Below are 451,699 nucleotides of genomic sequence, written 5' to 3'. Positions count from 1 at the left end.
GCCACGGGGAACGCGCCGTGGGCCATGCGCGACGAGAGCGCCAACATCACCCTGTTCGAGTACTGGCTGCGCCAGAACGGCAAGGAGCTCTACGACGGCCAGAAGCCCGGGTTCACCACCGAGGACGTGACGGCCTGGTTCGAGTTGTGGGACCGGCTCCGCAAGAGCGGCGCAGCCTCTCCCCAGGAGGTGGCGCAGCCGGCCAACGCCGGTGACATCTCCAAGAACACGGTGGCCACCAAGAGCACCGCGATGACCTACATGTACGACAACCAGCTCACCGAGCTCGCGAAGGCCACCGACCACGAGGTCGGGCTCGTGCCCATCCCGGGCCCGCGCAGCGGTGCGTACGCCCGCCCGTCGCAGTTCTTCACCGCCTACACCGGGGGCGACAACATCGCCACGGCCGTCGACGTGATCAACTTCTTCGTCAGCGACCCGGAGGCGGGCGCGATCCTCGGCACCGAGCGCGGTCTGCCGCCGAACAAGCAGGTGCGCGACGTGGTCTCCCCGAACTTCGACGACCAGCTGAAGTACGTCCTCGCCTACGACGAGAAGGTCGTCGCCGACGCCGGCCCCACCCCGCCGGTTCCCGCGCAGGGCGACTCACAGCTCGGCCGGCTGCTGCAGGCGACCGCGGAGAACGTCGGGTTCGGGCGCCAGTCGCCCGCCGACGGTGCCGAAGAGTTCGTCACGCAGGCCGCAGGCGAGCTCGAGCGCGCGGCGAGCTGACGGGAGAGCGGTCGATGGTGGACACGGCAGTACGGCCGACACCCGCCGGCCGGCACGCGGCACCGCCCCGCGGCCGGCCAGGACGCCGGAAGGAGGCGATCGCGGGCTACGTCTTCCTCAGCCCGTGGTTGCTCGGGCTCTTCGGCATCACGCTGCTGCCGATGCTCTACTCGCTCTACCTGAGCTTCACCGACTACGACCTGCTGCAGGACCCGGAGTGGGTGGGCCTGGAGAACTACGAGCGGATGTTCACCGGGGATCCGCAGTTCTGGAACTCGGTGGGCGCCACCCTCCTGTTCGCGATCACGTCGGTGCCGCTCAAGCTCGCCGTCGCGCTCGGCGTCGCGCTGCTGCTGTACCGCAACCGGCGGGGTGTCGGGCTGTACCGCTCGCTGTACTACGTGCCGTCGCTCCTGGGTGGCAGCGTCGCGATCGCGATCGTCTGGCAGACCCTGTTCGGCGGCCAGGGCGCGATCAACGGCCTGCTCGCGGTCTTCGGCATCCCGGGCCGGGCCTGGATCGCCGACCCGGCCTTCGCCCTGGGCACGCTCGTGATCCTGGCCGCCTGGCAGTTCGGCGCCCCGATGGTCATCTTCCTCGCCGGGCTCAAGCAGATCCCGACGGAGATGTTCGAGGCCGCCGCGCTCGACGGGGCCGGCCGGATCAAGCAGTTCTGGCACGTCACGCTGCCGCTGCTGTCGCCGGTGCTGTTCTTCAACGTGGTGCTGGAGACGATCGCCGGGTTCCAGGGCTTCACCGCGGCGTTCGTGATCAGCGGTGGCACCGGCGGCCCGGCCGACTCCACCCTGCTCTACACCGTCTACCTGTACCTGCGCGGGTTCGGGGACTTCCAGATGGGCTACGCGTCGGCGATGGCGTGGGTGTTCCTCATCGCGCTCGGCGTCATCACGGCGTTCGTCTTCCGCAGCGGTTCCCTCTGGGTCCACTACGCCGACGAGGGGGACCGCTGATGGCCACCACCACCGTCGCCCCGGTCGCGACCTCCCCGGCCGCGCCCGGCCCGGCCGGGCAGAAGGGCCGCTGGTACGAGGGCATCGCCGCGCACGTCGTGCTGATCGCGATCCTGCTCGTGGCGCTCTACCCGATCGCCTACATGTTCGGCACGTCGTTCAAGTCGCCGCAGGAGATCCTCAACAACGTCAACGTGTTCCCGCGGCAGTTCAGCCCCGGGAACTACGTCGACGGCTGGAACGGCATCCCGGGCGTCACGTTCGGGACGTTCTTCCTCAACAGCGCGGTGGTGGCGATCGGCGTGGTCGTCGGCAACGCGTTGGCGTGCTCGCTGGCCGCGTTCGCGTTCGCCCGGCTCAAGTTCCCGCTGCGCGGGTTCTGGTTCGCGATCATGATCGGCACGCTGCTGCTGCCGCACCACGTGCTGATCGTGCCGCAGTACGTGCTGTTCAACAGCCTGGAGTGGATCAACACCCCGCTGCCGCTGATCGTGCCGAAGTTCCTCGCCACCGAGGCGTTCTTCGTGTTCCTCATGGTGCAGTTCATGCGGGGCATCCCGCGCAGCCTCGACGAGGCGGCCGAGATCGACGGGTGCGGGCCCTACCGGCGGTTCTTCTTCGTGGTGCTGCCGCTCACCAAGCCGGCGCTGGTCACCACCGCGGTGTTCTCGTTCATCTGGACCTGGAACGACTTCTTCACCCAGCTCGTCTACCTCAACGACCTCGACTCCTACACGGTGCCGATCGGCCTGCGCCTGTTCCTCGACTCGAGCGGGCAGGCCGCCATCGCCCCGATGTTCGCGATGTCGGTGCTGTCGTTGGTGCCGGTGTTCCTGTTCTTCCTGGTGTTCCAGCGGCTCATCGTGGACGGGATCAACACCAGCGGTATCAAGGGTTGAGCTCGGCCGTGCCCGTCCGGGGCTGGAAGGAGCAGCTCCGCCGCATCGCGGAGCTGTGCCTGCTCGGCATCGTCGCGGTGCTGGTGAGCCTTCCGGTGCTGACGGTCGGTGCGGTGGTGGCCACCCTGTCCACGGCCGTCGGGCACTGGGCCGACCACGACGACCTGCCCACGTGGCGGGCGATGGGCGCCGAGCTCGTGAGACGGCTGCTGCCCGGGATCCCGGTGAGCGTGATCGGGGTGCTCGCCGTGCTCGTGGTCTCCCAGCAGGTCGCCTGGCTGCGCGACGGCGTGGTGCCCGGCGGCGGCGCGGTGCTGGCGGTGTTCGGGGTGGCGATCGCGTGCCTGACGGCGGTGGTCCTCCTCGCGATTCCCCGCCTGGCCGGTGGCACCTGGCGCGCCGCGCTGGCCGGTGGGTGGACGGACCTGCTCCAGGCCCCGGCGGCCGCCTTGGCGGCGCTGCTGGTGACGGCGGTCGCGATCCTGCTGGCGATACTCCTACCCGGGGCGGTCGTAGTCCTCCCAGCGCTCCTGGTCCTGGCCCTACACGCGATCCACAGGCGGCTAGTCCTTCCCAGGCGAGCGGGCTAGGCGTCACTTCACAGACCCAGCGCGGACTTCACACAGGGCGGGCCCTGTGTGAAGTTCAGGCTGGGTCTGTGAAGTCGAAGTGACCTAGATCGTCCGGTTGAACTCGCCCGCGCGGACCCCCCGCAGGAATGCCTGCCAGGCCGGGGTCGAGTGGAGGTGCGCCGCCCGGGAGCGGTCCTTCGTGTCGCGGACCGCCATGCCGCCGCCGAGGAGCGGGGCCACCTCTACGCAGCCGCTGCTGGCGCCGCCGCTGCCGCTGAAGCTGCTCTTGCGCCAGACCAGGCCGTCGAAGGTGGGGGTGGGCATCAAGCACCTCTTCGCGTCGCGGCCTCACATCTGCGTGGCCACCCGCTCGATCAGGGCTGCCGACTCCTCCGGGCTCAGCGCGCGCGACCGCAGGTGGTCGAACACGACCCTACCCCTGGCGACGTCCTCGGCCTTCTCGATGTGAATCGAGCCCATCGGGTGCTCGACGTAGCCGATGTCCGGTTCTCCCATGCGCTCGAAGCTGAGCACGATGAATGCGCCGGTCACGCTCGGGTGCGCGCCCACGCCCGACGGCAGCACCTGCACGGTGACCGTTTCGAGCTCAGCGGCCTCCAGCACGTGCGCGAGCTGGGCGCACATCACGTCGGGGTCGCCGATCACCCGCCGCACCGCGGCCTCCTCGATCACTGCGACGAGCGTCAGCGGGTTCTCCGGATCCGTGAGGCGCTGCTGGCGGATCATGCGGACCTCGACGTCGTTCTCGCGCACGGCCCGGCTGCCGACGTGCAGGGAGCTCTCGAACAGGGCCCGCGCGTAGTCCGCGGTCTGCAGCAGGCCGGGCAGGTAGTTCACGGTGTACTCGCGCACGGCGCTCGCCTCGGCCTCCAGCGGCACGTAGCCCTGGTCGTCGAGCCCGTAGGCGCGCCACCAGCCCTTGGCGCTGGCCTCGCGGGTGAGGGTGAGGAGGGCCTCCCACTGGTCACCGGTGACGCCGAAGATGTCCATCATCGTGCGCACCACGTGGACGTCGACGCCCTGGTGGGCGTTCTCGATGCGGCTGAGCTTGCTCGCGGAGAAGTCCAGCTGGGGAGCGAGGTCCTCGATGGTGAAGCCGGACCTCCGCCGCAGGTCGCGCAGGATCCGCGCGAGCTGCCGCCTGCGGATCAGGGTGCCGCTGCGCATGCCCATGGTCACAGAGTGTCAGTGGCAGGTGCGGGGTGAAAGATCCAGCTGCCAGACTCCCGCGCATGACCGGCCCGATGCACGTCCCGCGGTTCTTCATCCGCCAGCGGATCACGATGATGGTCAACCGCTACGAGATCCGCGGCGCCGCCCCCGACGGCAGTGAGGGCCCGCTGCTCGCGTTCGCGCAGCAGAAACGGATGAAGCTGAAGGAGGAGGTCGTCTTCTACTCGGACGAGTCGCGGTCGCGCGCGGTGTTCTCGTTCAAGGCCCGCCAGCGGCTCGACGTGCGCGCCGAGCACGACGTGTTCGACGAGTACGGCAACGCGCTCGGCTACTTCCGCAAGGAGTTCGGCGCCAGCCTGCTGCGCTCGACGTGGACGATGGCCGGCCCGGGCTACGAGGCCGTCGGCAAGGAGCGCAGGCCCGTCATCGCCGTCCTGCGGCGGGTGTGGGACTTCATCCCGTACCTCGGCGACGTCTGGGTGCCGTTCGTCTTCCACTTCGACTTCGTCGACACCGCCACCGGGCAGCCGGTGCTGTCCAGCGAACGGCGCAAGGCGATCCGGGACCGCTACGTCATCGACGTGCCCGACCCGCGCGTCGACTTCCGGTTGGCTGCGGCCATGACGGTGGCGCTCGACGCGCTGCAGTCGCGCTGAGGGCTGGGAGGACTAGAACCAGTCGGGTTCCATCTCCACCGTGGTGCGGTCGAGCGCGGCGAGCAGGTCGAGCTGCGGGCCGGTGCGGGGCAGCTCGCGGCGGAAGAAGTAGCGGGCCGCCTGCCGCTTCCCGCGGTGGAACGGCTCGTCCCGGTCGCCGCAGGCCAGGTACTGCTCGAGCCAGATCCACGCGACGGCGGCGTGGCCGACGGCCTCCAGGTAGGTGGTGGCGTCGGCCAGCCGCTCCGGGTGGGGGTCGGCGTGGATGCGCGCGGTGACCGCGACGATCCGGTCCCACACCGCGTCGAGCTGGGCGGCCAGCTCGGCCGCCTCGCCGGTGGTGGCGCGGGCGCACGTGGCGGCGACGATCTCGCGCAGCAGGGCCAGCCCGGCGCCGCCCTGGATGACGACCTTGCGACCGAGGAGGTCGAGGGCCTGGATGCCGTGGGTGCCCTCGTGGATCGGGTTGAGCCGGTTGTCGCGGTAGTGCTGCTCGACGTCGTACTCGCGGGTGTAGCCGTAGCCGCCGTGCACCTGGATGGCCAGGTCGTTGGCCGCCACGCACCACTGCGACGGCCAGCTCTTCGCGATCGGGGTGAGCACGTCGAGCAGGAGCCGGGCGCGGTCCGGGTCGGGGCCGGTGTTCTGGTCGTCGAGCAGGCGGCCGCAGTAGAGCACCAGCGCGAGGGCGCCCTCGGCGTAGCACTTCTGCGCGAGCAGCATCCGTCGGACGTCCGGGTGCTCGATGATCGGGACGGGCGGCGCGGCCGGGTCCTTCGCGGACGTCGCCCGGCCCTGGGTGCGGGTGCGGGCGTAGTCGAGGGACTTGAGGTAGCCGGTGTAGCCGAGGGCGGCCGCGCCCGCGCCGACGCCGACCCTGGCCTCGTTCATCATGTGGAACATGCAGGCCAGCCCGCCGTGCTCCGGCCCGACGAGCTGGCCGACGGCGCCCGCGCCCTCGCCGAAGTTGAGCAGGGTGTTGGTGGTGCCTCGGTAGCCCATCTTGTGGTTGAGCCCGGCGAGCGCGATGTCGTTGCGCCGCCCGTCGGGCAGGAGCTTCGGCACGAGGAACAGCGAGATGCCCTTCACGCCAGGTGGTCCGCCGGGGATCTTGGCGAGCACGAGGTGGACGATGTTCTCGCCGAGCTCGTGCTCGCCCGCGGAGATCCACATCTTGTTGCCGAACAGCCGGTACGTGCCGTCGGCCTGTGGTTCGGCGCGGGTGGTGATGTCGGCCAGCGACGAGCCCGCCTGCGGCTCGGAGAGGCACATGGTGCCGTGGAAGCGGCCCTCGACCATCGGCTCCACGTACGTCTCGACCTGCTCGGGCGTGCCGTGCGCGCGCAGCAGGTTGGCGGCCGCGATCGTCAGGAACGGGTAGGCCCACGTGCCCGGGTTGGCGGCCTGGAAGTACGCGAAGGCCGCGGTGGAGACGACGTGCGGCAGCTCGGTGCTGCTCGCGACCAGCCCGGTCTGCGCGAGCACGTCGAGGGCCTTGCGGACCTCGGGGATCATGTGGACGCGGCCGCCGTCGAAGGTGGGCTCCTCGGCGTCGGCCCGCTTGTTGTGCGGCGCGAAGTGCTCCGCGGCCACCTCGGCGGCGAGGTCGAGCACGGCGTCGAAGGTCTCGCGGGAGTGCTCGCTGTGCAGGGACTCGGCGTCGAGCCAGTCGTAGAGCAGGAACTCCAGGTCCCGGCGCGAGAGCAGCAGCGTCATGACGGATCCCCCTTCAACGCGCGCAGCACGACGTCGGCGAGGTGGTCGAGGTACCCGGGCTCGGCCGGGGCCCTGCGGACCGAGAGCCGCCAGTAGACGGGCGCGGCGATCAGGTCGAGGGCCATCTCGAGGTCGGTGTCGGCCGACAGCTCACCACGATCGACGGCGCGGCGCAGCACGGCGGCGCCGACCCTGCGCCGCGGCTCGCCGATCGCCGCGCGCACGGCCTCCGCGACCTCCGGGTTGCGGACTCCCTCGGCGGCCAGGTCGGGGAGGATCCGCGAGAAGCGGGGGTGGGTGAGCCAGTCCGTCAGCGCGCGCAGGAGGGTGACGAGGTCGCCGCGCAGCGAGCCGGTGTCGGGTGCCGTCGCCAGTTCGAGGCTGAAGTCGGCCAGCACGGCCATGACCATCTCCTGCTTCGACGGCCAGCGCCGGTAGAGCGCGCTCTTGCCGACGCCCGCCCGCCGGGCGACGGCCTCCATCGAGAGCTTGCCGTAGCCGGTGTCGGCCAGCTCGTCGAGCACGGCCTCGGTGATGGCCGCGGTGACCTCGGGCTGGAGGACGGCCGCTCCGGTCGGCGTTCGCTTCACGACTGCCGAGTATGGCACGGACGGGACGGTCCCGTCCCGTGTTACGTTCGTCGGGACGGGACCGTCCCGTCCGTTAAAGAGAGGTTCACGATGACAACACTCGAGGTCGTCGACCGGGCCATGGACCTGCTGCTCGCGCACGACATGGCGGGGTTCGCGGGGCTGTGGGCCGTCGACGGGACGATCGAGTTCCCGTTCGCGCCCGCCGGGTACCCGCAGCGCCTGGAGGGGCGCGCCGCGGTCGCGGAGTACCTGCGCGACTACACCGACCACGTCGACCTGCGGGCGATCACCAGCCGGACGGTGCACCAGACCGTCGATCCGGACGTCGTGGTCGTCGAGTTCGAGGTGGACGGCACCGCCGTGCGCACCGGGCGGCCGTACCGGATGCGCTACATCTCGGTGATCACCGTGCGGGACGGCGAGATCACCGGCTACCGCGACTACTGGAGCCCGGTCGCCGCGGCGGAGGCGCTCGGTGGCGTGGAGGACCTGACCGCGTTCGCCGGCGGTGGCCGGTGACGGTCCTCGTCACGGGCGGCACCGGGACCACCGGCAGCCGGGTCGTCGCCGCCGTCCGAGAGCGTGGCGTTCCGGTGCGCGTGGCGAGTCGCCGTCCGGGGAAGGGGCAGGTCCGCTTCGAGTGGGCCGACCCCGGCACGCACGCCGACGCGCTGGACGGGGTGCGCGGCGTCTACCTGGTGGCCCCCATCGGCGTCGCCGACCCCGCGCCGCTCGTGGCGCCGTTCCTCGAAACGGCACGGGAACGCGGCGTGCGGCGGGTGGTGCTGCTCAGCTCCTCCGCGGTGCCGGAGGGCGCGCCCGGACTGGGCGAGCTGCACCGGATGGTGTGCGCCGCGGTCCCGGAGCCCACGGTGCTGCGTCCGTCGTGGTTCATGCAGAACTTCCTCGGCGACCACCCGCACGCCAGGTCCGCGCGGGCCGACGGCGAGATCGTCTCGGCGACCGGCAGCGGCCGCGTCGCCTTCGTCGACGCGGGCGACATCGCGGCGGTGGCCGCGCACGTACTCGCCGACGAGGAGCCGCACGTCGGCGAGTACGTGCTCACCGGCCCCGAGGCCCTGAGCTACGCCGACGTCGCCACGATCCTGAGCGAGGTCATGGGGCGGCCCGTGCGGCACCGGGCCGTCGGCGTGGCGGAGCTGACCGAGCGCTTCGTCGGCGCCGGGTACCCGGCCGACTTCGCCGCCGTGCTCGCCGCGCTGGACGCCATGATCGCCCACGGCGCCGAGGACCGCACCACGTCGGTCGTGCGGGACGTCACCGGGCGTCCGCCCCGGTCGTTCCGGGAGGTGCTGGAGGCGTGACCCCGGCGCGATCCACGGCCGGCTGACGCGGGGCGATCACGAGTGCCGCGGCGACCACGGCGGCGGCGACGGCGAGTACGGCGGTCAGGCCTGCGGCCGGATCGGGCGCGGCGAGCAGGAGCCAGCCGAACGCGGCCGCGCCCAGCGAGCCGCCCAGCTGGCGGGCGAACATCAGCGTCGCCATCGTCGCGCCCATGCCGTCGGCCGGCGCCAGGCCCATTCCCAGCAGCGTGTACGCCGCCATGCTGAGGCCGAGCGCCGCGCCTGCCATGGCGAGTGCCACCACGGCCACGGCGTGAGCGAGCGGCCCGCCGTCGAGCTGGGGGAGCGCGGCGAGCAGTCCGAGGCCTGCGATGCCGAGCGCCAGCGCGAGCCGGCCCCACGGCGCGAGCGCCGGACGGCGGCGGGCCAGCACCGAGAACGCCGTGCTCGCCGCGAGCTGGCCCCCCGTGAGGGCGAGCAGCAGGGTGCCCGTGACCGCGGTTCCCGTGCCGAGGCCGGTGGCCAGTGCGAGCGGGACGAACGCGAACGTCCCGAACAGGGCGACGCCCGAGAGCGCGGTGACCGCCACGGCGCGGGCGAGCGGGGCGATCGCGAACAGGCGGGGCGGGACGAGCGGGTTCGCTGCGCGCCGCTCGACGTGCACGAACGCGGCGGCGCAGACCAGTACCGCGCCGACGAGCACCGGCGCCCGGAGCGGGTCGCTGCCCAGTGCGTCGCTCGACCCGAGCGCGACCAGTGCGGCGCCTCCCACCGCGACCAGCGCGGCTCCTGCGACGTCGAACGAGCCCGCCCGGCGCTCCCGCCGCCGCGGCACCGACCGCCATCCCAGCGCCAGCGCGACGGCGCAGATCGGCAGGGGCAGCGCGAACACCCAGCGCCAGCCCGCGGTGGCGGCCACCAGCCCGCCCAGCGGCGGCCCGGCGAGCGACGAGACGGCGAACACGGCGGTGCTCCAGATCTGACGGCCGATGCGCTCGCGGGCGTCGAATAGCTCGCCGAGCGCGCTGATCGCGGTGACGACCAGACCGCCGCCGCCGATGCCCTGCAGCACGCGGGCGGCGAGGAGGGCCGGGAACGTCGGCGCGACCGCCGAGGCCAGCGAGCCGGCCGTGAACAGCAGCAAAGCTGCGACGAACACGGCCCTGCGTCCGAGCCGGTCACCGAGCGCCCCGTGGACCGGGGTCGACACGGTGACCGCGAGCAGGGAGGTGGTGAAGACGGCGGGCGCGGCCTCGGGCTGCCCGAGGTCGGCACCGATCGCCGGCAGGGCCGCCACCACGATCGTGCCCTCCAGCTGCGACACCAGCATGCCGAGGAGCAGCGCGGCGAACGCGAGCTCCCGCCCCCTCATAGATGCGTGCACATCGCACACGCTATTGTGTGCGTATCGCACGCACAAGGAGGGGTCCGTGGAGGGAAGGCCGGGGGCAGCGCTGTTCCGCCTCGTGCGGTACTGGTCGCGCCGCTGGATCCTGCAGGCCTCGGAGGAGCTGACCGGGGAACAGCGCCGTGTGCAGGACATCCTCGTGCTCGACGCCGTGGCCGCCGCGTCCCGGCACGACCCCGAGGTGGCGGTGACCGACGTCGCGCACCAGCTGGGCATCGACCGCTCCGGCGCCAGCCGGTTCGTGACCGCGGCGGTGGAGCACGGGTACCTGGAGCGCCGGGCGTCTGCGGCCGACGCGCGGCGTGCCGTCCTCACCCTCACCCCGGCCGGCCACGAGCTGCTGACCGGTTCGCACGCCTGGCAGGAGGAGGCTTTCGCCCGACTGACGGCCGGCTGGGACCCGGAAGACGCCACCCGGTTCGCCGGATACCTGCAGCGACTGGAATCGGAACTGCCCTGAGGCGCGGCCGGTGCTCACACACCGATTTCGGTATTCACACACCGACTCCAGTTGATGTGTGACGGCAGAATTCGGTGTGCGACGCCTCGGTGCGCGCCGCCGTTACCGAATACGGTGTTTCACCGGAGTGACACGGCTCTGCCACTCGCGATCGGCCAGTCTGGCGATCAACGCCATTCGCGGCCGAGGGAGTTCGATGAGCACGGTGATGTTCGACATCAGCATGTCGCTGGACGGCTTTTTCAGCGCTACCGGTAGTACACCCGACGAGCCGCTCGGGCCGGGCGGTCAGCGGCTGACGGAATGGGCGATGGGTGCCGACCCGGGTAGCAACCGGCTGCTGGCCGCGGCCCTCCCCGGCCTGGGCGCCATCATCTGCGGGCGGCGGACCTACGACACCTCGCTGAAGTGGTGGCAGGCCGACGGCCCGACCGGGCCGGCCCGCGTGCCGTTGTTCGTCGTCACCCACCGGGACGCGGGGGAGGTGCCCGCCGACAGCGTGTACAGCTTCGTCACGGGAGGGGTCGAAGCCGCGCTGGAGCAGGCCCGCGCGGTCGCCGGGGATCGGGACGTCGCCGTGATGGGTGGTGCGGACCTCGGCCGGCAGTTCCTCCGGGCGGGCCTGCTCGACCGGATCGGGATCCACCTCGTGCCCGTGCTGTTCGGCCATGGCCGGCGCCTGTTCGACGACATCGGACCCGACCACATCCGGCTGGAGGTGGAGAGCGTGGTCGACACACCGCCGGCAACCCACCTGATCTACCGCGTCGTGAAGTGATCGTCGTCGGTATTCGATCTGTTCGCGCCGAGGAGAATTGCCGCAATGCGACCGGCTCCGACAGGATGATCGGATGGCCCGCGAGCTCGTTGCCGACCACCACGGCCACCGGATCCACGTCGAGGAGCGCCCCGGCGACGAACCCGCGATCGTGCTCATGCACGGCTTCCCCGACAACCGGCACCTCTACGACCGGGTGCTGCCCTTCCTCGACGGGCGGCGGGTCGTCACGTTCGACTTCCTGGGCTGGGGACGTTCCGACAAGCCGGTCGGATATCCGCACACGGCGACCAACCAGATCGGCGAGGTCGGCGCGGTGATGGACGCGCTCGACCTCGACGAGGCGGTGCTGGTGGCGCACGACGCCTCCGGCCCGCCCGCGATCGACTGGGCGTTCTCCCACCCGCGGCGCGTGGCCGGGCTGGTGCTGCTCAACACCTACTACGGCTGGCACCCGGCGTTGCGCGCCCCGGAGGCGATCGCGCTCTACTCCACCCCGGTGCTCCGCAACCTCGCCCGGGCGGTGGTCCGGCGCAACGAGCGGCTCGACGAGCGTCTGTTCACCTGGCAGGTCGGCCGGTTCATCCGTGACGCGGATGTGCGCGCCGAGCTCGTCCCGCAGCTCTACGCGGACTTCCGGGCCGCGCGTCCGGCGTTCTGGCGGCTCAACGACGACCTGTTGGGCACGGTCGTCAGCCGGCGGCTGCGCTCGGGCCGGCTGCGCGACTTCGACCGGCCGGTCCGGATCGTGTTCGGCGCGGCCGACCCGTACCTGAACCGGCGGGTCGCGAAGCGCCTGCACCGCCTCTTCCCGACCTCCGAGCTGCACCTGCTCCCGACGGCGCGGCACTACGTCCAGGTCGACGAGCCGCAGCGGGTCGCCGACCTGATCAGCTCGACGGGCGCCTGACCGGGCGGCTCAGCGCTGCTGCGGTTGCAGCACCAGCGCCCCGTCGCGCACGTCCGCCACCACGCGCCTGCCGGGCCCCAGATCCCCGGCGATGATCAGCCGGGAGAGCGTGCGGTCCACCTCGCGGGCGATCGTGCGCCGCAGCGGCCGGGCCCCGAGCTCGGGCTGGTGGCCGCGCTCGGCCAGCCAGTCGATCGCCGCGGGGGTGGCCTCGAGCTCGATGCCCTGTGCGCGCAGCCGGTCGGCGGTGCCCGCGAGCAGCATCTCGGTGATGCGCCGCAGCTCCGCGCGGTCGAGGGCGGAGAAGAGCACGATGTCGTCCACGCGGTTGAGGAACTCGGGCCGGAAGTGCAGGCGCGCGATGGCGAGCACGCCCTCGCGCACCTCCTCGACCGGCCGGCCCGCGGCAGCGAGCAGGCGGTCGGCGCCGAGGTTGCTCGTCATGATCACCACGGTGTGGGTGAAGTCGACGGTGCGGCCGTGGGAGTCGGTGAGCCGCCCGGCGTCGAGCACCTGCAGGAGCGTGTTGATCACCTCGGCGTTCGCCTTCTCGATCTCGTCGAGCAGGAGCACGGCGTAGCGGGTGCGGCGCACGGCCTCGGTGAGCTGCCCGGCGTCGTCGTAGCCGACGTGCCCGGGCGGGGCGCCGACCAGCCGGAACGCGCTGCTGCGGTCGGAGTACTCGCTCATGTCGAACCGCAGGAGCGCGTCGTCGCTGCCGAAGAGGGCCTCGGCGAGGGCCCGTGCGAGCTCGGTCTTGCCCACACCGGTCGGGCCGAGGAACAGGAACGAGCCGACCGGCCGGTCCGGGTGGGCGAGGCCGGCCCGCCCGGCGCGTACCGCGTCGGCCACCGTCTCGACGGCCACGTCCTGCCCGACCACGCGCCGGTGCAGCAGCTCCTCCAGGTCGAGCAGGCGGCGCCGCTCCGCGCCGGTGAGCTGGGCGATCGGGATGCCCGTGCTGTCGGAGACGACCCGGGCCAGGTCGTCGGGGCCGATCTCGACCGTCCCGTCGTCCGGTGCGTCCTTCTTGCGCAGGTCGGGGCCGAGCGCGGCCTCGGCCGCCTCGATCTCGCGCGTGAGCAGGTGGGCGCGCTCGAAGTCCTCGGCGTCGACCGCCACCTCCCGAGCCCGGCGCAGCTGCTCCAGCTTCTCCTCGCCGACGGGGTCCGCCGGGCCCGGCACCGGGTGACCGGACCGCATCCGGGCGCGGGAGCTCGCCCGGTCCAGCAGGTCGATCGCCTTGTCGGGCAGGAACCGGTCGGGGACGTACCGGTCGGACATCTCGGCGGCGGCCACGATGGCGGCGTCGCTGATCCGCACGCCGTGGTGCTGCTCGTAGCGCTCCCGCAGGCCGCGCAGGATCGCGATCGTCGCCTCGACGGTCGGCTCGGGGATCGGCACCGGCTCGAAGCGGCGTTCCAGAGCGGCGTCCTTCTCGATGTGGCGCCGGTACTCCTTCAGCGTGGTGGCGCCGATCAACCGCAGGTCGCCGCGGGCCAGCGCGGGCTTGAGCAGGGTGGCCGCGTCCATCGGCGCGCCCTCGGCGGAACCGGCGCCGATCACCGAGTGCAGCTCGTCGAGGAACAGCACGATCGACCGCTCCGCGGCCACGACCTCGTCGATGACGCCGGTGAGCCGCTGCTCGAAGTCGCCGCGGTAGCGGGTGCCCGCCACCATGCCGCCGAGATCCAGCGCCACGACCCGAACACCGCGCAGCGCCTCCGGCACGGCGCCGTCGGCCACCCGCTGGGCGACGCCCTCCGCGATCGCGGTCTTGCCGACGCCCGGGTCGCCGACCAGCACCGGGTTGTTCTTCGTGCGCCGGGCCAGTACCTCGAGCACCTGGTCGATCTCGGCGTCGCGCCCGATCACCGGGTCCAGCACGCCGCGGGCTGCGTCGGCCGTGAGGTCGCGGCCGAACCGGTCGAGCTTCGGGGTGCGGCCGCCGGTGGCGGGCCGCCGGCCGGTGTTGCCGCCCAGCGTGTCGCCGAGGGTGCTCTCGAGGTTGCCGATGAGCCGCTCGAAGAGGTCGTCGAATGGCCCGGGGTTGGGTCCGGGTCGGTCCTGCGGCACGTCAGCCTCCTGGGGGTGCTTCCACCCCCGATGGTCCTCCGTTCACGCGGTTCGCGCCGCTCGCAGCGGTCAGGAAGTCGGCAGGGCCGGTCCGAGGACGTGGTAGCCGCGGTCGTGGTGGACCAGCGGGGTGCCCGCACGCCCCGACGACCGCACGCCCACCACCTCCGCGGTCACCACCGTCGCGTCCCCGACCGGGGTGCGCGACAGCGGGCGGCACCGCAGCGCCGTCGGGGCCTCCGGCAGCCACGGTTCCCCGGTGGCGAGCGGCGTCCACCGGGTGGCCGGGCCGAACCGGTCGGTCCCCGACGTCGCGAAGCGCCGGGCGAGGTCGACGTTGCGCGCTTCCAGCAGGTGCACGAGGAAGGCGTCGGCGGCCAGCAGCGCCGCGGCCGCACTCGCCCGGTGGGAGATCGAGAGGACGAGTGCGGGCGGCGTCAGCGACACCGAGGCCACCGACGACGCGGTGAGCCCGACCGGCCCACCGGCGCCATCGCGGGCGGTGACAACGGCGACGCCGGTGGGGTGGTGGCGGAAGGCGTCCCGGAACGCGCTCGCGAGCAGGCCCGTCTGCGTCACCGTCCCGGTCGCGGTCACGGTCAGACCCCGCGGGCCTTCTCGAAGCGCTCCGCGGCGTCGGCCCAGTTGACGACGTTCCACCAGGCCTTGACGTAGTCGGGCTTGACGTTGCGGTACTGCAGGTAGAAGGCGTGTTCCCACATGTCCAGCAGGACGAGGGGGATCTGGCCTGCCGGGAGGTTGGCCTGCTGGTCGTAGAGCTGGTGGATGAGCAGGCGCTCGCCGAGGGTGTCCCAGCCGAGGATGGCCCAGCCGGAGCCCTGGATGGTGGTGGCGGCGGCGGTGAAGTGGGCCCGGAAGGCGTCGAAGGAGCCGAAGTGCTCGTCGAGGGCGGCGGCGAGCTCGCCGGTGGGCTTGTCGCCGCCGTCGGGGGAGAGGTTCTGCCAGAACGCGGAGTGGTTGACGTGGCCGCCGAGGTTGAAGGCGAGGGTCTTCTCCAGCCCGACGATGGCGCCGAAGTCGTTCTTGTCGCGGGCTTCGGCGAGCTTGTCGAGGGTCTGGTTGAGCGCGCCGACGTAGGTCTGGTGGTGCTTGGAGTGGTGCAGCTCCATGATCTCGCCCGTGATGTGCGGGGCGAGGGCACCGTAGTCGTAGGGCAGGTCGGGAAGCGTGTACGTCATGATCCGATCCTCGGACCTCGACCCGGGTTCAACTCAAGGCCACCATGGCGCACGTCACCTACGTCAGCGGGAGTAGGCGCAGGGCCGCCCCCGACCGGACGACACCGCGGCCGGCCCCGCCCAGGATCGTCGGCATGGACCTCCGGGTGCTGCGCCCCCGCCGGGTGTGGCTGATGCTGCTGGTCGCGGTGGTGGCCGCCGCGCTGATGGCCGCGCCGTACGCGCTGCTCGACGTCGACTCCAGCCGGGTCGAGGTGGCAGGCGGGCTGCACTACGCCCTCCTGGTGACGCACATCCTCACCGCGACCGTGGCGCTGGTCCTCGGCCCGCTGCAGTTCGTGCCGGCGATCCGGGCCCGCAGGCGGTGGCACCGCCGGATCGGGCGCACCTACCTGCTGGCCGGCGTGCTGCCGTCCGCGGTGGCCGCCGTGCCGGTCGCGCTGCTGTCGGGCCGGCTCGTCAGCCAGGTCGGGCTCGTGATCGTGGCGGTCGGGTGGCTGGTGACCGCCGGGCTCGCGGTCCGCGCCATCCGCAGCGGCGACGTCGCCGCGCACCGGGCGTGGATGACGCGCAACTACGCGCTGACCTTCCTCGCCGTCACCGCGCGGATCGTGGTGCCGCTGATCCTGCTGACGCTGCTCGCGAGCGGTGTCGTCGCACGCGCGGACGCGGCGACGGTCGTGGCGTCGCTGATCCCGATCGGCCAGGTGCTGGGCTGCGTGATCAACCTGGTGGTCGCGGAGGTGCTGATCAGGCGAGCTCGACGGGCCCGGCCGGCGTCTCGATCACCGCTCGGAGCGCGGGTGCGGGTGCCCGCTCGACCGGGACATCCGTGACGCCGACGGCGACGAGGTGCTCCCGTACGGCGGGCGGGTCCGGGTGGAACGCCGTGAACGACGCCAGCCGGGCGCCGTGCGCGGCACTCAGGCTGGGGTGCTCGGTGTCGCCCCACGCGATGAGGAACGGCACCACCGCGGGCCCGGTGGCCGGCATCGGGGTGAGCCGCCACGCCAGCCGCACCCCGTCGCCACGCAGGCGGGCCATGTACTGCGCGTCCCCCGGGTCGTAGCCCTGGGAGCGGGCACCGGCCACGGCCGCGTCGAGGTCCGTGACCCGCACCGCCCACGCGACCAGCCGGGGCTCACGCAGGCCGTCGACGCCGAACGGCCGCGGCGCGGCGGGTTCCGGCTGGTCCTGGTCCGGGCCGATCACCTCGAGGTAGGCGCCGCCGCCGAGGTCGGCGAGCGCGTTGCGGGTGCCCCGCCCGTCGTGGGCGCCGCCGGGGCTGAGGGTGAGCCCCTGCCGGGCCAGGTCGGCGACCGTGGCGTCGAGGTCGGGCGTGGCGTACACGAGGTGGTCGATCACGAGCCGATCATGCCCCCGCTCACGTGGTGGTGGAGAGGCTGGTCGGGCCGCTGGCGAGCACGGCCGCCGCCAGCGCCTTCGCCGCCGGGCGGCCTTCGGTGCGCGGGTTGGTGAGCAGGACGAGGTCGAGGTAGCCGAGCTCGGGCAGGCGGTGCTGCGGACCGAGCGGGCTGAGCTGCACCGGGACGAGGCTGCTCGCCAGCGCCGAGATCCCGATGCCCGCAGCCACCGCCCCGATCAGTCCGTTGACGCCGCGGCACACGCACGCCGGGCGGTAGGTGATGTTCGCCCGCTGCAGGGCGTTCTCCATCGCGGAGCGGGACAGGCTGGGGTTCGGGTAGACGACGAGCGGGAGCGGTTTCGTCGGGTCGAGCCGGGTGGCCGCCGTGCCCACCCATACGAGGCGGTCGCGCTTCACGAGCTGCCCCCTCGGCTCGCCGCGCGGGCGCTTGCCGACGAACAGGTCGAGCCTGTCGTTCTCCAGCCTGCGGTGCAGCGACCCGCTCTGGTCGATGGACAGGTCGAGGTCGACGAGCGGGTGGTCGCGGCGGAAATCGCGCAGGATCTGCGGGAGCCGGGTGAGCGCGAGGTCGTCGGACATCCCGATCCGCAGCCGCCCGTGCGGCCGTTCCCCGTTGAAGTAGTTGGCGGCCTGCTCGTGCGCCGCGAGGATGGACCGGGCGAAGCCGATCATGGCCTCGCCGTCGGGGGTCATGGAGACGCTGTGGGTGTCGCGGTGCACGAGCACCCGCCCGGTGGCCTCCTCGAGCCTGCGGATGTGCTGGCTGACGGTGGGCTGCCGGATGCCGAGCCGCGCCGCGGCCTGGGTGAAGCTGCGGGTCTGGGCCACGGCGAGGAACGTCTGGAGCTGGGCGGGGTCGTAGATCGTCTGGGCCATATTGCTCCGCAATAACAGTTAGTCGGTTGATCGACGTTCACAATACGGCACTCGTTCGGGAGACTGAGGTACGGATTTCTGCCGGGAACTACGAAGGGTTATCCGTGACAACGGCTGCGGCCGACATACCCGTGAGCGGGACCACATCAACCTTCGATTCCACCCGCCGCGCCGGCACATTCGCCGCGTTGCGCGTCCGGAACTTCCGCATCTACGTCAGCGCTCACGCGGTCGCCAGCACCGGCACGTGGATGCAGAACATCGCCCTCGAATGGCTGGTACTCGAGCTCAGCGGGAGCCCCGCCGCCGTGGGCATCACGATGGCCTGCCAGTTCCTGCCGATGCTGCTGCTCGGCATGTACGGCGGCATGATCGCCGACCGCTACCCCAAGCGGGCCGTCCTCCTGGTCACCCAGACCCTCAACGGCCTCCTGAGCGGCGCCCTCGCCGTCCTGACGATCACCGGGCACGTCCGCGTCGAGCACGTCTACGTGTTCGCGCTCCTGGCAGGACTGGTTTTCGTCGTCGACAACCCGACGCGCCAGGTCTTCGTCAACGAGGTCGTGCCGGACCGGTACGTGCGCAACGCCATCGCGCTCAACGCAGCCGTCTTCCAGACCAGCCGCCTCGTCGGGCCGGCCGTGGCCGGCGTCATGATCGCCACCGTCGGCTCGGGGTGGGCGTTCGCCGCGAACGCGCTGTCCTACCTCGCCCCGATCGCCGGGCTGCTGCTCATCCGCTCCCGTGAGCTGATCCGCACACCCCCGGTCGAGCGGGCGCCCGGGCAGCTGCGTTCGGCGCTGCGGTACGTGGCCGAGCGCCCGCACGTGGCGTGGACGATCGTCCTCGTCGGCGTGGTCGGCACGTTCGGGCTCAAGTTCCCGGTGGTGCTGACGGCGATGGCCGACGAGACGTTCGCCGGTGGAGCCCAGCTCTACGGGCTCTTCAACGTGGTGATCGCCCTCGGGTCCGTGGCCGGCGCGCTGATCGCGGCGCGCACGCATCCCCGGCTGCGCACGATCGTCCTCACCGGTGCCGCCTTCGGCGGTGCCCAGTTCGCTGCGGCACTCGCCCCCGGGCTGGGGGCCTTCCTCGCGGCGCTTGTCGTGATGGGCATGGTGAACCTGGCGTTCCAGGCGATGGCGAACTCGTCGGTGCAGACGTGGGTGGACGCCGACGTCCGCGGCCGCGTGATGAGCCTCTACATGCTCGCGTTCGTCGGGGGCACTCCGCTGGGCGGGCCCGTGGTCGGCTGGATCACCGACGCGCTCGGCGCGCGGGCCGGCATGGCCTTCTGCGGGCTGGTCCCGCTGCTCGCCGCGGTGGTGGTGGCCTGCGTGCTGGCCCGGCACGCGCGCGCGGCGCGGCCGGCCGGGCTCGTGGCCGATCAAGGGGTGAAGGTCGCTGGTTGATCTGGCGGTTTCAAGCAGCTGTTGCAAGGAGCAGTTCGTTGAGTTTCTCGGCTGGAGTTTGCCATCCCAGTGTGTGGCGGGGGCGGTGGTTGAGCAGGTCGGCGATGCGGTCAACATCGGCTTGGGCGCCCGGTAGTGGGGTGCTCTTGGGCAGGTACTGGCGGATCAGCCCGTTGATGTTCTCGTTCGTCCCGCGCTGCCAAGGGCTGTGCGGGTCGGCGAAGTAGACCGGAAGCTGGGTGGCCAGGGAGAACGTGGCGTGTCCGTGGACCATCTCCAGGCCGCGGTCCCAGGTCAGTGACCGGCGTAGCGCGACCGGCAGGGTGAGCATGTGCACGGCCAGGGCATCAGCGACCGCGATCGGGTCTCGGTGGGCCAGCTGGGGAAGCGCGACCATCAGCAGGAACCGGGAGCTGCGCTCAGCCAGTGTCGCGATCGCGGTGTCCCGCCGCGCACCCATGATCAGGTCGCCTTCCCAGTGCCCGGGCACGGCCCGGTCAGCGACCTCGGCCGGCCGCGCGGAGATCTTGAGCAACTTGTCGCGGCGACGGCGCTGATCACAACCGGCGCGGTCAGGACGGCGAATGACCCGTCGGGCTCGTCCCGAGCGCAGCACCTGCGGTCCCAGGAGTTGACGTAGCCCACCACGGGACTGGACGTAGATGGCCTGGTAGATCGTCTCGTGGGAGACCTGCATCGACTCATCATCGGGGTTGTCGCGCCGCAGCCGCCCAGCGATCTGGGTGGGCGCCCACTGCTGTCTGAGCCCCTCGATCACCGCGTCTCGCAGCGGTGAATCGACCGCCAGGCGCGGTGTCTTAGGGCGGCGCGCCTGCGCTGCGGCGCGGGCATGCGCGGAGCCGGCGTCATAGCCCCACCGATACACCCCACCCAGCCCCGGCCCACGTCCTCGCCGACGCAGCGGGTTCTTGTGGCCGTGACGGTGGGAGTTGTACTTCGACACCTCCCGCCACACCGTGCTGGGATCACGCCCGATCGCCGCCCCAATCTCGGGGAAGGTCCACCCCCGCCCGCCAGAACGCCTCGATCTGGCCCCGCTCCTGCTCGGTCAGTCGCTTCCCCGGCATGACCACCTCCCGATGATCATGCTCCTTGCAACAACCACTTGAGATCAAGTCTTCGGCCGCGACCATCAGCCCTTGATCGCCGCGGCTGGCAGTCAGCGCTACCGGCCCAGCAGCTTGTCCAGCCACCGGATCTGGGCCTGCCGCTGGTACGACTCGCCGCCCTCGTGGTCGTTGTAGCGGTAGACCTCGATCTCCTTGTCGCCCGCGTAGTGGTTGTACGCGGCGTACACCGTGGACGGCGGGCAGATCAGGTCCATCAGCGCCACCGAGAACAGCCCGGGTGCGGCGGCGCGCTTGGCGAAGTTCACCCCGTCGAAGTACGAGAGCGTGTGCAGCACGTCGTCCGCGCGCGGCCGGTGGACGGAGAGGTAGCGGGTGACCTCTGCGTACGGGTCCTTGTCGCAGATGTCGAGGGCACGGGTGAAGTGGCAGAGGAACGGGACGTCGGGCAGCGCGGCTGCGACGTCGGGCACCAGCCCGGCCACGGCGAGGGTGATCCCACCGCCCTGGCTGGCGCCCTGCACGGCCACGCGCCCGGCGTCGACGCCGGGCATCGTGCGGACCGCCTCGACGGCGCGCACGGCGTCGGTGAACACCCGCCGGTAGAAGTAGGTGTCCGGGTGGTCGATGCCGCGGGTCATGAAGCCGGGGGTGGCCGGGCCGGAGCCGTGCGGGTCGGCCGTGCGCCCGCCCCCTCCCCACCGCGCGCCCTGCCCGCGCGTGTCGACGAGCAGGTGCGCGTAGCCCGCGCTCGCCCAGCGCAGCGACTCGCCCGGCAGGTCGCGGCCGCCGTTGTAGCCGATGAACTCCACGACCGCGGGGAGCGGGCCCTCCTCCGCGCGGGGCACCGTGAACCAGGCGCCGATGCGGTCGCCGCCGAACCCGCTGAAGGTCACGTCCTGCACCCGGACGGTGCGGTAGGGCGTGTCGACCTCCTCCGACCGGACGTCCAGGTCGTGGGTGCGGGCGTCGTCGAGCGTGCGGGCCCAGAACGCGTCGAAGTCGTCCGGTTCGGTGACGTCGGGGCGGAAGGAGACGAGCTCGTCAAGGGGCAGATCGGCGCGGGCCACGGATCTCCTGTCCTCGAATGGGGATGCCGGTAGAAGATAACCCGCAGGTCAGAAACTCTGGAGAGCGCTGTCCAGATCCGGGTGCAGCGGCAGGATCTGCTGCAGGTTCATCGTCTCCCACGGGCGCACGACGGCGCTGTTCCCGCTCGGCGCCACGAGCCGCAACGGGGGGACCGGCTCGGGGGGCTGCGAGCGGTAGCCGCCGCTTCCGGTGGGCGCCGTCGTCCGGGTGGCCAGCTCGGCCAGGGTGCCCAGCCCGGACGAGCCGAGGAAGCTCACCGCGCTCAGGTCGACGACGACGCCGGCGAGGCCCGGCCACTGCCGCGTCTCGTCGACCGTATTCATCAACTTCCGCGCCGTCAGCAGGTCCAGCTCGCCGGTCACCGTCACCACGGCCGCCGGACCCATGCGCGTGGCGGTCACCGTCATGACGTCGGCGGGGTCGCTGTCGCTCATCCGGGAACCGTATCCGGCGCGGCTGGGCGGCGGCGACGCGGAGCGTGACCGATGTGGGGGACATCCGGCTACCACTCGTGAGCCGCGGAAGAAAAATGTAGCCCGTCCGGGCGGCCTCGCCCGCGTGTCGTGTACGGGCCCCTGCTGCCGGGGTAGCCGAGGATGTGTGGATCTCGCTCGTCGTGCCGGTCGCCGTCCTCCTGGCGACGCTGCTGCTGCAGCGGCTCGAGGCCAAGCTCCTCAGATCTCCTGAGCTGGGCGAGAACCCCGATCATCCGGCGTCCCGCTCGAGTGACTCGCTTCCGCTGCTGACCCTCGGGCGCCTCGAACCGCCGCCCCCGCGCCGGCCCGCGGGCCGGCCCGTGTTGCGCGCCACGACCTGAGGACCCTCACGCGAGGGCGGGCTCCCGGCGCGCCCGCACGTGGTGGGCGACCACGGCGAGCGTGGCTGCGAGGAACAGCACCTGCATGAGGGTGCGCGGCAGCAGTGGCGTGGCGGTGCCCTCCAGCGCGGCGTGCACGTTCGCCGGGAACATGGCGACGAGCAGCAGGGAGAGACCGCCTGCCGCCCATGGCGCGGTGCGGGGGAGCAGTAGTCCGGCCGCGCCGGCCAGCTCGAGCACGCCGGTGATGGTCACCAGCAGCCCGGGCGCCGGCAGTGCGGGCGGGACCATGGCGATCAGCTCCTCGCGCATGAAGACGAAGTGCACGACGCCGGTGAGCGTGAACATCGCCGCCAGCCCGCCACGAACGGCGACCGGCCACGGCCGCAGGGCCCGGACCCCGAGCGCGCCCAGGACGAGCAGGAGCGCGGTGACGGCGATGAGGGTGATCAGTGGTTCCACGAGGACTCCGAGTCTTGGCATTGACAAGATGACACTGCCAAGATGCCCCGAGAACCGCATCTTGTCAATGACAAGACGCGTGAGACCCTCAGCTCCGTGGAGCCCGGCCCGTAGCGACGGCCACCAGGGCGGCCGCGGCCAGGACCGCGCCCCAGACCAGGACCGCACTCGGGCCGAAGCCGTCGACGACCAGGCCGCCGCCCACCGCGCCCAGCGCGATGGCCCCGTTGAAGACCGCGGCGAACAGCGACGAGACCGTCTCGCGGGCCTCGGGGGCGGCGGCCATCATCCACGTCTGGGCGGTCACCGAGACCCCGCCGTAGCCCAGGCCCCACACCACGAGCGCGACGGCGGCGAGGGATGCGGACGGCGCGAGCGCGAGCAGCAGCACGGCCGCCACCACCAGCCCGGCGAGCACCTGCATCGTGCGCGGTACCGACCGGACCGCTGCCGTTCCGGCCACGAAGTTGCCCAGCACGCCCGCGACGCCGTAGACCAGCAGCAGCGTGCCGATCAGCGGGGCGTCGATCGCAAGGCCCTCCAGTACCGGGCGCACGTAGGTGTAGGCCCCGAAGTGCCCGACGACGAGCAGCGCCACCACGACCAGCCCGGTGGCCACCGGCGGGTTGCGCAACAGCGCGGTGACGCCGGACAGACCCGGCGCGCGCTCGGCCGGAAGCCGGGGGAGCAGCACCACCATCGCGAGCGCCACCGCCGCCGACAGCGCCCCGACCACCACGAACGCGGCCCGCCACCCGGCGATCGCGCCGAGGAACGTGCCGGCGGGCACGCCGAGCACGGACGCCACGGCGATGCCGCTGAAGATCGTGGCGGTGGCGCGCCCGACGGCGCCGGGCGCCACGAGCCGTACCGCGAGTCCCGCCGAGAGCGCCCAGATCCCGCCCATCGCGACCCCCACAAGCACGCGGGCGACGACCATCACCGCGAAGGCGGGCGCCCACGCGGCCAGCAGGTTGGCCGCCGCGAGCAGCGCCGTCAGCGCCACCAGTGCCGTCCGCCGGTCGATGCGGCCGAGGGCGGGCACCACGAGCGGCGCCGCGACGGCCGCGACGATCCCCGTCGTCGTCAGCGTCTGCCCGGCCGTCCCCTCGCTGACCTGCAGCGCGGCGCCCATCGGGGTGAGCAGCCCCACCGGCAGCATCTCCGACGTGACGACCGTGAAGATGCCGGTCGCCACCACGAGCACGGCCGGCCAGCCGGTCGTGCGAGTCAGGTGCGTCATGATCCCCAGCACAGCGCCGGCGGCGCCGCGGAACAACGACGGAGCTCTCACGCTTCCATGAGCGGGACTCATCGATCGGAGGTCGTGCGGTGGGCGGGCTGGAGATCCGGGAGCTGGAGTGCTTCCTCGTCCTCGCCGAGGAGCTGCACTTCGGGCGGACGGGTGAGCGGCTGTACGTCTCGCAGAGCCGGGTCAGCCAGCTGATCGGCTCGCTGGAGCGGCGCGTGGGCGCCCGCCTCGTCAGCCGCACCAGCCGCAGCGTGCGGCTCACCCCGCTCGGGCAGCGGTTCCGGGACGCGCTCGAACCCGCCTACGGCGCGCTGCGGGCCGCGGTCGAGGAGACCCGTTCCGAGGCCCGGTCCGTCCCCGGCCCGTTGCGCGTCGGGTTCCAGGGCACGGCCGACGACCGCCTGCTCGCGGCCGTCACGGCCTTCCAGGACCGGCACGCGGGCAGCAGCGTCGAGATCGCCGAGATCCCGCTCTCCGACCCGTTCGGGCCGGTGCACCGCGGCGAGGTCGACGCCGCCGTCGTGCTGCTGCCCGTCGAGGAGGACGGGCTCGTGCTCGGCCCCGTGTTCTCGCGGCAGCCGCAACGACTCGCGATCTCCACCCGCCACCCGCTCGCCCGGCGGGCCGAGGTCTCCGCCGAGGACCTCGCCGACGTCCCGCTGATCTCCGCTGCCGAGCCGGCAGGGGAGTACTGGCGCCGCGCCCACGCCCCCGCCGCCACGCCCGGAGGGCGGCCCATCCCGAGCGGCCCCGCCGTCAGCACGCTGCAGGAAGGCGTGTGGCTCATCGCCGCGAACCGCGGCGGGATGCTGCTGTGCGAGCCGACGGCCGCCTACCACCGCCGCCGCGACGTGGTCGACGTCCCGGTGGCCGGGCTCCCGGAGACGGCTCTCGGACTGGTGTGGCACCAGGACCACGAGAACGCGAGGATCCGCGCCTTCGCCGCCGTGGTCGCGGAGACCGTGCCCTAGCTCGCCCGTTCCGACGAACGGCGCGTTCGTCGGAACCTATCCGACGAACGCGCCGTTCGTCGGAACCCGGGCCGAGAAACCGGGCCTCGGCCTACCGTCGCCACCAGCGGGACTTGCGCGGCGGGCGGATCTCCACCGAACCCGCGCGGACCGAGCCGCGGATCCGGAAGAGCGGGCCGTCCGGGGCGTCCGCGCGGCCACGCACGTGGTTCTCGACGCTGGAGAGCGTGGCCTGCAGGTCGCCGTGTTCCACCCGGGCGCCCGCGGGCAGCCGCAGCTCCACCGAGCCCGCCACCACCTCCAGCTCGACGTCGACGACGTCGTGCGGGATGCGCGCCTCGGTGAAGTCGAGCTCCGCCGACCCGAGCGTGCTGCGCACCACCAGGTGCGCGGGCACGTCCCAGACACCCCGGCGGGTCACCGAGCCGAGCATGCTGCGGACCTCACCGCCGGTGTCGATCTCGGTGACGACGGGGGTGGGGCGGTGGACGGGAGGCCGGGCGGGTGCCGGGACCTGCGCCGGCCGCTCCGCGTGCGTCAGGCCCGGCAGGTCGAGCAGCACCGCGTTCAGCTCGCCCCTGGTGCGCGCCGCGAGGGCGGTGTCGACGCGGCTCGTGAACTCGTCGAGGTCGAGCAGTCCGGAGCCGGTGGCGCGTTGCAGCAGCCCGACGACGTGCTCCCGCTCGGCATCGGAGACGCGCAGGAAGCGGGCGGCGGGTTGGTCGGGCACACCCACACCGTATCGGCGGCCGGGGAATGACCAGGCGCCGAACGGCGTTGGTGATCATCGATGAGCAGCACGACGAGCAACGCAGAGCTGACCGCCGCCGACCGGGAGTTCCTCGCCACGCCCCGGATCGGGTTCCTCACCGTGGCGGGCGGCAAGGGGCTCCCGGAGCCCCGGCCGGTGTGGTTCGAGGTGGCCGACGACGGCACCGTGCAGCTGTTCTCCCTCAACACCTCGCCGAAGGTCCGCCGGGTGCAACAGGACCCGCGGGCGTCGCTCGTGGCGGCCAACGGCGTGGGGGAGCCGGAGAACTGGATCGCGATCAGCGGCACCGCCACCATCGAGGAGGACGGCGCAGGCGAGCTGGCAGAACGCCTCGGCGCCCGCTACTGGGACCTCGACGACCCGGAGAAGGCCGCCGCGCTGACCTCGATGGTGGAGGCCGATCTCGTCCGCATCGTCATCCGGCCGGAACGGATCAGCCGCTACGGCGGCTGACCAGCACCAGCAGGTACAGCAGGACGGGTGCGCCGACGGCGGCGGTGAGCACGCCCGCCGGGAGCTCGTCCGGGCTGAACAGGCGTCGCGCGGCGAGGTCGGCCGAGACCACGACGAGGGCTCCGACCCCGGCCGCGGGCAGCACGCCTGCGGACCGCGGGCCGAGCACCCGGCGCACGATCTGCGGCGCGACGAGCGCGACGAACGCGATCGGGCCCGCTGCGGCCGTGGCAAGTGCGGTGAGCGCCACCGCGGCCGCCACCAGCGCGGCCCGGGCCGCTCCGATCCGGCCGTCGAGGGAGCGCGCGACGTCGTCACCGAGCTCCAGCAGCCGCAGGTGGCGTGTGAGCAGCAGCACGACGGGCGCTCCGATCGCGAGCCCGGCCGCCACCGTGAGCACGTCCGGCCACGAGCGGCCGGCCACGTCGCCGACCAGCCAGGTGGCCGCCTGCTTGGCCGCGTACCGGTCGGAGCGGGTGAGCAGGAACGACGCGGCCGCGTTCGCGAGCGCGGTGACGCCGATGCCGATCAGCACGAGCCGGTGGGCCGCACCTCGGGCGGCGACGGCGTAGACCGTCGCCGAGGCGACCACCGCGCCGGTCAGCGCTCCCGCGGCGACCGCCGTCGCGCCCGCCCCGGCCACGACGATCACCACCACCGCTCCCGCGGACGCCCCGGCCCCGACCCCGATCACGTCCGGGCTCACGAGCGGGTTCCGGGCGATGCGTTGCAGCACCATGCCGGCCGACCCCAGCGCCGCGCCGACCAGCAGCGCGACGAGCGCGCGGGGCAGCCGGTTGCGCACGACGACGTCGTAGGTGAGCAGCGTGCCGTGACCGGCGAGCGTGTCGAGCACGGTGGAGAGCGGCATGGGGTAGTCGCCCACGGTCACGGCGTGCAGCGCCACCGCGACCGCCGCCGTCCACGCGGCGGCCCCGAGCAGCACGGACGCCGGCTCCACCCGCAGCGAGACCCGCCCGGCCCGCACGGTCGCGGTCACAGGCCCCCCACCCGGCGCCTGCGGAGCAGGTACAGGAAGACCGGTGCGCCCAGCACCGCCGCGGTGACGCCGACCTGCACCTCCTCCGGCCGCAGCACGACGCGGCCCACGACGTCGGCCAGCAGCAGCACCAGCGCCCCGAGCAGCGCCGAGAGCGGCAGGACACGCACGTTCGCCGCTCCGGCGAGCGCCCGTGCGGCGTGCGGCACGACCAGCCCGACGAACCCGACCGGGCCTGCGACCGCGGTGGCCGTCCCGGCGAGGACCACGACCGCCGCGATGGCCGACCCGCGCAGCAGGGCGGGCCGGGCGCCGATGCTGCGCGCCGCGTCGTCGCCCAGCGCGGCGGCGTCCAGCGGGCGGGTGAGCGCGAGCGCGAGCACCGTTCCGGCGGCGAGGAACGGGACGGCCTGGAGCACGATGGGCAGATCGGCCCTCGTCAGCGAGCCGACCAGCCAGAACCGGAAGCGTTCGAACAGGTCGTGGTCGCGCAGCACGATCGCCGAGGTCAGGGAGAACAGCAGGGCGGAGACCGCCGCCCCGGCCATCGCGATCTTCACCGGTGTGGCGCCGTCGCGCCCGGCGGAGGCGATCGCGAGGACGGCACCGAGCGCGAGCGCGGCCCCCGCGAAGCAGAACCACACGTAGCCGCCGAGCGGACCCACCCCGACCAGCGCGATCGCGACCACGCCCGCGAGCGCCGCCCCGCCGTTGACGCCGAGCACCTCGGGCCCTGCGAGGGGGTTGCGGGTCAGCCCCTGCGCCACCGCGCCCGCCAGCCCGAGCCCGGCGCCTGCGAGCAGGCCGGCCGCGGTGCGGGGCACGCGCAGGTGCAGGACGACGGCGTCGGCCGGTCGGCCGGCGGGCGCCGTGAGCGCCAGGACGACGTCGGCCGGGGTGACGGGCTGGATCCCGACGAGCAGCGACAGCCCGGCGGCCGCGACCACACCGAGGGTGAGCCCCACCGCGACACGCGTGCACCGAGCCCGCGACTCGCGCGCACCCACAGCGCGACTCGCGGACAGGGCGTGCGGCCTGGTCACCGGCGGTCGGGGTGCACGAACGAGGCCACCAGCTCGGCGGCGTGCGGCACCCGCACCCCGGCGGCGCGGTCGGCGAAGAGGAAGCCGTGCACGCGGCCCTCGCGCACGGCCCTGAGCCCGGCGAACGCCGGGTTCGCGCGGATCCGCTCCGCGTCCGGCTCGGCGTCGGCGACGGTGTAGGCGCCGTCGCAGCAGGTGCTCGTGAGGATGACGTCCGGGTCGCGGGCGATGATCTCCTCGGCGCCGACCGGGACGTTGCGCCTGCCCCGCAGGTCGGCGAACGCGTTCTCGGCGCCCGCGATGTCCAGGATCCGCGTGACGAAGTCCAGGCCGCCCGCCACCCGGAATGTGCCGTCGTCCTCCGGTGACACCACCGCGACGCGCGCGCGGGGCGCGTCCGCAACCCGCCGCTGGACGGCCTCGATCCGGGCCTGGATGCCGGCCACCACCTGCTCGGCGGTCCGCCACGCCGAAGAGCCTGCCCAGGTCGCGCACGTCGGCGTAGACGTTCTCGATCGTCACCGCGGCGGGGTCGATCGCCTCGTCGGACCGGCCGTCGGCGCTCGGGCACAGCGGGGAGAAGATCCAGGTCTGCACGCCGAGCTCACGCAGGCTCGCCCGGGTGCCGAGCGTCTCGGAGCCGGTGGTCGCGAACAGGCCGTTGTAGCCGGACACGACGAAGTCGGGGTTCGCCGCGAGCAACGCCTCCCGGCTGGGCAGCTCGGGCAGGTAGTCGGTGGCCGCCTGCGCGTCGACGTACTCGGGGAGGACCTGCGCGTCGAGGAACGCCGTTCCGACGACGCGGTCGCCCACACCGAGCGCGTGCACCATCTCGATCGCGGGCTGGTAGGCGGCGTAGATGCGCTGCGGCGGTGCGGGCACCGTTACGTCGATCCCGCAGTTGTGCGCGGTGGTGCCGCTCCCCACCTGCGCGCCGGGGGACGGCGGGCCGCCGCAGGCGGCGAGGAGCGCGACGGCAGCGAGCGTCGGCACGATTCGGGGCAGGGCGGAGCGCGGCATGGCCCAACTATGGCCCATCTGAACAACTCTTCAGACAAGGGCCTTCGGGGACGCCAGGGGCCTTCGGAGACGCCGCGCATTGTGCGGGGCCGCTCCTCACGCCTCAAGGGCGCTCCGCGTCGCTTCGCGATCGCTTCGCGACCCTTGACCCGTGAGCCTCTGCGGCCCCTTCGGGCAGTACTACGCGGGCAGGCCAGGGGCCTGCCCTTCGGGCGCGCGGCGCCACCGAAGGCCGGCCTCACGGGCTTGATCAAGGCTTCGGCGCCTCATGCGACTTCACACACCCAGTACCGACTTCGCACAGGGCGGGCCCTGTGCGAAGTCCATGCTGGGTGTGTGAAGTGGCTGTCGGCGGGGGCGATCTCCGGCTACGCGCGGGAGGACGGGCTCAGGAGCAGCTCCAGCTCACGCTCCAGCCCGGCCTCGCCCACGTCGACGACCTCGAGGGGGAGCCGCAGGTACGCCGCCGCGCGTTCCGCGGCCACCCGGATCCGCGGCACCGGGTGCTGGGCGAGCCAGACCACCCGCCGGTAGTGGCGGAAGTAGTCCTCGCGCAGCTGCGGGTACCGGTCCAGGCCCAGCTCCCGGATCACCGAGCGGTCGAAGGAGAGCGCGAGGTAGTCGGTGAGCACGTAGGTGCCCGGCTCCTGCTCGTAGATCTCCCGCATGCGCTCGGCCCCGGCGAAGGCGTCGTAGCAGGTGTCGCCGCGCAGCCGTGGAACGCCGAGCCGCGCGCACACCTCGTCGAGCACGCCGTACGTGCCGCAGTCGGCGTAGGCGACGGCGACCGCGGCGTGCGTGGCGAGCAGGCCGAGGACCCGCTCCTCCACGGCGGCCGCGATCCGCTCGGGGTGGTTGTGCAGGAGCGGAGGCAGTGGGTGCACGTCGACGGTCCACCCCCGCCGCCCGACGACGGCGGCGACGTGCGAGGCGATGGCGCCGCAGGCCACCACCGCGATGTCAGCAAAGCCACTTTGCTGACGCGTGGTGTCAGGAAGGTGGCTTTGCTGACACTCAGGCGGGGAAGGCCAGCTGGTCGATGAACCGGTCGTTGAAGTCCGGGCGGTCGCTGAGCTCGACGTAGCGCACCTCCTCCAGCAGGGCGTCGGCGGCGGCGCGCTCGCGGACGGAGAGCAGGGCCATCTTGGCGCCCTCGCCCGCGACGTTGCCGGCGCTGACGATCCGCATCAGCGGGATGCCGGGCACCAGGCCGATCCGGACCGCGGCGGCGGGGGACAGGTAGCTGCCGAACGAGCCGGCGAGGAGCACCTGCTGGACGTCGGCCGGGTCGATTCCCAGCTCCGCGGCGAGCAGCCGCCAGCCGGTGGCGATCGCGGCCTTCGCGAACTGCAGCTCCCGCACGTCGCGCTGGGACAGGTACACCCCGTCGGCGAGGACGAACACCCGTTCCGCGCCGACGGTCTGCAGCCGGTCGGCGAGCCCCGGCCGCATCTCCTCCGCCGCATCCCGGGTCAGCAGCCGCCCCGAGCCGTCCAGGAGTCCGACGCTCAGGAGCGCCGCGACCGCGTCGACCAGCCCGGATCCGCACAGGCCCACCGGCTCGACGTCGCCGATCACCTGGAGCGCCACGTCGTCGTCGGAGATCTTGACGCCCTCGATGGCGCCGGGCGCGGCGCGCATCCCGCAGCGGATCTGCGCGCCCTCGAACGCGGGGCCCGCCGGTGCTGCCGTGGCGAAGACCCGTTCGCCGTCGGAGAGGACGATCTCGCAGTTCGTACCGACGTCGACGAACAGGCGTACGCGCTTGTCGCGGTCCATGCCGGACGCGAGCGCCCCGGCCACGATGTCGCCGCCGACGTACGCGCCCAGCGCGGGGAACAGGTACGCGCGCGCCGCCGGGTGCAGGGTGAGCCCGAGGTCGTCGGCCCGCAGGCCCGGGAACGACCGCGTCGACATCACGAACGGTGCCACGCCGAGCGGCTCGGGGTCGATGCCGAGGGCGAGCGCGGTCATGGTCGCGTTGCCCGCGAGGGCCACCTCGTAGACCTCGCCCGGGTCGACGTCGGCTCCCGCGCAGACCTCGTGCGCCAGCTGGTTCAGGGCGTCGCGGGCGTGCGCGGTGAGCCGGCCGAGCGCCTCCGGGTCGAGCATGGTCGCGCTGATGCGCGTGATCACGTCGCCGCCGAGCGGCTGCTGCGGGTTGAGCAGCGACGCGACGCCCGCGGGGGTGCCGGTGGTGAGGTCCAGCAGCGTGGCGACGACGGTGGTGGTGCCGAGGTCGAACGCGATGCCGAACATCCGGGCGGTGGTGTCGCCGGGCTCGACGTCGATCAGCACGTCGTCGACCAGCACCGCCGTGGCCCGGAAGTCCGCTGCGCGCAGGGCGCGGGGCAGGGCGCGCAGCGCGTGCAGGTCGACGGTCGGTTCCAGGTCGTCGAGCGCGGCGAGCAGGCGTTCGAGGTCGGTGCGCTGGTCGGCGAGCGTCGGTTCGGACAGCTCCACGTACCGCTTCTGCACCGCCGGGCGCAGGATCACCTGCCGCCCGACGCCCACCGTGGCCGCCTTGGGCCGGGTGACGAGCGGCGGCACCGTGACCCGGACGTCGCCGGTGGCAGGGGCCCGGCAGGCGAGCCGCCAGCCCGCGCGCAGCTCACCGGCGTCGAAGGCACGCGGGTCGAGCCGCGAGACCGGCACGTCCCCGTCCGTGACTCGCACCTTGCACTTGCGGCAGGTGCCGTGCCCGCCGCAGGTGGAGTCGATCGCGATGCCGTTCCAGCTCGCGGCGTCGAACAGGGTGACGCCGGCCGGCACCCGGACCTCCCGGGGCCGCCCGCCCTCGACCTCGTAGGAGATCCGGACCCGGTCGGTCCGGGCCGGAGGTTCGCTCGCGAGCTCGCTCACGCCGACCGCTTCTTCGCTCGGTGCGCCGCGATCCAGGCCGCGCCCCACTCGTCGTTGCCGAGCAGCAGGTCGGCGGCCTTGACCGACTCGACGATCTGCGGGGTACGCACGTCCATCACCGCGCTGGTGAGCCCGCACCGCATCGCCATCGGCAGGAACGCGGCGCCCAGCGCGTGCCGGTCCGGCATCCCGAACGAGACGTTGGACGCGCCGAGCGTCATGTTCAGCCCGAACTCGGCGCGGATCAGCTCGATGGTGTCGAGGGTCTTGCTGACGAGCGTGGAGTCGGCGCCGATCGGCATGGCGAGGGGGTCGATCACGATGTCTTCCAGTGGAATCTCGAACTCGCCCACCGCGACGTCGACGATCTTGCGCGTGATCTCCAACCGCTTGCGCGGGTCGTCGGGGATCTCGTCCTCCTCGTTCGGGAGGGCGATCACGGCGGCGCCGTGCTCCTTGACCAGGGGCAGGATCGCGTCGAGGCGTTCGCGCTCCCCGGTGACGGAGTTGACCAGCGCCTTGCCGCGGTACGCGGACAGCCCGGTTTCGAGGGCCTCGACGACCGACGAGTCGATGCACAGGGGCAGGTCGGTGATCTCCTGGATCATGGCGACGGCCTTGGCCAGCAGCTCCGCCTCGTCGGCGAGCGGCACGCCCATGTTGACGTCGAGCATCGTGGCCCCGCCCGCGACCTGCTGCTCGACGTCCACGGCGATCCGGGACAGGTCGCCCGCGCGCAGCTGCTCGGCGAAGAGCCTGCGGCCGGTGGGGTTGATCCGCTCGCCGATCAGGCAGAACGGCTGGTCGGGACCGATGACGACCTCGCGCGTGGCGGAGCTGACTCTCGTGTGCACGGCTACACCGCCACTGCGGCGCGCTTGGTGGCCAGCAGCTCCTTGGCGCGGCGCACGGCGGTGGACGCGTCGGCGGCGTACCCGTCGGCGCCGACCGCGTCGGCGTACTCCTGCGTGACGGGCGCTCCGCCCACCATGACGATCACCTGGTCGCGCAGGCCGGCCTTCTGCAGCGCGTTGATGTTGGCCTTGAACATCGGCATCGTCGTGGTGAGGAACGCCGAGAACCCGACGATGTCGGGCTTGTGCTCCAGCACGCCCGCCACCACCTTCTCCGGCGAGACCTGCACGCCCAGGTCGATCACGTGGAAGCCCGCGCCCTCCAGCATGATGTTGACCAGGTTCTTGCCGATGTCGTGCACGTCGCCCTTCACCGTGCTCATCAGGAACGTGCCGACGGTCTGCGCGCCCGTCTCGGCGAGCAGCGGCCGGAGGCGGTCGAGCGCCCCGGCCATGGCGCGGCCGGCGATGAGCATCTCGGGCACGAAGAAGTCGCCGCGCTCGAACCGGGCGCCGACCTCCTCCAGGGAGGGGATGAGCGCCTCGAACAGCATCGTCTCGGGGGCCATGCCTGCGGCGAGGCCCTCTTCGGTGAGCTCGAGGACCCGTGGACCGTTGCCGACGAGGGTCTCGTCGTAGAGCGCCCTGAGGATCTCGGCGCTGCGGATCTCCTCGTCGGTCATGCGGTTTCCTTTCCCATGTTGTGGCCGAGCTGGGCGGACAGCCCGCGCAGCTCGTTGACCAGGACGTCCCCGAGACGAGTGATCCCCTGGTCGTTGATGCGGGTGGTCGGGCCGGACACCGAGACGGCGGCGATCACGGCCCCGTCGACGCCGCGGACCGGGGCGGCCACCGCGCCGAGCCCCACCTCCAGCTCGTCGAGCGAGACGGCCCAGCCGCGGCGGCGCACCTCGACGAGCATGTGCTCGAGCTGGGCGCGGTCGACGGGGGAGTGCGGGGTGCGCCGCTCCAGCTGGCCCGGTGGTAGCGACAGCGAGCCGAAGGCGTAGAGCACCTTGCCCAGCGCGGTGCAGTGGGCCGGGACGTCGACGCCGACCCAGTTCGTGGAACCGAGCAGGTACCGGCTGTCGATCTGGGCGATCTGCACGACCTCCCGGCCGCGGGGCACGGAGAGGTTGACCGTCTCCTCGGTGAGCTCGCCGATCCGGTTCAGCGTGGGCCGGGCGAGCTCGACGAGGTCGTGGAGCGCGCTCGGCCGGGCGGCGTAGATGGAGAACAGCGCCCCTGGGCGGAAGGCGCCGCTCTGGTCGCGCTGCACGAGCCTGCTGCGCTCCAGGGCCTGCAGCAGCCGCGAGGTGGTGGACTTCGCCAGTCCGAGCTCGGCCACGAGCGAGGTGAACGTCCGCGGCGCTCCGGACTCCACGACGAGCGCCAGCAGCGCGCTCGCGCGGTCGACGGCCTGGCTGCCCAGTTGTTGAGTCGGCATCGCGGGATCCGTTCCCAAAAGAGTTCCATGTTATGGAACCAGTGTTCCGAGGAATGCAGTTAGGATCCTGCCGGCACCGGTCCTCGTCAAGGTCCGGTTTATGGGGAGATCCGCAGGGGGTCTGCATGTTCCGCAACGCCATGCCGCGCTACGAGATCCTTTCCGAGGAAGCGATGGCCACCCTCGACGGCGGGTGGCGGCGGATCGTGAGCGAGATCGGCGTGGAGTTTCTTTCCGACCGTGCGCTGGAGCTGTTCCGCCAGGCCGGGCAGAAGGTCGAGGACCAGTGCGTGATCTTCGACCCCGACTTCGTGCTGGAGCAGGTCGCGAAGGCCCCGCGCGCGTTCGACGTCCAGGCGCGCAACCCCGCGCACACCGTGCACATCGGCGACGACTCGATGGTCTTCGGCAGCGTCTACGGCCCGCCGTTCGTGCGTGAGGGCGACGTCCGCCGCGACGCGAAGATCGCCGACTTCCACTCGTTCGCGAAGCTCGCGCAGAGCTTCGACGCCATCGACTCGGCAGGTGGGGTGGTGTGCGAGCCCGAGGACACGCCGCTGGACTCCCGCCACCTCGACATGACCTACGCCCTGCAGACGCTCACCGACAAGATCTACATGGGCAACGTGGTCTCGGGGGTGAACGCCCGCGACACCCTCGCCATGACCGAGATCCTCTTCGGTGGCCGGGAGGCGATCGAGGCCACGCCCGCCACCATCTCCCTGATCAACTGCAACTCCCCGCTGCGGTGGGACGACCGCATGCTGGAGGCGCAGTTCGAGTACTCCGCGGCGAACCAGGCGGTTGTGCTAACCCCGTTCCTCCTGATGGGTGCGATGTCACCTGTTTCCATTCCTGCAACACTGGCGCAACAGATGGCCGAGGCCCTCACCGGCATCGCGTTGTCGCAATTGATCAGGCCGGGCGCTCCCGTGATCTTCGGTTCGTTCCTGTCGAACATCGACATGCAGTCCGGTTCGCCCTGTTTCGGTACCCCGGAATCGGCGATCGGCCTGCTCTGCACGGGCCAGATCGCTCGCCACTTCGGCCTACCGGTGCGTTCCGGCGGCGGGCTGACCTCCAGCCAGACCCCCGACGCGCAGGCCGGCTACGAGAGCCTGATGACCATGCTCCCGACCTTCCTGGCGGGTATCAACTGGGTCATGCACTCCGCCGGCTGGTTGGAGGGCGGGCTCGTGGCATCCCTCGAGAAGTACGTGCTCGACGTCCAGGTGCTGGAAATGCTGCAGCACGAGTTCACGCCCCTGGAGATCGACGAGGCGTCGCTCGCGTTCGGCGCCCACGACGAGGTGCGCCACGGCGGCCACTTCCTCGGCGCAGCGCACACGATGGAGCGCTTCCGCACCTGCTTCTACCGCCCGTTCGTCAACAGCTCGGACAACTACGACCGGTGGATGCGGGGCGGCGCGAAGGACGCAGCCGCCCGAGCGGCGGACGTGGCCCGGAAGCGCATAGACGAGTACGAGGCCCCGCCGCTGGACGATGCGATCCGCGAGGAGCTGCAGGCGTACGTGACGCGCCGACGCCGCGAACTGGGCGACTGAGCGGGCACCCAATCCGACGAACGGCGCGTTCGTCGGTACCTATCCGACGAACGCGCCGCTCGTCGGAACCGATGTGGGACTCGGGGAGGAGTGACATGACCGGAGCGCGCGTCGTGATCATCGGGGCTGGGGTCGTCGGGGCTGCCCTCGCCGACGAGCTCTCCGCCCGGGGCTGGACCGATGTCATCGTCGTCGACCAGGGATCGCTTCCCGCGCCCGGCGGGTCCACCTCCCACGCGCCGGGGCTGGTGTTCCAGGCCAACCCCTCCAAGACCATGACGGAGATGGCCCGCTACACCGTCGAGAAGCTCGCCGCGCTGGAGCTGGACGGGGAGCCCTGCTACCTGCAGGTCGGCGGCCTGGAGGTGGCGACCACGCCGGACCGGCTCGCCGAGTTGCACCGCCGCTGCGGTTGGCTCACCTCGTGGGGCGTCGAGGCCCGGGTGATCGACCCCGACGAGTGCGTGGCCATGCACCCGCTGCTGGACCGCGACGTCGTGCTCGGCGGGCTGCACACCCCGACCGACGGCATCGCCAAGGCCGTCCGGGCCGTCGAGGCGCAGCTGCGCGCGGCCGCGGACCGCGGCGTGCGGGTGCTCGACCGGCACGAGGTCACCGGCATCTCCACGGAGGACGGGCGGGTCACCGGCGTCGTCACCGACCACGGCGAGCTGCCCGCCGACGTCGTCGTCTGCTGCGCGGGGATCTGGGGCCCGAAGGTGGCGGCGATGGTGGGCGTGCCGCTGCCGCTCACCCCGCTCGCGCACCAGCTCGCCGTCAGCGACCCGCTCCCGGCACTCGCCGGTCACGACCGCGAGGCCACCCGGCCGATCCTGCGCCACCAGGGCGCCGACCTCTACCTGCGCGAACGCGGCGAGTCGCTCGCCATCGGCTACTACGGCCACGACCCGCTGCCGCTCGACGCCCGGGACATCGCAGGCGTCGACGAGGCCGAGGTGATGCCCTCGGTGCTGCCGTTCACCGAGCACGACTTCGCCCCCGGCTGGGCCGACGCGCAGGCGCTCGTGCCCGCCCTGCGCGAGGCCAAGATCGGGGAGGCGATGAACGGCCTCTTCTCCTTCACGATCGACGGCATGCCGCTCATGGGGGAGGCGCGCGACGTCCCCGGCTTCTGGCTGGCCGAGGCCGTATGGGTCACGCACTCCTGCGGCGTGGCGAAGGCCCTCGCGGAGTGGCTGGTCGACGGCCGGTCGGCGAGCTTCGACCTGCACGAGTGCGACGCCAACCGCTTCTGGCCCCACCAGCTCGCCCCCGACTTCGTGCTCGCCAAGAACAAGCAGAACTACGTCGAGGTGTACGACGCGCTGCACCCGCTCGAACCCATGCTGGAGCCGCGCCCCCTGCGCACCTCGCCGTTCTACGAGCGGGAACGCGTCCTCGGCGCGGTCTTCCTGGAGGCCGCCGGCTGGGAGCGCCCGCACTGGTACGAGGCCAACGCCGCGCTCGTCGCGGGTCGCGACATCCCGACCCCCGACGACTGGGCCGCCCGCTGGTGGTCCCCGATTATCGGCGCGGAGGCCCAGATCACCCGCGAGCGGGTGGCGCTCTACGACATGACCTCGTTGACCCGGATCGAGGTCAGCGGCCGGGGCGCAGCTGCGTTCCTGCAGGGAGTCACCACCGGCAACGTGGACCGCTCGGTCGGCACGGTCACCTACTGCCTCCTGCTCGGCGAGGACGGCGGCATCCGCAGCGACATCACGGTCGCCCGGCTCGGGCCCGACGAGTTCCAGATCGGCGCCAACGGCCCCTTGGACCTCGACCTCCTACTGCGGGAGGCGCCCGAAGGGGTCGTCGTCCGCGACGTCACCGCGGGCACCTGCTGCATCGGTGTGTGGGGCCCGCTCGCCCGCGAGGTGGTGCTGCCGCTCGCCCCCGACCTCGCCGACGCCCGGTACTTCCGGGGCAAGCGGGTGCACGTCGGCACGGTGCCGGTCACCGCGCTGCGGCTGTCGTACGTCGGGGAGCTGGGCTGGGAGCTGTACACGACCGCCGACATGGGCCGCACCCTCTGGGACGCGCTCTGGGACGCCGGGCGCGAGTACGGGATCATCGCCGCCGGCCGGGGCGCGTTCAACTCGCTGCGGCTGGAGAAGGGCTACCGCTCGTTCGGCACGGACATGACGTTCGAGCACGACCCGTGGGAGGCCGGTCTCGGCTTCGCGGTGAAGCTCGACAAGGGTGGGTTCACCGGCCGCGACGCGGTGCTGCGCCGGCGCGACGACGTCCGCCGGAAGCTCACCTGCCTCACGCTCGACGAGACGGTGCTTGGCAAGGAACCGGTGTTCGCCGACGGCCGCCCGGTCGGCTACGTCACGAGCGCCGCCTACGGCTACACCCTCGGCCGGGGGATCGCCTACGCCTGGCTGCCGGCGGAGCTCCTCACTGCGGGCCAGCCGGTCGAGATCGGGTGGTTCGACCGGCGCATCCCGGCGGTGGTGGCGCAGGAACCGCTCTTCGATCCGAAGATGGAGCGCCTGCGCGGCTGAGTCCTCGGAGCTTCACGTGCACGCAATGTGATCGAACCGCGACGGCCTGTTGCCACCGTCACCCAGCATAACTAGTGTTGGGAGGGCGGTTGCAGCACAATCAGTGAGTGAGGGTGCCCGCGGGCATCCTCACGGACCCCGGCCCCCGGTCCTGATCCCGCAGCCGGCGCTCAGCGAGTTGCCGGCGTGGCACCGGGGGGAAGCATGGGCACAGCCGCGCAGGCGGAGCACAGCACCGGTCGGCGGTCGGGTGTGCGGATCATCTCCGTGCAACCCGACCGGGACCACGCCTTCATCGAGGTGATCGGCGAGTGCAGCCACGAGGCCGTGGCCGAGCTGCGACGGCGGGTGGACGGGCTGTTGATCGGCGGCGCACGGTTCGTGCTGGTGGACCTGACCGGGGCGGGCGAGGTCGCGCCGACCACGAGTTCGGCGCTCGCAGCCGCGGGGCGGCAGCTGACACGGCGCGAGGGATGGCTCCGGACGGTCGGGCACGACTCGTCGTCCTCCGCCGCCCGCTACGGCGCATCGCTTCCGGACCTGTTCACGATGTACCAGGCGGCGACGCGGAACGGCACGGGCAGGGTGGCAGGCGCCGGCGTACCGCGATGAGCGCCGAGCGTCGGGGAGATCCGGTCGCCGGCCGTGTGCGATGTCTCATCGTGGACGACGACGAGCGATTCCTCGCGGCTGCCCAGGGCTACCTCACGAACGGCGGAGTGGATGTCGTCGGCACGGCGACGAACCAGGCGGACGCGCTGCGCCAGGCGGACTCGCTGCAGCCGGACGTCGTCCTGGTCGACATCATGCTCGGCGACGAGAGCGGCTTCGTGCTCGCCCTGCGCCTCGTCGAGAGCCTCCCGGAACTCGACGGGCGCGTCATGCTCATCTCGACCCACGACGAGGACGACTTCGCGGACCTGATCGCCGAAAGCCCCGCCGTCGGGTTCATCCCGAAGATCAGCCTGTCGGTTCGGACGATCCACAACCTGCTGGCTTGAGCGAGACGACGAGGCCGACGTGCAGGGGTCCGATCCGCACTGCGGCAGGTCCACCCGAGCCCACGATCACCGCCGGTTCCGGGCGGCGATGGTCTCGACGAGCAGGCGAAGGTCGCGGAGGTCGGCCCGGAACTCCGCGCTCCAGTCGATCGGCCGGTCGAGGTGGTCGGCGAGCCCGTAATGGGCGGGGATGTCCTCCTCCTCCAGCTGCGCCCGGCGGGCGCGGGGTGAGAGCGTCCCCTTGCTGAACCGGCCGTTGACCTCGGACGCGGCGTAGCCCAGCACGAACGTCGAGACCAGCCGTTCCACGCGGCCCACCTCGGCCGCCGGCACACCGGCGTCGAGGAGCGCCTGGTAGACGGCGTCGGTGGCGCGGAGGGCGTCGGCGGTCACGGACGGCCGCGCGAGCAGGAGCGAGAACGCGCTGGGGTGCCGGGCGGCCAGGTCGCGGACGCCGTGTGCGAGTGCCTCCAGCCTCGTCCACCAGTCGGTGTCGGCGGGCAGGCGTTCGACGACGGGGATCTGCTCGGCGAGCAGCAGGTCGACGACGCCGTCGAGCAGGGCCTCCTTGTTGGACACGTGCGGGTACAGCGCCATCGCGCTCATGCCGACCCGCTCGCCGACGCTGCGCATCGAGACCGCGGCGAGGCCGCGCTCGTCGGCGATCTCGAGCGCTGCGGCGAGGATCTTGTCTCGGGTGCCCGGCATCCGTACAGTGTAGATTTATACAGTGTATATACGGCGTATAGGGCGGTGGTGTCGTGGACGGGCTCGACGCGCGGGGAGTGCGCAAGAGGTTCGGCGACCTCGTCGCGCTCGACGGGTTCGACCTCCGGATCGCCCCCGGCGAGATCGTGGGCCTCGTCGGGCACAACGGAGCCGGCAAGACGACGTTCGTGGAGATCGTCGCCGGGCTCACCCGGCCGGACGCCGGGACCGTGCTCGTCGACGGTCTCGACACCGCGACCCGCACCGCCCACGTCCGTGGGCGCGTCGGGCTCGCGCCGCAGGAGATCGGCCTCTACCCGCCCCTGACCGTGCGGGAGAACCTCCGGCTGTTCGCCGGCCTTGCAGGGCTGCGCGGGCGGCGGCAGCGCGCCGCCATCGCCGAGACGAGCGCTGCACTGGGGCTGTCGGAGGTGCTCGACCGGCAGGTCGGGCACCTGTCCGGTGGGCAGCGCCGGCGCACCCAGGCCGCCACGGCTCTCGTCCACCATCCGCGTCTGCTCCTGCTCGACGAGCCGACCGCCGGTGCCGACCCCGCGACCCGCCGCGCCCTGCTGCAGCTCGTGCGGCGGTGCGCCGAGGACGGCACCGCCGTCTGCTACACCACCCACTACCTGCCGGAACTCGCCGACCTCGACGCCACGATCGCCGTGGCGGCGCGCGGTCGGATCATCGCCAGGGGTACGCAGGCCGAGCTGCTCGCCGGGATCCCCGCCGAGTTGAGGGTCGTGTTGTCCTCGGGCGAGGAGCGCGTCCTGCGCTCCACCGACCCCGCGAGATCACTGGCCGGGCTCGTCGGGGAGGGGCTCCCGCTGCAGGCCGTCGACGTCCGGCAGCCCTCGCTCGACGACCTCTACCACGCACTGGAGGCCGGCCGTGTCGTCCCTTGACCGCACCCTCTCGATCGTCCGGGGCAACGTCACCCTCTTCGTGCGTGACCCCGGGCCGCTCGTCGGCCGCATCACCCAGCCCGTCCTGCTCGTCCTGCTGATGCAGCCGCTGTACGTGGCGGCGATCGGCGACGGCGCCCGCGGGACGGCGCAGGTCGTCCTCGGCCAGCTGGTGATGTTCAGCCTGCTCGGCACGTCCGTCGTCGGCAGCTCGATCCTCACAGAACGCCGCTGGAACACCCTCGACCGGCTCCGCGCGACCCCGGCCCGGGTCCCCGAGCTCCTCACCGGCAAGGCGGTCCCCGTCATGGGTTTCCTGCTGCTGCAGCAGGCGGTCCTCCTGGTTCTCGGCGTGACGGTGCTGGGACTGGAGGTCACCGACCCCGCCCTGTTGCTGCTCGCCGCCGTCGTCTGGGCCGCCACGGTGCTCTGCACCGGTGCCGCCATCGCCACGACGGTCGGCAGCCTCGCCCAGTTCAGCGCCGTCGTCGACGTCGGTTCGACGGTCGTCGCCGGCCTCAGTGGCGCCCTCGTACCGCTGGCGGCGATGCCGGAATGGGCCCGCACGATCGCGCCCGTCTGGCCCGGCTACTGGGCCATGGAAGGGCTGCGCTCAGCCCTGGACGGCGACCGGGAGGCCACCCTCGTCGCCGTGGCGGTCCTGCTCGCGTTCGCCGCCGCGGCGGCGGCGATCGCCGCGGTCCGCCTCCGGCGCGGCTGGGGTCGCAGCACGCTGCTGTGAGGGCGGGCGCCCAGCCGCGATCATGGCTGCGTGAACCGCACCTCGGCCGCGGTCGCCACGATCTCGATCGCGTCGCCGAGCGCCCACTCCGCCGCGCGGGAGGCGAGCGCTGCGGGTACGCCCGCGCTGCCCGGCCCGGCGGGCACGTCGTAGGTGGCGTGCGCGTCGTGCGGCAGAACTACCCGGAACCCGCGGTCGAGGGCGCCCCGGGCGGCCGCGCTCACGCAGAACTCGGACAGCAGCCCGCAGACGGCCATGCGGGTCACGCCGTGGCCGGACAGCAGGGCGGCGAGGTCCGTCTCCGCGAAGGGGTCGTCCTCGGTCTTGCGCAGCACCGGCTCCCCGTCCCGCGGGGCGATCGCCAGCTCCCAGCCGGGCGTGTGGGGCTCGTCCGGCTCGCCGGGCGGGCCGTCGTTCTGCAGGTGGACCACGAGCGCGTCGGCGGCGCGCGCCGCCGCGACCAGCCCGTCGAGCGTCCTCAGCAGTGTTGGGGCGGCGAGCACCGCGTCCGCGCCCGACACGAACCCGCGCTGCACGTCGACCACGAGGAGGGCCTGCGCCATTCAGAGCCCAGGGGGGTCGTAGCGGCCGTCGACGGCCGTCCAGCCGCCGTCGACGGTGAGCACGCTGCCGGTCACGAAGCTCGCCGCGTCCGATGCCAGGTACACCACCGCCCCGGCCAGCTCCGACGGCTGCGCCCAGCGGCCGAGCGCGCTCTTCGACGCGTAGGCGGCCTCCCAGGCCGGGTCGGAGCGGATCTGCCGCGTCAGCGGGGTCTCCACCACGCCCGGGGCGATCGCGTTGACCCGCACCCCGCGCGGCCCCAGCTCGGCGGCGGCGGTGCGCAGCAGCTGCACGAGCCCGGCCTTCGTCGCCGCGTACACGCCCTGGCCCGGCTCGACGGTGACGGCGCGGATCGAGGCGAACCCGACGATCGAGCCGCGGCCCCGCTCGGCCATCGGGCCGCCGAACGCCCGGACCAGGTTGAACGAGGCCCGCAGGTTCAGGTCGACCACCCGGTCGAACTCCGCGTCGGCGTAGTCCAGCAGCCGCTTGCGGACGTTGGTGGCCGCGGTGAACACCAGCACGTCCACGGCGCCCAGATCGGTGGCCGCGGACCGGACGGCCTCCCGGTCGAGCACGTCGAGTGCGTATGCGGTGCCCACACCGGTCGCGGTGGCGGCGTCGACGTCGCGGTCGGCGCACACGACCTCCGCGCCGTGCGCCGCGAGCGCCTTGGCGGCCTCGCGCCCGATCCCGCTCCCGGCCCCCACGACGACCACCCGCCTGCCGTCCAGCCGGAAGAGATCCTCATAGCTCACGGTCGGATCACCGCCATCCGCGTCACCGTCAGCTCCTCCACCGCGAACCGCGGGCCTTCCCGCCCGATGCCGGAGTCCTTCACCCCGCCGTAGGGCATCGTGTCCGAGCGGAAGCCGGGCACCTCGTTCACCACGACGCCGCCCACCTCCAGGCGGTCGATCGCCCGGAACGCCGAGGCGAGGGAGCGGGTGAAAACGCTCGCGTGCAGGCCGTACCGCGAGGCGTTGACCGCGTCGAACGCCGCCTCCAGGTCCGGCACCGTGCGCACGCACACCACCGGGCCGAACACCTCCTCGTCCCACGCCCGCAGGCCGTCCGGGACGTCGGCCAGCACGGTCGGCACCCCGTTCGACAGCCGCCGCGCGCCGGCGGCGACCGCCTCGTCGACCCACTCGTCCACCCGCTTCTGGGCGCCGGGGTCGATCAGCGCGGAGACCCGGGTCGCCGGGTCCCGCGGGTCCCCGACCCGGACGTCCGCGAGACCCGCGGCGAGCCGGTCGAGCAGCGCGTCGGCCACGGGCTCCTCGACGAGCACCCGCTGCACCGAGATGCACGCCTGCCCGGACGCGTAGAAGCCGCCGCGCAGGATCGCGTCCGCGGCGGCGTCCAGGTCGGCGTCCGCGGCGACGACGAGCGCGGCGTTCGAGCCCAGCTCCAGCAGCACCTTGCGCGGCGCGGCGGAGCGGGCGATCCGGTGGCCCACCTCGGCCGAGCCCGTGAACGAGACGGCCCCGATGCGCGGGTCGGTCACGAGCCGGGCGCCGACCTCGGCGTCGCCGGTGACGAGCTGGACCATCGCCTCCGGTGCACCCGCTTCCCGGAGCGCGTGCACCAGCCACAACGTCGCGAGGGGCGTCTGCGGGGCGGGCTTCCCGATCACCGGGCAGCCCGCGGCGACCGCGGGGGCGAACTTGTGGGCGGCGAGCAGCAGCGGGTAGTTGAACCCGGTGATCCCGACGACCACGCCGATCGGCCGCCGGGTCCAGAAGCCGATCATGCCGTCGCCCGACGGCAGCAGGTCCAGCGGCACGGTCTCGCCGTGCAGGCGGGCGACCTCCTCGGCCGCCGCCGCGAGGGTGACCAGCGTGCGGTCGACCTCCACCCGGCAGTCGACGAGGGGCTTGCCGGTCTCGAGGACGAGCAGCTGCTCCAGGTCCTCGCGGCGGGCCGCGAGGACGTCGCGGGTGGCCAGCAGCACGTCCCGCCGGACGCGCGAGGGCAGCGCGGCCGCCTCGGAACGGACGGCGAGCGCCGCGTCGAGTGCCGCCGACGCGTCGGCGACCGTCCCGACCGGACCTGGCGCGACGACCGAGCCGTCGTAGGGGAACCGGACGTCGGCGGTGGCTGCGGGCACCCAGCCGTCGCCGATCGGGAGGCCGGGCGGGAACGGCAGGTCGGGGATCATCGCAGGAACCGATCAGCTGCGGCGGCGTACACGTGCGCGCACCGGACGATGTCGTCCACCTCCACGAACTCGTCCGCCTGGTGGGCGATCCACTTCCCGCCGGGCCCGTAGACGACGGTGGGGATCCCGGCGTCGCGGGTGAGGATCGTGCCGTCGGTGGCGCCGGGCACCCCGCCGTAGCGCGCGGGCTCGCCGAGCACCTCCTCGTGGGCGGCGGCGAGCGCGGTGACCAGCGGGTGGTCGGTGGCGATCTCCACGCACGGGCGGTCGTCGACGACGGTCAGCTCGGAGGTGACCCCGTCCGGTGCGCCCGCCTCGGCGGCCAGCTCGCGCACCCGCTCGACCAGCGACGCGTGGTCCACCCCGGGGATGGTGCGCACGTCGACGGCGACCGTCGCCCGGGCGGGGATGACGTTGATCTGGTCGAGCGAGCCGGCGCGGCTCACGGTCGGGGTCACGTACACCTCGCCGAGGTGCTCGTGGGCCGGATGGGCTTTCTGCAGCCGGTCCTGGAGGTCGGCGAGCGCCACGAGCAGCCGGCCGGCCGCGGGCAGCGGGTTGCGCCCGTGCTGGGGCATGGCGCCGTGGGCCATCGCGCCGAGCAGGTCGACCCGGATCCGCACCGCGCCCTTGGCCGACGTGCAGATCTCGCCCTCCTCGGGCTCGCAGATGATCGCCCCGTCGACGCCCTTCGCGAGGTCGGTGCGGGCGAAGTGCTTGGCGCCGAGCATCAGCCCTTCCTCGTCGACGAGCGCGCACACCAGCACCCGGCCCGGGAACGGCCCGGCCAGCTGCAGGGCCCGCACGCCGTGGAGCATCGCCGCCACCCCGGACTTCATGTCCGCGGAGCCGCGGCCGTAGAGGCGGCCGTCGCGGATCTCGGCGCCGTAGGGGTCGACGGTCCAGCGCTCCGGGTCGCCCTCGGTGACGACGTCGGTGTGCCCCTCGAACGCGAGCGTTCGGCCCGGGCCACCGCCGCCCTCGACGATCGCGACGACGTTCGGCCGTCCCGGTGCCACCTCGGTGACCTGCGGCTGCCATCCGAACGAGTGCATGGTCTCGGCCACCAGCCGCGCGGCAGGTGCTTCCCGCGCGCCGTCCTCGTTCACCGTGCGCAGCCGCACGAGATCGCGGGTCAGCGCGACGACGGCCTCCTCGTCGACCGGGTATGTCACTTCGACTCCTCGGGAGTTCCGCGGGCGAGGTCGGAGGCGGTGCGTCCGGCCAGTGCCCCGCGGATCGTGGGGACGGCGGCGACGAGCCGCCGCGTGTACGGGTGCTCCGGCGCGTCGGCGACCTGCGCCGATGGCCCGAGCTCGACCAGCTCGCCGCGGTGCAGCACGGCGATCGTGTCGCAGACGTGGCGCACGACGGACAGGTCGTGCGAGACGAACACCAGTGTGAGCCGGAACCGCTCGACGAGGTCGGCGAGCAGGTTGAGGATCTGCGCGCGCACCGACACGTCGAGCGCGCTCACCGGTTCGTCGGCCACCAGGACGGACGGCCGGGGCGCGAGCGCCCGCGCGATCGAGATCCGCTGGCGCTGCCCGCCGGAGAACTGGTGGGGGTAGCGATCACCCGCGTCCGGTGGGAGGCCCACCGCCTCGAGGAGCTCCCGCACCCGGGCGGTCGCGTCGACGGCCCTGCCTGCGAGCGGCTCCGCGACGATGTCCCGCACCCGCATCCGCGGGTCGAGCGATCCCATCGGGTCCTGGAACACGACCTGCAGCTGGTCGCGCAGGAAGCGCAGCCGCCGCTCCGGCTGCCCGCCGACGTCCCGGCCGTCGAACGTGATCGTGCCCGAGGTGGGGGAGTCGAGCCCGGCGAGCAGCCGGATCAGCGTCGACTTGCCCGAGCCCGACTCGCCGACCAGCCCGAACCGCTGCCCCTCCGCGATGTCGAACGACACCCCGCGCAGCGCCTGCACCGGCGGTGCGGCGTGCCGCAGCGAGGTGCGCGGGCGGTGGTAGGTGCGCCGCAGGTCGCGGACCTGGATCAGGGGCTCGGGCGCCGGAAGTTCAGGAACGCCACGTTCCTGAACCTGCAGGACAGGAACGTGGCGTTCCTGAACCAGCGCCTCACCCGCCGACTCAGGGGAGCCCACCGGGTGGTGGCACGCGTAGCCGCCGCCGTCCTGCTCCGTCCACGGCGGCAGGACCGCGCAGTCGTCCGCCGCGTTCGGGCAGCGGTTGCGGAACACGCAGCCGTCGGGGAACCGGCCCGCGGCCGGCACGGAGCCGGGGATCGTGCGCAGCCTGCCGTCGGTGCCCGTCATGTCGGACGCGGCGAGCAGCCCCTGGGTGTACGGGTGGCGGGGGTTCGTGAAGACCTCCTCCACCGGGCCGGACTCCACGATCCGCCCGCCGTACATGACCATCACGCGCTCGCACACCGTGGCCACGACGGCGAGGTCGTGGGTGATGAACAGCAGGGCCGCGCCGCGTTCGGCGACGCCCGTCAGGATCAGGTCGAGGACCTGCGCCTGCACGGTGACGTCGAGCGCTGTGGTGGGCTCGTCGGCGAGCAGCACCGACGGGCCGTTGGCCAGCGCGATCGCGATCATCACGCGCTGGCGCTGCCCGCCGGAGAGCTGGTGGGGGTAGGCGCGGGCGAGCCGCTCCGGCTCGGGGAGGTGCACGCTGTCGAGGAGCTTCACGACGGCGGCCCGGGCGTTGCTGCGATCCCGCTGGGTGCCGTGCAACAGCATGACCTCGGCGACCTGGTCGCCCACCCGCATCGACGGGTTCAGCGCCGACATCGGTTCCTGGAACACCATCGTCATCGCCGCGCCGCGCACGGCGGCCATGCGCGGCTCCGGCGCGCCGACGAGGTCGTGGCCGACGCCCGCGAGCCGCACCGACCCGCCGGCGTGCACGCCATCGGGGAGCAGGCCCATCATCGCGAGCGCGGTGAGCGACTTGCCCGAGCCGGACTCGCCGATCAACCCCACCCGCTCACCGGCCGCGATCGTGAACGAGACGTCGGAGACGAGCCGCAGGTCGGCGGTGCCGACGTCGAGCCCGTCGACGTGCAGTACCGCGGTCATCGGTGCCGATGATCCGCTCGCGAGCTCGCTCATGAGCGGTCCACCAGCCGCGGGTCGAACCGGTCGCGCAGGCCGTCGCCGAGCAGGTTGAAGCCCAGCACGGCGAGCGCGATCGCGAGCCCTGGCCACAGCGAGAGCTCGGGCTTCAGGTAGAGCAGCTGCTGCGCCTCCTGCAGCATCCGCCCCCACGACGGTGTCGGCGGGCGGGTGCCGAAGCCGAGGAACGACAGCGCCGCCTCGGCGAGCACCGCGATCGCGAACGACACCGACGCCTGCACCAGCAGGATCCCGGCGATGTTGGGCAGCACGTGCCGGGCGGCGATCGCGGTGCGCGGGCGCCCGGCGGCCCGGGCGGCGAGCACGTACTCGGTGGCCAGCACCTGGAGGGCCCCGCCCCGGGCGAGCCGCGCGAACGACGGCACGGTCGCGATGCCGATCGCGACCATCGCGGTGAGCGTGCTCGGCCCGTACACCGCACCGAACATGATCGCGAGCAGCAGCGCGGGGAACGCGAGCACCAGGTCGTTGGTCCGCATGACGAGCTCGCCCAGCCAACGCGGTCCCATGGCGGCCAGGATGCCGATCGGCGTGCCGACCACTCCCGCCAGCCCGACGGCGACCACCCCCACGAACAGGGTGGTGCGGGCCCCGACGAGCAGCTGGCTCACCACGTCGCGGCCGAAGGTGTCGGTGCCCAGCCAGTGCGCGCCGCCCGGCGGCGCGAGCCGGCTGGCCGGGTCGACCTGCACCGCGTCGTAGGGAGTCCAGACGAACGAGAGCAGCGCAGCGGCCACGACGAGCCCCACGAGCGCGGCGCCCACCACCAGCGCGGCCGGAACGCGGGTCATGCCGCTCTCCGCAGCCGCGGGTCGAGCACCGCGTAAGCCACGTCGACCAGGAAGTTGACCACCAGCACGGCCAGCACCAGCACGATCACCACGCCCTGCACGAGCAGCAGGTCGCGGTTGGCGACGCCGTCGAGCAGCAGGCTGCCGAGCCCGGGGATCACGAACACCCGCTCCACCACGACCGCGCCGACCAGGAGCGTGGCCAGCTGCAGCCCGAGCACCGTGACCACCGGGATCGCGGCGTTGCGCAGCCCGTGGCGCACCAGCGCGCGGCCCGGGGTGAGGCCCTTGGAGCGGGCGGTGCGCAGGTAGTCCTCGCGCAGCACGTCGAGCACGGCTGAGCGGACGTAGCGGGTGAGCACCGCGCCCTGCACGAGGCCGAGCGCGAGCGCCGGGAGCAGCAGGCGGCGCAGGAACTCGACGGGGTCCTGCGCGGGTGGGACCCACCCGCCCGAAGGCAGCCAGCCCAGCCGCACGGCGAAGACCGTGACGAGCAGGATGCCGGCCAGGAAGCTCGGGATCGCCACCCCGACCTGGCTGAACGCCGAGATCGCGGTGCCGGCGGCCCGCCGGTGGTGCACGGCGGCGAGCACGCCGAGGGGCAGCGCCACCACCAGCGCGACCGCCATCCCGGTCAGCACGAGCCACGTGGTGACCAGCAGCCGGTCGAGGATCTGCGGCCCGACGTCGACGTCGGTGACGTAGGAACGGCCGAAGTCGCCGACCGGCAGCCCGCCGACCCAGTCCAGGTACTGCACGACGAGCGGGCGGTCGGTGCCGAACGCCGCGCGGGTGGCCGCGACCGCCTCCTCGGTGGCGTTGACGCCCAGCGCGACGCGGGCCGGGTCGCCCGGCAGCACCGACATGAACGCGAACACGACGACCGACGCCACCACCAGGCTGGCGACGAACACGGCCGTGCGGCGGACCAGCTGGACCAGCACGGCTACCCGCGCGACAGCGCGGTGAGGTCGAGCGCCTCGCCGATGCGGTTGCGGGGGAGGCCCTTGACGTCGGCGTCGGCGACGATCAGGTTCGGCAGCAGGAAGAGCCAGTCGGCCGCTGCGTCCTCGGCGATGAGCCGCCCCACCTGCCGCAGGTCGTCGATCTGCTGCTGCTGGCTGCCGGTCTCCGACTCGGTGAGCAGCCGCTGCACCTCCGGGTTGGTGTAGCGCCAGTAGTAGCTCGGGTCGCCGAAGGTGCGGATGTCCCGCGGCTCGACGTGCGCGACGATCGAGAGGTCGTAGTCGGCGTTCTTGAACACCTGCTCCAGCCAGCGGGCGGGGAACTCGAGGGGCTCGATCTGGGTCTGGACGCCGACGGCCGCGAGCTGGCTCTGCACCACCTGCGCCGCCGCGACGGCGTAGGGCAGGTTCGCGATCCGGAACCGCAGCGAGAGGTTCGGGGTGCCGGCCTCGGCGAGCAGCGCCCGCGCTGCGTCCGGGTTGTACGGGGTGACGTCGGGCAGCGGCTGGTACCACGGGTCGGTGGGCGGGACCATGCTGTCGATCGGGGTGCCGCGCCCCGCCCAGGCCGTGTTCAGCACGGCCTGGTGGTCAATGGCCATCGCGATGGCGCGGCGGACCCGGACGTCGCTCGTGGGTCCGGTCGCGCCGTTCATGGCGAGGGTGACCTCGCCGTTGGTGGTGCCCTCGATCACCTGGAAGCGGCTGTCACCGTCGAACTGCGCGAGCGCCTCTGGTGCCTGCACGGTGCCGATCACGTCGATGCCGTCGGTGAGGAGCGCGTTGACGGCGGCGGTCGCGTCCTTGAAGTACTGCAGGTCGACCTGGCGGATGGCGGGGGCGTCGCCCCAGTACCCGTCGCGGCGGGTGAGGACGAGGCGGTCGCCGCGGCGGAACTCCGAGACCGTGTACGGGCCGGTGCCGACGGGCGTGTTCGCGAGGTCGCCGACGCCGGACGGGTCGAACATCGCGCCGATGCGGGTGGTCATCCGGAAGAGCCAGCTGTTGCTCGGCTGGCCGAGCGTGACCCGCGCGTGCGTCGGGGACACCACCTCGACCCCGGACACGACGCCCATGGCGCTCTTGAGCGAGACCGTCCAGGCGTCGGACTTCACCCGCTCGATGCTGAACTTCACGTCGTCGGCGGTGAACGGCTCGCCGTTCGAGAACGTGACGTCCTCGCGCAGGGTGAAGTCGTAGACGAGGCCGTCGGGGCTGACGGTCCAGGACTCGGCGAGGGCGGGCTCGATCTCGCCGGTCTCCTGGTTCAGCTCGACCAGGCCCTCGTAGACGTTGACCAGCAGCGCCTCGGGGATCGCGGCGCCGTCGGTGCGGGTGAAGTCGAGGTTGGCCGGCTCGGCGGTGAGCCCGATCCGCAGCGGTGCGTCCGGGCTTCCGGGAGCCACGCCGGGGGAGGCGGTGGACCCGGCGGAGCAGCCGGCGGCGAGCAGGGCACCGGCGAGCAGGAGGACGCCCGGGCGGAGGAGCGAATGCGTCACCCGGAAGATCCTCTCACCGCGGCAGTGGTCCGACCAGTCGATCCCAGCACTTCGGGTCCGGAGTTGACCTGAAGTGAGGTTCAGCTCCTACCGTCGGTCCCGTGATCGAAGCACTGGAGCGCTACGGCGCCGCCCTCACCGTGACCGACGACCTGGAGGAGCACGCCCGCGCCGTCGAGGGGTGGGGCTACACGTCCATCTGGGTGGCCGGCGGGCAGCTGACCACGCTCGAACCGCTGCTGCGGATCCTGCGTGCCACGACCCGGGTGGCGGTGGTCCCGGGGATCATCGCCCTCGACGTGCACGGCCCCGAGGCCATTGCCGAGCTGTACGCCGAGGCCGAAGCGATCGCGCCGGGCCGCCTCGTGGTGGGTCTCGGCGGTCCCCAACGCACACAGGCCGGTGCACTGGCGGCACTGGGCACCGCCCTCGACGAGCTCGAAGCCGTGGTGCCGCGGGAGCGGCGGCTGCTCGCGGCGCTCGGGCCGCGGAAGCTGGACCTGGCACGGGACCGGTTCGGCGGCGCCGTCACGCTGCTGGTGAACCCCGAGTACACCGCGTGGGTCCGTGACCGGCTCGGCGGCGGCTCGACGCTGGTGGTCGACCAGCTCGTCGTCCTCGACGAGGACGCGCAGACGGCGAGGGCCGCGGCGCGCGAGCCGCTGGGCTTCCTGTCCAGGGTGGGCGGCTACGCGGCCGCGTTCTCGCGGATGGGGTTCACCGACACCGAGATCCGCGAGATGAGTGACGGCCTCGTCGACGCCACCTTCGCTTGGGGCGGGGCCGACCGGGTGCTCGCCCGCCTGCGGGAGCAGGAGGCCGCGGGGGCCGACCACGTCGTGATCTCGCCGTTGGGTGGTCCGGGCGAGCTGGCGACCCTGGAACGGCTGGCGCCGAGCCTCGTGGGGTCGTGAGCGGTTGTCACTCACGATCACCTACGAGCCCGTTGCGGTGTCGATCGAGACGGTGCGGAACTGCGGGCGGCCGTTGACCGGCAGCGCGAAGCCCTTCACGCGGGAGCGGACCGCGTAGTTGCTGCGCAGGTCGGCGGGGAAGATGCCGACGGCGTCGTCCCAGATGATCTGCGCGGCCCGGGCGTAGAGGCGTTCGCGCTCGCCCTGGTCGAGCGAGGCGCGGGCGTCGAGCAGCAGCCGGTCGAGCTCCGGGTTGCAGTAGCCGGTGCGGTTCGCCGAACAGACGTAGAGCCGGGCGAGGGTGAAGTCGGCGTCACCGGTGCCGGTGGTGTTGGTCTGCAGGTTCAGGTCGAAGTTCTTCGCGTTGAGGTCCTGCAGCCACTGCGGGCGCTCCTTCTCCAGGGGCTCGACCGTGACGCCGATCGCGGCCCACGCCGACACCATCGCCTGCGCGAGCGCGCGGATGTTCGGCCCGCCCTCGCGCGGCCACTGCATCGACACCCGCAGCCCGTCCGGGTGCCCCGCCTCGGCGAGCAGCGCCTTCGCCCGAGCCGGGTCGTACGCGTAGGGCTGCAGGGCGGGGGCACCGAAGACGTCCTGGGTGATGGGTGCCTCCGCCACGCTCGCGCTGTCGCCGAACAGGTCGCCGACGATCGCGTTCAGGTCGAGCGCGTGCCACATCGCCTGCCGGACGCGGACGTCGTCGAACGGCGGGCGGGAGGAGTTGAACCAGGTGAAGTAGTACTGGAAGCTCGGACCGCTGCCGTAGGCGATGTCCGGCCGGCCGTCCACCTCGGACGCCTGGTCGGGCGGGATGGACTGCAGCACGTCCACCTCCCCGGTGCGCAGCGCCGTGATCCGCGCCGCGGTCTCCGGAATGCTGACGATCTCGACCCGGTCGAGCGTGGCCTTCTCGCCCCAGTAGGTGTCGTTGCGGCGCAGCACCACCCTGTCGTCGGGGGTGAAGCTCTCGAACAGGAACGGCCCGGTGCCGATCGGGCGCTCCCAGTACGCCGGGTCGTTCACGCGGTCGGCCGGGCCGATGAACACCAGCGACAGCGAGCTGGGCAGCGTCCCGAGCGGCTCGGACGTGCGGAAGGTGACCGTCCGGTCGTCGGTGGCCTCGACCTGCTGGACGGCCGTGAACAGCGGGGCGAGCGACCACTTGAGCGCCTGGCCCCGCTCCAGCGACGCCTTGACGTCTCGGGCGGTGAGCGGCGTGCCGTCGCTGAACGTCACGCCCGCGCGCAGGTGGAACACCCACGTGTTGTCGCCGACGGGCTCGAACGACTCGGCGAGCACGCCGACCGGCTGCCCGTCCTCCATCGCGACGAGGGTCTCCATGACCTGCTGCACCGCGGTCTGCGTCGGCTCCTCGGCGGGGTACTGGTGCGCGTCGAGCGACACGGGGAAGAGCGCGGGGGAGTAGCGCAGCACCTGCTCCTCGCCCGCACCGCCGCCGCCTCCCGACATCGTGGTGCAGGCCGAGAGCGCTCCCGACAGAACTACGACGGCGGCGAGCGCCGCCGCGGGCAGAAGCCTTCGCATGCTCACCGGTGGGCTCCTTCGTCCAGGGTGAACGTCGCGACCACGGGCTTGTGGTCGGACGGTGCGGAACCGTCGTGGAAGAACTCGACGACCTCGCTGGTACGGGGCCGCACCGCGCCCCGGGAGAAGATCCAGTCGATGGCCTTGGCCGGCGACTGCACCGGCGAGAGGCGGGTGCCCCGGCCGCTGGTGAACGGCATCGGGACGACCGGGTGGGTGGGCGGCGCCGGGGACCCGAGAGCGGTGAACGAGTCGAGGAAACCGGCGTTGCCCAGCTCCCACAACGGCCCGCCGATGTCGTTGACGTCGGAGGTGAACAGGCACGGCCCGGCGCCGGCCAGCTCGTCCAGCGCGGCGGCGACGGCCCGCGCCTGCGGGACGCGCTGGTTGACGCCGGTCGCGCGTTCCTCGGCGTGGCCCGGCCAAGTCAGGTGCGCGGTCGCGAAGACGAGCACGGTGCCGCCCGCCGTGCGCAGCCGCACCCAGAACAGGCCGGCCGTCGGGTCGAGGATCCCCACGTCCCGCACCCCGTAGGCGACCAGCTCGAACAGCTCGCGCCGCCACCAGAGGTTGCTCTGCCGCGCCCAGCCGGGGTGATCGTCGACGACCCGGGCGTGGCCGGGGAGCTCCTCGTCGATCAGGGCGCGCGAGCCGGGCCGCAGCTCCTGGGTGGCGAGCAGGTCCGGCGCCCGGGTGCGGAAGAACGCCCGCAGCGCGGGCTCCCGCTCGGCGAGGTGGGCGTCTCCCCAGAGGTTGTAGGTCGTGGCGACGAAGGTGATCACGCTGCCTCCTCGGGCGCAGGCGTGTTGTAGGCGACGAGCCGCGCGCTCCGGCTCCCGTCCCCGCCGAGGACGAAATCCAGGACGGTCTCCGCGCAGTTGGTGGGCGGGTCGAGGCCCAGGTGCCCGCCCGCGGGCAGGCCCAGTGCCTCGGCCGTCGCCACCCGGACCGGCCCGCCGTGGGTGAAGACGATCACGGTGTGCCGGCTGCCGGCCGGTGTGCTCGTGAAAGGGGCCAGCGTGTCGTCCAGTGCTGCGGCGACCCGGCCCCGCACCTCGGCGAACGTCTCGCCGCCGCCGCGCCGCACGTCCTCGCCCCGGCGCAGCGCGCGGACGATGTCGGGGTACTCCGCTGCGATCTCGACGAAGCTGCGCCCGCTCCACGTGCCGACGGCCGCCTCGCGCCACCGGGTGTCGATGCGGGCGGGGAGCCCGGTGCGGGCGAGGTAGGGCGCCGCGGTCTCGGAGACGCGGAGCAGGTCGCTGGCCACCACCAGGTCGGGCAGGCCGTGGCGCTCCAGGCCTGAGGCGATCGCGCGCGCCTGCGCGTGCCCACGGGCGGTGAGTCCCGGCCCGGTCTGGCCCTCGAACCGGGCGGCCGCGTTGCCCTGCGACTCCCCGTGGCGCACCAGCACCACGCGGACGGCGCGCCAGTCGTCGAGATCGGGGTCGTCGAGGACGCTGTGCCTGTTCATCCGATCGCCCCGGCGGTCAGCGGCTCGGCGAAGTGGCAGGCGCTCGGGTGGCCGGCGCGTTCCACCAGCGCGGGCGTCTCGTCCGCGCACCGCGCCACGGCCTTCGGGCAGCGGGTGCGGAAGCGGCACCCCGACGGTGGCGCCGCGGGCGAGGGCAGGTCGCCCTGCAGCAGGATCCGCGCGCGGTCGGGCTGGTCCCACGGACGCGGCACCGGCACCGCGGAGAGCAGCGCCTGCGTGTACGGGTGCGTCGGCCGCTCGAACAGCTCCCGCGTGGGCGCCTGCTCCACGACCGTGCCCAGGTACATCACGGCGACCTCATCGCTGATGTGCCGCACCACGGACAGGTCGTGTGCGATGAACAGGTAGGTCAGGCCCAGGTCGCGCTGCAGGTCCTGCAGCAGGTTGAGCACCTGGGCCTGCACCGACACGTCGAGCGCGGACACGGCCTCGTCGCAGATCACGAGCTTCGGACGCAGGGCGATGGCGCGCGCGATACCGATGCGCTGGCGCTGGCCGCCGGAGAACTGGTGCGGGTAGCGGTCGGCGTGGGTCGGGTCGAGGCCCACGCGTTCGAGCAGGTCGCGCACCTCGGCCGCCCACCGCGCCCGCGGCACGACGTCGGGGTGGATCTCCCACGCCTCGCTCACGATCTGTTCGACGGTCCGGCGCGGGTTCAGCGAGGCGTACGGGTCCTGGAAGATCATCTGGACGTCGCGGCGCAGCCGGCGCATCTCGACGGGCGGCACCGTCGTGAGGTCCCGCCCCTGGAACAACACCTGCCCCGAGGTGGGCCGCTCCAGGCCGACGACCGTGCGGGCGAGCGTGGACTTGCCCGACCCGGACTCGCCGACGAGGCCGAGGGTGCGTCCCGGGGCGAGGTCGAACGAGACCCCCGCCACCGCCTGCACCGCGCCGACCCGGCGGCGGAGCAGGGCGGAGCGGATCGGGAAGGTGGTGTGCAGGTCGCGCACCGAGAGCAGGGGCTCACGCTCCATCGAGGACCTCCTCCGCGCGGTGGCACGCCGCCGCCCGCCCGGCGCGAGGGACCGGGCGCAGCTGGGGCCGCTCGTCGCGGCAGCGGTCCACCGCGTACGGGCAGCGGGGGTGGAACGGGCAGCCCGAGGGCAGGGCGGCGAGGTTCGGCGGCGCGCCCGGGATCGGCGTGAGGCGGTCCTGGCCGTCCGCGATGCTCGGCAGGGAGGCCATCAGCCCCGCGGCGTAGGGGTGCGCGGGGCGCTCGTAGACCTCCCTGATCGGGCCGGTCTCCGCGGCCCGCCCGGCGTACATCAGCAGCATGCGGTCGGCGACGTCGGCGACCACGCCGAGGTCGTGCGTGATCAGCACCAGTGCCATCCCGTACTCCTGCTGCAGGCTCGCCAGCAGGGCCATGACCTGCGCCTGCACCGTGACGTCGAGGGCGGTGGTCGGTTCGTCGGCGATGAGCAGCCGCGGGTCGAGCGCGATCGCCATCGCGATCATCACGCGCTGGCGCATGCCGCCGGAGAACTGGTGCGGGTAGTCGTCGACGCGCTTCGCCGCGTCGGGGATGCCGACGCGCTTCATCAGGTCGACCGCGGCCGCCTTCGCCTCGCGCCGCGACGCACCGCGATGGCGGCGGAACATCTCGCCGATCTGCGTGCCCACCCGGAACACGGGGTTGAGCGAGCTGAGCGGGTCCTGGAAGACCATCGCCATCTCGGAGCCGCGCAGCCGGCGCACGTCGGCCGCCGGCCGCGTGAGCAGGTCGACGCCGTCGTAGACGATCCGGCCGCCGGTGATGCGGCCCGCCTGCAGCAGGCCCATCACGGCCTGGGCGGTGACGCTCTTGCCGCTGCCGGACTCGCCGAGCACCGCGAGGGTCTCGCCGGGAGCGATCTCGAAGCTCAGGCCGTCGACGGGGGTGATCACGCCGGTCGCGGTGCGGAACTGCACGCGCAGGTCCTCGACCGAGAGCAGCGGGGCGGGGCGGTCCCGGGCGGGGGCCGGCCGTTCGGGGGCAGGGAGCATCGGCTACAGGCTCTTCAGTCGGGGGTCGAAGCGGTCGCGCAGCGCGTCGCCGAGGACGCCGAAGGCCACCACGAGTAGGGCGAGGGCCAGGCCGGGGATCGTCGCGATCCACCACGCCTCGGCGAGGTAGTTGCGGCCGTTGGCGATGGTGACGCCCCAGCTCGGGGTGCTGGTCGGCGTGCCGAGGCCGAGGAAGGACAGCGACGCCTCGGCGAGGATCACGTGGCCCAGCTCCACCGTGGCCACGACCAGCACGGGAGCGACGCAGGCGGGCAGGATGCAGCGGCGCACCACGTGCCAGGTGCCCGCGCCGAGGGTGCGGGTGGCGTCGACGTACTCCCGGCCGCGCACGGTGAGCACCTGGCTGCGGACGACCCGGGCGAAGGTGACCCAGTTGGACACCGCCAGCACGATCACGACGTTCACGACGCTCGGGCCGAGCAGCGCGGCGATGAAGATCGCCAGGAGGATCGAGGGGAACGTCAGCTGCACGTCGGCGAGGCGCATGAGCACGCCGTCGACCCAGCCGCCGAAGTAGCCCGCGACGACGCCGACGGTCACCCCGATCAGCCCGGCGAGCAGCAGCGTCGCCAGTCCGACCGCGATCGAGACGCGCGCACCCTGCAGCATCTGGGCGAGCAGGTCCTGCCCGACCTGGTCGGTGCCGAACACGGCCAGGGTCCCGTCGCTGGTGCGGGAGCCAGGGGGGAGCAGCCGGTCCGCGGTGTGCGTTGCGACCGAGTCGTACGCGAGCAGCACCGGGCCGACGATCGCCGCGAGCACGTACACCGCGATGACGGCGATGGCGAAGCGGATCCGTGCGGTGCCCGGCCGCCGGGACGGCGGGGCGATCGGCGCGGTCTTTGCAGGGACGGGTGGCGCGATCACGGTCATGCCCGGCCCGCCAGCCGCACCCGTGGGTCGAGGTAGCCGTAGAGGACGTCGACCACGAGGTTGATCAGCACGAACCCGGCGGCGATCACGAGCACCGCCGCCTGCACGACGCCGTAGTCGCGGTGGGAGATCGAGTCGATGAGCAGCCGCCCGACACCCGGCCACGAGAAGACGGTCTCGACGATCACGGTGCCGCCGAGCAGGGCGCCGAACTGCAGGCCGACGACCGTGACGATCGGGATGAGCGCGTTGCGGATGGCGTGCGGGAAGATCACCACCCGCTCGGTGAGGCCCTTGGCGCGCGCGGTCTGCACGTAGCCCTCGTGGATCACCTCGAGGAGGCCGCTGCGGGTGAGCCGCACGAGGATCGCGAGGAACGGCAGTGCGAGCGTGACGGCCGGCAGCACCATGTGGGCCGGGGAACCGGTGCCGGCGCTCGGGAGCAGGCCGAAGGTGCGGGAGAGCACCAGGATCAGCACGATGCCCACCCAGAACGACGGCGTGGACTGGCTGATCAGCGAGAACACCGAGACGAACCGGTCGGCGACGGTGTTCACGCGCAGCGCGGCGACGATGCCGAGCGGGATCCCGACCAGCAGCGAGAGGGAGAGCGCCACCACGGCGAGCTCCGCGGTGGCGGGCAGTCGCTCCACCACGAGGCCGAGGGCGTCGCCCGAGAGCCGGTACGACGGGCCGAAGTCGAGCCGGGCGACGTCGGCGAGGTAGGCGCTGTACTGCACGAGCAGCGGCTGGTCGAGGCCGAGCTGGGCGCGGAGCGCCGCCACCTGGTCCGGCGTGGCGTCCGAGCCGAGGATGAGCAGCGCGGGATCGCCGGGGACGAGGCGCAGCACCAGGAAGATGATCGTGACGGCGCCCCACAGGACGAACACGGAGAAGGCGAGCCGCCGGGCGAGGTAGGCCGCCATCAGCGGCTCCGAGTGGGACGCATCATTGCATCGGCTCCATTAACGTTAATGGGGACAGACCGAGGCAGGCTAGGAGGCTTCGCTCCAGCGTGTCAAGGGATCAGGCAACGACTGTCGACGCCCTTGACCATGCCGTTCCATTAACGTTAATGTCCGCGTCCGCCACCATCCCCGTCGCCTGGAGTCCGCATGTCCGAAGCCCGCTCCGCGCCGTCCGCGGAGTCCGCGTTCCGGTCGGCCCTGCTGTCGGTCGACCCGCGCCTGTCGAAGTTCCGGCCGCTTCCCCGCATCCTCGCGTTCGACGCGTTCGACTCCGGCACGCACGGCTGGACCGAGCTGCTCGGCAACTACGACGGCCGCGGCAACCTCGACACGGTCGACGACCACATGCGCGACTTCCGGCCCCCGCAGCTGTCCTCGTGCACGTTCTTCGACATCGGCACGCACGGGGCAATGAGCGGCACCTACGCGCTGAAGCTCGCGACGCGCCCCATCCCTGGCCACACGGCCACCGCGATCCGCCGCCTCACGATGAGCGGCCGCGGGCTGCTGCAGATCGAGGCGTACTTCACCTACAAGTCCGAGGCGAACCTCGGCGGCGGTCCGGAGAACGACCGGTTCGGTGACGTCGTGTGGGACGGGAACCTGCACCCGTCCGAGGCGCAGTTCGGCGCCTTCACCGTGGCCACCGACCTGTGCGGCGACGGCGGCCTGCGCTACCACACGGTGGCGCGCTACCTGAACACCGACCTGGACAACCGGCTGGCCCGGCAGTGGGTCTACCCGACGGTGCCCGAGCCGACCCCGCGCGAGCACCTCGAGGGCAAGGTCAAGCTCGGCTACGCTGCCGACTTCACCGCGCCGAACCCGGAGGACTGGGAGCCGTTCGGCGAGCCCCAGGAGCTCTGCTACAACGAGGTGCCGACCAAGGTCAACTGGCACTACCTGCGGTGGCAGATCGACACGGAGGCCCGGCGCAACGTGGAGCTGCAGGTCAACGACCGCGTTCTGGACATGAGCGACGTCCCGGTGCCCCCGTACGCGGAGCGCTACGACTCGCTGGAGAACCTGCTCAACTTCTACTTCTCCGTCCGCACGCACTCCGCTACGAGAAACTTCCTGTTCCTCGACTCCGTCGTCATCTCCGTCGATTGGTGAACCTGGTGGGTCCCCTGATGAGGCAGTCGCAGACCGCGGTCCTGGAGCGCAACACCACGCTCACGGGCGAGTTCGCCACCGAGCCGTACGAGGCGGCGTGGGCGGGCGAGGCGCGGTGGTTCGTCCAGGTGCTCGAGCGGTCGGCTGAGGACGCCGAGCTCGTCCTCACGACGCAGATCTCGCCCGACGGGATCACGTGGTGCGACCACGACGGCGGCTCGCACCGCACCGAGGGCGAGCTGACCACGTGGGCCGTGCACGAGTTCGGGCAGTGGCTGCGCGTCCGCGGTGCGGTCACGCCGGCGGGGGCGCAGGTCAAGGTCCGCATCTACCTGGCCGTGAAGAGCTGAGCCGATGACCTCCCGCCGGCCCACCCTGCGCGACATCGCCGAGGCGCTCGGCCTGTCGGTGAACACCGTGTCGCGGGCGCTGGCCGGCAAGTCCGACATCAGCGCCCGCACCCGGCGGCTGGTGGAGGCCGAGGCGCAGCGGATCGGGTACGTGCCGAACACGCTCGCGCGGTCGCTCGTGCTCGGGTCGGCGATGACGCTCGGCCTGGTGATCACCACCCCGTCCAACCCGTTCTACGCCCAGCTCATCCACGGGGTGGAGGTGCAGGGGCGCAAGCACGGCTACTCGATGCTGCTGCTCGTCACCGACGAGTCGGAGACGATCGAGCAGGGCGCGGTCGAGTCGCTGCTGCGGGCCGCGGTGGACGGGGTGCTCGCGGTGCCGGTGCAGGGCGGGTCCGACCCGTGGCACCGGCTCGCGACGGCGGGCATCCCGCTCGTCCTCGTGAACCGCGACCTGCCCGCCGGGCGGCACGACTTCGTCGGCATCGACTACGAGCAGGGCGCCTACGACGCCACCCGGCACGCGATCGAGGCAGGCGCGCGGCGGATCTGGATGCTGGAGGAGGACCTGCCGATCACCACGATCGCCGGGCGGGTCGCGGGCTTCCGGCGGGCCATGGCCGAGGCCGGCCTGCCGGTGCCCGACGACGCCGTGCGCTCGGTGCCGACGCGGCGCCACGAGTCGGCGGCGCTTCCGTGGCAGCCGCAGGAGTCCTACGTGGTGGCCCAGGAGATCGTCGACCGCGCCGACCGGCCCGACGCCGTCCTGGTGGGCAACGACTACTTCGCGCTCGGCCTCTACCGCGCGCTCGCCGAGCGCGGGCTGCGGGTGCCGGACGACGTGCTGGTGCTCGGCTACGGCGACTTCCCGTTCTCCGGGTTCCTCACCCCGCCGCTCACCAGCGTGCGACTGCCCGCCTACGAGGTGGGCGCGTCGGCGGTGGACCTGCTCGTCGAGCGCGTGCGCAACCGGTCGGCCGCGCCTGCGCAGAAGCGGCTGCTGCGGCCCGACCTCGTGGTGCGGCCGTCCTCGACGTTGGTGACGTCCTAGACGGGTGGTCGCGGAACGCGATCCGGGGCGGGCGTGCACATCGTGCGGGGTCGGTGCACATGTCCGGCCGTGTGTGTGGTGGCGGGACGGTGTGCACGGTGGCCGCCGAGACCCGGCGGCCCGGCCTCGTGATCGCCGTCCCGTGGCCGGCGAGCCGGGGCCCGGGGCGGGTCGGTCTGCGCCATCGCTATCAAGGCCGCTCGTGCGTTCCGCGGAACGCACGGCGGGTGCTGTCGTGGTGGGGAATCGTTCCTGTGGACGGCATCCCGACCAGGCCGAACCGGCCACAGCGCACCATGATCCGAACTGGCGGTTGTTCATGGCTGCGGCCACGACCATGAACGCCCGATACAACGGATCATGAACGCCAAGATCGCGAGTATCGGTTGTCCACGGCTGTCCGCACAGCCATGGCGGACCGATACTCCGGATCATGCTCGTGACCGCCACCGGACGGGGCTCGGCAAGAGCGCCGAACGCCCGTGATCACTGGTTGTAGCGCCGGAGGATCTCGTCCATCTCGTCGAGGCCGCGCCACTTCTCCAGCAGCAGCTCGCAGACCTGCGTCTCGGTCAGCTCGGGGAACTCCTCACCCATGGCGACCAGGAGGCGGCTCGCCTCGTCGCCGCTGAGGCCTCGGGTCAGCGCGTTCTCGAAGTACTGCTGCCGCGCGAGGGACGGGCGTCCCCCGCCGGCGCCGCGTCCCGGCAGGCCGTCACGCCACTGCACGATCTCGTCCAATCTGCGCGCCGCCCAGCCGGGCGCCCCGTCGACCTCGACATCGGGTTCGGGGAACGGGTGGGCGGAGTCGCTGGGGTAGCGGGAGCGCCACTTGTGCACGGCGTGCCGGCTCACCCCGAGAGCCTCGGCGATGCCGAGGACGCCGAGGTAGCGCTCCCTCATGACGAAAACCTTGTCTCTAGCGTGGACAGAGTATTCCCCGAGGACTGACCTGGTCAACCGAGGAGACGACGTCGGTCAGTCGCGCATCAGCTCCACCACCGGCTCGAACGCCTCGTAGTACGGGTCGTGCACGGTGACGTAGGAGAAGCCGTAGCGCTCGCGGGACGCTCGCAGCTGCTCGGCCATCTGCGCGGGAGTGCCGATCAGCAGGAACGGGGTCTCCAGGGCCTCGTCGACCGTCATCTCGCCACCGAAGCGGGCGACCAGGTCTTCCGCGGCGGCGCGGCGGTCGTCGGTGGGCACGACCATCTGCACGAGCACGTGCCACTCGATGTCGTCGGCCCGCTCGCCTGCCAGCTCCCTGACGAACCGCACCCGCTCGTCGGCCTCCGCGGCGGTGCCGAGCCGGAACGTCCCCGGCGGCTCGCCGGGCACCTGGTACACGCCCGCGACGCCGATGATGTCGGCGTGCCGCGCGGCGACGGACAGCACCCGGTCGCCGGTGCCGCCGACGATCAGCGGCGGGCCGGAGCCGTCGAAGCCGGTGCGCTGCACCGGGACCGGGGAGTGGCCGCCGGGCAGCGCGGCCAGGTCGGCGGTGAAGAACCGGCGCAGCTCGGTGATCGTCTCCTCCAGCCGGCGCGCCCGCGCGCCGAACGGTTCCCACGGGATGCCGGCCACGTCGAACTCGCGTTTCATGTGCCCGGCGCCGAGGCCCAGCTCCAGGCGGCCGTCGGACAGGATGTCGAGCGACGCGGCCTCCCTGGCGAGCAGCGCGGGGTTCCAGAACGGCGCGTTCAGCACGAGCGTGCCGACCCGCAGGTGCTCGGTCACGTCGGCCGCGGCCTGCAGCACCGGGAACGGCGCGGGCCCGCCGAGGTGGTCGGGGGCGAAGACCGCGTGGAAGCCGGCGCTCTCCGCGCGGCGGCACCGCTCCTGCAGGGCCTTGCGTGACGGGATCCCGAAGACGTTGAAGGAGAACCGGAAGTCGCGAGCCACGGTCGATCAGCCTTCCGCTGCGTACGGGTGGGTACAAGGACGGTTCGCCGTCGGCGGACCGGATCAGCGGGGCTGCCTCCCGAGCACGACGACGTCCGGTGCGCCGCGGGCCACCGGCACCTCGAGCGTCATGACGTCGACGAAGAGCCCGCCCATCCGCGCCACGAGCGCGGGGGAGGGGGCGGCGCTCCACACGGCCAGCACCCCGGCGGGGGTGAGGGACCGAGCGGCGGCGGCGAGGCCGGAGTCGGTGTAGAGCCGGGCGTTGGCCGGGCTGACCAGCCAGTCCGGCCCGTTGTCCGTGTCGAGGCAGATCGCGTCGAACGAGGCCGGCGCGGCCGTCGCGATCCGATCGGCGACGTCCGCCTCGTGCACGGCGACGCGCGGGTCGGCGAGCGCGTCACCGTGCAGCGCGGCGAGGGGACCGCGGTTCCACCGGATCACCGCGGCCTCGCGCTCGACCACCTCGACCGCGGTGACGGCGGGGTGCACGAGCGCGGCGGCCAGCGAGAACCCGACCCCGAGCCCGCCGATGAGCATCCGGCCCGGTGGCGGCATGCGATCCGCCGCCGCCGAGACGAGCAGCCGTTCGGAGCTGCCGCCGCGGGTGTCCATGAGGAACACCCCGTTCGCGACGATCTCGTGGTGCTCCCCGTCCCGGCGCAGCACCAGCTCGCCCGCGAGCCCGCTGGTGCGCTCGACCACCTCGCCGGTCACGCCGCCACCGCCCGGCAGACGTACATGCAGTTCTGCGGCCGCGGCGTGTCGAGCACCTCGACGTCGGTGAACCCGGCGCCCGCGAGCATCTCCCGGGCCCGTTCCTGCCCCCACATCGCGCCCAGCCCGGTCCCGCCGGTCGCGATCGAGGTGGGCACGCAGAACAGCAGACTGATGCCGTAGGACAGCGGGGCGTGCGGGTTGCCGGCGTTGTCCTCCAACCGCGTCGCGAAGTTCGTGTCGACCATCAGGAACACCCCGTCCGGGGCGAGCGCGTCCCGGATGAGTCCCAGCACTGCTTCCGGCGCGGCCTGGTCGTGGATAGCGTCGAAGGCCATGATCACGTCGAAGGGCTCGGCGGGGGCGAGCGCGGCGGCGTCGGACACGGCGAAGGTGGCGTTGGACAGCCCCAGTGCCGCTCGCTCCGCCTCGGCACCCGCGATGGCGTCGGCCGCGATGTCGAGGCCCTCGAACGTCGAGCGCGGGAACTCGCGCGCCATCACGTTGACGGCGTGCCCGGTGCCGCAGCCGAGGTCGAGCACGCGCACCCCGGTGCGCAGGCGGTCGAGCAGGCCGGGCACGGGCCGCAGGAAGCCGTCGACGAGGTGCTCGTCGTAGATGTAGCGCCACGTCTCCCCGAGCCCGCCCGCCGACACCTTGGCGTACTCCGCGATCGGGACGCCACCGCCGTCGGTGAAGCACCGCTCGACCTGCGGGAGCACGGATCCGAGCGTGCGCATGCTGCTCGCGGCGGGGCCGACGTTGCGCGACGTGGCCCCGGTCAAGAGCGCGGCGTGCGCGGCAGGCAGTGAGTACCGCCCGTCGGCCGGGTCGTATTCCATGATCTCCCCGGTCACCATGGCGCCCAGCCACTCGCGCACGTACCGCTCGTGCAGACCCGCGCGCTCGGCGAGCTCCGCGCTGGTGACGGGCCCGTGCGCCGCGGCCTCGAACAGGCCGGTGCGGTGGCCGATGCCGATCAGCATCGTGAGCATGCCGCCGGTGAGCATGCCCAGCAGTCGTTCGCCGAAGGCGCGGGTGCGGTCAGGGTCGGGCTCCACCCCGGCGAGTCTTCCAGCCGGGCGGCCCGGGTACTCGACGCCATGCACTCAGTGGGGGAACGGAACCGGTCGACGCCGACCGGCGTCGGGGCGGTGCCGCTGGCGGCGGCCGGGCTCGCGGTCATCGCGGTCTGCTACGGCCTGGCCCGGTTCGCGTACGGCCTCTTCGTGCCGGCGTTCACGGCGGAGTTCGGTCTCGGCGCCGCGGCGGCCGGGGCGATCGCGTCGAGCAGCTACGCCGGGTACTGCGTGGCCGTCGTCGTGGCAACGCTCGCGACGGTCCGGTGGGGGCCGCGGGCCGTCGGGACGGCCGCCGGGGTCGCCGCCGTGCTCGGCACCGGGCTGATCGCGATCGCCCCGGGCGTGCCCGTCCTCGCGGTGGGGGTGGTGGTCGCCGGGTCGAGCACGGGTCTGGCCTCCCCGCCGCTGGCCGACGCCGTGGCCCGGTGGGTGCGCGCCGAGCGCGCCGACCGGGTCCAGGCCGTCGTCAACGCCGGCACCGGGGTGGGCGTGGCGGCATCCGGGCCGATCGCGCTCGCGCTGTCCGGGAGCTGGCGCCTGGCGTGGGCGGCCTACTGCGGGATCGCGGTGCTGGTCACCGTCTGGGCGGCTGTCACGATTCCGCCCGGCCGGTCCCGGCGCCCCTCGCGGGCCCCCGGCGGCGGGGCGTGGTGGCGGCCGGGGACGGGCCGGCTCCTGCTGGCCGCCGCCGCGCTGGGTGTGGGGAGCTCGGCGGTGTGGGTGTTCGGCCGGGACCTCGTCGGGGCGGCGGGCGTGAGCGCGGCCGCCTCCACCCTGATGTGGATCGTGCTCGGGGTGGCCGGGGTGGCCGGCGCCTTCACCGGCGACCTCGTCGCGCGCACCGGCCTGGGCGTCGCATGGGCCGTGGGGATGCTGCTGCTCGCCGCCGCGACCGCCGCGTTCGCCCTCGTTCCCGGCGTGCTGCCGGTGGTGTTCGCGGCCGCCGCGCTGTTCGGGGCGGTGTACATCGGGCTCACCGCCGTGCTGCTCGTCTGGGGGACCCGCATCCACCCGGACGCGCCTTCGCTCGGGGTGGGGGCGGCCTTCCTGCTCATCGCGGTGGGGCAGGCCCTCGCCGCACCCGCGATCGGCCTGCTCGCCGACCTCGCGACGGCGCCGGTCGCGTTCGGTGCGGCCGCGGTCGCGGCGGCCGGTGGAGCGCTCGCGCTGCCGCCCGCCCGAGGGGGTGTCAGCGGGTCAGCGCGAGCCGGGCGGACAGCCCGATGAAGATCGACCCGGTCGCGATGTTCAGCCGCCGGACGGCGGCGCGCCGCTCGGCGAGCAGCGTGCCGAGCCGTCCCGCGAGCAGGCCGATGGGACCGTCGACGAGCAGGTCGACCACCACGAACGCGGCGCCGAGCACGAGGAGCTGGGTGGTGACGCTCCCGCGTGCCGGGTCGACGAACTGCGGCAGGAACGCGGCGTTGAACAGCACGACCTTCGGGTTGAGCAGGTTGGTGAGCAGGCCGCGGCGGAAGGCGCGCCCACGCCCGTCGCCCGCCGCGTCGGCGCGCACGAGCGGCTCGTCACGCCTGCGGAGCGTCGTGATCCCCAGGTACAGCAGGTACGCGGCCCCGCAGAGCTTCACGACGACGTAGAGCGTGGGCACGGCCGAGAACAGGGCGGCCAACCCGAACGCGGTGGCGGTGGCGTGCACGGCCAGCCCCGCGGCCACGCCCGCTGCTGCGCAGAGCCCCACGGCCGGGCCACCCGCGGCGCCGACCGCCATCACGAACAGCATGTCCGGCCCCGGCGTGAGCACGAGCACCGTGACGGCGAGGACGAACGCCGCGAACAGCGCTGGATCCACCATCGCCCGAGCGTGCCACAGGACGCACGGGCCTGCCGGTGGTCGATCGGGGCTCGGGAGTTGAGGGTCGACTCAGCGTTCGCCTCGGCCATGGCGGATCCCATGGCCGAGGCCGGGGAGGCCTGCCCTTCCCCCGCTGACGGTGACGATCGTGGCGAGCAACGCAAGGGCGGCAGCGGGAACGCCGAGCAGGGTGACCGACAGCCAGTCCTGGGCCAGGCCGCCGAGTCCGCCACCCATCGCCACGCCCAGGTAGATCGCGGACGAGTTGAGCCCGAGGAGCACCGGTGCGGAGGCGGGCGCAATGGTCACGAGGCGATGTTGCTGCACCACCGCGGCCATTCCATCGGTCGCTCCCCACACGGCGGCCCAGACGCATGCGACGACCAGGTGGCCGACCATGAGTGGGCTGATCGCGAGCAGCACGGTGCCGCCGACGAGCGCCGCGACCGCGGCCCCGAGCGCCGGGATCTTGTCGGCGAGATGGCCTGCGAAGAAGTTGCCGCCGAGGACTCCGACGCCCACACGAAGAGGATCACGGTGGGGGCCTGGGAGAACGATCCGGTCGTCGCGCCCGCGGTGACTGCTCCGATGTAGGTGTAGACGGCGTAGTGCCCGGCCATCACCAGGAGCGTCGCGACGAGGATGGTGAGGACCTCGGGCCGGCGCAGCGGGGCCAGCCGGGCCGTGAGGCTCGTCGCGGGCAGTACGACCTCGGGCAACGCCACCGAGATACCGATCAGGGCAGCGATGCCGAGGGCGGCGATGGCCCAGAGGGTGAGGCGCCAGTCGACGCTGCCGATCAGGTTGCCGAGAGGCATGCCCAGCGCGGTGGACAGGGTCAGTCCACCGATGACCAGCGCCATGGCGCGGCCTCGCCGTTCAGCCGGCGCGATCGCGACGGCTGCGCTCGACGCGGTGGCGGTGATGGTGGCCGCACCGGCTGCGGTGAGGATCCGGGCCAGCAACGCCGGCACGTAGGTCGGGCTGAGTGCGGTGACGACATTGCCGACGATGAACACGATCAGCGCGAGCTGCAGCGCCGTGCGGCGGTCCAGTGGGCTCAGCAGCCAGCTCAGAACCGGCGCGGCGACGGCCAACGTCAGTGCGAACACGGTCACCAGCTGGCCGGCTGCCGGCACGCTGACCTCGAGGTCGGCGGCGATGGCGGGCAGGAGGCCGGCCATCACGAACGCGTCCGTTCCGACCGCGAAGGTGGCCAGCGCCAGCGGCAGCAACGGACCTACGAGGGGGCCTGATCCCTTCGGCCCTGGCTCGGTGGTCCCGGTGCGGTTCAAGCGTGGTCGCCGGCCTGTTGGGACAGGCTGAACTCCACGCCCTGGTCGTCTGCGCAGTGTGCGTAGGCCCCGGAGGGGATGCGGATCGGATCTTGCGCGGTGCCGCCGAGTTCGCGCACCCGCGCGACGGCGGCGGTGATGTCGTCGACGGCGAAGAAGATGCGCGGGTGTCGTGACGGGTCGTCGTGCGGCGTTCCGCCCATGGGCTGGGGCCCCTGGATCATCGAGTAGCCCGGGAAGTTGCCCTCGTGGAAGGTCCAGCCGAAGAGCGAGCCCCAGAACCGCTGGGTTGCGCCGATGTCGGTGCTCGGCAGCTCGAAGTAGGTGACCTGTCCATTCATGACGCTCGTCCCCCCGTGTATGTCAGCTTTCTGACACGGAGCGTATGTCAGAATGCTGACATGGAGCAAGGGGAGACCGTCGGTGATCTGGACCGGTCGGTGGGCTACGTCGTCAAGCAGGTGCAGGCCTCGCTGCACGCCGCGATGGACGGGGTGCTGCGGCCACTGGATCTGAGCGTTGCCCAGTACGCGTGCCTCGAACTGCTCGGACAGCGCCCCGGCCTGTCCAACTCCGAGCTCGCCCGCCGGGCCTTCGTCACCCGCCAGTCGATGAACCTCGTTCTGCGCCGGCTGCAGGAGCGGGGCCTGCTCACCAGGCCCGACCAGGCCGCATACGGGCGGGCGCTGCCGACCGAGCTCACGTCGGCCGGGCAGGCGAAGCTGCGCGAGGGCAGTGTCGCCGTGCGCGCCGTCGAACGGCGGCTGTTCTCGCCGTTGTCCCCGGCGCAGCAGCGCCGGCTGCGCGATGACCTGGCCGCCTGCGCAGCCGCCCGGTTCTCCGAGTAGTCCCGCGGATCCCGGAGCCGACGCTTCGGCCCGCGTTGACAGAGGTTAGATATCTAACCTATTTTCGCTGCGGACTCGGACAAGGAGGTCGGACATGCGGGCAGTCCGGATAGCTGGCGTGGCGGTCGCCGCCGCCGTCCTCGCGGCGGCGGGGTGCTCGAGCGGAGGGGGAAGCGGCACGGGAGGCGGCGCGGCAGAGCCGGCCGAACCACTGTCGGTCTGGCAGTTCTACGGCGACGAGTCGATGCCGACGGGCAAGCCGTTGTACGACCTCGTCGCCCGCTACGAGCAGCAGAGCGGCACCGACGTCGACATCCGCTTCATCCCGTACGACGACTTCAACCGCACCCTGACGCAGGCCGCTGCGGCCGGCGACGGTCCGGACATCGCGCTTATCAGCGCGTTCGACACGGCGGCCATGGCGGATGCAGGCGTGATCCAGGACCTGAGCCCCCAGGTGCAGGCGTGGGGCCAGCAGGGCGCCTACTTCCCGACCGGCTGGGAGTCGACCCAGGCCGACGGGAAGACCTACGGGATCCCGCACCTCGCCGACGCCTACGCCGTCTACTACAACACCGCGATGGTGCAGAAGGCCCCGACGACGTGGGCCGAGATGGAGTCCACCGCTGCCGCACTGTCCGGCCAGGGCCGGGCCGGCCTCGCCGTGAGCGGGATCGAGGGCGCCGAGGGCGCCACCGGCCTTGCGATCCGGATGCTCGCCGCGGGCGTGCAGCCCACGCAGATCGACAGCCCCGGCGGGCACGCCGCGCTCGAGTCGTTCCGGCGGATGGTGGCCAGTGGCGCGCTGTCCGAGGGCTTCCTCACCTGGAACGAGGAGGACGCGAAGAACCAGTTCGCCACCGGCCAGGCCGCGATGATGATCAACTCGGCGACGTACGTGAACATCCTGCGCGAGGAGAACCCCGACCTGCAGTGGAGCGTCGCCGTGCTGCCGTCGGAGGCGACCGGGCAGACGATGCTGTCCGCGGAGAACCTGACGATCGGCGCCACCAGCGACGACGTCGACCGCGCGTGGGACCTCATCACGTTCATGCAGCGGCCCGAGGAGCTGCAGGTCTACCTGCCCGAGCGGAACAAGCTCCCGGCTCGCAACGACGTGCCCGGCACCGCGGAGGACCCGGTGCGCGCCGTCTTCGCCCAGCAGCTCCAGCAGGCGTGGGCGCCGGACGCTGCGCTGGCCCCGCACACCACCGAACTGCTGACGGCGCTGCAGGCCGCGCTCCAGCAGGCGATCAGCGGCACCCCGGTCCCGGACGCGGCCCGCAGCGCGCAGGCCACGATCGACGAGGCACTCGGGACGTCATGACGGCGGTTCTCGATCGGACCCGCACGCCGGCACCGGCCCACCGGCCGCGTCGGCGTGCGGGCAACCGGACCGACCAGCTCTTCCTGCTGCCCGCGGTGGCGTTCGTCGCGGTCACGGTGGTGTACCCGCTGATCTACAGCGTGGTGCAGGCCTTCCAGGACGTCGGGCTCCGGGAGGTGATCCGCGGCGGCGCCGACTGGGTGGGGTTCGCCAACTTCGCCGACCAGTTCGGCCGGGCCGAGTTCTGGCAGGCCCTGTGGCTCTCGCTGGTGTACACGGTCGGCACGGTGGTGCTGACCTACGCGGGCGGTCTCGCGCTCGCGCTGCTGTTCGTCCGCCGATTCGCGGGTCGCAACGTGATGCGGGCGTTGCTGATGCTGGCCTGGATCCTGCCGACGGTGGTCGGCGCGAACGTCTGGCGCTGGCTGCTCGACGGCTCGTACGGGCTGCTCAACGCGGTGCTGCGCGGGCTCGGCCTCATCGACGGCGACCTCTTCTGGCTGGGCCAGCCCGGGCCCGCGATGGTGTCGGTGATCGCGGCCACCGCGTGGAGCTTCGCGCCGTTCGCGATGATCCTGCTGGTGGCGGGCCTGCAAGGGGTGCCGACGATGCTGTACGAGGCGGCCCGCATCGACGGCGCCGGCGCGTGGCAGCAGTTCCGGCACGTCACGCTGCCCGCGCTGCGTCCGGTCAGCGTCACGGTGATGCTGCTGATCTTCATTTTCGCCTTCAAGACGTTCGACACCATCTACCTCATGACGCGCGGCGGCCCGGGCGGCGCCACGCTCACCCTGCCGCTCTACGCCTTCCAGGAGGCGTTCGAGTTCCGCCGCTACGACACCGCGGCCGTCGCCACCACCGTGATGCTGCTGGTCCCGCTGGTGCTGTCGATCTTCTACTTCCGGTCGCTGCGCAGGGAGGAGACGGCATGACGCGCGAACGCATCCGGCTCGTCGTGGCCGTCGCCGTGACGGCGGTCTACCTGCTGCCCGTCTACTGGATGCTCAACACCTCGTTCAAGCAGCAGGCCGACGTGTTCGCCCGGCCGCCCGCGCTCGTGCCGGTGCCGCCGACCCTGTCGGCGTACCAAAGCGCGGTCTTCGACGACCCGGACATCGGGCGCGGCCTGCTCAACACGTTCGTCATCGCGACCGGGACCACGCTGCTCACGCTGGTCGTGGCCGTCCCGGCGGCGTTCGCGCTCGCCCGCCTGCGCATCCGGTGGGTCACGCCCGCGCTGCTGCTGTTCCTCGCCGTGCAGATGATCCCGGCGGTCAACCTGGCGCTGCCCATGTTCGTGCTGTTCGGGCGGGTGGGGCTGGTCAACACCTACGCCGGGCTGATCATCGCGAACTGCTCGCTCTCGATCCCGCTCGCGATCACGATCATGCGGCCGTACTTCCTGTCGGTGCCCGGCGAGGTGCTCGAGGCGGCACGCGTGGACGGCTGCACGACCTTCGGCGCGTTCGTCCGGGTGGCCCTGCCGGTCAGCATCCCCGGCGTGATCACGATGGCGGTCGTCAGCTTCCTCGGCGCGTGGGGCGAGTTCGTGTTCGGCCTCGCGCTGGCGACCGGCGACGAGCTGCAGCCGGTCAGCGTGGTGATCGCGAAGCTGACCAACGCGTTCGGCACCCGGTGGAACGAGCTCATGGCCGTGTCCGCCGTGGTGGCCGTGCCGGTGATCGTCCTGTTCGTGCTGCTCCAGCGTTACATCGTCGCCGGTCTCACCGACGGCGCCACCAAGGGTTGAGAGAGGACCTGCTGTGCTCGAGATCTGGGCCGCCACGCCGACCCCGTTCACACCGGACGGGAAGCTGGCCCTCGACGTCGTCGCGGCGCAGGCCGCGCACCTGCACGCAGCGGGCGTCGCCGGTGCGTTCGTCGGCGGGACGACCGGCGAGTTCGCGGCCATGGACACGGCCGAGCGGCAGTCGCTGGTAGAGGCCTGGCAGGACGCCCGTCCGGCCGGGATGAAGCTGGGCGTGCACGTGGGGCACACCGACCTCGCGCAGGCGCAGCAGCTCGCGGCGCACGCCGAGTCGTGCGGGGCGGATCTGATCGGGGCGGTGGGCCCGTACTACGGCGATGCTCCGAGTCTCGACGCGCTGGTGGCGCACCTCGCCGCGGTGGCGGCGGCGGCGCCGGGCACGCCGTTCGGCTTCTACCACATCCCGAGCATGACGGGCTCGGCCCACCGGCCGTCGGACGTGGTGGCCGCGCTCGCCGCGGCCGCGCCCACCGCGACGGCGGTGAAGTTCACCGACGGCGACCTGCTGGAGTACGACCGCACCCGCGCGGCCGCTCCCGGGATCGACGCCTTCTTCGGACGCGACGAGCTGCTGCCTGCGGGGCTGGCCTGCGGCGTCGAGAAGGTGATCGGCAGCCTCTACAACGGCATGGCGCCGCTCGCGCACGCCGTGGCCGCCGCGTTCGAGCGGGGCGAGCCGGCCGAGGCGTACCGGCTGCACACCCCGTTCCGCGAGGTGGCAAGGGCCGCGAACGCGCACGGGGGGATCGGGTTCCTGAAGGCGCTGATGAACGAGCTCGGCCCGGATGCAGGCCCGGCCCGCTCGCCGTACGGCCGCCTGGACGCCGCCGCACGTGCCAAGGTGGGCGAGCTGGCCGGAGCCGTCCGGGCGGCACTGGAGGGGGCCGATGGCTGAGAAACGGGTCAAGAACCCGATCTACCTCGAGGCCCAGGCCCGCCTGCGCGACTTCATCACCGAGGCCGGGCTCGGCCCGGGGGACCGGCTGCCCCCCGAGGCCACCCTGGCCGAGCGGCTCGGCGTGAGCCGGCTGTCGCTGCGCGAGGCCACCCGCAGCCTGCAGACCCTCGGCGTCATCGAGGCCCGGCACGGCAACGGGCTGTTCGTCTCGGCGTTCTCGTTCCGCCCGCTGATCGAGCAGCTGCCCTACGGGCTCGCCGCCACCGGCACCGGGCTGGAGGAGATCCTCACCGCGCGCGAGGCGATGGAGGTCGGACTGATGCCGGCCGTCGCCCGGCTGAACCCGCAGGTCGAGCTGGCCGAGTGCGCCCGGCTCGCCGACGAGATGACCGCGCTCGAGTCCCGCGGGAAGCCGATCACCGAGGTGGACAAGCGGTTCCACCTGCTGCTCTACCGGGCGCTGGGCAACCCGCTCGTCGACAACCTCATCGAGGTCTTCTGGGAGCTGTTCACGCGGCTCGGCGACTCCATCCCGGTGCCGCCCGAGGGCGGGCGCGGCGCCGTGCACCTGCGGATCATCCGGGCACTGCAGTCCGGCGACGCGGGCGAGAGCATCGGGGCGATGCAGCAGCACTTCGACGACATCCGCGGGCGCGCCGCGTTGCTGAGGGCTCCCGCCGAGGACGCGGGCTGACCCCGTGGAACCACTGACCGCGTCCACGCTCCGCGGGGCGTGGGCCACCGTGCTGCTGCCACTGCGCGACGACGACGGCATCGACCTCGACGTCCTCGCCGCCGCCCTGGACCGCGTGCTCGCCTCGGGGGTGCACGGCGTCTACGCCAACGGGACGGCGGGGGAGTTCCACACGCTCACCGACGCCGAGTACGACCGACTGCACGCGCTCGTGGCGGACCGCTGCGCCGCCGCGGGGATGCCGTTCCAGCTCGGGGCGAGCCACCCCAGCGGGCAGCTGTCGCTCGACCGGATCGCCCGCGCCGCCGCGCTGCGGCCCGGCGCGATCCAGGTCGTGCTGCCCGACTGGCTGCCGCTCGGGCCCGACGAGGTGCTCGCCGCCGTCGAACGGATGGCCGCGGTGGCCGACGGCGTGCCGCTGGTGCTGTACAACCCGCCGTACGCCAAGACGCAGGTGCCGCCGGAGCTGTTCGGGAAGCTCGCCGACGAGGTCCCGGCGCTGGTCGGCGTGAAGGTGCCGGGCGGCGACGACGCCTGGTACGCGCGGATGGCCGACGCCGTCGGCGGGCGCATCGCGATCTTCGTGGCGGGCCACACCCTGGCCTCCGGATACGCCCGCGGTGCAGCCGGCGCGTACTCGAACGTGGCCTGCCTCAGCCCGGCCGGAGCCGCCCGCTGGTACGCGCAGATCACCAGCGACCTGCCCGCCGCGCTGGAGTTCGAGGGGCGGCTGCGCGGCTTCCTGGACGCCCACATCGGCCCGCTCGGCCGCGCCGGCTACTCCGATCCCGCGCTCGACAAGACGCTGGCCGCGATCGGCGGCTGGGCGCCGATCGGCACCCGGGTGCGCTGGCCCCACCGGTGGGTGCCCGAGGAGGCGATCCCGGCACTGCGCGCCGCTGCGGAGGCCGCCGTCCCGGAACTGTTCACCGGACCGTGAGTGGCCCCGTGGCTCGGGCCGCGACGGGCAGGGCCGCCACCGCGGCGGCGTAGGCCTCGTCGGGTGAGAGCCGCCCACCTGCTGCGTGTGCCTCGTCGAAGGCCGGTTCGCCGATGGCGGTGCGGGCGGCAGTGGCGGCACGGTCGACGTCGTGGCGTTCGGCGGGGGCCAGCGGGAGCCCTGCCGCCCTGCGGGCGGCGTCGGCGGCGCCGAGCAGCACAGCCGCCGCCTGGAACGATCCGGTCGCCGCGAGCGCGCAGGCCAGGCCTTCGATGGCGCCCGCGCTGTCCCGTGGTGCGGCGATCTTCTGCGCGGCGTCGTAGGCCTCGCCGTGCAGGCGCGCGGCCGTGTGTGGATCATCGCGCAGCTCGGCGACGAAGCCGAGCTCGATCAGCACCATCGGCACGTGGACCGCGATGTCGCCGCCGCACCGCGGCGTGTCTGCGAGCACGGTGTCCAGCTGGCGCTGTGCCGTGTCCAGCCGCCCTTCCTTGCGGGCGGCGTAGGCGAGCACTATGCGGGCGAACAGCTGCCCGTCCAGGAAGCCCTGCTCGGTGGCCAGCCCGAGTGCCCGCTCGCCGTACCTCCTGGCCTGCGCGTGGTCACCGGCCTGCATCGAGATCCAACCGAGCCAGGACAGCCTGGAGGAAACCTCGGCCCAGAGGCCGAGCTCCTCGCACCAGCGCAGGCCTTCGCGGTGCAGCGCGGCGGCACGCTCGTGGTCGGCGGTGAGCTCGGCCAGTGCGCCGAGCCAGCACGTCGCTTGCAGCTGTCCCCATCGGTCACCGACGCCGCCGAACAGCTCGGCCGCCCGCCCGGCCTCGCGCCGCAGCACCTCGAGGTCGCCGCGTACGTGCGCGAGCCGGGCCCGGCCCAGGTACGCCGCGCCCTCGGTCCACCGGTCGCCGCAGGCCCGGCTGGTCGCCAGCGCGCGCTCGAGCAGCTCGGCGGCGCCGGGGAGGTCGCTGGTGGCGCCGGTGTCGGCGAGGAACCACTGGGAGCGTGCCCGCGCGACCGGGTCGGGGATCGCGTCGATGACCCGCAGGGCCGCGACGTGCCTCTCGGACCCGTCGGGATCGCCCAGCATGAGCGCGATCCCGGCGCGCCAGGCGAGGGCGGCTTCGTACAGCCCGGCCGTCGCCTCGCCGACCGGTGCGAGCGCCGCATCGAATGCACGCCTGGCCTCACCCAGCCTGCCGCGCAGCACCCAGTACCAGGCCAAGGCCGCGACCATGCGGAGCGCGCGGTCCCGGTTCGGGTCGCCTGCGGTCGTGGCGAGGGCGGCCCGCAGGTTGGAGGTCTCGGCATCGAGCAGGCGCAGGACGCGTGGCTGCTGCGGCCCGTGCAACTGGGCCGCAGCCTCCTCGGCGAGCACGAGGTAGTGGTCGGCGTGCCGGCGGCGCAGCGCGGTGAGCTCGCCCGCCTCGCCGAGCCTGTCCAGGCTGTACTCGGCCACCGACTCCAGCAGCCGGTAGCGCAGGCGTTCGCTGGGCACGACATCGACCAACGAGCGGTCCACGAGGCGGGCCAGCAGGTCCGGCACGTCCAGCGCAGGAAGCCCGGCGTCCGCGGCGACCGCAGCCGCCGCGTCCGCGGTGGCGCCGTCGGCGTGCACGGCGAGCCTGCGCAGCAGGACCTGCTCCGACGGGCTGAGCAGGTCCCAGCTCCAGTCGATCATCGACCGGAGCGTCTGCTGGCGCGGCGGCGCGCCCCGGTGACCGGCGGCGAGCAGCCGGAACCGGTCGTCGAGCCGGGCCGCGACGCCGTCGACGCCCAGCGCGCGCACCCGCGTGGCGGCCAGCTCGAGCGCCAGCGGGATGCCGTCCAGACGCCGGCACAGCACGGCCACCGGCGCGGCGGTGCGGTCGTCCAGCCGGAAGCCCTTGGCGGCGGCCGCCGCCCGCGCGACGAACAACCGAACCGCGCTGCTGCCGGCCAACGCCTCCGGGTCGGCCGCGCCGGGGTCGGGTACGTCCAGCGGCGGGACGCTCCACACGACCTCACCCGCCAGGGCGAGCGGTTCCCGGCTGGTGGCCAGTATCCGCAGGTCCGCTGCGGCGGCGAGCAACCGGTCTGCGAGCTCCGCCACGTGCGCGACGACGTGCTCGCAGTTGTCGAGCACGAGTAGGAGCTGCCGCCCGCGAACCACCTCGACGAGGCGGTCCAGCGGTGTGGTCCGCTCGCCCGGCGCCGCGTTCGCCCGGACGTCGAGCGCAGCGAGCACGGCGTCCACCAGCGACGCGAACGGGTCGGGGTCGGTGGGACCGCCGACGGAGGCGACCGGGGCCAGCTCCACGAGCCAGCCGCCGTCGCGGAAGCCGGGAGCGGCGGCCGCGGCCGCGGCGAGCGCGAGGCGGGTCTTGCCCACCCCACCCGGCCCGGTGAGGGTGACGAGCCGGTCGGTGGCCAGGTGCGCCTCCACGTCGGCGACCGCGGCGTCCCGACCGACGAGTGCGGTGCGCGGCGCGGGCAGGTTGCCCCGGCGTGGGGGTGGCGGGTCGAGTGCCGGATCGCGGGTGAGCACCGCCTCGTGGAGTGCGACGAGCTCCGGGCTCGGATCGAGCCCCAGCTCGTCGGCCAGTAGCGCGCGCAGCTCCCGGTAGCTGTCCAACGCCTCGTGCTGGCGCCCGCTGCCGTGCAGCGCCCGGATCGCGCATCCGCGCAACCGTTCCCGCAACGGGTGCTCGGCCACGAGCGGACCGAGCTCCGCGGCCACCGCCGCGTGCTCGCCGAGGCCGAGCCTCAGCTCCGCGACGTCCTCCTGCGCAACGAGCCGCTGCTCGGTGAGGTGGGCGATCGCCACCGTGGCGAACGGTGCGTCGGCGAAATCGGCGAGGGCGGGCCCGCGCCAGAGGCCGAGCGCCTCGGTGAGCAGCGCGACGGCCGTGCGCGGCCCGGCGGACCTCGCCTGCGCGACGAGCCCGGCGAACCGGCCGGCGTCGACGGCCTCCGGCGCGGTCCGGAGGGCGTACCCGGCCGGGCCCGACACGACGAGGGAGCGCCCGCGGGGCTCGGCGTCCTCCAGCACGCGGCGCAGCTGCGAGACCTTGGCCGACAGGGTCGCCGCGGCCGACGGCGGGGGGCGTTCGCCCCAGATGTCGTCGATCAACCGGTCGGCAGGCACGGGTCTGCCCTCGTTCACCAGCAGGTCGGCGAGCAGCGCGCGCACCTTCCGGCCGGGCACGGCGAGGGGCGTGCCGTCGTCCGTCCACACGGCCACGGACCCCAACATCCCGAATCGCACGATCGCACCTTATGTGTGTTCCGCGGGACGGCAGCCGGACCGCAAGGAAACCGAAAACGTCGCCCGGAAGCTGGTGTCCGTGCCCGAACAGCAGGACGTCGCGACGGACCCGATCCGGCTCGTGATCATCATCGGCAGCACGCGGCACGGTCGGTTCGGCCCGACGGTGGCCACCTGGTTCGCCGGGCGTGCCGCCCGGCGCCGGGATCTGGCGACCGACGTCGTCGACCTCGCCGACGCCGGGCTGCCGAGCACGCTGACCGACGTCGACGAAGCCGTCCCCGGGCCGGTCACGGCGCTCGCCCCGCGACTGGCGGCCGCCGACGCCTTCGTGGTGGTGACGCCGGAGTACAACCACAGCTTCCCGGCTCCGCTGAAGACCGCGATCGACTGGTTCTACCAGGAGTGGCACGCCAAGCCGGTGGCCTTCGTGGCCTACGGCCGTGAGTCCGGGGGACTGCACGCGGTCGCACAACTGCAGGAGGTCTTCGCCGAACTGCACGCGGTCGCGCTGCCGGACCCGATCACCCTGCCCTGCTACTGGGACCAGTTCGCCGCCGACGGCAGCTGGCCCCGCGCTGCCGCGGCCTGCAACGAGCAGGCCACGGCAACGCTCGACCGGCTCTGCTGGTGGGCCCGTGCCCTGCGGGACGCGCGGTCGCGCTCCCCCTTCACCCCATGACCCCCGACAGGAGGACCACCATGTCCAGGATCTCTACGCTCGCGGCGCTCGGTGTCGCCGTCGTACTCGCCGCCGTGTCCGGCTGCGGGGCGAGCGAGACACCTCCGGCGAACCCGCCGCAGCCCGAGTCGGGCCGGCACGCGACGGTGAACGGCCTGCAGATGTACTACGAGGTGCACGGCCCGGAGACCGGTCGCCCCCTGGTGCTGCTGCACGGCGCCTTCTCCGGGATCGGTGTCGACTTCGCCACGCTGATCCCGGCGCTCGCGCAGAACCGCCGCGTGATCGCGGTCGAGCAGCAGGCGCACGGCCACACCGCCGACATCGACCGGCCGCTGCGGGTCGAGCACATGGCCGCCGACACCGCGGCGCTGCTGACCCAGCTGGGCGTGACCCAGGCCGACGTCCTCGGCTACAGCATGGGGGCCGCGGTCGCGTTCACCATGGGCGTGCAGCACCCCGAGCTGGTGCACAAGCTCGTGCTGGTCTCGGGCGGCTACGACGACAAGTCCACCCATCCCGGTTTGATGGAGGGCCTGCAGGACTTCAAGCCGGAGATGCTGCACGGCACCCCGTTCCACGACTACTACCTGGCCTCAGCACCTCGCCCCGAGGACTTCCCGACCCTGGTCCAGAAGAAGGTGGAGATGGATCGGCAGTACCCGGTCCACCCGAAGAGCGTGGTGGAAGGGCTGCCCGCGCCGGTGCTGCTCGTGGCTGGTGACTCGGACATCGTGCGGCTCGACTACACGGTCGAGTTCTTCGGGCTCCTCGGCGGCAACGTCGTCGGCGATCTCGTCGGCCTGCCGGCCTCCCAGCTGGCCGTCCTGCCCGGCACCACCCACATCGGCGTGATCCACCGGCCCGAGCTGCACACGATCGTCCCCGCGTTCCTCGACGCACCGGCGAAGAGCTAGAGGGCATCCGTTTCACACCGGCCGAGCGCGGAATGCGGTATGACGCGCGGTGTGAGCCACCAGCGCTGGACCGGGCGGGGCGCATGAGCGCTCCGCCCGGACGTGCGGTGAAGGGGGTGATCGAGTGGCCGGGCATGCGCTCGGAGTACTCGTGGCTGTCCCCGCACCGTGAACCGACCGTCACCAGGCCGAACCAGGTCGGTGTCTCGTTCTCCTCCCACAGCGGCCAGGAGTACGAGTCGGGCGGCCGGGCCGTGCGGGCGGACATCCGTGCCGGCGCGGTGTTCGTCACCGGCGAGGAGGGCATCACCTGGGGCGGAGTGGACGGCACGACCGAAGCCCTCGAGATCTACCTGGATCCGGTGCTCGTGCGCCGAGCAGGCGTGCCGCGCATCGAGAACGCGCTCGGCGTGCTCGACCCCGTGGTCTACGGGATGGCCACCCTCGTCAGGCGGGCGCACGTCGTCGGCGGGAGCCTCACCGACATCGAGGCCAGCACCCTGACGCACCGCCTGGTCACCCACGTGGCCCGTGCGTACGGCGACGGCCCCGCCCCGGTGGCGCCGGCGGTCGGCATGCTGGACCGGCGGACGGTCGACCGGGTGACGGAGTACGTCGACGCGGACCTGGCCGCCACGATCACGCTCGACGCGTTGGCAGGCGTCGCCGCGCTCAGCCCGTTCCACTTCGCGCGGGCGTTCAAGGCGACCACCGGGCTGGCGCCGCACCGCTTCGTCACCGCCCGCAGGCTGGAGGCCGCGAAGGCGGCGCTGCTGACGTCGGACGCGAGCGTGGTGCGGGTCGCCCACGCGGTCGGGTACTCGAACGTGAGCCACTTCCGCCGGGTGTTCCGGCGCGAGTTCGGCGTGGCGCCGGGCGAGCTGCGGCGCTGAGCGCAAGATCGGACCCTCCGCTGCGGCGCGTGTTGTGCCAGGTTCCTGCTCGTGTTCGCATCCGACGATCCCGCTGCCGTGCTCACCGGCCTGCTGCAGGCCGCCGACGACCTCGACTGGGAGGCGGTGCGGGACCGCCTCGCCGACGAGGTGCGCACCGACTACTCCGAGCTGTTCGGCGGGGAGGCGGAGACGCTGTCCGCCGACGAGCTGGTGAAGCGCTGGCGGGGGTTGCTGCCCGGCTTCGACGCCACGCAGCACCTCCTGGGCACGGGCCTGGTCGAGGAGCGCGAGGGTGGTCTCGTCCTGCGGACCCACGTGCGCGCCTACCACTACATCGACGGCGCCGAGGGCGGCCCGGTCTGGGGTGTGCACGGGCACTACGTGGTGCCGCTCGAACGCACACCGTCCGGTTGGAAGATCGCCGGGATCACGCTGCGGCTGTTCCACCAGGAGGGCAACACCGTCCTGCCCGCGCTCGCGGGGGAGCGCGCCGCCACGTCGCCGCGGGCGGCCCGGCCGCATCCCTAGGAGCGCCCTGAACAACTCGGACCTACAGCTGACCAGCTCGGCGCGGGTGGTGTTCTCGGACTCCGGCCATCGGGCCTGTCGACCGAAGGCTCGCCATCTTCAGGGGCGGTGCACGCCGAGGGACCGGCGCCAGTATCCGGAGACGACCCGGCGGAGGCGACCGGTGTCGACGGCACCGGGGTCGAGCAGGTACTGCAGCCCGATTCCGCGGAGTTGACCGACGACGGCGACGGCGACGTCGTCGGCGGAGGTGTCCGGGTGCACGGTTCCCTCGGTGATGCCGGCGGCGATGTCGCCGCGTATGTCCGCGCGGAACGCCTCGTCGCGCTCGCGGAAGATCGGGGCGAGTTCGGGCGCTGTCGCAGCCTCCGCCCACAGCAGCAGGAATGCCCGGTTCATCACCCCGATCCCGTCGAGGGCGCCGATGTAGCCGTCGATGAGGCGGAGCATGCGTTCGAGGCCGGGTGGCAGGTCGGCGAGCCCGGGGACGAATCCGGCCTGCGTGGCGCGGGCGAGGGCTTCGAGCATCGCCTTCTTCGTCCCGAACTGGTGGGTGACGATCCCGCGGCTGTAGCCGGCGCGTTCGCCGATCCGGGCCAGGGTCACCGACCGCACCCCGTCCTGCACGACGAGCTCGGCGGCTGCGGTGAGGAGCGCGACCTCGGTCTTCTCCCGGCGTTCCTGCTGGGTGCGCCGCGCGCTGTGCGAGGGGGCCGGCGGGGTCGCGACCATGTCGACACGGTAGCAATCAGTTGCGAGCCGGATGGCGAGCGTTCATGCCGGCCGCGCGGGTCCCGCCTTCGGTCGTGGCCTGACGACGGTCGCGACGTCGGGTGCCTGCGGCCCCGCGAGCAGCGCCCGGAACGCGGTTCGGAGCGCTGCAGGCCCGGTCTGCTCGTCGACCCGCAGCCATTCGGCGGCGCGACGGAGGAACTGTTGTTCGCCGGCGGCCAACCGTTGCTCGTAGGCGAGGTCCCCGACCTTCGTCCGCTGCAGAGCCTGCTGTGCCGGGGCGAAGAAGCGCTCCGGCTCCGGCAACCCGGGAAGCTCCAGAGGCTGTACCGAATGCGTCCCGCCGATCAGAACCGTCCTCCGCAGACGGTTGCCGAGCAGGTGGTGCACGGAGGTGACGAGGTCGGGGTTGCGGGTGAGGTCGAGGAACACGGCCGGCCCGTCCGTGGCGAGGGTGCCGAGGTCGTCGTAGGCCGACACCTGGTCGTAGACGCTGAGACCTGCGGTGAAGGCGATGTTGGCGGGCGAGGTCAACCCGTGGGTCCGGATGCCGGGATCCGAAGCCAGCCGCTCGGCGGTCCCGATCGCCGTCTTGCTCGACGCGCTCGACAGCACCACGGTCATCGGCCCCGCGTCCGCGTTCATGTCCCTGACGTGGTCGGCCAACTGGAGGCAGGCCGGGTAGATCGTCTGCACGACGGCGCGCAGCGGGTCGAGGTGGTCCGGCTCGCCCGCCGGTCGGTAGCGGCGGTAGGAGTCGTCGAGCCCGCCGCGGTGCGCGGAGGTGTCGAGGAACGACCCGGTCTCCGTCGGCGCGGGGCGAACGGTGAGATCCGTCGACATCGGGAGCAGCCCGAAGTACCGGCTCCCGACGGCGACGTCCTCGTGCGCCGAGGCCTCGACGACGGCGAATCCCCACGCCGGAACCCGGCCGAAGCCGGGAGGCGCGGGGAAGGCCGTCAAGTACCCGGCGCGCTCGCCCAGGGCCGCGTACGTGACGTTGTTCGAGGTCAGGGCGAGCGCCTCGACGCCGAGCCGGATCGTGCCGGGTTCGAGCGGCTCCTCCGCGCGTGGGCGCAGCGAGAGCGCCGACACGTCGTCTCGGCGGACCAGCAGGTCCCAGCGGTCCGCGGGCGAAAAACTTGTGAGTTGCATAGCAAGTATCGTAGCAGGGAAAGGGTGGCCACCCGGTTCGACTCGTCGTGCCTCGTGGGCGGGTCGGACCGGCGTCGCGATGGCGGTCAGAGGTGGGCGCGGAAGTGGGCGTCCGCCGCGTCGACCGCGAGGGCGACCTGTGGTTCCTGGTCGTAGAAGTCGACCTGCGTGCCCTCGGCCCACACCGTCTCCGCCGGGCCGGCGACCGTGCCGGCCACCGCGCGGAGGTTCTCCGGCAGCACGCAGCCGTCGCCGTGGACGAACAGGCTGGGTACCTGCACGCGCGGCGCCGCGGACAGCCCGTCGAAGGTCAGCCAGTACGCCCAGCTGAGCTCGGCCATCTCGTTCGTCCACGTGGGCACGGCGCCGCGCTTGGGCGATCCGTAGTAGTCGAGGTCGAGGAACATCCCGGCGCGCTCGTTCCCGGCCTCGTAGGCCGGGACGGTGCGGACCTCACCGGTGCGCTGGTAGGCCGCGAGCGCATCCGCCGCCCGGTCCAGCCGGCCGGCGACGCCGTCGGCGCCGCCGTAGAACGGCGCGACCGATCGCGCGTCGTGGAACCAGCCCGCGACGCTCGCGAACGCCGCGATCGGGGCACCGGCCGCGATCGCGCGCACCGCGTACTGCGCGCTCGCGCAGATGCCGAGGTAGCCGATCGCGCCCGGCCGGACGAACGACAGCGTCGACACCGCGCGGGTCGCCGCGATGATGTCGTCGATCTTGCGAGCCGGCAGCTCCGCCTGCCGCGGCGTGCCGTCGCTCGCGCCGAAGCCCGCGAAGTCGAAGGTGAAGACGGTGTACCCGCGCTCGGCGAGGCGGGCTGCGTACAGGTCGGCCATCTGCTCCTTGACGGTCAGCCACGAGCCGGTGACGACGATGGCGGGCTGCGGCTCGACGAGGTCGGGAACGGCGCGGTGCAGTGTGGCGGCCAGCGAGGTGCCACCGGTGAAGAGCTGGAAGGGACGGGGCTGGGTCATGGGCCGACCATGGCAGGTGGGAGAGGCACGGGGAGGCTCCGATCTTGCGGTCTCAGGGCAACCTGGAGAACCAGGCGAGCGATCCGGCGGCCGCGACGAGTGCGGCGAGCAGCGCCGCGGCGAGCATGGCGCTCGTGACCTCCCGCTCCTCGGTGCGGAAGCCGATCGACGAGCCGATGTCCGCGTACACGGCCTCCAGCTCGGCCGCGGTCTCGGCCCGGTAGGCGAGGCCGCCGCTGCCGGCGGCGAGCCCTGCGAGGGCCTCGATGTCGGCCGGTACCCGCACGCTCTCGCCGTTCACCGTGGTGGTGCCGGTCGGGGTTCCGTAGGCGATGGTCGAGACCGGGACACCCGCCGCGGCAGCCTCGGCGGCAGCGTCCGGGATCGGGGTGCCGGTGGTGTTGGCGCCGTCGGAGAGCAGGACGATCCGGGCCGGGGGAGGATCGGCGCCGTCGTCGGAGCTGCGCACCGCCTCGACGGAGGCGAGCACCGCGTCGCCGATGGCGGTGCCGGAGCCGAGCGAGATCCGGTCGAACGCCGCCGTCACCGCGGCGCGGTCGGGCGTCGGCGGCACGGTCACCGCGCTGGTGCCCGAGAAGAGCACCAGGCCGACCGGGAACGCCTCGGGCAGCTCCGCCACGAACTGCCGAGCCGCGGTCACCGCGGCGGCGATCCGCGACGGTGTGACGTCCTGGGCTCCCATCGACATCGACACGTCCACGGCGACGACGATCGTGGCCCGCTCCCGCGGCACCTGGACCTCCATCACCGGCCGGGCCATGCCGAGCACGAGGCCTGCGATCGTCAGCAGGAACGCGACGGCGGGGAGGTGCCGGCGCCAGCCCGGCCCGTGCGGCATGACCCGCTCGAGCAGCGGCAGGGCCGCGAAGCGCACCGCGTAGCGGCTTCGGCGGCGCTGCACCACGACGTACGCGACGATCAGCGCGGCGACCACGGCCAGCAGTGCGAGCCAGCCGGGGGAGAGGAACCTCATCGCACCCTCCGGTAGCGAGCGGTGCGGCGGCGTACCGCGACGAACCTGGCGACGTCGCCGACCCAGTCGCCGTCGGTGCGCAGCACCAGGTGGTCGGCGCCCGAGGACCGGATGGCGACCGCGGTGGCCGCCCGGTGGTCGGCGACCGCCCGCGCGTAGCGCTCGCGCAGCCTGCGGTCCCCGGTCCGGACGTGGGTGCGGCGGCCGGACTCCGGGTCGACGAGGGTGAGCAGCCCGACATCGGGCAGTTCCGCCTCCCGCCGGTCGGTCACCTCCACGGCGAGGACGTCGTGCCGCGCGCCGAGCCTGCGCAGCGGGACGACCCAGTCGAGGCGCTCGCCCGGCGTGCGCGGCAGCAGGTCGGACACGATCACCCGCAGCCCGGGTTTGCGCTGCTCGCGGTGCAGCCGCTCCACCGCGGTGGCGAGGTCGAGGCCCGCCCCTTCCGGCGTGCGGGGTGCGGCGAGCAGCTCGCGCAGCAGCACGCGGCCGGCCTGACGCCCCGGCCGGGGCGGGACCGTGCGCGGGTCGGCCCCACCGGCGAGACGCACGCCGAGCCGGTTGCCGGGCCGGTCGGTGAGCGCGAGCACCGCGGCCACGACCGCGACGGCGAGGTCGCGCTTCTCCATCAGCGCCGTGCCGAAGTCCATGCTCGCCGACGCGTCGACCAGCACCCAGGTCTCCAGCTCCGGCTCGGCGATGCTCGCTCGGACGTGCGGCTCGCCCGCCCGGGCGGTGACGTTCCAGTCCATGCGCCGGACGTCGTCCTGGGCCGGGCGGTAGGGCCGCACGTCGTCGAGCTCCGCTCCGGGCCCGGTGCGGCGGCCGAGCCTGCCACCGTGCAGGAGGCCGTCGAGGCGGCGGCGGATCGCCAGCTCGTGGACCCGCAGGGCGCGTTCGGCGGTCGCGAGATCCAGAACCGTCATGCGGCGTCCTGCGCCGGGGTGACCCGCGGGGCGTGCACCGCGGTGAGGACCCGCTCCACCAGCGCCCGCGGGGGCACGGCGTCGGCCAGCGCGTCGTAGGTGAGCACGAGCCGGTGCGCGAGCACGTCCGGCGCGACGTCGCTGACGTCGCCGGGCAGCACGTAGGTGCGGCCGCGCAGCAGGGCGAGCGCACGTGCAGCGGCCACGAGCCCGAGCGTGGCGCGCGGGCTCACGCCGAGCTGAAGGGCCGCTGCGACGTCGGGCAGGCCGTACCCCGCCGGATCGCGGGTGGCGAGCACGAGGCGCACGGCGTACTCGGCGCTGGCGTGGTGCACGAACACCCGGTCGGCGGCCCGTTGCAGCGCGGTGACGCTGCCCGGGTCGAGCACCCGGGCCGGCACCGGCGGGTCGACGCCCATCCGCGCGAGGATCGTCAGCTCCTCGACGCCCGACGGGTACCCCATGTCGATCTTGAGGAGGAACCGGTCGCGCTGGGCCTCCGGCAGCTCGTACACGCCGTCGGACTCGATCGGGTTCTGCGTGGCGAGCACGAGGAACGGCGAAGGGAGCGGGTGGCTGTGACCCCCGAGCGTCACCTGCCGCTCGGCCATGGCCTCCAGCAGCGCCGACTGCACCTTCGCCGGAGCCCGGTTGATCTCGTCGGCGAGCACGACGGTGGCGAAGATCGGCCCGAGCTCCACGTCGAACTCCTCGGCGGAGGGGCGCCAGATCCTGGTGCCGACGATGTCGCCGGGCACCAGGTCGGGCGTGAACTGCAGGCGGGAGAACGTCCCGCCGGTGACGGTGGCGAGCGTCCGGACCGCGAGTGTCTTCGCGATCCCGGGCACGCCCTCGAGCAGGCAGTGGCCCCGGGCGAGGATGGCCACGAACATCCGCTCGAGGGCGTGGTCCTGGCCCACGACCACTCGCTTGACCTCGAACAGCGCCTTCTCCAGCAGCGCCGTCTCCGGCAACGCGGTCTCCACGGAGACGGCGGCGCTCACAGCCGGAACGTGGCGTTGGCGGCGCCGGTCCGGCCACCCTCGTTCGGGCAGTCGGAGTCGGGCGTGTTCTGGGCGGGACGCAGGTCTGCCGGCCCACCGCGCTCGACCGACACGGTGGACGGGGCGGCCGGCGCGGGGTTCGCCGCGAGGGCCACCCCACCGACGACGAGCGCGCCGCCGGTGAGGACACCGGCGAGGACGATGCGTGCGGTTCTGGACATTCTGACCTCCGAGGAGACGAGGCCGGCCCCGCCCGTGCTGGGGGGCGTACGGGCCGGGCCGGCCGACGGCGCCGGTGGTGAGGGGCGGCCCACCGGCTGCACCCAGCAGACCAGGGCGACCCGAAAACGCCGGGAAGCCCGACCGAAAGCGGATCGAAAGGACGGCGCTGCACACCGCGCGAACTCGCTAGCGTCGCGGCATGCGGCTCTTGGTGGTCGAGGACGCGCACGATCTTGCGAGCGCGCTGCGGGTGGGGCTCGGCCGGGCCGGTTACGCGGTCGACATCGCCCTCACGGGCGCGGACGCCGTCGCGAAGCTCGCGGTGAACACCTACGACCTGCTCGTGCTCGACCTCAACCTCCCCGACGTGGACGGCTTCGCGCTCTGCCGCGGCGTGCGCGCCGGCAGCATCGCCGGCCCGAGCGGCCCCGAGCTGCGGATCCTCATGCTCACCGCGCGCGGCGAGCTGGTCGACCGGGTCCGCGGCCTCGACGAGGGCGCCGACGACTACCTGGTGAAGCCGTTCGCGCTCGCCGAGCTGCTCGCCAGGGCCCGCGCCCTGCTGAGGCGCGACAACGGTGGGGGGACCGCGGTCCTCACCGTCGGCGACCTGTCGCTGGACGACGGGCGCAGCACCGCCTCCCGCGGTGACCGGGAGCTGCCGCTCACCCGCAAGGAGTTCGCCGTGCTGCGCTACCTCATGCACCGGCCGGGGCACGTCGTCTCGGCCGAGGAGCTACTGGAACACGTGTGGGACGAGAACACCGACCCGTTCACCCAGACCGTGCGCGTCACCGTCGGCACGCTGCGGCGCAAGATCACCGGCGACGGTGAGCCGCCGCTGATCGAGACCGTGATCGGGCGCGGCTACCGGCTGCGGGAGACGGGGTGAAGCGCCCCGCGTGGTCGCAGACGATCCGGTTCCGGCTCGCCGCCACGTACTCGCTGGTGCTGTTCGCGCTGGCCGCGCTCGTGCTCGTGGCCGTGTACGCGATCGTGTCCGAGAGCGTCGACGCCGCGCCGCTGAACCCGATCACGGTGCAGAAGGTGAAGGAGGTGGGCGGCGAGCTCGTGCTGAAGGACGGCGAGCAGTTCCAGGCCGCCGACCTCGCGAGCGTGCAGCAGGCGGTCAACCACAAGGCGCTCGAGCTCATGCGCGACGCGTCCGCAGGCGCGCTCGGCGGGCTGCTGATCGCGAGCTTCGGGGTGGGCTGGTGGCTCTCCGGGCGCGTGCTGCGCCCGGTCCAGCGGGTCACGGCGGCGGCGCGGGAGATCAGCGCCACCGACCTGTCGCGCCGCATCGCCCTCGACGGCCCGCACGACGAGCTGCGCGACCTCGCCGACACCGTCGACGACATGCTCGCCCGGCTCGACGGGGCGTTCGCGGCGCAGCGCCAGATGATCGACGACGCCTCCCACGAGCTGCGAAACCCGCTGGCCGTCATCCAGATCAACCTCGATGCCGTGCTGTCGCGCGACGACGTCGACGCGGCCGAGCGGCGGCGGGCGAGCACCGTGACGGCGCGGGCGACCCAGCGGATGGGCAGCCTCATCGAGGACCTCCTCGCCGCGGCCCGCCGAGCGGCTCCCGCGTTCACCGACGCCGACGTCGACCTCGGGCAGGTCGCCGACGAGGCGGCGGACGCGTTCGCGCTGCTCGCCGACAGCGACGGCCTTCGCCTCGAACGCCGCCCCACCTCCGGCCTGGGGGTGATCGGCGACGCCGAGGCGCTGCGCAGGGCCGTGGACAACCTGCTGTCCAACGCCGTGCGCGTGTCGCCGCCGGGGGAGGAGATCGTGCTCGCCACCGGCCGGTACGGCGGCTGGGCCTGGCTGGCCGTGCGCGACCACGGCCCGGGAATCGCCCCGGAGCACCAGGAGCGCGTCTTCGACCGGTTCTGGCGCGGCCCGGACGCCACTCGCGGGCGGGACCGGGGCACCGGCCTCGGCCTCGCGATCGTCCGGCAGGTCGTCGAGAGCCACGGCGGCGCAGTGGCCGTGCACAGTGCGCACGGGGCCGGCGCCACGTTCGTGCTGTGGCTCCCGATGCGCACCGCGGGCGTGACGGAGCGGACGCCCCGCCCGCCGACGCTGGACCCGCTCGCCGCGGGCTCGCCGGTGCATTCCTGACGCACCGACCTGACGCACGGCCTCCGCCGGAGCAACTCGTGAGGCGGCCCGGTCAGCCGGCGGCTCGGCGGCGGGCGCGGTGGGCGGCGACGTTGATGCGGTTGCCGCACACCTCGGGTACGCAGTAGCGGCGGCGGCCGGCACGGCTGGTGTCGACGAACATGCCGTCGCACGTCGGTGCGGCGCAGTGGCGGAACCGCTCGGGCCCCAGCGCGCGGAGCACGCCGAGCAGCGCGGTGCCGGTGAGGAGGGCGAGCTCGTCGGCGGGCGACGCGCCGGGCCGGGCGCGGACCTGCCACTGCCAGTGGCCGTCGGGGTCGGGGTGCAGTTCCAGACCGCCTGCGGCCGTGGTGAGCGCGGCGGCGCGGGCGGGGTCGGGTTCCTCCAGCAGCGTGCGCAGGGTGCGCCGCAGGTCGTGCACGGCGGCGAGGTCCGCGGCGGTGGGCGCGCCTGGGTGCAGGTCGTGGTCGGCGAGGAAGCGGGCGAGCACGTCGGGGTCGGGGAGGGTGTCGCCGGTGCTCACCATCACCTCGGGTGCCGTGTTGACGAGGTCGGTCGCGAGCGCCGCACCGGCCCTGTAATCGTCTAGCTGGACTTGCATCCCTTACCAGCCTCCCCTACCGTGTAATGGATGAACCGAGACTACACCTCTATACGGGTCCGGCCGGGTGTGGTGCTGGTCGGGCTGCTGGCGCTGGCGCTGAACCTGCGCACCGCGCTCGCCGGGTACCCGCCCCTCATCGACGCCGTCCGCGCCGATCTCGGTTTCTCGGCGGGCGCCGCGGGCTTCGTGCAGACCGGGGCCGTGCTGATGATGGCGGCCGGCTCGCTCGTCGGACCGGCCGCCGCGCGGCGTGGCGGACCGGAACGCGCGCTCGTCGGCGCGGTCGGGCTGGTCGCGCTGGGCAGCCTCGTGCGCGGCGTGCCCGCGGCCGTTCCGCTGGTGGCGGGCAGCCTGCTGGCGGGCTTCGGCATCGGCGTGGCGGGCGTGCTGCTCACCGGCGTGGTCAAGGAGCACCTCGCCGCCCACGCCGGGGCGGTCACCGGCGGCTACGTCGTCGCGATGATGATCCCGTCCACGGTGGCGAGTGCGGTCGCGGTGCCGCTCGCCACGGCCGTGGGCGGGTGGTCGCTCGCGCTGGCCGTCTGGGCGGTGCCCGCGGTGCTCGCCGCCGCGGCGTGGCTGCCGGTGGCCCGCAGGGTCGAGCCCGCCGCCCCGGCCGCGAGCACCGGCCTGCCATGGCGCGACCGCTTCGCCCGGCTCGCGGCGGCCCACCAGTCCGCCGCCTCGCTGCTCGTGTACGGCTGGATGACCTGGCTCGCGCCCTACCTCGCGACCCGCGGGTGGAGCCCGCGCGATGCGGGGATGGTGCTCGCGGTGTGGGCCGCGGCCCAGGTGCCCGGCGCACTCGTCATACCGGCGTTGGCCGAGCGCAGCGGCCGCTGGCGGTTCTGGTCGGGCGTCGCGCTCGCGAGCACGGCGGCAGGCACCATCGGCCTGATGCTCGCGCCGCTGCCCCCGGCCGTGGGGCCGTGGGCCTGGGCGGCGCTCGTCGGCGTCGGGTCGGGGGCCGGGTTCCCGCTGGGCCTCGCCGTGGTCGCCTGGCGCACGCCGGACGCCGCCGCGAGCGCCGCCACGAGCGGGATGGCCCTCGGCGTCGGCTACACCGTGGCCGGCATCGGACCGTTCGCCATGGGCGTGCTGATCGACCTGACCGGCGGTTACGCCGCGGCGATCGGTCTGCTGCTCGCCGCTGCTGCGGTGCAGGCGACCGCGATCGCCCGCATCGGCGACGCGCCCCGCTGACCACCCGCCGGGCGGTGATGGCCGTTTCGGACAAGAGTGGCGACCGGCTTCCGCCCTAGCGTCGCGAGCGAGTGGCGGACGTTCGGTGAGGGGAGCAGAGATGGCCAGGGTGGTTATGCAGGCGGTCGTGTCGGTGGACGGCTACATCGCCTATCCCGACGACTCGGTCGGGCCGTTGTTCGACTGGTACTTCAACGGCGACGCGGAGCTGTCCGCCAGGGCGAGCGGCTGGACGTTCCAGGTCTCGCGGACGTCCGCCGACCACGTGCAGCCGTTCTGGGACGCCATCAAGGTCACGGTGATCGGCCGGCACCTGTTCGACACCACCAACGGCTGGGACGGCAAGCCCGCCGCGGGGGACGAGCTCGTCGTCGTCACCCACCGGCCGTTGCCCGAGGAGTGGCTCGCCCAGCACCCGGACGCGCCGTTCCACACCGCCGACTCGGTGGAGTCGGGCATCGCGCTCGCCAAGGAGCTCGCGGGCGACGGCCTGGTCGACGTGACCGCGGGTGACCTCGGCGGGCAGGCGTTCTCGGCGGGGCTGGTCGACGAGGTCGCGATGGACGTCGTCCCGGTGGTGCTGGGCGAAGGGGTGCGTTTCTTCGGCAGCCACGCCGGCACCGTCCTGCTCGACGATCCCGACTCGGTGGTTCAGGGCGACCGCGTGCTGCACCTGCGCTACACGGTCAAACGCTGACGGGTTCGCCCGGCTGGGCCTCGGTGGGCGGGCGCCGCGTCAGCGCCCTGCCGCGGCGGCCAGCAGCTGCGTCAGGTCGGCCCACGAGCGCCCACCCGCGTCCTTCTCGCTCATGATCGAGACCGGCAACGGCCAGTCGATCGCGAGGTCCGGGTCGTCGTACCGGACGGTGACGTCCTCGGTGGGGTCGTGGGGGGCGTCGATCCGGTAGCAGGTGTCGGCCTCGGTGAGCGCCTGGAAGCCGTGCAGGCACCCGCGCGGGATGTAGATGCTGCGCATGTTCTCGTCGTCCAGCCGGAACGACTCCGAGCGCCCGAACGTCGGCGAGCCGGCCCGGGCGTCCACGACCACGTCGAAGATCGCGCCGCGCGCGCAGCGCACCAACTTGGCCTCGCCGCGCCCGACCCGGCCGTGGAGTCCGCGCAGCCCGGCGCGTACCGTGCGCGACTGGGAGTCCTGCAGGAACGCGTTCGGGTCCAGGCCAGCGCCCCGCGCCACGTCGGCGTCGAAGGTGCGGCTGAACCAGCCGCGTTCGTCGCGGTGCGGCGACGGCTCGAACACCAGGAGGCCGGCGATCCCGGTCTCACGGACGTGCATGGTGCCTCCACCGGCGGTGCTCGTGTAACGGTTCGATGCGCCTGGGTGACGTCCCCGGCCTTCGGGCCGACCCTACCGCTGAGCAATTCGACAGCACTGTGCCGTTCGCCGGACCGATCCGGGAGACCGATGGTGATCGCCAGCCCCGCCTGCCGTTCCTGTCACCGCACCGACGGAGACATCGTCCTCGACCTCGGCGAGCAGCCGTCGTCCGAGCTCTTCCCGAAGATCGACGAGCCCGGCCCGGACGAGCTGTTCCCGCTGCGGATGTGGCTGTGCGCGAGCTGCGGACTGGCGCAGCTGGCCGACGACGCCGACGTGCCGGAGGAGGTCGTGGGCACCGAGCCGGCGGCGCTCACCGCGCAGCGTGGCGAGGCCGTGCGCGAGCTCGTCGCGGCCGGAGCGCTCCCGGACGGCGGCACCGCCGCCGAGTTCCCCAGCCCGCACGGCGGCACGTGGCTGGACCTGCTCGCCGGGCACGGCTTCACCGCGGTGCCCCGCGAGGGCGGCGCCGACCTGGTGATCGACGGTTGCTTCGGGGTGATGCACGAGCGCGACCAGGACAGGGCCGTGCGCGAGCGCACGGCGGCGGTGAGCCCCGGCGGCCGCCTCGTGGTGCAGTTCCACTCGCTGCACGCCATCGTGGCCGGCTCGCAGTGGAACGCGCTGCGGCTGGGCCACTACGCCTACTACTCCACGCCCGCCATGATCGGGATGCTCGGGCGGGCCGGGTTCACGGTCACCACCGCCCGCCGGTTCCCCCTCTACGGGGGCACGGTCGCGCTCGTCGCGGGCCGGACGTCCGAGTCGCCGGCCGTGGACACGGCCGCGGTCGACGCCGTGGCGGCGCCCGAGCTCGCCGCGGGCATGCTGCGGCCGGGCAAGGTCGGCGCCCTGCAGCACTCGGTGCGGCGCACGGCGGGGTCGCTGCGGGAGATGCTCGTCGCGCAGCGGGCCGCGGGGCGCCGCGTGTACGGCTATGCGGCGGCGTCGCGGGCGGTGTCGCTGCTGCGCCTCGCCGACCTGGACGCCACCCTGCTCGCCGGGGTCGCCGACGCCTCGCCGGGCAAGCAGGACCGGCGGATGCCCGGCAGGGACATCCCGATCATCACGCCGGAGGAGCTGGTCGCGGCGGAGCCGGACGTCGTGCTGGTGTTCGTCTCCGAGCTCGTGGGCGAGGCGAGGGCGGCCCTGCCGGAGATCGAGCGACGCGGCGGCACGTGGGTGGACGCGGGCGCCGGTCGCTGACTCCGAGGTTCTCCTCGGTTGGACCGTTCGGTAGCGATGCGGGCGAGGCGACGCCCGCACCGCTACCGAACGCCCGATCAGCCGATGATGCCGATGGCCCACATCGCGGCGAGCAGCGCCATCCAGATCACCAGGGCCACGAGCACGCGCAGCCACAGTCGTTTGACCAACGGATCGTCAGCCGCCGATGTTGTCGAGGACGAGCAACACCGACAGGAAGCCGAAGAAGAGGAACGACACGGCCAGCACCGCGAGCCGCACCCCTCCCACCTGCAGTTCCTTCGGAAGTGCCTTCCGGTTGAGCTGGATCAGCAGTCCGGAGTAGATGAACATCTGCACGCCCGCGATGCAGGACGAGATCACGAGCAGCACGAAGGGCTGGCTGACACCCGACAGCAGGATCACCGAGCCCACGATGATCATGAGCCAGACGACGGCGGCGTAGATCCGGCTCTCGGTCCAGACCTGGCTGTCCTTGAGCGCGTTGATCTTGAGCTGGTCGGCGATCAGGCGGCTCGTGTAGTCCAGGATGCCGAGGTTGGTCGAGAACAGCGTGATGACCGCGGTGAGCCAGAAGGCGGTGCCGAACCACGGTGCCACGGTCTCCTGCAGGGTCTGCCCCTCCAGGAACAGGAAGTCGAGGTTCCGCTCCTCCACCTGGCCGAGTGGCAGCGTCGAGTAGGCCAGCACCGACATGATGATGAGCGACACGACGCCGATGACGAAGAAGGTGAGGAACTGCTCCAGGTTCGCGACCTTCCACCAGCCGCGCCACCGCCGCATGTTCTCGTCGTCGGTCGGGAACATGTACCCGAGTGAGGGCTTCGCCTCCTCGTGCCCGGTGATGGGCGAGACGATCTTGGGGATGTACTGGCCCATCCCCATGCCCTTGTCCCGGATGTAGTTGCTCTGCACCAGGTTGTTCGCACCGCCCGCGCCGGCGAAGGCCAACGCACCCAGGAGCAGCGCGATGTCCAGGTTCTCGTGTCCGAGCGGGAAGCCGGGCCCGCCGATTCCCTCGGAGACGAGGGCACCCCACGCTTCGCTCGTGGTCGCCACCGGGATCGCGACGACGACGAAGAGCATGATCAGTGCGACCAGCACGAACTGGATCTTCTCGACGGCCTGGTAGACGACGGGGGAGAGGGTGAGCGTGATGCCGATGGCCACGAGCGCCGCGATCGTGATCGGGACGATCGGTGCGTTCTCACCCAGCCCGAGCGCGAACGACAGGGCCGTGGACGCCCCGGTCGCCCAGCCGGGCCAGAAGTTCTGGCAGAGCGCGAAGACGATGAACAGCCACCACCACGGCTTCCAGAACCGGGCGAATCCGGTGATCGCGGACTCCCCGGTGGCCAGCGTGTAGCGCTCGATCTCCATGTTCAGGAAGAACTGGATGCCGAACCCCACGACGGCGGCCCACATGAAGATGAAGCCGATCTGGGATGTGATGTAGGGCCAGAGGATGATCTCCCCGGACCCGATCGCGGTGGCCAGGATGATGACGCTCGCCCCGACCACCTTCCGCAGCGGCACAGGTTCGGGGAGGTCCCTGAACTCGACCGGTGGGAGGTACTTGCTCGGCAGTGTGGGCTGGACCTGCCCGGGACCGTCGCTCGTGACCACCGCGCCTCCTTGCGCGTCAGGGTGGCCTCGTTGCCACCGCGTGGACCGAATCGCTCACCCGGGTCGGATGGGTGATTCGGGTAGATCGCAACAGGGCCGGTAAACGCTGTCAAGCGCGAGGGGCAGGTGGACGCGGGAGGATCACCGGTTGTGGCGCACCTGCGATGTGACTTCTTCTCCGACGTGCTGGGCCTGTCGACGTCGATGACCGTGCTGCTGCCGCAGCGGACCTCGACCCAGATCGGCATGGCGGGCGCCGGGGGTGACGGGCCGCCCCCGGTGCTCTACCTGCTGCACGGCCTCTCCGACGACGACACGACCTGGCTGCGGCGCACGTCGATCGAGCGCTACGCGGCGTCGCTCGGGCTGGCGGTGGTGATGCCGCAGGTGCACCGCAGCTTCTACGCCGACCAGGCCTACGGCGGCCGCTACTGGACGTTCCTGTCCGAGGAGCTGCCCGCGCTGGTGGGGGACTTCTTCCGGATCTCGTCCCTGCGGGAGGACACGTTCGTCGCCGGCCTGTCGATGGGCGGGTACGGCGCGTTCCGCTGGGCGCTGCGGCACCCGGAGCGGTTCGCGGCGGCCGCCAGCCTGTCTGGCGCCCTGGACATCGCTGCGCGCCGGCGGTCCCGCCCGGAGGACCCGCGCCTGTACGAGCGCGTGTTCGGCGACGAGGACGTCGCAGGGGGCCCGCACGACCTCCACGCGCTGCTGCGCGGCGCCGAGCCGGCGGACCTGCCTTCGCTCTACCTGTGCTGTGGCACCGAGGACGTCCTGCTCCCCGAGAACGAGGCGTTCCGCGACACCTGCGCGGCCGCCGGGGTGCCGCTTCGCGCCGAGTTCTCCCCGGGCGACCACGACTGGGCCTACTGGGACGCCCGGATCCAGGACGTGCTGGCCTGGCTGCCGCTGCGCGGGCCGTCGTGATCAGGCCGGGACCGCGGCGTTCCGCAGCAGGCCGGGGGTGGTCCGCAGCGTCACGTTGATGACGTTCCACGCGTTGATCGCCGCGATCGCGGCGACCAGGCCCGCGAGCGCCGCCGGCTCGTAGTGCTCCTCGGCCTCGGCCCACACCTCGTCGCTGACCCCGCCCGGCGCCATGCGGGTGGCCTCCTCGGTGAGCGCCAGCGCGGCCCGCTCCGCGGGGGTGAACCACGGCGCGTCCCGCCACACGGCCACCGCGAAGATCCGCTCGTCGGTCTCGCCGTCGTCCTTCAGGTCGAAGGCGTGCATGTCGGTGCAAAAGGCGCAGCCGTTCATCTGGCTCGCCCGCAGCTTGATCAGGTCCAGCGTCCGCTTCGGCACCGGGCAGGTCGCCAGGTACTTCTCCAGGCCCATCATCGCCTGGTAGGCCGCTGGCTGGAGGTCGCGGATGCGAAGCCGCATGGTCATCGGGTCTCTCCTTTTTCACGGCAGCGCGGGTGCGCTGCACGCAGGAGGGACGGCGACCGGGGCCGGGCCGTGACAGCGGCGCCCCGTGAGGGGCGTCACGCGTGTGCGTGAGGTGCCTCCGCGAGGGCTCTGCTGTGCGCGACGAGCCGGGGGTAGTCGACGGCGATCCCGGACAGGAGCACCTCGACCGCCCGCTCGACCTCCACGTCCGTGATGGGCGCGTGCCCGAACAGCGCGCGGTAGTGCACAACGGACGACAGCATGTCGAGCACGAGGCCGCGGTCGACGTCCGCGCGCAGGTCGCCGCGGGCCACGGCGCGTTCCAGCATCTGCCCGACGGCCTCGCGCGGCGGGTCGAAGAGGGTGGCGAGGAACGCGTCGCGCAGCTCGGGAACGCGGGCGCAGTCGGCGAACAGGGCGCCGAGCACCCCCGGCCGGATCTCGCGGAAGGCTGCGAGGAAGACCCCGATCCCCTCGCCGAGATCGCAGAGGGTGCAGCCGGTGTCCGGCACCGGGGAGTCGCCGAGGCGCACCGCCAGTGCCGCGAGGGCGAGGTGTTGGCGGGTGGGCCAGCGCCGGTAGATCGCGGGCTTCGTCGCCCCGGCCCGGCGCGCCACCTCCTCGATGGTCAGCTGTCCGTAGCCGCTCTCGTCGAGCACGGCGAGCGTGGCCTCCAGCACGGTGGCATCGATCTGCGGGTCCCTCGGGCGACCGGTGGGCATGGTCTTCAGCCTAGCCTTCTGTTACGTTCCGGTATGTAACGTAAGGAGGATCCGATGACCGCGCCCGACCCCGTCCGCGCCGGCCGCCGCGAGTGGACCGCCCTCGCCGCGCTCGTGCTGCCCACCCTGATCATCTCGATGGACCTCGTGGTCCTCATCCTCGCGACGCCCGCGCTCAGCGAGGCACTGCAACCGACCGGCACGCAGCTGCTGTGGATCACCGACGTGTACGGCTTCCTCATCGCTGGCTCGCTCGTGACGATGGGCACCCTCGGCGACCGGATCGGGCGCAGGCGGCTGCTCCTGGCCGGTGCGGCGGCGTTCGGGGCGGCCAGCCTGCTCGCCGCGTTCGCGCCGACCGCCGAGCTGCTGATTCTCGCCAGGGCACTGCTCGGGATCGCCGGCGCCACCCTCATGCCGTCCACGCTGTCGCTGCTGCGGAGCCTGTTCGTCGACGAGGCGCAGCGCCGGTTCGCGATCGGACTGTGGGTCACCACGTTCTCGGTCGGCACCGTCATCGGCCCGCTCGTGGCCGGCGTGCTGCTGCAGCACTTCTGGTGGGGCTCGGTGTTCCTGCTCAACCTGCCGGTGATGGCGGCGCTCCTGGTGGTGGGGCCGCGGCTGCTGCCCGAGGTGCGCGACCCCGCACCCGGCCGGTTCGACCTCCCGGGCGCGGTCCTGTCCGTGCTCGCCGTGCTGGCCGTGATCTACGGGGTGAAGCGGATCGCCGAGGACGGAGCCGATGCCACGGCGCTGCTCGCCGTGGCCGCGGGCGTCGCGATCGGAGCGGCGTTCGTCCGTCGACAGCGGCGGATCGCCCACCCGCTGCTCGACCTCGGCCTGTTCCGCTCGGCGGCGTTCAGCACATCCGTGCTGGTCAACGTCCTCATCGGCGTGATGATGGCGGGGATCTTCCTGTTCGTCGCCCAGTACCTGCAGCTCGTGATCGGCATGGGCCCGCTGGCGGCAGGCGCGTGGCTGATCCCGGCGACGGCCGGGATCATCGCCGGGTCACTGCTGACGCCCGTGCTGGTGCGCCGCATCCCGGCGCCCCACCTGGTGGGCGGCGGCCTCGCCGTCGCGGCCGTCGGGCTGGCCGTCATCGCCCAGGTCGGTGCGGAGCCCGACCTCGCGCTCCTCATCACCGGCACGGTGATCCTCGGGATCGGGGCCGCACCCGCGTCCACCCTCAGCGTCGACCTGATCATCGGTTCCGCTCCCGCCGAGCGGGCCGGAGCGGCCTCGGCGGTCTCCGAGACCGGCAACGAGCTGGGCAACGCGCTCGGCATCGCGCTGCTGGGCAGCGTCGGCGTCGCGGTCTACCGCGGCGCGATGGCGGGCAACCTGCCCGCCGGCGCGGCGGCCCAGCTGCCCCCCGAGGCCGCGGAGGCGGCCGCCGACACGCTCGCCGGTGCCTACGACGCCGCGGCGGAGCTCCCCGGGGCCGCGGGCTCCGAGCTGGTGGACGCCGCCACGTCGGCGTTCGTCACCGGCATGCAGCTGTCGGCGTGGACGGCTGTCACGCTCGCGGCGGCTGCCGCACTCGCCACACCGGTGCTGCTGCGGCGCAAGCTGCGCTGAAGGCGGTCACACACCGATTTCTGTGCCGGCACACCGACTGCAGTGGGCGGGTCGTGGAAGCAGATCGCAAACTGCTGGCGCGACCCCTCATCGGCATACACGAGCACGCGCGAGGGTCGCGCGGATCGCGTCCCGGTCGAGCATCTCGGGGTGCCCTGCTCGGCCAGCTCCACTTCGATCTCTGTCCACGCCGTGGTGCCGGGCTGTGTGCCGAGGGTGCGGCTGGTGACCCGGTCGTCGGTGATGATGGCGACCGGATGGCCAGCGCCGTCGGGCACCGTCGACTCCCGGCGCCCGGCGGTGTGCTCGACGACCGGTTGCAACGGGGCATCGCGGCGGCCAAATCGGCGTCCAACGGCTCACCGGAATCGTACTTGCGGTCGGTCTCACGCGGACCGTCTGGGGCTCGGCCATTGCACAACCGTCCTCAGATGCAGGCGACTGCGTATCCCCCCTTGCGGGCGAACTCGTCGAGACCTGCCGGCAGACCCTGAACGAGCGGAGGGGTTGCGAGGCCACCACGAGCAGGTACGACCCGCTTGAGGGGCAACTGCTCGACGACGTAGGCCGGGGGATCGGTGGTCACCCGAGACGGGCGATGCGCGGGGTTGGCGAGGCGGTGACGATCCGCGAAGCGTGACCGACGCACTCAAATGAGGAGCAGCACATGAGTACCGGGAACCCGTTCCGGTCGCCGACGGAACAGCGCAAGTCGGCGTGGGCCAGCTTCTGCCGGAGAGCCGGATGAGCGGGCTCGCGCGGTACACGGCGATGCTGCGGTGCTGTCGTGGCTGCTGACCAGGTTCGCGTCGTCGAGGTCGAAACCAGACCCAACTCGCCCGCAAGTCCACGGCCGAACGGCGATCCGCGGAAAGGGCGGGACTGATGCACCCCTGCAGATCACCGCCGCCCAGGCCGAGGACGCACTCGTCCGCCTCGCCCGTCGATCATCCCTGCCAGGGGCGACCGACAACTCTCATAGTCAGCGCCGCCTGTTCAAGGCGCGCACCGCCCCAGCCAGGGCCACAGAGAACGGAAGCCAACTCGGCAAACCTCACGCGACGGGCTGATACGGCGCTCGTTAGCGCCTCAGCAATTTCCTGGCCGAATCAGCGCCTCCTCCACACACGACGGTTAACCGAATTGCAGCTGGAGTTCGATGATGTCGAGCGGCGATGCTCATGGCGTGATTTTCGATGTGGATGGTGTGCTCCGGTGGGGGTCGCTCCGTCGTCTGCTGGGGCGGCTTCGAGCCCTGCGCACGACCAGTCTCCGAGATCGCCGTTCGATGCTGGCCATGCCCCGTCTCATCCGCGCACTTTCAGCTGATCTGGACAGCGCGCCGGTGTTCTACTTGACGGCCTTTCCGAGCGTGCTGGCTCGGCCGATCACGTCCCTGCTCAGACGTGATGGCTATCCTTCGGGCACGCTGCTGACGATGGGCCGCAACTTCGCGCCGCGATGGGTCGTCGGGGGCAGCAGGGCGCGCAAGCTTGCTGGCATCGAACACCTCGCGGACCGGATGCCGAACGTGCGATGGGTGCTCCTCGGGGATGATGGGGGGCACGACCCGCAGGTGTTCGTCGATTTCGCGTGCCGCCGCCGGGACCGTCTTGCGGTGATCGGGTTGCGGCAGGTGTTCGACGTAGGTCGCTCGAAGATCGATCTGTCCTCCCGGGCCGACGAGATTGTCGGTGCGGCCCTGGTCGGGGCACCGAACGGCGAGGAGCTACTGCCGTTGGTGCGAGCCGCTCTCGGGATCGGGCAACCCCGGGAGGGATCGGTCGCGGACTGGTTCCTCTCGGAGTTCGAGCGCGGCAATGCGGCCACCCGCCTCAGGGCATGGACCGAGGGCAACGCAGTGCGCCCACTGGTGCACGGACATGTGTACTACGACGCCCTGGCGAGAGTGCTGGCCGCGGCGGGCGACGGCGATTCGGTCCAGTTCGTGGGGTGGCGAGGGGATGCCGATGAGCTCCTCGCCGAGGGCGGGCCGACGGTCGTCGAGGCGCTTTCCGGGGCGGCAGGTCGTGGGGCGAGGGTGCGTGGGCTGCTCTGGCACGCCCACACGGGCGCGGTGGGTTCGCAGGTGGGTCCGAACCGGATGCTCGCCCTGGCCGTGGGCAAGGCGGGTGGTGAGGTGCTGCTGGACCAGCGGGTGCTCCCGTTCGGCTGCCACCACCAGAAGATGGTCATCGTCCGCCATCCCGGCCGTCCCCGGGACGATGTGGCGTTCGTCGGCGGCATCGACCTCGACCACGGCAGCCGCGACGACGCCGATCACCGTGGCGATCGGCAGAGCGTGGGAGCCGATCGCGTGTACGGACCCAACCCCGCTTATCACGACGTACAGCTGGAGCTGCAGGGGCCGGTGGTGCGGGAGGCGGAGGAGACCTTCCGCGAGCGTTGGCAGAACCCGGCAGCGGTGTCGCGGCTGCCCTGGCACGTGGTACCCGACCGGATCCACGGCCTTCCCCGCACCGCCTCCCCGCTCCCGCCGGCGTCACCCGCCCCCCCGGCCACCGGTACGTGCTCGGTCCAGCTGCTGCGGACCTACCCGCGCCGACGACCCCGCTACCCGTATGCCCCGTCAGGGGAACGCAGCATCGCCCTGGCCTACACCAAGGCGCTCGGCCGGGCGGAGCAACTGATCTATATCGAGGACCAGTACCTGTGGTCGTTCGACGTCGCCCGCATCTTCGCCGCCGCCCTCCAGCGGTCGTCACGACTCCATGTGATCGCCGTGGTGCCTCGGCGGCCGGACAACGAGAACCAGTTCTACAACGAGGCGGCGATGTTGGGACACGGTGAAGCCCTGGCCATGGTGCGGGAGGCGGGCGGGGACCGGGTCCAGGTGCTCGATGTCGAGAACCTGCAGGGCTTACCCGTTTACGTTCATTCGAAGCTGTGCGTCGTCGACGATGCCTGGGCAGCGGTCGGTAGCGACAACTTCAACACGAGGTCCTGGACGCACGACTCCGAGCTGACCGTCGCGGTGTTGGACACCGAACGTGACCAGCGCGCGCCGACCGATCCCGGTGGGCTCGGGGACGGAGCCCGCCGGTTCGCGCGTGAGCTACGTCTCACGCTGATGCGCGAACACCTCGACCTCGACGAGGACGATGATCTGCTCGACCCCACTGGGGCCGCGGAAACCGTCCGCAAGAGCGCCGCCGAGCTCGACGCGTGGCATGACGGCGGATGCCACGGACCCCGACCTGCCGGCCGACTGCGCAGCCACCCCATCGGCAAGGAAGGCAAGCTGCCCGCCCGGCATCGCTGGCTCACCGCCCCGATCTACCGGTCCTTTCTCGACCCGGACGGTCGCCCCCTTGATATGCGTCTGCGGCGCACCTACTGAGCAGACCGGGCGGATGCCGTGCGTCCTGGGTCGACCGCCACCTCGCCCGGTCGGTCGTGAACCGGATACCTGCGGCCCGCTCCCGCGGGCGTCGGGTTGTGGCGCATGGAGGTCCTCGGCGGCGAGGGTGGATGCGCAGCGCGGTCAACGGCTCCTTTGGTGCGAGGGACATAGCCCTTGGCGGCGGACCCAAGACGCGGCGACGCCGCGCTCACCTCCTGGGGATGAGGCTGCCGCCCGCGGAAGCCCGCACGATCTCCCTCGGAGGATCGGTTGGCAGACCATGACCGACAAGAGGGCGCGAACGGAACGCGGAGCTCGTCGAGCCGCTGCGCGTACACCGGAAAAGGATGGTGCACTTCGCGAACGACGGGGGTGCCCTCGGCGTCCGCTGAAGTACGCGGGCGAGATCGACCATGTCGAGCCCGGCCTCGACAGGGTCCGATGTCAACGCGGTGCAGTTCCTGCGGGCGGTCGCGGTGGCCGTACCAGACCGTCCTCGGCCGGGTGCCGGGGATCCCGGGGTACCACGACGTGCGGAGCTACCCGCACGCCGAGCGTCTTCCCGCGTGTCCGATTTACCGGTCCGACGCTCCGGTCTTCTTCGCGAACGCGCGGACGTTCCGGGAACAGATCCTCGCGCTCGCGGAGTCGCAGCCGCGACCCGCATGGATCATCGTCGCCGCCGAGCCGATCACCGACGTGGACACGACCGCGGCGGACATGCTCCGCGACCTCGACCTCGAGCTCAACAAGAAGGGCGTCGACATCGTCTTCGCCGAGATGAAGGACCCGGTGCGGCGCAAGATCGACCAGTACGAGCTGACCGCGACGATCGACCCGGCGCACTTCTACCCCACGCTCGACGCCGCGATCACCGCGTTCCGGACGACGGCAGGCGCCGAGTGGGGCCCGGCTCCTGCCGAGGAGGCCCCGCGAGGGCTACTAAGCAGTTGAACGATGTCGCCGATGAACCCCTCTCCTCGAAGGAGGCGTACATGAGCGCGGAGATCCCATCCCGGTCGACGAGGAGCCGGAGGAGTCCCAAGCACGCGTGGATGAACGGCTACACGGTCTTCGCCGTAGCGATCATGCTTGTCCTCGGGCTGTGGCAGGTCCTGGCCGGGCTCATGGCTGTGGTGCGCGACGGTCTCTACACCGCCACGGCCGGGTACACCTACGCGTTCAGCATCGCCGGGTGGGGTTGGCTGGTCCTGCTGCTCGGTGTCCTCATCGGCGGAACTGCTATCCCTGTTCTACAGGGGCGGAGTTGGGGCGATACTGTCGCGATCTTGCTGGCATGTCTCAGCCTGATCGCCAACTTTCTCCTCATCCCCTTCTACCCGATCTGGTCATTATCGATCATTTCGCTGGGCGTCACACTCATCTGGGCCCTGACTACCCCTGACCGGAACGTGGCATGACTACCCGGGTGTCGTCGCCATAGCACCGTGCTGGAGCGGCATCGCGTTCGATCGGGCACGTCATGCGATGCGAGCCGCCGACCCATTCCCGCGCCCGCCGCACCGCGGAAAGCCGCCCTCGATGTTGGTGACCTCGATGCCCGCCTTGCGCAGGGCGGTGTTCGGCGCACGCGGGTGTCCCTGAGCTCTCCCGGACGAGCTCGAAGCACGAGCTCATCCGTCTCGGATGAGGAACGGCCCCCTTCGAGCGGTAACGATCACGGCTGCCGAACTCGCACCGCGGGGGGAGAGGGCCGTGATCACAGAGTTCCTCGTGACCGGATTGCTGGTGCCACTGTTCCTGATCGCAGCTTCACTCGGATTGGAGCGGATCGAGGAGGCCCTGAACAGGGTCGCTCCGCCGAGTCACCGGCATCCGTCAGCCGTCCCCAGCGAGGGGAAGGCCGAGGGAGAGACCGGAGAGCCTGCAGTCGGTGTGTGAGCGCAGGAATCGGTGTGCGGGCGCCTCTACGCGTGGCCGACCGGCTCCCGTGACCCCACCGCCGGGTGCACCGGGCCGGCCAGCACCACCCCGAGCAGCGCCGTCACCAGGCACAGCCACGCGAACCAGTCCCCGAACCGCGTGTAGGGCGTGCCGCCCGCCTGCAGCGGGACGTCCACGGTGACGGCGGCGGCCCGCCCGTCCGTGGCGACCTCCTGTGCCAGCACCCGCCCGCGGGCGTCGGTCACGGTCAGGAACCCGGCGCGGGCGGCCCTCGCCACGGCGTACCCGTTCTCCGCGCCGCGGAGGGACTGCACCCGGCTCTGCGACCACGCGTCCACGGTGAAGTCGAGGGCGGGCACGGCGAGCAGACCGATCCCCGTGGAGCCGTACGCGCGGCCGAGCGCCGGCCGGCCGAGGTCGGCGCAGATGGCGGTTCCGATGCGCGGCGGCGGTCCCGTGAGCGCGCTGACGGGCTCGACGCCGGCCGTCACCTCGTCCTCGACGCCGGGCACCGGGTACTGCTTGTGGTAGACGATCGGCGGTGACCCGTCGGCCGGGAACGTCAGTGCGGTGTTGCGGATGATCGCCCCGCTGTGCTGCTCCACCCCGAGTACGAGGGTCACGCCCTCCGCTCGTGCGGCGGCGGAGAAGCGGTCGAGCACGCCGGGCAGGGTGGCGTCGTCGACGACGAGGTCCTTCTCCGGGAAGACCACGAGGTCGGTGCCGCCGGGCGCCAGGCTGCGCACGCGGTCCAGGTCCGCGTCGAGGAGCGCGCGTCCGGCGGGCGTGCCGGCATGCGGCTGGCGGACGGGAGTGGGGGCGGCGACCAGGCTCACGCGGACCGGCTCCGCCACCGGGTCGTCCGGGAGCGCGAGCCGAGCCGTCCCGAATCCCAGCGCCCCGACCAGCGCCAACGCCCCCACTCCGGCCGCCCGCAGCCGAACCCGGCGCTCGAGGGCGGGCGCGGCGAGCACGCCGATCGCGCACGCGACCGCCAGCACCACGAAGGCCACGCCCCACGGCCCCGTCACCGCCACCACCTGGAGCACGGGCAGGGCGTCGGCCTGGCTGTTCGCCACGGCCCAGTTCGACCCGAACGGTGTGAGCGCCGCGATGAGGTACTCCGCTCCGGACCACATCGCGGGCGCGGCCAGCACCGCCAGGATGGGCCGGCCGCGCCGCACCAACGCCCGGAACAGCAGCACCACACCGGCGAACACACCCGCGGTCACCACGAGGACCGCAGCCACGACCGGGATCGGCACCGCCAGGCCGGCCAGCAGGTAGCGCGCGAAGCCCGCCATGCCCAGCAGGTGCGCCGCGGCAGCCACCGACGCGGCGCGCACGGCGGACATCCGCGGCGCGACCAGCAGCACCGGGATAGGGGCCAACCAGGTCAGCCACCACACCGGCTGCAGGCCGGTGCCGAACGCGAACAGCACCGCGGACCCGATCAGCGCGGCAAGAGCGACCGCCGGTGGGCGATGGTCAGTTGCGGATCCCATCGACGATCCTCCCGACCGCTCGCCTGCACAGGGAGCGGAACTCGTCCTCCGAGAGGCCGATCCGGCCCCCGTGGTACAGCTGCACCAGGCCGTGGAGCTGGGAGGCGAGCAGCAGCGCCGTCTCCCACACGTCGTCCGTGCCGATCTCCCCTCGGCGTACCCCTGCCTCGAGCGCGGTGGCGAGCACGTTCAGGGTCGGTGAGCCGCCCGCGCGGAAGTCGGCGGGATAGCGCCGGGCCCCCGGCCGTGGCTCGGTGAACAGGAACGAGTAGAGGTGCGGCCTGCCGAGCGCGAGGTCGAGGTGCGCGGACAGCAGCCGGTCCAGCCCGGCGACGCCGCCGTCGCCCGCATGCGCCGCCCAGTCCCGCGCCAGCTCGGCGAAGCACTCGTCCGCCACCGCGGCGAGCAGCGCGTCGCGGTCGGGGTAGTGGCGGTAGATCGCCATCGGCGTGACCGCGACGGCGGCGGCGATGCGCCGCATCGTGACCGCCGCCGATCCCTCCTCGATCAGCACGCCCCGGGCGGCGGCTGCGATGCGGAGTGCGGTCGCGGGCATGTCTACACCGTACACATTCCAGGTCTACGGCGTAGACCTCCGAACGTCCGAGGAGCTCCGCGTAGGCTCGGGTCCTGATGTCAGAGGTCCTTGCGGAGCCGGCCCGGGTGCCGGCCGAGGCGCGCAGGCGCCGCACCTTCGCCGTGATCAGCCACCCGGACGCCGGCAAGTCCACCCTCACCGAGGCGCTGGCGCTGTACGCCGAGGTGATCGACACGGCGGGCGCGGTCCACGGCAAGGCCGGCCGGCGCGGCGTCACGTCGGACTGGATGGAGATGGAGCGCAAGCGCGGCATCTCCATCACCTCGGCGGTGCTGCAGTTCGCCTACCGCGACTGCGTCATCAACCTGCTCGACACCCCCGGCCACGGCGACTTCTCCGAGGACACCTACCGGGTGCTCGCCGCCGTCGACGCCGCGGTGATGCTGCTCGACGCCGCGAAGGGCCTCGAGCCGCAGACGCTGAAGCTCTTCGACGTCTGCCGCTCGCGCGGGATCCCGGTGCTCACCTTCGTCAACAAGTGGGACCGGCCGGGCCGCGAGGCCCTCGAGCTGCTCGACGAGGTGGAGCAGACGATCGGGCTGCGTCCGATGCCGATCACGTGGCCGCTCGGGATCGCGGGCGAGCTGCGCGGGCTGGTCGAGGTCGCGACGGGGGAGTTCACCCGGTTCTCCCGCACCGCGGGCGGAGCCACACGCGCCGAGGCCGAGGCGGTGCCGGAGGCGGAGATCGCCGCCGCCGAGCCGGAGTTCTGGGCGGCCGCGCAGGACGAGCTGGCGCTGCTGCAGGAGATCGGTGCCGGGTTCGACGAGAAGGACTTCCTCTCCGGTAGCGCCACGCCGGTGCTGTTCGGAGCCGCGCTCACCGGCGTCGGCGTCCGGCGGCTGCTCGATGCGCTTGTCGACCTCGCGCCCTCCCCCGAGCCGCGCGACGACGCCGACGGCAACCCTCGGCCCCTCGAAGCCCCGACCTCCGGGCTGGTGTTCAAGGTGCAGGCCGGTATGGACCGCGCCCACCGCGACCGGATGGCGTTCGTGCGGATCTGCTCCGGCCGGTTCGAGCGCGGCATGGTGCTCACGCACGCCGCCACCGGACGTCCCTTCGCCACCAAGTACGCGCAGGCGGTGTTCGGCCAGCAGCGCACCACGGTGGAGGAGGCGTTCCCCGGCGACATCGTCGGCCTGGTCAACGCGGGCGCGCTGCGCCCCGGCGACACGCTGTACTCCACCGACCCGGTGCACTTCCCGGCGATCCCGAGCTTCGCGCCCGAGCACTTCGCCGTGGTGCGCGGCGCCGACTCCGGCGCCTTCAAGCAGTTCCGCCGCGGGATCGAGCAGCTCGACAGCGAGGGCGTCATCCAGGTGCTGGTCTCCGACCTGCGTGGCGACCAGGCGCCGGTGCTGGCCGCGGTCGGGCCGCTGCAGTTCGAGGTGGTCACCTCCCGGCTGGAGTCGGAGTTCCGCGCCCCCGTCACCCTGGAGCACCTCGGCTACACGATCGCCCGGCGCACCGATGCGGCCGGCGCCGAGCTCCTCAAGGGGCAGAGCGAGGTCGAGGTCCTCACCCGCCGCGCCGACGGCGTCCTGCTCGCGGTGTTCAGCAACAAGTGGCGGATGGAGACGGTCCGCCGCAAGTTCGAGGACCTGGTCCTCGAACCGCTACCGGCGGGAAGTGTCCGCTGACCCCACCCGTACGGTCGCGGGACGGGTCCGGAGATCGCAGGGCGGGGTGTGCGGGGAGTCATCGGCGCCCGAACAGGCCCCGGCGACGGGGCGGGACGCTGTCGCGGGGATGCGGCGGTTGTGCGGCCAGCGCGGACCGGAGCTGGGCGACGACCCCTTCCACGCGGATCCAGCCGAGTCCGGCATCCCCCAGCGTGTCGAGCAGGCCGGCCACCGAGTCCTCGGTCCAGACCCCCCTCCTCGCGAGGAACGCGTCCAGGTGTGGCCGGGCCGCGTCGTCCCAGTCCGCCTGGGCGGGGAACGCGTGGTCCCAGTCGAGCTCCCAGATCCGCACGCTCCGGTCCCGGCAGCCGATCGCGGCGACCTGAGCGTCCGCGCTCAGGGAGACGGCGTAGACGTCCGCCGGGTGGCCGTCGAGCCGGTGGCTGCGCCCGGTGTCCAGCTCGTGCAGCAGCGCGGTGCGGCCCCCACCGCAGGTCAGGAGGACCCGGCCGTCCGCGCTGGCGGCCAGCCACGGGCCGTCCTCGCTGGTGTGCGGGCGATCGGCGGGCACCGTGTGCCGCAGCCGGCCGGTCCGCAGGTCCCACGCCTGCACCGAGTTCTCGTAGGAGCCCAGGAACACGGTCGAACTGTCGGCGCTGATCAGGATCGACTCGGGCTGGTCGGGGTGCATCCGGTGCAGCAGCTCGCCGGAGTCCAGGTCCCACACGAGGAGCGCGGCGGGGCTCACGTTGCCCGCCACGACCAGCCGCCCGTCGGGGCTGACCCGCGGTTCCTGCAGGAGGGTGCAGCCCTCGGCCGCCAGGTCGCGCACCTTCTCCCCCCGCCACGGGTCCCAGACCTCGATGGCCTCCTTGCCGCCGATCAGCGCCACCCGCCCGTCAGGGGGCAGCGCGAGCCCCGGCTGGTACGTCTCCGTGCGGATCACGTGCACGCACCGGTCGTCGACCAGGTCCCACACGCGTACTGTGCCGTCCCGGGGCGGGGCGTGGGTCAGCGCGACCCGGCCGTCCGCGCTGAGGGCCGTCGAGGACACGTGGACCTTGTGGCCGCGAAAGCGCCGGTCCAGCCGCTCGCCGTCGGGCATCGACAACATCAGCACGCCCCGCTCGACGGTGGTGGTCAGCGCGAACCGGTGGGTGGCGGACAGGCCGGTCGCCGGCCTGAGATACCCGGGCACCGCGCCCAGGTGCCGCCCGGTTCTCACGTCCACGACCTCGGTGTCCAGGGCGGTGCCGGCCAGGAGCAGCGTGAGGCCGCCCGGGTCGAGCGTGACGTGGCCACGCAGCCCGCCCACCTCGGGCACGTCGTGGCGCACCCACTTGGCCAGCAGACCGCGGCGACTGCCGAACCGGCAGAGTTCCCGCCACTGAGCCAGCAGTTCCGGAGCCCGCTCGTAGCCGGGGACCTGTCGCACCTCGGCGAGGGTGCGTGCGGCCTCGGCGCGTTCGCCCTGCCGGGCGAGCTGCGCGGCCCGCTCCAGGGCGGCCGCCACGGACTCGGCGGCCGAGGCGAGCTCGTGCGCGGCGCGCGGCCGGCAGTAGCTCCAGGGGCCCGGTGGTCCCGGCACGGCCAGCGCCCAGGTCCGCACCTCGCCGGTCCGGCCCACCGCGACCGCCAGCCCGCCGTCCCCGCGCAGGGCGAGGCCGACGAGCGGGAACCCGGCCTCGGTGAGCGTGCGGACGCACCGGCCGCGCCGAAGTTCCCACACCCGCGCCACGCCGTCCTGGCTCCCGGAGAGGGCCAGCCGCCCGTCGTCGCTCACCGCGGTGCTGCTGCCCCAGTCGACCCCGCTCGGGCACCGGGACAGCTCCCGCCCGGCGGCCAGGTCGAGCACGACGACGAAGCCCGGGTCGAAACCGGTGGCGTTCGAGTAGTCCCGGGTCATCAACAGCCGCCCGCCCGCGCCGAACGTGGTCGCCCCGGTGTCGTCGAGCACCGCCAGCGGCGCGCCGGACGGCACGGCCAGTAGCCGAGCGCCCAGGTTGCCGTCGTCCACCAGGCAGACCTGCCCGGCGGCGTCCAGCTCGACCCGGCCCCAGTACCGGTGCCCGGCGGGCGGCGGCCGGTCCTCGAGGGTGCCCAGCGCCTCGCCGGTGGTCGCGTCCCAGGCCAGCACCAGGCCCTTGGTGCACAGCGCGACGGCCGTGCCGGCGTCCCCGCTCAGGGCCACCGACTGGATCGGGGTGGGATGCCCGGTCAGCGTCCGCACGACCCGGCGGGACGTGAGGTCCCAGACCAGCACGGTGGTCCTGCGGTGCACGCTCAGCCCCACGCGGCCGTCGGCGCTGATCGCGACCGTGGGCGACGGATGGTCCGGTCCGGTCACGATCGCGGGCTCGCCATCGTCGAGCACGGTCGACCAGCCGGTCCGCAGGTCCCAGAGCCGGACGCTGCCGTCGGTACCGCAGGTCAGCAACGTCGGGGCGGCCCCGGCCGTGGCCGCATGCCCGATCCACTCGTCCGGCGCCCGGAACTCGGTCGATGCCGACGCCGCCGCCCCGTCGAGCCCGGCCAGTGCCGCGACGACGTCCGGATCGTCGGGGTCCCGCCCGGCCGCCTGCCCGAGCACCTCCCGGGCGCTGTCGGGATCACCCCGCTCGAGGTGCACCTGCGCCTGGAGGTACTCGCCGATCACCTCGTCGGGGTGCAGGGCCCGGATCTCGTCCAGCGCGGCCAGCAGCTGGCGGTCGTTGAGCCGGCCCTGGCGCCAGCGCCACAGACCGCGGTTGTACACCGCCTGCGGATGCTGCGGGTCGGCGGCGACGGCCTGGTCCCACAGCTGCTCGGCCCGCTCGGTCTGCCCGAGGTCCAGCAGGGACAGCGCCTGGTTGGACAGGCTGTCGGCCAGGAGCCGGGACGCCCGCGGCCGCGGGCGGTCGTAGTCCTGTCCCGTTTCGGCCCGGTACAGGCGGATCAGCTGGTCGGCGACCGCGCTCATCCGCTGGGGCCGGTCGCCGGGCTCCTGCGCGAAGCACTGACGCAGCACCTCCACCAGCCCGTCCGGGATACCCGGGATCTCCGGGTCGGCCGCGCCGGTGCCGAGGAACCGCTCGAGCGCCCGCCCGGCAGCCTGCCCGTTCGCGGTCGGGGGTGCGCCTGCGAACATCTCCAGCACACTCACCGCCCACGACCAGACGTCGGTGGCCCGGCTCAACCCGCGGGGCGCGCCCGCCGCGGCCTGCGCCTGCTCCGGCGAGCAGTAGGCGGGCGTCATGCCGCCGAAACCGACCAGCACGCTCGCTCCCGGAGGCGCGACGGTGCTCTCACCGGCTGCCGCGCGTGCCTTGGCGAGCCCGAAGTCGGTGACCTTCACCGTGCCGTCGGTGGCGAGCAGCACGTTGGCCGGCTTCACGTCCTGGTGGACCAGCTTCTGCTCGTGGGCGTACTCGAGACCCCAGGTGAACTGGATCGCGACGTCCAGCATCCTGGCCAGCGCCCTGCGCGGTCCGCCCTGGTAGAGCCGCCGGTCGTGGACCCACTCGGCGAGGCTCCCACCGTCCACCCACTCGGCGAAGACGTACGGCAGCCCGTCCAGCCTGCGGACGTAGACGCAGTTCACCGTGTGCGGGTGCAATCCCAGCTCGACCCAGGTCTGGGCCTCGGCGAGGAAGTTCGCCACACTGCGCGCGGAGGCCAGCAACGCCGGCCTAGGGGCCTTCACCGCGAGGTCGACGCGCCAGTCCCGGTGCCGCACCCGGTAGACCAGTCCCATCCCGCCGCTGCGTACGACGTCCACGACCTCGTAGAGGTCCGCGACGACCTCACCGGGCCGCCACTCCCTGTCCCAGCCCATGTGGTCCCCCGTCCCGGCCCGGCGCCGATCATCATCTCCAGCGGGAGCGGGACCGGCCAACCCGGGCCGGGAACGGCTCGCGGGCGCGGCCGACGGGCGGAGTCACTCCCGGCGGGAGGCGTTCGCCGACCGCACCCGGCGGAGCACCGACGGGCCGGCGGCCACCAGCGCCGCGGCGGCGAGCAGGGCGACGCCGAGCGGGAGCAGGAAACCGAACCGGAGGCCGACGTCGGCCCGTACGTCGACGCCCGGGCTGCCGTCGGCGTTCATGACCACCGCCGACCACGCTCCCCGCGTCTTGTCCCACAGCAGGGTCTGGGTGCCCGGGCCGCTCGCCGTGGCCACCCAGAACGGCTGCGCGGCAGGCGCCGGGGCCGGGCCGCCCGGCACGCGGTCGAACCGCACCGCGAAGGGCTCCAGGTCGAAGCTCGCCATCCGGTCGTGGGCGGTCCCGCGCAGGTAGGCGTCGACGTCGGCCTTCGGCCCGATGCCGACGAACACCGGCTGCCCCGGCTCGGCGGGCGTCGCCCGGATCCGCACCTCGGCCAGCTCCCCGAGGTCGGTGGGCGGGTCGCCCGGCCGGCCCTCCTCGACCAGGATCTCGTCGGTCACCAGCACGGACGTCGGCGTGGAGAAGCGCTCGGTGGAACTGGCGAACCAGCCGCCATCGGCCTGCTGCGCGACGTGCGCACCGACCGCCGCGAGCCCGGCCAGCGCGAGCAGCGCGCCCGCCGCCACCACGAGCCCGCGTCCCGTCCGGCCTGATGGTCCGCCCATGGCGTTCCTCCCCCTGTAGTAGCACGTGTGTGCTAGTACGGACAGTAGCACAGGTGTGCTAGAAAAGGGTGTGCCGCGCAGCGTGGAGGAATCGGTTCGTCGCAGGGACGTCGCCGAGGCGGTGTGGCGGGTCGTGCGCCGCGACGGCCTGGAGGGCGCCTCGGTGCGGGCGGTCGCGGGGGAGGCCGGGCTGTCGATGGGGTCGCTGCGGCACTACTTCCCGAGCCAGTCGGAGCTGCACGCCTTCGCGATGCGACTGGTCACCGACCGCATCCGCGCCCGGGTCGAGGCGCTGCCCGCCACCCCGGACCCGCGGCGCTGGGCGATCGGGGTCCTCGAGCAGATGCTCCCCTTGGACGCCGACCGCATGGCCGAGTCGGAGGTGTGGTTCGCCTTCAGCGCACGGGCACTGGTCGACCCGGAGCTGGGCGCGCTCCGCGACGAGGGCTGGGACCTGCTGAGGGAGGTCTGCGACAACCTGGTCCGCCGCTTCGCCGACGCGGGGGCGCCGGACCTCGACCTGGACGTGGAGGCGGCCCGGCTGCACGCCCTGGTCGACGGGCTGCTCGTGCACGGGGTGCTGCGTCCCGCCCGCGCGGATCCCTCGACCCTGCGGCAGGTACTCGCCGGGCACCTCGACGCCCTCGTCCGGTAGCGGGTCGCGGGCGGCCCGGGGAGGTTCAGGAAAGCCACATTCAAGGCTTTGAAAGCCCGGAACGTGGCTTTCCTGAACGTCCGCAGGTGTGGCGCCTCTGGCGGATCGCACAAGCCGTGCAGCAGCCTCGACGAGCGGATTCGTCGGTTCCGTGGGTGTCCGGCGCCACACCCGGGCGGCGATGGTGGTGCCGTCCCCGCCGCCGTGCACAGCGAGGTGCCCCATGCCGCGACGTACCCACCCCGTCGACGAGGTCCTGCCCGTCGGAAAGCTCGCCGTCTACGGGTTCCAGCACGTGCTCGCGTTCTACGCGGGCGCGGTGATCGTCCCGATCCTGCTGGCAGGCGCGATCGGCCTGTCCGACCGCGAGCTGATCCACCTGATCAACGCCGACCTCTTCACCTGCGGGATCGCCTCGATCATCCAGGCCGCCGGGTTCTGGAAGATCGGCGTGCGGTTGCCGCTTCTGCAGGGCGTCACGTTCACCGCGGTGTCGCCCATGATCGCCATCGGGCTCGCGGCGGGTGGTGGCACCGACGGGCTGCTGGTGATCTACGGCGCGGTGATCGTCGCAGGGCTGGCGACGTTCCTGATCGCGCCGTTCTTCGGCCGCCTGATCCGGTTCTTCCCGCCGGTCGTCACCGGCTCGGTCATCCTGATCATCGGGCTGGCGCTGCTGCCGGTGGCCGCGCTGGATGCCGTGGGCGGCGGCTCCGACCCGCAGCCGGGCAACATCCGCCACCTCGCCTACGCCCTCGGCACGCTCGCCGTGATCGTCGCGATCCAGCGGCTGTTCCGCGGGTTCATGGCCACGGTCGCCGTGCTGATCGGGCTCGTGCTCGGCACGTTCGTGGCGTGGCTGCTCGGGGACGCTCACTTCGACGCCGTGAGCGAGTCGGCCTGGGTCGGTGTTACCACCCCGTTCCATTTCGGGTGGCCGCAGTTCAGCTTGGCCGCGATCGTGTCCATGATCGTGGTCATGCTCATCACCGCGGTGGAGACCACCGGGGACGTGTTCGCCACCGGCGAGATCGTCGACAAGCGCGTCGGGCGCGAGGACGTCACCCGCGCCCTGCGCGCCGACGGCCTCGCCACCACGATCGGCGGCGTCCTCAACTCCTTCCCCTACACCTGCTTCGCCGAGAACGTCGGCCTGGTCCGGCTCACCCAGGTCAAGAGCCGCTGGGTGGTCGTCGCCGCGGGCGGGTTCATGATCGTGCTCGGGCTCCTGCCCAAGGCGGGTGCGGTCGTGGCCGCGATCCCGCACCCGGTGCTGGGCGGCGCGGCGCTGGCCATGTTCGCGACGGTGGCCGTGGTCGGAATCCAGACGCTGTCCCGCGTCGACTTCCACGACCACCGCAACGTCGTGATCGTCGGCACGAGCGTGGGGCTCGCCATGTTCGTCACGGCCCAGCCGGCCGTGGCGACCGCGGTGCCCGGGTGGGCGCAGATCGTGTTCGGTTCCGGGATCACGCTCGGCAGCATCACGGCGATCGTGCTCAACGTGGCGTTCCACCACGTCGGACGTGGTCGCGGGCCGGCCGTGGCGGGCACCCCGGGCGCGGGTGCGGTGCGGCTGGAGCAGGTCAACCGGATGAGCCGCGACGAGTTCGTCGCCACCTTCGGGCGGCTGTTCCAGGGCAGCGCCATCACGCGTGCAGCCATCGCGGGCCGCGCCTACGACCGGCGGCCGTTCGCCGACACCGCGAACCTGCGCGCCGCGTTCCAGGAGGCGCTCTTCTCCGCGCCGCCGGACGAGCAGCGCGCGCTCATGGCGGCCTACCCGGACCTCGGGGCCGACCGGGTCGCCGACGGTGAGGAGGGCGAGGACTCCGTGCGCGACCAGGCGAGCGCGGGGCTCACCCGGCTCGCCGACGAGGAGCACGAGGAGCTCGCGGAGCTGACCGCGGCGTACCGGGAACGGTTCGGGTTCCCCCTGATCGTCTGCGTGCGCGACTCCGGGTCCAGCGAGCGGGTGCTCACCGAAGGGCGGCAGCGGCTGGGGAACTCCCCGGCGCAGGAGCACGCCGCGGCGCTGATCGAGATCGCGAAGGTGGCCAACCACCGGTTCGCGGACCTCGTCGCGGGAGCCAACCCGATCGCCACCGCGCGCACGAGGGCGTTCGGCCGATGACCCTGGACGAGTGGAACGCCCTCGACGCGGCCGCCGCGGAGCGCGAGCTGCGCCAGGTGTGCGCGGTGCCCCGGTGGGCGCGGGAGGTGGCCGCGAGCCGGCCGCACCCGGATGTCGCCTCGCTGCAGGCGATGGCCGAGGTCACGCTCACCGACGCCGACCTGGACGAGGCGATGGCCGGCCACCCCCGCATCGGGGACCGCAACGCAGGCGGCGCGTCTGCGCGCGAGCAGTGTGGTGTGGCCGGTGCAGACGCCGCCGTGCTGGCCGCGCTCGCCGACGCCAACCGCGCCTACGAGCAGCGCTTCGGGCACGTCTACCTGGTGTGCGCCACCGGCCGCAGCGCGCAGGAGCTGCTCGACATCCTGCGCGCCCGGCTCGGCAACGACCCCGCCACCGAGCGGGCCGTCGCGCTCGCCGAGCTGGCGGCGATCAACCGGCTGCGCATCGCGCGCATGTTCGCGGAGGATGCGGCATGACCCTCTCCACCCACGTCCTCGACGCGTCCCGCGGAACGCCGGCCTCCGGCGTCGCCGTCCGGCTCGCGACCACGGACGGCCACGAGCTCGCCTCCGTCGTCACCGACGCCGACGGGCGCGTCCGGGAGCTCGCCGCCGAGCTCACGGCGGGCGACTACCGCCTCACGTTCGCCACGGGGGAGTACTTCGCGGCGAGCGGCCAGGAGGGGTTCTACCCCGAGGTGGTCGTCACCTTCACCGTCACCGACCCGGGACAGCACCACCACGTGCCGCTGCTGCTGTCCCCGTACGCCTACTCGACCTACCGCGGGAGCTGACCGAGATGACAACAACAGGGTCGATCGTCCTGGGCGCGAACCAGTACGGGAAGGCGGAGAACCGCCTCGTCCGGATCTACCGGGAGACCGCGCGGCACGAGATCCGCGACGTCACCGTGTCCACGGCGCTGCGCGGCGACTTCGCCGACGCCCACCTGCACGGCGACCAGGCCAAGGTGCTGCCCACCGACACCCAGAAGAACACCGCGTACGCCTTCGCGAAGGAGCACGGGCTGCACGCGGTCGAGGAGTACGCGCTCACCCTGGCCCGGCACTTCGTCGACGACGTCGAGCCGGTGCGCGGCGCCCGCATCTCCGTGGACGAGCACGCGTGGGAGCGGGTGCCCGTCGGTGGGGAGGCCCACGACCACACGTGGGTGCGTCGCGGCCCCGAGGTGCGGACGTGCGTGGTCGACGTCTCCGACGAGGGCACCGAGGTCGTCTCGGGCCTGCGTGACCTGGTGCTGCTCAAGTCGACCGGCTCGGAGTTCCACGGCTTCCTCAAGGACCGCTACACCACCCTGCCCGAGACCGACGACCGCATCATGTCGACGGCCCTGGTCGCGCAGTGGCGCTACTCGGGCCTCGACGTGGACTGGGACAAGACCTGGGCCGACGCCCGCCGCATCCTCCTGGAGAAGTTCGCAACCGTGCACTCGCTCGCCCTCCAGCAGACCCTCTGGGAGATGGGCCGCGGCGTGCTCGAGGCGCACCCTGAGATCGCCGAGATCAGCCTGCAGGCGCCCAACAAGCACCACTTCACCGTGGACCTGTCGCCGTTCGGCCTGGAGAATCCCAACGAGGTGTTCTACGCGGCCGACCGCCCGTACGGGCTGATCGAGGCCACGGTCACCCGCTCCTGATCCGCTCCGCCGGGAGACGCGGGAGCGGGAATCCCGCTCCCGCCTTCTCCCGTGCCACGATGCGTGATCGAGTCGGAGCGGGGGGTCACGTGGCGTGGCATGAGGGTTCCGTGGTCAGGCGGCGGATGCTGGCGAAGCAGCTCAAGCTGCTGCGCGAGCAGGCCGGGCTCACCCTGGAGGAAGCGGCGCCCCGGCTCGACTTCTCGATGAGCAGGCTGAGCCGCATCGAGAACGCCCAGGTCCGCATCGACGTCCACTGGGTGCGGGGGATGCTCGACCTGTACGACGTCGGCGGCGGCCGGTGGAGCGAGCTGGTCGAGCTGGCCCGGGAGGCCAACCAGCCGGGGTGGTGGAAGGCCTACGGGCTCGGCGACACCAGCTACATCGCCTTCGAGACGGAGGCGACGCGCGTGCACATCTTCAGCCTCGGCTACGTCACCGGTCTGCTGCAGACAGGTGACTACGCCCGGGCGCTTATGGTCGCGGTGCCTGTGCAGCGCACCGCCGAGCAGCTCGACAACGAGGTAGCTGCCCGCGTCTACCGCCAGCAGCGGCTGACCTCGGCGGACAATCCGCTGGACTTGGTGACGGTGATCGACGAGTCGGCACTTCACCGGACCGTGGGCGGGCCCGATGTCCTGCGAGCGCAGCTGGACCGCCTCATGACGCTCGCCGGCCTGGACACGGTGGCGTTGCACGTGCTGCCCGCGTCCGCGGGCGCGCACGCGGGCTTGGCCTCGGGCTTCACGATCCTGCACTTCGGGGATCTCGGTGAGCCGGACATGGCATACGTCGAGCATTCCCTCGGTGCTCTGAGTCTTGACAAGGCCGGAGATGTCGCGCGGGCTAAGCTCACATTCGAGCGTGTGCTGTCCGATGCGCTCGACCCGGCCGAGTCGCTCGCGCTGATCCGCCGCCTGGCCGGGAGGTGAGCCCGTCCGAAGGAGAAGGCCGTGCGTGACGACGAGCTCCGCTGGTTCACGAGCAGCTTCAGCGGTGGGAACGGCGAGGGGTGCGTCGAGGTGGCGTTCCTGCCCGCCGGGGTGGCGGTGCGCGACACCAAGGACCGCGCCCTGGCCCCGCACCGCTACCCGGCCGTCTCATGGGCTGAGTTCCTCGCCGGCGTCCGAGCGGGCGAGTTCGCCACCCTGTGATCGTCGTCAGCCGCACCCGAGGGCTCCGAGGACAACGCTGATGTACCGCTCGCGATCGATGATCGCCGTCAGCGGCACGCCACTGCGGTCGGGTGAGCGCTGATGTGCGGCTCGAGGCGATCACCGGCGTCCGTCGCCCTCTGATTCGATCTTCGCGTCGCCTTGCCGGTGGCGGCGGCGAGGCACGCGTATGTGGAGCAATGGAGGTCCGCCGCATCAGGGCGAGATGGGACCGAGTGAGGGTCGCCTGAGTTCAGCTCGGCGGGCGGCCGTGCGGCGCGCAGTGGTACGAGTTGCGCTGCGTCGGAATCAAACCTTGCCGACGAGATCCCCGGCACTACCGCAATGCGACGCACCGGGGATCCCGTGGGGAGCGACGAACGTCTCCGTCAGTCGGTGCGGAACGCTTTCGCCCACGTGTCCGGCGCGTAGACGGCGAGCGGCGTCTTCGTAGAGCTCAGAATCGCGAGATGTCCGCCGTCGAACTCACGGATCACATCGCCCTTCGGGTGCTCGTCGGGCTGGTGGGGAGAGGCGGACTTGGACAGCCACACCTTGATCATCATTCTTCCTTTCATGCGCGCTGCATTTCTGTTGGAGCGGGCGCACACCGTTTGCGACAGGATCGCCGCAGACCCAAGTGTGGAGCGCTGCAGGCGACTGCCTAAGGTTCATATGAAAGAATGGGCTCAGCGGTTCAGGTCGTGCTTCAAGCGGTCGACGCAATGCTCCACAAGAGGGGATTCGACCGCATGTGAAGGGGAGTCCCGCACTCTGGCGGACGAGCGGTGATCGTTGCCGAACCAACCCGAATGCTCCCGGGGCAGCGCTTGTCGTGCTGCTCGTGATCGCTTTCAGCAGCGCATCAGTGCGGTCGGGGCGACGATCCCGTCCGGCTCACCGCTAGCGCATCAGGTCGGCCACCAGGTCCTCGTCCGTCACCGTCCAGGCCGCCGGGCCGATCGGGGCGGTGAACTGCACCGTCTCCCCGTCGAACCACGGCCGGATCCAGGGCAGGACGCTGCGGGCCAGCCGCTGCATCGCCACGTTCTCCGGGAGGATCGAGCCGCGCAGCTGCGTGTAGCCGATCTGCTCGGCGAGCGCGCCCACGGCGGTGAGCAGCCGCTTGCCGATCCCGCGCCGCTGCCAGGCGTCGACCACCGCCACGGCGACGTCCGCCGTGCCGTGGCCGGGCCCGAACAGCTGCGCCATGCCGATCACACCCCCGCCCTTGACCTCGGCGACGACGGCGGCGTGGCGGGTGCCGTCGATGTCGACCAGTCGCGCCCGCACCGACTCCGGCAGTCGCGGCACGGGGGAGTGGAAGCGCAGGTAGCGGCTGCGCGGGGACAGGCCGGCGAACACGGCGTCGACGGCGGCTTCGGCCCGGGCCCGGTCCAGCGGGTGGACGACGGGCGCCGAGCACGCGAAGCAGCTCATGCCGGCCGCCGCACGCTGCGCGCGTCGGCCACGAAGCGGACGGCCTCGTCGATCACACCGGGGTCGCGGAGCAACCTGCGGTGGCCGAGGCCCTCGGTCTGCAGCAGCCGGGCGCCGGGCCAGACGTCCGCGATCGCGCGGCCGTGCTCGGGGCCGATCTCCCGGTCGTCCGCGTCGTGCACCACGAGCGTGGGCGGCACGGGCACCGAGCGGTGCAGCGACGGCACGTGGAACGCCTCCCACGGCAGCCCGACCCGCCGCGCCACCGCCCGCTCGACGCCGGCCCGCACCCGCGGGCCCGCACCGATCCGGTGCACGAAGTGGTCGAGCACCCGGCGCGGGTCCGCCGTCGGGGCGAGCAGTACGAGCGCCCGGGGCCGCAGCCCGTTCCGCACGGCGTGGGCGGTGACGGCCGCGCCCAGCGAGTGGGCGATCACGGCATGGGGCCTGCCGTGCTCGGCGACCACGGCGCGCAGCGCGTCGGCGAGCTCCGGGATCGTGGTCGAGCGCGGCCCGGGCGACGTGCCGTGGCCGGGCCCGTCGAAGCAGACCACCCGGTGCCCGGCGGCGACCAGCGGCGCGACGAGCCCGCCCAGCTGCTCGGACCGCCCGCCCCAGCCGTGCACGAGGTACACCGGCTCGCCCACACCCCAGGTGACCACGTGCAACGGGCGCCCGCGCAGCTCCAACGCGGTGGCCGCGCCCGGGGGGAGTGCGGGCAGCCGGTCCCGCGGGATCGGGGGCGGGATCCTGAACCAGATGCGGGTCGCGATCCGGGTCGCGACGGCCGGAGCCCACCGCTCACCCCACGTAAAGATACGAACGATCGTGCTTTTTTTCGGCGACACGGGTTCGGGTCCCTCCGGGCGGGTGGTGGTCAGGCGGCGGCTGCGGCGAGGAGCGTGTCGAGGGCGCGGCGGGCGCGGTCGGCTGCGCTGGGGTCGGCGAGCAGTCGGCTCGCCATGTGGAAGGAGAGCATGACGCCCTGCAGGTCCTGGGCGAACTGGAGCGGGTCGGCGTCGGCGCGGAAATGACCCTCGCCGATGCCGCTGGTGAAGACGGTGGCGAGGGTGTCGGACCAGTCCCGCTGCACGCGGACCAGGCACTCGCGCACCGGCCCCGGCTGGTCGTCGAGCTCGAAGGAGGCGGCGGTGAGCGGGCAGCCGCCCTCGACGGAGTCCCATGCGAGCCAGCGCTCGAACAGGTCCCGCACGCGGGGGAGACCCCGCGGCGCCTTGAGCGCGGGCCGGATCACCTCGTCGATGAACCGGTCCCTGCTGTGCTCGAGCACCTGCAGCTGCAGCGACTCCTTCGAGCCGAAGTGGGCGAACAGGCCGCTCTTGCTCATGCCGGTCTGCGTGGCGAGCGAGCCGATCGTGAGGCCACCGAGGCCGACGCGGCGCGCCAGCCGGCCCGCCTCGTCGAGGATGACCCCGCGGGTCGCCTCACCTTTGCTCACGGGTGCATGTTTAGCACGACCGTTCGTATCGGTCCAGGGGGGCCGCTTCGGCACCCCGTTTCGGCTCGCGCGACCGGTCGACGGGTCGCGCGGGCCGAGCCGGGGTGCGTCGGCGCGGAGGGAGTGCGTGGAGCCGCTCCTACGTCAGCGCTACCGCGATGTCGGTGACGGCCCCGTTGAGGGCGTCGATCCGGGTCGTGGTGCCCGTGAGCAGGTTGACCGAGCGCATCTCGTACCCACTGCCGACCTTCACCGTGGCGTAGCCGGTGTTGACACCGTCCGCGTCGGTGTGGATGTCGAAGCCCCACCCCGCGTCGGCATCGACGCCCAGGCTGCCGGTCGGGGAGAGCGTGCCGCCGTTGGCCGGGGCCTGCAGCGAGATCCGGCCGGCCGCGGCGTCGAGCACGAACAGCGACGTCGCGGTCGTGTCCTCGGTGTCGTTGTTGGTGTAGGCGGCGGACACGATCCCGGTGGCCGGCACCGTGCCGGTGGCGGGTGCCTGGGCCGGGTTGGTGAGCTCGGTGTCCGCCACCGTCTTCGGCAGCGGTGTCGTCGCGAACGGTTGGCGGAGGTTCTGCCCGGTGTCGCTGATGATCCGCAGCGCGTTCGCGGCCGGGTTGAAGTCGACGCCGAACACCTTGCCCTCCAGCGGCACCGACAGCTCGCCGACCTTGGTGGCGGAGCCGGTCTCGGTGAGCGTGTACAGCCCGCCCTCGTCGCCGACGCCGTACAGCTTGCCGTCCTGGACGCGGAAGTCGATGCCGACCAGCTGGGTGTCCCCGGCCATACCGGACACCGTGGCGGGCTCGCCGCTGATCGTGGGGTCGATGGTGTTGAAGCGCACCAGCGAGGTCCCGTCGACCAGGCCGACGACGTCCACGGCAGCAGTGCCGGCGCCGGCTCTGGACGGGTCGCCGACGGGGGCGGCGGCCGCGGCGGGCGTGCTAGGGGTGTTGCCGGCGCACGAGGCGGTCGCGACAAGGGCCGCGCCGGCGATCAGGGTGGTCTTCCAAGATGTGCGCATGGAGATCTCCAGGTGTCGGGGAGCGGATCTCTCCGGTGGGTACGGAAGGGAGCCCTCACGCGTTCACCGAGCGGGGAGCGCGCCGCTGAAGGGACGTTCCCGCGCGCCCGGCGGGGCCGAGGAGCGCGCTGAAGAGCTCCCTCCTAGAGCGATCGGAGCGCGAGGTACACGTCCACCCGGTCGGCGAGCTCCGCGAGGTTCCGGCCCGTGAGCTCCTCCACCCGGCCGATCCGGTAGCGAACCGTGTTGACGTGCAGGTGCAGCCGCTGGGCGGCGCGGCTCCACGACCCGGAGCACTCGAGGAAAGCCTCCAGGGTCTCGCGCAGGCCGGCGCCGGTGCGCGCGTCGTAGTCCAGCACGGGTTCCAGCACGCGGACGGCGAACGCGCGGCGGACCTCGTCGGGCACTGCCGCGAGCAGCGCCACGTGGGAGGTGACCTCGGCACCGGTGACGACGTGCACCGGGCCGGGTCGGCGGGCGCCCAGCTCGCGGGCGTGCCGGGCCTCCTGGAGGGCACCGGACAGGGCGTCGACCGGTGCGGGACGGCTCAGGCCCACCGTGAGCCGGTCCGACCCGAGTCCCGGCGCGAGGCGGCGTAGCGCTGCGGCCAGCACGGCGTCGGTCGGCGAGTCCGGTGAGCCCGCGGGCAGCAGCGCCACCGCCAGCCCGTCGTGCACGCCGACCGCGGGCGGCCCCGCGTGCGTGGCGGCGTCGACGAGCACGGAACGGGCGGTCTGCACCCGCTCGGGGGTCGTGAACCCGGCGACCGCGACGACGAGCGGCCCGTCCGGGTCGAGGCCCGCCTGCCGCAGCCGCACGGCCACCTCCGGCCGGTGTGCCGACCCCGCCGCGACGAGCCCGATCGCGTCCTCGGCGATCTCGCGGGCCAGTCGCAGGCCCTCGCCGCGGCGGGCGCGGTCGAGCGCGGTGATCGCCACCAGCTCGCCGACGGTGTCGCCGACCTCGGCGTCCCAGGTGGTGCAGTCGCCGTCGGCGGCCACGAACCACGACGTGATCCGCTCCTCCGAGGCGGGGCCCACCGGGAACACCGACCGCCCTGGACCGGGTACCACCGCCGGCAGGCGGTCGGCGGTGAGGAACGTGGTGACGGCGGCGTCCAGGTCGTCGCCGGTGAGCGGGACCGGACCGGCGACGACCGCCCGTCCCGTCGCGGAGAGCACCCGGATCGCCACGCCGGTGGCCGCGGAGACCTCGGCCGTCAGCTCGTCGAGCCCGAGCCCGCCCGCGACCGCCGAGAGCAGTCGCCGCTGCCGCCCGAGGGTGAGCGCGAGCCGGTCGCCGCGCGCGGCCGTCAGGGCGCCGACCACCAGCTCGGTGACCGCCGCGAACGACACCTCCTCGGGCACGGCGAGCAGCGGGAGGTCGTGGCGGCGGCAGGCGTCGACCAGGTCGTCCGGGATGCCGTGGAACACGGCCTCGCCCGCGGCGAGCGCGACCGCCCCCGCGCCCGCCACTGCCGCGACGAACCGCTCGCTGTCGGCCGGCTTCCGGCGCCACACCAGCCCGCTGATCACCAGCTCGCCGCCGGACAGGTAGCGGGCCGGGTCGATCAGGTCGGTGGTGTAGACCCAGCGGACCGGTCGGTCGATGGCGTCCGGTCCGCTGCCGGCGTGCAGCAGCCGCAACCCCAGCGCGGGGTGCGCAAGCAGGTCGCGCAGCTGCATTGGAGGAACCTACAACCCGTCGGCGGTCCCGGGTCGGGCGATTCGTCACGACGGCGACTTCTGCGCGTCGCGGGAAAGGGCTCTACTTCTCGGCATGGACTTCCTCGCGCCGACGACGTGGGCCGACGCCCTCGCGGCGAAGGCCGAGCAGCCGGACGCCGTGCCGGTGGCCGGCGGCACCGACGTGATGGTCGAGATCAACTTCGACCACCGGCGCCCGCCCGCCCTGCTCGACCTCACCCGCGTGCCCGACCTGCAGGAATGGGCCACCGAGAGCGACGGGCGGGTGCGCCTGGGCGCAGGCGTCACGTACACCCGCATCATCGACGAGCTGGGCGACCGGCTGCCCGGGCTGGCGATGGCCGCGCGGACGGTCGGCTCGCCGCAGATCCGCAACCGCGGCACGGTCGGCGGCAACCTGGGCGCGGCGTCACCCGCCGGGGACAGCCACCCGCCGCTGCTGGCGGCCGACGCGGAGATCGAGGTCGCCTCGGTGCGGGGCGTGCGGCGCATCCCGGCCGCGGAGTTCTACACCGGCGTCAAGCGCAACGCCCTCGCCGCCGACGAGCTGATCGCGGCCATTCTGATCGCGCCCGCGAGCGGGCCGCAGCAGTTCTGCAAGATCGGCACCAGGAACGCGATGGTGATCGCCGTGTCGGCGTTCGGGCTGGCCCTGCACCCGCAGCGGCGTGCCGTCGGCACCGGCATCGGTTCGGCGGCCCCCACTCCACGTCGAGCCCTTGCCGCCGAGGATTTCCTGGCCGGGGAGATCGCCGCGGCCGGGCTGTGGGAGTCCCGCGGAGAGCTGCCCGAGGGGCTCGCCGTGGAGTTCGGGCGGAAGGTCCGCGACGCCGCCGCCCCCATCGACGACGTGCGCGGCACCGCCGCGTACCGCCTGCATTCCCTGTCGGTGATGGCGCGCCGCGCCGCCACCTGGGCGTGGGACGACTACCGGAGGGCCGCCTGACATGCGGATCGAACTGACGATCAACGGTGAGCGGCGCGAGGCCGACGACGTGTGGGAGGGCGAAAGCCTGCTCTACGCCCTGCGCGAGCGGCTCGGCCTGCCCGGCTCCAAGAACGCCTGCGAGCAGGGCGAGTGCGGCTCCTGCACCGTCTACCTCGACGACACCCCGGTGTGCTCCTGCCTGGTGGCCGCGGGGCAGGCGAACGGCCGCGAGGTCACCACCGTCGAAGGGCTCGGCTCGGGCCGTGAGCGAGCTTGCGAGCGAACCGAAGACACAGCGTCTGCGCGAAGCGCCGGCCGAGCGCCAGCGAGGACGAGCGATTCGCTGCACCCGGTGCAGCAGGCGTTCCTCGAGCGCGGCGCCGTGCAGTGCGGCTTCTGCACACCCGGCCTGATCGTCTCCACGCACGACCTGCTGCAGCGCAACCCGAGCCCGTCCGACCCGGAGATCCGGGAGGCCCTCGCCGGGAACCTGTGCCGATGCACCGGCTACGAGAAGATCATGGACGCGGTCCGCACCGCGGCGGAGGCGGCTCAGTGATCATCGAAGGAGCACACGTCGTCACCGTCTCCGGTGAGGAGCTCCCGGGCGGGCACGTCGTCGTGGAGGGCAACCGGATCACCGCGGTCGGCGCGGGTCCGGCGCCGGAGCGCTCGGGTCGGGTCGTCGACGGTCGTGGTTGCCTGCTCACACCGGGCTTCGTGAACACCCACAACCACCTCTACCAGTGGGTCACCCGCGGCCTCGCTGTCGACGCCACGCTCTTCGAGTGGCTCACCACGCTCTACCCGGTGTGGGCCGGCATCGACGAGCACGCGGTGCACGTCGGGGCGAGCGGCGCGCTGGCCCAGCTCGCCCGCACCGGCTGCACCACGAGCACCGACCACCACTACGTCTTCCCCCGCGAGGGCGGTGACCTGCTCGGGGCCGAGATCACCGCCGCCCGCGAGGTCGGCCTGCGCTTCCACCCGACCCGCGGCTCCATGGACCTCGGGCAGCGCGACGGCGGGCTTCCGCCCGACCACGTCGTGGAGGACCGCGACGCGATCCTCGCCGCCTCCGAGGAGGCGATCGACCGCTGGCACGACCCGTCGCCCGGCGCGATGCTGCGGATCGGCCTCGCCCCGTGCTCGCCGTTCTCGGTGACCGGCGACCTGATGCGCGAGGCCGCGGAGCTGGCGCGGCGCCGCGGCGTGCGGCTGCACACCCACCTCGCCGAGACTCTCGACGAGGAAGAGTTCTGCCGCGAGCGGTTCGGCTGCACGCCCCTCGACTACGTCGAGAGCCTCGGCTGGATCGGCGAGGACGTCTGGTTCGCCCACGCGATCCACCTCGACGACGCGGCCGTCAAGAAGATCGGCGACACCGGAACCGGCGTGGCCCACTGCCCGTCCTCCAACGCCCGGCTCGGCGCCGGCATCGCCCGCACCCGCGACCTGCGCGACGCGGGCGCCCGGATCGGCCTCGGCGTGGACGGGGCGGCCAGCAACGAGGCCGGGAGCCTCCTGGAGGAGGTCCGGCACGCCGTGCTCTTCGCCCGCGCCGTCGGCGGCCCCACCGCCCTCTCCGTGCGGGACGGCCTCGAGCTCGCGACCCTCGGCGGGGCCGCCGTGATCGGGCGCACCGACGAGCTGGGCTCCATCGAGGTCGGCAAGCTGGCCGACCTCGCGCTCTGGCGGATCGACGGTCCCGCGCACGCCGACGTCGCCGACCCCGTGGCCGCGCTCGTGCTCGGCGCCCCGCCACCCCTGGAACTGCTGCTCGTGGACGGGCGCCCGGTCGTCGAGCGCGACCGGGTGGTCACCGTCGACGCGGACGCGCTCGCCCGTGAGGCCGAGGCCGTCCACCGCGACCTCCTGGAGAAGGCATGACCAGCACGGAGACATCACCCGCGGGAACCCGCACCACCGGCCGGATCGGCGACAGCCCGCTGCGCCCGGACGGCACGCTGAAGGTCACCGGCGAGTTCGCCTACGCCAGCGACCTGTGGCACGACGACATGGTGTGGGGCGTCACCCTGCGCAGCCCGCACCCGCACGCCCGGATCGTCTCGATCGACATCGGCGAGGCCCTCGCAGTGCCCGGCGTGACGGCCGTGCTCACCGCCGACGACGTGCCGGGGGAGAACTCCGTCGGGCTGGAGCACCAGGACACGCCCGTTCTCGCCGGCGACGTGGTGCGGTACCAGGGCGAACCCGTGGTGCTGGTCGCCGCCGACCACCCCGAGACCGCCCGCCGGGCGGCCAACCGGATCGTCGTGGAGTACGAGCCGCTGCCCGCGCTCACCGACCCGCGCAAGGCCCTCGACCCGGACGCCCCCCAGGTGCAGCCGGGCGGCAACCTGGTGCGGCACCTCAAGATCCGCCGTGGGGAGCCGAACCCCACCGCGCCGGTCGTGGTCGCGCTCGACTTCGAGGTCGGCATGCAGGACCAGGCCTTCCTCGGGCCCGAGTCCGGGCTCGCGGTGCCGGCCGAGGACGGTGGCCTCGATCTCTACGTCGCCACCCAGTGGCTGCACGTCGACCAGCGCCAGGTCTGCCGCGCGCTCGGGATGGAGCCCGAGCAGGTGCGGCTGCACCTCGCAGGCGTCGGCGGCGCCTTCGGCGGCCGCGAGGACCTCTCGATGCACGTCCACGCCTGCCTGCTCGCGCTGCACACCGGCAAGCCGGTGAAGATGAGCTACAACCGCGAGGAGTCGTTCTTCGGGCACGTGCACCGCCACCCCGCGTGGCTCACGTACGAGTTCGGCGCCGAGCCCGACGGCACCCTCGTCTACGCGAAGGCCGACCTGCTCTTCGACGGCGGCGCGTACGCCTCCTCCACGCCCGCGGTGGTCGGCAACGGCGGCACCCTCGGGCTGGGTCCGTACCGGATCCCGAACGTGCACGTCGACGCGCGCGGCGTCTACACCAACAACCCGCCGTGCGGCGCGATGCGCGGGTTCGGCTGCGTGCAGGCAGCGTTCGCGCACGAGGCGCTGATGGACGAGCTGGCCGACGCGATCGGCGTCGACCGGGTGGAGATCCGCGCCCGCAACGGCATGCGCGAGGGCGACCACAACATCACCGGCCAGGAGATCGACTCCGCCGCCCCGGTGGCCGAGCTGATCCGCAGGGTCCGCGACCTGCCCATGCCGCCCGCCCCCGGACCCGAGCGGGACCTGCGGGACCTGCCCGGCGGGGTCTCCAACACCACCCACGGCGAGGGCGTCGTCCGCGGCGTCGGCTACGCCGTCACGTACAAGAACGTCGGGTTCTCCGAGGGCTTCGACGACTACTCCACGGCCCGGGTGCGGCTGCAGATGATCGGCGGCGAGCCGGTGGCCACCGTGCAGACGGCGGCGGCCGAGGTCGGCCAGGGACTGGTCACGGTCGAGCAGCAGATCGTGCGCACCGAGCTGGGCATCGACCGGGTGGTCGTCGCGCCCAAGGACACCAGCGTCGGGTCCGGCGGCTCCACCTCGGCGTCGCGGCAGACCTACGTCACCGGCGGCGCGGTCAAGGCCGCCTGCGAGAAGGTGCGGGCCTCCCTGCTGGAGCGGGCGGGCGAGCTGCTCGACCGGCCCAGCTTCGGCCGGTCCCGGCTCCGGCTCGACGGGGACAAGATCGTGTCCGAGGAGGGCGAGGTGCTCACCGACCTCGCGGCGGTCCTCGGGGACGGGTTCGTCGAGGAGACCGTCGAGTGGCGGCACCGGCCGACCTACCCGGTCGACCCGGAGACCGGCCAGGGCACCGCCCACGTGCAGTACGCGTTCTCCGCGCACCGCGCGGTCGTCGACGTCGACGTCGAGCTCGGCCTCGTCAAGGTGGTCGCGCTGGACACGGCGCAGGACGTCGGCAAGGCGATCAACCCGGACGCCGTGATCGGGCAGATCCAGGGCGGCACCGCGCAGGGCATGGGCCTCGCGCTCATGGAGGAGATCGTCGTGGCGGACGGGATCGTCAAGAACCCGTCGTTCACCGACTACCTGATCCCCACCATCCTCGACATGCCACCGATGAAGATCGAGGTTCTGGAGTACGCCGACCCGCACGCGCCGTACGGTGTCCGGGGGGTCGGCGAACCACCGACGATCTCCAGCGGCCCCGCCGTCGCGGCCGCGATCCGGAAGGCGACGGGGCGCGCGCTGCGCCGCGTCCCGATCCGGCCCGAACACATCGTCGAACCCGCAGCGGGGGTCTGAACAGTGCCACGGATGTTCCTGAACGGCACCGCCATGTCCGGCGGTGCCGACCACCACCTCGTGGGCGACGCCCCGCTGGTCGCCCGCACCACCACGGCAGCGCGCTACCGCTTCCACGCCGTCGGCGGGAAGTACCCGGCCCTCGAGGACATCGGGGAGGGCGGCGCCGCCGTCGAGGGCGAGGTCTACGAGCTGTCCTACGAGCAGCTGCGCGAGGTGCTGCTCCCCGGCGAGCCGGACGGGCTGGAGCTGGGGGTCGTGGAGCTGGCCGACGGCAGCGGATCCCTCGCCATGATCCTGCGCCGGGAGTACCCGCAGCTCCCGCCCCTCGATGACATCTCGGAGCTGGCGAGCTGGCGCGCGTACCAGGAGAAACAGTGATCGTCTTCCGGGCGCGGCGGGCCGTCGTCGAGGGCGCCGAGCGGCCGGCGGCCGTGCTGGTCTCGGGCGAGCGGATCGAGGCCGTGCTGCCGTTCGACCTGCCGGTCGACTCCCCGTCCGATGCCACGGAGGTGGTCCTCGCCGACGACGAGGTGCTGCTCCCGGGGCTGGTCGACACCCACGTGCACGTCAACGAGCCGGGCCGCACCGAGTGGGAGGGCTTCGCCACCGCCACCCGGGCCGCGGCGGCGGGCGGCGTCACGACGATCGTGGACATGCCGCTCAACTCGCTGCCACCCACGGTCGACGTGGCGGCGCTGGACACCAAGCGGGCCGCGGCGGCCGGGCAGTGCGCCGTCGACGTCGGGTTCTGGGGCGGAGCGATCCCCGGCAACGCCGACCAGCTGGCGAAGCTGCACGCCGAGGGCGTCTTCGGCGTCAAGTGCTTCCTCCTCGACAGCGGGGTGCCGGAGTTCCCGCCGCTCGACACCGAGGGATTGCGAGCCGCGCTCACGACCGTCGCCGAGCACGACGGGCTGCTCATCGCCCACGCCGAGGACGGCGACGCGATCCGGCCCGCATCCGGTCGGCGCTACGCCGACTTCGTCGCGTCCCGGCCGCCGGAGGCGGAGGACGGGGCCATCGCCACGCTGCTGCGGCTGGCCCGCGAGACCGGGGCCCGGGTGCACGTGGTGCACCTGTCCGCGGCGTCGGCGCTGCCGCTGTTGGCCGCCGCCCGGGCCGACGGGCTGCCGGTGACCGTCGAGACCTGCCCGCACTACCTCGCCCTCACCGCCGAGGAGGTGCCCGACGGCGACACCCGCTTCAAGTGCTGCCCGCCGGTGCGCGAGGCGGGCAACCGGGACGCGCTGTGGCAGGGCCTCGCCGACGGCGTGATCGACATGATCGTCTCCGACCACTCGCCCTCTCCGCCGGCACTGAAGCACCTGGACACGGGGGACTTCGGCACCGCGTGGGGCGGGATCGCGTCGCTGCAGGTGGGGTTGCCGGTCGTCTGGACCGAGGCCCGGCGGCGCGGGCACGGCCTGGCCGAGGTCGTGCGGTGGATGGCCCAGGAGCCCGCCGCGCTGGTCGGCCTGACCCGCAAGGGCCGGATCGCCGCGGGCGCCGACGCCGACCTCGTCGTGCTCGCCCCGGACGAGCCGTACACGGTGGGGGAGCTGCACCATCGCCACGCGGTCACCCCGTACGCGGGGCGGCGGCTCACGGGCGTCGTGCGGCAGACCTGGCTGCGCGGTGCCCCGGTCGACGGGGCACCGCGGGGGCGGCTGCTGCGGAGGGGTGAGAGCTGATGGCCGACTTCAGGGAGCTGCCGGACCTGGCGCTGCGTTCGCTCGGCGGCGCCGTCGTGTACGCCAACGACGACGCGTTCGCCGCGAAGGAGAACCTGATCACGCCGGGCCGGCCGGCGTTCGACCCCACGACGTTCGGCTCCCAGGGCAAGGTCTACGACGGCTGGGAGACGCGCAGGCGGCGCTCGCCGGGGCACGACGAGGCGATCGTGCGGCTCGGGGCGTCCGGGGTGGTGCACGGGGTCGTGGTCGACACGGCATGGTTCAAGGGCAACTACCCGCCCGAGATCGCGGTGGACGGCGCCTGCGTCGACGGGCTCGCCGACGTGGCCGGGCTGGAGTGGGAGCCGCTGGTGGCGCGCAGCGCGGTCACGGGCGACTCCGAGAACGCCTTCGCGGCGGAGCAGCCGCGGCGGCTCACCCACGTCCGGCTGCGGATCTTCCCGGACGGTGGCGTCGCCCGGCTCCGCGTGCACGGCGAGGCCCTGCCCGACCCGGCGCTCCTGGACGCGCTCGGCACCGCCGACCTCGCCGCCCTCGAGAACGGCGGCCGGGCGGTCGCCTGCTCGAACGCGTTCTACGGATCCCCGAACAACCTGCTGCTGCCCGGCCCGGCCCGCCACATGGGCGAGGGCTGGGAGAACGCCCGCCGCCGCGACGACGGCAACGACTGGGTCGAGGTGGCGCTCGTCGCCGAGGCCGAACTGGTGCTGGCCGAGCTCGACACGAGCTGGTTCCTGCACAACGCGCCCGGCTGGGCGGCGCTCACCGGCCGCACCGCCGACGGCGGCACGGTCGAGCTGCTCCGCCGCACTGCGCTGCAGCCCGACACGCGCCACCGCTTCGGGGTTCCCACCACGGCGGTGACCCATGTCCGGATGGACGTCTTCCCCGACGGCGGCATGGCCCGCCTGCGTCTGCACGGCGCGCTCACGGCGAACGGCCGCACGGAGCTCGCGGCCCGCTGGTCCCAGCCCTGATGTCAGCAAAGCCACTTTCAGGACGCCACGTGACATGAAAGTGGCTTTGCTGACACCTACCCGGAGGTCTCATCGGTGAGATACACCGCCAACTGCTCGATCCTCTTCACCGAACACCCGCTGCTCGAACGGCCCGCCGCCGCGAAGGCGGCCGGGTTCTCCGCCGTCGAGTTCTGGTGGCCGTTCCCCACCGCCGCACCGAGCGACGCCGACGTGGAGCGGTTCGTGGGCGCGATCGAGGACGCCGGCGTGCAGCTCACCGGCCTCAACCTCGCCGCGGGCGACATGCCGAACGGGGACCGCGGACTCGCTTCGTGGCCGGGGCGGGAGACGGAGTTCCGCGACAGCATCGACATCGCCGCCGCGATCGGGAAGCGGCTCGGCACGCGGGTGTTCAACGCGCTCTACGGCAACCGCGTCGAGGGCGCCGACCCGCGCGACCAGGACGACCTCGCCGTGCAGAACCTCTCCCGCGCTGCCGCCCTGCTCGACGGCACCGTGGTGCTGGAGCCGCTTTCCGGCGCCGACCGCTACCCGCTGCGCACCGCAGCCGACGCGCTGGCCGTGGCCGACCGGCTCAACGTGCCGAACGTCGCGTTGCTGGCCGACCTGTACCACCTCACCGTGAACGGCGACGACGTCGCCGCGGTGATCCGCGACCACACCGCCCGGATCGGGCACGTCCAGATCGCCGACGCGCCCGGCCGCCACGAGCCCGGCACCGGCGAGATCCCCTTCGACGCGCACCTCTCCGCCCTCACCGCGGCCGGCTACACCGGCTTCATCGGGCTGGAGTACGTGCCGTCGTCCGACAGTGACCACGCCTTCGACTGGCTCCGGAAGGATGAGAAGTGAGCACGATCGCCTTCATCGGCCTCGGCATCATGGGTGCTCCCATGGCCGGGCACCTGATCGACGCCGGCCACGACGTGGTGGGCTACAACCGTTCCCGCCCCGCGGTGGACGCGCTCGTGGAGCGGGGCGGGCGGGCCGCGGGCAGCGTGGCCGACGCCGTGCGCGACGCCGAGGTCGTGATCACGATGGTGCCGGACAGCCCGGACGTTGAGGACGTCTCGCTCGGCGACGACGGCATCTACGCCACCGCGAAGCCCGGCACCCTGCACATCGACTGCTCCACGATCCGCCCCGACGTCGCCCGCGCCATCGCGGAGGCGGGGAACGAGCGCGGCATCCGCGTGGTCGACGCGCCCGTGAGCGGCGGCGAGGCGGGCGCGAAGGAGGGCTCGCTCTCGATCATGGTCGGCGGCTCTGCCGAGGACGTCGAGGCGGCACGGCCGTACCTCGACATCGTGGGTGGCACCGTCGTGCACGTCGGCCCCGCCGGCGCGGGCCAGACGGTGAAGGCGGCCAACCAGCTGATCGTGGCCGGCAACATCCAGCTGCTCGCCGAGGCACTGGTGTTCCTGGAGGCGCACGGCGTCGACACCGAGGCCGCCACCGAGGTGCTCGGCGGCGGGCTCGCGGGCAGCACCGTGCTGCAGCGCAAGGCCGCCGGTATGCGGGCGCGCGAGTTCGCCCCCGGCTTCCGGATCGACCTGCACCACAAGGACCTGGGCATCGTCACCGCAGCCGCCCGCGAGGCCGGCGTCACGATCCCGCTCGGCGCGCACGTCGCCCAGCTGGTCGGCGCGCTACGCGCCATGGGCCACGGCGACCTCGACCACAGCGCGCTCCTGCTGCTCGTCGAGAAGCTGTCCGGGAGGGGTGGCACCTGATGGAACGCATGCGCGCCGTCGACGCCGCCGTCGCGATCCTGCGCCGCGAGGGGATCTCGCACCTGTTCGGGGTGCCCGGTGCGGCGATCAACCCGTTCTACGACGCCGTCCGGCGGGACGGCTCCCTCCAGCACGTGCTCGCCCGGCACGTCGAGGGCGCCGCGCACATGGCCGACGGCTACACGCGCACGACCGCCGGCAACATCGGGGTCTGCGTCGGCACGTCCGGCCCGGCGGGCACGGACATGGTCACCGGCCTCTACGCCGCGGCGGCCGACTCCGTGCCGATGCTCGCGATCACCGGCCAGACCCCGGTGGCGCGGCTGCACAAGGAGGACTTCCAGGCCGTCGACATCGCGGCCATCGCCGCGCCGGTCACCAAGTGGGCCGTCACGGTGCGCGAGCCCGGGCAGGTGCCGGGCGCGTTCGCCCAGGCCTTCCACCTGATGCGCTCCGGCCGGCCCGGTCCGGTGCTGATCGACCTGCCGCTCGACGTCCAGCTGGCCGAGATCGCCTTCGACGTCGACACCTACGCCCCGCTGCCGGTGCACCGGCCGGCCGCCACGCGGGCGCAGGCCGAGAAGGTCCTGGACCTCCTCGACGCGGCCGAGCGGCCGATCATCGTCGCCGGCGGCGGGATCGTCGGTGCGGATGCCTGCGCGGAGCTGGTGGAGCTGGCCGAGCTGCTCGACGTGCCGGTCGTGCCCACGCTGATGGGCTGGGGCTCGATCCCGGACGACCACCCGCTGATGGCGGGCATGGCCGGGCTGCAGACGGCCCACCGGTACGGCAACGCCACCCTGCTCGCGTCCGACGTCGTGCTCGGCATCGGGAACCGGTGGGCCAACCGGCACACCGGCGGCCTCGGCGTCTACCGCGCGGGCCGCACGTTCGTGCACGTCGACATCGAGCCGACGCAGGTGGGCCGGGTGTTCGCGCCGGACTACGGCGTGGTGTCGGATGCGGGGGCGTTCCTGCGCGAGATGCTCGCCGCCGCCCGCGGGCGGGCGCATCCCGACCGGGGCGCCTGGGTGCGCGAGTGCGCAGGCCGCAAGGGCGCGATGCAACGGCGCACCCACTTCGACGACATGCCGATCAAGCCGCAGCGGGTGTACGAGGAGTGCAACCGGGCGTTCGGCCCGGACACCCGCTACGTCACCACGATCGGGCTCTCCCAGATCGCGGCCGCGCAGTTCCTGCACGTCCAGCGGCCGCGGCACTGGATCAACGCGGGGCAGGCCGGCCCGCTCGGCTGGACCGCCCCGGCCGCGCTCGGCGTGTGCGCGGCCGACCCGGACGCGTTCGTCGTGGCCGTCTCCGGCGACTACGACTTCCAGTTCATGATCGAGGAGCTGGCGGTTGGGGCGCAGTTCAACCTGCCCTACCTGCACCTCGTGCTGAACAACTCCTACCTGGGGCTGATCCGGCAGTCCCAGCGCGCGTTCGACATGGACTACTGCGTGCAGCTGGGCTTCGACAACATCAACGCGCCCGGGCTGGGCAAGTACGGCGTCGACCACGTCGCGGTCGCCGAGGGCCTGGGCTGCAAGGCCCTTCGCGTGACCGACCCGCGTGAGCTGCCCGGCGCCTTCGCCACGGCCAGGAAGCTCATGGCGGTCCACCGGGTGCCGGTGGTGGTCGAGGTGATCTGCGAGCGGGTCACCAACGTCGCGATGGGCACCGAGATCGACGCGGTCCAGGAGTTCGAGGAGCTGGCCACCACCCGCGCCGACGCCCCAACCGCGACCATCCCCCTACCGGCCTGACTCACGACGTCCAACTCACCCGCCGCAACGCCGGACTTGCCGCGCGGGGTGCCGGACCCACCGTGCTGGAACGTCGGACTCGCGCGAGTCTTGCGTCCGGACCCGGTGAGTCCGGCGTTCTGGCCCGGTGAGTCGGGCGCCGGCTGCCTCGACTGAGACGTCGGCGAGCATGCGGGCAGGGTCAGGCGGAGTACGCCACCGCGACGACCTCGCCCCGCCGGATTGGCGGATTCGCCCTGCCGGGTGTCGGACTCGCCGTGCCGTAAGGGCGGACCCGCGCGAGACTCGCACCAGAACTAGGACAATCATTGGCCTACATCCTTCGTACGCTCCTCGTTGTTGATCCAGACCGACGCGGAGGAGAACACGATGACGATCGTCGTGACGGGCGCAACCGGCACCATCGGACGCCGGGTGGTCGACCTGCTGGTGCAGGCCGGGCGACCGGTCCGTGCCCTCACCCGCAACGCGGCGGCCGCCGACCTGCCCGCAGGCGTCGAGATCGCCGAGGGTGATCTGACCCGGCCAGAGACCGTCCGCACGGCCCTCGAAGGGGCCACCGCGTTGCACCTGCTCAGCGCCAGCGGGGCGGACCACATCCCCCTGGAGACGGGCCCGGAGATCGTCGACCTCGCCACCGCGGCGGGCGTCCGGCGGGTCACGGTGCTCGGAACCGGCCGGCAGGGGCCCGTCGAGAAGGCGGTGGCCGCGAGCGACGTGGAGTGGACCCAGCTCGCACCGGTTGACTTCATGGCGAACACGCTGGGCTGGGCCGAGTCCATCCGGACCGAAGGTGTCGTCAGGGAGCCGTTCGGCGGCCGGCGCACCGCGTCCGCGGACGAGGCGGATGTCGCCGCTGTGGTGGCCGCGCTGCTCGTGCGCGGCGGGCACGCCGGCCAGTGCTACCGCGTGACCGGCCCCGAGGCGCTGACGCCCGCGGACAAGGTGCGGATCATCGCTGCGGCCGCCGGTCGCCCGGTCGAGTTCGTCGAGCTCACCAGCGACGAGGCACGCGCGCTGTGGTCGGCAGAGGGCTGGCCGGCGGAAGGCGTCGAGTTCATGCTCGACATGTGGGCCACGGTGCCTGCGGAGGTGGGTGTGGTGACCGACGCCGTCGAGCGGGTGACGGGACGGCAGCCGCGCACCTTCGCGCAGTGGGCCGCCGAACACGCGGCGGCGTTCCGGCCCGCCTGACCGCCGCGGGTCGTCCACCTTTAACCGCGCGTCAGCCGGGCTCGGACGCCGGGCGGAACCAGCGGCCCGCGGCGAGCCTCGTCTCGCTCGCCCGCATCCCGCGCAGGTGGGGGGCGAGGATCGGGAGGTCGGAGAGCACCGCGGGGGTGAGCTGGGCGCCGGTGGCGGGCCGGGCGATGAAGTGGCCCTGCACCAGGTCGCAGCCCTGGCGGCGCAGCTCGTGCAGCTGGCCGGCCCGCTCCACACCCTCGGCGACGGTGCGCAGCCCCAGGTGGCGGGCGAGGTCGAGCAGGCCGCGCAGGAACCACCGCTGCTGCTCGTCGTGGTCGATGTGCGCCACGAACGAGCGGTCGATCTTCACGGTGTCCACGGGGGTGCGGGCGAGGCGGGCCAGCGTGGAGTAGCCGGTGCCGAAGTCGTCCAGCGCGATCCGCACGCCGAGCTGGCGCAGCCGGTGCATCACGTCGACGGCGTTGGCGGGCCGGTTGTTCACGGCGATCTCGGTCATCTCCAGCGCGAGCTGGCCGGGGGAGATCCCGTAGCGCCGCAGGACGCCCGCCACGCGGTCGGGCAACCCGCTGTCACCGAACTCGGTGGGGTCCACGTTCACCGCGATCCGCAGCCGCCGGTGGGCGAGCCCGGCGTTCCACAGGCCGAGCTGGGCGCACCCCTGCTCCAGCATGAGCGCGGTCAGCTGGCCGGACAGGCCTGCCGCCGCGCAGGCCGGGATGAACGTGGAGGGAGACACCGGCTCGCCCTCGTGCGTCCAGCGGGCGAGCACCTCCATGGCGGAGATGCGCCCGGACACCGGGTCCACCACGGGCTGGTAGATGGCCTGCACGTCGCCGCGGTGCAGGGCGTCGGCGAACGCCTCCGGGAGCTGCGGGCGGACCCGGCGCACCGTGTGCCGCCCGTTCCGGTCCATCGGCTCCCCGTCGAGCGCCGTGGTGTGGGCGGCCACGTCCCCCTTTCCGGACGCCTTCACCGCGTACATCGCGACGTCGGCGCGGTGCAGGAGGGTGGCGGCGCGGGTGGCCGCGTCGGTGCCGGTGTCCTGCCCGGCCTCGACGGTGGCCACGCCGATGCTCGCCGTCACCGCAACCGACCGGCCGTGGACGTGGAACGGGTCGCGCAGGGTGCCCAGGAGCCGCCGGGCGGCGGTCGTGGCGTCGTCGCCCTGCTCGACGAGCACGGCGAACTCGTCGCCGCCGAGGCGGGCGAGGGTGTCGGCGCTGCGCAGCGCCCCGCGAAGCCGGCCTGCGACCTCGACGAGCAGCGCGTCGCCCGCCGCGTGCCCGAGCGTGTCGTTGACGGCCTTGAACCCGTCCAGGTCCACGAACGCCACGGAGACCGGCTGCCGGGTGCGTTCGGCGCGGTCGAGCGCGTGTTCGAGCCGGTCGAGGAAAAGGGCCCGGTTGGCGAGGTTGGTGAGCGGGTCGTGGAAGGCGAGGTGGTGCAGCTGCACCTCGCGTTGCTGGATGGCGCGGGTGAGCTCCTGGTTCTCCCGCATCGTCACGTACTGGCGGGCGAGCACGAGCAGCACCAGCGCGGCGACGCACGCGAACTCCACGCCGTCGAGGCCCACCCCGCCCGCGGCCTCGAGGGCGACGAGCACGGCGGCGACCGCGAGCGGGAGGTACGGCAGGAGCCCGGCGCGCACGGACTCCCGAGGTGCGGGACTGCTCTGCACCTCGGTCGGCGGGCCGCCGCGCACGAGCGTGCCGGCGATCCCGAGCAGGCAGAAGGCGATCCGCCACCCCCACTCGACGGTCGAGCCGGTGGCGTACGTCCCCACCGCGATCTGGTAGGCGAACGTCGCATCGGACACGGCCATCGCGAGCACCGCTGCGCCGAGCACGCCCCAGCGCAGCGGGGAGTCCCGGGTCTGGGCGAGCGTCAGGACCGTGACGGTCAGCAGCACGGCGTCCGCGACGGGGTAGGCGACCGACGCGGCGGCGTGCAGCAGCGAGTTGCCGGATGTGCCGATCACGGGGTCGAGCACCGTCACCCACGCGACCAGCCCCACGGCGCAGCCGACGAGGAGGGCGTCGAGCACGCGCCGCGGCGTGGCGTGACCGGAGCCCGGCGGTGCGAGGAAGGCCAGCCCCACCAGCGCTGCCACGGGAAAGCCCAGGAAGCCGATGTCGGCGAGGGACGGGTACGGGCTCTCGATCGCCAGCACGTTCTCGTACACCGTCCACGCCGCCTGACCAGCTGCCCAGGACCAGCAGGCCACGGCGAGCGCTGCCCACCCGCGGCGGGTCCGCCCCCCGGTCCGCCGTGCGGCGCCGAAGCAGCCGAACCCGCCCGCTGCGGCGAGCCCGAGCACGCCGAGGTTGGCCACCAGCTGCCGCGCGCTCCCGTCGAGCGCGGCGCAGAGCCCGGCGAGCGCCAGCAGCGCCACGGCGGCCGCCACTGCGGCGGCCCCGCCGCGCCGGCGCTCCGCCGCGACCGGCAGCGGGCTCGACGTGAGGCTCATCGACGTCCGTTCCGTCCGGATCCCTGACCAGTGAAGATCTTGTGCCCTGGACGGGGAGGGCGGCACGTGCGGCGCCTGGTTCCGCCGATCTGACGCACCAACCTCCCTGGCCAGGGCACTAGTGAATCCGGCCGCCCGGCGCGCGTGTCACCGGGGTCCCCTTATTCACCCGATCCCGTGAAGACGACCTCATCCTCGCTGGGCGAGCAGCAGCCCGATCGACTCCGCCGACAGCGCACGTTCGATGCCCAGCACCGCGGCGCCCGCGAGGCCCGCGTACTCGCCGAGCACGCTGTTGGTGAGCACCAGGTTGCGGGTGGCGAGCGGCAGGGCGCGCTGGTAGGCGACGCTGCGCACGCCGGCGAGCAGCTCGTCGCTCGCGGCGGCGAGGCCGCCCCCGATCGTCACCCGGGCCGGGTTGTAGAAGTGCACGAGCGTGGCCACGAGCTCGCCGATCAGGGCGGCGGCCTCGCGCACGGCCGCGACCGCGGCGGCGTCGCCGCGTGCGAGCAGCGCGCGGACCTCCGCGGTCGGGATCGGGCCGCCGGGGCCGCCGAGGCGACGCGCGATGGCACCCGCCGATGCGACCGCCTCGATGCAGCCCACGTTCCCGCAGACGCAGGGCTCGTCCGGGGCGCCGCGCACGCGGACGTGCCCGATGTCGCCCGCCGCGCCATCCGCGCCGTGGTGCAGCACCCCTTCCCGGCTCACCAGCCCGCCGCCGATACCGGTGCCGACCTTGACGAACAGCAGCGGGACCTGGTCGGGAGGCAACGCCCGCGCCTCCCCGAGCGCGCGGAGGTTGACGTCGTTCTCCAGCAGGGCGGGGCAGCCGAAGGTCTGGGTCAGCCGCGCGGCCACCGGGTAGGCGTGCCACCCGGGCATGATCGGCGGCCGGACCGGGACGCCGTGGGTGCCGTCCACCGGACCGGGCAGGCCGATCACGACCGCGCGCACGGGGACGTCCGGGGGCACGCCGTCCCGCAGTTCGGTGAGCTGGGTCTCCACCGTTCGGAGTACCGGGTCGGGCCCGTCGGTCATGTCGACCGGCACCTCGGTGCGGGCGAGCATCCGCTGGCTGAGGTCGACGATCGCGAGGTGCGCGCTGCTCGCGCCGACGTCGGCCAGCAGCACGTGGCCACCGCGCGGCGAGAGCGCGAGCCGGTCGGCGGGGCGGCCGCGGCCTGCGGTCGGGCGGGTGCCGTCGACCTGCAGCAGACCGCGCGCGAGCAGCTCGTCCACGGCGGTGCTGACGGTGGTGCGGGCCAGCCCGGCCGCCGGAACGAGGTCTGCCTTGCTCAGCGCGGCACCGGAGGCCACCAGCCGGGCCACCGTGCTGAGCGTGACGGCGGTGTCGATCCGGCCGGAGAGCGGCGGGGTGGCGAGCCGCAGCGGCGGCAGCGGCGCCTGGGGAGAAGATGCGAGCATCACGGTCCGATATCGACGGAAATCTGACGGAAAGAGGCATTATTCCGTCCTTGCACGGCACTGGTCAATGCTCCTAGGTTGCGCGCGGGGGAGCCGCCACAACGAGGTGCCGAATGACTGGAGAACCACTGCTCGCGATGCGCAGCATCGTGAAGCAGTTCCCGGGGGTGCGCGCCCTCGACGGCGTCGACCTGGACGTCGCCGCGGGTGAGGTGCACTGCCTGCTGGGGCAGAACGGGGCGGGCAAGTCCACCCTGATCAAGGTGCTGGCCGGCGCGCATTCACCGGACGCGGGCGAGATCGTCTGGGATGGCCGGCAGGTGGTGTTCGCGGCACCGCAGGCCGCCGACGCCGCCGGTATCGCCACCATCTACCAGGAGCTGGACCTGGTGCCCGGCCTGTCGGTCGCGGAGAACATCGTGCTCGGCCACGAGCCGTCGCGGCTGGGGTTCAGCCGGCTGCGCACCGCCGAGGACATCGCGCGCAAGCTCCTCTCGCGGCTCGGGCATCCCGAGATCCCGCCACGGCGCGAGCTGGGCCGGCTCTCGGCTGCGGGCCAGCAGGTGGTGAGCATGGCCCGCGCGTTGGCTCGCGACGCCCGGCTCATCGTGATGGACGAGCCGTCGGCCGTTCTGGACCCCGAGGAGGTCCAGAACCTGTTCCGGGTGATCCGCGAGCTCACCGCCGACGGCGTCGCGGTCGTCTACATCTCCCACCGGCTCGAGGAGATCCGCGAGATCGGCGACCGGGTCACCGTGCTGAAGGACGGCCGCACCGTCGCCCGGAACCTCCCGGCCCGCGACACACCCACCGCCGACGTCATCCGCCTGATGACCGGCCGCACCATCGAGTACGTGTTCCCCGAGCGCAACCGGCCCTCCGACGAGGTGGTGCTCGAGGTCGAGGGCCTCGGCCGCGCCGGCGAGTTCGCGGACGTGTCGTTCACGGTGCGCGCGGGCGAGGTCGTCGGACTGGCCGGGCTCGTCGGGTCCGGGCGCTCGGAGATCCTGGAGACCGTCTACGGCGCCCGCAAGGCCACCGCCGGCACGGTGCGGCTACGCGGCCGGGCCCTGCGGCCCGGGTCGGTGCCCGCCGCCGTCCGGGCCGGGATGGGCCTCGCCCCCGAGGAACGCAAGAGCCAGGGCCTGCTGCTCGCCGAGCCGGTGTTCCGCAACGTCTCGCTGCCCGGCATGGGCAGGTACGCCCGCGGCGGGTTCCTCGGACCGCAGGCCGACCTGGAGGCGGCGGCCGGCGTCACCGCGCAGCTCGACGTCCGTCCGGGGGACGCGACCCGGCCCGTGCGGATGCTGTCGGGCGGCAACCAGCAGAAGGTCGTGCTCGCGCGGTGGCTGCTGCAGGGCTGCACCGTGCTGCTGCTGGACGAGCCCACCCGCGGCGTGGACGTCGGTGCCCGCAGCGAGATCTACGCGCTGGTCCACCGGCTCGCCGAGGAGGGAGCGGCGGTCGTGCTGGTGTCCAGCGAGGTGCCGGAGGTGCTCGGACTCGCCCACCGCGTGCTCGTCGTGCGCGAGGGCCGAGTGGTCCACGAGGCGCCGGGCGACGAGCTCGACGAGGCCAAGGTGCTCGACCTCGTCATGGAAGGGAGCAGGACATGAGTGAGCAGACGGCCGTTCCGGCCGCCGACGAGCACGCGCGGGTGGAGCAGGCCGCCCGTGAGGCGGAGCCGCCGCGCTCAGCGTGGTCCCGCGTCCTCGACAGCGGGGCGGGGCGCAACCTGGGCCTGGTCGCCGTGCTGGTGCTGCTGGTCATCGTCGGCGTTGCCACCGCCGACACGTTCCTCACCACGGCGAACCTGCTGACCGTCCTGACCCAGGCGTCGATCATCGGCGTGCTCACGGTCGGCGTCACGTTCGTGATCATCGGCGGGGGCATCGACCTGTCGGTCGGCAAGGTGATGGCGCTGGCGTCGGTGTGGGCCACCACCGTCGCGACCCAGTCCTACGGCCCGGTTGTGATGATCTTCTGTGCGATCGCCGTGGGGGTGGGAGCGGGCCTGGTGAACGGTCTACTCATCGCCTACGGGCGGATCGTGCCGTTCATCGTCACGCTCGCCATGCTGATCTCCGCGCAGGGCCTCGCCGAGCGGATATCGGGCCGGCGCAGCCAGATCGTCACCGACCCGGTGATCGCCGGCATCGCCAACACCCGCCTGCTGGGCATCCCGCTGCTGGTCTACATCTTCGCCGCGGTGGTGGCGGTCGGCTGGGTGGTGCTCAACCGCACCACGTTCGGCCGCCGCACGTTCGCCATCGGCGGCAACCCGGAGGCCGCGCGCCTGGCGGGCCTCGACGTGAAGCGGCACACGATCGGCCTCTACGTGGTGTCCGGCCTGTGCTGCGGCATCGCGGCGATCATGATCGCCTCGCTGACGACCACCGGGTCGAGCACCCACGGCACGCTCTACGAGCTGGACGCGATCGCCGCGGTGATCATCGGCGGCACGCTGCTCTCCGGCGGCCGCGGCACGCTGATCGGCTCGATCCTCGGCGTGCTCGTCTTCACCACGATCACGAACCTGTTCGTGCTCAACAACCTCGCCACCGAGGTCCAGAACATCGCGAAGGGCGCGATCATCGTCGTCGCCGTGCTGATCCAGGCCCGCGCCCAGCGCTCGTCAGCTACCGGCTGATCCAGAAGGAGAATGAGAATGTCCGATCCCACCCGGGGCCTGCACCGTCGCAGGTTCCTCACGGGCGCGCTCGGCGTCGGCGCCGGTGCGGCGCTCACCGCGTGCACGAGCAACGCTCCCGCGGGCGGAGGCGGCGGCCCCGCGGTCGCACCCGCGCCCGCCGCGGGGGCTGCCGAGCCCGGCCGCCCCGTCACCATCGGTTTCTCGGCGCCCGCCGCGGACCACGGCTGGATCGCGGCGATCGCGAACAACGCCCAGGCGCAGGCGGAGGAGTTCCCCGACGTCACGTTCGAGGCGGTCAACCCGACCAACGACATCGCCCAGCAGATCGCGGCCGTCGAGACCCTGATCAACCGGGGCGTCGACGCGCTGGTGATCCTGCCCAACGACGGCAGCCAGCTCACCCGCGTGGGGCGGCAGGCGATGGACGCCGGCGTCGCCGTGATCAACCTGGACCGGATCTTCGACTCGCCGCTCGCGTACCGCACCTGGATCGGCGGCGACAACTACGGCATGGGCGTGAGCGCGGGCCACTACATCGGCACCCGGCTGCGCGAGGCCGGTGTGGCCAGCCCGATCATCGCCGAGATCGCAGGCATCGACAGCCTGCCGCTCACCCAGGAGCGCAGCCGCGGGTTCGCCGAAGCGCTGGCCACCTACGGCTTCGCCGTGGGCCCGCGCCAGGCCGCCGACTTCACCGCCCAGGGCGGCCAGGAGGTCACCGCGAACCTGCTGCAGGCATCCCCCCGGCTGGACGCCGTGTGGAACCACGACGACGACCAGGGCATCGGCGTGCTCGCAGCGATCAACCAGGCCGGCCGCAACGAGTTCTTCATGGTCGGCGGCGCGGGCTCGGCCAACGCGATGCGCGAGATCCAGGCCGACACCGGTGTGCTCAAGGCCACGGTGACCTACAGCCCGTCGATGGCGTCCTCGGCCGTTGCGCTCGCCCGGCTCGTGGCGCAGGGTCGGGGCATGAGCGATCTTGCCGAACAGGAGGTGCCGGCGTCGATCACGCTGGCGTCGGCGACCATCACGAAGGAGAACGTGGCCAACTACCTGCCTCTCGGGTTCGAGTCATGACTGGTGCCACCCTCGGCGTCGGGATGGTCGGCTACGCCTTCATGGGCGCCGCCCACTCGCAGGCCTGGCGCACGGCGGGACGGTTCTTCGACCTCCCGCTGCAGCCGGACATGGCGGTGCTCTGCGGGCGCAACGCCGACGCCACCGCCGCGGCGGCGCAGCGCATGGGCTGGCGGCACACCGAGACCGACTGGAAGGCCCTGCTCGGCCGCGACGACGTGCAGCTGGTCGACGTCTGCACCCCGGGCGACACCCACGCCGAGATCGCGATCGCCGCGCTGGAGGCCGGCAAGCACGTGCTGTGCGAGAAGCCGCTCGCCAACACCGTCGACGAGGCGAAGGCCATGGTCGCGGCCGCCGAGGCCGCCAAGGCCAAGGGCGTGCTCAGCATGGTGGGCTTCAACTACCGCCGCGTCCCGGCGGTCGCGCTCGCCCGCCAGCTGGTCGAGCAGGGCCGGATCGGCGAGATCCGCCACGTCCGGGCCGTCTACCTGCAGGACTGGATCGTCGACCCGGAGTTCCCGCTGGTCTGGCGGCTGCAGAAGGACAAGGCCGGGTCCGGCGCGCTCGGTGACATCGGCGCGCACATCGTCGACATGGCGCAGTTCGTCACGGGCGACCGCCTCACCGGTGTCTCCGCGCTCACCGAGACGTTCGTCAAGGAGCGCCCCCTGCCGGAGGCGTCCAGCGGGCTGTCGGCGTCCGGGTCGAGCGAACGCGGCGAGGTCACGGTCGACGACACCGCGCTCTTCATCGGCCGCTTCGGCGGCGGCGCGGTCGCGTCGTTCGAGGCCACCCGGTTCGCCACCGGCCGCAAGAACGCGATCCGCCTGGAGATCAACGGAAGCGCCGGGTCGCTCGCGTTCGACTTCGAGTCGATGAACGAGCTGTCGTTCTACGACGGCACCGAGGACCCCGGCACCGCGGGGTTCCGCCGGATCTACGTCACCGAGTCGACCCACCCGTACGTCGGAGCGTGGTGGCCGCCCGGCCACGGGCTCGGCTACGAGCACTCCTTCACCCACGAGGTCGTGGACCTGGTCCGCGACCTCGCCGCGGGCAACGACCCCACCCCGTCGTTCGCCGACGGGCTGCAGGTCCAGCAGGTGCTGGACGCCGTGGTCCGCTCGGCCGAGTCCGGCAGCAGCTGGGAACCGATCGCAGGAGAGGACTGATGGCACGACCGATCACGCTGTTCACGGGGCAGTGGGCCGACCTGCCGTTCGAGGAGGTCGCCCGGCTGGCCGGGGAGTGGGGCTACGACGGTCTGGAGATCGCCTGCTGGGGCGACCACTTCGACGTCCGGGCCGCGGTGGAGGACGACTCCTACATCGCAGGGCGCAAGGAGATCCTGGACAAGCACGGGCTGCAGGTCTTCGCGATCTCCAACCACCTGAACGGCCAGGCGGTCTGCGATGACCCGATCGACGAGCGGCACCGCGGCATCGTGCACCCGCGCGTCTGGGGTGACGGCGACCCCGAGGGCGTGCGGCAGCGCGCCGCCGAGGAGATGAAGTACACCGCTCGGGCCGCGGCGAAGCTCGGCGTGAACACCGTCGTCGGGTTCACCGGGTCGAAGATCTGGAAGACCGTCGCGATGTTCCCGCCGGTGCCGCAGTCGATGGTGGACGAGGGCTACCAGGACTTCGCCGACCGCTGGAACCCGATCCTCGACGTGTTCGACGAGGTCGGGGTCCGGTTCGCCCACGAGGTGCACCCGTCGGAGATCGCCTACGACTACTGGACCACGGTCGCCGCGCTGGAGGCCGTCGGGCACCGGGAGGCGTTCGGGCTCAACTGGGACCCGAGCCACTTCGTGTGGCAGGACCTCGACCCGGTCGGGTTCCTGTGGGACTTCAAGGACCGGATCTACCACGTCGACTGCAAGGACGCGAAGCGCCAGGTCGGCAACGGCCGCAACGGCCGGATGGGCAGCCACCTCGCGTGGGCCGACCCGCGGCGCGGCTGGGACTTCGTGTCCACCGGCCACGGCGACGTCCCGTGGGAGGCCTGCTTCCGCATGCTCAACACGATCGGCTACGACGGGCCCATCTCCGTGGAGTGGGAGGACGCCGGCATGGACCGCCTCGTCGGCGCCCCCGACGCACTGGCCTTCGTGAAGCGCACGGCGTTCGACCCGCCGTCCGCGGCCTTCGACGCGGCGTTCAGCAGCGGTTCGTAGCGCCTTCCACCGCAGCAAAGCCACTTTCCCGCCATCTCGGTGCGGGAAAGTGGCTTTGCTGCACTTCCGGCGGCCGAGAGGATCGCCGGGAACGTCCGTGGGGGAGGAGACGACATGGGTGGACGGCTCGAGGGCAAGGTCGCGCTGGTGTCCGGGGCGGCCCGAGGGCAGGGCCGGTCGCACGCGGCGCGGCTGGCGCAGGAGGGCGCCGACATCATCGCCTTCGACGTGTGCGGGCAGCTCGAGACGGTCCCCTACGCGATGGCCACGCCCGAGGACCTAGCCGAGACGGTCAAGCTCGTCGAGGACGTCGACCGGCGGATCGTCGCCCGCGAGGCCGACGTGCGGGACGCCGCGGCAGTCCAGGCGGTTGTCGACGAGGGCCTGCGCGAGTTCGGGCGCCTCGACGTCGTGGTGGCCAACGCGGGCATCGTGTCCTTCGCGGAGAACACGTGGTCGTTCACCGAGGAGCAGTGGGACGAGCTGCTCGCGGTGAACCTCACGGGCGTGTGGAAGACGGTGCGGGCCGCGGTGCCGGCCATGGTCGCGGCCGGCAACGGCGGGAGCATGGTGCTCATCAGCTCGGCGGCCGGGCTGAAGGGCATGGCCCGCATCGGGCACTACGTGACGGCGAAGCACGGCCTCGTCGGGCTGATGCGCGCGCTCGCCGTGGAGCTCGCCCCCCACTCGATCCGCGTCAACACCGTGCACCCGACGGGCGTCGACACCCCCATGGTGGTCAACGACGTCACGGCGCGGTTCACGGAGGACACGAGCGGGCAGGCGAACATGTACAACCTGCTGCCCCGTCGGATTGATCGAGTCGGTCGACATCTCCAACGCCATCGTGTGGCTCGCCTCCGAGGAGGCCCGCTACGTCACCGGCGTGGCGTTGCCCGTCGACGCCGGGATGCTGCAGAAGTGACGGCCGCCCGCGGCGACCGGATCGCCGGGAGCCACCTTGCGACAACCTGACGCCGCTGACGAGTCGGGTCGGTTGGCGGGAGCTCGTCGAGGGGTACCCGAAAGCGTGCAGATTCCGAAGGGCATGGTCGTGGAGCGGATCCGGAGCTCCGGCAGCGCCGACGCCGCTGCTCGGGCAGATGCGGAACTGCCCGAGAAGGTCGACACGGAGCGCGACGCGGACCTGCTGCGGAGCTTCGACCTCGATCCGCAGGAGCTCGCCGACGGTCTGGGCGGACAGGCGCCGGCCATCGGCTAGCGGCGGGCCCGGACCGCCGCTGAACGTCCGACCGGGGTCTCAGCCGGTCGGGAGCCGGTGCAGGACGCCTGCCCGCAATGTCCGATGTGGATGTCCTTGGCTCCGCGGCCCGAGTGACCTAACGTCACGCTGTTCGGGCGACGGAGGCGGCGATGGTTGCAGTGGACGCGGATCCCGCGCCGGAGAGTTCCCGCCGCCGGTGGCGCCGCGGACGGGGCGGGACCGAGACGGTGGCCACCCTGGCCGAGGCGCGGCGGATCGCGTCCGCTGTGCGGGGCGGGCTGGGCGGGCCCGACGCGATCGGGGCGGCACGCGGGCTGCGCCGGATGCTCGAGGCGGACGCGGTGGGGATCGGAGGCCTGCACGGCGCGCTGGTGTGGTCGGGGCGGGTGCCCGACGACGCCGACGCCCTCGCCGATGCGGTCCTGAGCAGCGACGCCCGCGCGGCCGCCCGGGGGATCATCGCGCTTCCCGTGCACGCCAGGGACGAGCTGGCCGGCGTCCTGGTGGTGGCGGGGCCGGTGGCCGCCGCTGCCGCGCGCGAGGCGGCGCTCTGGCTGGGGGAGGCCCTCGAGCGGGCCCGGCTGGAGGAGACCGCGGCCGTGGCCGAGCAGGCCGAGCTGCGGGCGCTGCGCGCGGAGATCTCGCCACACTTCGTCTACAACAGCCTCACCGCGATCGCGTCGTTCGTGAAGTCCGATCCCGAGCGGTCCCGTGACCTCATGCTCGACTTCGCCGAGTACACGCGCCACAGCCTGGCCCGCCACGGCGACTACACCACCGTGGCGGGCGAGTTCCGGGCGATCGAGGCCTACCTGGCGCTCGCCAGGGCCGTGCTCGGGGAGCGGTTGAAGGTGCAGGTGCGCATCGCCCCGGAGATCCTGCCCGTCGCGCTGCCCTACCTCGCGCTCCAGCCGCTCGTGGAGAACGCCGTCCGCCACGGCGTGGAGCTGCCGGGCGGCAGCGGCCTCGTGCAGGTCAGCGGCGAGGCCGACGGCACCGAGTGCGTGATCGCGGTGGAGGATGACGGGCCGGGCATGGACCCGGACTACGCGGCCGCGGTGCTGGCCGGACAGGGCTCCCCGGGAAGCATGGGACTGGTGAACGTCGATCGGCGGCTGCGCACGGTGTTCGGACCGGGCTACGGTCTCGTGATCGAGACGGGGGAGGGCGCCGGCACGCGCGTGCTGCTGCGCCTGCCCCGGTTCCAACCAGGGGTGGTGGTCCAATGACCCGCCGCATGCGGGTGCTCGCCGTCGACGACGTGGCGCCGGCGTTGGCGGAGCTCAGCCGGATGCTGCGCGAGTCGCCGCACGTGGGGGAAGTGGCCGAGGCGGGCGACCCGATCACCGCGCTCCGGCTGATCCAGGCCGGCCCGCTCGACGCCGTGTTCCTGGACATCTCGATGCCCGCCATGAACGGGCTCGAGCTCGGATCGCTGCTCGCCCGGATGACCGACCCGCCGGTGGTCGTGTTCGTCACCGCCTACGAGGAGCACGCCGCGTCGGCGTACGGGATCGGCGCGGTGGACTACCTGCTGAAGCCGGTGAGCGCGGAACGGCTCGCCGCCGCGATCGCCCGGGTGCGGCGGTTCGGCGCCGCGGAGACCACGCAGGCCCCCACCCCGGTCGACGCGCTCCCCGCCGTGCCGGTCGAGCTCGCCGGGCGCACCCGCTTCGTGCGCAGGGACGACGTGCGCTTCGTCGAGGCGCACGGCGACTACGTGCGCCTGCACACCCCCTCCGGCGCGCACCTCGTGCGGATCCCCATCTCCCGTCTCGAGGAGCACTGGCAGCACGCCGGCTTCAGCCGCGTGCACCGCAGCTACCTGCTCGCCGTGCCCGCCGTCCGCGAGCTGCGCAGCGACCTGTCCGGCGGCCTGCTCGCCCACACCGACGTCGGCGACGTCCCGGTGAGCCGCCGGCACGCCCGCGAGCTGCGCGAGCACCTCCTCGAAGCCGCCACGAGGGGCGCCTTCGAACCGCCGGACCAGCGGGCCCGATGAGACAGCAGGCCCGATGAAGCAACCCCGCCGCGTCGCCGTGACGAGCCCGCAGACGCGGGTGGCACTGGCCGGCCGGCGCAGCGGAGCGCCCGCCGCGCCGCCGCACCTCGCCCCCGCCGACGCCGAGCGCGCCCGCCGCATCCACGACCGGCAGCTGCGCTACGCGCTCACGGTGCTCGGGCTGCTGGGCGCGCTCCTGCTGGGGCTGCCGCTGGTGCTCGCCGCCTTGCCCGCCCTCGACACGGTGCGGCTGGCCGGCATCCCGGTCTCCTGGCTGGCCGTCGCCGTGCTCCCGTTCCCGCTGATGGCGCTGCTCGCCGGGTGGCAGCTGCGCAAGGCCGAGCGCGTGGAGCGCTCGTGGCCGGACCGGCGGCGGGCGCCGCGGTGATCCTCGCGATCGTCCCGGTACTGCTGATCACGCTGCTGATCGGCGCGCGCGGGGTCGCGGCCATGCGCACCACCTCGGACTTCCTGGTGGCGTCGCGACGGATCTCCCCGACGGTCAACGCGGCCGCCGTGTCCGGCGAGTACCTGTCCGCGGCGTCGTTCCTCGGGATCGCCGGCCTCGTCGTCAAGGACGGCGTCGGCTCGCTCTGGTACGCGGTCGGTTTCGCCGCCGGCTACGTCGCGATGCTCGCGCTCGTCGCCGCCCCGATGCGCCGCACGGGCGCGCTCACCGTGCCCGACTTCGCCGAGGCCCGGCTCGGGTCGCCCGCCCTGCGCAAGCTGTCGGCCGCGGTCGTGCTGGTGATCGGCTGCCTCTACCTCGTGCCGCAGTTCACCGCCGCCGGGCAGGTGCTTGGCGTGGTGAGCGGCAGCCCGTACTGGGTGGGCGTGGTGATCGCCGGGGCCGCCGTCAGCGTGACGCTCGCGCTCGGCGGGATGCGGGCGGCCACCTACGTGCAGGCGTTCCAGTTCGTGCTGAAGCTCGTGCTGTTCATCGTGCCGGCGATCTGGCTGGTCCTGCAGGTCAGCCCGGACACCCGCCGCGACGCGCTCACCCCGGTCGAGTTCAGCCGCTTCCAGGTGGTCACCCCGGTGCAGTTCCGCCTCGACACCACCCTCACCCTCACCGAGCCGACCCTCGTGCGCGTCGCCGGGGGAGCGCAAGAGGAGCTGGCACCGGGCGAGTACCACGCGGAGGCGGGGCAGACCTGGGAGTTCGCCGCCGGCACCGCGGTGCCGCACGTCGGCGCCGGGCCACCGGGTGGCCCGAACTGGGCGCGCCCGCTGCTCGACCCGGGCGGCCACCCCGTGCTCGCCACCTGGTCGGTGCTGGTGGCCACGGTGCTCGGCACGATGGGGCTGCCGCACATCCTCATCCGGTTCCACACCAGCCCCGACGGTCGCGGCGCCCGCCGCACGGCCGCGATCACCGTGGCCCTGCTCGGCGTTTTCTACCTGTTCCCCGCGGTGTACGGCCTGCTCGGCGCGGTGCTGCTGCCCGAGCTGTACCTCTCCGGGGGCACCGACACGGTGGTGGTCGCGCTCCCGGCCCGCGTCGACGGCGGCTTCGCGGGCACGCTGTTCACCGCGCTGCTGACGGCCGGCGCGTTCGCGGCGTTCCTGGCGACCTCGCTCGGCCTGCTGCTCGCCGTGTCCGGCGCCCTGTCCCACGACCTCGTGCCGAGTACGTTGCGCCGACTGCGGTTCACCCCCATCGTCGCGGCGCTCGCCATCGTGCTGCTCGCCCTCCCCGCGGCCCGGCTCGACGTCGGCGTGCTGGTGACCTCGGCGTTCGCCGTGGCCGCCTCCACGTTCTGCCCGCTGCTCGTGCTCGGCATCTGGTGGCCGCGGCTCACGGCCCGCGGCGCGATCGTCGGGATGACGACCGGCCTGCTGGCGTCGGCAGGCGTGATCGGGATCGACCTGTTCCTCGGCGTGCCGCCGGGACTCGCCGGGATCCTCCTCGGCCAGCCCGCGCTGTGGTCGGTGCCGCTCGCGTTCGCGACGATGGTGCTGGTCTCGCTGCGGGGCCGGCCGCCGGCATGGGCGTCGGCGGCGATGCTGCGGCTGCACCTGGACGAGACCGAGACCGGGCGCCGATGAGTTCGCCGATGAGTTTCGGTGCCCGCGCCGGTCTCTACCTGCATGACGGTAGCGACGGAGATCTCCCGTGCGGTGACGACGGTCCGGTCCGGTGACCAGGCCGCGTTCGCGGCGCTCGCCGAGCCGCACCGCCGGGAGCTGCAGGTGCACTGCTACCGGATGCTCGGCTCCTTCACCGACGCCGAGGACATGGTCCAGGAGACCCTCCTGCGGGCGTGGCGCCGCCGCGAGACCTACGCCGGCCGCTCGACCTTCCGGGCATGGCTCTACCGCATCGCCACCAACACATGCCTCGACCACCTGGAGCGCCACCCGCGTCGCCCCCGCGGTGACGGCGGCGTCGGCGAGGTGACGTGGCTGCAGCCGTTCCCGGACAACCTGCTCGAAATGGCCGCGCCGCCCGACGCCGAGCCCGACGCCGCCGTCGTGGCGCGGGAGACGATCGAGCTCGCCTTCCTCGTCGCCGTGCAGCACCTGCCGCCCCGGCAGCGGGCGGTGCTCATGCTGCGCGACGTGCTCGGCTGGTCGGCAGCGGAGAGCGCCGCCGTGCTCGAGTCGAGCGTCGCCTCGGTCAACAGCGCGCTGCAGCGGGCGCGGGCCACCCTGCGCGAGCACCTGCCGCGGCGGCGCTCGGAGTGGTCACCGGCCGGGCCGTCCGAGGAAGAGCGCTCCGTCCTGCAGCGGTTCATGGAAGCCTGCGAGCGCGCCGACATGACCGCGCTCGCAGCGCTGCTGCGCGAGGACGCCGTCTTCTCGATGCCGCCGCATCCCGACGTGACGCGAGGGCGGGACGCGATCGTGGAGCTCTGGGCCCCTGCGCTGGCCGGCCCGTCCGCACTCGGCGAGCTGCTCATGGTGCCGGTGCGGGTGAACCGCCAGCCCGCGGCGGCGAGCTACGTCCGCAGGCCCGGTGAGCCGGTGTTCCGCGCGCTCGCGCTGGACGTGCTGCGCGTCGAGGGCGGCGTGATCACCGACGTCGTGTCGTTCGAGCACACGGCGGCGTTCCCCGCCTTCGACCTGCTCGGCCTTCCGGCCAGCCGGTAGCGGGGGAGGAGGAGGGGTGGACGCCGAGCCGATCACGTTCCTCGGCCGGCCGCTCGGCCCGTCGTTCCGGAGCCGCACCGTGACGATCCGTCCCGGCGGCACCCGGCCCTACGAGGAGGCGGAGTGGCGCGACGCGCTCGTCGTCGTCGAATGCGGGGCCGTGGTGGTGGAATGCCAGGCAGGCGGTCGCCGGACCTTCCGGTCGGGGGAAGTCCTCTGGCTCACCGGGATGGGGGTGCGGGCGCTGCACAACGAGGGCCAGGAGAGCGCGGTGCTCGTGGCGGTCTCGCGGCGGGCCGCGGAGCAGGACTAGGAGCGGTAGCCGAAGACGTTGGTGACCACAGAGGTCACCGCCTTCGCCACGGACTCGACGGCATCGGTGACGCCGGACAGCACGGAGTCGTCGGAGTCCTCGTCGCCGGACTCCTTCTCGCTGTCGCTCGAGTCCTCGTCCTGCGACTTCTCGTCGGACGAGTCCTCGCTGTCCTTGCTGTCGGAGTCCTTCGAGTCCTTCGAGTCCTTCGAGTCCTTCGAGTCCTTCGAGTCGGCCGAGTCGTCGGACTCGTCCTTCTCGTCGGCGTCCTTCTTGCTGCTGTCCTCGCTGTCGCTGTCCTTCTTGTCGCTGTCCTTCTTCTCGCTGTCCTTCTTGTCGCTGTCGGACTCGTCGTCCTCGGACTCGTCCTTGGCGTCGCTGCTCTTGGTGTCGCTGCTCTTCTCGTCGCCGCTCTTCGCGTCGCCGTCGGACTCGTCCGATCCGGACTTCGCGGAACCGGAGATGCTCGGCTTCTCCTTCTCGCTGGAGCTTTCGCCGGAGCCGGCCGACTCCGAAGCGTCCGGCTCCTCGGGGGATGCGCCACCGGTGGCCTCGCCCACGGCATCCGCCGCGGCCTGACCCGCACCGGTCGCGGCGTCAGCGACCTCCTCCGCCGCCCCTGCCGCGGTGTCCTCGGCCACGTCCTCCGCGGTGTCGTCCGTGGGGGGAACCTCGATCAGCGGCTCCGCGGGAGCGGCCTGGTCGGCCGGGGCTTCGCCGTCCTCACCCTCGGCGGCCGGGGCCGGCTCGGCGGGGGTGTCCCCGCCGGTCGTGTCCTCGCCGGTCGTGTCCCCGCCTGCTGGGGCGGGCGCGGCCTGGGCGGCGGGGGCCTCATCACCTTCGGCCGGGGCGGTCGACCCGCTGTCGGTCGCACCGTCGCTCGCCGTGCCCGCTTCGGGCTCCTCGGCGGCGTCGCCGCTCCCCTCCGACGAAGGCTCGTCGACGGACCCGGACTCGTCGGAACCGGCCTCGGTGTCGGACCCGGTGTCGGTGCCAGTGTCGGATCCGGACCCGGTGTCGGTGCCTGTGTCGGTGCCAGAGCCTGTGTCGGTGCCAGAGCCTGTGTCGGTGCCAGAGCCTGTGTCGGTGCCAGAGCCTGTGTCGGTGCCAGAGCCTGTGTCGGTGCCAGAGCCTGTGTCGGTGCCAGAGCCTGTGTCGGTGCCAGAGCCTGTGTCGGTGCCAGAGCCTGTGTCGGTGCCAGAGCCTGTGTCGGTGCCAGAGTCGGTGCCGGACCCGGTGTCAGTGCCCGACCCGCTGCCGGGATCGTCGTCGGACTGGGTCTGCGGCTCGCCCTCGGATCCGCTCGAGCCGGTCTCGGTGCCGGAGCCCGATCCGGTGCCGCTGCCCGATCCGCTGCCCGATCCGGTGCCGGAGCCGGCGGGCGGATCGGCCGGACTCTGGGGTTCGGTGGAAGGCTGGGTCGGCGTCTGCGGCTCGGGGCTCTGGGTCTCGGGGCCTTGGGACCCCGGGCTCTGGGGTACGCCGGTGGGTTCGGTGCTCGGGTCGTCGCTGCCCGTGGAGGGGGCCGGGTTCTGATCGGTGCTCGACGGGCTCTGGGGCTCGCCCGACTCGGGCGCGGCGAGCTGCGGCCCGGCGTCCGGTCCGGTCGCCGCGGGACCGGGGGCGCCGCTAGTCTCGGGCCCGGCGGGCTCCGAGGGCCCACGGCCCTCGCCCTGTGGCAAGGCGAGGATGTCCTCGTCGGCCCGGCCGCCACCGGGCTGCCGTGACGCCTCCGGGGCGTCCGGGTCGGGGCGACCTTCCGGGCCGATCGAGTCGGCCAGCTGCCGTTGCACCCGTGCGAGGTTCTCGTGGCCCTCGGCGGGCCGGACGGCCGGCAGTGTCGCGGCGGCGGCGTCGATCTGGCGGGCCGCCTCGTCGGGACGGCCCGCGCGCAGCGCCGCGCGCGCCTGCTCGAGGTGGTCGTTCACGGCGACCGCGGCCTCGACGGACCGCGCCCGCTCCGCGTAGAAGACCTTGGACACGGGCCACAGGGCGCTGCCGGGCTCCGCGTCGGAGGCGCCTGCCGCGACCCCCGACGTCGCCAGCGCGACGAGGGCGGCCGCGATCGCGAGCCGCCGGGCGTAGGGGACGGTGCTCCGGTGCCGGCCGGAGCGCAGCGAGGTGACGGTGGCGGTGGCGGTGGCCGTGGCGTCAGCGGGATCGCCCGGATCCGCAGGTGCGGAAACGTCGACCGAGGTGTCGGCGATAACGCCGGTGGTGGACGCGGAATCGGAGGCGGGGGCGAGGGCCTCGGGCCGGACCTCGGCAACCCACGCGGCGAGCATCGCGACGAGCTCGTCCTCGGTGCCGCGGGACGAGGTCGGTACGTCCCGCGGGGCGACGAGGCCCGCGGCGAGCTGCTCGATGAACTCGTCGTCGGCACGCAGGGCGGCGACGTCGAGGGGATGCTCGGCGTCCTGGGGCAGTGACCCTCGACTTTCGGTGCCGCCCCCGTCGGGGAGATCGTTCTCGTCTCCGAGCCGCACCCCGACCTCCGTTTCTCATGGCTGGTGCCGGCCGGGCAACCGGCGACAAGACTACCCCGGTCGCCGTCGCGGTCCGGGGTGTCCCGTTGAGAGTCGTTCCCGGATCGCCCGATGTTTCGCGCCCGCGAAGTTTCGGCCTACTTTCGAGCCGGACGGTCAGCCCGGTAGCCCGTTGTGTCGAATCACCTCGGCGTAGAAATGGGCGCTGTCCTTGGGCGTTCGGACCTGCGTCTCGTAGTCGACGTGGACGATCCCGAACCGCTTGGCGTAGCCCCATGCCCACTCGAAGTTGTCGAGGAGGGACCACACGTAGTACCCGGTGACCGGGGCGCCCGCCTCGATCGCGGCGTGCACGGCGGCGAGGTGGCCGCGCAGGTACTCGATGCGGTCGGTGTCGGCGATCCGCCCGTCGGGCCCGACCTCGTCCGGGAACGCCGCGCCGTTCTCGGTGACCAGCAGCTCGAGGCCCGGGGCCTCCGCTGCCACCCGGAGGAGCAGCTCGGTGAGCCCGCGCGGGTCGATGCTCCACCCCATGTCGGTCTTCGGGCCGTGCTGGAGCGGGAACTCGACGTCGTCGCACGCGATCCACGGGGTGGCTGCGCCGTCGCCGTGGCCGTCGGCGTTCTCCTTGGGGCGCTCCCGCGTCCAGTGCCGAACCCACGTGGGCGTGTAGTAGTTGACGCCGAGTGCGTCGATGCGGGCCGAGATGACGTCGAGGTCGCCGTCCTGCACGAACGACCAGTCGGTCACGCCCGCGGTGTCGGCCTGGACGTCCGCCGGGTAGCGCCCCTGCAGCACCGGGTCGAGGAACACGCGGTTCTGCAACCCGTCGACGCGGCGGGCCGCATCGACGTCGAGCGGTGCGTCCGGGCGCTCGGGCCGCACCCAGGCGAGGTTCAGCGTGAGCGCGACGCGGGCGGCGGGCGCGGCGCGGCGGATCGCCACCGTCGCGAGCCCGTGGGCCAGGTTGAGGTGGTGGACGGCGGCGAGCGCGGCCGCGCCGTCGGTGCGGCCAGGGGCGTGCACGCCGCTGGCGTAGCCGAGGTACGCGCTGCACCACGGCTCGTTGAGCGTGATGAAGAGCGGCACCCGGTCACCGAGGGCCGCGGCCACCGCTTCCGCGTACTCCGCGAACCGCTCTGCGGTGCGCCGCTCCGTCCAGCCGCCCGCGTCCTCGAGCGCCTGTGGGAGGTCCCAGTGGTAGAGCGTGATCGACGGGCTGATCCCGTGTGCGAGCAGCTCGTCGACCAGGTCGGAGTAGAAGGCGATGCCCTCCGCGTTGACGGGGCCGAGCTCGTCGGGGGTGACCTGGGGCGTGATCCGGGGCCACGCGACGGAGAACCGGTACGAGGTGAGCCCCAGCTCGGCCATCAGGGCGACGTCCTCGCGGAACCGGTGGTAGTGGTCGACGGCGACGTCCCCGGTGTCACCGCGGTCGACGCGTCCCGGGGTGTGCGAGAAGGTGTCCCAGATCGACGGCGTGCGCCCGCCCTCCGCGACAGCCCCCTCGATCTGGTAGGAGGCGGTTGCGGAGCCCCACAGGAACCCCTGCGGGAACTGGATTGCGCCGGTGGCGGTGCTGGCCCGGGTGGCGGTCACGTACGTCCTTCCGTTCTCGTTCCAGGTGATGCGTGATGCTGCGATGCCCACTGCTCGTAGGAGGTCCATGCTCGCAGCTCGAGGCGGGTGGTGAACCGGCGCATCGTGCCGCTGAACGGGTCGCGGAACTCCAGCTCGGACGCGAGCAGCTGCAGGGGACGCCGGAAGTCGTCGAGCGGCTTCTCGGTGAGCTCGGGGTAGAAGTCGTCGCCCAGGATGGGGACGCCGAGCCGGTTCATGTGCACGCGCAGCTGGTGGGTGCGGCCGGTCTCGGGGGTGAGCCGGTAGCGGGCGAGCCCGTCCCGGTGGGCCATCAGCTCGACGTGCGTGACCGCGTTGACCGGGCCCGGCTCCTCGTACGCCCGGATGATCCCGCGTTCCTTCACGATCCGGCTCTCCACGGTGCGGGGCAGGGTGAGAGCCGGGTCGTGGCGCGCGACGGCCTCGTAGGTCTTGCGGACCCGCCGGTCGCGGAACAGCGTCTGGTAGGCACCGCGCCGCTCCCGGTGCACCACGAACATGAGCAGGCCCGCGGTGGGACGGTCGAGGCGGTGGGCGGGCGAGAGCGCCGGCAGGTCCAGCTCGAGGCGCAGGCGCACGAGCGCGGTCTCGAGGATGTGGCTCCCGCGCGGGATCGTGGCGAGGAAGTGCGGTTTGTCGACGACGACCAGGTCGTCGTCGCGGTGCACGATCCCGATCTCGAACGGGACCGGTGCCTCGTCGGGGAGGTCCCGGTGGAACCACAGGAACTCTTCCGGCACGAACGGCGCGTCCGGCGCGATCGGTCCACTGCGGTCGACGATGCGCTCCTCCCGGAGCATGGCGTCGATCCGCGCGGGGTCGACCCGGGGGAGCCGCTCGACCAGGTGGTCACGCATGGTGGCCCACCGCGGGCCGTCGGGGGTGTCCGCCGGCGTCCGCAGGCGCACCGGGTCGAGCCCGTGCCGCTGCGGAAGCGGCGACTTCAACTTGCGTCTGATGCGGCGAGCCTAGTGCGGCGGCGACGAACGTTCACCGGGTCCTCGCACGCCCAGGCGCCGCCTCGCCGCGTTCCACCCCGGCAACGTTCGTGTCCACCGCACTTGCCACTAGATCTCGGAGCGGATCCGGGTGAGGATCTCCTCCGTGCGGTCCGGCTGCTCCACCTGCGCGCAGAGCCGGTCCATCACGGCAGCGTAATGCTCCACGTCGGCGCGTTTGTCCAGGTAGAGCGCGCTGGTGAGCTGCTCGAGGTAGACGATGTCGGGCAGGTCCGGCTCGGCGAAGCGCAGGATCGCGAACGGCCCGCCCGCCGCGGCGTGGCCGCCGTAGGAGAACGGGGCCACCTGCAGCGAGATGTTGGGCAGCTCGTTCATCTCGATCAGATGCGTGAGCTGGGCCCGGCTCTGCTCGCGGCCCATCAGCGAGCGCCGCAGCGCCGCCTCGTCGACCACCGCCCACAGCGTGGGCGGGTGGGGGCCGGTGAGCAGCGCCTGGCGCTGCATCCGCAGCTCGACGCGGCGCTCGACCTCCACCGGGTCGGTGTGGCCGAGCATCGTGACGGCACGGGCGTAGTCGCGGGTCTGCAGCAGCCCGGGTACGAACTGGAGCTCGTAGTTCCGGATCACCGACGCGGCCTGCTCGAGGCCCAGGTAGGTCTCGAACCAGCTGGGCAGCAGGTCGGCGTAGCGGTGCCACCAGCCGGGGGTGTTGGCCTGCCTGGCGAGGTCGAGGAACTGCGCCCGCTCGGCGGGGTCACGCACCCCGTAGCAGGTGAGCAGGTCGGCGACGTCGCGTTCCTTGAACCCGACGCGCCCCAGCTCGAGACGGCTGATCTTGGCGGGCGAGGCGCGGATGGCCTCACCCGCGCGCTCGCGGGTGACGCCCGCGGCCTCACGTCTGCGACGCAGTGCCCCACCGAGTCCGATGCGGAGCACGGTGGGGCCTGTCGGTCCCTTGGGAGTGCGACCGCCGGCACGGTCGAGAGCGGCCTGGTCGATCGACCCGGATTCCGCGTCGTCGGGCACGACGATCATCAGGTTCCCCCGGGAGTGTGTCTCGCTCGCGTTCACGTGGGTGCGCACTGTAGTGAGCACACTCACTCTGCCGTGCATCGGCACGTACGGCAAGCGTGCGCAGATGCTCGTTCAGCTCGCGAGATCGTCGAGCTCCCCCCTCCGCGCGGCGCGCACGAAGTCCGCGACCGCGGCGCGGGTGCCGACGAGCACCGGGCCCGCCGGGAACCGCGAGTTGCGCAGCGCGACATCGCCACCTGCGAGTTCTGCCAGTTCGACGCAGTTCCCGCTGGGATTGCTCGCCCTGCTCTTGCGCCACTGCAGGGCGTCGTAGTTCTCTGTGAAAGCGAAGTGCACGTGCAGATGCTCATGCACTGGCACTTGCGGATGCAAGTTAGGCAGGCCACGATCGGATGCGACAAGCGCCACCCGACCGGGTGGGCGTCGGTACGGGCAGCGAAAGCGGGGGAGCGCCATGAGTTACTCCTGGGGGGCGAGCCACGGCTCGGGGCGCGCGGGGGGCGTGTCGCTCGACCGGACGCGAACCGCCGTCCCCGGCGGGGCCGCGCCACACCGGCCGGCCGAGACCCCGGCGCGGCTCCAGGGCGGGCCAGGTAGCCGCCCTGTCGAGTCCAGCGACGGGATGCCCGAGCAGCAGCGCGTCGCCGACGAGCTGGCGCCGATGGTGGAGGTGTGGCAGCGGCTGCTCGCGCAGCACGTGCCCGACCGCGCCGGGCGCTGCCGCACCTGCACGAAGGGCGGCACGGGGTTGCCCACCACCCCGTGGCCCTGCGTGATCCACGGGATCGCCGACATGGCCCGCCGTTCCTACGACGCGCGGCGCGGCCGCGCGGCGTCCTAGTGCCGTAGAGCTCGCGCCCGGACCCCGCCCCGGCGGCCACCACCAGCGCCGGGTGCCGGGCGCCACCGGGCGGTGCACCCTTCCAGTCCCGGCCGCGGGCCGTCAATGCAGCCGGTCCGCGGTCCACCCCGCTGGGTGATGCCCGCCCTCGCGAATGTTCAGCCTTCTGGGGGCCCGCCCCAACAGACCCCCGCCGGGGCGGGTCCCCAGACCCCATCCGTTCCTACGCCGAGGCGTGGGGTCCGCCGTCGGACGCTCTCCCGGCGGCCTGCTGCCGCAGCACGAAGCGTTGCAGCTTCCCGGTGCTCGTGCGGGGGAGCTCGGCGACGAACTCGACGAGCCGCGGGTACTTGTAGGGCGCGATCGTCTGCTTCACGTGGTCCTGCAGCGCCGCCGCGTCGCGGGTGGCGCCCTCCCGCAGCACGACGTACGCGGTGACGAGTGAGCCGCGCTCCTCGTCGGGCGTGGCCACCACGGCGCAGTCCACGACGTCCGGGTGTCCGAGCATGGCCTGTTCCACCTCGGGGCCCGAGATGTTGTAGCCCGACGAGACGATCATGTCGTCGCTCCGGGCGAGGTAGGTGAAGTAGCCGTCGGCGTCGCGCACGTAGGTGTCGCCGGTGAAGTTCCAGCCGTGCCGCACGTACGTGGTCTGCCGGTCGCCGTTGAGGTAGCGGCATCCGGTGGGGCCCTTCACCGCGAGGTTGCCCGGTGTGCCGTCCGGTACCGGCCGGCCGTCGTCGTCGAGCACGGCGGCCTGGTAGCCGGGCACCGCTCGGCCGGTGGTGCCGGGTCGGATGTCGTCGTCGGCCGCGGAGATGAACACGTGCAGCATCTCGGTGGACCCGATGCCGTCGATGATCTGCAGGCCGGTGGCGTCGTGCATCGCGTGCCACACGCTCGCGGGCAGCGTCTCGCCCGCCGAGACCAGACGGCGCACCCCGGCCAGCCGGTCGGCCTTGCCGGCCGCGAGGACCGCCCGGTACGCGGTCGGGGCCGTGAAGAGCACGGTGACGCCCTCCTCGGCCACGGTGTCGGCGAGCTGCGGCGGCGTCACGCGGTCCAGCAGCACCGTGCTCGCCCCGGCGCGCAGCGGGAAGACCACCAGCCCGCCGAGCCCGAACGTGAACGCGATCGGCGGGGTGCCCGTCACCACGTCGGAGGGCTGGATGCCGACCACGTGCCGCGAGAACGTGTCGGCGATCGCGAGTACGTCGCGGTGGAAGTGCATGGTGGCCTTCGGGCGGCCGGTGGTGCCCGAGGTGAAGGCCAGTAGCGCCACGTCGTCGGCGGCGGTGTCCACCGCGGCGAAGCCGCCGTCGTGGGCGGCGATCATGCCGGTGAGCTCGCTGTCGCCCCCGTAGGCGACGGTGCGCAGGTCAGGCGGTACGTCGTGGAGGAAGTCGTGGTGGACGAGGGCGAGCGACGGCCGGGCGAGCTCGGTGATCGTGTCCAGCTCGGTGCGGCGCAGCATCGGCATCGTGGCCACGGCCACCCCGCCCGCGAGCAGCACCCCGAGCCAGCAGGCCACCTGCCACGGCTCGTTCGGCCCCCGCAGGAGCACCCGGTTGCCCGGCACGAGGCCGAGGTCCTCGGTGAGCGCGGCCGCCACCTGGGCGGCGTGGTGGCGCAGCTCGCCGTACGTCCACGCGATGCCGGACCCGCGCATGCAGGGTCGCTCGCCGGGTGGGCCGGCGAGCAGCTCTCGTGCGGCGTTGAGCTGTCGGGGGTAGCGCAGCTCCGGCAGCTCGAACGTGAGCTCGGGCCACTGGTCGCGGGGCGGTAGATGATCGCGGCAGAACGGGTCCGTGTGGGCGCTGGCCATGGCGAACCTCCCGCCGGGAAGTATCGCGCTTTGCTGACGATAGTCAAGACTCCGCTATGAGCATCCGGGGTCGAGGACGACGCCGCTGAACGGACCCAGGACGATCGTCGCCCCCGGCCGTCCGGGCTCGGAAGCGGCATCGGTCGAGGCCAGCAGCAGCGGCGCGGAGGACGACCCGGACAGCGCCGTGACGTCGAGACGCCGCGGTGTCGCGCAGAGGTTGAGGATCACCAGCGTGCGTTCCCCGGCCTCCGCGCGGACGTACGCGAGCACGTCGGGCGGACCGTCGAGGAACGCCTGGCTCCCGGTGCGCAGTGACGGGCGGGCCCGGCGCAGCGCGAGCAGCGTGCGGTAGAGGGCGAGCATCGAGCTCTCGTCCTCCAGTTCGGACGCGACGTTGAGCCGTTCGGCCGTGTCGCCGATCGGCAGCCACGGGTCGCCGGTGGTGAAGCCGGCCCCCGGACCGGCCGTCGACGGGGGCGCCCAGGGCATCGGGGTGCGCTGCGGGTCGCGCCCGTCGCGGTCGGTGCCGATGCCGGGTGGGAGCTCGGTGTCGGGCAGGCCCAGCTCCTCGCCCTGGTAGAGGAAGGGTGTGCCGCGCAGGGTGAGCAGCAGCACCGCGGCGAGGCGGCCCCGCGCGGCGCGGGTCTCCTCGTCGTCGCCGGGGGTCGACCACCGGGTGACGAGCCGCGGTTCGTCGTGGTTGCCCAGGAACCACGCCGGCCAGGTGTCCGGGTCGGCCAGCTCGACGAACTCCTCGACGGTCAGCCGGATCCGCGCTGCGTCGAACGGCGACCGGGCGAACACGAAGTTGTGGGCGAGGTGCAGCTCGCCGGGGGCGAGGTAGGGCAGGATGCGGCGCTGGTCGAACTCCCAGACCTCGCCCACCGTGACGGCGCCCGGGTACTCGTCGACGACCGCACGCACCTCGCGCAGGTACTCGTGAAGCGTCGGCCAGTCCTGCTGGCGCGACGGCTCGCCCGCGACGTTGTCGCGGTGGTCCGGGTCCTTGCCCAGCCGGTTGATGGCGTCGAGCCGCACTCCGTCGACCCCGCGGTCCAGCCAGTGGCGCAGGACCTCGAGCTGGGCGGCCCGCACCGCGGGGTTGGACCAGTCGAGGTCGGGCTGCTGGGGCAGGTGGGAGTGCAGGTACCACTGGGCGGTGCCCGGGTGCCACGTCCACGCGGGGACCCCGGCGGGGAAGCCGGCGACCCAGTTGTTGGGCGGGCCGCCGTCGGGGCGCCCGGGTGTCGGCCCGTCGCGCCACACGTAGAAGTCGCGCTTCGCCGCGGTGCGGGACGACGCGGCGTCGCGGAACCACGGGTGCTGGTCGCTGGTGTGCGACAGGACGATGTCGACGAGGAGGCGCAGGCCGTGCGCGTGGGCCGCGGCGATGAGCGCCTCGGCGTCGGCGTCCGTGCCGAAGATCGGGTCGACGGCGGTGTGATCGCTGATGTCGTAGCCGAAGTCGGCCATCGGCGACCGGAAGAACGGCGAGATCCACAGGGCGTCGACGCCGAGGGTGCGCAGGTAGGGGAGCCGCTCGATGATGCCGGGCAGGTCACCGATCCCGTCGCCGTCCGAGTCGGCGAAGCTGCGCGGGTAGATCTGGTAGACGACGGCGTCCTGCCACCACGGCCGGCTCATCGCGCACCTCGGCACTCGGGGGTGCGGGCGCGGTGGAAGGCGGCGGACCGGGCGACGACGACGGCGCCGACGAGGCCGCACGCCGCGGTGGTCGCGACCGCGACGGGCAGTGCGCCGTGGTCGAGGAAGACCCCGCCGATCGCCGCGCCCCCACCGATGCCGACCTGGTAGGCGACGATGTAGACCGCGGAGGCGAGGTCCTGCCGGACGCGGGCGACGCGCAGGACCGCGGCTTGCAGCACCACGCTCATCCCGGCCGCCGGCACGGCCCACAACACGACCGCGGCACCGGCGACGGCACCGGAGCTCGGTCCGACGACGAGCAGCGCGAGCATGCACGCGACGAACCCGCCGGTGACGATCAGGGCGGTAGCTCGTGGCTGCCGGTCCACGTGCCTGCCGATCAGCGCGAGGCCGAGCAGGCCCGCCGCCCCGTGCGCGAGGAGGAGGCCAGAGGTGGCGGGGCCGGTGAGGTGGACGTAGTCGGCGATGATCACGGTGATGTAGGTGAACGCGGTGAGGTGTCCCAGCACCACGATCAGCGTGGTCGCGTTCACGGCGTTGAGGGATCTGTCGGTCAGGGTGCGCCGGAGCGTCGACGGCCCCTGCTGCTGCGGTGCGTGCTCCGCCGGCATCGGGTCGACGGTGGCGCGGATCGCCACGGCCGAGAGCGCCGCGGCGCCGGCCACGGCGAGGACGGCGGGTCGCCAGCCGATCGTCGCGCCGAGCCACGAGCTCAGCGGGAGCCCGAAGAGGAAGGCGAGCGAGTTCCCCGCGAAGACCACCGCGGTGGCGCGGCCGGCCCGGTGCGGTCCGAGCATCCGGGCGGCGATCACCGCGACCACCGACCAGAACACGCCGTGGCCGACGGCGGAGACCACCCGGGCGACCACGGCGACGCCGTAGCTGGGCGCGACGGCCAGCAGCAGGTTGGACGCGGTGATCGTCGCGACGGTGGCGACCGCTGCCGTCCGGCGGTCCCAGTGCGTCGTCAGGGCGACCAGCGGCACCACCGAGACCGCGACGACGACCGCGTACCCCGTGACCAGGAGGCCGACGGCCGACTCGGACACGCCGAAGCCGGACGCCAGGTCCGGTAGCAGGGCGACGGGCAGGTTCTCCGAGGTCACCGAGACGAAGCAGGCGGCGCTGAGCGCCCCCAGCGCCACGCCTTCTCGGGACGGGCTCCACCTCCGCATGTGTGTAACGATACACAGCTAGACTCGGGACATGTCCAGTGCGGGGTCGCGCATCACGATGGCCGAGGTGGCGCGCCGTTCCGGTGTCTCACCGATGACGGTCTCGTACTGCTACAACCAGCCGGAGCGGGTCGCCCCGAGCACACTGCGGCGGGTCCGCGCGGTCGCCGCCGAGCTGGGCTACCCGGGCCCCGACCCGACGGCCCGGTCCCTGCGCCGCCGCCGCACCGGCGCGATCGGCGTCGTGCTCGGCGAGCACCTCACCTACGCGTTCGAGGACCCGGGGGCCCGCCGCTTCCTGGCCGGCGTCGCCGAGGTCTGCCGCGAGCGGGGGATCGGGCTGAACCTCATCCCGACCACCGGCGAGGACGGCGACGTCGACCGCGTGCGGGCGGCATCCGTCGACGGCTACATCGTCTGGACCACGGTCGACTCCGACCCGGTGCTCGCCGTGGTGACCGGGCTCGGCAAGCCCGTCGTCGTGCACGGTGGCCCCGCCGTTCCCGGCGCGCAGGTGGTCAGCATCGACAACCGCGCATCCGGCCGCGAGCTTGCCGCGCACACCTTCCCGGGCGCCCGCCGCCCGGCGGTGTTCAGCCAGCCCTTCGGCCGCGACCGCAGGCCGCGGCTGGAGATCGGGCCGGACCCGGAGGGCGTGGAGTTCCCGGTCACCCGCGACCGCCTGCTCGGCGTCTACGACCACTGCCGGGAGGCGGGCATCGATCCGCGCGGGCTGCCGGTCGCCGTCGTGGCGCGCAACGACCGCGTGGAGGCGGCGGCCATGGCCGATGCGCTGTTCGACTCCTTCGAGCCCGACGCGGTGGTGGCCATGGGCGACCAGCTCGCCTACGCCGTCCTCGACGCCGCGCGCCGCCGAGGGCTCCGCGTGCCCGACGACGTCGCCGTCGCCGGCTGGGACGACGACCCGGACGCCGAGCGGGAAGGCCTCACCACCATCGCGCAGTCCCTGTTCGACCAGGGCCGCAGCTGCGCCCTCATCGCGCTGGGCGACCGGGCACCGGGGGATGCCCCGTGGACCGCGACGGTGCGCAGGAGCACCCGATGAGAACTACAGATCGCTGAGGGGGACGGTGGGATCGGCCAGCCGGGCGGGGTCGACCGGTGCGCCGGAGCGGATGATCCGCTCGACGTCCGCGGCGACGTCCCAGACGTTGACGTTCATCCCGGCCAGCACGCGCCCTTCGGAGAGCCAGAAGGAGATGAACTCCCGGCCCGGGACGTCGCCGCGGAACACGACCTGGTCGTAGCTGCCGGGCTCGGCGTGGCCGGTGTACTCCATGCCGAGGTCGTACTGGTCGGTGAAGAAGTACGGGACCCGGTCGTACACGACGTCCTGGCCGAGCATCGAGCGCGCGGCGGCCGGGCCACCGTCCAGGGCGTTCTGCCAGTGCTCGACCCGGATGTGCTTCCCGAGCAGCGGGTTGTCGGCGTTGGCGACGTCGCCCGCCGCGTAGACGTCCGGGTCGGAGGTGCGCAGCGCCGCGTCGACCAGCACGCCGTTGTCGACCGCCAGGCCTGCGGACTGCGCGAGCTCGACGGCCGGGGTGATGCCGACGCCCACGACGACCGCGTCCGCGGGCAGCGACGTGCCGTCGTCGAGGGTCACCGACGCGACCCGGCCGTCCGCTCCGGCGATCTCCCGGACACCGGTGCCGAGCCGCAGGTCCACTCCGTGGTCGGCGTGCAGGTCGGCGAACACCTGGGCGACCTCGTCGCCCAGCACCCGGCGCAACGGCAGCGTGTCGACCTCGACGAGCGTGACCGTCGCCCCGTGCGTGCGGGCCGCCGCCGCGACCTCGAGCCCGATCCAGCCGCCGCCCACGACGACCACGCGGGCGCCCTCGACGAGCACGCCCCGCAGCGCGTCGGAGTGCTCGATGCGGCGCAGGTAATGCACACCCTCCAGCTCCGCACCGGGAACCTGCAGCCGCCGGACCACCGACCCGGTGGCGAGCAGGAGCTTGTCGTAGGCCAGCCGCTCGCCGCCGGCGAGCGTGACCGCGTGGGCTCCCGGGTCGACCGCCTCGGCGCGCACCCCGGTGCGCAGCTCGATGTTCTGCTTGTCGTACCAGGCGCGGTCGTGCACGAACGCCGTGCCGCGCTCGTCGCTGCCGAGCAGGTACCCCTTCGACAGCGGTGGCCGCTCGTACGGGGGCTCGGGCTCCTCGCCGACGAGGACCACCCGGCCTGCGAACCCTTCGTCGCGCAGCGTCTCCGCCGCCTTCGCGCCTGCGAGGCTCGCGCCGACGATGACGAACGTGCGGTCGTCCTGGGATGCCGATGCGGTCATGGCCCACCTGCCGTGGCTCGGGCGGTCGATCGACCATTCGAGCACGTGAACCAGGCGCCTGCCACTGGCGATGCGGCTAGGTTGGTCCGGTGACCGAGCCCCGTGGGGCCGAGCGGCTCGTGTACTTCACCGACGCGGTGGTCGCGATCGCGATCACGCTGCTGGTGCTGCCGCTGGTGGACGCGGTCGGCGAGGCGGTGGACGATCGGCGGAGCGCGGCCGAGGTGGTCACGGACAACATCAGCCAGTTCTTCAGCTTCCTGCTCAGCTTCGCCGTGATCGCCCGGCTGTGGACGGCGCACCACCGGCTCTTCGACGGGGTGGCCACCGCGCCCGGGCGCGTTGTCGGGCTGAACCTGCTGTGGCTGCTACGATCGTGGTGCTGCCGTTCCCGACGGAGATGGTCGGTGGCTACGGCGAGGACCGGTTCACCGTCGTGCTCTACATCGGCACGATCCTGGCGAGCAGCGCCTGCCTCACCGCGCTCAGCGTGGCGATCCGCGGCCGACTCGTCGGCGGCGCGGGGAGCATGACCGCCCTTCTCGCGCTGGCGCTCCTGGTGGCCGCGTTCGTCCCCGGTGTCGGGTACACGGCTCTGCTGCTGCTGTTCCTGGCACCGCTGGTCGAGCGGCTGTGGCAGCGGTGGCGTCCGGGGGACTGGGCCGCGTGAGCCCCCACCGGGCGGCCTGGCGCACCGCGCCTGCATCCACCGTCGCCGCGAGCCCCGCGAAGACCCCGATCTCCGTCTACGATCCCGAAGGGTGAGGCGGCGCAGCATCGACCTGTGGTCGCCCGCGATCGGCTCCTCCGGCACCGTCGTGTCCTACGGCCACTGGGGACGCCCGGTGCTGGTGTTCCCGGCCGAGGCGGGCCGGGCGGGCGATTTCGAGTCGCGCGGCATGGTCGACGCGGTCGCCGACCTGCTGGAAGCCGGACGGATCAAGCTCTACTGCGTCGACAGCTACGACTCGTGGTCGTGGTCGGACCGGTCCGTCCCCCTGGAGGAGCGGGCGCGGCGGCACGGCGCGTACGAGTCGTGGATCGTCGACCAGGTCGTGCCGTGGATCCACGAGGACTCCGGCGGGCCGCTCCCGATCCTCACCACCGGCCCGAGCATGGGCGCCTTCCACGCTGCGAACTTCACGCTCCGCCGCGGCGACCTGTTCCCCCAGGCCCTGTGCCTCTCGGGCGTCTACGACATGAGCGCGCTGCACGGGTGGGGCGAGCGGGGCGAGGCGTTCTACTTCCACACGCCGATCGCGTACGTCGGCAACCTCCACGGCGACCACCTGGAGTGGCTGCGCGGGCAGGTGCACCTCGTGCTCGTCGTCGGGCAGGGGATGTGGGAGGACACCACCGGCGCCGAGGCGAGCACGCGGAAGCTCGCCGGCCTGCTCGCCGAGAAGGGCATCCCGCACGAGCTGGACGCGTGGGGGCACGACGTCGCGCACGACTGGCCGTGGTGGCGGCGCCAGCTCGCGCACCACCTGCACCGCTTGACCTGACGAAGGAGAGGGGCCGTTGAACCGACACCTGATCGGGCTGCTGCTCGGCACAGAGGAGGACTGGCCCACCGCCTTCGAGACGATCGTGCGGCGCATGGGGCCGGTGCGCGCCGGCGCGGGAGAGGAACACTGCTTCGACGTCGAGCGGATCACCATCGAGCCGTTCGACCTCCGCTACACCCCCCGGTACGACCTGGTCATCGACCGGCTCGCCTACTGGTACTACGTCCCGCGCGAGTGGCTGAAGAAGATCGCGCTGATGGACGACGTGTACCTGCTCAACAGCCCGTTCACGTTCCAGTCGATGGAGAAGCACGCCGCGTACTGCGCGATGATGCGGCTGGGGCTCAAGGTGCCCGACACCGTGCTCGTGCCGTTCAAGGACCCGCCCGAACACGCCAAGTTCGCCTACACCGCGTCCCGCTACAACAAGCCGTTCGACCTCGACGCCATCGCAGAGCGCATGGGCTACCCGCTGTTCATGAAGCCCTACGACGGCGGGGCATGGGTCGGCGTCACCCGCATCAAGGACCGCGACGACCTGCGGGCCGCCTACGACGCGTCCGGCCAGCGGCTCATGCACCTGCAGAAGGCGGTCGACGGCTACGAGGCGTTCGCACGGTCGCTCTCGATCGGCGCGGAGACGATGGTGATGAAGTTCCGCCCCGAGCTGCCCATGCACGACCGCTACGAGGTGACCTACGAGTTCCTCAACCCCGAGGTCGGCGACGAGGTCGTCACGATCTCCCGGCTCATCAACGCGTTCTTCCGCTGGGAGTTCAACTCCTGCGAGAACCTGGTCTCCGGCAGCGAGGTGTACCCGATCGACTACGCCAACGCCTGCCCGGACGTCGCGCTGACATCACTGCATTACTACTTCCCCTGGGCGATGAGGGCCCTCGTGCGCTGGTCGGTGTTCTCCCTCGTGACCGAACGCAAGCCGCGCCTGGACCTGAGCATGGCCGAGTACTTCGCCATCGCCGACCGGGAGGACCTCAGCTACCACGAGAAGCTCGCCGGCTACCGCAAGCTCGCCGACGAGTACTTCGAGACCGACCGCTACCTCGACTTCTGCGAGAGCCGCATGGGCAACCTCGGCGAGGTCGTGCTGGAGTGGGTCGACAGCCCCGAGTTCGACGCACTGCTCGTCGACACCGTCCGCAGCACCTACCCGCCGGAGGAGCACGAGCGGTTCATCGCGCACTTCCGCGGGCTCGTGGGGTTGTGGGTGCGGGATGAGAAGGGGGCCACCCAGCCGGCATAGCTTTGGCTCAAGGCCCCCTGTCTCCCGGTCTTCCCGGTCAAGGCCTCCTGGCTCAAGGTGTGCTCTTTCCGGGGCCTCCTGGCGGCGCCGCGATTGTGCGGGGCCGCCCCTCACAGCTCAAGGGCGCCTTCGGCGTCGCTTCGCGATCGCTTCGCGACCCTTGACCTGCGAGCCTCTGCGGCCCCTTGAGGGCAGCTGTGCGGGCAGGCCCAAGGGCCTGCCCTCTTGGTGCGCGGCGCCGCCAGGAGGCCGGTGTCGGGCATTCGGTTGCCTTCGCGCACCGGGGTTGGTGCTCTCGCGCACCCCTTGTCGGCCCACGCGGCCGGTCGACGGGCAGCGTGAGCGGAGAACGGGTGTGTGGGCTGCGAAGATCATCAGTTGGGTGCGTTTCCCGACGCAGGGCGTCGGGTTTCGCGCCGAAGCCGTGATCATGGTGGTGGGACCGGCCTTCGGGGGCGCCGCGGGCCGAAGGGGCAGGCCCGGGCCTGCCCGCGAAGCGGGCCTTCAGGGGTCGTAGAGGCTCACGGGTCAAGGGTCGCGTAGCGATCGCGGCAGCGACGCGGAGCGCCCTTGAGGCGTGAGGGGCGGCCCCGCACGATGCGCGGCGCCACCGAAGGCCCGGTGTGCGGTGGCCTCGACGGGCCGCGGCGCCACCGAAGGCCTGGTGGAGGCTGGCCTGGGCGCAAGACACCACCGCAGCGCTACCCTCGTTGCCCGCTGTCTCACCATCTACGCACACTGATCAGCCCCGGGCCGGTCGTTGGGTGGTGTCGTGGACGCTGATGTGCACCGCGCCGTCTCGATGTCCCACCTGCGTGGGCTGCCACCGACGGTTCTCACCGAACTGCTGGCGGATGCGGTCCGGGTGAGGATCCCGGCCGGATCGGTCACCCACCGGGAGGGCGAGGACGCACCGCACCTCGAGCTGGTCGTCTCCGGTGTGGTGCGGGTCTTCGTGACTGCTCCGGACGGTCGGACGATGACCATCCGGTACTGCCGGTCCGGTGCCCTCATAGGGGTGATGTCGCTGTTCGCAGCCGGGTTCACGTTGCCCGCCACGATCCAGGCGCTCGTGGATGCGGATGTGCTGCGGCTTTCTCCGAGCAGGGCGCGAACGGCGGGGGACCGCGACGTGCGGGTGGCCCGGGCCTTCCTCGCCGAGCAGAGCGAACGGGCCCTGAACTTCGTCTACGAGATCCCCGGCACCGCGTTCGCCACGATGCGGCAGCGGGTGGCCCGGCATCTGCTCGACCTCGCCTCAGAGCGTGCGAGCAGGTGTGCGCGAGGTCAGGAGCTCGCCGTCCCGGTCAGCCAGCGGGAGCTGGCGGACTCAGTCGGCACGGTCCGGGAGGTTGTCGTTCGGGTACTGCGGGAGCTGCGCGAGGACGGGCTGGTGCGTACCGAGCGCGATCGGATCGTCCTCGTCGATCCGGAACACCTGACCCGGGAGCTGGGGTGGAACCGACGTTCCTGACAGGGACGCCCCTCACCTCGACACTTCCGGGATGGCGACCCCGACCAGAACGGCGCACGAGCCGGTCCGGCTCGACCAGCGCGCAGTCAAGGAGCTCGGAACCGCCCTGCGCGGCGACCTGATCGGTCCACACGACCCTGCGTACGAACAGCATCGACGAGTGTGGAACGGGTCGATCGACCGTCGCCCGGCGCTCATCGCCCGATGCGCCGGTGCTGCCGACGTGAGCGCGGCGGTGCGCTTCGCCAGAACGCACGACCTGCGCGTCGCGGTCCGAGGCGGTGGCCACAGCTTCCCGGGCTACTCCGTCTGCGACGGCGGGATGGTCATCGATCTGTCCCCGATGAAAGGGGTCCGGGTCGACCCCGCCACCCGGACAGCCCGGGTGCACGCCGGGGTGCTCCTCGGCGAGCTGGACCGGGAGACGCAGGCGTTCGGGCTCGCAGTACCAGCGGGGATCGTGACGCACACCGGGATTTCGGGACTCACGTTGGGCGGCGGGATCGGCTGGATCATGCGCAAGTACGGCCTGACGATCGACAACCTGCTCTCGGTGGAGATGGTCACCGCCGACGGCGCGTCCGTGAGCGCGAGCGACACCAGCAACGCCGACCTGTTCTGGGCGGTGCGCGGTGGTGGCGGCAACTTCGGGATCGTCACCGAGTTCGAGTTCCGGCTGCACCCGTTGGGACCCGATGTCTTCGCAGGCCCGGTCTACTGGCCGATGGAGCAGGCCCCCGAGGTACTTCGTTTCTACCGCGAATGGATCGCCGATTGCCCCGACGAGCTGATGACGATCGTCGTGCAGCGGAGGGCGCCCGACCTGCCGGTCGTCCCCCGCGAGCTGGTCGGCCGGCACGTGATCGGCGTCGCCGCCTGTTACGCCGGCCCGCTCGAGGATGCGGAACGCGTGCTGCGTCCGTTGAAGACGTTCGGCCGGCCCGTGCTGGACCTGTGCGTGCCCAAGCCGTACCTGGTCCACCAGTCGATGTTCGATCCCAGCTTCCAGCGCGGCTGGTGGTACTACTTCCGGGCGTGTGACGTCGCGGAGCTCACCGACGACCTGATCGACACCGTTGCCGAGTACGGCAGCCGGATCGTGTCGCCCATCAGCAGCATCGCCCTGTGGCAGATGGGCGGAGCCGTCGCCCGCGTCGACGAGACCCGGACGGCTTTCAACGGACGCACCGCCGGCTTCACGTTCAACATCAACGGCAACAGCCGGACCCCCGAGGGTTTCAACGCGGAACGGGAATGGGCGCGCGCCTACTGGTCGGCGCTCACGCCGCACCACTCCGGCGTCTACGTCAACTTCCTCATGGACGAGGGCGAGGAACGCGTTCGGCAGGCCTACGGTGCGGCGAAGTACGCGCGGCTCAAGGCGCTCAAACGCCGGTACGACCCGGACAACGTCTTCCGGCTGAACCAGAACATCTCGCCCGACTGAGGTTCATCCCGCGTAGAGCTGCAGGTCGGTGGCGAACCGCTCGGTCATCTCGATCACCCGCTGCAGCTCGTGGTGGCGCACCACGACCCAGCCGTCGCTGATCAGCAGGGCCCGCCAGTCGCGGCGTTGTGCGCCGACCGGGAGCAGGTCGACGAGCACGATGTCGTCGCCGTAGTCGGCCTGGAGGGCGTGGAGGCCCTCGATGTGGGTGATCCGGCCGGCGCCCTGCGCGCGCTTGAAGATGGTGCCCGCGTTGTAGCGCTGGTGCAGCGGGGTGCGCAGCTGCCCGTGGAGCACGGCCTCCGCCCAGCCGACGTAGAGGTCTCCGTCGGTGGAGTAGTTCATCAGGTCGACGACCCGGGCGCCGGGCGGCCGGGCGGCGATCTCGCCGAACACGGCCTCACCGGACGCGGTGCGGTACCACTCCATGTGCGTGAACCCGGTCTGGAACCCGAGCGCGGCGAGGACCTGGGCGCCCATCTCCCGCCCCGGCTGCAGGTCGGGCACCGAGAGGTCGCGCAGCGCGATCGAGACCGGGCTGACCCACTCGTGCATCTTCATCTGCAGCGGTCGCGGCCGGTACCACATGACGTTCTCGAAGAGGATCTTCCCGTTGGCGCAGACGGTGTCGAAGGTGAACTCCTCCCCGTCGACGAACTCCTCGACGCTCACCTCCGGCACGTGCCGCAGCAGCGGCAGCGTCTCGGTGAGCTGGGACGAGGAGTCGATGCGGTAGGTGTCGGCCGATCCCGCGCCCGAGATGGGCTTGATGATGATCGGGTAGCCGATCCGCTCCGCCGCCTCCCACACCCCGGCGACGGTGGTCGTGCTGGCGTGCCGCGGCGTGCGGATGCCGGCGGCGTCGAGCACCTGCTTCATCCGCTCCTTGTCGCGGAACGGGACGGTCTGCTCGACGGTCATGCCGGGCAGCCCGAACGTCTCCCTGATCCGAGCGGCCAGGATCATGTACGGCTCCCACAGGCACTCGACCTGGTCGAACCGCACGTGCCGGGTGAGGCCGTGCAGCGCGGCGAACACGGCGCCCTCGTCGGCGAGCGACACGTGCTCGTAGTGGTCGAGCGCGTCGCGGGCCGGTGCGGGCAGCTCGGACGGCGGCTGGTCGCCGATCCCGATCACGCGCGCCCCGACGGAGGCCAGTGCGCGGGTGAAGTAGGCCATCTCCGCCGGGAAGCCGGGCGACAGCATCACGACGGTGGTCACTGCGCCTCCACCAGCTCGACCCGGATCCCGTCGACGATCTGCCGCAGGGCGTCGCGCACCACGTCCGTGTCGGGATGCCGGACGGTGACGTACCCCTCGCCCTCGTAGCTCGACGACGCCGGCTGCCCCGGCTCGGGCAGCCGCGCCTCCACGACGAGGTGCCCGATGCGCTGCTGCAGCTCGTCGACCCCGTGCACCGCGCGGACGCGCCCACGTCCCTGGCCCCGCAGGTAGACGGTGCCCGCGGCGTACTTGCGTTCGGGCGGGTCGAAGCGGTCGAGGATCACTAGCTCGGTCCACATCCGGTAGAAGTCGACGTCGTGGACGTACCCGAGCATGGACGAGATCTGGGCGCCGGGCGGCCGGGCGCCCACCTCGGACACCGCGACCGAGCCGTCGGGACGGCGGAACCACTCCATGTGGGTCAGGCCGTCGCGCACGCCGAGCGCGCGGAGCGCGGCCGGCCCGGCCTCGCCGATCCCGGAGTAGCGCGGGTCGTCCAGCTCGCGTGGCAGCAGCACCGTCCACTGGATCCACGGGTTGCGCAGCACGTCCAGCGGGGGCGGTAGGTAGTCCGAGATCGAGGCCCACACGGTGCGCCCGCCGAGGGTGACGCTGTCGAAGGTGTGCTCCTCCCCGACCAGGAACTCCTCGAGCAGGCCCGGTGCGTCCGCCCGGGGCGGGGTGGCGGCGAGCCAGCTCCGCAGCGCGCCGCCGTCGTCGAGCCGGTAGGTCGCCTGGGCGCCCGCCCCAGCGGGCGGCTTCGCGACCAGCGGGAATCCGACGGTGTCCGCGAAGGCGAAGGCTTCGCCGGGGTCGGTGACGAGCTGGTGGCGGGCGCACGGGACACCCGCGGCGCGCAGCACCTGCTTCATCCGCGACTTGTCCCGCACGTTGTAAGCGGTCTCGACGTCCAGGCCGGGGATGCCGAGGGTCTCCCGCGCGTACGCGAGCGGCACCTGCAGCTGTTCGAGGGCCCCGACCAGCCGCTCCACCTGCCCCATCTGGCCGGAGAGCCCCTTCACGGCCGCGACGATCTGGCGCGGGTCGAGGGGGTCGTCCACGCGCCAGTGCGCGTGCAGGTGGCGGGCCAGGTCAGGGGGCACCTGCTCGGCGGGCGCCGCGGTGATCACCCCCAGTCGGACGCCGGGCAGCTGAGCAGCCGCAGCGACGAACCGCGCGGTGGCCGGCATCAGGAACGGTGCGACGAAGGCGGCGACGACCACTCCTGGAAGCTACCCTCCTCAGGGTGAACGTGGTCTACGTCGAGCCGGCGTTCCCGCCCACCCAACGCCATTTCGTGCGCGCGCTGGCCGATGTCGGGGCCACGGTGATCGGCGTGGGGGAGCGGCACGTCGACGAGCTCGACGACGAGCTGAAAGGCTGGATGGCGCACTACCACCAGGTGCCGACGGTGGTGGACGCCGGAGTCCTCACCGACGCCGTCCGCTGGATCCAGGACAAGGTGTGGGTCGACCGACTCGAGGCCACGATCGAGGCCCACACGATGGCAGCGGCGCAGGCCAGGGAGAACTGCACGATCCCGGGCACGTCGGTGCGCACGGCGTGGCTCTGCCGGGACAAGCCCTCGATGAAGGAGGCGCTGCGCGCCGCGGGCGTTCCCACGGCGGCCTCGGCGGCCGTGACGAACGCCGAGGAGGTGCACGCCTTCGTCGACGCCATCGGCTACCCGATCATCCTCAAGCCGCGCACCGGCGCGGGTGCGCTCGACACCGTCCGCATCGACGACCGCGCCGGACTGGACGAGGCGCTCGGCCGGTTCGGCGGGCAGGGCGTCGAGTCGATCGCCGTCGAGGAGTTCGTGGAGGGCCACGAGGGCTTCTACGACACGCTGTCGATCGACGGGCACGCCTCGCTCGACTTCGTCTCGCACTACTACCCGAACGTCCTCGAGGCGATGCGCACCCGGTGGATCTCCCCGCAGTTCGTCTCGACGAACCGGGTCGACTCCGTGCCCGACTACGAAGAGCTGCGCGAACTGGGCGCCCGGGTGAACGAGGCGCTGGGGATCGGCACGAGCGCCACGCACATGGAGTGGTTCTTCGGGCCGAAGGGCCTGCGGTTCTCCGAGATCGGGTGCCGGCCGCCCGGTGTCGGCGCGTGGGACCTCTACTCGGCGGGCAACGACATCGACATCTACCGGGAGTGGGCCAACGCGGTGGTCCACGGGCACATCGCGGCCCGCCCGTCGCGGCGGTTCGCCACCGGGATCGTGGCGCTCCGCCCCGACCGCGACGGGCAGATCAGCGGCTACTCGGGCGTCGACGAGGCGCAGGCGCGCGTGGGGGAGTGGGTGATCGACGCCCACCTGCCGCCGCCCGGTACGCCGACCCAGCCGGTGGAGGCCGGGTACTGGGCCAACGCCTACGTGCGCATGCGGCACCCCGACTACGACGTCCTGCGCGGGATGCTCGACGACGTGGGCCGGACGGTCCACGTGCACGCAGGTTGACCGAGACCACCATCAGCGCAGTGAAGATCGTCGTACTGGGGCCGCAGCGGCGGCCCACGCTGGACTCGGTCGTCCGCAACCTCGACCTCGACGACGGGCCCGTCGCCGTGGTCACCGCGGGCTGGCAGGAGCGCGAGCCCGACGACGCGGAGCTCGACGCGCTGGTCGGGGGCCGCGGCGTCAACCTGAGCCTGCACGCGCGCTGGCAGGACGTGCTGGTGAAGGACCCGGAGTACGCGGCCGCCGAGCTGGAGCACCGGGCGGCGCTGCGCGAGCTGCAGGAGCTGTACCTCGTGCAGATCGACGGGACGCTGCGGGCCCTGCGCGAGGTGGGGCGCTACGGCGGCAGCCGGGCCGAGATCCGGGAGGCGGCGCGGGCCGACACGGAGGCCGCGGTCCGGCTCGTCGACGAGCGGCACCTGGCCCGGGTGCGGGAGGCGCGGGCGGAGTTCGAGGCCAGGTGGCACCCGGGGGAGCGGCTCGCCGCCGCCGGGCACCGCGCCGAGGTCCGCCAGGTGCTGGACGCGGCGGCCGCGCTGGTCGTCGCCGGCGGGCACGTGGGGGTGTTGCTGCACGTGCTGCGGCTGTTCGCGGTGGGTGCCGCACCCGCGGTGATCGCCTGGTCGGCGGGCGCGATGGCGCTGACCGAGCGGGTGCTGCTCTTCCACGACCGGGCGCCGCACGGTCCGGCGCACGCCGAGTTCCTCGACTCCGGCCTCGGGTGGATCAGGGGGTGCGTCCTGCTCCCGCACGCGCGCAGGCGGCTGCGCACCGATGACACCGCGCGGATGGCCGAGCTGGCCGGCCGGGCCGCCCCGGCCCGCTGCGTGGTGCTCGACGACGGCCTGCGCCTCGACCTCGGCGAGGGCGGCGCACTGCCGCCGGGTGTGCGGACGATCGGCCCGGACGGCCGGATCGGCGACGCCGCGTGACCCGCCTCGCGATCAACCGGCTCAAGGAGCGCAGGCCGGACGCCGCCGCGATCGACCGGTTCCTCGCCCGGCACGAGGCGCCGATCGTCGAGGGCGACCGCTGCACGTTCCTCTGGCGGGGCGAGGCCGACGAGGTCTTCCTCGTGCAGCGGATCGTGGGGCTGCCCGAACGGCTGCCGCTGCGCAAGCTGTGGGGCACGGACCTGTGGTACCTCGTGCTGGAGCTGCCGCCGGGATCGCGGATCAACTACCAGGTCGAGGTCCGGCGCGGCGAGCACTTCGAGCGCGGCAACGACCCGCTCAACCCGAAGCTGTCCTACAGCCCCGTCGGCACGTCGTCGGTGTGCTTCGCCCACGGCTACGTCCCCCCCGACTGGACCGAGCCCGACCCCGACGCCCGACCCGGCGAGCTGACCGAGCTCGTGCTGCAGAGCCGCGCGCTTCGCCGCGACTGCTCGGTCACCCTCTACCTGCCGGCGCGGTTCCGGCCAACCGCGGCCTACCCGCTGCTGGTCGTGCACGACGGCGGCGACTTCCTGCAGTACGCCGCGGCGAAGACCGTGCTGGACAACCTGATCCACCGGCTCGACGTCGCCGAGACCGTGGTCGCGTTCGTCAACCCGCACGACCGCCTCGCCGAGTACGCGAACTCGGCGGCGCACGCGCGGTTCCTCACCCGCGAGCTGGTACCCCGGCTGGAGGCCGAGCTGCCGCTCGTCGGGCAGCGCTCCGGCCGGTGCCTGCTCGGCTCCAGCTTCGGAGCCGTCGCCTCGCTGGCCACGGCCTACCGGGCGCCGGACGTCTACGGCTCGCTCGTCCTGATGTCCGGCTCGTTCGTCTTCACCGACATCGGCGGCGCCGACCACGGCGGCGGCCCGGTCTTCGACCCGGTGGTGCGGTTCGTGAACCGCTACCGGCAACGCCCCCGCCGCGTGGCCGACCGGCTGTTCCTCAGCTGCGGCGTGTACGAGCCGCTGATCACCTACAACCGCTCGGTCCTGCACACCTTCGAGTCGACGGGCATGACCGTGCGCTTCGTGGAGACGCGCGACGGCCACAACTGGGAGAACTGGCGCGACAGCCTCCGCGACGCGCTGTCGTGGGTCTACCCGGGCCCGCAGAAGCTCGTCTACGAGTGACGTACCAGAACTTCTCGGAGAAAAGTCCGGCGGGCGATGTCGGATCGGGGCGGAGGTTTTCGTAGCAGGGGTGAGAGCCCGCCCACGAGGGGCGTCCTCGAGAAGGGAACTGCGACCATGAAACTGACGACCATCACGAACGTCTCCGTCGACGGTGTGATGCAGGGACTCGGCGGGCCGGACGAGGACCCCACCGGCGGGTTCGAGCGCGGCGGATGGGCCTTGCCGCTGTTCGACGACGAGAACGCGGCGTTCCTCGGCCGGCTCTACCAGCGCGCCGACGCGTTCCTGTTCGGACGGCGGACCTACGAGATCTTCGCCGAATCCTGGGGCGCGGTCGAGGAGATGGTGAACGCTCCCATCGGACGTGCCCTGAACACGCGGCCCAAGTACGTCGTGTCGAACACGCTCACCGACCCGCGATGGGCGGACACGACCGTCCTCTCCGTTGACTTCGCGGCCGCAATCCGCGAGCTGAAGGCACGGCCGGGAGGGGAGCTGCAGGTGCACGGCAGCCTCAGCCTGGTCCGCTGGCTGTTCGACAACCAGCTCGTCGACGAGATCACCCTGATCACCTACCCCGTGGTCGTCGGCCAGGGCATGCGGCTGTTCCCCGACAGCGGCCCGGACACGGCACTCGAACTGGTCGACTCCCGGACCACGTCGAACGGCGTGGCGATCCAGGTCTACCGGCCCGGCGGGCGCCCGCAGTACGCACCCGCCATCACGTCCTAGACGAGTAATTCCGAACTCGAGGCACTGGCGACCGCCCGGATGGCGCTGATCAAGGGCTGATGGTCGCTGCCAGATCGACCAGCGACCTTCTCCCCTTGATCGGCGGCCGAGTGCAGGAGGGCCAAGGGATGACGGTGACGCCGCCAGGAGGCCCCGCCTCCGTGGGTGACATCGACGACGGTGGCGACCGTCAGCTCGACCGTTCGTGGACGCGGATGTAGTCGACGAGCATCGCCTGCGGGAACGCCGCCGAAGGGTCGGGGTCGGTTGAGAACGTCCCACCCACGGCCACGTTCAGCAGGAAGTAGAACTCGTGGTCGAAGACCCACGGGTGGCCGTGCAGATCATCCGGCGTGACCGTGGCGTAGAGCCGGTGATCCAGGTACCAGCGAATGCGGTCCGGCTCCCAGTGGACGGCGTACACGTGGAAGTCGTCGGCGAGGCCCGCGTCGGCGCGGTATGAGGCGGTGATGCCGCCGGCCCCCGAGTAGCCGGGACCGTGGACCGTCCCGTGAACCACGGTCGGGTCCTTGCCGAAGTTCTCCATTACGTCGATCTCGCCGCAGCGCGGCCATCCGACCTCGTCGATGTTCCGGCCGAGCATCCAGAACGCCGGCCAGATGCCCCGGCCCGGCGGTAGCCGAATCCGCGCCTGCACCAGACCGTAGGAGAAGGCCGCACGGTCCTTGCTGACCAACCGCGCGGAGCTGTACTCGCAGCCGTCGAAGCGGCCACGTAGCTCCGGGTCTACGCGCCGGACCACGACGGCGAGGTTGCCTGCGCCGTCGAGCGCGGCGTTCTCGCTGCTGTCGGAGTAGTACTGGAGCTCGTCGTTCCCCCAGCCGTGCCCGCCGATCTCCGGCTGCCAGATGGCGGGATCCGGCGGCGACCCCGCAGCGCCGTCGAACTCATCCGACCAGGCGAGCGACCACCCGGGCAGCCCGCTGTGGGCGTGGTCGCTCATCCGGCCTCCGTCGCTCCGGACCGGAACGGCGAGGTCACCGCTCCCACGTGTGCACCGGCTCGTTCGCGTGCATGTTCTCCACGTAGCGCCGCAGCATCTCGTGCAGGGCCGCCAGCCGGTCGCCACCGAGCGCCCGCACGGTGTCGACCTGCCACGAGGCGCCGTTCGTGCCGGCGACGCAGCGGGCCTCGATGATCCCGAGCAGCCGGTCGCGCACGTCCGGGTCGACGCCCCACGCGTCCAGGCCCTCGTAAGCGAGCGGCAGGAGCCTGCGCAGCACGAGCTCGGCGGCCGGCACCGGGCCGAGGCCGGGCCAGTAGATCGAGGCGTCGAGGCCGTCGCGGGCGCCGCTGTGGAAGTTCTCCTCGGCCGCGGAGAACGACATCTGCGACCACACCGGCCGCTCGTGCTCGGCGAGCGTGCGCACCAGGCCGTAGTAGAACGCTGCGTTGGCCATGGCGTCCACGACGGTCGGGCCTGCAGGCAGCACCCGGTTCTCCACGCGCAGGTGCGGCCTGCCGTCGACGACGGCGTAGATCGGGCGGTTCCAGCGGTAGATCGTGCCGTTGTGGAGGCACAGCTCGTCCAGCGTCGGTACGTCGCCGTCCGCGAGCTGCTCGATCGGGTCGGTGTCCTCGCAGATCGGCAGCAGTGCGGGGAAGTAGCGGGTGTTCTCCTCGAACAGGTCGAACACCGACGTGATCCAGCGTTCCCCGAACCACACCCGCGGCCGGACCCCCTGCTCCTTCAGCTCCTCGGGCCGCGTGTCGGTGGCCTGCTCGAACAGCGGGATGCGGGTCTCGCGCCACAGCTCGGTGCCGAACAGGTAGGGCGAGTTCGCGGCCAGCGCGAGCTGCACGCCCGCGATCGCCTGCGCCGCGTTCCAGTACTGCGCGAACTCCGCGGGGCTGACCTGCAGGTGCAGCTGGAAGCTCGTGCACGCGGCCTCGGGGGTGATCGAGTCGGTGTAGGTGCGCAGCTGCTCCACGCCCTGGATCGACACCGCCATGTCCTCGCCCCGTGCGGCGAAGATCTGGTCGTTCAGCAGGGCGTAGCGCGGGTTCCCGCTCATCGAGTCGATGCTCACGTGGCGCGGCATGAGCGTCGGCAGTATCCCGATCATCACGAGCCGCGCGTCGTCGGAGCGGGCGCGCTCGTCGGCGGCGTTCAGGCTCGCCCGCACGGTCTCCTCGAACGAGACGAGCCCGGTGCCGCCGATCTCGCGCGGTGGGACGTTGATCTCGATGTTGAACTGGCCGACCTCGGTCTGGAAGGCGCGGTCGGCGACGAGCGCCAGCACCTGCTCGTTCCTGTTCGCGGGCTCGCCGCGCCGGTCGACGAGGTTGAGCTCGATCTCCATCCCGGTGAGCGGGCGGTCGAAGTCGAACTGCGACTCGCGCAGCATCTGGGCGAGCGCGTCGAGGCACCGCCGCGTCTTGTCCCGGAACCTCCGCCGGTCCTCCCTGCTGAACACCATGTGCTCGACGTCGCGCCCCACAGATGCCCCTCCGTCGTTGATCCCGGACCCATCGTCGGCCCGCGGGGGTCCGGCGTCCATGTCGATCAGGGTTCCGGGCCGCGGTTACGCTCGGGGTAACCGATCGGAGGGAGTTCCATGGGTACGGCCGGGGCGAGCTGGTGGCGCGACGCGGTGGTCTACCAGGTCTACATCCGCAGTTTCGCCGACGCCAACGGGGACGGGGTGGGCGACATCGCCGGCATCCGCTCCCGGCTGGACTACCTGCGTGACCTCGGCGTCGACGCGCTGTGGATCAACCCGTGGTACCCGTCGCCGATGGCTGACGGCGGGTACGACGTGGCCGACTACCGCGCCGTCGAGCCGGTGTTCGGCACCGCCGACGAGGCCGCCGCGATGATCGAGGAGGCGCACGCGCGCGGGCTGCGGGTGATCCTCGACATCGTCCCCAACCACACCTCCGACCGGCACGCCTGGTTCCAGGCGGCCCTCGCGAGCCCACCGGGCTCGCGGGAGCGGGCGCGGTACTGGTTCCGTCCGGGCAGCGGTCCCGGCGGGGCCGAGCCGCCCAACGACTGGCAGAGCGTCTTCGGCGGGCCCGCCTGGACCCGGGTGCCGGACGGCGAGTGGTACCTGCACCTGTTCGACTCCTCGCAGCCCGACCTGAACTGGGACAACGAGGAGGTGCGGGCCGAGTTCGAGGACGTACTGCGGTTCTGGTTCGACCGCGGGGTGGACGGCTTCCGCATCGACGTGGCCAACGGCCTGGTGAAGCAGCCCGACCTGCCCGACCTCGGACCGCACGACGAGGAGGGGCTGCTGCTGCCCCCCAGCCGGCCGGACCACCCGCACTGGGACCGCGACGGCGTCCACGAGATCTACCGGGGGTGGCGCCGCGTCGCCGACTCCTACCCCGAGCCGCCGGTGTTCGTCGCCGAGGCGTGGTCGCCATCGCCCGAGCGGCTCGCGCTCTACCTGCGCCCGGACGAGCTGCACACGGCGTTCAACTTCGACTACCTGCGGGCGCCGTGGGACGCCGACGCGTTGCGGAAGGTCATCGACGAGTCGCTCGCCACCGTCGCCGCGGTGGGCGCGCCGGCCACGTGGGTGCTGTCCAACCACGACGTGGCGCGGCACGTGTCGCGGCTGGGACGCCCGCTCACCCCGGGTGCCTACTCGCTCGCGCACCTGCCGCCGGTGGACACGCTCGACCGGGACCTCGGCACGCGCCGGGCCCGGGCGGCCGCGCTGCTGATGCTCGCCCTGCCGGGGAGCGCGTACGTCTACCAGGGCGACGAGCTCGGCCTGTGGGAGGTCGAGGACCTGCCCGACGAGGTGCGGCAGGACCCGACGTGGGAGCGGTCGGGCCACACGGAGGTGGGTCGCGACGGGTGCCGGGTGCCCCTGCCGTGGTCGGGCAGCAGGGCGCCGTTCGGCTTCAGCCCGGACGGGGCGAGCGCCGCGCCGTGGCTGCCCCAGCCCGCCGACTTCGCCTCGGTGACGGTCCAGGCGGAAGAGGGTGACCCGGGCTCGATGCTCAACCTCTACCGCAACGCGCTACGGCTGCGCCGCGAGCACCCCGCCCTCGGCGGGGGTGAGATCACCTGGCTCCCGGCCGGTCCGGACGTGCTGGCGTTCTCCCGCGGCCACGGGTTCGCCTGCGTCGTCAACCTGTCGCAGGCACCGGTGCCGCTGCCGGACGGTTCCCGGCTGCTGCTGGCCAGCGGTCCGCTCGACGGCGAGCTGCTCCCCGCCGACACGGCGGCCTGGCTCACGGTGTAGCGCCTGCGACGGCGGTCTCCTTCGTCCGGCTCGGCCGGCCCCGCACCCCGACCACCAGCCCGGTGACGACCAGCGCCGTCCCGGCCCACACCCCCGGTCCGGGAACGGGGCCGCCGAGCAGCACGCCGACGGTGGCCGCTGCGACCGGTGCGACGCCGGTCAGCAGGCCTGCGAGCGCGGTGCCGAGCCGGCCGACCGCGGAGTACCAGAGGACGAACGCGATCGCGGTGAGCACGACCGCCAGGTACGCGATCGCGACGAGGTGCGGGGCGCGCAGCGTCATCGCCGCTGTGGGACCCTCGGTCACCGCGGCGAGGACGGTGAGCTGGGCGGTGGCGATCCAGCACGTGTGCACGGACACGCCCCACGGTCCGTGCCGGCGCAGCACCGGCACCGCGAGCAGGGTGAACCCGACCTCGCAGGCCAGCACCGTCGCCGCCCAGCCGAGACCGGCGAGGTCGGTGCGGCCGCCGCTCTGCACCAGAGCAGCCCCCGCCGTCACGACCACCGCGGCGAGCACGGCCCCCCGCGCCGGCCGCCCGCCCTCCAGCAGCGGGCCGACGAGCGCGAGCACCACCGGCACGCACGCCACCGCGACCCCGAGCGCCGCCGGCTCGGCGTGCTCGGACCCGCGCACCAGCGCGACGTTGAACAGCACGAGCCCGAGCGCGGCGACCCCGAGCAGCCACAGCCACTCCGTTCCCCGCGGCAGCCGCAGCGGCACCCGGGCCGCGCGCGCCAGCGCGAGGAGCAGGAGCGTGGCCGCGGCGTAGCGGATCGCCTGCACGGTGAACAGGGGTGCGTCGGCCAGCACGCCGGACACGGCGACGCTGCCACCCACGCTCGCCATGGCCACGGCGCCCATGGCGATGGCGCCGCCGCGGGTCTCGGATCGGATCGTCATGGCCACAGCCTGCGCCCCGAATGGTCCTCCCACAGAGTCCATTCCACGCGCTTGCTGTGGGTCCAATCCGGTTCCCGGACGAGCATGATCAGCGCAAGTGGGGCGCGGGCGACAGATCTGCTGCTGCCAGGCCACTTCTGATGATCGGCCCGGCCTCCTTCGCATCGCTTGCATCATAAAAGCCCTCTGGGCTAGCGTCACGCAAGCAGATGCACGACAGCGATGATCTTCGGCTCCGGCCGTCAGCGATCGCGTCCCACCCCACGAAGGACAGCCACCCCGCATGAGAACCGCAACGGTCCAGGTACGCGACTTCCGGACAGAGATCACCGACGCGGAGATCGCCGATCTGCGCGATCGGCTGGCCCGCACCCGCTGGCCCGAGCCGGAGACCGTGGACGACTGGTCGCAGGGCATCCCGCTGAGCTACACCCAGGAGCTGTGCGAGTACTGGGCGAACGAGTACGACATGCAGCGGCTGGCCGCACGGCTGAACGCGTTCCCCCAGTTCCACGCCACGATCGGCGACCTGGGCATCCACTTCCTGCACGTCCGCTCCCCGCACGAGCAGGCCCGTCCGCTGATCATGACGCACGGCTGGCCGGGCTCGGTCGTGGAGTTCCTGGACGTGATCGGGCCGCTGACCGACCCGGAGAGCCACGGCGGCTCGGCGGCCGACGCGTTCCACGTCGTGGTCCCGGCGCTGCCCGGCTTCGGCTTCAGCGACAAGCCGTCCCGGCCCGGTATCGGGATCGAGCGGATCGCCGGCGCCTGGCACGAGCTGATGGGTCACCTCGGATACCCGCGCTACTACGCACAAGGCGGTGACTGGGGCTCGGCGGTGACCACCGCAATGGCCGCCGGCGCCTTCGAGGGCCTGTTGGGGGTGCACCTCAACGTCGCGCTCGCCTCACCGGAGGCGCTCCTCCAACTGGGCGAGCCGACCGAGCAGGAGCGGGAGATGCTGGCCAGGACGAACCGGTTCTTCGCCGAGGAGAACGGCTACGGGGCCCAGCAGTCCACCCGCCCGCAGACGATCGGGTACCCGCTCGCCGACTCCCCGGCCGGCCAGCTCGCCTGGATCGTGGAGAAGTTCTACGCCTGGACCGACTGCGACGGTCACCCGGAGAACGCGGTGTCGCGGGACGACCTGCTGGACAACGTCATGATCTACTGGCTGACCAACAGCGCAGCATCATCGGCCCGGATGTACTGGGAGAACGCCCGGTACCTCAGCACCGAGCCGGAACATCCGGTGCGGATCCCCACCGCGTACACGCAGTTCCCCGAAGAGATCTTCGCGTTCAGCGAGCGTTGGCTGGGGACGCGGTTCAGCGACCTGCGCTACTACCGCGCCGCCGAGCGCGGCGGGCACTTCGCGGCCTTCGAACAGCCCGAGATCTTCGCCCGTGAGGTACGCGCCGGCATCGCTTCCCTGACGGCGTGACCGAGCGGATGAGCACCGCGCAAGCGCCGCCGAGCAAGGGGAGGGCGAACCTCGTCCTCGCCACGCTGTTCCTCGGCACGTTCGTCCTCGGCAGTGCCGAGCTGCTCGTGGTCGGGGTGCTGAACCTGGTCGCGGCCGACCTCAGGGTCTCCATCCCCGCGGCCGGCACCCTGGTGACCGCCTACGCGGCCGGCCTGGCCATCGGCGGACCGATCCTGACCGCCTTGGCGATCAGGTCGGACAGGCGGCACGTCCTCGTCGGGTCCCTCCTCCTGTTCGTCGTGGCCAACGTGGTCGCGGTGCTGACCCCCGACTACGGCTCGTTCCTCGCCGCACGTGTCGGCGCCGGTGCGTTCCAGGGCCTGTTCATCGCCGGCGCGTTCGCGGCCGGGACGGCAGTCGTGCCGCCCGAGCGCAGGGGCCGGGCGATGTCGGTGGTCTTCTCCGGCGTCGCGGTGTCGGCGGCGCTCGGCGTGCCGCTGGGCACGCTGGTCGGCCAGGCGCTGGGATGGCGCGGCTCGTTCGTCGCGATCGTCGTGCTCAGCGCGGTCGCACTGATCGCCTCGCTGGTGGTGGTGCCGTCGGTGCCGAGCACGGGTGGCGGCGCGGGGGACCAGGCCCGGTACGCGTTCGCTCCGCGGGTGCTCGCGGTGCTGCTGCTGGCCGTCCTGGTGTTCGGGGCGGTGTTCTCGGCGCTGACCTACATCGTGCCGTTCCTGGAGAGCGTCACCGGCGTCTCCGGCGCACTGATCAGCGCCTTCCTCCTGGCGTACGGCGCAGCCACGGCGATCGGCTCGTTCGCGGGCGGACGGTTCGCCGACGCCAACGCTGCACGCACCTTGGTCGTCGGGGCCACCGGCGCACTGGCGGCCCTGCTGGCGCTGTACCTCGTCGGCGCGGCGGCGTTCCTCGCGATGCTGGCACTCGCGGCACTGGGCCTGTTCGTCGGCGGAACGGCGCCCTCACTCCAGTACCGGGTGGTGAGCCTGGCCGGCCCCGGTGGCTCGCTCGCGCAGTCCCTGCCCGCATCCGCTGCCAACGTGGGCGTCGCGTTGGGCTCGATCGCCGGCGGGCGGGCGATCGAGACCTCCACGACCTCGGCCGCGGTGCTGACCGGCATCGTGATCGCCGTGATCGCCGCCGTGGCCGCATGGGCGACCGGCTTCCTGAAGCCACCGGTGGTCGATGAAGAGGTGAACCCGTCGCCCGAGCGACCCCCTCGCCCGTCGAGCAGCCTCTCGCCGTGAGCGTCCGGTGGTCGACCCCGGCTACACCGTGCCGAACGTGAAGACCATCCGGGAGCGGTACTCCTCGCCGGGCCGCAGGACGGTGGAGGGGTAGTCGGGGTGGTTGGGGGCGTCGGGGAAGCCCTGCGCCTCCAGGCAGAACGCGTCGGCCTGGCGAGCCGTTCTGCCATCGCCGAGCACGAGCGTGCCGTCCAGCATGTTGCCGGTGTAGAACTGCACGCTCGGCTGGTCGGTGCGCAGCTCGAGGGTGCGGCCGGTGCGCGGCTCCACCACGCGGGCGGCGGCCCGCAGCTCGCCGGGTGCGTCATCGAGCACGTAGGTGTGATCGTGCCCGCGCACCGCGACGAGCTGCGGGTGGCCGTCCCGGATCCGGGCGCCGAGCCGCGCTGGGGAGCGGAAGTCCAGGGGGGTGCCGTCGACCGGGATCGGCGGGCCGGTGGGCAGCGACTCGCCGTCGACCGGCAGGACGCGGCCGGCGTGCAGCTGCACCTCGTGGTCCTCGGCACTGCCGCCGCCCGCGAGGTTCCAGTACGCGTGGTTGGTCAGGTTCACCACCGTCGGCGCGTCCGTGGTGGCGGTGTGCTCGATGGAGAGCTCCGGGCCGTCCACCGTGTACGTGACGGCGGCGGAGAGCGTGCCGGGGAAGCCGTTGTCGCCGTCCGGGCTGGTGTGCCGGAGCGTCACCGACGAGCCGTCCGGCCCGTCGGTGACCCACTCCGCGGACTCGAAACCGCCCGGCCCTCCGTGCAGCGCGTTCTCACCCTCGTTCGGCGGGATCCGGTACTCGACCCCGTCGAGGGTGAACCGCGCGCCGGCGATCCGGTTGGCGTAGCGGCCCACGCACGCGCCGAGGTACGCGGGGTCGCGGCGGTACGCGTCGAGGTCGGCGAGGCCGAGTGCGATGCCGCCCCACGTCCCGTCGCGGTCCGGGGTGCGGACCGCGACGATCCGCGCCCCGTACGTGATCACGCCGACCTCGAGCGCGCTGCTGCGCAGCCACATGACGTCCATGAGCACTGTCTACAGGGCGCCGGCGAGCCGGTAGTAGGCCTGGTTCCAGCGCAGCTCCTGCTGGAACCGGCGTACCTGCGTGTCGGCGTCGATCACGACGAGCTCGGTGCGGGCGAACTCGGCGAGGTCGGCGACCTCATCGGTGGACAGGGCCGTGGAGAGGACCGTGTGGTGCGGGCCACCCGCCATGATCCAGGTCTCCGCCGATGTGGCGAGGTCCGGTCGTGGCTCCCACACCGCCCGGGCGACGGGCAGCTTGGGCAGCGGCTCGTCGGCCGGCACCACGTCGATCTCGTTGAGCACGAGCCGGAACCGGTCGCCCATGTCCGACATGCCGACGACGACGGCCTCGCCCGGCTCGGCGTCGAACACCATGCGGACCGGGTCCTCGCGGTTGCCGATGCCGAGCGGGTGGATCTCCACGCGGGGGGTGGCGGCCGCGATCGTCGGGCACACCTCGAGCATGTGGGCGCCCAGCACCTTCGGCCTGCCCGGGCCGAGGTGGTAGGTGTAGTCCTCCATGAAGGACGTGCCGCCGGGAAGGCCCTCGGCCGCGACCTTCAACGTGCGCAGCAGCGTGGCCGTCTTCCAGTCGCCCTCGCCCGCGAACCCGTAGCCCTCGGCCATCAGCCGCTGCACGGCGAGGCCCGGGAGCTGGCGCAGCGCGCCGAGGTCCTCGAAGTTGGTGGTGAACGCCTTCGCGCCCGTCTTGTCGAGCAACGCGCGCAGGCCCAGCTCGATCCGTGCGCCGTAGCGGAGCGACTCGTGCCGCTCGCCGCCCCGCCGCAGCTCCGGGACGACCTCGTAGCGCTCCTCGTACTCGGCGACGAGGCGGTCGACCTCGGCGTCGAGGCTCGCGTGCACGGCGTCGGCGAGGTCGGTGACCGCGTAGCCGTTGACCGTGACGCCCCAGCGCCACTGCGCCTCGGTGCGGTCCCCTTCCGTGACGGCGACGTCGCGCATGGTGTCGCCGAAGCGGGCGAGCCGAAGCGAGCGGACCTCCGCCCAGCCCCGGGCCGCGCGGGTCCACGAGGCGACCTTGCCCTGCACGACCGCGTCGGAGACGTGCCCGGCGACGATCTTGCGGACCACCCCGAGCCTGGCCTCGATGTAGCCGAACTCCCGGTCGCCGTGGGCGGCCTGGTTCAGGTTCATGAAGTCCATGTCGATCGTGGACCACGGCAGCGCCTGGTTGGCCTGCGTGTGCAGGTGCAGCAGCGGCTTCTGCAGGGCATCCAGGCCGTGGATCCACATCCGCGCGGGCGAGAACGTGTGCATCCACGCGATCACGCCGATGCAGTCCGGGTCGGCGTTCGCCGCGAGCATGGTCTGGTGGATGCCGGGCGAGTCGGTGAGGACCGGCTTCCAGGCGAGCTCGACGGGCAGGGCCGCCCCGAGCTCCTTGGCGATCTCCTGCGACTGCTGCGCGACCTGCTGCAGCGTCTCCTCGCCGTAGAGCCCCTGGCTCCCGGTGAGGAACCACACCCGACCGGTCACTTGGAGCTCCCCTGCTGGCCGTAGACGTTCTGGTAGCGGTCGTAGAGCGCGTCGACGTCGTCCTGCGGGATCGGCCGGAGCGGGCCCATCTGGCGAGCGATGAACGTCGAGCGGGCGACGTCCTCGCACATCACGGCCGCCTTCACCGCGGCCTTCGGGTCCGGCCCGATCGAGAACACGCCGTGGTTCTTCATGATCACCGCACGGGAGCGGTGGCCGGTGAGGGTGTCGACGATGCCGCGGCCGATCGCGTCGTCGCCGATGCGGGCGAACGGGCCGAGCGGGATCGGGCCGCCGAACTCGTCGGCCATCGCCGTGAGGACGCAGGGGATCGGCTCGCCGAGCGCGGCCCACGCGCTCGCGTAGCCGGAGTGCGTGTGCACGACGCCGCCCACCTCGGGCATGTGCCGGTAGACGTGGGCGTGCGCCTCGGTGTCGCTGGAGGGGGAGTAGTCGCCCTCGACGAGCTTGCCGTCGAGGTCGCACACCACCATCCGCTCGGCGGACAGGTCGTCGTAGGACACGCCGCTCGGCTTGATCACCATCAGGTCGTGGCCGGGCACCCGGGCCGAGACGTTGCCCGCCGTCCACACGACGAGGCCGTAGCGCACCAGCTCGGAGTGCAGGGCGGCGACGCGCTCGCGCAGCTCGTCGACCGCGGCTTTCGCGGACTCGGGGATCGCTGTCACTTGCCCTTCACCGCCGCCCGTCGGATCGCGCGCAACCGGTGCAGTACATCGTTCTCTCCTCGTCCGAAGTAGTCGTGCAGGCGCTGGTACTCGGCGTAGAGCGCGTCGTAGGCGCGGGCGCGCTCGGGGTCGGGGGTGTATGCGTTGCTGTTGACGCCGCCCATGGCGGCCGCGGCGGCGCGCACGTCCAGGTAGGCGCCCGCGGCGACGGCGGCGTGGATGGCGGCGCCGAGGGCCGGGCCCTGATCGGAGACGATCGTCGAGAGCGGCATGTTGCAGACGTCCGCGTAGAGCTGCATGAGGAACTTGTTCTTCAGCAGACCGCCCGCGACCACCAGCTCCCGCACCGGCACACCGGACGCCTCGAAGGACTCGATGATCGTGCGGGTGCCGAAGGCGGTGGCCTCGAGCAGGGCGCGATAGGTGTGCTCGGGCCGGGTGGCGAGCGTCTGGCCGACGACCACGCCCGAGAGCTCGTGGTCGACGAGCACGGAGCGGTTGCCGGAGTGCCAGTCGAGCGCGACGAGCCCGTGCTCGCCCACCTCCTGCCCGGCGGCGAGCTCGGTGAGCAGGGTGTGGATGTCGATCCCGCGCTCGGCCGCTCGCTGGTGGTACTCCGGCGGCACGGACGTCTCGACGAACCAGCCGAAGATGTCGCCGACGCCGCTCTGCCCGGCCTCGTAGCCCCACATGCCCGTGACCACGCCGCCGTCGACGACGCCGCACATGCCGGGCACCTCGCCGAGCCGGTCGGAGACCATCACGTGGCAGGTGGACGTGCCCATGATCGCGACCATCTGGCCGGGGTCGAGGGCCTGCGCGGCCGGGACGGTGGCGTGCGCGTCGAGGTTGCCGACCGCGACCGCGATGCCCTCCGGCAGGCCGGTCCAGGCGGCCGCCTCGGCGGTGAGCCCACCCGCGCGGTCACCGAGCTGGGCGATCGGGTGGTCCAGCTTGTCGGCGACGAAGTCGGCGAAGTCGGGGTTCAGCGCGGCGAGGTACTCCCGGTCGGGGTGGTGCCCGTCCTGGTAGATGCCCTTGTAGCCGACGACACAGGCGTTGCGGACGTAGGTGCCGCACAGCTTCCAGACGATCCAGTCGCACGCCTCGACCCAGCGCTCGGTACGGGCGTAGAGCTCCGGGTCCTCCTCGAGCAGCTGCAGCGCCTTGGCGAACTCCCACTCGCTGGAGATCCGCCCGCCGTAGCGGGCGAGCCACGCCTCGCCGCGCTCCTCGGCGACCTTCGTGATCCGGTCGGCCTGGCCCTGCGCGGCGTGGTGCTTCCACAGCTTCGGGTAGGCGTGCGGGCGGTCGGCGAACTCGGGCAGGTCGCAGAGCGGGGTGCCGTCGGTGAGCGTGGGCAGCACCGTCGACGCGGTGAAGTCGGTGGCGACGCCGATCACGTCGCGCGGGTCGACGCCCGCCGCGGCCACCGCCTTAGGCACGGCGACCTTGAGCACCTCGATCCAGTCGGCGGGCATCTGCAGGGCCCAGTCGGGCGGCAGCTGCGCCCCGGTGGCCGGCAGGGTGTGGTCGACGACCCCGTGCGGGTAGGGGTGCACGGCGCTCGCCAGCTCCGCCCCGTCCGAGACGCGGACGACGACTGCCCGCCCCGACAGCGTGCCGAAGTCGATGCCGACGGTGACGGCGCCCGGTGCGGTGTGCGGACTGACCACGGTGCTCTCTCCCGTCGAACGGCATTGTTAGCGCTCACAATCGAGGGCGGGCGGGGGGCTTGTCAAGCCGCTGGGGCGACTCCTCTGATATCCCAGGTAGTCGGGTCGCCGGCGCTCAGGCCGGGCCGGTGCTGCGGCGCAGGACGAGGTCGGTGGGCACCAGGTCGGATCCGTCGTCGGGCGGGAAGTCCCCGGCCTCGTCCGGCCGGATGATCTCGAGCAGCAGGCGCACGGCGCGCCGGCCCGCCTCGGGGAAGTGCTGGCGCACGGTGGTGAGCGGCGGGCGGAAGAACTCTGCCTCCGGGACGTCGTCGAATCCGACCAGGCTGACGTCCTCCGGCACGCGGCGGCCGGCCTCGTCGAGGGCGCGCAGGGCGCCGAGCGCCATGTGGTCGTTGGCAGCGAAGACGGCCGTGAGCCCGGGATCGGCGGTGAGGAGGCGCTGCATCGCCGCGAAGCCGGAGCGGGCGCTCCAGTCGCCCGCCTCCGGCGTGGTGACGGGCGCGCCGGCCTCGGCGAGCGCCGAGTGCCAGCCCTCGACGCGCCAGCGGGCGTCGAGCCAGTCGGCGGGGCCGGCCACGTGGTGGACGGTGCGGTGGCCCAGCTCCAGGAGGTGACGGGTGGCGCGGGCCGCGCCGCCGCGCTGGTCGATGCCGATGGCGGGCACCGACGGGACCTCGCCGCCTGCCCCGCCGCCGAGCAGGCCGCCGACGAACACGGTGGGCACTGGCCGCAGCTTGGCGGTGAGGACGTCCACGGCGTCGAGCTGGGCGGCGAGCGCCACGACCCCCTCGACGGACTGGTCCTGCAGCCGGACGAGTGCCCGCTCGACGGCCTCGTAACTGATCCGTTCCACCACCGCGATGCTCACGCCCATGCCGACCGTGCTGGCCGCCTGCTCGATGCTGTAGAGCGTGCTGACCGGCCCGTAGAGCACCGTGTCGAACGTGATCACGCCGAGGGCGCCGGAGCGGCGGGTGGCGAGGGCGCGCGCCACGGCGTTGCGCCGGTAGCCGAGCTCCTCCATGGCGGCCAGGACGCGGGCGCGGGTCGACTCGCTCACGTGCGGTGATCCGTTGACGACGCGGGAGACGGTCTGGTGGGACACGCCGGCCAACCGCGCGACGTCGGTCATCACGGGGGCTTGAGCGGGTTCCACCATGGCGCCAATGCTCGCATGCACGACTCCTGCGGGAGCCGACCTGAGGTGACACGCTTCGCGGTATGGCTGACGAGCAATGGTTCTACTGCCTCAAGCACAACCGGGTGGAGCCGTGGGACGGCTGCCGCTCCGCCGACCGGCTCGGGCCCTACCCGGACCAGGAGACCGCGGCGCGGGCCCTGGAGATCGCCCGCGAGCGCACCGAGGCCGCCGACCGGGCCGACCGGGAGTGGGCGGAGAAGGGATCGGACCGCGACCCGGACCACTAGTCAGACCACCGCGCTCCGGCGCAGCCGCAGCACGAGCCCCGTCCACGACACCAGCACGAGCGCGGCCACCAGCAGTTGCGCCGTGAGCAGGTGCTCCTCCGGGTAGACGACGCCGGTGAGGTAGGTGTCGATGAAGCCGCGTGGGAGACCCAGCTCGCCCACCCGCCGGCGCGCGGCGTCCTCCCACGCCGTCAGCGGGCACGGGATCCCGACCGTGGCGGTCAGCGCGCCCCACAGCACCGCCGCCGCGTGCGGGATGATCGCCCACAGGTGGCGCCAGGCGAGGAACCCGCCGAGCGCGACGTAGGCGAGGAACCCGAAGTGCAGCGCCATCACCAGCTCGGCGAGCAGCTGGTAGCCCATGTACCGAGGATGCCAGGCACCGGGCTGCCCGCGACTCGTCTGCACCCGGGCCGCGACTCGCGGGCTCCGCGTACGCCCAGGCCCACCCCCACCGGGCCTTCGGTGGCGCCGCGCATCGTGCGGGGCCGCCCCTCACGCCTCAAGGGCGCTGCGCGTCGCTGCCGCGATCGCTACGCGACCCTTGACCCGCGAGCCTCTACGGCCCCTGAGGGCCCGCTTCGCGGGCAGGCCCCGGGCCTGCCCGTTCGGCGCGCGGCGCCACCGAAGGCCGGTCTCACGGGCATGATCGGCGTTTCGGCGCGAAACCCGACGCCCTGCGTCGGAAAACGCACCCAACTGGTGATCTTCACAGCTCACGCACCCCTTCTCGGCTGATGCACCCCGTCGACCGGTCGCATGGACCGAAACGGGGCGCGTGAGCCGAAACCGGGTGCACGAGGGACCGGGACAAGGAGACGCCCGACACCGGCCTCCTGGCGGCGCCGCGCACCAAGGAGGGCAGGCCCTTGGGCCTGCCCGCAAAGCTGCCCTCAAGGGGCCGCAGAGGCTCGCAGGTCAAGGGGCGCGAAGCGCTCGCGAAGCGACGCGCAGCGCCCTTGAGCTGTGAGGGGCGTCCCCGCACAATGCGCGGCGCCGTCAGGTGGCCCCAGGGAGAGGTAGACCTTGAGACAGGAGGCCCTGACTCGGAAGGCCTGACCCGGTGAGGCCTTGACCGCGACGGCCCTCAGGCCAGGTAGGGGATCGTCTGGGGGCCCTCGGGCAGGACGCAGACCCGTGCGTCCGGTCCGGCGGCCCCCAGCGCCTCCGCGACGGTGCCTGCGACGTCGGCGGTCTGCTCGAGGTGGGCGGCGGCCAGTGCCTCGTCCGACAGGTACGACGTGTGCATCACCACTCGGGCCATGGTCTGCACCTTGGCCTGCACCTGCACCTGCCACTGGTCGGGCACGGTCTCCGGCCGGGCCTCGATGGCGTCGAGCAGCGCGCGGGGGGACGGGGCCGACTCCAGGACCTCCCGGTAGGAGCCGTGGTCGGGGAACCCGTCGCGGCACTCGGCCGCGCAGACGATCGTGCCGCCGTCCCGCACGACCGTCGCGCCCGCGGTCATGCCCTTCACCGACTGGTAGAGGTTCTGGTCGAGCGGGAAGCCCGCGTTCGTCGTCACGACCACGTCGAACCGGCCGGGCACCGGGCGCATCGCGAGCCGCCTCGCCGCCTCCCGCGCGGCGGCGTGCATGGCGAACAGCTCGCCGCCGAACGCCTCGACGATCTGCTGCTCGCGGTTGAGCACGACGTCCAGGGCGAAGTCGACGCGGCCGACGGCGCCGACGACCGCCCGGATGTCGTCGTGCACCGGGTTGCCCTCGCACACCGCCCAGGTGGCGTTCGGGTGCCCGATGCGCCGGGCGTCGTGCAGGGTGAGCACGGTGTCCAGCCCGGCGAGGCCGGGGGCCACCAGCTTGGGCCCGCCGCTGAAGCCGGCGAAGAAGTGCGGCTCGACGAACCCGGTGGTGATCCGCAGGTCGGCCTCCACCCAGTGGCGGTTCAGCCACACCGGCACGCCGTTGCCGTGGGTGCCGAGGTGCACGAGCAGCGACGGGTCGCGGGCGTCGTGGTTGACCACGTGCACGGTGTCCGCGACCTCGTCGCCGAGCATCGTCCGGATCTCGGACTCGGTGTTGCCGCGGTGGGTGCCGGTGGCGACGATGACCACGACGTCGTCGAGGTCGATCACCCCGTCCAGCTCCTCGAGCACGGCGGGGATCATCAGGTGCCGGGGCTGCGCGCGGGTGCCGTCGCACATCGAGATCGCGACGCGCTGCCCGGGCCGGGCCAGCTCGCGCAGCGGCGGCCCGGCGACCGGCTCCCGGAGTGCGCTTCGCAGCACCTCCCGCTGGTCGGGCGCGCCCGGTACGTAGACGGGCTCGACGACGGTGGTGCGGTCGGCCGGCAGGTCCACCGACAGCCCCGTCTCGCCGTAGGCGAGCCGCACGCTCGTGGTACTCGTCATCGGACTGCCTCCTTCGCGAGCGCCCGCAGCAGCGGGATCGCCTCGATCTTCTCCTGCGTGAGCTCGGACCAGCGGATGCCGTCGACGGGCCGGGGCCCGCGCCGCTCCCGGCAGTCGATCACCCGGTCCGGGGTGACGACGAGGTCGACCGGCGCGTCGTGGGCCGCGGTCGGGATCGCCCCGGCGGGGCGCACCTGCAGCTCGTGCACGGTGGTGACCACCAGCGTCTCCGGGCCGACCAGCCCGGCGGCCGTGGCGAGTGCGAACTCCAGGTCGGCGAAGCCGCCGCCCTTGCCCAGCCGCGCGCCGTCCTCGCCGACGGCGACGCAGCCGCTCACGACGAGGTCGACCGGGGCCAGGTCGGCCACGGCCACCCGCCTCGCGGAGCGCGTCGCCCCGGCGATGGACGCGGCGCGCCGGGGCGGGTCGGCGAGGTGGTCGGGGTCGAGCAGGAAGAACGGCTCGGTCTCGGCGAGGCGCGGCACCGCCATGTAGACGGTCTTGCCGTCCTCCAGGGCCCGCCGGCGCACCGGCAGCTGCGCCGAGTCGGGGTTCGCCTTGACGGTGGTTGCTGCCCGCCAGACCTCGGTCTCGGCCAGCCGCCGGGCCGCCGCTTCGGCGCCGGTGAAGTTGGAGATGCGGTTGCGGGCTCCCGGGAACCGGGCCACCCGCGCCTCGGACAGCGCCGTCCACACCTCGTCGCGCAGGGCGGCCTTGGCCGCGAGCAGCTCCGGGTCGCCGCCCGCGTCGTGGTCGTGCCGCCTGGTCACGAGCCCCCGACCCGCCGCCGGTCGCCCTGTGCGCGCAGCCGGGCGAGCACCGGCAGCCCCAACCGGGGCAGCGCGCCCGCCACGCGCATCGCACCGGCCCGGTATGTCGGGATCGAGCGCACGACGCGGCGGCCGTCGAGCAGCGCGACGGCCGCGTCGGCGACTGCGGTCGGGGTGAGGAGTGCCTTCTGCGAGAACAGCATCGCCGAGTCGGGGCTGGCCTGCTCGTCGCGCACGAGCGCGGTGTCGGCGGCGTCCGGGCAGAGCGCGTGGGCGCGGATCGGCAGCCGCGCGAGGTCCAGCTCGCCCTGCAGGCTGGTGGTGAAGCTGAGCACCGCCGCCTTCGTCGCGGCGTAGACCGCGAGCCCCGGCACCGGTCCGTGCGACGACATCGACGCGATGTTGAGCAGGTGCCCACCGTGTTCCCGCATCGCCTCGACGGCGGCGCGCGAGCCGTGCACGACGCCGAGCAGGTTCACCTCGACCTGCAGGGTGACGTCCTGTTCGGGCTGCTCCCACACCCGGCCCGCCCGCAGCACGCCCGCGTTGTTGACCCACACGCCGACCGGCCCGAGCTCGGCGGCCGCCGCCGCGACCTTGGCGTGGTCGGCCGGCACGCGCGCGTCCGCCGGCACCGCGGCCACGCCCAGCTCGGCCGCGGTGGCGGTGACCGCATCGGCGTCGAGGTCGGTGATCAGCACCCGGTGGCCGCGGGCCACGAGCCGGCGGGCGATCTCGCGGCCGAAGCCGCGGGCGGCGCCGGTGACGACGGCGGCGGAGTTCTGTGCGGGGGTCACGGGCGACACGATGCCATTCGCGCGCGCCCCGCACGGTCCCGGATCCGCGTGATGTGGATCCGTACCCGTACGGGTGCGCGTCGGTCACGGCCACCCCGAGTCACGGCAGCAGAACGATCTTGCCCCGGGTGCGCCGCTGCATGAGCTGCCGGTACGCCGCGCGGACCTCGGTCAGCGGGTAGGACGCCGCGATCGGGACGTCGAGCTCGCCCGCCGCGACGAGCTTGGCGAGGTCCTCCAGGACCTCGGCGCTCGCCGCGTCCATGTTCCCGGCGCTCCTGACCCCCGTGCGCGCCGCGGCTGCGAAGTCGATGATGGTGTTGACGCGGTCCTTCGCGACCCCGAGCCCGAGCGCGAGGTCGACGTAGCCGCCGCCGAAGGTGTCGACGAACGCGTCGACACCACCGGGTGCGGCCGCTCGGACGCGGTCGGCGACGCCGTCGCCGTGGGTCACCGCGACGACGCCGTGATCGGCCAGCCAGGCGTGGTTGGGCTCGCTCGCCAGCCCGATCACCGTGGCCCCGGCGCGCCTGGCCAGCTGCACCGCGAGGGATCCCACGCCGCCCGCCGCGCCGGCGACGACGATCGTGTCGCCCTGGCCGGCGCCGACCGCGCGGACGGCGGCGTGCGCGGTCGTCCCGGCGACGAACAGCGCGCCACCCACCTCCCACGGCACCGCGGGGTCCCTGCGGACCAGCTGCTCGGCGGGCACCACGACCAGCTCGGCGTGGCTGGCGCGGGTGTCGACCCAGCCGATCACCTCGTCGCCGACCGACCAGTTCGACACGTTCGCCCCGAGCTCCTCGACGCGCCCGGCGAGGTCGCTGCCCTGGCCGGAGGGGAAGGTGGCGGGCCACGTGTCGTGGAACGCGCCGAGGCGGATCGCGTTCTCGCCGGGGTTGAGCCCGGCCGCCCTGACGCGGACCAGCACCTCACCCGGTCCGGGCCGCGGGGTCGGCACCTCGCGGACCTCGAGGACGTCGATGTCGCCGTACTTCTCGAACTGCACTGCAAGTGGCATCTCGCCGCTCCTCATCGTGATTTGGACGTCGCCCATGCAACGCGCGGCTGATGCCGTTATCCATGCTGGATCGGCGCGGAAAGATGTGGCATCGTCTCATCTCGTGGACGTGCTCACCGACATGCTGCAGCGCTCCCGGGCGCGCGGGGCGGCGTTCTCGCACTCCACGGCGCGCGGTGAGTGGGGGGTGCGCTTCCCGCCGGCAACGCAGCTCGCCATCCACGGGATCCTCAGCGGTGAGGCCTACGCCTGGACCGACCGGCCCCACGGGGCACGCCGGGTGCTGCCCGGCGACGTCGTCCTGATCCGGGGTCCGTCGCAGCACCACATGGGTCACGAGCCCGGGGCCGGCCTCGTGCCGTTCGAGAACCACCCGGCGTCCGCACCACCCTCCGGGGGCGCGCTCCGGATGAGCTTCGGCTCGGGGGCGGGCGACCCGACCACGTTCTTCTGCGGCGCCTACCGCTTCGAGGGCGATCTCTGCGCCGGTCTGCTGGCCGGGTTGCCGGCTCTGACCGTCGTGCGCCCGTGCACCGGGGACAGCCTGCGCGCCACGCTCGACGTCTTCGCGGGCGAGCTCATGCGGCAGGGGCCCGGCCAGCAGGCGCTGCTGGACAGCCTGCTGGACGTGATCCTCGTGCAGGCGTTGCGGGAGCAGCTCGCGGCCGATCTGGACGCCGCCCCCTCCTGGTTCCGCGGCATGGCCGACCCGGCGATCGCAGCGGCGTTGCGCGCGATCCACGCCGACCCGCAGCGGGAGTGGACGGTGGCCGCACTGGCGGCGGAGGCGTCGCTGTCACGGGCGACGTTCGCCCGCCGCTTCACGCAGCTGCTCGGCATCGCCCCGCTCGGGTACGTCACGGACTGGCGGATGGCGCTGGCTCGCGAGCACCTGCGCACCGGCGACGCGAGCCTGGCCGCGATCGCCCGCTCGCTCGGCTACGGGTCCGAGTTCTCGTTCGCCGCCGCTTTCAAGCGCCACCACGGCGTGGCCCCCGGCCGCTGGCGCACCACCGCGAGATCGGCCTGAACGGCGCGCGCTACCCCAGGCGCGACGCCGCGACCGTCAGCCAGCGGTTCACCTCGTCGGGGCCGTGGTGGCGGATGGCCCAGTCGACCAGTCGCAGCCCCATGTGCGCCCAGTAGGCGCGCAGGGTGGCCGGGTCGATGAGCTCGTCGATGCGGTTGTCCAGCCACCGGGCCGCGGCGGAGCGGGCCGAGCGGTCCTGGGCGTCGACGCCGGGCACGGCCAGGTCGAAGCGCAGGGTGACGAGGGCGAAGCGGTGGTCACCGCGGCCGACGCCGTCCCAGTCGACGACGCCGGTGACGGCACCGGTGCGGTCGACCAGCACGTTGCCGGGGTGGAAGTCGGTGTGCACGAGATCGTCACCGCCCATCCGGTGCGGTGACTCGGTGCCGATGCGGCGGATGAGGTCGAGCAGGCGGCGGGTGCGGTCGTCGTACTGGGCGAGCGGCTGGTGCAGGCAGAAGCCGGGGCCGCTGCGCAGCAGGTACAGCTCGGCCGCCGGGACGTCGGGCCTGTCCTGCAGGAGGTCGGCGCCGCGCCGGGCGATGGCGACGAGGTGCTCGACCATGGCGAGGTCGACGCGGGACGGCGGCTCGCCGGGCAGCCGCTCCTGCACCACGGCGATCCGGTCGGGCAGCCGCGTGACGAGCTCGTAGCGGGGCGCGGGGATCCCGGCGTGGCGGGCGACGTCGAGCAGCTCGGCCGTCCGCTGCACGTGTGCCCACGCCTCGTCCGATGCGTCGCCCCAGTGCGTGAGCACGCCGTCGTGGCCGTCCGGCCAGCGGACCAGGGCCGCTCCGACCTCGCCGCCCGGCAGCGGCCCGATCAGCTCCAGGCCGGTGCCGGTGGCGGTGCGCAACTGCTCGAGCACGCTCGCCGCGTCGAGCCGCGGGACGGGGGCCAGGGGGTCCGGGATCGCGGTGTCGGGCACAACCGCCCACCTTAGAGGCCGCGTGAACGGGCCGACCCGATCAAACGGCTGGTCGATCGGCGGAGGTGCCCGGTTCGTGGTGGCCTCGACCTCTCAGCTGGGCAGGGCCACGCCGTCGGCCGAGCGGAGCCAGCGGCACCCGTACGGCGGCAGCGTGATGGCCAAGCGCCCGTCCTCGGCGACGGGGACCGGCTTCGCGCGCGGGTCGAGGACGTCGGTGAGCTGCGTCCCGGCGAGGTCCGGCAGCACCGGTGCGGCGTCGACGTCGGCGCCGGCGAGGTTGTGCAGCGCCACCACCGATGCGCCGTCCGCGTCGCAGCGGTGGGCCAGCACGGGCCGGGCCTCCGGTCCGGGGTCGAGGTAGGAGCTGCGCCCCCATGCCAGCTCGGGGCACGCGCGGTAGCTGTCGACGAGCAGCCGCATCCAGTTCAGCAGCGAGTCGGGGTCGGCCTGCTGCTCGGTCGTGGCGTCCCAGTCCATGTCCGAGCGCACGGCGAACCGTCCGGGCAGGCTCAGGTCCTCGCCCATCCCGATCTCCTCGCCGTAGAACAGCACCGGCGTGCCGGGCAGGCTGAACAGCAGGCTGTAGACCATCCGGATGCGCCGCTGGTCGCCGTCGAGCATCGGCGGGAGCCGCCTGCGCAGGCCGCGGCCGTAGAGCTGCATGTCCTCGTCGGGGCCGAAGGCGGCGAAGACCTCCTGGCGCTGGGAGTCGCTGAGCTTGTCGAGCGTCAGCTCGTCGTGGTTGCGCACGAACGTCGCCCAGTGGCCGTCCTCCGGCGGATCGGGCCGGATGCGCAGCTTCTCGGCGAGCGGCTCGGCGTCGCCGCGGGCGAGTGCGAGGTACATGTGCTGCATCCCGATGAAGTCGAAGCACATCGTCAGCTCGCGCGTGGCGCCACCGCCGTCGTCGGCGCCGAAGAACGCCATCGTGTCGGGGTAGGGCAGGTTGACCTCGCCGAGCAGCACCGCCTCCCCGTTGCGGCGGCGCAGGAACGCGCTGAGGTCGGCGAGGTAGTCGTGCGGGTCGGGGAGGGCCGACGCGTCGTCCTGGCCCGCCGTCTCGATGAGGAACGGCACGGCGTCGACGCGGAACCCGGACATGCCCAGCTCCGTCCAGAACCCCATGATCCGCGCGATCTCGTCGCGGACCGCGGGGTTGGCGACGTTCAGGTCGGGCTGGTGCTTGTAGAACCGGTGCAGGTAGTACTGGCCGGCCTCCTCGTCGTACTCCCAGAGGCTGGTCTCCTGGTCGGGGAACACCACGCCCTGCGGGCCGTCGGCGGGCGGCTCGTCCTGCCACACGTACCAGTCGCGGTAGCGCGAGTCGCGGCTGCTGCGCGCGTCCTGGAACCAGGGGTGCTGCGCGGAGGTGTGGTTGACGACCAGGTCGGCGATCACCCGCATGCCGCGGTCCCGGGCGGTGCGGATCAGCTCGACCATGTCGCCGAGCGAGCCGAGGCGCGGGTCGACGCCGTAGAAGTCGATGATGTCGTAGCCGTCGTCGCGGTCGGGGGTGGGGAAGAACGGCATCAGCCAGAGGCAGGTGACGCCGAGCCGGTGGAGGTGGTCGATGCGCTGGATCAGCCCCTGGATGTTGCCGCAGCCGTCGCCGTCGGTGTCGGCGAAGGTCTCGATGTCGAGGCAGTAGACGACGGCGTTCTTCCACCACAGGTCGGACGTGCGCGTGAGCCTCACGCCGTCCCCTCCCGCAGCTGCGGCAGGACCTTGCTGCCGAACGCGTCCACGAACGCCTCCTGTTCCTTGCCGACGTGGTGCAGGGCGATCTCGTCGAACCCGAGGCCCGCGTACTCGGCGAGCTGCGCGGCGTGCCGGTCCAGGTCGTGGGAGATCACGACGGGGCCGTGCAGCGCGCTGGGCGGGACGTGCTCGGAGACGGCGTCGAACACGGCGGCCGAGTCGATGTCCCAGCAGGCGGGCGGGGGGAAGACGTTGCTGCGCCACTGGTCGTGGGCGATGGCCTCTGCGCGGTCCGGGTCGGGGTCCCAGCTCAGGTGCACCTGCAGGTGGAGCCGGCCGCGCCCACCCGCGTCCCGGTAGGCGGACACGATCTCGCGCAGCGTCTCCACGGGCTGGTTGATCGTGATCAGCCCGTCGGCCCACTCGGCGCACCAGGCCGCGGTCCGCGCGCTCACCGCGGCTCCGACCAGCGGTGGCGGCTCCGGCGGCAGCGTCCACACCCGTGCCCGGTCCACGCGGACGAGGCCGTCGTGGCTGACCTCCTCGCCCCGCAGCAGCGCGCGGATCACGTCGACGCACTCGCGCAGTCGCGCGGTGCGGGTCTCCTTGCGCGGCCACGGGTCGCCGGTGATGTGCTCGTTGCTCGCTTCGCCGGTGCCAAGTGCGGCCCAGAACCGGCCCGGGTACATCGCGGACAGCGTGCCGATGGCCTGCGCGATGATCACCGGGTGGTAGCGCTGGCCCGGCGCGTTCACGACGCCGAACGGCAGCGCCGTCGCCTGCATCGCGGCGCCCAGCCAGGACCAGGCGAACGCCGACTGGCCCTGGCGGGCGCTCCACGGGGAGAGGTGGTCCGACGACATCGCGGCGTCGAACCCCGCCGCCTCGGCCCGCTGCACTGCGGTCAGCAGTGCGCCGGGGTGTACCTGTTCGTGGGATGCGTGGAATCCGAAGAGCGCCATCACCCGCCCCAACTCCGCCCGACAACCGCTTGCCTCCGCGGTGGACGGCGCCGCGGGCGGGTACACATGGCCGGTGATTGCGTTCTACAGCCGCAGGCTCGGTTGCCTCGGCTCCGTGGTGCTGTCGATCGTGCTGACGGCGTGCCTCATCGCGCTGTTCCTGCTGCTCTGAGGCACGCCGCGCGGTGGGCTCAGTCGCCGGGCTTGCCGCCGAGGTGGTCCTTGAGCTGCTTCATCACCTCGTTGGGCCCGTTGGCCCGGCCCACACCCTTCAGCGCGCCCGTGAGGTCGTCGCCCGCCCCGTTCTTCTCGGCGAGCGCGGCGAGCTCCTTGCCGTCCATCGGGTAGTCGGCACCCTTGAGGTACTTCTGCACCTCGTTGACCTGGAACGCAGGGCCCTCGACGTCCTTGTACTCCCGCTGGTCGGACTTGTTCCCACCCGGCGTCGACCCGCCCAGGTCTCCCTTGAGCTGCTTCATCACGCCGTTGGGTCCGTCGACCTCGCCCAGGCCCTTCAGGGCTCCGACGAGGTCGTCGTCCGCGCCGTTCTTCTTCGCGAGTGCGGCGAGCTGGTCGCCGTCCATCGGGTAGTCGGCGCCCTTGAGGACGCGCTGTACCTCGGTCACCTGGAACGCCATGCTCCGGGTCTACCCCGGCCCCGCCGCCCCTATGCGGATCAGAAGTCGGTGCCGTGCCGGGGCGTGCGTTCACCCTGGAAAGCGGTGGAGACGCGGCGCAGGACCGCCGGGTCGTCGGCGTGGATCAGGCCGGCGCGGGCGAGCGAGCCTGCGTGCGCGCCGCCGAACAGCAGCGAGCCGAGCGCGGCCATCTCGATCCCGACGACCGGGGCGCCCGCCTCCGCCGCCGCGCACTCGGCGCCGTCCGGCCCGCCCCGCAGCCGGAACCGACCGCCCCGGTCGAGGAACGGGTCGCGCACGTCGAGGACGACGTCGACCTCCGTCGAGTACCGGCGCGCCGACAGCGCTGCAGGAACGTCGAGCACCCGGGCCCACATCCCGTCGTACTGCTTGGGGGTGCGCAGCTGCCGGGGGTCGGCGAGGAGGTACTGCAGCGGCTCGAAGGCGGTGAGCGAACGGGCGAAGACGGTCTCGACGAGGTCGAGGGCGAGCACCGTGCGCCACAGCGCGATGTAGGCCTCGTCGCTGGCCGTGGCCATGTCCGAGATCCGGCAGGTCTGCGTGGCGTGGTCGATCCGGTACGAGACGTAACCGTCCGCGTGGACCAGGTGGAACAGCGCGGACGCGCCGTCCCGGTGCCACCGCCGGTCGGCCAGGTGCAGGTCCCACCACGTATCGCTGCGCGAGAGCGCACCCGGGGTCTGCGCCGCCCACCGGCGGTGGATCTCCGGGGCCGTCCGGCGCATCTCGTCCGCCCCGGCCTGGCGCACCCCGCCCGGGTCGGGCACGTCCGGCCGGAATGCGGCCCGCCGGCGGCTGATCTCGCCCTCGCGGTGCTCGGTGGCGATCCCGTAACCGAACCGGCCGTAGATGGCGCCTTCGCTGGCGGTGAGCAGGGAGACGGGCAGGCCGTCCGCGACGAACCCGCGGTGCTGCTCGGTCAGGAGCGCCCGCAGGATGCCGAGCCGCCGGTGCGTGACCGCCACCGACACCCACGAGACCCCTTCGGCCGGGAGCAGGGCGCCGCCGGGCAGCGTCACGTCGAACGAGAACGACCCGGTGACCCCGACGATCTCACCCCCGTCCTCGGCGACGAGGTGGCGGCCGGGGTCGAACAGCGCCCGGATCTCCTCCAGGTGCTCGTCGGTGTAGTCGAGGCCGAAGGCGCGCCCGTCCGCCTCGGCGATGGCCGGGAGGTCGGCGGCGGTCGACCGCCGGAGGGTGATCGACGGCGGGAGGGCGGGCGGCGCGTCTGCGTGCAGCACGAGATCGCAGTCTGCTGCGCTCGTGCGTCCGCGTCGACCGCATTCGCTCAGGTGCGCGCCAGCACGTCGTCGTAGACGCCCCGCAGGCGCCGTGCCCAGCCGACCGCGCCGTACTCCGCGAGGAAGCGCGCCCGCGCCGACGCGGCCATCCGCTCGCGCCTCTCGTCGTCCTCCGTGAGGCCCACGAGGGCGTCGACGAGCGCGGGTGCGCTCATCGGGACGAGGACGCCGGTCCCGGGCGCCACGATCTCCGGGATGCCGCCCACGCGGGTGGCGACCACCGGCACGCCCGCTGCCATCGCCCGCAGCAGCGCGGTGGGCGCTGCCCCGGACCGGGCGGTGTGCACCACGAGGTCGGCGGCGGCGAGCAGCCCGGCGGGATCCTGGTGGCGGTGGACGAACCGGACCCGGCCGGACAGGTCGTCGTTGCGGTCGACGCGCGACTCCAGCCACGGCCGCAGCGGGCCGTCGCCGGCCAGCGCGACCGCGAGCGGCAGCCCGTCGGGCAGCGCCTCGACGGCGTCGAGCAGCAGCTCGTGACCCTCGCCGCGGCGCATCGGGGCGCTGCTGACCACCAGCACCTCGTGGTCGGCGACGTCGAGGGCGGCCCGCCGGGCCCGTCGAACGGCGGGGTCCGGAACGCCCGGGTCGGCCACGCCGTTCGGCACGACGACGAGGTTGCGGCCCGAGCCCGTGAGGCCCCGGTACCACTCGAGCTGGACCCGGGAGATCGCGATCGTGCGGGCCACGAACTGCCGCCGGGCGACGATGCGCGCGGTGCGCTTCAGCCGGTCGCCGCGGTCGGCCGGCATGTTCTCGATCCGGTGGAGCGTGGAGACCGCGGGGATGCGGTTGCGGACCGCCGCGGCGACGCCGACCACGTCCGCGGGCGGCAGGTGGGTGTGCACGAGCTGCGCCCCGTGCGCCCGCAGCTGCGCCGCGGTGCGCGCCACGGTCCGCGGGTCCCATCGGGCGAGGCCCAGCTCGACGACCGGCACGCCGAGCCGGCGCAGCGCGCTCACGTGCGTGGTGTCCGACGTGGCGGCGAGGGCGATCACCACGAGCTCGAGGCCTGCCTCGCCCGCCGCGCTCGCCAGGTCGACGAGGCCGATCTCGGGTCCGTTCGGGTGCAGGGTGGGGACGAGGTGCGCGATCCTCACGGCCGTCACACCGCGCTCCGCTCGGCCCAGGCGGCGTGGAAGGCCGCGATGGCCGGCTCCATCGTCGCGGCCGGCACGTCCGACGTGCGCCGCGCGCCGACCGGCACGCTCGTGGTGATCAACCCGTCCGGGAACAGGTCGATCCGGCTCACCGACGGGGAGGCCAGCCCGCGCAGCGCGGCGCCGGGGGCGAACGGGTCGAGGGTGGTGGCAAGCGGCCCGCCGGTCCAGACCGGCACCCCGCCGAGCGTGCCCGCGCTGACGACGTGGGTGTGCCCGGCCAGCACGAGCCGCACGTCGGTGCCTTCGACCGCGGCCGCGAGGTCGTCGCGGCGGAGCAGGGGGATGGAGGCGGCCAGCGGTGCCGCGCTCGGCAGCGGGGGGTGGTGCAGCGCCAGCACGGTGCCGCCGGGTGCGGGTTCGGCGAGCTCGGCGCGCAGCCGGGCCAGCTGCTCGGGTGCCAGCGCGCCGTGCGCCTGCCCGGGCAGGGTGCTGTCCAGCACCACGATCCGCAGATCGCCGACCCGAACGGTGTGGTCGAGGGGTTCGTCGGACGGCGGCTCGCCCAGCAGGTGCTCGCGCAAGGCCGCGCGGTCGTCGTGGTTGCCGGCCGCGTACACGGCCGGGGCGCCGAGGCGGGCCGCGACGGGCTCGACGATCGCGCGCAGGCGGCGGTACTGGGCGGGGCGGCCGTGCTCGGTGAGGTCACCGGTGAGGACGAGCGCGGCCGGGCTGATCGCGGCCTCCTCGACGGCGCGCAACGCGTCCGTGAGGACGGCGGCGGTGTCGACGCCGCCGGGCAGCTCCTCGCCGTCCGCCACGACGTGCAGGTCGGTGAGCTGGACGAGCGTGCAGGTGGGGGAGGGGTGCGTCACACCCGCCATCCTGCCGCAGCAAATGCTTAGCAAAGCTATCTATACTCGGGCGTCGTGACCGCTGAGATCAGCCCCTTCCGGCAACCGAGGGCCGTGTGGGCCGTCGCCTTCGCGTGCGTCATCTCGTTCATGGGGATCGGCCTCGTCGACCCGATCCTCCCGGCGCTCGCCACGCAGCTGAACGCCAGCCACACGCAGGTGGAGCTGCTGTTCACCAGCTACCTCGTCGTCACGGCCGTCGCGATGCTCGTCACGGGCGCGGTGTCCAGCCGGATCGGCGCGAAGCGCACGCTGATCGCGGGCCTCGTGCTCATCGTTGTGTTCGCGGCGGCGGCGGGTGCCGCGGACAGCATCGCCGGGATCGTCGGCTTTCGCGCAGGCTGGGGCCTGGGCAACGCACTGTTCATCGCGACCTCGCTCGCCGTGATCGTCGGGTCGGCGAGCGGCGGCTTCGCCGGCGCGATCGTGCTCTACGAGACCGCGCTCGGCGTCGGCATCGCCACCGGGCCGCTCCTCGGTGGGCTGCTGGGCGACATCAGCTGGCGCGGCCCGTTCCTCGGCGTCTCGGTCCTCATGCTGATCGCGCTCGTGGCGACCGTGGTGTTCCTGCCACCGACGCCGACGCCGGAGCGGCGCTCGTCCCTGCGGGAGCCCCTCGCCGCGCTGCGCCACCGCAGCCTGCGCACCACGAGCCTCACCGGCCTGCTCTACAACTGGGGCTTCTTCACGCTGCTCGGCTACGCGCCGTTCCTGATGGGCCTCGACGCGCTGCAGCTGGGCGCGGTGTTCTTCGCGTGGGGCGTGCTCGTGGCGATCTTCGCGGTGTTCGGCGCGCCGTGGCTGGAGCGGCACTTCGGGACGGCCCGCACCCTCACGGCGTGCCTCGTCCTCGTGGCGGTGGTCCTCGCCCTGATCGGGACGTTCCCCGGCGTGCGGTGGGTCGTCATCGCGGCGGTGATCGCGTCGGGCGCGTTCGTCGGGCTGAACAACACGCTCGTCACCACGGCGGTCATGAGCATCTCGCCGGTGCCGCGGCCGGTTGCGTCGGCGACGTACGGGTTCGTGCGGTTCATCGGCGGCGGGCTCGCGCCGTTCGCGGCGGGTCTGCTCGCCGAACACGTGAGCGTGCACGTGCCGTTCCTGCTGGGCGCGGTCGTCGTGCTCGCGGGCGCGGTGCTCCTGCAGACGGTCCGCGTCGAGCTGGACGGCGCGGGCGATCCGGCGGAAGAGGCGACGGAGGCGGTGACGGAGGTCCCCACGCTCGAGGAGGAGGCCGTCATCGCCCGGGAAGCCCTCGCCCGCGACCGCTGACGCGAGGCGGTGCCGTACGCGGGTCCTCCGGCCACGCGTGCTTCGGGTAGCGGCCCCGCAGCTCCGCCCGGACCTGCGGGTAGCCCGTCTCCCAGAACGTCTCCAGGTCGGACGTGACGGCGGCGGGGCGACCGGCCGGCGAGAGCAGGTGCAGCAGCACCGGGAGCCTCCCGCCCGCCACGGCCGGGGCGCCGGTCCAGCCGAACACCTCCTGCACCTTCACCGCCAGCACGGGCCGCTCACCGGAGTAGTCGAGCGCGATCCGCGAACCCGACGGGAGCGTGATCCGCTCGGGTGCCAGCTCGTCGACGGCGGCCGCCTCGCGCCAGCCCAGGAGGCCGCGCAGCACCCCCGTCGCGTCTACGCGGGCCAGATCGCTGCGGCTGCGCGCCGAGGCCAGCTGCCCCGTCCACCACCGGTCGGGATCGGCGAGCAGGGCCTCGTCCGAGACGTCCGGCCACGGCGGGCCGAGCGTGCGGTGCAGCGTGGCGAGCCGGTCCCGCAGCCTGCGGGCGCCGTCCGACCAGCGGAGCAGGCCCGGGCCCTCGGTGCGCAAGCCGTCGAGCAGGGCCGCCCGCAGGGCATCGGGTGGGGGATCGGCGATGCGGCGCTCGTCGAGGACGATCGCCCCCAGCCGCCGGACGTGCCGGGCCACCACCCCGGCAGGGTCGCCGCGCACCCACGCCACCTCGTCCGCCTCCGTCACGAGCGCGGGCGCGGCGCGCACCGCGAGCTCCTGATCAGCCGCGGCGGCGAGCCGGACGCGGCCGTGGTCGGCGCCGGGGGTGCGGTCGGCCACCGCGACGGCGAGCCATTCCTGGTCCGCCAGGGCCGTTCCCGCCGGTAGCTCGACGGCGGTGCCGCCCGCCATCAGGTAGCGGCGGGAACCGGGGGCGCGGCGGCGGGCCAGGCGTTCCGGATGGGCGAGCGCGGTGACGAGGGCAGGGTCGTCCCGTCCACCGCCGCCACCGTCGACGAGCCGCGCCAACCGGCGTACCTCGGCCCGCCACCGGCCCGCCCCCGGGGCAGCACCGGAACGCAGCCTGCGCAGCTCGACGTCGATCTCGACGCCCGCGGCGAGAGTGTCGTCGTCCAGCAGGGCCACCACCTCCGCCGCCGCCCGCGGCCCGACCGCGGGGGCGCCGTCCAGGAGGGCCCGGGCCAGCCGTGGGTGCAGGCCGAGCTCGGCCATCCGGCGGCCCCGGTCGGTGACGGTGCCGTCGCCGTCCCCGGCGAGGGCCCCGAGCGCGCGCAGCACCGCGCGACCGGCCAGCAGCGGGCCCTCCGGCGGTGCGTCCCACCAGCGCAGGCCGGTGCCGTCCGGGGTGCCCCAGCAGGCGAGGTCGAGCGCGAGCCGGGTGAGGTCGGCGGTGCGGATCTCCGGTTCCGGCTCGGGTGCGAGCAGCTCGCCCTCCGGCCAGCAGCGCAGCACCCGGCCCGGCGCCTCGCGGCCTGCTCGTCCGGCCCGCTGCTCGGCCACCGCGGCGGACACGCGGACCGTGACCAGCCCGGCCAGTCCGCGGCGGTGGTCCGTGCGCGGTACGCGCGCGAGCCCGGCGTCCACCACCGCGCGCACCCCGGGCACGGTGAGGCTGGACTCGGCGACGGCCGTGGAGAGGACCACCCGGCGGCGCGGGCCGGGCCGCAGCGCCCGGTCCTGCTCCGCGACCGGGAGGCGCCCGTGCAGCGGCAGCACGTCCGCGTCCACCCCGGCGAGGGCGTCCGCGGTGCGCCGGATCTCGGCGACGCCGGGCAGGAACGCGAGCACGTCGCCCGTGCCGTCCGTACCGCCTTCGTCGAGGGCGGCCCGCACGGCGCGGGCCACGCAGGCCTCGATCCGCTCGCCGCGGGCAGGCGGGACGTGCCGGACGCTCACGGGGAACGTGCGTGCGGGCACGTCGAGCACCGGCGCGTCACCGAGCAGCTCGGCGAGCCGCCGCGTCCGGACCGTCGCCGACGTCGCCAGGAGCCGCAGGTCCGGGCGCAGCCCGTCGCGGGCGTCCAGCAGGAGCGCGAGCAGCAGGTCTGCGTCCAGGTGCCGCTCGTGGCACTCGTCGAGCACCACCGCGGCGGTACCGGGGAGCTCGGGATCCGCGACGAGCCTGCGCAGCAGCAGCCCCGACGTCACGACCTCGATGCGGGTGGCCGCTGACCTGCGGGCGTCGCCGCGAACGGCGTAGCCGACCGTGCGCCCGACCTCCTCCCCGAGCAGGCTCGCCATCCGCGTGGCGGCGGCCCGGGCGGCGAGCCGGCGGGGCTCGGCCACGATGATCTTTCCCGCGACCTTCCCCGGCAGCTCGGCCGCCAACGCCAGCGGCACGAGGGTGGTCTTGCCGGTGCCGGGCGGCGCGACCAGCACCGCCGAGCCGGCCGCCGCGAGAGCGGCGGTGATCTCGGGGAGTGCGGCGCGGACCGGGAGGTCGGGGAGCGCGGGGATCATCGCCCCCCAGTCTGCCCGTCAGGCTGGCAGCGGCTGCCGCAGCGACGACCGGCCGTGGGCCCAGTCGTTGAGGACCCGCTCGCCGAACCGGTCGGCGAGCAGCCCGCTCGCGCGGATCCCGAACACGACGTCCGCGGCGAGCGCCGGCTCCGCCGCGAGCAGCGGGGCGATCACGCCGCGGCGCACCAGCTGCTCGTGCACCGCGTCCGCCTCGACGTGCTCGGCGTAGAACTCGACCGCGGCCTCCGGCAGTTCCAGCCGCCGCATCGCCCGCACCAGGCGGTCCGAGCCGGGGGAGGAGGTGAGCTCCACGGTGGCGAACTGCCCGACCAGTGCTCCGCGCAGGGCGCGGTGCAGCCCGCACAGCGACATGAAGTTGACCTCGGCGAGCGTCTCGGCCGGGGCCGCATCGAGGTAGGCGCCGTAGGCGTCGTCGAGGCCGAGGGCGCGCATCATCTCTGCGAAGAGCCGCGCGTGCATCCGGTCGGGGTCGCCCGCGCCGTACTCGTCGTGCTCCACGGTGACGAGCGCCGCCTTCGCCGGCCCGTCGAGGCGGGCGATCACCCAGGCCTGCGGGTCCGCCTCCTTGAGGTGGTAGAGCGAGCGGTGCGCCACGTACTCGCAGACCTGCCAGCGTTCGCCCTGCTTCGCCAGGTACCAGGACGGACCCTCGCCATCGATCGGCTCGACCAGCAGTGCGCCGATCTCGGCGTCCACGTCTTCCGACGGGGTGACCTCGGACCGCAGCGCGTCGAGGAACAGCCGCTCCGCCGCGACGCGCATCGTGACCAGCGCCGGATCCCACTCGCGCTCGTCGGGCACACCGGCGAAGCCGCGGTAGTGCATCTCGTACAGGCAGTACAGCGCGAGCTGCAGGTCGTCGCCGTACGGGTCGGCGTCGTCCACGGGCGGGAGGATCTCGGGACCCCGCCGCAGCGCGCTGATCACGGCGGCCGAAAGCGGGCCGCGCGGCTGCGGTAGCGGCGGCGCCTCGATCGGTCGGACGGTGCTGCTGCCGGGGTTGCTACCCCACACGATCGTCGTCCTCCCTCGGTGTACGGACCTTGCGCCGGTGGCTGGTGTCGCAGAAGGGCTGGCGGCGGCTGCGCCGGCACGTGCACAGCGCCGTGACGGGTCGCTCGGACCGGACGCGACGGCCGTCCGGCAGCTCGATCTCCACCGGGCCGGACACGAGCATCGGACCCTCGTCGGTGAGCAGGATCCGCGGTGTGCCGTCAGGCATGGCGGGCTCCCACGACGACCAGCTCCTCCTCGCGCTGCCCGGGACGGATCAGGCCCCGCGACTCCAGCATCGCAGCGCGGGACCGCATCACCGGGCCGAACGGCACGGTCGCCGTCGTGAGGACCCGCGGCACGAGCCCGGCACGTTCCAGCGCGGCGAGCGTCGGATCGACGCCGCAGATCGCCGAGTGCACGAGCAGGACGTCCCCGCCGGGGGCGAGGACGTGCGGGACCTCCGCGCAGATCCGGTCGATCAGCACCCGCCCGTCGGGGCCCGCGTCCCAGCACCGCCCCATGCCGTGGCGCGGGAGCCGGGTGGACTCGGCCGGGACGTACGGCGGGTTCGCCATGACGAGCCCGAACCGGCGCCCGGCGACGGGGCCGAAGAGATCGCCGCGGCGCACGGCCACCCGGGCCCCGTGCAAGCGGCTGTTCAGCCAGGTGGTGACGACCGAGCGCAGCGACAGGTCCACGGCGGTGACGCTCGCCGCGCCGGAACGGGCAGCGGCGAGCGCGAGCGCCCCGCTGCCCGTTCCGACGTCGAGCACGTCCCTGCCGCGAGCGAACCCGCCTTCGCGGGTCACGTCGATCAGCAACTCGGTGTCACCCTCGGCCCGGTACACCCCCGGGGGGCACAACAGAATCACGAGCGGATGGTGCCCCCGGCAGAGCGGGCCAAACCTTCCTCACCTCTCACTTGTCGGTCCGGTCCTCCGCGATCGCGGCGTAGTGCGCCTGTGCGGCGTCGACGACGCCGGAGCGGTTCTTGTGGGACTGCTCGAACGTGATCATCGCGCGCAGGTCGTCGGGGTCGCTCAGGCTGCGGATGGCGGCGATCGCGTTCGGCCCCGTCATCTCCTCGTAGTGCTTGATCGGCAGCTCCGAGGCCGCGAGCGAGCCCAGCTCCGCGCGGGTGTCGTGCACGGCCCCCGCCACGGTGTCGGCCCCTTCGCGTCGCGCAACCCGTTCGGCCTGCTGCAGCGTCGCGTCCCGGCCGGCCGTGGCGACCTCACGGGCGTCGTTGCCGAAACGGGCGGCGCGGCCCGCGACCCCCTCGACGGCCCCGATGGCCCCTTCGCCGGTGCGGTAGACGGTGTGGACGGCGCGGTTGACCTGCTCCACGGCGAACCGGGTGGGCAGCGCCACCGCGTGGGCCACGCCGCCCGCTAAGCGCTGCAGGGTCGTGGGGATGAGGGCGGTCGGCCCGCCGAGGGCCTCCTCGGCGAGGACGGTGGTGAGCCACTCGACGGTGGCGGTGTGCGCGTCGACGAGGTCGCCCGCGAGGCGCTCGACCGCCTCCAGCCCCGCTACCTGCGCCAGAACGCGCAGGTAGCGGGACCGGTCGAGGAGCTGGTGCTCGAGGGTCAGGTCGCTGAGGAGCGCCTCGTCGATGGCCTGCACCTGCTCGAGCGCCGTCTTGACCAGCGCGACGACGCGTCCGATCGTGGGCGTCACCACGTCCGGCGGGGCGTTCAGGTCGCGCAGTGCACGCTCGATGCGTTCGGCGCGGCGCACCGAGTTGGTGCCGTTCTGCTCCAGCTCGCGTCGCACGGCCTCGGTGCGAGCCTGCCCGAGGCGGACGCGGGCGATGTGCGCCTCGGTCCGGGTGAGCTGCTCGAGCGCCCGGAGCTGACCCACGACGGTGTCGATCGTTGCGGTCTCGGGGGCTGTCGGAAGGGCGGTGGTGGGGTTCGCCATGCCCGACGGGTAACCCCGCACCGGGATCGACACGCGCGGCCACGAGAGTGAATCGCGGCACTCATCCGGAGTGCGAGGCGTCCCGCAGCTGAGCGTCCAGCTCCTCCAGACGGGCCTGCGCCCGGGCCGTGCGCGACGCCGCCACGCCCACCGCGCGGGCGGACGCCTTGGCCGCCGTCTCCGCGTCGCGGGCCGCAGCGGTCGCCGTGCGTTCCTGCTCGCGCGCGGCCTCGAGCTGGGCCGTGAGGTCGGCCACCCGCCTGCGGGCGTCCTCGCGGGCGGTGACGGCCTCGTCCCGCGCTGCCTCGTCGGCGTCCTGCTTGGCCCGCGCCGCCACCTCCTCGTCCTCCGCGGCGGTGAGGGCCTCCGCCCGCCGGTCGCGTTCGGCTCGCAGCCGTCCGAGCCGGTTCCGGTCGGCCGCTTCGTCGTCCGCCCCGTCGTCCGCGGCGGGGGGTTCGGGCTCGGCGCCCGACGCCGGGGGAGCCGGGCGGGTGGGCGGCGCCGGCACGGCGTCCGGGTCGGCCTCCGGCCCGAAGCCGGTGTAGCTCAGCGTGCGGGTGAGGCGGCCCGATCGCACCTGCTCGGCGATCTCCGGCCGGGCCAGCGCCGCGTCGAGGATCCCCTGCAGCTCGCGCAGCACGCTCTCGGCCGCCGGGTCGCCCGCATCCTGCGCCAGCCGGCCCGCCTCGCGGGCCATCGCCGCCACCAGTTGGTGGCGCTTGCTGGACAGCTGGCGCAGCGCGGTGCCGTCGAGGGTGCGCTGGGCGTCGGCGAGCCCGGCGGCCAGCGACAGCAGCCCGTCGAGCTGGGCGGACCGGCGCCGGGCCAGCAGGTTGGCCAGCCAGGCGGCCTTGGTGGGTCTGCGCAGCCTGCCGATGGCCTTCGCCAGGTCGCGGTCGCCGCGTTCGCGGGCCGCGGCGACGGCCGCGTCGCGGCCGCCGATGAACTCGTCGGGCGGCAGGACGTACAGCTCGTCGGCGACATCGTCCAAGGTGACGTCGTCGGACGCGTCCCGCGCCGCGTCTGGTTCGGAGTGGTCCGGCACACACCGAGCCTAGTGGGACATTCCGGTCTCAAGATCCAGCAATTTGTCCGCGCAACAGTTACCGTGGAGTAGTACGGGATCGGCGGAACCCCCCCCGGCCGCCCGTGCCCCCGGCGGCCGCCTCCCCACCCCTCGAGAGGCGGCCGCCGGGCCCACCCGATCGTGCACCCCGGCCGTGCGGACCTGCGGTGATCCCGGCAGGCTGCCGGGGATGCCACCGATCGATCCGCTCCCGCCACCCGTGTCGCCGATGCTGGCGACGGCCGGGGAACCGCCCGCGGGCCCGGGATGGTCGTTCGAGTTCAAGTGGGACGGCGTGCGGGCCGTCACGGCCGTGGCGGGCGAGCGCATCCGGGCGCAGAGCCGCCGGGGCAACGAGGTCACGGCCGGCTACCCGGAGCTCCTCGACCTCGTCGACCTGCTGGACGGGCGGCCGGTGCTGCTCGACGGGGAGCTCGTCGCCCTCGACGAGGCCGGCCGGCCCGACTTCGGCACGCTGCAGCACCGGATGCACGTGCGCTCGCCCGACCCTCAGCTGGTCGAGCGCATCCCCGTGTCCTACATCGTGTTCGACCTGCTGTACGTGGACGGCGTCTCGCTGCTCGGCGAGCCGTACGACCGGCGGCGCGAGCTGCTCGAGGAGCTGGGCATCGCCGGGTCCCGGGTGCAGGTGCCCCCGGCCGCGGCCGGGGTGAGCGGCGCGCAGCTGCTCGAGGTCGCACGGGCCCACGGCCTGGAGGGCGTCGTCGGGAAGCGCCGCGCGTCCCGCTACGAGCCAGGCCGCCGCTCTGCGGCCTGGATCAAGACGGCGCTGCTGCACACCCAGGAGGTGGTGATCGGCGGCTGGACGGCGGGGGAGGGGCGGCGCGCGCACAACGTCGGCGCGCTGCTCCTGGGCGCCTACGACGGCAGCGGGTCGCTGCGCTACCTCGGCCACGTCGGCACCGGGTTCACGGAGGCCGCGCTGCGCTCGCTCCTGGTCGAGCTGCGGGCCCGCGAGCAGCCGGCGAGCCCGTTCGACGAGGAGGTGCCCCGCGACGAGGCCCGCAAGGCCCGCTGGGTGCGCCCCGAGCTGGTGGGCGAGGTCGTCTACCGGGTGCTGACGAAGGAGGGCAGGCTGCGCCACGCGGCATGGCGGGGCCTGCGCAGCGACAAGGACCCGGCGGACGCGGTGATCTGATCGCGGCTGTTCTACGCGATCAGGTGATCCACATTCGAGTTACTCGGCCGAACAAAGCGGAGCGGTGTGATTACCGTTCGGCACCGTCCGCTCCCGCACCACTCACGCTGACCTCGCGCGAGTCCGGCCGAGGGGAAGTCCGTGATGGCACTCAGCCACGCTCTTCTGACCACTGTGCTCGCCGCTGCGCTGTCGACCGGCGGCGTCTCGGGGATGTCGCGCGGCGCCGCACCGCCGCCGCTGCCGCCACCCGTTGCCGACATCGGCGTGCCGCTGCCGCCGCTGCCGGCGCCGCCCCTGCCCGACCTGCCGGTGCTCCCCGAGGTGATCGCCGAGCCGCCGGGGCAGGAGGCGCCGATCGGTGCGGGGAAAGCGGAGTTCCCCGCCGACCTGCTCGACCTCAGCAACTGGAAGCTCACGCTCCCGACCGGCGCCGCGGGCAGCCCCGAGGAGGTGCTCGCGGGGAAGCTGTCGAAGTTCACCAACGAGTTCTTCAAGGTCAACGAGTCGCGGGACGGCGTCGTCTTCATGGCCGAGGTCGGCGGCGTCACCACGAAGAACAGCCACTACCCGCGCTCCGAGCTGCGGGAGATGCAAGGCGACGAGAAGGCCGCCTGGTCGAACCCGGGCGGCACGCACACCCTCGAGGTGCGCGAGGCGATCCTCGCCGTTCCGAAGGTCAAGCCGGAGGTCGTGGCGGCGCAGATCCACGACGGCAACGACGACGTCCTGCAGATCCGCCTCGAAGGCGAGCGCCTGAGCGTGCAGTCCGACGACGGCCAGAGCGAGACCGTCATCGACCCCGCGTACCGGCTCGGCACGCCGTACGACCTGAAGATCGTCGCCGCGGACGGGCGGGTCGACGTCTTCTACAACGGGGAGAAGAAGGCGGAGCTGACCAAGAGCGGCACGGGCTGGTACTTCAAGGTCGGCGCCTACGTGCAGTCGAGCCCGGAGAAGGGCGACGCGGAGGGCACACCGGGCGCGGTCGCGGTCTACGCGCTGAAGGTGACCCACACCGACTGATCATCGAATCGTGATCATGTGATGTCGGTGTCCCCCAGTGCGTGCAGGGTCGTGCGGAGCAGCGTCGTCAGCTGCTCGCGCTCGCCGTTGCTGAGCCCGGCGAACAGGCGCGCCTCGTTCGCGATGTGCTCGGTGAAAAAGCCGTCGATCAGCTCGTGGGCGCGGGGCGTGAGCTGCACGCGTACGGAGCGGCGGTCGTCGGCGCCGGGGCTGCGCCGAACGAGCCCCTTCGCCTCGAGGCGGTCGATGCGGTTGGTCATCGCCCCGGACGTGATCATGGACGCCTTGAGCAGTGCACCGGGGGTGAGGGCGTACGGCTCGCCGGCGCGGCGCAGGGTGAGCAGCACGTCGGCCTCCCACAGCTCGAGGTCGCGCTGCGCGTAGAAGGCCTTGAGCTCGCGTTCGAGGACGCGGTCGAGCCGCTGGATGCGTCCGACGAGCCCCATTGGCCACAGCTCGTCCGCGACCTCGGGGCGCTCCCGGCGCCACTGGCCCAGTATTCGGTCGACGGCGTCCTCCACGAGCACCAACTCTCTTCATGTCGAGAAACTTGACGTCGAGGTACCAGGGATGGTCCCATGTATCTCGACATCGAGATTATCAGGATGGAGAGATCCATGAGGGACCGGCTGCTGACCATGCTCGCCCCGGTCAGTTGGGGCACCACCTACGTCGTCACCGCCACCCTGCTGCCGCCCGACCGCCCGCTGCTCGCCGCGCTCCTGCGTGCCCTGCCGGCCGGGTTGCTGGTGCTGCTGGTGGTGCGGCGGATGCCGCCCGCGCCCATCTGGTGGCTGCGGTTCACGGTTCTCGGGGTCGTGAACTTCGCCGCGTTCTTCCCGCTGCTGTTCTACGCCGCCTACCGGCTGCCGGGCGGCGTGGCCGCGACGCTCGGCGCGGTGCAACCGCTCATGGTGGCCGGGCTCGCCTGGCTGGCGCTGCGGACCCGCACGCCGGCCCGGCAGCTCCTGGCCGCGCTCGCGGGCGTGGCGGGCGTGGCGCTCATGACGCTCACCGCGCAGGCCCACATCGATGCGCTCGCGGTCGTCGCGATGCTCACCGGCGTCGCTCTGATGGCGCTCGGGATCGTCCTCGCGAAACGGTGGGGGAGCCCCGGCCATCCGCTCGTGTCCACTGCATGGCAGATGACGCTCGGCGGTCTGATGCTGGCCCCGGCCACGCTCGCCGTCGAGGGGCTGCCCGCCGCTCTGACCACCGCGAACGTCCTCGGCTACACCTACCTCGCGACCATCGGGGGCGCGGTCGCCTACGTGCTGTGGTTCCGCGGCATCGCGCGGCTGAGCCCCACCACGGTCTCGCTGCTCACGCTGTCCAACCCGCTCACGGCCACGCTCGCCGGGCTGGTCGTGCTCGGCCAGACCCTGACGGTGCCCCAGGTCGTCGGGCTCGCGGTCGCGCTGGGAGCGCTGGTCGCGGGCCAGACGCTGAGCCGGCCGGCCTCCGCGCCGCGCGCCGCCGAGCACCGTCCCGAACCCGTCGGATCCTGATCGGAGAACCAGTCGTGCAGATCACCGTGATCGGCGCCGCCGGAATGGTCGGCAGCCGGGTGGTGGCCGAGGCGGCCGCTCGGGGCCACGAGGTGACCGCCGTCGTCCGGGACGAGGCTCGCGCAGCCGACCTCCCCGAAGGGGTGCGCGTCCGCACCGGCGACGCGTCCGACGTCGCCGAGGTCACCCGGCTGGGCACCGGGCAGGACGTCGTGGTCGCGGCCACGCGCCCGCCCGCCGGACGCGAGGACGAGCTCGTCACCACGACGAAGGCGCTGCTGGCCGGGATCGTCGGCACCGGGGCCCGCCTGCTGGTCGTCGGCGGAGCGGGCAGCCTCACCGTGCCCGGCTCGGGCGGGCGACTCGAGGCCGAGGATCCTGATCTCGTCGGGCCGGAGTACCGCGCCATCGCCCGGGCGGGCGTGCACCAGCTCGCGGCCTGCCGGGCCGCCGCCGACGTGGACTGGGCCTACCTGAGCCCGCCCGCCGAGCTGCGCCCCGGGACACGCACCGGCCGCTATCGGCGAGGCGGCGACGAGCTTCTCATCGACGCCGCCGGTCGTTCGGCGATCTCGGTGGAGGACCTGGCGGTGGCGCTGCTGGACGAGGTCGAGGCGCCGGTCCATCGCCGAGCCCGGTTCACCGTGGCGTACTAGGGCCGGGCCCTCGGGAACGGCTGGTTGTCGAGCTCGTCGAAGTACGTCTCGATGTCGTCCACCCAGCGCGTGACGAGCCGGCAGACCTGCCGCTTGTCCTCGGCGGGCCAGTCGGCAACCGCGTCGCGCATCCAGCCCTTGATCACCGCGTGGTAGCGGTCGATCAGCTCGACGCCTTCGGGGGTGAGCGCGAGCCGGGCCACCCGCCGGTCGTCCGGGTCGACGTTCTTCTCGAGCAGCCCGCGGGCTACGAGGCGCTGGACCTGCCGGGTGGCGTGGGGCCCCTCGACCTGCATCGCCTCGGCGAGCTCCTTGACGCTGGGCGGCTGCTCGGCCTTGCGGACGTGGCCCAGGATCTGCAGGCCGATCCGGTCGAGCACGATGCCGGCCTCGGCGCACGCGCGCTCGGAAAGCTTGCTGCGGCGGAGCATCCGGGTCAGCCGGCTGATGGACGTCGTGGCGTCCAGCAGCTCGTCGCCGTAGTCCTGCACGACGGATCCCCCTTGACGGTTACCTAAGTTAGGTAGGTAGTCTACTCGAGTTGGTTACCTACCAAAGGTAGTCTTTCGAAGGGTTGACATGACACAGGCTCTACCAGCCGCCGAAACCGATGCCGTTTCGAGATCGTCCGGGCTGCGCGGGGCCTCGCCCGCGCAGGGGTGGCCGGTCGTCGCAGCGGCAGCCTTCGGGGCGGCGGTAACGGTCATGCAGCAGAGCGCGGTGCTCCCGCTGCTCCCGCGGCTGCAGGCCGAGTTCGGCACCAGTGTCACGGCCGTGAGCTGGACGTTCACGATCAGCATGCTCGTCGGAGCGGTGGCCACGCCGCTGTTCAGCAGGTTCGGGGACATGTACGGACGGCGGCGGATGCTGCTGGTGTCGTTCGTGCTGATGCTGGTCGGGTCGGTGATCGCGGGGCTCTCGTCCTCGCTGCCGGCGCTGCTGGCCGGGCGGGTGGTGCAGGGCTTCTCGGTCGCGGTGATCCCGCTGTCGATCGGCGTCGTGCGCGGCGTGCTGCCGCCGGAGAAGATGGCGACGGGTATCGGGACGATCAGCGCGACGATCGGCATCGGCAGCGGGTTCGGCCTGGTGCTGAGCGGCGTGATCGCGCAGTACACCACCGGGTTCCGGACCGTGTTCTGGGTGATGGCGGTGCTCGCCGCGGCCGCGCTGGTGATCGGTGCGCTCGTCCTGCGCGACCCGACGCCGCCGCAGGGCGGGCGACCGGACATCCCGGGGGCGATCCTCCTCGCGGGCGGCCTGGTCACGCTGCTGCTCGGCATCACCGAAGGCCAGAGCTGGGGTTGGACGTCGGTGGGCGTCCTTGGCCTGTTCGCCGCCTCGGCCGTGCTCCTCGCGGTCTGGGTCGCCGTCGAGCGCCGCACGGCGGAGCCGCTCGTCGACATCGGCCTGCTGACCCACCGCGGCACGATCGGGGCGAGCGTCGCGTCGATGCTGCTCGGGTTCGCGATGTTCGGCGGGTTCTCGCTGGCGCCGCAGTTCGTGCAGGCACCCGCGGCCACGGGGTACGGCTTCGGCGCCTCGGTGCTGCAGGCCGGCCTCTACCTGCTGCCCGCGTCGCTGCTGATGATGGTCGTCTCGCTGGCGTCGGGCGGGCTGATCCGGCGGCTGTCCGCGCCGTACGTGGTGGCGATCGGTGCGGTGCTGACCGGAGCGTCGGAGCTATGGCTCGTGCTGTCCCACGCCCACGTCACCGATGTGCTGACCTCGATGACGCTGCTCGGGATCGGCATCGGGCTCGCGTACTCGGCGCTCGCCACGATGGCGATCGAGCACGTCGAACCCGCGCGGACCGGCGTCGCCAGCGGGGTGAACAGCCTCGTCCGGATGCTCGGGGCGAGCATCTCCGGTGCGGTGGCGGCGGCCGTCCTCGCAGCGCACGTGCCGGTGAACGGCGCGCTGCCGTCGGTCGGGGGGTACGAGCTGGGCTTCGGCATCACCGCGATCGGTGCGGCCCTCGCGGCGGTGTTCGCCGTCGGTTTCGGATTGCTGAACCGTCGACCGGCTGCGGGTTACTGAGGCGACACCGACCTCAGCTCTGCGTCTCCCCGTCGGTGCGCTCGGGCGGGTCGTCGTCGGCCGGTGGTTCCGCCGACGCCCACTCCTCGCGGTTCGACCCGCCCGGGCCGAGCTCGCCGGACACCTGGTCGGCGAGCGCCTCGTCCTCCCGGGGGCTGTGCTTGGTGTTACCGCGTTCCATCGACCTCGTCCTTCCGGTACGCGCGCTTGCGGCGTCGGCTGCGCAGGAGCATGAGCAGCAGGGCGGCGAGCACCCCGCCGACGACCAGCGGTCGCCTGCGCACGGCGTCCTCGACCGCGGGAGCCTTCTCCGCCACGACCTCACGGGCATGAGCGACCTGGGCCTGCACCCGCTCGGTGACCTCGGCGCGCTTCTCGCGGACTCGCTGTGGCACGTCGACGCGGTGCACCAGCTCCTCGACCGTGTCGCCGATCTCCGCCCGCAGCTGCTCGACGTCCCGCTCGACGACCTCGCCCTCGCGCGGCGTGCTCTCCGCCCCGGTCCTCTCCGACCCGGTCATCGGTGCACCGCGTTCCGCAGCGTGGAGACGTCGTCCTGGACGCCCCGGACCGCCTGCTCCGGCACCGGGGGTGTGGCCGTGCGGAGCCGCGAACGCCCGGCGAGGGCGAGCACACCGGCCACGATCAGCAGGACCACCCCGACGATCAGGGCCGACAGCCACACCGGCATCGCGGTGGCCAGCCCGGCGACCGCCGCCGCGACCAGTGCGCCGGCCCCGAAGAGGGCCACCACTCCGCCGGCGCCTGCGAGCCCGGCTCCGGCGCCCGCCCGCTTGCCCTTGGCGGCGAGCTCGGTGCGCGCGAGGTCCAGCTCGCGGCGGACCAGCTCGGAGAGCTGCGTGGAGAGCTTGCGGACGAGCTCGCCGGTCGAGACGTCGCTCAGGTCACCGGTCGCCGCAGAGCCGGTGGAAGCAGAGCCGGTGGGCGCAGTGTCTGGCGTGCCCGTAAGGGGTGCTGACCGCTGGGCCGGCACGCCCGTCGTGTCCGAGGTCATGCCGGAGAGCTACCCCTCGATCCGCCTCCGCTAACCCGTGACGGCCTCCAGCTCGGCCACCGCGTCCGACACGGCGATCACGCACGCCCCGCGGGCGGCCTGCTCGCCGGCGCCCTCCCGCAGCCGCCGCGCCTCGGCGCCGGGGGCGTCGAGCGCGGCGGCGAGCTCGTCCGGCCGCTCGGCGAGGACGTCGACGGCGTCGGCGAGCCGCTCGAGCAGGACGGCCAGCTCCGGGTCGCCCGGGTGGTCCTCCCGTTCGGCCAGGTTCGAGAGCAGGACGCTGACCTGCAGCACCCGTTCGCTGACGCGGCTGAGCCGGTCGACGACGCCCGGCCCGGCGAGTGGGGAGTCGGTGCGGCGGATGTGGCGCCTGCGTGGGTTCCAGCGGGCGCTCTCGCGGCCGTACCAGACCGCGTCGTCGGCCCGCCGGACGGCGCGGCGCAGGCCTCGGGCGCTGTGCGCCCAGTGGCGCGCGTCGGCCGCCGACCAGCCGTCGTGCACCGCGTGGGCCATGTCGCGCAGCTGCGCGGCGACCTCCGCGACGAGCGTGGCCACCGCGTGCTTCGCGTCGCGCAGGTGCACCGGGGGGAGCAGGAGGGTGTTCACCCCGGCGCCGACGAGCGACCCGCAGATGCTGAGCGCCACCCAACCGACCAGGTCCAGCGCGTTCGCCGCCGTGCCGTTGACCACCACGATCAGCGCGGTGATGGCTACCCACCACCCGTCCGGGCCGAACTGCCGCCACCTGCCCACCAGCAGCCCGAGCAGGACGACGACGGGCACGGCGAGGGTGACGTCCGGCACGAGCCGGCCCACGAGGTGGGCCAGCACGACCCCGGCGGACACCGTGGCCGCCTGCCGGGCCGCGCCCTTCCAGGAGCCGCGCACGGTGCTGGTCACGGAGAGCACAGCGGCGTACGGGGCGAGGAAGGCGTGGGTGCCGGCCCAAGGGGCCGTCACCAGCAACGCGCCGAGGGCGGCCAGTGCGGCCTTGGCCGCCTGCACCAGTACCTCGCGCTCGCGGCCCGGCCTTCGCAGTGCCCGCAGCCGTTCCCGGGCGGAGCTCCACAACGTCGACACGTGTGCCTGGTGCCCGGGTCGCCGCCGCGACATGCGCGGACGTGGGGCAGCTCCTACTGGCGGCGCTGTTACTGGCGGCGCTGGGCGAGCTGGGACTGGATCACCTGCTGCAGGTGCGCGAGTGGGCCCGCTCCGAGGGTGTTCACCTGCGACTCGATCTGGCGCACCAGGTGCGGGTCGTCCACCGAGTGCTCGGAGGACTGCAGCAGCACGGTGCCGGCACCGGTGAAGTCGAACTGCCGCTCCTCGCCGGAGGTCGTCCCGAGGACGCCGGCGGCGGCACCGAGGAACCCGGTCATCCAGCCCGCGTCGAAGTGGTGGGACGGCGACGGGCAGTCGGCCCACCCGACGAGCGCCTGCGGGTCGACCCGGATCGGCGGCTCGGCGAAGATCACCGGGCCGGAGCTGGAGGCCAGGAACTTCCCCGTGCCGATGAGCGTGAGGAAGCCGGGCACGATCGACTGCTTGAGCTCGAGCGACGCGTCGAAGGCCAGCAGGTTCGCGGCGCGCAGGGTGAGGTTGCCGTCGGTGAGGTCGTAGCTGTTGATGTCGTAGCCCCGGTCGCCGAGCAGCAGGTGCCCGGCGCCGGTGGCCACCACCCAGTCCCGGGTGTAGAGGGGTGCGGAGAAGCGCGACGCCACGAACCCGGCGCCGCTCGCCGCGGTGAGCGGCTCGAACCTGATGCCGGAGCCGTGGGCCGGGTAGTAGGCGATCATCCGCCCGGTCTGCATGAACAGCCGCCCGTCGAGGCGCACGCAGTAGGCGTAGTGGTTGCCCGGGATGTTGTCGTTGTCGGGCAGCGTCTGCGGGTTGAGCGTGCCGGTCACCGCGATCACACCTTCTGCTCGGACGCCTGGACGTAGACGGTGCCGCTGCCGGTCAGCTTCAGCTGGATCGCCTCCCCGGACCCGCGGCCGACGGCGTCGCGCCAGCTCGCGTTCACGGCGATGTCGGCGTTCACCTGCCCGACGTGCGCGACGTAGGCCTGCGGGTCGACCGTGGTGGGCCGGCCGGGCTGCACGGGCAGCGCGATGGTGCCCCCGTGCGAGAGCACCGCGACCGGGCCGACGCCGTGGAGCTGGGTGGTGAACATGCCCTGCCCCGTGACGGCGCCGCGCACGGCGCCGCGGATCCCGCCCTGCTGGCCGAGGAAGACCACGGTGGACTGCAGTGCCGCGTCGTGCGCCACGAGCCGATCGGCCTCCACCGACAGCGGCCCCGACCCGTCGAGCTCGACGAGCGTGACGTACATGCCGCGGAAGCCGTAGTACACGGTGCCGCTGCCCTTGGCGACCATCAGCGACACCTGCTCGCCCCGCACCATGCGGCCCGCCATGCCGCCGACGCCGCCCTGCCCGGTGTGGACCGGGGCGAAGCCGACGTCGCCGGTGTAGGCGAGCATGGCGCCGCGGCGGGCGAGCACCTCCGCACCCGGCGCCACCCCGGCGGCGACGACCTTCGGGTTGACCTGGCTGAACGGCACTACCGCTCCTCGGGCTGGACGTAGACGACGCCGGTGCCGTCGAAGCGCAGGGAGAACGCCTCGCCGGAGCTCTCGCCGACCAGGTTGCGCCACGACACGTCGGTGACGAAGGTCTGGTCGAGCCGGCCGCTGCTGGCGACGAACGCGTCCGGGTCGACCACCAGCGGGAACTGCGGGGAGACCTCCAGCGCGATGAGCGGCCCGCCCGCCGAGAGCAGCGCGACCGCGCCCGTGCCGGTGACGGCGGTGGTGAACAGCCCCTGCCCGGAGGACGCACCGCGCAGCCCGGCGAACGCGACGTCGGTGCGCAGGCCGTCGGAGATCGCGAGCAGCTGCTCGGACTCGACCTTGAGGGTGTCGCCGGCCAGCTCGACGACCACGACGTCCATCGCGTCCTTCGCGAACCACACCGTGCCCGTGCCGGAGCACTGCATCAGGGCGATCGACTCACCGGTTGCGCGACGCTTGAGCGCCGCCCGCAACCCGTCGCCCCCGCCCAGCCCGGCGTTGCGGAAGCCCACCTCGCCGGTGTACGCGATCATCGAGCCGGTGGCCGCCCGCACCGAGCCGCCCTGCAGGTCGACCTCGAGCACCCGTTGGCCGTTCAGCCGGAACCCGTGCACGCCGTGATCTTCACGGCGGCGTGTGAATGCCAGGTGAATGCTGCGCCCGCCGGTCTACGCTGCGCGACGAGCGGGCCACCGGCCGTATGCGAGCGGCCGATGACGTTTGCTTCTCCGGGGAGCCGTGGAACCTGGGTTGCATGGAGCTTTCGCGCCGGCCCGCCCCCGGCCGTATCGAGTTCGTGCACCGCAGCTGGCCCGCCGACCCGCACCAGCTCGCGGTGATCCGCCGAGAGCTCTCCGGCTGGCTCGCCCCCCTCGCCCTCACCGAGATGGAGGTCGCCGACGTCGTGCTCGCGGTCGACGAGGCCGCCGCCAACGCCGTGCGGCACGCGTACGGACCCGACGAGGCCGGCGTCGTCGAGCTCACGCTGTGGACCGAGGCGGAGACCACGGAGGCGGCGACCCTGTGCATCGAGGTCGTCGACCACGGCAGCTGGCGCCCGCCCTCCGACCAGCCGAGGGAGGGTGGCCGCGGGATCCCGCTGATGAGCCACATGGCCGAGTCGGTGCTCATCCGCTTCGACGACCGGGGCAGCCGAGTGCTCCTGCGGCACCGGATCCCCGACCGGGACGACGAGCGGGAGCGAGAGCAGGCCTGACACTCCCGAGCGGGTACCCCGGGGACATGGTGAAGCGGCATCGAGAGGGCAAGCCGCACCGCACGCGGGCCGACTACGAACGCGGCCTGCCCGACTACCACGACCCCACGGGTGGTTTCGGCGGCGCGGCCCCGACCTACAGCGCGCTCACGCTGCGGGCGGTGCTCGCGGCGTTCGGGCTCGTGTTCGCCGTCGGGGCGGCGTGGATCGGGTTCGCGAACGCGTTCCCGCTGCTCGGGTGGTCCATGGTGGTGCTCGCGGCGATCGCCCTCGTCGACCTGGGGTGGGTGCTCTACCGCAAGTGGCGGGGCGAGCCCGGCTAGCTCCCGGTTAGCTCCGAACGACCGAGGTGGCTTCGGCGCGCAGCCGGTCCCACAGCTCGTCGATGTGCTCGGCACGGGTGGTGACAGATCCGATCGCCACCCGGATGACGTAGCGCCCGCCGGCCACGGTGTGGGTGAGGAACGCCGCGCCTGAGGCGTTGACGCGGGCGAGCACCTCGCGGGTGGCGGCGTCGTCGGCCTCCGGGCCTGCGCCGGTGACCACCCGGAGGCAGACCAGCGCGAGCGACGGCTCGGAGGCCAGCTCGAACGCAGGGTCGGCGCGCACCCGGTCGGCGAGCTTGGCGGCGAGCGCGACGTGCTCACGGATGTGGGACCGCAACCCCGACAGCCCCGTGCCGTGCACCACGGCCCACAGCTTGAGCGCCCTGAACCGGCGTCCCAGCGGCACCTGCCAGTCCCGGTAGTCGACCACCTGCCCGGACTCCGACGCGGCGTTGCGCAGGTACTCCGGAGCGATCGAGAGCGCCGCCGGGAGCGCGGCACCGTTGCGCACCCACAGCAGCGAGGCGTCGAACGCGGTCAGCAGCCACTTGTGCGCGTCCGTCGAGAGGGAGTCGGCGAGCTCGACGCCGTCGAGGAGGTCGCGGAACTCCGGGCACAGCGCGGCCACACCGGCCCATGCCGCGTCCACGTGCACCCAGACCCCGTGCTCGCGGGCGGCCTCGGCCACCCCGCGCACCGGGTCGACCGCACCCGTGCCGGTGGTGCCGACGGTCGGGCAGACGAGCACCGGCCGCAGCCCGGCCGCGACGTCCGCTTCGATGGCCGCGGCGAGCGCGTCGGGGCGCATCCCGAGCGATCCCGGGGTGGTGTCGACGGTGCGCAGGGCCCGGGCGCCGAGCCCGGCGACGCGCGCGGCCTTGGCCAGGGAGGAGTGGGTCTCGGCCGTGACGTAGACGCGCTCGTCGCCGGTGACGCCGGCCTCCCGCCACTGCGGGTCGGCCCGGTGCAGCGCGGCGAGCAGCGCCACCAGCGCGCCGGACGAGGCCGAGTCCTGGATGCAGCCACCTCCGCCACCGGCGAACGTGAACGCGGGATCGAGGCCGAGCGCCGCGGCGAACCCGTCCATGAGGACCTGTTCCACCTCGGTGGCGGCGGGCGAGGTGGACCACAGCATCCCCTGCGCCCCCAGCGCGCCCGAGAGCATGTCGCCGAGCAGGGAGTGCAGGGAGGCGTTCGCGGGGAAGTAGCCGAAGAACCGCGGGTGCTGCCACAGCGTGCTCGCCGGCACCACGACCCGGTCGACGGTGTCGAGCAGCGCGTCGAGGGGCGCGGGGTCCTCGGGCAGCGACGCCGGGAGCTGCCCACGCACCCAGCCCGGGTCCACGCCGGGCTGCACGGGCAGCGCGTCGAGCCCGGCGCGGTGGTCGGCGATCCAGTCGACGACGGCGTGGCCGAGCCTGCGGAACTCCTCCGGATCGAGATCGGCGGTCACGTCGGCCACGCTAGCTTCCCGGCGGTGGAGCAGAGGCCCGCCTCCGACCGCAGAACGAGAAGCGCCGGGCCTCCTCGGTCAGGGCTCCGGGTTCAAGGCCTCCTGTCTCTAGGTCTGCCTTGTCAGGGCCTCCTGGCGGCGCCGCGCATTGTGCGGGGCCGCCCCTCACAGCTCAAGGGCGCTGCGCGTCGCTCCGCGAGCGCTTCGCGCCCCTTGACCTGTGAGCCTCTACGGCCCCTTGAGGGCAGCTGTGCGGGCAGGCCCAAGGGCCTGCCCTCTTGGTGCGCGGCGCCGCCAGGAGGCCGGTCTCGGGCATCTTCTTGTCGTCGTGCATCTGGTTTGGGCTCGCGCACCTCTTGTCGGTCCACGCTGCCGGTCGACGGGCCGCGCGGGCCGAGAACGAGTGCGTGAACCTTGCGGATCACCGCGAGCAGTACCTGACGGCCTCGCCCGCGACGCTGGCTGTCGTGACACTGACGGCCTCGCCCGCGACGCTGGCGTGCTCCTCGCGCCGATCAGCCTGGCCGCGTCCTGGCTCCCGCCCCATGATCGGCGGTTCGGCGCGTTCCCGGCTTGTTTTCGCCGTTTTCGCACCGAAGCCGTGATCATGGTGTGAGACCGCCTTCGGTGGCGCCGCGCGCCGAAGGGGCTGGCCTGTGGCCTGCCCGCGAAGCGGGCCCGGAGGGGTCGTAGAGGCTCACGGGTCAAGGGTCGCGTAGCGATCGCGGCAGCGACGCGGAGCGCCCTTGAGGCGTGAGGGGCGGCCCCGCACGATGCGCGGCGCCACCGAAGGCCGGGTAGGGGTGGGCCTGGACAGGCGCGGCGCCACCGAAGGCCCGGTGGAGGTTGGGCCTGAAGGCCGGGTATGGGTGCGCCCCGGTGTCTCGATGCGGGCAGGCGCTGAGGCGCCGTCCCTACTCGACACCGGGAGTGGCAGGACTCACGTGCGGTCCCGGCAGCGGATCGCGCCGTCGCGGCGCATGGTCGGACGGTGACTGGCGAGACCGGCGCGACGACGGGCCGAACCGGTGAGCGGACCCGCCTGCGCCTGCTGCAGATGACCGGGCTGACCAGCAGCTGTGACCGCTTCTCCCTCGCGCCGCTGATCGTGGTCATCGGCATCGACCTGCGGGCGCCGCTCGTGGCCGTGATCGCCGTGGCGAGCGCCTACTACCTCGCCTACGGCCTGATGCAGCCCGTCTGGGGGCTGGTGAGCGACCGCATCGGGCGCGTCCGCGTCATGCGGGTGGCGCTCCTCGGTGCGGCGCTGGCCGGCTTCGCGTCGGCCCTCGCCCCGAACCTGCTGGTCCTGGGCATCTCGCGCACGGTGGCGGCCGCCTGCGTGGCCGCGCTGGTGCCGGCCACGCTCGTGTACGTGGGCGACATGTGGCCGGCGCAGGTGCGGCAGCGCCCCCTCGCGGAGGTCCTCACCGCGTCGTCGCTCGGCACGGCACTCGCGACGGCCGGTGCGGGGGTGGCGGCAGAGCTGGTCGGGTGGCGCGTCGTGCCGGCCGTGACCGGTGCCGCCGCCGCCGTCCTGTGGGTGGCACTGCGACGGCTGCCCGAGCCCGAGCGCGAGCCGGTGACCAGCAGCCCGCTGCGCTCCATCTCCACCGTGCTGCGCCACCGGTGGGCGCTCGCCGTGCTCGCGCTGGTGCTCGTCGAGGGCGCGGTCGTGCTCGGCGTGCTGACCTACCTGGCGCCCGCGGTGCAGGCACTCGGTTCGTCGGCGGCCATCGCCGGGCTGGTCGCGGCGTCGTTCGGGGCCGGCGCCGTCGTCCTGTCGCGCGTGGTCCGGCTCCTGGTCGGACGCCTGTCGGCGACCGGGCTCGCCGCCGCCGGTGCGGCCATGCTCGTCGCAGGCTGGACGCTGCCCGCCCTGACGGTGTCGATCCTCACGGTGACCGTCGGCGGCGTGCTGGTGGGCGGCTCGTGGGCGTTCCTGCACACGACCCTGCAGAGCTGGGCGACGGAGGTCGTGCCGGGGGAGCGGGCGACGATGATCGCGCTCTTCGCGGCCCTGCTGTTCCTGGGCGGCTCGGTCGGCACCGCGGTTCTCGCGCCGCTAGCCGACGCCGCCGCGTTCGACACGGTGTTCCGGGCTGCGGTGGCGGTGTCGGTGCCCCTCGCCGTCGCCGCCGTGCTCGCCCGGCGGCGCTACGGCGACCGGGGGGCGGCCGGTCCGGTCCCTGCCGCCGAGTGACGGTGGTATGACAGGGCCGGTCGATCACGAGAGGCAGGAACTGTGGACATCACGAACGGGGTTGCGCTGGTCACCGGTGGGGCGTCCGGGCTGGGGCTCGCCACCGCGAAGGTGCTGAGGGCGGCGGGCGCACAGGTCGTGATCCTGGATCTGCCGAGCTCCGCGGGCGCCGAGCGCGCCGGGGACCTCGGTGACGGGGTGCGCTTCGCCGCGGCCGACGTCCGCAGTGAGGCCGACGTGGCCGCCGCCCTCGACGTCGCCGCGGAGCTGGGGCCGCTGCGGGTGGCGGTGAACTGCGCCGGAATCGGCCCCGCGCATCGGACGGTAGGACGGGGCGGCCCGTTCCCGCTCCCCGACTTCGCGCGCGTGATCGAGATCAACCTGATAGGTACGTTCAACGTGATCCGGCTGGCCGCCGAGCGGATGATGCGCCTCGACCCGATCGGCGGCCCCGACGGCGATGAGCGGGGCGTGATCGTCAACACCGCCTCGGTGGCGGCGTTCGACGGCCAGATCGGTCAGGCCGCATATTCGGCGTCGAAGGGCGGCGTGGTGGGGATGACCCTTCCGATCGCGCGCGATCTCGCGGGCGCTCGAATCCGCGTGATGACGATCGCGCCCGGGTTGTTCGACACGCCGTTGCTCGCGGGCGCATCGGACGAGGTGCGCGCCTCGCTGGGCGCGCAGGTGCCGCACCCCGCCCGACTGGGAGATCCCGCGGAGTACGCCGCGCTCGTGGCGCACATCGTTGCGAATCCGATGCTCAACGGTGAGGTCATCCGGCTCGACGGCGCAATCCGGATGGCCCCGCGCTGAACGGGCTGATGCCTGGCTGATGTGAGCAGCCGATGCCTCAGTGTGACTTGTGGTAGGCCTCGAGCACGTTGGACGGGATCCGGCCCCGCTCGGAGATCTTCATGCCCTGCTCCTGGGCCCATTCCCGAATGGCCTGGTTCTGCTCCCGGTCGGTGCTGGGCCGCGCGGTGGCGACGGCGCCACCCGAACGGCGGCGTCCACCCGTGCGACGAGCTGCGGAAATGAAGGGCGCGAGGGCCTCGCGCAATCTGGCGCTATTGGCGGAGGACAGGTCGATCTCGTACGCCTTGCCGTCCATCGCGAACTCGACCTGCTCGTCGGCGACGCTGCCGTCCAGGTCGTCGACCAGGGTGACGGTCGTCTGCTTGGCCACTTGATGCTGCCTTTCATAACTGCTCCGGCACACCTGAGAACCCGCTGGGCGGGCTTCCGGTGGCGGAGAAGGGTGGGCACTAATTTCGGGATCGATGATAAAGGAGTCCGGCGTGCATTGTCGATCCGGGTCCGATCCATGGGTGTGTCGAGGCCGGAATGGATCGTGCGCGCCCGGGAAAGGGGAGCCTCAGGGCGTGGCGGGGGCGGGCGGCAGCTTCACGGCGATCTCACCGCCGAGCCGGAACCCGGGCGCGAGGTCGAGATCGTCGCCGCTCCAGAACCGTCCTGGATCGAACCAGTCCGGGCTGCGATCCGGCGGCAATAACCCCATCTCCTGGTAGGTGAGGGCCACGACCTCCGCGCAGTAAGCGCTCTCCAATCCGGCATCGGTTTCGGGCTTGTGCCTGCGGAATGCGGCGGGCAGCCGCCCGCGCAGCCACCGCCCGGCCAGCCGGGCCGTCGACGGGAACGGGGTGCCGTCCAGCCGGGCGACCGCCCGCAGCGCACCGTCCTCCTGCACACGATCGACCGGCCCCTCGAGCTGGCGCAGCCAGGCCCGCTGCCCGTACCGATGGCCCCACTGCAGCACCGCGTCGCGCAGGTCGTGCAGCTGCACACCGCGGTGGCGGGCGCCCGTCCAGGCGTCGGGGAGCGCCCGGCCCAGCTCGGCGTGCCACATGAGCGGCGGCAGGTCGTCCACGACGAGGGCCATGCCGACGTGGTTCACCGGCGCGTTGGTGACGCCGCGAATTGCGCGGTCGGCCCGGGAGGAGCCGCGGAAGAGCCAGATGTCGCCCGTGCGCACCAGCTCGCACGCTTCGTCAAGGGTGATCGGCGCGCCCGGCACCCCGCTAAGTTAATGGCGTGCGCCTCTGGAAGCTGCTCGGACTCGCCGGGCTCGCCGGTGTCACCGCCACCGGTGTCGTCATCGCGCGGCGGGAGCGGCAGCGGCAGGCGTACACACCGGAGGAGGTACGGGCCCGGCTGCACGAGCGGGTGGCGGCTCTTGAGGAGCCACCTCCGCCACGCTGAGCTGCGAGGGCGGGCAGACCCAGCCGCAGCGGGTGTGGTCCCAGTAGCAGCGGCGGTCGTGGCGGTGCCACGGCTCGGCGAGGAAGTCGGTACTCATGTCGGTCCCTTCGACGGCGGGGAGTCCCGCCGCACGTGCGTGCCTGCTCGCCCCGGGCGGCGCGGGCGTTACCGCTCGTCAGGAGCCGTGACGACCGCTGCCTGATACGAGGAGGGGCACCGTCGCGTCCGGAGGGAGATAGTGGCCGGATGGAGCTCTCGTTCGAGCCGCTGACGCCGGTGTCGTTCCTCGATCGGGCCGCGGCCGCGCACGGCGACCGGGTCGCCGTCGTCGACGGAGACCGCCGTTTCAGCTACGGGCAGCTGCACGAGCGCTGCCGGCGCCTGGCCGGCGCGCTCGCCCCGCTCGCCGCGGGCCGCCCGGTGGCGGTACTGGCGCCGAACACCCACGTGCTGCTCGAGGCGCACTTCGGGGTGCCGTGGGCGGGGGTGCCGCTGGTCGCGATCAACACGCGGCTGGCGGCGGCGGAGATCGCGTACATCCTCGAGCACTCGCGGGCCTCCGTGCTCGTCCACGACCCGGTGTTCGACGTGGTGGTCGCCGAGGCAGTGGCGGGGCTCGCCGACCCGCCGTTGCTGGTGCCGGTGGGGGAGCGCTACGAGGAGTTGCTCGCCGTGGCCACCCCGCAGGCCGTCACACCGGCCGACGAGCGTGCGCTGCTCTCGGTCAACTACACGTCGGGGACGACCGGACGGCCAAAGGGCGTGATGTACCACCACCGCGGCGCCTACCTGCAGGCCCTCGCCATGGCCGCGCACACCGGGCTCTCACCGTCGGCGGTGCACCTGTGGACGCTGCCGATGTTCCACTGCAACGGCTGGTGCTTCCCGTGGGCGGTCACCGCGGCGGCCGGCACCCACGTGTGCCTGCCGAAGGTGGAACCGGAGGAGGTCTGGCGGCTGATCCGCGAGGAGGGCGTGACGCACCTGGAGGGCGCGCCGACCGTGCTCTCGATGATCGCGTACGCCGCGGCAGCGGCCCCGCTGGAACGCACGGTCCGCGTGGCCACCGGCGGGGCGCCCCCCACGCCCGCGATCCTGCGCCGGATGGGCGAGCTCGGGTTCGACGTCACGCACCTCTACGGGCTCACCGAGACGTTCGGACCGGCCATGATCTGCGACTGGCGGCCGGAGTGGAACGGCCTCGACGCCGCCGACCAGGCGCGGCTCAAGGCCCGCCAGGGCGTGGGGAACATGATCGCCTGCCGGGCCCGGGTGGTCGGGCCGGACGGCGGGGACGTCCCGGCCGACGGCGCGACGATCGGCGAGATCGCGCTGCGCGGCAACAACGTGATGCTGGGCTACCTGCACGACCCGGAGGCGACCGCCGCGGCGGCCCCCGACGGCTGGTTCCGCACGGGTGACCTCGGCGTCCTGCACCCCGACGGCTACGTGGAGCTGCGCGACCGGAGCAAGGACGTGATCATCTCGGGTGGCGAGAACATCGCGAGCGTCGAGGTGGAGCAGGTGCTCGCCGACCACCCCGCGGTGCTGGAGGCGGCCGTGGTGGCCGCGCCCGACGACCGGTGGGGCGAGGTCCCCGTCGCCTACGTCACCTTGCACGAGGGCGCGAGCGCCACCGCGGACGAGCTGCAGGAGCACGTCCGCGGGCGGCTGGCGCGGTTCAAGGCACCGAAGGCGGTGGTGTTCGGGCCGCTGCCCAAGACGTCGACCGGGAAGATCCAGAAGTACGTGTTGCGTCAGCGCACGGCCGGTTCCAGGGGGTAGGTGTTGTTCGGCTCCTGGTTGCCGCGTCCGGACGGGAGCAGGTCGAACAGGTTCCAGACCGGGCTCATGAGGTCCATCCCGCGCTCCGTGCCGTCCGGGAAGTCGGCCGGCTGCGTCGTGACGTGCCGGATCCGGCCCTCGGCGTCCTTCGCGTGCACGCTGAACGCCGGGAACAGCGCGCCGCGCGAGCCCGCGACCCCCAGCTCGTCGAGGAACGTCGTGCCGGCGGTCGAGACCAGCCGCACCCGCCGCCAGCCCCGGCTCCGGGCCCACGCGCGCAGCACGGGGAGCGGCGCAGGCGCCATGACGGCGAAGCCGGTGCGCTGGGTCAGGTGCCGTTCGACCCCGTCCAGACCATCGACGAACATCGAGCACGCGGCGCAGGCCTTCGTGTCCTCCGGGTGCAGCATCAGGTGGTAGATCACGAGCTCGTCGTGGCCCGCGAAGAGCTCGGACAGCCGGACCGGGCGCTCCGGTCCGTCGGCCGAGAGGTCGTCGGGCCCTTCGACGAACGTCCGGTCGGCCAGCTCCCCGCCGGGCGGGAGTGCGCGGCGTTGCGCGGCGACGGCCTCGATCCGGTCGCGCAGCTCCGCCTCGGCAGCCACCAGCTCCATGCGCGCCCGGCGGTACTCCTCGGAGGCCGACTCCGGCCACAGGCGCGCGGACTCGCCCTCCACGTGCAGCGTGATGCTCTTGAGTTCCGTCCACCATTCCGTTGTCGTCACGTCGTCTCCTCGTCGAGGGCCTGCTTCAGGGCGGTGAGCCGTGCGTCCCAGAACTCGCCGACGAACGCGTGCAGCTCTGCGAGCGCGTCGGGCCGGGCGCGGTAGAAACGCCGGGTGCCCTCGCGGCGCTCGGCGACGAGCCCGGCGCCGCGCAGCACGCGCAGGTGCTGCGACACCGTGGGGCGGGCGACGTCGGGGAACCGGCCGGCGATGGCGCCGGCCGTGAGTTCCTCGTCCCGCACGAGGCGGAGGATCTCCCGCCTGCGCGGTTCGACGAGGGCTTCGAGCACAGCCTGCATGAGGCAACTGTAGCTCAGTGCCTACGTAGGCCACAACCGACCAAAACGCTGTGTACTTCGACACCCGGCAAATGGGTAGCCGGGTGCGTCCGGCAGAGTGAAGGGGTGGCTGTCGTCTCCCCGTCCACCGGCGCGCTGGTGTTCCGCGTCGTCGCGATCGCCGAAGCGTGCTCGTGGGCCGGCCTGCTCATCGGGATGTTCTTCAAGTACGTCGTGGTGTTCGACGACATCGGTGTGAAGGTGTTCGGCCCGATCCACGGCGCGCTTTTCGTGGCCTACGTCGTCGTCACGCTCGTCGTCGCCCGCAGATTCGGCTGGCGGTTGCCGGCCACGCTGCTCGCGCTGGTCGCGAGCATCCCGCCGCTCGCCACGCTGTGGTTCGAGCGGCGCGCGAGTCGTCGCGGCATGCTGGCCGAGCCGGTGGCAGTCGCCTAGTGGAGCGGGCACAAGGGCGGGCCGTGCCCACCCGTGGCCGGCCGCCCCCCTCGGGGCCGGGCCGGGGCAGGCCGCCGGGCCCAACGGCCCCTCCCGGTCCGGGGCGGGTCAGGCGATGAGCGCGTGCGCGGGGTGACGTCCGCGCGCTAGTGCCCCCCGAGCATCAGCCCCACGAGGTCGCGCCTGCTGCGCACCCCGAGCTTGTCGAACACGTGCTTGAGGTGGTCCTGCACGGTGTGGGGCGAGATGTGCAGCGCGGTGGAGATCGCCCGTGTCGACGCCCCGCGCAGCACCAGCCGCGCCACCTCGGCCTCCCGCTGGGACAGGCCGGAGGCGGCCAGCCGGATCGTCACGGTCGCGCGTGGGGTGCACGGCTCGATGACGACGGCGACCCGTCCCGCGGCCGCCCCGTCCAGATGGGAAGCGTGCAGGGCCAGCCACGCCCCCGAGGCACCCCGCACCCGCGCGCTCGGGTCGGGCCGCTCGCTGCGCAGGGCGGCGACGACCGCGTACACGACCGCGGGCAGCGGGAGGTGCGGGGCGGGTTCGAGCTGCTCCAGCAGCGCTGCGGCCTCCGGGGTGGTGGCGACGACGCCCAGGTCCGCGGCGAGGACCAGCACACCCGGTCGGGGATCAGCGGCGGCGGGCGCCGCATGCAGCAGCACCGACTGGCGGAACGCGTGCGCGATGTGCGGCCCCACGCGGGCGAGGACCGCCGCCTCGGCCGCCGTGAAGCCCAGCGGGTGGTCGGTGCGGTGCAGGCAGAGGTAGCCCCAGCAGCCCCCGCCGGTCGTGAGGGCGGCGCGCAGCTCGTCGCCGAGCCCGGCCGGACGCATGATGTCGCGGTAGCGCTCGCTCGACCAGCGGTCCCCCCGGGTCGCCGCGTCGAGCGACGACACGTGGCCGGCGGCGGTGGCGAGCGTCGCGAACTTGTTGACGTCCTGCGCGCCGAACTCGTTGTCGAGGTACAGCGCCGTGGCGGCGTCGAGGGGCTCCTCGGCGTACGCGCTGGTGAAGAGCAGCGTCTCCGGATCGGCCGTGGCGAGGAAGGCCGCGTCCAGCGGGATCAGGCGCCGCAACACCCGCAGCACCCCCGTCCGCAGCGCGGGGAGGTCCTGGCCGCTGTGGCACAGCCGGACGAGCTCGCGCTCCGCCCGTGCGGCGCCCGGTGCCGGGCTCACGGCGGAAGTGTCCGCCTGCGGGAGGGGGTGGCGGAACCCCACATCGCTGGGATGGTCCCGCGCGCGGCCGCGCCCCACCCTTCCGGCATGGAGAACCGGAACAAGGAAATCGTCGAGGCGTTCATCCATGAGCTCTTCACGAAGGGCGACCTCGACGCCGTCGACCGCTACGTGCACCCAGACTGCGTCGTCCACGACCCGCCGGTCCCCGATGCGCCGTCCGGCGCGGAAGGCTTCCGACGAGCCGCGGCCATGTTCCGGCAGGCGCTGCCGGACTGGCACAGCGACCTCCTCCAGCTCGTCGCCGAGGGCGACACGGTGGTCGAGCGGTTCCGCGCGAGCGGCACCCACACCGGCGGGCCGCTGATGGGCGTGCCGGCCACCGGTCGCACGCTCGTGCTCGACGGCATCAACATCTTCCGCATCGAGGACGGCCGGATCGTCGAGCGCTGGGGCCGGCTCGACCAGCTGGGACTGCTGCGCCAGCTCGGGCTGGTGCCGGACTAACAGGCACCCACCGTCGCCGTGAGGGCCTGGTCGAGATCGGCGACCAGGTCCCGCGGATCCTCCAGGCCCACGGAGAACCGCAGGTGCCCGTACCGGCGGAAATCCTCCGGATAGTAGCGGGCGCGCTCGTCGTCGCCGGAGACGTGCACGACCAGGGACTCGTCGTGCCCGAGCGACACCGCCGACGTGATCACGCGCAGGGCCGCGACGAACCGGTTCTGCGTGTCGGCGTCGCCGTCGACGGCGAACGCGAGCATGCCGCCGAACCCGCCGTCCAGCGTGCGGGCGGCGAGCGCGTGCTGCGGGTGCGACGCGAGCCCGGGGTAGGCCACGTACGCCACCCGCGGGTCCCGGTCGAGGAACTCGGCCACCGCCTGCGCGCCCGCGCAGTGCGCCCGCATCCGCAGGGGCAGCGTCACCGATCCACGCATGATCAGCCAGGCGTTGAAGGGGCTGATCGCCCCACCGACGTTCACCATCGCGTCCCGGCGCACGTCATCGACCAGCGCCGTTCCGGCCGCCCCGCCGCCGATGAGGGCACCGCCCATCGCGTCGCCGTGGCCGTTGACGTACTTCGTGAGCGAGTGCACGACGACGTCCGCGCCGAGGGCGAGCGGGCGCTGCAGCACGGGCGTGGCGAACGTGGCGTCCACCGAGAGCAGGGCGCCCGCGGCGTGCGCCAGCTCGGCGACGGCGGCGACGTCGGTGATCCGGGTGGTCGGGTTGGCGGGGGTCTCGACGTGGACGAGGCGGGTCTCCGGCCGGATCGCCGCCGCCACCGCGTCCGGGTCGGAGGAGTCGACGAGCGTGGCCGTGATCCCGTACTTCGCGGGGAGCAGCTCGGTGAGCAGCCGGTACGTGCCCACGTAGGTGTTGTCGGAGCAGACCACGTGGTCGCCGGAGCGCAGCGCGGCGAAGAACAGCCCGTGGATGGCGGCCATCCCACTGGCGAGCGCCACCGCGGCGTCCCCGCCGTCGAGCGCGGCGAGCTTCTCCTCGAGCCAGCCCTGGTTCGCACCGCCGTTGCGGGTGTAGAGGGGCGTGCCGGTGCCCGACCAGGACAGCTCCGACGGGTCATCGGGCAGGGCGTAGGAGTTGGCCATGACCAGCGGGCGGCGGATCGCCCCGCTCCCGGCGTCGACGGCGTTGCCGGCGTGGACGGCGAGCGTGGCCAGGCGAGGGACGTCACGGTGCGGTGAGGACACGCGTCCTTTCTAGATCTCGGTGCCCAGCGCGCGGTAGGCCGGGCGCAACAGCTCCGCGACCTGCTCGCCGCGGATCTCGATCGGGAACGGCGGCACCTGGTCGAGCAGCGCGTCCGGCGGGGTGCGTGGCCCGGCGAGCTGCTCGGGCAGGTCGCCTGCCACCCAGAACCGGTCCATCGCCTCGACGAGGTCCTCCCCGTGCGCCGGGGGCGGCGCCGCGGAGCGGCGGGTGCGCAGCTCGTCCAGGAGGGCCTCGCGGTGGCGCCCGCGCATCGCGAGGATCTGGAACGGGTCGGCGTCGAACCGCTCGGCGAGCACGTAGCAGACGGCGGCGAGGTGCTTGCACGGCACGGCGAAGTCGGGGCAGCTGCAGTCCATCGCCAGGTCGCGCTCGTTGGCCGGGAAGAGCGAGAGCCCCACGGCCTCGAACACGCGCTCGATGTCACGGGGCATCTCCCCGTTGAGCAGGGCCGCGGCGTACGAGGCTTCCTCGGCGAGCGCCTGTGCCACCGCCGCCCACTCCGCCTTGCCGAACGCCGGCACGCCCAGCCGCACCTGGTACGGCTGCGGCCGCGAGCCCTGGACCTGCGCTACGGCGCCGCCCACGTCGATGTCGAGGGAGACGATCTGCCCGGCGCGTGCATAGCTGCGGCCCCGGGACAGGCGCCCGCCCACGCCGAGCGACTCGAGCACCGAGAGGAAGCGTTGCGACCACCAGGTGCGGGCCACCTGGCCCCGGGTGCTGTTGATCTGGATGCCGCCCTCGACCTTGCGCGGGCGGGTCGGTTCGGCGTCGCGCCACCAGAACGGATCGGGATCAGGCATCGTCCGCCGCCTCCTCGAGGGCCTCGCCGCCGAGCGTGAACAGCTCGCGCAGCGACTCGGTGGACAGCTCCGTGAGCCAGCCCTCGCCGTCGCCGACGACCATGGAGGAGAGCGCCTTCTTCTTGGTGATCAGCTCGTCGATGCGCTCCTCGACGGTGCCGGGGCACACGAACTTGCGGACCTGCACGTTGCGGCGCTGGCCGATGCGGAAGGCGCGGTCGGTGGCCTGGTTCTCCACGGCCGGGTTCCACCAGCGGTCGAGGTGGATGACGTGGTTGGCCGCGGTGAGCGTGAGGCCGGTGCCGCCCGCCTTGAGCGAGAGCAGCATGATCGGCGGGCCCTCGCCGGCCTGGAACCGGGTGACCATCTCGTCGCGCCGCTTCTTCGACGTGCCGCCGTGCAGGAACGCGACGTCGGTGTCGAAGCGCGCCGACAGGTGCGGGACGAGCATGTGGCCGAACTCGGTGAACTGCGTGAAGCACAGCACGCGGTCGCCCTCGTCCAGGATCTCGGCGAGGATCTCCTCCAGTCGGATGATCTTGCCGGAGCGCCGGCCGACGGGGGAGCCGTCGTGCAGCAGCTGAGCGGGGTGGTTGCAGACCTGCTTGAGCTTGGACATCGCGGCGAGGACGTTGCCGCGTCGCTCGATGCCCTCGGAGTCCTCGATCTTCTCCAGCATGTCGTCGACGACGGTGCGGTAGAGCGACGCCTGCTCGCGGGTGAGCCGGTAGTGCTGGGTGACCTCGATCTTGTCGGGCAGGTCGTCGATGATTGTGGGATCGGTCTTGACCCGGCGCAGCAGGTACGGGCGGGTGACGCGGCGCAGCAGGGTGGCCGCTTCCGTGCTGCCGTGGCGCTCCACCGGGATCGCGTAGCGGATGCGGAAGGCGTCGGCCGAGCCGAGCAGGGCGGGGTTGAGCACGTCCATGATCGACCACAGCTCGGACAGCCGGTTCTCCACCGGGGTGCCGGTGAGCGCCACCCGGTGCTCCGCGGTGAACCGGCGCACGGCACGCGCGTGCGTGGCGCGGCTGTTCTTCACGGCCTGCGCCTCGTCGAGCACGAGCCGCCGCCACGCCACCTGGGCGAGGTCGTCGCCGTCGCGGGCCGCGGTGGCGTAGGTGGTGACCACGAGGTCGGCCTCGGCGACGGCGGCGACGAGCTCCTCGCCGTGGGCGCGGCCGGCGCCGTGGTGGGCGAGCACGCGCAGGTCGGGCGCGAACTTCGCGGCCTCCCGCTGCCACGTGCCGACCAGCGACATCGGGCAGACCAGCAGTGTGGGCGCGCGCCTGTCCTGCGCCCGCTCGTAGGCCTCCAGGGCGAGCATCTGGACGGTCTTGCCCAGGCCCATGTCGTCGGCGAGGCACGCGCCGAGCCCGAGCGCGGACAGGAACGCCAGCCACGACACGCCCCGCTGCTGGTAGGGGCGCAGCTGGGCCCGGAAGCCCTGCGGCGGCTCGATCGGGGTGATCGACCGCTCCGCCGTGCCGGCGAGCAGCTCACCGATCCAGCCGTCGGCCCGGATGTCGGTGACGGGGAGCGGGAGGTCGTCGCCGTCGTCCCAGCCGTCCCAGTCGTCCGGGTGGCGCTGGGCGAGCGCGAGCACCTCGGCGGCGGTGGGCGCGCCCGCGTCGCGACGGCTCCTCGCGCGCCGCAGGAACTCCAGGCCCTTGCGCAGCCGCTCGGCGTCGACGCTCACCCAGCGGCCGCGCAGCCGCACCAGCGGCGCCTTGGTGGCGACGAGCTCGCTGATCTCCTCCTCGGAGAGCTCCTCGTCGCCCACCGCGATCGACCAGCGGAACTCCGCCAGCTGCTCGCGGCCGAGGCCGCTGCGGGTGAGCACGCGGTCGGCCGGGGTGCTGCGGGCGGAGAGGGTGAGCCCCACCCGGCGCGCGCCGTCCCAGCCGCTCGGCAGCTGCACGCCGAACCCGGCCTCGACGAGCAGCGCGGCGCGGGTGGTGAGGAACTCGTGGGCGTCGTCGACGGTGAGGTCGAGGTGGTCGGGGCGGGCCTGCCGCAACGCCCCGGCCAGAGTCGGGTACACCAGGGCCGCCCGGCCCAGCTCGGCGAGCAGCAGCTCCTGCGGCTCGGCGAGCAGCCGCTCCGCGCCGCCCGCCCACACCTGCGCGGCCGGCACGAGCAGGCTCGGGTCGGTGGTGGACTGCAGCAGGAACTCGAGCACCCACCGGGTGCCTTCGCCGGTCTGGTCGAGCGTGTCGGGCCCCGGGTCCGATGGGTCGTGCAGCGTGCTGATCTCGGAGAGCCGGAAGCAGGCGCGGCCTTCCCCGGTGGCCCCGGTGCCGACGGTGTCCCACTCGGCGACCGCGTCGTCGAGGGCGGAGAGCTCCGTGAGGGGGACGGTGTCGTCGATCCGGCCGTCGGCGGTGAGCAGGGCGGCGAGCCACGCCTCGGTGGCCGGTGGCGGGCCGGACCGCGGTGGCACCAGCGTGACGGGCTGCGAGGCGCGGGCCAGCCGGTCGCGCACGGCGGCGTCGGTGAGGGCTTCCAGGGCGTCGGCGACCAGGTCGTGGGGATCCGGGCCGGCGTCCGGCGCGACCGCTTCCGCCCGTCCGACCGGCGGCAGCGCACCCACCAGCGCGTCGAACGTGACGGCGTCGAGCCCCTGCACCACCGGGCGCCACCGGGCGAACGCCCGTCCCCCGTGGCGGCGCAGGGTGGGCAGCACGCGCCCGCGGGCGGCGAGGTCGGCTGCCAGGGCGGCCACCGCCCGCAGGTGGGTGACGGATGCGCCGTAGCGCGCCTCGTCGGCCGGGTCCTCCAGCTCGGCGGCGTCGACGACGAGTGCGGGCACCGTCCACGCGCGCAGCACCGGGCCGCCCTTCGGCGACGCCGGCCGACCTCCGCTGCGCACCAGCTCCGGCGAGGCGAGCGGGCCGCCCGGGCGCGAGGGCAGCAGGAGCGTGGCGTTGGCGGGCTTGCCCGGGTGCAGCGCCGCGAGCGCGGACACCGGCGCCGCGAACGGGTGGGGCCGCGCGGGGCGCAGCGACCGGCCCGACGAGCCGGTGGGCCGATCGCCGTCCTCGGCCCAGAGCAGTACCCCCCGGCCCGGGGACCAGAGGGCGTGGACGGCGAGCACGGGATCAGGCTACGGAGCGGCACCGACAACCGGGAGAACGGTCCCGCCGCCCGCGATGATCGATGCGAGCAGCACGCTACAGCGGGCGGGAGCGCAGTGATGTGCTTCCCGTTCCCGGTTGGTCGAAGAGAGCGAGCTCCTGTTCAACCGTGCCTCGCCCACAGCGCTACCTCGGGCCCGCGTACTGCTGTGCCACCCGGGCCAGGAGCTCGCGGGCGTCGTCGCCATGTAGCGCCGCGGCGTCGAGGCGGGCGAACAGGCCGTCGAAGTGTTCGACGTCGGCTGCGTCCGTGAGGAAGGAGGTTCCGACCTCGGTGGCGACGGACACCACGCGGTCGTACATGTGGAAGGCCGCGGGCGGCGCGAACGGCTTCGGTGTGGCGAGGTCCACCACGCCGAGCCGGACGGTGGGCAGCTCTGCGGCGGCGACCAGGTGCTCGATCTGGGCGTGCATCGTCTCGGCCGAGCCGAGGGCCCAGCGCACGGCGGCCTCGGACACGAGGAGGTGCCACGACCTGCCGGGCTCGTTCAGCATGGCGGTGCGGGCCCGCCTCGCCGTCCACCACTCCGGGCCCGGGTCGCCTTCGCCGTCCCCGGCGAGTAGTGCCGCCGTGTACCCGGGTGTCTGCAGCACGCCGGGAACGAGGTTCGGCTGCCACGCCCGGATCACGGTGGCATCCCGCTGGTACCGCTCGATCCGCTCCTGGACGGCGGCCGCGACCCGGACCAGCGCGACCCGTCCCGAGACGTGTTCCGCGGAACGCGCCCTCGCCAGCTCCACCAGCCGCTCGCGTTGCTCGACGCCGGCGCCGAGCCGCTCGGCGTACCGTCCGGCTTCCTCGGGCGACAGCGGGATCCGGCCCCGCTCCGCGCGGCTGATCTTCGCGGCGTAGATGAACGCGCCCAGCCGGCGCTCGTCGAGCAGCTTTGTCATCACACGTCCTCGGTATGTCTCATCGCCGGTGGCGGCCGCGAGACTGGCGCTTCGCACCATCGACGGCCAACTCGATCGACGAGCGGCGACGCTGCGGACGGGTCACGCGGAAGGCGATCATCCCACCGATCGCGGCCGCGCCCGCATGCGTGAGCGCGAGCAGAGCGATCGAGCTCACCAGCCGCGGTGCGCTCGGATCGTCAGAGCCGCTCGGGCGATCCGGTTCAGTGGACAGGGCGCAAAGAGGTGTGGTGTCCCCGTCCCGGGGAGGCCGCACGTTCTGCATCGGCCGGCGGTATCGGGCACGTGATCTCGCAGGAGCGCCGCGATCAGGTCGGGCATCTCGGCCAACGCAGCCGTGAACGGGTCGGTAGGTTCGCGCACGGGTCTCGTCCCTCTCAGAAGGGTCGAGATCAAGGGCCGTCGCAGGTGTGCCAGCACCTTCGTCGGCCCGACTGGGCAGAAACGTCGCAAGTGCTAGCAAGCATAGCTGATCACACGTATTGGTCGCGATCGTTTCAGCAGCAGCCAACTGCCTGGATTTGGTGCATACGTTGCACACGTGCCTTCGGAGGAGCTGCTGACGACAGGAGAGACCGCCAAGCGTCTCGGGCTGTCCCGCAGCACCCTGTGGCGCTACGTCAAGGCCGGGCTGATCGAGCCGGACCTGGTGACCGCAGGCGGGCACTTCCGGTTCGACCCGGAGCACGTCCGCCGCCAGCTCCGTGCGCTCCAACAACGCGGAGACGGCTAGCGCACTCCCCGGATCGGCCGCACCGCCAGCGCTCCGACCAGCATGAACAGCCCGCCGGCGAGGAACAGTGCCGGATAGTTGCCGCTCGGTGCGCCGGGCACGACCGTGCCGTCACCGATGGCCAGCACGAGCGGTGCGATCGCCGGGGCGAGCAGGTTGGGGAAGAGGCTCGCGATCGTGAACAGTCCCATGTTCTTCGCGGCGTCGGTGCGGCCGGCGGGGAGCAGGTCGGTGGCCATCGCGAGGTCGACGGCGACGTACACGCCCTTGGCCGCGCCGAGGAGCGTGACGCCGACGAGGAACATCGGGAGCGTCTGCGAGATCCCGGCCACGGCGAAGCCGAGCGCCCCGAGGCAGGCCGCGGCCGTCACGAAGATCTTGCGGCGCCCGGCCCGGTCGGAGAGGTAGCCCGAGATGAGGTTGGCCGCGATGCTCACCCCGTTCTCGAGCAGCAGCACCCCGAACATGACGGCGGCGATCGACGCGGGCGGCACTCCGATGCGGGCCAGCAGGAAGTAGGTCTGGTAGACGATCAGGATCGTGATGCCCATGAACACCAGCAGCCGGCTGACCCAGGTCCAGGCGAAGTCGGGGTAGCGGCGCGGGCTGGACCAGAAGCTCGACGCGATCTCGCGCACCGACAGCCGCGGCTGCGGCCGCCCGTCGTGGACCCGGTCGGGGAGCACGAGGCACAGGAACCCGACGGTGATCGCGGCGAGGCAGATCGGGGCGAGCAGGCCCCAGGTCAGCGACGTCGCGTTGAGCGTGAGCAGGCCCGTGCCGAGCGTCGTGGCGGCGCTCTGGCCCATGCCGATCAGCCCGCCGATCCGCCCGCGCTGCCGGCGGGGCACCTGGTCGGGCAGCACGGCGGTGATCGCGGCGAGCAGGGCCTGGATCCCCAGCTGCGTCACCGCCCACCCGAGCACGAGCATCGGGACCGACGGTGCGGCGGCGACGAGCAGCAGCCCCAGCCCTCCGGCGACGATCCCGCCGAGCATCCACGGTCTGCGCATGCCGAACCGGGACCGCGTGCGGTCGGACAGCCGGCCGAACAGCGGGTTCCCGATGATCCCGAATACCGCGCCGACCGCGGCCACCAGCGAGAGCGTGGCGCTGGCGCCGCCGGGGTCGATCTCGCGCACGCGCAGGGCGAGCGTGACCGCGGCCGGCGTGAGGATCGCCGACCAGGCGCACAGGTTGGCCACGACGAACGCGACCAGCGCCAACGGGCGCAGGCCGGGCTCGTCCGATGCGCTCGACGGCGGCACTCCCGTTTCGGCGGCACTCATGTCGGCAGTGCTCACGGCTGACTCCACGACGGGTCGGCGGGCCGGCCGCGCCGGTCCGCTGGGGATGGGAGGGGGCTCAGACGGTCAGGTGGAAGAGCCGGGTGGCGATGCCCTCGAAGAACTCGCGCAGCTCGACGGCGTCGAGCGGGAGCTCCTCCTGGTGCCGCACCTCGTCCGGCACGTACTGGTACGGGTAGTCCATCGCGTAGAGCACGCGGTCGGCGCCCACGACGGAGCGGACGAACATGATCCCCGGCTGCCAGGCCATCCCGCTGGTCGTGTACCAGACGTTGCGGCGCAGGTAGTCGCTCGGCCGCAGCTGCAGCGCCTTCATCGCGGGGTAGCGGCCGGACGCGACCTGCGCGGCGTGGAAGTGGTCGATCCGCGGCAGCCAGAACGGCAGCGCCTCGCCCAGGTGCCCCACGACGAGCCGCAGGTGCGGGAACCGGTCGAACACACCCGAGGTGATGATCCGCAGCAGGTGCATCCCGGTCTCCACGGCGAACCCGTAGATCGCGCCGTCGAGCCCTGCCTCGTACAGCGGCTCCACCATGCGGTCCGTCGGGGTGTTCGGGTGCAGGTAGACCGGCACGTCGAGGCGCTCCGCCGCCTCCAGGACCGGCCAGAACCGCTGGTCGTCGAGGTAGGTGCCCTGCACGTGGGAGTTGGCGATCACCCCGCACATCCCGAGCCGGGTGACGGCGCGTTCCAGTTCGGCGATGGCGGCATCGGGGTCCTGCCAGGCCACCGCTGCCAGTGCCGTGAACCGGTCGGGGTGGTCGCGCACGGCCTGCGCGGCCACCTCGTTGGCGAGCGTCGCCATGGAACGGGCGGTGGCGGGATCGAGCACGTTCGTGCCGGGCGAGGTGAGGGCGAGCACCTGGTGGTCGATGCCGGCCGCGGCCATGTCGGCGAGGCGTTCGGCGCCGAGGTCGGCCAGCCTGCGGACGACGGAGCGCGGCCGCTCCGCCGTGCTGCCGAGGTAGAAGCCCCACAGGCTCTGGAAGCCCTTGTCGCCCTGCCCGTCGCGCAGCATCCGGCGGTAGCACTCCAGGAGCTCCGCCGGGGCGAACGCCTCCTCGGTGGCGATCCGCCGGTACGTCGTCACGTCCACGGCTGTCACTTCCACTGCTGGCCCGTCACGGGGTGCGGGTAGTGGAACGGCAGCACGTCGGTGGCCGGGAAGAACGCGAAGTCGGGCAGCAGCTCGTCGGGGCCGAGCGGGTCGTCCGGGAACGTGGTCGTCGGGATCATGTGGTTCATCGGCTCGGTGCGCGCCCAGCCCTTGGCGTAGTCGGCGTGCCAGAACGGGTGGTAGTGCAGCTCCTGGATCTTCCAGACGCCGTCCTCGACGACGTAGGTGTTCTCGTAGACCCCGCCCTCCCACCACTGCTCGAACGAGGTGCGCCCGGCCAGCTCGGATGCGGAGTGGTGCACCCCGGCCTGCATGAGCGCGCGGATCCGCGCCTTCGCCGACCGTGCGTCCGGCGCGACCGTCACCACGTCCTGCAGCATCGGGTGGTCCAGCAGGAACCCGGGGAGCGGCCCGTTGTGCCCCCGCGTGAAGCGCTCCCGGAACCGCTGCAGGTACAGCCGTTCCACCCCGGCGCGCCCGCGGTAGCGCCCGCCGATGAACACCACCTCGCCGTCGCGGGCGAACAGGTCCACGACCTCCTGGTAGAGGCACTTGTCGAGGTAGTAGCCGTACTTGTGGTGCAGCGTGCGCACCTCGTGCCGCGCCTCGGTGACGGCGAGGCGGCGCGCCAGCTCGTCGACCGTGCGCCGCAGCTCGTCGATCTCCGTGGTTGCCTCGGTCGTGGACATCGGTGAACTCCCTCGTTCTCAGGCGGTACGGGCGGCGAGCTCGCGGCTGCTCACCCAGTTGCCGTGCAGGCCGCGGCGGACGCGGATGGGAAGCGCCACCGTGGCGACGGGCGGGCCGTCGAGCCGCTGGGCGTCGAGGATCACCAGGTCGCTGCGCATCTCCTGGTGCCGCCCGACCACCACGAACACGTAGCCGTGGCCCTCTGGCGCGTCGTCGTTCCCGGGGACGAAGAGCGGCTCGGCCACCGAGCAGTCGTCGCCGGGGTAGAAGACCTGCGGCGGCGCGGCACCGGTGGTGTCGAACGCGCCGATCCAGCGGAAGCCGGCGCCCGGCCGCGGATCGCCGGGCACGTGGTTCAGCGCCAGGAACCCGCGCCGGTAGGGCAACGTCTCGAAGCGGTCGTCCATGCGCGGGAACTCGCCTGCGACGTCGGTGAGCCGTTCCTCGGTGAAGGTCCCGCTGTCGGACCCCATGTCGACCGTCCAGCGGGACAGGTGGCCGCGGGCGCGCACGGGGTCGTACGGAGCGCCCGTCACGTCCGGGAAGAACGGGAAGAAGTTGCTCTGCCCGACCGGGGTCTCGATGTGGATGCGGCGCCCGTCGTCCCACGCGCCGAGGATGTGGCTCGCGAACCGGTTGGACCCGCGCAGCCAGCGCACCTGGTCGGCGCCGCCCTTGCGCGGCAGCACACCGAGGTACACCTCCCGGTCCGGGTCCCACTGGAAGTGCGGCTGCCGCTCCTGGAGCCAGGCGTACTCGCTGCGCATCGGGATGATCGGGAAGACCACGAAGTTCTGCGTGACGGCCCAGTCGTGGACCATGCTCGAGTACGGCGCGCGGACCCACGTCTCGTGGACGATCCGGCCGTCCGGGTCGGCCTCGTAGTAGGCGATGTCCGGCGTGGTCTCGCCCTTGGCGGCGTAGCCGAAGAACACCATCTCGCCGGTGCGCGGATCCATCTTGGGGTGCGCGGTGCACGTCTGCGACGTGAGCGTGCCCTCGAAGGTGTACTCGCCGATCGTCTCGAGCGTCATCGGGTCGAGCAGGATCGGAGCGCTGTCCTCTTTGGACGCGTACAGCCTCCCGCCGTGGTAGAAGACGTTCGTGTTGCCCAGCCCGCGAGAGATGCCGGCGACCGACGGGTCGTCGGTCAGCGGGTTGCGGTAGGCGCCGAAGAGCGCCCGGCCCGCCTTCGCCTCGGCCTCGTAGCGCGGTGTGCGCACGTAGCGGCTGCGGAAGTCGACCCGGCCGCCGTGGAAGCGGAAGTACATGGCCATGCCGTCGTCGTTGAACGTCGGTACGTCGGGGAGGACGGCCGGTGGCCACTGCCGGTCGGTGACCACGCGGTAGTAGGTGCCGGACAGGTGCTCGGGCACCTCGCCCTGCACCACCTCGAGGCCTGCGATGTCGGCCTCCACGCGCATCGGCGCCTCGAACGCGCTCGCGCCGTCCCGCTGCGGGAACCTGGTCATCCGCGGACACCCCCTCGTGTGGTGACCCCCACCACAGCCGGGTCTACGGGACGGCGACAAGCGCGCGCGACGGCCTTTCCCCGATGTGGAAAGGTCAGCTGCCCCGGATCCGCTGCTGGATGAGCGACGCGGCCTCGATCACCGCGGGTGCCAGCGCGCGCAGCCGGGTGGCGGTGCCCAGCCGCGCCATCGGTGCGGCGACGCACACGGCGGCGGCCGGCTCACCGGTCCCGAGCAGCACGGCGGCCCCGAGCGCGGCGACGGACGGGTCGGTCTCGCCGACGTTGGCCGCCCACCCGCGACGGCGGATCCGGGTGAGCTCGCGCTGCAGGTCGTCCCAGTCGACGATCGAGCGCGGGGTGCTGGCCACCAGGTGCTGGCTCGGGTAGCGCTTCCGCAGCGCCGCCGGGGTGAGCGCGGCGAGCATCGCCTTGCCGCCGGACGTGCAGTGCGCGGGCATCAGCAGTCCCAGCCGCGAGCTAACGCGCACCGAGTGCGGTCCTTCGAGGGACTGCACGAACCGGGTGTGGTGCCCTTCGAGGATCGCCAGGCTCACCGTCTCGCCGACCTGCTCGCGCAACCCGGCGAGCACCTCGGCGCCCGCGTCGCGCAGCGACACGGCGTTCGAGCCGACCACGAGCGTGAGCTCGTGCAGCGCGGGCCCGACGGTGTACGGCCCGCCGACGTGGTCCTGGCGGGCGAAGCCCTCGCGCACGCAGGTGGCGAGCAGCCGGTGCGCGGTCGAGACCGCGACGTCCAGCTCCCGCGAGACCTCGGTGACCGTCACCGAGCCGCGCCGCGCCAGCAGCCGGACCAGCGCGAGGACGGCTGACGCCGAGCCGATCGCCCCCCTGGCCGGTTTCCGCACACCGGAACGATAGGCACCCGCGGAAGTTGTCGGACCGGAGTGGCAGGCTGGAAGGGATGACTACCGAGGCGGACGGGCTGTTCGAGCTGGAAGAGCCGGACCCGATGCCGCCGGTCGACGAGGCCGGCGCGCGGGCCACGGCGCCGCTGGCTGTCCGGATGCGCCCGCGCACGCTCGACGAGGTGGTCGGGCAGGCCCACCTGCTGCGCCCCGGCGCCCCGCTGCGCCGCCTTGTGGAGGGCGGCGCTGCCGCATCGGTGCTGCTCTACGGCCCGCCCGGCACCGGCAAGACCACGATCGCCCGGCTGCTCGCGGGTGTGGGCAGCCGCCACTTCGTCGCGCTGTCGGCGCTCTCGTCCGGGGTGAAGGAGCTGCGCGCCGTCATCGACGACGCCCGCCGCCGCCGCGACCACCGCGACCAGCAGACCGTGCTGTTCATCGACGAGGTGCACCGCTTCTCCAAGACCCAGCAGGACGCGCTGCTGGGCGCGGTGGAGGACCGGCTCGTGCTGCTCGTCGCGGCCACCACGGAGAACCCGTCGTTCTCGGTGGTGTCGCCGCTGCTGTCGCGGTCGCTGGTGCTGCAGTTGCAGTCGCTCACCGAGGACGACGTGCGGTCGCTGCTGCGCCGCGCCGTCGCCGACCAGCGCGGTCTCGACGGCGCGGTCACCCTCACCCCGGACGCCGAGGACGCGCTCGTCCGGCTGGCCTCCGGCGACGCCCGCCGCGCCCTCACGGCCCTCGAGGCCGCTGCCGACGGTGTCACCGGCACGGGTGCCACCGAGATCGACGTCCCCGCCGTCGAGCGCGCGGTCACCGAGGCCACGGTGCGCTACGACCGCCAGGGCGACCAGCACTACGACGTGATCAGCGCGTTCATCAAGTCGATCCGCGGCTCCGACCCCGACGCCGCGCTGCACTACCTGGCCCGCATGCTGGTGGCGGGGGAGGACCCGCGGTTCATCGCCCGGCGCCTGATGGTGCACGCCAGCGAGGACATCGGGCTCGCCGACCCCACCGCGCTCCAGGCCGCCGTTGCCGCGGCGCAGGTCGTCCAGCTGGTCGGCCTGCCGGAGTGCCGGCTCGCGCTCGCCCAGGCCACCGTCCACCTGGCCAGCGCGCCCAAGTCGAATGCCGTGATCACCGGCATCGACGAGGCGATGGCCGACGTGCGTGCGGGTGCCGCGGGCGCGGTGCCGCCGCACCTGCGCGACGGCCACTACGCAGGTGCCCAGAAGCTGGGCAACGCGGTCGGCTACCGCTACCCGCACGGCACACCCGACGGCGTGCTCGCGCAGCAGTACCCGCCTGATGGCCTCGTCGGTCGCGACTACTACCGCCCCACCACCCACGGCGCCGAGCGGGCGCTCGCCGAGCGGCTGCCCAGGCTGCGCCGCGTCGTGCGTGGGGAGCGACCGGGCTGAGCCGCGCGGTGCTGTTCCGACCGGCTACCGCCGGACCACGGGGTCGCCCGTCCACGCCGGGTCGCGGCCGACCAGAGTGAGGGTGCGGGTCCAGGGGTCCGCGCCGTCCGGGGCGGGGAGGGCGTGGGCGAAGGAGGCGCCGGGAGCCTCGCGGGACTCGTCGTCCGGGATCCGCTCGCACATGGCGAGCGAAGCGGCGACGGCCTCGGCGTCCAGCCCCGCCACGTAGTCGTCCTGCACGCCGAGCGCCGCGGCCACGTCCCAGCCGTGCACGAGCGTGTCCACCAGGTGCATCTGAACGACGATCCCCGCCGGCAGCCGGGCGTCGAACTCGGGCAGCAGCACCGGGTGCTCGGCACCCGCGGCGAACGCGGCCACCACCTCGTCGAGCCCGCGGCGCAGGGTCTCCGCCGGGGACGGCCCGAGCGGGCGCGGTGCGAACTCGGTCACCTCCACCTCGCCGCCGTCGTGCGCCGCCGACACGGCTGCTGCGAAGCCGTGGTCCTGTCCGGTCATGTGCTCCAGCAATGCGCGCAGGTCCCAGCCGGCACAGGGCGTTGGCAGGCCGAGGTCGGCGGCGTCGAGGCGGTCGAGGACGGGACGGATGCCGTCAACGGAACGGCGGTGCAGCTCAACGATGTTCTCCATGAGTAGATCGTCTACCACCGTTTATGATTGGTCAAGCGCTACCGTCGGGCCGTGAGCGAGCAGCGACACGACCTCGGCGCAGCCTTCGCCTGGCTCGCCCGAGCGATGATCAAGGCTGAGGAGCCGCTGCTGCGGGCCCACGACGTCGAGATGTGGGACTACGTCATCCTCGCGACGCTCGCGCGCGGGCCGGCGTCCACGCAGTCGGAGCTCGCGGCCGCATCGGGCCGGGACAAGACGAGGCTGATCCCGATCCTCGACCGCCTCGAGGCCCGCGGCCTGCTGCGGCGCACCCCGGACCCCGCCGACCGGCGCAACCGCGTCGTCGCGCTCACGGAGGACGGCCTTGCGCTGCTCGGCTCCTGCCGGGCGGCGATCCGGGAGATGGAGGCGGAGTTCCTCGCCGATCTCGAGCCCGGCGAGCGCGCCACCTTCGTTGCGGTGCTCGAGCGGCTCGCGGACTCGGTTCGCGACCGCTGAAACCTCCCGTTGACGCGGGATATGTTCTGCCGTAGAACTAAGCCCGCCACGACGAGGTGAACGGAGCGCCGATGACCCAGCCCGCCGCAGACCTGATCCACCTCCGCGCGGCGGGGGTGAGCGTGGTGCTCGGAGCGGGCGGCGGGCGGCTGCCCACGGTGCTGCACTGGGGCGCCGATCTCGGCGAGCTGACCGCCGCCGACCTGGGCGAGCTCGCCGGCGCGGGCGTGCCCTCCACCGTCCCGAACGACCTGGACCAGGTCACCCGCGCCGGGATCCTCGCCGAGCACGCCGCCGGCTGGAACGGCAGGCCGGGGCTCGCGGGGCAGCGCGCGGGCCGGGCGTGGTCACCGCTCTTCGCGCTCACCGACTTCGCCGTGGAGCACGACGCCGACGGCGGGGGCCGGGTGCACGCCACCGGCCGCGACGCCGAGGCGGGCCTCGAGGTGCGGCTGGAGCTGGAGCTGCTCCGGTCGGGTGTGCTGCGGCAGCGGGCCACCGTGGCGATCCCGGAGGACGCGGACGGCGAGCCCTTCGTGGTCGACGGGCTCGCGCTCACGCTGCCGGTGCCGCCGGTCGCGACCGAGCTGTTCGACCTCGCCGGGCGCTGGGGACGGGAGCGGGCGCCGCAGCGGGCGCCGTTCGTCGTCGGCATCCACTCGCGCGAGAACCGCCGCGGCCGCACCGGCCCGGACGCACCGCTGATCCTCGCCGCCGGCACGGAGGGCTTCGGCTTCACCGAGGGCGAGGTGTGGGCGGTCCACGTCGCCTGGAGCGGCAACCACGTGACCTACGCCGAGCGCCTCTCCACGGGCGCCGCCGTGCTCGGCGGCGGCGAGCTGCTGCTGCCCGGCGAGGTGCGGCTCGCGCCGGGGGAGTCCTACACCGGCCCATGGGTGTACGCGACGCACGCCACCGACGGGCTCGACGGCATCGCAGCCCGCTTCCACGCGATGCTGCGCGCGCGGCCCCACCACCCGGCGAACCCGCGACCCGTGGTGATGAACACCTGGGAGGCCGTCTACTTCGACCACGACCTCGACCGGCTCGTCGAGCTCGCCCGCGTCGGCGCCGACGTCGGGGTGGAGCGCTACGTGCTCGACGACGGCTGGTTCCGCCACCGCCGCGACGACCACGCCGGGCTCGGCGACTGGTACGTCGACGAGGGCGTCTGGCCCGACGGCCTGCACCCGCTGGTGCGCGAGGTGCGGGAGCGGGGCATGGAGTTCGGGCTGTGGGTGGAGCCCGAGATGGTGAACCCCGACTCCGACCTCGCCCGCGCCCACCCGGACTGGATCCTGCAGACCGGCGGCCGGATGCCGATCCCCGCCCGCCACCAGCAGGTGCTCGACCTCGCCCACCCCGACGCGTACGCCTACATCCTCGAGCGGCTCGACGCGCTGCTCACGGAGTACCCGATCAGCTACCTCAAGTGGGACCACAACCGCGACCTGGTCGACGCGGGGCACGGCCCACTCGGGGTGCCCGGCGTGCACGCCCAGACCCGCGCCGTCTACCGGTTGATCGACGAGGTGCGGGCCCGCCACCCCGGGGTGGAGATCGAGTCCTGCTCGTCCGGCGGGCTGCGCGTCGACCTGGAGATCCTGGAGCGCACGGACCGGATCTGGGGCAGCGACATGACCGACCCGCTCGAGCGCCAGCAGATCCAGCGCTTCACCGCGCAGCTGGTCCCGCCCGAGCTGGTCGGGTCGCACGTCGCCGCCCCGCACTCCCACTCGACCGCGCGCACCCACGACCTGTCGTTCCGCGCCGGCACCGCGCTCTTCGGCTCGTTCGGGATCGAGTGGGACGTCACCACCACCGGTCCGGAGGAGCGCAAGGAGCTCGCCGCGTGGGTGCAGCTCTACAAGGACGTCCGCGGCCTCATCCACACCGGCACGATGGTCCGCGCCGACCAGCACGACCCGTCGTTCGCGCTGCACGGGGCCGTCGCCCCGGACCGGTCCGAGGCGCTCTACGCGCTCGTGCAGCTGGCCACGCCGCTCACGTCGGTGCCGGGCCAGCTGCGGCTGCCCGGCCTCGACCCGGACCGGCGCTACCGCGTCACCCCCCAGGCCCCTGGCGACCGGCCGTCACTGCGGCAGCGGCACGCGCCGGAGTGGCTCGCCCGCGGGGTCGAGCTGCCCGGCCGCGTGCTCGCGGGGGCCGGACTGCGGGCACCCGCGCTCAACCCCGAGCAGCTGCTGCTCCTGCGCGTCACCGAGGTGACCCCATGACCACCACCGCCGTGCCCGCCGCGGGTGCTCCCGCCTCCGGTGCCCCCGCCGTCGCCCGCCCCGTCGGCCGCAACCGTGAGACCTGGGTGGCGCTGGGCTTCATCCTCCCGTCGGTCTTCGGGTTCGTCGTGTTCTACCTGTGGCCGTCGGTGCGCGGGTTCGGCCTGAGCCTCACCGACTACCAGTTCTTCTCCGACACGTCCTTCGTCGGGCTCGCCAACTACCAGCGGCTGCTCGGCGACGAGACGTTCTGGAACGCCATGCTGGTGACGGTCTGGTACGTCGTGCTCAACATCGGCTTCCAGACCGTGCTCGCGATCCTGCTGGCGGTGCTGCTGCACCGGCTCACCCGCTCGGTCGTGATCCGCGGGCTCGTGCTGGCGCCCTACCTGGTGGCGAACGTCGTGGTCGCGCTGCTGTGGTTCTGGATGCTCGACGCGCAGATCGGGATCGTGAACCAGATCCTGTCCTGGTTCGGGATCGGCCCGATCTCGTTCTTCGGCAGCGAGTCGTGGGCCATCCCGACGATCGCGTTCGTCAACACGTGGCGCCACCTCGGCTACACCGCGCTGCTGATCTTCGCGGGGCTGGTGATGATCCCGCGCACGCTCTACGAGGCCGGCCGCGTCGACGGCGCCAGTGAGTGGCAGATGTTCTGGCGGATCACCATGCCGCTGCTGCGCCCGGTGCTCGCGCTGGTGCTGGTCATCACCGTCGTCGGCTCGTTCCAGGTGTTCGACACGGTCGCGGTCACCACGATGGGCGGGCCTGCCGACGCCTCCCGGGTGATCCAGTACTACATCTTCGACCTCGCCTTCGAGCGTCTGGACTACGGCTACGCGTCTGCGGTGTCGGTGGTCCTGCTCGTGATCCTCTCCGTCATCGCGTTCGTGCAGCTGCGGCTGATGCGGGCGAACGAGTCGGACCTCGCCTGAGGAGCGCCACCATGGTCACCGTCGACACCGCAGTCGCTCCGACCAGCAGCACGCCGGGCCAGGAGGCGGGCGGCCTGACACCCGGCCGCGTGCTGGCGTGGGCGTGCCTGATCGCGATCATCGCGATCACGCTGTTCCCGTTCTACTGGATGCTGCGCACCGCGCTCTCCAACGGCACCACGCTCGCCACGGCCGGCACCTCGTGGCTGCCGGTGGACTTCACCTGGGGCGCGTTCCGGCGCGTGCTCGGGCTCGCCACCCTGGAGGAGGCGCAGGCAGAGGGCGGCACCGGGTCCGCCGTCGACTTCTGGGTCTACCTGCGCAACTCGGTGCTGGTGGCGTCGCTGATCACGGCCGGGCAGGTCTTCTTCGGCGCGCTCGCCGCCTACGCGTTCGCCCGCATGCGCTGGCCGGGGCGCGATGCGGTGTTCTTCGTGCTGCTGACGGCGCTGATGGTGCCGCCGATCTTCACGCAGCTGCCCAACTTCCTGCTGATGCGCGACCTGGGCCTGATCAACACCTACGCCGCGCTCGTGCTGCCGTTCTTCTTCATGACCCCGTTCGCCGTGTTCTTCCTCCGGCAGTTCTTCCTCGGCATCTCCCGCGAGATCGAGGAGGCGGCCCGGCTGGACGGTGCGGGCCACGTCCGCACGTTCTTCCAGCTCATCGTCCCGATGAGCTGGGGCCCGATCACCACCCTCGCCCTGCTGCAGTACGTGCAGGCGTGGAACGAGTACTTCTGGCCGCTGCTGGTGGGCAGCGAGCGCAGCGTCCGCACCCTGACGGTGGCGCTCGGCGTGTTCCGCTCCCAGACCCCGCAGGGCAGCCTCGACTGGCCCGGTCTGATGGCGGCCACGCTGATCGCCGCGCTCCCGGTGCTCCTGCTTTTCATCGCCTTCGGACGCAAGATCGTCGACTCCATCGGCTTCTCGGGGATCAAATGATGCGCAGGCTCACCGTCATCGCGACCGCCGTCCTCGTTGCGCTCCTGCCGGCCTGCACCGTGGAGCGCCCGCCCGCCGAGTCCGGGGGGTGGGACGACACCGGCGAGGTGACCTACTGGATGTGGGACGCCAACCAGCTGCCCGCCTACCAGCAGTGCGCCACCGACTTCGAGGCCTCCAACCCGGACATCGACATCGCGATCGAGCAGGTCGGCTGGGACTACTACTGGGGGCGGATGCTCACCTCGTTCGTCGCGAACTCCGCACCGGACGTGTTCGTCAACCACACGTCCAAGTACGGCGACTACACCTCCCGGGGGCTCATCGAGCCGCTCGACGAGCTGATCGCGCGCGACGGGCCCGACCTGTCGCAGTTTGTCGAGGGCACCGGCGACCTGTGGGTCGGCGACGACGGCAAGCGCTACGGCCTGCCGAAGGACTTCGACGCGGTCGGCCTCTTCTACAACGCGACGATGGCCCAGGACGCCGGCATCACGCCGGAGCAGATGCAGAACCTGACCTGGAACCCCCAGGACGGCGGCACCTACGAGGACGTGCTCGCGCGGTTGTCCGTCGACGTCAACGGGGTGCGTGGCGACGAGCCGGGCTTCGACCCGCGCAACGTCGCCACGTACGGGCTGGGGATCACCTACCCGCCCGGCGGTGGGTCGGGGCAGACGCAGTGGTCGTTCCTCACAGCGACGCTCGGCTGGAGCCACACCGAGAAGCCGCTGTGGGGCACCCGCTTCAACTACGACGACCCCCGCTTCCAGGACACGATCGCCTGGTGGCGCAGCCTCATCGACAAGGGCTACATGCCACCGGTCGAGCAGGCGGTCGGCAACGAGCCCTCGCAGCTCATGCAGGCCGGCCGGGTCGCGCTGGTCACCGAGGGCTCGTGGAACATCAGCACTTTCGCGAAGCTCGGCGGCATCGAGTTGGCCACGGCACCCACGCCGATCGGGCCACGAGGATTCCGGGCCGCGATGACCAACTCGCTCGCCGACTCGATCGCGGCCGGCTCGCCGAACAAGGGCGCCGCCTGGAAGTGGGTGCGGTACCTCGCATCGCCGGAGTGCCAGTCGGTGGTGGCGCAGGGCGGGGTGGTCGTGCCCGCCGTCGCGTCCGTGGTGCCCGTGGCCGAGGCCGCGATCGGCGCGCAGGGCCTCGACATCACCCCGTTCACCCGGCACCTGCGCGAGGGCACGGCGTTCCCCTTCCCGGCCGCGCACCACGCCGCCGACGTCGACTCGATCATGGAGGCCGCGACGGAGCGGGTGATGGGCGGCAGCGCCGACGTGTCGTCGCTCACCGCGGCCAACGAGGAGGTCAACGCCCTGTTCACGCAGGGCTGACGGCCGTGGTGGCGCGGCCCAGCACGTGCTCCTGCACGGCCACGGCCGCGGCCCCGCGCGCCCACTCGGTGAACGGGAACGGCCGCACGTCCAGCCGCACCGGGGCGAGCGGGGCCTTCCGGTTCTCCTCCAACGCGGCGTCCAGCGCAGGACGGGCGACGTCGGCGAGGCCGATGCCGTCGCCGGTGAGGATCACGAGCTCGGGGTCGATGAGGTTGGCGATGTCGGCCACGAGCACGCCCAGCGCCCCCGCGGCCTCGTCGACGACCCGGCGGGCCGCGCCGTGGCCGTCCGCCGCGAGCCCGATCGCCTCGGCGTAGGTCACCGGACGGCCGAGCGCCTGCGCGACGGCTCCGGAGATCGCGCGGGAGGAGACGAGCCCCTGCGCACAGCCGCGGTGCCCGTCCTCGCAGACCACCGAGCTCACCACCGGGCGGTGCCCGATCGACCCACCGCCGCCGTGCGCCCCCTCGACCACCAGGTCGTGCACGACGATCCCGCACCCGACGCCCGCGCCGATCGTGATCACGAGCAGCGACTGCAGGCCGCGGCCGGCCCCGAACCAGTGCTCGGCCGCGGTGAGCGCCCTCACGTCGTTGTCGACGACGGCGGGCAGGCCGGTGGCCTCGTGCAGCAGGCCGGCCAGCGGGACCCGCTCGTGCCAGCCGAGGAAGTGGGCGCGCGCGACGTCGCGCCGCTCGACCACGAACCCGCCGATCCCCACGCCGAGGCCCGCGACACCGGGGTGCTCGGCCTGCAGCAACCGGGCGACGTCGGCGGCGGCACCGGCCACGGCCGCCGGATCGGTGCCGGGCAGCGGGCGGGTGTGCTCGGCGAGGACGTTCGCGCGCAGGTCGGTGACCACGGCGAACAGCGTGTCCCCGGTGATCTTCATGCCGACGAAGCGGCGCGGGGAGGGCCCCACGTCCAGCGGCAGCGACGGCCGGCCGGTGCGCACCGCCTGGTCGGCTCCGTTGTCCGGGCCGCCCTCGACGAGCAGCCCCGCGTCCACCAGCGGGCGGGTGAGGCGGGTGAGGGAGCCGGGGGACAGGCCGAGCCTGCGGGCCAGCTGCGCGCGCGGCAGCGGGCCGAACCGCAGCACCTCGACGGCGACGCGCTGGTGGCTGCCGTCGAGTTCGCTCCAGTCGACGGAGGGCGGAGTTTGTTCCGCGACGGAAGTCACCTAATGACCATAGCGAACCGTTCGGCGCGTCGCCGGGAATTCACCCGCGGCGACGCCTCACTCGGGGGCCGGCGAGCCGCCGGAGGGGAGCGGCGGCCACCCCACGCTGCCCGGGGTGAGGATCCCGGCCGGGTCGTAGCGGCGCTTCAGCGCGACGAGGTGCGGCCACCGGTCGCCGTAGTGGGCGGGCCAGTCGGTGGCGTCGCTCGGCACGGTGCCGATCGGGTAGCGCGCACCGCCTGCGGCGAGGGCTCGGTCGAGCAGCCGGCGGTTGCGCTCCAGCATCGCCGCGGCGAAGCCGGCGTCCGCGTTCGGCGGGCCGGCAGTCATCACGGTGAACAGGTGGACGAGGTCGCTCCCGTCCGGATCCGGCAGCCGCAGCGACGGGCGGGTGAGCGCGGCCCGGTGGTGGGTGTAGAGCAGCACGAACCCGCCCACGCCCACGTCGGCCGGGCCCAGCTCGGCGAGCGTCGCGCCGACGACCTCCTCGACCCGCGAGTCGGGCAGCCACACCGTCAGCCACGGCTTGGGTAGCGCGTCCCAGCCGATGGCGGTGCGCAGGCGGGCCACGGCCTCGTCGATGCGCGTGACGTGCTCCAGGTACTCGACTTCCCGAACCTCGGCTCCGGCCGGAGGGTCGAGGACGCCGTCGAAGGCGAAGGCGTTCAGGTGGTGCACCTCGCCGACCTCGCCCGGCCGCCACCAGTCGCCGAAGACCTCGGTGGCCTCGCCGCCCCGCGCCAGCGCGCGCAGGTCGGTGAGGAGCGCGGGCAGACGGGTGTGGGGGAGTGACCAGCCCCGCACCGTCGCCGGCGCGGGCACCAGGCCCACCGTGGCCTCGGTGATGATCCCGAACTGGCCGAGCCCGGCGAGCACGGCCTCGAACAGCTCACCGTCCACCGTGGGCGAGCAGCGGCGCAGCTCGCCGTCGCCGGTGACGACCTCCAGCTCGCGGACGTGGTCGACCTGGGCTCCGGCCGCGACGGCAGGCGGGACACCGCCCACGGACAGGGTGCCGCCGACGGTGAGGGCCAGGTATCCGGTGGCGGCCGGGATCGCGAGGCCGTGCGTGGCGGCGGCGCGGGCCAGCTCGAGCCAGGTGGTGCCGGCCCCGACCGTCGCCCGATCAGGGCCGATCGCGCGGACGCCCGTCAACGTCGCGGTGTCCACCACGACCCCGCCGGGCACGAGCGACTGCCCGCCGGTGGTGTTCCCCAGCCCGCGGGCCGCGACCGGGACGTTGTGGCGCCGGCAGTGCGCGACCATGCGGGCCACGTCGGCCGCCGAGCCGGGACGCAGGACCGCGGCCGGCACGCCGGTGCTGATCCGGCCGGCATCAAAGGCGTAGCGGCGGCGGGTGGCGAGGTCGACGTGGAGCGAGCCGTCGAGCAGGGGGACGCCTGCGGTGACGTCGGCCGGCCTCACGCCGCGTCGCGCAGGACCGGGCAGCTCATGCACCGCGGCCCGCCGCGGCCCCGGCCGAGCTCGCCGCCCGGGATGTCGAGCACCTCGATGCCGTTGCGGCGCAGGAATCGGTTGGTGGTGACGGTGCGCTCGTAGGTCACGACCACTCCGGGCGCGATCGCGAGGGTGTTGCAGCCGTCGTCCCACTGCTCGCGCTCCGCGGCGTGCACGTCCTGCACCGGGGTGAGCACGCGGATCGCCGGCAGCCCGAGCGCGTCGGCGATGGCGCGGTGCATGTCCTCGGGCGGGTGGTCGACCAGGTCCAGCTCCTTCTCCGTGTCGCCGGGCCGGATCGTGTACGCGGGCAGCATCCCGAGCCCGGCGTACTGCGTGAACGTCTCCGGGTCGACCATCGTCAGCACCGTGTCGAGGTGCATGAACGCGCGGGCCTGCGGCATCCGCAACGCGACGATCCGGTCCACCTCGCCGCCGGCGAAGAGCTGGCGCGCCAGCCGTTCCACGCCCTGCGGGGTGGTGCGCTCGGACAGGCCGATCAGCACTGCGCCGTCCCCGAGCACGAGCATGTCGCCGCCCTCGGTGGTGGCCGGCCCGTTGACCGCACCGGCGGACCAGACCGCGTAGCCGGCGCCCGCGAAGTACGGGTGCCAGCGGTAGACGGCCTCGTAGTGCACCGTCTCGCGCATGCGGGCCTTCTTGCGCATGCTGTTGATCGAGACGCCGCCGTAGAGCCACGCCGACGTGTCGCGGGTGTACAGGTGGTTGGGCAGCGGCTCGAGCACGAAGTCGTCGGGGTCGAGCACGTGGAAGGCGATCGACCGCGGCTCCGGGATCCGGTCCAGGACCTCCCGCTTCGTGATGCCGCCGACCAGGTGGTCGGTGAGCGTGTCCGGGTCCATCGCGTCGAAGCAGTTGCGCAGCGCGTCGATGGCGAGTGGCCCGTACACGCGGTCGTCGAAGATCCGGTCCAGCACGTACTTGTGCGCCTCCGGGATCTCCAGCGTCGTGCGCAGGAGCTCCCCGAACAGGTACACGGTGACGCCCCGGTCCCGCAGCAACGCGGCGAACCGGTCGTGCTCCTCCTGGGCTCGGGCGACCCACAGGACGTCGTCGAACAGCAGCCGGTCCTTGTTGCCCGGCGTGAGCCGCTTCAGCTCGAGACCCGGCCGGTGCAGGATCACCTCGCGCAGGACGCCCACCTCGGAATCCACCCGGTACATGCGCCACATCCTGCCGCGTCCGGCCCGGATCCGCGGGGCACGATGGGCTGGTGCAGCTGGACCGTCTGGACGAGGACATCATCGCGCTGCTGGTCGAGGACGCCCGCCGCAGCTACGCGGAGCTGGGGGAACGGATCGGCCTGTCGGCATCGGCGGTGAAACGTCGCGTCGACCGGCTACGGGCGGGCGGCGCGATCACCGGTTTCACCGTGCGCCTCGACCCGGGCGCGCTGGGCTGGACGGTCGAGGGCTACGTCGAGCTGTACTGCCGCAACTCCACCGCGCCCGGCGTGATCCGGGCGGCCGTCGACCGGTTCCCCGAGGTCGTCGACGCCAGCACCGTCTCGGGTGACGCCGACGCGGTGCTGCGGATCCTCGCCACCGACATGCGCCACTTCGAGCAGGTGCTCGAGCAGATCGGCGCCCAACCGTTCGTCGCGAGGACCAAGTCGGTGCTGGTGCTCTCCCCGCTGCTGCGCCGCGCGTCCACCCCGCCGCCGCACTGACCGTCGCCACCGGCGTGGGACGCTCGGTGCATGAGCGTCCTGGTCGTCCTGATCGGTGGAGCCGCGGACGGCCGCGAGTTCCGCGTGCCGGACGACGACCCCATCGCGACCTCGGGCTTGATGGCGCTGCCGGAGTCCGACGAGCCGGCGGGGGAGACGTTCACACTGCTGCGCTACCGGTGGGACGGCTCCGAGCGCGGGGACGGCGCGCGCCGGTTCCGGCTGGATGGTTAGAGACCTTGCGTGGGCGCGCCGTTCCCGGCTCGGGCCTCCCGGAGGTCGGGACGTGCCCTTGCCTCGTGGTGTGTCCTCCGGTTTGCGTCGATTCCGCGAGTCTGGTGGGCGGCGGGGTTGGCACAACAGCCGAATATTGTGGTTGCTCTGGTGGCCGTTCCCGGCTTGGGGGCACGCCGTTTCCGACGAGACCGTCTCTGCCGGGTGCCTGCGCGACTGTCCTGTGGTCGCGTTCCCCCTTCGCAGTTTGGTCTTCGAGTCCTGTCGGGTGCGTTCCGCGGAACGCTCTGCCTTCAGGCTGCGGTCTTGATCCAGTGCGGCAGCAGCGCGTCGAGGATCGGTTCGAGGTCGAGGCGCTCGCCGTACCAGTTCGGGGTGAGTGTGGTGCGGTTGATGCGTAGTCGGGCTCGGGTGTTCATTTCGATCAGGTCTTCGGTGTTGCCGGTCAGCGGTGTGGTGTGCGTGGGTATGGCGGTGCCGTTTGGGCGTAGGAACTCCCACCGCCCGGTCGAGCGCCGGATCCGGTAGCTGTGGTCGTGGATCAGGGTGTGGTGGAAGGTGCAGATCAGGAGCAGGTTGTCGGCATCGGTGCGGCCGCCGTGCAGCCAGTGCTGGATGTGGTGGGCGTGCAGGTGGCGGGTGTGGGTGCAGCCGGGGAACTGGCATCCCTCGCCGTCCCGAACGGTGAGGGCGGCGATCTGGGCTGGGGTGGCCAGGCGCCGGGAGCGGCCCAGGTACATCCGGTTGCCCGTGCGGTCGTTCAGCAGGACCTGCACGCGGGCATCGCAGGCGAGGCGTTCCGCGGTGGAGGCGGGCACCTCCGGGCCGCCCTGTAGGCGTGCTGCGCCGGTGCTGGCGTCGAGGTGCACGATCACCTGCGCCGGTCCGCGCTGAACCGCCGGCCCCGACTCCTCATTTGCGGTCCGGCTGACCAGGGTGAGCAGGGCATCGGCCCGGCGGGCGGCCACTCGGTCCGCTGCTGGGCCGGGTTCGTGTTCGCGGGCCTGCTGGTCCAGGTCTTTCGGTGCAGGTTGGCTGGGATGGCGTGGCGGGGGGCTCGGCGGCGCGAGGGCCTGGATGGCGGCGATCAGGGTGGCGCCGGCGTCGGGGGTCAACCGGGCGCGCAGGATCAGTGAGCCGTCCTCGTCCCAGTGCCAGGTCAGGGATCGGCGGGCGGCGAGGTCTTCGGGTGGGGTGTGGCGGCGTCGCACCGCCCGCACGACCCTCTCCACGTGGCTGGCGGTGCCGTGCAGGGCGATGTTGAGCAGTACTTGTTCGGCGGTGGCCGGGTCGGTGACGGAGGTGTGGTGCAGATCCGAGGCCGCGGCGGCGATCCGGGTCAGGGTCGCGGTGTCGGAGCCGGTGATCCGGGTGATCGCCCGGACCTTCGAGTAGGACACCCGGCCGGCGGCGAAGGCCTCGGTGATTTGCGGCAGGTTCCGCAGGGCGTGGGCCACGCGCAGGTGTTCGACGGCGGTGCGCAGGCTCATGCCGGCTCGCCAGGACAGCCAGTGGGCGCAGGAGCGGATGCCGTCGCCGGTCCAGCCGTTGCGGTGGTCGAACTCGGCCAGCAGTTGCAGGAAGCGGCATTGTGCGGCGGCGAGGTGTCCGGCCAGCCCGAGTAGTTCTGATTCCAGGTCGGGGAGTGGCATGGTGTGCAGTGGGGTGGGGAGCGGGATGACCGACACGGAAACCCTCCTGGGGTCGAACTGATGTTCGACTCTCAGGGTGGCATCCGGGTCCGACAGTTCCTGTCCCGCAGGAGCTGGATCGCGTTCCGCGGAACGCGGCGGCCCCGGCTACTTGCGCGGTACGGCGGTCTCGACGTGCATGCCCTCCGCATTGGAGAGGATGACCACGCGTGAGTGGTAGTCAGGGCTGGCCGGCGAGACGAGAAGGAACCATCTGTCGTTGGCGTAGGTGAGCAACTGTGCGCCGCTGTAGCGGTAGGCCCACTTGCCCTCGGGCGTCTCCGTCCGGCTCGCGGCGACGTTCGCGCCGGACAGGTCGAGTGGCGTGCCGCTGAAGATCGTCACCACGGCGAGGCCACTGGGATCCTGGTCGATCGCCGCCGCGCCCTTGCGACCGATGTCCTGGGCATAGGTGTTGGCCAGCGAGAAAACGGCCAGGCCGATGACGATGAGACCGAAGACGTTGGTGGCTGCGCCGAGCACTCCGGATCGTGTGAAGGTGGCCGAGCCGAAACGCAGGAGGACGAGCGCGCCACCGGCGGCCAGAACGATCCACGCATCCGGGGGCGCGGCGGCGACGCGGGCGTGGTCCAGCACCTGGAACAAGCCGATCAGGACGCAACCCGCCCCGACGATCGCCAGACCTGCCGGTATCCAGCCACTCGATGCTCCACCGAGCCCGAGCAGCGCCGTGACGGCCCGGTCGAGTGCGATGAGTACGCCGGCGACGATCGCGAGGATCACCACTGCGCCCAGCCCCACCTGGCCGCTTCGCAGGATGTAGCCCTGGGGCCCGAAGCCGAGCATTCCCGGGTCGATCCCGAAATACGTGAAGAAGGCCCTCGTGCGCACCCAGCCGATGTACAGCAGCAATGCCCCGACGACCGTGACCGGGGCGAACAGTGAGGAGAGTGTCGTCACGTCGTGCGCAAGCGTTCTGCGCTGCTGGCTGTCCCGCGTACCCCGTGTTCGGGCCGGCGGCCGCACTCCGGCGACGCGGGCTCGACGCCCGCGGACCACCGCCGTCATTCGTCAGCTTCCTGCGGCGTCGGAGGGGGAGGGCCCGCGGGGAAGTGGGCAGCAGCGGGCTCGCTCCACGTAGCGATGCTGTTACCGCTCGCACAACCGGTAGCCGGGCGCAGGCGGTGTGAGCATCGACGTCGGTGCGGGAGGCGACAATCGGCGGTGTGAGCGAGCAACGTGCGTCGACGGCGACCGACGACCTGGCCCGGGCCCGCGAAGGCGACGACGCCGCGTTCACCCGGCTCGTCGCACCGCTGCGCCGGGAGCTGCACGCCCACTGCTACCGGATGCTCGGCTCGGTCCACGACGCGGAGGACGCCCTGCAGGACGGGCTGGTGCGTGCGTGGAAGGCGCTGCCCACCTTCGAGGGCCGCAGCTCGCTGCGCTCGTGGCTCTACTCGGTGGTCACCCACGCCTGCCTCGACGCTGCGCGTCGCCGGGGCCGTCGCGCGACGCCGGTCGACCTCGGTCCGGCGAGCGATCACGTCGTGGCCGACTCCGTGCCGCGCACCGACGTCGCGTGGCTCGAGCCGTACCCGGACTCGATGCTGGCCGACGTGCGCTACGAGCAGCGCGAGGCGGTGGAGCTGGCCTTCGTCGCGGCGTGCCAGCACCTGCCCGGCAACCAGCGGGCGGCGCTGCTGCTGTTCGACGTCCTCGGCTTCTCGGCCGCGGAGATCGCCGAGATGATGCGCACGTCGCGGGCCTCGGTGAACAGCGCGCTCCAGCGCGCCCGCGCGGTCGTCGCGGAGAAGGTCCCGCCCCGCACGCAGCAGCAGACGCTGCGGGAGCTGGACGACGCGCGGCTGCGCGAGATCGTCACCGGCTTCTCAGGGGCGCTGGAGCGCCGCGACACCGACGGCCTCGTCGCGCTGCTCACGGAGGACGTCACCTGGACGATGCCGCCGCTGCCGCACTGGTACCAGGGCCTGCCCGCCGTCATGGACTGGGCGGTGCACGTGCCGCTGGGTTCCTGCGGGGCGTGGCGGCACCTGCCCACGGGCGCCAACGGTCAGCCCGCGGTGGCCTGCTACCTCTGGGACGACGCGGCGGGCGCGCACCTCGCGTGGGCGGTCAACGTCCTCACGTTGCGCGGTGACCGGGTCGCGGGGGTCACCTCGTTCCTCGGTCACGAGCAGGTCAGGGCGTTCGGTCTACCGGCCGCCCTGCCGTGATCCCTCGGCCGGGCGATTGCGCTCGAACCGAGCGCGTTCGGCGGTGAACACGCAACGATCGTGCGCGAGATGGCAGGACATCGCGATTGTCGCGCGGGCCGGGCGTTCCTACCGTGATCACCGTGACCAGCGTCCTGCCGAGGCCGGTTGCGGCCACCGAACCGATCGCCCGCCCCCGGCACTACGTCATGTGCCGTCCCGAACACTTCGAGGTCCGCTACGCCATCAACCCGTGGATGCGGCCCGGTGAGCCCGTCGACCGCGAGCGCGCCCTCGCCCAGTGGGACGCGCTGCGCCGGACCTACCTCGACCTGGGCCACCGCGTCGACCTGATCGACCCCGTTCCCGGGCTGCCCGACATGGTGTACGCCGCCAACGGGGCCACCGTCGTCGGCGGGATGGTGCTCGGCGCGCGGTTCCGGCACGCCGAGCGCGCGGCCGAGGCGGCCGCCCATCGCGCCTGGTTCACCGCAGCGGGCTTCCCGGTGGTGGAGCCGGAGTTCGTGAACGAGGGCGAGGGCGACCTCCTGGCCGTCGGGGACGTCGTGCTGGCGGGGCACGGGTTCCGCACCGATCCGCTGGCCCACGCCGAGGCCGCAGCCGTGCTCGGCCGGGAGGTCGTTCCCCTCACGCTGGTCGACCCGCGCTTCTACCACCTCGACACCGCCGTCGCCGTGCTCGACGACTCGACGATCGCCTGGCTGCCCGCCGCGTTCGCCCCGGAGTCCCAGGACGTGCTGCGGGCCCGGTTCCCGGACGCCGTCGTCGCCGACCCGGCCGACGCCGCCGTGCTCGGCCTGAACGCCGTGAGCGACGGCCGGCACGTCGTGCTCCCCGCGCAGGCCGTCGGCCTGGCCGCTGCCCTCGCCGAGCGTGGGTACACGCCGGTGCCCGTCGACCTGTCCGAGCTGCTCAAAGGGGGCGGCGGACCGAAGTGCTGCACGCTGGAGGTGCGCTCATGACGCTCATGCAGTCGGCGACCGAGATGCACGAGGAGCTCGTGCACGAACACTCCGCGCACAACTACCACCCCCTGCCGGTCGTGGTGGTGGAGGGCACCGGCGCGTGGGTCACCGACGTCGAGGGTCGCCACTACCTCGACTGCCTCGCCGGCTACTCCGCCCTCAACTTCGGCCACCGCCACCCCGAGCTCGTCGCGGCGGCGCACCGCCAGCTCGACCGGCTCACGCTCACCAGCCGCGCGTTCGGGAACGACCAGCTCGGCCCCTTCTGCGCCGAGCTCTCCGCGCTCGTCGGCAAGCAGCGGGTCCTGCCGATGAACACCGGCGCGGAGGCCGTCGAGAGCGGGCTGAAGGTCGCGCGCAAGTGGGGGTACGAGGTCAAGGGCGTGCGGGAGGACCGGGCCCGGATCATCGTGGCCGCAGGCGGCTTCCACGGCCGCACGATCAGCATCGTGGGCTTCTCGACCGACCCGGACGCCCGCGGGGGGTTCGGCCCGTTCACCCCCGGCTTCGACGTGGTGCCGTACGGCGACCTGGACGCGCTCGCCGCGGCGGTCACCCCGGACACCGTTGCGGTGCTGGTCGAGCCTGTGCAGGGCGAGGCGGGCGTGGTCGTCCCGCCCGCCGACTACCTGGCCGGGGTGCGCGCGATCTGCGACGCCGCCCGCGTGCTGTTCGTCGCCGACGAGGTGCAGTCCGGGCTCGGCCGCACCGGCCACGTCCTCGCGACACGAGGCGCCGGCACCGACGCGGACGTGTACCTGCTCGGCAAGGCGCTCGGCGGCGGGATCCTGCCGTTGTCGGCCGTGGTGGCCGACGACGAGGTGCTCGGCGTGCTGCGGCCCGGCCAGCACGGCAGCACGTTCGGCGGCAACCCCCTCGCGTGCGCGGTCGGCCGGGCCGTGCTCGGCCTGCTCGCCGACGGCGGGCCGCACGGCGTGCTCGCCGCCGCACGGCGGCTCGGTGCGGTGCTGCAGGCGAGGCTGGCCGAGCTCGTCGGCCACGGCGTCGTCGCGGTGCGCGGCGCCGGCCTGTGGGCGGGGGTCGACGTCGACCCGCGCCTGGGCAGCGGACGCGCCGTGAGCGAGGCGCTCGCCCGGCGCGGGGTGCTGGTGAAGGACACCCACGGCTCGACCGTGCGCTTCTCCCCGCCCCTCGTCGTCACCGAGGACGAGATCGGCTTCGCGGTGGACGCGCTCGCCCGTTCGCTGGCCGAGCTCGCCGGTCGGTGATCTTCCGGGAGTAGGCTCGCCCGCGTAGTAGCCGAGAGGGGAGCTCCGGGATGTTCTGGACGGTAGTGGGCTGGATCGTCTTCGGGTTGGTCGCGGGCTTCATCGCCCGCGCGATCGTGCCCGGCAAGGACGACATCGGCATCCTGCGCACGATCATTCTCGGCGTCGTCGGGTCCGTGGTCGGCGGGCTGATCTTCGGGCTGCTGACCGTCGGTCTGCGGGGGTTCCAGCCCGCGGGCTGGATCGGGTCGATCATCGGAGCGGTGATCGTGCTCGTCGTCTACAACCAGGTCACCGGCCGAAAGCGCAACCGCGCCTGACTCGGTCCTGCCCGCCCCGGTCACGATCCGTTAACGGTCGCCGGGTGGTCCGTGCTGCCCGGTCTAGCCCGTTCGGCGGAACGGACGTTCGTCCGCAGCGGTGTTCGCGAGCAGCTCGGGGCGGAGCATCCCGAACAGCGCGGTGAGCAACAGCTCCGCGGTGTGCTCCGCGGGCTCGTCCGGCCGGTTGATGCTGCGCAGCAGCAGCAGGTTGACGATCATCCCGCTGACGTCGAGCGCGCTCGGGAACGGGCGTAGCTCGTCCGTGCGCTGGCCGTGTTCGACGAGCGTCCGCAGAGGCGTCGGCACGGGCGCGAGCGTGCGCGGATCGCCGTCGTTGTCGGGGTCCGGTGGGCCGCTGACCTTGATCGTGTACTCCTCCACCGCCGACCAGAAGGACGCGGTGAGCCTGCGGTATCGATGGCTGATGCGGGCAAGGGCCGTGACCTGGTCGATCAGCGCATCCACGACGGGGCGACCTGCCGCGATGTCGCGTTCCGCCTCCCAGACGAGCGGGAGGATCAGCGGCCGGTACACCCAGCCCACGAGCACGTGCTTCGACGGGAAGTGGTTGTAGGCCGTGGCGGCGCTGACGCCCGCGGCGGCCGCCACGTCCTCCATGCGGGTGTCGGCCCATCCGCGGCTGCCGAAGGTCGCATCAGCGGCATCGAGCAGCGCCCGTCGCGTTCGGTCACGCTTGGTCCGGGCCGCCCGGGCGCGCGGATCGTCCGCTTCAGCGGGGTCGGAGGCTGCCATTGAGCGCAGCGTAACCGCTTGCGGGTCGAACTGCTCTTGACTCCAACTTGGGCGAGACCCAAACTCCCTGCTTGAACGTCGAACGACCTCGATCACCGCAGGGCACGGCGGCGATCGAGCCAGCGGAGGGGACCCGGTTCGGGCACCTGCAAGTCGGGGGACTGAAGCAGGTATCACCGAGCGCTCCGGTCGCTCCTCCACAGCGTGGATCAGCACGAAGGCTCCGCGAAAGCGGCACCGCAGTAACACCGAGCACGGCTCAGCACGATCGCAGTACGCGCCGTCCGTTCGACGGGAGGGCGCGCAGCCGCCGGCGATGGCTCCGTCGGCGCAGGGGAGGGGAACCCGATGTTCGCGACTGATCTTCTGCCAGACCATTTCCGCCGGCGCCTCGGGGCAGTGTCCGGCACCTTCCAGCTGTCCACGGCCCACCTGTCCGCGGCCCAGCTGTCCACGGCAGTGACGCGATGAGCGCGCCCGCGGCGGTGGCCGTCTCCACCGTCGGGCCGGTCGGCCGTGTAGCCGTCACCGATCCGGCTACGGGCGTGTCCGTGGCGCCGTTGCCGGACCCCGCGCTGCTGGATCCGGCACCGGCGGACACCGCCGCCGCACCCGAACCAGAGCCGTCGATCATGGAGGGCCTGTTGCGGGCCGCGGTCGAAGGCGAACCACGCGCACGGGAGCGGCTGCTCGCCGAGATCCACCCGCTGGTGCTGCGGTACTGCCGGGCCCGGCTGGGTCGCCAGGAGACGTTGATGGGCTCGGCCGACGACGTGGCGCAGGAGGTCTGCCTCGCGGTCGTCAACGCGCTGCCCGGTTACACGTTGCGCGGGCTGTCGTTCCGCGCGTTCGTGTACGGGATCGCGGCGCACAAGGTCACCGACGCGTTCCGGGCGATCGGGCGCAACCGGTCCGAGCCCGTGGCGGACATCCCGGACACGCCGCTCGCGCACGACGGCCCGGAGTACCAGCTCCTCCAGGCGGAGCTCACAGAACGGCTCGGGGCGCTGCTGCACCTGCTCACGCCGCGGCAGCGCGAGGTGCTCGTGCTGCGCATCGCCGTCGGGCTCTCGGCCGAGGAGACCGCGCAGGCGGTCGGATCCACCCCGGGCGCCGTCCGCGTCACCCAGCACAGGGCGCTCAACCGGCTTCGCCGCAAGATCGTGCCGGCGGGTGCCGTACTCGCGGACGACCAGGACGACGACGAGTAGAGAACACCGCGTCATCTAGAAAACACCGGGTCATCGGCCGGATCCACCGGCGAGCCCTGACGGTGACGGGATGCGGCCGGGGAGTAACCTGAGGAGATCAAGAGCGGCGATCAGGTTGCGCCGCCCGGGATCCGGGGAGGCTTCGTGTCGGCTGGCCAGATCGCGGCGCTCATCGCCGCGGGGGCCTTCGTGGTCCTCGTGCTGCTGCTGGCCGTCCCGCTGCTGAAGCTCGGCCGCACGCTCGACGAGGCCACCATCGCCATCCGCAAGGCCCACGAGGGCGGCGACCCGATCCTGCGTGATGCGCAGACCACGCTGCACCAGGTGAACACGCAGCTGGAGCGGGTCGACGGGATCACCTCGAGCGCGCGCACGGTGTCGAGCAACGTCTCGGTGCTCACGTCGCTGTTCACCGCCACCCTCGGCGGCCCGCTGGTGCGCGCCGCCGCCTTCAGCTACGGCCTGAACAAGGCGATCAAGGCCCGGCGCGCCGGGCGCGACGCCGGTGCCCACTCCCGGCGGAGGGGGCGTCGGCGGTGAAGCGGCTCTTCTGGTTGGGGCTGGGGCTCGCCGTGGGCGTGTACGCCACGCGGCGGGCGTCCGAGGCGGCCCACGCCCTCACCCCGGCCGGGGTGGGCGCCAACCTCGCCGACGGCCTGCGTGAGCTGGGCGCCGGTCTTGGTGCGTTCGGCGCCGAGGTACGCGCCGGGATGACGGAGCGGGAGCGGGAGCTCGCCGACCTGGTGGAGCGCCGCACGGGAGCACCTCTCCCCGCGATGAGCGACGCGTTCGCCGACCCCGAGCCCGCCGATGCACGGCGGCCGGCCCCCCGCGCGCGAGCGCGCAGGGCAGGGGCCTGACGGCGCCGGTTCCCCGGCGCGTCCCCCTGCCGTCCCACGTCCCGTTCGCTGCGGGAGACTGAGCCGCGCCGCCTTCTCCGACGCCTGCCTCCCGTTCGACCCTTGGAAGCCAACCGTGCAGACCCACGAGATCACCCGTCGGTTCACCGAGCACTTCGTCAACGCCGGCCACACCCGCGTACCGAGCGCCTCGCTGATCCTCGACGACCCGAACCTGCTCTTCGTCAACGCGGGCATGGTGCAGTTCAAGCCGTACTTCCTCGGGCAGGTCCCGCCGCCGTACCCGCGGGCCACCTCGATCCAGAAGTGCGTGCGCACCGGCGACATCGACGAGGTCGGCAAGACCACCCGCCACAACACGTTCTTCCAGATGGCCGGGAACTTCTCCTTCGGCGACTACTTCAAGGAAGGCGCGATCGAGCACGCCTGGAACCTGGTCACCGGCAGCCAGGACACGGGCGGCTACGGCTTCGACCCGGACCGCATCTGGGTCACCGTCTACCAGGACGACGACGAGGCGATCGCGCTGTGGCGGCGCATCGCCGGGCTGCCCGAGGAGCGGATCCAGCGCCGCGGCGGCGACGACAACTACTGGGACATGGGCGTGCCCGGCCCAGGCGGCCCGTGCTCGGAGATCTACTTCGACCGCGGGCCCGAGCACGGCCGCGAGGGTGGCCCCGTCGCCGACGAGGACCGCTACCTCGAGATCTGGAACCTCGTCTTCATGCAGGACGAGCGCGGTGAGCTCTCGCCGAAGAAGGGGCACCCGCCGATCGGCAGCCTGCCGAAGAAGAACATCGACACCGGCATGGGCATCGAGCGGGTGGCCTACCTGCTGCAGGGCGTCGACAACGTCTACGAGACCGATCTGGTCCGGCCGGTGATCGCCCGCGCCGAGGAGTTCTCCGGACGCCGCTACGGCGCTAACCACGACGACGACGTCCGGTTCCGCGTGATCGCCGACCACGCCCGCTCCGGCGTGATGATCATCGGGGACGGTGTCACCCCGTCCAACGAGGGCCGCGGCTACGTGCTGCGCAGGCTGCTGCGGCGCATCGTGCGCTCGGCCCGGCTGCTCGGCGTGCACGAGCCGGTGCTCGGCTCGTTCGCCGAGGTGGTGCGCGACGCGATGGCCCCGTCCTACCCCGAGCTGGTCACCGACTTCGAGCGGATCTCGGCCGTGGTGCGGGCCGAGGAGGAGGCCTTCCTCGCCACGCTCACCGCGGGGTCGCGGATCTTCGACACCGCCGTCGCGGCCACCAAGCAGGCGGGTGGCAGCCGGCTGGCCGGTGACAAGGCGTTCCAGCTGCACGACACGTACGGCTTCCCGATCGACCTCACGCTCGAGATGGCGTCGGAGGCGGGCCTCACCGTCGACGAGCAGGGCTTCCGCTCCCTGATGGAGGAGCAGCGGGCCCGGGCCAAGGCCGACGCCGCCAAGCACAAGGTGGGCCACGGCGACGCCTCGGTGTACCGCGCGGTGCTCGACACGGCCGGTGGCAGCGAGTTCCTCGGCTACACCGACCTCGCCGCCGAGGCCCGTGTCGTCGGGCTCGTCGTCGACGGCGCCGGTGTGCCCGCCGCGGGCGCGGGAACCAAGGTTGAGGTCGTGCTCGACCGCACCCCGTTCTACGCCGAGGGCGGTGGGCAGCTCGCCGACACCGGCTGGATCCGCGGCGACGGGTTCACCGTCGACGTCGAGGACGTCCAGTCGCCCGTGGCCGGGCTGATCGTGCACCGCGGCACGGTGACCGCGGGCGAGGCCCAGGTGGACGCAGGAGTCCAGGCCGAGGTCGACACCGGCAGGCGGGCCGCGGTGTCGCGGTCGCACTCGGCCACCCACCTCGTGCACGCCGGCATGCGCAAGCACCTCGGCGACGCCGCCGCCCAGGCGGGTTCGCTCAACGCCCCCGGCCGGCTGCGGTTCGACTTCACCTCTCCCGGCGGGGCCGTGCCGACGTCCGTGCTCACCGACGTCGAGGACGAGGTCAACGCCGTCCTGCAGAACGACGAGGAGGTCCGCTGGTTCGTGACCTCCCAGGACGAGGCCCGCAAGCTCGGTGCGCTCGCGCTCTTCGGCGAGAAGTACGGCGACAAGGTGCGCATCGTCGAGATCGGCGACTACTCCCGGGAGCTCTGCGGCGGCACGCACGTGCACCGCTCCGGCCAGCTCGGCCTCGTGAAGCTGCTGTCGGAAGCCTCGATCGGGTCCGGCGTGCGGCGCGTCGAGGCCCTCGTCGGGCTCGACGCGTTCCGGTTCCTCGCCAAGGAGCACGTGCTGGTCTCCCAGCTGGCCGAGCAGTTCAAGGCCCGGCCCGAGGAGCTGCCCGAGCGCATCGGCGGCGTCGTGGAGCGGCTGCGGCAGGCCGAACGGGAGCTGGAGAAGGTCCGCGCCGACGCCGTGCTCGCCTCGGCGGGCGCGCTCGCCGACGGTGCTGAGGACGTCGACGGGGTCGCGCTCGTCGCCGTCGCCGCCCCGGAGGGGGTGAACGGCAACGACCTGCGGGCGCTCGCCTCCGACGTCCGCGGCCGGCTGGGCGCGCGGCCCGGTGTCGTGGCGCTCTTCTCCGCCGACGGGGGCAAGGTGTCGTTCGTGGTCGCCACCACGGCCGCCGCCCGCGACCGCGGGCTCGCCGCCGGGAAGCTGATCCCGGCGTTCGCCCCGGCCGTCGGGGGGCGCGGCGGCGGCAAGCCCGACCTCGCCCAGGGCGGCGGGACGAACCCGGCCGGCATCCCCGACGCGGTCGGCGCGCTGCGCGGCGCTCTCCGCGGGTGACGCGGGGGAGGCGTCTGGGGATCGACGTCGGCGCCGTCCGGGTCGGGGTCGCGGTCTGCGACCCGGACGGCGTGCTGGCCACGCCGCTCGTCACGGTCCCGCGCGACGCCGACGGCGGGTCGGACCTGCGGGCGATCGCCGGGCTCGTGGCCGAGCACGAGGCGGTCGGGGTCGTCGTCGGGCTGCCCCGGACGCTCGCGGGGAGGGACGGCCCGGCCGCGGAGACGGCCCGTGCCTTCGCCGACGCGCTCAGCGGTGTCCTCGACGTGCCCGTCGAGCTGTCCGACGAGCGGCTCACCACCGTCGTGGCCACCCGGCAGCTGCGCGAGCGCGGCGTGAAGGGCCGCAAGCAGCGCGCCGTCGTGGACCAGGCCGCGGCCGTCGCGATCCTGCAGGGTTGGCTGGACGCGCGCCGGCGCCGCTGATCGCCCCTGGTCGGAGGCGCGGTCGGCGCCATCCGGCCGACCCGCCGATGCGGCCGCGTTCAACCGATGGCTACTCTCCGGTGTCGTGAACCCGGACGGATGGGACCCCAGACGGCCGCCCCGCCCCCCGGGTGTCGGCGAGCGACCCGGGCTCCGTCCGGGCCCGCCACCCCACCTCCAGGGAAGGCCGCTCCCGCGGATCGGCTCGGGGCAGGCACTGCGTCCCCCACCGCCCGCGGAGTCCGGCGCCCCCACCGAGCCGGTTCCCGTCACGGGACCGCCCTCCGGCCGGCGCGCGGCTCCGCCCGAGCCCGCCGCTCCACGACAGGGGCCACCCGAGCCGCCACGGCACGGTCCGCCCGATCCCGCTCGGCGGCAGGGGCCGCCGGAGCCCGCTCCACGGCAGGGGCCGCCCGAGTCCGGTCCACGGACGACGGCCGGCCGGCGACACGATCCCGCGCCGCCCGTCGACGACGACGAACCCACCGCGCGTGCTGCGGAGCCCGATCGGGTGCCCGGGAAGAAACCCCGGAAGAAGGGCAGGCGCGCCGCGGTGCTCGTGCTCGCGCTCCTCCTGCTCGGGGGGATCGCGGCGGGCGGTGTGTACACGTTCTTCACCTGGTTCACCGTCCCCGACTTCGAGGGCTCCGGCTCCGGCGACCTCGTGATCGAGGTGGAGGACGGCGACTCCACCAGGCAGATCGGCACCGTCCTCGCGCAGAACGGCGTGGTGGCCGCGCCCGAGTCGTTCACCCGAGCGGCCCAGGAGGAGGACCGCATCCGCTCCGTGCAGCCGGGCTTCTACCAGATGCGCCGGCAGATGTCGGGCGCCGCGGCCGTCGCGATGCTGCTCGACCCGGCCTCCCGCGTCGGCGAGCTCGACATCCGCGGCGGAGTCCAGCTCGACGACACGCGGGCACCCGACGGCACGGTCGCGCCCGGCGTGCTGAGCCTCATCGCGAATGCCACCTGCGCCCGCCTGGACGGGCAGGAGCAGTGCGTGTCGGTGGACGAGCTGCGCTCCGCCATGACCGACACCGATCCCGCCGCCCTCGGCGTGCCGGAGTGGGCTCTCGAGGGCGTGAGCGCCGCCGAGCCGCGACGCAGGCTGGAAGGCCTGCTCGTGCCCGGCCGCTACGACGTGCCGCCCGGCACGTCCGCCGTCGAGGTGCTGCGCGGCCTGCTCGCCACCTCGGGGGAGCGGCTCGCCGCGTCCGGCCTGGTCGCGGGCGCGCAGAGCATCGGCACCGACCCCTACCAGGTGCTCACGATCGCCTCGCTCGTGGAGAAGGAGGCGATCAACCCGGACATGCCGAAGGTGGCGCGGGTGATCTACAACCGGCTCGGCGCCGGGCGCAGGCTCGAGCTGGACTCGATGGTGAACTACCCGCTCGACCTGCAGGCGCTGCGCACCACCGCGGAGGATCGGGCGCGGCCCGGCCCGTACAACAGTTACGCGGTAGCCGGCCTGCCCCCGACGCCGATCGCGGCGCCCGGGCGGGAGGCGATCGCCGCGGCCCTGGAACCCGAACCGGGACCGTGGCTGTACTTCGTGCGGTGCCAGACCGACGGCACGTCCTGCTTCGCGGAGACGCTCGACCAGCACGGCGCCAACGTGCGCGCGGCCCGGCAGAACGGCGCCTTCTGACCGCTCCTCAGTCCGTCGGCCTGCCGAAGAAGCCGGGCGGGGGCAGCGGCGACGGCGTGGTGGCCCCGTCCACGGGCACGGTGGCGCCGCCGGCGAACCCGCGCAGGTCGGCGCCGGCCAGCACCCGGGCCGGGAACGCGTCGCCCGCGGCCCGGCGCGCGAGCTCGGCCACCGGCAGCGGGGCATCCGACGCGACCAGGACGAGGTTGCCGAACCGGCGTCCGTGCAGCAGCTGCGGGACCGCCAGCACGGCGACCTCGGTGAACACCGCCGCAGCAGCGGCGACCTGGGTGCGCGCGAAGGCGAGCGCCCCGCCGTCTGCGACGTTCGCGGCGTAGACCCCGCCCGCGGCCAGAACGGCCGCTGCGGCGCGCACGAACTCCACCGAGGTGAGGTGGGCAGGCGTGCGGGCGCCGCCGAACACGTCCAGCACGAGCAGGTCGACCGACCCCGCGGCGACGGTGGCGAGCGCGCCCCGCGCGTCGCCGACGGTGACCTCGATGCCGGTGTCGTCGGCGGGCAACCGGGAGGAGACCAGGTCGACGAGCCCCCCGTCCAGCTCGACCACCCGCTGCGGGGACCCGGGACGGGTGGCGGCGATGTAGCGGGCGAGGGTCCAGGCCCCGCCGCCGAGGTGCAGCGTGCGAAGCGGCTGGGTGGGCGGGGCCGCGAGGTCGGCCACGTGCCCCAGCCGGCGGACGTACTCGAACTCGAGGTGGGTGGGGTCGTCGAGGTCGACGTGCGACTGCGCGGTGCCGTCCAGCAGCAGCGTCCAGCCCTGGGGGCGGTCGGGGTCGCCGACGAGCTCGGCCGTGCCGTGATCGACCTCGGCCGTGAAGACCGCGCGCGCCACCCGCAACTCCTGCCGCTCCACCCCCTGATCCTGCCTCGTCGCCGTACCCGATGTCTCACCGGCGGGACGCACACGGGTCCGACGGTCTGCGCCGCCGCGGGCCCGGCCGGCCCTGGTTGTCCACCTCGGGGTCCGGCTGTCCACAGATCCGAAGTGCTCGTCGAACCGATGCCGCGGTGAGCCGACGATCGGGGGCAGCAAGCGGACGTGGAGGGCGAGCGGACGTGGAGGGAGTGCAATGGCGATGTCGCTGGTGGGAACGGTGCTCGCGGGAACGGCGCCGGTGGGCGTCGCGCTTCCGCTCGTGATGCTCGGTGGCGCCGGCGTGCTGGCCGGCGCCGGTGCGCGGGTGCTGCTTCGGCGGCTGCGCCGCGGCACGCGGATCCCGCCTCCGTGGTGCGAGCTGGGGGTGGCGGCGCTGTGGACGGCCACGGGGGCGGCGTGGGCGGTCGGCCGGCTGCCGGGGACATGGGTGCCCGCCGTGCTCGGGCTCGGGTGGCTCGCCGTCGCCGCAGGCGTGGTCGACGTGCGGCACCGGCGGTTGCCGAACGCGCTCACGGTGCCCGCGCTCCCGGTCTCGCTGCTGCTCCTGCTGCCGGTGGGCTCGGCGGCTGTTGTCCGGGGAGCGGGAGGTGCCGCGGTGGCGGCGGCGGTGCACGTCGCGCTGCACCTCGCCGACCGGAGGGCGGTCGGGGCGGGTGATGTGAAGCTCGCCGCCCCGCTGGGCGCGGTACTGGCGGCGGTGGCGTGGCCTGCGCTCGCGCTCGGCGCGGTGGTGGCCGCAGCGGCCAGCGCTCTGCTCGCCGTGGCCTTCGTGATCAACCCGCGGGCGCCTGCGGGGGATCCGGTGGGGCAGAGCGTGCCGCACGGGCCGTCGATGCTCGGGGCCACCTGGCTCGTCACGGTCGTCCTGCTGGCTCTGGGCGCGGGCGGCGGTGGAGCGGGGAGGTGAGAGAATCGCGATCGTGCTGCGCTGGATCACTGCCGGGGAGTCCCACGGTCCTGCCCTGGTCGCCGTGCTGGAAGGCATGGTCGCCGGGGTCGAGATCACCACCAAGGAGATCGCGGCGGAGCTGGCCCGACGCAGGCTGGGGCACGGCCGCGGTGCCCGGATGAAGTTCGAGGCCGACGAGCTCGAGGTCATCGGCGGGGTCCGGCACGGGCTCACGCAGGGCGGCCCGTTCGCGGTCCGCATCGGCAACACCGAGTGGCCGAAGTGGGAGACCGTGATGGCGGCCGACCCGGTCGACCCCGAGCTGATCGCGGCACGGGCCCGCAACGCGCCGCTCACCCGACCCCGTCCCGGTCACGCCGACCTCGCCGGCATGACCAAGTACGGCTTCGACGACGCCCGGCCGGTGCTGGAGCGGGCCAGCGCCCGCGAGACGGCGGCCCGGGTGGTGCTGGGCACCGTGGCGAAGGCGTTCCTGGCCCAGGCCTTCGACGTGTCGATCGTCTCGCACGTGGTGGAGCTCGGCGCCGTGGAGGCACCGGAGGGGGAGGCCCCTGGTCCCGGTGACCTGGACCGGGTGGACGCGAGCCCGGTGCGGGCCTGGACGGACGAGGCCACCGCGGCCATGGTCGCGGAGGTCGACGCGGCGCAGAAGGACGGCGACACGCTCGGCGGCGTGGTCGAGGTGATCGCCTACGGCCTCCCGGTCGGGATCGGCTCGTACGTGCAGAGCGACCGCAGGCTCGACGCGCGGCTGGCCGGGGTGCTCATGGGCATCCAGGCGATGAAGGGCGTCGAGATCGGCGACGGGTTCCGCACGGCCCGGCGCCGGGGCAGCGCGGCCCACGACGAGATGGTGCCCGGAGACCCGGTGCGGCGCCTGTCCAACCGGGCCGGCGGCATCGAGGGTGGGATGACCAACGGCGAGCCGGTGCGGGTCCGGGCCGCCATGAAGCCGATCTCCACGGTCCCGCGGGCGCTGCGCACGGTCGACGTGGCCACCGGCGAGGCGGCCCAGGCGATCCACCAGCGTTCGGACGTCTGCGCCGTGCCGGCGGCGGGCGTGGTGGCCGAGGCGATGGTCGCGCTGGTCCTGGCCGACGCCGCGCTGGAGAAGTTCGGCGGCGACTCCCTCGCCGAGACCCGTCGCAACCTGCGCGGGTACCTCGACGCGATCGGCGGGGACCCCACCGACTGACTCAGCGGCCGCCGCGTTTGCGTGGGCTGCGGCCGCGGTGGGTCCCGGCGTGGAAGGCGCCGGCGCGGTCGGCCTGCCCGCATCGTTCACAGCACTCGGTCGAGGTGTTCCTGGTGGCTTCGGGGGCAGCGTCGGTGCTGAACGCGGCGAACGGGGTGCCGGTGCCGGCGCCTCCGGGCGTGCGCAGCTGCGGTTCGATGTGCGACTGGCGCCGGCGACGGGGAAGGGGGAGCTGTTCCCGGGCAGGCGGGGGGCCGTCGAGCGGCGCGGGCAGGTCGTCGGGGTGAGTCACCGATCGCCCTCGCAGCGCCGATCGCTCTCGCGGTGGGTCACCGGCTGCTCCGATCATCGGAATGCGGTTCCTGCGCACCATATCTGATCTCCGATCGACGCGCGGGCGCGGAGCGGTGCACGTCCCCGCATCGGGGGTGGGGGCGCGGTCACTACCCTGGGGTGCGTGCCTGTCGAAAGTCGCCCCACGCTGGTCGTCGTCGGCCCGCCGGGGGCCGGGAAGACCACGGTGGGCCGCGTGCTGGCGCGGCGGCTCGGCGTCTCGTTCGCCGACGCGGACGCGATCATCGTGGAGCGCACCGGCAAGTCGATCGCCGACCTCTTCCTGGAGGACGGCGAGGACGGGTTCCGGCGCATCGAGCGTGAGGTCGTCGCGGAGGCGCTCGCCACCCACGACGGGGTGCTCGCCCTCGGTGGCGGTGCCGTGCTCGCCGCCGAGACCCGCGCGCTCCTGCGGTCCCACCGGGTCGTGCACCTGAGCGTCGGGATGGCCGACGGACTGCGGCGCACCGGCATGTCCACGGCGCGCCCGCTGCTCGCGGGCGTCAACCCGCGGGCCACGTTCAAGGCGCTGCTCGACGCGCGTGCGCCGCTGTACCGGGAGGTCGCCACGGTGCAGGTCGCCACGGACCGGCTCAGCGCCAACCAGGTGGCCAGGGCGGTGCTGGAGGCGATCGGGGAGACGGCAGCTGCGGCGCAGGAGGACCCGGTCGACCCGGACGACCCGCTCGACCGCCCCACCCCGCGCGAGGGGGCGGCGCTCCCCGACCCGACGGTCCGCCTCTGACCGGCGCGGCCGTAGGGTGATCGCGTGAGTGGGACGGTGCGGATCGATGTGGCCACCGAGCGGCCCTACCCCGTGTTCGTCGGCCGTGGGGTGCGCGCCGAGCTGACCGCCACGGTCGCCGGGCTCGGCGCGGCCGCCGCGCTGATCGTGCACCAGCCTGCCCTGGCGGACGTCGCGGAAGCGGCCCGGGCGGAGCTGGAGGGCGCAGGCGTCGACGCGCACCGGGTGGAGGTCCCCGACGCCGAGGACGGCAAGGCGCTGGCCGTCGCGGGCTTCTGCTGGGAGGTCTGCGGGCGCGTCGGCCTCACGCGCGGCGACGTCGTCGTGTCGTTGGGCGGTGGTGCGGTCACCGACCTCGCCGGGTTCGTCGCGGCCACCTGGATGCGCGGCGTGCGGGTGGTGCACGTGCCCACCACGCTGCTCGCGATGGTCGACGCGGCGGTCGGCGGGAAGACCGGCATCAACACGGCGGCCGGCAAGAACCTGGTCGGTGCGTTCCACGAGCCGTCCACGGTGCTCGTCGACCTCGCGGTGCTCGACACGCTTCCGGCGGCCGAGCTGGTGGCGGGCAGCGCGGAGATCGTCAAGACCGGGTTCATCGCCGACCCGGTGATCCTGGAGCGCATCGAGGCGGACCCGGCGGCGGCGCTGGACCCGGCTGGCCCGGTGCTGCCCGAGCTGGTGGAACGCTCGATCCGGGTGAAGGCCGACGTCGTGGCGGCCGACCTGCGCGAATCGCACCTGCGGGAGATCCTCAACTACGGCCACACGCTCGGGCACGCGATCGAGCGCCGCGAGGAGTACCGCTGGCGCCACGGCGCGGCGGTCAGCGTGGGCCTGGTGTTCGCCGCCGAGCTGGCGCGGGCGGCGGGCCGGCTCGACGACGCCACCGCCGACCGGCACCGGGCGGTGCTCTCCTCGCTCGGGTTGCCGGTGAGCTACGCGGCGGACGCGCTGCCCGAGCTGGTCGAGTCGATGCGCGGGGACAAGAAGGCGAGGGCGGGCACGTTGCGGTTCGTGGTGCTCGACGGGCTCGCGAAGCCCGGCCGGCTGGAAGGCCCGGAGCCGGAGCTCATCGAACGCGCGTACGCGGCGGTATCGAGCGGAGCAGCCTCGACGGGAGCGTCGGCATGAGCAGCCGGGTGCTGGTGCTGAACGGGCCGAACCTGGGTCGTCTCGGCACGCGGGAGCCGGCCGTCTACGGCCGCACCACGTACGCCGACCTCGTCGCGTTGTGCGAACGCACGGGTGCCGAGCTGGGCCTGCAGGTGGAGGTCCGCCAGACCAACTACGAGGGCGAGCTGCTGGGCTGGTTGCACGAGGCCGCCGACGCGGGTGCGCCGGTCGTGCTGAACGCCGCGGCCTGGACGCACACCTCTGTCGCGGTGCGGGACGCGTGCGCCCAGCTCACCGCGCCGCTGATCGAGGTGCACATCACGAACGTGCACCGGCGCGAGGAGTTCCGCCACCACTCCTACATCTCCGGCGTCGCCACGGGTGTGATCGTGGGCCTGGGTGTGGACGGATACCCGCTGGCGCTGCGTTGGCTGGCCACGCACACCCAGGCCCAGGTCTGAAGCTCAGGCCTAGTAGCGCGGGTCGGGGTAGCGCGGGTCCGCCGGGTGCGGGGGCGGGGGCGGGTACTCCGCCTCGCGCCGCACGACCGGGCGGGCCTGCCGGGCCAGCACGACGCTCGCGATCAGGCCGATGATGCCGACGATGGTCAGGATCCAGCCGATGAGCTCGAGGTCGATCCCGCCCAGGTCGATTCGCACGGCGAGGGCGAGGATCAAGCCGAGCGCGATCAGCCCGATGCTCGTACCGATTCTCATGCCGACCGACTACCCCGGATGGGCACCTGCGGACACATAAGGTGACAACATGTCCTTCCCCGCGCGGCGATCCGCCCTGCGCGCGCTGCTGCCGGGCGCAGGCGTAGACGCCCTGCTCGTCACCGATCTGGTCAACGTCCGCTACCTGACCGGTTTCACCGGCTCGAACGCCGCGCTCCTCGTGCACGCGGGCGGTGACGACGCGAGCCGCTTCTGCACCGACGGCCGCTACCGCACGCAGGCCGCCGCCGAGGTGCCCGACCTGGAGCCGGTGATCGACCGGGCCAGCGCGCTCGCGCTGGCGAAGCAGGCGCGTGCGCTGGGCGCCGAACGACTGGGGTTCGAGTCGGACTCCGTCACCGTCGACGCGCACGACGCCCTCGCGGCGGCCGCCGGAGACGTACCGATGATCCGAGCACCCGGGCTCGTGCAGGAGCTGCGGGCCGTGAAGGACGCGGACGAGGTGGAGGCGCTGCGCCGAGCGTGCGCCGTGGGCGACGCCGCCCTCGCCGACCTGCTCGCGGCGGGCGGGCTGCGGCCCGGGCGCACCGAGCGGGAGGTGGCGCTCGACCTGGAGGACCGGATGCGGGCCCACGGCGCCACCGGGCCCGCGTTCGAGACGATCCTGGCCGCCGGGGCGCACTCGGCCGTGCCGCACCACCGCCCGACCGGGGCCGAGCTGCAGCGCGGGGACCTGGTGAAGCTCGACTTCGGCGCGCTCGTCGACGGCTACCACTCCGACATGACCCGCACCGTCGTGCTCGGCCCGGCCGCGGACTGGCAGCGGGAGCTGCACGCGCTCGTCGCGGAGGCGCAGGCCGCCGGGCGGGCCGCGCTCGCCCCGGGCGCGGAGGTCACGGCGGTGGACGCCGCCGCCCGCGGGGTGGTCGAGCGGGCGGGGCGCGGCGAGGAGTTCGTGCACGGCCTCGGCCACGGGGTCGGCCTGCAGATCCACGAGGCGCCGTACGTGGGCAAGACCGGGACCGGCGCACTCGCCGCCGGGATGGTGGTGACCGTCGAGCCCGGCGTCTACGTGGAAGGCCGGGGCGGGGTGCGCATCGAGGACACGCTCGTGGTGCGCGACGCGGGGCCCGAGCTGCTCACCCACACCACGCGGGAGCTGCTCGAGGTCTGACGGGTATCCTTGGGCGCGGACGACGGCGCCGTTGCAGCGCGCCGCTCATGGAGCAAACCCGGCGCGCCGGCGACACCTCGCGAAGTACTACTGCACCTCGCGACGTAGTGCGCGCCCGCGACAGACGCAAGGAGTCAGGCGCACGTGGCCACGACGAACGACCTCAAGAACGGTCTGGTGCTCAACCTGGACGGCCAGCTCTGGTCGGTCACGGCGTTCCAGCACGTCAAGCCCGGCAAGGGTGGCGCCTTCGTGCGTACGACGTTGAAGAACGTGCTCACCGGGAAGGTCGTCGACAAGACCTTCAACGCCGGCACCAAGGTCGACACCGCCACCGTCGACCGGCGGGACATGACCTTCCTCTACCGGGACGGCGCCGACTTCGTCTTCATGGACGGCGACACCTACGACCAGATCCCGGTCCCGGAGAACACGGTCGGGGACGCCGCCAACTACATGCTCGAGAACCAGAGCGCGATGGTCGCCTTCCACGAGGGCACCGCGCTGTACGTCGAGCTGCCCACGTCGGTCGAGCTGGTGATCTCCCACACCGACCCGGGCCTGCAGGGCGACCGTTCCACCGGCGGCACCAAGCCCGCCACGCTGGAGACCGGCGCCGAGATCCAGGTGCCGCTCTTCGTCACGACCGGCGAGAAGGTCAAGGTGGACACCCGCGACGGGCGCTACCTCGGCCGCGTATCCGGCTGATGCCCGAGCGGCTGCAACGGGCCCGCACGAGGGCGCGCAAACGCGCCCTCGACATCCTCTTCGAGTCCGAGGCGAGGGGCGACGACCCCCTGGCCGTGCTCGCGCACCGCCGCGAGACCGACGACGCCCCACCGGTGTCGGACTACGCCGCGATGCTCGTCGAGGGCGTGGTGGCCCACCGGGAGCGCATCGACCAGCTGCTCGCCGAGCACGCCGAGGGCTGGACGGTCGCGCGCATGCCCGCGGTCGACCGCACGCTGCTGCGGATCGGGGTGTTCGAGCTGCTCTGGGTCGACGAGATCGACGACCCGGTGGCGATCACCGAGGCCGTCGAGCTCGCGCGCACCCTGTCCACCGACGACAGCCCGCGGTTCCTGAACGGTGTGCTCGGCCGGATCGCCGACATCGCCGAGCACCTGCGCGCCACGCGTTAGACCAGCGCGCCGAGCAGGAGCCCCAGCACCAGCAGCGCGCCGGCCTGCCGCACGTGCACCCAGGCCAGCGCGGCGTACCAGAGCGGCCAGACCGGGAACCCGGGCGGCGGCTCGTCCGGCGGTGGTTGCCGGAACCGCGGCCAGACCTTGGCCAGCCGTGGCAGCGCGAGCACCACGGCGAGCGCGGGCCACGGCATCGCCCCGACCAGCACGCACCCGAGCACCAGCACGTAGAAGGCAGCCATCAGCCCGAGCGTCACGGTGCGGGCGCGGCGCTCGCCGAGGATCACCGGCAGCGTCCTGATCCCGAGCGGAGCGTCGAACGGGATCTTGTCGACGTGCTTGCCCATCAGGACCGTGGTGCACAGGAGGCCGTAGGGCAGCGAGGCGAGCAGCACCGCCCAGGTGATCGTGCCGGTGGCCGCGTAGTACGTGCCCCCGACCATCAGCGGGCCCCACACCACGAGCACGTCCAGCTCGCCGAGCCCGCGCTTCTTCAGCCGGAGGGGCGGGGCGGTGTAGGCGACGCTCAGCACGAACCCGGCCAGGGCGAACGCCACCACCGGCCAGCCGCGCGCGACCGCCAGCACCACGAGGATCGCCAGGTCGGCGAGGTTGACCAGCACGATCGCGGTGACCAGCGCGCGACGGGACACGAGCCCGGACAGCACCGGGTGCGGCGCGTAGAGGGCGCGGGGGTAGGTCGCCGTGTCGCTGCCCGCCTGCGTGTCGTACAGGTCGTTCATGAGGTTGTTCGCGAGGTGCGCCAGCACGATGCCGGTGATGGCGAGCGTGAGCCAGCGCCAGTCGAGCCCCGGCTCGCCGACGGCCAGCAGCGCGGCGACCAGCCCCGAGACCAGCGTCATCGGCAGGACGGCTGCGCGGGTGACCACGATCCAGCGCGTGACGGCATCCACCCGGCCCCCCGGCGGCGGGTTGGTGGTGCGCAGCGCGTAGGCCCACGACGACAGCCGGGACCGGCCCGTGGTGGCCTCGCTCACCCGGGGAGCGTACGTCGGACGACCGGTCGGTGGGGGATCACGCAGCCCGACGCCGGGCGTTGTTCCGGCCTACCGGATGAACTGGTCGACGAACCCGGCGCCGAGACCGACCTTCTCGTAGTGCTCCCGGCAGAGGCCGATGTAGTCGAAGACGTCGAACGTGCCGTCCGGATCGCCGTTCTCGTCGAGCCAGATGAGCGGGCCGGTGACGTTGAAGGTGATGCGGGTCGGCTCGTCGGCCTCGTAGGTGACGAGGGTGTGGCCCTCGCCGGGGGCCTCGTAGACGAAGTCGCCGGCGGTGGCGACCCAGTCGTGCTCCAGGTAGCCCCACCGGCCCGAGATCGTGTACGCGAACACCTGGTGCGGGTGGTAGTGCCGGTTCACCAGGCCGGCGCCGCGGGCCATGAGCACGTCGCACCAGCGGTTCTGGCTGGTCGAGATGAACAGCGGCCGGGACCCGACGGTCTCGGACAGCGGGATGTAGTAGCGGTCGTCGTCGATGGGCCCGTCCGAGACGTGCAGGTCGGGCAGGGCGCCCGGCCGGAAGACGTTCTCGATCGGCTTGATCTCGCGCCAGAACTCGGTCATACCGGCCACGATCCACCGGTCGCGCCGTGGGGGCCTTCCCCGTGGTGCACCGCGTCCGACCGAGCGTGCACCGCTCGGGCCCGCCACTCGCGCGGCGGGCAGCCGTAGGCGGCCCGGAACACGCGGCTGAAGTGGTCGGGGTTCGTCATGCCCCACGCGCTGCAGATCGACTCGATCGTGTGCCCCGCGAGGGCCTGGTCGGCCAGGTCGCGCCGGCAGCGCTCCAGCCTGCGCTGCTGCACGAACCGGGACACGGTGGCGCCCCGGCGCTGGAAGAGCTTGTGCAGGTAGCGCACCGAGATGTAGTGCGCAGCGGCGATCCGGTCGGGCCCGAGCCCCGGATCGGCGAGGTGCTGCTCGATGTAGGTGTGGATCCGGTGCAGCAGCAGGGTCGTCGGGTCCCTCGGCACCGCGGGCCCCTCGCTGAACAGGGACCGCAGCAGGCCCACCATGCTGTCGGTCAGCCCGTCGGACTCGACGATGGAGCCCTCGTCGAGCCCGTCGAGGAGCCCGGTCAGGAACGGTCCGACGCGGGCGGCGAGCCCGGAGTCGCCTGCGATGCGCGTGGCCGTGCGCGCCCCGATGCGGTCGGCGTGCGGGCCGAGCAGGTATTTCGGGAAGTCGAAGACGATCAGCTCGAACGGCTCGTCGCTCTCGATCGAGAAGGGCCGCGACGTGTCCTGCGCGGTGAGGTCGCCCGGTACGAGCGCGCTCGTCCGGTCCAGCTGGCCGACCCGGCAGAGCCCGCGGCGGACCAGGTACAGCTGCAGCTCCTCCGGGTCGCTCTGCCGGATGCCGCTGGGCGTGCGGATGCAGGTGTTCGGGTCACCGGCCACCCGGAACGCCTGGATCGGCCCGAGCCGGTGCCCGACCACCTGGCCGAAGAACGGCTCGGCGCGCGAGCCCTCCGCACGCCGGGACACCCGCAGCGGAAAGAAGATCTTCGACGCCGCCTCGTGCCAGCACTCGAAACGCTCGGCCGGCGGCACGGCCCGCGTGTCGACGAGAACGGCCATCGTCGATCCGCCTCCTCGCGGTCGGCTGGCCACACCGAATCCACGAGCCATCACAGTCGGCGTGCCGACGCGGTGTCAAGGCGATGGCGCGACCCGGCCCGCCGGGGGTGAGGGACGATCACGGTGATCGCGGCCTGGGAGTGCTCGGCGACGGTCCGGCCGCCGAATCCGTTCGGCGCGGCACCATCGACGGGACTTGGTCAATCCCATGATGTGTCTCGTTCCGATTCTCGGATCTGTTCGACGCCGATCTGTTCGGAGCGGATCTGACCGGTGACGGTCTGTTCACCCTTGACGACGCGCCGGATCATCCGGACGCGCTCGACCGGCACGACACGGGTGGAGAACTGCACCTGCTCGGAAAGGAGGACCACCTCGTGAATCTCCTCGGCCGGCGGCACCGACGTCACCGATTGGTCGTTCGCGGGTACGGGGTCGTAGACGAGGCGAACCTCCTGACGCCGCACCGGGACCGTGAACGTCTGCTCCTCGGTCACCACGAATGTGACCAGCCGGGCACGGCCCACGACCACATTCACGACCTCGGCCCGCTGCTGCTCCGCGGAACGCGTCACGCCGACCGCTTCCGGCCGGGCGGGTGATTGCGAGCTACTCATCCTGTGCCCATTCCGGGACGTGCGCCCCCCTCGTCGGCGCACGTCCCTCGATCCCTGGAAGACGTGGGCGTTCTGCGGAACGCGCACGTGGCGGGGCAGCTCGGTCAGCGCTCGTGCCTGCCGCGCACGCCACGCTCGGCTGCGGCTCCCTCGACCTCGACCGGGTCGATCTGCTCCTTGCGGACGGTGCCCTGGACCTGCTGCTCCTCGGTGACCGTCTCGGTGCCCAGCCGGACCCGCTCGACGGGAACGGTCTCCTTGCTGGCGACCGCGCGCTGCTCGGTGAGGGTGACCTCGTGCTCCTCCTCGGTGAGGTCGCCGCCCGTCATCGCGTCGCCGCGGTTGGCCTCGGTGATCGGCTCACGTTCGAGGGTGACCTCCTCGTGGGCGACCGGCACCGTCGTCGAGACGTTCTCGGACACGATGTACTTGCGGAGCCGGGCGCGGCCGGACTCGTGCTGCTCGGTGCCGACGCGCATCCGCTCCTCGCTGCGGGTCATCGCGTCGTCGGTGGTGGGGCCCGAGGTGTCGCGGCCCTGCACCCCGGGCTCCCCGGCGCGGTCGTGGCGCCGGTCGGCGGAGCGTTCGGAGGACATGCCGTAGTGGCGGTAGAGGTCTTGCTCGTCGGCTGCCGACAGCGCGGTGCCCGGGTCGTGGTGCGGCGCGGCCTTGAGCGCCTCCTTGTCGAAAGGCACGGTCAGTGCGGAGCCGTCCCAGTTGCTCCGGCCGAGTGGCACCAGCGACACGTGCCCGCCGAACAGGCCTGTCCGTACCGCCGCCCATTCCGGCTGGTCGGTGTCGTTGTCGAAGTAGATCGAATCAATCTTGCCGATCGACCGGCCGTTGCCGTCGTAGACATCGGCGCCGGTCATCTGGTTCGGGTCGCTCGTGTTCGCAGTGGTCATCGTGTCCTTCTCGGAATGGGTCTGCTGTCGGATGATCCGGGCTTCGAACGCGCAAGGGCGCGCCAGTAGATTTCTTTCCTGCACGCGAAATTGTTTCGATCGGCCGTACGGCCGGATCCCTCGGCGGCGTCTGGAACGCCGCGATCTTCCTTTCATTGATACGCGCGCCCACGACGATCGGGGTGAACCGCACAATCATGATTTCTGAATCATGGGTCCATTCGCGGTGGGCCGTTGAGGCTCAGTGCGAGAGACGTTATGTGTGCCGGTCCGGTCATCGCAACTCAGGGGAGATCTACATTGCTCGGGCCACCCGAACGGAGCATTCCCTACCCGGGAAGAACGTCAACAAACCACGCTCGAATCGTTTCTGGATCGGATGCGTGGGAATTGATCAGCGGCACCGGGTCCGCCGTCGTTCCGCCCGGGATCGGAGGGGTCGACCACGATCCGGACGGGCACCGGCTCGGCGCCGACCGTGACGAGGACGGTAGAGCGCCCCTTCAATGCCGTCGGCGTGGTCGAGGCCCGGAGGCGTTGTACGTCCCCGCGTTCGGCGAGGTGGGGCGGCAGAACGGGGCCGGGGCGTGCGTCGACGCCAGATGCTCGGGTGTCGAGGCGCTGCGGGCGGCGCTCGCCGAGCGCGTCGCAACCGTACGGGCCCCGGGGTGCCGACCTGCCGAGCGCGGCCCTGATCAACGCGAATGCGCGGCGCGGCCCCGGCGTCGTGGCGCTGTGGGCGCAGATCGAGGGAACCGCCCGGCTCGGGGTGCTCGCACATCTGCACACCGTCGGTGTGCCCACGTTCTCGCCCCTGGACCCGGCCCGGCCCGACGCCGGATACCGAGGGGCGTCCTCACCGCCGGCACGCCTCACGACGTTGCTCGGCGAGGCGGGTCGGGCTGTGTCAGGCGGTGGGCCGGGCCTCCGGTGGCAGCACGCCCCAGTCGATCAGCTGGTCGGTGAGCTCGCCGGGCGTCATGTCGTAGATGATCGACAGCGACCGCAGGTCCTCGGAGCGGATCGAGAGCACCTTGCCGTTGTAGTCGCCGCGCTGGCTCTGGATCGCCGCGGCGTAGCGGGCCAGCGGCCCGACCTTGTCGGCGGGGAGCTGCTGGAGGCGCTCCAGGTTGATCACGATCTTGGTGGCCGGCTCCGACCCGGACGGGATGCGGCCCTCCGGGAGCAGTTCGGCCACGGGGACGCCGTAGAAGTCTGCCAGCTCGGCCAGCTTCTGCACGGTGACGGCGCGGTCGCCGCGCTCGTAGGAGCCCACCACGACCGCCTTCCAGCGACCGCCGGACTTCTGCTCGACGCCGTGCAGCGACAACCCCTGCTGCTGCCGGATGGCGCGGAGCTTGCCGCCGAGCGCCTTGGCGTAGTCGCCCATCTGGCGACCTCCTCATCTTGCTGCTGGCTCGGCCGCGGGACCGAGCTCTTCCGGTGGTGCTGCCGGCCCGGCACGTGGTCGGCGCCGGCCCTCGCGCCCGGGTGGACCCCCCGCTACCGCGGCCACCCAGGGAGCAATGTCTAGATACGGAGAGTAATCATGCGCTCGGCCCGACGATCGGTCAAGTTGTCGTCCCCCTCGCGGTACCACAGTGGACCGAGACCACTCGAACGGCTGATCGAGCGTCCCCCGCCAGGCGTTACGTCCCCCGCAACGCGTGCCTGCCCCGCGTGATGGTGTCAGTCGCACCATCAGGCTGTGACGGGTGGGGTATGTGTGGGTGTCAAGAGAGCGTACGGCGTGTGACATCGGCGATGCCCCGGCGCGAGAACGAGGGCCTTCGGAGGCGGCGCTGGTAGCGTCCGGGCGACCGGTTCCTTTAAGCCCGTCCGGTGAGGCGGGGAAGGAGAATCTCTGTGGCGGAGCACCGCCGCGGGGACCCGGCAGGCGCGAGCGCACCCGCACGGGAGCTGCTCGGCGCCGCCGACGTCGCCCGCACCATCGCGCGAATCGCGCACCAGATCATCGAGAAGACGGCAACGGGCGCTGACGGCATGGCCGACGTCGTGCTGATCGGCATCCCCACCCGCGGCGCCGTGCTCGCTCGGCGGCTCGCCGCGGCGATCGCCGACTTCGAGGGCACGAGCGTCCGGGTCGGCTCCGTCGACCCCACCCTGTACCGCGACGACCTGCGCAGGCGCCCGGCCCGCGCCCTGGAGGACACCGCGGTGCCGGAGGGCGGGCTCGACGACGCGCTCGTCGTGCTCGTCGACGACGTCCTGATGTCGGGCCGCACGGTCCGGGCCGCGCTCGACGCGCTCTCCGACCACGGCCGCCCGCGCGCGGTGCAGCTGGCCGTGCTGGTCGACCGGGGTCACCGGGAGCTGCCGATCCGGGCCGACTACGTCGGCAAGAACGTGCCCACCGCCCGCGACGAGCAGGTGCTGGTGCTGCTCGAGGAGATCGACGGTGCGGACGCGGTGCGGTTGCGGAAGGCGGTGCAGGAGTGAAGCACCTGCTCTCGGTGACCGACCTCGACGCGGCAGCCGCCACCGGCCTGCTCGACACCGCCGACCGGCTCAAGCAGGCGCTGCTGGGCCGTGAGGTGCGCAAGCTGCCCACCCTGCGCGGCCGGACCGTGATCACGATGTTCTACGAGAACTCCACCCGCACCCGGGTCTCGTTCGAGGTCGCGGGCAAGTGGATGAGCGCCGACACCGTGAACGTCAGCGCGTCCGGGTCGTCGGTGGGCAAGGGCGAGTCGCTGCGCGACACCGCGCTCACGCTGTCGGCCGTCGGCGCCGACTGCGTGATCGTGCGCCACCCGGCCTCCGGGGCGGCGCACCGGCTGGCGGGCTGGGTCGACCGCGACGCGGGGAAGACCGGCACGCACACCTCGATCGTCAACGCGGGCGACGGCACGCACGAGCACCCCACCCAGGCCCTGCTGGACGCCGCCACCCTGCGCGACCGGCTCGGCGGCATCGCCGGGCGCCGGATCGGGATCGTCGGCGACGTGCTGCACAGCCGGGTGGCGCGCTCCAACGTCTTCCTGCTGGCCACGCTGGGCGCCGAGGTGGTGCTGGTGGCGCCGCCGACCCTGCTGCCGGTGGGCGTCGAGCAGTGGCCCTGCCGCGTGAGCCCCGAGCTGGACGCCGAGCTGCCCGCCCTCGACGCGGTGATGGTGCTTCGCGTGCAGGCCGAACGGATGCACGGTTCCTTCTTCCCGTCGGCGCGGGAGTACGCGATCGGCTACGGCCTGTCAGAAGACCGGGCGCGGCTGCTGCCCGACCACGCGGTGGTCATGCACCCGGGGCCGATGGTGCGCGGCATGGAGATCTCGCCGGCCGTCGCCGACAGCCCGGCCTCGACGATCCTGGCCCAGGTCTCCAACGGCGTGCACGTCCGGATGGCCGTCCTCTACCACCTCCTCGCGGGAGCTCCCGAGTGAAAGACCTGCTGATCAAGAACGCGCGGCCGTACGGCGAGGACGCGGTCGACCTCCTCGTCCGCGACGGCGTGGTCGTCGAGACGGGCTCCGGCCTGAGCGCGGACGTCGACGTGCTCGACGCCGACGGCGCCGTGCTGCTGCCCGGCTTCGTCGACCTGCACACCCACCTGCGCGAGCCGGGCGGCGAGGAGTCCGAGACGGTCGAGACCGGGTCCCGCGCGGCCGCCCGCGGTGGCTACACGGCCGTCTTCGCGATGCCCAACACCGACCCGGTGGCCGACACCGCCGTCGTGGTGGAGCACGTGCGCCGCCGGGGCGAGGAGGTCGGGCTGGTCGACGTCCACCCCGTCGGCGCGGTGACGGTCGGGCTCGAGGGCGTCAAGATGGCCGAGCTCGGCACGATGGCGCGCTCGCGCGCTCGGGTGCGGATGTTCTCCGACGACGGCCGCTGCGTGCACGACCCGGTGATCATGCGCCGGGCCCTGGAGTACGCGTCGTCCCTCGACGTCGTGATCGCCCAGCACGCCGAGGACCACCGGCTCACCGTCGGCGCCCAGGCGCACGAGGGTGTGGTCGCGTCGCGGCTGGGGCTGGCCGGCTGGCCGGCCACCGCCGAGGAGACGATCGTTGCGCGCGACTGCGCCCTCGCCCGCGAGGCGGGGGCGGCGCTGCACGTCTGCCACGTCTCGTCCCTGCGGACCGTGGAGGTGCTGCGCGCGGCGAAGGACCAGGGCGTGCGGGTGTCGGCCGAGGTCACGCCGCACCACCTGCTGCTCACCGACGCCGCGCTCACCAGCTACGACCCGGTCAACAAGGTCAACCCCCCGCTGCGCACCGGCGAGGACACGAAGGCGATGCGCGCGGCGCTCGCCGAGGGCGTGATCGACGTGGTCGCCACCGACCACGCCCCGCACGCCCAGCAGTACAAGGACACCGAGTGGGCCGCGGCGAAGCCCGGGATGCTCGGCCTGGAGACGGCGCTGTCGGTGGTGGTGCACACGATGGTCGAGCCGGGCCTGCTCGACTGGCGCGGGGTCGCCCGCGTGCTGTCGGAGCGACCGGCGGAGATCGCCGGCCTGCCCGACCAGGGCCGCCCGATCGCGGAGGGCGAGCCCGCCACGTTCGCGCTCGTCGACCCGGACGCGGTCTGGACGGTGCGCGGCGCGGCACTGGCCAGCAAGGCCACCAACACCCCATTCGAGGGGATGCGGCTGCCCGCCGCGGTCACGGCCACCGTGCTGCGCGGGCGGATCACGATGCGGAACGGGGAGGTGCAGGCATGACGCTCGGGGGATGGAAGCCGGCGGAGCCGGCGGGGCGGGCAAGCGCAGCTCTGGTCCTGGAAGACGGGCGGATCTTCCGCGGTGAGGCGTACGGCGCCCGCGGCGAGGGTCTCGGCGAGGCGGTGTTCACCACCGGCATGACCGGTTACCAGGAGACGCTCACCGACCCGTCCTACCACCGCCAGATCGTGGTGCAGACCGCGCCGCAGATCGGCAACACCGGCTGGAACGACGAGGACGACGAGTCCCGCGGCATCCAGGTGGCCGGCTACGCCCTGCGCGACCCGGCCCGCACCCCGTCGAACTGGCGCTCCCGCCGCTCCCTCGAGGACGCGCTGCGGGAGCAGGGGATCGTCGGCATCGCGGGGATCGACACCCGGGCCCTGGTGCGGCACCTGCGCGAGCGAGGCGCAATGCGAGCCGGGGTCTTCTCCGGGGCCGCGCTCGCTCCCGACGAGGAGCTCGTCCAGCGGGTGCTCGCGAGCCCGCCGATGGAGGGCGCCGACCTCTACGGCGCGGTCACCACCCGCGAGCCGTACGTGGTGCCCGCCGACGGTGAGCGCCGGTTCCGCGTGGCCGCGCTGGACGTCGGGATCAAGTTCAACACCCCGCGCATGATGGCCGCGCGCGGCATCGAGGTGCACGTTCTGCCAGCGGAGACGGCGATCGGGCAGCTGGAGGAGCTGGCGCCCGACGGGTTCTTCATCGCGAACGGGCCGGGCGACCCGGCCACCGCCGACGCGCCGGTCGAGCTCACCCGCGAGGTGCTGCAGCGGCGGATCCCCACCTTCGGGATCTGCTTCGGCAACCAGATCCTCGCCCGCGCGCTCGGGCGCGGCACCTACAAGCTGCGCTACGGCCACCGCGGCATCAACATCCCGGTGGTCGAGCACGCCACCGGCCGCGTGTCGATCACCTCGCAGAACCACGGGTTCGCGGTCGAGGGTGAGGCGGGGGAGCGGTTCGACACCCCGTTCGGCCCAGCGGAGATCACCCACACCTGCCCGAACGACGGCTGCGTCGAGGGCCTGCGGGCCCTGGACGTGCCCGCCTTCAGCGTGCAGTACCACCCCGAGGCGGCAGCGGGCCCGCACGACGCCGCGGACCTGTTCGACCGGTTCGTCGAGCTGATGAGGGAGAACGGCTGATGCCAAGGCGCGACGACATCCGGCACGTGATGGTGATCGGCTCCGGGCCGATCGTCATCGGCCAGGCCGCCGAGTTCGACTACTCCGGCACGCAGGCGTGCCGCGTGCTGCGCGCCGAGGGGCTGCGCGTGTCGCTGGTCAACTCGAACCCGGCCACGATCATGACCGACCCCGAGTTCGCCGACGCCACCTACATCGAACCGGTCACCCCGGAGTTCCTGGAGCAGGTGATCGCGGCGGAGCGCCCGGACGCGATCCTGCCGACGCTGGGCGGGCAGACCGCGCTGAACGCGGCGATCGCGCTGCACGAGAACGGGGTGCTCGAGCGCTACGGCGTCGAGCTGATCGGCGCCGACGTCGACGCCATCCAGCGCGGCGAGGACCGGCTGAAGTTCAAGGAGATCGTGCAGTCGGTCGGCGGCGACGTGCCGCGCAGCGCCGTCTGCCACTCGATGGACGAGGTGCGGGCCGCGGCCGCCGAGCTGGGCCTGCCGGTCGTGATCCGGCCCTCGTTCACCATGGGCGGCCTCGGCTCCGGCATGGCCCACACGCCGGAGGACCTGGAGCGGCTCGCCGGCACCGGGCTGGCGGCCTCGCCGGTCACCGAGGTGCTCATCGAGGAGTCGGTGCTCGGGTGGAAGGAGTACGAGCTCGAGCTGATGCGCGACAAGCACGACAACGTCGTGGTCGTCTGCTCGATCGAGAACTTCGACCCGATGGGCGTGCACACCGGCGACTCGATCACCGTCGCCCCCGCGATGACGCTCACCGACCGCGAGTACCAGCGCATGCGCGACGTCGGCATCGCCGTGCTGCGCGCAGTGGGCGTCGACACCGGCGGCTGCAACATCCAGTTCGCGGTCAACCCGGAGACCGGCAGGCTCGTCGTCATCGAGATGAACCCGCGGGTCTCGCGCTCGTCGGCGCTCGCGTCGAAGGCCACCGGATTCCCGATCGCGAAGATCGCCGCGAGGCTCGCGATCGGCTACACCCTCGACGAGATCCGCAACGACATCACCGGCGAGACCCCGGCCGCGTTCGAGCCGACGCTGGACTACGTCGTGGTGAAGGTCCCGCGGTTCGCGTTCGAGAAGTTCCCCGGCGCCGACCCCGAGCTCACCACCACGATGAAGAGCGTCGGCGAGGCGATGGCGCTCGGCCGCTCGTTCCCCGAGGCCCTGGGCAAGGCGCTGCGGTCGATGGAGACCTCGCGGGTCGGGTTCTGGACCGCTCCCGACCCCGACGGCGAGCCGGACGTGGCCGCGGCCCGGGACGGGCGGATCTACGCCGTCGAGCGCGCGCTGCGGCTCGGTCGCACGGTGGCCGACGTGGCGGCCGAGTCGGGCATCGACCCGTGGTTCGTCGACCAGATCCTGGCGCTCACCGAGCTGCGGCAGGAGATCGAGGACGCCCCGGTGCTCGACGGCGCACTGCTGCGGCGCGCGAAGCGGGCGGGCCTGTCGGACCGGCAGGTCGCCGTGCTGCGCCCGGAGCTGGCCGGTGAGGACGGCGTGCGTGCCCTGCGGCACCGCCTCGGCATCCGGCCGGTCTACAAGACCGTGGACACCTGCGCCGCGGAGTTCGCCGCGAGGACGCCGTACCACTACAGCGCCTACGAGACCGACCCCGCCGCGGAGTCGGAGATCGCGCCGCAGACCGAGAAGCCGAAGGTCCTGATCCTCGGCTCGGGGCCCAACCGCATCGGGCAGGGCATCGAGTTCGACTACTCGTGCGTCCACGCCGTGATGGCGCTGCGCGAGGCCGGGTTCGAGACCGTGATGGTCAACTGCAACCCCGAGACCGTCTCCACCGACTACGACACGGCCGACCGGCTGTACTTCGAGCCGCTCACCTTCGAGGACGTCCTCGAGGTCGTGCACGCCGAGCAGCAGTCCGGCACCGTCGCCGGGGTCATCGTGCAGCTGGGCGGGCAGACCCCGCTGGGGCTCGCGCAGCGGCTCACCGCCGCCGGCGTGCCGGTCGTCGGCACGTCCGCGGCCGCGATCGACCTCGCCGAGGACCGCGGCGCGTTCGGCGAGGTGCTGCGCCGGGCCGGGCTGCCCGCACCCGCGTTCGGGATGGCCACCTCGTTCGACGAGGCCCGCGCCATCGCCGAGCGGATCGGCTACCCGGTGCTCGTGCGGCCCTCCTACGTGCTCGGCGGGCGCGGGATGGAGATCGTCTACGACGACGAGACCCTCGCCGGCTACATCTCGCGGGCCACTGCGATCAGCGAGGAGCGCCCGGTGCTGGTCGACCGGTTCCTCGACGACGCCATCGAGATCGACGTCGACGCGCTGTGCGACGGCGAGGAGGTCTTCCTCGGCGGCGTGATGGAGCACATCGAGGAGGCCGGCGTGCACTCCGGCGACTCCTCGTGCACGCTGCCGCCGATCACCCTCGGGCACTCGGTGCTGGAGCAGGTGCGCCGCTCCACCGAGGCGATCGCCCACGGCGTCGGCGTGCGCGGGCTGCTCAACGTCCAGTACGCGCTGCACGGCGAGACGCTCTACGTGCTGGAGGCCAACCCGCGGGCGTCCCGCACGGTGCCGTTCGTCTCCAAGGCCACCGCGGTGCCGCTGGCAAAGGCGGCGGCGCGGATCATGCTGGGCGCCACGATCGCCGAGCTGCGCGCCGAGGGACTGCTCCCGGCCGACGGCGACGGCGGCGAGCTGCCGCCCGACGCGCCGATCGCGGTCAAGGAGGCGGTGCTGCCGTTCCACCGGTTCCGCACCGTGGAGGGCGACGGGGTCGACCCGCTGCTCGGACCCGAGATGAAGTCCACCGGCGAGGTGATGGGCTTCGACAGCTCGTTCGGCGCGGCGTTCGCCAAGTCCCAGGCCGGGGCGTACGGGTCGCTGCCCACGTCCGGGCGGGTGTTCGTCTCGATCGCCGACCGGGACAAGCGGGCCATGGTGTTCCCGGTGCTGCGGCTGGCCGACCTCGGGTTCGAGGTGCTCGCCACCGCAGGCACCGCCGACATCCTCCGGCGCCACGGCGTGGCCGCCACCGTGGTGCGCAAGCACTACGAGGGCCTCTCGGACGGCACGGAGACGATCGTCGACCGGATACTCGCAGGCGACGTCGACCTGATCATCAACACGCCGTACGGCAACTCGGGGCCCCGCGTGGACGGCTACGAGATCCGCTCGGCCGCCGTGGCGCGCGGTGTGCCGTGCATCACGACGGTGCAGGGCGCGGGTGCCGCGGTGCAGGGGATCGAGGCGATGAAGGCGGGCCGCATCGGCGTCCGTTCGCTGCAGGACGCCCACGCGAGCCTGCTGAAGGCGCGCTCGTGACCCCGTTCGGGGCCCGGCTCGCCGACGCCGTCGCCGGCCTCGGACCGCTGTGCGCAGGCGTCGACCCGCACCCGGGCCTGCTCGCCTCGTGGGGGCTCACCGACGACGGCGATGGGCTCGCGCGGTTCGCCGACGCCTGCGTGGAGGCCTTCGCCGGGACGGTGGCCGTGGTGAAGCCGCAGTCGGCGTTCTTCGAGCGGCACGGCTCCCGCGGCATCGCGGTGCTGGAGGAGCTCCTCGCCGCGTTCGCCGGCAGCCCGACCCTGACGATCCTCGACGTCAAGCGCGGCGACATCGGTTCCACGATGGACGGCTACGCCGACGCCTACCTCGGCGTCGGCGCGCCGCTCGGGGCCGACGCCGTGACGCTCTCGCCGTACCTGGGGTTCGGATCGCTGTCGTCGGCGCTCGACACGGCGGCCGACGCCGGGCGCGGCGCGTTCGTGCTGGCCCGCACCTCCAACCCGGAGGGGGCGGAGGTGCAGCTGGCCGAGTTCGGTGGGCGGAGCACGGCCCAGGCGATGGTGGACGGCGCCGCGGCGCGCAACGCGGGTGTGACGCCGCTGGGCGACACCGGCGTGGTCGTCGGCGCCACCCGCGAGCACGGCCTCGACCTGTCCGCGCTGAACGGTCCCGTGCTGGCGCCGGGCCTGGGCGCACAAGGTGCCGCCCCGTCCGACATCGCGACGATCTTCGCCGGGTTGCAGGGCCTCGTCCTGCCCGCGGCGTCGCGCTCGGTGCTGGCGGCGGGCCCGCACGTCTCGGCGTTGCGGGCGGCGGCGGAGTCGCTCCGCGACGAACTGGTCGCGGCGTAGTCGTTGGTCGGCCCGGGTAGCGGGCTGCGTGCGGGTGTGCTCGCCCGGTGGACGGATCATTCGGCGCGGCCAAGGGGCCGTCGGAGGCCCGCAGCAGCAGCTCGGCGCGCCCGGACTACTGATCGGCGCGCTTGCCCGCCACGCCCCCGGACGGGCGGATCAGCGCCATCGGGCGTCCGGTCGGGCTCGTGCCCGGGAGGCACGCAGGCGACGGTCGGTCCGGTGCGCCGAGCGGGCGGGTCGAATCCCCGTTCGGGCGCTTTCGCGTGGTATCACCCGGACGGGTGGGCCCCGCGAGAGAACCGGCAGGTGGACCCCCGTTTTCCCTTCCCGGGCGGGCGTGAGTACGTTCGGTGGAAGCCGCGGGTCGAGGCCCGCGACGGTGGTGAGGATGCGCCTGGTTCTCAGGCCGCACGGAGAAAGACGGAGGAGACCGTGGCCCTTCCCCAGCTGACCGAGGAACAGCGTGCTGCCGCCCTGGAGAAGGCGGCTGCGGCGCGCCGGGCCCGGGCCGAGCTGAAGGACCGGCTCAAGCGCGGAGGGACGACCATCGGGGAGGTCCTGAAGCAGTCGGATACCGACGAGGTGCTGGGCAAGATGAAGGTCTCGGCCCTGCTCGAGGCGATGCCGGGTGTCGGCAAGGTCCGCGCGGCTCAGATCATGGAGCGGCTCGAGATCGCGCCGTCGCGTCGGCTCCGCGGGCTGGGCGACCGGCAGCGCAAGGCGCTGCTGGCCGACTTCGAGTCCTGAGATCGCCGGATCCGGGGCTCTGAGAGACTGAGCACTGTGTCTGATGGCGTGCGGAGGGGACGGCTGGTCGTACTGGCCGGCCCCTCCGGCGTCGGCAAGTCCAGCGTGGTCGACGCGCTGCGCGGCCGGCTGCCGGAGTTGTTCTTCAGCGTGTCGGCCACCACGCGCGACCCGCGTCCCGGTGAGGTCGACGGGGTGCACTACCGCTTCGTCGGCCCGACGGGGTTCGACGAGCTCATCGCACGTGGCGAGCTGCTGGAGTGGGCCGAGATCCACGGCGGCCTGCAGCGTTCCGGCACTCCGCGGGAGCCCGTCGAACAGGCGCTCGCGACCGGTCGGCCGGTGCTCGTCGAGGTCGACCTCGCAGGTGCCCGCACGATCAAGGCGGTGCTCCCGGAGGCCGTCACGGTCTTCCTTGCACCGCCATCGCTCGCCGAGCTCGAGCGTCGTCTGCGCGGGCGCGGCACCGAGTCGGAGGCCCAGTTCCGGCGCCGTCTGCAGACCGCCCGCGAGGAGATCGCGGCCTGCGACGAGTTCGATGTGGTCATCGTCAACGCCGAGCTGCAGGACGTCGTTTCCCGGTTGGTAGACTTGCTGGTCGGTGCCGGCCATCCCGCCGCACGGCCGTTCCCCCAGGAGTCTTCTTCGTGAGCATGCCGCTGACCGGTGTCGTCGCCGGTTCCACGCCCGAGGGCATCACCAACCCGCCCATCGACGACCTGCTCGGCCAGGTCAGTTCCAAGTACGCGCTGGTGATCTACGCCGCCAAGCGCGCCCGCCAGATCAACGACTACTACTCGCAGCTCGGCGAGGGCCTGCTCGAGTACGTCGGCCCGCTCGTGGAGCCGGGCCCGCGCGAGAAGCCGCTGTCGATCGCGATGCGCGAGATCCAGGCCGGGCTCCTCGAGCACACAGAGGGCGAGCAGTAAGCATGCCGCTGCCCCGGGTCCTGCTCGGGGTGGCCGGCGGCATCGCGGCCTACAAGAGCGCGGAGCTGCTCCGCCGGCTCACCGAGACCGGCCACTCCGTGCGGGTGCTGCCCACGCCGTCGGCGCTGGAGTTCGTCGGTGCCGCCACCTTCGAGGCGCTGTCCGGCCAGCCGGTGCACACCGGCGTGTTCGCCGACGTCCCGCAGGTGCCGCACGTCCGGCTCGGCCAGGAGGCCGATCTCGTCGTCGTCGCGCCCGCCACCGCCGACCTGATGGCACGCGCCGCGGCCGGCCGCGCCGACGATCTGCTCACCGCGTCGCTGCTCACCGCCCGCTGTCCGGTGCTGTTCGCACCGGCCATGCACACGGAGATGTGGGAGCACCCGGCCACGCGTGCCAACGTGGAGCTGCTGCGCTCCCGCGGCGTGATCGTCCTGGAGCCCGCGTCGGGCCGGCTGACGGGTGCCGACACCGGCCCCGGGCGCCTGCCCGACCCCGCCGAGATCGCGGAGTTCGCCCGGCTGCTGCTGGAGCGCCGCGACGCGTTGCCGCGAGACCTCGCAGGCCGCCGCGTCGTCGTTTCCGCGGGTGGCACGCGCGAGGCCCTCGACCCCGTCCGCTACCTCGGCAACCGCTCGTCGGGCCGGCAGGGCTACGCGCTCGCCCGGGTGGCGGCACAGCGGGGAGCGCACGTCACCCTCGTGGCCGCGCACACCGCCGACCTGGGCGACCCGGCCGCCGTCGAGGTGGTGCGGGTCGGGTCGGCGCTGGAGCTGCGCGACGCGATGCACGCCGCCGCGAAGGACGCCGACGCCGTGGTGATGGCAGCCGCGGTCGCCGACTTCCGCCCCGACGCACTCGCGGCGCACAAGATCAAGAAGGACGGTTCGGAACCGCCGCCGCTGCGGCTCGCGCTGAACCCGGACATCCTCGTCGAGCTCGTCGCCGCCCGGGAACCGGGGCAGGTGGTCGTCGGCTTCGCCGCCGAGACCGGCGACGAGGCAGGCGACCCGCTCCACCACGGCCGCGCCAAGCTCGCCCGCAAGGGCTGCGACCTGCTCGTCGTCAACGCGGTCGGGGACGGACGGGCGTTCGAGGTGCCCGACAACTCCGGATGGCTCCTGGGCGCCGACGGCAGCGAGAAGGAGCTCGAGGCCGGCTCCAAGGCGCTGCTCGCGTCCCACGTCTGGGACGCGGTGGCCGCCCGGCTCGACTGAGCGGGCTCCGGCTCCAGGTCGTCCTGTCCGTGCGTGGCGGCGTTCCCGCCGCCGCGGGTGTCGAGCGCGGCCTCGGGTGCGTTCCGCGGAACGCAGCCTTGGCGCCCACTTCTGCTGGTCCCGAGTGGTCTCGCCTGACTGTGCGGGATTGGTTGGACGTGAGGGTCGGGACCACCGCCGGTTGCGTGGCACCCAACCGCGGCGGGCTCGTTCTCACCGCCGTGCCCCCCGCGTCGGGGACGGCCGTCCACGCAACCACGGAATTCGGTGGTGAACCCAACCCGGCCACCCCCATGGATGCGGGGCGACGCCAACAGGGGGATCACGCGAGAGGTCAAGAGGTGGGGGAGCGCCGGGAGACCCGAGCCGGGAACGGCGCGCCCACCGGCGGCTTCCTGACCAGGCTGACTTGGCGTGAACCGATCAACAAGGGCGGGGAGGGGCTGCCCGGCGCACCGGCCGGAGGACCATGATCCGAACGTGCGGTTGTCCATCGCTGTGCTCACGACAATTGACACCCGATACACCGGATCATGAATGCCAAGATCGCGTGTAGCGGTTGACCATGGCTGTCCCGACAGCCATGGACAACCGATTCAGCGGATCATGGCGCGGGGACCGGCGAATCCGCGGGGCGGGCGCGGCTGCGGGTCCGGGGGCACCCGGCGCAGCCCGCCCCGCGGAGCGGGGGGCTCGGCTCAGCCGAGCAGTCCGCCGAGGCCGCCGGGCTGCGGCGCCTGGCGCTGGCCGGGGAGCTCCGAGTCCTCGGACTCGTCGGTCTCGGCCGGGTCGCTGGACTCGGCGGGGTCGCTGCTCTCGTCGGCGGTGCTGTCGCCGGAGCTGCCGGAGTCGCTGCCGGAGTCGTTGCCCGAGCCGGCACCGTCGCGGCCGGCGCGCGCGCTCTCGCGCGCCTCGCGGCCAGGGCGGCGCTCGTCGGCGTCGTCGGCGTCGCTCTCCGAGCCGGAGGGCCGGGCAGCGGCGGCCGGGGCGCGACCGTTCACGGAGATGTACTCCTGCGCCGCCCAGCCGCCGAGGTTGGTGAGCCGCAGGAAGCCTTCGCGGGCCTCGCCGACCTTCACCGCGGTGCCCTCCTCGCACAGGGCGACGATCCGCGAGGTGGTGTCCGGCTCGGCGCGAACGTTGACGTTCTTGGTGCACCTGCCGGGCTGCTCGGCGCTAGGGGTGGCGGTGGCGGTGCCGGAGAGCAGTGCGACGGCCGCGGTCGCGCTCACCGCGATCACCGCACCGACGGCGGCGGTGGCGCGGCCGGGTCGGTCGAACAGCGACTTGGGGGCCTTCATGATCAGGTTTCCTCCGTTGGCAGTGGGCCTTCGGACGGGTCCAACGAGCGTCTCCGTTACCGATTCGCTACCGAACGCAACATCACCGGATGGACTGACGGGGCGGGGGTGTGTCGCGCAACATGTGACGTTCCGTGTTCGCAGCGCGAGTAGACCTGGTGCCCCCGGAGCTCGCCGGGGCGTGGACTAGGCTCGCGGGTCGGACATCGGGTGAACGTGGGATCCGGTGGCAGTTCTCTCGAGAGATGCGGACGGAGTGGGCGTGGCGACACCAGGGCGGCGGCTGTTCACCAGCGAGTCGGTGACCGAGGGTCATCCCGACAAGATGTGCGACGCGATCAGCGACACGATCCTCGACGCGCTGCTGGCGCAGGACCCGCGCAGCCGGGTGGCCGTGGAGACGCTCGTGACCACCGGGCAGGTGCACGTCGCCGGTGAGGTCACCACGAGCGCGTACGCGGACATCCCGACGCTCGTGCGGGACAAGGTCCTGGAGATCGGCTACGACTCCTCCGCGAAGGGCTTCGACGGCGCTTCCTGCGGCGTGAACGTCGCGATCGGCGCGCAGTCGGCGGACATCGCCCAGGGCGTCGACACCGCGTACGAGAGCCGGGTGGAGTCCTCCGAGGACGAGATCGCCCGCCAGGGTGCCGGTGATCAGGGTCTGATGTTCGGCTACGCCAACACCGACACCCCCGAGCTGCTGCCGCTGCCGATCGCGCTCGCGCACCGGCTGGCCCGCCGCCTCACCGACGCCCGCAAGTCGGGCCTGCTGCCCTACCTGCGCCCGGACGGCAAGACGCAGGTCACCATCGAGTACGACGGCGACAAGGCCGTCCGGCTCGACACGGTGGTCCTCTCCACCCAGCACGCCGCCGACATCGACCTGGACGGCCTGCTGGCACCCGACATCCGCGAGCACGTCGTCGGCCCGGAGATCAGCGACCTCGGCCTGGACGTCGCGGACGTCCGGCTGCTGGTCAACCCGACCGGCCGGTTCGTCGTGGGCGGTCCGATGGGTGACGCGGGCCTCACCGGCCGCAAGATCATCGTCGACACCTACGGCGGCTTCGCCCGCCACGGCGGCGGCGCGTTCTCCGGCAAGGACCCGTCGAAGGTGGACCGTTCCGCCGCGTACGCGATGCGCTGGGTCGCCAAGAACGCGGTGGCCGCCGGGCTCGCCGAGCGCATCGAGGTGCAGGTCGCGTACGCGATCGGCAAGGCCGCCCCGGTCGGCCTGTTCGTCGAGACGTTCGGCACCGAGCACGTCGACCCGGTGAAGATCCAGTCGGCGATCACCGAGGTCTTCGACCTGCGCCCGGCCGCGATCATCCGCGACCTCGACCTGCTGCGCCCGATCTACGCCCAGACCGCGGCGTACGGGCACTTCGGCCGCACCGACATCGAGCTGCCGTGGGAGAACACCGACCGCGCCGGTGCGCTGAAGGCAGCGGCAGGCGCCTGACCACCCCGTGAGTGGATACGGGTGCTGGAGCACTCGTATCCACCCACGACCGCCGGAGGCGGCAACGCAGTGAGCACGGTGGCCCGGCGGGGTCGCAACCGCGGTGAGTGGCAGCCGGCTGCGCAGCTGCCCGTCGCGCGGGTCGCCGTCGACGTCCCGCTCGCGCATCTGGACCGCCCCTTCGACTACCGGGTGCCCGCGCACCTGGACGCCGACGCGGTACCGGGGGTGCGGCTGCGGGTGCGTTTCGCCGGGCGTCTCGTCGACGGCTACCTGCTCGAACGGGTGGCGGAGTCCGCGCACGCCGGGCGCCTGGCGTGGGTGGAGAAGGTCGTCTCGGCCGAACCGGTGCTCACCTCGGAGGTGGCGGCGCTCTGCCGGGCGGTGGCCGACCGGTACGCCGGTGTCCTCGCCGACGTCCTGCGCCTCGCCGTCCCGCCGCGGCACGCCCGCGTCGAGGGCGAGACCCCGAAGGAGGCGGAGCCGGCACGGCAGGCCGAGGTGACCCCGGCCGGGTGGGCCCGCTACGCCCGCGGCGCCGCCCTGCTCGACGCACTAGCAGGCGGCCGGGCCGCGCACGCGGTCTGGCAGGCGCTGCCGGGGGAGGACTGGCCGCAGCGGCTGGCGGAGGCCGTCGCCGCCACCGTCAACGCGGGGCGCGGCGCGCTCGTCGTCGTGCCGGACCAGCGCGACGTCGACGCCCTGCACGCGGCGTGCGCGCAGCTGCTCGGAGCGGACGGCGTGGTCGCGCTGACCGCGGACCTGGGGCCTGCGGAGCGGTATCGGCGGTGGCTAGCCGTCCGGCGCGGGCAGGTCGGCGTGGTCGTCGGCACCCGGTCGGCCGCGTTCGCCCCCGTGCAGCGGCTCGGGCTGCTCGCCGTCTGGGACGACGGCGACGACCTGCACGCCGAGCCGCGCGCGCCGTACCCGCACGTCCGCGACGTGCTCGTGCTGCGCGCCCACGGCGTCGGCGCCGCGTTGCTCGTGGGCGGGTTCGCCCGCACCGCGGAGGCGCACCTGCTGGTCGAGTCCGGCTGGGCGCGCGAGGTCGTGGCCGACCGGATGGCGGTTCGGGCCGCGATGCCCCGGATCGCCCCGGTCGGCGACTCCGAGGCCCAGCTCGCCCGCGACCCGGTCGCGCGGGCGGCACGGCTGCCGCACGTCGCGTTCGAGGCGGCGCGAGCGGCCCTGTCCGCCGGACGCCCGGTGCTCGTGCAGGTGCCGCGCTCGGGGTACCTGCCGTGGCTCGCGTGCGGCTCCTGCCGGGAGACGGCGCGGTGCAGGCACTGCGCGGGGCCGCTGGGGTTCACCGGCCGCGCCGCCGGGGACGCGGGTGGCGCGGAGCTGCCGCACTGCCGCTGGTGCGGGCGGCCCGAAACGGCGTTCCGGTGCCCGGCGTGCGGGTCGCGCCGGCTGCGGGCCGGGGTCGTGGGCGCCGGGCGCACGGCCGAGGAGCTCGGGAGGGCGTTCCCCGGCACCACCGTCCGCGCGTCCGGCGGGGGCGCCCCGGTGCTCGCATCGGCGGCGGAACGGCCGGAGCTCGTGGTCGCCACGCCAGGTGCGGAACCGCGCGTCCCCGGTGGGTACGGCGCCGCCCTGCTGCTGGACGGGTGGGCCCTGCTGTCCCGGCCGGACCTGCGTGTGGCCGAGGAGACCCTGCGCCGGTGGCTGGCGGCCGCCGGCCTGGTGGTGCCCCACGGCACCGGGGGGCGGGTCGTCGTGATGGCCGACCCCGAGCTGCCGGTGGTGCAGGCACTGGTGCGGTGGGACCCGGCCGGGCACGCCGGTGCCGAGCTGGCCGGGCGGGCCGAGGTGGGGTTCCCGCCCGCGGTGCGGATGGCGTCGATCGAGGGCGAACCCGCCGCCGTCGCCGAGGTGGTCGACGGACTGCTCGCCGACCTTCCCGCGGCCGAGGTCCTCGGGCCGGTGGAGCTCGAACCCGAGCGAGGGGACACGGAGGTTCGCGAGCGTGCGCTCGTGCGGGTCCCGCGCGCCCAGGGCAAGGCCCTCGCCGCCGCGCTGCACGCCGCCCAGGCCGGGCGCACCGCACGCAAGGCCGCCGACCCGGTCCGGGTCCGGCTCGACCCGGTCGAGATCGGCTGAGGTGCCGGACCGGCAGCGTGGCAGAATCGAGGGTCGCCGCCGCGCGTGCCGCTCCCGCGCCACCTGACCGCCTGCGCGGCGCTGCCCGAAGGAGTTGCGTGTCCGTCCTGCCCGTCCGGCTGTTCGGTGACCCGGTGCTGCGCACCCGGGCCGCCGAGGTCACCACGTTCGACGCCGAGCTGCGCAAGCTCGTGGCCGACCTCACCGACACGATGCACGCCGAAGCCGGCGCCGGCCTCGCCGCCCCGCAGCTCGGCGTGGGGCTGCGGGTGTTCACCTACGACTGCGACGGCTTCTCCGGGCACCTCGTGAACCCCACGTGGGACGTCGTCGGCGACGAGGAGCAGGTCGGGCCGGAAGGCTGCCTTTCGATCCCCGGCCTGCGCTGGGACTGCCGCCGCCACCTGCACGTCGTCGCGCGGGGCTGGAACATGCACGGCGAGCCGGTGGCCATCGAGGGCACCGAGCTGCTCGCCCGCTGCATCCAGCACGAGACCGACCACCTCGACGGCGTGCTGTTCGTCGACCGCCTCGACCCGGAGACGCGCCGCCAGGCGATGGCCGAGATCCGAGCGGCGGAGTGGTTCGGGGAGCCGGTTCCCGAGGTGCGCGTGAGCCCGCACCCCCTGTTCGGGAAGGTCCGGTAGTGCGCCTCGTCTTCGCAGGCACCCCGGATCCGGCGGTCCCGACGCTGCGGGCGCTGCTCGAGTCGGCGCGGCACGAGGTCGTCGCCGTCGTCACGCGGCCGGACGCACCCGCGGGCCGCGGCCGCAAGCTGGTGCGGTCCCCCGTCGGTCTGCTCGCCGACGAGGCCGGCATCCCGGTGCTCACGCCCGCGCGGCCGTCCGACCCGGATTTCCTGGCGCGGCTCGCCGAGCTCGCCCCGGACTGCTGCCCGGTGGTCGCCTACGGCGCCCTCGTGCCCCGCAAGGCCCTGGACGTGCCCCGTCACGGCTGGGTGAACCTGCACTTCTCGTTGCTGCCCGCGTGGCGGGGGGCCGCGCCCGTGCAGGCGGCGCTGCGCCACGGCGACGAGATCACCGGGGCCACCACCTTCCGGCTCGAGGAGGGGCTCGACACCGGGCCCGTCTTCGGCGTCGTCACCGAGCAGGTGCGCCCCACCGACACGGCCGGGGATCTCCTCGGCAGGCTCGCCACGTCCGGAGCCGGGCTGATGGTGGCCACCCTCGACGGGATCGAGGACGGCACCCTCGAAGCCCGGCCGCAGCCGGCCGATGGCGTCTCGCTCGCACCGAAGGTCACCGCCGCCGACGTCCGGGTGGACTGGGGTGCGCCGCCGGTCGCGATCGACCGGCTGATCCGCTCCGCCACCCCGGAGCCGGGAGCCTGGAGCACCTTCCGGGAGGAGCGGCTCGGACTCGGCCCGGTCACCCGCCCCGACGACGCCCCGGTCCTGGAGCCCGGGGAGCTGCGCGCTGAGAAGCGCCGCGTGCTCGTCGGCACGGCCGGAGCGGCCGTGCAGCTGGGCGAGGTGCGGCCGGTGGGCAAGCGGGCCATGCCCGCGCCGGACTGGGCGCGTGGGGTCCGCATCGCCGCGGGGGAGCGGCTGACATGAGTGGAGTGGGCCCGCGCCGCCAACGGCGCGACCGGGGTGCCGGGCCGCGGCAGTCGGGACCGCCGCGTGGCCGGCAGGGTCCGCCCCGGCCGCCCGAGCCGGACCCGACGCGCATGGCCGCGCTCGAGCTGCTCACCGCCGTGCGCACCCGCGACGCCTACGCCAACCTCGCCCTGTCCGCGATCCTGCGCCGCTACCGGCTACACGACCGCGACGCCGCCCTCGCCACCGAGCTGGGCTACGGCACCCTGCGCGCTCAGGGCCTGCTCGACGCGGTGATCGAGGAGTGCACCGACCGGCCGATGTCCCGCGTGGAGCCGGGCCTGCTCGACGCGCTGCGCCTGGGCGCCTACCAGCTCCTGCGCACCCGGATCCCGTCGCACGCCGCGGTCGCCACCACGGTGGAGCTGGTGCGGGCCGAGGCGGGGAGCCGGGCCGGCGGGTTCGTCAACGCGGTGCTGCGCCGGGTCGGCGAGCGCGACGAGCCGGGCTGGGTGGCCGCGCTCGCCCCACCCGCCGACGAGGACCCGGTGGGGCACTCCGCGTTCGCCCACTCCCACCCGCGGTGGATCGCGCAGGCCTTCGCCGACGCGCTCGGCCGCTCCGCCGACCCGGCCGCCGAGCTGGACACCGCGCTCGCCGCCGACGACGCCCGCCCCGCCGTCCACCTGCTCGCCCGCCCAGGCGAGATCACGGCCGCCGAGCTCGCGCTCGTCACCGGTGGCGAGGAGGCTCCGTACTCGCCGTACGGCGTGCACCTCCCGTCCGGCAGCGGTGACATCGGTGACATCGACGCGGTGGGCGAAGGGCTCGCGATCGTCCAGGACGAGGGCAGCCAGCTCGTGGCGCTCGCGCTCACCCGCGTCCCGCTCGTCGGGGACGACGCCGGCCGCTGGCTCGACCTGTGCTCCGGCCCCGGCGGCAAGGCCGCCCTGCTCGGCGGCCTCGTCGCCATGGACGGCGGCACCCTCGACGCCATCGAGCCGAGCGAGCACCGCGCCGGTCTGGTGCGCCGGGCCACCGACGGGCTCCCGGTGACCGTGCACCAGGCCGACGGCCGCGAGGCGCCGCTGCCCGATGCGGCGTTCGACCGCGTCCTCGTCGACGCGCCCTGCACCGGCCTCGGCGCGCTGCGCCGCCGCCCCGAGGCCCGCTGGCGGCGGCAGCCGTCGGACGTGGCGGGACTCACGGCCCTGCAGCGGCAGCTGCTCACCGCCGCGTTGCGGCACGTGCGGCCCGGTGGCGTGGTGGCGTACGTCACCTGCTCGCCGCACCTCGCGGAGACGGCCGGGGTGCTGGCGACGGTCCGGCGTGCCCACCCGAAGGTGGAGCAGCTCGACGCGCGGGAGTACCTGCCCGGCGTGCCCGATCTGGGTGACGGGCCCACCGTGCAGCTGTGGCCGCACCGGCACGGCACCGACGCGATGTTCCTCGCACTGCTGCGCCGCGAGGAGTGACCTCGGGTCGCGCGGCGTAACCTCCTCCGGGTGCAACCCATGATCGCGCCGAGCATCCTCGCGGCCGACTTCGCCCGGCTCGCCGATGAGGCGGCCGCGGTGGCGGGCCCGCCCGGTCGGGGGGCCGACTGGCTGCACGTCGACGTGATGGACGCCCACTTCGTGCCGAACCTGACGCTCGGCCTGCCCGTGGTGCAGGCGCTGTGCAAGGCAACGGACGTGCCGCTCGACTGCCACCTGATGATCGAGGACCCGGAGCGCTGGGCCGTGGGGTACGCCGAGGCGGGCGCCCACAACGTCACGGTGCACGTGGAGGCCTCCCGCGACCCGGTGGCGCTGGCCAAGGACCTGCGTGCCGCCGGTGCCCGCGCGGGCCTGTCCGTCAAGCCGGGCACGCCGCTCGAGCCGCACCTGGAGACCCTGCGCCACTACGACACGCTGCTCGTCATGAGCGTCGAGCCGGGGTTCGGCGGGCAGGAGTTCATGCCGGAGGTCCTCGACAAGGTGCGCACCGCGCGCCGCCTCGTCGACACGGGCCACCTCACGCTGCTCGTCGAGATCGACGGAGGCATCAACGCCGACACGATCGAGGAGGCGGCCGAGGCGGGCGTCGACTGCTTCGTGGCCGGCTCTGCCGTGTACGGCGCCGATGACCCGGCGCGCGCGGTGGAGGCGCTGCGCGAGCGGGTGCGGGGCGTGTCCGCGCACCGCTGGGCCTGACCGGGGAACGAACGGCAGGCCGGGCGGGTTGCACCGGGCGGTGCGGACGCGGGCGGTTCCGACGGCGGGTAGCGCCGGCGGTGGGCGGGGCGAAAGGGGAGTGCGGGCGTGTTCACGGGGATCGTCGAGGAGATCGGCGAGGTCATCGCCGTACGGGAGAGCGCGGACGTGGTGGTGTTCACGGTCCGCGGGCGGACGGTCACCTCCGACGCCCGTCACGGCGACTCGATCGCCGTCAACGGCGTGTGCCTCACCGTGGTGGATCCCGACGGCAGCACCGACGGCACCTTCACCGTCGAGCTGGTGCCCGAGACGCTCAAGCGCTCCAGCCTCGCCGCCGTCGTGCCCGGCACCAAGGTGAACCTGGAGCGGGCCGTTCCGGTGGGTGGGAGGCTCGGCGGTCACATCGTGCAGGGGCACGTCGACGGGGTCGCCACGCTGGTGTCCCGCTCACCGGGCGAGCGCACCGACGAGGTGCGCTTCAGCCTCGCCCCCGACCTCGCGCGGTACGTCGCGGAGAAGGGCTCGATCGCCGTGGACGGGGTGTCGCTCACGGTGGCCGGGGTGTCGCCCGACACGTTCACCGTGGCACTCATCCCGACGACGTTGTCGCACACCACACTCGGATTCCGGCAGCCGGGGGATACCGTGAACCTGGAGGTCGACGTGGTTGCGAAGTACGTCGAGCGGCTCACGGCGGGATACGGCGGCGTTCAGGGCGGCGTCCCGTCGGCACACGAGGAGGCCCGGGCCCGGTGAGTGTGGACGGTGGTACGGCGCAGCCGGTGACACCCGGGGGGTTCGAGTCGATCGAGCGCGCCGTGGCGGACCTGCGTGCGGGCAAGGCGATCGTCGTGGTCGACGACGAGGACCGTGAGAACGAGGGCGACCTGATCTTCGCGGCCGAGATGGCCACGCCGGAGCTCGTGTCGTTCATGGTGCGCTACACGTCCGGCTACATCTGCGTGCCGCTCACCGAGAGCGAGTGCGACCGGCTGGACCTGCCGCCGATGCACCACACCAACTCCGACAGCTTCCGCACCGCGTTCACCGTCACCGTGGACGCGAAGGAGGGCGTCACCACCGGCATCTCGGCGGCCGACCGCGCCCACACCATCCGGTTGCTCGCCGACCCGGCCACCGGCCCGGGTGACCTCGTGCGCCCCGGCCACATCCTCCCGCTGCGAGCCAGGGAGGGCGGTGTGCTGCGCCGGCCCGGCCACACCGAGGCCGCGGTCGATCTTGCGCGCCTCGCCGGGCTCCGGCCGGCGGGCGTGCTCTGCGAGATCGTGTCGCAGAAGGACGTCGGCGGCATGGCTCGCGGCGACGAGCTACGGGTGTTCGCCGAGGAGCACGACCTCACCCTCATCACGATCGCCGACCTGATCGCCTACCGCCGCCGCTTCGAGAAGCACGTCGTGCGCGTGGCGCAGGCCCGCATCCCCACCGCCCACGGCGACTTCATCGCCTACGGCTACGACTCGCTGCTCGACGGCATCGAGCACATCGCCATGGTGCGCGGCGACATCGCCACTCCGGAGGGCACCGGCGAGGACGTGCTCGTGCGCGTGCACTCCGAATGCCTCACCGGCGACGTCATGGGCTCCCTGCGCTGCGACTGCGGGCCGCAGCTCGACGCCGCGCTCGCCGCCGTGGCCGCTGAGGGGCGTGGCGTGGTGCTCTACATGCGCGGGCACGAGGGCCGGGGCATCGGCCTGCTGCACAAGCTGCAGGCCTACCAGCTGCAGGAGGCCGGCGCCGACACCGTCGACGCCAACCTCGCGCTCGGCCTGCCCGCCGACGCCCGCGACTACGGCACCGGCGCCCAGATCCTCGCCGACCTCGGCATCAAGTCGATGCGGCTGCTCACCAACAACCCCGACAAGCGAGCCGGTCTCGAGGGCTACGGCCTGAGGATCACCGGTCGCGTGCCGCTGCCGGTGCGCGCCCACCGGGAGAACCTGCGGTACCTGCGAACCAAGCGCGACCGGATGGGGCATGATCTGCCCGATCTCGACACGGTCGAGCGCGGAGTGCTCGCCGACGGCACGGGTTCGTAGAGGGGGACGTATGAGTGGCGAGGGGCGTCCGGCGGTGCAGCTGCCCGACGCGTCGGGCCTGCGGCTGGCCATCGCGGCCACCACCTGGCACGCCGACATCGTGGACGTGCTGCTGGAGCGCGCGGTCGCCACGGCGGTGAAGGCGGGCGTGGAGTCCCCCACGGTGGTGCGGGTGCCCGGCACGGTGGAGCTGCCCGTGGTCTGCCAGGAGCTCGCCGTGCACCACGACGCCGTGGTGGCCCTCGGCGTCGTGATCCGCGGCGGCACCCCCCACTTCGAGTACGTGTGCGACGCCGTCACCGCGGGCCTCACCCGCGTGGCGCTCGACGAGCGCACCCCGGTGGGCAACGGCGTGCTCACCTGCGACACCCGGGAGCAGGCCCTCGACCGGTCCGGCCGGCCGGGCGCCACCGAGGACAAGGGCACCGAGGCGTGCGTGGCAGCGCTCCAGACGGCGCTCGTGCTGCGCGACCTGAGGACCGGGCGGTGAACGCTCCAGCAGGTGCCGAGGCCGGTACCGTTGGCGCCGTGCCCACCCCGGACCGTGACGTCGTGGTGGTGCGCCCGCGGAAGATGCTGATCGCGTCCTGGGTGGGCGCCGTGGTGACGGTCGCGCTCTTCGTGGCGATCGCCGTCGTGCTCCGCAACGTGCAGACCGGGGTCTACTTCCGGTTCGCCGACCAGGTGGCGCTCGTCCTGCTCGGGCTGTTCATCGCGGGCGGCCTGCTGCTGTTCGCCCGGCCGCGGGTGCGCGCCGACGCCGAGGGCATCGAGGTGCGCAACGTCCTCGTCACGCGGCGGCTGCCCTGGTCGCTCGTGCTGCGGGTCGCGTTCCCGGACGGTGCCTCGTGGGCCCGGCTGGACCTCCCCGACGACGAGTACCTGGCCGTCCTCGCGATCCAGGCCGTCGACGGCCGGCGCGCGGTGGACGCGATCACCCGGGTGCGTGCGCTGCACGCCCGGTCCCGTTCGTCCTCCTGAACCGCACGTAGCATCGGGGCGTGCTGCGCTCCCGCGAGACGAGTCCCCACCGCACGGAAGGCGTGCGGCTGGGTGACATCGTGCTCCGCAACCGCCTCGTCACCTCGTCCAGCCTGCTCGGGTACGGCGTGGCGAACTCCCCGCTCCTCCCGTACGGCATGAGCCCGGTGTCGCTGTTCGTGCCGCTGGCCGAGTTCGGCGCCGTCACCACGCGCACCCTCACCGTGGAGCCGCGGGAGGGGCACTTCACCACCCGCGACGACTGGGCGCTGCGCGAGCTGCCCGGGCTGCTGAAGCGGTACGGCACCGTGCTGCGCGGCACCGACGGCGGGTTCCTCAACGCGTTCGGCTGGTGCAACATCGGCATCGACGCCTACCTGCGCGACTACTACCCCCGCACCCGCGACCAGCGCACGATCATCTCGCTCGGCGGGTTCTCGGCCGAGGAGTTCGTCACCCTCGTGGACCGGGTGAACGATGCGGTGCCCGCGGGCGACATCGCGGCCGTCGAGTTCAACGTGAGCTGCCACAACGTCAACTTCGACTTCTCGACGATCCTGCAGGACGTGCTCGACGAAGCCGTGCCCCGCAGCAACCACCCGGTGATCCTCAAGCTCTCGCCCGACTACGACTACCTGCGCAACGCGCAGCAGGCCGCCAAGGCCGGGGTGTCGGCGCTGACGGCGATCAACACGGTGAAGGCGTTGCGGCTCGACCCGCGCACCGGCACGCCGTGGCTCGCCAACCGCTATGGCGGCCTCTCGGGCCGGGCGATCAAGCCGATCGGCCTGCGCGTGGTGAGCGAACTGCGCGAGGCGGGTGTGACACTCCCGATCATCGCCACCGGCGGCATCCGCACCGTGGACGACTGCCGCGAGTACTTCTGGGCGGGTGCGGATGTCGTGAGTCTCGGCAGCGCCACCTGGTTGGCGAGCTATCCGGGCTACGCTCTCGCACCGTTGCGGGCACTGCGCGTTCGGCGCGTGTTGCGAGCCGTTCGGCGCTACTCAACGCTGCCGAATCGCGACACGCTGTCGCGCTGAGCGACGATCTTCACCCAGACGGGGCGCCCGCAAATGAGGCAATCCCAGGGAGGGGTCGGATGACGATCACGTCGGGTACCGCCGCGACGACCGGGCTGCGTGCTCCCGATCGCCGGCCGCGGGCCGTGCTCCTGGACGTGTTCGAGACCATGCTCCAGGTGGACGCCCTGGGGGCCCGCTTCGTGGACGTGGGGCGCCCGGCGCACGAATGGGAGCTGTTCTTCACCCGCACGCTCCGCGACGGGATGGCCCACACGCTCGCCGGGGCCGTGCGTCCCTTCGGCGACGTGGCCCGCGCCGCCCTGCGCACCACCACCGGCCACACCCTCTCCGACGAGGCGGTGGAGCACGTGATCGCCGGGTTCCGCGAGCTGCCGCCGCACCCGGACGTCGAGCCCGCCCTGATGGCGCTGGCCCGGGCCCGGATCCCGGCGTTCGGGTTCACCCACGGCACCGAGTCGGTGGCCTGCGACGCCCTCGACAAGGCAGGCCTGCGCACCTACCTGCGCGACACGTTCTCCACCGAGGCGATCAGCTCGTTCAAGCCGCCCGCCCGGGTGTACCACTGGGCGTGCCACCGGGTGGAGCTGGCGCGGGAGAAGGTGGCGCTCGTGGCCGCGCACTCGTGGGACGTGCACGGCGCCGTGCGTGCCGGCCTCATCGGCGGCCTCGCCACCCGCCTCGAAGGGGTGCTGTCGGACGTGGTGGACCGCCCCCACGTGGTGGCCGAGCGGCTGGACACGGTGGTGGAGCGGCTCATCGCCCTCCCCGTCTGACCGGCTACGCCCCCAACGCCCGCCGCTCCCCGACCCCGAGCCCGCCGCCTCCGCCCAGGTCGGCCCGCTGCCCGGCCAATGCGCCGGCGGCGCGGCCGGAGCCGGAGAGGGCCCTGGGGCGGAGCGTGGCGAGGCGGGGGTAGGTGGCGCCGAACTGTTCGTCGACGCGGCGGCGCCGGTCGGCCAGCACCAGCGCGACTCCGCCGGACGAGGTGGCGGCCGCGTGTCCGGCGGCATGCTCCTCGGCCTCGACGAGGCGGCGGTGGACCTGCGCGGCGAACCCCTCGAGCCAGGACCGCCGGTAGGCGGCGACGGATTCGCCCGGCCGGGGTGGTCGCACCCGGACGAGCTGTGTGGTGGCCTGCAGGAGCAACGACGTGTAGAGCATTTCCACCCGTTCGCGGTCGGAGGCGTGGCCGAACACGGTGACCGCGGCGACCCGCCCGCTCCACGCGCCGTGCAGCACCCAGCGGCAGCCGAGCGCGGCGGCCGTCCAGCCGAGCAGACGGGCCTTGCCCGCGCTGTAGGGGTCCTGCATCGCGATCCGCAGCGGACCGATCCCGTCGCTGCCCGGATGGGCCGCGGCGAGCAGGGCGGCGTCGATGCCGTGGCGCGCCATCAGCTCGACGGCCTTGGCGGTGTAGATCTCCGACTCGGCTGCGGTGGCCGCGCGCTCGGCCTTGGCGAGCAGCTTGCGGACGGTGGCGAGCTTCGGCGTGCCGACCTTCTCCGCACCCATGACAACCCCCCGGATCGAACGTCTGTTCGTGGTAGGGAGATGTAACCACGGGGCGGTGACAGTTCCGGGGAGCGCCTACACCACGGCCGCGACGCGCCGGGCAGGCGGCCCCGCCCGGGCGTGTCGCCCCGCGGTCCTACCCTGGAGGAGCCATGCGCGATCCCGTCTCGAACGACCCCTCCCGGTACCGCCCTGCGCCCGGTTCCATCCCGGAGGCGCCGGGGGTGTACCGGTTCTCCGACCCGCACGGGCGCGTGATCTACGTCGGCAAGGCCAAGAGCCTCCGGCAGCGGCTCAACTCCTACTTCGCCGACCTCACCGGCCTGCACCCGCGCACCCGCCAGATGGTCACCACCGCGGCGAAGGTCGAGTGGACCGTGGTCACCACCGAGGTGGAGGCCCTGCAGCTCGAGTACAACTGGATCAAGGAGTTCGACCCGCGGTTCAACGTCCGCTACCGCGACGACAAGACCTACCCGGTGCTCGCGGCCACGATGAACGAGGAGTTCCCGAGGCTGCACGTCTACCGCGGTCCCCGGCGCAAGGGTGTGCGCTACTTCGGGCCGTACGCGCACGCGTGGGCCATCCGGGAGACCCTCGACCTGCTGCTGCGGGTGTTCCCGGCGCGCACCTGCAGCGCGGGGGTGTTCAAGCGCCACGGCCAGATCGGGCGCCCCTGCCTGCTCGGCTACATCGACAAGTGCTCCGCCCCGTGCGTGGGCCGGGTCGACGCCGACGAGCACCGCGCGATCGTCGAGGACTTCTGCGACTTCCTGTCGGGGCGCACCGACCACCTCGTGCGCCAGCTCGAGCGGAAGATGGCCGATGCGTCCGAGCAGCTGGAGTTCGAGCGGGCGGCGCGGCTGCGCGACGACATCGGGGCGCTGCGCCGCGCCATGGAGAAGCAGGCCGTGGTGCTCGGTGACGGCACCGACGCCGACGTCGTCGCGTTCGCCGAGGACGAGCTGGAGGCCGCGGTGCAGGTCTTCCACGTGCGTGGCGGCCGGGTCCGCGGCCAGCGCGGCTGGGTGATCGACAAGGTGGAGCCCACCGACACCGCCCAGCTCGTGGAGCGGTTCCTCACCCAGTTCTACGGCGAGCAGGCCGCTCTCGCCGGCTCGGCCGACGACGCCACCCAGCCCGTGCCGCGCGAGATCCTCGTGCCGGTGCTCCCCCAGGAGTCCGGCTCCCTCGTCGAGTGGCTCTCCCGGTTGCGCGGGTCGCGGGTGCAGCTGCGGGTGCCGCAGCGCGGCGACAAACGCGCGCTGGCCGAGACGGTGGCGCGAAACGCAGCGGAGGCGTTCACCCAGCACAAGCTCCGGCGCGCGGGCGACCTCACGGCGCGCTCGGCGGCGCTGCAGGAGATCCAGGACGCGCTCGGGCTCGACAGCGCGCCCCTGCGGATCGAGTGCATCGACGTGAGCCACGTGCAGGGCAGCAACGTCGTGGCGTCGCTGGTGGTGTTCGAGGACGGGCTCGCCCGCAAGTCCGAGTACCGCCGGTTCGAGGTACGCGGCGGGGCCGAGGGCGGGGACGTCGCGGCGATCGCCGAGGTGGTCCGCCGCCGCTTCCGGCGCTACCTCGCAGAAACCAGCGCCGAGACCCGACCGGGTAACGGCGAGCCCGACCACGGCGAGTCCGGGGAGGTGCCCGCCGGAGTTCCCGAGCACCGCCCGGGCATCGACCCGGAGACCGGCCGCCCCCGCAAGTTCGCCTACCCCCCGAACCTGCTGGTCGTCGACGGTGGCCAGCCGCAGGTGGAGGCTGCCGCCGACGTGCTCGCGGGGCTGGGCGTCACCGACGTCGCGGTCTGCGGGCTCGCGAAGCGCCTCGAGGAGGTGTGGTTGCCCGCCGAACCCGACCCGGTGATCCTCTCGCGCACCAGCGAGGGCCTCTACCTGCTGCAGCGGGTCCGCGACGAGGCGCACCGGTTCGCCATCACCTACCACCGGCAGCGTCGTTCGCAGAGCATGGTGGCCTCTGAGCTGGACGCCGTCCCCGGGCTGGGGCCGGCCCGGCGCGCGGCGCTGCTGAAGCACTTCGGTTCGCTGCGCAAGATCAAGGCCGCCGCAGTGGACGAGATCGCCGCCCTGCCGGGCTTCGGCCCGCGCACGGCGGCCGCGGTGCTCGCCGCGCTGAACGGCGAGCAGAGCACGGAACCGGCAGCGGCCGGGCAGGGGGCCCAGTGAACGACGGCGCAGTGAGCGACGGCGCAGTGACCGATGAAGCGGTGACCGACGGCGCGGTGAGCAGAGGCGACCGCGGGGGTGTCATCGGCGGGTCCGAGCCGTCGGGGATCGAGGTCACCCTGGTCAGCGGGCTGTCCGGCGCCGGCCGCAGCACCGCGGCGAAGGTCCTCGAGGACCTCGGCTGGTTCGTGGTCGACAACCTGCCGCCCGAGCTGATCGCCACGATGGTCGACCTCGGCGCCCGCGCCCGGGGCGAGATCACCCGGATCGCCGTCGTCATGGACGTCCGCAGCCGGGCCTTCACCGCCGACCTCGGCGCCGTCATCAAGGACCTCGACGCCCGCGGCTACAAGCCGCGCCTGCTGTTCCTGGAGGCCTCCGACGCCGTGCTGGTGCGTCGCTTCGAGCAGGTGCGGCGCAGCCACCCGTTGCAGGGCGACGGCCGGCTGGTCGACGGGATAGCGGCCGAGCGGGAGCTGCTCAGGCCGCTCCGGGAGAACGCCGACCTGGTGGTCGACACCTCCACGGTGGCCGTGCCGCAGCTGCGGGCCACCCTGGAGCGCGCGTTCGGCACCGAGGCTGCACAGGTCACGCGGGTCACGCTGGTGTCGTTCGGCTACAAGTACGGCCTGCCGATGGACTCCGACCTCGTGGTGGACGTCCGGTTCCTGCCCAACCCGTACTGGATCCCGGAGCTGCGCGACCTCACCGGCCGCGACGGCACGGTGCGCGACTACGTGCTCAGCCAGGACGGCGCCGAGGAGTTCATCGGTCGCTACCTGGAGCTGCTGCGGCTTGTCGGAGCCGGCTACCGGCGGGAGGGCAAGCGGTACCTCACGGTGGCGGTCGGCTGCACCGGTGGCAAGCACCGCAGCGTCGCGATCAGCGAGGAGATGGCCCGCAGGCTCGCCGGCTCCGAAGAGGTCACCGTGAACGTGGCCCACCGCGACCTGGGGCGCGAATGAGGAGGGCCGTCGCCCTGGGAGGCGGCCACGGGCTGCACGCCACGCTGTCGGCGTTGCGGAGGCTCACCGACGACGTCACCGCGGTCGTCACCGTGGCCGACGACGGCGGCTCGTCCGGCCGGTTGCGCCGTGAGCTGGGGTTGCTCCCGCCCGGGGACCTGCGGATGGCGCTGGCCGCGCTCGCCGCCGAGGACGAGTCGGGGCGCCGCTGGGGCGAGCTCGTGCAGCACCGCTTCGGCGGCACCGGCGCGCTCGCCGGGCACGCGGTCGGGAACCTGCTGCTCGCCGGGCTGATGGAGGTGCTCGGCGACCCGGTTGCCGCGCTCGACGAGGTCGCGGCGCTGCTGGGGCTGCGCGGGCGGGTGCTGCCGATGAGCTGCGACCCGCTCGACATCGAGGCCGAGGTCACCGGGCTGGGGTTGCCGGACGGGGCGCTGATCAGGGGTCAGGTCGCGGTTGCGTCCACGCCGGGGCGCGTGCAGCGGGTGTGGCTGCGCCCGGACCGCCCACGGGCCTGCCCGCAGGCGCTCGACGCGGTGAAGGCCGCCGACGTGCTGCTGCTCGGTCCGGGCTCGTGGTTCACCAGCGTGATCCCGCACCTGCTGGTGCCCGAGCTGCGGGAGGCCCTGATCGCGTCGCCCGCGCGCCGCATCGTGGTGCTCAACCTGGCGCCCGAGCCGGGGGAGACGGCCGGTTTCTCCCCCGAGCAGCACCTGGCCGTGCTCTCGCAGCACGCCCCGGAACTGCGGGTCGACGCGGTGATCGCCGACGTCACGGCCGTCCCGGTGCCCGAGCTGCTGCACCGCACCGCTGCCGTGATGCTCGCGCCCGGCGGCCGGGTCCACCTGGCACCCGTCGCCGCGGCCGACCCCGCCGATCCCGAGATGACGGTGCCCCGCCACGACCCCGCCGCGCTGGCCGACGCCCTCGGCGTCGTGCTCGCCGAGCTGGACGGGGGCTCCGACGGTACGGGGTTCGACACGCAGACCCGGTCAGCACCCCGGGAGCAGGAAACGAGGAGGTCGAACGCATGGCGATGACCGCGGCGGTCAAGGACGAGCTCTCGAGGCTCGTCGTCACGAAGCCGTGTTGCCGGCGCGCCGAGGTCGCAGCGCTGCTGCGCTTCGCGGGTGGGCTGCACATCGTCGGTGGCCGCGTCGTGGTCGAGGCCGAGGTCGACACCGGGTCGGTTGCGCGGCGGCTGCGCCGCGAGATCCACGACCTCTACGGCCACACCTGCGAGGCCCACGTGATCAGCGCGGGCGGGCTGCGCCGCGGTGCCCGCTACGTGCTGCGGGTGGTGCGCGACGGCGAGGGCCTCGCGCGCCAGACGGGCCTGCTCGACGTCCGGGGTCGCCCGGTGCGGGGCCTGCCGCCGCCTGTCGTCTCCGGCGGGGTGTGCGACGCGGAGGCCGCGTGGCGGGGCGCGTTCCTCGCGCACGGCTCGCTCACCGAGCCCGGCCGCAGCTCGGCGCTGGAGGTCACCTGCCCCGGCCAGGAGGCGGCGATGGCGCTGGTCGGTGCCGCGCGCCGGCTCGGCGTCACCGCGAAGTGGCGGGAGGTGCGCGGCGCCGACCGGGTGGTGGTCCGCGACGGCGACGCGATCGGTGCACTGCTCACCCGCATGGGCGGGCACGAGAGCGTGCTCGCGTGGGAGGAGCGGCGGATGCGCCGCGAGGTCCGCGCCACCGCCAACCGGCTGGCCAACTTCGACGACGCCAACCTCCGCCGCTCGGCCCGCGCAGCCGTGGCCGCCGCCGCACGCGTGCAGCGGGCGCTGGAGATCCTCGGCGACGACGTCCCGAACCACCTCCTCGCCGCGGGCAAGCTGCGCGTCGAGCACACCCAGGCGTCCCTCGAGGAGCTGGGCCAGCTCGCCGACCCGCCGATGACGAAGGACGCCGTCGCCGGGCGGATCCGCCGGCTGCTGCACATGGCCGACAAGCGCGCCGCCGACCTCGGCATCCCCGACACCGACTCCGCCGTCACCCCGGACATGCTGGAGGAGGCCTGACGGCCCGCCGCGAACGGCACTCTCGTCCGGGCGTGCCTGCTGGCGGGAGTTGGTGGGTTGGCGCGATCCTCGACCGCGCCTCGCGTTGATCGCTCGGAGCTGCACCGACCAATGGATGCACGGCGACTATCCGGTGGTCACCCCCTGTTGATTGAGGGTCGGGACCACCGGATAGTCGCGTGGGGACCCGACGGTGACGATCTCGTCGTGAACGGCGTGCCCCCCAGCCGGGGACGGCCGCCCGCGCAACCACGGAATTCGGTAGTTCACCCAACCCCGCCACCTCCACAGGCGCGGGGTCGAGGCGACCGAGGGGACTACGCGCCAGGCCAGGAGCGGTCCGCGACGGCATCCGGTGCAGGGGTGTCGGGAACGGCGCGCCAAGCCGGGTTTTGATGATCAGGTCGACACCACGCGTCTCAGGTCAAGATCAAGCACCCATGACGTCGATTTGATCACGCTGAAGCGCCCATGATCCTCGCGAGATGCGGTTCAACGCCCTCACCAGGGCGATCCACCTCATCCCGGACCGATCATGCGGGGTTGATCGCCGCGAGATCACGCTTTTACGCCCTCGGGAGGGCGATCCGTCGCCATTTCGGACCGATCATGGGATGCTGATCCGTCCGAGCCCAGCTCGGCGCCCGCCGCGGAGTGTTGTGGGCACGAACGGCACCTGTGGAACGAGAGCGCCGTTCGTCCAGCGGAGTCGGTTCAGCGGCGCACCCGGTACCGCATGTGTGTGGCGTCGCGCCCCTGCACGACCCGGACCGGTTCGAGCTCGATGTGCTCGGGACCGAGCTCGTCGAAGAGGCGCCGTCCCTCCCCGAGCAGCACCGGCACCAGGTGGATCTCCATCTCGTCGAGCTGCCCGGCCCGCAGCAGTGCCTGGGCGGCCCCGGCCCCGTGCACCAGCACGGTCCGATCGCGCGCCGCGGCCCTGGCCAGCTCCGCGCACTCCTCGACGTCGGTGACGAAGCGGGCGCTGCCCGGCGGGACGTCACCCTCGTCGACGTGCCGGGTGAGGACGAAGATCGGCACGCCGTCGTGGTGGTCGCCCTGCCACCGCCCGGCGAGCTCGAACGTGCGCCGGCCGGAGATCACGGCCCCGGTCGCCAACGCCTCGCGGAAGATCTGACCGTTCGGGCCGTCGGACATCCGGTCGTCGAGCCAGTTGAACAGCCGCCCGCCGTGGCGGCCGAGCTCCTGGCCGGAACGGTCGTCGGGTCCGGCGATGAAGCCGTCGAGCGACATTGACATGTACAGCACCAGTGCGGACACGGGGCGCTCGCTATCACGCGAAGTCGAACGATGTCCAGCGCGTCGGCCGGACCGTGAACACCACGAGCTGCGACTCGGGGTGGGTGAGCTCGCCCTCGACCATCCCCTCCGCCATGTCCGGCGGCAGGTAGCGCTCGACGATCCGGAGCATCTGCTCGCGCTTCGGCGGGTGGTCGTCCCCGACCACCTGGCACTCCAGGGAGACGAACTTCCAGGGCGGGTCGTGCTTCTGGACCGTGATCGTCAAGGTCCCGGCCCGGCGGATCAGCCCGGTCTTGCGTGCGCGGTGGCCCTGGGTGCCGGTGAAGAAGGACAGGTCGCCGCCGGGCGTGTAGTGGTACCAGGTGGGGACGGCGAGTGGCGGGCGGTCCGGGTCCCGATCGGGGTCGGCGGCGACGCTCACCACCGCCACGTGCGGCTCGGCGAGGAACTGCTCGCGCTCGTCGGGAGTCAGGGGGCCGGGCATGTTTCCTCCAGTGGTGGGGACAGGACGGCGTCCGGGTCGGCCGCGGCGTGGATCCGCCGCAGCCGTTCGTGGTTGCCGCCGTGGTAGGCAGTGGCGGGCAGTGCGCGGTCGGGGTCGGAGAAGTTCGGGTAGACCCCACCGCTGCCGTAGGGGGCGATCGCCGACCAGGAACGGTCCAGCCGGAGCCGGGCGCCCTGGACGTCATCGCCGGTCGTGATGGTGTTGTCCACCAGGTACGCCTCCGCCCGGTGCGCGAACGCGGTGCCGTCGGACGGCACCCGGTTGTAGGCGCCGCCCCACGGCGTGAGGCTGACCTCGTGGACCTGGCCCGGCACCCGGTCGGCGACCACGCTGCGCGCGAGCGCCGCCGCCGCGTCCGGCGGTAGCGGGCGGCGGAAGAACTCCGAGCGCTTGCACTGGATGCCCGGCAGCTCCGCGCCGTTCCCACCGAGCCCGGCCAGTGACCGCTTCGCCTCCCGGAACGAACCGGGCGTGAGCGTCACGCGAGCCGGTTCCGCGCCTGCGCGACGGATGAACTCGTCCAGCAGGGGTGCGGGGTCGCCGTCGAGCATCGTCCCGACGAGCGTCACCTCGGCCGGCAGCTCGGGCTCGGCAGGGGCGACCAGGCGGAGGGTGGCGGTGAGCTCGTCGGGGGCGCCCGGTGCCCAATCCGGCCAGGCCGCGACCACGGCCGCGGCGTGCGATGCCGGCCACGTCGCGGTGAAGACCGTGGTGAGCGGCGCCGGGACCGGGTGGAACAGCAGGGTGGTGACCACGCCGAAGCCCGGGCCGCCGCCGCGCAGCGCCCAGAAGAGGTCCGCTTCGCGGTGCGGGTCGCAGTCGAGGACCCGGCCGTCGGCGCACACGACCCGCGCGCCGGCGAGCCGGTCGCACGTGAGCCCGTACCGGCGGCCCAGCTCCCCGAACCCGCCTCCGAGGGTGAGCCCGGCGACCCCGACCGTCGGCCCGCAGCCGGCGGGCAGGGTGAGGCCGTGCACGTCGAGCGCGTCGTACAGCGCCCCGAGCCGCGTGCCCGCGCCCACGACGGCCAGCCCGTCCCGGAGCGCGACGGTGTCCATCGGGGAGACGTCGAGGACGATCCCGGTGCTCGACGAGCGGCCGGCGAAGCAGTGCCCCCCGCCGCGGACCGCCACCCGCTCCCGCAGCAGGCGGGTGACGGCGAGGGTCTCCACGACGTCCTGCTCCGTGGCGCAGCGCACGACCGCGCGCGGGCGGACGTGGTGGAAGCGGGCGATCGCCGGCTTGCGCGCGGTGTCGTAGTCCGGCGACCCGGGCAACACCACCTCGCCCGCGATCGCGCCCTGCAGGGCGGTGAGCTCGCGGTCGGTCGTGGGCACGCGGCCGACGCTATGACGCCGCCGCGGTGGCGTTCTTGAACGAACCGGCCAGCATCAGCTCGTAGGAGGCCGCGTGGTCGTGGCCGCACGCGCAGGCGTCCGCGTTCTCGGCGAGGAACGCGCGGGGGGTGGTGCCCGTGAGCCGCACGCACTCCCGGGTGAGATGGGCCTGGTCGGCGTACCCGGAGCGGATCGCGAGCTCGGCGAGGCCGTCCGGCGTGCGGCCGGTGGCGAACGCCTGCTGGGCCCGGGCGAGGAAGCCCTGGAAGCGCAGGGTCCGGTGCAGCGCCTTGGGACCGAGGCCGACCGCGGCCTGGCAGCGCCTGCGCAGGTTGCGTTCGGAGGTGGCGAGGAGCGTGGGGAGCGCGGCGACCGGAGTGGCCAGGCCGGGCATGAGCAGCCGGACGGCCTCGCCGACCAGCGGATCCAGGTCGGCGTCGGAGAGCCGGCGGGCCACCATGGCGCGTTGGAGGGCAGCGAGCGCTTCGGCGGGAGACCCGGCGGCGTCCACCCGGTCGCCGAGCACCGTTCCGGCTCGGCCCCAGAGCGCGTCGGCCGGCACGGTGAGGTCCACCAGCTCGGACGCGGGCGCACCCAGCAACGCGCCGGCGGCTCCGGGGCGCAGCCGCATCCCCACGGCGGTGGTGCCCGGGGGGAGCACCTCGACGTGCGCGCCGGTCAGCGGCCCGAGAACCCGCGGCGTCGCACCGATCGTGCAGACGATCTCGGTGCCGCCGTGCGGCAGGTTCCGGTGCAGGTAGGCAGGCGCGTCGGGCGCGAGCTGCTGGAACCACACCGTCGAGACGATGTCGGCCAGGGCGGGTATCGGCAGCCGCTCGACGTAGCGTTGTCCTGCGGGCTGCGGCATGAGCGCATCGTGCTCCAGACCGCGTTGCCGGCCAAGACCGGGATCGGGTCTCTGGCACGATCGCGAGCGTGGACGACGTGGTGCGGGCCGTGATCGACCGGGTGACCGACGCCGCGGCGCGGCACGACGCCACCCAGGCCGACCGGCTCGACCGCTGGCGGGTGCTCGAACCGGACGCGGGCCGGTTCCTCTGGTTCCTCGCGCAGGCCGTCGCCGCCCGGACCGTCGTGGAGGTCGGCACCTCGCGCGGCGTCTCCACGCTCTGGCTGGCCGACGCCGCGCGGGCGACCGGCGGCAGGGTGGTCAGCTTCGACACAGATCCGGCCGCGCAGCGCGACGCCGCGACGAGCCTCGCCGAGGCCGGACTGGACGGGTACGTCGACCTGCGGCCGGAGGACGGCGGCGCCGGTCTCGCCGCGCTCGGTGACGGCGAGGTCGACCTGCTGTTCCTCGACGCGGAGCGCACCGAGTACCCCTCGTGGTGGCCGCACCCGGTCCGCGTGCTGCGCGCGGGCGGGGTGCTCGTCGCCGACAACGCGCTGTCGCACCCCGACGAGATCGCTCCGCTCGAGGTCCTGCTCCGCCGCGATCTCACGGCCGTCACGACGATCCCGGTCGGCAAGGGGGAGCTCGTCGCCCGCCGGGCCGAGCCGTGACGACGGACTCCGGGCAGCCGACCGTCCCGCCGTCCTACCACCTGCTCGGCCGCGACGGCCGGTACCGCTGGTGGCGACCGGTCCTCGAGATCGTGCTGGCCGGGCTCTTCGGCCTGCTCGGTCTCCTCCTCCTGGTCGTCGTGACGGTCGACGGCCGGGAGCCGGGACCGCTCGCCGATCTGTTCTGGGTCAACGCCCCTGGCGCGCTCCTACTCCCCGCGATCCTGCTGGCGGTGCGCCTCACCGGCCGGCCGGGCACGGTGACCGGCGTGGCCCGTCGCATGCGCCGGCGATGGCTCGGCGCCTGTGCGGCACGCGGCCTGGCGGTCGCCCTGCCGGTGATGCTGGTCTGGCTCGTGAGATCGGGCGGCTGGCATCCGGAGTACTGGCCGGGCGCCGCGACGTGGTGGGCGGCGGCGGGGGTCGCGGTCGTCGTCGTGTCGCTGTCGATGGCCGGCACGATGTACGTGAACGGGTGGCTGCTGCAGGTGTTCGGGGCGTGGCCGGCCGGGCGTGGGCCGCGATCCTGCTGGTGGCGGCCGTCTCCCTCGCGATCCGCTCCGGCGACGATCCGCTGGTCGAGGCAGCCGGTGTGGTCGTCGTTGCCACGACGTGCTGGCTCACGATCCGCACCGGCGGGCTGGAGGCGGCTCTCGGGCTGTCGTCCACAAGGTCGTCGCCGAGCTCGTCGCCCAGGCTCAGCTGATGCCGGCGGCCGGGCCGGTCCCCCCGGCCACGCTGCTCGACGAGCTGCCCTTCCTCCTCGCGGTCGTCGGCTACACCTGGTGGACGGTCCGCGCCGCGGCGCGGAGGCCCGGAGCGGGGACGAGCCCTCCCCGTCCGACGTCTGTGCCCGGCGGCCAGGGCTGAGTCGACCCGGCGTCGCGGGGGAGCGGCGGCACCCGGCGAGGCCTGCGGCTTTCCGGAATCGATACAGCCCCTCGCGATACGCTCGGCCGGCCCGCCGACTAGGGTTGATGCCGGTTCCAGACACGCGAGAGCGGTACAGGAGGCGCACATGACCGTGCGGGTGGGCGTGAACGGGTTCGGTCGCATCGGCCGCAACTTCTGGCGGGCGGTGGACGCCCAGCGGGCGGCCGGCACCACCGACATCGAGATCGTCGCGGTGAACGACATCACCGACAACGCGACGCTGGCGGGGCTGCTCAAGTACGACTCGATCCTCGGCAGGCTGCCCTACGAGGTGAGCCACACCGACGACGAGATCATCGTCGACGGCAAGGGCTTCAAGGGCCTCGCCGTGCGCGACCCCGCCGAGCTGCCGTGGAAGGACCTCGGCGTCGACGTCGTGGTCGAGTCCACCGGCATCTTCACCAAGCGCGAGGGCGCCAGCAAGCACCTCGACGCGGGCGCGAAGAAGGTCATCATCTCCGCCCCCGCGACGGAGCCCGACCTCACGGTCGTCATGGGCGTGAACGACGACGCGTACGACGGCTCGCAGACCATCATCTCCAACGCGTCCTGCACCACGAACTGCCTCGCGCCGCTGGCGAAGGTGATCGACGACGCGTTCGGGATCGAGAAGGGTCTGATGACCACGATCCACGCGTACACGCAGGACCAGAACCTGCAGGACGGCCCGCACAAGGACAAGCGCCGCGCCCGCGCCGCCGCCCTGAACGTGGTGCCCACCTCCACGGGTGCCGCGAAGGCGATCGGCCTCGTGCTGCCGCACCTCAACGGCAAGCTCGACGGCTACTCGCTGCGCGTCCCGGTGCCCACGGGCTCGATCACCGACCTCACGGTCGACCTGCGCCAGGAGGCGTCGGTCGAGGAGGTCAACGCCGCGTACAAGGCGGCCGCCGAGAGCGGCCCGCTGAAGGGCTTCCTGCGGTACAGCGAGGACCCGATCGTCTCCTCCGACATCGTCACCGACCCGGCGTCCTGCATCTTCGACGCGCCGCTGACCAAGGTCATCGGCAACCAGGTGAAGGTCTTCGGCTGGTACGACAACGAGTGGGGCTACTCGAACCGCCTCGTCGACATCACGGACCTGGTGGCGTCCAAGCTGTGAAGACGCTCGACGACCTCCTCGCCGAGGGCGTGTCCGGGCGGACCGTGCTGGTCCGCTCGGACCTGAACGTCCCGCTCGACGGCTCCCGGATCACCGACGACGGCCGGATCCGGGCATCGGTGCCCACGTTGCAGAAGCTCCGCGAGGCCGGGGCGCGCGTGGTCGTCACCGCGCACCTCGGACGGCCGAAGGGCGGGCCGGACCCGAAGTTCTCCCTCGCCCCGGTCGCCGGGCGGCTCGGTGAGCTGCTCGGGGCCGAGGTCACCCTCGCCGACCACGGCGAGGAGGCGCAGGCGGCCGTCGGCGCGTTGGCCGACGGCGGGGTCGTGCTGCTGGAGAACATCCGGTTCGACCCCCGCGAGACGTCCAAGAACGACGACGAGCGCGCCGCGCTGGCCCACGAGCTCGCCGCGCTGACCGGGGCGAACGGCGCGTTCGTCTCGGACGGCTTCGGGGTGGTGCACCGCAAGCAGGCGTCCGTCTACGACGTGGCGCAGGACCTCCCCGCGTACGCGGGCGGGCTGGTGCTCACCGAGGTCGAGGTGCTGCGGCGGCTCACCGAGTCGCCCGAGCGGCCCTACGCCGTGGTGCTCGGCGGCTCGAAGGTCTCCGACAAGCTCGCGGTGATCGAGGCGCTGCTGCCGAAGGTCGACGCGCTGCTCGTCGGCGGGGGCATGTGCTTCACGTTCCTCGCGGCCCAGGGGTACGGCGTCGGCGACTCGCTGCTGGAGGGCGACCAGATCGACACCTGCCGCACCCTGCTGGAGACCGGCAAGATCGTGCTGCCCTCCGACGTGGTGGTGGCCGACGACTTCTCCGCCGACGCGAAGACGCAGACCGTCTCGGCGGACGCCATCCCGGACGGGTGGAAGGGCCTCGACATCGGCCCGGACTCGGTCGCGGCGTTCGCCGATGTGCTGGGCCGCGCGGCCACCGTGTTCTGGAACGGGCCGATGGGCGTGTTCGAGCTGGCACCGTTCGCCGAGGGCACCCGCGGGGTGGCGCAGGCGATCGTCGACTCGGGCGCGTACAGCGTGGTGGGCGGCGGCGACTCGGCCGCCGCGGTGCGGGCGCTCGGCCTGCCCGAGGACGGGTTCTCGCACATCTCCACCGGCGGCGGCGCGTCGCTGGAGTACCTGGAGGGCAAGTCCCTCCCCGGCATCGCCGTCCTGGAGAAGTAGATGGCCGTTCGCACGCCGCTCATCGCCGGCAACTGGAAGATGAACTGCAACCACCTCGAGGCGCTCGCGCTGGTGCAGAAGATCGCCTTCGCACTGCCGGAGAAGTATTTCGACAAGGTCGAGGTGGCGGTGCTGCCGCCGTTCACCGACATCCGCTCGGTGCAGACGCTCATCGACGGCGACAAGCTGAAGCTCGTGCACGGGGCGCAGGACCTGTCGCCGCACGACTCCGGCGCCTACACCGGTGACGTCTCCGGCGTGATGCTCGCGAAGCTCGGCTGCCGCTACGTGGTGGTCGGGCACTCCGAGCGGCGCGAGTACCACCGTGAGGACGACGCGCTGGTCAACCGCAAGGTGCAGGCGGCGGTCAAGCACGGGATCGTCCCGATCCTGTGCGTCGGGGAGAACCTGGAGGTGCGGGAGGCGGGCGAGCACGTCGCCCACACCACCCGCCAGGTCACCGCGGCGCTGGAGAAGGTGCAGAGCCAGCACGCGCAGAACCTCGTGATCGCCTACGAACCGGTGTGGGCGATCGGCACCGGCCGCGTCGCGAGCGCGGCCGACGCGCAGGAGGTGTGCGCGGCGATCCGCGAAACCGTCGCGACCAAGTACGGCGAGGCCATCGCCACGAGCGTCCGGGTGCTCTACGGGGGCTCGGTGAAGGCCAAGAACGTCGGCGAGATCGTGGCCGAGAAGGACATCGACGGCGCACTCGTCGGCGGTGCCAGCCTGGACGCCGACGAGTTCGCGCAGCTCTGCGCCATTGCCGCGGGCGGTCCCCTCCCGTAACCCCGTCGTGAGTGGATACGAGTTCTCTGACAAGTGGTGGAGCACGCGTATCCACTCACGACCCCGGGGAGAGGCCGAGCGCCATCGCGGTACTCTCGGTATCCCGGCACAGCAGTCGGATGTGCGCGAGCAATTCGGGAATGAGGATCGATGGAACTGGCCCTGCAGATCGTGCTGATCATCTCCAGCGTGCTGCTCGTGCTGCTGATCCTGCTCCACCGTGGCCGTGGTGGAGGGCTCTCGACCCTCTTCGGCGGCGGGGTGCAGTCGAGCCTGTCGGGGTCGAGCGTGGTCGAGAAGAACCTCGACCGGCTCACGCTGTTCGTCGGTGCGATCTGGGTGATCGCGATCATCGGCACCGGGCTGTTGGTCCGGGTCGGGGCCTGAGGGAGGCAAAGGGATGTCCGGCGGCAACGCGATCCGCGGCACCCGGGTGGGGGCCGGTCCGATGGGGGAGTCCGAGCGAGGCGAGACCGCGCCACGCTCGCGCATCCCCTACTTCTGCGCGAACGGCCACGTCACCACCCCATCGTTCGCCAACGAGGCGGACATCCCCGAGTCGTGGGACTGCCCGCGCTGCGGCCTGCCCGCGGGCCGGGACGGGGAGAACCCGCCGGCACCGCCGCGCACCGAGCCGTACAAGACGCACCTCGCCTACGTGAAGGAGCGGCGCAGCGACGCCGACGGCGCGGCCATCCTCGAGGAGGCGCTCAACCGCCTCCGCGCCTCCCGCGAGCTGCCCTAGCGGCTCAACGCCGCCACCTGCTGGTCGAGCGCAACCACCAGCTGCGCGGCGGTCGTGCCGGTCGGCACGGCGGAGGCGGCCAGCGTCACCAGCCTGCCCTCGTGCGTCACGGCGGCGAACACGTTGCCGCCCTGGTAGCGGCACACGAACCCGGCGGTCCCCACCGGCGCCCGTGAGCCCTTCTCGCACAGCTCGGCCACGGTGTCGAGCGTGGTGGTGGCGGTGGCGACGTCCACGGACAGGAACGCCGGTCCGTCGGCCGCTCGCTGGACGCCGGACGGGTCGTAGACGCAGCGGGTGTCGTTCGCCGTGGTCGCGTCCGGGGTCCAGGACAGCCCCGTGGCTGCTGCGAGCGCGGTGGTGTCGAGCAGGCACGCCGCGGGCGGCGGCGGGGGTGGGGGCGGCGGTTCGGCAGGAGCCGGAGCCTCGGCGGTCGAGCACCCACCGAGTGCCACCGTCAGGACCACCGCACCCACCAACTGCCTCACGCGGCCCACTCTCCCACGCGGCCTTCGCTCACTTCGGAGCCATACTGCTGATCCGAGGCCCCCGAGACGACGGTGTGGCTCCGAGGTGCTGGAGGTCGACGATGACCCGATGGACGTTGCCGCCCGAGAAGATCCCCAGCGCGTGGTTCAACGTCGCGCCGCACCTTCCGAAGCCCCTCGAACCGCCGCTGCACCCGGGTACGCGGCAGCCCGTCGGGCCGGACGACCTGGCGCCGCTCTTCCCGATGGCGCTGATCGGGCAGGAGGTCTCCACGGAGCCGTGGATCGACGTGCCCGGCGAGGTGCTCGACATCCTGCGGCTCTGGCGGCCCACCCCGCTCGTGCGGGCGGTCCGGCTGGAGCGTGCGCTCGGCACGCCTGCGCGGATCTACTTCAAGGACGAGTCGGTGTCGCCCGCCGGCAGCCACAAGCCCAACACGGCCGTCGCGCAGGCCTTCTACAACGCCCAGGAGGGCATCACGCGCCTGTCCACCGAGACCGGCGCGGGGCAGTGGGGTACCGCCCTCGCGTTCGCCTGCGCCCAGTTCGGCCTCGACCTGCAGGTCTACATGGTGCGCGCGTCGTACGAGCAGAAGCCGTACCGCCGGGTCGCGATGGAGACGTGGGGCGGCTCCGTGGTCGCCTCGCCGGTGGACGACCCGCAGCACCCCGGCTCCCTCGGCACGGCGATCTCGGACGCCGTGCGGGACTGCGTCTCCCGCGACGACACGCACTACGCGCTCGGGTCGGTCCTCAACCACGTGCTGCTGCACCAGACCGTGATCGGGCTGGAGGCCAAGGAGCAGCTGGAGCTGGCGGGGGAGCGGCTGCCGGACGTGGTGATCGCGCCGTGCGGCGGCGGCTCGAACCTCGGCGGCATCGCGTTCCCGTTCGTGCCGGACGCCGCGGTCCGGCTCGTGGCCGTCGAACCGGTGTCCTGCCCGACGCTGACGCAAGGGCGGTTCGACTACGACTTCGGTGACACCGAGGGCCTCACCCCGCTGCTGCCGATGTACACGCTCGGACACGACTTCGTCCCGCCGTCGATCCACGCGGGCGGGCTGCGCTACCACGGCGACTCACCGCTGGTCTCCGCGCTCGTCCGCGACGGCCGGATGGAGGCTGTCGCCTACCCGCAGGGGAAGGTGTTCGAGGCGGCCGTCCAGTTCGCCCGGGCCGAGGGCAAGATCGCGGCCCCGGAGGCCGCCCACGCCATCCGGGCCGCGATCGACGAGGCCCTGGCAGCGAAGGAGACGGGTGAGGAGCGGGTGATCCTCTTCAACTACTGCGGCCACGGCTTCCTGGACCTGTCGGCGTACGACGACTACCTCCACGGCCGGCTGCCCGACGAGCAGGGCTGACGTTCATGATCGTTACGAGATGGTGTGGATCGCCTTGGCTAGGGCGCAAACCGCGATCTCGCGGCGATCAACCCTGCATGATCGGTCCGAGATGAGGTGGATCGCCCTGGTGAGGACGCTGAACCGCATCTCGCAAGGATCATGGGCGCTTCAGCGTGATCAAATCGACGTCATGGGTGCTTGATCTTGACCTGAGACGCGTGGTGTCGACCTGATCATCAAAACCCGGCTTGGCGCGCCGTTCCCGACACCCCTGCGCCGCATGCCACCGCGAATCGCTCCCGGCCTTGTGCCCAGTCCACCTCGTTCGCCTCGAACCCACGCCTGTGGAGATGGTTGCGTTGGGTGAACTACCGAATTCCGTGGTTGCGCGGGCGGCCGTCCCCGACTGGGGGGCACGCCGTTCACGACGAGACCGTCACCGTCGGGTCCCCACGCGACTATCCGGTGGTCCCGACCCTCAATCAACAGGGGGTGACCACCGGGTGGTCGCCGTGCATGCCCCCGGGACGTGCTCTTCGCAGGTCCGGGAGGCAAGACGAGCATCTCGCAATGCGCCCACACGTTCGGTGGTTCCCACCCGGCCACCCCCATACCGCGGCGCGCCACGCGCGGCACGCCAACCCGAGTCCCGGTGGTGAAGCTGTGAGGCGAGCGGGGCCAGGGCGTGTGTGCAGCTCCGAGCGATCAAGGCGGGGCGCGGTCGAGGATCGCGCCAACCCCGTCGGCTCGCGGCCTCGACCCGCTCAGCACCCGCAGGGAGTCGTGAGCGGATCCGGTGCGGAGCGGACGACGTCTCCGTCCACCTCCACCGGGAAGCCCTCGCGCGTCCAGTACTCGATCCCACCGAGCATCTCGCGCACGTCGTAGCCGAGGCGGGCGAAGGCGAGTGCGGCGCGGGTGGCGCCGTTGCAGCCCGGGCCCCAGCAGTAGGTCACGACCGGCACGCCGGGGTCGAGCAGCGCTGCGGCGCGCTCGGGGATCTCCGCGGTGGGCAGGTGCAATGCGCCCGGGATCCGGCCCTGCGTCCACGCGGCGCTGCTGCGCGAGTCGACGAGGGCGAACCCGGGGTCGCCGCTGGCGAACGCGGCGTGGACGTCGGCGACGTCGGTCTGGAAGGTCAGGCGGGAGGTGAAGAAGGTGACGGCGTCGGGGGTCATGGGCAGGACGCTAGATCCGGTTCCTTCGACGCTGGAAGGTGGAATCAACGGTAGATTTGCGCTGTGGCCGTGGAATCCCTGGACGATCTGGACTGGCGCCTGTTGGAAGCGCTGCAGCGCGATGGGCGTGCGAGCTACGCCGACCTCGGCCGCCTGGTCGGCCTCTCGCCCAGCGCTGTCACCGAGCGGGTGCGCAGGCTCGAGGAGACGGGCGTGATCACGGGCTACCACTGCGAGGTCGACCCGGAGAGGCTCGGCCTGCCGATCATGGCGCTCGTCCGCCTGCGCTACCCGCACGGCAACTACAAGCCCTTCCGCGACCTGCTGGCCACCACGCCGGAGGTCACCGAGGCCCACCACGTCACGGGGGAGGACTGCTTCGTGCTGAGCGTGCGCGCCCGCTCGATGCGCCACCTGGAGGGGGTGACCGGCCGCATCGCCGGCCTCGGTTCCGTGACCACCAGCGTCGTCTACAGCACCCCGCTCCCGCGGCGCTCCGCCGTCACGAGCGCGGTCGCCGCCAGCGGGAAGGCCGCGAGCGAGAGCCGCCGCCGCACCTGATTCCTGGGGCGATCACCGCGCCGGCTGCGTCCACACGAAACGTGCGGGAGCCCTAAGGGGCGGGGAGGGCGTTCAGGAGGGTGCCCGGGCCGGTCGTGACGGCTCCCGAGCCGCGAACCCGTTCGCGGAGGGCGCGGTCGGCCGTCACGACGACGAGCGGGCCGCCGCTGCCGTCGGTGACCAGGTCGGCTGCCAGCGCCGCGATCGTGGAGTCGCCGTCGGCCTCGGCCCGGACGATCGTGAGCCGCGGGTGCGTCGGCAGATCCTCGACCCGGGCGGCGGCACCCTCCAGCACCAGGTGCACCTGCAGCTCGGCGCCGGGATGGCCGAACGCCTCCGCCAGCCCGGCCCGATCGGTGGTGAGCGCGGCCGCGATCCGGCCGGCCAGCCGGCGGGCGGCGCCCTCCCGGTCGCGCCACCAGCCGTCCGGTCGCGAACCCACGACGTTCGCTCCGTCGACAACTACGTGGAGCAGCGTCAAATTGCCTCCGCTCCGGCGGGCTCGCGGGCCTTCGAAGGCGTCACCCGATCGGGGGCACCAGGTCGCGGGGGAGCTTGGTCGCCGCGGAGCGGTCGAGCAGCCAGCGGGTGCGCCGCCTGCCCTGCGCCCCGGCCACCGGGATCGCGACCTCACCAGCCCCGCCGAGCGCCATGGCGACCGCCGCGGCCTTCCCCTCACCGGTCGTCATGATCCAGACCTCCGCCGCGCGGCGGATCGCCGGCAGTGTGAGCGACACCCGGGTCGGCGGTGGCTTCGGGCAGCCGTGGACGGCCACGACCGTGCGCTCGGTCTCGTACACGGCGGGGGAGTGCGGGAAGACCGACGCGGTGTGGCCCTCCCCGCCCATGCCGAGCATGAGCACGTCGAACATCGGCACGGGGCCGTGGTCCTCCGGTCGGGCCGCCTGCCGGAGGACCTCCGCGTACGCCTCGGCTGCGGCCTCGGCGCCCGCGGGCCCGGTGCCGGTGTCGGCGCCCATCGCGAACACCTTCGCCGGATCGACCGGGACGTGGTCGAGCAGCGCGTCGCGGGCCTGTGTCTCGTTGCGCTCCGGGTCGCCGGGCGGCAGGAACCGCTCGTCGCCCCAGTAGAACTCGACCTTGCCCCAGTCGACGGCGTCGCGGGCCACGGAGGCGCGCAGCTGCTCCAGCACCGCGATGCCGGTGCCGCCGCCGGTGAGCACGATCTTCGGTGTGTTGCCCCCGGCCTGCAGGTCGACGAGCTTGGTGACCAGCCGGGCGGCCACCGCCGCCGCGAGGACGTCCGGGTTCGCGTGGACCGCGATGTCCGGGGTGGGCATCACGCGCCGGCCAGCGCCGGGACGCTCACCGGTGTGCGGCCGCGGGCGACCCTGCCCACGCCGTCGAGCGCGGCGCCGTAGATCTCGTCGGCGTCGAGCCTGCGCAGCTCCTCCGCGAGGCAGTCACGCACCTCGCGGCGGGCGAGCGCGACCAGCCGGTCGGGCTGCCCGGGCTGGCGCAGCGTGCCCACCTTCCCGTCCGGGCGCACGAGCTCGACGGGCCCGGAGCGGCGTTCCAGCCGCACCGACACCACGCCGGGACCGGACGCGGCGGGGGAGCGCTTGACCTTGCAGTCCAGGCGCACCGCGAGCCAGCCGGCGAGCAGCTCGGTGGACGGGGAGACCGCCTCGCCCGCGACGACCACGTTGGTGACCGGCTCGAACGGCGGTGCGTCGAGCGCCGTGGCGAGCAGCGCGCGCCACGGGGTGAGCCGGGTCCAGGTGAGGTCCGTGTCGCCCGCGACGTAGTGCGCGCGCCGCTGCTCGAACGCCTTCAGCGGGTTCTTCGCCGACAGCGCGTCCGTGATGCGGCGTGTCGCCAGCTTGCCGACCGGGTCGTCCGACGGGACGGCCGGTGCCTCCTCCGGCCACCACGCCACGATGGGTGCGTCGGGCAGCAGCAGCGGCACCACCATCCCGGCGCCCGCATCGTCGGAGGCGAGCGGGCCGTAGCCGCGCAGCACGATGACCTCGCTGGCGCCCGCGTCGCCGCCCACCCGGATCTGGGCGTCCAGCCGGGGTGCGGCTCTCCGCTGGCCGCGGGCCAGCACGATGATCCGGCAGGGGTGCTCGTGGCTCGCGGAGTTGGCCGCGGCGATCGAGTCCTCGATCCCGCTGCCGTCCTCGGTGACGATCACCAGCGTGAGCACGCGGCTCATCGTCAGCGCGCCGCCGCTCGCCCGCATCTCGACCAGCTTGCGGTTGACGGCCGAGGTGTTGCTCGAGGGAAGGTCGACGATCATGGCCCTGTTCTCCTCACTGCATCTTCCTCACGGCCGGCGCCAGTTGCGGCCGGTCCGGGCGAGCATGGCGCCCGCCGACTCCGGACCCCAGCTCCCCGCCGGGTACGGGTCGGGACCCTTCTCCTGCCGCGTCCAGTGGTCGATCACCGGGTCGAGGATCTCCCAGGACCGCTCGACCTCGGCGTTGACCGGGAAGAGCGACGGCTCGCCGAGCAGCACGTCCAGGATCAGCCGCTCGTACGCCTCGGGAGAGGCCTCGGTGAAGGCCGAGCCGTAGCCGAAGTCCATGGACACGTCCCGGACCTCCATCTGGCTGCCGGGCACCTTGGAGCCGAACCGCATCGTGACGCCCTCGTCCGGCTGCACGCGGATGACGAACGCGTTCTGCCCGAGCTCCTCGGTCATGGTGGCGTCGAACGGCAGGTGCGGGGCCCGCTTGAAGATCACCGCGATCTCGGTGACGCGCCTGCCGAGCCGCTTGCCGGTGCGCAGGTAGAACGGCACGCCCGCCCAGCGCCGGGTGTCGACCTCGCAGGTGATGGCCGCGAACGTCTCGGTGCGGGAGTTGGGGTCGAACCCCTCCTCCTCGGTGAGACCCTTGACCTTCTCGCCGCCCTGCCAGCCGCCGGTGTACTGCCCGCGCGCGGTGGTCTCGTCGAGCGGGCCGATGAGCTTCGTCGCGTTGAGGATCTTGATCTTCTCGATGCGCAGCTCGTTGGAGGAGAACGAGACCGGCTCCTCCATCGCGGTGAAGGCGAGCAGCTGGAGCAGGTGGTTCTGGATGACGTCCCGGGCGGCACCGATGCCGTCGTAGTAGCCGGCACGCCCGCCCAGGCCGATGTCCTCGGCCATCGTGATCTGCACGCTGTCGACGTAGTGGCTGTTCCAGATCGGCTCGAACAGCTGGTTGGCGAAGCGCAGCGCCAGGATGTTCTGCACCGTCTCCTTGCCGAGGTAGTGGTCGATCCGGAAGACCGAGTCCTCGGGGAAGACGTCGTTGACGATCTCGTTGAGCTCGATGGCCGACTTCAGGTCGTGCCCGAACGGCTTCTCGATGACCACTCGGCGCCAGCCCTGGCCGTCCTGCTTCGCCAGGCCGGAGCGCGCGAGCTGCTTGAGCACCACCGGGAACGCGCCGGGCGGGATCGACAGGTAGAACGCGTGGTTGCCGGCCGTGCCGCGCTCCCGGTCGAGCGCCTGGACGGTCTCCTCGAGCCGGTCGAACGCGTCGTCGTCGTCGAAGCTGCCGGAGACGAACCGGAAGCCCTCGGCGAGCCGGTCCCACACGTGCTGGCGGAACGGCGTGCGGGCGTGCTCCTTGACCGCGTTGTACACGACCTGGCCGAAGTCCTGGTCGGCCCAGTCGCGGCGGGCGAAGCCGGTGAGGGCGAAGCCCGGCGGCAGGAGCCCCCGGTTGGCGAGGTCGTAGATCGCGGGCATGAGCTTCTTGCGCGACAGGTCGCCGGTGACCCCGAAGATGACCAGGCTGCACGGTCCCGCGATCCGGGGAAGCCGCTTGTCCCGCGGGTCGCGCAGCGGGTTGGTCCACCCCGCTGCCGCGGACGTGGCGGTGCTCATCTCACTCCTCGCTGGACTTTGGTCGATTGCTCGGGTTGCGGGGATCATCCCAGGTCTCCTACAGCTGCTGCACGGCGCGCGCCAGGGTGACCAGGCCGGCCACCCGGTCGGTGAAGTGGAGGCGCAGCACGGGGCGTCCGCGGGCGGTGAGCGCGGCGGCGTCGGCCTCCGCGAGCCCCTGCTGGACGGCGTCGAGGGCGGCGGCGGCCTCCGGGCGAAGGCCTGGGTCGTCGGGATCGGCGGTGAGCTGGCAGACGCGGGTGGCGGGCGGGCCGCCCTTCGCGTGCTGGCCGCTACCGGTGAGGCAGCGCGGCGCCCATCCGAACGTCGTGGGGAGGCCGGTGCGGCGGGCGAGCTCCGCGCGCAGCACGGCGGCGGAGGCGTCCTCGATCCGGTCGAGGTAGGCGTGCAGCGCGAGGTGGCGGGCCCCGCTGTCGTCATCCGGGCCCACCAGCGCGTCCCCGATGAAGGCACGCAGGGCGTCGGCGACGGTCGCGGTGCCCGCCGGCAGCCAGTCGCCGGCGTGGACGGCCACCCCCGCTTCGGTGAACGCCGGCCCGTGGTCGGTGACGGCGGCCGGGGTGGCGAGCGCGTCCGGCCGATCGGTGGGGTCGACGCCGAGCACGTGCGCCGCCGCCGCGACCGCGTGTTGCCAGGTGGCCATCTGCTCGGCCACCGATCCGCGGGTGGCGAAGACCGCTCCGGGCACGTCCCCCAGCCCGACGGCGGGCAGCGTGCCCCACTCCGGGGCGTTCGGGCCCTCCACCACCACCGGCACCGGGCCCTGGCCGTCCTTGCCGAGACCGCCGGCCACGAGCTGAGCCGCCCATTCGGCGAGTGCGGGCGCGGCCGGTGCGGCGAGCGCGACCGCGGGAGCGGAGGCGAGCAGCGCACCGAGGCCCAGCGCGTCCCCGCCGGCGGTGGCGAGCTCGGCCCGGACCGTGCCCGCTTCGGTGAGCACCGCCCCCGCGTCGACGCCTGCGAGCCCGGCGGGCACGAGCGCGTACGCGGTGAAGGCGGCCCATGGGCCGTCGACGTCGTCGGGTCCGAGCACGACGACGGTGCCGTTGGTGATGGCGCCGTCCGGGCCCGTGTCCGCCGGCAGCAGCGGCCCGTCCGGCGGCGTGACGACGACGGTGTGCGCGTCGGGGTCGAGGCCCTCGGCCCGGAACGCGGCGTGCACCGTGTCCCGCAGCAGCCGTACCGGCTCGGGGTCCTCGCCGGGCGGTGCCGACAGGACGAGCACCGTGGCGGCGAGCTCGCCGGCGAGTGCGTCGGCGACCTGCGGGGGATCGGTGGTGTCCAGGACGACGAGGCGCGGGTCGGACCCGGTGAGCGCCTCGGCGGCGATGCCGGCGCCGCCCGCCGCGGCGAGCAGCACGCGGACCTGGCCCACCACCCGGCGTTGCTCGGCCAGTGCCGCGACCTCGCCGACCAGCGGCCGCGCCGCGCGCACCGCGCCCATCCACCCCGGCCGGGCGACCCGGGGCCACAACCCCGCGTCGCCGTCCGCGATGCGGGCGGCGACGCCGCCCTCGACGAGGCGCGCGAGCAGCTCCGCCTCGGACGGCACCGGTCGCGCGGTCACCGCTGCGTTCCCCTCCGGCTCGCTGCTGCTAGCGCGCCTGCTCCAGCTGCCCGGTGACGGTGTCGCCGAGCTCGGTCCAGGACTTCTCGAACTTGTCGACGCCCTCGTCCTCCAGCACGAGGAAGACGTCGGTCAGGTCGATGCCGACCCGCTCCAGTGCGTCGAACACCTCCTGCGCCTCGGCGGCCGTGCCGGTGACGCGGTCGCCGTGCACCTCACCGTGGTCGGCGAAGGCGAGCAGCGTCTTCTCCGGCATCGTGTTGACGGTGTCGGCAACGACGAGTTCGGTGACGTAGAGCGTGTCGGAGTAGTCCGGGTTCTTCACGCCCGTCGACGCCCACAGCGGCCGCTGCTTGCGCGCGCCCTTCGCCTCCAGCGCCTTCCACCGGTCCGAGGAGAAGACCTCCTGGTAGGCGGCGTAGGCCAGGCGCGAGTTGGCTACGCCGGCCTTGCCGCGCAGGGCGAGCGCCTCGTCGGAGCCGATCGCCTCCAGCCGCTTGTCGATCTCGGTGTCGACCCGGGAGACGAAGAAGCTCGCCACCGAGGCGATGCCTGCGAGCTGGTGCCCGTTGGCGGCGGCCTGCTCCAGCCCGTCCAGGTAGGCGTCCATCACGGCGCGGTAGCGCTCCACCGAGAAGATCAGCGTCACGTTCACGCTCACGCCCTCGGCGAGCGCGCGGGTGATCGCCGGCAGGCCCGCCTCGGTGGCCGGGATCTTGACCAGCAGGTTGGGCCGGTCGACGGCCTTCCACAGGTCGAGGGCCTGGGCGACGGTGCCCTCGGTGTCGCGGGCGAGGCCGGGGTCGACCTCGAGCGAGACGCGCCCGTCGACGCCGCCCGTGGTCTCCCAGGTGCCGCTGAAGACGTCGCAGGCCTGCTGGACGTCGGCGACGGTGATCTCGCGGACCGCGTCCTCGACCGACGCGCCGCGGGCGGCCAGCTCCCGGACCTGGGCGTCGTAGGCCTCGCCCTTCGCGAGCGCGCCCGCGAAGATCGTGGGGTTGGTGGTGACCCCGACGACGTGCTTGTCGGTGATCAGCTCCTGCAGGTTGCCGCTGTTCAGGCGCTCGCGGGACAGGTCGTCCAGCCAGATGGACACCCCGGCCGCGGCCAGCTGCCCGAGTCGATCGTTGCTCATTGGTTGTTCCTCCTCAGGAAGCCTTCTCGAGGCTGCGCTTCGCGGCGGCGACGACGTTCTCGGTGGTGAAGCCGAACTCCCGGAACAGCGTCTGGTAGTCGGCGCTCGCGCCGAAGTGCTCGATGGAGACGTTCTCGCCCGCGTCTCCGGTGAAGCGGTACCACGGCTGCGCGACGCCGGCCTCGACGCTCACCCGCGCGCGCACGCCCGAGGGCAGGACGGACTCGCGGTACGCCTCGTCCTGCTCGTCGAACCACTCGACGCACGGCATGGACACCACCCTCGTGGCAACGCCCTCGGACTCGAGCACCTTCCGGGCCTCGGCCGCGATCTGCAGCTCGGACCCGGTGGCGATGAGGATCACCTGCGGCTCGCCGGACGACGCGTCGGCCAGCACGTAGCCGCCGCGGGCGACGCCCTCGGCGGACGTGCCCTCCAGCACGGGGAGGTTCTGCCGGGTGAGCGCGAGACCCTTGGGGCCCTCAGGCCGCTCCAGCGCGGCGCGCCACGCGTGGGCGGTCTCGTTGGCGTCTCCGGGACGCAGCATCGCGAGCCCCGGGATGGCCCGCAGCGCGGCCAGGTGCTCGATCGGCTGGTGCGTGGGGCCGTCCTCGCCGAGCCCGATCGAGTCGTGCGTCCAGACGTAGACCACGCTCGACTTCATCAGCGCGGCGAGGCGCACGGACGGACGCATGTAGTCGCTGAACACCAGGAACGTGCCGCCGTACGGGCGGGTGGGCCCGTGCAGCGCGATGCCGTTGAGGATGGCGCCCATCGCGTGCTCGCGGACCCCGAAGTGCAGGGTGCGGCCGTACGGGTTGGCCTTCCACATCTTGGTGGCGGTGGAGGCGGGGCCGAACGAGTCGGCGCCCTCCATCGTGGTGTTGTTGCTCTCCGCCAGGTCGGCCGAGCCGCCCCACAGCTCCGGCAGCACGTCCTTGAGCGCCGTGAGGACCTCGCCGGACGCCTTGCGGGTGGCGACCCCCTTGGGGTCGGGGTCCCAGCTCGGCAGCGCCTTCTCCCAGCCGACCGGCAGGTCGCGGCCCAGCACCCGGTCGAGGAGCTCCTTGCGCTCCGGCTCGCGCGCCGCCCAGTCCTCGTACGTCTTCGTCCAGGCCTGGTGGGCCTCGCGGCCGCGGTCGACCACCTTCCGGGCGTGGGCGAGCACCTCGTCGTCGACCTGGAAGCTCTGCTCCGGGTCGAACCCGAGGATCTTCTTGACCTCGGCCACCTCGTCGGCGCCCAGCGCCGACCCGTGGGCCTTGCCCGTGTTCATCTTGTTCGGCGCGGGGAAGCCGATCACGGTGCGCAGCAGGACGAACGACGGCCGCGTGGTCTCCGCGCGCGCGTTCTCCAGCGCCTCGAGGATGCCGGTGACGTTCTCGCCGCCCTCGACGACCTGCACGTGCCAGCCGTAGGCCTCGTAGCGCTTGGCGGTGTCCTCGGAGAGGGCGATCGTGGTGTCGTCCTCGATGGAGATCTTGTTGTCGTCGTAGATCACCGTGAGGTTGCCGAGCTGCTGGTGGCCGGCCAGGGACGACGCCTCGGAGGTGATGCCCTCCTCGATGTCGCCGTCGGAGGCGATCACGTAGATGTGGTGGTCGAACGGGCTCTCGCCGGGCGCGGCGTCCGGGTCGAACAGGCCGCGCTCCCTGCGCGCACCCATCGCCATGCCGACGGCCGAGGCGAGGCCCTGGCCCAGCGGGCCGGTGGTGATCTCCACACCCGGGGTGTGGCGGTGCTCGGGGTGGCCGGGGGTCTTCGAGCCCCACGTGCGCAGCGACTTCAGGTCGTCGAGCTCGAGCCCGTAGCCGGCCAGGTAGAGCTGGATGTAGAGGGTGAGGCTGGAGTGGCCCGCGGACAGCACGAACCGGTCGCGGCCGATCCAGTCGGGGTCGCTCGGGTCGTGGCGCATGACGCGCTGGAAGAGGGTGTAGGCGAGCGGCGCGAGGCTCATCGCGGTGCCCGGGTGGCCGTTGCCCACCTTCTGCACGGCGTCGGCGGCCAGCACCCGGACCGTGTCGACGGCCCGGCGGTCCAGGTCGGTCCAGTCGTCCGGGACGCTCGCGCGGGTGAGAGTCTCGATGTCGATATCGGCCACAGCTCTTCCCTCGGTTCGGATGGGATGTGCAGGCGGTACGCCTCGGTGCGACCGCACAGCGCTGACTCGCTCGACGGCCAGCCTAGTCACCTCGCACGGCCGCGTGTGATCTCGCGCCGCCGGTCCGCACGGGTCTACCCGGCCGAGGGGGCCGGCATGCCCCGGGCTACCATCGACAAGCCGTAGAACTCGGGTTCCGCCGAGTTCCCCACCACGCGGATCGAGGTTGTGCCGGTGACTCTGCCCGTGTCCCGCCCGGGCCACCCCGAGCAGGGCTCCGCCGGTGCTCGGCGGGGCGGCTGGGAGCGGTTGCGGGACACCGTGCGCGCCTACCTCGGGCTCACGAAGACCCGGATCATCGAGCAGCTCCTCGTGGTCACGGTGCCGGCGATGTTCCTCGCCGAGCGCGGGGTGCCGTCGGTGTGGCTGATCATCGCCACGCTGGTGGGCGGCGCGATGGCCGCCGCGAGCGCCCACGCCCTCAACTGCGTGGTCGACGCCGACATCGACGCCGTGATGAAGCGCACCAGCCGCAGGCCGCTCGCGAAGGGGCAGGTGCCCACCCGGCACGCACTGGTGTTCGGCCTCGTCCTCGGCGCGCTGTCGGCGGTGTGGCTCGGGCTCACCACCAACTGGCTGGCCGCGGGCCTCTCGGTCGGCGCCATCGCGTTCTACGTGCTCGTCTACACGCTCCTGCTGAAGCGCCGCACCTCTCAGAACATCGTGTGGGGCGGCGCGGCGGGTTGCATGCCGGTGGTGATCGGCTGGGCCGCGGTCACCGGCTCGGTCGGATGGCCCGCGCTCGTGATGTTCGGTGTGATCTTCTTCTGGACACCGCCGCACTTCTGGGCGCTCGCCATGCGCTACCGGGAGGACTACGCGGCGGCGAAGGTCCCGATGCTGCCGGTCGTGGCTCCGCCGGAGGAGGTGTCGCGGCGCATCGTCATCTACTCGTGGGTGATGGCCGCGTGGTCGCTCCTGCTGCTCCCCGCCACGTCCTGGATCTACGCCGCCGTCGCCGCGCTGGGCGGCACCTGGTTCGTCCTGCAGGCCCACCGCCTGCACCGCGGCGTGCTCGCCGGGGTGGAGACGCGCCCCATGCGGCTGTTCCACCTCTCGAACGTGTACCTCTGCTGCCTGTTCGCCGCGATCGCGGTGGACGCGGCGATCGGACTCCCGGTCCTCGCGTTCTAGCCGGCCGGACGTATCACGCGCGCTGCTGCGCGCTCCTCGATGCGTGTCGAACTCCCGCCGCCATGTCCTCGTGATCGGGGCCGGGATGAGCGGCCTGTGTGCCGCGATGCTCCTGGCCAGGGACGGTCACCACGTCACCGTCCTGGAGCGTGACCCCGCGCCGCCGCCGGTGCCCCAGGACGCATGGGGGCACTGGGACCGGCGCGGGTGCGCGCAGTTCCGGCTGCCGCACTACATGCTCCCGAGGTTCCGGCGGCTCCTCGAGGCGGAGCTGCCGGACGTCGCCGCGGCGCTCGTCGCGGCGGGCGCCGCCCGCTACGACGTCGTGGCGCAGCTCCCGGACACCGTGACCGGCGGCCGGCGCGCCGACGACGACAGGTTCGCGGTCCTCACCGCCCGCCGTCCCGTGCTCGAGGCCGTCGTCGCGCAGGCCGCGGCGACCGAGCCCGGCGTCGGGGTCCGTCGCGGGGTGGCCGTGCGGAGCCTCCTGACCGCGGGTTCGGACCTCGCCGGCGTGCCGCACGTCGCGGGCGTCGTCACCGGGAAGGGGGAGGTGCTCGCGGCCGACCTGGTCGTCGACGCGGGCGGCCGGCGCTCCGCTCTGCCGGACCTGCTGGCCGCGGCCGGGGTCACCGGGGTCGTGGAGGAGCGCGAGGAGTGCGGCTTCGTGTACTACGGGCGGCACTTCCACAGCCCCGACGGCCTGCCGCCCCAGCTCGGATCGCTGAACCAGCAGTACGACTCGGTCTCGCTCCTGACCCTGCCGGCCGACCGGAACACCTGGTCGGTGACGATCATCGCGGGCTCACGCGACCGGGAGCTGCGCGCCCTGCGCGACCCGGACCGCTGGCGCGCCGCGGTGCGCAGCTACCCACTCGTGGCGCACTGGCTCGACGCCGATCCGATCGACGACGGCGTCGCCGTCATGGCGGGCATCGAGGACCGCATCCGGCGCTTCGCCGGGCCCGATGGCGAGGGGGAGCCCGTCGTCACCGGCGTCGTCGCGGTCGGCGACGCGTGGTCGTGCACCAACCCGACGCTCGGGCGCGGCACGTCCACGGCCCTGTGGCACGCCGTGCTCCTGCGCGACCTGCTGCGAACCGACGACGCGCCGGCCGCCCTTGCCCGGCGGTGGTGGGACAGCACGGCGCAGCTGCTCGAACCCTGGTACCGGGCCACGATCGCGGCCGACCGCACCCGGCTCGCCGAGATCGAGCGCGACCGGGCGGGCGTGCCGAGCCCGCCCGCTGACCCGGCAGGGAGAGTGGGGAAGGCGCTGGTGGCAGGCGCCGGACGCGACCCCGACGTGCTGCGGGACGCGCTGGAGATCGCGTCGATGCTCACGCTGCCGTCCGAGGTGCTCGGCCGGCCAGGTGCGGCCGAGCGCGCACTGGCGGCCGGCGGTGGTGCGCCCCAGTACCCGTTGCCCGGACCCGACCGCCGGGCGCTGCTCTCGGTCGTGGAGGACGCCGTCGCCGCACCCGCCGGATGACACCGGCCGGCAGCTTCCTGCCGTCGGGGAGCAGGAAGGTGCCACGCGGCTTGCAGGAGGACGAATGCGTGCATATCGCACACCATGTGAGTGCGATATGCACGCATCAAGGCGCTACGCCGAGATCATCCCGTGCGGGTCGAGCACGTACTTGCGTGCCGCGCCCTGGTCGAACTCCTGGTAGCCGCGCGGGGCGTCGTCGAGCGGGATGACGGTGGCGTTGACCGCCTTCGCGATCTGCGCCTTGCCGTGCAGGATGCTCATCATCAGCCTGCGGTTGTACTTCAGCACCGGGCACTGGCCGGTGGTGAACGAATGGCTCTTCGCCCAGCCCAGGCCGAGGCGGACCTTGAGCGTGCCCTCCTTCGCGTCGGGATCTGCGGCACCCGGGTCGCCGGTGACGTAGAGGCCGGGGATGCCGAGCCGGCCACCGGCCCGCGTGATGGACATGACCGAGTTCAGCACCGCGGCGGTCCTACTCGCGGTGGGTCGAGGTCACAAGACAGCCACACGGCCCATCCCGGAGGCCCGGGTGCGCGGACTCCACTTCCGGACAGGTCGGCCGGTCCGTCGGTGGGATCGGACGGTCGAGGTCAGGGGATCAGCAGCAGCTTCCCGGTGGTGCGCCTGGCCTGCAGGTCCTCGTGCGCGGTGCGGGCCTCGTCCAGCGGGTAGCGGTGGCCGATCCGCACGTCGAGGGTGCCGTCGGCCACCGCCGTGTAGACGGCGGCGGCGCGGGCGGTGAGCTCGTCGCGGCCGGCGGTGTAGTCGAACAGCTTGGGGCGGGTGAGGTACACCGAGCCCGCGGCGTTGAGCCGCTGCGGGTCGACCGGGGGCACGGGCCCGCTGCTGGCGCCGCACAGCACCAGCATCCCGCGGCGGCGCAGCGCGGCGAGGCTCGCGTCGAAGGTGGTGGCCCCGACGCTGTCGTAGGCGACGTGCACGCCCGAGCCGCCGGTGACCTCCCGGACCGCGGCCGCGAGGTCGTCGACCTCGGTGTAGCGGATCACCTCGGCGGCCCCCGCGCCGCGTGCCAGCTCCTCCTTCTCCGGGGTGGACACGGTGCCGATCACGCGGCCCCCGCGCGCGGTGGCGAGCTGGGTGAGCATCAGGCCGAGCCCGCCCGCCGCCGCGTGGACGAGCACGTCCTGGCCGGGCTGCACAGGGTGGCAGTCGGTGACGAGGCAGTGGGCCGTCATGCCCTGCAGCAGCGCGGCGGCCGCGACCTCGTCGGACAGGGCGTCGGGCACGGCTACGGCCTTGTCGGCGGGGACGGCCACGAGCTCGGCGTAGCTGCCGAGGGTCTCCGACCACGCCACGTGGTCGCCCACCGCGAACTCCGTGACGCCCTCTCCGACGGCGCGCACCCGGCCCGCGCCCTCCAGGCCGGGTACGTACGGCAGCGACATCGGGTAGATGCCCTCGCGCTGGTAGGTGTCGATGTAGTTGACGCCGGCAGCGGCCACCTCCACGAGGAGCGTGCCGGGCCCGGCCTGCGGGTCCGGCAGCTCGACGGACGTCAGGACGTCGGGGCCACCTGCCGAGCTGATCTGGATCGCGCGCACGGGCCGATCATGCCCCGCGGTCGGCGAGCGCGGGCGCCGGGGCGGGGGTGGGCGCGGGAAGCGCCGGTCGCTCGGTGAGCGTGGCCCACAGCGCCGCGGCCGCGACCGTGACGAGCGCGGCGCCGAGCACGTGCAGCGAGACGAGGATCTCGGGGATGCCCAGCGCGTACTGGATCCCGCCGAGCAGTCCCTGCGCGACGACGACCCCCACGAGCACCGCGTAGCGGCGCAGCACCCGGCCGGGCGCGGCGACGGCGCGCAGCGCGAAGCCCAGCCCGACGAGCAGGCCGAGGTAGCAGAACAGGAGATCTGCGTGGACCTGCGCGGCGGACTGGACCGCCACCTGCAGCCGGGGGGTCTGCGCGTCGCCCGCGTGCGGACCCGCGGCGGTGACGAACGAGCCGGCGACGAGGACCGCGGCGAGCAGCGCGGTGGACGTCGCCGCCAGCCCGCGCACGGCACCGGGTACGAGCCGCCGCGGGGGCCCTGCGCCGTCGGAGGCGGCCGCCACCAGCTGCATCGCGAGCCAGACCAGGACCATCGACACGAGCAGGTGGACGCTGACGCTCCACCACACGAGCCCCAGCAGCACCACGCCGCCGCCGATCACCGCCTGGGCGACCACGCCGAGCGGCTGGACCAGCGCGAGAGCGGTGAGCCGCCGCCTGCGGGGGCGGGTGCCGAGAGCCGCGAGCAGGCAGGCGCCGGCGACGAGCACGACGACCCCGGTGAGGAGCCGGTTGCCGAACTCGATCCACTGCGTGAGGGGTTCCACCTCGGGGTGCGGGGTGGGCACCAGGCTGCCGGGGAAGCACTCCGGCCAGGTCGGGCAGCCCAGCCCGGAGCCCGTGACGCGCACGATCGACCCGGTCACCGCGATCCCGGCCTGTGCCACCACCGCGGCGATCGCGAGTGCCCGCATCACCGCCGGGGTGACGGCCGGCAGGCGGTCGAGCAGGGTGGAGCGGGTCATCGACACATCGTAGAAGACCGCGTTTCCGAGGCGTGGGGCGGCGCTTTCGGGGCACCCGTCGATCAGGGGCTGACAGGTCGCCCGCGGAGTCCTACCGTCGTCCGTGCAGCCCAACGCAGGGAGGCCGCGATGACCGCCGTCGAGCCGAAACCGATCGCACCGCAGTACCCGGCCCGCAGAACGCCGAAGGGCGCGACGTTCGCGAAGATGTTGCGGACGACGGACCCCAAGGACATCGCGATCCTCTACCTGGTCACGTCGTTCGTGTTCTTCATGGTCGGTGGGGCGATGGCCCTGCTGATCCGCGGTGAGCTGGCGGTGCCCGGCCTCCAGTTCCTGTCGAACGAGCAGTACAACCAGCTGTTCACGATGCACGGCACGATCATGCTGCTGCTGTACGCGACGCCGATCCTGTTCGGGTTCGCGAACTACATCGTGCCGCTGCAGATCGGCGCCCCGGACGTCGCGTTCCCGCGGCTGAACGCCTTCTCCTACTGGCTGTTCCTGTTCGGCGGGCTCATCGTGATGTCCGGGTTCCTCACCCCGGGCGGCGCGGCCGACTTCGGCTGGTTCGCCTACGCGCCCCTGCACAACGAGACGTTCTCGCCGGGCAGCGGCGGTGATCTCTGGGCCGTCGGCCTCATCGTGTCCGGGCTCGGCACGATCCTCGGCGCGGTCAACTTCACCACGACGATCATCTGCATGCGGGCGCCCGGCATGACGATGTTCCGGATGCCGATCTTCTGCTGGAACATCCTCGCGACCGCGATCCTGATCCTGATCGCGTTCCCGGTGCTGACGGCCGGGCTGTTCGGGATCCTGGCCGACCGGCGCTTCGGCACCCACGTGTTCGACCCGGCCAACGGCGGCGCGATCCTCTGGCAGCACCTGTTCTGGTACTTCGGCCACCCCGAGGTCTACATCGTGGCGCTGCCGTTCTTCGGCATCGTCACCGAGGTCATCCCGGTGTTCAGCCGCAAGCCGCTCTTCGGCTACAACGGCATGGTCTTCGCGACGATCGCCATCACCGCGCTGTCCTCGGTGGTGTGGGCCCACCACATGTTCGCCACCGGCGCCGTGCTGCTCGCGTTCTTCTCGATCACCACGTTCCTCATCGCCGTGCCCACGGGGATCAAGTTCGTCAACTGGATCGGCACGATGTGGCGCGGGCGGATCACGTTCGAGACGCCGATGCTGTTCAGCGTCGGGTTCATGGCCACGTTCCTGTTCGGCGGCCTCACCGGCATCCTGCTGGCCTCACCGCCGCTGGACTTCCACGTGTCCGACACGTACTTCGTGGTGGCGCACTTCCACTACGTGCTGTTCGGCACGATCGTGTTCGCCACCTACGCCGGGATCTACTTCTGGTTCCCGAAGATGACCGGCCGGTTCCTCGACGAGACGTGGGGCAAGGTCCACTTCTGGCTGACGTTCGTCGGGTTCCACCTGACGTTCCTGGTGCAGCACTGGCTGGGCAACGAGGGCTTCCCCCGCCGCTACGCCGACTACCTGCCGGGCGACGGGTTCAACGCGCTGAACGCGCTGTCCTCGATCGGGGCGTTCGTGCTGGGGGCCTCCGTGCTGCCGTTCGTCTGGAACGTGTTCCGCAGCTACCGCTTCGGCCGCGTGGTCACGGTCGACGACCCGTGGGGCTTCGGCAACTCGCTCGAGTGGGCCACGTCCTGCCCGCCGCCGCGGCACAACTTCACGGAACTGCCGCGGATCCGGTCGGAGCGCCCGGCGTTCGAGCTGCACTACCCGCACCTGGTCGAGCGCTTCCGCGGCGAGGCGCACATCGGGTGGCGGGCGGCTCCGTCCGAGGAGCTCGCGCAGGCCGTGGGCAAGGAGACGCAGCCGGACGACGACCCGAAGTCGCGCTGATACTCGACGGCGGATCATGCCCGTCGAGATCGCGGGTATCGGTCCGGCTAGCGCAGGCGGACTGTGCGCAGCGCGAGGGAACCGGCCGCCACCGTCCAGGCGAGCAGTACGAGCACGGCGCCCGCTGTCGGCGGCCGTCCCGTGGCTAGCGTGTCGCGCAGGCCTTCGGCGAGCGCGCCGGACGGCAGCGCCGCGGCCACCGCGGCGAGCGGGCCGGGTAGCTGGTCGAGCGGGATCACGATGCCGCCCGCGAGCAGCAGCACGAACCAGGCGAGGTTGGCCACGGCGAGGGTGATCTCGGCGCGCAATGAGCCGCCGAGCAGGATCCCGAGCGCGGCGAAGGCGGCGCAGCCCAGCAGCACCAGCAGGACACCCCAGCCGACGCCCGCAGGCGCGGGCCGCCAGCCGAGGGCGGCGGCGATCGCGCCCAGCACCACGATCTGGACGGCGACGACGCCCAGCACGGCGGCGAGCCGCCCGGCCACGAGCAGCCAGCGGGGGAGCGCGGTGGCGGCGAGCCTGCGCACCACGCCGTAGCGGCGGTCGAACCCGAGGGCGATCGCCTGGCCGGTGAAGGCGGTGGACATCACGGCGAGCGCGAGCACCCCCGGTGCCACCGTGGCGACCCGCGGCTCCGGCAGCGGCACCACCGTCAGCAGGGTGAGCCCGACCAGCAGGACGATCGGGATCAGCACCGTGAGCAGGACCTGCTCGCCGTGGCGCAGCGCGAGCCGCAGCTCGGTGGCCGACTGCGCGGCGAGCATCCGCAGGGGCGCCCCTGGGCCGGGGCGGGGCGTGAACGTGCCGGCCGGGAACAGCGGTGGGGTCATGAGCGCAGCTCCCGCCCGGTGAGCTCCAGGAACACGTCCTCCAGGCTGCGCCGCGCGACCTGCACGTCGTCGGCGAGCGCGCCCTGGGCGGCGCACCAGGAGGTGATGGTGGACAGGACGTGGGGGTCGATGCGGCCCTGCACGACGTAGCGCCCGGCGACGGGCTCGTCGGCGCCGTACCCGGTGGGGAGCGCCGCGGCCAGCTCGGCGACGTCCATGCCGGGCCGCGCGCGGAAGCGCAGCTCCTGCTGGCCGCCGGTGGCGGTGAGCGCTGCGGGGGAGCCCTGGGCGACGACCCGCCCGCCGTCGACGATCACGACGTGGTCGGCGAGCGCCTCGGCCTCCTCCATCAGGTGCGTGGTGAGCAGCACGGACACCCCGTCGCGACGCAGCGCGCGGATCAGCTCCCAGACCAGCAGGCGGCCCTGCGGGTCCATCCCGGCCGTCGGCTCGTCGAGGAACACCAGCTCCGGGCGGCCGACGATCGCGCACGCGAGGGCGAGCCGCTGCTGCTGGCCCCCGGAGAGCCGCTTGTACGGGGTGCGGGCGCAGGAGTCGAGCCCGAGTACCGAGGAGAGCCAGCCGACCTCGAGCGGGTGTGCTGAGCAGGCGGCGACCAGGCGCAGCATCTCGGCGGCGTGCACGCCCGGGTAGGCGCCGCCGCCCTGCGGCATCACGCCGATGCGGGCGCGCAGGGCGTCCGGGGCACCGGCGGGGTCGACGCCGAGCACCCGCACCTCGCCCGCGTCGGCGCGCAGGAAGCCTTCGCAGACCTCGACGGTGGTGGTCTTGCCCGCGCCGTTGGGCCCCAGCAGCGCGAGGACGGAGCCTGCGTGCAGCTCGAGGTCGAGCCCGTCGACCGCGGTGGTGCGGCCGTAGCGTTTGACGAGGCCCCGGACCTGAACGGCGGGCGGCCCGTCCATCGACCGCGCGGTACTCACGATCGTCGAGCTTAAGGCGTGGTCTCGGGCACGGGGACGGGGGAGCGGCCGGGCAGCACGTCGATGTCGTGGCCGCTCTGGCCAGCGAGGTGGTGGCGCAGCACGAGCAGGATGACCAGCAGGATCCCGATGCCGGCGATGATCGACAGGGGGAGCTGGAACGCGCGGAACTGGAAGTCCGCCCCGGTGGGCGGCACGAGCAGCGCGAGGACGGCCGATGCGGCGAGCGCGGCGCGCCGGTAGCGCGGCAGGCCGCGGGTGGCGGCGAGCGGGATGGCGGCCCACAGCAGGTACCAGGGGTGCACGACCGGGCCGAGGAGCACCACGGCGCCGAGCGCGGTGCCCATGCCGGTGATCGGCTCGACGCGGCCCCGCAGCACGGCGAACAGCAGCATCACGACGAGCACGGCCGACGCGGCCAGGCCGATGTTGCGGGACACGGCGAGCACGGCGTCGGTGTGGTCGCCCAGCCTGGCCAGGATGCCGACCTGGCCGCCGATCATGCCGAGGTCGGTGGTGACCGACATCCAGCTCCGGATGAGCTGGGGGATGTCGAGGGTCTTCAACCAGCCGAGCCCGACGCCGGTGCCGACCGACAACGGGAGGTAGCAGACCACGGAGAGGAGGCTGAACAGCCCGGCGACCGGCACCACGTGGGCGATGCGGCCGCCCCGGCGGCGGGCCCACTCCATCCCGAGGAAGCCCAGCGCGAGGATGGCCGGGAGCTTGATCGCCGACGCCGCGATGATGAGCAGCGCGCCCACCAGGAGGTTCCGGTCGAGCAGCCGGTCCCCGGCGCGCAGCCCGATCTCGAAGCCGGCGAGCATCAGGCCGACCATGAGCGCCTCGTTGTGGATGCCGCTCACGAGGTGGAACAGGACGAGGGGGTTGGCGAGGCCCAGCCACATCGCGAGGCCGGTGTCGAGCCCGCAGCGCCGGGCCAGCTTCGGCAGCGCCCACACCATGAGGCCGAGGCCGGCGAACGCGAGCAACCGGTACTCGAAGATGCCGAGCACGATGTCGTTGCCCGACAGCGCCGTGATCCCGCGGCCCATGATCAGGAAGAGCGGGCCGTACGGCGCGGGGGTGTCGCGCCAGATCGTGGGGATGCTGCGGGTGAGCGGGTCGTCCACGCCGAGCGCCTCGGCCGGCCCGAGAACGTACGGGTCGAGACCGCGGGCGAGGGTGGCGCTCTGGGCGAGGTAGCTGTAGACGTCGCGGGAGAAGAGCGGCGGTGCCAGCGCGAGCGGCACCGCCCACATCACAGCCGTGCGGGCGAGCTGCGCAGGCGTGGGCGCAGGCGGTACGGCGCCGCGGGCGCGCAGCATCTTGCCGACCCACAGCCACGCGAGCACGAGCAGGCAGATGCCGGTGTAGGTGACGGCGATCGCGATGGTGGTGTTGCGGCTGGGCAGGCCGAGCAGCCGCAGCCCGAACACCGGGTTGGGCACCGGCAGCGCGCCTGCCCCGAGCCCACCGGCCGCCATGAGGAGGGTGCCGGTGAGCCCGACGAGCCGGGGCATCCGGCTCGGGTCGCGCACGCGGGAAGGGGCGAGCACCGCAGCCTCTGCGGTGTCCAGCTCCCGGGCGACCATGGGGGCCAGCGTATCCAGTGCCGCCCGCCGGTTCGTCACCACGTGGCCGGACGTGTTCGGCCGGGTCACGCACCCGGCAGGGTGACGAAGTTGTACTCCCAGGCCACGGCCAGGAAGGTCATCCCGGCCAGCGCGACCACCGTGTAGTGCAGCCGGGCCGCCGTCGACCACCACCGGCGGCGCCAGGCGAGCGCGGCCGACACCAGCACCCCGAGCGCGCAGACCGCGGCGAGCGTCGGCAGCGCGCACAGCACTGCGAGCGCCGCGGTGTCGCCGATGAGCGCGTCCAGGAACCGGTCGAGCGGGTTCGCCAGCCAGGCCGCGAACGCCAGGAACACCATGAGCAGCAGGGCCATCGCCCCGGCCAGCCACCTGGCGAGGAGTGGGGGACCTGCGTCCGCCCGTCGACGGCGGATGAGCGCGGCCACCGGCCACGCGAGCGTCGTCAGCAGGACGACGGCGGCGCCGAGCGCCAGCGCGAGGTGCAGGGTGGTGCCCTGCCACCACCCCACGCGTTCCCAGGCCACGGTGGCGTCGTCCCCGCTGGCGAGGTGCGCCCCGCCCGGGCCGAACGCGAGCAGGTCCGCGCGGCCGTCGGCGCGGTACAGGCGCTCTCCGACCGGAACCCAGCGCACGGTGCCGGGCAGCTCGTACAGCACCGGCCCGACGGTGGTGAGCGAACCGTCCGGGGCGGCCTCGACCTGCACGTCCGCGAGCACCCTCGCGAGCAGGCGGGACGGGTCGGACGTGCTGATCCGGGCGTAGCGGAAGCTGCCTGCCAGCTCGGCGGCCGGTGCGGCGTCCACCTCCGGATACGTGGAGACGCCGATCGGTCCGGGCGGGAGGAGCTCGTCGGCCAACCGGCGGACCAGCTCGTGGAGACCGGCGGAACCGCCGATGTCGGTGCCGTCGCCGTTCACCGCGGCGAACACCCCCACTCCGAGGGTGGGGAACAGGGCCATCACCGAGTGCGAGCCGAAGCCGTCCCCGTCGTGCCCGAACATCCGGTGGCCGCCGAGCACGCCGTGCTGGAACGCGTACCCCATCCCGGGCAGGCGGGGGTCGACGGCGAACTGCTGGTCCTGCATCGAGCGGAGCGGGCCGTCGTCCAGGAGCCGGGGGTCGCCCCGCAGCTCGGCGAGCATGAACCGGGCCATGTCGGAGGCGGACGCGATGGCGGAACCGGCCGGGGCCATGAAGTCGTACGACGGCGGGACCGGGGAGTTCCCCGCGCCGTCCGGCCGGTAGGTGCGGGCGGCCTCGGCCCGCAGCGGGTGGGACGCCGACTGGTCGAACGTGCTCCGCTCCATCCCGAGCGGGCCGAAGACGTTCTCCTCCACGTACCGCTCGAACGGCATTCCCGCGCGCAGCTCCACGACGTGCCCGGCGAGGGCGAGGCCGTAGTTGGAGTAGGACGGCAGCAGCCCGGGCGGCCGGACCCGCGCCGGCTGGTGGGTGGCGAGGTAGTCGCCCAGCGGCTGCCGGGCCGCGCCCGCGTTGCCCGTGTTGCGCTCCTCGTAGCCCGCGGTGTGCGTCAGCAGGTGGGCCAGGGTCACCGGCTGCCCGGGATACGTGTCCGGCACCCGGAAGCCGGCGAGGTGCTCGTTCACGTCGCGGTGCAGGTCGAGCTCGCCGCGCGCGACGAGCTGCATCACCGCCGTGGCCGCGAACACCTTGCTGATCGAGTCGACCCGGACGGGGGTGCGGTCGTCGAGCGGGCGACCGGTGCCCAGGTCGGCCGTGCCGTAGCCCCCGGCGAACACCTGTCTCCCGCCTGCCACGACGGCGACGGACGCGCCGGGCAGCTGCAGCAGCCGCAGCTGTTCGGGCACCTCGCGGTCCAGGAAGGCCCGGACCGCGCCGGGATCGAGCGTGCTCGGCGGAGCGCCCCAGGCGCTGCCGGCCGTCACGAGGCCGCTGACCAGCACGCCGACGAGGACGAGCACAACCCGGAATCGCACGTGAGCAGCGTCACGAACCGGGCCGGGGTGATCAATCCGGCCAGCCACCGGGAGATCGGGGGGAGATCCCCCGCCCGACCTGCGGCTACCCCGAGCGGACGGCCCGCGTGAGGGTCCTCACCTCGGGCGGGGCCGCCTTTGCCCTGGCGAGGGATATACGCAAGACTGGTGTTGTGAAAAGCGCCCGGCCCGCCGTGCCGGTCGACGTCCGCCCCCCGGAGGGCGCGTCGGCCGGTGAGGGCCGCACGCGCGAGGCCGTGGCCCGGCTGCTGATGGAGCAGGGTCCGATCACGGCGGCGGCGGTCGCCGCGGAGCTGGAGCTGTCGGCCGCGGCCGTCCGGCGCCACCTCGACGCGCTGATCGCCGACGGCGAGGCCGATGCCCGCGAGGCACCCCGGCGGGGCCCGCGCGGGCGGGGCCGCCCGGCTCGGCAGTACCTGCTCACCGACGCGGGCCGGGCCCGGTTCGGCCACGGCTACGACGAGCTGGCTGTTGCCGCGCTGCAGTACCTCGCGGAGCACGGCGGCGAGGCCGCGGTGCGCGGCTTCGCCCGCACCCGGGTCGACGCGCTGCTCGCGTCCGGGGCCCAGCAGGTCGCTGCGGCGTCCCGGCCCGACGCGAAGGCGGAAGCCCTCGCCGCGCTGCTCACGGCCCGCGGGTACGCGGCGCAGGCCCGCGAGTCGCGCACCGGCGTGCAGCTGTGCCAGCACCACTGTCCGGTGGCCCACGTCGCCGCGGCGTTCCCCGAGCTGTGCGAGGCCGAGACCCAGGCCTTCGCCGCCCTGCTCGGCACGCACGTGCAGCGGCTTGCCACCATCGCACGCGGCGACTCCGCGTGCACCACGCACGTTCCGTTGGACGCTCCCGACTTCCGGCGGAAGCACGAGCCCACCACAACCGTCCGCAGGGAGGACGCATGACCACCACTCCTGAGGCACTCACCCAGGAGGAGACGCTCGCGACACTCGGCCGCTACGACTTCGGCTGGGCAGATTCCGACGTCGCAGGCGCCTCCGCCCGCCGTGGGCTGTCGGCGGACGTCGTTGCCGACATCTCGCGGATGAAGAACGAGCCCAAGTGGATGCTCGACTTCCGGCTCAAGGCGCTCGACCTGTTCGAGCGCAAGCCGATGCCGCGCTGGGGTGCCGACCTGTCGGGCATCGACTTCGACAACATCAAGTACTTCGTGCGGTCCACCGAGAAGCAGGCCACCTCGTGGGAGGAGCTGCCGGAGGACATCAAGAACACCTACGACAGGCTGGGCATCCCCGAGGCGGAGAAGGCACGGCTGGTCGCGGGCGTCGCTGCGCAGTACGAGTCCGAGGTCGTCTACCACCAGATCCGCGAGGACCTGGAGCAGCAGGGCGTCATCTTCCTGGACACCGACACCGGCCTGCGCGAGCACCCGGAGCTGTTCAAGGAGTACTTCGGCTCGGTCATCCCGGCCGGTGACAACAAGTTCTCCGCACTCAACTCGGCGGTGTGGTCGGGCGGGTCGTTCATCTACGTGCCGCCGGGCGTGCACGTCGACATCCCGCTGCAGGCCTACTTCCGGATCAACACCGAGAACATGGGCCAGTTCGAGCGCACGCTGATCATCGTCGACGAGGGTGCCTACGTGCATTACGTCGAGGGCTGCACCGCGCCGATCTACAAGACCGACTCGCTGCACTCCGCGGTCGTCGAGATCGTCGTGAAGAAGGGCGGCCGCTGCCGCTACACGACCATCCAGAACTGGTCGAACAACGTCTACAACCTGGTGACGAAGCGGGCCAAGGCCGAAGAGGGCGCCACCATGGAGTGGGTCGACGGCAACCTGGGCTCCAAGGTCACCATGAAGTACCCGGCCGTCTGGCTGATGGGCGAGCACGCCAAGGGCGAGGTTCTCTCGATCGCGTTCGCGGGCGAGGGCCAGCACCAGGACGCGGGCGCGAAGATGGTGCACCTCGCACCGCACACGTCCTCGACGATCATCTCGAAGTCGGTGGCGCGCGGCGGCGGCCGTACGTCCTACCGCGGGCTCGTGCAGGTCAACCCGCGGGCCCACCACAGCCGCTCCACGGTGAAGTGCGACGCGCTGCTGGTCGACACGATCAGCCGCTCCGACACCTACCCGTACGTCGACGTCCGCACCGACGACGTCACGATGGGTCACGAGGCCACCGTGTCCAAGGTGAGCGACGACCAGCTCTTCTACCTGATGAGCCGGGGTCTCACCGAGGACGAGGCGATGGCCATGGTCGTGCGCGGGTTCGTCGAGCCCATCGCGCGCGAGCTCCCCATGGAGTACGCGCTGGAGCTGAACCGACTGATCGAGCTGCAGATGGAGGGCGCTGTCGGATGACGGCTCCAGAAGTTGCCGGCCTCGCACCCGAGCTGAAGGGCGCGAAGAAGGGCCAGGGTGAGGCGCCGATCGCATCGGCGATCGATCGCTTCACCTCCTACGACGTCGAGGCCTTCGAGGTGCCCGGCGGGCGCGAGGAGAACTGGCGGTTCACCCCGCTGCGCAGGCTGCGCGGCCTGCACGACGGCACCGCGTCGCTGGACACCGCCACCGATGTCGCGGTGTCCACCGTCGAGGGGGTCACGGTCGAGACCGTCGGCCGCGACGACCCGCGGCTCGGCGAGGGCGGCGTTCCCGCCGACCGGGTCGCCGCGGCGGCGTGGTCGGCGTTCCGCGAGGCCGTCGTCGTCACGGTCGACGGCACGCCGGGGCCGGTCACGATCACGGTCACCGGGCCGGGGGAGGGGCGCACCGCCGCGGGGCACCTGCAGCTGCGCACCACCCGGCACACGCAGGCCACCGTCGTGATCGAGCACCGCGGGTCGGGCACGGTCGCCGACAACCTGGAGGTCGTGCTCGCCGACGGGTCGCGACTGGACCTCGTCGTCACCGACGAGTGGGCCGACGACGCCGTGCACGTGGGCGCGCGCCACTACTCGGTGGGCCGCGACGCAACGCTGCGCTCCACGTCGGTGTCGCTCGGCGGCGACCTGGTGCGCGTCAGCGAGACCGTCTCCTACGCGGGTCCCGGCGGCGACGCCGAGCTGCGCGGCCTCGGCTACGCCGACGCCGGCCAGCACCTGGAGCAGCGCCTGCTGGTCGACCACTCGGTGCCGCACTGCCGCTCCGACGTGCTGTACAAGAACGCGCTGCAGGGCGACGGGGCGCACACCGTCTGGATCGGTGACGTCGTGATCCGGGCCGCTGCCGAGGCCACGGAGACGTTCGAGTTCAACCGCAACCTCGTGCTCACCGAGCGCGCCCGCGCCGACTCCGTGCCCAACCTGGAGATCGAGACCGGTGAGATCGCCGGCGCCGGTCACGCCAGCGCCACCGGCCGGTTCGACGACGAGCAGCTGTTCTACCTGCAGAGCCGCGGCATCCCCGAGGACGTCGCGCGCCGGCTGGTCGTCCGCGGCTTCTTCGGCGAGATCCTGTCCAAGATCACCCTGCCGGAGTTGCGCGAGCGCCTCGAAGCGGCCATCGAGGCCGAGCTCGCAGTGACCGGCGCCTGACCCCACCACCACGGAGCGTTCACAGAACATGTCCACCCTGGAGATCAAGGACCTGCACGTCTCGGTCGCGACCGACGACGGCGCCAAGGAGATCCTTAAGGGCGTCGACCTCACGGTCCGCACCGGCGAGACCCACGCGATCATGGGCCCCAACGGGTCCGGCAAGTCCACGCTCGCCTACGCGATCGCCGGCCACCCGAAGTACCAGATCGCCTCGGGCAGCGTCACGCTCGACGGCCAGGACCTCCTGGAGCTCCCCGTCGACGAGCGCGCCCGCGCGGGCCTCTTCCTCGCCATGCAGTACCCGGTCGAGGTGCCCGGCGTGTCGATGGCCAACTTCCTGCGTTCGGCGGCCACGGCCGTCCGCGGCGAGGCCCCGAAGCTGCGCACCTGGGTCAAGGAGGTCAAGGGCGCGATGGCCGACCTCGACATCGACCCGGACTTCGCGGAGCGCTCGGTCAACGAGGGCTTCTCCGGCGGCGAGAAGAAGCGCCACGAGGTGCTGCAGCTCGCGCTGCTCAAGCCGAAGTTCGCCATCCTCGACGAGACCGACTCCGGCCTCGACGTCGATGCGCTGCGCGTCGTGTCCGAGGGCGTCAACCGCTACCGCGAGGGCGCCGACACCGGCGTGCTGCTGATCACGCACTACACCCGGATCCTGCAGCACATCCGCCCCGACCGCGTGCACGTGTTCGCCGGTGGGCGGGTCGTCGAGTCCGGCGGCCCCGAGCTCGCCGACGAGCTGGAGCGCAGCGGGTACGTGCGGTTCACGGGTGGGAAGGCCGAGGCGGCGGTCTGATGACCGCGCTCGAGGCTCCTCAGCTCGCGGGGCTGGATGTCGGGAAGCTCAGGGCGGACTTCCCGATCCTCACCCGCACGGTCCGCGACGGGCGGCCCCTCGTCTACCTCGACTCGGGCGCCACCTCCCACCGTCCCCGGCAGGTGCTCGACGCCGAGCGGACGTTCCTGGAGCAGCACAACGGTGCTGTGCACCGCGGCGCCCACCAACTCGCCGAGGAAGCCACCGACGCCTACGAGTCGGCGCGGTCGCGGATCGCCGCGTTCGTCGGCGCCGACCCGGGCGAGGTGGTGTTCACCAAGAACACCACCGAGGCGATCAACCTCGTCGCGTACGCGATGAGCAACTCGTCGGTGCGCACCGGCCTCGGCCCGGAGACCGAGCGGTTCGCGCTCGGGCCCGGCGACGAGATCGTGATCACGGAGCTGGAGCACCACGCCAACCTCGTGCCGTGGCAGGAGCTGTGCCGGCGCACCGGCGCCACCCTGCGCTGGTACTCCGTCGACGACGAGGGCCGGCTCGACCTCGACTCGATCGAGCTGACCGAACGCACCAAGCTGGTGGCGTTCGCCCACCAGTCCAACGTGCTCGGCACCGTCCTGCCGGTCGCGGAGCTGGTGCGGCGCGCGCAGGCGGTCGGTGCGCTCACGCTGCTCGACGCGGCCCAGTCCGTGCCGCACATGCCCGTGCACCTGACCAACCTGGGCATCGACTTCGCCGCGTTCTCCGGCCACAAGATGCTCGGCCCGTCCGGCATCGGCGTGCTGTACGGGCGCGCGGAGCTGCTCGCCGCGATGCCGCCGTTCCTCACCGGCGGGTCGATGATCGAGCTGGTGCGGATGGAGGGCTCCACCTACGCCCCGCCGCCGCAGCGGTTCGAGGCGGGTGTGCCGATGACGTCCCAGGCCGTCGGCCTCGGTGCCGCCGTCGACTACCTGTCCGCCGTCGGCATGGACCGCGTGCACGCCCACGAGCTCGCGCTCGCCCGTGCGACGCTCGACGGGCTCGCCGAGGTCCCCGGCGTGCGGGTCGTCGGACCCCGCTCCCTCGAGGAGCGCGGCGGCACGGTCGCGTTCGTCGTCGACGGCATCCACGCCCACGACGTCGGCCAGGTGCTCGACGACCGCGGTGTCGCCGTACGGGTGGGACACCACTGCGCGTGGCCGTTGCACCGGCGGTTCGGCGTGGCGGCCACCGTGCGCGCGTCGTTCGCGGTGTACAACACCCCCGACGAGGTCGGCGCGCTGATCGACGGTGTGCGTGCGGCCCGCGAGTTCTTCGGGGTGAGCTGACGGATGCAGCTGGAGCAGATGTACCAGGAGATCATCCTGGACCACTACCGGTCGCCGCACGGCGCCGGCCTGCGCGAACCGTTCGACGCCGAGTCCTTCCAGATCAATCCGACCTGCGGCGACGAGATCACGCTCCGGGTCAAGCTGGACGGCGAGAAGGTCACCGACGTCTCCTACGAGACCCTCGGCTGCTCGATCAGCCAGGCCTCGGCATCGGTGCTGACCGACCTCGTGGTCGGCCGGTCGGTCGCGGAGTCGCGCGAGGTCCTCGCCGCGTTCCAGGAGATGGCGCAGGGCCGCGGCCAGGTCGAACCGGACGAGGACGTGCTCGGTGACGGCGTCGCGTTCGCCGGCGTGGCCCGCTACCCGGCGCGCGTGAAGTGCGCACTGCTCGGGTGGATGGCGTTCAAGGACGCCGTGGCTCGTGCCGAGACCGGTCCCCAGAACGGCGCGGCGGGTACCGTCGAGCCGGAGGAGGCACACACATGAGTGAGACGGACGAGGTCGTGCGCGGCGCGGCCGGGATGCCCGAACCGCCGGCACCGCCTTCCGGTGAGGTCTCGATCGACGACCTCGAGGAGGCCATGAAGGACGTGGTCGACCCCGAGCTGGGCATCAACGTCGTCGACCTCGGCCTCGTGTACGGCATCCAGGCGGAGAACGGCGTCGCCACCATCGACATGACGCTCACGTCCGCGGCCTGCCCGCTGACCGACGTCATCGAGGAGCAGGCCAGGGGTGCCCTCATCGGGCCGGGCCTGGTGGACGACATCAAGATCAACTGGGTCTGGATGCCGCCATGGGGCCCCGACAAGATCACGGACGAGGGCCGGGAGCAGCTCCGCGCCCTCGGCTTCCGCGTCTGAGCCACTTCGCACACCGAGCCCTCACCTCGCACAAGGCCCGCCCTGTGCGGAGTGGGGGCTCGGTGTGCGAAGTCGGTTGATCACGTCGCCAGTGCCGCATCGGCCGCGGCCCGCGCGTGGGTGCGGGCCGTCGCGATCAGCGGGACCTCCGCCGTCGTGATCGCCAGTTCCAGCTCCGTGCAGGCCAGCGCCACCGCCTCGGCGCCGTCCTCGGCGAGCGCCTCGACGGCCGCTCGCAGGTCGGCCTGGGACTCCGGGCGGACCTCGCCCACCGTCAGCTCCCCGAAGATGATCTCGTCGAGCCGGGCGCGGGTCTGCGCCCCTGGCACCAGTGCCTCGACACCGTGCCGGGCCAGCCGCTCGGCGTAGAAGCGTTCTGCCAGGACCGCGCCGGCGCCGAGCAGGCCGATCCGCCGCGCGCCCAGCCGCACCGCCTCCTGGCCCACCGCGTCCGCGATGTGCAGGAACGGCGCTGTGACAGGCAAGGCTGCGATCGCCTCCTCGATCGCTCCCGCCGCCTTGTGCATGAGGTTCGTCGCGAGCACGACCACCTCGGCCCCGGCACCGACGAGGCCGGCGGCGCTCGCTCCCATGATCTTCCCGGCCCGCTCCCAGTCGCCGTCGATCTGGCACTGCCTGATCTCGGCGAAGTCGAGGGAGTGCACCAGCAGGTCGGCGCTGTGGTGCCCGCCCAGCCGCTCCTGCACCCGCTCGTTGATCACCCGGTAGTACTCCGCCGTCGAGTACCAGCTCATCCCGCCGATGACACCGATCCGCTTCATGCGATCCATCGTGCGGCCGACCCGGAGCCATAGGAAGCCGTGTTCTCCTTGCAGGATCCATCGGCCATGCTTATGGCCATGGACCCGAGGCGGCTGATCACCTTCCGCGCGGTCGTGCGCGCCGGCTCGATCAGCGCGGGCGCGCGGGAGCTGGGCTGGACGCAACCCGCGGTGAGCCAGCAGCTCGCCGGGCTGGAGCGCGAGGCGGGTACACCGCTGCTGGTTCGCGGCCCGACCGGCGTCGTTCCGACCGAGGCGGGGGCGGCGGTACTCCGCCACGCCGACGCCGTCGACGCCGCGCTGCGCTCCGCCCGCGAGGAGATCGACGAGCTGGTCGGGCTGCGCCGGGGGACCGTGCGGATGGCGGCGTTCCCCTCAGCAGCGGCGGTCGTCGTCCCAGCGGTCGCCGCTGAGCTGCGCGAACGCGGAACCGGCGTGCAGCTGCGGGTGGAGGAGGCCGAGCCGCCGGAGGCCGCCGCTCTCGTGCGGTCCAACGCGGTGCACCTCGCACTGGCGTTCCGCTACCCGGGGCAGGGGGACGAGCCGGACCTCGCCTGGCTGCCGCTCACCGAGGACCCGGTACGGATCGTGCTCCCGGCCGCGCACCCCGGCGTCGAGAACCTCGCCGACCTGCGCGACGAGGCGTGGGCAGCGGGGTGCGAGCGCTGCCGCGCCAACCTCCTCGCCGCGTGCGCGGCAGCCGGCTTCACCCCGGACATCCGGCACGTCACCGACGACTACGTCGCCGTGCAGGCGCTCGTCGCCCGCGGGCTCGCGGTGTCGTTGCTGCCGGAGATGGCGCTGCGCGCCACCACCTTCGACGGCGTGCGCGCCCACCCCGACCCCGCGCTCGCCCCGCGAACGGTCGGCGTGCTCCACCGCCCCGGGGTCGAACGGGTGCCGGCGGTCGGGGCGGTGCTGGCTGCGCTGGCCGGAGGCCCTTCCGGCGCGCCAGGTCCAGGAAAGCCACGTTCAGGGCCTGCAAAGCCCTGAACGTGGCTTTCCTGAACTCCCGCCGGCCGGCTCTCAGCCCTTCACCGCTCCGCCGAACGCGAAGGCGCCGCCCAGGCGGCGCGACAGCACGAGGTACAGCAGCAGCGCGGGTAGCGAGTAGATCACCGAGTACGCCGCGAGCTGGCCGTAGACCACCTGGCCGTACTGGCTGAAGAACGTGAAGATGCTGACCGACGCCGGCAGGTTGTCGTTGGACAGCAGCAGGATGAAGGGGACGAAGAAGTTCCCCCACAGGTGGATGAAGGTGTAGATCGCCACCACCGACATCCCCGGCCACATCAGCGGCAGCACGATCCTGCGCAGCGCCTGCATCGGGGAGGCGCCGTCGGTCCAGGCGGCCTCCTCGAGCTCGATCGGCACGGCGTCCATGAAGTTCTTCGTGAGCCAGATCGAGATCGGCAGCGAGGTGGTCGCCATGAACAGGATCGTGCCCAGGTAGGTGTCGATGAGATCGACCTGCACGAACATGCCGTACACCGGCACCATGATCGCGGTGATCGGGAGACCGGTCGTGAAGAGGATCGTGAGCATGAACGGTCGCTTGTACCGGCTCTGGTAGCGCGAGAGCGGGTACGCCGCCAGCACCGAGGCGGCGATCGTGATGATCGTGGCGCCGCCGCAGAGGATGAACCCGTTGAGCATCGGCCGGTAGGTCGTGTCGGTGTTGAGCACGGCCTCGAAGTTGCCGAGCGACCACGGCTGCGGCCAGGACACCGACAGGCCCGCCGACTCGTCGAACGCGGCCAGTACGACCCACAGCAGGGGCACCACGAAGCAGGCCGCGATCAGCAGCAGGACGAGGTTGACGACGCCCTTGCCGACCACGTGGGACGAGCGGCGGCCGCGTGCGGCCCGGCGAGCGCCGGCGAGGGCCGGCGCCGCAGGGGGAGCGGGTACCGCGGGCGATTCGGTCGTCATGTCATGCTCTCCCCGAGTCGCAGGGCACGCAGGTAGATCAGCGAGAAGACCCCGCCGATGAGCAGCAGGACCAGCGCCAGCGCGGTGCCGTAGCCGAGGTCGGAGAACTGGAAGGCCTGCACGTAGGCGTAGATCGGCAGGGTGGCGCTCTGGTTGCTGGGACCGCCGCGGGTCATCGTCCAGATCAGGCCGAACACCGAGAGCGTCTGCAGCGTGATGAGCATGAGGTTGGTCGCGATCGACCGGCGCACCATCGGCAGCGTCACCGAGAAGAGCCTGCGCGCGGGGCCCGCCCCGTCGACGGTGGCGGCCTCCTCGATCTCCTTCGGCACCTCCGACAGCGCGGCGGAGTACACGAGCATCGAGAACGCGGTGCCGCGCCAGACGTTGGCGATCGAGACGGCCAGGATCGGCGCGGTGTAGAGCCAGTTCTGCGGCGGTAGGCCCACGGCGCCGAGCATCTCGTTGAGCGAGCCGCCGTCGCCGAGCAGAGCCATCCACAGGTAGCCGGCCACCACCTCGGGCAGCACCCACGCCCCGATCACGATCGCGCTGACGACCGCGCGCACCACCCGGTGCCCGGAACGCATCAGCAGGGCGAGCACCATCCCGAGCACGTTCTGGCCGATGATCGCGGACAGCACCGTGAAGACCACGGTGAGGAACACGGACTGGTGGAACTCGGCGCTCGTGAACGCCCGCGTGAAGTTCTCGAACCCGACGAAGTCCGCCCCGGACGCGCCGGTCAGGGCCATGTCGGTGAACGCCGCCCACACGCAGTACACGACCGGCCAGGCGAGGAACGCCCCGAGCAGGAAGACGGCGGGTGCCAGTGGCAGGCCGCGCATCAGAGCAACGGGCGCCGGGGCGCGGCGGGTGCCGCCGCGCCCCGGGCCGACCGTGAGGGTGCTCATGAACCCGCTGCCGCGACGACCGCGTCGCCTGCGATGGTCCGAACCTGGTTGTCGTAGTGGCCGGCCGCCGTCGCGACGTCGGCCGATCCCGTGATCACGGACTCCGTGGCGACCTGGATCTCGTTGGAGATGCGCGGGTACACCGCGTACGCCGGCCGGTAGGTCGTGATCGGCACGAGCGAGGCGAAGAACTCGTTGGACGGGTTGGCCTGCGCGTAGGTCGGGTCGGCCGTGACGTCCTTGCGAACCGGGATCTGCACCTCGTCGATCGCGAACTTCAGCTGGTGCGCCTTGTCGTTCAGCAACCTGCTGAACTCCCAGGCCGCGTCGGGGTTGTCGGCGTTCTGCGGGATGGCCCACGTCCAGCCGCCCGACATGCTCACCTTGCCCGGCGCCTGGCCGTCCTTCGTCGGCATGGCCGTCCAGCCCATGACGGTGTTCCACTGCGGCCAGGGGTTCGCGCCGCTCTCCAGCCAGTTGTTCGACAGCCACGAGCCCTCGACGGCGATCGCGACCCCACCCTTGGGGATCAGCTCCTGGGCGACGGTGTCGTTCCAGTTCGGGTTCAGCACCTGCTGCGGGGTCGCGCCGAGACCTTCGGAGTAGACGGTCTGGAGGAACTGCAGGGCGTCCTTGAACCCCTGGCTGCCGACCACCCACTTCTGGCTGGCGTGGTCGTACAGGGTGTCGCCGGTGCCGTAGAGCAGCATCTCGAAGCCCTGCATCGAAGCCGCCTCACCCAGCGGCGTGCCCGCGTAGATGCTGAGCGGGATGACGTCGGGTACGGCCGCCTTGATCGCCCGGGCCGCCGTCAGGAGGTCGTTCCAGGTGGTCGGCTGCCACTCGGCGGGCAGTCCCGCGCGCGCGAGGATCTCCTTGTTGAACCAGATCCCCCGGGTGTCGGTGCCGGTCGGGATGCCGTACGTCTTGCCGTCGAGCGCCCGGCCGGCGGCTTTGGCGGTGTCGACGAAGTTGTTCCACTCCGGCCACGCGGAGATGTACTCGTCGAGGGGACGCAGGTAGCCGGCCTCGATGTCGGAGTTGATGAGGAAGGTGTCCTCGTAGACGAGGTCCGGCGACGTGCGCGGGGAGCGCATCTGCAGCTGCAGCTTCGTGGAGTAGTCGTCGTTGGACGCCACGATGGGCTGGAGGTCGATCGTGGTGCCCGCGTGCGCCTGCTCGAACTCGGCCTTGGCGTCCTTGAGGAAGTTCTCCATCACGCGGTCGTTGCCGAACTGCCGGAAGGTGACCGTCACGGTCGACCCTTCGGACTCACCGCCACCGCCGCACGCGGCGAGCACCGCGGTCATGAGACCTGCCGCGGCCAGCGCACCCGCCGCACGCCATCGCCGTCTTCCACTGGTTGCCACTGGGTTCCTCGACACCGCGCTACTCGACACCGGGCTACCTCCGTCTTCCCGCCGTTGGTGATGACGTCCGGGCGTCATTGCTGATCCCCGCCCGGGAGGGAGAACCTCAGGGTCACGACCTGGAACGGTCGCAGGGTTAGATCGACCGGGCCACCGGCGGACGTGTGCCCGCCGCCGATGGGTCGTTCGAGCAGGTCGGTCTCGGTGCACGCCGTTGCGGCGAAGCCGACGTCCAGCCGCACCGCCGCCCGCGCGCCGACGGCCTCGTAGAGGCGCACGACCACATCGCCGGACGCGTCGTCGGCCAGCTTCACCGCCGAGATCACCACGCCGTCGTGGTCGGCCAGTACGAGGGGTTGCACCTCGGCGTCGCCCGGCACCCGCCGCTCGGGCACGTTGAGCCGGTAGCCCTCGCGCGTGGCGTCGGCGAGATCGGCGCCCGGGACGAGGGCGAAGCGCATCCGGTGCACGCCCTGGTCGGTCTCCGGGTCCGGGTACCGCGGCGCGCGCAGCAGTGACAGGCGCACGGTCGTGGTCGTGCCGCCATCGGACCGGATGTCGCGGGTGACGTCGTGCCCGTACGTCGAGTCGTTCACCAGCGCGACACCGAAGCCGGGCTCGCCGACGTGCAGGTAGCGGTGCGCGCAGATCTCGTACTTGGCGGCCTCCCAGCTCGTGTTGGTGTCGGTCGCCCGGTACACGTAGCCGAACTGGGTCTCCGCCGCCGACCGCTCCGCGCGCAGGTCGAGGGGGAACGCCACCTTGAGGAACGTCTCGGCCTCGTGCCAGTCGACCTCGGTGTCGAGGTCGACGCGGCCCGCCCCCGGCGGCAGGGAGATCACCTGCGTCACCCGGGAGCGGCCGAACCGCCGCACCACCCGCACGGCGGCGTCCCCCTCCGGTTCGAGGGTCTCGATCTCGGTCAGGTCGGTGACGGTGCGCCGGTAGGCGTGGTCGACGTCCCACGCGTCGTACTGCGCGGGCAGGTCCGGGTGCAGCTGCAGCAGGTTGCCCGGGCTGCCGGGGGCGATGGTCTCCCGCCCGGTCGCTACGTCGACGACGGACACGAGCAGCCCGCGCGCGTCGACGGTGGCCCGGACGAGACCGTTGTCCAGGACGTACCCGCCGTCGGCGGCCGCCGACCTGCTTGCAGGGTCGGCCATCAGCACTGTGCGGGTGGCCGGAGCAGGGGGTGTCGGCCGGGCCGCCCCGCGGGCCGGAACCCCGGCGCGCGGGTGCGGGGCCGCGTTGAACACGACCTCGCCGCCGGACCTGCCGTCGCCGGCGAGCGCTCGCTGCGCCGCGCCGATGATCTCCTCGAGCTCGGCGGCCAGCCGGGCGTAGGTCTCCCGGCTCTCGCGGTGCACCCAGGCGATCGACGACCTGGGCAGGATGTCGTGGAACTGGTGCAGCAGCACCGACTTCCAGATCCGGTCGAGGTCCTCGTACGGGTACGGGTGCCCGGTGCGCACGGCGGCGGTGGCCGCCCACAGCTCGGCCTCGTACAGCAGGTGCTCGCTGCGGCGGTTGCCCTGCTTGTTGCCGGCCTGGCTGGTGTAGGTGCCGCGGTGGGTCTCCAGGTACAGCTCACCGACCCAGACCGGCGCCTCCGGGTAGTCGTCGAAGGCCTTCGCGAAGAACCGGGCGGGGTGCTCGACCTCGACCCGCGGCGACCCCTCCAGGTCGCGCAGCCGCGCGGCCCGCGCCAGCATCTCGCGGGTGGGCCCGCCGCCGCCGTCGCCGTGCCCGAACGGCACCAGTGACCGGTTGGCCAGGCCCTTGTCGGCGAAGTTGCGCACGAGGTGGGCCATCTCGGCGCCGGAGAGCGTTGCGTTGTAGGTGTCCACCGGCGGGAAGTGGGTGAAGACGCGGGTGCCGTCGAGGCCCTCCCACCAGAACGTGTGGTGCGGGAAGCGGTTGAAGTGGCTCCACGAGATCTTCTGGGTGAGGAACCAGCGGGAACCCGACAGGCGCACGAGCTGGGGGAGCGCGCCGCTGTAGCCGAAGGAGTCGGGCAGCCACACCTCCTCGGTCTCCACGCCGAGCTTGTCGAGGAAGAACCGCTTGCCGTGCACGAACTGGCGGGCCAATGCCTCCCCGCCGGGCATGTTGGTGTCGGACTCCACCCACATGCCGCCCACCGGCACGAACTGGCCCTCCGCCACCTTCTTGCGCATCCGCTCCCACACGTCGGGGCGGTGCTCCTCCATCCACGCCCACTGCTGGGCCGAGGACATCGCGAAGACGAAGTCCGGGTCGTCGTCCATCAGGGTCAGGACGTTCGACGCGGTGCGCGCCACCTTGCGGACGGTCTCGCGCAGCGGCCACAGCCACGCGGAGTCGATGTGGGCGTGCCCGACGGCGCTCACCCGGTGGGCGCTCGCGGTGGCGGGGACGGCGAGCGCGGGCGCGAGCGCCGCGCGGACGGCGGCCGCGGAGCCGGAGACGTCCTGGAGGTCGAGGACGTCGAAGGCGCCCTGCAGGGTGCGCAGGATGTTCCAGCGGCGGGGGTCGCCGACCGACAGCTCGTGCATGAGCTCGGTGAGCACCTCGACGTCCTGCACGAGCTCCCACACCGGCTCGTCGAACACGGCGAGGACGACCCGGCGCAGGTGGTACAGGGTGTCCGGGCCGGCCGTGCCGACCTCGCCGAGCGGCGTGCCCACGCCCTCGACGAGCGGGTTGGCCGCCGCCTCGACGTAGAGGTCGACGGGCTCCCCACCCTGGGCGCTGCCGGCGATCCGCAGCCAGGTGTTGGTCGGGTTGAGCCCCTTGACGGCGGTGCCGTCGGGGCGGTGGACGAGCGCCTCGGCGGAGAACCCGGGGCGGTCGACGGCGAACCCGAGGTCGATCACGGCCTCGACGGTGCGGCCGGCCCATTCGGCCGGGACCGACCCCGTCAGGTGGAACCAGCTCGTGCCCCACGCCGGGCCCCACGCCTCTCCCACCCCGGCCGGGCGGAAGGGCGCCTGGAGCGCCTCGGCGACGGCCACCGGCTCGCCGGGCGCGTGCCAGATCTCGACGCCGAGGGGGACGGCCGAGCCGTGGACCGCCGGTCGCAGCCGCTCGCGCAGGATGCGCTCGATGCGCCGCTCGATCAGGACGCGGTCGTCGTGCATGCAGGGACTCCTCGTCGAGCCTTTTTAATCCATCGTGTGGAGCAGGAACCTAGATTCAACGCTTTAATGCGTCAATACTGAGCGCCGTCCGGCGACGAGGAGGACGTGCGAGGGATGGCATCTGGGACGGGTGAGCCGCCTTCCGGCGTGGCTTTGTTCGCGTGGGTCAAGCAGGAGCTGCTCGACGCGATCAGCCGTGGCGAGTTCTCCCCGGACGAGCCGTTCATCACCCAGCGGGAGATCGTCGAACGCTTCGGGGTGTCCACGACCACCGCGGTCCGGGCGCTGAACGAGCTGGTCACCGACGGGGTGGTGGTCCGCCGCCGCGGCCGGGGAACGTTCGTGGCCGAGCGCGGCACCTCCCGCCTTCCCGCGCCGTCGGGGCCGCCTGCCATCGCCTACGTCAGCCCGGATCGCCGCGCCGGTGTGCACGACGCCGAGCTCCTCTCGGGGCTGTCGGTCGAGACCGCGGCGCTGGGCTACCAGCTCATGGTCGCCCACACCCGCAGCCGGGCCCACGAGGAGCAGGTGCTGCGCGCGATCGCGGCGGGACGGGCGCAGGCCGTCGTGCTGTTCGCGCACGACCGGTCCACCGCGGCGGGGGTGGTGGAGGAGCTGCGGCGCGCCGGAGTCGTGTCGGTGCTGGTCGACCGGTACCTCCCGAGCCTCCCCACGGACGCGGTGCTCTTCGACGACTTCGCCGTCGGCTACGACGTCACCACGGCGATGATCGACCGCGGGCACCGGTCGATGGGCGTGCTGTGGAGCGAGACCGACGTGACGAGCGTGCGGGACCGGCTCGCAGGCCACCGGCGCGCGCTGCGCGACCGCGGGCTGCCCGAGCTGCCGGAGCGGTCGGCGCTGCGCCCCTTCTCGCGCCTCGACCCGGCGGGCCGGCAGCGCAGGCTGCGTGCGCTCCTGGAGTCGGGCGAGCCGCTCACGGCGCTGCTGTTCGGCAACGCGCCCACGCTCGCGATCGCCGTGTCCGACCTGCTGGCGATGGACGTCGGCGTCCCGGGCTCGATGGAGCTGGCGAGCATGGACCAGTCCATCCCCGACGCGGTCTCCCCGCTGTCGGTGGTCTCGGCCCGGTTGCCGACCCGGGAGATGGGCAGGCGGGCGGCGCGCCTGGTGCACGAACGCCTGCAGGGCTCCGCGGAGCCGGCCCGTCACATCGTGCTGCCGGCCGAGCTGCAGGTGGCGGCGCCGGGGCGGAACACCCTGGTCGTGAGCGGCGCGGAGGGCGTCGGCGTGCGTATGTCAGGCGGTGGCGCGCCCGAGGCGTCCGGCCAGCGTGCGTAGGTGCTCGCGCAGCTCGGGCGGCTCGTGCACCTCGAACTCGCAGTCCAGCCGCAGCAGCGCGAACGCCAGCCATTCCAGGGTGTCGGTGTGGCTGCGCAGCCGGCAGGTGCCCTCGTCGATCGGTTCGAGGTCGGCGGGCGCGTACCCGAGCCGGCCGCGCACCTGCTCGATGGGGGCGTGCAGCGTGGCGACCGCGGAGTGGACGGGCACGCCCGAGTACAGCTTGTCGGTGACGTAGGCGGCGGCGTCGGGAGCGGGCAGCTCCCGTGGAGCCGCCCGCGCTCCGGTCGGCTGCGGACCGTCGATCCGGTCGACGCGGAAGATCCGCCAGCCGTCGCGGTCGAGGTCGTAGGCCACGAGGTACCAGCGCCGCCCGGCTGGGACGAGCCGGTGCGGCTCGACGTGCCGCCTCGACCCGGCCCCGTCGGCCGCGGTGTAGCGCAGCCGCACCCGCTCGCGGTTGGTGATCGCGGCGGCGAGCGCCGTGAGGTGCGCCGGGTCGACGGGGGTGGCGTATGCGTCCGGCGCGGGCACGGTGGCGGCGCCGAGCGCGCTCACCCGGTACCGCAGGCGGGACGGCAGCACCTGCTCCAGCTTGGCGAGCGCGCGGACCGCGGCCTCGTCGATGCCGGTGACGGCCTGGCCCGCGGCGGTGCGCAGCCCCACGGCGATGGCGACCGCCTCCTCGTCGTCCAGCAGGAGCGGCGGCATCGCGGCGCCCGCGACGAGGCGGTAGCCGCCGAGGGCGCCCATGGTGGCCTCGACCGGGTAGCCGAGGTCGCGCAGGCGGTCGATGTCACGGCGCACCGTGCGCAGGCTCACCTCGAGCCGCCGGGCCAGCTCGCTGCCGGGCCACTCGCGCGGCGTCTGCAGGAGCGAGAGCAGGGTGAGGAGGCGGGCCGGGGTGTCGCTCACGGAGGAAGAATGCCAGCAATGTGTGCCAAGACCTGACCTACACGCCACCTAGCGTTCGCGGCATGACCGAAGCGACCAACCCCGTCCCCGACGGCTACACCACCGTCACGCCGTGGATGATCTCGAAGGACACCGCGGGCCTCATCGAGTTCCTGGAGCAGGCGTTCGGCGCCGAGGAGCTGGCCAGGGTGGAGAACCCGAACGGACCCGGCATCGGCCACGCCGAGGTCCGCATCGGGAACGCCGTCGTGATGCTGTTCGACGTGCTGAGCCCCGAGTGGCCCCACACCCCGGCCTTCCTGCGGCTCTACCTGCCCGACGGCGACGCGGCCTACCAGCGGGCCGTGGACGCGGGTGCGACCCCGCTGCACCGGATGACCGAGATGTTCTGGGGCGACCGCGTGGGCCGCGTCCGCGACCCGTTCGGCAACGTCTACTGGATCCAGACGCGGGTGGCCGAGCTGGAGCCGGACGAGATCGCGCGCCGGATGGTGCAGCCGGAGTTCGTCGCGGCGATGGAGTACATGCAGACCGGTGAGCTGGTGCTCGGCGTCTTCGACGTCCCCGCGAAGGCCACCGGCGGCGACGAGCCGGTGCCCGAGCTGGTGGTCTCGCACGTCACCGGCAGGCCCTGACCGTCAGACCGCCGCGCCTCGTTCCAGCCGCCACGGATGCAGGTGCCGGTAGCCGCGCACGGCCACCGAGCGCAGGGGCCGCAGGGCGAATCGCGGGTCGCCTGCGAGGGCCTCGGCCACGCCGCGGTCGGAAAGCACGCTGCCGGGACGGGCGTGCGCGGTGAGCCTGGCCGCGATGTTGACGATCTCACCGTAGACGTCGCCGTAGCGCACCAGCACCGGGCCCGCGGCCAGCCCGATCCGCAGCTCGGGCAGCGCGGGCTCGGCGCGCACGCGGTCCTGCAGGGCGAGCGCGATGGCCGCGCCGTCCGCGACGTCGTCGGCGACGAAGAGCACCTCGTCGCCGACCGTCTTGACGATCCGCCCGTGCCCGTCGGCGATCACCTCGGTGGTGGTCGAGCCGAAGCGCTCGATCATCTCGCTCAGCTCGGCCGTCGAGCGGCGGCGGGTGGTGCGGGTGAAGCCAACCATGTCGGCGAAGCCGACGACGAGCGGCCAGGTGCCGTCCTCGTCGCCTGCGCCCGCCGCCACGACCATCCGGCGGACGGCCGCTGCGAGGTGCCGGCGCCACACGTAGCTCTGCAGCTCCTCCAGAGCGGGCAGGACGGCGGCGGCGATCTCGCGCGAACCCTGCGGCGTGACCTCGCCGCCCTGCCCCTCCATCACGCGCACGAGCATCCCGACCTGCCACTCCGCGAGCCCCGACAGCGACTGGGCCATCGCCCGCGCCACGGCCTCGCGCACGTCGGGGGCGAGCACCCCGGCGTCGGTGAGCCGGCTCATCAGGCGGACGGCGTCGAGGTCGCGCTCGGTGAAGAGGACCTCGTCGTCGCCCGCCTCGGCGAAACCGAGCGCGCGCCACAGCCGCCGCCCGGTCTCGAGGTCGATCTCGGCGCCCTCGATGACCTCCCGGCGCGTGTAGCGCCTCGGCGCGCCGAGGATGAGCTCCTCGAGGGCGTCCTCGGGCCGGGTCTCCGGAGTGCTCTCGGCGCTCACGTCACGTCGTGTGGGCGATCAGCACGTCGATGCCGGCGCGGCGCGCCACGTCGGACGGGACCGAGCCGAGCAGCCGCCCGCTGAGCGTGTTGAGGCCCCGGTTGCCGACCACGAGCAGGTCGGCGCCGACGTCGCGCACCGCCTTGCGCAGCACGTCGACGGGCGGGCCGTCGACGGCGAGCGTCCGGACGTTGCGCGCGCCCGCTGCGGTGGCGCGCTCCTCGGCTGAGCGCAGGGTCTCCTCGGCCGGTGTCCAGCCGACCACGAGGTAGGCCTCGTCCTTGAGGGCGTCCTCGGCCTCTGCCGTGTCCTCCCGGGACGGGGGCGTGAAGGCGCAGACGATGACGAGCTCGGCGCCGGTGTCGGCGGCGACGGCGGCGGCGCGGTCGACGGCGTTGAACGACGTGGCGGAGCCGTCGGTACCGACGACGATCGTGCGGTAGGCGGGCATGCGAGGCCTCCGGCATCGGGGAACGTGGGCAGGAGGTTACCGCTGGTAGTGACGAGGCCGCGCAGGCCACCACCCCCTGGTCGGGGGAAGCACCGCTGGTGCGATCAGCCGAGCGCGCATCCGCCAGCCGGCCCGCGCGTAGAGGGAGCGCATGGTGGCAGCGGTGCCGGGGACGTCGGCGCGTTCCGCCAGGTAGCACCAGCGGTGCCGGGCCGGCAGCGCAAAGAACGTCTCGAAGAAGGCCGGTACCTCGGCGGGCGGCATCCGCAGCAGCGCCTCGAGCCCGATCCGGCGGAACCGGTGCACGGCACCCGACCCGGGCGGCCAGACGGCCGACCGAGCGGCTGCGAGCGCCCCGGTGGACCCGGCCGGCAGGTGCGCGGCGATCGCGTCGGCGACGGCCGGCGCGAGCCGCAGCGACGTGGCCACGGAGAACCCGCTCGCCGGATGCACGAGTGGGGCCGCGGCGCCGAAGGCGAGCACCCCCGGGGTGCGGTGGCGCGGCGAGTCGACCGGGAACCGGACGGACTCGGTGGCCGCGCCGCCGGGCACGGCGATCCCGTGCCGGGCTAGCCGCGCCTGCAGCCGCCTGCGCAGCACCGGCAGCGGCAGGCCGGGCCTGCGGGCGAGCGAGGTCTCCTCCAGCAGCACGGCGCCGCCGCCGAGCGGGACGGCGTAGAGGAAGGTGGGCCAGCCGTCCTCACCGTGGTCCGGGCGCCAGTCCATGAACAGCGCCTCATCGGGCGCGACCAGCGGCGCGGCCACCGCCTCGTCGACGACCACGCCCGCAGCCGTCTGCTCGGCGGCGGGCCGGCGCCGCCCGGGACCGGCGCGCAAGGGTTGGCGGTGCCCGCCCGCGTCCACGACGACCGCGGCCCGCAGCTCGTTCCCACCGGCCAGCCGGACGGCGCCGGACGCCCACCCGGCGGCACGGTCCCGGCGGATCCGTACCCCGTGCCGAGCCAGCTCGCCGTCCAGGTGGGCGCGCAGCGCGGGGACGTCCAGAACGGCGTACTCCCAGCCCAGCTCGTGCTCGGAGAGCGCGATCGCCCGCCCCGTGGCCCGGGCCGCGATCACCGACGGCGGGAGCGTCGCCGGCAGCTCGGCGGCCCAGCTGCCGTAGGTGGCCCGCCACGGCGCATGGGGCGCCGGGTCGACGAGCACCGTTCGCAACCCGCGCTCCGCGACCGCGGCGGCGAGGGCCCGTCCCGCCGGACCGGCGCCGACGACGAGCACGTCGGGATCGGAGTGCACGCGGAGCATCCTGCCCGCCGGGGGCTTCGGCGAAGTTCAGGAAAGCCACTTTGCTGTCCTGCAAGGCCCGGAAAGTGGCTTTCCTGAACCTCCCTGCGGGGTCTGCCGGACCCGGCGCACTAGCCTGCGGCTGTGGCGGATCACTCCGTGCTCGACCAACCCCTCCGCCCGTCCGCGCGTGCGGCACGGCGCTCCGGGGTGGGGGAGACCGGGGCCGGCCTGGCCGCGAGCCCGTTCCGGGTGGACCGCGACCGCATCGCGGCGTCGCCGTACTTCGCCCGCCTCGCCGGCGTGACCCAGGTGGTGAGCCCGACCGGCAGTGGCCTGCTGCTGCACAACCGGCTCACCCACAGCCTGCAGGTCGCACAGGTGGCCAGGGCGATCGCGGAGCGGCTCACCGCCGAGCACGGCCCGTTCCTCGACGGCCTCGGCGGCTGCGACCCGGACGTCGTCGAGGCGGCCGCGCTGGCCCACGACCTGGGGCACCCGCCGTTCGGGCACCTCGGAGAGCAGGTCCTTGACCGGCTCGGCCGCGAGCGGCTCGGGCTGCCCGACGGGTTCGAGGGCAACGCGCAGAGCTTCCGTGTGATCACCACCATCGACCTGCACGGCCCCGGCGGCGCGGGGCTCGACCTCACCGCGGCCGTCCGGGCGGCCGTGCTCAAGTACCCGTGGGCCCGCCGTGGCCACCCGGATCCGCATCCGAGCACGGCGCCGACCCCGCCGCGCGGCGCGGGCCCGCTGCCCGGCGCGCCCGAGGCCGGGTCGGCGAAGTTCTCGGCCTACCTCACCGAGCTCGACGACCTGGTCGACAGCCGCGACGCGGTCGCAGGCGCGGTCGGGCACTGGCAGCAGACCGTCGAGGCCGCGGTGATGGACACCGCCGACGACGTCGCGTACGCGATCCACGACCTGGAGGACTTCCACCGGGTCGGCGTGCTCGCCCAGCCGGGCGTCGCGGCCGAGCTGGGCGGCTGGCTGCGCGACCGCACCGGCCTCGCAGCGGCCGACCCGTCCGCGCTCGGGCCGCTGCGCCCGGGCACCGACCTGGAGCGGCTGCGCAGGCGGCTGCACGCGAAGGACGCGTGGGCCTTCGACGACGAGGCGTTCGCCGCCGCCGTCGCCGTGGTGCGCGAGGAGCTGGCGGACGGGCTGCTCGCCGTGCCGTTCGACGGGTCGATGGCCGCGGAGCGGGCCGTCGCGGAGTTCTCGGCGCGGTGGACGGCCCGGCTCGTGGCCGGCGTGCGGGTGCTGCCCAACCCGCCGGTGCGGGCCGCGCCGGTCGCCCTCGCCACGGCGCAGTGGCACGAAGTGGCTGTGCTGAAGTTCGTGCACCACCGGTTCGTGCTGCGGCGTGCCGACCTCGCGTCCCACCAGCGCGGCCAGGCGACGGTGCTGACCGGGCTGGTCGGCGCGCTCGCCGACTGGCTCACGGGCGACGACGAGGTCCGCCTCCCGCCCCGGCTGCACGACCTGGTGGCGCTCGCCCACGAGGAGTACCGCGGGCTCGCCTCGGAGGACCGGCTCGGCCCCGACCCCGATGTGGACGCCCTGGCGCGGGGCAGGGCCGTGGTCGACTACGTCGCCTCGCTCACCGACGGGCAGGCCGGCGCGCTGCTCGACGTGCTCACCGGCCGTTCCGCGCGGCTGTGGGTGGACGCGGTGGTGCTCTAGGAGCGCCCTGAACAACTCAGACCTACTGCGCGGCGCCCAGGCGGCGCCCTCGCCGCGTTGGACGATCGCACCGATACAACAGCGGTATCGGCCCGATCGTCCGCCTTGCGAGGACACCACCTGGACGCAGCTCGCTACGGCCTGAGTTGTTCAGGACCCTCCTAGGCGGATCCGAGGGAACCGGTCGCGAGGATGCCCCCGTCCACGCGGACCGTCTCGCCGGTGATCCAGGACGCGGCGTCCGAGACGAGGAACGCGACCAGGCGGGCCACGTCCTCGGGCGTGCCGAGGCGCTTCATGGGGTAGGCGTCGGCGACCTTCTCCTCGTCGTGGGCGTAGAGGGCGGTGGCGAACTTCGTCTTCACCACCGCAGGCGCCACCGCGTTGACGCGGATCGACGGGCCGAGCTGCCACGCCAGCTCCTCGGTGAGCCGGATGAGCGCTGCCTTCGACGCCCCGTACGCGGGGATCACGCCAGAGGAGCGGATGCCGGCCACCGAGGCGAGGTTGACGATCGCGCCGCCGTGCTCGCGCATCCACGCCGCGTAGGCGAGCTGCACGAACCCGAGCGCCGCGACGACGTTGGTGTCGAAGGTCTTGCGGACGGCGTCGAGGTCGGCGTCCATGAGAGGGCCGTAGGTCGGGTTGATGCCCGTGTTGTTGACGAGGATCGTGAGGTTGCCGAACGTCTCGACGGTGCGGGCGACGGCCTCCTCACGCGCCTCGGCGGACCCGGCGTTGCCCGGGAGGGCGAGCACCCGGGACGGGTCGGCGCCCGCCGCCAGCTGCTCGGCGGCCGCGGCGAGCTCGTCCGGCTTGCGTGCGGTGATCGTCACCGAGGCGCCCATGGCGAGCAGCTCGCGCGCGATGGCGAAGCCGATGCCGCGGCTCGCGCCGGTGACGATGGCGCCGCGACCGGCAAGATCATGAACGCTGTCGGCGGTGACGTCGGTCATGCAGGCGACCCTACTGCCCGAATTCGTTCGACCCGGCCGGTACTCTAGAAGGGTGATCATGGTCCGGATCGAGTAGCGGCGGCAGCACCTCTTCCTGCGCACCGCCCCTTCCGCTCGTCCTGGAGTCCTTCTCGTGATCACCGCTTCCGACCTCGAACTGCGCGCCGGGTCCCGGATCCTGCTGTCCGGAGCCACCCTGCGCGTGCAGCCCGGCGACCGCATCGGCCTCGTCGGCCGCAACGGCGCGGGCAAGACCACCTCGATGCGGGTGCTCGCGGGCGAGGGTGAGCCGTACGGCGGCTCGGTCACCTCCACCGGTCCCGTCGGCTACCTCCCGCAGGACCCCCGCGAGGGCGACCTGTCGGTCCCGGCCCGCGACCGCGTGCTGTCCGCCCGTGGCCTGGACACGCTGCTGCGCAAGATGGAGAAGGCGCAGACCGCCATGGCCGAGCTGGTCGACGGCGCGGAGAACGCCAAGGCTGTGCGCGAGTACGGCCGGCTGGAGGAGCGGTTCGCCGCGCTCGGCGGCTACGCGGCGGAGAGCGACGCCGCCCGGATCTGCACCCACCTCGGGCTGCCGGAGCGCGTGCTCGGTCAGCCGATGGTCACGCTGTCGGGTGGTCAGCGCCGCCGCGTCGAGCTCGCCCGCATCCTGTTCGCCGCGTCCGACGGCGGCAGCCAGAGCGCCACCACGCTGCTGCTCGACGAGCCCACCAACCACCTCGACGCCGACTCCATCACGTGGCTGCGCTCGTTCCTGTCCTCCCACGAGGGCGGGCTCGTCGTGATCAGCCACGACACCGACCTGCTCGCTGCGGTGGTCAACAAAGTGTGGTTCCTCGACGCCACCCGCGGCGAGGTCGACGTCTACAACATGAACTGGGCGCGCTACCAGGAGGCGCGGGCCACCGACGAGAAGCGCCGCCGCCGCGAGCGCGCCAACGCCGAGAAGAAGGCGTCCGCGCTGCACATGCAGGCGGCGAAGATGGGCGCGAAGGCCACCAAGGCGGTGGCGGCGAAGAACATGGCCCGCCGCGCCGACCAGCTGCTCGCGGGGCTGGAGCCCGAGCGGCAGGCCGACCGCGTCGCGCGGATCCGCTTCCCCGACCCGGCGCCGTGCGGGCGCACCCCGCTCACCGCGGAGGGGCTGTCCAAGTCGTTCGGGTCCCTCGAGGTCTTCACCGGTGTCGACCTCGCCGTCGACCGCGGCACGAAGGTCGTGGTGCTCGGGTTCAACGGTGCCGGCAAGACCACGTTGCTGCGGCTGCTGGCCGGCACCGAGAAACCCGACTCGGGCCGGGTCGTGCCGGGCCACGGACTGCGCACGGGCTACTTCGCCCAGGAGCACGACACCCTCGACATGGAGGCCACGGTCTGGGAGAACGTCCGGCACGCCTCGCCGGACACCCCGGAGCAGCAGCTGCGCACGCTGCTGGGGGCGTTCATGTTCTCCGGCGAGCAGCTGTCGCAGCCCGCCGGCACGCTGTCGGGCGGTGAGCGCACGCGCCTCGCGCTCGCCGGGCTGGTCTCCAGTGCGGCCAACGTGCTGCTGCTCGACGAGCCCACCAACAACCTCGACCCCGCCAGCCGGGAGCAGGTGCTCGACGCCCTGCGCCGCTTCAGCGGGGCGGTCGTGCTCGTCACGCACGACCCGGGCGCGGTCGAGGCGCTGGACCCGGACAAGGTCATCGTCCTGCCCGACGGCACGGAGGACCACTGGTCCGCCGACTATCTCGAGCTCGTGCAGTTGGCCTGATCGGGCGATTTCTCCCGGCGTGTCCGGCCACCCGATCGGGCTGCACCGCTCGGACCTGCGGCGGGAGTGGTCGACCCGAAACGTTCCAACCGATCATTGCTCGGCTCCCAGGGTGACGTGCAGGTGGCGACGGGGTGACGTTCGGGTGTGCGTGTTGCGGCAATGATCACCCGTACGCGTGATCCATTCGGCCCAACCGTTCGCCGATCACTGAGTGGATCTCCTGGCACGGGGTACTTCGGTGGACGATCATTGCCGCACCGGGGGGAGCCGGAAACGATCTGCCTGCGGTCCGCGCAGGTGGGCGAAGGAGATCAGGTGTCATGGCCGACCTGAAGAAGGGTGCTCGAATCACCGGCACCCAGCGTGACAAGCTCGCCACCGACCTGAAGAAGAAGTACGAGAAGGGCGCAAGCATCCGCGCGCTCGCCGAGCAGACCGGCCGGTCCTACGGCTTCGTGCACCGCGTGCTGTCCGAGACGGGCGTCACGCTGCGCGGCCGCGGTGGGGCCACTCGTACCAAGAAGAAGTAGGCGCGAAGCGGTTCCTACCCCGGGGTAACCTGCCGTCATGACGACGGCGGCGATCGACCCGGAGCTCCTCAAGCGCGGCGGGCTGGCGCTCGACGTCGACGGTCCGCGGGCGACGATCACGCTCGCGCGACCCGAGGTGCTGAACGCGCAGACCCCGCTCACGTGGGAGGCGCTCCGGGCGATCGGGGAGTCCCTGCCCCCCGAGGTACGCGTGGTGGTGGTGCGCGGTGCCGGCCGCGCATTCTCCGCCGGTCTCGACAGGCGGTTCTTCGCCGCTCCCGAGGTGGACGGCCAGCCGGGCATCACCGGCCTCGCCGCGCTGTCCGACGAGGAGGCCGACACCACGATCGCGGCCTTCCAGATGGGCTTCTCGTGGCTGCGTGAACCCGCCCGGCTCACCGTCGCTGCGGTTCAGGGCCACGCCATCGGCGCCGGCTTCCAGCTCGCGCTGGCCTGTGACCTGCGCATCGTCGCCGACGACGTGCAGTTCTGCATGGCCGAGACCGGTCTGGGCATCGTCCCGGACCTCGGCGGCACGTACCCGCTCGTGCACGCGGTCGGGTACGCCCGCGCCGTCGACATCTGCCTGTCCGGACGGCGGGTCGGCGCCGACGAGGCCGTCGCGATCGGCCTCGCGCTGCGCGCCGTGCCCGCCGCCGAGCTCGACGCCGCCGTCGACGCGAGCGTCGCGTCCCTGGTCGCCGCACCGCCGAAGGCGGCCGCGGAGACACTCGGCCTGCTCGCCGGAGTGGCCGAGGGCACCGACCCCGCGGCGGCACTGGCCGCCGAACGCGCCGCCCAGCTGCGCCGGATCCGCTCGCTGGCGGCGGGCGAAGGCTGAACCCGCCGCCCCGCCCCGGCCCGGTTCCGACGAACGGCGCGTTCGTCGGATAGGTTCCGACGAACGCGCCGTTGGTCGGAATCAGGTGTGGGCGGCCGCCGCCTGCGGCGCCGCGAAGCCACCGACCGCTTGCTCGAACGTGTGGGCCACGCGGAGCACGTCGGCGTCTGCGAAGTGCCGCCCGATGATCATCATGCCGGCCGGGAGCCCGCCCGCAGACCCGGCGGGCACGGAGCACGCCGGGTGGCCCGTCACGTCGGTGACGCAGGTGTTGGCGATCATCTCGAGCGCACGCGGGATCACCTCCTCGCGCGGCGCGTCCGGTGCCGGCAGGGCGGTGGCGCGCAGCGGCAGGGTCGGCATGACGAGCACGTCGTAGCTGGCCAGGGCCTCGTTGTAGGCCGCGCGCAGCCGCGGCACGAGGTTGCGGGCCATCGCGTAGAAGCTGCCGTGCCCGCGGTCCACGGCGTGGCCGCCCGCCAGCAGCACGAGCTTCACGGTCTCGGAGAACCGGCTGCCGTCGGCCCGCCAGCTGCGGCCGTAGTGCTCGATCACCTCGGGGTCGTAGAGGCCCTCCCAGTTCATGCCGTAGCCGTTGCCGTCGACCATCTGGACCATCGCCCCCTCGGTGGCGATGACGTCCCAGATGCGGGCGCCGTGCGCGTGCCACGGGATCGAGATCTCCTCGGCGGTGAGGCCGGCGCCCCGCAGGACGTCGATGCCCGCGCGCACCGCGTCGTCGACCTCGGCCTCGGAGTTGGGGTGGCCGAAGCCCTCGGTGACCACACCGACCCGCATGTCCCGCGCATCGCGGGCGAGGGCGCCGACGTAGTCGTCGGGCACGAGGTCGCGCGGCTGGCGGGGGTCGAGGCCGTCAGTGCCGGCCATCACCGAGAGCATGAGCGCCGCGTCGGCCACCGTGCGGGTCATGGGGCCGAGGTGGTCGATGGTCTGCTCGATCGGGAACGCGCCGGTGTAGGGGACCAGGCCGTATGTGGGCTTGTGCCCGACGATCCCGCTGTACGCCGCCGGGATGCGGACCGATCCGCCCTGGTCGCCACCGGTGGCGAGGTCGACGACGCCGCCGGCCACCAGCGCGGCGCTCCCGGAGGACGAGCCGCCCGCCGAGCGGCCCTCGTCCCAGGGGTTGCGGACCGGGGCGGGGCGGGAGGTGTGCGAGCCTCCGGAGAAGCAGAGGTCCTCGCAGACCGCCTTGCCAGCGATGGTGGCGCCCGCGGCGAGCAGGCGGGTGACGACGGTGGCGTCGCGCCGCGGGACGTAGCCCTCCAGGTACGGGGAGCCGTTCATCATCGGCACGCCCGCGACGGCGGTGTTGTCCTTGACCGCGACGGTGCGCCCGGCCAGCGGGCCCTGCCCGCCTTCGGTGATCTCGGTGGTGACGTACCAGGCGCCGTAGGGGTTGTCCGCGTCCCCCGGGCGCTGCCACGCGCGTTCGGGTGCGACGGGCGCGGACTCGCGGTAGAGCTCCTCCACCACGGTCCACGACGACAGCAGCCCGTGGACGAACGGGCCGAACGATTCGACGTCGGACTCGGAGAGGCCGAGACCGTAGCGCTTCGCGGTGGCATCGAGTGCGGCCCGGTCGGGCGGGTCGAGTGGCATGGCCGACTCCTTGTCAGACGGGTCTGCCGACCGTAGTACGAGCCCGGGAGTAGAGAGCGTCCTCAGCGTGTTGGAACCTGAGTTGCAACGGTGTAAGTGAAGGGGGCCGCGAATGGATCGGCCGATGGGGATGCTGCGCGGGGTCGTGCGCGGCGCCGACGCGCCGAAATCGATCAAGAAGGGCACGATCCCGCGGATCTGGGCGTTCGCCCGCCCCCACCGCAGCCGGCTGCTCGCGTACCTGCTGCTCACGGTCGTCTCGGCCACGGTCGGTGTGCTCACGCCCGTCCTGGCCGGGCGGGTGGTCAACGCCATCGTCGCGGGCGGCGAGGTGTCGGTCGCGACCGTCACCGTACTGGGACTGGCCGCGGGCATCGCGGCTCTGGCGATCGTCGAGGCCGTCGTCGGGCTGGCCTCTCGCTGGTACTCCTCCCGTGTGGGGGAGAGCGTGATCGTCGACCTCCGCCGGGCCGTCTTCGAGCACGTGCAGCGCATGCCCGTGGCGTTCTTCACGCGCACCCGCACCGGCGCGCTGGTGAGCCGGCTGAACAACGACGTCATCGGGGCCCAGTCGGCGATCACCTCGACGCTGGCCACCGTGCTGAGCAACAGCATCCAGCTTGCGCTCGCACTCGCCGTGATGATCTCGCTCGCGTGGCAGGTCACCCTGCTCGCGCTGGTGCTGCTGCCGATCTTCGTGATCCCCGCGCGCCGGTTCGGGCGCCGCCTCGCCGACCTGCGGCGCGAGGCCGCGGACCTGAACGCCGGCATGAGCAACCAGATGACCGAGCGGTTCTCCGCCCCCGGCGCCACGCTCGTGAAGCTGTTCGGCCGGCCGGACGAGGAGGCCGCCGAGTTCGGCGAGCGGGCCGAGCGCGTGCGGGACATCGGCGTGCGCACGGCGATGGTGTCCCGCGTGTTCGTCACGGCGCTGTCGCTGGTGTCCGCGCTCGCCCAGGCGCTGGTCTACGGGCTCGGCGGCTGGCTGGCCGTCACCGGCCGGATCGAGCCGGGCACCGTCGTCACGCTCGCCCTGCTGCTCACCCGCCTCTATACGCCGATGACCGCGCTCGCGAACGCCCGCGTGGACGTGATGACGGCGCTCGTGTCGTTCGAGCGGGTCTTCGAGGTGCTCGACCTGAAGCCGATGATCAGCGAGCGGCCCGGCGCCGTCGCGCTGCCCGACGGGCCCGTCGACGTCCGCATGTCCGGGGTGCGCTTCGCCTACCCGAGTGCCGACCAGGTCTCGCTCGCCTCCCTCGAGGAGGTCGCCGTTCTCGACACCCGCGGCGGCGAGGAGGTGCTGCACGACGTCGACCTCGAGGTGGGCGCGGGGCGGCTGGTGGCGCTCGTGGGCTCGTCGGGCGCCGGGAAGTCGACGCTCGCCTCGCTGGTCCCGCGGCTCTACGACGTGGACGCCGGCTCCGTGCGGCTGTCCGGCATCGATGTGCGGGACCTGACCTCCGCCTCCCTCCGCGGCGCCGTCGGCGTCGTCACGCAGGACGGGCACCTGTTCCACGACACGATCCGCGCCAACCTGCGCTACGCCGCCCCGGACGCCTCCGACGCCGAGATCGTCGACGCGCTGCACCGCGCCCGGCTCGGCGACCTGCTCGACTCGCTGCCCGACGGTCTCGACACGGTGGTGGGGGAGCGCGGCTACCGGCTCTCCGGCGGCGAACGCCAGCGCCTGACGATCGCCCGCCTCCTGCTCGCCCGGCCCCGCGTGGTGATCCTCGACGAGGCCACCGCCCACCTCGACTCCGAGTCGGAGGCCGCGGTGCAGGAGGCACTGGCGGAGGCCCTCGACGGCCGGACCGCCATCGTCATCGCGCACCGGCTGTCCACGGTCCGCGCCGCCGACCAGATCGCGGTGCTCGAGCAGGGCCGGATCGTCGAACGAGGCACCCACGACGAGCTGCTCGCGCTCGACGGGCGCTACGCGCAGCTGTACCGGACGCAGTTCGCGCTCGTTCCGGACGGGGAGGGTGTCGAGTGCGGGATCCCGGGGTGCACCGCCCGGCACCGGGAGGAGCACCTCGTCGGGTGAGCGTCCCCGGATCGGCTCCGATGTCCGCGCGGGCTGTGCATCGTGAGTGGGTCGGGCGACAAGGCCTCCTGGCGGCGCCGCGCATTGTGCGGGGCCGCCCCTCACAGCTCAAGGGCGCCTTCGGCGTCGCTGCGCGATCGCTTCGCGCCCCTTGACCTGGGAGCCTCTGCGGCCTCTTCCGGCCCGCTTCGCGGGCAGGCCCCGTGCCTGCCCCTTTCGGCGTGCGGCGCCGCCAGGAGGCCGGTCTCGGGCGTCTGCTTGCTCTCGCACACCGACTTCTGCCCTCGCACACCGACTGCAGTCGGTGTGTGAGCACCGAAGTCGGTGTGCGACCGACACTCCCGGCCGTTTGCCCGTTTCCACGGGGGCGAAGCCTTGATCGTGGGGTGGGATCAGCCTTCGGTGGCGCCGCGCGCCGAAGGGGCTGGCCGTGGGCCTGCCCGCGAAGCGGGCCCGGAGGGGTCGTAGAGGCTCGCGGGTCAAGGGTCGCGAAGCGATCGCGGCAGCGACGCGCAGCGCCCTTGAGGCGTGAGGGGCGGCCCCGCACGATGCGCGGCGCCACCGAAGGCCCGGTGAGAGGTCGACCTAGACCGGCGTGACGCCGATCAAGGCCGGTGGGAGGCGGCCCGGACGAGGGTGGCGCCGATGAAGGCCTGGTGGGAGATGGCCTAGACAGGGTGCGGTGCCACCGAAGGCCTGGTGACGGGTGTTCTTAACAGGGCCCGGCGCCACTGAAGACCGTGCCAGCGGCGTCGACGGAAGAGATCAGGCCGCGTGCGCGGTGGCGCATCACCTCCGCCGGACAGAGCCCTCCACCACGTCGAGCACGCGCTCCAGGTGGTCGGCCGGCAGGCCCATGGCCAGCTGGGAGACCAGCCCTTCGAGCACCAACTCGAGGTAGCGGGCCAGCACGGGCACCGGGACGTCGTCGCGGAGGGTGCCGGCGGCGGCCTGGCGGGCGAGGCGCTGCTCGGTGGCGGCGGTGAGGGCCTCGGCGTGGGCGCGCCAGCGGGCTCGGAAGCCGGGGTCGGTGCGGCCGCGGCGCGCGACTTCGAGGAAGGAGCCCGCCCATCCGGCGTCGAGGGGCTGTTGCGAGGAGAGCAGCTCCCGCATCACCTGCACGAGGCCCTGCGCGGCCACCACGTCGGCCATCCGCTCGGCGTCCTGCTCGGCGAGGGCGAAGAACAGCGCTTCCTTGTCGCGGTAGTGGTGGAAGATGGCTCCGCGGGACAGGCCCGTGGCCTGCTCCAGCCGGCGGACGGTGGCGCCCTCGTAGCCGTGGCGGGCGAAGCAGCCGCGGGCGCCGTCGAGGATCTGCTGCCGCCGCGCTGCCAGGTGGTCGGTGCTGACCCTGGGCACCGGGGCGACGATACCGCCATCCCCAGCCGTACGTACGGCTTGCGAAGCCGTCAGATTCTCGTCACCCGAAAACGTCGGGGTCCGGGGGTAGCGTCGCTTGCATGTCGGAGAAGGTCATCACGGTAGCGATCCCGCCACAGGGCTCGGGACCGGGAACGGGTGCCCCGGACGCGGGGCCGTCGGTGCTGCGCGACTGCGCCGACGCGGAGACCCACGTCGGGTCCGTGTGTTTCAAGCACGGTCCGCCGCGGCTCGTCGGCGTCGAGCTCGAGTGGCTGCTGAACCGCCCGCCCGAGCCGCGGTCGGCGCTGGACGCCGCTGCACTCGCCGCGGCACTCGGCCCGCACGCCCCGTCCAGCCTGTCCCCCTCGTCCCCCGCAGAAGCGCTTCCCTCCGGTTCCACCGTCACGGTCGAACCCGGCGGCCAGATCGAACTGGCCAGCCCGCCGAGCCCTGACCTCGCCGCCCTCCTGCAGGCCGTCAGCGCCGACACGGCCACGCTGCACGAGCGCCTCGCCGCCGTCGGGCTCCATCCGATGTCCCGCGCCACCGACGCGATCCGCTCGCCCCGTCGCATCCTGCAGCTGCCGCGCTACCAGGCGATGGAGGAGTCGTTCGACCGCCGGGGCCCGTCCGGTCGCAGCGCGATGTGCTCCACCGCTGCCGTGCAGGTGTGCGTCGACGCCGGCGAGGCCCACGACGTCGGCACCCGATGGGCCGTGCTGCACGCGCTGGGTCCGGTGCTCCTCGCCGCGTTCGCCAACTCGCCCACGCTGCACGGCAGGCGCACCGGCTGGAAGTCGTCCCGCTGGGCGTGCTGGCAGAACGCCGACCCGGCCCGCACCGCGCCACCGCCCTCGGGCGACACGAGCGGCGCCGACCCGACGGCGGGGTGGGCCCGCCGGGTGCTCGACACGCCGCTGCTGGCCGTGCGCAGGCCGGGCCCGTGGCTGGTGCCGCGCGGCATCACGTTCGCCGACTGGGTGCGCGGCGCCTTGCCGGAGCCGCCCACCACGGCCGATCTCGACTACCACATCACCACGCTGTTCCCGCCGGTCCGCCCGCACGGCCACCTCGAGGTGCGCTACGTCGACGCCCAGCCGGGGCGGCGTTGGGCGCTTCCGGTCGCGGTGTTGGTGGCGTTGCTGTCCGACACCGCCACGATCGACCAGGTGCGCGCGGCCTGCGCACCCGCCGCCGGACGCTGGACGTCGGGGGCCCGCCACGGTCTGGCCGACCGCGTGCTCGCCCGCGCCGCCGCGCGCGTGTTCGAGCTGGCGATCGGCCGCCTGCCGGCTGTCGGCGCCCCGCAGTGGGTGGTCGACGACCTCATCGCCATGCACGAGCAACAAGTACTCCGCGGGCGATGTCCCGCCGACGATCCGGACGTCCCGGAGGGAGCGATCTCATGACCACCCCCGATACCGCAACCACCGGCGAGGAGCTGCGCAGCCGCGTGGCCGGCCTGCTCGCCGAGTCCCGGGCCCGCAGCACCGCCCTCACCGAGGCCGTCGACGAGGCCGACCTGGTCGCCCAGCACTCGCCGCTGATGTCCCCGCTGGTCTGGGACCTCGCCCACATCGGCAGCCAGGAGGAGCTGTGGCTGGTGCGTGACGTCGGCGGGCGCGAGCCGCTGCGCCCGGAGATCGACGGGCTCTACGACGCGTTCCAGCACAGCCGCTCGAGCCGCGTCGCACTGCCGCTGCTCACCCCCGCCGAGACCCGCACCTACGTCGCCGAGGTCCGCGACAAGGCGCTCGACGCGCTGGAGCGCACCCCGCTCACCGGTCGCAGGCTTGTGGAGCACGGGTTCGCGTTCGGGATGATCGTGCAGCACGAGCAGCAGCACGACGAGACGATGCTCGCCACCCACCAGCTGCGTGCCGGCGCGCCCGTGCTGCAGGCGCCGGCACCACCGGCGGGGCGGCCCCCGGCGGCGCGCGAGGTGCTGGTGCCGGGCGGGCCGTTCACGATGGGCACGTCCACCGAACCCTGGGCGCTCGACAACGAGCGGCCCGCGCACGTCGTCGACGTGCCTGCGTTCGTGATCGACACCGCCGCGGTCACCAACGCCGAGTACGCCGCGTTCGTCGACGCCGGTGGCTACGACGACCCGCGGTGGTGGAGCGACGAGGGCTGGGCCCACCGGGTGTCGGCGGGGCTCGTCGCGCCCCAGTTCTGGCAGCGCGACGCCTCCGGCACCTGGTACCGGCGCCGGTTCGGGGTGGTGGAGCCGCTGCGCGCCGACGAGCCGGTGGTGCACGTCTGCTTCCACGAGGCCGAGGCCTACGCGCGCTGGGTGGGCAAGCGGCTGCCCACCGAGGCGGAGTGGGAGAAGGCCGCCCGGCACGACCCGACCACCGGGCGCTCGCGGCGTTACCCGTGGGGCGACGAGGACCCCACGCCCGCCCACGCCAACCTCGGCCAGCGCCACCTGCAGCCCGCCGCGGCGGGTGCCCACCCGCTCGGGGCGTCGCCGCTGGGGGTGCAGCAGCTGATCGGCGACGTCTGGGAGTGGACGAGCTCGGGCTGGCACCCGTACCCGGGCTTCGAGGTGTTCCCGTACCCGGAGTACTCGCAGGTGTTCTTCGGCGGCGACTACCGCGTGCTGCGCGGTGGCTCGTTCGGCACGGCGCCCGCGGCGATCCGGGCCACGTTCCGCAACTGGGACCACCCGATCCGCCGGCAGATCTTCGCGGGGTTCCGGTGCGCAAGGGATCCTCGCCCCGAGGACGGGTCGGCCTGACGGATGTGCCGACACCTGGCTTACGTCGGCCCCCCGGTCACGCTGGCCTCGCTGGTGCTGGAGCCCGTCCACTCGCTGCTGCACCAGAGCTACGCGCCCGCCGACATGCGGGGCGGGGGCACGGTCAACGCCGACGGGTTCGGCGCCGGTTGGTACCCGGAGCCGGGCGGGCCGGCCGCGCGTTACCGCAGCACGCAGCCGATGTGGACCGACACCTCGTTCGCCTCGGTCGCGGCGGCCACCCGCTCGGGCGGGATGCTGGCCGCCGCCCGGTCCGCCACGGTCGGTATGCCGATCGTCGAGACCGCCGCGGCGCCGTTCGCGGAGGGGCGGTGGCTGTTCAGCCACAACGGTGTTGTCCGCGGCTGGCCGCACTCGGTGGCGGCCCTCGCTGCCGCGCTGCCCGTCACCGACCTGCTCACCCTCGACGCGCCCACCGACGCGGCGCTGCTGTGGGCACTGGTGCGCCACCGCCTGCGGGCAGGTGACGACCCGGGCGACGCCCTGGCGGGCGTCGTCACCGAGGTGGCCGCCGCGGCCCCCGGGTCCCGGCTCAACCTGCTGCTCACCGACGGCACCGGGATCTGGGCCACGGCCTGGGACCACGCCCTCTGCATCCGCACCGACGAGCACAGCGTGCTCGTCGTCTCCGAACCACTCGACCCCGATCCGGGCTGGCGTCCGGTGCCCGACCGGCACCTCGTCACGGCCGCGCCCGGCATCCACCGATGCGTCCCGTTGGCCGCCGCACCCGCGCTGCCCACGACCCAGGGAGTTCGATGACCGCCCTGCTCGACATCCACCTCACCGGCGCCGACGCCGATGCCGCCCTCCGCGCCGACGCGCGGGCGGGCCTCACGGCCGCTCCGAAGTACCTGCCGCCCAAGTGGTTCTACGACGCGCGCGGCAGCGTCCTCTTCGAGCAGATCACCGAGCTGCCCGAGTACTTCCCCACCCGCACGGAGCGCGCCCTGCTGGAGCGCACCGCCGACGCCATCGCGATCACCTCGGGTGCCGACACGATCGTCGAGCTCGGGTCGGGGTCGTCGGCGAAGACCCGCCTGCTGCTCGACGCGTTCCGCCGCGCGGAGTCGCTGCGCCGCTACGTGCCGCAGGACGTGAGCGAGTCCGCGTTGCGGGAGGCGATGGCAGCGCTGGCGGCCGACTACCCGGGGCTGGAGCTGCACGGTGTGGTCGGCGACTTCACCGCCCACCTCGACCGGCTGCCGTCCGAAGGGCACCGGATGGTCGCGTTCCTCGGCGGCACGATCGGCAACCTGCTCCCGCCGGAGCGCGCGGCGTTCCTTCGCGCGCTCCGGACGGCGCTGCGGCCGGGGGAGCAGTTCCTGCTCGGCACCGGGCTCGTCGTCGACCCGGCGGTGCTCGTGCCCGCCTACGACGACGCGGCCGGCGTCACCGCCGAGTTCAACCGCAACGTGCTCCACGTGCTCAACCGCGAGCTGGGTGCCGACTTCGACGTCGACGCGTTCGACCACGAAGCCGTGTGGGACGCCGGGAACGAGTGGATCGAGATGCACCTGGTCGCACGGCGGGCGATGACGGTCACCGTGGCCGAGCTGGATCTCACCGTCCAGTTCGCGGCGGGGGAGGAGATGTGCACGGAGGTGTCGGCGAAGTTCCGGCCGTCCGGGGTGCGCAACATGCTGGGGGAGGCCGGCTTCCGCGTCGTCGGCAGCTGGGCCGACCGTGACGAGCGGATGGCCCTCACCCTCGCCACCGCCGTGTGAGGTCACGACCAGGCCGTTTCACTGGCGTCGAAGCTCTGCCGATGCCTCGCGTCCCACTGTCTGCTGCATCGCGAACGCAGGCAGCAGGAGGACACGATGGCTCGGCACCACGCGACAGTCGGGGGGCGGGTCGTCGTGCGCGACCTGCGCGGCGACGAGGGCGATCTGCTCGACGCGCTCATGGCGGGGCTCTCGCCGCAGAGCCGCTACCTGCGGTTCCACGTCCCCCTTCCCGCGTTGAGCGCAGACATGCGCCGCGCATTGCTGGACGTCGACGGCCGCGACCGGATAGCCCTGGTGGCGGAGGCCGACGACGGCACGCCGGTGGGGATCGCCCGCATGGCGCGGGATCGTGGCAACTCCGGCGAGGCGGAGATCGCTGTCTCCACGGTGGACGCATGGCACCGGCGCGGAGTGGGGCGACTGCTCGTGAACGCCGTGGCCGCGCGGGCGCGAGCCGTCGGGGTGCGGCGGTTGGCCGCCCGCGTGCTGCGTGAGAACAGCGCGGCGATCGCGCTGTTCCGGTCGGTCTTCCCGGTGAGTCTCACGCGGTGGGACGACGGCGCCGTCGTCCTGGTCGCCCTGCTCGGCGACGGGATCGACGACTGGACGGTCACCACGGAGGATGTCTTCGCCGATCTCACCGACATGGCCGGCTGAGCGGGCGCCACTAGTCTCGGGGCATGAGCACGCCTTCACCCGGCCGGGACTGGCGAGCGGAGGGGGTCCGGGTCATCCCGGGCGACGCGCTCGACACCAACACCCCGCAGACGCCCGGGATGCACCGGGCCGCCGCCATCACCGCGGCGCGGGCGGGTGCGCAGAAGTTGTGGGCCGGCACGGTCACGATCCACCCGGGCGCGCGCACCGGTGCCCACCACCACGGCGAGCTGGAGAGCGTGATCTACGTGGTGCGCGGACGGGCGCGGATGCGGTGGGGCGAGCGGCTGGAGTTCACCGCGGAGGCGGGGCCGGGCGGGTTCATCTACGTGCCGCCGTTCGTGCCGCACCAGGAGATCAACGCCCTCGACGACGAGCCGCTCGAATGTGTGCTCACGCGCAGCGGGCAGGAACCGATCGTGGTGAACCTCGACATCGAGGGTGCCGCGGAGCCCGAGCACGTGCCGTGGGTCGATCCCACGCACCCGGGCTGACGGGCGCTGCGAGGCCTTCAACCCGGCGGGGCGGATACAGGCATTCGGTTGTCGAATGGTCCTCGTGGCGCCGCCCATTGACGGGCGGGACGTGGTCCGGCGAAGGTCGGACCACACGGAGATCGTCCGGCGGGCACCCGCGGCCGGGACGGCCACCGGCCCCCGGACCGGTGGTGGACGCGCCGCGGCAGGCCGCTGCAGCGCAGGAGGCGAGAAGACCACATGGTGGAGACACCCGACATCGTTCGTCCCGACCCCGAGCTCGTGGCCGGGTTGGAGCGCATCGGGAGTGCGACGGCCAGCAGCGAGCTCTTCAAGCAGTTCGGCATCCGCAGCGCCCACATCGCGGGCCCGGTGTGCCGGACGCCCGGCAGGCGCGTGGCCGGTCCGGCGCTCACCCTGCAGTGCCTGCCGAAGCGGGAGGACCTCTACCCGGTCGACGAGTACAGCCAGCCGGAGCGGCAGCTGCACCGTCACGTCCTCTACCACACGCAGCCGGGCGACATCGTCGTCGTCGACGCCCGCGGGGACATGACCAGCGGGATCTTCGGCGAGATGATGCTCACCTACTTCGCGGGCCGCGGGGGCAAGGGGATCGTCGTCGACGGCTGCATCCGCGACTTCGGTGACGCGTCCCAGCTGGGCATCGGGATGTGGCTGCGCGGCACCACCCCCAACTTCCACACGCAGACCAACATCGTCCCGACCGCGGTGAACGTGCCGGTCGCATGCGGCGGCACCGTCGTGGTGCCGGGCGACATCGTCGTGGCCGACGACGACGGTGCCGTTGTCGTGCCGATCGCGCTGGCTCCGAAGCTGCTCGAGGTGGCGGGCGAGCACGCCGAGTGGGAGGAGTTCTCCCGGATCAAGCTCGCCGAGGGGGGCGACCTGCAGCGGTACTACCCGCTGTCGGACGCCGCGCGCCCGGAGTACGAGGAGTGGCGGCGGGCGCAGGAACAGTCCTGAGGCGGCCCGGAACGGGGTGCCCGCGCACCCCGTTTCCGGCGGCGTGTGACTGCGAGTCGGGGCCCGGCAGCGACGCTCCTATGGTTCGTCAAGCCGTTGCGGCGCCTGATTCGAGCTGCCGGTAGAGCTGGCGGGCGATGTAGCGCTTGAGGCACCGCTTGATGTCGCGGTCGGTCTTGCCCTGGGCTCGGCGACGGTCGGCGTAGGCGCGGGTGTCGGGGTCGTAGCGCAGCCGGGACAGCGCGATGTTGTGCAGGGCCCGGTTGAGTTGGCGGTTGCCGGAGCGGTTGAGCCGATAGCGCACCGTTTTACCCGAGGAGGCTGGGATCGGGGCGGCGCCGGCGAGCATCGCGAACGCGGCATCGTTGCGGCACCGCCGGGAATGCGACCAGGCGGTCAGCACGGTCGCGGCGTTGATCGGGCCGACCCCGGACAGCGTGAGTAGATCCGGTCGCCACGCGCGCACGATTGCTCGGATCGCCCGTTCGTGCTCGTTGGCCTCGGTTTCCAGGGCGCGGACCCGGCGGGCGAGTGCCCGCAGTGTGGACAGGGCGGTGAAGGTGTGCACGTCGGCGCTGGCCGTGGCCGGTCGCAGCCGCGCGGCGGTGGTGAGCATGTCGCGGGTGGTCTGGCCGCGGAACCGGGCCCGGACCGGTTCCGGGGCGGTGATCACCAGTGCGCGCAGCTGGCGTTGGGCGGTGCTGGCCGCGGCGACCGCGGCCCGGCGTGCGGTGAGCAGGATCTGCAGGCCGGCCCGTTCGGGTCCGGTCTTGGGCTGTGCCAGTCGTGTGCGGGCGAGCGCGTCGCGGGCGGCGCGTTCGGCGTCGATCGGGTCAGACTTTGCCCCGGCTCGGCGGGCGGGGCGGACCGGCCGGTCAAGTTCGACGACCAGCTCACCGAGCTGGTCGAGGTGTCGGGCCAGGCCGGCGCCGTAGCCGCCGGTGCCCTCGATCGCCCAGCCGCGCAGCCCGCCGTGGGCCTCGGCCAGCGCGACGAGTTCGGCGTATCCGTCTTCGTCGGCGCTCACCGTGGCGGTGGCCAGCACGGCGCGGGTATCGGTCGCGACCACGGCCGCGGTGTGGGTGTCGGTGTGGGTGTCGACCCCGATGACGAGCTCGACCAGTTCTGCGAGCATGGACAACGCGTTCTCCTGACCTGGAGGGACGTGAGGTCCGGTCCGGATCGGAGTCGGCAGGACTGTGACGGGACACGCCAGCGGCTACTGGCGGTCATGCTCCTGATCAAGCCAGCTACTCCGGCCGGGCCGGTGCCGACAGCAACAGGCGGACAAGTCGGATCAAGGGCATCACGCCAGTCAGGCGAAGAGCCACACCTGCTGCTGTCATCACCAGCCCACTGTCACTGAGCCAGCTTCACCATCCTCACAGTCAGGCGAGCGCGGCCTGGCCCAGCAGGGCGAGCGCGCCGCCTGCCGCCAGGGCGAGCACGGCGGGGCGGGTCCAGCCCCGGTCGAGGAGGCGGCGGGCCGGGCTCGACAGTAGGAAGCCGACGATCATGAACGGCGCCAGGAGGGCGGCGGCGCGGAGCGCGTCGGCGTCGACCTGGCCGCCGACGAGCAGGCCTGCGATGGAGAGCAGCGAGCCCGCCGCGAAGTAGGCGCCGAGGGTGGCGCGTACCCGGGGGCCGTGCGCGTCCTGGTAGAGCAGCGCGACCGGTGGTCCGCCGATCGACGACGCGGTGCCGCCCGCGCCGGACACGATCCCGGCCACGAGCAGCGCCGGCACGGTGGGGCGGGGGCGCCACCGCACCACCGAGAGCGCCACGCAGGTCAGCACGATGATCGCCACCGCCACCGCGAACCAGCGCGGCGGCAGCACCGCCACCGCGAGCACGCCGAGCGCGATGCCCGGGAGGCGGCCGAGCAACGCCCAGCCGACGCCGGTCCAGTCGGCGTGGCGGAACTCGCGGCGCAGCGCGAGCATCGCGTGTGCCGTGGCGAGGATCAGCATCGGCACGGGCAGCAGGCGCGGATCGATGATCGCGAGGAACGGGGCGGCCACGAGCGCGAGCCCGAACCCGACGGCCCCTTGTACGAGCGCTCCGACTGCCACGGCGAGGCCGGCGAGCGCGATGGTCACGGCTCGGACGATAGTCCGTACATTCTGTCAACGATTCATTGACGCCATCGGATCGACAACGGATCGTTGACGACCACGGCGGCCGGGGGAGGAGCACGGGGAGGGTGAGGTGAAGCCGTTGCAGCAAAGCCACTTTCCGGAAGCGGCGTTGCCGGAAAGTGGCTTTGCCGCAACGGGAGACTCAGGCGGTGCGGGAGAGGCGGACCTCCAGGCTCAGGCCGTCGACCCGCACCTCGCACGAGCCGAAGGCGCTCGCCGCTGCGGTGACACGGAAGTGGTCGGCCGCGTAGGCGCGCCGCCGTAGGCCGGACAGGGCCATCCGCGTGAACGCGGTGTTGAGGCGTCCGAGTCCCATGGCGGCGACCTCACGGTGGATGTCCGCGGCCGTGGCGTCGCGGTTCATGTCACCGATCACCGCCGTGCCGCCGGGGCGGAGCACGCGGTGCATCTCGTCGAGCGCGGCCACGGGGCGTCCGAAGTTCTTGAACGCGGCCTGGCAGACCACCAGGTCGACCGAGGCGTCGGGCAGGGGGAGGTCGGCGGCATCGGCGCGGAGGAACCGGGCCTCCACGCCGGCGCGGCGGGCCGCATCGGTGGCGAGCTGGACGAAGGTGGCGCTCAGGTCGACGCCCGTGACGTCGAACCCGAAGCGGGCCATCTCGACGGCGAGGTAGCCGGGCCCGGGGGCGACCTCGAGGACGCGGGCGTCCTGCGGCAGGCCGGCGGTCAGGGCGGCGGCCTGCGCCCGGACGGTGGCGAGCTGCGTCGCGGTGCCGCGGATGCGGGCGTACCAGCGGGCGATCGGGCCTTCCATGCCCGGTGCCTGCGGGCGGTACGGGCGGATGTCGGTCATGACTGCTCCGTTTCTCGGGATGCGTGCATGCCCGAACGACGGAGGAGCCCCGGCTATCCTGATCAGTGCCACCTCGTGGCCGGTGCCCGTCCGCGGTTCGGTGCGGGGTAGGAGGCCCCGGCGCGGTGTTGCCGCACCCGCCGGGGCCGTTCTCTCAGTTGCCGGTGAGGTCTCCTCCCTCCGCGTGCCAGTCGCGCCACTGCCGGAGGTCGGGGAAGGCGCCGCGCGCCAGCTCGTCGAGCAGCCCGCGGGTGAACTCGGCGTCGGCCTCGCGGAGGGCGAGGTCGTACTCCGCCTCGACGAGGAACATGCGGGGGACCTGCCGCCGGTGGGCCTCGAGCGCTGCGCGCTGGGCGGCGTTCTCCTCGTCGAGCCGGGCCAGTCGCTGTCGCAGCAGCCCGATGACCTCGTCGGGGTCGAGCGCGACCCACACGGAGAGCCCGGCCTCGAAGCGGGGCGGCTCGTGGACGGGCACGGCGATGAGCTCACGAACCCAGTCCTGCAGCTCGCGGCGGCCGTCGCCGGTGATCCGGTAGACGGTGCGCTCCGGCCGAGCACCGTCGCGGGCGTTCTCGGCGACCTCGATGAACCCGTGGCGGTGGAGGTTGCCCACCACCGTGTAGAGCGAGCCCCACTTGAGGCCCATGTCTCGTTCCTTGCCGCGCTCGCGGATCACGGTGGCCATCTCGTAGGGGTGCATCGGCCGTTCGGCGACGGCGGCGAGCACGGCGAGCCCGAGCAGGTTGCGCACCTTGCGGGCCATCCAACCTCCCTTACTCGTGCGCGAGTATACGCAGACGAGTATCTGGGCGGTACGAAGAAGCCCCCGCCCAGGGAGCGGGCGGGGGCTTCGGGAGGAGCGTCAGCTCCGCAGCATGCCACGCAGGACGTACTGCATGATCCCGCCGTTCCGGTAGTAGTCCGCCTCGCCGGGCGTGTCGATGCGGACGGTGGCGTCGAACTCGATCTTCTCGCCGGACTCCTTGGTGGCCGTGACGTGCACGGTCCGCGGCGTCGAACCCTCGTCGAGGGCGGTGACCCCGCTGATGTCGAACGTCTCGGTGCCGTCGAGGCCCAGCGAGCTCGCCGACTCCCCCTGCGGGAACTGCAGCGGCAGCACGCCCATCCCGATCAGGTTGGAGCGGTGGATGCGCTCGTAGCTCTCCACGATGACCGCCTTGACGCCCAGGAGCGCGGTGCCCTTGGCCGCCCAGTCGCGGGACGAGCCGGAGCCGTACTCCTTGCCGCCGAGTACGACCAGGGGAGTGCCCTGGGCGGCGTAGTTCTGCGCGGCGTCGTAGATGAACGCCTGCGGCCCGCCGTCCTGGGTGAAGTCCCGGGTGTAGCCGCCCGAGACGCCATCCAGCAGCAGGTTGCGCAGCCGGATGTTGGCGAACGTCCCGCGGATCATCACCTCGTGGTTGCCGCGGCGGGAGCCGTAGGAGTTGAAGTCCCGCTTCTCCACGCCGTGCTCGCGCAGGTACTGCCCGGCCGGCGTGTCCTCCTTGATGGAGCCGGCGGGGGAGATGTGGTCGGTCGTGACCGAGTCGCCGAGCACCGCGAGCACCCGGGCGCCCGAGATGTCCTGCACCGGCGACGGCTCCGGCTGCATGCCCTCGAAGTACGGGGGCTTGCGGACGTAGGTGGACTCGGGGTCCCATTCGAAGGTGTCGCCCTCGGGCGTGGGCAGCGAGCGCCACCGCTCGTCGCCCGCGAAGACGTCGGCGTAGTCCTTGGTGAACATCGCCTGGTTGATCGAGTTGTCGATCGTCGTCTGCACGTCCTGCGGCGAGGGCCAGATGTCGCGCAGGAAGACGTCGTTGCCGTCGGTGTCCTGGCCGAGCGGCTGGGTCTCGAAGTCGAAGTCCATCGTGCCGGCGAGCCCGTACGCGATGACCAGCGGCGGCGAGGCCAGGTAGTTCATCTTGACGTCGGGGTTGATCCGGCCCTCGAAGTTGCGGTTGCCCGACAGCACGGACACGACCGCGAGGTCGGCCTCGTTGACGGCGGCCGAGATCTCCTCGGCAAGCGGGCCGGAGTTGCCGATGCAGGTGGTGCAGCCGTAGCCGACCAGGTGGTAGCCCAGCTTCTCCAGGTACGGCCAGAGGCCGGCCTTCTCGTAGTAGTCGGTGACGACCTTGGAGCCCGGCGCCATGGACGTCTTGACCCACGGCTTGACGGCGAGGCCCTTGTCGACGGCGTTCTTGGCGAGCAGCGCAGCGCCGAGCATCACCGAGGGGTTCGAGGTGTTGGTGCACGAGGTGATCGAGGAGATCACGACGGCGCCGTGGTCGAGCTCGAAGGACGTTCCGTCCGCCGTCGTCACCAGGGTCGGCTTCGTCGGGCGGCCCGTCGCGCCGGCGGCCGCGGAGACCGCGGTCCGCGGCTTCCCGCCGTCACCGTTGCCGTGCGCGCTGGGGCTGGCCGGGTCACTGGCCGGGAACGTCTCCTCGACCGACTCGTCGACCGAGGAGACCGCGCCCGCCGCGTCGTCCGGGTCGTCGGCGCCGTGGTCGACGTAGTCGACGATGGCTCCCCGGAACGCCTCCTTGGCCTCCGACAGGGCGATGCGGTCCTGCGGCCGCTTCGGCCCGGCGATCGAGGGGACGACCGTGGACAGGTCCAGCTCGAGGGTCTCCGAGTAGGCGGCCTCGCGGGACGGGTCGTGCCAGAGGCCCTGCTCCTTGGCGTAGGCCTCGACGAGCTCGACCTGGGCGTCGGGCCGGCCGGTGAACTTCAGGTAGCGGACGGTCTCCTCGTCGATCGGGAAGATCGCCGCGGTGGAGCCGAACTCGGGGCTCATGTTGCCGATCGTGGCCCGGTTGGCGAGCGGCACGGCGCCGACGCCCTCACCGTAGAACTCGACGAACTTGCCCACCACGCCGTGCTTGCGCAGCATCTCGGTGATCGTCAGGACCACGTCGGTGGCGGTGGCGCCCGCCGGGATCTCGCCGGTGAGCTTGAAGCCGACCACGCGGGGGATGAGCATCGAGACGGGCTGGCCGAGCATGGCGGCCTCGGCCTCGATGCCACCGACGCCCCAGCCGAGCACGCCGAGGCCGTTGACCATCGTGGTGTGCGAGTCGGTGCCCACGAGCGTGTCGGGGTAGGCCTGGCCGTTCCTGGTCATGACGACGCGGGCCAGGTGCTCGATGTTGACCTGGTGCACGATGCCGGTGCCCGGCGGCACGACCTTGAACTCGCTGAACGCGCCCTGGCCCCAGCGGAGGAACTGGTAGCGCTCCTTGTTGCGCTGGTACTCGAAGTCGACGTTGCGCTCGAAGGCGTCCGGGCGGCCGAAGACGTCGATGATCACCGAGTGGTCGATGACCAGCTCGGCGGGGGCGAGGGGGTTGACCTTGGCCGGGTCGCCGCCGAGCTCGGTGACGGCCTCCCGCATGGTGGCGAGGTCGACCACGCAGGGCACGCCGGTGAAGTCCTGCATCACCACGCGCGCGGGCGTGAACTGGATCTCGGTGTCCGGCTCGGCCGAGGGGTCCCAGTTGGCGAGGGCGCGGATGTGGTCGGCGGTGACGTTGGCGCCGTCCTCGGTGCGCAGGAGGTTCTCGAGCAGCACCTTGAGGCTGAACGGGAGGCGCTCGGCCCCCTCGACGGCGGACAGCCGGAAGATCTCGTGCTCCGACCCGCCGGCCTGGATGGTCCCTTTCGCTCCGAAGCTGTCGGTGCTCATTCGCCGACCTCGCTGCGCTCGGCCGCCGCATTCGCGCTGGCTGTGCCGATGATTCGGTCGCTGCGCTCCCTCATGAGTGAACAGTCCTCCTGGCGTGGTGGGCGCTCTGGTTCGGGTTGCCCGGAGTCTCGCGCACCGACACCTCCGCGGTACGACAGGCCCCGCACCCCAAACAGTACGCTTGTCCTGCTATCGCGTCGAGCCCCGCTCCCCGTACACCGATGTGGTGGAAGTTGCGCCCGTTGCGGGTGTGGCGCCGGGTGCATCCGCGGTGGAAATGGCACAGTGCGAGCGCTCGCAGAGATCACTTACACGACGATCACTGGCGCGACGGAGGAGGTCGGTCTCGTGCGGCTCGTGCGGAATCGACGCACGCTCGTGCTGGCCCTGCTGGTGGCCGTACTGGGTGGAGCGCTGAGCGGAACGGGCACGGCGCTGGCCCAGCCGGCACCACCGCCGAACCCCAGCGACGACGACCTGCGGCACAGCCGGGAGGCCGTGAACGCGCGTGCCGGTGACGTCGCACGGCTGACGGCCGAGCTCGCCGAGCTCGACAGCATGACCGACGATCTGCAGGCGGCGCTCGCGGCGCAGCGCGAGACCGCCGAGGCGGCGCTCGTGGACCTGCAGGCCGCGCAGGACGCCGCGGCGGCGGCGAAGAGGCGGGCCGAGGCGGCGCGGATCGAGACGCAGGCCGCTACGGTCGCGATCGACCAGGCGCGGTCCCGGCTCGACGAGATCGTGTCCAGCACCTACTTGCAGGGGCTCGACGCGGGGCCGCTCGGGCTGATCACCGACGCCACGAGCCCCGAGGACCTGCTGGCGCGCGCCGAGTACACCGACCTGGTCGCGCGCACCCAGCTTCAGGCCCAGGAGGGTCTGGAACGCGCGCGCGTCGACAAGGCCAACGCCGACTCCTCCGCACGGGCGGCCCTGGACGGTGCGAAGAAGGCCGAGGCCGCGGCCAGGGCGGCCAAGGCGGTTGCGGACGAGGCGGTTGCGGTCGCCCAGGCGGCCGCCCGCGCCCAGGCGGAGCAGCTGGCCCAGGTGGCGGCGCAGCGGGCGGGCGTGCAGCGGCAGCTCGACGCGGCGCAGTCGGCCGACGCGGGCCTGCGCGCGCAACGCCAGCGGTTCGACGACTGGCAGCGGCGGATGGCGGAGGAGCGCGCGGCGCGGGAGCGGGCCGAGCGGGACGCCGCCGCTGCGCGTGTGGCCGTCGAGGGGCGCGCGGACAGCCTGCGGGGCGGTGCCGCGGTGCGGCGCGTGATCGACCGGGCGATGTCGCAGATCGGGGTGCAGTACGTGTGGGGCGGCGGCAACGGCCGCGGCCCGAGCACCGGTATCCCCGACGCGTTCGGGTCGCCGCTCAACCGCGTCGGCTTCGACTGCTCCGGCCTGATGCAGTACGCCTTCAGTGGCGTCGGGATCTCCCTGCCGCGGGTGAGCCGCAACCAGTTCCACGCAGGTGACCGGGTGCCGGTCTCCGATGTGCGCCCGGGCGACCTGATCTTCTACCAGAACCCGGGCGCCCCGATCCACCACGTCGCGATGTACGTCGGCAACGGCCGGATGATCGAGGCGCCCTACACCGGCGGGAACGTGCGCGTGGTCCCGATGCGCACGAGAGGGCTGCTGCCCCAGGCGGCGCGCGTGCTCTGAGCCCGGCCGCCTGCGCCCTGGCGGCGTTCCTACTGGTTCCGCAGGTGCTCGAGCGCCGCTTGCCGGGCGGCCTTGTCCGGCTGCGGGGCGACGTAGTCGTGGGCGGCCATGTGTGCGAGGAAGTCCGGCTCGGGCGCGATCCGGTGCGTCTGCACGTAGTAGCGCAGCCCGTCGCTCCAGATCCACTCGCCGTCGGTCATCGTGGACAGCGGGACCGCCTCGCCGCGGGTCGGGTCGAGGCGGTCGCGGTCCAGGCCGGAGATGCGCACGATGATCGTGCCTGAGCGGAGGAAATCCACGATCCCGGCCAGCTCGGCAGGGTCGGTGATGCGTGGCCGGCCAGGGTCGAAGGTCCAATCGTCGTTGGTGTCCTTGCCGTCGAAGAGCCGGGCGATCCGGATGGCCGGTCCCCGGACCGTGAGCGCCGCGAGGGTCCCCTCGGGGTCGTCGATGTAGCTGTAGTCCGGGTTGGGGCGGGTGAACTGCGCCAGCACGGCAGCCAGGGCGTCCCGCTCTGCCGGGGTGACCGGGAGCCGGCCCTTGACGAGGTAAGCGCACAAGCCCTCGACCAGCTCGCCCCACTCGCCGACACCGCTGAACTCCCTCGACCATCTGAGCTGCTGCTCGGTGAGCCGGTCGGCGAACAGGTCGATCAGTGCCCGGGAGTCGAGGTGCAGGCGGTGGAGGCGCCGTTTAGCAGCGTCGTCCAGGTCTCGGCGCATGTCGGTTCCCCCCGTTTCGGGCCGCCCTGATGCTCTCATAGGTCAATGAATCATTGACGCCTTCCGATCGTCCGCCTTTCGTTGACCATCCGCCGCTGACGCGGCGATGGGCATCGAGGCGCCCTACACCGGCGGGAACGTGCGCGTGGTCCCGATGCGCACGAGAGGGCTGCTGCCCCAGGCGGCGCGCGTGCTCTCAGCAGGCGGGCCGTCCGTCACCGCCCTGCGAGGCCGCGCGTGATCGCGCCGGTGACGGTGTCGAGGTAGCGGGTGAGCTGGTGGCCGGTGGGGTCGTAGCTGGGGTTGACCTCCGTCAGGACGACGGCGGCGAGCGTCGGTGCGCCGCACAGGACGGCCAGCACCTCGCCTGCCGCGGCGAGGGAGATCCCGGTGCCGTAGTGGGGGAAGTTGGCCAGCGGCAGGTCCCGGGAGTCCACGGCGTCCACGTCGAAGTGGACGACCAGGCTCGACGTGTGTCGCCGCAGCGCGTTCAGTGCTGCCCGCGCGCAGCCGGCGGGATCGGCGCGGACCTGGTGGTCGGCGAACCGGACCAGGTCGGGCCGGTTGTGCAGCACGTCGGCCTTGAACGTCTCGGGATCGGTCTCGTCGTAGCCGATGAGGGCGAGCCGCTCGTCGGTCAGCATCGGCGGACCGGCGCCCAGGCGGGCCAGCTCGGTGTCGGCGAGGCCGAGCAGGTGGGCGATGCCCATGGCGTCGAGCACGCCGCTCCCGGTCGTCTCCGGGGTGGCCAGGTCGGCGTCGCCGTCGAGGTAGAGGAGGCCGACGGTGCGGTCCCGGCGCTGGGCGCCCGCGACGACGCCGAGGGTGATGGTGCAGTCGCCGCCCAGCACCAGCGGTAGCGCGTGCTGGGCCAGCACCGCGTCGACGACGTCGGCCACGGCCCGCGCGACGCGGGCGACCGCGCTCAGGTTGCGGGCCGTGGAGCCCATCTCGTCGGCGGTGAAGACCTCGTGGAGGAGATCGCCACGGTCCTCGACGGTCACGCCTGCGGCCCGTAGCCGCTCGACGAACCCGCCGGCTCGCAAGGCCGCAGGGGCCTGGTCCTGGCCCGCGTGGTGCGTACCCGCACTGCTGGCCACTCCGATCACGACCACCTGAGCATCCGGCATGCGTGCCATCCTCTCTCATGTCAATGAATCATTGACGCCTTCCGATCGTCCACCTTTCGTTGACCATCCGCCGCTGGCGCGGCGATGGGCAACGGCGGCGGAAGCGCCGGTTCACCGGCGTCTCACGGCCCGCAGGGTGGGATGGGCCCGTGAGCGTGCAGGAGTCCGTCCCGAGCCCGGCGAGCGAAGGGGAGCGCCTGGAGCGCGTCGTCTTCGAGATCAAGCGCGTGATCGTCGGTCAGGACCGGTTGGTCGAGCGGATGCTCGTCGGCCTCCTGGCCCGCGGCCACCTCCTCCTGGAGGGAGTGCCGGGCGTCGCGAAGACCCTTGCGGTCGAGACGGTCGCGAAGGTCGTGGGAGGCACGTTCTCGCGCCTGCAGTTCACCCCGGACCTGGTGCCCGCCGACATCCTCGGCACCCGCATCTACCGGCAGGGGCGCGAGGAGTTCGACGTCGAGCTCGGCCCGGTGGTGGCCAACTTCGTGCTGGCCGACGAGATCAACCGCGCCCCGGCGAAGGTGCAGTCGGCGATGCTCGAGGTGATGGCCGAGCGGCACCTGTCGATCGGCGGCCAGACGTTCCCGATGCCCGACCCGTTCCTGGTGCTCGCCACGCAGAACCCCATCGAGAACGAGGGCGTGTACCCGCTGCCCGAGGCGCAGCGCGACCGGTTCCTCTTCAAGATCATCGTCGAGTACCCGGGCGTCGAGGAGGAGCGGGAGATCGTCTACCGGATGGGCGCCGAGCCGCCCGTCGCCCAGCAGGTGATCGACCCCGTAGAGCTCACGCGGCTGCAGAAGGTGGCCACCCGGGTGTTCGTGCACCACGCGCTCGTCGACTACGTGGTGCGCCTCGTGGTCGCCACCCGCACGCCGGGGGAGCACGGCCTGTCCGACATCGCCAACTGGGTGTCCTACGGTGCGTCGCCGCGCGCCACGCTCGGCATCGTGGCGGCGGCGCGCGCGCTCGCGTTGATCCGCGGCCGCGACTACGTGCTGCCGCAGGACGTGCTCGACGTGGGGCCCGACGTGCTGCGCCACCGGCTCGTGCTGTCCTACGACGCGGTCGCCGACCAGGTGCCGATGGATCACATCATCTCCCGGGTGCTCGCCACGGTGCCGCTGCCGCAGGTCACCGCCCGGCCGCAGAGCGGCCCCGCGCCGTATCCGGCGGGCAGCTCGGCGTGAGCCGGCCCGACGTCCGCGAGAACGGCCCTCCCGAGGGTGGTGACACCGAAGGGGGTTCCGGGCCGGGGCGCCGCCACGCGCCTTCGGCCCCACCCTCCTTCCGCGAGGGCCGGATGGAGGCCGCGCTGCGCACGCTGGAGCTCACCGTGCGCGGCCGACTGGACGGGCTGCTGCAGGGCAACCACCTCGGGCTGGTGCCAGGACCGGGCAGCGAGCCCGGCGAGTCGCGGCTCTACGTGCCGGGCGACGACGTCCGGCACATGGACTGGGCGGCCACCGCCCGCACCACGTCGCCGCACGTGCGCGAGACGATGGCCGACCGCGAGCTGGAGACGTGGGTCGTGATGGACCTGTCCGCCAGCCTCGACTTCGGCACCGCCACCTGCGAGAAGCGCGATCTCGCGATCGCGGCGCTCGGCGCCGTCACCCACCTCACCCGCGGCGGCGGCAACCGGATCGGTGTGCTCGTCGCCACGGGGGAGAAGCTCGTCCGCATCCCGGCTCGCGGTGGCCTGGCCCACGCCCAGGGCATGTTGCGGCGCGTAGCGACCACCCCGCGTGCGCCCGAGGGCACCCGCGGCGACCTCGCGGCGGCCGTCGAGCAGCTGCGCCGCCCGCCGCGTCGCCGCGGGCTCGCGGTCGTGATCTCCGACTTCCTCGGCGAGCCGGACTGGGAGCGCCCGCTGCGGGCGCTGTCGGCACGGCACGAGCTGCTCGCCGTCGAGGTGCTCGACCCGCGGGAGCTGGAGCTGCCCGACGTCGGCACCGTCGTACTGGCCGACCCGGAGTCCGGGCGGCAGCGGGAGGTGACGATCACGCCGTTGCTGGCGCGCGAGTTCTCGGCCGCTGCGGCCGAGCACCGGGAGCAGGTCGCGGCCGCGCTGCGCCGGTGCGGGGCGGCGCACCTCACGCTGCGCACCGACTCGGACTGGATCGCCGACGTCGTGCGATTCGTCCTCGCGCGCAAGCGCGCATGGTCGGGAGGGCGGTAGATGTTCTCGCACCCGTGGTGGCTGCTGCTGCTCGTCGTCGTGGCGGTGCTGCTGGTCGGCTACGTGCTGCTGCTGCGCAGGCGCCGCCGCGACACGATCCGCTTCACCAACCTGGATCTGCTGGACCGGGTCGCCCCGAAGCGGCCGGGCTGGTACCGGCACCTCCCCGCGGCCGCGCTCGTCGCCGCGCTCGCCGTGCTCACCATCGCGCTGGCCGGCCCGCAGGCGGAGGCACGGGTGCCGCGCAACCGGGCCACCGTCGTGCTGGTCGTGGACGTGTCGCTGTCGATGCAGGCCACCGACGTGGAGCCGAACCGGTTGGCGGCCGCGCAGGTCGCCGCCAAGGCGTTCGCCGAACAGCTGACGCCCGGGATCAACCTGGGCCTCGTGTCGTTCGCCGGCACGGCCGCGGTGCTGGTGTCGCCCACCGTCGACCGGGAGCCGGTCAAGCGGGCGGTCGACGGGCTGAAGCTGTCGGAGTCGACCGCCACCGGTGAGGCGATCTTCGCGGCGATCCAGTCGGTGGAGACGTTCTCGCAGGCCATCGCGGGGGCCGGGGCGGACGGGCCGCCGCCGGCACGGATCGTGCTGATGAGCGACGGCAAGCAGACCGTTCCCGGTGGCGTGATGCCCGAGGAGGAGCCGCGCGGGGCGTTCACCGCGGCACGCGCGGCCGCGGAGGCCGGGATCCCGGTGTCCACGATCTCCTTCGGCACCGACTACGGCACGATCGAGATCAACCCGGGGGAGCGCACGCCCGTGGCCGTCGACGACGCGTCGATGCGCCAGATCGCCGAACTGTCCGGTGGCCAGTTCTTCACGGCGGCCAGCGAGAGCGAGCTGCGGCAGGTGTACGCCGATCTGTCGGACCAGATCGGCTACGAGGTCCGGCGGGTCGACGTCAGCAGGCCGTGGCTGGCAGGGGGCGCGTTGCTCCTGGTGGTGGGCCTCGGTGCCGGCATCGCCCTGGGACGCCGGCTGCCCTGACGGCGTGTCGCGGGCACTCGGTGGAACATGTCCGGGGCTTCCATGGTTGACTACAACAGGTCGTTCGGTTTCCGTGTTCGTGTCTTACGCACGCAGGGATCTGACTCGAGGCGATGGGATGCGGCGTCACAAGGACGCCGCCCTCTCACCACCGAGCTCGGCCGGGCTCGCACGTGGCGGGCCCCTCAACCTGCGAGGAGCAGAAATGGCACAGGGAACTGTGAAGTGGTTCAACGGCGAGAAGGGCTTCGGCTTCATCGCCACCGACGGCGGCGGCGCTGACGTCTTCGTGCACTACTCGGAGATCAACGCCGGCGGCTTCCGCAGCCTCGAAGAGGGACAGCGCGTGGAGTTCGAGGTCGGCCAGGGCGCGAAGGGCCCGCAGGCCACCGGCGTGCGCGTCATCTGATTCACCTGCTCTGACCGGAGCCCGTCCCCGTCTCGGGGGCGGGCTCCTGTCATTGCGGACGTTCGGTGTTCGCGTCCAGCTGGCGGCGCAGCCCGCCGATCACCACGTCGAGGCCCTCGTCGAGCTCCTGCAGCCCGTCGTAGGCGGCGAGCTCGGCGGCGAGTGAGCGGATCCGGGGGAACTCCCGCACGGGGAGCCGGTGGAGCCCGAGCCGGAGCAGGTCGTCGGTCTCGTCGGGGTCGTGCACGCGCTCCTGCAGCTCGTTGAGCACGTGGCCCTGCAGGAATCCCGTGTAGAGCCGGTAGGCGTGCAGGGCGCCGCGCCGGTCGAAGCCCGCACTTATGAGGAGTTCGAGCAGCTGCTCCAGCGGGCGCAGCGTGCCGAGCGGGCGCAGTGCGAGTGGGGTGGCGAGCGGCCGGGTGACCAGCAGCGGCACGACGTGGGGGTGGGAGAGCGCGATGTTGCGGAAGCTGCGCGCGGTTGCCCGCAGCACCTCCTCCCAGCTCGCGCCGTCGGTGACGGGGATGCGCAGCTCGCCGAGTACGAGCTCGACGACGCCGTCGAGCAGCTCCTCCTTGCTCGACGCGAACCGGTAGAGGCGCATCGGGTCGCGGTCGAGCGCCTTGCCGATGCGGCGCATCGACAGGGCGTCCACGCCGTCGGCGTCGATGAGCCGCAACGCGGTGGTGAGTACCTCGTCGCGCGTCAGCGCCGGTCGCCGTCGGACACGACCGTGTGTGTCGGTGGTCATCTCACCCCCGTGCGTTGAGGAACCTGGCGCTACAGCGTAGCGTCTCTGGTGTAGCGCTACGATCAGGAGACGCGCGTGCAGCTTCCCGAGGACGTCATCGAGTCCTTCGCCTCGCTCGACAGCGCGCGGCTCACGAGGATGGACGAGCGTGCTCGAGTGGAGCAGCTCGAGGCCCGCCAGGCGCTCCTGGACTACGTCGAGGCGCTCTGGCAGGACGTGCGGCGATCCGGCGAGAAGCCCGATGTGGGCGACAAGTACCACGCGCTCGCGCTCTTCCGGGAGATGACCCGGTCGATGACCGCGGTCGCGTTCGACGCGGTCTACAACCGGCAGACACCGTGACCGGCGCCCTGTCCAGCAGGCCCGCCGAGTCCCGGGCGGCCGTTGATCCGGTCCGCGCCTACCTCCAGAGCATCGGCCGGGTCGCCCTGTTGACGGCCGCGGAGGAGGTCGAGCTCGCCAAGCGGATCGAGGTCGGGCTCTACGCCACCCAGCGGCTCGACCACCCGGACGGCCACCTCGAGAGCGTGCCGGTCTCGCAGCGCGACCTGCAGTGGCTCGCCCGCGACGGGGACCGCGCGAGGATCAACCTGCTGGAGGCGAACCTGCGGCTGGTGGTGTCGGTGGCCAAGCGGTACGCCGGGCGCGGCATGGCCTTCCTCGACCTCGTCCAGGAGGGCAACATCGGCCTGATCCGCGCGGTCGAGAAGTTCGACTACGCCAAGGGCTACAAGTTCTCCACCTACGCCACCTGGTGGATCCGCCAGGCGATCAGCCGCGCCATGGCCGACAAGCGCCGCACCATCCGCCTGCCGACGCACGTCGCCGAGCTGGTGATGAAGCTCGAGCGGCAGCGCCGCGTGCTGCTCGTCCAGCTGGGGCGCGAGCCCACCGCCGCCGACCTGGCCGCAGACCTGGGGATGACGCCGGAGCAGGTCGAGGAGATGCAGCGGCTCGCGCGGGACCCGGTCTCCCTCGACGCCACCATCGGGCCCGACGGCAGTGCGTCGATCGGCGACCTGATCGAGGACACCGCGGCCGTCGTCGCCGCGGACGCCGCGATCGAGGTCCTGCTCCAGGACGAGATCAGGGCGGTACTCACGACGCTGACCGACCGGGAGGCCAGCATCGTCCGCCTCCGGTTCGGTCTCACGGGCGGTCGGCCCCACACCCTCGACGAGATCAGCCGCGTCCACGGCGTCACCCGTGAGCGGATCCGGCAGATCGAGGCCAGGACGATGACGAAGCTGCGCCATCCGTCCCGCGCGCGCAGCCTGCGCGACTACCTGATCTGAGCGGCGAGGCGGGGTCGCTCCGGTGCGGGCGCGCCCCATAGGGTGGGCGCGTGGGACGCAGCGTGCTGGTGACCGGAGGCAACCGCGGGATCGGGCTGGCGATCGCGAAGGCGTTCGCGGCGCAGGGGGACCAGGTGGCGGTGACCCACCGCAGCGGCGCCGACGGGTTGCCCGGGGAGCTGCTGCCGGTGCAGTGCGACGTCACCGACACCGAAGCGGTCGATGCGGCGTTCAAGGAGGTCGAGGAGAAGCACGGGCCCGTCCAGGTCCTCGTCTCCAACGCCGGCATGAACGACGACACGCTGCTCATGCGCATGAGCGAGGACTCCTTCACCCGCGTCATCGACGCCAACCTCACCGCCGCGTACCGCGTGGCCAAGCGCGCCTCCCGGGGCATGCTCAGGGCCAAGTCCGGACGCATGATCTTCATCTCGAGCGTCGTCGGCCTCACCGGCTCCGCGGGCCAGGTGAACTACGCCGCGTCGAAGGCCGGTCTCGTCGGCCTCGCCCGCTCGATCGCCCGTGAGCTGGGCTCGCGCGGCATCACCGCGAACGTCGTGGCGCCCGGCTTCGTCGACACCGACATGACCCGCGCCCTGCCCGATGCCCGCCGGGCCGAGATCCTCGGCCAGGTGCCGCTCGGCCGGTACGCGAGCGCCGACGAGATCGCCTCCGCCGTCACGTGGCTGGGCTCGGACGGCGCCGGGTACGTCACGGGGGCGGTCATCCCCGTCGACGGCGGCCTCGGCATGGGCCACTGACCCGACACCATCTACCTGGAAGGCTTCCATGGGACTGCTCGACGGCAAGCGCCTGCTCATCACCGGTGTGATCACCGACGCCTCACTGGGCTTCCACGTCGCGAAGGTGGCGCAGGAGCAGGGCGCGCAGGTGGTGCTCACCGGGTTCGGCCGGCTCAAGCTCGTCGAACGGATCGCGCAGCGGCTGCCGCAGGCGGCGCCGGTCGTCGAGCTGGACGTGGCCAACCAGGAGCACCTCGACACCCTCGTCGACCGCGTGTCCCCGCACCTTGGCGACGACCCGAAGCTCGACGGGGTGCTGCACTCGATCGGCTTCGCGCCTGCGTCCTGCCTGGGTGACGGTGCGTTCCTCAACGCGCCGTGGGAGGACGTGGCGCAGACGATCCAGGTGAGTGCCTACTCGTTCAAGTCGCTGTCCACCGCGCTGCTGCCGCTGCTCGGCCCGGGCAGCTCCATCGTGGGCATGGACTTCGACAACCGCCAGGCCTGGCCTGCCTACGACTGGATGGGCGTGGCGAAGTCGACCCTGGAGTCGGTCACCCGCTACCTGGCCCGCGACCTCGGCCCGAAGGGCATCCGGGTCAACCTGTGCGCCGCGGGGCCGGTGCGGACGATGGCGGCGAAGTCGATCCCCGGCTTCGCCGCGTTCGAGGACGCGTGGGACGGCCGTGCGCCGCTCGGCTGGGACGTCAACGACCCGGTGCCGGTGGCGAAGACCGTCTGCGCGCTGCTCTCGGACTGGATGCCGGCCACCACCGGCTCGATGGTGTGGGCCGACGGCGGCTTCCACGCCATAGGTGTCTAATGCGTCTGTGAGCGAGTTCGACGCCCTGCTGGTGCTGTCGTTCGGCGGCCCGGAGGGGCCGGCCGACGTGCGCCCCTTCCTCGAGAACGTCGTCCGCGGGCGCGGCGTGCCGGCCGAGCGCCTCGACGCCGTCGAGGAGCACTACCAGCACTTCGGCGGCGTCAGCCCGCTGAACGCGCGCAACCGGGAGATCATCTCGGCGGTCCGGGAGCGCATCGAGCTGCCCGTGTACTTCGGCAACCGCAACTGGTACCCGATGGTCGAGGACACGGTCGCGGAGATGGCCCGCGACGGCGTGCGGCGCGGGCTCGTGTTCGCCACCAGTGCCTACGGCGGCTACTCGGCCTGCCGGCAGTACCAGGAGGACATCGCCCGCGCCCGCAAGGCGGTGGGGGAGCGCGCCCCCGAGCTGGTGAAGCTCCGCCACTTCTTCGACCACCCGCTCTTCGTCGCGGCGAACGCCGACGCGGTGCGTGCCGCGCGGTCGACGCTGCCCGAGGACCAGCGGGACGCCGCACGGATCGTGTTCACGGCCCACTCGGTGCCCGTCGCCGCCGACGCCGCGGCCGGGCCGCCGGATGAAGGCGGCCACCGGTACTCGCGGCAGATCGCGGAGGCCTCGCGGCTGGTCGCCGCGAAGCTGGGCGTCTCCGAGTACGACGTCGTGTGGCAGTCGCGCTCGGGGCCGCCGCAGGTGCCGTGGCTGGAGCCGGACATCGTCGACCACATCGACGCCCTGCACGCCCGTGGCGTGCACGCGGTGGTGGTGGCGCCGATCGGGTTCGTGTCCGACCACGTCGAGGTGATCTGGGACCTCGACACGGAGGCCCGCGAGCGCGCCGAGGAGCTGGGCATGGGGTTCGCCCGCGCCGCGACGGCCGGGCCGGACCCGCGGTTCGCCGACATGGTGGCCGAGCTCGTGGCCGAGCACCTGCACGACGCCGCCCCGCTGTCGCTCGGCGACGTGCCGGCCGGGGGCTGCACCGTGAACGGCACCCCGTGTGCCGTGGATTGCTGTCGGCCGGCCGGCCGCCCACGATAAATCCTCTCGTGGTTATATAGCTCGCATGGAATGTTCTGTGTGGGCGGTCGGTGACTACGCGAGCTGGGGGGACCGGTTCTCCGAGGTCGGTACGAACCTCGTCGCCGTGGTCGGAGTGGAGGGGCTCGACGTCCTGGACGTCGCCACCGGGCACGGTCCGACGGCCATCGCCGCCGCGCGCGCCGGGGGTCGCGTCACCGGGCTCGATCTCACTCCCGAGCTGCTGGCGATCGCCCGTCGCCGCGGGGACGCGGCTGGGGTGCGCATCGAATGGGTCGAGGCGGACATGACCGCGATGCCGTTCCCCGACCGGTCCTTCGACCGGGTGCTCTCGACCTTCGGTGCGATGGCCGCACCCGATCAGCGGGCCATGGCCGCCGAGCTCGTGAGGGTCTGCCGTCCCGGCGGGGCGATCGCGTCGACGGCGTGGAGCCCGGACTCGGTGTACTCGAAGATCGGTGGAATCGTCTTCGGACTCCTGGCCGTGGACGAAGAGCCCAACCATCAGGCCAACGAGGAGCCCGGCCCGATGCCGACCGACTGGGCCGACCCGGACGCCGTCCGGTCGATCTTCGCCGATCTCCCGGTCTCCGTGGAGACGACCGCCTGCACGGTCACCGTCCGCTGGCCGTCGGCCGACGCCCTGCTCGACGCGCTGCCGGAGTTCGGCCCGCTCGCATGGGCGGTGGAGGAGCTGCGCACCGATGGCAGGTGGGACGCCGCCCGCAGGGCGCTCACGGAGATGCTCGTCGCCGAGTCGTCATCGGACGCCGAGCTGGTGATCGACGTCCCGTACGTGCTGACCCTGGCGACGCTGCACGGATAGCGCGCCGATGTCCCCGGCGCGCACGCCCCGGGATGCGGTAGGGATGCCGCGTGCACCGAACGTTCGACGATCTCGTTGCCGAGGCCGAGGCGGCCCCGATGGAGGGCTGGGACTTCTCCTGGCTCGACGGACGTGCCACCGAGGAACGACCGCCGTGGGGTTACCAGCGTCTGCTGGCGAAGCGGCTGCCGCGGGTGTCGGCCGCCCTCGACGTGCAGACCGGCGGTGGGGAGGTGCTCGCCGGGGTGCCCGCGTACCCGCCGCTGATGGTGGCCACGGAGTCGTGGCCACCGAACGTCGCGCACGCCACGCAGCTGCTGCACCCGCGCGGCGTGGCGGTGGTCGCCGACCCCGACGAGCCGCCGCTCCCGTTCGGCGCCGCCGCGTTCGACCTGGTGACCAGCCGCCACCCCGTCACGGTGTGGTGGGAGGAGATCGCTCGCGTGCTCCGGCCCGGCGGGAGCTACCTCGCCCAGCACGTCGGGCCGGCGAGCGTGTTCGAACTGGTCGAGTACTTCCTCGGGCCGCTGCCCGAGAAGATCCGCAACGGCCGCCATCCCGATCGGGCGCGCAGCGACGCCTGCGCTGCCGGCCTGGACGTCGTCGACCTGCGGATCGCGCGCCTGCGCATCGAGTTCCGGGACGTCGGTGCGGTGGCGTGGTTCCTGCGGAAGGTGATCTGGATGGTCCCCGGGTTCACCGTCGAGGCCTACCGCGATCGGCTCCGGGAGCTGCACGAGCTGATCGAGTCCGATGGCCCGTTCGTGGCCCATTCGACCCGGTACCTCATCGAGGCGCGCAAGCCGCGAGAGCGCTGAGGGTCCGCTCCCCGCCGGGGTCACCTGCCGTGGCGGGGACGAGCGCCACCTCGTCCAGGCCTGCGTCGGCGTAGGCGGCGAGCCGCTCGCGCACCGAGGCGAGGTCGCCGACCAGTCCGATCCGGTCCGCGGCGGCCGAGGGGATCGCGGCGACCAGCTCGTCACGGGTGGCGCCGACCTCGGCCATCTGCACCGCCTCGCCGAGGCCCGCGGCGGCGAACATCTCCCCGTACCCGGCCACCTCGAGGTAGCCGACCAGGCTCTGCAGCACCTGCGTCCGGGCTTCCGGGCCGGGGTCGACGGCCGCGGGGAGCCACGCCGCCAGCCGTGGCGCGGGCCGGCCCACCTGCCGGGCTGCGGTGTCGAGCTTGGCGCGGTAGTGCCGGACCTGCTCGGGGGAGACGAGGTCGAGCACCATGCGATCGGCGTGCGCGGCGGCGACTGCGATCGCGCGGTCGCCGAACGCGGCGAGGGTGATCGGCCCGCCGGGCGGGTCGAGACGCAGCCGGTACCCGTGGGTGGAGACGGTCTCCCCCGCGAAGTCGGCGACCTCGCCGCGGAAGAGGGCCCGGAGCGCCTGCGCGCTCTCGGCCATCGTCGTGACGGCGCGCTTGCGGGACCGCCCGTGCATCCGCTCGACGACCCGCACGCTCGACGTCCCGAGCGCGACCCCGACCGGGCGCCCGACGAGCGCGGCGGTCGAGGCGGCGCCGCGGGCGATCGAGGCGGGGTCCCGGACGGAGACGGGGATCGGGCCGACCGTGAGCGCGATCCGCTCCGTCGCCCGGCCGGCCGCGGTGGCCAGCGCGAACGCGTCCCAGACGAAGCCCTCGCCCACCCAGAGGTCTCGGTAGCCGAGCCGGTCGGCCGCCACGGCGGTGCGCAGCTCCTCCTCGGGCGGGACGTCGGGCCGCGACGCGATCACCACGGAGATCTCCATGGCGACGGGCAACGCCACGGCGCCCCCGAGTTGTTCCGTCATGCGGAGACCGCGGGGCCGGCGCCCAGCGGGAACTCGGCGTGCACGGTGGTGCCCGCGTCGGAGGAACTGTGCACCCGGAGCCGGCCGCCCAGCGCCTCGACGCGGTCGCCGAGGCCGATCAGCCCGGTGCCCGCGGAGGCACGGGCGCCGCCGCGGCCGTCGTCGCGCACCCGGACGCGCAGGACGTCGCCGGCTTCCCCGATCTCGACCTCGACGTGGACGGTGGAGGCGTTCGCGTGCTTCGCGGCGTTGGTGAGCGCCTCGGCGACGAGGTAGTAGGCGGCGACCTCGATCGGCTCGGGCAGCCGCTGGTCGGCACGCACGTCCAGCTGGACCGGCACGGGGCACCGGCGGGCCAGTGCCTTCAGCGCGGGCGGCAGGCCACGCTCCGCGAGTACCGCCGGGTGGATGCCGCGGGCCAGCTCACGCAGTTCGTCCACCGCGCTGGTCACGTCGACCACCAGGTCGTCCAGCTGGGTGGCCAGCTCGGGGTTCCCGGGCGGAACCGCCGCCTGCGCCACCTGCAACTGCAGCGCCATGGTGACCAGCCGCTGCTGGGCGCCGTCGTGCAGGTTCCGCTCGATGCGGCGCCGCGCGTCGTCCGCCGCGGCGACGATCCGGGCCCGCGACGCCGTCAGCTGCGCCTGGCTCTCCGCGTTGGCGATGGCGGTGGCGACCAGCTCCGTGAAGGCAGCCAGCCGGGCCTCGGTGTCGGCCGGCAGCGGCTGCTCGCCGGCGGACGAGACCACGATGACGCCCCACAGCCGGCCCTCGACGCTGATCGGCGCGCCGACCGACGAGTGGAGGCCCCATTGCCGGACGATGTCGGCGACCGATCCCGACGTGTCGCCGTAGTCGTCGATCCGCGCGGGCCGCCCCGTCTCGTGGACGAGGGTGGTCACGTTCCGCCCACCGACGCTGGCACGCACGCCGGTCTCCTGGTTGTCGTCGCTCGCGCTCCAGATGCCGACGCCGGTGACGAGGCCGTCGGGCTCGTAGCGGCCCAGCGCGGTGAAGTCGGCGTCCAGCAGCCGGCCGACCTCCTCGCTGACGGCGGCGAACAGCTCCTCGGGTCGGGCCGGCCGCGCCACCAGCGTGGCCACCCGGCGCAGCGCGGCCTGTTCCTCGGCGAACCCGCGCAGTTCCACCCGCGCCTGTGCGTCGGCGATCGCCGTGGCGACCAGCTCGGTGAACGCGGCCAGGCGTGCCTCGTCCTCCGCGGGCCGCGGCTGCTCCGAGGTGGACACCGCCGTCATGACGCCCCACACCCGACCCTCGACCTTGATCGGCACCCCGACCGCGGCCCGGATGCCCCAGGCGCGGGCGAGCTCGGCCGCTGGACCCGACGCGCCGGCGTAGTCGTCGATCCGCGCCGGTCGGCCCGTCTCCAACACGACGGTGGACAGGTTCGACCCCCCGAGGGGCACTCGCTCACCGACGGCGACGGGCCCAGGTGCGCCGGTGCTGGTCCACGCGCCGATGATGGTCCCGACGCCGTTGGGGCCGTATCGGATCATGCTCGTGTGGTCGGAGCCGAGCACCCGGCCGGCCTCCGCGGTGACGGCGGCGAACACGTCCTCCGGGGCGGCTCCGCGGGCGACCAGCGTGGCGACCCGCCGCAGCGCGGCCTGCTCCTCGGCGAGAGAGCCCGGCCAGCGGCGTGCACGCGCTGCCCAACGGCCAGCCACGAACCCGCTCGCCCCGGAGATCAGCAGGGCGGCCAGTGCTCGCGCTCCGGTCATCGCCCCCGCCGCCTCCTCCTCGGGCGCCCCAGGACATGAGGCTAGCCGGGAACGATCGCCGTGGACACCTGCGCGACAGCCTCAGTGGTGCCGGTCGAACTCGCCCTCACGCACGCCGGTGAGGAACTCCGCCCAGGCGGCGACGGGGTAGCGGTGCGGGGTCAGGGTGCGGTCCTTCGTGTCGCGCACGGCCACCGCGGTGGGCAGGAACGCGACCTCGACGCAACTTCCACCGTTGCCGCCGCTGAAGCTGCTCGTGAACCAGCGGAGCTCGTCGTCACCCACGGCCACTCCTTCTGATGAACTCACCCCCGGCCAGCCGGCGAACCAACGCCAGGGACGCGGTCGGGTCGAGCGCATCGGACAGCAGACGCTCGAACGTGAGCCTAGCCCGCGTGACGTCGCCGGCCTTGTCGAGACTCAGCGCGCCGAGGGTGTGCTCGACGTAGGCCATGTCGGGCTCGTCGAGGTCCTCGAAGTTGAGGATCATGAAACCGGACGGCATGGCGGCGTGCGCGCCCACGGCGGTCGGCAGAACGTGCAATGCCACCGTATCCAGCTCCGCGAGTTCCGCGATGTGGCCGAGCTGCTCCTGCTGAACTTCGGCGCCACCCACCGGGCGGTGCAGAGCCGGCTCGTCGATCACAACGATGACGTTCAGAGGATTGTCGGCGGCGGTGAGCCGCCGCTGGCGATAGATCCGCGCCGCGACCTCGTTCTCCAACTGCTCCACCGTGCGCTGCAGCGGGACGGCGCGCATGAGGGCCCGGGCGTAGTCGGCGGTCTGCAGGATCCCGGGAACGTAGGAAACCGTGAACTCGTGGAGTCGGCTCGCTTCGGTCTCGAAGGCGATGTAACTGTTGTTGCCGAGTCCGTACGCCTGCCACCAGCCTGGCTGGTTGGCTTCCTGGGCCAGTTCGAGCAGTTCCGTCCACCGCAGGCCGCCCACGTCGTAGACGTCGAGCATGCTCTTCACCCAGTGGATGTCGATGACGACCTGGGCGTTCTCGATGCGGCTGAGCTTGCTCACCGAGAAGTGCAGCTTCGGCGCCGCCTCCTCCAGGGTGAGCCCGGCCTGCTCGCGCAGCAGCCGCAGTTGCTTGCCCAGCACCCGACGGCGGACCATCGACCCCTCGTGCCGCGTCACGTGACCCCCCGCTCCGGTTCGCTCACGGATCGTGGCACACGAGAACCCGGGCGCGGGATTCTCGGATCGCCGTTCTCGCGCCGGCGGTCTCGATCTCGCGTCGGCGTCCGGACCCTCTGCACCATGACTTCCGCGGGCCGCCGCCCGGAGACCCTCGCCCAGCGCAACTTCCGCCTGATCGGCGAGGCGGCCGAGATCATCACCGGCTGGCCGCGGGTGCGCGACCGCTTGCGCGCCGTCCACGTCCCCGATGCGGGGGGTAGGTGCCGGGGCTGCACGAGCCAGACCCGCACGGCCCCGGAGTGGCCGTGCGCGCTGGCATTCCTGGCCCGCGGAGGGGCACCCGAAGACTTCACACACCCGGTGCGGACTTCACACAGGGCCCGCCTCCTGTGAAGTCGGGGCCGGCTCTGTGAAGTGGCTCTGGTCCGGGTCGGGAGCTGCGGCGATCGCTGCGGCCACCAGGTCGGCGGCCGTGCTCTCGCGAGTGCGGCGGCCGCGGTCGTAGTGCTGCGTGGTGGCGATGGTGGCGTGGCCGACGTCCGCCTGGACGTGCTGGATGCGGGCGTCCTGCTCCAACGCGATGGTGACGTACGCGTGGCGCAGGGCGTGCGGGTGCACGCGGTCGGCCACGCCGTCGAGGGCCGGGCCGGCGTGGGCGGCGATGCGCCGGAGCAGGGTGTAGAGGTCGACGCGCGAGCACCGGCCGCCGTCGCGGGTGGCGATCATCGGGGTGGCGCCGGAGGTCGTGCGTCCCCGGCGGGCGGGCACGGCCGTGCCCGCGAGGCGGTCCCGCTCGGTCAGGTAGGCCGCGAGGGCCTCGCGCACGAGGTCGGTGACGTACACCTCGCGGTGCAGCCCGCCTTTGCCGAGCACGCGGAGGACGTCGTCGCCGCCGGTGCGGTAGAGGTCGTCCCGGTCGAGGCCGACGACCTCGGAGATCCGCAGCCCGAGCGTCAGCAGCGCGACCACGGCCACCGCGCGCAACGCGTAGAGCCGCGCGAGCCGGGGACTGCGTGAGTACGGCAGCCGCGCCGCGGCCATGAGCAGGGCCTTCAGCTGCTCGGCGGTGAGCCGCACGGTCGGGGAGGCGTCGCGCGCGCTGGACGAGAGACCGAGCCGGGCCCGGTTCAGCGCCGCCGGGTTGGCCGCGACGACGCCAGTCTCGGCGAGGTGGCCGTACAGCGCGGAGAGCGTCGACAGCATCCGCTGCCGGGTGCGCCGCTGCGCGCCGGCCGCGTCGAGGGCGTGCAACCACGCCTTGACGTGGGCGGCGGTCGCGTCGCGGGGGTCGAGTGCGCGGCGGGCGCACCAGCGGAACCAGGCCAGGTCGTGCAGCGGCCCGGGCGCGGCGGCAGGTGGACCGGGGCGGGGCGGGGAGTCCGCCGGGTCGACCCAGGAGATCGGCAGCCCGAGCGCATAGGCGTAGGTGCGGCGGGTGCCCGCGTTCGCGTACTGGGACAGCCAGTCGAGCAGCTGGGCGCGCAGCGCCTCGGGGTCGGCGACGCCGGGCCACGACGACTCGTCCACGGCACGGACGGCGGGGGAGCGGTCACGGGCGGCCTCGAGCACGGCGAGCTGGTCCAGCTCCATCCGCAGGACCGTACGGCACCGCCGATCATCCCTCGGGATCGAGATCGATCCGGACCGTGAGCATGTCGCCGTCGCTCAGCGCGCGCAGCAGCACGCCGTCGAGCCGGTAGCCGGGCCGGCCACGCCCGAGGGCGCGGTGGCGGGCGTCGGCGTCGTCGTCGGGCAGCGGGTGGGCAGTACCCGTCCGCCAGCGGCTGCGCAGCCCGTCGCGCATCCGGGGCGGGCGCGCCTTGATCCGCACCCGCGGATCGGCGCGCAGGTTGCGCACGAACGCGGCTCGCTCGCCGAGCGCCGCGATCAGCCAGAACGTGTCGCCGTCCAGGCCGTTGGCGACGGGGACCCGCCGCGGCCGGCCAGTGCGCCGCCCCATGGTCTCGAGCACCGCGTAGGTCGGCGGCTCGAGCCCACGGGCGATCAGCCAGGCCACGACCGGGTTGAGCAGCTTGTTCTGCAGCGGCAGGATCCGGCGTTCCAGGCGGGGGTTCAACACGGTCGCTCCTCGGTGTGTCGTGCGGGTTCTCCCCGAGGACGAGGCGGAGCGCGCGGGTGTGACAGCCGACCGCCTTCAGGGCCGGGGGTGGCGCTCGGCGAACAGCCGCGCGACCAGCTCACCCCGGCTGGAGACCGCCGTCTTCTCGAAGATCGCCTTGATGTGGTCGCGGACCGTGTGCGGAGAGATGACCAGGCGGGCGGCGATGCCCCCGGTGGGTAGGCCGCGCGCGATCTCCTGGGCGACCTGCAGCTCGCGCGGTGTCAGCTCGTACGCCTCGGCGACGATCATGGCGAGATCGGCCGCGGACGCGGGCTCGATCACCAGTGCGATGGGGCCGGGCCGGCCGCCGGGGCCGGTGAGGGCGGAGGCGTGACAGGCCAGCCACCGGCCCTCGGCGGTGCGGATGCGCGTGCGAGCCCGGCCGCGGTCGCGGCCGTTCGCGATCGCCCGCGCCTGCAGGGCCGTGCCGATGATGCAGATCGGGATCCGCACGCCGAGCGCGGACGGGATCGACGGACCGGGGGAGAGGCCGGCCAGGTGCTCGCGCGCTTCGTCGTTGATCGACGTCGCCGCGCCGTACTGGTCGAAGATGATCAATCCGGGACCTGGCGCGTCCGGCGGCGACTCGGGCCAGGACGGGCGGGCGAGGCGCCGGAGCCGGGTGGCCAGCGGTCGTGACAGCGAGGCGACGAGATCGACCTCGTCCGCGCTGAAGGCGCGCCCGCTCGTGCGGAACAGGCTCACCACCGCCCAGGAGCGGCCTCCAGCGCGCACCACGCCGCGCAGCTCGTCGTGGACGCCCTGCGGCTGGAGCAACCGCCGGTACCGCGCGGAGCGGGCGGGCAGGTCGCCGGTGACGCCACGAAGCCCGGCCGCGGGGACCTGAGCCACGGCCAGGTCCCGGAACGGGAGGACGTTCTCGTCGAGGAGCTCGCTCTCCCAGTACTCGGCGCAACGCTCGCGATCGCCGAGGCCCTCCACGACCATCGGCGCCGTGACCAGCCCGGTCTCGGGATCGGTGGCCGCCCAGACCGCCGCGTCGTACGGCACCGCGTGCCGAAGACGTGCCGACACCCGGGTGAATACGGCGGCGGCGTCCGTCGCCCGCTCGGCCGCGGCGAGAACCTCCGCCCCGCGGAATCGTCCACCCATCGGTCCCCCCTTGCTCAGCCGGCGTCTGCCAGCGTGCGGGGCAGCCTCTCCCGCGCCAACCCCTCGAACGAGGGGGTCATTCCCCACCGACCACCCGCAGCGGCGGGATGGGGGGACGGCCCGGCGAGGCCGAGCCTCTCGGCATGGACATCGGAATCATCGGAGGCGGCGCGACCGCCGTGGGACTGCTGGACGCGCTCGCGAGGGAAGCGGAAGCGCCGGGGGCGGTGACCGTGTTCGAGCCGTCCCCCCACCTGTGGCGCGGCCGCCCGTACGCGCCGGACCTGGACTCGGTACTGGTCAACTCCCCGCCGGTCATCATGTCCATCCGCGATGGCGACTTCGACCACTACGCCTCGTGGCTGGGTGCAGGGGACGACGCATACGTGGACCCGGGGATCGGCCGACCGCTCGTGCCGCGCGCCCGCTACGGCGAGTACCTGGAGCACACGGCCGAGAAGGCGATCGCGGACCTGCGTGAACGCGGCTGGCAGGTGGACGTCGTCCGAGCGACCGTGGTCGGGGCGGCGCGGACCGCGGGACGGCCGGCGCTGCGCACCGGCGACGGCCGGGAGCACGTCGTCGGCCAGATCGCGCTGTGCGTCGGTGGTGGCACGCCCCCCGACCACTACCGGCTCGAGGGCGCGCCGGGATTCGTCGCCGACCCCTACCCGCTCGCGCGAACCGTGGAAGACGTGCCCCTCGACGGCCACGTCGCCGTGCTGGGTAGCGGCCTGACCGCGGTGGACGTGGTCGTCACGCTCGCCGCGCGGGGCCACACCGGGCGGATCAGCCTGCTTTCGCGGACCGGGATGCTCCCGCACGTGTGGCAACGGCCGACCGCTCACCGGCCGCGACACGTGACCGTCGAGCGGGTCAGGGCGCTGCTGGCACGGGACGGGGAGGTCACCCTCGACCACCTCGCCGGGCTGCTGCGCGAGGAGTTGGCGGACGCGGGCGATGACCTCGGCGCGCTCATCGCCGACCTGCGCGCCGCACCCGCCGAAGACCCGGTGGCCCGCCTGCGGCGCCAGATCGCCGCGATCACCGCCCCCGAGATCGGCCGTCGGGTGCTGCAGACGGCCGCCCACAGCGTCGGCCCGTACGCGTGGCGACTGCTGCCGGAACGGGATCGGGACCGGCTGCGCGCCCAGGCCCGGACCGCGATCAGCGTCGCCTCCCCGATGATCCCGACGAACGCCGTACGGCTGCTGCAGCTGTTCGACTCGGGTCAGCTGGAGCTGCTCGCAGGCGTACGCGACATCGTTCGCGACAACGGACGGTTCACCGTCGAGACCGGCAACGGCGCACGACACGCCGACGTCGTCGTCAACGCGGTGAACCCGGCGCCGCACGCCGTCCCCCCGTCTGCGGCAGGGCTCGTTCACGACCTCGTCGAGTCGGGCTTGGCCGCCCGGCATCCGTCGGGGGGCGTCCTTCCGGCCGACCCACGCATGCACGTCGTGGGCGACCTGGCCGGTGGTGGCCCGTTCATCGCGTCGAGCATCCCGGGCCTCGCCGCCCAGGGGGCCGCCGCCGCTCGCGCGGTCCTCGCAAGTTCCTGATCCCAAGGGGGTCATGCTGCCGAGTCCACCAGCACCAACGAAACAGTCGTTTCGTTGGTTGCTGGTTCGCGATCTAAAACTGTAAGCGGGTTTAAGAGTTAGCGAACGTCGAACTGCTAACCTGCGGAACCATGATCGAAGAGGCCGTACGCTGCGGCTACAGCAAGTGCCGGGCGGAGCTGCCCCCGCCCGGGCCCCAGGGCGGCAGACGCCGTTCCTTCTGCCGCGACACCCGCTGGTCCGGTGGGCGCACCTGCGCCCAGATGGCGCGGGCGGAACGGGACGCGCTCGACGCGCTGGGGCTCGACGCGGGGCGCGCGACGTTCCAGCTGGACGCCGACCGGCTGCGGGAGCACGTCGACGCGCTGCGTGAGCCGGTGGCGGACCTCGCCGAGGCGCTCGAGGCGGTCCGTGCTCGCCTCGACGAGGTGGAGGGCGGCGCGCTCGCCGCCGTCGAGACGGCCAACCGTGGAGCCGCGGAGGCGGAGGCCGCGCGGGTCGAGGCGCAGCAGGCGCGGGAGCGTGCCGAGCGGGACGCCCGGGCGGCGCGCGAGCAGGCCGCGCAGGCGGTCGAGGAGAAGACCGCCGCCGTGGAACGCGCCGCGGCGGCCGCCCGCCAGGCCCTGGAAGCCACCGAGGCGCTCGGCGCCGCCCGTCAGCAGGCGCAGGACGCGATGACCGGCCGCGAGCAGGCGGAGGAACGGGCCCGGGACGCGGAGCGTCGGGCCGCAGAGGCCGAGGCGGCGACCCGGGAGGCAACGGTGCGTGCGGAGCGCGCGGTCACCGAGCGCGACGCGGCCAACTCCCGGGCGCGGGAGCACCGTGCCGAGGCCGACGCATTGCGCGCCGAGCTGGCCACTGCCAGGGCGGAGCTGACCGGTGCAACGGCCGCGCGCGAGGAGGCGCAGCGTGGCCTGGCCGACGCCCAGCGGCTACGCGCCGAGCTGGCGGCCGAACGGGACGAGGCGCTCGCCGCGGTGAGGGCCGAGCGGGATGCTCGGCATCGTCTCGATCAGGAGCTGGCGCGGGCCCGGGAACGGGCCGAGTCGGAGTCGGCGCTGCGCACCCGAGCCGACGCGGAGCTGGACCGGGTGCGCGCTGAGCTGGAAGGTCTGCGGACGCGCGGAACCGAGGAGCTGCGCGCCCTGGTCACCGCGGCGGTCCGAGACGCCGCTCCTCCTGGCCGGTCCGCCTCCTGACCGGGCATCGCCTGCGGCTACGGCAGCAGCACGATCCTGCCGAAGACCTCTCCCGCATCCATCTTCTGGTGCGCCAGCACGGCCTCGGCCAGCGGCAGCAGTTCGTGCACCACCGCCTCGATCTCGCCGCGCCCGGCGGCCGTGAACAGCTCGCTGCGCACCGCACGCAGGTCTGCCTCGGGGACGGTGGCAGCGCTGAAGGCCGCGAAGGACATGGACTTCTGGAACGCGTTCATGATCTTCATGCCGAAGTCCGACGGCGGCTGGCCCGCGACAGCGCCCACGGCCACCATGCGGCCGTTCGGGTTGAGCCTGTCGAAGAACGACGGCATGTCCTTGCCGGCCACGACGTCGATGATGACGTCGTAGCCGGCAGGAGCCCCCACTCCTGCATCGCCGGAGCGGTCGAGCACGTGGGTCGCGCCGAGTCGGCGCAGCCGCTCGCCGCGCTCGGATGACGATGTCGTGACCGCCACCGCGGCAGCACCACCGCGGGCCGCCAGCTGAACCGCCATGATCCCGATGCTGCCGGCCGCGCCGCGCACCAGGACCGTCTCCCCGGGGGCGAATCGGGCGTGGCGGAGCCCGAAGTGGGCCACCGCACCGGAGCTGCCGAGCGTCACCGCCGCGGCGGCGGACAGGCCCGTCGGCAGGGGGAGGATCTGCGCAACCGGCGCGAGGGCCTGTTCGACGTAGCCGCCGCCGGTGCCGGTGAAAGCCCACACCCGCCTGCCGATCCACGATGCGTCGACGCCGTCACCTACTGCGGTCACGGTGCCCGCCACCTCGCCCCCCGGGATGTGGCCCTCCTCGAAGCCGTAGGCGGCCAGGGCCCCGCTCCGGATCAAGGTGTCGACACCGCCCACCCCCACCGCTTCGGTGGCGATCAGCACCTGCCCGGCAGCAGGTGCTTGCACCGGCAGGTCGACAACGGCCAGACCCTCGGGACCTCCGTACGCCTGGACCGCGATTGCCTTCAAGGTCGTCTCCACGTTCCCCGTCCTGCACGCCCATGACCTCGGCGAACTTCCGTCTCGACGGTAACGGACGCCCCCGTCCACTTAGCTAAAGTGAGAGCGGTGGCCGATCATTTGCCTCACGCGTTGCGTTCCGACGCGCTGGACAACCGCGAACGCATCCTCGACGCGGCGCGAGCATTGTTCTCCGCCGACGGCCTGGACGTACCGATGCGGGAGGTCGCGCGGCGTGCCGGGGTGGGACCGGCGACCTTGTACCGCCGCTTCCCGACCAAGCAGGTGCTGGTCGCAGAAGCCTTCGCCGACCAACTGCACGCTTGTCGCGCCATCGTCGACGAGGCATGCGCAGATCCCGACCCGTGGCGTGGCCTGTGCCAGGTGATCGAGAGGATCTGCGGGCTGCACGCACGCGACAGAGGCTTCACACAAGCCTTCCTGGCGAGCTTCCCGGGAGTCACGAACATCGCCGCGAGCCGCGAGTACACGGTCAAGGCGGTCGCCGAACTGGCTCGACGGGCCAAGGACGCAGGGCGCCTGCGATCCGACTTCGTCCTGGACGACCTGATCCTCGTCCTCATGGCCAACAAGGGGATCCGCGCCGCATCAACCGCCGCCCAGGTCATGGCCTCCCGACGCTTCGCGGCGTTGGTGATCCAGGCGTTCGAAGCCTCCCCGCAGCACGCGCCGCTCCCGCCGGCGGCTCGGCTGGCGCCGTCGCGATGAAGGCCGGATCGTCCACGGCCGGGCTGGTATCCGCCGAGCCGGTTCCTGCCATCCAGCCGGCGAGGAACGCGCGGCAGGCCTCGGCGGCTGCGCCGAGTGCCACGTCGGTGCGGTGCAGCAGCCCGACCGGTCGCAGCTGCGGTCCCGGGTCGACGCTGTGCACGGCCACCGGCGGTCCGGGTGCCTCGGCCACCGACCGTGCCACGAGGGCGACGCCGAGCCCGTGGGCGGCGAGGTCGCGCAGTCGGTGCAGGTGGGAGCTCTCGAACGGGACGCGCGGGGTGAAGCCCGCCTCGCCCGCCAGCCGGTCGAGGATCGCGCGCAGACCGCTGTCGGCGGGCAGGCACACGAACGGCTCGTCGCGCAGCGCCGCCAGGGGCAGGGGATCGGTGCCGGCGAGGGGGTGGTCCGGGGGCGTGGCGAGCACCAGCTCGTCGGTGAACAGGGGGGTGCGCGCGTAGCGGGCGGGCAGGCCGGGTGGCATGGGGCCGATCGCGAGGTCCAGCTCGCCGTGGTCGAGCCCGTCGAGCAGGCGGCGTAGCGCGCCGGACCCGAGCGCGAGCTCGACGCCCGGGTGCTGCCGGTGGAACGCGGCGAGCGCGGCAGGCAGGTCGAACGGGTCGAGCGCCTGGATCGCACCGATCCGCACGCGGCCCAGCAGTCCTCCGGCGAGGCCGGCGAGCTCGTCGCGGACGGCGTCGAGCTCGGTCATGGCGCGCCGCGCCCGGCGGAGGACGAGCTCGCCGGCCTGGGTCAGCGCGACGGTCCGGGTGGTGCGGTGCAGCAGCCGCGCGCCCAGCTCGGCCTCCAGCCTGCGGATCTGCACCGAGACCGCGGGCTGGGCCACGCGCAGGTGCTCCGCGGCCCGGGTGAACCCGCCGTGCCGGACGACCGCGTCGAGGTAGACGAGCTGGCGCAGTTCCACACATTCATATTGCACTGCAATGAGTGCGAGCAGGAACATGTCTTGGACGTATGACCGGCGCCGGGCTCACGATGGCGGCATGCGCTGGTTCATCACTGGTTCCTCGGCCGGGTTCGGCCGCGTCCTCGCCGAGACGCTGCTCGCCCGCGGCGAGAAGGTCGTCGCCACGGCGCGCGATCCGCTGGCCGTCGCCGATCTCGTCGAGAAGTACCCCAACGCCGTGCTCGCGCTCCCGCTGGACGTCACCGACCCCGGTCAGGTGCGCACGGCGGTCGATGCGGCGGTGGCAGCAGGGCCGGTCGACGTCCTGGTCAACAACGCCGGCCACGGGCTGCTCGGCGCGCTGGAGGAGCTCTCGGACGAGCAGATCCACGACGTGCTCGCCGTCAACCTGCTGGGCGCGTTGGCCGTCACCCGCGCCGTGCTCCCGCACATGCGAGCCCGGCGTCGCGGGCACATCGTGCAGATGTCCTCGGTCGGTGGCGTGGTCGGCAACCCCGGCCACGCGATCTACGCCACCAGCAAGTTCGCCCTCGAAGGGGCGTCGGAGGCCCTCGCCGGCGAGGTGGCGCCGTTCGGGATCCGGGTGACGATCGTCGAGCCGGGCCCGTTCCGCACCGAGTTCCTCGGCCGCTCACTGGGCCACGCCACCCCGATCCCGGACTACGAGGACGGGCCCGCCGGTGCCCTGAGGGCCCGCAATGCCACAGCGCACGGCCGGCAGCCGGGCGATCCCGTCCGCGCGGTCGAGGCGATCATCGACGTCGTCCACGCGCCGTCCGCGCCGCTGCGCCTGCCACTGGGCCGCTCGGCCGTCGAGCGGATCCGCGCGAAGCTGGAGGCGCAGCTCGCCGACCTGGAGGCCTGCGCCGAGGTGGCGATCGCCGCGGACCGATGAGTTCCGGGCGCGCCGCCGGTCTTCCTGGTCATGACGATGAACCTGGCCGTCGAAGAGTGGTCCGCGCAGCCGTACGTCGCGATCCGCCGCACGATCACGATGCAGACCTTCCCCGAGATCGCCGACCGCCTCGCAGAGGTGTTCGGGTGGCTCGCGGCGCGGGGGATCGCGCCGGCCGGCGCGCCGTTCTTCCGCTACCTCGTGATCGACATGGAGCACGAGCTCGACGTCGAGGCGGGGGTACCGGTCGCGGCGCCGGTCGACGGTGAGGGGGACGTGTTCGCCGGTGTGCTGCCGGCCGGCCGCTATGCCGTGACCACGCACGTCGGGCACCCGGACGAGCTGATCGCCGTCACCGGGGCTTTCCAGGACGAAGCCGCGGCGCAGGGCCTGCGCTGGGACGCCACCGAGACCGAGCGCGGCACGCGGTGGGGATGCCGGCTGGAACTGCTGCACACCCACCCGGCCGAGCAGCCGGACATGAACAAGTGGGAGACGAAGCTGGCGTTCCGCCTCGCGGACTGATCAGATCTCTCGGGTGACGACGGCGACCAGGTGGCCTAATGTCGCCTCACCGTCTGTCACGTAGCCCGGGGAGCGACCAGTGTCCGACCGATCGACGCCGTCCATCGGCAAGGAAACGCCGGTACACCGGCTACCCGTCCGGACGCTGGTGGCGGCGTCGGTCGGGAACGCCATCGAGTGGTACGACTGGACGATCTACGCGACGTTCAGCATCTTCTTCGCGACGCAGATCTTCTCGCCGGAGAACCCGACCCTCGCGCTGATCAACACGTTCGCCGCTTACGCGCTGGCGTTCTTCTTCCGCCCGCTGGGCGGCTGGCTGCTCGGCAGGTTCGCCGACCTGCGGGGACGGCGCACGGCCATGCTGCTGACGATCACCCTGATGGCGGGCGGGTCGTTCATCATCGGCATCCTGCCGACGTGGGAGCAAGTGGGCTGGCTCGCGCCGATCCTGCTGCTGCTCGCGCGCATCGGGCAGGGCATGTCGCTCGGCGGGGAGGTCTCCAACGCCTCGGCATACCTCGCCGAGATCGCACCCCCGGAGCGGCGCGGCCGCTACTCGTCGTTCTTCTACATCTCCACGGGTTCGGCGGTGCTGCTCGCGTCGCTGCTCGGCGCGCTGCTCACGCAGGTGCTGTCCCGCGAGGAGCTGGCCGCGTACGGGTGGCGCATCCCGTTCATCATCGGCGGCGTGCTCGGGCTGATCGGGCTGTGGCTGCGGCGGGCCATGCCGGAGACCGAGCAGTTCGAGGAGAACAAGGCCAAGGCCCAGCAGGTGAAGCGCCCACTGTTGCTGACGCTGACCGAGCACCCGAAGGCGGTCGGGCAGCTCATCGCGTTCACCCTGCTCTCGACGCTGTGCTACTACACGTTCTTCTCCGCGCTCACCCCGTTCGCGGTGACGTCGCGGGGCGCCGACGCGCGTGAGGTGTTCTGGGCCCTGTCCATCGCGACCGCCATCTTCGTGGCGCTGCAGTACCCGATGGGCGTGCTGTCGGACCGGTTCGGACGCAAGCCGCAGCTGATGGTGTGGTCGGCCGCCACGGCCGTGCTGATCGTGCCGCTGTCGGCACTGATCGGGCCCGGGTTCTGGAACATGCTCGTCGTCTTCGTCGTGGGGCTCGGGCTCTACACGGCCATGACCTCGATCGCACCCGCGATCATGAGTGAGCTGTTCCCCACCGAACTGCGCGGCCTGGGCATCGGCGCTTGGTACAACCTCACGGTCGCGACGTTCGGCGGGACCGCTCCGCTGGTGATCCAGACGCTGTCCGCCGCCGGCTACGCGCAGGCCTTCTTCTGGTACGTCGCCGCGGGCGCGGTGATCGCCTTCCTCGTGATCCTCACCCTGCCCGAGACGCGGGGCCAGGTGCTGCGGTGACCGACGTCCTCGACCTGCTGGGTGAGCTGATCCGGTTCCGGACGATCGGCGGCGGCGAGGGAACCGCGGCGCGGCACTGCGCGGGCCTGCTCGAGGAGGCCGGGCTCGTGACCCGGCTGCTGGAGTGGGAGCCGGGGCGCGAGCAGCTCGTCGCGCGGACGGCGGGCGGCGACGGGCCGCCGCTCACGTTCACCGGCCACCTCGACACCGTCCCCGTACGGGCCGAGGACTGGTCGGTGGACCCGTGGGCGGCCGAGCGCGACGGGGACAAGGTGGTGGGTCGCGGCGCGAGCGACATGAAGTCCGGCGTGGCCGCCGCGGTGGCTGCCACCGTCGAGCACTCCGCCCGACCGCACACCTGCCGGGGCGTGCAGCTGGTGCTCACCGCTGGCGAGGAGACCGGCTGCACGGGTCTGGTGAACCTCGACGCGGCGGGCCGGGACGCCATCGCAGGCGGCGGCCCGCTCGTCGTCGCGGAGCCGACGGCCAACGCCCTGGTGATCGCGCACAAGGGAGCGCACTGGATGCGGCTGCGCGCCGCGGGCCGCGCCGCCCACGGCTCCGCGCCCGAGCTGGGCGACAACGCGGTGGTCCGGCTCGCGCGCGCTGCGGTGGCGCTGCACGACCACGCGGGCTGGCCGAGGGACGACCGGTTCGGGCCGGTCACCGCGAACGTCGGTGTGCTGCGCGGCGGGGTGGCCCCGAACGTGGTGCCCGACGCCGCGGAGCTGATGCTGGACATCCGCACCGTGCCCGGGGTGGACGCCGGGCAGCTGCGCGCTCAGGTCGGCCTGCTCGCGGGGGAGCGGGTGGAGCTGGACGACCACGTCGTGCTGCCGCCGCTCGACACCGGCGCCGACGAGCCGTTCGTCGGGATGGTTCGTGCCGCGCTGCAGGCCGCCGGCGCGTCCGACGAGGTGGCGCCGCCCGCGCGGTTCTTCACCGACGCGTCCGTCCTGGCCGGCGTGCTCGGGGGTGGCGGGAGCCCGGCACCCACCGTGGTGCTCGGTCCGGGCGAGCCGGCCCAGTGCCACGTCGTCGACGAGTACTGCCACGCCAGCCGGGTGGAGCAGGCCGTGGTGGTGTACCGAGAGCTGCTCGACCGGTGGTGCGTGCCGGGCTGATCCCTGGCTCAAGGTCTTTCTTCTCGGGGCCTCCTGGCGGCGCCGCGCATTGTGCGGGGCCGCCCCTCACGCCTCAAGCGCGCTGCGCGTCGCTTCGCGAGCGCTTCGCGCCCCTTGACCTGTGAGCCTCTGCGACCCCTTGAGGGCAAGCTTTGCGGGCAGGCCCAAGGGCCTGCCCTCTTGGTGCGCGGCGCCGCCAGGAGGCCGGTGTCGGCGATCTCCTTGCCACGGCGCACCCGGTTTTGCTCGCGCACCCCGTGTCGGCCCACGCGACCGGTCGACGGCCAGCGCGGGCCGAGAACGGGTGTGGGCTGTGAAGATCACCAGTTGGGTGCGTTTCCCGACGCAGGGCGTCGGGTTTCGCACCGAAACGCTGATCATGGTGGTGAGACCGGCCTTCGGTGGCGCCGCGCGCCGAAAGGGGCAGGCCCGGGCCTGCCCGCGAAGCGGGCCCTCAGGGGCCGTAGAGGCTCGCGGGTCAAGGGTCGCGAAGCGATCGCGGCAGCGACGCGCAGCGCGCTTGAGGCGTGAGGGGCGGCCCCGCACGATGCGCGGCGCCACCGAAGGCCTGGGTGGAGGTCGACCTGGAGGGGTGTGCCGCATCGGAAGGCCAGGAGCCCAGCCCCCTCGACCGTGCGTCAGACCAGCGGGCTGCTCGCCAGCACGCGGACGGCCTCGGCCACCGCGGCGCGGCGGGCGACCCGTACCGCCGTCTCGATCGGGCGCAGGGCCTCGCGGCGTGCGCCGGCGGCGGATGCGGAGAGGGCGCCGCCCGGGTCGTCGATCTTCGCCGCCGCGAGGATCGCCTCCACCTCGTCGGCGTGCTGCAGGACGCGCAGGGACTGCTGCGGCATGCCGGCGGGCCACAGCGACGCCGGCCGGGCGCGCAGCGCGGCGGCGATCTCCTCCCGGACGCCCGGGCGGTGCCGCGCGACCCCGAGGGAGGTGAGGACGGAGGCGGACTGCCGCACCTGGTCGCGCAGGTCGCGCTCAGCGTGGGTCAGCGCGACGAACTCGGGTGGCGGGCCCGGATCCAGCACGCGGTAGACGGTCCAGCGCAGCACACCGTCGGCGACCGTCGTGGGCACGATGCCCAGCCCGCCTCCGGGGCCCGTCTCCGGGAAGAGCACGCCCTCGCCCGCCATGGTGGCCGCGGTGCTGAACACGCCGGGCCCGGGGAGCCCGCGCGCGTCGCCGGGCGCCGTCAGCACCAGGCGGGCCGGGCCGGCTGCACCGTGCCCGGCCGTGGCCCGTCGCAGCGCCGCGAGCAGGAACGTCACCGAGCTGACCGGCGCTCCCGGCGCAGGCAGGCTGGTGAGCTGTGCAGTGTCCGAATCGGCGGCTTGGACGTCGTGCGCGTCGGCCCATGGGGCGAGCGCGTCGAGGACGTCGTCGGGCGCGGCGGCGCCCACCAGCCAGGCCGAGGCCCACACGGTGAAGGTGGCGGAGGGGCAGGGCACGGCGTCAGGCTATCCACGTCCGAGTGCGAGAGCACTGCCGCCTCGGGGTGAACGTGAGCACGCTCCGTTGCCGCAGCTCACGCGCGGTGACCCGGCGTGTCGCACGCGGAACCGGCGTTCCGGGCCCGGTAGAACGGGTGCGTGACCCGTGCGCACGACTACCGAGGCGCGTTCGCAGCCGACGGCACCCGCATCCGGACGCGCAAGCAGATCCCGGAGGTCCCGGCCGAGCCGGGGCTCGTGGTGGAGGACCCGGCGAGCGGGTTCTGCGGCGCCGTCGTCGGGATCGACGGGCACGGCGTCACCCTGGAGGACCGCCACGGCGGCAAGCGGGTGTTCCCGCTGCGTCCGGCGGCGTTCCTGTACGAGGGCGCGCCGGCCACCCTCGTCATCCCGAAGCGGACTCCGGCGGCGCCCACGCGCTCCGCGTCCGGGTCGGTGCGCGTGCAGGGGCACACCGCCCGCACCGCGCGAGCGGCGCGCATCTGGGTGGAGGGCCTGCACGACGCCGAGCTCGTCGAACGGGTGTGGGGCCACGACCTGCGCGTCGAGGGCATCGTGGTGGAGCCGATGCACGGCATGGACGACCTCGCCGCCGCCGTGGCCGAGTTCGAGCCGGGGCCGCAGCGGCACCTCGGGGTGCTCGTTGACCACCTGGTGGAGGGCTCGAAGGAGACCCGCGCCGCGGCCGCGGTCGCGGGCCCGCACGTGCTCGTCACCGGCCACCCGTACGTCGACGTGTGGCAGGCCGTGAAGCCGTCGGTCGTGGGGATCAGGCAGTGGCCGCAGGTGCCGCGGGGCACCGACTGGAAGACCGGGGTCTGCCGCGCGCTGGGGTGGGGCGAGCCGGCCGACGGTGCCCGCCGCGTGCTCGGTGCCGTCCGCACCTACAAGGACCTGGAGACACCGCTGATCGGGGCGGTCGAGCAGCTCATCGACTTCGTAACCACCTGATCTCAGGCGATCACCGGCCGGAACGGATCTGGCAGGATCTGCGCCATGACGGCCGCCGTGATCTGGCTCATCGTCGGCGGGCTGCTCGTGGTGGCGGAGCTGCTGTCCGGCGAGTTCGTCCTGCTGATGCTCGGCGGCGGCGCGCTGGCGGCGGGTGGGGTGTCGTTGCTGGTCGGCGGCCCGCTCGTCGGCGGCGTCGTGTTCGCGGTCGTGTCGGTGCTGCTGCTGTTCGCGGTGCGCCCGGCGCTGCGCAAGCGGCTCGACCGGGGCCTCGACCCCGCGCTGATGCACCACCACGCGCTGCTGGGGAGCACCGCGATCGTGGTCGCGCGGGTCGACGAGCACGGTGGCCGGGTGAAGATCGGCGGCGACCTGTGGTCGGCGCGGGCGAGCGACGGGCACGCCGCGATCGAGCCCGGTGCCCGCGTGACCGTGCTGAGCATCTCCGGCGCCACCGCCGTCGTCGTCGCACAGGACTGAAATTCCGACGTTGCTCCGAGAGGGGGCTGCCGTGACCGAAGGCACCGTGGTGCTGGTCGTCGTGGTGTTGCTGGTGTTGCTCGTGGTCGTGTCGCTGGTGAAGGCGGTGCAGATCATCCCGCAGGCCACGGCCGCCGTGATCGAGCGGCTCGGGCGGTACAAGGGCACCGCGGAGCCGGGGCTCGCGTTCCTGGTGCCGTTCATCGACAAGGTGCGCGAGCGGATCGACCTGCGCGAGCAGGTGGTCTCGTTCCCGCCGCAGCCGGTGATCACCCAGGACAACCTGACGGTCAACATCGACACCGTCGTCTACTTCCAGGTGACCGACCCGAAGGCCGCCGTCTACGAGATCTCCGACTACATCACCGGCGTCGAGCAGATCACCACCACGACGCTGCGCAACGTCGTCGGCGGGATGACCCTGGAGGGCACGCTCACCTCCCGGGACCAGATCAACACCGTGCTGCGCGGCGAGCTGGACGAGGCCACGGGTCGCTGGGGCATCCGGGTGGGCCGCGTGGAGATCAAGGCCATCGACCCGCCTGCGTCGATCCAGGAGTCGATGGAGCGGCAGATGAAGGCCGACCGCGAGAAGCGGGCGATGATCCTCACGGCCGAGGGGCAGCGGGAGTCCGCGATCCGCAGCGCCGAGGGCAACAAGCAGAGCCAGATCCTCACCGCGGAAGGCGCCAAGCAGGCCGCCATCCTCAACGCGGAGGCCGAGCGGCAGTCCCGCATCCTCCGTGCGGAGGGCGAGCGCGCGGCCCGTGCGCTGCAGGCGCAGGGCCAGGCCAAGGCGATCGAGACCGTGTTCGCCGCGATCAAGTCCGGCAAGCCGACCCCGGAGCTGCTCGCCTACCAGTACCTGCAGACCCTGCCGGAGATGGCGAAGGGCGAGGCCAACAAGGTCTGGATCGTGCCGTCCGACTTCGGCAAGGCCCTCGAGGGGTTCACCCGCATGCTGGGCGCGCCCGGCGAGGACGGCGTCTTCCGGTTCCAGCCCAGCCCCCTCGACGAGGTCTCCAAGCCGGACTACGACGAGGCGGAGATCCGGCACTGGTTCGACACAAAGAGCGACCCGGAGATCGCGAAGGTCGTGGCCGACGCCGAGGCGCAGGCCCGCAAGGAGGTGCCGCCGATCGGCGCGCCCATCCCCGAGACGCCCATGCCCACCTCGGCCCGGCCGGCACCGGCGCCCGGCCTCACCAAGGAGGCTCCCACCCCGGCCCCGGCCCGCGAGGGACGGCCGCAGCAGGCCGCCCCGTCACCTGTGGCGGGCCCCGAGCCCGAGAGCGCCATGCCCACCCCGCCGCGCGGGATGCCGCAGGTCGGCGGTGAGCGCGGTAACGGAGGCCCCCGCCCCGGTTACCCCGCACCGCCGCGGGACTAGGTCACCGGCTCGGGAGTGACCGCGGCAGCCCGAACCTCGGGAGCACGCCGTTCTCGAACCGGGTCATCGCGCAGATCCGGTCGCCGGTGAGCGTGAGGACGTAGAGGCCGGTTCCGTGGCTGACGCCGTTCGGCGCGCGCAGGTAGGCCCCGAACGCCGGCTGGCCGTTGGCGCGCGTCGGGACGAGGTCGAACCGGCGGCCCGCGGTGAAGATGCTCGCGCAGAACCGGGCCGCGACGGCACGGCCCTCGTACTCGAACGGCATCGGTGGCATCGAGAGGAAGACGTCCTCGGTGAGGAGGGAGACCAGGTCGTCCACGTCTGCGGACTCCCAGGCGTGCACGAACCGCGCCACGACCGCGTCCTCGGCGGGTGAGCCGGGGGCGGGAGGTGGCTCCGGGGCCGCGCGGAGCTTGCGCTGCAGGCCGGCGCGGGCCCGTTTGAGGGCACTGGTGACCGACTCGACGGTCGTCTCCAACATGGCCGCCAACTCGTCGGCGTGGAAGCCGAGGACGTCGCGCAGGACGAGCACGGCGACCTGGCGGGGTGGCAGGACCTGCAGGGCGGTCACGAAGGCGAGCGAGATGGACTCGGACCGCTCGTAGCGGGCGTCCGGACCGAGCAGAGCGTCGGGACACGGCTCGAGCCAGACGACCTCGCCGAGCCGGCTCGGCTCCGGGGGTTCGACATCGGGCACGTTCCACTCCACGGCAGGGCGCCGGCTCGCGGACCGACGCGCGTTGAGGCACCGGTTGGTGGCGATCCGGTAGAGCCACGTGCGGAGCGAGGCGCGTTCCTCGAACCCGTCGAGGCCCTGCCAGGCGGCGAGCAGCGTGTCCTGCAGGGCGTCCTCGGCGTCCTGCAACGACCCCAGCATCCGGTAGCAGTGCACCAGCAGCTCCCGCCGGTGCGGTTCGGTCAGCCGTCGGAACGCTTCGCCGTCGCCCCTGCGCGCTCGCGCCACCAGGTCCACGGTCCTCACCTCCTCCCGTACCGACACCGGGGGCCGGACGAACTGGGCGGCGCAGCGGCGCCCAGTTTCCGGATGCCGCGGTTTCTACCTCCTGGCAAGCGACACCGCGATCGAAGGAGAGCCGCCATGGGAAGGATCGTTGTCAGCGAGAACGTCTCGCTCGACGGGGTCAGCGAGGACCCGAGGGGCGAGGAGGGACTCGGCCGCGGCGACTGGTTCGCCCTGGTGGGGGAGAAGGACCTGCACGAGTGGCGCGAGACGCTGGTCGCCGAGATCCGGGGCGCCGACGCCGTCCTGCTGGGCAGGCGCAGCTACGAGTACTTCCTCGCCCGGTACCCGTCCCGCAGCGATGCGGTGGCGGACCGGTTGAACAGCATGCCCAAGTACGTCGTGTCCTCGACCCTCGACGAGGCCGGCTGGACGAACTCGACGGTCCTCTCCGGCGACGTGGTCGACGAGGTGGCACGGCTCAAGCGGGAGGTGGCCGGAGAGATCGTCGTCTACGCCAGCAGCCGGCTCGTCCACGCGCTGATCGAGCACGACCTGGTCGACGAGCTGCGGCTGATGACCTACCCGTTCGTGGTCGGGGCCGGCGAGCGCGTCTTCGGCGGGACCAGCGGTGTTAAGCCCATGCGGCTCTTCGGCACCCGCGTCGTCGGTGAGAACCTCGTACTGCTGACGTACCGGGTTGCAGCGCAACCATAGGCTCTGCCGGTGGACATCGAGATCACCTCCGGCAGCCTCACCGACGTCGACGCACTGGCCCCGCTCTGGATGGCGATGGTCGAGCACCACCGGACGGTCGTCGCGGGGCGGGTGCCGGTGCGGTCCGCCGGCGAGGCGTGGGAACGGCGTCGCCTCGAGTACGTGTCCTGGCTCCAGGACGGCGCCGGCCTGCTGTTCCTCGCCCGGAGGGAGGGTGCCGACCAGGTGATCGGCTATGCGATGTGCCGGCTAGTGCCGTCGGGTCCGACGTTCGACCTCGGGCCGATCCGGGGCGACGTCGAGTCGCTCTCCGTCTCGCCGCAGGCGCGGGGCGCGGGTGCCGGGACGGCACTGCTGTCGGCGGTGCGTGCGGAGCTGGAGAGGCGCGGCTGCCGCCACTGGTCGATCAGCGTGGCCGCCGACAACGCCGCCGCCGTCCGGCTCTACGAGCGCCTCGGGTTCCGTCCGCTGGTCCAGATGATGCACGCGCCGCTCACGGGCTGAACCCGTACGGGAGCTCGAGGCGGTGGCGGCGCAGCAGCTCGGTGTCGGCGAGCAGCTCGCGCGTGGGGCCGTCGGCCACCACGACGCCGTCGTCGAGCACCACGCTGCGCGGGCACAGCTGCAGCGCGTACGGCAGGTCGTGGGTGACCATGAGCATGGTCCGGTCCAGCCCGAGCAGCACCTCGGCGAGCTCGCGGCGGGCCACCGGGTCCAGGTTGGTGGACGGCTCGTCCAGCACGAGGATCTCCGGCTCGCACGCCAGCACGGTGGCCAGCGCGACGCGCCTGCGTTGCCCGCCGGACAGGTGCAGCGGCGAGCGGTCGCGGTGCTCGCGCATCCCGACGGCGTCGAGCGCCGCGTCCACCCGTGCGGCCAGTGCGGCGCCGGTGACGCCGAAGTTCGCCGGGCCGAACGCCACGTCCTCGCCGACGGTCGGCAGGAACAGCTGGTCGTCGGGGTCCTGGAAGACGATGCCGACCCGCCTGCGGATCTCCCGCAGGTGTTCCTTCCGCACCTGGAGCCCGCCGACGGCCACCGATCCGCGCCCGGGGGTGAGGATGCCGTTGAGGTGCAGCACCAGCGTGGTCTTGCCGGCGCCGTTCGGGCCGAGCAGCGCAACGCGCTCGCCACGGCGGACGGTCAGGTCGATGCCGTAGAGGGCCTGGTGCCCGTCCGGGTAGGCGAAGGCGAGCCCGTGCACCTCGAGCGAGGGCGGGGGAGTGGGCGCCACGGCGGTGGGGGCCGGGTCGGGTGCGCCGGTCACGACAGCACCCAGCTCGCGGTGGCCAGCACGAGCGCAATGGCGGCCGGGGCGAGCCCGGCGAGCCACTCCCGTCCGCTGGTGCGGCGCTCCGAGAGCGGCGGCATCCGGCCGGTCCAGCCGCGCGACAGCATCGCGAGGTGCACCCGCTCGCCGCGCTCGTACGAGCGGACGAACAGCGAGCCGACGCCCTGGGCCGTGGCGCCCGCCTGCCAGAGGAAGCGCGGGTCGTGCCCGCGGGAGATGCGGGCCAGCCGCATCCGGCGGGCCTCGCCGACGATCACGTCCACGTAGCGCAGCATGAGCGTGGCGATCGTGACGACGAGCGCGGGCGCGTGCAGCCGCTGCAGCCCGAGCAGGAGGTCACGCAGCGGGGTGGTGGCGGCCAGCGTGAGCGAGGTGAGCACGCCCAGCGTGCCCTTCACGAGGATGTTCCACGCCCCCAGCAGCCCCGGCTCGGACAGCGTGAGGCCGAACCACTCGACGTGCGGGGCGCCACCGGTGATCGGCAGCAGCACCGCGAGCACGACGAACGGCGCCTCGATCAGCGCGCGCCGCGCGATCCAGCCGGCCGGGATCCGCGCCACCCCCCATACGGCCGCGAGGAGCAGCAGGTAGCCGCCGAACACCGCGAACGCCTCGCGCGGGGTGGCCACCACGCACAGCACCACCAGGAACGCCCCGACGATCTTCACCTCGGCCGGCAGCCGGTGGACCGGAGAGCTCCCGGGCAGGTACAGCGGGTGGGCGTGCCCCGCGCCCACCTACTCCCTCCCGGGGGAGCGACGGCGTAGCAGCCAGAACAGCCCGGCTGCGAGGACGAGGGTGACGAGCACGCCGATCACCCCGGCCACCCCGACCGTGCCCTCGCCACCGCCGACGGTGTAATCGGCCAACGGGCCGCCCGACAGCGCGTGGTCGCCGGCGTGCTGCGCGATGCAGGTGCCCTCCAGCTGCTCACCCGCGTCGGTCTCGACGACGTCGCAGCCGTTCAGCGTGACGGTGTCGAGACCGTCGGGATCGGGGCTCGCGAAGTACGACAGACCGCCCGCGACGAGCAGGGCGACGGCGAGGAAGCCGAGGAAGAAGCGCACGGCCGTGCGCCGGCCCGTCGGGGCGCTCACGACGCGCTCCTGCGCACCTCGAGCGGCACCGCGGTGCCGCGCAGCAGGTACACGAGGTCGGGTCGCACCGTCGCCACGGCACCGACCGTGGCCGCCGTGATGACCCCTTCCCCGATGCCGATCAGCACGTGCAGGCCGAGCATAAGCGCCGCCACAGTGCCCAGCGACGCCCCGCCCGCTCCGCCGATCGCGTACTCGAGCACGAACGCCAGCGCGGCGACGACCGTGTTGACCAGCGCGGCGACGAACGCGGTTGTGAGCAGCCCGCTGCGGCCACGGCGGGCGAGTGGGCGCAGTGCGGTGGCCACCAGGTGGCCGACGAGCACGCCGACCAGCGCCATGTTGACGATGTTGGTGCCGAGCGCTGTGAGCCCGCCGTCGGCGAAGAGGAAGGCCTGCACGACGAGCACGATCGCGATGCAGAGCGACCCGACCCACGGGCCGACGAGGATCGCGACCAGCGCCCCGCCCAGCAGGTGACCGCTCGCGCCGGGCAGGATCGGGAAGTTGATCATTTGGACGGCGAAGACGAACGCGGTGACGAGGCCGGCCATCGGCGCCGTCCGGTCATCGAGGTCGGCACGGGCGCGCCGCACCGCGATCGCCAGTCCCACGAGCGCGACCAGGCCGAAGCCCACCGCGGTGGGCGCGTTCACGAGCCCGTCGCTCATGTGCATGGCCAGTGGCACCGGAGTGGTGGGCGCCATGCGACCTCCCTCGCAGGTGCTGGTCACCCCGGGGCGGGTGACCGGCCCAGGGTAGACGTAGGCGCCCGGAAGCGGCAGTCGCAAGTGATGTGCGACAGCCGAGCTCGATGCCGCGGACTCGACTTCCGGTCAGGCCCCGCCGCCGCGGGAGGCCACCTTCGAGAGCGTGTAGAGCGCACGCCTGCGGGCGCGTCCCGCAGGCGCGAGCATTCGACCGACCTTGAGATCGATGCTCCGCACCTGGAAGTACTCGGACTCACCGATCTCCTCGATCAGCTTCCGCTGCTGCTCGTAGAGCTTGTCGTCGTTGTGGGAGGAGATGCTGTCGTTCGCGATCCGGAACGCCGCGAGCGTCTCGGGCAGGCCGAGGAAGTCGCCGAGCTGCAGCAACCGCAGCCACAGGTCGATGTCCATGACGTTGGGGCGGTCGGTCTTCCAGCCCCCGACGGTGAAGAAGTCGTCGCGGCGGAACAGCACGTTGTTGGACTCGCCGATCGGGTTGGAGCCGCTGCGCACCACGCGGCGGGCCACCTCGACGCCGGTGTGGACCCCGACGAGCCCCTTCAGCCCGCGCCGGGGCACGATGATCCGGCTCTGCTCGTCGATCATGTGGCGGCGCGAGGCGACCACGGCGAGGCCCGGGTCGGAGTCCATCGGGCCGACCTGCAGCTCCAGGCAGCGGGGATGCAGCAGGTCGTCGGCGCAGACGACCTTCACCAGCGGCCCGCGGGCCAGCTCCACGATCCGGTTCCAGTTGTCGGCCTGCGGCAACGTCTCGCGGTTGCGCTCGATGCGGATGCGCGGGTCGGCGAAGGAACGGGCGATGCTGCCGCTCTCGTCGGTGCTGCCGTTGTCGAGCACGACGAGCTCGAAGTCGCGGTAGGTCTGGTCGAGGACGCTGCGCATGGTCTCGGCGAGGAACCGCTCGCCGTTGTAGACCGGCAGGCAGACGGACACGCTGGGAATCGGCAGCACGGCGGCGACCGTACCGCCCGACGCCGCAACCACGTCCTCGCACCACCGACACGCGGGGCACCCGAGGAGACGGAGATCGGCACCTTCCGTAGAGTGCCCCCCACTAACCAGAACCGCCCCGGCCGAATGCAGTAGCTGAGAGTCGCCAAGGAGGGCTCCGCGTCGCAGGAGCGTGACGTAACGCGACGGGGAGCCGGTCAGATAAGCGAAGTGATGACGAACGTCTCCGGCGGTGGCTACGGGCTGCAACGATCCGAACGGCGCGACCATGCCGCTGACGCGGTGGGGGGGAGAAAGCCCATGCAGCGGAACGGCAACCCGCGGGTCTCCGTGGTGGTGCCGACGCGGAACGAGGCTCGGAACCTGGAGGTCGTGCTGCCGGCGATCGCGGCGGTCCGTCCCGCGGTGCACGAGATCATCGTCGTCGACGGCAACTCGGTCGACGGCACGATCGAGACCGCCCGCCGGGTCCTGCCCTGGGTCAGGGTCATCACGCAGACGCGCAAGGGCAAGGGCAACGCGATGGCGTGCGGCTTCGCGGCCGCCACAGGGGACATCATGGTGATGTTCGACGCCGACGGGTCCGCCGATCCCGCTGAGATCCCCGCGTTCGTCAGGGCCTTGATCAACGGTGCCGACTTCGCGAAGGGCAGCCGGTTCGTCCGCGGCGGGGGCAGTGACGACATCACCCTGCTGCGCAAGTCGGGCAACGCCGGGCTCAACGGCGTGGCCAACGCGCTGTTCGGCACCTCTTACACCGACCTCTGCTACGGCTACAACGCCTTCTGGGCCGACATCCTCCCGGTGCTCGACCTGCCGCCGATCGACGCGCCCGCACCTGCGGACGGCAGCATGCTGTGGGGCGACGGGTTCGAGATCGAGACCGTGCTCAACTGCCGCGTCGCCGCCGCCGGCCTCAAGATCACCGAAGTGCCGTCGATGGAACGCGAGCGGATCTTCGGGCAGACCAACCTCCGCACGTTCGCCGACGGCACGCGGGTGCTGCGCACCCTCGCGGCCGAGCGGCGCCGCGCGTCGCGCCGCCAGGTCGAACGCGCGCAGGTCGAGGAGCAGTCCCGAGCACTCACGCCGGTCGGTGGCATCCCGGTGGTGCCGCCCGCGCCGCAGTCGCTGCTCACCCCGCCGCCCAGCCCCGGCACCCCGGTCAACGGTGCACGCGGCAGCAGCCAGGCCAACGGCCAGGCCCCCACGGAGGCGCACGCGCCGGCCGAGCCCGCCGACCGCCCCGCGCTGCCGCAGCCACGCGTCGACAGCCAGCCCCGGATCGAGGGCCCGGTACGCGACTCCCGCGACGCTGTGAGCCTGCGCCTGGCCTTCGACGAGGAGGCCTCCTGACCTCCGGTCGCCCGCCGGAGGCGCCGGGCACTCTCTCAGGGTCACCCGACTAGACTCGCCGGTCGGTCGGGTGCACCCGCGCCTTCCGTGGGACACGTGCGGTCGGGCCGCGCCGGGAGCGTGCGTGGCGAGGTGACGAACGGAGCAAGACGGTGACCATGCCGCCCTCGAACGCGGTGCTGACACGCGCACGTGTCGCGCGGCGCTACGTGGCGCTCGTCCTCGTCATCTCGGGCATCGCGGCGTGCGTCTTCAACGCGATGGGCACCACCGGCGGCGTTCTGGGCGATCTCCGGTTCATCGTCACCATCGTTTTCCTCGTGCTGGGACCCGGCTGGGCCGCAGCGGGCTTCCTGCGGCGGGCCCCCGCCGCGCACGTGTGGCTGCTCACCGCAGGCGTCGGCGTCGCCGTCACCCTGCTGATCGGCCAGATCATGGTCAGCGCCGCCTTCTGGCGGCCCGACCTCGCGCTCTACGCGGTCACGGTCGTCAGCGTCCCGTTCCTCCTCCGCCACGCGGTGGTGGCCCAGTGACGGACCCGGAGACAGTGGGCACAGAGACAGCGGGCACGGGGAGCGGGCCGTGGCGGGCCGCGGTGTCGTGAGCCGCAGGCAGTCCACATCGACCGCGCCGACTGCACCGGGCAACGTGGTCATGCAGCAGGCGATCGTCCGTCCCGACCACTTCGGGCGCACCCACCCCGACCCCCGCGACGACCCGCCGACGGTGGTGCTCGACCCTTCCCGTGCGCCTACCGAGGAACTCCAGCAGGTCGGCCCGGATACCCACCGCATCCCGACGGTGGGAGTACAGCCCGCACCCCGACTCGGCAGCGCAGATCCCGACCGCGCGGACCCGGACAGCGACGCCGACACCGACGGCATCCCGCTCGTCGGGCCTCCGGACGGGGGCGCGGACCCGGACGGTCGGTTCCTGGCCCTGAGCACCCTGGTCGGTGCGGTGGCGGCGCTGGCCGGCTGGTTGGCGGCGGCGCACCTCGTGCCGTCGGCCGGCATCGGCGACGCGCAGCTCGTGGTGTCGCTGTTCCTGCTCGTCGGCGGGCTGGCTCCGATGACGATGCGGCTCGTGCGCAGTCGACCGCCCGGGCACCTCGCGTGGCTGGCGCTGCCGCTGGTCGTGCCGCTGTCCGCCGTCGTGGGGCTGGGTTGCGTCGTGCTCGTGCCACGGTTCGGGGCCGCCGCGGGTGGTCCAGGAGTCGCGCCGATCGTCGGGCTGCTGCTCGTGGCGCTCGGGTGCGCGGGCTGGGCCGTCCTGTCCGCGCACGACATCGTGCTGGCCGCGGCCCGAAAGCCGCGGTGGGCGGTCTGGCGCACAGCCCTTCTCGCGCCGGTGCAGGTCGGCACGCTCGTCGTGCTCTGCGGGACGGCCGCGCTCGGCGCGCACGGGGTGGTGCTCTCCTGGCTCGCCGCGATCGGCGTCGGGGTGGTCCTCGGCGTCGCCGCCGTCCCCGTGTTGGCCCGCCGTGCTCCCGCGCCGGCCGGTGACGGGCCGTCGCCAATACCTGCGGCGATCTCGCTGGTCGGCACCGCGCTGCTCTACCACCTGGTCCCGATCGTGGTCACCGTGCGGTTCGGGGCCGAGACCGGTGCGGCGTTCTTCGTCGCGTGGCAGGTCTTCGTGGTCGTCGATCTCGCCGCCGGGTACCCGCTGCACGCGCTGTCGGATGCCGTGGCCCGCGAGCCCGGGAGGACCGCTGAGCTCGTCACGCGGGCCCGCAGGCGGCTGCTCATCGTGTTCCTCCCGGTGATCGCGCTCGGCGCGGCGCTCGCGGGCCCCCTCCTGACCGCCGTCGGGCCGGCCTACGCCGAGGCGGGCGACCTGCTGAGGCTCCTGCTGCTCGGGCTGGCGTTCCGGCTCGTCGTCACCCACGAGCTCGGCGTGCGGCAGGCACTCGTCGGAGGGGTCGGGTTCGACCGGCTCCAGCTGTTCAGTGCTGTGCTCGTGCTGGTCGTCGCGATCGCCCTGCCGGTCACCGCCGCGGGCGTCAGCGAGCTGCGGCTCGCCGCGATCGGCTACATCATCGTCCAGGTGGCCTGCGCGGCTGCCGTGCTCGTCATCCCGGCGGCGCGCCGGACCGACGTGGAGGTGCGTGCACCGTGACACCGACCGAGCGCGGCGGCGCGGATCCGGGCCGCGGCCGCACGCCTCCGGCCCCGCCGGGTCGTCGCCCCTCAGCGCCCACGCCCGACATCCCGCCCGCGTCGCGACGCGAACCCTCGGCCGCTCGATCTCCGGCACGCCCCGAGCCGGCGGGACGGCCCGCGCGTCCGTCCGGACCGGCCGCCCGTCCGGCCCGGAGCGCGGATCCCGGGGCCACCGCCGCCGCCGTGGCCGACATGGACGTGCGCACTACCGCGCTGCCCGTGCAGCGGCAGCGCCCACTGCCGCCGCCCCCGCCGCCCTCTTCGTCCGCGCTGCCCATCACCGGCGTCCACCGCTTTCTCTCGCCCGCCCTCGCGCTCGCCGCCGTTGCGCTGCTGCCGATCGCCGCGGCCACCACCGACCTCTCCGCGCTCGACGGATGGGGCCTGGCCAAGGTCCTCGGCCCGGCCGCGTGGCTGTCGATGCTGTGTGCCGTCGCGGCGTGCGTCGTGGAGCTGTGGTCGCCCCGGCCGCGGATCCCGATGCTCGGCACGGCCACGGCCACCCTGATCCTCTGCTCGTACGGCATCCCGTCGGTGGTCGAGCCGGCCGCCCGGTTCTCCACGGCCTGGCTCATCTCCGGGTTCGTCGACGCGATGGCGGGTGACGGCCAGGTCGTCCAAGACTACGACGCCCGCTTCTACTGGCCGGCGTTCTTCGCCCAATGGGCATGGTTCCGGGACGCCGCGGGCGCCACCCAGCTGGACGAGGTGCTGCGGTGGTTCCCGCCCGTCATCGTCGGGGTCTGGGCGATCGGGATCTACGCGCTGGCCCGCTCCATGCTGGGCGGCCACCGTGCGCCGTGGGCGGCGGCGTGGCTGTTCCTGGGGCTGAACTGGATCGAGCAGGACTACTTCTCCCCCCAGGCCACCGGCATCGTGCTGATGCTGACGCCGCTGGTGTTCGCGCTCGGCCCGCTGGCCACCCGGCGGACCGACGCCGGCGGCGTGCCCGGCTGGCCCAAACCGCACGCCGACGCGAAGCGGCTGGCGCTGCCCCGCCGCTGGCTGGTGGCCGCCCTCACCCCGCCGAACCGGCCGACGCTGCCTGCCCGGCAGCTGCTGCTGATCTACTTCTGCTCGGCGTTGTGCCTGATCGCCGTGGCGCCGGAGCACCAGCTCACCCCGTTCGCGATCATCGGTCAGCTGGTGGTGCTCGCGATCGTGGGCCGGTTCCGGGGCCGCGGCCTGGTGCTGGTCGGGATGATCGCGGTGGTCGTCTACATCCTCATCGCAGGCCGCGACTTCTGGATCAGCCAGCTGGACATGATCATCGGGTCCGGCAACGCCGAGGACGCGATCCAGGCCGGGGTGTCGGACCGGCTGGCCGGTGACGACGGGCAGAGGTTCGTCAAGGTGCTGCGCATAGTCGTGCCCGGCCTCACCTGGTTGCTCGCGATCGTCGGTGCCTGGGTGTACTGGCGACGCAGGCGCGACCTCACCCCGATCGCGCTGGCCGCGGTGCCCATGGCCTTCGCCGCGCAGGGTTACGGCAGCGAGGTGTTCCTGCGGATCGTGCTGTTCGGCCTGCCGATCCTGTCGATCCTCGGCGCCGACGCGCTGCGGTGGGTCGCGCGTCGCAAGCGCAGCACGGAGAAGGTGCTCGCCGGCTGCATGGTGGTGCTGTTCGGCTCCCTGATCCTGATCCGTGGCGGCAACGAGTCCTACATGATCGTCTACCCGGAGGAGGTGGCGATGACCCGGGAGGTGTACGCCACCACGCCGGAAGGGCAGGAGGTCGTACCGCTGGTCAGCGGCGTGGGACCGTACTCCGTCGCGGGGGTCGACAGCCACAGCAAGGGCGATGGCGTCGACGGTTGCAGCGACCTGATCGAGGACCCGATCCGCTGCGTCGACCTGCAGGACCCGGACGTGATCCTCTCCTACGAGTCCACCGAGGCGTACGGGCGTGACCTGAAGCTCATGCCGCCCGGGTGGTCGCTCGACGTGGTGCGACAGATCGTGGCCACGGGCGAGTACGTGATCACCTACCAGAACGGGTTCGACGTGGTGCTCCGCAAGGTCGAGACCCCGGAGGCCCCGCCGGCAGCCCCCGCTCCCGCAGCCCCGGCCCCTGCACCCGCGGGAGCTCCACGATGACCATCGACCCCCGGCTCGACGTCGTCGTCTGGGCAGCCGTGCTCGCCCTCTTCCTGCTGCTGGGCGCGCGGGCGTGGGCGGTGGAGACCGCGAGCGCCGGCGAGCACCGCAAGTCGGTGCGCGTGCGGGCGCTGAACGGGGCCTCCGCGGTGGCACTCGGCGTGCTCGTCGTGCTGATGGCGGTGCAGGGCGGCGTCGCGCTCGCCTACGCGATCGCCACCCGTACCAACCCCGAGACGATCGTGACCGTGGTCGGCGACCCCGACAACACCGCAGATCCCGCCGGGGACGCCGCCGACCCGGCCGTGCCGGACCCGGCCCTGCCGGATCCGAACGCTCCGGCCGGCGGTACGCCGGGGGCGCCCGACCCGAACCCGGGCGGAGCACCTCCGGCGCCCGCGGGACGTCCGGGCGGCTAGGGCCGGTCTCGGCCCATCGGAATCAGCCGGCGAAACCGATCGCCACGTACTTGGTCTCGAGGAACTCGTCGATGCCGACGGTGCCGCCCTCGCGGCCCAGCCCGGACTGCTTGATGCCACCGAACGGGGCGGCCGGGTTGGACACCAGCCCGGTGTTGAGGCCCACCATGCCCGACTCCAGCCGCTCCGACACGCGCAGGGCGCGGCTGATGTTCTCCGTGAACAGGTAGCTGACCAGGCCGAACTCGGTGTCGTTCGCGGCGGCGACGGCGTCGTCCTCGTCGTCGAACACGCTGATCGCGGCCACCGGGCCGAAGATCTCCTCGGACGTGACCCGGGCCTCCAGCGGCACGTCGGACAGCACGGTGGGCCGGTAGAAGTACCCGGGCCCGTCACCGGGCTCGCCGCCGACGTGCACGCGGGCGCCGCGGTCGACGGCGTCGCGCACGAGCTCGACGACCTTGTCGCGGCCCTTCGCGTCGACGAGCGGGCCCACCTGCACGCCCTCGTCGGTGCCGCGGCCGACGACCAGCGCGCCCATCCGCTCGGTGATGCGCCGGGCGAACTCCTCCGCCACGCCGCGCTGCACCAGGAAGCGGTTGGCCGCCGTGCAGGCCTCACCCATGTTTCGCATCTTGGCGAGCATCGCGCCCTCGACCGCCTTGTCGAGGTCGGCGTCGTCGAAGACGAGGAACGGGGCGTTGCCACCCAGCTCCATCGACGTGCGCAGCACCTGCTCCGAGGCCTGCTCCAGGAGCTTCTTGCCGACGGGTGTGGAACCGGTGAAGGAGAGCTTGCGCGCCCGGCCGTCGCGGATCAGCGGCTCCATCACGCCGCCCGCGTCGGAGGTGGTGACCAGGTTCAGCACGCCGTCGGGCAGGCCGACCTCGGCGAGGATCGCGGCGAGCGCGTGCATCGAGAGCGGGGTCTGCTGCGCCGGCTTCACCACCATCGCGCAGCCGGCCGCGATCGCCGGGCCGATCTTGCGGGTGCCCATCGCCATGGGGAAGTTCCACGGCGTGATGAGCAGCGACACCCCGACCGGCTGCTTCTGCACGAGGAAGCGGCTCGCGCCGTTGGGCGCCACGGCGTAGCCGCCGCCGATGCGGACCGCCTCCTCGGCGAACCAGCGGAAGAACTCCGCGGCGTAGGTGATCTCGCCGCGGCTCTCGGTGAGCGGTTTGCCCATCTCGAGCGTCATGAGGAGCGCGAGGTCGTCGATCCGGTCCATGATCACTTCGTAGGCGCTGCGGAGGATCTCCCCGCGGTCCCGCGGCGCCATCGCGGCGAACGACTGCTGCGCCGCTGCAGCCGCGGCGAGCGCGTCCATCCCGTCCTCCGGGCCCGCATCGGCCACCTCGCACAGCGCCTTGCCGGTGGCCGGGTCGTCGACGGTGAGGGTGCGGCCCGACGCGGCAGGGCGCCATTCCCCGCCGATGAACAGGCCGGTGGGAACCGCGTCGACCACCCGGGCCTCGTCGGTGCTGCTGGCGGCGGAGTTCGTCATGGCCGCGATGCTGCCACCGCGGGCCGGTCGTCGCAGCCCCCTGCACCTGAGTGTTGTGGCACGCACCACCCGGTGCCGCACCGCGTGATGGCCGAGGATGGGCCGGTGACCGCGACGACGCTGCACCGGCTCCCGGACCTCGTGCCACCGCCGACCGAGCTGCCGCCCCGTACCGCGGCCCTGCGCGCCGAGGTCAGGGCGTTCCTCGCGGAGGAGCAGGAGGCAGGGCGGTGGACGCCACGCGCGGACGTCTGGCTCTCGGGGTGGGACGAGCGCTTCTCCCGGGAGCTGGGGCGGCGCGGCTGGCTGGGCATGACGATCCCGGAGGAGTACGGCGGGCACGGTGCCTCGGCGCTGGACCGCTACGTCGTCACCGAGGAGCTGCTCGCGGCGGGTGCGCCCGTGGCTGCGCACTGGATCGCCGACCGGCAGATCGGGCCCACGCTCCTGCGGTTCGGCACCGAGGAGCAGCGGCAGCGCTTCCTGCCGGGGATCGCACGGGGCGAGGTGTACTTCGGCATCGGGATGAGCGAGCCCGACGCGGGGTCGGACCTGGCCGCGGTGCGCACCCGCGCCGAGCGCGTCGATGGCGGGTGGGAGCTCACCGGCACGAAGGTGTGGACGTCCGGGGCGCACCACGCGCACGCGTTCTTCGCGCTCGCCCGCTCCGCGCCGCGCGACGAGCAGCACCGGCACGCCGGGCTGTCGCAGTTCATCGTGCTGCTCGACTCACCCGGCGTGCAGATCCGCCCGATCCCGCTGCTCACCGGCGCCCACCACTTCAACGAGGTCGTCTTCGACCGGGTCTTCGTGCCCGACGACATGGTGCTCGGCGAGATCGGCGCCGGCTGGAAGCAGGTCACGAGCGAGCTCGCGTTCGAGCGCAGCGGCCCAGAGCGGTTCCTGTCGACGTTCCCGCTGCTCGTCTCGATGCTCGGGGAACTGGCGGGCAGCACCGGTATCGAACGGGAGATCGGCGGGCTGGTGGCGCGGCTGTGGACGCTGCGGCGGATGTCCCTCGCCGTCGCCGGCTCGCTGGAGTCGGGGCAGGCGCCGGAGCTGGCCGCCGCCGTGGTCAAGGAGCTCGGCACCCGCTACGAGAACGAGGTGATCGACGTGGCGCGGCTCCTGGTCGCCACGCCGCCGGATCCGGGTGCGGAGGGCGGGTTCCCGCGGCTGCTCGCGGACGCCGTGCTGCACGCCCCCGGCTTCACCCTGCGTGGCGGCACCAACGAGGTGCTGCGCGGGATCGTCGCAAGGGGGCTCGGGCTGCGATGACTACTTCCGTGAACGCGGAGCTCCACGAGCTCGCCGAGTCGATCTTCGGGGACGCCGCCTCGAACGACACCGGCTTCGACGCGGGCGTGTGGGCCACGCTGGAGGAGACTGGGCTGGCCCGGCTGACGCTGCCCGGTGAGGCGGGCGGCAGCGAGGGCACGCTCGAGGACGCGGCCGTGGTGCTCGCGGCGGCAGGCGCCCACGCCGCCCGCGTTCCGCTGGTGGAGACCGACCTGCTGGCCGGTTGGCTCCTGCACACCGCGGGTGTGCCGCTGCCGGACGGCCCGCTCACCGCGGTGGCGGGGGAGCTGGACGTGGAGGGCACGACGGTCCGCGGCGAGCTGCGCCGCGTGCCGTGGGCGCGGGCGGCGGCCGGTGTGGCGGTGCTGACCGGCACCCGCGTGGTGCTGCTCGACCCGGCCGCGGTCGAGATCACCGAAGGGACCAACCTCGCCGAGGAACCGCGCGACACGGTCACGGTCGACGGTGCCGCCGCCGCGGTCGTCGAGGCTCCCGATGGCGCCGCTGCTGAGCTGCGCCTGCGCGCCGCGCTGGGACGGGCCCTCCTGCTCGCCGGGGCGGCCCGCGCGGCTCTGGCCGCCTCCGTCCGCTACGCGGGCGAGCGCGTGCAGTTCGGCCGCCAGATCGGACGTTTCCAGGCCGTGCAGCAGCAGCTGGCGCTCGCGGCGGGCGAGGTGGCCGCGGCATCGGCCGCCGCATCCGCGGCGGCCCGGGTGGCCGCCGACGCCGGCTTCGCGGCGCCGTCCACACGGCTGGCCGTGGCCGCGGCCAAGTCCCGCACCGGGGAGGCCGCGGGCGCCGTCGCCCGGATCGCGCACCAGGTGCACGGCGCGATCGGCTTCACCCGCGAGCACGACCTGCGGCTGTGGACCACCCGGCTGTGGGCCTGGCGCGAGGAGGACGGCTCCGACGCGGAGTGGAACACCGAGCTGGGCACCACCGCGCTCGCGGCGGGTCCGGCCGGGTTGTGGCCGCTCATCACGGGCTAGACGAGGCGGCGGCGGCCCGTATCGAGACACCGCCCCGTTGCGCCCGGTCTCCTGGCTCAAGGCGTTGCTTCCTCAGGGCCTCCTGGCGGCGCCGCGCATTGTGCGGGGCCGCCCCTCACAGCTCAAGGGCGCCTTCGGCGTCGCTGCGCGATCGCTACCGCGACCCTTGACCTGCGAGCCTCTGCGGCCTCTTCCGGCCCGCTTCGCGGGCAGGCCCCGTGCCTGCCCCTTTCGGCGCGCGGCGCCGCCAGGAGGCCGGTCTCGGGCGTCTGCTTGCTCTCGCACACCGACTTCTGCCCTCGCACACCGACTGCAGTCGGTGTGTGAGCACCGAAGTCGGTGTGCGACCGACGCTCGCGGCCGTTTGCCCGTTTCCACGGGGGCGAAGCCTCGATCGTGGGGTGGGATCAGCCTTCGGTGGCGCCGCGCGCCGAAGGGGCAGGCCTACCGCCTGCCCGCGAAGCGGGCCTTCCAGGGGCCGTAGAGGCTCGCGGGTCAAGGGGCGCGAAGCGATCGAGCAGCGCCCTTGAGGCGTGAGGGGCGGCCCCGCACGATGCGCGGCGCCACCGAAGGCCCGGGGAGGGTGGGCCTGGACGGTGCTGACATATCCAAGAACCTGGTCTGGGTGGATGTGAATCCGAGCTCAGGAGCCCTCGTCCTCGGCGCGTATGTGCCGCCCGTGGCGCACGCCGCGCTGGAACGTGGTGAGTCGCCCGCGGACCGCATCCGGGTCGCGCCCGGAGATCGACGGTGGCGGCTCGCCCGGGATGGAGGCGCTGCCGGGCATGAGCCGCCCGCGGGGCACCCGCTTCGGCAGGCCTGCGTCGGTGAAGCCGCCGGTCTGGCTCTCGGTGGCGGCGCGGGCCGCCTGCCACACCGCGTCGGCGGACGTGATGAAGGAGGATGGGTCGGGACCGTCGGCGCCGTGGTGGGAGCGGGCCCCGACGCCCACGGGCACCTGCTGGCCCTCCCCGGGACGGCTGCTACCCGGCACGTGGAACCAGCCCGAGGTGACCTCCGCGAAGATCGGTGTGGCCTCGAACTCCTCCACGTCGGAGGCCAGCGGGTCCGGCGGGCGGGGCTCCGCGGGGTCGGGGAGCGAGGGCGGGGGGACGATCGGCTCGAACAGGCTGATCGGGTCCAGGCGCAGCTCCGCGGCGGGATCGACCGGTGGTGGTTCGGGCAGGGGCTCCGGATCGTCCGGAGGTCCGGGCTGGGCGGGCACCACCGGGAGGCGCATCGTGGTTTCGCCGTTTGTGGGGTCGTAGCGCGGGCGGGGGGCCGGGCGCGAGTCGGCCGACGGCAGCGCTGCGCCGTCGGAACCCGCGGTACCGGGGGTCAGCGCCTCGCCGTCGTCGTTGCGAGCGGGGGGGCTCTGCGGCAGGACGATGCGGGACGGCAGGGCGGGTGCCGCCGGGCCGGCTTCGAGGCGGGACCACACCACCTGGTCCGGCTCGTCGACGCGCTCGCGCACGAGGTCGGCCGGGACCGTGACCCGGGCGGTGATGCCACGCTTGCCCGAGCTGGCCGAGGCGCCCATCGAGTCGGTGAACAGCCCCACCGAGATGCCGTGCCGGTTGGCGAGCCTGCCCACCACGAACAGGCCCATGCGCCGCGACGCCGCCACCGAGGCGGTGGACTCGATCGGGTTGCGCAGCCGCTCGTTGAGGGCGCTGAGCTCCCCGGGCGGCAGCCCGATGCCCTCGTCGAAGATCTCCACCAGGATCGAGCCGTCGCGGGCCTGGCTGCAGCTCATCACCACCTGGCTCTCGGTGGGCGAGAAGTTGGTGGCGTTGTCGAGCAGCTCCGCGAGCAGGTGCTGGATGTCGTTGGCCGCGCTGGCGGCGAACGTGGCTGCCGGTGGGTTCTGGACCAGCACCCGCTGGTGGTGCTCGATCTCCGAGACCGCGGCCCGCAGGACGTCGAGCACGGGGGTGTCCTCGGCCGCGGGCCGTGGGATGTCGGCGCCCGCGAGGACGAGCAGGTTCTCGCAGTTGCGCCGCATGCGGGTGGCGAGGTGGTCGAGCCGGAACAGGTCCGACAGCTGCTCGGGGTCGCCCTCCCCCTCCTCCAGCTGCTCGATGAGCACGAGCTGCCGGTCGACGAGCGCCTGGCTGCGGCGGGAGAGGTTGACGTACATGGCGTTGATGTTGTTCTGCAGCGTGGCCTGCTCGGCGGCCAGCCGCACCGCCTGCTCGTGCACCGCGTCGAAGGCGCGGGCGACCTCGCCCACCTCCTCGCGCGTGGTGACCGGCACCGTGGCGATGTTGAGGTTCGGTGCCGTGCCCTGGCGCATCCGGCGCACGGCCTCCGGGAGCTGGTCCTGGGCCACGGTGATGGCGCTGCGGCGCAGGGTGCGCAGCGAGGCGATCATCGAACGGGCCACGAAGCCGACGATCAGTGCGGCCAGCACGAGCGCCAGCAGCAGCACGATGGCGTTGCCCCATGCCTCGACGAGCGCGCTCTGCCGCCGCTCGGTGACCGCGCTGCGCAGGTCGGCGCGCAACCCCTCGGCGGCCGCGTCGAGCTCGCCGAGGAACCGGCTGTAGACGTCGGCGACGGTGACGACACCGTCGCCGGCCGGGGGCGAGCCCGCCAGCACGGCCTGCACGAGGCCGTTGCGGGCGGTGTTGCCGGGACCCGGGATCAGCCCGGCGTAGCGCACGCGCTGCGGGGCGTTCAGCGAGACGCGGAAGTCGGCGAGGGCGCTCTCCAGCCGCGCGTTGCTGAACTGGAGGTCGGTGCCGAGGGTGGGGGACAGGCTGCCGCGGACGGCGATCGCCATCTGGGCCTGCTGGAGGGTGGCCTCGTTGCGCGCGGCGCTGAGACCGGCGAGGGCGTTGGCGAGCCCGGTGACCTCGGACGTGTTGATGTTGCGCAGCAACGCGGTGTCGAGCTGCACGAGCTGCTCGATGAGCTCGGAGTACCGCGCGACGACGGCCTCCGGCGGAGCGTTGGAGCGGGTGACCACCTCGCGCAGCGGTGGGAGCCGGGAGATGGCCTGGTCGGCCTGCTGCTGGACGAGGATGATCGCCGGGACGTCGGCGGCCACCCTGGCCACCGCGTCGCGGCTCTTCGCGGCGCGCTGGTCGACGGCGTCGACGACGCCCTGCAGCGCGCGCCCGTCGGTCCGGCCGTTCGCCACGAACTCGGTGGCGCGGTAGCGCTCGCGCTCCACGTCGACGACGAGGGATGTGACCATGCCCTGGGCCGCGACGAACCGGGCCACCAGGCCGCGTTCGGCCGCCTCGGAGACCTCGTCGAGGATCCGGACGGTGCCCAGCGCGACCGCGAGCACGAGCGGTACGACGAGCACGACGGAGAACTTGACGCGCACGCTCCAGTGGCGTGGTGACGGCCACGCTGACCGCCGGCGGGCGGCCGGCCGGTCGTCCGTTGTCACGTCGGTCTCTCCACTCGGACGCTTGGGGGAGCGAGGCGGCCCGAGCCGGCCGCCGGGCACCATGATCACCCGTTCTCGCAGTGTAACCAGTGTCACCCGGGGTTGTCGGTAGTGCGAGCACTCCGATGCGCTGAACGGGTGGCCACCTGCTGCGCTGCGTCATGATATGGGTACCGCTCGTTGCTCATTTCGCGGCCACGCCGCTCCGCGTGTCGCACCCCGTCAGTTTGACACCTCAGATGTCCTCCCAGGATGCTTCGCACCGATCAAACATCCGACGGTTGCACGATCCACCCCGCAAACGATCGACCCCGCACGCGAGGACGGTATGCAGGACGGCACAGCCAGCGGCTCGCGGCCGAACCGTCGGCAGTTCCTCCGCACCGTGGGGGCAGCCGGGGTCGGCGTGTTCGCGGGTGGGTTCGGGGCGGCATGCGCGTCCCAGCCGCAGCCCGCGGTCCCCGCCGCCGGGAGGCCCGGCGACGTGATCCGGATCGGCTTCGTCACACCGGAGACCGGATCATTGGCGCCGTACGGCGAGGCCGACGGGTTCGTCGCCACGGCGATGGGGCAGTTCTTCGCCGCGAACCCGATCGTCGTCGGTGGCCGCCCGCACCGGGTGGAGATCATCAAGCGGGACTGCCAGTCCGACGCCAACCGGGCGGCCGACGTCGCCGCCGGGCTCGTCCTCGACGACGGCGTCCACCTGATGCTGGTCTCCGCCACGTCCGACACCGCCAACGCCGTCAGCGACCAGTGCGAGGCCGCGGGCCTGCCGTGCGTGGCCACCGCGGCC

Annotated in this window: 440 protein-coding genes and 1 pseudogene (2 of these 441 cut by a window edge); 230 read left to right on the top strand and 211 right to left on the bottom strand. The window is 73.1% G+C overall.

The features are described from left to right. The 4 genes in view from FB388_RS17050 to FB388_RS17035 are tightly spaced (at most 14 nt apart) and all read left to right on the top strand, a layout consistent with a single transcriptional unit that may run on beyond the window. Positions 1–732 carry the 3' portion of an ABC transporter substrate-binding protein gene (locus tag FB388_RS17050; RefSeq protein ID WP_142102083.1) on the top strand. 603 nt of this gene lie to the left of the window's left edge, so only the last 732 of its 1,335 coding nucleotides appear in the window; its start codon lies beyond the left edge, outside the window; the stop codon is at positions 730–732. 14 nt (positions 733–746) lie between these two features. Next, complete coding sequence (locus tag FB388_RS17045; protein WP_142102081.1) at positions 747–1,703, top strand: carbohydrate ABC transporter permease; 957 nt, start codon at positions 747–749, stop codon at positions 1,701–1,703. Beyond that, positions 1,703–2,602: a carbohydrate ABC transporter permease gene (locus tag FB388_RS17040; protein ID WP_142102078.1), complete on the top strand. Its 900-nt coding sequence runs from the start codon at positions 1,703–1,705 to the stop codon at positions 2,600–2,602. The genes FB388_RS17045 and FB388_RS17040 overlap by 1 nt, the downstream gene beginning before the upstream one ends. Positions 2,603–2,610: 8 nt before the next feature. Next, on the top strand, positions 2,611–3,192 hold the full coding sequence (locus FB388_RS17035; protein WP_142102076.1) for a hypothetical protein: 582 nt from the start codon (positions 2,611–2,613) through the stop codon (positions 3,190–3,192). Positions 3,193–3,276: 84 nt separating this feature from the next. Here the strand turns inward: FB388_RS17035 and FB388_RS17030 are convergent, their stop codons facing one another. Both FB388_RS17030 and FB388_RS17025 read right to left on the bottom strand, forming a co-directional pair. Next, entirely contained in the window at positions 3,277–3,498 is a 222-nt protein-coding gene (locus FB388_RS17030) for a DUF397 domain-containing protein (protein ID WP_142102074.1), read from the bottom strand. 24 nt (positions 3,499–3,522) lie between these two features. Beyond that, positions 3,523–4,368, bottom strand: coding sequence for a helix-turn-helix domain-containing protein (locus FB388_RS17025; RefSeq protein ID WP_211361958.1), 846 nt, complete (start codon positions 4,366–4,368; stop codon positions 3,523–3,525). A 59-nt stretch (positions 4,369–4,427) separates the two neighbouring features. On the opposite strand from FB388_RS17025, the gene FB388_RS17020 reads away from it, so the two are divergent. Next, the gene (locus FB388_RS17020; RefSeq protein WP_142102072.1) at positions 4,428–5,024 is read left to right on the top strand and encodes an LURP-one-related family protein; all 597 of its coding nucleotides are present in this window, start codon (positions 4,428–4,430) and stop codon (positions 5,022–5,024) included. A 12-nt stretch (positions 5,025–5,036) separates the two neighbouring features. Here the strand turns inward: FB388_RS17020 and FB388_RS17015 are convergent, their stop codons facing one another. Both FB388_RS17015 and FB388_RS17010 read right to left on the bottom strand, forming a co-directional pair. Then, positions 5,037–6,740 (bottom strand): acyl-CoA dehydrogenase family protein, encoded by a 1,704-nt coding sequence (locus tag FB388_RS17015; RefSeq protein ID WP_142102070.1) that lies wholly within the window; start codon positions 6,738–6,740, stop codon positions 5,037–5,039. Further along, positions 6,737–7,330 carry a TetR/AcrR family transcriptional regulator gene (locus FB388_RS17010; RefSeq protein ID WP_142102068.1) on the bottom strand — a complete coding sequence of 198 codons (594 nt, stop codon included), beginning with the start codon at positions 7,328–7,330 and terminating at the stop codon, positions 6,737–6,739. Before FB388_RS17010 ends, FB388_RS17015 begins: the two co-directional genes overlap by 4 nt. Before the next feature lie 90 nt (positions 7,331–7,420). On the opposite strand from FB388_RS17010, the gene FB388_RS17005 reads away from it, so the two are divergent. Beyond that, complete coding sequence (locus FB388_RS17005) at positions 7,421–7,852, top strand: nuclear transport factor 2 family protein (RefSeq protein WP_142102065.1); 432 nt, start codon at positions 7,421–7,423, stop codon at positions 7,850–7,852. After that, positions 7,849–8,658 (top strand): NmrA family NAD(P)-binding protein, encoded by an 810-nt coding sequence (locus tag FB388_RS17000; protein WP_142102063.1) that lies wholly within the window; start codon positions 7,849–7,851, stop codon positions 8,656–8,658. Before FB388_RS17005 ends, FB388_RS17000 begins: the two co-directional genes overlap by 4 nt. Here FB388_RS17000 and FB388_RS16995 read toward each other — a convergent pair. Next, positions 8,612–10,024 (bottom strand): MFS transporter, encoded by a 1,413-nt coding sequence (locus tag FB388_RS16995; RefSeq protein WP_246122003.1) that lies wholly within the window; start codon positions 10,022–10,024, stop codon positions 8,612–8,614. The genes FB388_RS17000 and FB388_RS16995 overlap by 47 nt on opposite strands. A 46-nt stretch (positions 10,025–10,070) precedes the next feature. On the opposite strand from FB388_RS16995, the gene FB388_RS16990 reads away from it, so the two are divergent. From FB388_RS16990 to FB388_RS16980, 3 genes are all read left to right on the top strand, one after another. Further along, a complete protein-coding gene (locus FB388_RS16990; RefSeq protein ID WP_246122001.1) occupies positions 10,071–10,508 on the top strand; it encodes a MarR family winged helix-turn-helix transcriptional regulator in 438 nt (145 codons plus the stop codon). 196 nt (positions 10,509–10,704) lie between these two features. After that, positions 10,705–11,286: a dihydrofolate reductase family protein gene (locus tag FB388_RS16985; RefSeq protein ID WP_142102058.1), complete on the top strand. Its 582-nt coding sequence runs from the start codon at positions 10,705–10,707 to the stop codon at positions 11,284–11,286. A 73-nt stretch (positions 11,287–11,359) separates the two neighbouring features. After that, a complete protein-coding gene (locus FB388_RS16980) occupies positions 11,360–12,196 on the top strand; it encodes an alpha/beta fold hydrolase (RefSeq protein WP_142102056.1) in 837 nt (278 codons plus the stop codon). Between the two features lie 9 nt (positions 12,197–12,205). Here the strand turns inward: FB388_RS16980 and FB388_RS16975 are convergent, their stop codons facing one another. From FB388_RS16975 to FB388_RS16965, 3 genes are all read right to left on the bottom strand, one after another. Further along, positions 12,206–14,272 (bottom strand): ATP-dependent Clp protease ATP-binding subunit, encoded by a 2,067-nt coding sequence (locus tag FB388_RS16975; RefSeq protein WP_142102054.1) that lies wholly within the window; start codon positions 14,270–14,272, stop codon positions 12,206–12,208. 69 nt (positions 14,273–14,341) lie between these two features. Continuing rightward, entirely contained in the window at positions 14,342–14,869 is a 528-nt protein-coding gene (locus tag FB388_RS16970; protein ID WP_211361957.1) for a flavin reductase family protein, read from the bottom strand. A 2-nt stretch (positions 14,870–14,871) separates the two neighbouring features. Next, positions 14,872–15,474 carry a superoxide dismutase gene (locus FB388_RS16965; protein WP_142102052.1) on the bottom strand — a complete coding sequence of 201 codons (603 nt, stop codon included), beginning with the start codon at positions 15,472–15,474 and terminating at the stop codon, positions 14,872–14,874. A 131-nt stretch (positions 15,475–15,605) separates the two neighbouring features. On the opposite strand from FB388_RS16965, the gene FB388_RS16960 reads away from it, so the two are divergent. Continuing rightward, positions 15,606–16,307 carry a DUF2306 domain-containing protein gene (locus FB388_RS16960; protein WP_142102049.1) on the top strand — a complete coding sequence of 234 codons (702 nt, stop codon included), beginning with the start codon at positions 15,606–15,608 and terminating at the stop codon, positions 16,305–16,307. Here the strand turns inward: FB388_RS16960 and FB388_RS16955 are convergent. Beyond that, positions 16,222–16,836 carry a VOC family protein gene (locus tag FB388_RS16955; RefSeq protein WP_142102047.1) on the bottom strand — a complete coding sequence of 205 codons (615 nt, stop codon included), beginning with the start codon at positions 16,834–16,836 and terminating at the stop codon, positions 16,222–16,224. The two genes, FB388_RS16960 and FB388_RS16955, sit on opposite strands and share 86 nt — an antisense overlap. Positions 16,837–16,855: 19 nt before the next feature. Beyond that, positions 16,856–17,734, bottom strand: coding sequence for a LysR family transcriptional regulator (locus tag FB388_RS16950; protein WP_211361955.1), 879 nt, complete (start codon positions 17,732–17,734; stop codon positions 16,856–16,858). A 104-nt stretch (positions 17,735–17,838) separates the two neighbouring features. Here FB388_RS16950 and FB388_RS16945 point away from each other — a divergent pair, with 104 nt between their 5' ends. Further along, on the top strand, positions 17,839–19,146 hold the full coding sequence (locus FB388_RS16945) for an MFS transporter (RefSeq protein ID WP_142102045.1): 1,308 nt from the start codon (positions 17,839–17,841) through the stop codon (positions 19,144–19,146). A 10-nt stretch (positions 19,147–19,156) separates the two neighbouring features. On the opposite strand, the gene FB388_RS16940 is transcribed toward FB388_RS16945, so the two are convergent. The 3 genes from FB388_RS16940 to FB388_RS16930 form a co-directional block, all read right to left on the bottom strand. Further along, positions 19,157–20,110 carry an IS30 family transposase gene (locus FB388_RS16940; RefSeq protein WP_170225646.1) on the bottom strand — a complete coding sequence of 318 codons (954 nt, stop codon included), beginning with the start codon at positions 20,108–20,110 and terminating at the stop codon, positions 19,157–19,159. Positions 20,111–20,332: 222 nt separating this feature from the next. Beyond that, positions 20,333–21,304, bottom strand: a complete 972-nt coding sequence (locus FB388_RS16935; protein ID WP_142102041.1) for an acetylxylan esterase — start codon at positions 21,302–21,304, stop codon at positions 20,333–20,335. Between the two features lie 48 nt (positions 21,305–21,352). Continuing rightward, positions 21,353–21,760 carry an STAS domain-containing protein gene (locus FB388_RS16930; protein ID WP_142102039.1) on the bottom strand — a complete coding sequence of 136 codons (408 nt, stop codon included), beginning with the start codon at positions 21,758–21,760 and terminating at the stop codon, positions 21,353–21,355. Between the two features lie 164 nt (positions 21,761–21,924). Here FB388_RS16930 and FB388_RS16925 point away from each other — a divergent pair, with 164 nt between their 5' ends. Next, positions 21,925–22,143 carry a hypothetical protein gene (locus tag FB388_RS16925; RefSeq protein WP_142102037.1) on the top strand — a complete coding sequence of 73 codons (219 nt, stop codon included), beginning with the start codon at positions 21,925–21,927 and terminating at the stop codon, positions 22,141–22,143. A gap of 6 nt (positions 22,144–22,149) precedes the next feature. On the opposite strand, the gene FB388_RS16920 is transcribed toward FB388_RS16925, so the two are convergent. Beyond that, on the bottom strand, positions 22,150–22,605 hold the full coding sequence (locus tag FB388_RS16920; protein ID WP_142102034.1) for a DoxX family protein: 456 nt from the start codon (positions 22,603–22,605) through the stop codon (positions 22,150–22,152). Positions 22,606–22,693: 88 nt separating this feature from the next. Then, complete coding sequence (locus FB388_RS16915; protein WP_211361953.1) at positions 22,694–23,848, bottom strand: MFS transporter; 1,155 nt, start codon at positions 23,846–23,848, stop codon at positions 22,694–22,696. Positions 23,849–23,937: 89 nt separating this feature from the next. Between FB388_RS16915 and FB388_RS16910 the strand changes: the two genes are divergently transcribed. Then, entirely contained in the window at positions 23,938–24,828 is an 891-nt protein-coding gene (locus tag FB388_RS16910; RefSeq protein WP_142102032.1) for a LysR family transcriptional regulator, read from the top strand. A gap of 91 nt (positions 24,829–24,919) precedes the next feature. On the opposite strand, the gene FB388_RS16905 is transcribed toward FB388_RS16910, so the two are convergent. Further along, a complete protein-coding gene (locus FB388_RS16905) occupies positions 24,920–25,558 on the bottom strand; it encodes a DUF1707 SHOCT-like domain-containing protein (RefSeq protein WP_142102030.1) in 639 nt (212 codons plus the stop codon). 60 nt (positions 25,559–25,618) lie between these two features. On the opposite strand from FB388_RS16905, the gene FB388_RS16900 reads away from it, so the two are divergent. Continuing rightward, positions 25,619–26,053: a pyridoxamine 5'-phosphate oxidase family protein gene (locus tag FB388_RS16900; protein ID WP_142102028.1), complete on the top strand. Its 435-nt coding sequence runs from the start codon at positions 25,619–25,621 to the stop codon at positions 26,051–26,053. On the opposite strand, the gene FB388_RS16895 is transcribed toward FB388_RS16900, so the two are convergent. From FB388_RS16895 to FB388_RS16860, 8 genes are all read right to left on the bottom strand, one after another. Then, entirely contained in the window at positions 26,034–27,053 is a 1,020-nt protein-coding gene (locus FB388_RS16895; RefSeq protein ID WP_142102026.1) for a FecCD family ABC transporter permease, read from the bottom strand. The genes FB388_RS16900 and FB388_RS16895 overlap by 20 nt on opposite strands. After that, entirely contained in the window at positions 27,050–28,018 is a 969-nt protein-coding gene (locus tag FB388_RS40440) for a FecCD family ABC transporter permease (protein WP_246121999.1), read from the bottom strand. Before FB388_RS40440 ends, FB388_RS16895 begins: the two co-directional genes overlap by 4 nt. A gap of 74 nt (positions 28,019–28,092) precedes the next feature. Next, on the bottom strand, positions 28,093–28,542 hold the full coding sequence (locus FB388_RS40435) for an ABC transporter substrate-binding protein (RefSeq protein WP_246121997.1): 450 nt from the start codon (positions 28,540–28,542) through the stop codon (positions 28,093–28,095). A gap of 942 nt (positions 28,543–29,484) precedes the next feature. Next, entirely contained in the window at positions 29,485–30,066 is a 582-nt protein-coding gene (locus FB388_RS16880) for a DUF1638 domain-containing protein (protein ID WP_142102024.1), read from the bottom strand. Positions 30,067–30,130: 64 nt separating this feature from the next. Next, entirely contained in the window at positions 30,131–31,978 is a 1,848-nt protein-coding gene (locus tag FB388_RS16875) for an ASKHA domain-containing protein (protein WP_211361952.1), read from the bottom strand. Continuing rightward, a complete protein-coding gene (locus tag FB388_RS16870; protein ID WP_142102019.1) occupies positions 31,975–32,832 on the bottom strand; it encodes a dihydropteroate synthase in 858 nt (285 codons plus the stop codon). The genes FB388_RS16875 and FB388_RS16870 overlap by 4 nt, the downstream gene beginning before the upstream one ends. 2 nt (positions 32,833–32,834) lie before the next feature. Further along, a complete protein-coding gene (locus tag FB388_RS16865; RefSeq protein WP_211361951.1) occupies positions 32,835–33,515 on the bottom strand; it encodes a corrinoid protein in 681 nt (226 codons plus the stop codon). Beyond that, entirely contained in the window at positions 33,512–34,279 is a 768-nt protein-coding gene (locus tag FB388_RS16860) for an IclR family transcriptional regulator (protein WP_142102017.1), read from the bottom strand. The genes FB388_RS16865 and FB388_RS16860 overlap by 4 nt, the downstream gene beginning before the upstream one ends. 125 nt (positions 34,280–34,404) lie before the next feature. On the opposite strand from FB388_RS16860, the gene FB388_RS16855 reads away from it, so the two are divergent. From FB388_RS16855 to FB388_RS16840, 4 genes are all read left to right on the top strand, one after another. Beyond that, positions 34,405–35,844 (top strand): trimethylamine methyltransferase family protein, encoded by a 1,440-nt coding sequence (locus FB388_RS16855; RefSeq protein WP_170225645.1) that lies wholly within the window; start codon positions 34,405–34,407, stop codon positions 35,842–35,844. 95 nt (positions 35,845–35,939) lie between these two features. Next, positions 35,940–38,354 carry a GcvT family protein gene (locus FB388_RS16850; protein WP_142102013.1) on the top strand — a complete coding sequence of 805 codons (2,415 nt, stop codon included), beginning with the start codon at positions 35,940–35,942 and terminating at the stop codon, positions 38,352–38,354. Between the two features lie 204 nt (positions 38,355–38,558). Continuing rightward, a complete protein-coding gene (locus tag FB388_RS16845) occupies positions 38,559–38,966 on the top strand; it encodes an STAS domain-containing protein (RefSeq protein WP_142102011.1) in 408 nt (135 codons plus the stop codon). 50 nt (positions 38,967–39,016) lie between these two features. Next, on the top strand, positions 39,017–39,355 hold the full coding sequence (locus FB388_RS16840; RefSeq protein WP_246121995.1) for a response regulator: 339 nt from the start codon (positions 39,017–39,019) through the stop codon (positions 39,353–39,355). 66 nt (positions 39,356–39,421) lie between these two features. Here the strand turns inward: FB388_RS16840 and FB388_RS16835 are convergent, their stop codons facing one another. Continuing rightward, positions 39,422–40,063 (bottom strand): TetR/AcrR family transcriptional regulator, encoded by a 642-nt coding sequence (locus tag FB388_RS16835; RefSeq protein WP_142102008.1) that lies wholly within the window; start codon positions 40,061–40,063, stop codon positions 39,422–39,424. Between the two features lie 53 nt (positions 40,064–40,116). Between FB388_RS16835 and FB388_RS16830 the strand changes: the two genes are divergently transcribed. Both FB388_RS16830 and FB388_RS16825 read left to right on the top strand, forming a co-directional pair. Then, complete coding sequence (locus FB388_RS16830) at positions 40,117–40,971, top strand: ABC transporter ATP-binding protein (RefSeq protein WP_142102007.1); 855 nt, start codon at positions 40,117–40,119, stop codon at positions 40,969–40,971. Further along, the gene (locus FB388_RS16825; RefSeq protein ID WP_142102005.1) at positions 40,958–41,713 is read left to right on the top strand and encodes an ABC transporter permease; all 756 of its coding nucleotides are present in this window, start codon (positions 40,958–40,960) and stop codon (positions 41,711–41,713) included. Before FB388_RS16830 ends, FB388_RS16825 begins: the two co-directional genes overlap by 14 nt. A gap of 20 nt (positions 41,714–41,733) precedes the next feature. Here FB388_RS16825 and FB388_RS16820 read toward each other — a convergent pair whose 3' ends face one another. From FB388_RS16820 to FB388_RS16785, 8 genes are read right to left on the bottom strand one after another with little or no spacing between them, the layout of a single operon-like run. Beyond that, on the bottom strand, positions 41,734–42,276 hold the full coding sequence (locus FB388_RS16820) for an isochorismatase family protein (protein ID WP_142102003.1): 543 nt from the start codon (positions 42,274–42,276) through the stop codon (positions 41,734–41,736). Further along, a complete protein-coding gene (locus FB388_RS16815; RefSeq protein WP_142102001.1) occupies positions 42,277–43,035 on the bottom strand; it encodes an SDR family NAD(P)-dependent oxidoreductase in 759 nt (252 codons plus the stop codon). Further along, positions 43,032–44,441: an aldehyde dehydrogenase family protein gene (locus tag FB388_RS16810; RefSeq protein ID WP_211361949.1), complete on the bottom strand. Its 1,410-nt coding sequence runs from the start codon at positions 44,439–44,441 to the stop codon at positions 43,032–43,034. The genes FB388_RS16815 and FB388_RS16810 overlap by 4 nt, the downstream gene beginning before the upstream one ends. Beyond that, positions 44,438–45,616 (bottom strand): M20 family metallopeptidase, encoded by a 1,179-nt coding sequence (locus FB388_RS16805; RefSeq protein ID WP_142101999.1) that lies wholly within the window; start codon positions 45,614–45,616, stop codon positions 44,438–44,440. Before FB388_RS16805 ends, FB388_RS16810 begins: the two co-directional genes overlap by 4 nt. Continuing rightward, positions 45,613–47,487: a dipeptide ABC transporter ATP-binding protein gene (locus FB388_RS16800; protein WP_142101997.1), complete on the bottom strand. Its 1,875-nt coding sequence runs from the start codon at positions 47,485–47,487 to the stop codon at positions 45,613–45,615. Before FB388_RS16800 ends, FB388_RS16805 begins: the two co-directional genes overlap by 4 nt. Positions 47,488–47,516: 29 nt before the next feature. Next, positions 47,517–48,335 (bottom strand): ABC transporter permease, encoded by an 819-nt coding sequence (locus tag FB388_RS16795; protein ID WP_142101995.1) that lies wholly within the window; start codon positions 48,333–48,335, stop codon positions 47,517–47,519. After that, positions 48,332–49,279 (bottom strand): ABC transporter permease, encoded by a 948-nt coding sequence (locus tag FB388_RS16790; RefSeq protein ID WP_142101993.1) that lies wholly within the window; start codon positions 49,277–49,279, stop codon positions 48,332–48,334. Before FB388_RS16790 ends, FB388_RS16795 begins: the two co-directional genes overlap by 4 nt. Before the next feature lie 2 nt (positions 49,280–49,281). After that, positions 49,282–50,799: an ABC transporter substrate-binding protein gene (locus FB388_RS16785; protein WP_246121993.1), complete on the bottom strand. Its 1,518-nt coding sequence runs from the start codon at positions 50,797–50,799 to the stop codon at positions 49,282–49,284. A 101-nt stretch (positions 50,800–50,900) separates the two neighbouring features. On the opposite strand from FB388_RS16785, the gene FB388_RS16780 reads away from it, so the two are divergent. Continuing rightward, positions 50,901–51,713, top strand: a complete 813-nt coding sequence (locus tag FB388_RS16780; RefSeq protein ID WP_142101991.1) for a TIGR03620 family F420-dependent LLM class oxidoreductase — start codon at positions 50,901–50,903, stop codon at positions 51,711–51,713. Between the two features lie 21 nt (positions 51,714–51,734). Here the strand turns inward: FB388_RS16780 and FB388_RS16775 are convergent, their stop codons facing one another. From FB388_RS16775 to nikB, 7 genes are read right to left on the bottom strand one after another with little or no spacing between them, the layout of a single operon-like run. After that, positions 51,735–53,261: an ABC transporter substrate-binding protein gene (locus FB388_RS16775; protein ID WP_142103235.1), complete on the bottom strand. Its 1,527-nt coding sequence runs from the start codon at positions 53,259–53,261 to the stop codon at positions 51,735–51,737. 2 nt (positions 53,262–53,263) lie between these two features. Beyond that, a complete protein-coding gene (locus tag FB388_RS16770) occupies positions 53,264–54,043 on the bottom strand; it encodes an endonuclease/exonuclease/phosphatase family protein (protein ID WP_142101989.1) in 780 nt (259 codons plus the stop codon). Then, positions 54,040–54,735, bottom strand: a complete 696-nt coding sequence (locus FB388_RS16765) for a histidine phosphatase family protein (protein ID WP_142101987.1) — start codon at positions 54,733–54,735, stop codon at positions 54,040–54,042. Before FB388_RS16765 ends, FB388_RS16770 begins: the two co-directional genes overlap by 4 nt. Next, a complete protein-coding gene (locus tag FB388_RS16760; RefSeq protein WP_142101985.1) occupies positions 54,732–55,733 on the bottom strand; it encodes an ABC transporter ATP-binding protein in 1,002 nt (333 codons plus the stop codon). The genes FB388_RS16765 and FB388_RS16760 overlap by 4 nt, the downstream gene beginning before the upstream one ends. Beyond that, complete coding sequence (locus FB388_RS16755; protein ID WP_142101982.1) at positions 55,723–56,745, bottom strand: ABC transporter ATP-binding protein; 1,023 nt, start codon at positions 56,743–56,745, stop codon at positions 55,723–55,725. The genes FB388_RS16760 and FB388_RS16755 overlap by 11 nt, the downstream gene beginning before the upstream one ends. Positions 56,746–56,748: 3 nt before the next feature. Continuing rightward, positions 56,749–57,639, bottom strand: a complete 891-nt coding sequence (locus tag FB388_RS16750; RefSeq protein ID WP_142101979.1) for an ABC transporter permease — start codon at positions 57,637–57,639, stop codon at positions 56,749–56,751. Continuing rightward, complete coding sequence (gene nikB / locus FB388_RS16745; protein WP_142101977.1) at positions 57,636–58,565, bottom strand: nickel ABC transporter permease; 930 nt, start codon at positions 58,563–58,565, stop codon at positions 57,636–57,638. Before nikB ends, FB388_RS16750 begins: the two co-directional genes overlap by 4 nt. A 189-nt stretch (positions 58,566–58,754) precedes the next feature. On the opposite strand from nikB, the gene FB388_RS16740 reads away from it, so the two are divergent. From FB388_RS16740 to FB388_RS16730, 3 genes are read left to right on the top strand one after another with little or no spacing between them, the layout of a single operon-like run. Next, positions 58,755–59,723 (top strand): DUF6772 family protein, encoded by a 969-nt coding sequence (locus FB388_RS16740; protein ID WP_142101975.1) that lies wholly within the window; start codon positions 58,755–58,757, stop codon positions 59,721–59,723. Between the two features lie 17 nt (positions 59,724–59,740). Further along, positions 59,741–60,073, top strand: a complete 333-nt coding sequence (locus FB388_RS16735; RefSeq protein ID WP_142101973.1) for a hypothetical protein — start codon at positions 59,741–59,743, stop codon at positions 60,071–60,073. 4 nt (positions 60,074–60,077) lie between these two features. Next, positions 60,078–61,127, top strand: a complete 1,050-nt coding sequence (locus FB388_RS16730) for a LacI family DNA-binding transcriptional regulator (protein WP_142101971.1) — start codon at positions 60,078–60,080, stop codon at positions 61,125–61,127. Positions 61,128–61,613: 486 nt separating this feature from the next. On the opposite strand, the gene FB388_RS16725 is transcribed toward FB388_RS16730, so the two are convergent. The 4 genes from FB388_RS16725 to FB388_RS16710 all read right to left on the bottom strand — a co-directional run bounded on the left by FB388_RS16725 (position 61,614) and on the right by FB388_RS16710 (position 64,807). Continuing rightward, the gene (locus tag FB388_RS16725; RefSeq protein WP_142101969.1) at positions 61,614–62,030 is read right to left on the bottom strand and encodes a hypothetical protein; all 417 of its coding nucleotides are present in this window, start codon (positions 62,028–62,030) and stop codon (positions 61,614–61,616) included. Positions 62,031–62,105: 75 nt separating this feature from the next. Further along, on the bottom strand, positions 62,106–63,029 hold the full coding sequence (locus FB388_RS16720; protein ID WP_142101967.1) for an LLM class F420-dependent oxidoreductase: 924 nt from the start codon (positions 63,027–63,029) through the stop codon (positions 62,106–62,108). Between the two features lie 63 nt (positions 63,030–63,092). Further along, complete coding sequence (locus tag FB388_RS16715) at positions 63,093–63,746, bottom strand: spermine/spermidine synthase domain-containing protein (RefSeq protein WP_211361948.1); 654 nt, start codon at positions 63,744–63,746, stop codon at positions 63,093–63,095. Beyond that, complete coding sequence (locus FB388_RS16710; protein ID WP_246121991.1) at positions 63,743–64,807, bottom strand: class I SAM-dependent methyltransferase; 1,065 nt, start codon at positions 64,805–64,807, stop codon at positions 63,743–63,745. Before FB388_RS16710 ends, FB388_RS16715 begins: the two co-directional genes overlap by 4 nt. Positions 64,808–64,858: 51 nt before the next feature. Here FB388_RS16710 and FB388_RS16705 point away from each other — a divergent pair, with 51 nt between their 5' ends. After that, positions 64,859–66,055: an MFS transporter gene (locus FB388_RS16705; protein WP_211361947.1), complete on the top strand. Its 1,197-nt coding sequence runs from the start codon at positions 64,859–64,861 to the stop codon at positions 66,053–66,055. On the opposite strand, the gene FB388_RS16700 is transcribed toward FB388_RS16705, so the two are convergent. The 4 genes from FB388_RS16700 to FB388_RS16685 form a co-directional block, all read right to left on the bottom strand. After that, a complete protein-coding gene (locus FB388_RS16700; RefSeq protein WP_142101963.1) occupies positions 66,018–66,641 on the bottom strand; it encodes a LysE family translocator in 624 nt (207 codons plus the stop codon). The two genes, FB388_RS16705 and FB388_RS16700, sit on opposite strands and share 38 nt — an antisense overlap. A gap of 69 nt (positions 66,642–66,710) precedes the next feature. Continuing rightward, the gene (locus FB388_RS16695; RefSeq protein ID WP_142101961.1) at positions 66,711–66,950 is read right to left on the bottom strand and encodes a hypothetical protein; all 240 of its coding nucleotides are present in this window, start codon (positions 66,948–66,950) and stop codon (positions 66,711–66,713) included. Next, entirely contained in the window at positions 66,947–67,876 is a 930-nt protein-coding gene (locus FB388_RS16690) for an MFS transporter (RefSeq protein WP_142101959.1), read from the bottom strand. Before FB388_RS16690 ends, FB388_RS16695 begins: the two co-directional genes overlap by 4 nt. 56 nt (positions 67,877–67,932) lie before the next feature. Continuing rightward, positions 67,933–68,277 (bottom strand): VOC family protein, encoded by a 345-nt coding sequence (locus FB388_RS16685; RefSeq protein WP_142101957.1) that lies wholly within the window; start codon positions 68,275–68,277, stop codon positions 67,933–67,935. A 60-nt stretch (positions 68,278–68,337) separates the two neighbouring features. Between FB388_RS16685 and FB388_RS16680 the strand changes: the two genes are divergently transcribed. The 7 genes from FB388_RS16680 to FB388_RS16650 all read left to right on the top strand — a co-directional run bounded on the left by FB388_RS16680 (position 68,338) and on the right by FB388_RS16650 (position 74,411). Continuing rightward, entirely contained in the window at positions 68,338–68,784 is a 447-nt protein-coding gene (locus FB388_RS16680) for a MarR family winged helix-turn-helix transcriptional regulator (protein WP_142101955.1), read from the top strand. Between the two features lie 94 nt (positions 68,785–68,878). Next, positions 68,879–70,111, top strand: coding sequence for an ABC transporter substrate-binding protein (locus FB388_RS16675; protein ID WP_142101953.1), 1,233 nt, complete (start codon positions 68,879–68,881; stop codon positions 70,109–70,111). After that, complete coding sequence (locus FB388_RS16670; protein WP_142101951.1) at positions 70,108–71,043, top strand: carbohydrate ABC transporter permease; 936 nt, start codon at positions 70,108–70,110, stop codon at positions 71,041–71,043. The genes FB388_RS16675 and FB388_RS16670 overlap by 4 nt, the downstream gene beginning before the upstream one ends. Next, positions 71,040–71,861 (top strand): carbohydrate ABC transporter permease, encoded by an 822-nt coding sequence (locus tag FB388_RS16665; protein ID WP_142101949.1) that lies wholly within the window; start codon positions 71,040–71,042, stop codon positions 71,859–71,861. Before FB388_RS16670 ends, FB388_RS16665 begins: the two co-directional genes overlap by 4 nt. A gap of 13 nt (positions 71,862–71,874) precedes the next feature. Then, entirely contained in the window at positions 71,875–72,774 is a 900-nt protein-coding gene (locus FB388_RS16660) for a dihydrodipicolinate synthase family protein (protein WP_142101947.1), read from the top strand. Continuing rightward, positions 72,767–73,471 carry a FadR/GntR family transcriptional regulator gene (locus tag FB388_RS16655; protein WP_170225643.1) on the top strand — a complete coding sequence of 235 codons (705 nt, stop codon included), beginning with the start codon at positions 72,767–72,769 and terminating at the stop codon, positions 73,469–73,471. Before FB388_RS16660 ends, FB388_RS16655 begins: the two co-directional genes overlap by 8 nt. A gap of 4 nt (positions 73,472–73,475) precedes the next feature. Then, a complete protein-coding gene (locus tag FB388_RS16650; RefSeq protein WP_142101943.1) occupies positions 73,476–74,411 on the top strand; it encodes a dihydrodipicolinate synthase family protein in 936 nt (311 codons plus the stop codon). On the opposite strand, the gene FB388_RS16645 is transcribed toward FB388_RS16650, so the two are convergent. Next, a complete protein-coding gene (locus FB388_RS16645) occupies positions 74,398–77,631 on the bottom strand; it encodes an AfsR/SARP family transcriptional regulator (RefSeq protein WP_246121988.1) in 3,234 nt (1,077 codons plus the stop codon). The genes FB388_RS16650 and FB388_RS16645 overlap by 14 nt on opposite strands. A gap of 103 nt (positions 77,632–77,734) precedes the next feature. Between FB388_RS16645 and FB388_RS16640 the strand changes: the two genes are divergently transcribed. From FB388_RS16640 to FB388_RS16625, 4 genes are all read left to right on the top strand, one after another. Next, entirely contained in the window at positions 77,735–78,337 is a 603-nt protein-coding gene (locus tag FB388_RS16640) for an NADPH-dependent FMN reductase (RefSeq protein WP_211361946.1), read from the top strand. 20 nt (positions 78,338–78,357) lie between these two features. After that, entirely contained in the window at positions 78,358–79,254 is an 897-nt protein-coding gene (locus FB388_RS16635; protein ID WP_142101939.1) for an alpha/beta fold hydrolase, read from the top strand. A gap of 83 nt (positions 79,255–79,337) precedes the next feature. Continuing rightward, positions 79,338–80,147, top strand: a complete 810-nt coding sequence (locus FB388_RS16630) for a helix-turn-helix domain-containing protein (RefSeq protein WP_142101937.1) — start codon at positions 79,338–79,340, stop codon at positions 80,145–80,147. A gap of 51 nt (positions 80,148–80,198) precedes the next feature. Next, positions 80,199–80,678, top strand: a complete 480-nt coding sequence (locus FB388_RS16625) for a nuclear transport factor 2 family protein (RefSeq protein WP_170225642.1) — start codon at positions 80,199–80,201, stop codon at positions 80,676–80,678. Positions 80,679–80,777: 99 nt separating this feature from the next. On the opposite strand, the gene FB388_RS16620 is transcribed toward FB388_RS16625, so the two are convergent. From FB388_RS16620 to FB388_RS16590, 7 genes are all read right to left on the bottom strand, one after another. Further along, positions 80,778–81,410 carry a TetR/AcrR family transcriptional regulator gene (locus FB388_RS16620; protein ID WP_142101932.1) on the bottom strand — a complete coding sequence of 211 codons (633 nt, stop codon included), beginning with the start codon at positions 81,408–81,410 and terminating at the stop codon, positions 80,778–80,780. 42 nt (positions 81,411–81,452) lie between these two features. Next, the gene (locus FB388_RS16615) at positions 81,453–82,565 is read right to left on the bottom strand and encodes a DUF2855 family protein (protein ID WP_142101930.1); all 1,113 of its coding nucleotides are present in this window, start codon (positions 82,563–82,565) and stop codon (positions 81,453–81,455) included. An 86-nt stretch (positions 82,566–82,651) separates the two neighbouring features. Beyond that, a complete protein-coding gene (locus tag FB388_RS16610; RefSeq protein ID WP_142101928.1) occupies positions 82,652–83,542 on the bottom strand; it encodes an alpha/beta hydrolase in 891 nt (296 codons plus the stop codon). A 52-nt stretch (positions 83,543–83,594) separates the two neighbouring features. Continuing rightward, on the bottom strand, positions 83,595–84,536 hold the full coding sequence (locus FB388_RS16605; RefSeq protein ID WP_142101926.1) for a VWA domain-containing protein: 942 nt from the start codon (positions 84,534–84,536) through the stop codon (positions 83,595–83,597). Beyond that, positions 84,533–85,462 (bottom strand): DUF58 domain-containing protein, encoded by a 930-nt coding sequence (locus FB388_RS16600; RefSeq protein WP_142101924.1) that lies wholly within the window; start codon positions 85,460–85,462, stop codon positions 84,533–84,535. Before FB388_RS16600 ends, FB388_RS16605 begins: the two co-directional genes overlap by 4 nt. Beyond that, positions 85,459–86,466, bottom strand: coding sequence for an AAA family ATPase (locus tag FB388_RS16595; RefSeq protein ID WP_246121986.1), 1,008 nt, complete (start codon positions 86,464–86,466; stop codon positions 85,459–85,461). The genes FB388_RS16600 and FB388_RS16595 overlap by 4 nt, the downstream gene beginning before the upstream one ends. Further along, positions 86,463–86,687 (bottom strand): hypothetical protein, encoded by a 225-nt coding sequence (locus FB388_RS16590; RefSeq protein WP_142101922.1) that lies wholly within the window; start codon positions 86,685–86,687, stop codon positions 86,463–86,465. Before FB388_RS16590 ends, FB388_RS16595 begins: the two co-directional genes overlap by 4 nt. 200 nt (positions 86,688–86,887) lie before the next feature. On the opposite strand from FB388_RS16590, the gene FB388_RS16585 reads away from it, so the two are divergent. Both FB388_RS16585 and FB388_RS16580 read left to right on the top strand, forming a co-directional pair. Beyond that, positions 86,888–87,580: a response regulator transcription factor gene (locus FB388_RS16585; RefSeq protein WP_142101920.1), complete on the top strand. Its 693-nt coding sequence runs from the start codon at positions 86,888–86,890 to the stop codon at positions 87,578–87,580. Then, positions 87,577–88,818: a sensor histidine kinase gene (locus FB388_RS16580; RefSeq protein ID WP_142101918.1), complete on the top strand. Its 1,242-nt coding sequence runs from the start codon at positions 87,577–87,579 to the stop codon at positions 88,816–88,818. Before FB388_RS16585 ends, FB388_RS16580 begins: the two co-directional genes overlap by 4 nt. 52 nt (positions 88,819–88,870) lie before the next feature. Here the strand turns inward: FB388_RS16580 and FB388_RS16575 are convergent, their stop codons facing one another. Next, positions 88,871–89,419, bottom strand: coding sequence for a CGNR zinc finger domain-containing protein (locus tag FB388_RS16575; protein WP_142101916.1), 549 nt, complete (start codon positions 89,417–89,419; stop codon positions 88,871–88,873). A 30-nt stretch (positions 89,420–89,449) separates the two neighbouring features. Here FB388_RS16575 and FB388_RS16570 point away from each other — a divergent pair, with 30 nt between their 5' ends. Together FB388_RS16570 and FB388_RS16565 are read left to right on the top strand one after the other, a co-directional pair. Then, positions 89,450–90,625 carry an MFS transporter gene (locus FB388_RS16570; RefSeq protein WP_142101914.1) on the top strand — a complete coding sequence of 392 codons (1,176 nt, stop codon included), beginning with the start codon at positions 89,450–89,452 and terminating at the stop codon, positions 90,623–90,625. 100 nt (positions 90,626–90,725) lie between these two features. After that, complete coding sequence (locus FB388_RS16565) at positions 90,726–91,322, top strand: dihydrofolate reductase family protein (protein ID WP_142101912.1); 597 nt, start codon at positions 90,726–90,728, stop codon at positions 91,320–91,322. Positions 91,323–91,361: 39 nt separating this feature from the next. On the opposite strand, the gene FB388_RS16560 is transcribed toward FB388_RS16565, so the two are convergent. Further along, positions 91,362–91,919: a dTDP-4-dehydrorhamnose 3,5-epimerase family protein gene (locus FB388_RS16560; RefSeq protein ID WP_142101910.1), complete on the bottom strand. Its 558-nt coding sequence runs from the start codon at positions 91,917–91,919 to the stop codon at positions 91,362–91,364. A gap of 129 nt (positions 91,920–92,048) precedes the next feature. Between FB388_RS16560 and FB388_RS16555 the strand changes: the two genes are divergently transcribed. Continuing rightward, positions 92,049–93,167: a class I SAM-dependent methyltransferase gene (locus FB388_RS16555; protein WP_142101908.1), complete on the top strand. Its 1,119-nt coding sequence runs from the start codon at positions 92,049–92,051 to the stop codon at positions 93,165–93,167. Positions 93,168–93,344: 177 nt separating this feature from the next. Here the strand turns inward: FB388_RS16555 and FB388_RS16550 are convergent, their stop codons facing one another. Further along, entirely contained in the window at positions 93,345–94,793 is a 1,449-nt protein-coding gene (locus tag FB388_RS16550) for an Nramp family divalent metal transporter (protein WP_142101906.1), read from the bottom strand. Positions 94,794–94,943: 150 nt separating this feature from the next. Between FB388_RS16550 and FB388_RS16545 the strand changes: the two genes are divergently transcribed. Further along, positions 94,944–95,720, top strand: a complete 777-nt coding sequence (locus FB388_RS16545) for an alpha/beta hydrolase (protein WP_142101904.1) — start codon at positions 94,944–94,946, stop codon at positions 95,718–95,720. On the opposite strand, the gene FB388_RS16540 is transcribed toward FB388_RS16545, so the two are convergent. Both FB388_RS16540 and FB388_RS16535 read right to left on the bottom strand, forming a co-directional pair. Next, a complete protein-coding gene (locus tag FB388_RS16540) occupies positions 95,721–96,185 on the bottom strand; it encodes a carboxymuconolactone decarboxylase family protein (protein ID WP_142101902.1) in 465 nt (154 codons plus the stop codon). Between the two features lie 95 nt (positions 96,186–96,280). Then, entirely contained in the window at positions 96,281–96,907 is a 627-nt protein-coding gene (locus FB388_RS16535; RefSeq protein ID WP_142101900.1) for a TetR/AcrR family transcriptional regulator, read from the bottom strand. A 54-nt stretch (positions 96,908–96,961) separates the two neighbouring features. Between FB388_RS16535 and FB388_RS16530 the strand changes: the two genes are divergently transcribed. The 4 genes from FB388_RS16530 (at position 96,962) to FB388_RS16515 (ending at position 103,273) form a co-directional block, all read left to right on the top strand. Further along, positions 96,962–98,488 carry an MFS transporter gene (locus FB388_RS16530; protein WP_142101898.1) on the top strand — a complete coding sequence of 509 codons (1,527 nt, stop codon included), beginning with the start codon at positions 96,962–96,964 and terminating at the stop codon, positions 98,486–98,488. 1,186 nt (positions 98,489–99,674) lie between these two features. Beyond that, the gene (locus FB388_RS16525; RefSeq protein WP_211361945.1) at positions 99,675–101,849 is read left to right on the top strand and encodes a phosphatase domain-containing protein; all 2,175 of its coding nucleotides are present in this window, start codon (positions 99,675–99,677) and stop codon (positions 101,847–101,849) included. 507 nt (positions 101,850–102,356) lie between these two features. Then, entirely contained in the window at positions 102,357–102,806 is a 450-nt protein-coding gene (locus FB388_RS16520; protein WP_246121984.1) for a sodium-independent anion transporter, read from the top strand. A 101-nt stretch (positions 102,807–102,907) separates the two neighbouring features. Next, positions 102,908–103,273 carry a DUF7144 family membrane protein gene (locus tag FB388_RS16515; RefSeq protein WP_170225641.1) on the top strand — a complete coding sequence of 122 codons (366 nt, stop codon included), beginning with the start codon at positions 102,908–102,910 and terminating at the stop codon, positions 103,271–103,273. A 507-nt stretch (positions 103,274–103,780) separates the two neighbouring features. On the opposite strand, the gene FB388_RS40875 is transcribed toward FB388_RS16515, so the two are convergent. Both FB388_RS40875 and FB388_RS16505 read right to left on the bottom strand, forming a co-directional pair. Then, complete coding sequence (locus tag FB388_RS40875; protein WP_142101889.1) at positions 103,781–105,262, bottom strand: nitrilase-related carbon-nitrogen hydrolase; 1,482 nt, start codon at positions 105,260–105,262, stop codon at positions 103,781–103,783. After that, a complete protein-coding gene (locus FB388_RS16505) occupies positions 105,246–105,818 on the bottom strand; it encodes a TetR/AcrR family transcriptional regulator (protein ID WP_142101887.1) in 573 nt (190 codons plus the stop codon). Before FB388_RS16505 ends, FB388_RS40875 begins: the two co-directional genes overlap by 17 nt. A 77-nt stretch (positions 105,819–105,895) precedes the next feature. Here FB388_RS16505 and FB388_RS16500 point away from each other — a divergent pair, with 77 nt between their 5' ends. Continuing rightward, positions 105,896–107,500, top strand: a complete 1,605-nt coding sequence (locus tag FB388_RS16500; protein ID WP_142101885.1) for a peptide chain release factor 3 — start codon at positions 105,896–105,898, stop codon at positions 107,498–107,500. A 58-nt stretch (positions 107,501–107,558) separates the two neighbouring features. Here FB388_RS16500 and FB388_RS16495 read toward each other — a convergent pair whose 3' ends face one another. Beyond that, positions 107,559–111,296 (bottom strand): serine/threonine-protein kinase, encoded by a 3,738-nt coding sequence (locus FB388_RS16495; protein ID WP_142101883.1) that lies wholly within the window; start codon positions 111,294–111,296, stop codon positions 107,559–107,561. Between the two features lie 102 nt (positions 111,297–111,398). Further along, positions 111,399–112,073, bottom strand: a complete 675-nt coding sequence (locus FB388_RS16490; RefSeq protein WP_142101881.1) for a hypothetical protein — start codon at positions 112,071–112,073, stop codon at positions 111,399–111,401. Positions 112,074–112,155: 82 nt separating this feature from the next. On the opposite strand from FB388_RS16490, the gene FB388_RS16485 reads away from it, so the two are divergent. The 7 genes from FB388_RS16485 (at position 112,156) to FB388_RS16455 (ending at position 117,675) form a co-directional block, all read left to right on the top strand. Continuing rightward, on the top strand, positions 112,156–112,728 hold the full coding sequence (locus tag FB388_RS16485) for a TetR/AcrR family transcriptional regulator (RefSeq protein ID WP_211361944.1): 573 nt from the start codon (positions 112,156–112,158) through the stop codon (positions 112,726–112,728). Between the two features lie 223 nt (positions 112,729–112,951). Continuing rightward, on the top strand, positions 112,952–114,862 hold the full coding sequence (uraD, locus tag FB388_RS16480; protein ID WP_142101877.1) for a 2-oxo-4-hydroxy-4-carboxy-5-ureidoimidazoline decarboxylase: 1,911 nt from the start codon (positions 112,952–112,954) through the stop codon (positions 114,860–114,862). Next, positions 114,859–115,341 carry a 2-oxo-4-hydroxy-4-carboxy-5-ureidoimidazoline decarboxylase gene (gene uraD, locus FB388_RS16475; RefSeq protein ID WP_142101875.1) on the top strand — a complete coding sequence of 161 codons (483 nt, stop codon included), beginning with the start codon at positions 114,859–114,861 and terminating at the stop codon, positions 115,339–115,341. Before uraD (FB388_RS16480) ends, uraD (FB388_RS16475) begins: the two co-directional genes overlap by 4 nt. After that, the gene (gene uraH, locus FB388_RS16470) at positions 115,338–115,658 is read left to right on the top strand and encodes a hydroxyisourate hydrolase (RefSeq protein ID WP_142101873.1); all 321 of its coding nucleotides are present in this window, start codon (positions 115,338–115,340) and stop codon (positions 115,656–115,658) included. The genes uraD (FB388_RS16475) and uraH overlap by 4 nt, the downstream gene beginning before the upstream one ends. 5 nt (positions 115,659–115,663) lie before the next feature. Further along, on the top strand, positions 115,664–116,521 hold the full coding sequence (gene pucL, locus FB388_RS16465; protein WP_142101871.1) for a factor-independent urate hydroxylase: 858 nt from the start codon (positions 115,664–115,666) through the stop codon (positions 116,519–116,521). A gap of 110 nt (positions 116,522–116,631) precedes the next feature. Next, positions 116,632–117,453, top strand: coding sequence for a helix-turn-helix domain-containing protein (locus FB388_RS16460; RefSeq protein ID WP_170225640.1), 822 nt, complete (start codon positions 116,632–116,634; stop codon positions 117,451–117,453). A 21-nt stretch (positions 117,454–117,474) separates the two neighbouring features. After that, positions 117,475–117,675 (top strand): DUF397 domain-containing protein, encoded by a 201-nt coding sequence (locus tag FB388_RS16455; protein ID WP_142101867.1) that lies wholly within the window; start codon positions 117,475–117,477, stop codon positions 117,673–117,675. A 389-nt stretch (positions 117,676–118,064) separates the two neighbouring features. Here FB388_RS16455 and FB388_RS39455 read toward each other — a convergent pair whose 3' ends face one another. The 6 genes from FB388_RS39455 to FB388_RS16430 form a co-directional block, all read right to left on the bottom strand. Then, positions 118,065–118,238 (bottom strand): hypothetical protein, encoded by a 174-nt coding sequence (locus tag FB388_RS39455; RefSeq protein ID WP_170225639.1) that lies wholly within the window; start codon positions 118,236–118,238, stop codon positions 118,065–118,067. A 340-nt stretch (positions 118,239–118,578) separates the two neighbouring features. Continuing rightward, a complete protein-coding gene (locus FB388_RS16450) occupies positions 118,579–119,115 on the bottom strand; it encodes a GNAT family N-acetyltransferase (RefSeq protein ID WP_142101865.1) in 537 nt (178 codons plus the stop codon). Next, positions 119,112–119,963: an alpha/beta fold hydrolase gene (locus FB388_RS16445; protein WP_170225638.1), complete on the bottom strand. Its 852-nt coding sequence runs from the start codon at positions 119,961–119,963 to the stop codon at positions 119,112–119,114. The genes FB388_RS16450 and FB388_RS16445 overlap by 4 nt, the downstream gene beginning before the upstream one ends. A gap of 29 nt (positions 119,964–119,992) precedes the next feature. After that, a complete protein-coding gene (locus FB388_RS16440; protein ID WP_142101861.1) occupies positions 119,993–120,574 on the bottom strand; it encodes a TetR/AcrR family transcriptional regulator in 582 nt (193 codons plus the stop codon). A 139-nt stretch (positions 120,575–120,713) separates the two neighbouring features. Beyond that, positions 120,714–121,598, bottom strand: a complete 885-nt coding sequence (locus FB388_RS16435) for a DUF4394 domain-containing protein (protein WP_142101859.1) — start codon at positions 121,596–121,598, stop codon at positions 120,714–120,716. A 143-nt stretch (positions 121,599–121,741) separates the two neighbouring features. After that, on the bottom strand, positions 121,742–123,283 hold the full coding sequence (locus FB388_RS16430; RefSeq protein WP_142101857.1) for a PucR family transcriptional regulator: 1,542 nt from the start codon (positions 123,281–123,283) through the stop codon (positions 121,742–121,744). A 94-nt stretch (positions 123,284–123,377) separates the two neighbouring features. Between FB388_RS16430 and FB388_RS16425 the strand changes: the two genes are divergently transcribed. The 11 genes from FB388_RS16425 (at position 123,378) to FB388_RS16375 (ending at position 135,804) form a co-directional block, all read left to right on the top strand. Beyond that, the gene (locus FB388_RS16425) at positions 123,378–124,250 is read left to right on the top strand and encodes an FAD binding domain-containing protein (protein WP_142101855.1); all 873 of its coding nucleotides are present in this window, start codon (positions 123,378–123,380) and stop codon (positions 124,248–124,250) included. A 1-nt stretch (position 124,251) separates the two neighbouring features. After that, positions 124,252–124,791: a (2Fe-2S)-binding protein gene (locus FB388_RS16420; protein ID WP_142101853.1), complete on the top strand. Its 540-nt coding sequence runs from the start codon at positions 124,252–124,254 to the stop codon at positions 124,789–124,791. Next, positions 124,788–126,122, top strand: coding sequence for an 8-oxoguanine deaminase (locus FB388_RS16415; protein ID WP_246121982.1), 1,335 nt, complete (start codon positions 124,788–124,790; stop codon positions 126,120–126,122). Before FB388_RS16420 ends, FB388_RS16415 begins: the two co-directional genes overlap by 4 nt. Further along, a complete protein-coding gene (gene pucD / locus FB388_RS16410; protein WP_142101849.1) occupies positions 126,119–128,434 on the top strand; it encodes a xanthine dehydrogenase subunit D in 2,316 nt (771 codons plus the stop codon). Before FB388_RS16415 ends, pucD begins: the two co-directional genes overlap by 4 nt. Before the next feature lie 12 nt (positions 128,435–128,446). Beyond that, entirely contained in the window at positions 128,447–128,815 is a 369-nt protein-coding gene (locus tag FB388_RS16405) for an allophanate hydrolase-related protein (RefSeq protein ID WP_342787909.1), read from the top strand. Beyond that, the gene (gene allB, locus FB388_RS16400; RefSeq protein WP_142101845.1) at positions 128,812–130,128 is read left to right on the top strand and encodes an allantoinase AllB; all 1,317 of its coding nucleotides are present in this window, start codon (positions 128,812–128,814) and stop codon (positions 130,126–130,128) included. Before FB388_RS16405 ends, allB begins: the two co-directional genes overlap by 4 nt. After that, positions 130,128–131,108, top strand: coding sequence for an allantoicase (alc, locus tag FB388_RS16395; RefSeq protein WP_142101843.1), 981 nt, complete (start codon positions 130,128–130,130; stop codon positions 131,106–131,108). The genes allB and alc overlap by 1 nt, the downstream gene beginning before the upstream one ends. 75 nt (positions 131,109–131,183) lie before the next feature. Next, positions 131,184–131,963, top strand: coding sequence for a hydroxypyruvate isomerase family protein (locus FB388_RS16390; RefSeq protein WP_142101841.1), 780 nt, complete (start codon positions 131,184–131,186; stop codon positions 131,961–131,963). Next, a complete protein-coding gene (locus FB388_RS16385) occupies positions 131,960–132,844 on the top strand; it encodes a 2-hydroxy-3-oxopropionate reductase (RefSeq protein ID WP_142101839.1) in 885 nt (294 codons plus the stop codon). The genes FB388_RS16390 and FB388_RS16385 overlap by 4 nt, the downstream gene beginning before the upstream one ends. After that, positions 132,844–134,610 (top strand): glyoxylate carboligase, encoded by a 1,767-nt coding sequence (gene gcl, locus FB388_RS16380; RefSeq protein WP_142101837.1) that lies wholly within the window; start codon positions 132,844–132,846, stop codon positions 134,608–134,610. The genes FB388_RS16385 and gcl overlap by 1 nt, the downstream gene beginning before the upstream one ends. A 339-nt stretch (positions 134,611–134,949) precedes the next feature. Then, complete coding sequence (locus FB388_RS16375; protein WP_246121980.1) at positions 134,950–135,804, top strand: NmrA family NAD(P)-binding protein; 855 nt, start codon at positions 134,950–134,952, stop codon at positions 135,802–135,804. A gap of 31 nt (positions 135,805–135,835) precedes the next feature. Here FB388_RS16375 and FB388_RS16370 read toward each other — a convergent pair whose 3' ends face one another. Next, positions 135,836–138,283 (bottom strand): putative bifunctional diguanylate cyclase/phosphodiesterase, encoded by a 2,448-nt coding sequence (locus FB388_RS16370; RefSeq protein WP_142101835.1) that lies wholly within the window; start codon positions 138,281–138,283, stop codon positions 135,836–135,838. Positions 138,284–138,472: 189 nt separating this feature from the next. Next, a complete protein-coding gene (locus FB388_RS16365) occupies positions 138,473–139,711 on the bottom strand; it encodes an ROK family protein (protein WP_142101833.1) in 1,239 nt (412 codons plus the stop codon). Positions 139,712–139,824: 113 nt separating this feature from the next. Here FB388_RS16365 and FB388_RS16360 point away from each other — a divergent pair, with 113 nt between their 5' ends. The 13 genes from FB388_RS16360 (at position 139,825) to FB388_RS16300 (ending at position 152,259) form a co-directional block, all read left to right on the top strand. Continuing rightward, positions 139,825–141,327, top strand: a complete 1,503-nt coding sequence (locus FB388_RS16360) for a sugar ABC transporter ATP-binding protein (protein ID WP_211361943.1) — start codon at positions 139,825–139,827, stop codon at positions 141,325–141,327. Next, the gene (locus FB388_RS16355; RefSeq protein WP_142101831.1) at positions 141,324–142,361 is read left to right on the top strand and encodes an ABC transporter permease; all 1,038 of its coding nucleotides are present in this window, start codon (positions 141,324–141,326) and stop codon (positions 142,359–142,361) included. The genes FB388_RS16360 and FB388_RS16355 overlap by 4 nt, the downstream gene beginning before the upstream one ends. An 18-nt stretch (positions 142,362–142,379) precedes the next feature. Beyond that, entirely contained in the window at positions 142,380–143,444 is a 1,065-nt protein-coding gene (locus FB388_RS16350; RefSeq protein ID WP_142101829.1) for a substrate-binding domain-containing protein, read from the top strand. Then, entirely contained in the window at positions 143,441–144,619 is a 1,179-nt protein-coding gene (locus FB388_RS16345; RefSeq protein ID WP_142101827.1) for a Gfo/Idh/MocA family protein, read from the top strand. Before FB388_RS16350 ends, FB388_RS16345 begins: the two co-directional genes overlap by 4 nt. After that, positions 144,619–145,626, top strand: a complete 1,008-nt coding sequence (locus FB388_RS16340; RefSeq protein ID WP_142101825.1) for a sugar phosphate isomerase/epimerase family protein — start codon at positions 144,619–144,621, stop codon at positions 145,624–145,626. The genes FB388_RS16345 and FB388_RS16340 overlap by 1 nt, the downstream gene beginning before the upstream one ends. Positions 145,627–145,740: 114 nt before the next feature. Further along, entirely contained in the window at positions 145,741–146,601 is an 861-nt protein-coding gene (locus tag FB388_RS16335; RefSeq protein ID WP_425468544.1) for a mycofactocin-coupled SDR family oxidoreductase, read from the top strand. 55 nt (positions 146,602–146,656) lie between these two features. Continuing rightward, entirely contained in the window at positions 146,657–146,848 is a 192-nt protein-coding gene (locus FB388_RS16330) for a hypothetical protein (protein WP_142101823.1), read from the top strand. A 152-nt stretch (positions 146,849–147,000) separates the two neighbouring features. Beyond that, entirely contained in the window at positions 147,001–148,080 is a 1,080-nt protein-coding gene (locus FB388_RS16325) for a sensor histidine kinase (protein WP_142101821.1), read from the top strand. Then, entirely contained in the window at positions 148,077–148,853 is a 777-nt protein-coding gene (locus tag FB388_RS16320) for a LytR/AlgR family response regulator transcription factor (protein ID WP_142101819.1), read from the top strand. The genes FB388_RS16325 and FB388_RS16320 overlap by 4 nt, the downstream gene beginning before the upstream one ends. Positions 148,854–148,866: 13 nt before the next feature. After that, on the top strand, positions 148,867–149,241 hold the full coding sequence (locus FB388_RS16315) for a hypothetical protein (protein ID WP_142101817.1): 375 nt from the start codon (positions 148,867–148,869) through the stop codon (positions 149,239–149,241). Beyond that, positions 149,211–150,902 carry a sodium/solute symporter gene (locus FB388_RS16310; RefSeq protein ID WP_246121978.1) on the top strand — a complete coding sequence of 564 codons (1,692 nt, stop codon included), beginning with the start codon at positions 149,211–149,213 and terminating at the stop codon, positions 150,900–150,902. Before FB388_RS16315 ends, FB388_RS16310 begins: the two co-directional genes overlap by 31 nt. A gap of 42 nt (positions 150,903–150,944) precedes the next feature. Continuing rightward, on the top strand, positions 150,945–151,946 hold the full coding sequence (locus FB388_RS16305; protein ID WP_142101815.1) for an RNA polymerase subunit sigma-70: 1,002 nt from the start codon (positions 150,945–150,947) through the stop codon (positions 151,944–151,946). 16 nt (positions 151,947–151,962) lie between these two features. Next, positions 151,963–152,259 carry a hypothetical protein gene (locus tag FB388_RS16300; protein WP_142101813.1) on the top strand — a complete coding sequence of 99 codons (297 nt, stop codon included), beginning with the start codon at positions 151,963–151,965 and terminating at the stop codon, positions 152,257–152,259. Here FB388_RS16300 and FB388_RS16295 read toward each other — a convergent pair. The 5 genes from FB388_RS16295 to FB388_RS16275 form a co-directional block, all read right to left on the bottom strand. Then, entirely contained in the window at positions 152,256–154,745 is a 2,490-nt protein-coding gene (locus tag FB388_RS16295; protein ID WP_142101811.1) for a hypothetical protein, read from the bottom strand. The two genes, FB388_RS16300 and FB388_RS16295, sit on opposite strands and share 4 nt — an antisense overlap. Before the next feature lie 156 nt (positions 154,746–154,901). Continuing rightward, positions 154,902–156,344: a GH1 family beta-glucosidase gene (locus FB388_RS16290; RefSeq protein ID WP_246121976.1), complete on the bottom strand. Its 1,443-nt coding sequence runs from the start codon at positions 156,342–156,344 to the stop codon at positions 154,902–154,904. Further along, positions 156,341–157,324: a pseudouridine synthase gene (locus tag FB388_RS16285; RefSeq protein WP_142101807.1), complete on the bottom strand. Its 984-nt coding sequence runs from the start codon at positions 157,322–157,324 to the stop codon at positions 156,341–156,343. The genes FB388_RS16290 and FB388_RS16285 overlap by 4 nt, the downstream gene beginning before the upstream one ends. A gap of 108 nt (positions 157,325–157,432) precedes the next feature. Next, positions 157,433–158,395: a helix-turn-helix domain-containing protein gene (locus FB388_RS16280; RefSeq protein ID WP_246121973.1), complete on the bottom strand. Its 963-nt coding sequence runs from the start codon at positions 158,393–158,395 to the stop codon at positions 157,433–157,435. Between the two features lie 75 nt (positions 158,396–158,470). Further along, positions 158,471–158,695 carry a DUF397 domain-containing protein gene (locus tag FB388_RS16275; RefSeq protein WP_246121971.1) on the bottom strand — a complete coding sequence of 75 codons (225 nt, stop codon included), beginning with the start codon at positions 158,693–158,695 and terminating at the stop codon, positions 158,471–158,473. 118 nt (positions 158,696–158,813) lie between these two features. Between FB388_RS16275 and FB388_RS16270 the strand changes: the two genes are divergently transcribed. Continuing rightward, entirely contained in the window at positions 158,814–159,200 is a 387-nt protein-coding gene (locus tag FB388_RS16270) for a hypothetical protein (protein WP_142101803.1), read from the top strand. A 223-nt stretch (positions 159,201–159,423) separates the two neighbouring features. Here the strand turns inward: FB388_RS16270 and FB388_RS16265 are convergent, their stop codons facing one another. From FB388_RS16265 to FB388_RS16255, 3 genes are read right to left on the bottom strand one after another with little or no spacing between them, the layout of a single operon-like run. Beyond that, positions 159,424–161,025 carry an AMP-binding protein gene (locus tag FB388_RS16265; RefSeq protein WP_142101801.1) on the bottom strand — a complete coding sequence of 534 codons (1,602 nt, stop codon included), beginning with the start codon at positions 161,023–161,025 and terminating at the stop codon, positions 159,424–159,426. A 54-nt stretch (positions 161,026–161,079) separates the two neighbouring features. Next, positions 161,080–162,672 (bottom strand): alpha-amylase family glycosyl hydrolase, encoded by a 1,593-nt coding sequence (locus FB388_RS16260; protein WP_142101799.1) that lies wholly within the window; start codon positions 162,670–162,672, stop codon positions 161,080–161,082. After that, positions 162,669–163,871 carry an MFS transporter gene (locus FB388_RS16255; protein WP_246121970.1) on the bottom strand — a complete coding sequence of 401 codons (1,203 nt, stop codon included), beginning with the start codon at positions 163,869–163,871 and terminating at the stop codon, positions 162,669–162,671. The genes FB388_RS16260 and FB388_RS16255 overlap by 4 nt, the downstream gene beginning before the upstream one ends. Before the next feature lie 31 nt (positions 163,872–163,902). On the opposite strand from FB388_RS16255, the gene FB388_RS16250 reads away from it, so the two are divergent. Then, on the top strand, positions 163,903–164,937 hold the full coding sequence (locus tag FB388_RS16250) for a LacI family DNA-binding transcriptional regulator (protein ID WP_246121969.1): 1,035 nt from the start codon (positions 163,903–163,905) through the stop codon (positions 164,935–164,937). Positions 164,938–164,940: 3 nt separating this feature from the next. On the opposite strand, the gene FB388_RS16245 is transcribed toward FB388_RS16250, so the two are convergent. Continuing rightward, a complete protein-coding gene (locus tag FB388_RS16245; RefSeq protein WP_142101797.1) occupies positions 164,941–166,182 on the bottom strand; it encodes an NAD(P)/FAD-dependent oxidoreductase in 1,242 nt (413 codons plus the stop codon). 89 nt (positions 166,183–166,271) lie between these two features. Here FB388_RS16245 and FB388_RS40420 point away from each other — a divergent pair. The 6 genes and pseudogenes from FB388_RS40420 to FB388_RS16220 all read left to right on the top strand — a co-directional run. Then, positions 166,272–166,493, top strand: a pseudogene (locus FB388_RS40420) (TMEM175 family protein); the annotation flags it as partial. 50 nt (positions 166,494–166,543) lie between these two features. Next, positions 166,544–166,852 (top strand): hypothetical protein, encoded by a 309-nt coding sequence (locus FB388_RS40415; protein ID WP_246122131.1) that lies wholly within the window; start codon positions 166,544–166,546, stop codon positions 166,850–166,852. A gap of 91 nt (positions 166,853–166,943) precedes the next feature. Then, positions 166,944–167,687 carry an esterase family protein gene (locus FB388_RS16235; RefSeq protein ID WP_142101795.1) on the top strand — a complete coding sequence of 248 codons (744 nt, stop codon included), beginning with the start codon at positions 166,944–166,946 and terminating at the stop codon, positions 167,685–167,687. A gap of 16 nt (positions 167,688–167,703) precedes the next feature. Further along, positions 167,704–168,951: an ATP-grasp domain-containing protein gene (locus FB388_RS16230; protein ID WP_211361942.1), complete on the top strand. Its 1,248-nt coding sequence runs from the start codon at positions 167,704–167,706 to the stop codon at positions 168,949–168,951. Between the two features lie 772 nt (positions 168,952–169,723). Beyond that, the gene (locus FB388_RS16225) at positions 169,724–170,425 is read left to right on the top strand and encodes a Crp/Fnr family transcriptional regulator (protein ID WP_142101793.1); all 702 of its coding nucleotides are present in this window, start codon (positions 169,724–169,726) and stop codon (positions 170,423–170,425) included. Between the two features lie 31 nt (positions 170,426–170,456). Next, positions 170,457–171,872 carry an FAD-binding oxidoreductase gene (locus FB388_RS16220; RefSeq protein WP_142101790.1) on the top strand — a complete coding sequence of 472 codons (1,416 nt, stop codon included), beginning with the start codon at positions 170,457–170,459 and terminating at the stop codon, positions 171,870–171,872. A 3-nt stretch (positions 171,873–171,875) separates the two neighbouring features. On the opposite strand, the gene FB388_RS16215 is transcribed toward FB388_RS16220, so the two are convergent. Together FB388_RS16215 and FB388_RS16210 are read right to left on the bottom strand one after the other, a co-directional pair. Further along, positions 171,876–173,093 carry an ATP-grasp domain-containing protein gene (locus FB388_RS16215; protein WP_211361941.1) on the bottom strand — a complete coding sequence of 406 codons (1,218 nt, stop codon included), beginning with the start codon at positions 173,091–173,093 and terminating at the stop codon, positions 171,876–171,878. Continuing rightward, complete coding sequence (locus FB388_RS16210; protein WP_142101789.1) at positions 173,090–174,319, bottom strand: ATP-grasp domain-containing protein; 1,230 nt, start codon at positions 174,317–174,319, stop codon at positions 173,090–173,092. Before FB388_RS16210 ends, FB388_RS16215 begins: the two co-directional genes overlap by 4 nt. A gap of 23 nt (positions 174,320–174,342) precedes the next feature. Here FB388_RS16210 and FB388_RS16205 point away from each other — a divergent pair, with 23 nt between their 5' ends. The 4 genes from FB388_RS16205 (at position 174,343) to FB388_RS16190 (ending at position 178,372) form a co-directional block, all read left to right on the top strand. Beyond that, a complete protein-coding gene (locus FB388_RS16205) occupies positions 174,343–175,566 on the top strand; it encodes an ATP-grasp domain-containing protein (RefSeq protein WP_142101787.1) in 1,224 nt (407 codons plus the stop codon). A 20-nt stretch (positions 175,567–175,586) separates the two neighbouring features. Continuing rightward, complete coding sequence (locus tag FB388_RS39450; RefSeq protein ID WP_170225637.1) at positions 175,587–176,498, top strand: hypothetical protein; 912 nt, start codon at positions 175,587–175,589, stop codon at positions 176,496–176,498. Next, positions 176,495–177,637 carry an alpha/beta hydrolase-fold protein gene (locus tag FB388_RS16195; protein ID WP_142101785.1) on the top strand — a complete coding sequence of 381 codons (1,143 nt, stop codon included), beginning with the start codon at positions 176,495–176,497 and terminating at the stop codon, positions 177,635–177,637. The genes FB388_RS39450 and FB388_RS16195 overlap by 4 nt, the downstream gene beginning before the upstream one ends. Before the next feature lie 117 nt (positions 177,638–177,754). Continuing rightward, the gene (locus tag FB388_RS16190; RefSeq protein WP_142101783.1) at positions 177,755–178,372 is read left to right on the top strand and encodes a dihydrofolate reductase family protein; all 618 of its coding nucleotides are present in this window, start codon (positions 177,755–177,757) and stop codon (positions 178,370–178,372) included. A gap of 190 nt (positions 178,373–178,562) precedes the next feature. Here FB388_RS16190 and FB388_RS16185 read toward each other — a convergent pair whose 3' ends face one another. Together FB388_RS16185 and FB388_RS16180 are read right to left on the bottom strand one after the other, a co-directional pair. Continuing rightward, entirely contained in the window at positions 178,563–179,336 is a 774-nt protein-coding gene (locus FB388_RS16185) for a glycoside hydrolase family 16 protein (protein ID WP_142101781.1), read from the bottom strand. 34 nt (positions 179,337–179,370) lie between these two features. Next, complete coding sequence (locus FB388_RS16180; protein WP_425468563.1) at positions 179,371–180,834, bottom strand: glutamate-cysteine ligase family protein; 1,464 nt, start codon at positions 180,832–180,834, stop codon at positions 179,371–179,373. 117 nt (positions 180,835–180,951) lie between these two features. Between FB388_RS16180 and FB388_RS16175 the strand changes: the two genes are divergently transcribed. Further along, positions 180,952–182,595 carry a glycoside hydrolase family 13 protein gene (locus FB388_RS16175; protein WP_142101777.1) on the top strand — a complete coding sequence of 548 codons (1,644 nt, stop codon included), beginning with the start codon at positions 180,952–180,954 and terminating at the stop codon, positions 182,593–182,595. Here FB388_RS16175 and FB388_RS16170 read toward each other — a convergent pair. Beyond that, entirely contained in the window at positions 182,585–183,499 is a 915-nt protein-coding gene (locus tag FB388_RS16170) for a DMT family transporter (protein ID WP_142101775.1), read from the bottom strand. The genes FB388_RS16175 and FB388_RS16170 overlap by 11 nt on opposite strands. 283 nt (positions 183,500–183,782) lie before the next feature. Between FB388_RS16170 and FB388_RS16165 the strand changes: the two genes are divergently transcribed. Both FB388_RS16165 and FB388_RS16160 read left to right on the top strand, forming a co-directional pair. Further along, positions 183,783–184,946, top strand: a complete 1,164-nt coding sequence (locus FB388_RS16165) for an epoxide hydrolase family protein (RefSeq protein ID WP_142101774.1) — start codon at positions 183,783–183,785, stop codon at positions 184,944–184,946. After that, positions 184,943–186,193, top strand: coding sequence for an MFS transporter (locus FB388_RS16160; protein ID WP_246121968.1), 1,251 nt, complete (start codon positions 184,943–184,945; stop codon positions 186,191–186,193). The genes FB388_RS16165 and FB388_RS16160 overlap by 4 nt, the downstream gene beginning before the upstream one ends. A 21-nt stretch (positions 186,194–186,214) precedes the next feature. Here FB388_RS16160 and FB388_RS16155 read toward each other — a convergent pair whose 3' ends face one another. The 5 genes from FB388_RS16155 to FB388_RS16135 all read right to left on the bottom strand — a co-directional run bounded on the left by FB388_RS16155 (position 186,215) and on the right by FB388_RS16135 (position 192,228). Further along, complete coding sequence (locus FB388_RS16155) at positions 186,215–187,204, bottom strand: aldose epimerase family protein (RefSeq protein WP_142101772.1); 990 nt, start codon at positions 187,202–187,204, stop codon at positions 186,215–186,217. A 9-nt stretch (positions 187,205–187,213) separates the two neighbouring features. Continuing rightward, positions 187,214–188,701, bottom strand: a complete 1,488-nt coding sequence (gene araA / locus FB388_RS16150) for an L-arabinose isomerase (RefSeq protein ID WP_142101770.1) — start codon at positions 188,699–188,701, stop codon at positions 187,214–187,216. Further along, positions 188,698–189,381, bottom strand: coding sequence for an L-ribulose-5-phosphate 4-epimerase (locus tag FB388_RS16145; RefSeq protein WP_211362074.1), 684 nt, complete (start codon positions 189,379–189,381; stop codon positions 188,698–188,700). Before FB388_RS16145 ends, araA begins: the two co-directional genes overlap by 4 nt. 5 nt (positions 189,382–189,386) lie before the next feature. After that, entirely contained in the window at positions 189,387–191,066 is a 1,680-nt protein-coding gene (araB, locus tag FB388_RS16140) for a ribulokinase (RefSeq protein ID WP_142101766.1), read from the bottom strand. A gap of 115 nt (positions 191,067–191,181) precedes the next feature. Then, positions 191,182–192,228 (bottom strand): LacI family DNA-binding transcriptional regulator, encoded by a 1,047-nt coding sequence (locus tag FB388_RS16135; protein ID WP_211361940.1) that lies wholly within the window; start codon positions 192,226–192,228, stop codon positions 191,182–191,184. A gap of 62 nt (positions 192,229–192,290) precedes the next feature. On the opposite strand from FB388_RS16135, the gene FB388_RS16130 reads away from it, so the two are divergent. Next, the gene (locus tag FB388_RS16130) at positions 192,291–192,497 is read left to right on the top strand and encodes a hypothetical protein (RefSeq protein WP_142101764.1); all 207 of its coding nucleotides are present in this window, start codon (positions 192,291–192,293) and stop codon (positions 192,495–192,497) included. Here FB388_RS16130 and FB388_RS16125 read toward each other — a convergent pair whose 3' ends face one another. From FB388_RS16125 to FB388_RS16105, 5 genes are all read right to left on the bottom strand, one after another. Then, the gene (locus FB388_RS16125; RefSeq protein WP_142101762.1) at positions 192,498–192,860 is read right to left on the bottom strand and encodes a DUF2784 domain-containing protein; all 363 of its coding nucleotides are present in this window, start codon (positions 192,858–192,860) and stop codon (positions 192,498–192,500) included. 724 nt (positions 192,861–193,584) lie between these two features. Beyond that, positions 193,585–194,868: a nickel-dependent lactate racemase gene (gene larA / locus FB388_RS16120; RefSeq protein ID WP_142101760.1), complete on the bottom strand. Its 1,284-nt coding sequence runs from the start codon at positions 194,866–194,868 to the stop codon at positions 193,585–193,587. Then, positions 194,865–195,638: a 5-formyltetrahydrofolate cyclo-ligase gene (locus tag FB388_RS16115; protein ID WP_142101758.1), complete on the bottom strand. Its 774-nt coding sequence runs from the start codon at positions 195,636–195,638 to the stop codon at positions 194,865–194,867. The genes larA and FB388_RS16115 overlap by 4 nt, the downstream gene beginning before the upstream one ends. Then, positions 195,635–196,435: an SDR family oxidoreductase gene (locus tag FB388_RS16110; RefSeq protein WP_142101755.1), complete on the bottom strand. Its 801-nt coding sequence runs from the start codon at positions 196,433–196,435 to the stop codon at positions 195,635–195,637. Before FB388_RS16110 ends, FB388_RS16115 begins: the two co-directional genes overlap by 4 nt. A gap of 100 nt (positions 196,436–196,535) precedes the next feature. Further along, entirely contained in the window at positions 196,536–197,456 is a 921-nt protein-coding gene (locus FB388_RS16105; protein WP_142101753.1) for an NADP-dependent oxidoreductase, read from the bottom strand. A gap of 103 nt (positions 197,457–197,559) precedes the next feature. Between FB388_RS16105 and FB388_RS16100 the strand changes: the two genes are divergently transcribed. Further along, the gene (locus FB388_RS16100) at positions 197,560–198,486 is read left to right on the top strand and encodes an AraC family transcriptional regulator (RefSeq protein WP_170225636.1); all 927 of its coding nucleotides are present in this window, start codon (positions 197,560–197,562) and stop codon (positions 198,484–198,486) included. 10 nt (positions 198,487–198,496) lie between these two features. On the opposite strand, the gene FB388_RS16095 is transcribed toward FB388_RS16100, so the two are convergent. The 7 genes from FB388_RS16095 to FB388_RS16065 form a co-directional block, all read right to left on the bottom strand. Next, complete coding sequence (locus FB388_RS16095; RefSeq protein ID WP_170225635.1) at positions 198,497–199,414, bottom strand: phosphotransferase family protein; 918 nt, start codon at positions 199,412–199,414, stop codon at positions 198,497–198,499. Between the two features lie 93 nt (positions 199,415–199,507). Beyond that, positions 199,508–201,112, bottom strand: a complete 1,605-nt coding sequence (locus FB388_RS16090; protein ID WP_142101747.1) for an alpha-amylase family protein — start codon at positions 201,110–201,112, stop codon at positions 199,508–199,510. Further along, complete coding sequence (locus FB388_RS16085; RefSeq protein WP_142101745.1) at positions 201,109–202,077, bottom strand: TIGR03885 family FMN-dependent LLM class oxidoreductase; 969 nt, start codon at positions 202,075–202,077, stop codon at positions 201,109–201,111. Before FB388_RS16085 ends, FB388_RS16090 begins: the two co-directional genes overlap by 4 nt. Positions 202,078–202,268: 191 nt before the next feature. Next, positions 202,269–202,703, bottom strand: coding sequence for a DUF2795 domain-containing protein (locus tag FB388_RS39945; protein WP_246121967.1), 435 nt, complete (start codon positions 202,701–202,703; stop codon positions 202,269–202,271). 50 nt (positions 202,704–202,753) lie between these two features. After that, complete coding sequence (locus tag FB388_RS16075; RefSeq protein WP_170225634.1) at positions 202,754–203,980, bottom strand: GNAT family N-acetyltransferase; 1,227 nt, start codon at positions 203,978–203,980, stop codon at positions 202,754–202,756. Positions 203,981–204,027: 47 nt separating this feature from the next. Continuing rightward, positions 204,028–205,149 (bottom strand): glycosyltransferase family 4 protein, encoded by a 1,122-nt coding sequence (locus FB388_RS16070; RefSeq protein ID WP_246121966.1) that lies wholly within the window; start codon positions 205,147–205,149, stop codon positions 204,028–204,030. Beyond that, positions 205,146–206,015, bottom strand: coding sequence for a metallophosphoesterase family protein (locus FB388_RS16065; protein ID WP_170225633.1), 870 nt, complete (start codon positions 206,013–206,015; stop codon positions 205,146–205,148). Before FB388_RS16065 ends, FB388_RS16070 begins: the two co-directional genes overlap by 4 nt. Positions 206,016–206,069: 54 nt before the next feature. Here FB388_RS16065 and FB388_RS16060 point away from each other — a divergent pair, with 54 nt between their 5' ends. Further along, a complete protein-coding gene (locus tag FB388_RS16060; protein WP_142101739.1) occupies positions 206,070–207,326 on the top strand; it encodes an MFS transporter in 1,257 nt (418 codons plus the stop codon). Here FB388_RS16060 and hrpB read toward each other — a convergent pair. From hrpB to FB388_RS16030, 6 genes are all read right to left on the bottom strand, one after another. Next, positions 207,292–209,766, bottom strand: a complete 2,475-nt coding sequence (gene hrpB, locus FB388_RS16055; protein WP_142101737.1) for an ATP-dependent helicase HrpB — start codon at positions 209,764–209,766, stop codon at positions 207,292–207,294. The genes FB388_RS16060 and hrpB overlap by 35 nt on opposite strands. Before the next feature lie 18 nt (positions 209,767–209,784). Beyond that, positions 209,785–210,801 carry an iron-containing redox enzyme family protein gene (locus tag FB388_RS16050; protein WP_246121965.1) on the bottom strand — a complete coding sequence of 339 codons (1,017 nt, stop codon included), beginning with the start codon at positions 210,799–210,801 and terminating at the stop codon, positions 209,785–209,787. After that, positions 210,791–211,009 (bottom strand): CDGSH iron-sulfur domain-containing protein, encoded by a 219-nt coding sequence (locus FB388_RS16045; RefSeq protein ID WP_142101735.1) that lies wholly within the window; start codon positions 211,007–211,009, stop codon positions 210,791–210,793. Before FB388_RS16045 ends, FB388_RS16050 begins: the two co-directional genes overlap by 11 nt. Beyond that, the gene (locus tag FB388_RS16040; RefSeq protein ID WP_142101733.1) at positions 211,002–211,655 is read right to left on the bottom strand and encodes a HemK2/MTQ2 family protein methyltransferase; all 654 of its coding nucleotides are present in this window, start codon (positions 211,653–211,655) and stop codon (positions 211,002–211,004) included. The genes FB388_RS16045 and FB388_RS16040 overlap by 8 nt, the downstream gene beginning before the upstream one ends. Positions 211,656–211,701: 46 nt before the next feature. Continuing rightward, positions 211,702–212,706, bottom strand: a complete 1,005-nt coding sequence (locus FB388_RS16035) for a ferritin-like domain-containing protein (RefSeq protein ID WP_142101730.1) — start codon at positions 212,704–212,706, stop codon at positions 211,702–211,704. A gap of 61 nt (positions 212,707–212,767) precedes the next feature. Next, on the bottom strand, positions 212,768–213,751 hold the full coding sequence (locus tag FB388_RS16030; protein WP_142101728.1) for a coiled-coil domain-containing protein: 984 nt from the start codon (positions 213,749–213,751) through the stop codon (positions 212,768–212,770). 211 nt (positions 213,752–213,962) lie between these two features. On the opposite strand from FB388_RS16030, the gene ligD reads away from it, so the two are divergent. Together ligD and FB388_RS16020 are read left to right on the top strand one after the other, a co-directional pair. Further along, entirely contained in the window at positions 213,963–214,931 is a 969-nt protein-coding gene (gene ligD / locus FB388_RS16025; protein WP_246121964.1) for a non-homologous end-joining DNA ligase, read from the top strand. Between the two features lie 144 nt (positions 214,932–215,075). Further along, positions 215,076–215,957: a polysaccharide lyase family 7 protein gene (locus tag FB388_RS16020; protein ID WP_170225632.1), complete on the top strand. Its 882-nt coding sequence runs from the start codon at positions 215,076–215,078 to the stop codon at positions 215,955–215,957. A gap of 14 nt (positions 215,958–215,971) precedes the next feature. Here FB388_RS16020 and FB388_RS16015 read toward each other — a convergent pair whose 3' ends face one another. Further along, positions 215,972–216,484, bottom strand: coding sequence for a MarR family winged helix-turn-helix transcriptional regulator (locus tag FB388_RS16015; protein WP_246121963.1), 513 nt, complete (start codon positions 216,482–216,484; stop codon positions 215,972–215,974). A 90-nt stretch (positions 216,485–216,574) separates the two neighbouring features. Here FB388_RS16015 and FB388_RS16010 point away from each other — a divergent pair, with 90 nt between their 5' ends. Continuing rightward, a complete protein-coding gene (locus FB388_RS16010; RefSeq protein ID WP_246121962.1) occupies positions 216,575–217,465 on the top strand; it encodes an EamA family transporter in 891 nt (296 codons plus the stop codon). Between the two features lie 14 nt (positions 217,466–217,479). Next, entirely contained in the window at positions 217,480–218,121 is a 642-nt protein-coding gene (locus FB388_RS16005; protein WP_142101722.1) for an NAD(P)-dependent oxidoreductase, read from the top strand. On the opposite strand, the gene FB388_RS16000 is transcribed toward FB388_RS16005, so the two are convergent. Continuing rightward, positions 218,118–218,612, bottom strand: coding sequence for a MarR family winged helix-turn-helix transcriptional regulator (locus tag FB388_RS16000; protein ID WP_142101720.1), 495 nt, complete (start codon positions 218,610–218,612; stop codon positions 218,118–218,120). The genes FB388_RS16005 and FB388_RS16000 overlap by 4 nt on opposite strands. An 88-nt stretch (positions 218,613–218,700) precedes the next feature. Here FB388_RS16000 and FB388_RS15995 point away from each other — a divergent pair, with 88 nt between their 5' ends. Beyond that, positions 218,701–220,158: an MFS transporter gene (locus tag FB388_RS15995; protein WP_142101718.1), complete on the top strand. Its 1,458-nt coding sequence runs from the start codon at positions 218,701–218,703 to the stop codon at positions 220,156–220,158. A 13-nt stretch (positions 220,159–220,171) separates the two neighbouring features. Here FB388_RS15995 and FB388_RS39445 read toward each other — a convergent pair whose 3' ends face one another. From FB388_RS39445 to FB388_RS15965, 7 genes are all read right to left on the bottom strand, one after another. Beyond that, entirely contained in the window at positions 220,172–220,339 is a 168-nt protein-coding gene (locus tag FB388_RS39445; RefSeq protein ID WP_170225631.1) for a hypothetical protein, read from the bottom strand. Continuing rightward, positions 220,326–220,679: a DUF3618 domain-containing protein gene (locus tag FB388_RS15990; RefSeq protein WP_142101716.1), complete on the bottom strand. Its 354-nt coding sequence runs from the start codon at positions 220,677–220,679 to the stop codon at positions 220,326–220,328. The genes FB388_RS39445 and FB388_RS15990 overlap by 14 nt, the downstream gene beginning before the upstream one ends. Next, on the bottom strand, positions 220,676–221,173 hold the full coding sequence (locus FB388_RS15985; protein ID WP_142101714.1) for a phage holin family protein: 498 nt from the start codon (positions 221,171–221,173) through the stop codon (positions 220,676–220,678). The genes FB388_RS15990 and FB388_RS15985 overlap by 4 nt, the downstream gene beginning before the upstream one ends. 30 nt (positions 221,174–221,203) lie before the next feature. After that, complete coding sequence (locus tag FB388_RS39440; protein ID WP_170225630.1) at positions 221,204–222,253, bottom strand: aromatic acid exporter family protein; 1,050 nt, start codon at positions 222,251–222,253, stop codon at positions 221,204–221,206. 68 nt (positions 222,254–222,321) lie between these two features. Beyond that, positions 222,322–223,080, bottom strand: a complete 759-nt coding sequence (locus FB388_RS15975) for an AIM24 family protein (RefSeq protein ID WP_170225629.1) — start codon at positions 223,078–223,080, stop codon at positions 222,322–222,324. 5 nt (positions 223,081–223,085) lie between these two features. Then, positions 223,086–223,736 (bottom strand): AIM24 family protein, encoded by a 651-nt coding sequence (locus FB388_RS15970; protein ID WP_142101712.1) that lies wholly within the window; start codon positions 223,734–223,736, stop codon positions 223,086–223,088. Continuing rightward, on the bottom strand, positions 223,736–224,359 hold the full coding sequence (locus FB388_RS15965; protein WP_211361938.1) for an AIM24 family protein: 624 nt from the start codon (positions 224,357–224,359) through the stop codon (positions 223,736–223,738). Before FB388_RS15965 ends, FB388_RS15970 begins: the two co-directional genes overlap by 1 nt. Before the next feature lie 140 nt (positions 224,360–224,499). Between FB388_RS15965 and FB388_RS15960 the strand changes: the two genes are divergently transcribed. Together FB388_RS15960 and FB388_RS15955 are read left to right on the top strand one after the other, a co-directional pair. Continuing rightward, entirely contained in the window at positions 224,500–224,961 is a 462-nt protein-coding gene (locus FB388_RS15960; RefSeq protein WP_170225628.1) for an ATP-binding protein, read from the top strand. 26 nt (positions 224,962–224,987) lie between these two features. Continuing rightward, positions 224,988–225,284 carry a hypothetical protein gene (locus tag FB388_RS15955; protein ID WP_142101708.1) on the top strand — a complete coding sequence of 99 codons (297 nt, stop codon included), beginning with the start codon at positions 224,988–224,990 and terminating at the stop codon, positions 225,282–225,284. A gap of 7 nt (positions 225,285–225,291) precedes the next feature. Here the strand turns inward: FB388_RS15955 and FB388_RS15950 are convergent, their stop codons facing one another. Further along, entirely contained in the window at positions 225,292–226,740 is a 1,449-nt protein-coding gene (locus FB388_RS15950; protein WP_142101706.1) for a pyridoxal phosphate-dependent decarboxylase family protein, read from the bottom strand. A 991-nt stretch (positions 226,741–227,731) separates the two neighbouring features. Between FB388_RS15950 and FB388_RS15945 the strand changes: the two genes are divergently transcribed. Both FB388_RS15945 and FB388_RS15940 read left to right on the top strand, forming a co-directional pair. Continuing rightward, positions 227,732–228,943 (top strand): MFS transporter, encoded by a 1,212-nt coding sequence (locus FB388_RS15945; protein ID WP_246121960.1) that lies wholly within the window; start codon positions 227,732–227,734, stop codon positions 228,941–228,943. A gap of 42 nt (positions 228,944–228,985) precedes the next feature. Next, a complete protein-coding gene (locus FB388_RS15940) occupies positions 228,986–229,759 on the top strand; it encodes an SDR family NAD(P)-dependent oxidoreductase (protein ID WP_142101705.1) in 774 nt (257 codons plus the stop codon). Positions 229,760–229,796: 37 nt separating this feature from the next. On the opposite strand, the gene FB388_RS15935 is transcribed toward FB388_RS15940, so the two are convergent. Together FB388_RS15935 and FB388_RS15930 are read right to left on the bottom strand one after the other, a co-directional pair. Then, the gene (locus FB388_RS15935) at positions 229,797–230,132 is read right to left on the bottom strand and encodes a histone-like nucleoid-structuring protein Lsr2 (protein WP_142101703.1); all 336 of its coding nucleotides are present in this window, start codon (positions 230,130–230,132) and stop codon (positions 229,797–229,799) included. A gap of 189 nt (positions 230,133–230,321) precedes the next feature. Continuing rightward, complete coding sequence (locus tag FB388_RS15930) at positions 230,322–230,981, bottom strand: hypothetical protein (protein ID WP_142101689.1); 660 nt, start codon at positions 230,979–230,981, stop codon at positions 230,322–230,324. 17 nt (positions 230,982–230,998) lie between these two features. On the opposite strand from FB388_RS15930, the gene FB388_RS39435 reads away from it, so the two are divergent. Together FB388_RS39435 and FB388_RS15925 are read left to right on the top strand one after the other, a co-directional pair. Next, positions 230,999–231,166, top strand: a complete 168-nt coding sequence (locus FB388_RS39435) for a hypothetical protein (protein ID WP_170225627.1) — start codon at positions 230,999–231,001, stop codon at positions 231,164–231,166. Positions 231,167–231,412: 246 nt separating this feature from the next. After that, positions 231,413–232,951, top strand: a complete 1,539-nt coding sequence (locus FB388_RS15925) for an AMP-binding protein (RefSeq protein ID WP_142101688.1) — start codon at positions 231,413–231,415, stop codon at positions 232,949–232,951. On the opposite strand, the gene FB388_RS15920 is transcribed toward FB388_RS15925, so the two are convergent. Further along, entirely contained in the window at positions 232,924–233,676 is a 753-nt protein-coding gene (locus FB388_RS15920) for a DUF899 family protein (protein ID WP_211361937.1), read from the bottom strand. The two genes, FB388_RS15925 and FB388_RS15920, sit on opposite strands and share 28 nt — an antisense overlap. Continuing rightward, positions 233,673–233,975, bottom strand: a complete 303-nt coding sequence (locus tag FB388_RS15915; protein WP_142101686.1) for an ArsR/SmtB family transcription factor — start codon at positions 233,973–233,975, stop codon at positions 233,673–233,675. Before FB388_RS15915 ends, FB388_RS15920 begins: the two co-directional genes overlap by 4 nt. A gap of 105 nt (positions 233,976–234,080) precedes the next feature. On the opposite strand from FB388_RS15915, the gene FB388_RS15910 reads away from it, so the two are divergent. Then, positions 234,081–234,410: a DUF3817 domain-containing protein gene (locus FB388_RS15910; RefSeq protein ID WP_142101684.1), complete on the top strand. Its 330-nt coding sequence runs from the start codon at positions 234,081–234,083 to the stop codon at positions 234,408–234,410. A gap of 146 nt (positions 234,411–234,556) precedes the next feature. On the opposite strand, the gene FB388_RS15905 is transcribed toward FB388_RS15910, so the two are convergent. Continuing rightward, positions 234,557–235,591: a helix-turn-helix transcriptional regulator gene (locus FB388_RS15905; RefSeq protein WP_246121959.1), complete on the bottom strand. Its 1,035-nt coding sequence runs from the start codon at positions 235,589–235,591 to the stop codon at positions 234,557–234,559. A gap of 87 nt (positions 235,592–235,678) precedes the next feature. On the opposite strand from FB388_RS15905, the gene FB388_RS15900 reads away from it, so the two are divergent. Next, positions 235,679–236,098, top strand: coding sequence for an ester cyclase (locus tag FB388_RS15900; protein WP_142101680.1), 420 nt, complete (start codon positions 235,679–235,681; stop codon positions 236,096–236,098). On the opposite strand, the gene FB388_RS15895 is transcribed toward FB388_RS15900, so the two are convergent. The 5 genes from FB388_RS15895 to FB388_RS15875 all read right to left on the bottom strand — a co-directional run bounded on the left by FB388_RS15895 (position 236,095) and on the right by FB388_RS15875 (position 242,445). After that, a complete protein-coding gene (locus FB388_RS15895) occupies positions 236,095–237,303 on the bottom strand; it encodes a trans-sulfuration enzyme family protein (protein WP_142101678.1) in 1,209 nt (402 codons plus the stop codon). The genes FB388_RS15900 and FB388_RS15895 overlap by 4 nt on opposite strands. Before the next feature lie 9 nt (positions 237,304–237,312). Next, the gene (locus tag FB388_RS15890) at positions 237,313–238,128 is read right to left on the bottom strand and encodes an SWIM zinc finger family protein (protein ID WP_142101676.1); all 816 of its coding nucleotides are present in this window, start codon (positions 238,126–238,128) and stop codon (positions 237,313–237,315) included. Further along, positions 238,121–241,225, bottom strand: a complete 3,105-nt coding sequence (locus tag FB388_RS15885) for a DEAD/DEAH box helicase (protein WP_142101674.1) — start codon at positions 241,223–241,225, stop codon at positions 238,121–238,123. Before FB388_RS15885 ends, FB388_RS15890 begins: the two co-directional genes overlap by 8 nt. Positions 241,226–241,391: 166 nt before the next feature. Continuing rightward, positions 241,392–242,159, bottom strand: coding sequence for a DUF5753 domain-containing protein (locus FB388_RS15880; protein ID WP_142101672.1), 768 nt, complete (start codon positions 242,157–242,159; stop codon positions 241,392–241,394). A gap of 19 nt (positions 242,160–242,178) precedes the next feature. Then, entirely contained in the window at positions 242,179–242,445 is a 267-nt protein-coding gene (locus tag FB388_RS15875; protein WP_142101670.1) for a hypothetical protein, read from the bottom strand. 276 nt (positions 242,446–242,721) lie between these two features. Here FB388_RS15875 and FB388_RS15870 point away from each other — a divergent pair, with 276 nt between their 5' ends. Next, a complete protein-coding gene (locus tag FB388_RS15870) occupies positions 242,722–242,913 on the top strand; it encodes a helix-turn-helix domain-containing protein (RefSeq protein WP_246121958.1) in 192 nt (63 codons plus the stop codon). Here FB388_RS15870 and FB388_RS15865 read toward each other — a convergent pair. The 5 genes from FB388_RS15865 to FB388_RS15845 all read right to left on the bottom strand — a co-directional run bounded on the left by FB388_RS15865 (position 242,910) and on the right by FB388_RS15845 (position 248,367). Beyond that, positions 242,910–244,217: an MFS transporter gene (locus FB388_RS15865; RefSeq protein WP_142101668.1), complete on the bottom strand. Its 1,308-nt coding sequence runs from the start codon at positions 244,215–244,217 to the stop codon at positions 242,910–242,912. The genes FB388_RS15870 and FB388_RS15865 overlap by 4 nt on opposite strands. Positions 244,218–244,278: 61 nt before the next feature. Then, positions 244,279–245,316, bottom strand: coding sequence for an amidohydrolase family protein (locus FB388_RS15860; RefSeq protein WP_211361936.1), 1,038 nt, complete (start codon positions 245,314–245,316; stop codon positions 244,279–244,281). 5 nt (positions 245,317–245,321) lie between these two features. After that, positions 245,322–246,026: a nuclear transport factor 2 family protein gene (locus FB388_RS15855; RefSeq protein ID WP_142101666.1), complete on the bottom strand. Its 705-nt coding sequence runs from the start codon at positions 246,024–246,026 to the stop codon at positions 245,322–245,324. Between the two features lie 18 nt (positions 246,027–246,044). Then, positions 246,045–247,499, bottom strand: coding sequence for a carotenoid oxygenase family protein (locus tag FB388_RS15850; protein ID WP_142101664.1), 1,455 nt, complete (start codon positions 247,497–247,499; stop codon positions 246,045–246,047). Between the two features lie 94 nt (positions 247,500–247,593). After that, positions 247,594–248,367 carry an IclR family transcriptional regulator gene (locus FB388_RS15845; RefSeq protein ID WP_142101661.1) on the bottom strand — a complete coding sequence of 258 codons (774 nt, stop codon included), beginning with the start codon at positions 248,365–248,367 and terminating at the stop codon, positions 247,594–247,596. A 56-nt stretch (positions 248,368–248,423) separates the two neighbouring features. Here FB388_RS15845 and FB388_RS15840 point away from each other — a divergent pair, with 56 nt between their 5' ends. Then, on the top strand, positions 248,424–249,791 hold the full coding sequence (locus FB388_RS15840) for a replication-associated recombination protein A (protein ID WP_142101659.1): 1,368 nt from the start codon (positions 248,424–248,426) through the stop codon (positions 249,789–249,791). Between the two features lie 24 nt (positions 249,792–249,815). On the opposite strand, the gene FB388_RS15835 is transcribed toward FB388_RS15840, so the two are convergent. Continuing rightward, on the bottom strand, positions 249,816–250,439 hold the full coding sequence (locus FB388_RS15835; protein WP_142101657.1) for a TIGR03086 family metal-binding protein: 624 nt from the start codon (positions 250,437–250,439) through the stop codon (positions 249,816–249,818). Between the two features lie 51 nt (positions 250,440–250,490). Here FB388_RS15835 and FB388_RS15830 point away from each other — a divergent pair, with 51 nt between their 5' ends. From FB388_RS15830 to FB388_RS15810, 5 genes are all read left to right on the top strand, one after another. After that, a complete protein-coding gene (locus FB388_RS15830) occupies positions 250,491–250,919 on the top strand; it encodes a MarR family winged helix-turn-helix transcriptional regulator (protein WP_246121957.1) in 429 nt (142 codons plus the stop codon). Positions 250,920–250,990: 71 nt separating this feature from the next. Continuing rightward, on the top strand, positions 250,991–253,156 hold the full coding sequence (locus FB388_RS15825; RefSeq protein ID WP_142101655.1) for an alpha-galactosidase: 2,166 nt from the start codon (positions 250,991–250,993) through the stop codon (positions 253,154–253,156). Then, positions 253,153–254,091 carry a carbohydrate ABC transporter permease gene (locus tag FB388_RS15820; RefSeq protein ID WP_142101653.1) on the top strand — a complete coding sequence of 313 codons (939 nt, stop codon included), beginning with the start codon at positions 253,153–253,155 and terminating at the stop codon, positions 254,089–254,091. Before FB388_RS15825 ends, FB388_RS15820 begins: the two co-directional genes overlap by 4 nt. Before the next feature lie 11 nt (positions 254,092–254,102). Beyond that, entirely contained in the window at positions 254,103–255,035 is a 933-nt protein-coding gene (locus tag FB388_RS15815) for a carbohydrate ABC transporter permease (RefSeq protein ID WP_142101651.1), read from the top strand. Then, a complete protein-coding gene (locus tag FB388_RS15810) occupies positions 255,035–256,390 on the top strand; it encodes an ABC transporter substrate-binding protein (protein WP_211361935.1) in 1,356 nt (451 codons plus the stop codon). The genes FB388_RS15815 and FB388_RS15810 overlap by 1 nt, the downstream gene beginning before the upstream one ends. On the opposite strand, the gene FB388_RS15805 is transcribed toward FB388_RS15810, so the two are convergent. The 3 genes from FB388_RS15805 to FB388_RS15795 are packed head-to-tail and all read right to left on the bottom strand — an operon-like array spanning position 256,377 to position 260,215. Beyond that, positions 256,377–257,573 carry an ROK family transcriptional regulator gene (locus FB388_RS15805; RefSeq protein WP_142101647.1) on the bottom strand — a complete coding sequence of 399 codons (1,197 nt, stop codon included), beginning with the start codon at positions 257,571–257,573 and terminating at the stop codon, positions 256,377–256,379. The genes FB388_RS15810 and FB388_RS15805 overlap by 14 nt on opposite strands. 57 nt (positions 257,574–257,630) lie before the next feature. After that, positions 257,631–258,998 (bottom strand): FAD-binding protein, encoded by a 1,368-nt coding sequence (locus FB388_RS15800; protein WP_142101645.1) that lies wholly within the window; start codon positions 258,996–258,998, stop codon positions 257,631–257,633. Further along, positions 258,995–260,215 carry an arginine deiminase gene (locus FB388_RS15795; RefSeq protein WP_142101643.1) on the bottom strand — a complete coding sequence of 407 codons (1,221 nt, stop codon included), beginning with the start codon at positions 260,213–260,215 and terminating at the stop codon, positions 258,995–258,997. Before FB388_RS15795 ends, FB388_RS15800 begins: the two co-directional genes overlap by 4 nt. 50 nt (positions 260,216–260,265) lie before the next feature. Here FB388_RS15795 and FB388_RS15790 point away from each other — a divergent pair, with 50 nt between their 5' ends. Together FB388_RS15790 and FB388_RS15785 are read left to right on the top strand one after the other, a co-directional pair. Continuing rightward, on the top strand, positions 260,266–260,721 hold the full coding sequence (locus FB388_RS15790) for an Lrp/AsnC family transcriptional regulator (protein WP_142101641.1): 456 nt from the start codon (positions 260,266–260,268) through the stop codon (positions 260,719–260,721). 30 nt (positions 260,722–260,751) lie between these two features. Beyond that, positions 260,752–260,955 (top strand): hypothetical protein, encoded by a 204-nt coding sequence (locus FB388_RS15785; protein ID WP_142101639.1) that lies wholly within the window; start codon positions 260,752–260,754, stop codon positions 260,953–260,955. Positions 260,956–261,248: 293 nt separating this feature from the next. On the opposite strand, the gene FB388_RS15780 is transcribed toward FB388_RS15785, so the two are convergent. Together FB388_RS15780 and FB388_RS15775 are read right to left on the bottom strand one after the other, a co-directional pair. Then, entirely contained in the window at positions 261,249–262,643 is a 1,395-nt protein-coding gene (locus tag FB388_RS15780) for an HNH endonuclease signature motif containing protein (RefSeq protein ID WP_142101637.1), read from the bottom strand. 111 nt (positions 262,644–262,754) lie between these two features. Continuing rightward, positions 262,755–263,675, bottom strand: coding sequence for a hypothetical protein (locus tag FB388_RS15775; RefSeq protein ID WP_142101635.1), 921 nt, complete (start codon positions 263,673–263,675; stop codon positions 262,755–262,757). Positions 263,676–263,833: 158 nt separating this feature from the next. Here FB388_RS15775 and FB388_RS15770 point away from each other — a divergent pair, with 158 nt between their 5' ends. From FB388_RS15770 to FB388_RS15755, 4 genes are all read left to right on the top strand, one after another. After that, entirely contained in the window at positions 263,834–264,844 is a 1,011-nt protein-coding gene (locus FB388_RS15770) for a sigma-70 family RNA polymerase sigma factor (RefSeq protein WP_142101633.1), read from the top strand. 116 nt (positions 264,845–264,960) lie between these two features. After that, entirely contained in the window at positions 264,961–265,806 is an 846-nt protein-coding gene (gene ddaH / locus FB388_RS15765; protein WP_425468562.1) for a dimethylargininase, read from the top strand. Further along, entirely contained in the window at positions 265,803–267,038 is a 1,236-nt protein-coding gene (rocD, locus tag FB388_RS15760; RefSeq protein ID WP_142101631.1) for an ornithine--oxo-acid transaminase, read from the top strand. Before ddaH ends, rocD begins: the two co-directional genes overlap by 4 nt. A gap of 50 nt (positions 267,039–267,088) precedes the next feature. After that, a complete protein-coding gene (locus FB388_RS15755) occupies positions 267,089–267,358 on the top strand; it encodes a GlsB/YeaQ/YmgE family stress response membrane protein (protein WP_142101629.1) in 270 nt (89 codons plus the stop codon). Between the two features lie 63 nt (positions 267,359–267,421). On the opposite strand, the gene FB388_RS39430 is transcribed toward FB388_RS15755, so the two are convergent. Beyond that, the gene (locus FB388_RS39430) at positions 267,422–268,114 is read right to left on the bottom strand and encodes a TetR/AcrR family transcriptional regulator (protein WP_170225626.1); all 693 of its coding nucleotides are present in this window, start codon (positions 268,112–268,114) and stop codon (positions 267,422–267,424) included. Between the two features lie 632 nt (positions 268,115–268,746). Between FB388_RS39430 and shbA the strand changes: the two genes are divergently transcribed. The 6 genes from shbA to FB388_RS15720 all read left to right on the top strand — a co-directional run bounded on the left by shbA (position 268,747) and on the right by FB388_RS15720 (position 275,034). Next, on the top strand, positions 268,747–269,325 hold the full coding sequence (gene shbA / locus FB388_RS15745; protein WP_142103186.1) for an RNA polymerase sigma factor ShbA: 579 nt from the start codon (positions 268,747–268,749) through the stop codon (positions 269,323–269,325). Between the two features lie 144 nt (positions 269,326–269,469). Further along, positions 269,470–269,865 carry a DUF948 domain-containing protein gene (locus FB388_RS15740; protein WP_142101625.1) on the top strand — a complete coding sequence of 132 codons (396 nt, stop codon included), beginning with the start codon at positions 269,470–269,472 and terminating at the stop codon, positions 269,863–269,865. Further along, a complete protein-coding gene (locus tag FB388_RS15735; protein ID WP_142101623.1) occupies positions 269,862–270,185 on the top strand; it encodes a hypothetical protein in 324 nt (107 codons plus the stop codon). The genes FB388_RS15740 and FB388_RS15735 overlap by 4 nt, the downstream gene beginning before the upstream one ends. 115 nt (positions 270,186–270,300) lie before the next feature. Further along, entirely contained in the window at positions 270,301–272,961 is a 2,661-nt protein-coding gene (gene alaS, locus FB388_RS15730) for an alanine--tRNA ligase (RefSeq protein ID WP_142101621.1), read from the top strand. Then, entirely contained in the window at positions 272,958–273,386 is a 429-nt protein-coding gene (ruvX, locus tag FB388_RS15725; protein ID WP_142101620.1) for a Holliday junction resolvase RuvX, read from the top strand. The genes alaS and ruvX overlap by 4 nt, the downstream gene beginning before the upstream one ends. Positions 273,387–273,897: 511 nt before the next feature. After that, positions 273,898–275,034 carry an endolytic transglycosylase MltG gene (locus tag FB388_RS15720; RefSeq protein WP_142101618.1) on the top strand — a complete coding sequence of 379 codons (1,137 nt, stop codon included), beginning with the start codon at positions 273,898–273,900 and terminating at the stop codon, positions 275,032–275,034. A gap of 7 nt (positions 275,035–275,041) precedes the next feature. Here the strand turns inward: FB388_RS15720 and FB388_RS15715 are convergent, their stop codons facing one another. Beyond that, positions 275,042–275,908: a spermidine synthase gene (locus FB388_RS15715; protein WP_170225625.1), complete on the bottom strand. Its 867-nt coding sequence runs from the start codon at positions 275,906–275,908 to the stop codon at positions 275,042–275,044. Between the two features lie 223 nt (positions 275,909–276,131). Between FB388_RS15715 and FB388_RS15710 the strand changes: the two genes are divergently transcribed. Both FB388_RS15710 and aroC read left to right on the top strand, forming a co-directional pair. Further along, positions 276,132–276,839, top strand: coding sequence for a prepilin peptidase (locus FB388_RS15710; protein ID WP_246121955.1), 708 nt, complete (start codon positions 276,132–276,134; stop codon positions 276,837–276,839). A gap of 13 nt (positions 276,840–276,852) precedes the next feature. Then, positions 276,853–278,037 (top strand): chorismate synthase, encoded by a 1,185-nt coding sequence (gene aroC, locus FB388_RS15705; protein WP_142101616.1) that lies wholly within the window; start codon positions 276,853–276,855, stop codon positions 278,035–278,037. Position 278,038: 1 nt separating this feature from the next. On the opposite strand, the gene FB388_RS15700 is transcribed toward aroC, so the two are convergent. Beyond that, complete coding sequence (locus FB388_RS15700) at positions 278,039–278,329, bottom strand: hypothetical protein (RefSeq protein WP_142101614.1); 291 nt, start codon at positions 278,327–278,329, stop codon at positions 278,039–278,041. A gap of 165 nt (positions 278,330–278,494) precedes the next feature. Between FB388_RS15700 and FB388_RS15695 the strand changes: the two genes are divergently transcribed. The 3 genes from FB388_RS15695 to aroQ are packed head-to-tail and all read left to right on the top strand — an operon-like array spanning position 278,495 to position 280,692. Beyond that, on the top strand, positions 278,495–279,115 hold the full coding sequence (locus FB388_RS15695; protein ID WP_425468543.1) for a shikimate kinase: 621 nt from the start codon (positions 278,495–278,497) through the stop codon (positions 279,113–279,115). A 24-nt stretch (positions 279,116–279,139) separates the two neighbouring features. After that, entirely contained in the window at positions 279,140–280,249 is a 1,110-nt protein-coding gene (aroB, locus tag FB388_RS15690; RefSeq protein WP_142101612.1) for a 3-dehydroquinate synthase, read from the top strand. Beyond that, entirely contained in the window at positions 280,246–280,692 is a 447-nt protein-coding gene (gene aroQ / locus FB388_RS15685) for a type II 3-dehydroquinate dehydratase (protein WP_142101610.1), read from the top strand. Before aroB ends, aroQ begins: the two co-directional genes overlap by 4 nt. Before the next feature lie 9 nt (positions 280,693–280,701). Here aroQ and FB388_RS15680 read toward each other — a convergent pair whose 3' ends face one another. After that, positions 280,702–280,947, bottom strand: a complete 246-nt coding sequence (locus FB388_RS15680) for a DUF6458 family protein (protein ID WP_211361933.1) — start codon at positions 280,945–280,947, stop codon at positions 280,702–280,704. Positions 280,948–280,996: 49 nt separating this feature from the next. Between FB388_RS15680 and FB388_RS15675 the strand changes: the two genes are divergently transcribed. The 3 genes from FB388_RS15675 (at position 280,997) to nusB (ending at position 283,224) form a co-directional block, all read left to right on the top strand. Further along, positions 280,997–282,082: a M24 family metallopeptidase gene (locus tag FB388_RS15675; RefSeq protein ID WP_142101608.1), complete on the top strand. Its 1,086-nt coding sequence runs from the start codon at positions 280,997–280,999 to the stop codon at positions 282,080–282,082. A 144-nt stretch (positions 282,083–282,226) separates the two neighbouring features. After that, positions 282,227–282,790, top strand: coding sequence for an elongation factor P (gene efp, locus FB388_RS15670; protein WP_142101606.1), 564 nt, complete (start codon positions 282,227–282,229; stop codon positions 282,788–282,790). Then, complete coding sequence (gene nusB / locus FB388_RS15665) at positions 282,790–283,224, top strand: transcription antitermination factor NusB (RefSeq protein WP_142101604.1); 435 nt, start codon at positions 282,790–282,792, stop codon at positions 283,222–283,224. The genes efp and nusB overlap by 1 nt, the downstream gene beginning before the upstream one ends. Here nusB and FB388_RS15660 read toward each other — a convergent pair. From FB388_RS15660 to bldD, 6 genes are all read right to left on the bottom strand, one after another. After that, a complete protein-coding gene (locus FB388_RS15660; protein ID WP_142101602.1) occupies positions 283,221–284,225 on the bottom strand; it encodes a prenyltransferase in 1,005 nt (334 codons plus the stop codon). The two genes, nusB and FB388_RS15660, sit on opposite strands and share 4 nt — an antisense overlap. A gap of 69 nt (positions 284,226–284,294) precedes the next feature. After that, a complete protein-coding gene (locus tag FB388_RS15655) occupies positions 284,295–284,813 on the bottom strand; it encodes a 2,4'-dihydroxyacetophenone dioxygenase family protein (RefSeq protein ID WP_142101600.1) in 519 nt (172 codons plus the stop codon). Next, a complete protein-coding gene (locus FB388_RS15650) occupies positions 284,810–285,829 on the bottom strand; it encodes a helix-turn-helix domain-containing protein (RefSeq protein WP_170225624.1) in 1,020 nt (339 codons plus the stop codon). Before FB388_RS15650 ends, FB388_RS15655 begins: the two co-directional genes overlap by 4 nt. A 200-nt stretch (positions 285,830–286,029) precedes the next feature. Then, positions 286,030–286,404, bottom strand: a complete 375-nt coding sequence (locus tag FB388_RS15645; RefSeq protein ID WP_170225623.1) for a DUF2382 domain-containing protein — start codon at positions 286,402–286,404, stop codon at positions 286,030–286,032. Between the two features lie 146 nt (positions 286,405–286,550). Beyond that, positions 286,551–287,351 (bottom strand): DUF2382 domain-containing protein, encoded by an 801-nt coding sequence (locus FB388_RS15640; RefSeq protein WP_142101594.1) that lies wholly within the window; start codon positions 287,349–287,351, stop codon positions 286,551–286,553. A 907-nt stretch (positions 287,352–288,258) separates the two neighbouring features. Then, complete coding sequence (bldD, locus tag FB388_RS15635; RefSeq protein ID WP_142061156.1) at positions 288,259–288,741, bottom strand: transcriptional regulator BldD; 483 nt, start codon at positions 288,739–288,741, stop codon at positions 288,259–288,261. 476 nt (positions 288,742–289,217) lie between these two features. Between bldD and pyrR the strand changes: the two genes are divergently transcribed. The 10 genes from pyrR (at position 289,218) to coaBC (ending at position 300,193) form a co-directional block, all read left to right on the top strand. Next, positions 289,218–289,811 (top strand): bifunctional pyr operon transcriptional regulator/uracil phosphoribosyltransferase PyrR, encoded by a 594-nt coding sequence (gene pyrR / locus FB388_RS15630; RefSeq protein WP_142101592.1) that lies wholly within the window; start codon positions 289,218–289,220, stop codon positions 289,809–289,811. After that, on the top strand, positions 289,808–290,752 hold the full coding sequence (locus FB388_RS15625; RefSeq protein ID WP_142101591.1) for an aspartate carbamoyltransferase catalytic subunit: 945 nt from the start codon (positions 289,808–289,810) through the stop codon (positions 290,750–290,752). Before pyrR ends, FB388_RS15625 begins: the two co-directional genes overlap by 4 nt. Continuing rightward, positions 290,749–292,035 (top strand): dihydroorotase, encoded by a 1,287-nt coding sequence (locus tag FB388_RS15620; protein WP_142101589.1) that lies wholly within the window; start codon positions 290,749–290,751, stop codon positions 292,033–292,035. The genes FB388_RS15625 and FB388_RS15620 overlap by 4 nt, the downstream gene beginning before the upstream one ends. After that, on the top strand, positions 292,032–293,183 hold the full coding sequence (carA, locus tag FB388_RS15615) for a glutamine-hydrolyzing carbamoyl-phosphate synthase small subunit (protein WP_142101587.1): 1,152 nt from the start codon (positions 292,032–292,034) through the stop codon (positions 293,181–293,183). Before FB388_RS15620 ends, carA begins: the two co-directional genes overlap by 4 nt. Then, positions 293,183–296,482: a carbamoyl-phosphate synthase large subunit gene (gene carB / locus FB388_RS15610; protein ID WP_142101585.1), complete on the top strand. Its 3,300-nt coding sequence runs from the start codon at positions 293,183–293,185 to the stop codon at positions 296,480–296,482. The genes carA and carB overlap by 1 nt, the downstream gene beginning before the upstream one ends. Beyond that, positions 296,479–297,297 carry an orotidine-5'-phosphate decarboxylase gene (gene pyrF / locus FB388_RS15605; RefSeq protein ID WP_142101583.1) on the top strand — a complete coding sequence of 273 codons (819 nt, stop codon included), beginning with the start codon at positions 296,479–296,481 and terminating at the stop codon, positions 297,295–297,297. The genes carB and pyrF overlap by 4 nt, the downstream gene beginning before the upstream one ends. A 435-nt stretch (positions 297,298–297,732) precedes the next feature. Continuing rightward, positions 297,733–298,047: an integration host factor, actinobacterial type gene (mihF, locus tag FB388_RS15600; RefSeq protein ID WP_142101581.1), complete on the top strand. Its 315-nt coding sequence runs from the start codon at positions 297,733–297,735 to the stop codon at positions 298,045–298,047. 36 nt (positions 298,048–298,083) lie between these two features. Continuing rightward, positions 298,084–298,698, top strand: a complete 615-nt coding sequence (gene gmk / locus FB388_RS15595; RefSeq protein ID WP_142101579.1) for a guanylate kinase — start codon at positions 298,084–298,086, stop codon at positions 298,696–298,698. A gap of 2 nt (positions 298,699–298,700) precedes the next feature. Further along, positions 298,701–298,976 (top strand): DNA-directed RNA polymerase subunit omega, encoded by a 276-nt coding sequence (gene rpoZ / locus FB388_RS15590; RefSeq protein WP_142103177.1) that lies wholly within the window; start codon positions 298,701–298,703, stop codon positions 298,974–298,976. Positions 298,977–298,978: 2 nt separating this feature from the next. Further along, positions 298,979–300,193 carry a bifunctional phosphopantothenoylcysteine decarboxylase/phosphopantothenate--cysteine ligase CoaBC gene (gene coaBC / locus FB388_RS15585; protein WP_211361932.1) on the top strand — a complete coding sequence of 405 codons (1,215 nt, stop codon included), beginning with the start codon at positions 298,979–298,981 and terminating at the stop codon, positions 300,191–300,193. Positions 300,194–300,891: 698 nt separating this feature from the next. Here coaBC and FB388_RS15580 read toward each other — a convergent pair. Continuing rightward, positions 300,892–301,494 (bottom strand): SH3 domain-containing protein, encoded by a 603-nt coding sequence (locus tag FB388_RS15580; protein WP_142101577.1) that lies wholly within the window; start codon positions 301,492–301,494, stop codon positions 300,892–300,894. A gap of 262 nt (positions 301,495–301,756) precedes the next feature. On the opposite strand from FB388_RS15580, the gene metK reads away from it, so the two are divergent. From metK to FB388_RS15520, 12 genes are all read left to right on the top strand, one after another. Continuing rightward, complete coding sequence (gene metK / locus FB388_RS15575) at positions 301,757–302,959, top strand: methionine adenosyltransferase (protein ID WP_142101575.1); 1,203 nt, start codon at positions 301,757–301,759, stop codon at positions 302,957–302,959. A gap of 69 nt (positions 302,960–303,028) precedes the next feature. Then, positions 303,029–305,062, top strand: a complete 2,034-nt coding sequence (locus FB388_RS15570) for a primosomal protein N' (RefSeq protein ID WP_246121954.1) — start codon at positions 303,029–303,031, stop codon at positions 305,060–305,062. Positions 305,063–305,160: 98 nt separating this feature from the next. Then, positions 305,161–305,709 carry a peptide deformylase gene (def, locus tag FB388_RS15565; protein WP_142101573.1) on the top strand — a complete coding sequence of 183 codons (549 nt, stop codon included), beginning with the start codon at positions 305,161–305,163 and terminating at the stop codon, positions 305,707–305,709. Then, positions 305,709–306,638, top strand: a complete 930-nt coding sequence (fmt, locus tag FB388_RS15560; RefSeq protein ID WP_142101571.1) for a methionyl-tRNA formyltransferase — start codon at positions 305,709–305,711, stop codon at positions 306,636–306,638. Before def ends, fmt begins: the two co-directional genes overlap by 1 nt. Beyond that, positions 306,635–308,095, top strand: a complete 1,461-nt coding sequence (locus FB388_RS15555) for an RsmB/NOP family class I SAM-dependent RNA methyltransferase (protein WP_211361931.1) — start codon at positions 306,635–306,637, stop codon at positions 308,093–308,095. The genes fmt and FB388_RS15555 overlap by 4 nt, the downstream gene beginning before the upstream one ends. 39 nt (positions 308,096–308,134) lie before the next feature. After that, positions 308,135–308,815, top strand: a complete 681-nt coding sequence (rpe, locus tag FB388_RS15550) for a ribulose-phosphate 3-epimerase (RefSeq protein ID WP_142103172.1) — start codon at positions 308,135–308,137, stop codon at positions 308,813–308,815. A 108-nt stretch (positions 308,816–308,923) separates the two neighbouring features. Beyond that, complete coding sequence (locus tag FB388_RS15545) at positions 308,924–309,574, top strand: riboflavin synthase (RefSeq protein WP_142101569.1); 651 nt, start codon at positions 308,924–308,926, stop codon at positions 309,572–309,574. Positions 309,575–309,600: 26 nt separating this feature from the next. Continuing rightward, positions 309,601–310,875, top strand: a complete 1,275-nt coding sequence (locus tag FB388_RS15540; protein WP_142101567.1) for a bifunctional 3,4-dihydroxy-2-butanone-4-phosphate synthase/GTP cyclohydrolase II — start codon at positions 309,601–309,603, stop codon at positions 310,873–310,875. Between the two features lie 10 nt (positions 310,876–310,885). Beyond that, positions 310,886–311,365: a 6,7-dimethyl-8-ribityllumazine synthase gene (ribH, locus tag FB388_RS15535; RefSeq protein WP_142101565.1), complete on the top strand. Its 480-nt coding sequence runs from the start codon at positions 310,886–310,888 to the stop codon at positions 311,363–311,365. 83 nt (positions 311,366–311,448) lie between these two features. Further along, positions 311,449–311,856 (top strand): PH domain-containing protein, encoded by a 408-nt coding sequence (locus tag FB388_RS15530; RefSeq protein WP_142103170.1) that lies wholly within the window; start codon positions 311,449–311,451, stop codon positions 311,854–311,856. 20 nt (positions 311,857–311,876) lie between these two features. Beyond that, a complete protein-coding gene (locus FB388_RS15525) occupies positions 311,877–312,899 on the top strand; it encodes a beta/alpha barrel domain-containing protein (protein ID WP_142101563.1) in 1,023 nt (340 codons plus the stop codon). A 59-nt stretch (positions 312,900–312,958) separates the two neighbouring features. Further along, on the top strand, positions 312,959–313,675 hold the full coding sequence (locus tag FB388_RS15520; RefSeq protein WP_142101561.1) for an HAD-IA family hydrolase: 717 nt from the start codon (positions 312,959–312,961) through the stop codon (positions 313,673–313,675). Between the two features lie 4 nt (positions 313,676–313,679). Here the strand turns inward: FB388_RS15520 and FB388_RS15515 are convergent, their stop codons facing one another. Continuing rightward, complete coding sequence (locus tag FB388_RS15515) at positions 313,680–314,414, bottom strand: DUF2786 domain-containing protein (RefSeq protein WP_142101559.1); 735 nt, start codon at positions 314,412–314,414, stop codon at positions 313,680–313,682. A gap of 152 nt (positions 314,415–314,566) precedes the next feature. Here FB388_RS15515 and uvrC point away from each other — a divergent pair, with 152 nt between their 5' ends. From uvrC to whiA, 4 genes are read left to right on the top strand one after another with little or no spacing between them, the layout of a single operon-like run. Next, the gene (gene uvrC / locus FB388_RS15510) at positions 314,567–316,603 is read left to right on the top strand and encodes an excinuclease ABC subunit UvrC (protein WP_142101557.1); all 2,037 of its coding nucleotides are present in this window, start codon (positions 314,567–314,569) and stop codon (positions 316,601–316,603) included. A 56-nt stretch (positions 316,604–316,659) separates the two neighbouring features. Next, positions 316,660–317,568: an RNase adapter RapZ gene (gene rapZ / locus FB388_RS15505; protein WP_142101555.1), complete on the top strand. Its 909-nt coding sequence runs from the start codon at positions 316,660–316,662 to the stop codon at positions 317,566–317,568. After that, on the top strand, positions 317,565–318,608 hold the full coding sequence (locus tag FB388_RS15500; RefSeq protein ID WP_142101552.1) for a gluconeogenesis factor YvcK family protein: 1,044 nt from the start codon (positions 317,565–317,567) through the stop codon (positions 318,606–318,608). The genes rapZ and FB388_RS15500 overlap by 4 nt, the downstream gene beginning before the upstream one ends. Further along, positions 318,599–319,582 (top strand): DNA-binding protein WhiA, encoded by a 984-nt coding sequence (whiA, locus tag FB388_RS15495; protein WP_142101549.1) that lies wholly within the window; start codon positions 318,599–318,601, stop codon positions 319,580–319,582. The genes FB388_RS15500 and whiA overlap by 10 nt, the downstream gene beginning before the upstream one ends. Before the next feature lie 714 nt (positions 319,583–320,296). Here the strand turns inward: whiA and FB388_RS15490 are convergent. From FB388_RS15490 to FB388_RS15475, 4 genes are read right to left on the bottom strand one after another with little or no spacing between them, the layout of a single operon-like run. Continuing rightward, positions 320,297–320,863, bottom strand: a complete 567-nt coding sequence (locus FB388_RS15490; RefSeq protein ID WP_246121953.1) for a dihydrofolate reductase family protein — start codon at positions 320,861–320,863, stop codon at positions 320,297–320,299. 13 nt (positions 320,864–320,876) lie between these two features. Continuing rightward, a complete protein-coding gene (locus tag FB388_RS15485; protein WP_142101547.1) occupies positions 320,877–321,329 on the bottom strand; it encodes a pyridoxamine 5-phosphate oxidase in 453 nt (150 codons plus the stop codon). After that, a complete protein-coding gene (locus tag FB388_RS15480; protein ID WP_142101545.1) occupies positions 321,314–322,687 on the bottom strand; it encodes an FAD-binding oxidoreductase in 1,374 nt (457 codons plus the stop codon). Before FB388_RS15480 ends, FB388_RS15485 begins: the two co-directional genes overlap by 16 nt. Positions 322,688–322,697: 10 nt before the next feature. Continuing rightward, on the bottom strand, positions 322,698–323,555 hold the full coding sequence (locus FB388_RS15475) for a helix-turn-helix domain-containing protein (RefSeq protein ID WP_142101543.1): 858 nt from the start codon (positions 323,553–323,555) through the stop codon (positions 322,698–322,700). A gap of 68 nt (positions 323,556–323,623) precedes the next feature. Between FB388_RS15475 and FB388_RS15470 the strand changes: the two genes are divergently transcribed. The 8 genes from FB388_RS15470 (at position 323,624) to FB388_RS15440 (ending at position 328,961) form a co-directional block, all read left to right on the top strand. Further along, the gene (locus FB388_RS15470) at positions 323,624–324,211 is read left to right on the top strand and encodes an O-methyltransferase (protein ID WP_170225622.1); all 588 of its coding nucleotides are present in this window, start codon (positions 323,624–323,626) and stop codon (positions 324,209–324,211) included. A 475-nt stretch (positions 324,212–324,686) separates the two neighbouring features. Continuing rightward, positions 324,687–324,917 (top strand): hypothetical protein, encoded by a 231-nt coding sequence (locus tag FB388_RS15465; RefSeq protein ID WP_142101539.1) that lies wholly within the window; start codon positions 324,687–324,689, stop codon positions 324,915–324,917. Further along, a complete protein-coding gene (locus FB388_RS39425; RefSeq protein ID WP_170225621.1) occupies positions 324,917–325,081 on the top strand; it encodes a hypothetical protein in 165 nt (54 codons plus the stop codon). The genes FB388_RS15465 and FB388_RS39425 overlap by 1 nt, the downstream gene beginning before the upstream one ends. Before the next feature lie 148 nt (positions 325,082–325,229). Continuing rightward, positions 325,230–326,246, top strand: a complete 1,017-nt coding sequence (gene gap, locus FB388_RS15460; RefSeq protein WP_142101537.1) for a type I glyceraldehyde-3-phosphate dehydrogenase — start codon at positions 325,230–325,232, stop codon at positions 326,244–326,246. Continuing rightward, the gene (locus FB388_RS15455; protein ID WP_142101535.1) at positions 326,243–327,427 is read left to right on the top strand and encodes a phosphoglycerate kinase; all 1,185 of its coding nucleotides are present in this window, start codon (positions 326,243–326,245) and stop codon (positions 327,425–327,427) included. Before gap ends, FB388_RS15455 begins: the two co-directional genes overlap by 4 nt. Beyond that, complete coding sequence (tpiA, locus tag FB388_RS15450; protein WP_142101533.1) at positions 327,428–328,216, top strand: triose-phosphate isomerase; 789 nt, start codon at positions 327,428–327,430, stop codon at positions 328,214–328,216. A 150-nt stretch (positions 328,217–328,366) separates the two neighbouring features. Next, a complete protein-coding gene (gene secG / locus FB388_RS15445; RefSeq protein ID WP_142101531.1) occupies positions 328,367–328,603 on the top strand; it encodes a preprotein translocase subunit SecG in 237 nt (78 codons plus the stop codon). A 13-nt stretch (positions 328,604–328,616) separates the two neighbouring features. After that, the gene (locus FB388_RS15440) at positions 328,617–328,961 is read left to right on the top strand and encodes an RNA polymerase-binding protein RbpA (RefSeq protein ID WP_142101529.1); all 345 of its coding nucleotides are present in this window, start codon (positions 328,617–328,619) and stop codon (positions 328,959–328,961) included. Here the strand turns inward: FB388_RS15440 and FB388_RS15435 are convergent. Further along, positions 328,958–329,449 carry a hypothetical protein gene (locus FB388_RS15435; protein ID WP_142101527.1) on the bottom strand — a complete coding sequence of 164 codons (492 nt, stop codon included), beginning with the start codon at positions 329,447–329,449 and terminating at the stop codon, positions 328,958–328,960. The genes FB388_RS15440 and FB388_RS15435 overlap by 4 nt on opposite strands. A gap of 101 nt (positions 329,450–329,550) precedes the next feature. Between FB388_RS15435 and FB388_RS15430 the strand changes: the two genes are divergently transcribed. Beyond that, positions 329,551–330,810, top strand: a complete 1,260-nt coding sequence (locus FB388_RS15430) for a TrpB-like pyridoxal phosphate-dependent enzyme (RefSeq protein WP_142101525.1) — start codon at positions 329,551–329,553, stop codon at positions 330,808–330,810. 746 nt (positions 330,811–331,556) lie between these two features. Here FB388_RS15430 and FB388_RS15425 read toward each other — a convergent pair. Further along, positions 331,557–331,970, bottom strand: coding sequence for a rhodanese-like domain-containing protein (locus FB388_RS15425; protein ID WP_142101524.1), 414 nt, complete (start codon positions 331,968–331,970; stop codon positions 331,557–331,559). Between the two features lie 63 nt (positions 331,971–332,033). Here FB388_RS15425 and FB388_RS15420 point away from each other — a divergent pair, with 63 nt between their 5' ends. After that, on the top strand, positions 332,034–332,531 hold the full coding sequence (locus tag FB388_RS15420) for an Lrp/AsnC family transcriptional regulator (protein WP_142101521.1): 498 nt from the start codon (positions 332,034–332,036) through the stop codon (positions 332,529–332,531). Between the two features lie 52 nt (positions 332,532–332,583). Here the strand turns inward: FB388_RS15420 and FB388_RS15415 are convergent, their stop codons facing one another. The 7 genes from FB388_RS15415 to tkt form a co-directional block, all read right to left on the bottom strand. Further along, on the bottom strand, positions 332,584–332,973 hold the full coding sequence (locus FB388_RS15415) for a hypothetical protein (RefSeq protein WP_246121952.1): 390 nt from the start codon (positions 332,971–332,973) through the stop codon (positions 332,584–332,586). A 79-nt stretch (positions 332,974–333,052) separates the two neighbouring features. Continuing rightward, entirely contained in the window at positions 333,053–333,832 is a 780-nt protein-coding gene (pgl, locus tag FB388_RS15410) for a 6-phosphogluconolactonase (RefSeq protein WP_142103166.1), read from the bottom strand. Next, on the bottom strand, positions 333,832–334,794 hold the full coding sequence (gene opcA / locus FB388_RS15405; RefSeq protein ID WP_142101517.1) for a glucose-6-phosphate dehydrogenase assembly protein OpcA: 963 nt from the start codon (positions 334,792–334,794) through the stop codon (positions 333,832–333,834). The genes pgl and opcA overlap by 1 nt, the downstream gene beginning before the upstream one ends. A 27-nt stretch (positions 334,795–334,821) precedes the next feature. After that, complete coding sequence (gene zwf / locus FB388_RS15400; protein ID WP_142101515.1) at positions 334,822–336,372, bottom strand: glucose-6-phosphate dehydrogenase; 1,551 nt, start codon at positions 336,370–336,372, stop codon at positions 334,822–334,824. A 58-nt stretch (positions 336,373–336,430) separates the two neighbouring features. After that, entirely contained in the window at positions 336,431–337,960 is a 1,530-nt protein-coding gene (locus FB388_RS15395) for a glucose-6-phosphate isomerase (RefSeq protein WP_142101514.1), read from the bottom strand. 28 nt (positions 337,961–337,988) lie between these two features. Then, positions 337,989–339,098, bottom strand: coding sequence for a transaldolase (tal, locus tag FB388_RS15390; RefSeq protein ID WP_142101512.1), 1,110 nt, complete (start codon positions 339,096–339,098; stop codon positions 337,989–337,991). 13 nt (positions 339,099–339,111) lie between these two features. Continuing rightward, entirely contained in the window at positions 339,112–341,199 is a 2,088-nt protein-coding gene (tkt, locus tag FB388_RS15385; RefSeq protein WP_142101510.1) for a transketolase, read from the bottom strand. Between the two features lie 309 nt (positions 341,200–341,508). Between tkt and FB388_RS15380 the strand changes: the two genes are divergently transcribed. Both FB388_RS15380 and FB388_RS15375 read left to right on the top strand, forming a co-directional pair. Beyond that, complete coding sequence (locus tag FB388_RS15380) at positions 341,509–342,393, top strand: heme o synthase (RefSeq protein WP_142103164.1); 885 nt, start codon at positions 341,509–341,511, stop codon at positions 342,391–342,393. A 43-nt stretch (positions 342,394–342,436) separates the two neighbouring features. Beyond that, positions 342,437–343,885 carry an FAD-dependent oxidoreductase gene (locus FB388_RS15375; protein WP_211361930.1) on the top strand — a complete coding sequence of 483 codons (1,449 nt, stop codon included), beginning with the start codon at positions 342,437–342,439 and terminating at the stop codon, positions 343,883–343,885. A gap of 114 nt (positions 343,886–343,999) precedes the next feature. Here FB388_RS15375 and FB388_RS15370 read toward each other — a convergent pair whose 3' ends face one another. The 3 genes from FB388_RS15370 to FB388_RS15360 form a co-directional block, all read right to left on the bottom strand. Continuing rightward, positions 344,000–344,350 (bottom strand): hypothetical protein, encoded by a 351-nt coding sequence (locus tag FB388_RS15370; protein ID WP_246121951.1) that lies wholly within the window; start codon positions 344,348–344,350, stop codon positions 344,000–344,002. Positions 344,351–344,478: 128 nt separating this feature from the next. Next, positions 344,479–345,450 carry a quinone oxidoreductase family protein gene (locus tag FB388_RS15365; protein ID WP_142101508.1) on the bottom strand — a complete coding sequence of 324 codons (972 nt, stop codon included), beginning with the start codon at positions 345,448–345,450 and terminating at the stop codon, positions 344,479–344,481. Between the two features lie 7 nt (positions 345,451–345,457). Then, positions 345,458–346,423, bottom strand: coding sequence for a COX15/CtaA family protein (locus FB388_RS15360; RefSeq protein ID WP_142101506.1), 966 nt, complete (start codon positions 346,421–346,423; stop codon positions 345,458–345,460). A 129-nt stretch (positions 346,424–346,552) separates the two neighbouring features. Here FB388_RS15360 and ctaD point away from each other — a divergent pair, with 129 nt between their 5' ends. After that, the gene (gene ctaD, locus FB388_RS15355; RefSeq protein ID WP_142101504.1) at positions 346,553–348,304 is read left to right on the top strand and encodes an aa3-type cytochrome oxidase subunit I; all 1,752 of its coding nucleotides are present in this window, start codon (positions 346,553–346,555) and stop codon (positions 348,302–348,304) included. Positions 348,305–348,351: 47 nt separating this feature from the next. On the opposite strand, the gene FB388_RS15350 is transcribed toward ctaD, so the two are convergent. From FB388_RS15350 to FB388_RS15335, 4 genes are all read right to left on the bottom strand, one after another. Next, entirely contained in the window at positions 348,352–349,134 is a 783-nt protein-coding gene (locus FB388_RS15350) for an ABC transporter permease (protein WP_142101502.1), read from the bottom strand. Next, complete coding sequence (locus FB388_RS15345) at positions 349,131–350,057, bottom strand: ABC transporter ATP-binding protein (protein ID WP_142103160.1); 927 nt, start codon at positions 350,055–350,057, stop codon at positions 349,131–349,133. The genes FB388_RS15350 and FB388_RS15345 overlap by 4 nt, the downstream gene beginning before the upstream one ends. A 29-nt stretch (positions 350,058–350,086) precedes the next feature. Then, on the bottom strand, positions 350,087–351,670 hold the full coding sequence (gene mptB, locus FB388_RS15340) for a polyprenol phosphomannose-dependent alpha 1,6 mannosyltransferase MptB (protein ID WP_142101500.1): 1,584 nt from the start codon (positions 351,668–351,670) through the stop codon (positions 350,087–350,089). Positions 351,671–351,735: 65 nt separating this feature from the next. Next, positions 351,736–353,631: a serine hydrolase domain-containing protein gene (locus FB388_RS15335; protein WP_170225620.1), complete on the bottom strand. Its 1,896-nt coding sequence runs from the start codon at positions 353,629–353,631 to the stop codon at positions 351,736–351,738. A 173-nt stretch (positions 353,632–353,804) separates the two neighbouring features. Between FB388_RS15335 and FB388_RS15330 the strand changes: the two genes are divergently transcribed. The 7 genes from FB388_RS15330 to FB388_RS15300 are packed head-to-tail and all read left to right on the top strand — an operon-like array spanning position 353,805 to position 360,107. After that, complete coding sequence (locus FB388_RS15330) at positions 353,805–354,551, top strand: helix-turn-helix transcriptional regulator (protein ID WP_142101496.1); 747 nt, start codon at positions 353,805–353,807, stop codon at positions 354,549–354,551. Next, on the top strand, positions 354,548–355,975 hold the full coding sequence (gene sufB / locus FB388_RS15325; RefSeq protein ID WP_142101494.1) for a Fe-S cluster assembly protein SufB: 1,428 nt from the start codon (positions 354,548–354,550) through the stop codon (positions 355,973–355,975). Before FB388_RS15330 ends, sufB begins: the two co-directional genes overlap by 4 nt. Next, complete coding sequence (gene sufD, locus FB388_RS15320; RefSeq protein WP_142101492.1) at positions 355,972–357,150, top strand: Fe-S cluster assembly protein SufD; 1,179 nt, start codon at positions 355,972–355,974, stop codon at positions 357,148–357,150. The genes sufB and sufD overlap by 4 nt, the downstream gene beginning before the upstream one ends. 28 nt (positions 357,151–357,178) lie before the next feature. After that, positions 357,179–357,949, top strand: a complete 771-nt coding sequence (sufC, locus tag FB388_RS15315; RefSeq protein ID WP_142101490.1) for a Fe-S cluster assembly ATPase SufC — start codon at positions 357,179–357,181, stop codon at positions 357,947–357,949. Further along, entirely contained in the window at positions 357,949–359,241 is a 1,293-nt protein-coding gene (locus FB388_RS15310) for a cysteine desulfurase (RefSeq protein WP_142101488.1), read from the top strand. The genes sufC and FB388_RS15310 overlap by 1 nt, the downstream gene beginning before the upstream one ends. 3 nt (positions 359,242–359,244) lie before the next feature. Then, positions 359,245–359,730 (top strand): Fe-S cluster assembly sulfur transfer protein SufU, encoded by a 486-nt coding sequence (sufU, locus tag FB388_RS15305; RefSeq protein WP_142101486.1) that lies wholly within the window; start codon positions 359,245–359,247, stop codon positions 359,728–359,730. Further along, positions 359,727–360,107, top strand: a complete 381-nt coding sequence (locus FB388_RS15300) for a metal-sulfur cluster assembly factor (protein ID WP_142101484.1) — start codon at positions 359,727–359,729, stop codon at positions 360,105–360,107. Before sufU ends, FB388_RS15300 begins: the two co-directional genes overlap by 4 nt. Before the next feature lie 80 nt (positions 360,108–360,187). On the opposite strand, the gene FB388_RS15295 is transcribed toward FB388_RS15300, so the two are convergent. After that, positions 360,188–360,889: an aspartate/glutamate racemase family protein gene (locus FB388_RS15295; RefSeq protein ID WP_142101482.1), complete on the bottom strand. Its 702-nt coding sequence runs from the start codon at positions 360,887–360,889 to the stop codon at positions 360,188–360,190. 78 nt (positions 360,890–360,967) lie between these two features. Between FB388_RS15295 and FB388_RS15290 the strand changes: the two genes are divergently transcribed. Further along, a complete protein-coding gene (locus FB388_RS15290) occupies positions 360,968–361,882 on the top strand; it encodes a LysR family transcriptional regulator (protein WP_142101480.1) in 915 nt (304 codons plus the stop codon). 33 nt (positions 361,883–361,915) lie between these two features. Here FB388_RS15290 and FB388_RS15285 read toward each other — a convergent pair whose 3' ends face one another. The 4 genes from FB388_RS15285 to FB388_RS15270 form a co-directional block, all read right to left on the bottom strand. Further along, positions 361,916–362,821, bottom strand: a complete 906-nt coding sequence (locus FB388_RS15285; RefSeq protein WP_142101478.1) for a carbohydrate ABC transporter permease — start codon at positions 362,819–362,821, stop codon at positions 361,916–361,918. Beyond that, the gene (locus FB388_RS15280) at positions 362,818–363,735 is read right to left on the bottom strand and encodes a carbohydrate ABC transporter permease (protein WP_142101476.1); all 918 of its coding nucleotides are present in this window, start codon (positions 363,733–363,735) and stop codon (positions 362,818–362,820) included. The genes FB388_RS15285 and FB388_RS15280 overlap by 4 nt, the downstream gene beginning before the upstream one ends. Then, complete coding sequence (locus tag FB388_RS15275) at positions 363,732–364,991, bottom strand: extracellular solute-binding protein (protein ID WP_211361929.1); 1,260 nt, start codon at positions 364,989–364,991, stop codon at positions 363,732–363,734. The genes FB388_RS15280 and FB388_RS15275 overlap by 4 nt, the downstream gene beginning before the upstream one ends. 188 nt (positions 364,992–365,179) lie before the next feature. Further along, positions 365,180–368,224, bottom strand: a complete 3,045-nt coding sequence (locus FB388_RS15270) for an alpha-mannosidase (protein WP_142101472.1) — start codon at positions 368,222–368,224, stop codon at positions 365,180–365,182. A gap of 147 nt (positions 368,225–368,371) precedes the next feature. On the opposite strand from FB388_RS15270, the gene FB388_RS15265 reads away from it, so the two are divergent. Then, positions 368,372–369,526 (top strand): GntR family transcriptional regulator, encoded by a 1,155-nt coding sequence (locus tag FB388_RS15265; protein WP_170225619.1) that lies wholly within the window; start codon positions 368,372–368,374, stop codon positions 369,524–369,526. Here the strand turns inward: FB388_RS15265 and FB388_RS15260 are convergent. Continuing rightward, positions 369,485–370,441 carry a helix-turn-helix transcriptional regulator gene (locus tag FB388_RS15260; RefSeq protein WP_142101468.1) on the bottom strand — a complete coding sequence of 319 codons (957 nt, stop codon included), beginning with the start codon at positions 370,439–370,441 and terminating at the stop codon, positions 369,485–369,487. The genes FB388_RS15265 and FB388_RS15260 overlap by 42 nt on opposite strands. A 62-nt stretch (positions 370,442–370,503) precedes the next feature. On the opposite strand from FB388_RS15260, the gene FB388_RS15255 reads away from it, so the two are divergent. Next, positions 370,504–371,076 carry a VOC family protein gene (locus tag FB388_RS15255; RefSeq protein ID WP_142101466.1) on the top strand — a complete coding sequence of 191 codons (573 nt, stop codon included), beginning with the start codon at positions 370,504–370,506 and terminating at the stop codon, positions 371,074–371,076. 3 nt (positions 371,077–371,079) lie between these two features. Here FB388_RS15255 and FB388_RS15250 read toward each other — a convergent pair whose 3' ends face one another. Genes FB388_RS15250 through FB388_RS15240 form a run of 3 tightly spaced genes read right to left on the bottom strand, consistent with a single transcriptional unit; the run spans position 371,080 to position 373,777 of the window. Next, entirely contained in the window at positions 371,080–372,072 is a 993-nt protein-coding gene (locus FB388_RS15250; RefSeq protein WP_142101464.1) for an adenylate/guanylate cyclase domain-containing protein, read from the bottom strand. 1 nt (position 372,073) lies between these two features. Further along, positions 372,074–372,523: a universal stress protein gene (locus FB388_RS15245; RefSeq protein ID WP_142101462.1), complete on the bottom strand. Its 450-nt coding sequence runs from the start codon at positions 372,521–372,523 to the stop codon at positions 372,074–372,076. A 36-nt stretch (positions 372,524–372,559) separates the two neighbouring features. Then, complete coding sequence (locus FB388_RS15240) at positions 372,560–373,777, bottom strand: lycopene cyclase family protein (RefSeq protein WP_246121950.1); 1,218 nt, start codon at positions 373,775–373,777, stop codon at positions 372,560–372,562. A gap of 132 nt (positions 373,778–373,909) precedes the next feature. On the opposite strand from FB388_RS15240, the gene FB388_RS15235 reads away from it, so the two are divergent. Beyond that, positions 373,910–375,451, top strand: coding sequence for a deoxyguanosinetriphosphate triphosphohydrolase family protein (locus tag FB388_RS15235; RefSeq protein WP_425468542.1), 1,542 nt, complete (start codon positions 373,910–373,912; stop codon positions 375,449–375,451). Between the two features lie 161 nt (positions 375,452–375,612). On the opposite strand, the gene FB388_RS15230 is transcribed toward FB388_RS15235, so the two are convergent. Continuing rightward, entirely contained in the window at positions 375,613–376,407 is a 795-nt protein-coding gene (locus tag FB388_RS15230; protein WP_142101458.1) for an SDR family oxidoreductase, read from the bottom strand. 133 nt (positions 376,408–376,540) lie between these two features. Between FB388_RS15230 and FB388_RS15225 the strand changes: the two genes are divergently transcribed. The 3 genes from FB388_RS15225 (at position 376,541) to FB388_RS15215 (ending at position 379,537) form a co-directional block, all read left to right on the top strand. Then, positions 376,541–378,163 carry an ABC-F family ATP-binding cassette domain-containing protein gene (locus FB388_RS15225; protein ID WP_142101455.1) on the top strand — a complete coding sequence of 541 codons (1,623 nt, stop codon included), beginning with the start codon at positions 376,541–376,543 and terminating at the stop codon, positions 378,161–378,163. Positions 378,164–378,486: 323 nt separating this feature from the next. Further along, positions 378,487–378,696: a helix-turn-helix domain-containing protein gene (locus tag FB388_RS15220; protein WP_028932228.1), complete on the top strand. Its 210-nt coding sequence runs from the start codon at positions 378,487–378,489 to the stop codon at positions 378,694–378,696. Positions 378,697–378,733: 37 nt separating this feature from the next. After that, on the top strand, positions 378,734–379,537 hold the full coding sequence (locus FB388_RS15215) for an enoyl-CoA hydratase/isomerase family protein (protein ID WP_142101453.1): 804 nt from the start codon (positions 378,734–378,736) through the stop codon (positions 379,535–379,537). A gap of 81 nt (positions 379,538–379,618) precedes the next feature. Here FB388_RS15215 and FB388_RS15210 read toward each other — a convergent pair whose 3' ends face one another. Then, entirely contained in the window at positions 379,619–381,160 is a 1,542-nt protein-coding gene (locus tag FB388_RS15210) for an amidase (RefSeq protein ID WP_142101451.1), read from the bottom strand. Positions 381,161–381,272: 112 nt separating this feature from the next. Between FB388_RS15210 and FB388_RS15205 the strand changes: the two genes are divergently transcribed. After that, positions 381,273–383,210 carry an ABC transporter ATP-binding protein gene (locus tag FB388_RS15205; protein ID WP_142101449.1) on the top strand — a complete coding sequence of 646 codons (1,938 nt, stop codon included), beginning with the start codon at positions 381,273–381,275 and terminating at the stop codon, positions 383,208–383,210. A 789-nt stretch (positions 383,211–383,999) separates the two neighbouring features. Here FB388_RS15205 and FB388_RS15200 read toward each other — a convergent pair. Beyond that, positions 384,000–384,569, bottom strand: coding sequence for a TetR/AcrR family transcriptional regulator (locus tag FB388_RS15200; RefSeq protein ID WP_142101446.1), 570 nt, complete (start codon positions 384,567–384,569; stop codon positions 384,000–384,002). Positions 384,570–384,670: 101 nt separating this feature from the next. Between FB388_RS15200 and egtA the strand changes: the two genes are divergently transcribed. From egtA to FB388_RS15165, 7 genes are all read left to right on the top strand, one after another. Further along, complete coding sequence (egtA, locus tag FB388_RS15195) at positions 384,671–385,981, top strand: ergothioneine biosynthesis glutamate--cysteine ligase EgtA (protein WP_142101444.1); 1,311 nt, start codon at positions 384,671–384,673, stop codon at positions 385,979–385,981. Then, positions 385,978–387,315 carry an ergothioneine biosynthesis protein EgtB gene (gene egtB / locus FB388_RS15190; RefSeq protein ID WP_142101442.1) on the top strand — a complete coding sequence of 446 codons (1,338 nt, stop codon included), beginning with the start codon at positions 385,978–385,980 and terminating at the stop codon, positions 387,313–387,315. Before egtA ends, egtB begins: the two co-directional genes overlap by 4 nt. 3 nt (positions 387,316–387,318) lie before the next feature. Further along, positions 387,319–388,098, top strand: a complete 780-nt coding sequence (egtC, locus tag FB388_RS15185) for an ergothioneine biosynthesis protein EgtC (protein ID WP_142101440.1) — start codon at positions 387,319–387,321, stop codon at positions 388,096–388,098. Further along, a complete protein-coding gene (gene egtD, locus FB388_RS15180; protein WP_142101437.1) occupies positions 388,095–389,063 on the top strand; it encodes an L-histidine N(alpha)-methyltransferase in 969 nt (322 codons plus the stop codon). Before egtC ends, egtD begins: the two co-directional genes overlap by 4 nt. A 96-nt stretch (positions 389,064–389,159) precedes the next feature. Next, entirely contained in the window at positions 389,160–389,723 is a 564-nt protein-coding gene (locus FB388_RS15175) for a GNAT family N-acetyltransferase (protein WP_142101435.1), read from the top strand. 23 nt (positions 389,724–389,746) lie between these two features. Further along, on the top strand, positions 389,747–390,217 hold the full coding sequence (locus tag FB388_RS15170) for a cupin domain-containing protein (protein WP_142101434.1): 471 nt from the start codon (positions 389,747–389,749) through the stop codon (positions 390,215–390,217). A gap of 222 nt (positions 390,218–390,439) precedes the next feature. Then, on the top strand, positions 390,440–391,183 hold the full coding sequence (locus FB388_RS15165) for a ribonuclease activity regulator RraA (RefSeq protein WP_142101432.1): 744 nt from the start codon (positions 390,440–390,442) through the stop codon (positions 391,181–391,183). An 88-nt stretch (positions 391,184–391,271) separates the two neighbouring features. On the opposite strand, the gene FB388_RS15160 is transcribed toward FB388_RS15165, so the two are convergent. From FB388_RS15160 to FB388_RS15140, 5 genes are all read right to left on the bottom strand, one after another. Beyond that, complete coding sequence (locus FB388_RS15160; RefSeq protein WP_211361989.1) at positions 391,272–392,318, bottom strand: IS110 family RNA-guided transposase; 1,047 nt, start codon at positions 392,316–392,318, stop codon at positions 391,272–391,274. A 253-nt stretch (positions 392,319–392,571) separates the two neighbouring features. Beyond that, positions 392,572–393,282: a sulfite exporter TauE/SafE family protein gene (locus tag FB388_RS15155; RefSeq protein ID WP_142101430.1), complete on the bottom strand. Its 711-nt coding sequence runs from the start codon at positions 393,280–393,282 to the stop codon at positions 392,572–392,574. 181 nt (positions 393,283–393,463) lie between these two features. Beyond that, positions 393,464–394,135 (bottom strand): class I SAM-dependent methyltransferase, encoded by a 672-nt coding sequence (locus tag FB388_RS15150; RefSeq protein WP_142101428.1) that lies wholly within the window; start codon positions 394,133–394,135, stop codon positions 393,464–393,466. A 154-nt stretch (positions 394,136–394,289) separates the two neighbouring features. Continuing rightward, positions 394,290–394,898, bottom strand: coding sequence for a PadR family transcriptional regulator (locus tag FB388_RS15145; RefSeq protein WP_142101426.1), 609 nt, complete (start codon positions 394,896–394,898; stop codon positions 394,290–394,292). A gap of 99 nt (positions 394,899–394,997) precedes the next feature. Continuing rightward, complete coding sequence (locus FB388_RS15140) at positions 394,998–397,826, bottom strand: aconitate hydratase (protein WP_142101424.1); 2,829 nt, start codon at positions 397,824–397,826, stop codon at positions 394,998–395,000. Between the two features lie 348 nt (positions 397,827–398,174). Between FB388_RS15140 and FB388_RS15135 the strand changes: the two genes are divergently transcribed. After that, positions 398,175–399,485 (top strand): C40 family peptidase, encoded by a 1,311-nt coding sequence (locus FB388_RS15135; protein ID WP_142101422.1) that lies wholly within the window; start codon positions 398,175–398,177, stop codon positions 399,483–399,485. A 29-nt stretch (positions 399,486–399,514) separates the two neighbouring features. On the opposite strand, the gene FB388_RS15130 is transcribed toward FB388_RS15135, so the two are convergent. Beyond that, complete coding sequence (locus FB388_RS15130; protein ID WP_142101420.1) at positions 399,515–400,207, bottom strand: hypothetical protein; 693 nt, start codon at positions 400,205–400,207, stop codon at positions 399,515–399,517. A 215-nt stretch (positions 400,208–400,422) separates the two neighbouring features. Beyond that, positions 400,423–401,337: an arginase family protein gene (locus tag FB388_RS15125; protein ID WP_170225617.1), complete on the bottom strand. Its 915-nt coding sequence runs from the start codon at positions 401,335–401,337 to the stop codon at positions 400,423–400,425. Between the two features lie 149 nt (positions 401,338–401,486). Here FB388_RS15125 and FB388_RS15120 point away from each other — a divergent pair, with 149 nt between their 5' ends. From FB388_RS15120 to FB388_RS15105, 4 genes are all read left to right on the top strand, one after another. Further along, positions 401,487–402,524: an AAA family ATPase gene (locus tag FB388_RS15120; RefSeq protein WP_142101417.1), complete on the top strand. Its 1,038-nt coding sequence runs from the start codon at positions 401,487–401,489 to the stop codon at positions 402,522–402,524. 113 nt (positions 402,525–402,637) lie between these two features. Beyond that, entirely contained in the window at positions 402,638–403,516 is an 879-nt protein-coding gene (locus tag FB388_RS15115) for a DUF58 domain-containing protein (RefSeq protein WP_142103156.1), read from the top strand. Next, the gene (locus FB388_RS15110; protein ID WP_142101415.1) at positions 403,517–404,503 is read left to right on the top strand and encodes a VWA domain-containing protein; all 987 of its coding nucleotides are present in this window, start codon (positions 403,517–403,519) and stop codon (positions 404,501–404,503) included. 205 nt (positions 404,504–404,708) lie between these two features. Then, positions 404,709–404,912, top strand: coding sequence for a cold-shock protein (locus FB388_RS15105; RefSeq protein WP_142101412.1), 204 nt, complete (start codon positions 404,709–404,711; stop codon positions 404,910–404,912). Between the two features lie 49 nt (positions 404,913–404,961). On the opposite strand, the gene FB388_RS15100 is transcribed toward FB388_RS15105, so the two are convergent. Further along, positions 404,962–405,663 (bottom strand): TetR/AcrR family transcriptional regulator, encoded by a 702-nt coding sequence (locus FB388_RS15100; protein ID WP_142101410.1) that lies wholly within the window; start codon positions 405,661–405,663, stop codon positions 404,962–404,964. Between the two features lie 75 nt (positions 405,664–405,738). Here FB388_RS15100 and FB388_RS39940 point away from each other — a divergent pair, with 75 nt between their 5' ends. From FB388_RS39940 to FB388_RS15070, 7 genes are all read left to right on the top strand, one after another. Next, the gene (locus tag FB388_RS39940; RefSeq protein WP_211361928.1) at positions 405,739–406,005 is read left to right on the top strand and encodes a hypothetical protein; all 267 of its coding nucleotides are present in this window, start codon (positions 405,739–405,741) and stop codon (positions 406,003–406,005) included. After that, complete coding sequence (locus tag FB388_RS15095; protein WP_425468561.1) at positions 405,888–406,958, top strand: RNA polymerase sigma factor; 1,071 nt, start codon at positions 405,888–405,890, stop codon at positions 406,956–406,958. The genes FB388_RS39940 and FB388_RS15095 overlap by 118 nt, the downstream gene beginning before the upstream one ends. Before the next feature lie 50 nt (positions 406,959–407,008). Further along, positions 407,009–407,719, top strand: a complete 711-nt coding sequence (gene fabG / locus FB388_RS15090) for a 3-oxoacyl-ACP reductase FabG (protein ID WP_142101406.1) — start codon at positions 407,009–407,011, stop codon at positions 407,717–407,719. Between the two features lie 28 nt (positions 407,720–407,747). Continuing rightward, complete coding sequence (gene fabI / locus FB388_RS15085; protein WP_142101404.1) at positions 407,748–408,524, top strand: enoyl-ACP reductase FabI; 777 nt, start codon at positions 407,748–407,750, stop codon at positions 408,522–408,524. Positions 408,525–408,531: 7 nt separating this feature from the next. Then, positions 408,532–409,566, top strand: coding sequence for a ferrochelatase (locus tag FB388_RS15080; RefSeq protein ID WP_142101402.1), 1,035 nt, complete (start codon positions 408,532–408,534; stop codon positions 409,564–409,566). A gap of 25 nt (positions 409,567–409,591) precedes the next feature. Next, on the top strand, positions 409,592–410,392 hold the full coding sequence (locus FB388_RS15075; protein ID WP_142101400.1) for a class I SAM-dependent methyltransferase: 801 nt from the start codon (positions 409,592–409,594) through the stop codon (positions 410,390–410,392). Between the two features lie 98 nt (positions 410,393–410,490). Beyond that, on the top strand, positions 410,491–411,210 hold the full coding sequence (locus tag FB388_RS15070) for a class I SAM-dependent methyltransferase (RefSeq protein ID WP_211362065.1): 720 nt from the start codon (positions 410,491–410,493) through the stop codon (positions 411,208–411,210). On the opposite strand, the gene FB388_RS15065 is transcribed toward FB388_RS15070, so the two are convergent. The 7 genes from FB388_RS15065 to FB388_RS15035 form a co-directional block, all read right to left on the bottom strand. Then, positions 411,179–412,192, bottom strand: coding sequence for an LLM class F420-dependent oxidoreductase (locus FB388_RS15065; RefSeq protein WP_246121949.1), 1,014 nt, complete (start codon positions 412,190–412,192; stop codon positions 411,179–411,181). The two genes, FB388_RS15070 and FB388_RS15065, sit on opposite strands and share 32 nt — an antisense overlap. After that, a complete protein-coding gene (locus FB388_RS15060) occupies positions 412,189–413,934 on the bottom strand; it encodes a sensor histidine kinase (protein ID WP_142101396.1) in 1,746 nt (581 codons plus the stop codon). Before FB388_RS15060 ends, FB388_RS15065 begins: the two co-directional genes overlap by 4 nt. Positions 413,935–414,015: 81 nt before the next feature. Further along, on the bottom strand, positions 414,016–414,219 hold the full coding sequence (locus tag FB388_RS15055; RefSeq protein ID WP_342787906.1) for a DUF397 domain-containing protein: 204 nt from the start codon (positions 414,217–414,219) through the stop codon (positions 414,016–414,018). Beyond that, entirely contained in the window at positions 414,212–415,081 is an 870-nt protein-coding gene (locus FB388_RS15050) for a helix-turn-helix domain-containing protein (protein ID WP_142101392.1), read from the bottom strand. Before FB388_RS15050 ends, FB388_RS15055 begins: the two co-directional genes overlap by 8 nt. Before the next feature lie 372 nt (positions 415,082–415,453). Then, the gene (locus FB388_RS15045; protein WP_142101390.1) at positions 415,454–416,674 is read right to left on the bottom strand and encodes a tyrosine-type recombinase/integrase; all 1,221 of its coding nucleotides are present in this window, start codon (positions 416,672–416,674) and stop codon (positions 415,454–415,456) included. 25 nt (positions 416,675–416,699) lie between these two features. Beyond that, positions 416,700–417,164, bottom strand: coding sequence for a nitroreductase/quinone reductase family protein (locus tag FB388_RS15040; RefSeq protein ID WP_211361926.1), 465 nt, complete (start codon positions 417,162–417,164; stop codon positions 416,700–416,702). Positions 417,165–417,239: 75 nt separating this feature from the next. Next, on the bottom strand, positions 417,240–418,319 hold the full coding sequence (locus FB388_RS15035; RefSeq protein WP_142101388.1) for a helix-turn-helix domain-containing protein: 1,080 nt from the start codon (positions 418,317–418,319) through the stop codon (positions 417,240–417,242). 143 nt (positions 418,320–418,462) lie between these two features. Here FB388_RS15035 and FB388_RS15030 point away from each other — a divergent pair, with 143 nt between their 5' ends. Beyond that, entirely contained in the window at positions 418,463–419,884 is a 1,422-nt protein-coding gene (locus tag FB388_RS15030; protein ID WP_142101386.1) for an FAD/NAD(P)-binding protein, read from the top strand. A gap of 131 nt (positions 419,885–420,015) precedes the next feature. Next, positions 420,016–421,083 carry a coiled-coil domain-containing protein gene (locus tag FB388_RS15025; RefSeq protein WP_142101384.1) on the top strand — a complete coding sequence of 356 codons (1,068 nt, stop codon included), beginning with the start codon at positions 420,016–420,018 and terminating at the stop codon, positions 421,081–421,083. A 17-nt stretch (positions 421,084–421,100) separates the two neighbouring features. Here the strand turns inward: FB388_RS15025 and FB388_RS15020 are convergent, their stop codons facing one another. Further along, positions 421,101–422,054: a zinc-binding dehydrogenase gene (locus tag FB388_RS15020; RefSeq protein WP_142103150.1), complete on the bottom strand. Its 954-nt coding sequence runs from the start codon at positions 422,052–422,054 to the stop codon at positions 421,101–421,103. A gap of 108 nt (positions 422,055–422,162) precedes the next feature. Here FB388_RS15020 and FB388_RS15015 point away from each other — a divergent pair, with 108 nt between their 5' ends. Then, on the top strand, positions 422,163–422,783 hold the full coding sequence (locus FB388_RS15015) for a TetR/AcrR family transcriptional regulator (protein WP_142101382.1): 621 nt from the start codon (positions 422,163–422,165) through the stop codon (positions 422,781–422,783). Here FB388_RS15015 and FB388_RS15010 read toward each other — a convergent pair. Further along, complete coding sequence (locus FB388_RS15010) at positions 422,680–423,708, bottom strand: LysR family transcriptional regulator (protein WP_142101380.1); 1,029 nt, start codon at positions 423,706–423,708, stop codon at positions 422,680–422,682. The genes FB388_RS15015 and FB388_RS15010 overlap by 104 nt on opposite strands. Before the next feature lie 79 nt (positions 423,709–423,787). On the opposite strand from FB388_RS15010, the gene FB388_RS15005 reads away from it, so the two are divergent. The 4 genes from FB388_RS15005 to FB388_RS14990 all read left to right on the top strand — a co-directional run bounded on the left by FB388_RS15005 (position 423,788) and on the right by FB388_RS14990 (position 427,636). After that, the gene (locus FB388_RS15005; protein ID WP_142101378.1) at positions 423,788–424,606 is read left to right on the top strand and encodes an SDR family oxidoreductase; all 819 of its coding nucleotides are present in this window, start codon (positions 423,788–423,790) and stop codon (positions 424,604–424,606) included. 30 nt (positions 424,607–424,636) lie between these two features. After that, positions 424,637–425,131, top strand: coding sequence for a GyrI-like domain-containing protein (locus FB388_RS15000; protein WP_246121946.1), 495 nt, complete (start codon positions 424,637–424,639; stop codon positions 425,129–425,131). Positions 425,132–425,210: 79 nt separating this feature from the next. After that, a complete protein-coding gene (locus FB388_RS14995) occupies positions 425,211–426,512 on the top strand; it encodes an MFS transporter (RefSeq protein ID WP_246121944.1) in 1,302 nt (433 codons plus the stop codon). Next, entirely contained in the window at positions 426,509–427,636 is a 1,128-nt protein-coding gene (locus tag FB388_RS14990; protein WP_142101376.1) for a M20 family metallopeptidase, read from the top strand. The genes FB388_RS14995 and FB388_RS14990 overlap by 4 nt, the downstream gene beginning before the upstream one ends. A 638-nt stretch (positions 427,637–428,274) precedes the next feature. Here FB388_RS14990 and FB388_RS14985 read toward each other — a convergent pair. Continuing rightward, the gene (locus tag FB388_RS14985) at positions 428,275–429,096 is read right to left on the bottom strand and encodes a hypothetical protein (RefSeq protein ID WP_170225615.1); all 822 of its coding nucleotides are present in this window, start codon (positions 429,094–429,096) and stop codon (positions 428,275–428,277) included. 141 nt (positions 429,097–429,237) lie between these two features. Here FB388_RS14985 and FB388_RS14980 point away from each other — a divergent pair, with 141 nt between their 5' ends. Genes FB388_RS14980 through FB388_RS14970 form a run of 3 tightly spaced genes read left to right on the top strand, consistent with a single transcriptional unit; the run spans position 429,238 to position 431,920 of the window. Further along, entirely contained in the window at positions 429,238–430,050 is an 813-nt protein-coding gene (locus FB388_RS14980; protein WP_211361925.1) for a DUF3097 domain-containing protein, read from the top strand. 45 nt (positions 430,051–430,095) lie between these two features. Beyond that, positions 430,096–430,530, top strand: coding sequence for an NfeD family protein (locus FB388_RS14975; protein WP_142101374.1), 435 nt, complete (start codon positions 430,096–430,098; stop codon positions 430,528–430,530). Positions 430,531–430,576: 46 nt separating this feature from the next. After that, positions 430,577–431,920: an SPFH domain-containing protein gene (locus tag FB388_RS14970; RefSeq protein WP_211362064.1), complete on the top strand. Its 1,344-nt coding sequence runs from the start codon at positions 430,577–430,579 to the stop codon at positions 431,918–431,920. Between the two features lies 1 nt (position 431,921). Here the strand turns inward: FB388_RS14970 and FB388_RS14965 are convergent, their stop codons facing one another. Then, positions 431,922–432,893, bottom strand: coding sequence for a sigma-70 family RNA polymerase sigma factor (locus tag FB388_RS14965; protein ID WP_342787905.1), 972 nt, complete (start codon positions 432,891–432,893; stop codon positions 431,922–431,924). A 126-nt stretch (positions 432,894–433,019) separates the two neighbouring features. Here FB388_RS14965 and FB388_RS14960 point away from each other — a divergent pair, with 126 nt between their 5' ends. Continuing rightward, positions 433,020–433,598, top strand: coding sequence for a dihydrofolate reductase family protein (locus FB388_RS14960; RefSeq protein ID WP_142101368.1), 579 nt, complete (start codon positions 433,020–433,022; stop codon positions 433,596–433,598). Between the two features lie 9 nt (positions 433,599–433,607). Further along, entirely contained in the window at positions 433,608–434,102 is a 495-nt protein-coding gene (locus FB388_RS14955) for a GNAT family N-acetyltransferase (protein WP_142101366.1), read from the top strand. On the opposite strand, the gene FB388_RS14950 is transcribed toward FB388_RS14955, so the two are convergent. The 5 genes from FB388_RS14950 to FB388_RS14930 all read right to left on the bottom strand — a co-directional run bounded on the left by FB388_RS14950 (position 434,092) and on the right by FB388_RS14930 (position 437,668). Beyond that, the gene (locus tag FB388_RS14950) at positions 434,092–434,865 is read right to left on the bottom strand and encodes an energy-coupling factor ABC transporter ATP-binding protein (protein ID WP_211361924.1); all 774 of its coding nucleotides are present in this window, start codon (positions 434,863–434,865) and stop codon (positions 434,092–434,094) included. The two genes, FB388_RS14955 and FB388_RS14950, sit on opposite strands and share 11 nt — an antisense overlap. Then, positions 434,862–435,626, bottom strand: coding sequence for a cobalt ECF transporter T component CbiQ (cbiQ, locus tag FB388_RS14945; protein ID WP_142101364.1), 765 nt, complete (start codon positions 435,624–435,626; stop codon positions 434,862–434,864). Before cbiQ ends, FB388_RS14950 begins: the two co-directional genes overlap by 4 nt. Beyond that, positions 435,627–435,986 carry a PDGLE domain-containing protein gene (locus FB388_RS14940; protein ID WP_142101362.1) on the bottom strand — a complete coding sequence of 120 codons (360 nt, stop codon included), beginning with the start codon at positions 435,984–435,986 and terminating at the stop codon, positions 435,627–435,629. It lies immediately after the preceding gene. Continuing rightward, the gene (locus tag FB388_RS14935) at positions 435,983–436,693 is read right to left on the bottom strand and encodes an energy-coupling factor ABC transporter permease (RefSeq protein ID WP_211361923.1); all 711 of its coding nucleotides are present in this window, start codon (positions 436,691–436,693) and stop codon (positions 435,983–435,985) included. Before FB388_RS14935 ends, FB388_RS14940 begins: the two co-directional genes overlap by 4 nt. Before the next feature lie 129 nt (positions 436,694–436,822). After that, on the bottom strand, positions 436,823–437,668 hold the full coding sequence (locus FB388_RS14930; protein ID WP_170225614.1) for a glycosyltransferase family 2 protein: 846 nt from the start codon (positions 437,666–437,668) through the stop codon (positions 436,823–436,825). Positions 437,669–437,968: 300 nt separating this feature from the next. Between FB388_RS14930 and FB388_RS14925 the strand changes: the two genes are divergently transcribed. The 5 genes from FB388_RS14925 (at position 437,969) to FB388_RS14905 (ending at position 443,705) form a co-directional block, all read left to right on the top strand. Beyond that, positions 437,969–439,024, top strand: a complete 1,056-nt coding sequence (locus tag FB388_RS14925; protein ID WP_246121942.1) for a glycosyltransferase family 2 protein — start codon at positions 437,969–437,971, stop codon at positions 439,022–439,024. A gap of 152 nt (positions 439,025–439,176) precedes the next feature. Continuing rightward, a complete protein-coding gene (locus tag FB388_RS14920) occupies positions 439,177–439,557 on the top strand; it encodes a hypothetical protein (RefSeq protein WP_142101358.1) in 381 nt (126 codons plus the stop codon). A 49-nt stretch (positions 439,558–439,606) separates the two neighbouring features. Further along, positions 439,607–441,145, top strand: coding sequence for a hypothetical protein (locus tag FB388_RS14915; RefSeq protein ID WP_142101356.1), 1,539 nt, complete (start codon positions 439,607–439,609; stop codon positions 441,143–441,145). 236 nt (positions 441,146–441,381) lie between these two features. Beyond that, positions 441,382–443,286, top strand: coding sequence for a hypothetical protein (locus FB388_RS14910; protein WP_142101354.1), 1,905 nt, complete (start codon positions 441,382–441,384; stop codon positions 443,284–443,286). After that, the gene (locus FB388_RS14905; RefSeq protein WP_142101352.1) at positions 443,283–443,705 is read left to right on the top strand and encodes a hypothetical protein; all 423 of its coding nucleotides are present in this window, start codon (positions 443,283–443,285) and stop codon (positions 443,703–443,705) included. The genes FB388_RS14910 and FB388_RS14905 overlap by 4 nt, the downstream gene beginning before the upstream one ends. A 22-nt stretch (positions 443,706–443,727) precedes the next feature. On the opposite strand, the gene FB388_RS14900 is transcribed toward FB388_RS14905, so the two are convergent. Next, positions 443,728–445,212 (bottom strand): NAD-dependent succinate-semialdehyde dehydrogenase, encoded by a 1,485-nt coding sequence (locus FB388_RS14900; RefSeq protein WP_142101350.1) that lies wholly within the window; start codon positions 445,210–445,212, stop codon positions 443,728–443,730. Positions 445,213–445,317: 105 nt separating this feature from the next. Here FB388_RS14900 and FB388_RS14895 point away from each other — a divergent pair, with 105 nt between their 5' ends. Next, a complete protein-coding gene (locus FB388_RS14895) occupies positions 445,318–446,490 on the top strand; it encodes an acyl-CoA dehydrogenase family protein (protein ID WP_246121940.1) in 1,173 nt (390 codons plus the stop codon). Positions 446,491–446,498: 8 nt separating this feature from the next. Next, on the top strand, positions 446,499–447,500 hold the full coding sequence (locus FB388_RS14890) for an acyl-CoA dehydrogenase family protein (RefSeq protein WP_142101348.1): 1,002 nt from the start codon (positions 446,499–446,501) through the stop codon (positions 447,498–447,500). 643 nt (positions 447,501–448,143) lie between these two features. On the opposite strand, the gene FB388_RS14885 is transcribed toward FB388_RS14890, so the two are convergent. Further along, positions 448,144–450,903, bottom strand: coding sequence for a nitrate- and nitrite sensing domain-containing protein (locus tag FB388_RS14885; protein ID WP_170225613.1), 2,760 nt, complete (start codon positions 450,901–450,903; stop codon positions 448,144–448,146). Positions 450,904–451,288: 385 nt separating this feature from the next. Here FB388_RS14885 and FB388_RS14880 point away from each other — a divergent pair, with 385 nt between their 5' ends. Further along, positions 451,289–451,699: the start of an ABC transporter substrate-binding protein gene (locus FB388_RS14880; RefSeq protein ID WP_170225612.1), read on the top strand. 861 nt of this gene lie beyond the right edge of the window; 411 of the gene's 1,272 nt are visible here — the first part of the coding sequence; it begins with the start codon at positions 451,289–451,291; the stop codon falls past the right edge of the window.

Source organism: Pseudonocardia cypriaca (genome assembly GCF_006717045.1).
GTDB classification, from domain to species: domain Bacteria; phylum Actinomycetota; class Actinomycetes; order Mycobacteriales; family Pseudonocardiaceae; genus Pseudonocardia; species Pseudonocardia cypriaca.
This window is presented reverse-complemented; position numbering and strand designations above follow the sequence as displayed.

Bases quoted from the DNA above. Each gene is read 5' to 3' on its own strand.
- FB388_RS17045 (WP_142102081.1), top strand. From the start codon at position 747: ATGGTGGACACGGCAGTACGGCCGACACCCGCCGGCCGGCACGCGGCA.
- FB388_RS17040 (WP_142102078.1), top strand. From the start codon at position 1,703: ATGGCCACCACCACCGTCGCCCCGGTCGCGACCTCCCCGGCCGCGCCC.
- FB388_RS17030 (WP_142102074.1), bottom strand. From the start codon at position 3,498: ATGCCCACCCCCACCTTCGACGGCCTGGTCTGGCGCAAGAGCAGCTTC.
- FB388_RS17025 (WP_211361958.1), bottom strand. From the start codon at position 4,368: ATGGGCATGCGCAGCGGCACCCTGATCCGCAGGCGGCAGCTCGCGCGG.
- FB388_RS17020 (WP_142102072.1), top strand. From the start codon at position 4,428: ATGACCGGCCCGATGCACGTCCCGCGGTTCTTCATCCGCCAGCGGATC.
- FB388_RS17015 (WP_142102070.1), bottom strand. From the start codon at position 6,740: ATGACGCTGCTGCTCTCGCGCCGGGACCTGGAGTTCCTGCTCTACGAC.
- FB388_RS17005 (WP_142102065.1), top strand. From the start codon at position 7,421: ATGACAACACTCGAGGTCGTCGACCGGGCCATGGACCTGCTGCTCGCG.
- FB388_RS16985 (WP_142102058.1), top strand. From the start codon at position 10,705: ATGAGCACGGTGATGTTCGACATCAGCATGTCGCTGGACGGCTTTTTC.
- FB388_RS16980 (WP_142102056.1), top strand. From the start codon at position 11,360: ATGGCCCGCGAGCTCGTTGCCGACCACCACGGCCACCGGATCCACGTC.
- FB388_RS16960 (WP_142102049.1), top strand. From the start codon at position 15,606: ATGGACCTCCGGGTGCTGCGCCCCCGCCGGGTGTGGCTGATGCTGCTG.
- FB388_RS16950 (WP_211361955.1), bottom strand. From the start codon at position 17,734: ATGGCCCAGACGATCTACGACCCCGCCCAGCTCCAGACGTTCCTCGCC.
- FB388_RS16930 (WP_142102039.1), bottom strand. From the start codon at position 21,760: ATGAGCGACAGCGACCCCGCCGACGTCATGACGGTGACCGCCACGCGC.
- FB388_RS16915 (WP_211361953.1), bottom strand. From the start codon at position 23,848: ATGACGCACCTGACTCGCACGACCGGCTGGCCGGCCGTGCTCGTGGTG.
- FB388_RS16900 (WP_142102028.1), top strand. From the start codon at position 25,619: ATGAGCAGCACGACGAGCAACGCAGAGCTGACCGCCGCCGACCGGGAG.
- FB388_RS16865 (WP_211361951.1), bottom strand. From the start codon at position 33,515: ATGACCGACGAGGAGATCCGCAGCGCCGAGATCCTCAGGGCGCTCTAC.
- FB388_RS16860 (WP_142102017.1), bottom strand. From the start codon at position 34,279: ATGCCGACTCAACAACTGGGCAGCCAGGCCGTCGACCGCGCGAGCGCG.
- FB388_RS16855 (WP_170225645.1), top strand. From the start codon at position 34,405: ATGTTCCGCAACGCCATGCCGCGCTACGAGATCCTTTCCGAGGAAGCG.
- FB388_RS16850 (WP_142102013.1), top strand. From the start codon at position 35,940: ATGACCGGAGCGCGCGTCGTGATCATCGGGGCTGGGGTCGTCGGGGCT.
- FB388_RS16845 (WP_142102011.1), top strand. From the start codon at position 38,559: ATGGGCACAGCCGCGCAGGCGGAGCACAGCACCGGTCGGCGGTCGGGT.
- FB388_RS16835 (WP_142102008.1), bottom strand. From the start codon at position 40,063: ATGCCGGGCACCCGAGACAAGATCCTCGCCGCAGCGCTCGAGATCGCC.
- FB388_RS16820 (WP_142102003.1), bottom strand. From the start codon at position 42,276: ATGGCGCAGGCCCTCCTCGTGGTCGACGTGCAGCGCGGGTTCGTGTCG.
- FB388_RS16810 (WP_211361949.1), bottom strand. From the start codon at position 44,441: ATGATCCCCGACCTGCCGTTCCCGCCCGGCCTCCCGATCGGCGACGGC.
- FB388_RS16800 (WP_142101997.1), bottom strand. From the start codon at position 47,487: ATGACCGCGGTACTGCACGTCGACGGGCTCGACGTCGGCACCGCCGAC.
- FB388_RS16795 (WP_142101995.1), bottom strand. From the start codon at position 48,335: ATGACCCGCGTTCCGGCCGCGCTGGTGGTGGGCGCCGCGCTCGTGGGG.
- FB388_RS16775 (WP_142103235.1), bottom strand. From the start codon at position 53,261: ATGCGAAGGCTTCTGCCCGCGGCGGCGCTCGCCGCCGTCGTAGTTCTG.
- FB388_RS16765 (WP_142101987.1), bottom strand. From the start codon at position 54,735: ATGAACAGGCACAGCGTCCTCGACGACCCCGATCTCGACGACTGGCGC.
- FB388_RS16760 (WP_142101985.1), bottom strand. From the start codon at position 55,733: ATGGAGCGTGAGCCCCTGCTCTCGGTGCGCGACCTGCACACCACCTTC.
- FB388_RS16755 (WP_142101982.1), bottom strand. From the start codon at position 56,745: ATGCTCCCTGCCCCCGAACGGCCGGCCCCCGCCCGGGACCGCCCCGCC.
- FB388_RS16750 (WP_142101979.1), bottom strand. From the start codon at position 57,639: ATGACCGTGATCGCGCCACCCGTCCCTGCAAAGACCGCGCCGATCGCC.
- nikB (WP_142101977.1), bottom strand. From the start codon at position 58,565: ATGGCGGCCTACCTCGCCCGGCGGCTCGCCTTCTCCGTGTTCGTCCTG.
- FB388_RS16740 (WP_142101975.1), top strand. From the start codon at position 58,755: ATGTCCGAAGCCCGCTCCGCGCCGTCCGCGGAGTCCGCGTTCCGGTCG.
- FB388_RS16735 (WP_142101973.1), top strand. From the start codon at position 59,741: ATGAGGCAGTCGCAGACCGCGGTCCTGGAGCGCAACACCACGCTCACG.
- FB388_RS16730 (WP_142101971.1), top strand. From the start codon at position 60,078: ATGACCTCCCGCCGGCCCACCCTGCGCGACATCGCCGAGGCGCTCGGC.
- FB388_RS16725 (WP_142101969.1), bottom strand. From the start codon at position 62,030: ATGAGGGAGCGCTACCTCGGCGTCCTCGGCATCGCCGAGGCTCTCGGG.
- FB388_RS16700 (WP_142101963.1), bottom strand. From the start codon at position 66,641: ATGGTGGATCCAGCGCTGTTCGCGGCGTTCGTCCTCGCCGTCACGGTG.
- FB388_RS16685 (WP_142101957.1), bottom strand. From the start codon at position 68,277: ATGAATGGACAGGTCACCTACTTCGAGCTGCCGAGCACCGACATCGGC.
- FB388_RS16680 (WP_142101955.1), top strand. From the start codon at position 68,338: ATGGAGCAAGGGGAGACCGTCGGTGATCTGGACCGGTCGGTGGGCTAC.
- FB388_RS16675 (WP_142101953.1), top strand. From the start codon at position 68,879: ATGCGGGCAGTCCGGATAGCTGGCGTGGCGGTCGCCGCCGCCGTCCTC.
- FB388_RS16670 (WP_142101951.1), top strand. From the start codon at position 70,108: ATGACGGCGGTTCTCGATCGGACCCGCACGCCGGCACCGGCCCACCGG.
- FB388_RS16665 (WP_142101949.1), top strand. From the start codon at position 71,040: ATGACGCGCGAACGCATCCGGCTCGTCGTGGCCGTCGCCGTGACGGCG.
- FB388_RS16655 (WP_170225643.1), top strand. From the start codon at position 72,767: ATGGCTGAGAAACGGGTCAAGAACCCGATCTACCTCGAGGCCCAGGCC.
- FB388_RS16635 (WP_142101939.1), top strand. From the start codon at position 78,358: ATGTCCAGGATCTCTACGCTCGCGGCGCTCGGTGTCGCCGTCGTACTC.
- FB388_RS16630 (WP_142101937.1), top strand. From the start codon at position 79,338: ATGAGCGCTCCGCCCGGACGTGCGGTGAAGGGGGTGATCGAGTGGCCG.
- FB388_RS16620 (WP_142101932.1), bottom strand. From the start codon at position 81,410: ATGGTCGCGACCCCGCCGGCCCCCTCGCACAGCGCGCGGCGCACCCAG.
- FB388_RS16615 (WP_142101930.1), bottom strand. From the start codon at position 82,565: ATGCAACTCACAAGTTTTTCGCCCGCGGACCGCTGGGACCTGCTGGTC.
- FB388_RS16610 (WP_142101928.1), bottom strand. From the start codon at position 83,542: ATGACCCAGCCCCGTCCCTTCCAGCTCTTCACCGGTGGCACCTCGCTG.
- FB388_RS16605 (WP_142101926.1), bottom strand. From the start codon at position 84,536: ATGAGGTTCCTCTCCCCCGGCTGGCTCGCACTGCTGGCCGTGGTCGCC.
- FB388_RS16600 (WP_142101924.1), bottom strand. From the start codon at position 85,462: ATGACGGTTCTGGATCTCGCGACCGCCGAACGCGCCCTGCGGGTCCAC.
- FB388_RS16590 (WP_142101922.1), bottom strand. From the start codon at position 86,687: ATGTCCAGAACCGCACGCATCGTCCTCGCCGGTGTCCTCACCGGCGGC.
- FB388_RS16585 (WP_142101920.1), top strand. From the start codon at position 86,888: ATGCGGCTCTTGGTGGTCGAGGACGCGCACGATCTTGCGAGCGCGCTG.
- FB388_RS16575 (WP_142101916.1), bottom strand. From the start codon at position 89,419: ATGCAAGTCCAGCTAGACGATTACAGGGCCGGTGCGGCGCTCGCGACC.
- FB388_RS16570 (WP_142101914.1), top strand. From the start codon at position 89,450: ATGAACCGAGACTACACCTCTATACGGGTCCGGCCGGGTGTGGTGCTG.
- FB388_RS16565 (WP_142101912.1), top strand. From the start codon at position 90,726: ATGGCCAGGGTGGTTATGCAGGCGGTCGTGTCGGTGGACGGCTACATC.
- FB388_RS16560 (WP_142101910.1), bottom strand. From the start codon at position 91,919: ATGCACGTCCGTGAGACCGGGATCGCCGGCCTCCTGGTGTTCGAGCCG.
- FB388_RS16555 (WP_142101908.1), top strand. From the start codon at position 92,049: ATGGTGATCGCCAGCCCCGCCTGCCGTTCCTGTCACCGCACCGACGGA.
- FB388_RS16540 (WP_142101902.1), bottom strand. From the start codon at position 96,185: ATGACCATGCGGCTTCGCATCCGCGACCTCCAGCCAGCGGCCTACCAG.
- FB388_RS16535 (WP_142101900.1), bottom strand. From the start codon at position 96,907: ATGCCCACCGGTCGCCCGAGGGACCCGCAGATCGATGCCACCGTGCTG.
- FB388_RS16530 (WP_142101898.1), top strand. From the start codon at position 96,962: ATGACCGCGCCCGACCCCGTCCGCGCCGGCCGCCGCGAGTGGACCGCC.
- FB388_RS16515 (WP_170225641.1), top strand. From the start codon at position 102,908: ATGAACGGCTACACGGTCTTCGCCGTAGCGATCATGCTTGTCCTCGGG.
- FB388_RS40875 (WP_142101889.1), bottom strand. From the start codon at position 105,262: ATGGGATCCGCAACTGACCATCGCCCACCGGCGGTCGCTCTTGCCGCG.
- FB388_RS16505 (WP_142101887.1), bottom strand. From the start codon at position 105,818: ATGCCCGCGACCGCACTCCGCATCGCAGCCGCCGCCCGGGGCGTGCTG.
- FB388_RS16500 (WP_142101885.1), top strand. From the start codon at position 105,896: ATGTCAGAGGTCCTTGCGGAGCCGGCCCGGGTGCCGGCCGAGGCGCGC.
- FB388_RS16495 (WP_142101883.1), bottom strand. From the start codon at position 111,296: ATGGGCTGGGACAGGGAGTGGCGGCCCGGTGAGGTCGTCGCGGACCTC.
- FB388_RS16490 (WP_142101881.1), bottom strand. From the start codon at position 112,073: ATGGGCGGACCATCAGGCCGGACGGGACGCGGGCTCGTGGTGGCGGCG.
- uraD (WP_142101877.1), top strand. From the start codon at position 112,952: ATGCCGCGACGTACCCACCCCGTCGACGAGGTCCTGCCCGTCGGAAAG.
- uraD (WP_142101875.1), top strand. From the start codon at position 114,859: ATGACCCTGGACGAGTGGAACGCCCTCGACGCGGCCGCCGCGGAGCGC.
- uraH (WP_142101873.1), top strand. From the start codon at position 115,338: ATGACCCTCTCCACCCACGTCCTCGACGCGTCCCGCGGAACGCCGGCC.
- pucL (WP_142101871.1), top strand. From the start codon at position 115,664: ATGACAACAACAGGGTCGATCGTCCTGGGCGCGAACCAGTACGGGAAG.
- FB388_RS39455 (WP_170225639.1), bottom strand. From the start codon at position 118,238: ATGATCAAGGTGTGGCTGTCCAAGTCCGCCTCTCCCCACCAGCCCGAC.
- FB388_RS16450 (WP_142101865.1), bottom strand. From the start codon at position 119,115: ATGAGCTGCTTCGCGTGCTCGGCGCCCGTCGTCCACCCGCTGGACCGG.
- FB388_RS16435 (WP_142101859.1), bottom strand. From the start codon at position 121,598: ATGCGCACATCTTGGAAGACCACCCTGATCGCCGGCGCGGCCCTTGTC.
- FB388_RS16430 (WP_142101857.1), bottom strand. From the start codon at position 123,283: ATGCAGCTGCGCGACCTGCTTGCGCACCCCGCGCTGGGGTTGCGGCTG.
- FB388_RS16425 (WP_142101855.1), top strand. From the start codon at position 123,378: ATGGACTTCCTCGCGCCGACGACGTGGGCCGACGCCCTCGCGGCGAAG.
- FB388_RS16420 (WP_142101853.1), top strand. From the start codon at position 124,252: ATGCGGATCGAACTGACGATCAACGGTGAGCGGCGCGAGGCCGACGAC.
- pucD (WP_142101849.1), top strand. From the start codon at position 126,119: ATGACCAGCACGGAGACATCACCCGCGGGAACCCGCACCACCGGCCGG.
- FB388_RS16405 (WP_342787909.1), top strand. From the start codon at position 128,447: ATGTTCCTGAACGGCACCGCCATGTCCGGCGGTGCCGACCACCACCTC.
- alc (WP_142101843.1), top strand. From the start codon at position 130,128: ATGGCCGACTTCAGGGAGCTGCCGGACCTGGCGCTGCGTTCGCTCGGC.
- gcl (WP_142101837.1), top strand. From the start codon at position 132,844: ATGGAACGCATGCGCGCCGTCGACGCCGCCGTCGCGATCCTGCGCCGC.
- FB388_RS16370 (WP_142101835.1), bottom strand. From the start codon at position 138,283: ATGAGCCTCACGTCGAGCCCGCTGCCGGTCGCGGCGGAGCGCCGGCGC.
- FB388_RS16365 (WP_142101833.1), bottom strand. From the start codon at position 139,711: ATGCTCGCATCTTCTCCCCAGGCGCCGCTGCCGCCGCTGCGGCTCGCC.
- FB388_RS16360 (WP_211361943.1), top strand. From the start codon at position 139,825: ATGACTGGAGAACCACTGCTCGCGATGCGCAGCATCGTGAAGCAGTTC.
- FB388_RS16355 (WP_142101831.1), top strand. From the start codon at position 141,324: ATGAGTGAGCAGACGGCCGTTCCGGCCGCCGACGAGCACGCGCGGGTG.
- FB388_RS16350 (WP_142101829.1), top strand. From the start codon at position 142,380: ATGTCCGATCCCACCCGGGGCCTGCACCGTCGCAGGTTCCTCACGGGC.
- FB388_RS16345 (WP_142101827.1), top strand. From the start codon at position 143,441: ATGACTGGTGCCACCCTCGGCGTCGGGATGGTCGGCTACGCCTTCATG.
- FB388_RS16340 (WP_142101825.1), top strand. From the start codon at position 144,619: ATGGCACGACCGATCACGCTGTTCACGGGGCAGTGGGCCGACCTGCCG.
- FB388_RS16335 (WP_425468544.1), top strand. From the start codon at position 145,741: ATGGGTGGACGGCTCGAGGGCAAGGTCGCGCTGGTGTCCGGGGCGGCC.
- FB388_RS16325 (WP_142101821.1), top strand. From the start codon at position 147,001: ATGGTTGCAGTGGACGCGGATCCCGCGCCGGAGAGTTCCCGCCGCCGG.
- FB388_RS16320 (WP_142101819.1), top strand. From the start codon at position 148,077: ATGACCCGCCGCATGCGGGTGCTCGCCGTCGACGACGTGGCGCCGGCG.
- FB388_RS16315 (WP_142101817.1), top strand. From the start codon at position 148,867: ATGAAGCAACCCCGCCGCGTCGCCGTGACGAGCCCGCAGACGCGGGTG.
- FB388_RS16305 (WP_142101815.1), top strand. From the start codon at position 150,945: ATGACGGTAGCGACGGAGATCTCCCGTGCGGTGACGACGGTCCGGTCC.
- FB388_RS16270 (WP_142101803.1), top strand. From the start codon at position 158,814: ATGAGTTACTCCTGGGGGGCGAGCCACGGCTCGGGGCGCGCGGGGGGC.
- FB388_RS16265 (WP_142101801.1), bottom strand. From the start codon at position 161,025: ATGGCCAGCGCCCACACGGACCCGTTCTGCCGCGATCATCTACCGCCC.
- FB388_RS16260 (WP_142101799.1), bottom strand. From the start codon at position 162,672: ATGAGCCGGCCGTGGTGGCAGGACGCCGTCGTCTACCAGATCTACCCG.
- FB388_RS16255 (WP_246121970.1), bottom strand. From the start codon at position 163,871: ATGCGGAGGTGGAGCCCGTCCCGAGAAGGCGTGGCGCTGGGGGCGCTC.
- FB388_RS16250 (WP_246121969.1), top strand. From the start codon at position 163,903: ATGTCCAGTGCGGGGTCGCGCATCACGATGGCCGAGGTGGCGCGCCGT.
- FB388_RS16245 (WP_142101797.1), bottom strand. From the start codon at position 166,182: ATGACCGCATCGGCATCCCAGGACGACCGCACGTTCGTCATCGTCGGC.
- FB388_RS16220 (WP_142101790.1), top strand. From the start codon at position 170,457: ATGGCGACCCCGACCAGAACGGCGCACGAGCCGGTCCGGCTCGACCAG.
- FB388_RS16190 (WP_142101783.1), top strand. From the start codon at position 177,755: ATGAAACTGACGACCATCACGAACGTCTCCGTCGACGGTGTGATGCAG.
- FB388_RS16185 (WP_142101781.1), bottom strand. From the start codon at position 179,336: ATGAGCGACCACGCCCACAGCGGGCTGCCCGGGTGGTCGCTCGCCTGG.
- FB388_RS16175 (WP_142101777.1), top strand. From the start codon at position 180,952: ATGGGTACGGCCGGGGCGAGCTGGTGGCGCGACGCGGTGGTCTACCAG.
- FB388_RS16170 (WP_142101775.1), bottom strand. From the start codon at position 183,499: ATGACGATCCGATCCGAGACCCGCGGCGGCGCCATCGCCATGGGCGCC.
- FB388_RS16165 (WP_142101774.1), top strand. From the start codon at position 183,783: ATGAGAACCGCAACGGTCCAGGTACGCGACTTCCGGACAGAGATCACC.
- FB388_RS16155 (WP_142101772.1), bottom strand. From the start codon at position 187,204: ATGGACGTCATGTGGCTGCGCAGCAGCGCGCTCGAGGTCGGCGTGATC.
- FB388_RS16135 (WP_211361940.1), bottom strand. From the start codon at position 192,228: ATGGTGGAACCCGCTCAAGCCCCCGTGATGACCGACGTCGCGCGGTTG.
- FB388_RS16130 (WP_142101764.1), top strand. From the start codon at position 192,291: ATGGCTGACGAGCAATGGTTCTACTGCCTCAAGCACAACCGGGTGGAG.
- FB388_RS16125 (WP_142101762.1), bottom strand. From the start codon at position 192,860: ATGGGCTACCAGCTGCTCGCCGAGCTGGTGATGGCGCTGCACTTCGGG.
- larA (WP_142101760.1), bottom strand. From the start codon at position 194,868: ATGACGAGTACCACGAGCGTGCGGCTCGCCTACGGCGAGACGGGGCTG.
- FB388_RS16105 (WP_142101753.1), bottom strand. From the start codon at position 197,456: ATGCCACTTGCAGTGCAGTTCGAGAAGTACGGCGACATCGACGTCCTC.
- FB388_RS16085 (WP_142101745.1), bottom strand. From the start codon at position 202,077: ATGGCGCTCTTCGGATTCCACGCATCCCACGAACAGGTACACCCCGGC.
- hrpB (WP_142101737.1), bottom strand. From the start codon at position 209,766: ATGATCCCCGCGCTCCCCGACCTCCCGGTCCGCGCCGCACTCCCCGAG.
- FB388_RS16045 (WP_142101735.1), bottom strand. From the start codon at position 211,009: ATGCCTGACGGCACACCGCGGATCCTGCTCACCGACGAGGGTCCGATG.
- FB388_RS16035 (WP_142101730.1), bottom strand. From the start codon at position 212,706: ATGGCGAACCCCACCACCGCCCTTCCGACAGCCCCCGAGACCGCAACG.
- ligD (WP_246121964.1), top strand. From the start codon at position 213,963: ATGCCACCGATCGATCCGCTCCCGCCACCCGTGTCGCCGATGCTGGCG.
- FB388_RS16020 (WP_170225632.1), top strand. From the start codon at position 215,076: ATGGCACTCAGCCACGCTCTTCTGACCACTGTGCTCGCCGCTGCGCTG.
- FB388_RS16010 (WP_246121962.1), top strand. From the start codon at position 216,575: ATGAGGGACCGGCTGCTGACCATGCTCGCCCCGGTCAGTTGGGGCACC.
- FB388_RS15995 (WP_142101718.1), top strand. From the start codon at position 218,701: ATGACACAGGCTCTACCAGCCGCCGAAACCGATGCCGTTTCGAGATCG.
- FB388_RS39445 (WP_170225631.1), bottom strand. From the start codon at position 220,339: ATGGAACGCGGTAACACCAAGCACAGCCCCCGGGAGGACGAGGCGCTC.
- FB388_RS15990 (WP_142101716.1), bottom strand. From the start codon at position 220,679: ATGACCGGGTCGGAGAGGACCGGGGCGGAGAGCACGCCGCGCGAGGGC.
- FB388_RS15985 (WP_142101714.1), bottom strand. From the start codon at position 221,173: ATGACCTCGGACACGACGGGCGTGCCGGCCCAGCGGTCAGCACCCCTT.
- FB388_RS15960 (WP_170225628.1), top strand. From the start codon at position 224,500: ATGGAGCTTTCGCGCCGGCCCGCCCCCGGCCGTATCGAGTTCGTGCAC.
- FB388_RS15955 (WP_142101708.1), top strand. From the start codon at position 224,988: ATGGTGAAGCGGCATCGAGAGGGCAAGCCGCACCGCACGCGGGCCGAC.
- FB388_RS15925 (WP_142101688.1), top strand. From the start codon at position 231,413: ATGGAGCTCTCGTTCGAGCCGCTGACGCCGGTGTCGTTCCTCGATCGG.
- FB388_RS15915 (WP_142101686.1), bottom strand. From the start codon at position 233,975: ATGCAGGCTGTGCTCGAAGCCCTCGTCGAACCGCGCAGGCGGGAGATC.
- FB388_RS15900 (WP_142101680.1), top strand. From the start codon at position 235,679: ATGGAGAACCGGAACAAGGAAATCGTCGAGGCGTTCATCCATGAGCTC.
- FB388_RS15890 (WP_142101676.1), bottom strand. From the start codon at position 238,128: ATGCCTGATCCCGATCCGTTCTGGTGGCGCGACGCCGAACCGACCCGC.
- FB388_RS15880 (WP_142101672.1), bottom strand. From the start codon at position 242,159: ATGACAAAGCTGCTCGACGAGCGCCGGCTGGGCGCGTTCATCTACGCC.
- FB388_RS15875 (WP_142101670.1), bottom strand. From the start codon at position 242,445: ATGCAGAACGTGCGGCCTCCCCGGGACGGGGACACCACACCTCTTTGC.
- FB388_RS15855 (WP_142101666.1), bottom strand. From the start codon at position 246,026: ATGTCCACGACCGAGGCAACCACGGAGATCGACGAGCTGCGGCGCACG.
- FB388_RS15850 (WP_142101664.1), bottom strand. From the start codon at position 247,499: ATGACCAGGTTCCCGCAGCGGGACGGCGCGAGCGCGTTCGAGGCGCCG.
- FB388_RS15840 (WP_142101659.1), top strand. From the start codon at position 248,424: ATGACTACCGAGGCGGACGGGCTGTTCGAGCTGGAAGAGCCGGACCCG.
- FB388_RS15835 (WP_142101657.1), bottom strand. From the start codon at position 250,439: ATGGAGAACATCGTTGAGCTGCACCGCCGTTCCGTTGACGGCATCCGT.
- FB388_RS15825 (WP_142101655.1), top strand. From the start codon at position 250,991: ATGACCCAGCCCGCCGCAGACCTGATCCACCTCCGCGCGGCGGGGGTG.
- FB388_RS15820 (WP_142101653.1), top strand. From the start codon at position 253,153: ATGACCACCACCGCCGTGCCCGCCGCGGGTGCTCCCGCCTCCGGTGCC.
- FB388_RS15815 (WP_142101651.1), top strand. From the start codon at position 254,103: ATGGTCACCGTCGACACCGCAGTCGCTCCGACCAGCAGCACGCCGGGC.
- FB388_RS15810 (WP_211361935.1), top strand. From the start codon at position 255,035: ATGCGCAGGCTCACCGTCATCGCGACCGCCGTCCTCGTTGCGCTCCTG.
- FB388_RS15795 (WP_142101643.1), bottom strand. From the start codon at position 260,215: ATGTACCGGGTGGATTCCGAGGTGGGCGTCCTGCGCGAGGTGATCCTG.
- FB388_RS15785 (WP_142101639.1), top strand. From the start codon at position 260,752: ATGAGCGTCCTGGTCGTCCTGATCGGTGGAGCCGCGGACGGCCGCGAG.
- FB388_RS15775 (WP_142101635.1), bottom strand. From the start codon at position 263,675: ATGACGGCGGTGGTCCGCGGGCGTCGAGCCCGCGTCGCCGGAGTGCGG.
- rocD (WP_142101631.1), top strand. From the start codon at position 265,803: ATGACGCTCATGCAGTCGGCGACCGAGATGCACGAGGAGCTCGTGCAC.
- FB388_RS15755 (WP_142101629.1), top strand. From the start codon at position 267,089: ATGTTCTGGACGGTAGTGGGCTGGATCGTCTTCGGGTTGGTCGCGGGC.
- FB388_RS39430 (WP_170225626.1), bottom strand. From the start codon at position 268,114: ATGGCAGCCTCCGACCCCGCTGAAGCGGACGATCCGCGCGCCCGGGCG.
- shbA (WP_142103186.1), top strand. From the start codon at position 268,747: ATGGAGGGCCTGTTGCGGGCCGCGGTCGAAGGCGAACCACGCGCACGG.
- FB388_RS15710 (WP_246121955.1), top strand. From the start codon at position 276,132: ATGTCGCTGGTGGGAACGGTGCTCGCGGGAACGGCGCCGGTGGGCGTC.
- aroQ (WP_142101610.1), top strand. From the start codon at position 280,246: ATGAGCAGCCGGGTGCTGGTGCTGAACGGGCCGAACCTGGGTCGTCTC.
- FB388_RS15680 (WP_211361933.1), bottom strand. From the start codon at position 280,947: ATGAGAATCGGTACGAGCATCGGGCTGATCGCGCTCGGCTTGATCCTC.
- FB388_RS15675 (WP_142101608.1), top strand. From the start codon at position 280,997: ATGTCCTTCCCCGCGCGGCGATCCGCCCTGCGCGCGCTGCTGCCGGGC.
- nusB (WP_142101604.1), top strand. From the start codon at position 282,790: ATGCCCGAGCGGCTGCAACGGGCCCGCACGAGGGCGCGCAAACGCGCC.
- FB388_RS15655 (WP_142101600.1), bottom strand. From the start codon at position 284,813: ATGACCGAGTTCTGGCGCGAGATCAAGCCGATCGAGAACGTCTTCCGG.
- FB388_RS15650 (WP_170225624.1), bottom strand. From the start codon at position 285,829: ATGGCCGTTCTCGTCGACACGCGGGCCGTGCCGCCGGCCGAGCGTTTC.
- FB388_RS15640 (WP_142101594.1), bottom strand. From the start codon at position 287,351: ATGACCACTGCGAACACGAGCGACCCGAACCAGATGACCGGCGCCGAT.
- bldD (WP_142061156.1), bottom strand. From the start codon at position 288,741: ATGGGCGACTACGCCAAGGCGCTCGGCGGCAAGCTCCGCGCCATCCGG.
- carA (WP_142101587.1), top strand. From the start codon at position 292,032: ATGACGCTCGGGGGATGGAAGCCGGCGGAGCCGGCGGGGCGGGCAAGC.
- carB (WP_142101585.1), top strand. From the start codon at position 293,183: ATGCCAAGGCGCGACGACATCCGGCACGTGATGGTGATCGGCTCCGGG.
- rpoZ (WP_142103177.1), top strand. From the start codon at position 298,701: ATGCCGCTGACCGGTGTCGTCGCCGGTTCCACGCCCGAGGGCATCACC.
- coaBC (WP_211361932.1), top strand. From the start codon at position 298,979: ATGCCGCTGCCCCGGGTCCTGCTCGGGGTGGCCGGCGGCATCGCGGCC.
- FB388_RS15580 (WP_142101577.1), bottom strand. From the start codon at position 301,494: ATGAAGGCCCCCAAGTCGCTGTTCGACCGACCCGGCCGCGCCACCGCC.
- FB388_RS15555 (WP_211361931.1), top strand. From the start codon at position 306,635: ATGAGTGGAGTGGGCCCGCGCCGCCAACGGCGCGACCGGGGTGCCGGG.
- rpe (WP_142103172.1), top strand. From the start codon at position 308,135: ATGATCGCGCCGAGCATCCTCGCGGCCGACTTCGCCCGGCTCGCCGAT.
- ribH (WP_142101565.1), top strand. From the start codon at position 310,886: ATGAGTGGCGAGGGGCGTCCGGCGGTGCAGCTGCCCGACGCGTCGGGC.
- FB388_RS15530 (WP_142103170.1), top strand. From the start codon at position 311,449: ATGCTGATCGCGTCCTGGGTGGGCGCCGTGGTGACGGTCGCGCTCTTC.
- FB388_RS15520 (WP_142101561.1), top strand. From the start codon at position 312,959: ATGACGATCACGTCGGGTACCGCCGCGACGACCGGGCTGCGTGCTCCC.
- FB388_RS15515 (WP_142101559.1), bottom strand. From the start codon at position 314,414: ATGGGTGCGGAGAAGGTCGGCACGCCGAAGCTCGCCACCGTCCGCAAG.
- uvrC (WP_142101557.1), top strand. From the start codon at position 314,567: ATGCGCGATCCCGTCTCGAACGACCCCTCCCGGTACCGCCCTGCGCCC.
- FB388_RS15500 (WP_142101552.1), top strand. From the start codon at position 317,565: ATGAGGAGGGCCGTCGCCCTGGGAGGCGGCCACGGGCTGCACGCCACG.
- whiA (WP_142101549.1), top strand. From the start codon at position 318,599: ATGGCGATGACCGCGGCGGTCAAGGACGAGCTCTCGAGGCTCGTCGTC.
- FB388_RS15485 (WP_142101547.1), bottom strand. From the start codon at position 321,329: ATGCCCGGCCCCCTGACTCCCGACGAGCGCGAGCAGTTCCTCGCCGAG.
- FB388_RS15475 (WP_142101543.1), bottom strand. From the start codon at position 323,555: ATGCCGCAGCCCGCAGGACAACGCTACGTCGAGCGGCTGCCGATACCC.
- FB388_RS39425 (WP_170225621.1), top strand. From the start codon at position 324,917: ATGCCGGCGGCCGGGCCGGTCCCCCCGGCCACGCTGCTCGACGAGCTG.
- gap (WP_142101537.1), top strand. From the start codon at position 325,230: ATGACCGTGCGGGTGGGCGTGAACGGGTTCGGTCGCATCGGCCGCAAC.
- tpiA (WP_142101533.1), top strand. From the start codon at position 327,428: ATGGCCGTTCGCACGCCGCTCATCGCCGGCAACTGGAAGATGAACTGC.
- secG (WP_142101531.1), top strand. From the start codon at position 328,367: ATGGAACTGGCCCTGCAGATCGTGCTGATCATCTCCAGCGTGCTGCTC.
- FB388_RS15440 (WP_142101529.1), top strand. From the start codon at position 328,617: ATGTCCGGCGGCAACGCGATCCGCGGCACCCGGGTGGGGGCCGGTCCG.
- FB388_RS15430 (WP_142101525.1), top strand. From the start codon at position 329,551: ATGACCCGATGGACGTTGCCGCCCGAGAAGATCCCCAGCGCGTGGTTC.
- FB388_RS15425 (WP_142101524.1), bottom strand. From the start codon at position 331,970: ATGACCCCCGACGCCGTCACCTTCTTCACCTCCCGCCTGACCTTCCAG.
- pgl (WP_142103166.1), bottom strand. From the start codon at position 333,832: ATGCCCACCCCGGACATCGCGGTCCACGCGAACCCGGACGTCCTCGCG.
- opcA (WP_142101517.1), bottom strand. From the start codon at position 334,794: ATGATCGTCGACCTTCCCTCGAGCAACACCTCGGCCGTCAACCGCAAG.
- zwf (WP_142101515.1), bottom strand. From the start codon at position 336,372: ATGAGCACCGCCACGTCCGCGGCAGCGGGGTGGACCAACCCGCTGCGC.
- tal (WP_142101512.1), bottom strand. From the start codon at position 339,098: ATGAGCAACGATCGACTCGGGCAGCTGGCCGCGGCCGGGGTGTCCATC.
- FB388_RS15360 (WP_142101506.1), bottom strand. From the start codon at position 346,423: ATGACCCGCTCCACCCTGCTCGACCGCCTGCCGGCCGTCACCCCGGCG.
- ctaD (WP_142101504.1), top strand. From the start codon at position 346,553: ATGACCGCCGTCGAGCCGAAACCGATCGCACCGCAGTACCCGGCCCGC.
- FB388_RS15350 (WP_142101502.1), bottom strand. From the start codon at position 349,134: ATGACCCCACCGCTGTTCCCGGCCGGCACGTTCACGCCCCGCCCCGGC.
- FB388_RS15345 (WP_142103160.1), bottom strand. From the start codon at position 350,057: ATGGACGGGCCGCCCGCCGTTCAGGTCCGGGGCCTCGTCAAACGCTAC.
- mptB (WP_142101500.1), bottom strand. From the start codon at position 351,670: ATGGTCGCCCGGGAGCTGGACACCGCAGAGGCTGCGGTGCTCGCCCCT.
- sufB (WP_142101494.1), top strand. From the start codon at position 354,548: ATGACCACCACTCCTGAGGCACTCACCCAGGAGGAGACGCTCGCGACA.
- sufD (WP_142101492.1), top strand. From the start codon at position 355,972: ATGACGGCTCCAGAAGTTGCCGGCCTCGCACCCGAGCTGAAGGGCGCG.
- sufC (WP_142101490.1), top strand. From the start codon at position 357,179: ATGTCCACCCTGGAGATCAAGGACCTGCACGTCTCGGTCGCGACCGAC.
- FB388_RS15310 (WP_142101488.1), top strand. From the start codon at position 357,949: ATGACCGCGCTCGAGGCTCCTCAGCTCGCGGGGCTGGATGTCGGGAAG.
- sufU (WP_142101486.1), top strand. From the start codon at position 359,245: ATGCAGCTGGAGCAGATGTACCAGGAGATCATCCTGGACCACTACCGG.
- FB388_RS15300 (WP_142101484.1), top strand. From the start codon at position 359,727: ATGAGTGAGACGGACGAGGTCGTGCGCGGCGCGGCCGGGATGCCCGAA.
- FB388_RS15295 (WP_142101482.1), bottom strand. From the start codon at position 360,889: ATGAAGCGGATCGGTGTCATCGGCGGGATGAGCTGGTACTCGACGGCG.
- FB388_RS15290 (WP_142101480.1), top strand. From the start codon at position 360,968: ATGGACCCGAGGCGGCTGATCACCTTCCGCGCGGTCGTGCGCGCCGGC.
- FB388_RS15285 (WP_142101478.1), bottom strand. From the start codon at position 362,821: ATGACGACCGAATCGCCCGCGGTACCCGCTCCCCCTGCGGCGCCGGCC.
- FB388_RS15280 (WP_142101476.1), bottom strand. From the start codon at position 363,735: ATGAGCACCCTCACGGTCGGCCCGGGGCGCGGCGGCACCCGCCGCGCC.
- FB388_RS15270 (WP_142101472.1), bottom strand. From the start codon at position 368,224: ATGCACGACGACCGCGTCCTGATCGAGCGGCGCATCGAGCGCATCCTG.
- FB388_RS15255 (WP_142101466.1), top strand. From the start codon at position 370,504: ATGACCGAAGCGACCAACCCCGTCCCCGACGGCTACACCACCGTCACG.
- FB388_RS15245 (WP_142101462.1), bottom strand. From the start codon at position 372,523: ATGCCCGCCTACCGCACGATCGTCGTCGGTACCGACGGCTCCGCCACG.
- FB388_RS15230 (WP_142101458.1), bottom strand. From the start codon at position 376,407: ATGACCGACGTCACCGCCGACAGCGTTCATGATCTTGCCGGTCGCGGC.
- FB388_RS15220 (WP_028932228.1), top strand. From the start codon at position 378,487: ATGGCCGACCTGAAGAAGGGTGCTCGAATCACCGGCACCCAGCGTGAC.
- FB388_RS15215 (WP_142101453.1), top strand. From the start codon at position 378,734: ATGACGACGGCGGCGATCGACCCGGAGCTCCTCAAGCGCGGCGGGCTG.
- FB388_RS15210 (WP_142101451.1), bottom strand. From the start codon at position 381,160: ATGCCACTCGACCCGCCCGACCGGGCCGCACTCGATGCCACCGCGAAG.
- FB388_RS15205 (WP_142101449.1), top strand. From the start codon at position 381,273: ATGGATCGGCCGATGGGGATGCTGCGCGGGGTCGTGCGCGGCGCCGAC.
- egtA (WP_142101444.1), top strand. From the start codon at position 384,671: ATGTCGGAGAAGGTCATCACGGTAGCGATCCCGCCACAGGGCTCGGGA.
- egtB (WP_142101442.1), top strand. From the start codon at position 385,978: ATGACCACCCCCGATACCGCAACCACCGGCGAGGAGCTGCGCAGCCGC.
- egtC (WP_142101440.1), top strand. From the start codon at position 387,319: ATGTGCCGACACCTGGCTTACGTCGGCCCCCCGGTCACGCTGGCCTCG.
- egtD (WP_142101437.1), top strand. From the start codon at position 388,095: ATGACCGCCCTGCTCGACATCCACCTCACCGGCGCCGACGCCGATGCC.
- FB388_RS15175 (WP_142101435.1), top strand. From the start codon at position 389,160: ATGGCTCGGCACCACGCGACAGTCGGGGGGCGGGTCGTCGTGCGCGAC.
- FB388_RS15170 (WP_142101434.1), top strand. From the start codon at position 389,747: ATGAGCACGCCTTCACCCGGCCGGGACTGGCGAGCGGAGGGGGTCCGG.
- FB388_RS15165 (WP_142101432.1), top strand. From the start codon at position 390,440: ATGGTGGAGACACCCGACATCGTTCGTCCCGACCCCGAGCTCGTGGCC.
- FB388_RS15160 (WP_211361989.1), bottom strand. From the start codon at position 392,318: ATGCTCGCAGAACTGGTCGAGCTCGTCATCGGGGTCGACACCCACACC.
- FB388_RS15150 (WP_142101428.1), bottom strand. From the start codon at position 394,135: ATGACCGACATCCGCCCGTACCGCCCGCAGGCACCGGGCATGGAAGGC.
- FB388_RS15145 (WP_142101426.1), bottom strand. From the start codon at position 394,898: ATGGCCCGCAAGGTGCGCAACCTGCTCGGGCTCGCCGTGCTCGCCGCC.
- FB388_RS15140 (WP_142101424.1), bottom strand. From the start codon at position 397,826: ATGAGCACCGACAGCTTCGGAGCGAAAGGGACCATCCAGGCCGGCGGG.
- FB388_RS15130 (WP_142101420.1), bottom strand. From the start codon at position 400,207: ATGCGCCGAGACCTGGACGACGCTGCTAAACGGCGCCTCCACCGCCTG.
- FB388_RS15125 (WP_170225617.1), bottom strand. From the start codon at position 401,337: ATGCCGGATGCTCAGGTGGTCGTGATCGGAGTGGCCAGCAGTGCGGGT.
- FB388_RS15115 (WP_142103156.1), top strand. From the start codon at position 402,638: ATGGAGGCCGCGCTGCGCACGCTGGAGCTCACCGTGCGCGGCCGACTG.
- FB388_RS15110 (WP_142101415.1), top strand. From the start codon at position 403,517: ATGTTCTCGCACCCGTGGTGGCTGCTGCTGCTCGTCGTCGTGGCGGTG.
- FB388_RS15105 (WP_142101412.1), top strand. From the start codon at position 404,709: ATGGCACAGGGAACTGTGAAGTGGTTCAACGGCGAGAAGGGCTTCGGC.
- FB388_RS15100 (WP_142101410.1), bottom strand. From the start codon at position 405,663: ATGACCACCGACACACACGGTCGTGTCCGACGGCGACCGGCGCTGACG.
- fabI (WP_142101404.1), top strand. From the start codon at position 407,748: ATGGGACTGCTCGACGGCAAGCGCCTGCTCATCACCGGTGTGATCACC.
- FB388_RS15075 (WP_142101400.1), top strand. From the start codon at position 409,592: ATGGAATGTTCTGTGTGGGCGGTCGGTGACTACGCGAGCTGGGGGGAC.
- FB388_RS15070 (WP_211362065.1), top strand. From the start codon at position 410,491: ATGGAGGGCTGGGACTTCTCCTGGCTCGACGGACGTGCCACCGAGGAA.
- FB388_RS15065 (WP_246121949.1), bottom strand. From the start codon at position 412,192: ATGACGGAACAACTCGGGGGCGCCGTGGCGTTGCCCGTCGCCATGGAG.
- FB388_RS15060 (WP_142101396.1), bottom strand. From the start codon at position 413,934: ATGACCGGAGCGCGAGCACTGGCCGCCCTGCTGATCTCCGGGGCGAGC.
- FB388_RS15045 (WP_142101390.1), bottom strand. From the start codon at position 416,674: ATGGAGCTGGACCAGCTCGCCGTGCTCGAGGCCGCCCGTGACCGCTCC.
- FB388_RS15035 (WP_142101388.1), bottom strand. From the start codon at position 418,319: ATGGGTGGACGATTCCGCGGGGCGGAGGTTCTCGCCGCGGCCGAGCGG.
- FB388_RS15030 (WP_142101386.1), top strand. From the start codon at position 418,463: ATGGACATCGGAATCATCGGAGGCGGCGCGACCGCCGTGGGACTGCTG.
- FB388_RS15025 (WP_142101384.1), top strand. From the start codon at position 420,016: ATGATCGAAGAGGCCGTACGCTGCGGCTACAGCAAGTGCCGGGCGGAG.
- FB388_RS15005 (WP_142101378.1), top strand. From the start codon at position 423,788: ATGCGCTGGTTCATCACTGGTTCCTCGGCCGGGTTCGGCCGCGTCCTC.
- FB388_RS15000 (WP_246121946.1), top strand. From the start codon at position 424,637: ATGACGATGAACCTGGCCGTCGAAGAGTGGTCCGCGCAGCCGTACGTC.
- FB388_RS14975 (WP_142101374.1), top strand. From the start codon at position 430,096: ATGACGGCCGCCGTGATCTGGCTCATCGTCGGCGGGCTGCTCGTGGTG.
- FB388_RS14960 (WP_142101368.1), top strand. From the start codon at position 433,020: ATGGGAAGGATCGTTGTCAGCGAGAACGTCTCGCTCGACGGGGTCAGC.
- FB388_RS14935 (WP_211361923.1), bottom strand. From the start codon at position 436,693: ATGGCGCCCACCACTCCGGTGCCACTGGCCATGCACATGAGCGACGGG.
- FB388_RS14925 (WP_246121942.1), top strand. From the start codon at position 437,969: ATGCAGCGGAACGGCAACCCGCGGGTCTCCGTGGTGGTGCCGACGCGG.
- FB388_RS14910 (WP_142101354.1), top strand. From the start codon at position 441,382: ATGGACGTGCGCACTACCGCGCTGCCCGTGCAGCGGCAGCGCCCACTG.
- FB388_RS14905 (WP_142101352.1), top strand. From the start codon at position 443,283: ATGACCATCGACCCCCGGCTCGACGTCGTCGTCTGGGCAGCCGTGCTC.
- FB388_RS14900 (WP_142101350.1), bottom strand. From the start codon at position 445,212: ATGACGAACTCCGCCGCCAGCAGCACCGACGAGGCCCGGGTGGTCGAC.